The organism is Geothrix sp. 21YS21S-4 (assembly GCF_030845995.1).
Lineage (GTDB): Bacteria > Acidobacteriota > Holophagae > Holophagales > Holophagaceae > Geothrix.
Window position 1 is genome coordinate 1,242,167 of record NZ_CP132719.1, and the last position, 451,355, is coordinate 1,693,521.

A 451,355-nucleotide genomic window follows, 5' to 3' on the forward strand; every position below is an offset into this window, starting at 1 on the left:
CTGGCGGGCGTGGGCTGCATGGTGGACAGCTGCCGCACGTGCCCCAGCTGCGAGCGGGACCTGGAGCAGTTCTGCGAGAAGGGCGCGGCCTTCACCTACAACGGCACCGAGATGGACCGGAAGACGCCCACCTACGGCGGCTACTCCTCCAGCCTGGTGGTGAACGAGGGCTTCGCCCTCAAGATCTCGCCCAAGTTGGACCTCGCCGCCGTCGCGCCCCTGCTGTGCGCCGGCATCACCACCTATTCCCCCCTGCGCCACTGGAAGGTGAAGAAGGGCGACAAGGTGGGCGTCGTGGGCCTGGGCGGTCTGGGCCACATGGCCGTCAAGCTCGCCGCCGCCATGGGCGCCGAAGTCACCATGCTGAGCACGTCCAAGAGCAAGGAAGAGGACGCGCGCAAGCTGGGCGCCCACCACTTCGGGCTCACGTCGGACGAGGCCACCTTCAAGCGGCTGGCGGGCCACTTCGACCTGATCATCGACACCATCTCCGCGCCCCACGACTACAACAAGTACCTGGGCCTCCTCCGCGTGGAAGGCGCCATGGTGCTGCTGGGCGTTCCCCCCGAGCCCACGCCCGTCGCCGCGGGCTCCCTGATCTTCGGGCGCCGCACCCTCAGCGGGTCGCTGATCGGCGGAATCAAGGAGACCCAGGAGATGCTCGATTTCTGCGCCGAGCACGGCATCGTCTCCGAGATCGAGCTGATCCCCGTCCAGCAGGTGAACGAAGCCTACGAGCGCATGCTGAAGAACGACGTCCGCTACCGCTTCGTCCTGGACATGAAGACCCTGTAGCCTTCAAAAAGTAATTCACCGCCAAGGCACCAAGAAAAAGAGCTTGAGTCAGAGCTTTTCTTGGTGTCTTGGTGGTGATTCTTTTGGATGCAAAACGGCATCAATCCCGCGGAATCGGCAGCCCCTGCTGGCGGAGAAAGCTGAGCTTGTCCCAGTAGCCGCGCTGGAAGGCGATGCGGCCTTCCACCACGCGGAAGAAGCCGCAGCCGCGGAGGCCCAGGGGGTCGCGCCATTCAAGGATCGCCCACTCGCCGTCCTCGAACAGGTTCTCCACCACGCACACCATCTCCGCCGCGGCGAATTCCCGCTCGAACATGGCTTGAATCGCAACGCGTCCTTCCACGGGGCTCTCGGCCACCTGGTGGTTGATGGCGTCCTCGTGGTACATCGCGCTCAGGGCCGCCACGTCGGCGCGGTTGAAGGCCTCGACCCAGGCGGCGACCACGGCCCTGGGCCGCGAGGAGGCCGCTTCGCCCAGGGGCCGCGCGAAGGCCAGGACGTGGCCGTCGGGATCCAGGGAATAGGCCGCGGCGTGGCCCCAGTCGCGGGGAAGCCACGGGCTGAGTTCCTTCGCCCCGGCCGCCAGGGCGCGGGCATGGGCGGCCTCGGCGTCCGCCATCTGGAGGTACAGTTCCGCCCGCGGGAGATCGGGACCCGTCAGGTCCACGCCCGATCCCAGCAGCCGCTGGGCGTTCGCCTTGGGCATCAGCCCCAGGATTCCGCCGCCGGGCAGTTCGAATTCCGTCATCCCCGGGACATCGAGCCGGGGCCCGTATCCCAGTGCCGCCGCGTAGAACGCCGCGCTGCGGGCCTGGTCGGACACGTAGAGGACGAAATGGGAGACGGGATTCATCGCTTCATCCTGCCAGAGAGGGTTACGCGGGGGCTTCGCGGGCGGCGGGATAGCGCTTCGCCATGTTTTTTCTCCGTCAAGCCGCCAAGAAAAGCTCTACCCCCCTGGGGATGCGGTTCTTTGTGCCCTTCGTGCCTTGGTGGTGATCCGTATTTTTTGAATGCAGAGGGGCATCAGAGCTTGCTGAGGTACTTGATCCCCGTATCGCACATCACGGTGACGAGGGTGGCGCCCGGTTCCAGGCGTTCCGCCAGCCGGAGCGCGGCCACGACGTTGGCGCCGGTGGAGGTTCCCGCGAACAGGCCCTCCTCCCGCGCCAGGCGACCGCACATGGCCGTGGCTTCCTCCGTGGAGACGCGCTCGATGTCGTCCGCCAGGTCCTTGCGCCACAGGGGGACGACGAATCCGGCGCCGATTCCGTCGATCCGGTGGGCGCCGGGATTCCCGCCGGACAGGACGGGCGATTCCGCGGGTTCCACCGCCACGAGGCGGATCGGCCCGTCGCGGCGGCGCAGGGCTTCCGCCGTTCCCCGGAAGGAGGCCGCGGTGCCCACGCTCTGGACGAAGGCGTCGACGGCGCCGCCCGTCTGCTCCCAGATTTCCGTCGCCAGGGTTTCGTAGGCCGCGAGCTGGTCGGTGTTGTTCAACTGGTCCGTCCAGAAGCTGCCGGGCTGTTCCGCGATGCGCCCGGCGGCTTCCACCATCTCCCGCGTGAGCCGCTCCGTCATCCCGCCGCCCTCGCTCCGCACCACCTGGAGTTCGGCTCCCAGGATCCGCATGTGGTCCAGCTTCTCCCGGGCGAAGGCGTCGGACGTCACGATGCGCAGGGGATAGCCCTTCACGGCGCAGATCAGCGCGAGCGAAACCCCGGTGCTGCCGCCGGTGTATTCCACGACGAAGCCGCCCGGCTGCAGGCGGCCGCTCGCTTCGGCGGCCTCGATCATGGCGAGGGCCATCCGGTCCTTCATGCTGCCCGTGGGATTCCCGGCTTCCACCTTCAACAGGATGCGGGAGCCATTGGAGGGTGCCAGGCGGTGGAGGGCGACGAGCGGCGTCCGGCCGATGGCATCGAGGATGTTCGGGTGGATGGGAGACATCGTCCGCTTCCTTTCCGGTGGGAAGGAATCAGAGGGCCGCGCAGAGTTCCTCGGTGGGGAGGACCTTGGCGAACAATCCGTTCAGGGCCGCAAGGTAGGCCGCCTGGACGTTTTCCGCGGGCACCTGGACGCCGTTGAACGCCAGGGCGCGGGTGGCGCAGCCGTCCTGGGCGAGGGCGCAGGTGAGGCCGAGATCCGCCGTCGCCCGAAGGGTGGTGTCGATGCACATGTGGGTCATCATTCCCGCGACCGTCAGGTGGGAGATGCCGTTCGCGCGCAGATGCTCCAGCAGCGGCGTCTCCTTGAAGGCGCTGGGGAACGCCTTCTTGAACACCGCCTCGCCGGGCGCGGGCTGGACGGAGGCGTGGAATTCCGCGCCGGGCGTTCCCGGCAGGAAGAAGGTCGCCCCGGGCCGGGCACTCACATGCTGGATGTGGATGACGGGCAGCCCCTTTTCCCGGAAGGCGGCGAGCAGCTTCCCGGCCTGCGCGGCGGCGGCCTCGGCGCCCACCACCTCCATGGCCCCGCCGGGGAAGTAGTCGTTCTGGATGTCGATCAGCAGAAGCGCCGCAGCCATGGGAACCTCAGGAAACCAGAGGAATAGATTAGCTCCGCTTGGGAGTCAGGAAGCGGACGCTGTTGCCGTCCGGATCCCTCAGATACATCTCCCGGTTTCCCCAGGTCTGGTCCGTGGGCTCCAGGGGGATGGGCAGGCCCCGGCCCGCGAATTCCGCGCGGAGGGCGTCCACGTCCTCGACGAAGAGGTTGACGGCGCTCCCCGCCACGCCGTCCCCCGCGTGGGAGGACAGGTGCAGCCAGACGCCGTCCCGTTCGAGGGCCAGATAGCAGGGATCCGCCCCGTCGGCGGCGCTGGAGGAGGCCTTCCGGAAGCCCAAGCCCCCGCAGTAGAATGCCTCGGCCTTCCGGGCGTTGGAGACGTGAAGGAGCGGAACGGCGACTTGGAACATGGGGGCTCCGGGATGGATCCGCGTCCTCAGGCCGATGCCCGCGTGGCCAGGAATTCGCCGTTGCCCACGGGCACGGTGCAGGTGGCGAAGTCGGCATCCGCGGCCACCAGCGCCACGAAGGGCGCCATTTCCGCGGCGTGCGAGAGGGCGTTGTCCACCACCAGCAGCCCGCCCGGTCGCAGCACCCGCTTGAGGTCGGGCCACCACGCGGAATATTCGGAGCGCTCGGAGTCGAGGAACACGAGGTCGAAACCGGCCTCGGCGGAACTCTGCAGCAGCGCTCCGGCCTCCCCCTGGACCTGCGTGATGAATTCGGAAAGCCCCGACCGCTCGAAGTTCCGGGCCGCGAGGCCGCACTTGAACTCGGACCACTCGACCGTGATCACCCGCCCGCCCACGGCCTCCGCCGCCGAAGCCAGCCACAGCGTGGAATACCCGTTCGACGTCCCGATCTCCAGCACCCGCCGGGCGCCCATCGCGCGCACCAGCACCGCCAGCAGCTCCCCGGTGTCCCGGGTGATGTTGAGCATCCGGCGCGGGCGCTCCGCGATCGCGCTGTCGTTGCTCTGCCCGAACGCTTCGAGTTCGCGGAGGAGGACGGGAAGGGACATAGGGGCTCCGGGGATTTCCCACACGGTAACTCGGCGCCATGAAGAAGGGACACCGGGATTCGCCGAGCCGGAGCCCGCGCGATCCAAGAGGATCTTGGCCCTCGGTCAACTCCCGCTTGGCTTCACCGGTCGCCGCAGCCCCGTATCCAGCTTGTCGATGATGCCGGCCCAATCCGCGTCGTCCTGGACCTGCTCGCGGAGGAACTGGGCCTGGGAGAGGCTCCAGAAGGGCGCTTGGTAGAGGGGGATGTGGGTGTCGAGCGGGCAGTTGGATTCGATGAACGCCTGGATCTCGGCCGGCTGGGAAGGAAGGCCCAACTGGACGAAGAGGTCGGTCATCGAATGGTGGGTGACGGAATGAAGGTTGCCGTTCATCGAGGGGAGCCCTCCATGGGAAAGAGTAGGCCCCCTTTAGGGAAGATGAGGTGTGATTTTGAATTGGTAAAAAAAGACAGTCAACCGGCGCGTTGATGAAGCGATCTCATCCTCTCCCTCCGAAGGGGGGAAGTGGGTTTCGAGTTGAGCCCGTCCGGGGCTCACACCTCAGGGGCGGGCCGGGGGCGTCGTCCGGAGTTTGGGTTTCGCCTGTTTGTGGGGAGCGCAGACCCCGCAGGTGCCTCCGGCATTGCAGTGCTTGCAGCGACTGCAGTTCCGGCAAGCGCGGCAACTGGGGGAACCCGTGCACCGGCCCGCGAGGGCGGGCGAGGCGCTCCCCAAAAAGATGCCCAGGAGCAGGATGGTGGACGAGAACTTGATCATCGGATCCTCCAATCGGAACTTCGGGGAAGGGAGCGTCAAGACTGGGTGACTTTGTATACGTTTCCGGCCGTATCTTTGGCCACGCCCAGCAGGGGAGCGTCCTTGGTTTCCTCTCTGTAAAACTCGAGCTGGAATTCCGTGCCCCGGTTGCCGAGGATCTTGGATTTCCCATGCCACTTGGACCCCAGCACATGGGCCGTGTAATAGCCTTGGCCGAATAGGAGGTCCCAGGAGCCGGACAATTCCGAGGTCATCTGACCCGGCGGAACGCGCGCCCATGGGCCTTCGCACGCCTCCCCACTGGGCAACTGGAAGGAGATGAAGCCGGAGGTGAGGCCGCTCGTGGAGGCCGTGATGGCGAGCGCGGGACTTTGATCTGAAAAGGGTCCCTTCACCGGATAAAGAAAGAGCCTGGGATGCAGAACTGGAATGCAGGCTGTGTGGATAAGCAGGCACATGCCCGCTGAAAGGACGAACGGCATTCTCATGAAGGACTCCTTTCGAGGCGCTCCAGGTCCCGCCGGCGCCCGGGAAGAAATCAGCCGGATGGCGCGAGGGCTTTCGCCTGATTCAGGATTCGAATGAGCAAGGACGGACCGCCTCCAGGGAATCCCCACGGGGGCCATCCGTCAATGCCGATCTGGAGGGAATCTTCGAGGCTCAGCCCCAGACGCGCTTTCCGCCGACCCACGTCCCGACCACCTTGCCGGGGAGGCTCCAACCCTTGAAGGGCGTGTTGTAGGACTTGGACTGGATGAACGCGCGGTCCACCTGGACGGTGGCCTGGGGATCGAAGAGCACGAAATCCGCCGGGGAGCCGGGCGCGAGGGTGCCCAGGCCGCGGCGATCCAGGTGGAAGACCTGGGCCGGTTTCCAGGACAGGAGGGCGACCGCGCGGGCCAGGTCGATGACCTTGCGGTTCACCAGCAGTTCGAGGGTGAGGGGCAGGGCGGTCTCCAGGCCGATCACGCCGAAGGCGGCGATGGGCAGCTCCACTTCCTTGTCGTCCCAGCCGTGGGGGGCGTGGTCCGTGGCAATGGCGTCCACGGTGCCGTCGGCGAGGGCCTCCAGGACGGCCTGGATGTCGGCTTCGGTCCGCAGAGGCGGGTTCATCTTGTGGTCGCTGTCGAACTTCATCAGCTCCTTGTCCGACAGGGCGAAGTGGTGGGGCGTCACTTCGCAGGTGACGTTCAGTCCCCGGGCCTTGGCCTCTCGCACCATGCGCATGGAGCCCCGGGTGCTGAGGTGGGCCAGGTGCAGGTGGCCGCCGGTGTGCTCCGCCAGGACGAGGTCCCGGGCCACCATCGCTTCTTCCGCCGCCGCGGGAATGCCCAGGCAGCCGAGGGACGCGCTGACGGCCCCTTCGTGCATGTAGCCCTTGCCTGCGAGGTCGCGATCCTCCTCGTGGGCCACGATGGGAACCTCCAGCCAGCGGGTGTATTCCAACGCCCGGCGCATCAGCGCGGCGTTGCCGATGGGCAGCCCGTCGTCGCTGAAAGCCACGCAGCCCGCGGCTTTCAGGGTGCCCATGTCCGCGAGTTCCTCGCCCTTCATCTCGCGGCTGACGGTCCCGATGGGGAAGTAGCGGCAGAGGCCGGCCTTCTCGGCGCGAGCCAGCATCATCTCCGTGATGGCGACGCTGTCGTTCACGGGCTTGGTGTTGGCCATGGCGCACACGGATGTGAACCCTCCGGCCACCGCCGCCCGGCTGCCGGTCTCGATGCTCTCCTTGCGGGTCTGCCCCGGCTCGCGGAAATGCACGTGGAGATCCACGAACCCCGGCGCCAGGACCGCGCCGCCACCATCCAGCACCTCGGTGCCTTCGCGCTTGGGAATCGCGGCCGCGTCCGCAGCGATCGCCTCCACCGTCCCGTCCGTCACCAGCAGCACGCCGGGCCCGTCCAGGTTCTGCGAGGGATCCACGAGGCGGACGTTCTTCACGAGGAGGGACATGGGAACTCCAGAAAACCACCGATGTCCAAGAGATTAAAAGAAGAACACCGATGAACACTGATAAAAGCTGATGAACACCGAAAACACGGTCGACGGGAAAGGCGTTTGATCTGGGGTTTGGGAAGGCCGAAGTTGATGAGGAGGCAGGTGGAAAGGCGGGTGGCTTTGAGATAGTTCAGGCACTGGGCCGTGTGGATCTCCTCCAAGGCCCGGCAGGCTTTCAGTTCGAGAAGAAGGCATCCCTCCACCACGAGATCCGCGATGTAAGTCCCGACGACGCGATCCTCATAATGGACGCTGATGGGAACCTGCTGCTGATGGACCAGGCCAGCCCTTTCAAGTTCAAAGGCCAGCGCGTTTTCATACACCTTTTCCAGGAACCCCGAACCCAGCGCATTGGCCACCTTGAACACGCATCCGATGACAGCCTCGGTCAGCGGATCGTGATCGACGCGGGCCGCCCTTGCTTGATCGGTGTTCATCAGCTTTTATCAGTGTTCATCGGTGTTCCGCTTTGTCCTATTCCATCCGGTAGTTTGGCGCTTCCTTGGTGATCATCACGTCGTGGGCGTGGCTTTCGCGCAGGCCGGCGCCGCTGATCTCGACGAGGGTGGCCTTCTGCTGGAAATCGGGCACCGACGCGCCGCCGCTGAGGCCCATGCCGGCCCGCAGCCCGCCCATGAGCTGGGTGACTAGGTCGGCCATGCGGCCCTTGTAGGGGACCTGGCCCTCGATTCCCTCCGGCACCAGCTTCGCGTCGTCCTTCCCGTCCTGGAAGTAGCGGTCCTTGCTGCCCTGCTTCATGGCGCCCAGGCTGCCCATCCCGCGGTAGGCCTTGAAGGTGCGGCCGGCGTAGAAGATGGTCTCGCCGGGGGCCTCGTCGGTGCCGGCGAACAGGCTGCCGATCATCACGCAGTCGGCGCCCGCCGCGATGGCCTTGGCCACGTCGCCGCTGAACTTGATGCCCCCGTCGGCGATGCAGGTGATGCCCGCCTCCCGGCAGGCCCGGCTGGCCTCGGCCACGGCGGTGATCTGGGGCATGCCGGCGCCGGTGACGATGCGGGTGGTGCAGATGGAGCCGGGTCCGATCCCCACCTTCACGGCGTCGGCGCCGGCGTTCGCAAGGTCCTTGGCGCCCTGGTAGGTGGCGACGTTCCCGGCGACGAGGGGGAGGTTCGGGAAGGCCTTCTTGAGGGCCTTCACGGCGTCGAGGACGCCCCGGCTGTGGCCGTGGGAGCTGTCCAGGCAGAGCACGTCCACCTGGGCCTCCACCAGCGCGCCCGCGCGGTCCAGCAGCTCCTTGCCCACGCCCACGGCGGCGCCCACGCGCAGGCGGCCATGGGTGTCCTTGCAGGCGCTGGGGTACTCGATGGACTTCTCGATGTCCTTGACGGTGATCAGCCCCTTGAGCTGGCCGTCGGCGTCCACCACCAGCAGCTTCTCGATGCGGTGCCTCTGGAGGATGCCCTTCGCCTCCTGGAGGGTCGTGCCCACGGGCACGGTCACCAGGTTGTCCTTGGTCATGGCCTCGCGCACGGGCAGGTCCCAGCGGGTCTCGAAGCGGAGGTCCCGGTTGGTGAGGATCCCCACCAGCCGGTGGCCTTCCACCACGGGCACGCCGCTGATCCGGAACTTGGCCATCAGGGCCTCGGCGTCGCGGATGGGCGCGTCGGGGCCGATGGTGATGGGGTCGGTGATCATCCCGGATTCGGACCGCTTCACCTTGTCCACTTCCTCCGCCTGGCGCTCGGGGCTGAGGTTCTTGTGGACGATGCCGATGCCGCCCAACTGGGCCAGGGCGATGGCCATCCGGCTTTCCGTCACGGTGTCCATGGCGGCGGACATCAGGGGAATGCGGAGCCCGATGTCCCGCGTGAGCCGGGTGCTCAGGTCCACCTGGTTAGGGTGGATCTCCGAATAGCCTGGGACGAGCAGGACGTCGTCGAAGGTGAGGGCGCGCATCAGGGGCAAGGTCAGCATCGGGAAGCCTTCTTCCGGGCCCGCGGCCTGCGGGACCTTGCATCCCATGGTCTCATGGCCGGCGCGCGGCTTCCAGCCTTGGCGGTCACGTCCGCTCAGCGGCGAGTTCCAGGGGAAACGGGCAGCGCCAGCCGTCGGAAGGCGTTCCCTGCCAGGGCCCGGGGTCCAGGCAGCATTCCGAGGCGGAAGGGCAGCGGGGCCGGAAGGCGCAGCCCCCGGGGCGTTCGCCGGGAACCGGCAGGAACCCGGATTCGGAGGACGGCTGGCGCTGCGCCGCCTCCACCAGGCGGGCGGTGTAGGGGTGTCGGGGGGTGGCGAGCAGGCGGGAAGCGGGGCCGGCCTCCATGGCCTCGCCGCCGTAGAGGACCAGGAGCCGGTCACAGGCGCGGCGGGCCAGATCGAGGTCGTGGGTGATCCACAGGAAGCCGAGGTTCCGTTCCCGCTGGAGGTCCAAGGTCACATCCAGGAAGGCCGCTTCCGCTGCCGGGTCGAGGGCGGTGGTGGGCTCGTCCAGCACCAGCATGTCGGGCTCGCAGGAGAGGGCCATGGCCAGCACCAACCGCTGGCGCTGCCCGCCGCTCACCTGATGGGGGAAGCGGGCCAGGAAGGCCGGATCGGAGGGGAGCCGGAGGCGCTCCAGAAGGGGCGCGAGCCGTGTCGCCGCCGTGCGGGAGGACTCTCCCCGATGGATGCGCGGCAGGAGGCCCAGATGCTCGCCGAGGGTGAGGAGGGGATTCAGGGCCCGACCGGGTTCCTGGGGCACCCAACCCAGCCGGTTCCCGCGGATCCGGTCCCGGGCCGGACCTGGCGGGTCGAGAGGTGTCCCGAAGGCCGCGAGGGACCCTGCCGCCTGCCTCACGCCCGGCGGCAGGACGCCGAACATGGCCCGGGTGAGGAGGCTTTTGCCCGAGCCGCTCTCCCCCACCAGGCCCAGCCGGTCGCCGGGGGCCACCTGGAGGCTGAGGGGTCCCAGCAGCCGCACCCCGTCCGCCCGTTCCAGGAGCAGTGCGTCGACGGTGAGGGACATTCCCGGAGAATGCCACGGAAGTGATGGGGATCAAAGGGTTTCGAACGGGTCAAGAATGGCTCTTGACGCCCCCTTTCCCCGTCCTACCCTTGGTCCACCGAACCCACCCGCGGGACCACCCGCCCCGCCTAAGGCATGGAGGTTTCATGGATTTTCTGCGCCCAGAACTTCAGGACCGCCTCATGAAGGAGCACTTCGAATTCCGCAAGCTGATGGAGGAACACCGGGCCGCCGACACGCGCCTCGGCGATCTCCAGAGAAAGCCCAGCCTGTCGGCCAAGGAGTCCCTCGAAGAGGTGGAACTGAAGAAGACCAAGCTGCGCGCCAAGGAACGCATCTACAGCATCGTGCAGGAAGCCTCCCACCGCGCCGAACACTAGGCTTCCGCGCTCGCGGGAAAAGCCCCGGGAATCGGCCCGGGGCTTTGTTTTTTTAACCGCAGAGGGCTGCCGATGGAAAGCCGCCATTCTTCGGCCCTTCATCTGCGCAAATCGGCGTCATCTGCGGTTCAAATCCATTCATTTCAGGACAGGAACCTCGGCCGATAGGCCTCGCCCACCCAGTAGACCAGTTCCAGCATGTCCTCCACGTCCCACAGCAGCACCTCCGCGCGGGCGCCGGGGTGCAGGTGCCCCAGGTCATCGCGGCGCAGGCTTCGGGCGGGATGGAGGGTGAGGGCCGTGAAGGCTTCCTCGAAGGTCATCCGGAGCTGAAGGCAGCCCAGCCGGAGGATGGTGAGCGGGTCGAGACACGGGCAGGAGCCGGGGTTGAAGTCCGTCGCCAGGGCCACGCGGCACCCGGCTTCGATCATCTTCCGGGCGGGCGCCCAGTCGCGCATCCCCAGGAACAGCGTGGTTCCCGGCAGCAGGACGGGCGTGACGTCCGCGGCGGCCATGGCCTTCATGCCCGCGTCGCTGCAGAACATGAGGTGATCCGCGCTGGCGGCGCCCAGCTCCGCCGCCAACTCCGCGCCGCCCGTCCAGGACAGCTCGTCCGCGTGGACCCGGGGGATCAGGCCCAGGCGCTTCCCGGCCTCAAGGACCCGCCGGCCTTGGTCCGCCGTGTAGACGCCGGTCTCCACGAACACGTCGCAGAACCGCCCCACGCCGGGGTGGCGGCGCACCAGTTCAGGCAGCCAGTCCTCGGCCACGGCGCGGGCGTTGGCTTCGGCATCGCCTCTGAACTCCGGCGCCAGATCGTGGGCGGGCAGGAGGGTCACGTCGAGGCTCCAGCCGCGCCGCTGCAGTTCCGCGTAGGCGGCGGTGAGGCGGGACTCCGACTCCAGCTCCAGCCCGTAGCCGGTCTTGCATTCGAGGTGGACGACGCCTCGCTCGCGGAAGGCCCGCAGCCGCGTTTCGCCCACAGCCACCAGCTCTTCGACCGTGGCGCCGCGGGTGGCGCGGACGGTCTCCCGGATCCCGCCACCTTCCGCGGCGATCTCCTGGTAGGTGGCCCCCTGGAGGCGCCGGTTGAACTCTCCGGAGCGGTTGCCGCCGAATAGCAGGTGCGTGTGCGGATCCACGAAGCCCGGCGTCACCCACGCCCCGCCGCCGTCCACCTGTGGAGCGTCCGCCCAGGCGACGGGCAGGTCCGCCGCCGGACCCATCCAGGCCACGCGGTCCCCTTCCAGGGCCAGGACGGCGTCCGGAATGCGGTCCACCGCCCACGTCCGGGCAGGATCGGGGGTCAGCAGGCCCCGGAGGTTCACGAGCACGCGGCGGTCCGACATGGGAGCAGTTTGGCAGGGGAGGGCGGCGGAGGAAGGGGCAGGGGACCGTTCGAGACAGAACGTCAAGGAGGGGATGGGCGCGCCATGCGAACCTCTTCTTCAGCCCCACTCGACCTTTCGATCCGAATTTCCGTCGAGGTATCCCGCCATGATTCGTCCGTCGCTTCTGCTCGCTTTCCTTCTCAGCTTCGGGGCTGTGGCCCAAACGGTGGCCCCTCCGGTACCCGCGCCGACTCTCAAAGCTGGCGAGGGGCTGGCCATCGCGCTGGGGGAGGACGAGGTCCGCACTTACGGCGCGGCGCGGACGGAGGCGCCCATGGGGGACCTCGCGAAGCTGGTGTGGATGAAGCTGGAGGGAGCGGACTGGTCCGCGCGGGGGGTGCGGTTCCGGTGCGGGGGCGCGCCCGCCTGTCGGGAACCCAAGGGCCACGGCCGGGTGGATCTGGCGGGGGCGCTTCAAAGGGATTGCGATGCGGCCTTTCTGGCCTGGATCGGGGAGTCCTCCACGCAAAACACGGAGCTGTACGGGCCCGAGGGAGCGCGGCTCCGGGTCGACGAAGCCTTCGGGCCCTTCCTCGGCCGCCGCCTGCCCCCCGGCGATCGCCTTCCGGCGTTGACGGCGGCCTGGGTGGGGCGCGGCGATCTGCTCCGAACCAGTCCCGAGGCCTTCCTCCGCTGGCTGATGGAGCCGGACCGCACGGAGGTGGTCACCTTCGGGCGGCGCTACCTGGCGGGCTTCTGGGTGGAGGTGAAGGATCTCCTCGGCAAGGAGGGCTGGTGGTTCAAGACGGCCACGGCCCCGATCCCCGGCGACCCTTCCCGCACCAGTGCCTGGGTGGCGGGAGGACGGGGGCCCATCCTGGTGGTGCTCCATGTCCCCGAAGGGCGGGGCGAGCGGGAGGGGATGGCGCGGATCCGCGAGATCCTGGGGCTGGATCGATGACGGGAACGCCTGATGGCGCGGCGGCCTGGACCGTGTACCTCCTCCGCTGCGGCGACGGGACGCTCTACTGCGGGATTGCCCTGGATGTGGCGGCGCGGCTGGCCCTCCACCGCGAAGGGAAGGGCGCCAAGTACACGCGGGGCCGAGGGCCGCTGGAACTGGCGTACTGGGAGACCTGCGGCTCGAAGGCGGAAGCCCTCCGGCGGGAGCGGGCGCTCAAGCGCCTGCCGCGGGAGGCCAAGCTCAGGCTGTGCGGCCCGACCGCATCTCGCTGAGCAGGGACGCCACGGCCGCCTTCGGATCCTCGGCCTTGAACACGGCGTTCCCGGCCACGAGACAGTCGGCCCCCGCGCGGATGAGGTCGGCGGCGTTCTTGGATCCGACGCCGCCGTCCACTTGGATGAAAAAGGGGACGCCCCGCTCGCTGCGGAGGGCGTCCAGCCGCCGCACCTTGTCCAGGACACGGGGGATGAAGCTCTGGCCGCCGAAGCCAGGATTGACGCTCATCAGCAGGACGAAATCGAAGTCGCCCACCAGGTCCACCAGCGTCTCCACGGGCGTCCCGGGATTCAGAACCACCCCGGCCTTCCCGCCCGCCTGGCGGATGGCGGCGAGGGTGCGGTGGAGGTGGGGATCGGCCTCCTGATGGACGCTCACCCAGTTGGCGCCGGCCTTCACGAAGTCCGCGGCGTAGCGAAGGGGCTCCACGATCATCAGGTGGCAGTCGAGGGGCAGGGCGGTGGCCTTCCGCAGGCTCTCCACCACGGGCAGGCCGATGGTGATGTTCGGCACGAAGCGGCCGTCCATCACGTCCACGTGCACCACCTGCGCGCCCGCGGCCTCGATGGTCCGCAGTTCCTCGCCCAGCCGCGCGAAGTCGGCGGACAGGAGGGAGGGCGCCAGGAGGGGGGCGGGAGGGCGGAGGTCCATGGCCCTAGTGTGCCAGGGGCACTTCCGCGCCGTTCACCCAGAGGCGGCCGGGACGGAGCTTCCTCAGGTCCGCCGGGCTGAGGTTTCCCACGGGAGCCTGGACCCACAGGAGATCGGCGGCGGCCCCCTTCCGGAGGACGCCGAGATCCTTCGCGCGGCCCAGCGCGGCGGCGTTTCCGGCAGTGTAGGCGCCGATGGCCTCGGCGCGGGTGAGGCGCTGGGCGGGCAGGAAGCCCTCCGGCGGGTTCCCTTCGGGATCCTGCCGGGTCTCCGCGGCGGCGAGGCCCAGGAAGGGATTCGGATCCTCCACCGGCGCGTCGCTGCCGAAGGCGAGGAGGGCGCCGCCGTTCACGAGGGTCCGCCAGGGGAAGGCCTCCGCCAGGCGGGCGGGGCCGAGCCGGGCGGGCGTCCAGGCGTGATCCGAGGTGCAGTGGACGGGCTGGACACTGGCCACCACGCCCAGCTTCCCGAACCGGGCGGCGTCCTCCGCGGTGACGATCTGGGCGTGCTCGATCCGGGGACGGAGGGAGCCGCGGCCCTTCCGTTGGGCCTGGGCGAGGAGGTCGAGGGCGGCGCGGTTGGCGGCGTCGCCGATGGCGTGGATGGCGGGCTGGTAGCCGGCCCGGAGGGTGGCGGTGGCATCCGCCGCCACCTTGGCCGGCTCCGTGACCCACAGCCCCTGGGTGGCGGGCTCGTCCGCGTAGGGCGCCAGGAGGCGCGCGCCGCGGCTGCCCAGGGCGCCGTCCAGGTAGAACTTCACGCCCTGCACCTGGAAGAAGGACAGCGCCCTGGCGCGGGGCTGCTTGAGTTCGCGCAGCATGAGGTCGTGGTCGTGGCTGAGGTAGGCGAACACGCGGATGGGGAGGGTGCCCGCGGCGGCCATCCGGCGGTAGGCCGCCAGTTCAGGGGCCTCGATTCCCATATCCGCGACGGCGGTGAATCCCTGGGCGCGCAGGGCCTCCAGCCCGGCTTTCAGGCGAGCCTCCACTTCCGCGGGAACCGGCGCGGGGATGCGCTTCCGGATGAGTTCCACGGCCGCGTCCAGGAGGATGCCCGTGGGCCGGCCGAATTTATCTTTCAGGATGCGCCCGCCGGCGGGATCGGGCGTGGTGGGGCCGATCCCCGCCAGCGCCAGGGCGGCGCTGTTCACCCAGGCCGCGTGGCCGTCCACGCGCTGGAGGAACACGGGGCGGCTGCCGGTGAAGGCGTCGAGGTCCAAGGCTTTCGGGAACGCCTTGGAGGGCCAGCGATTCTGGTCCCAGCCCCGGCCTTCCAGCCAACCGGCGGGATGGGCGTCGGCCCAGGCGCGGATGCGCGCCAGGGTGGCGGGCAGGTCCGCCATGCCGGTGAGGTCCACCTTCCGCCCCAGGGCGCCGAGGCCGCCGACGTGGGCGTGGCCTTCGATGAAACCGGGAAGCAGGGTGCCGCCGGGAAGATCCGTGCGGCGGGCGGCGGGGTAGGCCTTGGCCAGGGCCTCCGGCGTTCCGACGGCGAGAATCCGACCTTTGCGCACGGCGACGGCCTGGCCGCGCTGGGGGCCTTCAGGGGTCCAGAGATCGGCTCCGGCGAGGATCTGGGCGGGCGGCGGGGGCGGCAGCGGCATGGCGAACTCGTGAGGAAAGGGCCAGTGTAGCGTCCGCGCGAGACCCGGCGATAAGGTGGATCCCAACGGAGGCCCCATGTACCAGCGGGATTTCCTGGACCAGGTCCGGGCGCAGCTCACGGTGAAGGAAGATCCGGCGAAGCTGCGGGAGCGGACCTTCGAGACGAGTTCAGGCATCCCCCTGAAGAACAGCTACACCCCGGCGGATATCCCCGACCACGACCCACTGCGGGACCTCGGCGCGCCGGGGCGCTTCCCCTTCACGCGCCACGTGCAGCCCACAGGCTACCGGGGCCGCTTGTGGACCATGCGCCAGTACGCGGGCTTCGCCACCGCCGAGGAGAGCAACGCCCGCTACCGCTATCTCCTGGACCAGGGGACGACGGGCCTTTCCGTGGCCTTCGACCTGCCGACGCAGATCGGGATGGATCCCGACCATCCCATGGCCCTCGGCGAAGTGGGCAAGGTGGGCGTGTCCATCAGCTCCATCCACGACATGCGGACCCTGTTCAAGGACATCCCCCTGGACAAGGTGACGACCAGCATGACCATCAACGCGCCGGCCGCGGTCCTGCTGGCCCTGTACCTGGCGGTGGCGGAAGAGCAGGGCGTGTCCTGGAGCCAGGTGGGCGGCACCATCCAGAACGACATCCTCAAGGAATACATGGCCCGGGGGACCTACATCTTCCCGCCGCGCCCGAGCCTGCGGCTGATCACGGACATCTTCGCCTTCTGCGCGGAGCAGGTGCCCAACTGGAACACCATCTCCATCAGCGGGTACCACATCCGCGAGGCCGGTTGCACCGCCGCCCAGGAGATCGCGTTCACCTTGGGCGACGGGATCGCCTACGTCGAGGCGGCCCTGGCGGCGGGGCTGAAGCTGGAGGCTTTCGCCCCGCGGCTCAGCTTCTTCTTCAATGCCCACAACCAGTTCTTCGAGGAAGTGGCGAAGTTCCGCGCCGCCCGGCGGCTGTGGGCGCGGATCATGAAGGCGCGTTTCAACACGGACGATGCAAAAAGCCAGATGTTGCGTTTCCACACCCAGACCGCGGGCAGCACCCTCACCGCCCAGCAGCCGGACAACAACATCGTGCGCACCACCGTCCAGGCCATGGCCGCGGTGTGCGGCGGAACCCAGAGCCTCCATACCAACAGCCGGGACGAAGCCCTGGCCCTTCCCACGGAGCAGAGCGCCCGCATCGCCCTGCGGACGCAGCAGATCCTGGCCTACGAATCCCGCGTGGCCGATGTGGTGGATCCCTTCGCGGGCAGCTACCTGATCGAAGCACTCACGGACGAGTTGGAGGCCCGCGCCGAGGCGCTCCTCGCCAAGGTGGACGGCCTGGGGGGCATGGTCAGCGCCATCGAGCGGGGGTTCCCCCAACGGGAGATCCAGAACGCGGCCTACGCCTACCAGAAGGCCGTGGAGAAGGGCGAACAGGTGGTGGTGGGCGTCAACCGCTTCGCCATCGCCAACGAACCCGCGCCGGACCTCCTGCGGGTGGACGAAGCCCTGGGCGACCAGCGGCGGCGCCAGGTGGCGGTCCTTCGGGCAAGCCGGAATCAGGCCGCCGCGACCGCCGCCCTCGAAGCCCTGGCGCAGGCTGCCCGAGGGACCGACAATCTCATGCCCCACATCCTCGATGCCGTCCGGGCCGAGGCGACGGTAGGAGAAATCTGCGACGCATTGAGAAGCGTGTTCGGCGAGTATCAGGAACAGTTGGTGCTGTAGGCACCCTTATTGCAAGGCTGTGACCGTCCGTCCCGCTCCCCCGCGGGACCTTCACCCCCCGGAGGCCCCCATGCGCATCGCCACCCTCGCAGCCGCTGCCGCGCTGCTCGTCGCCCTTCCCGCCCAGGCCAAGATGCCGTGGGTGAAGAAGTCCCAGGAACTCGGTTTCACCGACGTGAAGGATTGCAAGGCCTGTCATGTGGGCACGCCGAAGAAGGGTGGGGAATTCACCGCCCGCGGCCAGTTCCTGGAGGAGACCAAGGCCAAGAAGAAGGCCGCCGAGGTCGATCTCGCTTGGCTGAAGGACTACAAGGGCAAGTGATCGGACTTTTCACCGGCAACCGGGCGGATTTCCGCCCGGTTGTTTTGTACGTCCGCCCCGGAGATGTCGGTGCGGCGCTTTTCTTCCCGCACGAATCCGTACAAATGTCACAACTCCCGTGACGCAGGTCATCTGCCCCTAGCATCCGCCCGAAGAATCAGGCTAGGGTTAGAAGACTTGAGAGGTGGCTATGCGTCGGGTGCTCGCTGGAATCTTCGCCCTCGCCCTCGGGGCCGCGCCCCCGTCCGCGAAGGATTGCGTGGGCTGCCACGACGTGGACTTGGCCAAGTTCGCGACCACCAAGCACGGCAGCATGGCCTGCACCGACTGTCACAGCAGCATCACCAAGCTGCCCCACGCCGACAAGCCGGTGCCCGTGAAGTGCGCCACGTGCCACGAGGACCAGGTCAAGGCCTACGGCAAGAGCATCCATGGCATCGCCAAGCAGAACGGCATGTCCGACGCCGCGACCTGCGTCTCCTGCCACGGCCCCGCGCACAACATCGTGGGCAGCAGCGAGCCCGGCTCCAAGGTGAACAAGAAGAACCTGGCGGACACCTGCGGCGCCTGCCACTCGAATCCCGAGTTCCTTGCCAAGCACCAGATTCCCTTCGCCAAGCCGGTGGAGGCCTATCGCCTGAGCATCCACGGGCGCGAAGTGGCGAAGGGCAACACCGCCGCCGCTTCCTGCTCCGATTGCCATGGCAGCCATGACATCCTGCCCTCCTCCAACCCCGACGCGAAGGTGAACCGCGCGCGCGTGGCCGAGACCTGCGGCATGTGCCACAGCGACATCCAGGCCGTCTACGCCGACAGCGTCCATGGCCTCGCGGTGAAGCGCGGCTCCAAGGATTCGCCCACCTGCACCGGCTGCCACGGCGAGCACAACATCCTGGCGCCCAAGGAAGCGGGCTCGCTCGTGAACCCCGCCCGCGTGTCCACCGTCACCTGCGGCCGCTGCCACGGCGACGAGCGGCTGGATTCCCGCTACGGCTTCGGCGACAAGGTCCCCGCCTTCCAGGACAGCTTCCACGGCCTGGCCATCCGGGGCGGACAGAAGACCGCCGCCAACTGCGCCTCCTGCCACGGCGTGCACAACATCCTTCCCTCCGCCGACATCCGCTCCACCGTCAATCCCGCCAACCTCAAGCAGACCTGCGGCCAGTGCCACCCCGGCGTGAGCGACAAGATCACCCGCGGCAAGGTCCACGTGGGCATGGCGAGCAGCGTCGAGCACATCTCCGTCAAGTGGATCCGCTGGGCCTACTACGCCCTCATTCCCATGACCATCGGCTTCATGCTGTTCCACAACGGCCTCGACTACGTCGCCAAGCTCCGCCGCCACAAGCCGCACCACGGGACCGGCGAGCAGCTTCCCCGCATGAACAAGATGTTCCGCATCACCCACGGGATGGTGATGGTCAGCTTCATCCTCCTGGTCATCACCGGCTTCGCCCTCAAGTTCCCCGAGGCGGGCTGGGTGAAGGTCCTCGGCATGAGCGGCGCGGGCACCGTCCGCGGCGTCATCCACCGCGTCGCCGCGATCGTCATGCTCGCCGCCACCGGCCTCCACATCGTCCACCTCGCCCTGGTGAAGAAGGACCGCGTCATCCTCAAGGAACTGCTGCCTGGCCTGCAGGACGCCAAGGACATCGCCAACGTCATCCGCTACAACCTGGGCCTCACGTCCAAGCGGCCGACCTTCGGGGTGTTCGGCTACGCCGAGAAGATGGAGTACTGGGCCTTCATGTGGGGCACCGTGGTGATGGCCGTGACCGGCATCCTCCTCTGGGCCCAGAACTGGAGCCTGCGCGTCTTCCCGATCTGGGTGCTCGACGCCGCCACCGCCGCCCACTGGTATGAAGCGATCCTGGCCAGCCTCTCCATCCTCGTGTGGCACTGGTATCTGGTGATCTTCGACCCCGAGGTCTATCCGATGGATCTCGCCTGGCTCACCGGCAAGGCCTCCGCGGACCACCTGCGCGAAACGCGGCCGGAGTACTACGCGGCCCTGATGAAGAAGCACAAGCCCTCAGGCGGCGACCACGCCGAATAGCCTGCACGGTTGAGGGGCGCCTTCGGGCGCCCCTTTTTTCGGTCCGGACCTTGAGCCGGATCTTCCCCCCAAAGAGTAAGGAGTCAACATGCGCCGCATCACCCTGCTCACCGCCGCCCTCGCCCTGGCCGTCGCTCCCGTCGCCAGCGCCAAGGTGCCCTGGGTCAAGAAGGCCAAGGATCTGGGCATCCCCCAGATCGAGAACTGCAAGTCCTGCCACGGCGACAAGAACACCAAGGACAGCCTGAACGACGCCGGCAAGTGGATGATGGAGCAGAAGGCCGCGAAGAAGGCCGCCGAGTGCGACGTGGCCTGGATGAAGGAATACTACGCGAAGAAGAAGTAGGCTTCGCACGCACGAAAAAGCGGCGCCGAAAGGGCGCCGCTTTTTCGTGGCCGATGGAGGCTTAGAGGCCCAGCAGGGCGCGGGCTTCCGCTTCCAGGCGGTCCAGGAGGTCCTCTCCGCCGCGGGACTGAAGGTAGACCTTGAGCTTGGGTTCGGTGCCGCTGGGGCGGAAGGCCGCGAAGGCGCCGCTCTCCAGACGGAACTTGAGGACGTTGCTGCGGGGGATGGGCAGGGCCACCACCGGGCGGTCCGGGCGGTCGAGGATGGGCTCGCTGCGGCCATCCACGTGGTGCTGGCCCGTGTGGAAGTCCTCCCAGGCCACCACCTTCTCGCCGGCCAGGGAACCCAGGCCCGCCGCGCGGATCCGGCCCATGGCGTCGGCGAAGCGCTTGGCGCCGCCGGGACGGGGATCCTCCAGGTTCACGAGGCGGTTGCGGAAGGTGCCCACCTTGGCCATCAGGGCGTCCACGGCGTCATAGAGGCCGAGGCCCAGCGCTTTGTAGTGGCCCGCCATCTCGGCGACCACCAGCGCCGCGGTGACGCCATCCTTGTCGCGGAGGTCCGGCGGCAGCAGCATTCCGTAGCTCTCCTCCGCGCCGAACGCGTAGGGCTCGCCGAGGGCCTCCAGGCGGTCCATGCACACGGCGATGTTCTTGAAGCCCGTGAGGGTCCACACGACCGGAAGTCCGTGATGGCGGGCCACGTCGGCCATGAAGTCGGAGGTGACCACGGTGCTCACCACCGCGCCCTGCCGGCCCTTCTGGGCGCACAGGTAGTCCAGGGTGAGGGCCGCCAGGTCGTTGCCGGACATCAGCTCCCATTCGCCGTTGCGCTTTGCCACCACGCCGATGCGGTCCGCGTCGGGGTCGTTGGCCAGGATGAGCTCGGCGCCCATGGCCTCCGCTTCCCGGAGAGGTGCGGCGTAGGCCGCCAGCTCCTCGGGATTGGGCCGGGGCGCGGTGGGAAAGGCGCCGTCCTGGATGCCCTGGCTGGGACTGAGGGTGAGGGGGATGCCCGCGGTCTCGAACAGGGTGGGCACGAAGGCTCCGCCCGTCCCGTGGAAGGGGGTGTACAGGATCCGCACGGGCTCGAAGGGCTGGGGATGCTGGAGCAGGGACAGGCCCATGGCGACGTAGGCCGATTCCACTTCCGCGGGAATGGGCAGGATGCTCCCTTCCACGGGGCGGGGCGGTTCGGGGACCAGGGGCAGGGAGGCCATGTGCGCTTCGATCTCCGCATCCCAGGGCTCCACCACCTGGCCGCCGAGGTCGTTGTAGGCCTTGAACCCGTTGTATTCCTTGGGATTGTGGCTGGCGGTCACGATCACGCCGCAGGCCGCGCCCAGCCGGCGCATCGCGAAGCAGAGGAAGGGCGTGGGAAGGGGCCGGGTGCCGATGAACACCTGGAAGCCCGCGGCGGCCAGGACGGCGGCGCTCTCGGCGGCGAAGGTATCGGACTGGATGCGGGTGTCGTAGCCCACCACCGCGATCCGCTTTCCGGGCGCGCGCCGGAGGGCCACGGCGGCCAAGCCGAGCGTCGCGCGGCGGATATTGGGCCGGTTCATCCGGCGGAGGCCGGCGGCCATGAAGCCGCGCAGTCCGCCCGTACCGAAGGCGAGGGGCTCCGCGAACCGATCGTCCAGTTCCACGAGGGCCGCGGCATCGCCCTGTTCAGCCCGTGCCACCAAGGGCTCCAGCTCCGCGCGGAGGTCCGCTTCGAGGTGGGGAAAGGCAAGGTAGGCGCGGGCTGAATCGAGGCTCATGGGGAATCCTGGGCGAACCTCCAGGATCGCAGAGGAACGCGGGCGGGCTCAAGTCGCGGCGCGCCGCCGGAGCTCAGGCGCCGCCCAGCGAGATGTCCTCCAGGAGGATGCTCAAGCCGGCTTCGCTGCCGTACCACCGGAGGTCGTTCCCCAGCGCCACGATCCGGGTGAGGAAGTCCTTCAGGTTGCCGGCGAAGGTGAGCTTGTCCACCGGTTCGGCCACGGCGCCGCCGCGGATGCGGAGGCCCGAGGCGCCCACGCTGAGATCGCCGCTGACGGGATCCACGGTGTGCAGGCCCATGATTTCCGTGATGATCACGCCGTCGCCGACCATCCGGTACAGCGCCTCCGGCGAGGTCTCTCCCGGCAGGGGGAAGAGGTTGAACGTCGTGGCGCCAGGCTGGCTGCCCAGCCCGCGTCCGGCGCTGCCCGTGGGGGCGTGGCCCATTTCCGCGGCGGTCTTGAGGGTGTGGAGGTAGGTCTTGAGGACGCCCCCTTCGATGAGGGTGTTGCGCCGGGTGGGAAGACCCTCGGCATCCCAGGCTTTGGTGCCCAGAGCCGGGCAGCCCGCGGCCTCGGCCAGGCGGCCGTCGTCCACCAGGGTGAGCAGGGGTGACGCGATGGATTCGCCCAGCTTTCCCGCGAACAGGCTGCGCTGCTTGAGGACGGATTCCGCGTCCAGCATGCCCGCGACCAGGCCCAGGACGTCCACCGCCACTTCGGGATCCAGGACGACGCGGTACTTGCCCGCGGGGAGCCGCTGGGGATTGAGCTTCCGCTCGCCCTTCCGGGCGGCTTCCGCGCCGAGGGCAGCGAGATCCAGCCCCGGCCGGCGCGCGGCGTCCCAGTGCCAGGCGGCCTGGCGCTCATCGCCATCGCCCATGGCCAGCTCGATGGACGCCGAGCAGCTGGACCATACGTCCGGGGCCCGCACGCCCTTCTGGGTGAGGAGGAGGCTGGCGCCGGACCCGTCGCTCCAGGCGGACTGGCGGACCGCGGCCACCTTCGACGACGCCTTGCGCGCTTCGGCTTCCAGCTCGAGGGCCCATCCGATGCGCTGCCCGGGCGTGAGGTTGTCCACCGCCGGATCGAAGTGGCTGGGCAGGTCGTCGGCGCCGTGGGGCTCCGCCTGGCGCAGCCAGGGATCCTCGTCGCCCAGGGCGCTCAGTTCCCAGGCCTGGGCGATGAGGCCGCGGAAATCCGCCGCGCCCAAGTCCGTGGTGGTGGCCATGCCCGTGCGGAATCCCTTGCCGCCGCCGCGGATCACGCGGACGCCGACGCCGCCGCGCTTGCTGGTGGTGAGGTCCTCGAGGGCGCCGTTCTGCACCTTGGCCTTGCGGCTGCGGGAGACGGACACGAAGGCCTCGGCGCCTTCCGCACCCAGTTTCAGGGCGTGCTGGATGCCCTCCTGGAGGCGGACTTCGAGTTCCGCGGGAATGAAAGATGTCAGATCGGTCATGGTCAGCTCGCGCTCGGAACGGCGTCGGCGGTGCCGCCCACCACGAGGGCGGGGCACAGGATCGTGGGGAGGGCGTCGCTCACGGGGACGCCCTGGCCGTCCTTCCCGCAGGTGCCGATGTCGAAGAAGTGGAGGTCGCTTCCGATGCGCGTGATGCTCTTCAGCACGTCGGGGCCGCAGCCGCTCAGGGTGGCGTTCTTCACGGGATACTTGGGCTCGCCGTTCTCCACCCAGTAGCCCTCGGTCACCTGGAACACGAAATTGCCCGTCACCGTGTCCACTTGGCCGCCCCCCATGTGCTTGACGAGGAGGCCGTGGTCCAGGTCGCGGAGGATGGTCTCGGGCGCCTCGTTTCCGGCGGCCAGGAAGGTGTTGCGCATCCGGGGGATGGGCAGGTTGCGGTAGCCCTCCCGCCGGCCGTTGCCCGTGGGTTCCATTCCCATCTTCCGGGAGGTCTTGCGGGACTGGAGGAAGGCCTTGAGGACGCCGTTCTCGATGAGGACCACCCGGGTGGCCGGATTCCCCTCGTCGTCCACGGCCTGGCTGCCCCGCTTGTGGGGCAGGGTGCCGTCGTCGATGATCGTGACGCTATCGGCGGCGACCTTCTCCCCGAGCTTGCCCGCGAAGGCGCTCATGCCCGCGAGGACGAGGTCAGCCTCCAGGGCGTGGCCGCAGGCCTCGTGGACCATGGTGCCGCCCGCGCTGCTGCTGAGGACCACGGGGAACGTGCCCGCCGGCGCAGGCCGCGCGTCCAGCGCCTGGACGGCGAGCCGCGCCGCTTCGCGCACGGTGTCCGCCACGGCGGTTTCGGTGAACAGTTCGAAGCCCCGGGTCTCGCCCAGCGCCCGGTAGCCGGTCTGGAGCTGGGTTCCGTCGCCCACAGTGATGTTGGCGCGGAGGACAACCTGGGTCCGGTGGTCCTCGGTGAGGCGGGTGGACCAGGTGTCCTCTCCCCGCTCCGCGCTGGCGATCCACACCCGCTGGGTGCTGTCGCTGTAACCCACGGAGGCCTGCTTGAGCGAGCCGGTTCGAAGGGCTTCGGTCTCGGTCCGCGCGAGGGCTTCCGCCCGGCGCACCAGGGCCACCTTTTCCGCAAGGGGCACCGTGCCGGGCTCCCGCTCCACGGGGCTCGGCGTGGGATGGATCTCCACCGCGAGAGCCGGCACCAGCGCCGCGTTGCCGGTGCCCGGCGCGGCGAGGGTGCGGGCGGCGTCCGTCAGTTCGTCGAAGGTGGGCGCGATCAGATCCGCGAACCGGGTGGTGTCGCCGTCGACCAGGCGAAGGCTGGCGCCGAAGGTCTCCGAGGCGAGCACGTCCTCCATCCGGCCGTCGTCCATCGCCAGGCCGTGGGCGCGGCGGCGCTCGACGAACGCCTCGCCGTAGTCGCCGCCGCGGCTGAGGAGAAGGGTGAGGACGTCGCGCAGCTGGTCGGCGCTGAAGGGTGCGGGCATCGGGTCTCTCCAGGTCCGCCCTCGGCGGAGCCGCCAGTTTGCCAGAAGGGATGCCTCCCCTTCCGCCAGGATTCCTTCCAGGGCCCGGCCATCATTGACGATCACGAGATCGGCATGCAGCGCCCGCTCGGAAGAGGTCGCCTGGGCGCGGATCCGCGCCAGGGCGGCCTCCCGGGGCAGCCCGTCCCGCGCTTCCAGGCGGGCCAGGCGCAGTTCCTCGGGGGCGTCCACGGTCCAGAAGGCGTCGAAATGGTGGGTCCGGCCGCGCTCCACCCACAGCGCCGCGTCCAGCACTGCGCCCCGCGTGGTCGACGGCAGCGCCGCGAGGCGCTCGCCGAGCAGCGCCTCGATCCGGGGATGGAGAATCGCGTTCAGTCGCGCGCGGGCCCCCGCGTCCCCGAACACCCGCGCCGCCATCCAGGGCCGATCCAGTCCGCCGTCCGGGCCAAGGCAGTCCGGTCCGAAGGCTGCCACCACCGCCACCAAGCCCTCGGTCCCCGGCAGCACCGCCTCCCGCGCCAGAGCATCCGCGTCGATCACCGCCCAGCCCCGTTCCGCCATCCGCCCCGCCACGAAACTCTTCCCCGCCGCGATGCCGCCGCTGAGGCCGAGGAGGGGGAAGGGCGCGCCGGGCAATTTCATGGGGATCCGTTTGGGGGCGGGGGAATAGCGACCTGAGAGGCTTCAAAGCCCTTGCTGGGCTTCCGGCCCGCCTGTCAGGATGCCGGAAACGCCCGAGGAGATCGGCTTGAAAGTGGTGCGCTCATTTGTCGTGTTGTGTCTTTCCATTCCGCTCTGGGGGGCCAATCCCTGGGCTCCTATTCCTGCGGAGGTGTGGGCCATCAAGGAGGGACCGAAAGGAGCCGTGGTCCTGGAGGAGCGGGTGCGCTTCCAGCTCCGCGAGATGGAGACCATCTATCGCGTCCGGATTTTCACGGAAGAAGGGCGGAATGCCGCTGCCATTCCGGATCTTCCCAAGGAGGCGCTGGGCATCCAGGGACGGACCGTCTATCCCGACGGACGGGAGATCGCCTTCGACAGCCAAAAGGACTTTGCCGAGCGGAAAATCGAAGCGGGAGGGCGGGAATACGCCCAGGTGCATCTCATGGCCCCCGGCGTGACGTCGGACTGCGTGGTCGAGGTCCGCTGGAAAGAACGATCCAATGGATACCGAGAAGGGCTTCCCAAGCGGTTCTCGGATGGCTACTACGGAAGGTGGACGGTGGGGAATCCCTATCCCACTCAACTGTGCGCGGTGGAAGTCGCCAAGAACTTCAGTTTCGCCTTCTTCATCGCAGGAGGAACGGTCGGGAAGTCCGAAAGCTCCGAGAAGGACGGATTCCGCGTCATCACCTACCGGAACCTGCCCGCCATGGAGGCGCTTCCCTATTCCATGCTCGCCACCAACGGTTTCCCGCGCATGGAGATCTTCTGGCAGCCGGACGATCTGATCCGGGCGATCAACCGCGGGGCGGACGGCTATTGGTCGGAGGCCTTCGATCTCATCTACAAGCGGGACTACGAGGACTCCGTGGATAAAGGCGGAGCTTTCCGCCAGCTGTCCGCGGATCTGCTGAAGGGACTTCCGGAGGGGCCCCAAGCCAAGGCCAAGGAGCTTCTGGCCCGGTTGGAGGCGAGGGTCAAGAACATCTCCATGCCCACGGCGCGGGAGAAGGCGGCGCTTTCGAAGAGCTTCTGGGACGACTACGAGTACAAGCGCCTGGATAAGGCCGCAGCCTCCGGTCTGGCGAGCGCGCGGGGAATGCGGCTGATGTACTACCACTTGCTGAAGGCCGCGGGTATTTATCCCAAGATTGCGAAGCTGGTGGATCGGGAGCAGAACCTGTTCAACTATGCGCGCTTGAATGCCTGGCAGTTCGACCACGAGATCCTGGGCATCGCGGAAGAGGGGAAGGCAGATCTGTGGATCGATCCGGGAAACCGCTACGCGGCGCCCGGCGTGATCCATCCGGACTATCAGGCCGTTCCCATGCTGGTGTACGCGCCCCAGGACGCGAAGACCTGGCGCCCCCTTCGGGATGTCCTCCCGGCTGCGCCCCCCACCTTCAACACCCGTACCTACGCCTACAACCTGGAACTGGGGGAGGACTCCGACCAGTTCGAGGTGCGCGCACAGTTCCGCGGATACCCCGAGTACGCCGAGCGCTACCACTATCTCTCCTACGAGGCGGCGGACCAGTCCCGTCTTCTGAAGGAGTCGTTCGAGAAGAGCAGCAAGACCCTCGTGATCTCCAAGGCGGCCGTTCTGGACGTCACTGATCCCGCCAAGGACGTGTCCTGGGAGGTAAAGGGCAGCCGGGAACAGGAGTCCGGTCGGCGCCGGGAGGTCTTTCCATTCCCTGGAATGCCCTGGCCTCTCCCGGTGCCCGACAGACTGGACGTGCCCCGCTCAGTGCCCATTGTGCTTCCCTACCTCGTGTCCCACACGGCCACCTGCACTTTCGAGGTGCCGCGGGGGTACCGGTTCAATCCTCCCGGGGTCCTGGAAAGCGGTAACGATTTCGGAACGGTCAAATGGTCGGCCTCCTTCCAACCCGAAACGCGGAAGGCGACGGTCCAACTCGCCGTCGAAGTGGCCGCGATCAATAGAAGCGCGTCGCAGTGGCGAGCCTTCCGGGAGTACCTCGGCTGGATCCAGGACGCCTGCACCCGCGCCCTCGTGCTGACGAAAGAGGACTGATGCTTCGCCGCCTGTTGCTTCTTTTTTTCATCCCTCTCGTCCTGAAGGCCCAGATGTTCTCCGCCCGCCTGCCGGAATGGGCGGCGGCCGCCTCGCAATCCGTCCTTGCGGAAAAGGCGCCGGAAGGCGCTGATGCCTGGGTTCTCCTCGATCGGACGGAAATCGCTTACGTGGGAGCTGGAGAGATCCGCCAGCGCCGGTTCCGGGTCGTCCAGGTCCTTACCGAGCGGGGAACCAATCAGGCGGCCTTTCTGCTTCAGGGGCTGGGCGGCAAAGCGAGCCAGGTGAAGAAGCTCAGAGCGTGGAATCTGCGCCCTGACGGCGAGATGGTGAAGCTGGACCGGAGCGACGCCGTGACCATCCACGACGCGGGGAGTGCGGAATTCAGCACGGATACGGTGACGGGAGTTGCGCTGGATCGGGTGGTGGTGGGGAGCCTTCTGGCTTTCGAATCCCTCGAAGCGATCCAGAACCCGATCGGGCCGATCGCGGGGGAGAGGATCCTGGAAGCGAATCCCGTCCGGCGCTGGGAACTGGCGGTGGCAAAGAAGGAGGGATGGTTCACCGACCTGAAGGCCGTGGGCGTTCTCATGGAGAAACACCACTTCCGGCCGTGGATCGAGCAGGTCGATGAAGTGGCTGGGCAACGAATCACCCTGTCGAACCTTCCCGCTCTTCCCAAAGATGAGGGCGGCCACCCCGATCTGGGGGAGATCCTGCCCATGGTCCGAGTGCGGTTCTTCGACCCGGACCTGCCGGTGTCGCGGATGTGGGGCAGTTGGGACACCCTTGCGGCTTGGGAGGAGGAAACTTTTGGAGGGAAGCGCGCCCCCGCCACCGCGCCTTCGAGGGGCTGGGCGGGTCTGACGGGTCTTCGCTCACTCCACGCCTGGATGGGGGAGACTTTCACCTACCGGCAGGTCTACCTCACCCCGGAACGGGGATGGGTTCCCGAGCGGGCTGACCAGGTGGGGCGGAAGCGGTATGGCGACTGCAAGGACCTCACCTGCGTCCTCATCTCCGAAGCGAAGGCACTGGGATATGCGGGCTATCCCGTGCTGGCCACCATCGGTGGCCCCCGCGTGGCGCCCGACACCTCCCCGTTCCCCTTCTTCAACCATGTGATCACGGCCTTGAAGCTGGAGACGAGTCTCGGCCTCCCGGCGGAAGTGGAGACTCCTGGCGGGCGCTTCCTTCTGGTGGATCCCACGGATTTCTTCACTCCGTTGGGCCTTCTGGGGACCGCCCACCGAGGTCGGCAGGTGATGATCTGCGCTGATGGTGTGGCACGGTGGGTGAGCATTCCCGATTCGGCCGTCCAGCCCAGCCGACTGGAACTGGAAGTGGAGGGTTCCGCCTCTCGGGAGGGGAAGCTGACAGCCACTCTGCGGATCCGGGAGACGGGAGACGCCTGGGGTTTGCGGTCCATGGCCAAAGCTCGGGGCGCCAAGGGTGTCCATGATCGGCTGGTGGAGGATCTTTTGGACCTCCCTCCCACCGGGGCGGTGGTGGTGCAGGCGGTGGAGAACCCGCTGGAGCTGGACAAACCTTTCGAAGTGACGGTCAAGGTGGACCATCCGCAGGGTTTCCGCCTCAACGGCGGCGAGCGTGAGCTGGTGGGATGGGGCATTCCATGGCCTCCCAAACTGATCCAGAAAGTGGGAGTGCCGCGGCGCTATCCGGTCCAGTCCGGTGCCTTTGGGGAGCAAGTCCTCCGGGTCCGGCTGAGGGTGCCCGGGGCCGTCCAGCCGGTGCTTCCGGCCCGCTCCGGGGAGACCCCCTTCCGGGCCTTCACCTGGGAGGCCACCTCCGAGCGGGAAGGCGCGGAGTCGGTCGTCTCCCTCCGCTTCGATATCCGGTGGAAGCCGGCGACATACGGGTTCGAGGCACGGGAAGAAGGGCTTGGGGCCTGGAAGAAGGATCGGAGCTCGTACAAAGCCTTCCGGGAGGAGGCTCTGGGCTTCAAGGTCCTGCCCTAAAGGTCCCCGTTCCCGCGGCCTGCGGGCCCGGAAGCCTCCTCTCGGCTACACTGGACCGTTCCGTTTTTGACCCGAGGTCCCATGAAAGACGCGTCGCCCGAACAGGCTCTGGACCTGTCCCAGCTGGAAAAGCCGGTGCTCGAACTGGAGGCCCAGATCCGGGCCATGGAGATGGATCCTTCCCAGGCGCGGGAACGGGAGAAGCTGCAGCGGAAGCTGGAAAAACTGAAGGCGGAACTGTTCTCCAACCTGACGGACTGGCAGCGGGCCCAGCTCGCCCGCCATCCCAAGCGGCCCTACACCCTGGACTACCTGGAGCGCATCTGCGAGCGGTTCGAGGAGCTGCACGGGGACCGCAACTTCGGCGACGATGCGGCCATCGTGGGTGGGATGGGGTGGATCGAGGGCAATCCGGTGATGGTCATCGGCCAGCAGAAGGGCCGGGACACCAAGCAGAAGATCCTGCGCAATTTCGGGATGCCCAAGCCCGAGGGCTACCGCAAGGCCTTGCGCTTGATGAAGCTGGCCGAGAAGTTCCAGCGGCCCGTCCTCTGCCTGATCGATACGCCGGGGGCCTACCCGGGCGTGGACGCGGAGGAGCGGGGGCAGGCGGAGGCCATCGCCCGCAACCTGCTGGAGATGGCGAAGCTGGAAGTGCCGATCGTGGCGGTGGTCATCGGCGAGGGCGGCAGCGGCGGCGCCCTGGCCCTCGGCGTGGCCGACCGCGTCCTGATGATGGAGAACGCCATCTACTCCGTGATCTCGCCCGAAGGCTGCGCTTCCATCCTGTGGAAGGACGCGGCCCAGGCCCCCAAGGCAGCCGCGGCCCTGAAACTCACCGCGCCGCACCTTCTCGACCTCGGCGTCATCGATGGCATCGTGAAGGAGCCCCTGGGCGGCGCCCACGCGGATTTCGACGCCGCCGCCGAAGCCCTGAAGGAAGCCATCATCGAGGCTTTCTCCGAACTGTCGGACCTGTCGGCGGAGCGGCTGGTGGAGGAGCGCTACCAGAAGTTCGCCCGCATGGGCAGCGTGGGCTGAGATGGAAGCGAAAGCCTGGCGCCTCCGGCGGGAGATCCCGGCGGGTCCGGCGCCCTGGAGAGCCCTGGGCGAGGCCTGGGATCTGGATCCGCGGGCGGCCCGGCTGGCCTGGCTGCGGGGCGCGGACCGGCCGGAGGACCTGGCCTGGCGCCTGGATGCCTCCTGGGGCCGGACCACGGATCCCCACCTCCTGCCGGGCGTGGACGCGGCCGTGGCGAGGATCCGCCGCGCCGTGGAGGCCCGCGAGCGCATCGTGATCTACGGCGATTACGACGTGGACGGCGTCACCGCCACGGCCCTCCTCGTGCGGGCCCTGGAGAAGCTGGGCGCCGATGTGTCCTTTTTCATCCCCAACCGGTTCTCGGATGGCTACGGCCTCCACCTGGATTGCATCCGCGAGCTGAAGGAGACGCGCGATCCCGCGCTGCTGGTTTCCGTGGATTGCGGCGGGCGCAGCGCGGAGGACGTGAGGGCCAGCGCGGAACTGGGCATGGACTGGGTGATCACCGACCACCACGCGCTGGGTGCCGAGCTGCCTCCCGCCTGCGCCGTGGTGCATCCCCATCTGGACGGCTACGCCAACCCGTTCCTCGCCGGCGTGGGCGTGGCCTTCAAGCTGGCCCAGGCCCTGATCGGCGCCGCGCCCCATCCTTCGGGCGCGGACGCCGCCTTCCTGGACGGGCTGCTCAAGCTGGTGGCCATCGGCACCGTGGCGGACGTCATGCCCCTCGCCGGGGAGAACGCCCTGCTGGTGCGGCGGGGGCTGGATGCCCTGGCGGGAAAGAACGGTCCCGGCCTCGCCGCTCTTCTGCGGGCTGCGAAAAAGGAAGGCGCTCTGGGCGGCCAGGACATCGCCTTCGGCCTGGCGCCGAGACTCAACGCCGTGGGGCGGATGGGCGGGGCCGAGGACGCCGTCCGCCTGCTGCTGACGCGGGACGCGGCGGAGGCCGAGACGCTCATGGCGCGGGTGGAGGCGCTGAACTCGGAGCGGCGGGCCATCCAGCAGGAACTGGCGGCCCGGCTCCCGGCGCCGGAGGGCGCTTTCGATCTGGCCCTCGATCCCACCGCCCACAAGGGCGTCATCGGCATCGTGGCGGGCCAGCGCATGCGCGCCAGCGGCCGGCCCGCGGGCGTATGCACCGTGATCGACGGCGTGGCCCACGGCAGTCTCCGCGCTCCGGACGGCTACGATCTGGCGGAACTCCTGGCCCTGGCCCAGCCGTTCATCCTCGGCGGCGGCGGGCACCGCGCCGCGGCGGGGCTCAGCTTCGAAGCCTCGCGGTTCCCCTTTGTCCGCCAGGCGCTCCAGCGGGGCGCGGAGACCCAGGGTGAGGGCCGGGGAAGATCCGCTCTGGCCGTGGACGGCGGACCCGGGGACCTTCCCGATGGCACAAACTTGGCCCGCCTGGAGCCCTTCGGGCAGGGCTTCGCCCCGCCGCTGGCGCGAATCGACGGCCCTCTCGCCTCCGTTTCCGCGTTCGGCGCGGACCACTGGAAACTCCGCGTGGCGGGCCTTGCGGATCCGCTGACGTGGTTCGCCGGGAGCGATCGCCCCGCCCAGCCTGTCTCGGGCGAGCGGATCTCCCTCGCCGCCGGTCCCCAGGACAGCGCCCGGTGGGGCCGGTCGTGGATCGTCGACGCGCCCCTGGAAGCGGGGGAGGCCGTCCCGTGAGCGTTCCCCTGGTCGATCGGATCCCCTCCGCCCGCCATCCGCTGTGGCGGGGGCTGGGGTGGGCCCTGGCGGTGGGCACCCTGGGGCTGACGGTGCGCTTCCTGACCTCGGGGAGCGACGGGATGCCGGGCCGGATCGTGGGCGGCGACCCCCTGTTCGGGGAAGGGACGAAGGGCAGCGTCGGCACGCTCACCGAGCAGGTGGGCCCCAACCGCATGGTGCTGTCCTACAAGACCATCGAAGGCACGGAGGAGGACCTGCGCCTGGAGCAGGTCACGGGCCGGCTGGATGAGCAGGCCGGCCAGTGGCGGCTCCTGTCCCCGCGGGCCCGCCGCGAAGGGGGCGTGTGGGTGCTCCAGGCTCCCCTGGACCTGGAAGTGGTCCAGGCGGGCAACGGGCCCTCCCTGGGCCGCGGCCGGGTCGAAGGCAGCGGGCCGGCCCTCCGCTGGGCCGGGGGCGAGTGGGAAGGGCTCGGGCCCCTGCGGTGGGAATCCCGCGAGGGCGCTACTCAGGGAGTTTGGAACCTGCCCGCGGGCTGGCGGCGCGAGATGGATGGCCGGATCCGCGTGGATCATGGGCCGGTACGGTGGCAGGCTCCGCCCGACGGAGGTCCCGCCACGCTCAAGGCCATGGACGCGGACCGCCTGTGGGCCACGCCGGGTTTTTTGACGGGCCACCTGGAGGGCGTGAAGGCCCAGCTGACGGAGGGTTCCCTCCAGGCGTCGGTGGCCGACCTCACGCCCGAGACGGTCACGTGGCCCGGGCCCCTCTCCTTCGAGCGGAACGACGGCTGGCGGGGCGAGGCCAAGAGCGGCGCGGCGCCCCGGCCCGCGCCGGGCGCCCGGTTCCAGCAGGTGGATTTCCGCGGATTCCAGGCCCGCCGCGCCGGGCCGACCGGCGAAGAGCGCCTGTCCACGGAAGGGGCGCGATGGACGCCCGCAGGGCTGCGCCTGGAAGGCAACGTGATATGGGATCAGCCCCTGGATGGCCAGCGGATGGTCCTGAAGGCGCCGCGCGTCCTGATGCGGGAGGCGCCGGGGGCGGAACTGCCGGACTCGCTGCCCGTGGGCCATTCGGCCGCGGAAGGCCAGGCCCTGCTCACCTGGGGCCGGCGGAGCCTCGGCTCGCCGCGCATCGTGGTGGAGCGCGCCACCCGGCGGTGGAAGCTGCAGGCGCCGGTCCTGGGCCGCGGCGAGGACGGCACCTTCAGCAGCGGGGCGGGCGAGGGCGATCCGCGGTCGTGGAGTTTCGACGGGCCCGTGCAGGTGAACCTGTTCTCCGGCGGCAACCTGCGGGGCGCGAAACTGGTGTGGGAGGACACGGTCTGGACCCTCACCGGCCGGCCCGCCGCCTGGACGCGGCTCCGGGAGCGCCTCTCCGGCCCGCGGATCGTGCGCCGCGGAGAGACCGTCACTTTTCCGGAAGGCCTCAGCGGCACCCTGGCGGCGGCGGACGGCGACCTGTTCCTCCGCGCGGAGAAGGGCCAGAGCGAGGCCCAGCGGATCACCCTCGGCGGCGGTGTGGAGTGCCAGGGGCAGGGCTGGCGGCTGGCGGCGGAGGCGGTGACCGTCACCGTCGGCGCGGACCGTTCGGTGAAGCTGATCCAGGCCCAGGGCGGCGTGACCCTGCGGGGTCGGCTGGGCGAGGGACAGGGCGAGGCCCTGGAGCTGGAGCCCGCGGGCCAGGCCGTCCGCTGGCAGGGCCGCGTGCGCGGGAAGGGCGCGGGTCCCGGGTGGTGAGGCGCCGTGGAATGTCGGTCCTGAGCGCTCCCGTGGTCTGATAGAACCATGACCGAGTCCGCTCCTTGCCTCGAGGCCGTGAACCTCCAGAAGCGCTATGGCGACCGCACCGTGGTGCGCGACGTCAGCTTGTCTGTGGGCACGGGCGAAGTAGTGGGCCTGCTGGGGCCCAACGGCGCGGGCAAGACCACGACCTTCTACATGGTGGTAGGCGTGGAGGCGCCGGACCGCGGCGGCATCCGGTGGCTGGGCCAGGACGTGACGGCCCTTCCCATGCACCGCCGGGCGCGCCTCGGCATCGGCTACCTGGCGCAGGAATCCAGCGTCTTCCGCGGGCTCACCGTGTGGGAGAACCTGATGGCCCTGGGCGAGCTCCAGCCCATCCCCAAGGCCGAGCAGCGCGCCCGCTGCGAGCGCCTGCTGGCGGACTTCCACCTGGAGAAGGTGCGCGACACGCTGGGCATGAGCCTCTCCGGCGGCGAGCGGCGGCGCTGCGAGCTGGCTCGCGCCCTGGTGACCGAACCGCGGATCATGCTGCTGGACGAGCCCTTCGCGGGCGTGGACCCCAAGTCCGTGCTGGAGATCCAGGGGCTGATCGCGGACCTGAAGGCTCGGGGCATCGGCGTGCTGATCACCGATCACAATGTCCGGGAAACCTTGCAGATCGCCGACCGGGCCTATATCTTGGCGGACGGAATGATCATGAAACACGGCCTGCCCAGCGAGATCGCAGAGGATCCGGACATCCGCCGGGTCTACCTCGGCGATCGGTTCAGGTTGGACTGATGGCGGCCGGCCCGTACCTCTCCCAGCGACTGGCCCAGAGCCAGACCCTCGCGCTGACGCCCGCCATGCAGCTGAAGCTCAAGCTGTGGCAGATGAACCTCCAGGAACTCTCCCAGACCATCGAGCGGGAGCTGGAGGAGAACCCCCTGCTGGAGCTGGCGGAGGACGGCGACGAAGTGCCCACCCTGGAGGCCATCGAGGAGGGCCGCGATTCCGACGTCACGGAACTCTCCCCCGAACAGGCCGCCGAGGGCGTCGAACTGCCCGAGGGGGTGGACACCGTCGATCTGGGACCCATGCTGGACGCGGCGGGCGAGATGAATCCCGAAAGCGACTTGGAAAAATTCACGGAAGAAGGCGTCGCGCAGGTGCAGGAGACCGAACTGGGCGCCGAGAACAGCTGGGATTCCGAACTGCCCCGCACCAGCAACCTGCCGGAAGAGGATCGCCTGTCCTGGGAGGATCGCCTCAGCGCCAGCGAATCGCTTCAGGACCACCTTCTCGGGCAGCTCTACGAGACGCTCGAACACGAGGATCCCCGGGCCGCGCTGGTGGAGCGCCTCATCGACCGCCTGGATCCCAAGGGATTCCTCCGCCTGGACCCCGACCAGCCCGCCCTGGAAGCCACGCCCGCGGCCCTGGCGGCGGATCTCGGCGTCAGCGAGGAGGACCTGCGGGCCGCGGTGGACGTGCTTCAGGAATTCGATCCCTCCGGCGTGGGCTGCTTCACGGTCCAGGAGAGCCTCCTCCTCCAGCTCCGCCACGCGGGCGCCGAGCCCGACGACCTCGCCGTGCGGATCATCCAGAGCCACTCGGCCCTGCTGGCCCAGCGGGACAGCGGCCGCCTTCGCAAGGCCATCGGCTGCTCCGAAGAGGAACTGGGCGTCGCCATGGAGCAGCTCAAGCACCTCAACCCCTCGCCGGGCCGGGCCTTCGATCCCGAGGGCGAGCGGGTGGTGAAGCCCGACGTGGTGGTGCTCAAGGGCGAAGACGGCAACTGGAAGATCTACCTGAACGACGAGGGCCTTCCCCGCCTCAAGGTGAACGGCGAGTACCAGCGGTTCATGGCCTCCAGCGAGGCCAAGTCGGACAAGGACTTCATCCGCGAGCGCTTCCGCAGCGCCCGGGATTTCATCCGGGGCGTGGAGGACCGCAACCGCACGGTGCTGCGCGTCTCCGCCCAGATCGTGGATCTGCAGAAGGAATTCCTGGAGCACGGCATCGAGCGCCTGCGGCCCATGGTGCTGCGCGACGTGGCCGAGGCCACCGGCTTCCACGAGAGCACCATCAGCCGCGTGGTGAAGGCCAAGACCATCCACACGCCCCAGGGCCTGTACGACCTCAACTATTTCTTCTCCGCGCGGCCGAAGGATTCGGACGTGTCGGCCACTGTCGTCAAGCACCGCATCAAGGCCTTCGTGCAGGCCGAGGACTCTGCCAAGCCGCTATCGGATGAAGCCATCGCCGGCCTGCTGGAGCGGGACGGCATCAAGGTGGCGCGCCGCACGGTGAACAAGTACCGCGAGGAGCTGAAGATTCCTCCAGCTTCCCAACGGCGGCGACGATGAAGGGGCACCGGCCCCCGCCGCCGGCTTTCCGGTTCCCGGGCCGCCCGGCCCTTTTCAGGAGACTCCCATGAAGGTCCACTACACCGGCCGCCACATGGAGCTCACCGAGCCCCTGAAGCAGTTCACGCAGGAGCGGCTGGACAAGATGGCCGCCTACCTGGACGACATCATCGACGTCCACGTGATCCTGGGCGTCGAGAAGCACCGCCACGCGGCCGAGATCACGCTGAAGACCCGCGCCAGCGCCTTCGTGGCCTCCGCCACCACCGACGACATGTACTCGAGCATCACCCAGGCCGTGGAGAAGCTGGAGACCCAGGCCCACAAGCACCAGGACAAGCGCACCACCCGGCCCCACGACAGCGCCAAGACCGGCGCCGCCGAAGCGGAAGCCTAGGCTTCACCCACTCCCTTTTCCCCCAAAGGCGGCCCGTCTGGGCCGCCTTTGCTATTCTGGAGGGCCTGGAGTCCGCCATGCCCGATCCCACGCACCTCTACGCCCCCAAGACCTGCACCGAGCCCACCCAGATCTGCGAGAAGTGCCGGAGCCCCTACACGCTGGAGCACTTCCAGCACGGCGTGGAAGGCCAGGAGTGCGTGTGCCGCCGCTGCCTCCAGGTGATGGGGTACAAGGTCTAGGCATGTCCGCCGTCCTGTCGTCCGACGCGATCCTGGAGCAGGTGCTCCGGGGGGGGCGTGTCAGCGCCGCCGAGGCCCTGGTCCTGCTGGAGGAAGCGGAGCTGCCCGACCTCGCCGTGGCCGCCACCGCCGTCCGCGATCGCCACAACGATCCCCGGCGCGTGAGCTACGTCATCGACCGCAACGTCAACTACACCGACGTGTGCAACGTCTACTGCACCTTCTGCGCCTTCTACCACAAGCCCGGCGACACCCGCGGCTACGTGCTGACGAAGGACCAGCTGAAGCAGAAGGCCGAAGAGACCCAGGCCCTCGGCGGGACGGGCTTCCTCCTGCAAGGCGGCGTGAACCCCGACCTTCCCTGGGACTACTACCTCGATCTCGTGAGCTACCTCCACCGCGACCTGGGGATCTGGGTCCACGGCTTCTCGCCGGTGGAGATCCAGATGATGGCCAAGCTCAGCGGCCAGACCCTGCGGAAGACCATCGCCGACCTGCGCGAGGCCGGCCTGGGCTCCATTCCCGGCGGCGGCGCGGAGATCCTGGTGGACCGCATCCGCAAGAAGATCGCCCCGCTGAAGGGCGGCCGGGAGAAGTGGCTCGAAGTGATGGAGGCCGCCCACGAGGAGGGCGTGAAGACCACGGGCACCATGATGTTCGGGATCACCGAGACCTTCGCGGAGCGCATCGAGCACCTGGAGGCCCTGCGAGACCAGCAGGACCGGGCCCTGGCGCGGAACAACGGCGGGGGCTACACCGCCTTCGCGGCCTGGCCCTTCCAGAGCGGCCACACGCCCTGGGAAGGCAAGGTGCCCAAGCCCACGGACGTCGAGTACCTCCGCACCATCGCCGTGGCGCGGATCTTCCTCGACAACTTCGCCCACGTCCAGAGCAGCTGGGTCACCATGGGCCGCAAGACCGGCCAGCTGGCCCTCCACTACGGCTGCGACGACATGGGCAGCCTGATGCTGGAGGAGAACGTCGTCAGCGCCGCGGGCACCTGCTACAGCGTGAACAATGACGAGATGACCCGGATGATCCGCGCCGCGGGCTATGAGCCCTGGCAGCGGGACAACGTCTACGGCGAGGTGTCCGCCTAGGAGGAGGCCGTGCGGGTTCTGCTGCTGCTTCCGTTGCTCCTCCTGGCTGCCTTGGGATGCCGCCGGCCCGAAGCCGCGCCTTCGCCCCAGGCCCGGCTCGTGGTGCGCTTCCTGGACCGCGACGCCGTCCTGGACCTTCCGGCGCCCGCCGCCGAGGGTGCCTGGCGCGTGATGAACGCGGGGCAATGGGAGCCCCTGGAGGTCCGGTGGAAACCCGGCGCGCCTATCCTGGGCGCGGCTGTGATCGGGCGCACCGCCCCGGATTGGGTGCTCTTGGAGGATCCGGCCCGGGATACCCACCGCATCGTGGTGCGCGGGCCGGGACCGGAGGAACTGGAGATCCGCAACGGCCGCTTCGATCCCGAGGAAAGCGACGCACTGGCCGCCCTCGGTGTCCTGTGGGTGCTCAGCTGGGTGCGGCGCTGACGCCCAGAGGCGATCCCGGACCAAGCCAAGCCCTGGGTTTTGAGAAAGACTGTTTTCAAAGCGGAGGAATGCGGAGCGGCGGAGGAAAGCAGAGGTATTCCTCTCCGTTTTCCTCCGCCGCTCTGTTTCCCTCCGCTTTCAGGCTTTGATGCCAATGGGCGATCAAGACCCAATCTTTTTTCACCGCCAAGAACTGAATAAAGACACTGCTTTGTCTTTCTTGGTGTTCTTGGCGGTGATCTTTATTCGTTGAATGCAAAGGGGCATGACGCCAGGCCGGGCGCCCTCAGCCGCGGATCAGCCAGATGGGGCGCCCCTCGCGGACGGCTTCGCGCAGGAGGCGCTGGGCCTTGGCCAGATCGAGGGCTTCGATGGCGAGTCCGTTCAGTTCCATGCCCGTGACCGGATGATCGGGGCGGGGCAGCGGGAGGTGGACCGGACGGGTGAAGGCCTTGGATTCGGCCACGCCCGCGGCGGGAAGGGCGATGGAGGCCGTCTCCAGTTCGGCGCGGGAGTAGTCGAGGCGCTGCTCCAGGAGGGTCCAGGTGCGGCGGCCGGGCTTGCGCGCGCCGGTCTCCCACAGCGACACCGTCTGCTGGGTCACCTGCAGATACTCGGCGAAGGTTCGCTGGCCCATGTTCAGGCTCTCGCGGATCTGCTTGAGGTTCTCGGGGAACCAGTTCTTCGGCGCGCGGCGGGTCTTGGTGGTCATCGGCCGCTCCGGATCCGACAACCCTGCTGTCGCCAGCTCCTTCCGGTCCTCTCGCACCGGATCGGGAGGCGAGGAACGGCGGAGCGCGGCATGAAATCCAGTCTGGAAGCCCGTCCGTTCTCTCCGGAAGGGAGGGGCCGAAACCCAGGCGGGGCGCGGCTCGATGGACAATTTAGTTGTCAATGTAGGCTTTCCCGGCCCCGCCAAGAGGGGAATGGGTCAGGAACGCTTCCGTCCCGGTGCGTTCAGCCGACGCTTACCCGCGCAGGGCTTCCCGGGCGGCGAGGACCTTGGCGAGGGCGGCTTCGGGCGTGTCCGCGAGGGCGGTGAGGTGCCCCATCTTGCGGCCGGGGCGCGCCTCCGTCTTGCCGTAGAGGTGCAGCTTCACGTCGCGGTGCGCGAGGAGGCGCTCCCACGCCGGCTGGCCGTCCGCGGGCCACAGGTCGCCCAGGAGGTTGGCCATGGCGGCCGGGCGGAGCAGGGCGGTGTCCCCCAGGGGCAGGCCGCACACGGCCCGGACCTGCTGCTCGAATTGGCTCGTGACGCAGGCGTCGATGGTGGCGTGGCCGCTGTTGTGGGGCCGCGGCGCCAGTTCGTTCACCAGCAGTTCCCCGCCGGGCTTGAGGAAGAACTCCACGGTCAGCATCCCCACCACGCCCAGGGTCTCGGCGATGGCCAGGGCCGTGGTCTGGGCCCGCTGCGCGACCTCGGCGGGGATCCGCGCCGGGAAGACGGTGGTGTCCAGGATGTGGTTCCGGTGGTCGTTCTCCGCCACGGGCCACACGCTGGACTCGCCGCTGGAGGACCGCGCGCAGACGACGCTGCACTCCAGCTCGAAGGGCACCCAGGCTTCGAGGATGCCCTGCTGGCCCCCGAGCGCCGCGAAGGCCGGGGCGATGTCGGCGGCCTCCTTCAGCTTCCGCTGGCCCTTGCCGTCGTAGCCGAAGGCCGCGGTCTTGAGGACGGAGGGGAAACCGAGGGCCTCCGCCGCCTCGCGCAGGTCGGACTCGCGGTTGATCTCGCGGAAGGGCGTGACGGGGAAGCCGTGCTGGAACAGGAACCGCTTCTCGCGCAGCCGGTGCTGGACCGTGTGCAGGACGGAGGCGCCGGGATGCATGGGGCGGAGCGTGGCCACGGCCTCCAGGGTTTCCGCAGGGATGTTCTCGAATTCCACCGTCACCACGTCCACCCCCCGGGCCAGGGCCTGGGCGGCGTAGACGTCGTTGTAGGCGGCGCGGATCTCCACGTCCGCCACCTGGCCCGCAGGGCAGTCGTGGCCGGGGTCGAGGGCGTGCACGCGGAAGCCCAGGTTGCGGGCCGCCAACGTGAACATGCGGCCCAGCTGGCCGCCGCCGAGCAGCCCCAGGGCGGCCCCGGGACGGATGGGTGGGAGCGGGCGGGTGTCGGCCATTCCCCATTGTGGCATTCTCGGGAGCGGACTGTTTCCGCGGGGAGGGCCGGATGGAGCGCGTTCATCTCGTCACCCTGTCGGACCGGGCCTTTCGCGGCGACTACCACGACGAGGCCACGCCCCTTCTCACCCAGTGGCTGGAAGGGCAGGGCGTGGCGGCGGTGGTCTCCTCCCTGATGCCGGACGATCCCGCGGCCCTGGAGGCGGATCTGCGGGCCGCGGTGGCTTCGGAAGCGCCGCTGGTCCTGACCTGCGGCGGCACGGGCTTCGGCCTCCGGGATACCACGCCCGAGGCCACGCGCCGCGTCATCGAGCGGGAGGCTCCGGGCGTGTGCGAACTGATCCGCGCCAAGGGCGGCCATCCCCTGGCCTTCGCCAGTCGAGCCGTCTGCGGGATCGCGGGGCGGACGGTGATCCTCAACCTGTCGGGCCGGCCCGCCGCGGCGTTGGAGCAGATCCAGCTTGCCTGGCCGGTCCTCGTCCACGCCGTGGGCGTCCTCCGGAAGGAAGCGGCGGTGGGAGGGCCGTGCTCATGAAGGAGCGGCCATGAACGTCTGGGCGCGGATCAACCGCGTGGGCTGGGTCCACTTCTGGCGCCGCCGCGAGGACTTCGACGCGGCGGAGCCTTCGGCCCACTTCGTGAACGCCCGCACCGATCCGCGGTGGCTGGAGGCCACCCTGAGCGCCGCCCAGTGGGCGGCCCTCGAGGTCGGGGAACTCGTGGAGATCGAGGATCCCGGCTACTTCACCGACGAGGACTGATCGGGGCTGGCGTCCGCCACGGCGGTTTCCAGCCGGTGGTAGAGGGCCAGCAGGGCGCAGCTCAGCCACACGTTCACGATCCCGCCCAGCAGCCCGAAGGCCCAGAAGGCCGGGTGCTTCAGGCGCAGCCAAGCGTCGGCCCCCAGTTCCCCCGCGGCGGCGGGCACCAGTCGTCCCAGGCTCCAGCCGGCGGCCACCTGGTAGAGCATCGCCACCAGGGCCATGGCGAGCACGGCCTGGACCACCCGCGGCCAATGCCGAGCCATCGCGGCCTGGCTCCAGCGGAGGGCCGCGACGGGGGCGTCCCCGCGGATCAGCAGGCGCAGGGGCGCCCAGCCGAAGATGGCGAGGACCAGGACCCCGGGGATCACGAACAGCAGGAGTCCCAGGGCGATGAGCAGGCTGAGCCCCAGCCGCAGGAGAAAGGCCCGGGCCCAGCGCCGGTCGAAGGCGCCCCGCCACTCCCCTTCGGCGCGGCCCGGGGCGGGGCGCAGTTCCGCGTCGAGGCGCGCCTGGAGCCGGGGAATGAAGTACATCTCCAGCGGAAGGAGCCCCGCGAAGGCGAACAGGGGCTGCGCCAGGAAGCTGGAGACGCCCGCGGCCAGCTCCAGGGCCGGACCCACCTGCGTCAGGACCATGGCGAGCACCGCCAGCCCCAGGGCGAGGGCCGGATGCCGCAGAAAGAGCGCCACGCCTTCACGGAGGGCGCCGAGGTGGGAAGTCGGGAAGCGGGACATCCTTCCAGCCTAGCCCGAGTGGCCCGGTGGGCTATCATCGGCCTCATGACGCCTCTGGCCCCCTCTCTCCTGGTGGCGAGCCCCGCGCTCCTGGATCCCAACTTCCTTCACACCGTCGTTCTGGTGGTGGATCACGACGAGGAAGGCGCCCTGGGCCTGATCCTCAACCGGCCGCTGCCGCTCACCCTCGCCCAGGTTTCCCACGAGGGTGGAATGGAATTCCAGGGCTCCGAGGAGGCCACCGCGTGGCGCGGCGGGCCGGTGGACCCCCAGCGGGGCATCCTCCTCGTCCAGGGCGGCCTGCCGGAGGAGGAGGACACGGTGGTGGATCTCACCCACTTCGTCAGCCACCGCAAGGACCTGCTGGAATCCCTGCTCACCGATCCCATGGCCCGCTATCGCTTGTTCCTGGGCTACGCCGGCTGGGGGCCGGGCCAGCTGGACCAGGAGCTGGATCACGGTGCCTGGATCCGGCTGCCGGTGGTCTCCGAATGGCTGCTCCACCCCGATCCCTCGGGCCTGTGGCAGGTGGCCCACGGCGAGCGGCGGGAGGAAGGCTGAGGTTCGCGGGCCCCTCCTGATAGAGTGGGGGAAAGCGCGTTTCTATCCCTTTCCGCTCCACAGGCTTACGGGTAGCCCATGCACACCATCCGATTCGACGGCAAGACCCCCGGAGCGGCGGAATGCGACCGCGAGACGGCCCTTCTCGCCGCCAGCACCCGCGCCGGCATCCCCCTGAATCACCGCTGCGGCGGCCACGCCCGCTGCGGCACCTGCCTCGTCACCGTCGTTGAAGGCGCCGAGCACCTCAGCGATAAGGGCGCGGCCGAAGCCCGCGTCCTGGCCGTCCTCAAAGCCGGCCCCGATCAGCGCCTCGCCTGCCAGGCCTGGGCCAAGGGCGACGTGTCGGTGAAGTACTGATTTCGAATTACAAAAAGATCACCGCCAAATTTTCTCCAGGCCGATCGCCAGTCCAGTTCTTGGCGCCCTTGGTGTCTTGGCGGTGATCTTTTAAAGAGCTGATGTCCCGGCTTACCCGATAAGCCGCCGCCCTTCCATGGCCCGATCCAGGGTGAGTTCGTCGGCGTATTCCAGGTCGCTGCCGATGGGGAGCCCCAGCCCGATCCGGGTGGTGCGCACGCCGATGGGTTCGAGGATGCGGGCCAGCCAGCTGGCGGTGGCTTCGCCGTCCACGGTGGGATTGGTGGCGAGGATCAGCTCCTGGATGGCGCCATCCTCGAGCCGCCTGAGCAGTTCACGCACGCGCAACTGGTCCGGTCCCACCCCGCGCAGGGGGGAGATCAGGCCGCCGAGGACGTGGTAGCGCCCCCGGAAGTGGCCGCTCCGCTCGAAGCTGAGGACGTTGGAGGCTTCGGCCACGACCACGAGGCTGGCGGCATCCCGCCGGGGATCCAGGCAGATGGGGCACACGGGCTGGTCGGTGAAGGCGCCGCAGACCTGGCAGAAGCCCACCTTGTCGGCCGCCTGCTGGAGTTGGTGGGCCAGATGGGTCATCGCCTGGGGGCCCTCCTTCAGGAGGTGCAGGGCCATCCGCTGGGCGGACTTGGCGCCCACGCCCGGCAGCTTCTGGAGGCTCTCGACCACGGCCTCCAGGGGCGGCGGCAGCTTCATGGGATCAGAGTCCGAGGCCCGGGAGGCCCAGGCCCGCGCCCATGCCGCCCATCTGCTTCTTCATGGTCTCGTCGGCCTTGGCGGCGGCGTCGCGGAAAGCGGCCAGCAGCAGGTCTTCGAGCATGGAAGGATCCTCGGGATCCATGGCGTCCTTGGCGATGGACAGCCCGACCAGCTCCTTCGAGCCGTTGAGGGTGACCTTGACCAGCTCGCCGCCGGCGGTGCCCTCGACGCGCAGGTTGGTCTGGGCCTCCTGCAGCTTCGCCTGCATCTGCTGGGCCTGTTTCATCAGGAAACGCATGTCCATGGTCAGTCTCCGGAAGGGGAATCGTGGGGAGGGTGGGGGAGGTGGGGCCAGTGCATCCGGCGCAACCGGCGGGCGAGCCACAGCATCAGGAAGTATCCCAGGGGCAGGGCGAGAAGGGTGCAGACCGTGCCGCCGAGCAGGTAGGACTTGAGGATCGGGCGGAGCATGGTGGTCATGGCTTCGAAGCCGTCCCAGGTCACGAAGCTGCGCCAGCCGATCTCGTGCCATTCGATGCGGGGCATGGGACCGCCGTGGAACCGGCCCCGCACCAGGTTGCCGACCCAGGTGCTGGCGGTGGCGATGGGGACCATGGTCCAGGGATTGTTGATCAGCATGGCCAGGATCATCAGGGGCCGGTGCAGGCGGCGGAAGATCACGCAGAACAGGAACACCATCCCCGTGTGCAGCCCCAGCAGCGGATTCCACGCGATGGAGAAGCCCAGGGCGAAGCTCCAGGCCACCTGCTCCGCGCTCAGCTCTGGATGGAGGATGTGGGCCTTGAGGCGGTTCCACGGGCCCTTCGGCGGGCTCCCGGAAGCGGGGGCGGGGGCGGTCTGCGCGGTGGGATCGGTCATGGGGCGAAGTGGTCGAATCCGAGATCCGGCACGGCGCGCGGACGTTCCCCATCATAGACGAGCAGGGACGCCGCCCCGCGTTCCACCGCGCGGCCCACGGGAATCAGGCTCCGGCCCAGGCGGCGCTCCAGTTCCGCTTGGGGCAGCGAACTCCCGAAACATCGGGCGTAGTCCTCTCCGCCGCGCAGGGCGTCCTCGTCCAGGCCGGGATCCACGATGATGCTCACGCCCGAGGCCTCCGCCAAATTCCGGAGGTCGCGGCTGAGGCCGTCGGACAGGTCGAGGCAGGCGTGGACTTCGGGAAGGGCCGCCAACTGTCGACCCAGGCCGAGGTTGGGTCGCGGCGCGAGGTGGGCTTCGAGATCCGGATCGGGATGGGCGGGATCCCAGCGCTGGCCCGCCTGCAATTTCCGCAGCCCGCGGAGGCTGGCGCCGAGGCGCTGGTCCGCGAAGAGTCCGTCCCCCGGTTGCAACCCGTCGCGCCGGAGCCAGCGCGCCGCGAATCCCAGGGCGGTGAGACCGAGTCCCAGCCCTGCCGGACGGCCCACGGTGTCGCCGCCCAGAACCCGCACGCCGGCCTCCCGCGAGGCGGCGGCCAGCCCCCCGAGGAACGCCTCCAGCCAGGGCGGGTCGATCTCCGGGCCCAGGGCGAGGGTGAGGGTGTAGCCGAAGGGCTCGGCCCCGGAGGCGTCCAGGTCCGACAGGTTCACCGCCAGGAGCTTGCGCGCCAGGAGGTCCGCCGGATGCCAATCCAGGCGGAAGTGCTGGCCCGCTTCCATGAGGTCCGTCGTCACCAGCAGGGTGTGGCCCGGAGGCGGCGGCGGCACGGCTCCGCAGTCGTCGAACAGACCCTCGCCGCCGGGCAGCAGCGCCCGGATGCGGGCCAGAATGCCTGATTCCCGCAGGGTCATAGGATCTCCGTCACAACTCCAGTCTCCCACGCCCGCGGAGCCCACGCGGCCCTTGGTCGAGGGGCCCGGGCGATGCTAATTTGTTTGGATTGAGCCCGCCCCCCGGGCCCCTAAATGAACCCTTGAGGAGACGACTCATGGCCATCACCAAAGTGTGGATCGAAGAAGGCTGCATCGTGTGCAACGCCTGCGAAGCGGAGTGTCCCGACGTGTTCCACGTCACCGATTCCAGCTGCAACATCAACGGTTCCGTGCGCGAGGACGGCCAGGACACCGAGAACCGCGACGAGATGAGCCCCCTGTCCGGCAGCTACGGCACGGACCTGGAAGCCAGCATCGAGGCCGCCGCCGCCGGTTGCCCCGTGGAAGTCATCAAGTTCGAGAAGGCCTGAGACCTTCACGCTGGACCGAAAAAGGGGCGCCGTCGGCGCCCCTTTTTCATGCGTATGCGGAAGCCGCTTCCTAGTCCTTCAGGCCCACGTTCACTTCGAACTCGCCGGCGGACGTGCGGAAGGGGATCGCGATGCAGGGGATGTCGCCGCTGCGGCTGATCTTGTGCCCCTTGCCCACCACCACGGTGGGAACGGAGATGGACAGGCTGAACCCGTCCTGGATGAGCAGCCGGCGGGCGTCGCCCACGACGATGTTCCCGATCTCGCCGATGGCGTCCTCCACGCTCTGGTTCAGCTCCTTGATCTCCTCCATCAGCATGTTGCTGGCGATGCGGCACGCGAGGCCGACCGGGAAGCTGAGGATGATGGAGCCTGACGTGTCGCCCGTGATCCCGATGATCGCGGAGATGTCATAGGTGGTGATGAGGTCTTCCTTGACGGCCAGTCCCGCCTTCTCGGCGGTGACGCTGGCCATCATCTCCAGGCTGCGGAGGGTGGACTCGATGAATGGATTGATGAAGGCGACGTTCATGGGGCCCCAGGTTCACATCTTGATGATGGCAGTTTCGGCTAAGGAATTCTCCGGCATGATTTCCGGGGCAGGGGATTCCCGCCCTTGAGGGGCCTTTCCGGGTCGGCCACCATAGGGCTCCTTCGGAGTTGCCCATGCTCGCTCGCCTTCAGGCCGACCTCAAGACCGCCATGCTGGCCAAGGACGCCGCCCGGACCCAGGTCCTGCGGATGGCCCTGGCCGCCTACAAGAACGAGGCGGTGGCCAAGGGGCTCAGCCCCCAGGGGGAGCTGCCCGAAGCGGATGCCCTGGCGGTCTTCAAGCGCCTGGTGAAGTCCCGGGAGGACAGCGTCGCCCAGTTCGAGAAAGTCGGGCAGGCGGACCGCGCGGCCCAGGAGCGGGCGGAGATCGAGCTGCTGACGCCCTACCTCCCGGCGATGCTGGAGGGTCCGGAGTTGGAAGCGGCGGTCAAGGCCGCCATCGCCCGCACGGGCGCCACCGCGAAGAAGGACATGGGCCAGGTGATGAAGGCCCTGCAGGCGGACCACGGCGCCGCCTTCGACGGCAAAGCCGCCAGCGCCCTGGTGCAGAGCCTCCTGAACTGAAACTGCGAAAGACGCGAAAGGGCGCGGAAAAAAGAGGGATTCCGGAATCGCCCTCCCCATCACTGGTGAATCTCGAGCTGAAAAATCTGGAACTGCAGATTGAAAAACGGGGCGGGGGCCGATGTGGGATGCGGCTCCGCAGGCGCAGGAGACGCCCATCTGCGTCATCTGCGGAATCTGCGGTTTCAGCTTTACGCCTTACGAACATGGACCTGAGCCCGATCCATGGCCAAGCCGCCTTTTTCGCGGGCCCGCAGGGCTTTCGCGCCTTTCGCGGTTTCCTGCTTCTGAGTGGGAGCCGCTGCCTGGGTTAGACTCGAAAGTTCGAGGCCCCCATGAAGCAGTCGAAGCTCCTGATCCAGACCCTGCGCGAGACGCCGCGCGACGCCGACGTGGTGAGCCAGCAGCTCATGATGCGGGCGGGGATGATCCAGAAGGTCGCGGCGGGGATCTACAGCTACCTGCCCCTGGCCTTCCGGAGCATCCGGAAGTTCGAGGAGATCGTCCGGGAGGAGCTGGCGAAGGACGGCTGCCAGGAACTGCTGATGCCCGCGGTGCTGCCTGCGGAGCTGTGGCAGGAGAGCGGCCGCTGGAAGTTCTACGGCGACGAGCTGCTCCGCTTCTGCGACCGGAAGGCCAAGGCCGAGCTCGCTGAGCGCCGCGCCCGGGGCGAGAAGCCCGACGAGCGCGAGTTCTACAACTTCTGTTTGGGTCCCACCCACGAAGAGGCGATCACCGACATCGTTCGCAAGAACGTGCGCAGCTACAAGCAGCTGCCCATGAACCTCTTCCAGATCCAGACCAAGTTCCGGGACGAGCGCCGCCCCCGCTTCGGCCTGATGCGGGGCCGGGAATTCAGCATGAAGGACGGCTACTCCTTCCACCCCGACGACGCCTGCGCGGACCGCATGTACTGGGCGATGTTCAACGCCTACAAGCGGATCTTCTCGCGGCTGGGCGTGAAGTTCCGGCCCGTGGAAGCGGACAGCGGCGCCATCGGCGGCAGCTTCACCCACGAGTTCCACGTCCTGGCGGGCAGCGGCGAGGACGCCATCCTCAGCTGCGACGCCTGCGAATACACCTCCAACATCGAGAAGACCGAGGCTCCGGCCCTGCCCGCGGGCGACCATGGGAAGGCCTTCGAGCTGAAGCGCGACCACTTCAGCACCCCCGGGATCGTGGGCCAGGCGGAGCAGGCGGCGGCCATGAAGGACGCCGACCACGACGGCATGCCCATCGCGCAGACCAGCAAGTTCTTCCTCTACCGCGCCACCTTCGCCGATGGGGCCACCCAGCTGGTGGGAGCGGTGCTCCGCGGCGACCACGAGGTCAATCCGGTCAAGGTGAAGAACCTCCTCGGCGCCGCCGAGCTGGAGCTGATGCCCCTGGAGGAGGCCGAGGCCTTCACCGGCGCCAAGACCGGGTTCATGGGGCCTGTGGGTCTCAAGGATGTAAAGCTTCTCGTCGACCGCAGCCTGGAAGGCGCGGTCAACCTCACCTGCGGCGCGAACCGCACGGACTTCCACCACTTCGGGCTCGATCCCGCCCGGGACCTGCCGGGCTGCGCCTTCGCGGACCTGCGGATGGCGGCCGAGGGCGACGCCTGCACCCGCTGCGGGAAGGGCCATTACCAGGCCTTCCGCGGGATCGAAGTGGGCCAGGTCTTCAAGCTGGGCCTGAAGTACTCCAAGGCCATGTCCTGCACCTTCCTCGACGAGCAGGGCAAGGAGAACCCCATGGTGATGGGCTGCTACGGCATCGGGATCACCCGCACCGTGGCCGCGACCATCGAGCAGAACTACGACGCCGACGGCATCGTCTGGCCCTGGCCCCTGGCGCCCTACCACGTCCACGTGGTCTGCCTGGATCCCGCCAATGAGGACGTGGCCGGCGTGGCCGCGCAGGTGGAGAAGGATCTGGAGGCCGCGGGCTTCGAGGTGCTCCACGACGACCGCGAGGGCCTCAGCCCCGGCGCCAAGTTCAAGGACGCGGACCTCCTCGGCTTCCCCCTGCGCCTCACCGTCGGCGCCAAGGGGCTGAAGGACGGCATCGTGGAACTGCGCGACCGCCGCACCAAGGAAGTCGTCAAGCTCAAGCCCGAAGCCGCCGTGGCGGAGGTTTCCGTGGCCCGGGACCGCCTGCTCCAGGAGCTGGAGACGGCCGGGGGGCGGTGATGGCCGAAGGCCGGGTCCACCTCACCACCTTCATCGAGGGCGTGCTGGTCCACGGGCAGCAGACGCCGTTTGTCCTGCTGGTGCCTTCGCCCCACAGTCCGCACCGCGGCCTGCTCATGCCCGCCCAGATCCCCTGGTCGCCGGGGTTCCTGCCCACGGCGTTGCTCAACGCCCAGGTAGAGGCCGCCTGGGGCATGCCCTTCCGGTTCGTGGACGACTCGCGCCTGCCGGTGGTGTTCGACGAGCGGACCAGCCGCCTGCCCACGCCGTGGCTGCTGCGGCTGGAGGGGCTTGAAGGCCAGCAGCGGCTCTACCTCAGTCATCTGCTCCGCACCAAGGCGCCGGAGGAGGAGCTTCCGGTGCCTCCGCCCGGCGGCCAGTGGTTCAGCGACCGGGGTCTCCAGGCCGCCGACCTGCTTCCCGGCGTCCGGCGCCTGTGCCAGTCGGCCCTTCAGGCGGTGGCGGAGGGCTGAGGGCTCCCTTCACGCGAAAACCGGCGCCTGAGGCGCCGGTTTTCGTCTGGGATTCTCCCCGGTTCAGAACTGCTCGAAGGCGTTGAAGAAGTAGCTGACCTCGAACTGGGCGCTCTCCGGCTTGTCGCTGCCGTGGGTGGCGTTGCGGCCGATGTTGGCGCCGAAGCGCTTGCGGAGGCTGCCTTCGGCGGCGTTGGCGGGGTTGGTGGCGCCCATCAGGTCGCGCCAGCGCAGGATGGCGTTCTCGCCCTCCAGCACCATCAGGGCCACGGGACCTTCCGTCATGAAGGCCTCCAGCTCGGCGTAGAAGCCCTTGCCCACGTGCTCGTGGTAGAAGCCCTGGCAGATGGCGGGCGTGAGCCGCGTCAGCTTGAGGCCCACGATCTTGAGGCCGCTCTGCTCGATGGCGGTGACGATCTCGCCGACGTGGCCGTCCTTGACGGCGTCGGGCTTGACGATGGCGAAGGTGCGCTCAAGGGCCATGTTCTCTCCGGAATCCAAACGATCAGTGTGCCCGCAGTGGGTAACTTCGGCAACCGCGGGACCTTGGGAACGCGCCCTGCGACTGGGAATCGACGGTGCCTCGGGTTACAATCAGCGGTTTACGCGATTGGATGGTTCCATGCTCGATACCCTCCTGAAGAAACTCATCGGCTCCAAGAACGACCGCGAGCTGAAGCGCCTGTGGGCCAAGGTCCAGGACATCAACGCCCTGGAGCCCGCGATCTCCGTCCTCAGCGACGATGAGCTCAAGGCCAAGACGCCTTACTTCAAGGAGAAGCTGGCGAACGGCGCCACCCTGGACGAGATCCTGCCCGAGGCCTTCGCCGTGGCCCGGGAGGCCTCCAAGCGCGTGCTCAAGATGCGGCACTTCGACGTGCAGCTCGTGGGCGGCATGGTCCTCCACGAGGGCAAGGTCTCCGAGATGCGCACGGGTGAGGGCAAGACCCTGACCGCGACCCTGCCGCTCTACCTGAACGCCCTGGCGGGGAAGGGCGCCCACCTGGTCACCGTGAACGACTACCTGGCCCGCCGCGACGCCGAATGGATGGGCCGGCTCTACACGTGGCTGGGCCTCAGCATCGGGATCATCCAGCACGGGCTGGACGATCAGCAGCGCCGCGACGCCTACGGCTGCGACATCACCTATGCCACCAACAACGAGCTGGGCTTCGACTACCTCCGCGACAACATGAAGTGGGACCTGGAGGAGTTCACCCAGCGCGGCTTCCACTTCGCCATCGTGGACGAGGTGGACTCGATCCTGATCGACGAGGCCCGCACGCCGCTGATCATCGCCGGGAGCAGCGAGGAGGACACCTCCAAATACTTCCGGATCGACGCCGTGGTTCCCAAGCTGCAGAAGGAAGAGGATTACAAGGTGGACGAGAAGGACCGCCAGGTGATGCTCACCGACGGCGGGATCCACCGCGCGGAGCAGCTCCTCGGCGTGGCCAACCTCTACGATCCGGGCAGCATCGAGACCCTGCACGGCCTCAACCAGGCCCTGCTGGCCCACAACCTCTACCGCCTGGACGTGGACTACATGGTCCGCCCCAAGGAGGACGGCAAGGGCATGGAAGTGGTCATCGTGGACGAGTTCACGGGCCGTCTGATGCCGGGCCGCCGCTGGTCCAACGGCCTCCACCAGGCCATCGAGGCCAAGGAGGGCGTGGAGGTCAACGCCGAGAACCAGACCCTCGCCACCGTCACCTTCCAGAACTTCTTCCGGATGTACGCCAAGCTGGGGGGCATGACCGGCACCGCCGAGACCGAGGCGACGGAGCTGCACTCCATCTACAAGCTGGACGTGATCATCGTTCCCACGAACATGCCCATGGTCCGCCGGGACTTCGCGGACACGGTCTACGCCACCCGCGCCGGAAAGAAGAAGGCCATCGTCGAAGAGATCAAGGATCTCCACACCAAGGGCCAGCCGGTCCTGGTGGGCACCGCCAGCATCGAGAGCAGCGAGGACCTGGCCGAGGCACTGAAGGCCGCCCGCATCCCCCACGTCGTGCTCAACGCGAAGCACCACGAGCGGGAAGCGGAGATCGTGGCCCAGGCGGGGCGCAAGGGCGCCGTCACCATCGCCACCAACATGGCGGGCCGCGGCACGGACATCATCCTGGGCGGCAACCCCGAGGGCCTGGCCCGGCTCGAAGCCAAGAAGAAGGACATCGCCCTCTACGACGAAGAGGGCCTCGAGACGCCCGAATTCACCGCCCTCGTGGACCGGATGCGCGAGCAGACCGCGGCCGAGCACGAGGAAGTGGTCTCCCTCGGGGGGCTGCACATCCTGGGCACGGAGCGCCACGAGAGCCGCCGCATCGACAACCAGCTCCGCGGCCGCGCCGGCCGCCAGGGCGATCCCGGCTCCAGCCGCTTCTACCTGTCCCTAGAGGACGACCTGATGCGGATCTTCGGCGGCGAGCGGATCAAGAACCTCATGGGCGCCATGGGCATGAACGACGACGAGCCCATCGAGGCGGGCATGGTCACCCGCGCCATCGAGCGCAGCCAGAAACGCGTGGAGACCCACCACTTCGAGATCCGCAAGCACCTGCTCGAGTACGACGACGTCATGAACAAGCAGCGCATCTTCTTCTACGGGCTGCGCACGGAGATCCTCAAGGGCAACACCAAGGACTACGTGCTCCAGGTCGCGGGGGAGATCGCGGAAGGCATCTGCAACGACTTCCTGGCGGACAAGGGCGAGCGCGACCTCCCGGGCTTCCGCGAGCGCGTGGAGCAGCTTTTCGCCATCACCGGCGAGGAGGTCGAGGCCGTGGGCCAGCTGCCCCAGGCTCAGGCCACCGAGGCGCTCTCCGTCCTGGTGAAGCGGGTCTATGAGGGCAAGGACGAGCGGCTGGGCGGCGACGGAATGCGTAGCTACGAGCGCTGGTCCATCCTCCAGATCATCGACGCGGCCTGGAAGCGGCACCTCCTGGTCATGGACCACCTGAAGGAAGCCATCGGCTTCCGCGGCTACGGCCAGAAGGATCCCCTCGTCGAATACAAGCGAGAGAGCTTCGAATACTTCGAGCAGATGCGCTTCGGCTACGAGGACGAAATCATCTCCTACCTCTACCGCGTGGAACCGCAGCCTGCCTACGTTCCTGACGACGACTTCTTCCGCGTTCCCGCCGAGACCATCGAACTGGGCCCCGACGAGCAGGGGAACGCTCCCGAGGGGATCCAGCGCGTCCTGCGTTTCACCGCGGGCGGGCTTGAGGACTGATTCTCAGTCGTCGCACGCTTCGAGGGGCCTCCGCGGAGGCCCCTCGGTTTTTGCTGACTCCGCGCGCCCGACACCTGATAGCGTCTAGCCCATGGAACTCATCGTCGTAACGGGCCTTTCGGGAGCCGGGCGCCACTCCGTCCTGGGGGCGCTGGAGGATACCGGCTGCACGGCCCTGGACAACGTCCCGCCCCGCCTTTTGGAGCCCCTGCTGGAACTGGAGTCGAAGCTCCAGCCCGGCCGGGATCGGCTGGTGGTGGGGATGGACAGCCGGCAGGAGGACTTCGCCCAGGAATTCGGCCCCTTGGTCGAGCGCCTGCGGATGGGGAACATCCCGGTGCAGGTGGTCTTCATGGAGGCGGACGACGAGATCCTCTTCCGTCGCTATTCCGAAACCCGCCGGCCCCACCACCTCGCCCTGCTGGGCTCCGCGGGGGAGGGCATCCGCCGGGAGCGGGAGCTGCTGGCGCCCATCCGCGCCCTCGCCACGACCATTCTCGACACCAGCCGGATGGGCCTGTCGGAGCTGCGGCAGCGGGTGGCGGCGCTGGTCCCGGCCCTTCCGACGCGTCGCACCGCCGTGCGGCTCCTCAGCTTCGGGTTCAAGCGCGGTGTGCCGCCGGACGCCGACGTGGTGCTCGACGCCCGCTTCCTGCCCAATCCCTACTACGTGGAGGCCCTCAAGCCCCTCACCGGCCGCGATTGGCCGGTACAGGAGTACCTCCTGGAGTGCCCCGAATTCCGGGAGTTCCTGGAGCGCGCCGAATCCTGGCTCCGCTGGTCCCTTCCGTTGGTCCAGCAGGAGGGCCGCGCCTACCACACGCTGGCGATCGGCTGCACCGGCGGCCAGCACCGCTCCGTGGCCCTGGTGGAGATGCTGGCCTGCCGCCTGGAGCGGGAAGTGACCTCCCTGAGCGTCCGCCACCGGGAACTGGAAGGCTGAGCCGTTCACAAGAAAAAGACTCACCACCAAGACACCAAGAAAAGCGGGGTCGTTCTTGGTGTCTTGGTGGTGAAACGTTTTTGATCAGCCCTCCCGGAACACGACGCCGCGCTTGGCGAGCTCTTCGCGGATGAAGTCCCAGGCGCCGGGCTCCTGGCCCACGCGCTCCGGGGGGCTGATGCCCTTGCGGGCGTAGCCACCGGCGGCGAGAAGGCGCACGGCGGCGGTGCAGGTGTAGCCGGTGGTGCGCGCCATGGAGGTGGTCCGGGTGGCGGGATCGTAGCGGTCCAGGAGGTTCAGTTCCCGCCGCATCCGCTGGCCGCCCTTCTCGCCCTCCACAGCCACGCGCATCACCGTGAAATCCTCGTCGCCCTCCTCCATCTGCCACAGCGGGAAAAGCAGCGCGGTCGCCAGATCGAGGGGCACCACCTGGCCGTCGCCCACGGGAATCGGGCTCTTGCGGAAGAAGCCCGTCTCGCGGAGGATCCGCATCTTCTCGATGTGGCCCGGGTAGCGCAGGGTCTTCTCCTTCATGTCGGGGATCTCGGGAAAGCTGCGGATGAGGCTGCGGAGGCCGTCGGTGTTGAAGGATTCGAGGGTGCCCAGCCCGCCGAAATCGATCAGTTCCGGCTCCGACAGGGCGGGCATCGTCACCGTGCGGCCGCCCTTCACGTAGCGGGCGGGGCGGGTGTACTCCTCGATCACGTCGATGGGACTGAACCCGGCCTTGTATTCGTAGGGCCACGTCCGCACGACGGGGAGTCCGCCCACCAGGCACTCGAAGGCGTCGATCCGGTCCCATTGGCGCGACAGGTCGCCCAGGATGAGGTTCCCGCAGCCGGGCGCCACGCCGCAATCCACGATGGCGGTGAGGTTCTTGGCCTTGGCCAGGGCGTCCAGCTCGAAGCAGTCCTCGTCGAAGAAGGAGATGTCCACCAGCGGCTTGCCGGCTTCGAGAATGGCCTTGGCCGTGGCGAAGCCCATGAACCCGGGCACCGCGCCCACGGCGAGGTCCGCCTCCGCGACGGCGGTCTTCACCTGGGCGGGATCGGCGAGATTCGCGGCGCGGGCGGCGATGCCGGCCTCCCGCATCCGCGCCAGCGCGGGTTCGGAGCGGTCGGCCACGGTGACGTCGAAATCCGGCGCCAGGTCCCGGGCCATGGCGCCGCCCACGCGGCCGGCGCCGAGGATGACGAGGTGGGTCATGGGAACTCCTTCAGGAGCGGGCGACGCGGGGCTTCCCCGCCAGGTAGACGGGCCAGCCCAGCGCCACGAGGATGAGGCCCGGCCAGGAGTAGCTGGGGCGGTGGATGAAGAGGGCGCCGACGATGGCCAAGGCCCCCACCAAATACAGCGCGGGGACCACGGGATAGCCCCAGGCCCGGACGGGACGGTGCAGGTCCGGCCGCCGCCGCCGGAGGAGGAACAGGCCGCCCACCGTGAGGGCGTAGAAGAGGATCGTGGGCAGCATGACGAAGTCCAGCAACTGCCCGTAGGTGCCCGTCAGCGTCAGGAGGCAGGTCCACAGCGCCTGGATGCCCAGCCCGAAGCCCGGCACGCCGTGGGCGTTGAGGACCGCGGCGCGGGGATGGAAGAGGCCGTCCGCGGCCATGCGCTGGTACACCCGCGCGCCGGACAGCACCAGGCCGTTCAGGCAGCCGAACATCGAGATGAGGATGCTCCCGGCCATCAGGAGTCCCCCGCCCGGCCCCAGCAGGGCCTGGAGCGCCGCGCTGCCCACCCGATCCTGGGGCGCCGTGGCGATGCCCGCGGGCCCGAGGACCTTCAGGTAGGCGGCGTTGGCGAGGACGTAGAGGCCGCAGACCAGCGTGGTGCCGATGAACAGGGAAAGGGGGATGGTCCGTTCGGGGGCCTTCACTTCGCCGGCGATGAAGGTGATGGCGTTCCAGGCGTCCGCCGAGAACAGGCTGCCCGTCTGCACCACCAGCAGGGCCGTGAGGAAGGGCAGGGCGGTCCCAGCCGCGGGCACGAAGGGGGCCTGGGAAGGAAGGACCGGAGGGCGGAGGAAGAGGCCCAGCAGGATGAGGGCCGCCAGCCCGCCGATCTTGACCACGGTGAACAGGTTCTGGATGCGGGAGCCCAGCTTCACGCCGTAGAGGTTCACGGCGCTGAGCAGCACCACCACGGCGATGGCCGACAGCCGCGACGGCGTCAGCCCCAGGTGGTAGGGGCCCACCGCGATCCCCCCGCCCACTTTCAACAGGGGCACGTCCAGATGGGGGCCCAGCCAGACGGTATCGGTGACCGCCGGATAGAAGGACCCCAGGTATTTCCCGAAACCCACCGCCACGGCCGCGATGGTGCCGCACTCGATGACGACGAAGAAGGTCCAGCCGTAGAGGAAGCCCGCTGCGGGGCCGTAGGTCTCGCGAAGGTAGGTGTACTGGCCGCCGGCCTGGGGGAAGAGCCCTGCCAGTTCGCCGTAGCTGAGGGCCGCGAAGAGCGTCAGCACCGCCGTGAGCCCCCAGGCCGTGAGCAGGAATCCGCCGGATCCGCCGGTGCGCACCATATCCGCTGCGACGATAAAAACGCCGCTGCCGATCATGGAGCCGGCGATCAGCATGGTGGCTGAGAAGAGGCCGACGTGGCGGCGGTAGCCGGTGTCGTTCATGGGGTCCCTGGGTGGATGGATCCACGCTAGCACGGCATTCTGGAGCCATGGCGCGTTCCTCCACCTCCCTTCGTCTCCTCCTGGCCACCGCCGTTCTGGCCGTGGCCCCGGCTGTGGGCGGGTGGTGGGCGTGGAAGGGCACCGGGCCCCTCCGTCGGGACGCCACCGTCCTGGTGAAGCGCGGCGCGAGTGTGGATCAGGTGGCGGAGCAGCTGGAGCGGGACGGCGTGATCCGCTCGGCCTCCCTGTTCAAGCTGTGGGCCCGCGCCCGCAAGCTCCAATTGATCCGCGGCGAGTACACCTTCACTTCCCGCGCCAGCCTCGCGGACGTGGCCGGCAAGCTGCGGCGGGCGGAGATCCACTACACCCCGGTCACGCTTCCCGAAGGCGTCCACGGGTGGTCCATCCAGCGGCGGCTGAAGGACTTCGTGCCCGAGAGCGTGTTCTGGACCCTATGGAAGAGCCCGCGGTTGGCGAAGATCGCGGGCTTCGAGGGCGCGGAGAACCTCGAAGGCCTGGTGGCGCCCGCCACCTACCGGCTCCATCACGCCATGGAGCCCGAGGAGGTGATGCTCCTGCTCGTCGAGGCCTTCCGCGACCAGGTGCGGCCCAAATTGGAAGAGGGACCGCTCCCGCCCTACGAGACCCTGATCCTGGCCAGCCTCGTGGAAAAGGAGACGAAGCTGCCGGAGGAGCAGCCCAAGGTGGCGGGCGTCTACAAGCGCCGCCTGGATCTGGGCATGCGGCTCCAGTGCGATCCCACCAGCCTGTACGCCCGGTGGGCCAGCGGGGACCTGCGCTTCACGCCGCCCACCCGCGAGGACATCCACCGCCCCAGCCGCTTCAACACCTACGCCGTGGCCGGACTGCCGCCGACGCCCATCGCGATCCCCAGTCCCGCCGCCATCGAGGCCGCGCGGGAGCCGCTTTCGGGAAAGGACCTGTACTTCGTCGCCACGGGGAAGGGCGGGCACACGTTCGCGCCGGATCTGGGCGGCCACAACCGGAATGTGGGCGCCTACCGCAAGGAGATCGCGCGGCAGAGGAAGCTGAGCCGTGGCTAAAGCGCGCCTCGATCAACTGCTCGTGCAGCGCGGCCTGTGCGAGACCCGCGCCAAGGCCCAGGCCCGGATCCTGGCGGGGGACGTGCTGGTGGACGACCGCCCCGTCACCAAGGCCGGGACGGCCGTGGACGAGGCAGCCCCCATCCGCCTGCGGGGCGAGGCGCTTCCTTTCGTCAGCCGCGGCGGGCTCAAGCTGGCGGGCGCCCTGGACCGCTGGAACCTCGATCCCGCCGGCCGGACCTGCTTCGACGCGGGATCCAGCACCGGCGGCTTCACGGACTGCCTCCTCCAGCGGGGCGCGGCGAAGGTCTACGCCGTGGACGTGGGCACGAACCAGCTCCATTGGAAGCTGCGCAGCGACGCGCGGGTGGTCTCCATGGAGCAGGTGAACCTCCGCACCTGGGATCCCGCGGCCATTCCGGAGCGCTGCGGCCTGCTGGTGGCGGACCTGAGCTTCATCTCGCTGCGGCTGGCCATCCCGCCGGTGCTTCCCAGCCTCAGCCCGGGCGCCGATGCGGTCCTCTTGGTGAAGCCCCAGTTCGAGGCGGGGCGCGACGATGTGGGCGCCGGGGGAATCGTCCGCGATCCCGCCGTCCACCGGCGCGTCGTGGAGGAGGCCTGGGCCTTTTTCGCCGGCACGGACCTGCGCCCCCAGGACCTCGCCGAGAGTCCCATCAAGGGCGGTGAGGGCAACACCGAGTTCCTGCTGCGCCTGGTTCTCGGCGCCCCCGTGGGCGACCTCCCAGCGGCGCTTGGCCGGCTGGGCTTTTGAGGTTTCGTCTGGCTGCCTAGAAAGATTCGTCACCCAGACGCGAAGACCCCAAGAAAAACAGATCAGGCGTTCTCGGCGTCTTGGCGGTTGGCGCGTCCTACAGGCTGTCCCAGTCCGTCTGGAGGGTTCCCGCGGCGAGGGCGGGGGCGCCGGGGTGGGTGTCCTCGCAGGCGTCCCCTGCGAGGACCTGCCAGCGGGAGAAGACCTCCAGGGCGGGGCGGGCGCCGGGGCGAACGCCCAGGCCGGCGAGGGGGATGCGGGTGGATCCGTCCCCGGCGGGGGCGTTGATCCCCGTGAGGTCGGCGTGGATCTCGCGGGAGAAGCGGGCGATGGCGTGGGGATCCTGGGTGTAGAGGCTGCTGGCGACGCGCGCCGGCGACAGGTTCGCCCAGACCAGGGCCTCGTCGAAATCGCGGACCGAACACAGGTTCACGGAGGGCCCGGGCGTCTGGTCGGCGAACAGGTCCGATTCCGGTGTCACGCCCTCCCACACGCAGGGCTGGAGGTAGGCCCCGTGGCCCACGTCGCCCCGCACCTGCGCCGTGCGGTTGGCTTCGGTCCAGTGGTCGCCGCCGGCCACGAGGGCGGCCCCGCTTTCGCGGGCGGCATCCCGGCGGTCGCGGAAAGTCGTCGCCAGGCGGGCGTTCATCATCGGCCCGCAGATCACGTCCGCATCCGACAGGGGATTGCCCACGGGCAGTGCCGCCAGACCGGCGAGGAACCGTTCCCGGAAGGCCTTGGCGCAGGCCTCGTGGACCAGGATGTTGGCGAGGCCCACGGGGCGCTGCCCGGCCTGGCCGAAGCCCATGGCCAGCGCGTCCGCGGCGGCGCGGTCCAGGTCGGCGTCGGGCAGGACGAGGAAGGTGCCCTTGGCGGTGACCTCCAGGTCGGCCACCAGCAGGCGGCGGCCGCAGGTCTCGCCCACGGCGATGCCCAGGGGCGCCGAACCGATGAAGCTGAACGCCTGGTAGTGGCCCTTCTCGATGCCGCCCAGGAAGTGCTTTCCGCAGCCGGCGCGGCCCTTGCCGTTGACGGTGTTCACCACCCCGGCGGGCAGGCCGGCCTCCATCAGCAGCCTCATCAGGAGGTAGGCCGCGGTGGGGGCGTTGTCGCTGGGCTTCCACACCACGGTGTTCCCGGAGAGGAGCGCCGGCGCCAGCTTCCGCAGCGGCGCGGCCAGGGGCGAGGCGCCCGTGGCGAGAATTCCGCAGACCCCCACGGGACGGCGGTGGGCGCGGCGGGAGAGGTTCTCGGTCTCGGCCACGAAGAAGGCGCAGGCGTCGATGGCCTCCTGCAGTTCCGTTTGGGCCTCCTGTTGCGTCATCCCGATCTCGCGGGTGAGGATCCGGGCCAGCTTGTCGCGGTGGCGCTCCAGGTGCTCCGCCGCGCGGCGGATCAGGTCCGCACGGTGGGAGGCGGGCAGCGCGGACCAGGCGGGCAGGGCGTCGGCGGCGGCCTTGGCGGCGCGGGCCACGTCCTTCTCGCCGCTGTCGGGGAACATGCCCACCAGATCGCGCCGATCCACGGCCGATCGGGATTCGATCATCCCCAGGTCGCCTTCCACCTCGCGGCCGTTGACGATGTTGAAGCCGATCACGGACTTCCCGGCGCTCACGGCGGCGGGAGCGTTGGGCCTGAGGTGCATGCTCCACTCCTGGAAGCAGTCAGCATAGCGTGTCCATCAGCCTGTACACTGGGTGATTGCCGGAGTCCGGGTGTTCGACAGCATCTCCATCCCCACCATTCTCGTCAGCTACGTGGCCCTCCTGTTCAGCCTCAGCGTGCACGAGGCCAGCCACGCCACGGCGGCGCACTGGCTGCAGGACGACACGGCGGCGCGGCTGGGGCGGATGACGCTGAATCCGCTGGCCCACATGGATCCCATCGGGACCTTCGTGTTCCCCCTGCTGGGCATGGCGACGGGCATTCCCTTCATCGGCTGGGCCAAGCCCGTGCCCGTGGACGCCCGCAACCTCACCCGGCGCTTCACCCAGCGGGGCGGCATGGCCCTGGTCTCCGCCGCCGGCCCCATATCCAACGTCGCGCTGGCCGTCCTGTTCCTGGGCGTGCTCCTCGCGCTCGTCAAGATGGCGGCGCCGCCTCCGCCGCTGGAGCTGCGGCTGTTCGCCCACGCCCTCCTCGCCCAGCGCGTGGAAAGCCTCCAGGCTCTGGGTCTGGGCACGGGGCTGACGCTGGCCATGGCCCTCACGGGACGCTTGGTGCTGATCAACCTCGGCCTGGCCCTGTTCAACCTCCTGCCCATCGGGCCCCTCGACGGCTCCGGCATCCTGCGGGGGCTGCTGCCCTGGCGCTGGCTGCCCAAGTACGACCGCGTCCAGCCCTGGATGGGCGGCGTCCTCATCGTCCTCGCCCTCACCGGCCTGCTGGGCTACGTCATCGGCCCCGTGTTCGGCGTGATCCTGGCCGGAATCGAAACCATCGCCCGCCTGTTCCTTGGAGCCTGATCCATGCAGCCCCGCGTCCTCTCCGGAATCCAGCCCTCCGGCTCCCAGCACATCGGCCACCTGGTGGGGGCCCTGGACAACTTCACGCGGCTCCAGGGCGAAGGCGAAGCCTTCTACATGATCGCGGACTGGCACGCCCTCACGTCGAAGTACGAGGCGGTGGAGGAGGTCTGGCCCGCCACGCTGGAGCTGACGGCCACCTACCTGGCGGCGGGGCTCGATCCGCAGAAGGCGACGATCTTCGTCCAGAGCCTGGTGAAGGAGCACGCGGAGCTGCACCTGCTGCTGTCGATGATCACGCCGCTCTCGTGGCTGGAGCGCGTGCCCACCTACAAGGAGAAGCTCCAGAACGCCGTGGCCGACCTCGGCAGCTACGGCTTCCTGGGCTACCCGCTGCTCCAGACCGCCGACATCATCGTCTACAAGGCCCGGAAGGTGCCGGTGGGCGAGGATCAGCTCTTCCACCTGGAACTGGCGCGCGAAGTGGTGCGCCGCTTCAATCACCTCTACCAGCGTGAGGTCTTCCCCGAACCCGAGGCGGTGCTCACCAAGACGCCCAAGGTGCCAGGCCTCGACGGTCGCAAGATGTCCAAGAGCTACGGGAACTGCGTCTACCTGCGGGACACCGACGCCGCGATCCTGGAGAAGTGCACCCGCCAGATGGCCTCCGACCCGGCCCGCGTGCGCAAGACCGATCCCGGCAATCCCGAGATCTGCCCCGTGTTCGAGTTCCACAAGCTGTTCAGCGACGCCGCCACCGTGGAGCTGGTGAACGTGGAGTGCCGCCGCGCCGGAATCGGGTGCTTCGACTGCAAGAAGCGCGTCGCCGAAGCCGTCATCCGCCGCGTGGCCCCCGTGCGGGAGCGGATCGAGGACAGCCTTTCCCGCCCCGCCGACCTGCAGGCCGTTCTGAAGGACGGCAGCGCCCGGGCCCGGGCCGTGGCCGTGGAAACCATGGAGGATGTCCGCGCCGCCATGCGGATGCCCGCCCTGTGAGCGAAAACGGGCGCTTGCATCCCGCAGAGCCCGTGCTAGACTAGTGTTCCTGGGGTTCCTTAGCTCAGCTGGTTAGAGCATCTGACTCTTAATCAGAGGGTCCTGGGTTCGAGTCCCAGAGGAACCACCAACCCCAGAGGCCCGTGGATTTACGTCCGCGGGCTTTTTGCATTGGGTCGAAACCTGTCAGGGAATGGGTCGGTTTGGCGCTCGGACGGGATTCGGACGGGGCCTTCATGTGTAGTAGCCGGAGGCCCAGCTTGGGAGGAGGCTCCTGTGCCGCCAGACGTGAGCGATTTTATGGTATTTTAGAGTGATAAATTACATTTATTGCCGAATTACTACAATCGACTTACAATCCTATCCTGCCTTTGATGGGGTATTCAGTTGAACATCTCTCCCGTCGAACCGCAGGCCCCCTCCCCCTTCTCTTTGCGAGGCACGCGATGACCACTCCCAAGAAATCCGAATCTCCCACCGGCACCGCCACCATGGACGCCATCTCCCTCCTCAAGAGCGACCACCAGAAGGTGCTCGCGCTCTTCGATTCCTTCGAGGAGATCAAGGATGATGGGCCCGTGGAGGAACGCCGCGCGATCGTGGAGCAGATCTGCTCCGAGTTGACGGTCCACACCGCCATTGAGGAAAAGGTCTTCTACCCCGCCGCCCGCGAGGCCATTGATGATGACGACATCATGGACGAGGCCAAGGTGGAGCACGCCGGCGCCAAGGCCCTCATCCGTCAGCTCCAAGGGATGGAGCCGGACGACGATCTCTACAACGCGAAGGTGAAAGTCCTGAGCGAGTACATCCGCCATCACGTGAAGGAAGAGCAGGGCGAGATGTTCCCCAAGGTCAAGAAGACCGACCTCGATCTGGATGCCCTTGGGGAGCGAATGAAGGAGATGAAGGATCGCCTGACGGAGGAGGAGCCCTCCTCGCGCGGCGCCGCTATGCCCAAAACCAAGAAGTGAGGCGGATCCTCGGGTGGGTGTGTTCCGAGGACCCGAATACGCCGCCCTCCACCAGCAGCGGTTTCGGCGGAGCAGTCCTCCGTTTCGCCGCATAGGCCCTCTCCGGAAGTGGCCATTTCTCTTTCGGATCTCCCCCCGAGTACAGCCATGGCGTCGGACCCCGCCTCATCCCCATGCCCGAGGAAGACTCTTGAGGCAAACGCCTACTAGGCCGTGAATCCTGAATCCGAATCCTGGTTCAAGGCCCAGAGAAACCTCCAATTCCTGAAGCCCGCGGATTCATCTCCGCGGGCTTTTGCAGTGGGAGGCGGGTGAATCCGATGCGCAGCCATTGTCTCTCCGGTCACATCTCGCCCGGCGGAAAGGGCCGCTTCGCTATCCTTGGAAGGCCGCGAGCCCGGCGGATGGCGGGGCGCGCGGGAACGGAGGAAGCTCGTGGACCTGAAACGCACCCTCATCGATCTCATGCCCGGGCCGCTGGTCCGCACCTTCGCCGCCCCCTACATCGCGGGCAAGGGCATCGCCACCGGCGTGGCGAAGGCCGACGAGCTCCACTCGAAGCTGGGTCTCTACTCCACCGTGGACCTCCTGGGCGAGGAGGTGTTCCGCCGGGAGGACGTGGAGGCCACCGTCCAGCTCTACTTCCGGATGATCGAGGCCCTGAAGGACCGTCCCTACGCCAGCATCAGCCTCAAGCCCACCCAGCTCGGAATCAACGAGAGCGAAGCCTACTGCCAGGACAACCTCCGCCGCATCGTCGAGGCCGCCGCGCCCCACCGCCTCCACATCACCCTGGACATGGAGGACCACCACTTCACGGACGTCACCCTCCGCATGTTCAAGGCGCTCCGCGACGAGTTCGACAACTTCGGGATCGTGCTCCAGAGCCGCCTCTTCCGGACGAAGGAGGACATCAAGGCCCTCCACGCCAAGCCCTGCAAGGTGCGCATCTGCATCGGGATCTACCGCGAGCCCACGGAAGAGGCCCTCCAGGAGAAGCCCCAGATGAAGGAGAAGCTGTTCGAGTACGTCCAGCTGCTCCTCGACCACGGCCACTACCCCGAGATCGCCACCCACGACGAGCCCCTGGTGCGCCGCTGCATGGAGTTCCTCGACAAGCGCGGCGTGGCGAAGGACGCCTACGAGTTCCAGATGCTGCTGGGCGTGCCCCGCACGGCGATCCAGCAGGAGATCGTCAAGCGCGGCCAGATCGTGCGCCTCTACGTGCCCTTCGCGGAGGAGTGGCAGTACGCGGAGCACTACCTCAAGCGGCGCCTCGCCGCCAATCCCGCCATGGCGATGATGGTGATGAAGAACCTCTTCGGAAGCTGAACGCCGGCTTTCCGACCTGGACGTGGCTTTTCCGCCTTTGGAAAAACCGGGGCGGGGAGTATGGTGCTTCTCGTGGGAGCGTGTCCCACCCATCTGGAGGATCCGATGAAGAAATTCCTGGCCCTGGCCCTGGTGAGTTCCTTCGCCCTCGCGGGCTTCGCCGCCGAAGAAAAGAAGCCCGAGCCCAAGAAGGGCTGTGGGATGGCCTGCTGCGAGAAGGCCAAGGCCTCCTGCAAGGACTGCCCCGAGTGCGCCAAGAAGAAGGACGCCCACAAGGAAGCCAAGAAGGGCTGAGATTCCCCTCGCCACTCGAACCCCGGAGCCCGTCTCCGGGGTTTTGCGTTGGGCCCCCTTTTCATGATTGTCTGGACGGATGAATGTCCGCTCCTGGATCCCCGCAGCCGCGCTGCTGCTGTTGGCTGCCGCGGCTGGCGCCGGGTGGGTGGCCACCCGCGAGCGCCCCGCTCCGGCCGCCCAGGAAGAGTCGGCGCCGAAATCCCAGGAAGCCAAATCTCCGGAGGCCAAGCCTCAGGGCGCACCCCGGGACGCCAAGCGCGGTCCCCGCCGCGAGCGGCTGGTGGACCAGTCCCCGCTGCTCACCGCCCGCAGCCTGGTGCCGCTGGCCCAGACGTCGGAGGAACAGCAGTTCGCGCGGCAGGCGGAGCGGGTGGCCAACCACGAGGTGGACCTGGCCTTCGCCGACGCCATCTGGCGCGCCGTCTCGGACCAGGCCCCCGCCACGCCCGAAGTGAAGGGGCTGGCGGATCTCAAGGCCAAGGCCCAGGCCACGGTCGATGCCGATCAGCAGCTCATCGCGGGCCTGGAAAAGCGCCTGGCCGCCGTCCCCGGATCCCAGAAGGACGTCATTGAGGATCAGCTCGACGTCGCCCGGGCGCAGCTGGAGCTGGACAAGGACGAACTGGAAGCCGCGGCCGAGGATCTGGCGCGGGCCGGCGGCGATCCCCAGGCCCGGATCCGGCGCCTCAAGGAGGCCCACGAGGCCGCCGACCGGGAATCCTCCCAGGCCATGGGCGCCGCGCTTCCCGCCTCCGCGTTCCAGGCCGGCAGTCTGGTGGCCCGCTTCGGCGAGTGGCGGATCCAGAAGGAGAAGGTGACGCGCCTGGAGCGGGCGCGGCAGGAGTGCCTCGTCAAGGCCCAGGCGCTGGAGAAGCGCCGCCAGATCATCGAGGCGCGGTCCAAGCAGGAGAAGGACGACCGGGAGGCCGCCAAGTACTGGGCGTCCAACCTCGTGAAGGAATCCGCCGCCGCGGAGGGAGGTCCCGGCCGGGATCAGGCGCAGTCCGCGGTTTCCTACCTCCGGCAGTACGGCGACGCGCAGCGGCGCCTGTCCGACATGGGCCGCCGGATCCAGGATCAGCAGGAGCTGGCGGAGATCTACGGCAACTGGCTGGGCGTGGTCGACGGCCTGCGGAAGGCGGCTCTGCACGGGCTGCTGGCCAAGCTCCTGGGGATTCTCGGACTGGCGCTCATCGCCTACCTGGGTGGCCTGTTCGTCGATCACGCCTTCCACCGGGCCGCCGCCGGCGACCGGAAGGGCGCGGGCACCCTGCGCATCGTGGTGAAGCTGGCCCTTCAGGCCGTCTGCCTCCTCGCCGCCGTCTTCCTCCTCCTCGGCGTCCCCGCCCAGACCAGCACGGTCCTCGGCTTGGCGGGCGCGGGCCTCACCGTGGCACTGAAGGATTTCATCGTCGCCTTCTTCGGCTGGTTCGTCCTGATGGGCCGCAACGGGATCCGCGTGGGCGACTGGGTGGAGATCCGCGGCGTGGGCGGCGAGGTGGTGGAGATCGGCCTGCTGCGCACTGTCGTCCTGGAGACCGGGAGCTGGAGCGACGCCGGCCATCCCACGGGCCGCCGCGTCGCCTTCGTGAACAGCTTCGCCATCGAAGGCCACTTCTTCAACTTCACCACCTCGGGCCAGTGGATGTGGGACGAGCTGCGGGTCCTGATTCCCGCGGGCCAGGATCCCTATCCCGTGATCGACGGTCTCCGGAAGCTGGTGGAGAACGAGACCGAAGCCAACGTCCGCCAGGCCGAGCAGGAGTGGCGGCGGGCCACGGCGCGCTACCGCGTCCAGGCCTTCTCCGCCGCGCCCGGCCTCGACGTGGTGCCCACCGCCGGGGGCGTGGAAGTGCGGATGCGCTACGTCACCCGCGCCTTCGAGCGCCACGAGACCCGCCTCCGCCTCAACGAGGCCGTGGTCGCGCTGCTGCACGGCCGCGGCGAGGCTGACATTTCCGCCCCGAAAGCCGAGGATCGATGATTTCGTTTTCCAGCGTCAGCAAGCAGTACGGCAAGCAGGTCCTGTTCATCGAGGCGGATTTCCAGCTGAATCCCGGCGAGAAAGTCGGCCTGGTGGGACCGAACGGAGCCGGAAAATCCACGCTCTTCCGCATGATCATGGGCGAGGAATCCCCGGACGACGGTGCCGTCACCCTGCCGAAGAAGCTCACCGTGGGCTATTTCCGGCAGGAGGTGGACGAGATGGCCGGCCGCCCGGTCCTGGACGAGGCCATCGCCGGCAGCGGCCGCTTGGGCGACCTCCACCACGAACTCCTGGAGCTGGAGAAGGCCATGTCCGATCCGGACACGCCGGATTTCGAGGCCGTCCTGGAGCGCTTCGGCCACGTCCAGGAGGAGTACCAGCACCTGGGCGGCTACGAGTTGGAAGCCCGGGCGCGGGCCTGCCTCCACGGCCTGGGCTTCGAGGACGCCCAGATCGACGGCGACGTGGGCGCCCTCTCCGGCGGCTGGAAGATGCGCGTCTCCATGGCCAAGGTCCTGCTGGGGAACTTCGACGTCCTGCTGATGGACGAGCCCACCAACCACCTGGACATCGAGTCCATCCTCTGGCTGGAAGGCTTCCTCAAGTCCGTGCCGGCCACGCTCCTGATGACCAGCCACGACCGCGATTTCATGAACCGCGTGGTGACCAAGGTCCTCGAGATCGACGGCGGCGACATCGTCACCTACTCCGGCAACTACGACTTCTACGCGAAGGAGCGGGAGCTGCGCGAGGCCAACCAGGAGGCCGCCTACGCTCGCCAGCAGGCGAAGCTGGCCAAGGAGCAGCGCTTCATCGAGCGGTTCTCCGCCCACGCCGCCAAGGCCGCCCAGGTGCAGAGCCGCGTGAAGGCCCTCGACAAGATCGAGCGGATCGAGCCGCCCCGGCGGCGGCGCGTCGTGAAGTGGGACTTCCGCGTTCCCGGCCGCTCCGGCGACGACGTGGCCATGCTCGAAGGCGTCTGTAAGGCCTACGGCGCGAAGAAGCTCTACGACCAGTTCGCCCTCCACGTCCGCCGCGGCGAGCGCTGGTGCGTGATGGGGAAGAACGGCACCGGCAAGTCCACGCTGCTCAAGATGGTGGCCGGCGCGGTCCCGCCCGACGCGGGCACCGTGCGCCTGGGCGCCAGCCTGCGCCTCGGCTACTTCTCCCAGCAGGCCCTCGATCTGCTGGACGCCGACCTCACGGTCCTGGAGCAGATGCAGAAGGACTTCCCCATGGAGGGTCTGGGCGTGCTGCGGAACCTCCTGGGCGCCTTCCAGTTCTCCGGGGACGACGTGGACAAGCGGGTCCGCGCCCTCTCCGGCGGCGAGAAGTCACGGCTGGTGATGGCCCGGATGCTGTTCGATCCGCCCAATTTCCTGGTGCTGGACGAGCCCACCAACCACCTGGACCTCGCCACCAAGGAGATGCTGATCGACGCCCTGAAGGACTTCGAGGGCACCATGCTGTTCGTGTCCCACGACCGCACCTTCCTACGCGGCCTCGCCAACCGGGTTCTCGAACTGGCCGGCGAGGAGCACGATGGGCCCATGGCCTTCCCAGGGACCTACGTGGAGTACGTGGAACGCACCGGCCGCGAGGCGCCGGGAGTCCACAACTGACACCCCTTTGCATTCAAAGAAAGGATCACCACCAAGACGCCAAGGACACCAAGAACCGCATCCATGGTGAGCGGAGCTTTTCTTGGTGCCTTGGTGTCTTGGTGGTGAAAAGAAAATCCTGGATCTTGATCGCCTATTGGCATGAACCATCAAGGAACACCGCCAAGAAGAAAAATTATTCTGAGCGGGGTTTTTGTTCAGAGGGAAAACCCCGCCGCAACATCGGCGGCGGCTGGCATTCCAGCCGGAGCATCTCGTCCGTTCTCGGATGGGGCAGCTCCAGCAGCCCCGCATGCAGCAGGTAGCCCAGGTCGCCGGGCACGGCCTGCGTATGGGGCAGGGGACCGCCGCCGGGGCCGTAGAGCGGATCGCCGACGAGGGGATGGCCCGCGAAGGCCAGGTGGATGCGGATCTGGTGGGGCCGGCCGGTGAGGATCTCCACCTCCACCAGGGAGGCATCCCCCCGGCGCTCCAGCACGCGGACGCGGCTGAGGGAAGGGCGGCCCTCCGGCGACGCCGCGTGGAGGACACCGAGCGGCGCGTAGGGCACGGGTCCGATCGGCGCGGCCACCTCGAAGGCGTCCTCTACGGGCCGGCCCTGGCACAGGGCGCGGTAGACCTTGCGCGTGCGGGGATCCTGGAACGCGGCCTGGAGCGGGCTCCGCGCTTCGGGCCGCCAGGCGAACAGCACCAGCCCCGACGTGCCCCTTCCGAGCCGGTGCATGGGGCTCGCCTCCGGCGCCCGGCGCCGCACCAGGGCGAGCAGGGTGCGCTCCTGGAAGGCGCCCCCGCCGGGCAGGGTGGGCAGGCCGCTGGGCTTGGCCACGGCCAGCAGGTCGGCGTCCTCGTACAGCACCGCCGTGGCGAAGGGCGCGTCGGGTTCGGTCCAGGGCGGACGCGCCCAGGCCACGCGCTGGCCCGCCCGCAGCACGGCGCCGGGCGAGGGGCGCTCCTCGGCGTCGAGCTGGACCTGGCCGTCCTCGATCCGCTCCCGCCAGAGCTCCGTGGACGCGGAAGGGTACCGGGCCGCCAGGTGGGCGAGGAGCGTCCGGCCCGCGCCGTCGAGGCCGATCTGCTCCCTGTGGACGACGCCCTGATTCTTCTCCGCCATCCCGCCTTCCGGAAACCCCGGCCCGGCCGGGGCTTCCATCATCCCAGCTTGAAGCGCCGCACGGTTCCGCGCAGGTTCTCGGCCACCCGGGACAGGTCGTCGGCGGTGTCCGAGACCTGGCGCACGGTGGCCGCCAGCTCCTGGGTCGCCGCGGCGTTCTGATCCAGGCGCACGGCGGTCTGGTTCATCATCCGGCCCACGTCCTGCCCGGTCCGCGCCTGGCCGCCGCTGAGGCCCTCGATCTCGCGGATGCTGCCGGACACGTGCGAGATGCGATCCCGGATGGCCTCCAGGTGCCGCAGGGTGACCTCCACGCTGTCGACGCCGCCGGAGACGGCCGCCTGCATGGCCTGGACGATGTCCTCGATCTCCTTGGCGGACTGGCCGCTGCGTTCGGCCAGGATGCGGATCTCCTCCGCCACCACCGCGAAGCCCTTGCCCATGGTTCCCGCCTTCGCCGCCTCGATGGCGGCGTTGAGGCTGAGCAGGTTGGTCTGGCGGGCGATCCCCTGGATCGCCTGGACGGCGTCGACGATGCGCGCGGTGGCCTGCCGGATGGATTCCATCCCCTCCGCCGTGCCCCGGCCCGTGACGGCGCCGCGATCGGTGTCCTGGACGGCCTCTTCGGCCTGGGTGCCGGTGCGCCGGGTGTGGTCGGCCATGGTCTCGACGTTGGCGTCCAGGCGGCGCAGGGCTTCCACGACCTCCTGGCCCGCCTGGCGGAGATCCTCGCCCACCTGGGCGGTCTCCTGCACGGTGACGTTCATCTGCTCCGCGCTGGCGGCCAGTTCCGTGCTGCCCGACGCCACCCGTTCCGAGGCCTGGTCCATGCTGCGCAGCGCCTGGTTGAGGTCGGCCACCATCCCGTTGAACGTGCCGGCGAGCTGCCCGATCTCATCCTCGGAGCCCACGGCGGCGCGGGCGGTCATGTCGCCGGCCGCGACCTGGCCGATGGCCTCCGACACCGTCCGCAGCGGGCGGAGGATGGACACGCGGACCTGGCGGATGGTGACGGCGCTGATCAGGACGAGCAGCGCCAATCCCGCCCCGGCGCCCAGCAGGCGCGTGGTCTGCTGGCTGCGGTAGAGGTCGGCGGTGGACATGGAGACCCCGAAGGAGGCCACCAGATCGCCGATCTTCCGGTCCTTGAAGATGCTCACGCCGAACGCGTCGTGGCACTGGGCGCAGGATTCCTTCAGCCGCCCGGGACTCAGGACGTAGACGCGGGGCACGCCCTGGGCGTCGCGGTAGTGGAGCGCCCGGTGCGCCAGCGAGGGATCCGACGCGAAGGACTGGAGCGCCACGCGCTCGAAGGCTGCGGCGGCGGGGTCCTCCGACAGGCGGCCCTCCTCGACCCGGTGGAAGGCCATTCCCTGGCTGCGGCAGTAGTCCTCGGCCTCGGAATGGACCATGGACCGGGAACCGACCGCCAGCGAGGTCAGGTGCTCCTCGAAGGCCTGTTCCACGTTTCGCGTCTGGTAGGCGGTCGCGGCCCAGATGGCCACGCCCAGGAGAACGGCGAGGGACGCCGCCACGGGCAGGAAGAATTTCAGGGCAAGGCCATTGCGGTTCATGGACGCGGACGCTCCTGGCTGTCGATGGGGGGAATCTTCAGACGGACGGTGATCAGCTTCTCGACCCCCCGCGGAGGGGGGATAAGTGCCGATGGTCACGCTTCCCCCGCGCCGGCGGTGCGAACCCCTGGTGCCGAGCCCCAGCCGGGAGGAAAAAGGGCTGTGCGGACTATTTTTTCGCTTTGTTCAGGCGGTCCAGGAGCTTCTGGTCCACGTAGGCGGTGATGTCGCTGAGGCGGTCCGTCGCGGCCTTCAGCAGCTCGGCGCACCGGGCCTGCATGTCCGCCACGTAGCCGGGATCCGTGATGTCCTTGAGGTTGATCACCACGTTCCACACGCCGCCGCGCACGCCCGCGTAGGCCATCTGCGCGCCCACGGCCGCGTCGGTGATGGATGCCACCTTCCCCAGGCGGGCGGCCTCGCCGGCCAGTTCCAGGGCCTCCAGGCTGGTGAGGGCGGTATCCAGGGGCACGTCGATGGCGACCTTCAGCCCCGCCTGCATGGCGTCGTGGCGGGCGGCCTTCTGCTCGGGCGTGGCGTCCGGCAGGCGGCGGGCGTCCATGAACGCGTTGAAGGCGTTGGTGTCCGCGTCTACCGCGATCATGAGGCGATCCTTCAGGCCCTGGGCCCGTTCCGCCAGGGCGATGAGCTTGGCGTCCTTCTCCGCGTCCGGTCCGCCCTGGGCCAGGTTCGCCACCATGCTCGCCAGCGCCGCGCCCAGGGAGCCCGCCAGGGCCGCGATGGAGCCGCCGCCGGGGGCCGGCGTGTCGCGGCTGACCTCGTCCGTGAAGGCGTGGACCGGCATGGACACCAGGGCCTTCGGATCATGCGCGGGCAGCCCCAGGACCTTCTTCTCGATCTCGAAGGGCGCCACGTCGCCCAGGCCCATGGAGAACGCCGCCGTCTGGAGCACATCCTGGACCGGCACGCCCGTGGATTTGCCCATGGCCTTCAGGTAGTGGCGGCCCGAGGCCAGCAGGCACTGGAAGGGCACCAGTCCCACGATCTCGCTGCCCGTCACCACCAGCCCGCGCTCGGCGGCCAGGCGGCGGGCTTCCTCCAGCACCGCGTGGGGCGGGGTCCGCTTGTAGTCCGTGAGGTTCACGCTGATCTGGGCGCGGCGGTAGGTGTCCACGTACCAGCCGATGGCCTTGCAGTGGCTGAAGGTGCCCCGCCGGCGGACCTTCTGGCCCACGGGATTCGCGGCGTCCGCGTCGTTCAGCCGCATCAGGGCGGGCAGGTCGTAGCCGTGCGCCGACGCGCAGTGGTCCACGGTCTCCTGGAAGGTGGCGCCGGTGAAGTCGCAGTTGCCGCAGGGGAAGGCGCCCTCCGCGTAGTAGATCAGCTCGCCCGCCTGGTAGTAGGGCTTCACCCGCCCGCGGCGGGCCACGCGGCCCTTCTCGCGCAGTTCGAAGGCGATGTCCGTGGCGTGGGCCTTGTCGCCGGAATTCAGCGTGACGTTGTAGGCCACCAGGAACTCCCGGGCGCCGACGATGGTAGCCCCCGCGCCGGCGTTGTAGGCCGCCGCGAAATCCGGCGCCCACAGCGGATCCCGCAGCTTCTTCTCCAGCCCCTCGTACTCGCCCCGGCGCACTTCCGCCAGGTTGCGGCGCTCGGGCCGCGCGGCGGCCTCCTCGTACAGGTAGACGGGAATGTCCAGCTCCGCGGCCACCCGCGCGCCCAGGCGTCGCGCCAGGTCGGCGCATTCCTTCATCGTGACGCCCTCCACGGGCACGAAGGGCACCACGTCCGTCGCGCCCATCCGCGGATGGGCACCCTTGTGCTGGCGCATGTCGATGACCCTGGCTGCCTCCGCCACGCAGGCGAAAGCCCCCGCCAGCACCGCTTCCGGCGCACCCACGAACGTGATCACCGTCCGGTTCGTATCCGCCCCCGGATCCACGTCCAGCACCCGCACACCAGGGACCGCCGCGATGGCATCCACCACCTGCTTGATCTTCGCGGCATCCCGCCCCTCCGAGATGTTCGGCACGCACTCCACCAGCTTGCGGGACATGGCTCCTCCGGAAACCCGAGAAGTCTAGCAGTGGCGCGGGGTTGGAGCGGCCCGGGGCGAAAGGCAGAGGAACGGTCTTGACACCCTGTCAAGGGAGGTCGGGTGACTGGCCCGGGGAAAGTCCCTCGAGATCAAAAAAAAGAAAGTGAGAAGAGCCCGTCGGATTTTCACGATCGCTCGCCTTGATTCACGCGCGATTCGCTGGAAAGGCGCACCAGTACGCATTTTGCCACGTCCCTCATGACAATAATCACCTTTGGAGTCGGCAAAGCGTTCGCTAGGATGGGCGGAAATCATTTCGGGATGTCCATGCTTCCGCCAACTCTCGTTTGCTCGCCAAGGCACACGCAGCGGAAGGAATTTCCTTACCAAAGATTAACAACAGGGTGGTCGATTCTGACCTTAGGATCGGGATCCTGACATGCGGGATGTTATGAAGCTGAAGCCTTCTTTCCTGACTTTCTTCTGGCTGTGCCTGACGGGCCTTTCGGCCTTGGCGCAGAGCTACCAGACGTCGTTTTCGGACGTGAAGTTCGACCGTGCGAAGGGACCGGCGACGTTCAGTGGAGGCGTGGAAGTGGACGCGGCCTCGGGAGCGGCGAGCCTGAACATTCCGTTTGGCCCCGGCATCGGAGAGCGGGGGCTGAAGTTCCGGCCGATGCTGTCCATGCGGCTCTCTCCCCAGTTGGGGATCAGTTCGGTGGACGAGAACGTGTTGCTGTCGCCCGGATTCGACCACTCGACGGATCTCTGGGGGGTGCAGACGGTGGACACCCTCTATCAGCGGGGGTTCGGTTCGTCGTCGATTTCGCCGGGGTCGCTCGATCTGGGGACGATGGTGAGCCATATCGACCATAAGAAGACCTCGTACAGCCTTCCGGGCGGCGGAGGAGGGCGGGCCCTGGGGCAGGTGCCGGCTGGAGTGATGGCGAACCTCCCGGCGCTGCTCGGGAAGTTCGGGTTCGGCTCGGAGGTCACGGTGGGGTACATGCCGGGCTCCACGGCCGTCGCGCTGGGGGATCGGACGCCCTATGTGGAGATGGGATCCTCGGGCCATCTGATCGTGGGATTGCGGGCGGCGGGCACCCCCAATGCGATGGGGCTGACGGATGAAGTCTCCGACGACATCCAGGAATACCCCTACACCCAGTACCGGTGGCACTTCCCCCGGCGGATGGCCGTCATCGAAGGGGATGTGGCCTACGAGTTCCACTATGTGAATCACAGTTACATGACGCAGCACATTCCGTATCTGCTCATCACGGAAAAGACGCAGTTGTACAGCGGCCATTACATGCTGACGAGGATTCGGAATCGCTTTGGGGAATCCATTGCCTTTACCTACGATTCGGATGGGATCGGATACACCGCGACGTGGAGCACCAATCCTGCCGTGCGGATCCGGGTGCAGGTCACGGATCCCGCTTCCGTTCCGTCCGGGCAGCCCAGCCTTTCCAGAAACACCCTCCTGCTGACGAGCGCCACCCGGATCTGGATCAGTTACGAGGGGCTCAGCCAGCCGGTGTCCGGCTACTTTCTGGACGTGTCCGAGCCCACCCAGGGAGGGGCGCTTTTCTCGCCTTCGAGCGGAGGGCCCGACAGCGCGGCCGCGCTGAATGGCGTCAATGGCCAGCGGGCGAACGACATGATGTCGTTCGACGCCGCGATGCAGAGCGTTCAGCCCGTAAAGGTGATTCAGCAAGCGACCCAGGAGGAGATTCGGTTCGGGTACGCCGTCGCGGAGCCCACGACGTGGGGCCTGGTGACCGTCACGCCGACGGTGTTGTCCAGCGTGACGTTCCCGACGCGGGCAGTGGGTTTGGTGTGGAAGCCCTATCCCTTCCGGATGAACTACAGTCCCGAGGCGTGGGGGGGAATGGCGAGCAGCAGCGCGCCGGGTCGGCCGGCCTATGCCTACGGGGTCGTGGGGGTCTTCGATTCCGACGGCGCGCAGACGCGAGGATATGCCCATACCCGCGTCACGCCGACGTCGAATTGGGGCTATTACCCGGCCGGCCAGATACCGCCGGACCAGTGGGTGGATCGGACGTTCTATGACGCGATCAGCAATGTGGACGGGTCGGTGAGCGTCCACCGGTTCGTGGGCCCGCCCGATCAAGCGGGAATGATGCAGGATCTGGCCTTCATCAAGACCCTCGAGCGCGAAGTTCGGTACTACCTCCCGGGAGTGGATTGGAAGGCGGATCTTTCCAACACAGACCCGGCGTCGAGTACGGCCTACAAGTGGGTGGTGAAGGACCGATTCGACGTGCGGACCGTAGGGGCACCAAGTGGGGAGATGGCCTACCAGGCGGTGCCTTATCCCACGCGGACACGGACCTGGGAGAAGGAGAGCCAGGTGCTCGTCACCGAGGAGATGGGGGGCTGGGACAGCAGCGCCTTCGGATGGGGGACCATCCACCGCACCTCGGCGGTAACGTCGAGTCCGGACCTGAGCGTCGACTACCTGAGCCTGGCCCAGCAGGGCCTGGGATATTCACCCTACCCGGCCACTCAGGGGGTGTACCGGCAGACGGTGAAGACCTTCGCGACCAGCGTGCCGGACTGGTTCATCGGGCGCGTGAAGGGGGAACAGACGGTCACGGTGGCGGACAACACCGGATTTCTGATGCCGAACACCCCTCTGCCGAGCGCCCAGCCTACGGCGGAGAAGACCTTCCATGCCTCCATCAACCGGGTGGAGTCGGTGGCCCTGAAGGGGTCGGACGGAAGCATCGTCACCACGGGGTTCAGCTATCAGGGGACGTCGGGCCTCGCGGCGGTGCAGCTCCAGAGCGCGACCCTCACCTCGCCGGGCCTGGCCCTGAGTGGCCAGATGGGGGTGAGCGCCTACGGATACGACAGCAACGGCTACCTGAACGCCATCAGCCAGAAGCCCAACGCGGGAACCACCCTGAGCGTGAGCCAGGCCCAGGATGAGCTGGGACGGCCCACGAGCCAGACGGACATGAACGGGAAGGTGCAGAGCTTCACCTGGGACGCGGCGGGACGGTTGGCCCGGATCACCCCGCCCGGCGAGACGGGGACGGACATCGCCTACAACGACAGCGATCATCGGGGCATTACCCTCACCCGGGGTTTCCAGGTGACGGAGCTGCGGTACAACGGGTTCGGAGAATTGGTCCTGGAGCGGCGGAAGGCGCCCGATGGAGCGTGGACCTACCGCCTCTACGGGTACGACCCCATGGGCCGAAAGATCGGCGAGACGGTGTGGCAGCCCGGGGATGGGGCGGGGCATGAGGCGGACTGGGCGAATGCCTGGCTGGTGCAGCCCGTAGACGTCACGGTGACGACGTCGGATCAGACCATCTGCAAGCGGTGGGGACTGGACGAGGGAAATGGGCCGGTCTGCCTGGAGTGGCAGTTCATTCCCGGAACCACGACGGTGACCCATCACAATGGCCAGTACGTCGGCGCGTCTACCCAGTACGACGGTCGCGGCCGCGTGACGGGGACGACGGACGCGAACGGGATCCCGGTGGAGACCGTCTATGGGCCTGGGACGGTGCGGACGGTGACCGTGGGCGCGGGCACGACGGATGCGCGGACGACGCGGTACGAGAACGACGCGGCCGGGCGCCTGGGCCGGGTGACCGACGCCCTGGGCCAGGGAACCCTCTACCGCTACGACGGCGGAGACCGCCTGAAAGAGGTGCGGCAGGCCGACGCGGCGGGCCGGGAGCAGGTGCGGACCTGGACCTACAACGGCCTGGGCTGGCTGACGGGGCTGCTGCAGCCCGAAAGCGGATCCACCACCTATTCGGACTTCACGGTGGCGGGAAAGCCCACCACCACGAACTATGCAGGGCGCCTCGTCCGAATGACGCCGGACTGGATGGGCCGGCCCCTCTCCGTCACGTCCGATGACGGGACGGTGAGTCAGGTTCTCAGTTACGACACGGCCTTGGGCGGCCTGGGGAAGCTGGCGAGCAGCCAGGATGGAACGGTGACCACGGCCTTCGGCTATGGCGGCCGGGGAGGGCGGCTCGACAATCTGCAGACGACGGTCCGGGGCCAGGCATTCACCCAGACGTTCACCTACGACGAGTACGGGCAGCGGACCGGAGGGAACACGGGGCATGCGCCGTGGAGCCAGACCTACCATTCGGAAACGGGCCTTCCCAAGCAGCTCACCTACAACGGGAGCCTAGTGGCAGATACCCCATGGGGCCAGTACGATCCCATCAGCTGGGCGATCCGGAGCATCCGCTACGGGAACCAGGCGGTGAGCAGTTTCGACTACGGGGCGGATCAGGCGCGACTGACCCAGATCGTGCACAGCCCGGCAAGCGGAGGTCCCCTGGCCCAGTGGGTCTACACCTACGACCAGGTGGGGAATCTGACGCGGGAGTCGGACCTGACGACGGGATCCTTCGACCAGTATCGCTACGACAGCCTGAACCGGCTGGTGGAAGCCCTGGTGCAGAGTCGGGACTTCGGGGATCAGCTCCAGACGTTCGGATATGACGCGTTCGGGAACCGGACTTCGACCCAGATCCTGGCGGTACTGGGATGGAGCGGCGCTCGCGGAGGAGAGGACTCGATACCAAGCACGACCACTTCGCCGCTGCTGGGCGCGGCGGGGCGGGACGTGGTGAACGTGAGCTTCGATCCCGCGTCCGCGGCGCTGGTTCAGAAGAACCAGATGCCGGCGGCGACGGCGGGAGGCGCACTGACCGGGGCGGTCTACGACGCCCAGGGGAACCTGATCCAGGTGTTCAAGAAGCCCGGTGACGCCGCTACGGCGCTGACGATGGCCTACGACGCGCTGGGCCGGGTGACGTCCCTGGGGCGCCCGGACGGGACCTCCGAACGCTACGCGTACACCGCGGAAGGCCTGAGGAGCCTGGTGGAGGAATGGCAGGGATCGACCCTGGTGAAGCGGAAGTACAACCTCTACAACGATGGGCGCCAGTTGGTGGGGCAGTACGAGGAGAGCTTGAGCGGGGGCGTGGTGCCCGCGGGGACGCAGGCCCTGGCGGCGAAGACGTCCGCCGCGAAGAGCCTGGCCTCGACGACCAAGTCCACAGCGGGCACGGCATCCATCGGGACGAATCCGGTGATCACGTCGCCGTCGGGTCCGATTACGGTCCGCGTAGGAGAGGCCGTGTGGTTCAGCGGCAGCTCGCCGGATGGAAATGGAGGCTCCTGGGCCTTTGGCGACGGAGGAACGGCGAGCGGATGGAGCGCCAGCCACGCCTACGGCGCCGCGGGGACGTATACGGCCATGCTGACGACGCAGGTGCCGACCAATGGGAAGTGCGTCAGCTGGGGATGGGACGATCAGGGAAATCGGGTGTGCAACCAGTACCAGACGACGTGGGTGGCGGAGTCCACCACGGTGACGATCACGGTGCTGCCGAATGCCCCGTCGATCGTGAGCTTCACGGCGAGCCCGACGACCATCGCGATCGGAGGAAGTTCGACGCTGAACTGGAATGTGTCTGGGGCGAGCAGCGTGACCTTGTCCGGAGGCGGCGTGGGAGCCAGCGGCGGGCAGGCGGTGTATCCGTCCTCGACGACGAGCTACACGCTGGTGGCGACGAATGCGGGAGGAACCACCAGCGCCACCATCACGGTGAATGTGGTGCAGGCTCCTGTCATTTCGTGGTTCACCGCGAGCCCAGGAACGATCTATCAGGGCGACGGAAGCACATTGAGCTGGGGCGTGAGCAATGCGACCGGTCTCACCCTCGACCAGGGGATCGGAAGCGTGATCGGAACGAACAGTAGGTGGGTGAGTCCGAGTGGAACGACGACCTACACGCTGACGGCGACGAACAGCCTGAACGGGGTGAGCGTCACCCGAACTGCCGGCGCCACGGTGACGGTGAATCCGAGGCCGACGGTGCCGACGATCACGGCGTTCTATGCGGATCCCGCGACCATCGGCGTTGGAAATGGAACCACGCTGAGATGGAATGTCACCAACAGTGTGGGAGATGTGACGGTGACGCTGTCGGGAAGCAGCGTGCCCGCCAGCGGCTCGATGTGGGTCGTGCCGGGAACAAGCACCACTTATACCCTGACGGCGACGAACAACCTGGACCCGAGCAAGTCGGTGACCGCAAGCGCAGCGGTGACGGTGATCCAGAAGCCGGTTATTTCGTTCAGTGCGAGCCCGACGAGCGTGAATGTGGGGAACAGCACGACGCTGAGCTGGAGCGTTACGAACAGCCCGACCTCCGTGGTGATCGACAATGGAATCGGAAATGTCGGAGCATCGGGAAGCTTGGGGGTGACGCCCCTGTCGAATACGACCTACACGATCACGGCGAGCAACCTGGGAGGCACGACCAGTGCCCAGGTGAGCATCTCCGTGACGCAGAAACCCGTGATCGTGAGCTTCACGGCCAGCCCGAGCGGCATTACCAAGGGGCGCAGCTCGACACTTGCCTGGGTCGTTCAGGGGGCGGATTCGATCACTCTGAATGGGCAGGCCATGAGCACGAGCAGCCTCGTGGTAGCTCCCGCGAGCACTCAGATCTACACTCTCGTGGTGAATAACAGTGCAGGGGCAGACAGCGCTCAGGTGACGGTCACCGTCACGGAGAGCGGAACGCTGACTTGGAAGCGGGACATCCTGTATCTGGGAACAAGAGAGGCTGCGGAGATCGATGCAGCGGGCATGCATGTCACGATGGTCGATCACTTGGGAAGTCCGCGGATTGTGACAGGGCCAACAGGGCAGGTGGAATCCCGGCAGAAGTACCTGCCGTTCGGGGAACTGTTGGATCAGAGCGGATCCAGCTACATCACTTCCAAGGGCTACACGAACCACGAGCAGACGGATACCTCGGGATTGATCTACATGCAGGCGCGGTTCTACATGCCGTGGACGGGAAGGTTCACCAGCCCCGATCCAGCTCGGGATCAGCATTTCGAGGACACGCAGAGCTGGAACATCTATAGCTATGTGCGGAACAGTCCGATCTTGAATACCGATCCCACGGGCATGGAGATGGCCATCAACGCGCCGGCCCAAGAGGGTGCGGATGCTGATCAATGGGGAGCGCAAAAGGCGGATAATGAAAACAAGGCAAAGATAGCTTCCGATGGAATCGCGCATACAAACAAAGACACCTATCAAAGCAAATCTGGCGATGTTGTTACCTCAATCCTGAATGGTGATTTCAAAGGGGCAGTGAGAAATTTACTTCAAGCTTGGGGCTTGGCAGTCAAGGACCCGGAATGGGTAGCGGGAGCCGCTTTGGCAACAGCCGCTCCATTCATGGGAGCAGAAGCGGCCGCCGCCAAGGGTGTTGGGGGTGCGGAAGCAGCAGAGGTTACGGCAGCCGCCAAAGGTGCCCCAAAACCATCACCTCAATTTGAAACTCCTACGAATCCAGCGCAACCTCCTCCTACCAGCCTTCCTGAAGGTCATTCGGTCCGAGTCATGCCGGGGACAAAACAATATCCGAATGGCTATTGGGTCCAGACGAATGCAAATGGGCAACCGGTAAACCCAGCTACCGGGAAACCACCAGCGAATGTGACGAGACCACAAGCGAGAGCCCAGGTCCATGTTCCACTCCCCCCGAAGATTGATTAGGAGTTAAGTGGTGTACAAACTCTCTCCCGACATTGATCTCTCATTCCTTCTCGGAATCGACCTATTGCAGGTGTGTGTTGGCAAGAATGAAGTGATTCTGAACTTTACTGACGATGTCAGGATCACGCTCTTGTCGGAATTCTTAATTAAGGAGGCCGATCAGGAACTCGTCACCTTCCATGAGACCAGTGATGGTGCGCAAGCCCTGGTCAGAATGCTGAATGATGAGATTGAGCACGCTAAGGCTACCAAGGAGGGAGGGCTTCTGATTGCCTTCCGTTCTGGAACAACCCTAGGGATTCCAGACACGAGCGAAGTATACGAGTCATTCTGGATCTCAAAAGGAGAACGGCAAATCATTGTTTAACGCGGCATGTGAGGTTGCGATTCTGGGAATTATTAACTGATTCAGTCTCCTAGTAATACACCAGGGAAAGTGTTAATCAATCAAGAGGCCTCACTGCCCTCGTAAAAAATAGGTATTTTAACCAAATAACCACGGGCTATTGAATCTGTTGTGTAATTTTAAAAATTTTACCAAGTGGAACAACGATGGATGAATTGGAGACAGAATTTGAACCTTCAAGAATGGTAATAATAGAGACAATAGAGACGCAACCAGAAAAAGCTCCAATCATAGTAAAATGAGATCCCATAGATCACAATTTTGTTCTTATAGTCTCTCGGTTTTGGGAGATTTCGATGTGAATCTGGGCAAAGCTTTTCGGTATATGGGGAAATGCATTCCCTTTCCCTCGATCAGGGGATCGGAAGCGTGATCGGAACGAACAGTAGGTGGGTGAGTCCGAGTGGAACGACGACCTACACGCTGACGGCGACGAACAGCCTGAACGGGGTGAGCGTCACCCGAACTGCCGGCGCCACGGTGACGGTGAATCCGAGGCCGACGGTGCCGACGATCACGGCGTTCTATGCGGATCCCGCGATCATCGGCGTTGGAAATGGAACCACGCTGAGATGGAATGTCACCAACAGTGTGGGAGATGTGACGGTGACGCTGTCGGGAAGCAGCGTGCCCGCCAGCGGCTCGATGTGGGTCGTGCCCGGAACAAGCACCACTTATACGCTGACGGCAACGAACAATCTGGACCCGAGCAAGTCGGTGACCGCAAGCGCAGCGGTGACGGTGATCCAGAAGCCGGTTATTTCGTTCAGTGCGAGTCCGACGAGCGTGAATGTGGGGAACAGTACGACGCTGAGCTGGAGCATCACCAATAATCCGACCTCGGTAACGATCGACAATGGGATCGGAGGGGTGGGGGCATCCGGATCGTTGGCCGTGACGCCGCTGTCGAATACGACCTACACGATCACGGCGAGCAACCTGGGAGGCACGACCAGTGCCCAGGTGAGCATCTCCGTGACGCAGAAACCCGTGATCGTGAGCTTCACGGCCAGCCCGAGCGGCATTACCAAGGGGCGCAGCTCGACACTTGCCTGGGTCGTTCAGGGGGCGGATTCGATCACTCTGAATGGGCAGGCCATGAGCACGAGCAGCCTCGTGGTAGCTCCCGCGAGCACTCAGATCTACACTCTCGTGGTGAATAACAGTGCAGGGGCAGACAGCGCTCAGGTGACGGTCACCGTCACGGAGAGCGGAACGCTGACCTGGAAGCGGGACATCCTGTATCTGGGAACGAGGGAGGCCGCGGAGATCGATGCGACCGGCATGCACGTGACAATGGTCGATCATCTTGGGAGCCCGAGGATCGTGACCGGACCGACGGGGCAGGTGGAATCCCGGCAGAAATACTTGCCCTTCGGAGAACTGCTCGACCAGAGCGGATCGACCTACATCAGCTCGAAGGGCTATACGAATCACGAGCAGACGGATACCTCGGGATTGATCTACATGCAGGCGCGGTTCTACATGCCGTGGATGGGGAGGTTCGCCAGTCCCGATCCGGCAAGGGACCAGCATTTCGAGGACACGCAGAGCTGGAATATCTATAGCTACCTGCGGAACAAGCCGATCATGAGCACCGATCCCACGGGCATGGAAGAGGCCATCAATGCGCACGCCCGAAAGGGTGCGGATAATGATGAAAGAGGGTTACAGGACGACGATACTCATAAGAAAAGAAAGAAAGCTGAGGTTGATAAGGGGCGGCCAAAAAGTACCAATGATGGTGCGCCTAAACCAGCCCCCGGAATAATTCCGCCAGGAGGGAAAGCACCCTCATTAACCCCAGTTACTCCTTCGGAAGACAAATCAGCAAAGCCGCAAGCACCAGTAAAGCCAAAAACCCCAGAAAAAGAGTCTGGAGGAATTCATGCTGGCGTATTCGGTTTTGGAGGAGTTGAAGCTGACGGGGCTGTGGCGGGATTTTTTCATGGAGCGATACATGAAATCGACACAGCTGAAGGGCATAGCACAGGCCTATTGACAGAGGCGTGGGGCGGCGGTGAAGTGGCGGTTCTAGGTGGTGGCAAGATCACTACTGTTGAAAATGTAAAAAGTGGAGGAGTCTTGAGTGGAGGGTTTGTTTTTGGAGGTGCTAGCCTAAGTGCCGGGCCGCTCGCAGGTACTCAGCTTGGGATAGTGAGTGGGCCTGGTTGGATAGGAGTTTATTGGGAGGGGCATGCCGGACCTGGCGCTGTGGGGGGTGGAGGGTACATTAGATGGTAATCGGGACGGTAATGGAGTCACCTTCAAGGAGTGGGTATCCGGGGATGCCACTCATCCTTATTTATGTATGTTTAAGTTTATTTGTGGTGATTAGGTGTGTACTGCAGGTTTACAAGATTCGACGGGGAACCGTACTTTGGGAAGATGCTCGTCGCTATATCTTAATTGGAAGTGTTGCGCTACTTTTGTTTTTTATAGCTCTATGGTCAATTTGGGTTCATCGTTAGCTCTATAGTCGTCAATCTTAAGTGCAAATTTTTATTATTTTACGAAATCTTCCCCTGATCTTATCTGGATGCTAAAAAGATGTGAGAGACTCAAATAAGGGCACGCTGACCTGGAAGCGGGACATCCTGTATCTGGGAACGAGGGAGGCCGCGGAGATCGATGCAGCTGGCATGCACGTGACAATGGTCGATCATCTCGGGAGCCCGAGGATCGTGACCGGACCGACGGGGCAGGTAGAATCCCGGCAGAAGTATCTGCCGTTCGGGGAACTGTTGGATCAGAGCGGATCCAGCTACATCATTTCCAAGGGCTACACGAACCACGAGCAGACGGATACTTCGGGATTGATCTACATGCAGGCGCGGTTCTACATGCCGTGGATGGGACGGTTCACGTCCCCCGATCCCGCCAGAGACCAGCACTTCGAGGACACGCAGAGCTGGAACATCTATAGCTACGTGCGGAACAAGCCGATCATGAGCACCGATCCCACGGGCATGGAAGAGGCCATCAATGCGCACGCCCGAAAGGGTGCTGATAATGATGAAAGAGGATTACAGGACGACGATACCCAAAAGAAAAGAAAGAAGGCTGAGGTTGATAGGGGACGGCCAAAAAATACCAATGATGGAGAGCCTAAACCAGGGACAAAGATGATCCCTGCAGGAGGCATTGCTCCATCATTAACTCCCGGTAGTTTCCAGCCACTTATGCCTGCTACAACTCAATCTGTCTCAAATGATTCTGCCTCGACAAATGCAGCAACAATTTCAACTGCTATAAAAGCGACATCTCATACTTTAAAAATTGTGGCATCGATGGGAGATGGGCCAGTCGCAAAAGCTGCTGGATCCGCCGGTAAAGTGGCACCAATTGCTAGCATTTTGGGAGACATTAATAGTGCTAATGCGGGGAATATGACCAAAGCTCAGGTGGCAACAAATGCTGGAATAACAGCGATTCTATATGGTCTTGGAAAAGCCGCAGGGGCTGAAGTTGCTAGTTTTGCGGGTCTTATAGTTAGTGAAATTAAATGGGCAAACCAACAGATAGAGGATTTTGCAAAAACTTTTCCCACTCAATTTACTCCGAGGTAGTGATAAATATTTAAATTTATTTCATAAATTCAAAAGGTGTTGACAGTATGGCGACAATTAATTCCTCTCCTCCTATCTGCTCCCCCTCGGAAGGTATTCCTCCTCATAAGACCACTATTATAGCAATTATTAGATGTATTGGTATATTTTGCTTGATGTATTTATGCCTATTGGTATTTATCTATATATGTATGTATATTACTGATTGGCGATCGACTAACGTTAATATGCCTGTAATTCTTCTTTCGGCAATTACGGCTAAATTTGATTTCAATAAAAAATATTCAAGACTCTTCTCCATTTCGGAGTTTAAAAAAATATTTATATCTACTTTTGTTTTTGATTGTGGACTTCAGTATATTCTCTTGATGATTGGAACGGGCTGGGATTTTTCAAGAATTAATTTGGGAATTTATGAGATATTAACTATATGCTTTTCGCATGCTTTTATAATTTTTATTGGCTTTTTTCCATGGTCTCGTTTAGACGTAAAAAGAGATTCTGAAAAAACTAAATAATTTAATGGCAAATAAATCATTGTGGATAGATTAAATCTCTCGCGTCTGATTTTTGACAATCGATTTTCCTGCTTTTATTTGATTTCAGAAATCTCGACTTCTTTGATGATGGAGGGAGGGCGAGCGGATAGAACGCCAGTCACCCTACGGTACCGCGGAGATCGATAGCCGCAGGCATGCATATTACGATGGTGTGTCACTTGGGAAGGCCGAGGACGTGATAGGGCCAACAGGTTAGGTGGAGTCGAGGCAGAAGTATCTGCCCATTTGGGGAACTGCTGGATCAGAGCAATTCCAGCTACATCAGCTCGAAGGGCTACACGAACCACGAGCAGACGGATACCTCGGGATTGATCTACATGCAGGCGCGGTTCTACATGCCGTGGATGGGAAGGTTCACCAGCCCCGATCCAGCTCGGGATCAGCATTTCGAGGACACGCAGAGCTGGAATATCTATAGCTACGTGCGGAATAAGCCGATCATGAGTACCGATCCCACGGGCATGGAAGAGGCCATCAATGCGCACGCCCGAAAGGGTGCGGATAATGATGAAAGGGGATTACAGGACGACGATACTCAAAAGAAAAGAAAGGAAACTGAAAGGACCCGGACAAATACGGCGGTCGCCGGAAGTGTTGGAGCAGTTGCAACTCGAAGTTTGGTAGCCCAATTTGGTTCATGGCTGATGGGAGCGCTTAACACTGCTGGAACGGCAGTAGTCCCTTATGTAGCCGCATTACTTATGGTATCCGATGCATCGCCGGCGGCATTGGCCCAACAGAAGGCAAAGGAAGCCAATGCGGATGCGGCAAAGAAAGGTGACACGAAAGAGGGCAGTGATGAGACAGGAAAAACAACGAAGGAAATAAAAGAACGAAAAACTCCAGGAAGAGATGGCGGTAAGTCTGAGCATATTATTGAGAAAGAAGATGGGCAGACAATTTCGAAAACACACCGGGTAACAAAGGATGGCGAGATTGTTCATCAGCACCAGGATCATGTAGGCAAAAGTGGCACTATTCGCCGGTTTCCTGATGAGTGGACTGGGACCAAAACCAAGTAAGGAGAGAGGAGTGAATCATGCTGACAGAACAATTATCTAACGCTCTCTACACATTAGTTGATCCATCTATAGTTATTGGTAATAACGCCAAAACGTTAATTGAGGCCATACTTGTCGTTGAAGACAACCAATTAACTAAAGATATATTGAATTATTTGCTCGAAATGCATAAAAAACCTTTTATATCAGTAGTGGAAGTCAATAAATTGAGAGCCATGCTCTTTTTTACCTCGTACCCTTTGTTTGATACTCCGCGCTTAATTAAATTGGGGTTTTCTTTGATGGCATCCAAAATTGATACTAAAGCTGTGATGGAAAGGTTGGCTGAAATTGGAGAAGTGGAAAGGCGAGCGCTCCCCGAAAACGTACAGAACCTTCTCCAAGAGATCGGCTTCATTGTTGAAGATGCATCCGAAGGCTTTGGGGATATTGAAATTCCTGCAACATTTGCTATTGATATAATTGCTACATTTTAGGCTGTTGAAGCTTGAGAAGAAGGAGCGAATCTCTTTTGTGATTTCTCGTAATCACCCCTCATGCACATGTCTTTCACGAGGATTGCGGCGAGGTACCCCATGGCAATGACTGTAATGACCCAGTGAAAAGCTGCTCAGGGGATACTCCAAAGGAGACCCCCATGAGTGGAGCCATGGAAGACGAGATCAAACGATGGACGGCACGCCGGAAGGCGGCATTGGTGCTGGAGATCATCCAGGGGAAGACGACGGTGGCGGAAGCCAGCCGGGCCTTCGACCTTCCCCCCTCGGAGATCGAGGGATGGATGGAGGATGGCAAACGCGGCATGGAGAACGCGCTGCGGACGAAGCCCCTGGAGGTGAAGGAGCAGTACGAGCGTCAGCTCAAGGATCTCCAGGAGGCTTATGGTGAGGCGATGCTGGAGCTGCGCGCCCGAAAAAAAGCGGCGTCCCTGCTGGGCGAGGACGAGAAGTGATCGCCGCGGTCCGGCAGGGACTGAAGGACGAGGGGGTCACCATCCCTCTCAGCCGCTTTTGTGAATGGTTCGAGGTGCCGAGGCGGACGATGTACTACCGCTCCCGAAAGAAGCCGCCCGTTCTCCAGGACCGCTTCGTCCGGCCTATCAAGGCGCTCATCGAGCAGGAGCCTTCCTATGGCTATCGCACGGTGGCCCACCTCCTCGGTTTCAACAAGAACACCGTCCAGCGGGTGTTCCAGCAGATGGGCTGGCAGGTCCGCAAGCGGCCGACGGGCTTCCGTCCCCGCGTGGAGGTCAAGCCCTCCATTGCCGCCGCGCCGGACCAGCGTTGGGCCACGGATCTCTGCCGGATCTGGACCGGACGGGACGGATGGGCCGTCCTCGCCCTCGTCATCGACTGTTGCACCCGCGAACTGCTTGGCTGGCACCTCTCCCGATCCGGCAAGTCCAGGACCGCCGAGGCTGCCCTGGAGCAGGCCCTCATCACCCGCTACGGCACCCTGGGCCGCGTGGCCGAACCTTTCCTCCTTCGCTCGGACAATGGCCTCGTATTCACCTCTCGCAGCTACACCGCCCTCGTCCGCAGCTACGGCCTCCGCCAGGAATTCATCACACCCCATACCCCCGAGCAGAATGGCCTCTGCGAACGGGTCATCCGCACCCTCAAGGAGCAATGCGTCCACCACCACCGCTTTGAAACCCTCCAGCACGCCTCCCGTGTCGTCGGCGACTGGATCTGACGTGCCCCCGAGAAGTAGGTCCAGCGAGAATGAGCTTGCCCCCGTCCAAAGGAGGACAAGTTGCAGGCCAAACGATTTTCAGAGGAACAGATCATTCGAGCCTTGAAAAGGCATGAGGCTGGAGAGAAGGTTCCGGATTTATGCCGGGATTTGGGGATCTCCAAACAGACATTCCATCGATGGAAGGCGAAGTTTGGGGGGATGGAGGTCTCTGACGCCCGTCGACTGAAGCAATTGGAGCAGGAAAATGCGCAGCTACTGCGGCTCCTGGGGAAGCGGGAATTGGAGATTGAGGGGATGAAGCACCTCCTCTCAAAAAAATGGTGAGGTCCGGCGCACGAAAGCAGGCCGTTCGAGATCTGGTGCAAGGCCGGTTCGTGAGCGAGCGCCGGGCCTGTATCCTGCTGGGGGTCACGCGGTCGGCCTATCGTCGACCGAGCAGTTGCGTGGACTGGACGGAGCTACGCAAGCGCCTGATAGAGCTGGCGGGAGAGCGCAAGCGGTTCGGCTATCGGCGGCTGCACATGCTGCTTCGCCGGGAGGCTTTCTCCGTGAATGTGAAGCGGATCTACCGGCTCTACAAGGAGGAGGGTCTGTCGGTTCGAAAACGGATTCGAAAGCGGCTAAAGGGGGGCATGCGGAGAGATCTGCGCGTTCCGGCCCGGCCGAATGAGCAATGGGCCATGGACTTCACCTCGGATGCACTGGCTGATGGCCGTTCGATCCGGACGCTGAACGTTGTGGATATCTTTACGCGGGAATGCCTGGCCATCGAGGTAGACACAAGCCTTCCTAGCCTTCGGGTGGCTCGGGTGTTGGAACGGATCATTGATGAGAGGGGCCGCCCAGAGCTCCTCGTTACGGACAATGGCCCCGAATTCACCAGTCGAGTCTTCGACCAGTGGCGCCACCAACAAGGCATCGAGCACCATCTCATCCAACCCGGAAAGCCGATGCAAAACGGAACATGCGAAAGATTTAACGGACGGTTCAGAGATGAATGCCTCAACGAGCACTGGTTCGCCAGCCTACGAGAAGTTCGAATCATCACGGAAGCCTGGCGCCATGACTACAATCACTACAGGCTCCACGGACCTCTGGGCGGTATTACCCCCATCGAAGCAGCGCGTCGGTGGGATTCACTCCAGTCGCCTACGGCTCCTTCCGCGAATCCCACCGAGATCCTTTTCAACCCAGTAGGCTCATCCTGATTGGACCTAATCTGGGGGGCACGTCAGATCCACTTCTACAACCACGAGCGCCCCCACCAGGCCCTTGGCATGAACACTCCCCGTCAGACCTACCTGCTTAACAACCAATCCTGAGCAGCTTTCACTGGGTCATTACATACCAGCCTACCGAGCCTTCGGGTGACAAGGGTGTTGGACCACGTCATTGAGGAACGGGGGCGACCTGAACAGGTGCTGACGGACAATGGGTCTGAGTTCATCAGCAAAGCGTTTGATCAATGGAGTCATCAGCGCGGTATCCATCACCACTTCATCCAGCCGGGAAAGCCGATGCAGAACGGAACCTGCGAGAGCTTCAACGGACGTTTCAGGGATGAGTGCCTCAATGAACACTGGTTCTCCAGCCTCTGGGAGGCGAGAGCCATCACAAAAGCTTGGATGGATGATTACAATCATCGAAGACCCCACAGCGCCCTCGGTGGGCTTCCACCCGCCGTCGCCGCGCGCCGATGGGATTCACTCCGGTCGCCTACGGCTCCCTCCGCGAATCCCATCGAGATCCTTTTCAACCCCACAGGCTCACTCTGATTGGACCTATTGTGGGGGGCACGTCAGTCTAATTATCAGGGAACACTACATTCAGCGGGGACGGAATATCTGTTTATGGGCAAAGGGAGGAAGGCGACCAGCGTGCTGATCGCCTTCCTCGAATCTCAGCCCAACCCCGACTCCTTCCTATATTTGCTGCTGGAACTGGATGGGCTTTCAGGGGCTGACTAATTAGTATGGATGATAAATGCCTTTAATGGTGGTATTGGTGGTATAGTCTGGTAGACGCTTAATTGTCCAGGAACCACCCACGCCAGTATTTATGGGAGTGCCTGATGATTCAGCCTTCATATTGAGGTAAGGCCAAATTCCCAATTCAGCCAGCTCTTCTTCGGTGGGTTCTCCATAAAAGTCGCGCCTTAAAGATGCATTGGTTCTATCTGGGGTAAATCCGGGTAGAATCGGCGCGATATTTGTAAAAGAAACGGACCCATCCCCGATTTCTTGTGGCTTCCCGGGTAATTGAGTGTTAAGAGTAAATGTGCGTTCCTCTCCAACGTTAGGTAAATATGATAATAGCGAATAATCTTGAGATGTTACAGGGAAATTGGGCTCTGTCCATTCAAGGTATTCTGAAGAATCGAGCCTTGCGCCATCACAGGTTCCCGCACTATGAAAGTATAAGGAACCAGAACCAATGGATACGTTTATCCTATGGATACCTCGCGACAAAGTGATCTTCTTTGTGATATGAGCATTGCTGCCATATGAATTCTCATAATTAAATACCAGAGGCTGTGAACCGTCCTCATTACACCTGAAAATTTTTGCCATGCTGGTTGGGTGATCAATATCTCCGGGGAAATAAAAATCAAAATAATAATCAGAGGTTGTTGGAATATATACAAAATATTCGCGGGATTGAACGTTGTTTTGACTTGCTATTGCAAGCAATGTTTGGGCCATTAATACATATCCAACACCAGAAATAACTCCGGTAAGCATTTGGCCGTAGTAGGCGCCAGCATAGGCGCCATAATATGTTCCATAGTATTGGGTGTAGTAGGCGGTAACCCACTCACGAACTTGATTGACAGCAGCATCTCGAAGAAGCGGACTATATGCAGATTTTATGACTTCAATTGCATAAAAATTCGAGCTAAGCCCTGCTGTCACTTGGGTGGGACTTAGTAGGGGAAGATCCATCCTCTTAACTCGGAAATTTGCATTTCCAGCTAAGGTCAAATTGATCTTGTAGTAGCCTCTAAGATCCTCCGTAGGATGACTTTGGGCCACCAATAATGAACATAAGGTCAAGGAAAATAGCCCTGAAATGTATTTTAGGCCTAGCATCATCTGTCCTCCTGTAAACTTCGGATGATATCAAAGCAGAAAATTGGGTCCCCAGACATCGTTATTCACGATGTTGTGATGCGAATCACAGGGGTAATTGGATTTTATTCCCGCGATGCTGCTTGATCACAGGCGAGGGAGTTGATAGGTCCCTAGTGAGAGATGAATCGAAGATAGATTTAATATCAATTCTGCGCGTTTAGGAACTCCTGGAATTCGAGGGAGGTTCCCTTTTAGAGCCGTAAGAATTGAACTGATTGGACTGGCTGAAGGTTCAAGCACTCCGGCCAATGACCGGAGGTACCCCAGACACAACAAACATGCCCTTGAGTCCTCAATTTCTCTCCTTCACTTCGTTCTTCACCCCGGACACCACGTGCCCCGTAGGCCCCACTTTGGCGGCGGTGTCGCAGTAGCCGGGTTGGTCGTCGAAGAAGAAGTCGGGTTCGAATTCGCGGAGGAAGTCGGCTTTGTCGAGGCCGCCGAGGAACATGGCTTCGTCCACTTGGATGTTCCAGGCCATGAGGGTGCGGATGGGGCGCTCGTGGGCGGGGACGCTGCGGGCGGTGACGAGGGCGGTGCGGAGGCGCATGGGCGCGTCGGCGGCCATCTCCTGAAGGGGTTGGAGGGCCTGGAGGAGCGATTTGAAGGGCCCCGCCGGGAGGGGGACCGCGGCCCGTTCGATCTCGTAGGCCTGGAAGGCGGCGAGGCCGCCTTCGGCGTAGATGCGCTCGGCCTCGTCGCCGAACAGGACGGCGTCGCCGTCGAAGGCGATCCGAATCTCGTCGGGATGGCGGTCGGCGGCGGTGGCGCTGTCCGGATACACGCGGGCCGCGGCGAAGCCCGCCTGGAGCGCGGCGCGGACGTCCTTCTCCTGGGCGGAGAGGAACAGCGTGGCGCCCAGCGACCGAAGGTACGGGAAGGGATCCCGGCCGCGGGTGAACACGCCCCGCTCGATGGGAAGCTCCGCGGCGAGGGCGCTGCGGAAGGCCCGCATCCCGCTCACGGGATCATTGCGCGACAGGATCACCACCTCCACCCGCTGCTGTCCGCCGGTGTTGAACGCGAGGAGCTTCTTCACCAGCGGGAAGGCGACGCCGGGGCGGGCGGGCTGGTCCAGCCGCTCCAGCTGGAGCTGCATGTAGGGCCGATCGTCCCCCTCCTCGAATACCCGGTTCTCCTCCTCGAAATCGAAGAGCGCGCGGGAGGAAATCGCGACGACGAGCTTGCCTGCGAGGGACCGGGACATGGGGGTAGGGTAGCGGAAAGGGGGCAGCGGAATGCCACCCGGTAAACTGGGTCATGCCGCGCTTCTATTTCGACGCCAACGCCACCGTGCCGCCCCATCCGGCGGCAGTGGAGGCGGTGGCGCGGGCGATGGTGGAGGACTGGGGCAATCCCACCAGCACGCACCGCGAAGGGCAGCGGGCGCGGTTCCGGATCGAGGAGGCCCGGCGGGAGTTGGCGGTGGTCCTCGGTGTGGCCGCAGGGGAGCTGGTGTTCTGCGCCAGCGCTACGGAAGCCCTGCACCTGCTCATCCGCGGCCTTCAGCCCGCCCTGGGGGACCGCCCCGCGGCGGTGTTCCCGGGCGAGCACAGCGCCTGCCTGAATCCGCTGCGGGACTGGGACAGGGTGGCCTGGCTGCCGGAGATGCCCGGCGAGTGCGCGACGATGGCCCAGATGGCCGCCAACAACGAGACGGGCCTCCTCTACGCCATGCCGCCGGCCCTGGACGCCGTGCGGATCAAGGACTGCGCCCAGGCCTGGGGGAAGGTGCCTGTGGACCTGTCGGACTGCGACGCGGCGGTGTTCAGCGGGCACAAGATGGGCGGTCCGCGGGGGGCGGCCCTGCTGTGGATGCGATCCGGTCTGCCGTGGGAGGCGGTGATGGAAGGTCCCCAGGAGCGGCGGCGGCGGGGCGGGACCGAAGACCTGCCCGCCATCCTGGGACTGGCGGTCGCGGCGCGGCACGTGGCGGAGCGCGAGGCGCAGAATGCCGCCCTGGCGCCGGTGAGGGATGCTTTCGAGGCGGAAGTCCTCTCCTGGAACCGGGAGATAGAGGTCGTCGGCGGAAACCAGCCGCGCCTCCCCAACACCAGTTGCCTCCTGATCCGCGGCCGGAACGGGGAGGCGCTCCACGCCGGGCTGGACCTGGCGGGATTCGCCGTGAGCACCGGAAGCGCCTGCCACAGCGGATCCGTGAAGCCCAGCCACGCCATCACGGCCCTGGGCTACACCGCGGACGAGGCCCGGTCGGTGATCCGCGTCTCGATGCTGCCCGACGCGCAGTCCGCCGAGGTGGAGGCCCTGGCGGCGGTCCTCAAGCGGCTGGCGTGATCTCAAGGCGAACGTGGGCGGAGCGCACATGATCGAGCACATCCTCTTCTTCTTCGCGCACAACCCGCTGCTGATGCTGTTCGCCGTAGTGGCCCTGGGCTATCCCATCAGTAAGATCCGCATCGCCGGAGCCTCCTTCGGGATCGCCAGCATCCTGTTCGCGGGGATCGCCCTGGGCGCGCTGGTGATGGCGCCGGGGCTGGATCCCGCCCTCAAGAAGGACATCTCGAAGGAGATGAAGCTGGTCTACGAACTGGGCCTGGCGGTGTTCGTCTACGCCATGGGTCTGTCGATCTCGCACAGCTTCTGGGCCGCCTTCAGCCGGGAGGGCATCAAGAAGAACGCCGTGGTGTTCCTGGTGATGCTGGCGTCCACCGCCTTCGTGGTGGCGCTGGCCAAGGCCCTGGGGTTCAACGCCCGCTATGCCGCGGGCCTGCTCACGGGCAGCTTCACGAACATGCCGGCCCTGGCGGGCGTCATCGAGCGGGTGAAGGGCATGGCGGGCGTCGGCCCCGTGGAGCTGGCGCAGCCCACGGTGGCGTCCGCCATCGCCTATCCGGTGGGCGTGCTGGTCCCCATGCTGGTGATCCTCGTCAGCGCCAAGGTGTTCGGCGTGAACCTGCGGGAGGAGGCCGACGGGCTGAAGGACTACCAGGCGGGTCACCAGAAGCTGGAGGCCTGGACCCTCCGCGTGACGAAACCCGAGGCGGAATCCCTCAGCAAGCGGGACCTCTGCCGGGCGGGGCGGCTCCACGTGGTGTTCGGCCGCGTGCTGCGCAAGGCGGAGCTGCTGCTTCCCGGGGCCGACTTCCGGCTGAAGCTGGACGACCTCGTGACCGTGGTGGGCGCGCCCGACGACCTGGCCCAGGTGGAGGCGCTCATCGGCGAGCGCAGCCACGTGGAGCTGGACCGGGACCAGAGCGCCTTGGACGCCACGCGGGTTTTCGTGTCGCGCTGGGACGTGGTGGGCGTGCCCCTCGGCAAGCTGGACCTCGTCAACCGGCACCAGGCCATCGTCACCCGCGTCCGCCGCGGGGATCTCTGGTTCGTGCCCGACGGCGACACGGTCCTGGAATTGGGCGACCGCGTCCGCGTGACCACCCGCCGCGACAACATCGAAGCCATCGAGGAATTCTTCGGAGACAGCTACCGCGACCTGAGCGAGGTGAGCTTCCTGACCTTCGCCATGGGGCTGGCGGCGGGCCTGGCGCTGGGGCAGGTGCCCATTCCCCTGGGCCATGGGATCGTGTTCAAGCTGGGCTTCGCGGGCGGGCCTCTGGCGGCGGCGCTGGTGCTGGGGCGGTTCCACCGCATCGGACCCCTGGTCTGGAACTTTCCGTACAGCGCCAACCACACCGTCCGCCAGTTCGGGCTGGTGCTGTTCGCGGCGGGTATCGGCGTGATCTCCGGCGAGGGCTTCCGCGCCATCCTGTCGCACGACGCGTCGGTCCTCCCCCTGTTCCTCGGCGCCGCATTCCTGGTCTGCTTCCTGGCGGATTCGCTGACGATGGTCCTGGGCCACAAGCTGTTCGGCATCCCCCTCAACGTGATGTTCGGGATCCTGGCCGGGACCCACACCCAGCCCGTGGTGCTGGGCTACGCCAGCCACCACACGGGCAACGAACTGCCCAACGTGGGCTTCGCCACCGTGTATCCGCTCGCGACCATCCTCAAGATCGTCCTGGCGCAGGTGCTGCTGGCGCTGATCCCGTAGCCAGCCTCATCCCACCAGAAACCGCGTCAACGGTGGACAGGTTTTTTCTTGGCGCCCTTGGCGTCTTGGTGGTGAATCAGTTTTCTTCTTTCCCGACGGATCTGCGGACGCTCGCTCCTCGCTGAGGCGGGAGGAAGAAAAGGAACACCGCCAAGGGCGTCAAGAAAGGCTGGCAACCCTCGCCAGGGGCTTTTCTTGGTGTCTTGGTGGTGATCCTTTAATCTTTTGAATGCAAAGCTGCCTCATCGGCCCCGAAGCAGCGCGGCCACGGGCTTTCCGTCGGGTGCTTGGGCCCAGCGGATGCCCAGCCACGCCGCCGCGGTGGGGGCGATGTCCCAGGCGGGCAGGTCCGGCAGAGTGCCTTCGCCCGCGCCGAGGACCACCAGCCACGCCCGCATGAGTGCGGCCTCGGAGGCGTAGGCATGGGCGCCCGCGCGACCGCGGCGCTCGGTGGCTTCCTCCCGGCTGTTCCGGGCCTGGGACAGCCACGTGCCCAGCGGCGCCAGGACGACGATGTCGCCCACTCGGGGGTTGCCCGCGAGGTGGTAGCGGGCGGGCACCTGGGCGCGCGGCCAGGCGCGGAGCCCCGCCTTCCGGAGCCGCGCCAGAGCGGCGGGGGCGTCCGCGGGGCGCTTCAGGTAGACGTAGGCGCTCCCGCCGTGGGCGACGAGATCGGCGGGAAGGCCGTCCAGGACGCTGGGGAGGTGGACGCGGCGCTTCATGGAAGCCATGCCGTGATCGGCGGTGAGGATGACGCGCAGGCCCGGGTGGGCCGCCCGCATCCGCTCCAGCCAGGGGGCCAATTCCGCGTCGAGGGTTCGCAGTTTGGCAAGGGTCTCCGGACTGCGGGGGCCGTGGTGATGGCCCTCCTCGTCGGTGCCGGAGAAGTAGCCCATGACCAGCCGGGCGCCTTCCGCCAGGGCGGCTTCGCAGAAGGCCAGGCCCTCGGCGTCGGTCCGGCCCGCCTGGAACGACTGCATCCGCCAGGGCGTCACGCCTTCCCAGGGGCCCGTGGCGCCCACCCAGTGGAAGACGGCGGTGCGGACGCCGCTCCGGGTGGCGGCCACCCACAGCGGCTCGCGCTGGATGTCCTCCACCCGGTGCGCGGCGGGAACGAAGCCGTGGTCCTCCGGCCGGTAGTAGGCGTTGGCGACCACGCCGTGGTGCTCGGGCCAGCAGCCCGTGGCCAGGGTGATGTGGCCGTTGAAGGTGGTGGCGGGGAAGGGCGGGCGGACGGCGCCGCGGAGGCCCTTTTGGGCCAGCGCCCACAGCTGGGGCATGGTGTCGGGGCGGAACTGGTCGGCGCCCAGGCCGTCCTCGCTGAGGATCAGCACCGGTCCTTCCGCGACTTCGGGAGCCGCGCCGGCCCGCGCCGGGAGGAAGAGGAGCAGGAGGGCGAGAACGGCGGAACGGCGCATCCCTCCAGCCTATCAAGCTACCCTGAAGCCATGTCTGGACTCCCGAACGCTCCCCGCTGGCCCTATCCGCTGCTCCGCCTCAAACCCGGGAAGGAGGGCCTGGTCTCCAAGCGCCATCCCTGGGTCTTTTCCGGCGCGCTGGCGCGGCCGTCGGAATCGCCGCTGGTGCGCCTGGCGGACGATTCGGGTTGCGTGATCGGCGTCGGCACGGCCAGCGCCGGAAGCGCGCTCGCGGCGCGGGTGTTCCGCTTCGAGGATGCGCCTCTGGACGAAGCCTTTTTCCGGGGGCGGTTCGAATCCGCGCTGGCCCTCCGCAAGGAACTGGGCCTGTGGGAGCCGGAGGGCGGCTGCCGGTGGGTGTTCGGCGAGGGCGACGGCCTCCCCGGCCTCGTCGTGGACCGTTACGCCCAGGCGCTGGTGATCCAGGTCGGGACCGCGGGCCTGGAGGCCCTTCGCGAGGTGTGGTGGCCCGTCCTGTTCGAGTTGGGCAAGCGGGAGGGCATCGCCGCGTTCGTGGAGCGCAGCCAATCGGGCCGCCGAGAGGAGGGGCTGGATCCCGTGAACCGCCTGCTGAAGGGCAGCCTGAGCGGCCCGGTCACGGTGCGCGAAGGCGCCGCGAGGCTGAGCGTGGACCTGCTGCGCGGCCAGAAGACCGGGTTCTTCCTGGACCAGCGCGACCACCGCCTGCAGCTTGGCCGGGTATCGGAGGGGAAGCGGGTGCTGAACGCCTTCGGCTACACCGGCGGATTCAGCATCCACGCCGGTCTCGGCGGTGCCGCCCAGGTGGCGACCCTGGACATCAGCATCCCCGCCCTTGACCAGGCGGACCGCGACTGGGCCGCCAACGGGCTGGATCCCGCCGCCCACGTGCGAATGGAAGGGGACGCCTTCGACCTGATGCGCCAGCTGGAGCCGGCCGCATGGGATCGCGTGATCGTCGATCCTCCCGCCTTCGCCAAGCAGCGGAAGGACGTGGACAAGGCCTTCAAGGCCTACAAGGATGTCTTCCGCCTCGGCGCCCGCGCCACGGCGCCGGGTGGGATGCTGTGGTGCTTCTCCTGCAGCCAGCACCTCGACCGGACGCGCTTCCAGGAAGCCGTGTGGACCGCCCTCCTCGAAGCCGGCCGCGAAGCCCGCGTCCTCGCCCACCTCGGCCAGCCCGCCGACCACCCCTACGCCCTGAACCACCCCGAGGGCTTCTACCTCAAGGGACTGTGGTTGAGCGTGGATTGATACCACTTTGCATTCAAAAAAATAAGGATCACCACCAAGACTCGAAGGACACCAAGAAGGCATCTCCAGTGGATAGAGCTTTTCTTGGTGCCTTGGTGCCTTGGTGGTGAAAGAAAACCTTGATCTTGATCGCCTATTGATTATGAGAAAAGGAATTTAGAAAGCGGAGGAGAGTGGAAAGGCAGAGGAAAGCGGAGGAAGACCGGCTTTCTTTTCTCCGCTTTCCTCCGTGCCTCTGCTCTCTCCGCTTTCAAAATGCTTTTCCGAAAAGCGGGACCTACCCCAGCCCCGCCACGGCCTCGTCCCCGCCCTTTGCGATCGAGGCCCCGAGGCTCAGGTCCAGCAGATGCGAGGGCTTGACGTTGCCCATGGCGCCCAGCATGGACGCCTTGAGCCGGGGGATGGTGGTCTCCAGGGAGGCGACGAGTTCCTTCACCTGCTTGCGCCGGCTCTCCAGGCTGGAGCAGCCGCACAGGGGGCAGCCGCAGGGGACGATGGGGAAGCCCCGCAACCACGCGTAGCGCTGGAGGTCCTTCTCCTCGCAGGTGCCCAGGGGGCGGATGACGGTGTTGGCGCCGTCGTCGCTGACCAGGCGCAGGGGCATGGTGCTCAGGCGGCCCTCGAAGAACAGGTTGATCAGCAGGGTCTCGACCAGGTCGTCCAGGTGGTGGCCCAGGGCGATCTTGGAGAAGCCCTGCTGCTTGGCGAAGGAATACAGCACGCCCCGCCGCAGCCGCGAGCAGATGATGCAGGGCAGCTCGTCGGGCTTGCTCCGCACCATCCTGTCGATGGGGGCGGAGATGACGTGATGGGGAACGCCGATCCGCTCGCAGGTTTCGGCGATGGGATCGGGGTTGAACTGGGGAAAGCCGGGATCCACCGTGGCGGCCTCGACCTGGAAGGTCACCGGCGCCCGCTTCCGAAGGCGCTCCAGGATGTCCAGCAGGGCCCAGGAATCCTTCCCCCCGCTGACGGCGACGAGGATGCGGTCGCCCGCCTCGATCAGCCGGTGGGCGGCATTGGCCTCGCCCAGGCGGCGCGCGAGCTTCCGCTCAAGGGCGGGAAGGCCCTTGAGGTCGGCCTCGGTCGGAGGCAGGGCGAGGCTGGGAAGGGCGCAGGGATTGCTCATGGAGGGCACGTCACAAAAAGGAACGATAGCATTCCTCTGGCGCCGCTCATGGATGCTGCATGAAGGGAAATTGGCTTTTTCGTGCCATTTGAATATATTCGTCACCACACGTATCTGAGAGGTGAACGATGGGCTTCCTCCTCTCCTCGCTTCTTCTCGTCTGCACCGTGGCGGCCGCCGCGCCTTCCGAATCCGGGAGCGCGCCGGCGCCGTGGCGGGCCTACGACCTGGGGCGGCACCACCGGCGCGTCGCCACGCAGGTCCCGGCGGCCCAGGCGGCCTTCGACCAGGGGTTGGTCTGGGCCTACGCGTTCAACCACGAGGCCGCCGTCCGGGCCTTCCAGGAGGCGCTGCGCCTGGATCCCGGCTGTGCCATGGCCTGGTGGGGGCTGGCCCTGGTGAACGGTCCCCACATCAACAATCCCGCCATGGACGAGGCCCAGGCCAAGGCGGCGTGGGAGGCTCTGGGCGAGGCCCGGAAGCGCGCCGCCCAGGCGCCGCCGGTGGAGCGGGCGCTCATCGAAGCCCTCGGAACCCGCTACGCCATGCCCAATCCCGCGGATCGCAGCGCCCTGGATGCGGCCTACGCCCGGGCCATGGCGCGGGTGGCCGCCCGCTTCCCCAAGGATGCGGACGTGGCGGCCCTGTACGCCGAAGCGCTCATGGACGTGCGGCCCTGGGACCAGTGGACGCGGGCCGGCGAGCCCCAGCCCGGCACGAAGGAGATCCTGGCCGCCCTTCGCCGGGCCCAGGCGTTGGCTCCGGACCATCCCCTGGCGCTCCACCTCGCCATCCATGCCTACGAAGGCTCGCCCCATCCCGAGCGGGCCAGGGTCGCCGCGGACCGCCTGCGCCGCCTGGTGCCGGACGCGGGGCACCTGCTCCACATGCCCGGCCACATCTACGCGTGGATCGGCGATTGGGGCGGAGCCGCCGAGGCGAACGAGCGGGCCATGGAGGCCGACGGCCGCTACCGAACGCGCCAACCGCAGATCGGCTTCTACGGGCTCTACATGGTCCACAACGCGGACTTCCTGGCCTACACAGCCCTCATGGAAGGCCGCAAGGAGGTGGCTCTGGCCCAGGGTAGGGCGGTGGTGGCGGCCTTCCCCCTGGATTGGGTGGTGGCCAACGCCACCTTCGCCGAGGCCTTCGCCACCCGGCACTGGGAGACGCTGAAGCGGTTCGGCCTCTGGGAGGAATTGCTGGCGGAACCCGCGCCGGACGCCCGGTTGCCTCTGGCCACGGCCTATTGGCACGCCCTGCGGGGCACGGCTTTCGCCGCCACGGGCCGCGGCGCGGAAGCCCTGAAAGAGCAGGCGGCCTTCGAGGCGGCGCTGCCCGGGATTCCGGAGACCCACGTCTGGGGCTCCAACAACGCCCGCCAGGTGATGCAGGTATCCCGCGCCTTCCTGGCCGGCGAAATCGCCTTCGGGCAGAGCCGGACGGACGAGGCCGTCGAGCGCCTCCAGGAAGCCGTGCGCCTGGAAGACGGCCTCAAATACGACGAACCGCCCGCCTGCGTCGTCCCCGCCCGCCACGCCCTGGGAGCCGTGCTCCTGTCCGCCGGTCGGGCCAAAGAAGCCGAAGCCGTCTACCGCATGGACCTCCGGGCCTATCCCGCCAACTACTGGTCCCTGCTGGGCCTGCGGAAAGCGCTGACGGCCCAGGGGCGGACCACCGAGGCCGCGGCCGCGGAGGAAAACCTGCGGCGCGCCCAGGCCCGGGCGCAGGTGAGGGCCGAGACCTCCTGTTTGTGCGTGAAGGAGAAGGGCTGAGACCGCTCCGGAGGAGGGCCTACATCACGCCGCAGGCCCGGCGCTCCCCGCGCACGATCTGCCCCTGAACGTCCCGCACGTAGTCGGGACAGGTGCAGTCCGGACAGGTGTTGCTGGCGGTCTCGGAACACAGGTCGGCGAAGGTCACCTTCTCCATGAAGGCAGAGATGTGGTCGGACAGGCGACTCCACAGGACGCGGCTCATCCGCTCGTCGGCCATCAGCAGGCGGTCGGCGGCGATGGGATCCTCCTTCGCCACGGCGTAGAACCCGCTGTCGGTGAGGCGGAGGATCTCGCCCACGCTCACCTGATTGCAGGGCCGGGTCAGGATGTAGCCGCCCTTGGGCCCGCGGACGCTGGCGACGATTCCGGCCTTCTTCAGCTTGTTGAAGATCTGTTCGAGGAAGGGCAGGGAGAGCTTCTGGCGCTCGGCGATCACGTGCAGGGGCACCGGCTGGCCGTGGCTGTGGTGGGCCAGGTCGAACAGGGCCTGCATGCTGTACCTGCCTCGGGCCGAGATCTTCACGAACGACATTCTCCGGGTCCAGGCTAGTATTCTTGAGCGAATGAGTCAAGTTTAAGGGGAGGCCACATTGACCGGGAAGAGCCCCATGACGGCTGCCCTTTTGGCCCTCGCCACGCTGGGCGCGGCGGCCCAGAAGGCGCCTGTATCCCCTCCCATTCCTCCCGCGGCGCCGGGCGAGCTCCCCTGCGACGCGAAGGACAAGCAGCCGCTGCTCCTCGGCCGCGCCACCCGGGAAGCGGTGCTGTCCCACCGGGCGGTGTTTCGCGAGCGGACGGTGGCGCTCAAGCTGGCGCCCGATCTGAAAGCCCGGTGGGCGGCGATCCGGCGGCCGTTCACCCTCGTCGCGGTGTTCGGTTCCTGGTGCGGCGACAGCCACGAGCACCTGCCGCAGCTTCTGGCCCTGGAAGCGGATCCGAATCCGTTCATCGACGTGCAGTACCTGGGCGTCTACCGCGACAAGGCCCTGAATCCCGCCGCGTGGCCGCAGGGCTGCCCGCCGCAGCCGGTGACGCGGGTTCCCACCTTCTACCTGTTCGCCCTCCAGCCCGGCGGGGTGCAGAAGCTGGTGGGCACGGTGGTGGAGCATCCGCCGAAGGAGGGGCAGTCCATGGCGGAAGCCCTGGTCGAGCTGACGGAGAGGGCAAGCCGGTCCTAGCGGCGGCGGGCAAAAGCCGGCAGAGCCCGCGGGAAGGGCTTTTCGAAGGGGATTGGGCCTCAAGCTGGGACCTTCTTTCCGCCGATGAGACGACACCATGCTCTGGCGCGCCCTCTTCCTGTCCACTGCACTTTTCTGCGGCCTGAGCGCGGCGGAACCCATTCGGGTGGCCGTGGACGAGTGGACCACCGTGAATCCCCTGCTCCTGTCGAGGGACGTGGACGGGGAAGCCGTGGACCTGGTCTTCGACCGGCTCGTCACGCTGGACGCCGGCGGGAACTTCATTCCGGAACTGCTGGAGAAGTGGACGGTGCTCAAGGGCGGCCGGGAGGTCGTCCTGGACCTGCGGCCGGGGATGACCTGGCACGACGGGTCTCCGATCGAAGCCGAGGACGTGGTCTTCACGTGGCAGAGTCTGCGCCTGCCGCAGGTGCGGGCGCTGGCGGACACGGTGGGAGGCGTGACGAGCCTCGACAGCGTCGTGGCCGAAGGTCCGCTGCGCGTCCGCATCCGCCTCTCCCGTCCGCGGGGGACGCTGCTTTCCGACCTCTACAACTTCATCCCCGTTCCCCGCCGCCACTACCGCGTGGGCGCCCGGCCCATGGCCGAGCCGGTGAACTTCCTGCCCGTGGGCTCGGGTCCGTATCGCGTCGTGGAGCGCGCCACCACGAAGCTTCTCCGGCTGGAGCGGTGGGATGGCTACAAGGGGCCCCATCCGGGCGCCTGGCCCGCGTTCGAATTCCGGGATCCCGCCGGCGAGCGATCCACGGCGGAAGCCATCCTGGCGGGCCGGTACCACTTCGCCGCGACGGCGGCGCTGCCCCACTACCTGGTGCGGAAGGGCGCGCTGGGCAGCGACCGTCTCCAGGTCTTTTCCGTGCCCCAGGCCGCGTTCGGGGCCTTCTTTCTGAACTGCGATCCGCGCCGCAGCCTCCTGGGCGAACTGGCGGTCCGGCAGGCATTGGCGGAACTGGTCCCGTGGGAGGAGTTCGCCCGCGCGCGCCAGTTCTTCCCCACGCGGCTGGCGTCTTCTTTCTGGCCGCCGGAGAGCTGGGCCCATGACGCCACGCCCCGGCCGCTGCCCCAGATCGGGCGGGCGGAGGCCATCCTGGAAGCTGCGGGTTGGCGGATGGGACCCAATGGGATCCGCCGCGACGCGCAGGGGCGGCCTCTGACCCTGGTGGCCTACGAGCAGAACTCCTCTACGCGGCGAAGCACCGCCCGGCTCCTCGCCGAGCGCGCCGCGAAGGCGGGCATCCGGATCGAGGTGCGGAAGCTGTCGTTCCAGGCGCTCACGGAGGCGTCGGCCGCCCACGAGGGCGACCTCTGGTCCTACGGATGGACGACCTCCCTCGACCCCGACGTGGACAGCCCCCTGTTCACCCGGGAGGGCTACCGCACCAAGGCGAACGTCAGCAGCTACCTGAACGCGGAAGTGGACCGCCTGTTCGACGAGGGCCGCCACACCCTGGATCCGGAGGTCCGGAAGAAGATCTACCTCAAGCTGTCCGAGATCATCTGGCGCGACAAGCCCGTGATCCCCCTCAACTACAACCTGGCGCGGATCCTCGCCACGCGGCAGCTGAAGGGTGTGGGCTTCAACGTCCTGGGCCAGAGCTACGGGTTCTGGCCCGGGAAGCGCGGCTGGACCCTGACGGAATAGGCCGTCGGATCAGACGGATCAGAGCCGGTCGAAGCGGATGATCTCCACTTTTCCGGCCTTGCCCTTGGGGGCTTCCTCGCGGTCGCGTTCCCGCGGGGCGCGCTCGGGGCGGGATTCCGACCGCGATTCGTGCGAGGGGCGGGACTCGCTCCGCCGGGGCTCGGGGGCGGGTTCGGGCCGCGGCGCGGGCTTGGGGGGAAGGGCGGCGGGCTGGCGCTCGCGGCCCGCCCACACGGCGCCCACCTGCTTGACGCGGTCCACGAGGCGCGTGGGTTCCAGCACCTGGATCCCGTCGCCGAACTGCATGGCCCAGCGGGCGATGGCGCGGAGGTCCGTGGCGGTGAAGGAGACCAGCGCCTGGCCGTCGCCCTGCTCCTCGATCTTGAAGTGGGGGAAGGCGGGGGGCGCCTGCTTGATGGCGAAGACCCACTGCTTCAGCAGCGTGGCCTTCACGGCGATGGGCTCGCCGCCCAGCCAGCCGCCGATCTGATTGGCGGGCGTTCCCTCGGGGTAGGGCCCCTGGGCCGCGCGGCCGACGCCCTCCACCGCGTTCACCTCGGCGAGCAGATCCACCCGGTGGTGGCGCTCGGCGTTGTAGCGGCGGTCCCAGCCCCACACGAACCACGCCTGGCTGAGCGCGTCGAAGGTGAGCTGGCGCGGCTCGAAGGTGCGGGGCGCGTTGGCGTCGCCGTCCGCGAAGATGAACTCCACGGCTCGGCCCTCGCGGATCGCCGCCAGAAGAGCCTCCACCAGGGCGGACGGGGCCGTCGCGGCGACGGGCTTGGGAGCGGCCACCGCTTCCGGCACGGGAGCGGGCACCGGCAGGGGGGCGGCGGATTCGGACGGGGCGGAAACGGGCTCGACGACCGGCTCTTCGGGCTTCGCCTTGCCCTTCGCGGCGCGGGTCTTCGGGGCGGGTTCGGAGGCACCGGCCTTCTTGGAAGCGGCCTTCTTCGCGGGCGCAGCCTTGGCCTTCGGCGCGGGCTGCTCTTCCTCCACGGCGGCGGTCACGGGCTTCTTGCGGGGGGTCTTGGTCACGGCCATGGTGTCGAGGCTCCTGGGCCATCATCGCTGAAGGCGGGGTGGCTGTCAGCTGTCGCGTCTTCCCCTCAGGGCGCGGAGCGGGGATGCATCCGGTCGTAGAGGGCGCGGAGCCGGGCCTGGTGGACGTGCGTGTAGATCTGCGTCGTGCTGATGTCGGCGTGGCCGAGCATGGCCTGGACGGCGCGGAGGTCGGCGCCGTGGTCGAGGAGGTGGGTGGCGAACGCGTGGCGGAGGACGTGGGGACTCACGGCTTCCGCGCGGAGGCCCGCGGTGCGCGCGTAGCCCTTCAGCAGCCGCCACAGGTGCTGGCGGCTGAGGCCCTCGCCGCGCTGGCCCACGAACAGTTCGCCGCCGCGGGGCCGGAAGCCGGGCCGCAGGGCCAGCCAGGCGCGGATCCACCGCTCGGCGCCGGAGCCGAAGGGGACGAGCCGCTCCTTGCGGCCCTTGCCCATCACCTTGAGGAAGCCTTCGTCGAGGAAGACCGCCAGGGCGGGGAGTTCCGCCAGTTCGGACACGCGCAGTCCGGAGGCGTAGAGGAGTTCCAGCCAGGCGCGGTCGCGCACGCCTAGGGGCGTGGCCGTGTCCGGCGCGGCGAGGAGGGCGTCCACCTGCGTTTCGCCGAGGGTGCGCGGCAGGATGCGGGGAGGGCGCGGCGGCTTGACCACCGCTTCGGGACCGGCGCCTTCGCCGCCCTCCATGCGCAGGAAGGCGAGGAAGGCGCGGAGGCTGGAACTCATCCGCGCAAGGCTGCGCGGGGCCTTGCCTTCGGCCTGTTGGGTCACGAGGAACGCGGTGAGCTGGTCGCGGTCCAGATCCGTGGGGGACAGCTCGCGGCCGCAGGCCCAGATGGCGAGATGGCTGAGGTCCGCGAGGTAGCCGGCGGCGGTGTTCGCCGACAATCCCCGCTCCACGGACAAGAAGGTGCGGAATTCGCGCAGGCTGGCCGCCCAGCCCAGGGGCCAGCCTTCATCGGGTTCTTGATGGGTTCGGGGACGGGGCATGGACATTTCCTGGAGGCCGTTCCAGCCAACCTACCCGGAGTTTGGCAATCCCGCGGAGAGTGTGTTACGGTTTCCGGGTTCGTTTGGAGGAGCCCACGATGGCTGATGTACGTAAGAAGGTCATTGCGATCATTGCCGAGCAGCTGGCCAAGCCCGAGGATTCCATTTCCGAATCCAGCCACTTCGTGGACGACCTCGGCGCCGACAGCCTCGACACCGTCGAGATCATCATGGCCATCGAAGAGGCGTTCAGCCTCGAGATCCCCGAGAGCGAGCAGGAGAAGATCCGCACGGTGGGCGATGCGATCGCCTACATCGAGAAGCACGCGAAGGCCTGATCCTACGCGATCCCGTCGTGCCGCAGCGCCCCCCGGCCCTGCGGCACGTTCGTTTTCAGACTTCCATCGACCTTGAGGTGAAGCCATGACCAGGACCGTCCAGCGCCGCCGCGTCGTCATCACCGGCATGGGAACCGTCAATCCCTGCGGTCTCACCGTGCCCGAGACCTGGGACAACCTTCTCGCCGGAAAGAGCGGGATCGGGCAGATCGACCGCTTCGATGTGTCCGATTTCGCCTGCAAGATCGCGGGCCAGGTGAAGGGTTTCAATCCCGATCTGTTCATCGACAAGAAGGAACAGAAGAAGATGGACATCTTCATCCACTACGCCCTGGGCGCGGCCCACGAAGCGTGGGTGGACGCGGGCTACGACCAGATCGAGCTGACCAAGGCCGAGCGCGAGTTGTTCGGGGCCTACATCGGCAGCGGAATCGGCGGCCTCAGCACCATCTGGGAGGAGGCCAACGGCTACCGCGGACCCCGCCGCACCAGCCCCTTCTTCATCCCCAGCCTCATCGTGAACCTGGCCAGCGGCCAGGCCAGCATCAAGTACGGCCTCCAGGGGCCCAACAGCGCCGTCGCCACGGCCTGCGCCACGGGCGCCCACGCCATCGGGGACGCGGCCCGCCTCATCGCCTTCGGCTACGCGGACCGCATGATGGCCGGCGGCAGCGATTCCGTGGTGAACCAGCTCGGCGTGGGCGGATTCGCCGCCATGCGCGCCCTCAGCACCCGCAACGACGAGCCCGAGCGCGCCTCGCGGCCCTTCGACGTGGATCGCGACGGGTTCGTGATGGGCGAAGGCGCCGGCGTCGTCATCCTGGAGGAATACGACCTCGCGAAGGCCCGCGGCGCCAAGATCTACGCCGAAGTGGTCGGATACGGCATGAGCGGCGACGCCAACCACATCACCAGCCCCGCGCCGGAGGGCGAAGGCGGCCAGCGGGTGATGCGCGCGGCCATGAAGGACGCGGAGATCGCCCCCGAGCAGGTGGGCTACATCAACATGCACGGCACCAGCACCCCCGTGGGCGACAAGCTGGAGTGCATGGCCATCCACAAGGTCTTCGGGGAGCACACCAAGACGCTCAAGGTGAGCAGCACCAAGTCCATGCACGGCCACCTCCTGGGCGCCGCGGGCGGGCTGGAGACCATCGTGGCCGTCATGGCCGTGAAGACCGGGAAGATCCCTCCCACCATCAACGTGGATCACCAGGATCCGGAATGCGACCTGGACGTCACCGCGAACGTCGCCGGCACGCTGGACGCCGAATATGTCATGAACAACGGCTTCGGCTTCGGCGGCACGAACGCCTGCCTGGTGTTGCGCAAGGCTCAGTAGAAGATTCGCCACCAAGACACGAAGGCACCAAGAAAGGCTGTTTCTTTTCTTGGTGCCTTCGTGTCTTGGTGGTTTGCTTTTGGATCTATGGCCAAGGCGATCCCCTTCAAGCTCCACGCGCCCTACCAGCCCGCCGGCGACCAGCCGGAGGCCATCGCCCAGCTTGTGGAGGGGCTGAAGCGGGGGGATCGGGCCCAGACGCTGCTGGGCGTCACCGGGTCGGGCAAGACCTACACGATGGCCTCCACCATCGCGCGGGCGGGCCGTCCGGCGCTGATCTTCGCGCCCAACAAGACGCTGGCGGCGCAGCTGTTCAGCGAGTTCAAGCAGTTCTTCCCCGAGAACGCCGTCGAGTACTTCGTCAGCTACTACGACTACTACCAGCCCGAGGCCTACGTGCCCGAGCGGGACCTGTTCATCGACAAGGACGCCAAGATCAACGAGGAGCTGGAGAAGCTCCGCCTCAGCGCCACCCGCTGCCTGCTGGAGCGGCGGGACACCATCGTGGTGGCCTCCGTGAGCTGCATCTACGGCCTGGGCGATCCCACCTCGTACCTCAACCTGTCCGTCCACCTGAAGGCGGGCCAGACCATCGACCGGGCCATGCTGCTGCGCGACCTGGTGGCGATCCAGTACCAGCGCAACCACCTCAGCTTCGAGCCGGGAATCTTCCGCGTGCGGGGCGATGTGGTGGAGGTCTATCCGGCCTACGAGGACGTGGCCTACCGGATCGAGCTGTGGGGCGACGAGGTGGAGCGGCTGTCGAAGATCGATCCTCTGCGCGGGACAGTCCTTGAGAAGCTGGACGAACTGATGATCTGGCCCAAGACCCACTACGTGACGCCGGAGGACAAGCTCAAGGCCGCCATCCGCGACATCAAGGCCGAGCTGGAGGTCCGGGAGAACGAGCTTCGCGCCGCGGGGAAGATCGTCGAGCTCCAGCGGCTCCACCAGCGCATCATCTACGACGTGGAAATGATGAAGGAGATGGGGCACTGCAGCGGCATCGAGAACTACAGCCGCTTCCTGGACGGTCGCCAGCCCGGCCAGCCGCCCCACACGCTCCTCGACTACTTCCCCGAGGATTTCGTCGTCTTCATGGATGAGAGCCACGTGGCCACGGGCCAGCTCCACGGGATGTACAACGGCGACCGCTCCCGCAAGAGCACCCTGGTGGAGTACGGGTTCCGGCTTCCCTCCGCCCTGGACAACCGGCCCCTCCAGTTCGAGGAATTCGAGAGCCGCGTCAAGCAGGTGGTCTACGTGTCGGCTACGCCCGGCGCCTACGAGCTGCAGCAGAGCGGCGGGGCCTTCGTGGAGCAGGTGGTGCGGCCCACGGGGCTGGTGGATCCCATCGTGGAGGTGCGGCCCGTGGGCACCCAGGTGGATGATCTGCTCGAGGAGATCCGTAAGGTGGTGGCCCGGGACGAGCGCGTCCTGGTGACCGTGCTCACCAAGCGGCTGGCGGAGCAGCTCACCGCCTACTACCAGGAGCTGGGCATCAAGGCCGAGTACCTCCACAGCGAGATCGACACCCTGGAGCGGGTGGAACTGCTCAAGAACCTGCGGCGCGGCGTGTTCGACGTCCTCGTCGGGATCAACCTCCTGCGGGAGGGGCTGGACCTGCCGGAGGTGAGCCTGGTGGCGATCCTGGACGCGGACAAGGAGGGCTTCCTCCGCAACACCCGCAGCCTCATCCAGACCATCGGCCGCGCCGCCCGCAACGTCCAGGGCAAGGCCATCCTGTACGCCGACGTGATGACCGGCTCCATGGAGCAGGCCATCGGCGAAACCGAGCGTCGGCGCCAGAAGCAGCTGGCCCACAACGCGGAGCATGGGATCACGCCGGAGACGGTGAAGCGCAACCTGGACGACGTCATGGGCGAGGCCCTGGCGCGCGAATTCATCAACGTGCCCAAGGAGGAACGCGCCGCCGAGGAGCCGCTGCTCTACCTGGAGGACAAGGCCTTCGAACGCGAAGTGGCCAAGCTGGAGAAGCGCATGAAGGAACTGGCCTCCCAGATGAAGTTCGAAGATGCGGCGGAATTACGCGACAGGATCCTCCGTGCCCGGCGCGAACGATTGATTTTGGCCCCTTGATGCGTGAGGTCTCGTGTATGCCGCAGGCATACCGAGAGGAGGCGGCGGAACTCCGCGACCGCATCCTCCATGCCCGCCGGGAGCGGATCCTGGAGGCCCGCGGACCGCTGGCGGCGGGACCGGCCGGGCCGCCCGCCCCCTGATCCGCACGGCTCGCCCCAAGGGCGGGCCTTGGCGGAGCGGGAATGGCACCCTGAAGCTCCTTCCCGGGAGGTCCTGTGCATCCACGGACGGCGATGTTCGCGCTCGCAGCGCTCTGCGTTTCCCCGCTCCTGCCCCAGGCGCCGCTTCCCTACGCGGGCCAGCCCCTTCCTGGACGGGAAGCGGTGCCCTTCGCGCCCGGCTTCCTGAACTGCGGGTTGCCCATCCGCGACATCGCCCTGGCGCCGGACGGCACGGCGATCTATGTCGGCATGTCCCTTCCAGGTTTCCGGAAGGCCGCGATCGTGGAGACGCATCTGGAGGGAGGCCGCTGGACCTCTCCCGAGGTGGCGGCTTTTTCGCGGGATCCGCGGTGGAGATGCCTCGAACCCTGCATCAGTCCCGATGGGCGACGCTTCTTCTTCGTCTCGGACCGGCCGGCGGATCCCGCGGGCGATAAACCTGGTCCTTTCGGGATCTGGGCCATGGACCGGGAGGCCGCCGGCTGGTCCGTCCCGCGGCGCCTTCCGGAGGCCGTCAACGGAACAGCGGATGCCTTCTATCCCTCGATCACCCGGGACGGTGTTCTCTATTTCCTGCGGGAGGCGGGCCGCGAGGCGTGGGTGATGCGGTCCGCCTGGAAGGACGGCGCCTGGACACCCGCGGAGCGGCTGCCCGCGCCTTTCAACACGGAGGCCCGCCAGGCCAATCCGCGGATCGATCCCGACGGGCGGTTCCTGCTGCTTCCCATCGCGGGCCGTCCCGATTCCCTGGGCGGAGCCGACTACTACGGCTATTTCCGGCGGGATGACGGCACCTGGACCGGTCCCGTCCATTTGGGTCCCGCGGTGAACAGTGCCGCGGCGGACGAATACTCCATCACGCCCAGCCCCGACGGCCGGGTGGTGTTCTTCGGCAGCAACCGGGCGCTGCCCCGCCTGGAGGGGAAGCCGCTCCGGTTCGCGGATCTCTTGGCGGAGCGGACGCTTCCCGGCAACGGGCACACGACTTTGTGGTGGGTCGACGCGGGCTTCCTGGAGGAGGCGCGGGCGAAGGCCCTGGCGGCGCCCCGAAACTGATCTCCGCCCATTTCAGGATCCCCGCGGCGCTGCCGAATAAAAGGGGGCATCTCCAGCCGCCTATGCAGCCTCTGCGCTCCTTCCTCCTGGGCTTCCTCCTCGTGGGGGGAATGGGAATGGGCGCCGAGCTTCCCGGTCCGGCGGAAGCGGGCGATCCGATCATCCGGAACTACTCCCCCAAGCTCTACGGCGCGGACGCCCAGAACTGGGCCATCCTCCAGGATCCGCGGGGCGTCGTCTACGCCGGGAACAACCGCGGCGTGCTGGAATACGACGGGGCGCGCTGGCGGCTGATCCCCACCCTCCGCAAGACTGTCGTCCGCTCCCTGGGAATGGATTCGACGGGCCGGGTCTACGTCGGAGGGGTGGGAGAGATCGGCTACCTGGCGCCGGACGAGCGCGGCGCGGCCCGCTTCGTCTCCCTGAACGATCGGCTGCCCGAGGCCGCGCGCGCCTTCTCGGACGTGTGGGTGACGGCGGTGACGCCCCAGGGGGTGCTGTTCCAGACGCGCGAGGCCCTGTTCCTGCTGCGAGGCGAGGAAGTCCAGGTGGTGAAGGCCTCCACCACCTTCCACGTGGCCTTCGCGGTCCAGGGGCGGATCTTCGTCCGCCAGCGGGAAGTTGGCCTCCAGGAGTTGCGCGACGGGCGGTTGTCCTCCGTTCCCGGCGGCGAGCGGTTCGCGCGGGAGAGCCTGTTCGCGATGCTGCCGCTGGGAGCGCCGGGCGACGGGGCGGGCATCCTTCTGGCGAGCCGGTCGGCGGGCCTGTGGAAGCTGACTTCCAGCGGGATCTCGCGGTTTCCCACGCCCGCGGAGGCCTATCTCAACGCCCACGCGGTCTACCACGGCGTCCGGCTCCGGGAGGGGACGCTGGCGCTGGCGACCATCAAAGGCGGGGTCGTCCTCCTGGATGGCCGCGGGCGCGTGCACGGTCTTCTGGACCGGCAGGCGGGGCTGGACAGCGACAACGTCAAGGCCATCTGCGCGGGCCGCGATGCGGCGCTGTGGCTGGCCCTGGACAACGGTCTCTCCCGGGTGGAGTGGCCCTCGCCGCTGACGGTCTTCGATCACCGCTCCGGGCTGAAGGGAACCGTCTGGGCGGTGCAGGATTTCGGCGGCCGGCTCTACGTGGCCACGGGCCAGGGCGCCTTCGTTCTGGAGGAACCTGCCGCGGAGGGGTTCCATCCCCGCCCGCGCTTCGCGCCCCTTCCGGGCGTCACCACGCAGAGCCTGGCGTTTCTTCCGGGAAAGCGGAGCCTGCTCCTGGGCACGGCCCAGGGCGTGTTCGAGGTCCGGGGCTCCCAGGCGCGGCTGATCCGGCGCTCCAGCAACGTGGCCATTTCCTTCCTGCGATCGCGCCTCGACCCTTCCCGCGTTTTCCTCGGCCTCCAGGGGGAACTGGCCTCGCTCCGGGAAAGCGGGGACGGGTGGCAGGAGGAGGGGCGCATCGCCGGGGTGGAGGACGACGTCTATTCCCTGGTGGAGGACGAGCGGGGGCGGCTGTGGCTGGGGACGGGCTCGCAGGGGCTGCTCCGCCTGACCTTCGGAGAGGGGTGGCGCGGCGGGAGCACGGCGCCGGTCCGGGTCGAGCGCTTCGGGACGGCGGAGGGCCTGCCGAACCTTCTCCAGCCGTTCGTGTTCAGGTGGCGGGGCGAGATCCTCGCGGCCACCGCGGCGGGCATCCTGGCCTTCGATGAGGCGGGAGGCCGGTTCCGGCCCGCCCCCTGGTTCGCCCGCTTGTTTCCCGACGGTCCGCGGGCGGTGAAGGCGGCGCGGGTGGATGCCTTGGATCGGCTGTGGATGGACACCCGGGACGAAGCCCGGGGCCTGCACGAAGCCGGCGTCGCCGTGGCGGGGGCGGAGGGAACGCTCGCCTGGGAGGCCGCGCCCTACCGGAGGCTGGGGGACACGTCGGTGGAATCCATCCATGTGGATCCCCGCGGCGTGGTCTGGTTCGGCGGGTCCGAGGGGGCCCTGCGCTTCGATCCGGCCCGGGCGGACCGGCACGGCCGCGCGGGGCAGGTCCTGATCCGGCGCGTCTCTCGGGCGGACGGCGAAATCTACGGCGGGGACGGACCCCTTTCCGCGACGCCGGAGGAGGGGCCCGCCCTCCCGCACCGAACGGGAGCCCTGCGGTTCGAATTCGCCTCGCCCAGCTTCGACGCCGAAAGCGCCAACCAGTACCAGGTGCGGCTGGACGGCTACGATCCGGACTGGTCCCCCTGGACGTTCGAGGCCCAGAAGGAATACACCAACCTTCCGGAAGGGCGCTACCGCTTCCAGGTGCGGGCGCGGAACGTCTACGGGCAGGTGAGTCCGGAGCAGTCCTTCGGCTTCCGCGCCCTTCCGCCCTGGTACCGCACCGCCTGGGCGAGGGCGCTCTTCGCGGGCCTGGCGCTTCTCGCGGCGGGGCTGGCCGTGCGGGTGTGGACGGCCCTGCTGCGGCGGCGGAACCGGACGCTCCAGCGGTGGATCGCGCTCGCCGTCGAGGACCTGCGCGACCGCGAGCGGATGCTGGCGGACCAGGCCGGCGCCCTGGAGCGGGCGAACGCGCAGCTGGTGGAGATCAACGAGCAGAAGAACCACTTCCTGGCCATGGTGGCCCACGACCTGCGGAACCCGCTCCACAGCATCCTCGTCAATTCGGAATTCCTCGCGGAGGAGGGAGGGCCCGACGTCCGCCGCCGGGCCGGCATGATCGCCCAGGAAGGCGCGAATATGAACCTCCTCATCGGACGCTTTCTGGACATCTCCGCGCTCGATTCCGGCCGCATCCGCAACGAGCCCGGGCACCTCTCCATACCGGCGCTGCTGGAAGGGCTGCTCCAGCGGCACGGGCCCGCCGCCGAAGCCAAGAGCATCGCCCTTCGCGTTACCGCCGACCCGCAGGGAGGGCGCGTCTTCGCGGACGCGAAGTTCGTCACCGCCATCCTGGACAACCTGCTGTCCAACGCCATCAAGTTCTCCCCCCTGCGGACCGCCGTGGACATCTGCGTGGAGGACGGGGAGGAGACGGTTCGCATCGCCGTCCAGGATCAGGGTCCGGGACTGACGGAGGCCGACCAGAAGCGCGCCTTCGGCCGGTTCGTCCGCCTCAGCGCCCGACCCACCGGCGGCGAGAAATCCGTGGGTCTGGGGCTGTCCATCGCCAAGCAGATGGCGGAGCTGTGCAAAGGGAGCATCCGCGTGGAGAGCGAGCCGGGGAAGGGCGCCACCTTCCTTGTGGAGCTGCCCCGGGCGAAGGAATGATTCCCTGGAAAGACTCACCGCCAAGACGCCAAGAAGGAACTCAAAAGAGGATGCTTTTCTTGGTGCCCTTGGCGTCTTGGCGGTGATCTTTTAAGTTCTTCGAGCGGCTCTACTTCGCGTACTGGCGGATCACCTTCTCGATGGCGGCGCGGCAGGCGGCGCAGAAGCCGGCGTCGTTGCGGGTGAACATCAGGCAGTCCTCCTGGCTGCGGAAGTAGCCCTTCGCCTCGTAGTTCGCCCCCTCGAAGGCGCCCACCTTTCCGCTGTGGGCGTCGGTGCCCAGGAGGTCCGTCTCGAAGACCTTCTCCCTGGCGAAGAGGGCGTCCATGTCCGATTCCGGCTTGTTGGCGGCGCGGATGGCGCGGCGCTCCTTCTGGTAGTCGTGGCTGTGGGCCTCGAAGGCGTCCTTCTTCCAGGGCGTGGGCAGGGGGACGCCGGGCGTGAGCAGGGCCTTCCACTTGGGGTTCTTCGGATCGGCGGTGGCGTTGGGTTCCCAGGGCTCGGGCCGCGAGGGGCTGTTGGTGATGGCCACGTCGGAGGTGTAGTACTCGTCGGCCAGCCCCGCGAAGTGGTGGCCGAACTCGTGGACGAACAGGTAGCCGATGGTGCTGTTTCCCGCGGAGGCCGTGCTGTAGAGGTTGTGGATCCCGCCGCCGCCGTAGGTCTCCGAATTGGTGAGGATCTCCACGAACTCGTAGGGCGCCTGGGCGGCGATGTCGCGCCAGGCGCGGTTGTCGAAGGTGAGGACGTAGCGCTCGCTCCCGAAGGCGTCGTAGGTGGTGCCCAGGGGCGTGCGCCGGTGGACGCCGGTGGAGGGGCGCGAGATGCCGCTCTCCTTCGAGGCGGGGCAGATCGCCCACACGTTGAAGTCCTTGCGGTGCTCCTTGAAGGGGGGCTGGGCGAACAGGAACTCCATGACCTTGCGGGCCTGGGCCTCGAACTTCCCACGCTCGGCCGCGGTGTAGCCGTCTCCCAGGATCAGGAGGTCCACCTTCTCCGCCGGCTCGCCCGCCTTCTGGAGGGCGATGAGGGCGCCGGCCTCTGGGGCCGGAGCCTGCTCGATGAGGGGATCCGCGGGATCCAGGTCGAAGGCCCAGACCGCCTTGAAGGCGTTGCGCTCGTCCCGCTTCTTCACGGTGATGCGGACGGGCGCGTCGGGCCGGGGGAAGCGCAGCGATTCGCCGAAGCTGCGGCTGGCGGCTTTGGCCTCGTCGGTGGTCTCCCACTCGCCGTAGATGCTGGCGAAGCCCCGGGAATAGAGGAGCTTGCCGGTGGCCTTGTCCGTCACCTCGAAGCAGTACTTTCCGAGGTTGCTGGCGTCCACGGCCTTGGCGGGATCGCCGGGCCAGGGCAGGGGCTCCAGCACCACGCGATCCACGCCGAAGCGCTCGGAGGCGGCGTCCCCCGTGTGCCCATAGTCCACGCGCAGGGTGCGGGGCGGCGCGGCCAGGCAGGCCAGGGCCGTACAGGCGAGCAGGAGGGGGCGGAGCGCTGGATGCGGCATGGGACACCTCGCATCGAGGATAGACTGGGAGGCCGGAGATACGATGCTCACCCCCAAACAGCGCCAGTTCCTCAAGGCCCAGGCCCACCATCTCAAGCCCGCCATGCACGTGGGGAAGGGGGGCGTCACCCCCGGCCAGGCCGCGGAGCTGGACCTGATGATGGACAGCCTCGAGCTGGTGAAGATCAAGGTGAACCAGAACAGCTTCGAGGACGAGGCCTCCGCCGTGAAGGCCCTGTGCGCCGCCGTGCCGGGCCTGGAGCACGTCTGGACCATCGGTCACACCCTGCTGTTCTTCCGCCCCAGCCGCACCCGCGACACGCGGTATTCTTTGCCTTCCTGATTCAGGTCCCTCCGGCCGTCGCCGAAATAGTGCGGAGGGAGACACGCGAATGCCGTACTTGTCGTGGATGGAGGGAAGCCAGCGCTTCCGGCATGCGATCACGGAGGACCCGTGCGTGCTGGGCCGCGATCCCCTGGCCTGCGCCGTCGCCCAGCCCACGTCGGGGGCAGTCTCGCGGACCCACGCCCAGATCGCCCGCGTCGGCGGGATCTGGTGGGTGAAGGACCTGGACTCCGCCAACGGCACGACCCTCAACGGCCTGCCCCTGAATCACCCTCAGGGCAACACGCTGCGCGACGGCGACGAGCTGTCCCTCGGCGGCTGGCGGATGACGTTCACCGAAGGCTTTCCCAGCCTGGACGGCGTCGTCTTCGCCGAGCGGGTGGGCGATCTGTTCGAAGAGGTGCGCCCCGAGCCGGCTCAGGCCATGGTGCTGATCCGCGGCGTGGAGATGCTGTACCGCTCCACGGAAAAGCTGATGCGCGAAGTGGATTCGGACGCCCAGGTGCGCGGGCTGCTGGAGGAATCCCTGCGCCTGCTGGGCGGGGACCGCGGCTTCCTCGTGATGCGGACCCGCGAAGGGGGCTGGCGCACGGCCCACCGCGTGGGCGACGTCCAGGAGGGCATCGGGCTGTCGCGGTCGGTGCTGGACTATGTAGCCCAGGAGCGCACCGCCGTGCTGTCCAACCAGCCCCTGGCGGACCCCCGGTTCGGCGGGCTGAGCCTCGTGGAGCTGCACCGGGGCTCGCTCCTGTGCGCCCCGATGCTGGACGAGGGCGAGATCCTCGGCGCCCTCTACCTGGACCGAGAATCCGCGGGGCGGCCCTTCAGCCGCTTCGACCTCGCCATCTTCCAGGCCTTCGTCCGGCAGGGCTCCCTGGCCCTTCGCCAGGCCATGCTCCACCGCCGCGCCATGGGCCAGGCGGAACAGCAGGGCGAGCTGCTGCGTTTGCGGACCGAGCGGCAGCGCGAGCTGGACCGCCACGGAGAGCTGCTCGCGGCCCTGGCGGTGCCCCTGCGGCGCATCCAGGGCTGGGCCGATGAACTGCCTGCCGTCGCCGGCGAGGCCATCCGCTCGCAGCTGGACCATCTCCACACCCTCCTGGAGGACGGGCATCGCGAAGGCGCCTCCGACGGGATGAACCTGGCGGGCCATCCCCTCCCGTTGGGGACCCTCCAGGAGGAGCTGGCCCGGCGGTGGGAGCCCCTGGTCGCCCTGCGCCGGACCCGGCTGCGGTGGACCGATCCGCCCCAGGGCTTCGTGTGGGTGCCGAGCGGTCCGCTGGTGTCCGCCCTCGCCGGGCTGGTCGAGCTGATGCTGATGCAGATGTCCGTCGGGATGGAGATCTTCACCCGCTGGGACCAGGAGCGGGGCTTCCACGTCCTGCGCCTCAGCCTGCCCCAGGGGCTCCACGGCCCCGTTCCCGACCCCTGGACCCAGCGGGTCCTCCAGGATGCGGGCGTGCGCTGGCACTGGGCGGACCAGGCCCTGGACCTGTTCATGCCCGAGGGGCCCGACGCCATGCCCGAGGAGCCGGTCCGACCGCTCCTGGGCCTCATCAGCGAGGATCTCAGCCTTCTGGGCCTGTTCCAGACCGTGGCCGAAGCGGGCGATCTCCTGCTGCATCCCCTGGAAGTCCAGCCTCCGCCGCCGCCCCTGCCCAAGTTCCGGTTCCTGGTGGTCGACGCCAAGGGCACCGCGGACCTGGAGCGGACCATCCGCGCCTACCGCCAGCATCCCTCCTTCGCCACCACGCCCTTCCTGGTGGTGCGGTCCAACGAGGAGGAGACGCCCCGCCTCATCGAAGCGGGAGCCACGGACTGGCTGGCCGAGGGCTTCCGATGGGAGGCCCTTCATCACCGCCTCCAGGTGCTGCGCGGCCACACCGAGTTGCAGCAGCGGGCCCTGGCCGCGGAGCGCCTGGAGTCCTTCCGCCAGATGGCGGGGACCCTCAAGCACGAGATCAACAACCCGCTGGCGATCATCTCCATGCAGGTGGAGATGCTCCAGCGGAAGTACCCCGAGGAGGTCAAGCTGGCCAAGATCGGGGACATGGTGGACCGCATCCGGGCCCTCGTGCAGGTGCTCCAGAAGATGCGTGAGACGCCCACCGAGGACTACGCGGACGGATCGAGCATCCTGAAGCTGGGATAGCTCTTAGATCTCCCGCCAGCCCCGCTCGCTCAGCAGCGCCTTCACCGGCCGATCGTGGGGCTCCACGGGGACGGCCTGTCCCATCTGCGCGTCGAAGCCCACCCCCACGGTGAGCACGTCCTCGGGGAGCTCCGCCAGCAGCGCGTCGTAGAAGCCCCGCCCGTAGCCCAGGCGGTGGCCGCTGTCGCTGAAGCCCAGGCCCGGCACCAGCAGGAGCTGCACGGGCGGCAGCGCGTGGGGCGCGAGGATGGGCTCCCACAGGCCCCAGTGGCCCTTCTCCAGGGGCTCCATGCCCCAGGCCAGGCGCGGGGGCCGCGTGGAGGCCACCTTGGGGAAGAACCACAGGCCTTCGGGATGGGCGGTCCGGGCGGGCCCCAAGTCGAGTTCGGAACCGAAGGTTCGGAAGGCGCCGATCCGCAGGATCCCGCGCTGGCGGCAGAGTTCCGCCACGCGAAGGGCGATGGCTTTGGACCACGCCTCTCGGGCGTCCCCGGGCAGGGCATCCCGGCGGGCCTTGAGGTGGGCGCGAAGCTCGGCCTTGGTGTCCATCCCCCCACGGAACCAGGGGCCGAAGCCGCCGTCAATGGCGGGCGTCGGACTATCCTGGAGAGGGAGTCCGCCATGCGCTTTCGTTCCATCTTCCTGACCCTGGTGGCCTGCCTGGCCCTGGCCGCCCAGGCGCCCGCCGGGCGTCCGGTCACGCAGCTGATCCAATCCGTTCCGGCGGAAACCGACCTCGCCGATCCCGCGCTGCCCTTCGCCAAGGACGTCTGGGTGGAGGCGATCCGCGGCGCCAAGACCAGCGTGGACGCCGCCCAGTTCTACGTCACCAGCCGGCCGGGGAGCGCCCTGGAGCCCGTTCTGGCGGAGCTGGAGAAGGCCGGCGCCCGGGGCGTGAAGGTGCGGTTCCTCCTGTCCGCCCGGATGCTGGATCAGGATCCCGCCTCCCTGGCCCGGCTCCGCCGCATCCCGGCCGCCGAGGTGCGCAGCTTCGAGCTGGCGGGCGTTTCCCGGGGCATCCTGCACGCCAAGTACTTCGTGGTGGACGGCCGCGAGGCCTGCCTCGGCAGCCAGAACTTCGACTGGCGGGCCCTGGAGCACATCCACGAACTGGGCGTGCGAACCACCGACCCGCGCATCGTCCCCCAGCTGACCCGCCTGTTCGCCATCGACTGGGCCTTCGCCGCCGACCGGAAGGCCCCGGAATTCGCGCCCGTGGCCGCTCCCCCGGCGGGTTCCGCCGTGGAGCTGGTGGCCAGCCCGCCGCTCCTCACCCCCCGCGACATCCGGCCTTCCATCGACGCTCTGGTGGAACTGATCGGCCAGGCGAAGGAGAGCGTCCGCGTCCAGCTCCTCACCTATTCCCCCATTGCGGGGCAGGACCGCTACTGGCCGCGGCTGGACGACGCCCTCCGCGCCGCCGCCGTGCGGGGCGCGAAGGTGCGCCTGCTGGTCTCCGACTGGACGCTGGGGAGCCGCGCCCTGCCGCACCTGAAGGCCCTGACCCTGATCCCGAACCTGGAGGTGAAGGTGGTCTCCATCCCCGAAGCGAAGGAGGGCCACATCCCCTTCGCCCGCACGGTCCACAGCAAGTACCTCGTGGTGGACGGCGCGCACCTGGCGCTGGGCACCAGCAACTGGGAGGAGAGCTACTTCACGGATTCCCGGAACATCGAGCTGCTGTTCCGTGACTCGCCCCTGGCCGCCGAAGCGGTCCGGATCCACGATCGCCTGTGGACCAGCCGCTACGCCGCTCCCCTGGATGCCGTGAAGGCCTACGAGAAGCGGAAGGTGGATTAGGCCCGTTTCCAAATCCGGAACTCCGGCCTAAGGTCTAGGCACGCTTCCCGTGCCTGCCCCGAAAGGAGAAGGATCATGGCCACCAGCACCATCCGGCTTCACCGCGTGCTCCGCGCGACGCCCGAGCGGGTCTATCGCGCCTTCCTCGATCCCGATGCCCTGGCCAAGTGGCTTCCGCCCCACGGGTTCACGGGGAAGGTCCACCACCTCGACGCCAAGGTCGGCGGCACCTACCGGATGTCGTTCACCAACTTCACGACGGGGCACAGCCACTCGTTCGGCGGCGAATACCTCGAACTGGTGCCCTCCGAGCGCATCCGCCACACGGACCGCTTCGAGGATCCCAACCTGCCCGGCGAGATGACCACGACGATCTCCCTGAAGGAGGTCTTCTGCGGAACCGAACTGAGCGTGGTGCAGGAAGGCATCGCGGAGGCCATTCCGCCGGAGGCCTGCTACCTCGGCTGGCAGGAATCGTTGGTCCTCCTTGCCCAGCTCGTGGAGGCGGAAGTTCCGGACTAGCTCTGGGGCTCCGCCTAGACGGCGGTGTAGACGTTGTAGAGGTTGTCCCGCTCCAGGGCCTCGAAGCCCGCTTCCTCGATGAGGCGGACCAGATCCCCGCGCTTCAGCCCCTGGGGGCTCTTGGCGCCGGCCAGGTGGGCGATCTCCTCGGCGATGATGGTGCCGTCCAGATCGTCGGCGCCGTAGCTGAGGCCCGCCTGGGCCAGGCCCGGAGTGATCATCACCCAATAGGCTTTGATGTGCGGGATGTTGTCGAGCAGCAGCCGGGCCACGGCGATCTCGCGCAGGTCCTGGGTGCCGGTGGTCTCGTGGATGACGTGGGTGGCGCTCAGCTCGTTGTCCTCGTTCTGGTAGGCGAGGGGGATGAAGGCCAGGAAACCCTGGTAACCCGCGGCCTGGGAGCGGTCCTGGAGGTCGCGCAGGCGCAGGAGGTGGTCCACCCGGTGCCGCGCCTCCTCGATGTGGCCGTAGAGCATGGTGCAGTTGGTGGGCAGGCCCTTGCGGTGGCAGAGCGCGGCCGTGTCCAGCCAGACCTGGGCGTCCTTCTTGCCGATGCAGATCTGCTCCCGGAGCTGCTCGTCGAAGATCTCCGCGCCGCCGCCGGGGCAGCTCTCCAGCCCCGCGGCCATGCAGCGGTCCAGGAACGCATCCGTGGACAACCCCGAGATCCGAGCGTAGTAGTCCATCTCGATCATGGTGAAGACCTTGAGGTGGATGGACGGGAAGTGTTCCTTGATCTTCCGGAACAGATCCTCGAAATAGTCGATCTTCAACTTGGGGTTGTGCCCCGAGGTCATGTGCAGCTCGCGGACGCCCGCATTCTCGGGCTTCTCCAGCTCCCGGACGATGTCCTCGGCGGACAGGGCGTAGGCCCGCGGATCGCCGGGCTTGGCCTGGAAGGCGCAGAACTGGCAGTGGGTGTAGCAGACGTTCGTGTAGGACAGGCGCCGGCTGATCACGTAGTAGGCGGCCCGGCCGTGCTTCGCCAGGCGGACGTGGTGGGCCATGGCGCCCACGCCGGTGAGGTCCGGCGTCTCGTACAGCAGCAGCCCGTCGTCGAAGCTGAGGCGCTCCCCTCGCAGCACCTTGTCCGCCAGGGGCAGCAGGCGCGGGTCGCGGATCCGGGAATGGAGTGACAACATCGAAACCTCGGGCCCCCAGTTTACCCGGGCAGGCAGGTGGAGGTGGACACGGGGAAAAATCAGGAACGCGGAGGAGAGCTGAAGAAGGGAGGAAAGCGGAGAACAAACCGCCTCTCCGCTTTCCTCCGTTCCCCTCGGTGTTCTTCAGTTTCTTTCCAGCAGTCCCACGTGAATCTGGCGGACGAACTCCGGCCCTTCGAAGATCAGGGCACTGTATATCTGGGCGAGGGCGGCGCCGTCGTTCAGGGCGCCCCGCACGTCCTCCGCAGAGCCCAGCCCGCCGCAGGCCACCAGGGGCAGGCGGCCGTTGAGGGCCGCCAGGATGCGCTTCCGCACGTCGCGGGCCTTGGCCTTGAGCGGGACCCCGCTGAGGCCCCCCGCGCCCTTCGATTCCACGGCCGTCCGCAGGGGTTCCGGGACGACGCCGCGGTCGAGGGTGGTGTTGGTGGCGATGAGCCCCGAGATCCCCGACGCCGCCGCGACCTCCACGATGGCATCCAGATCCTCGGGTGCGAGATCCGGTGCCAGCTTGAGCAGCAGGGGCTGGCGCTCGAGGCCCATTTCCTTCCGCAGGTCCAGCATCCCGGCCAGCAGCGGCTCCAGGGCGGCGGGGGCCTGGAGGTTCCGCAAGCCGGGGGTGTTCGGGCTGCTCACGTTCAGGGCGATGTAGTCCACGCCCGGCGCGATCAGGCGGTAGGCGGCGCGGTAGTCGTCCAGGGCCAGCGCCTCGGGCGTCTCCTTGTTCTTGCCGAGGTTGCCGCCCACCACCAGCCCCGCGGGGCGGCGACGGAGGCGCGCGGCCACCGCTTCGGCCCCTTCGCTGTTGAAGCCCATCCGGTTGAGGATCAGGCCCGCCTGCGGAAAGCGGAACAGGCGCGGCTTGGGGTTGCCGGGCTGGGGCCGGGGCGTGACGGTGCCGATCTCCACGTGCCCGAAGCCCAGGGATTTCCACAGCGGGAGCAGGGTGGCGCCCTTGTCCAATCCGGCGGCGAGGCCCAGGGGCGTGGGGAAGTCCAGGCCGAAGGCGGTCCGGCGCAGGGAGGGCGCATGCTCCGGTTCCGGCAGGCGCGGCCAGGAGCAGGCCCGCTCCCCCAGCCAGAAGGCCAGGTTGTGGGCGGTTTCGGGATCGAGGCGGAAGATCAGGGGGCGGAGGGCCCGGTAGAGATCCCTCACTGGACCGTCACCGTGGCGGTGGCGACGACCTCGGGGAAGTCCTCCCGCTTCACTTCCACGTGGAAGATGCCGGGTGCGGTGGGCGCTGTGTACAGCCCCGCGGGCGTGACCGTGCCGCCGTCGGGCTCGACCACGCGCCAGACCACGGGCTGGCGCAGGTAGCGCGCGCCCTTGGGGTAGTTGATCTCCGCCTGGAAGGCCTGGGTGGCGCCGGGCGCGAGGCTGACGGCGATGGGGCGGATCCCCAGGCCGGGCTTGAAGGGCTCGGGAGGTGCGGCGGGCGTGTCCTTGGGGGCCTGGCACCCGAGGAGGAGGAAGGCGGCGAAGGGGGCGATACGGCTCAACATGGGCACCTCAGATTCCGGACATGGGAACAACGCGGTCCATCACCAGGGGAGGCTCGGTCCGGGCCTGGACATCCTCTCGGGTGATGCCGGGGGCCACCTCCACCAGGCGCAGGCCCTCGCGGCCCGGCACCACGTCGATGACGGCCAGATCGGTGATGATCCGGTGGACACAGCGCGTGCCGGTGAGGGGCAGATTGCACTTCCGCAGGATCTTGGGCTCGCCCTCCTTGGTGGTGTGCTCCATCACCACCACCACGCGCCGGGCCGCGGCGACCAGGTCCATCGCCCCGCCCATCCCCTTGACCATCTTTCCCGGCACCATCCAGTTGGCGAGGTTGCCCTCCATGTCCACCTGCATGGCGCCCAGGATGCTCAGGTCGATCTTCCCGCCGCGGATCATGGCGAAGCTCTCGGGGCTGCCGAAGAAGCTGGCGCCCGGCGCGGCGGTCACGGTCTGCTTCCCTGCGTTGATGAGGTCCGCGTCCACCTCCGCTTCCGTGGGGAAGGGGCCGATGCCCAGCAATCCATTCTCGCTCTGGAGGACGACTTCCATTCCCTCGGGAATGGCGCCCGCGATGAGGGTGGGGATCCCGATGCCCAGGTTCACGTAGAAGCCGTCGCGGAGTTCCTGCGCCGCGCGGCGGACGAGCTGATCACGGGACAGCGCCATTCGGACCTCGGGTGTCCCTCAGGATAGCGCAGGCGGAAAAGGGCCTCAGAACACGCGGAAGGCCTGGAACGCGCTGAGCGTCCATCCCCAGCGGGCGGGAGCGGCGGGGAACTGGGCGCGCGTCGTGGCGAAGGACCCGCCGGCCCGGCCCGTGGGCGTGCGCCATTGGAGGTCCGCCTGCGCGAACCACGCCGCCGATCCTTCGGGATGGTCGAGGGGCGCGGTGATCCTTGCCACCCGGAGGATTCCCCGGCCTTCCAGCGGCAGGGAGAGACCCAGTTCCACCGTCCGGGTCGCCGCGTCGGGCCCGAAGGCCGCACCCAGGGGATCGCCCTGCGAGGAGAAGTCCGCCGGGTGGGCGGAACTGGCTGTGTCCCATGGCCGGCGCGGGGCCGCGCCCGCCACCTCGAAAGCCACGTCCCATCCTTCCCATACCGCCTGGAGGCCGGCGGTGGTCCGACCTCCGTCCAGGGTGAGGACGGTGCCTCCGGACACGCCGGTCCGGCCCACCCGAATGGAGGCGCCCCGGGCCTGGAGGGCTCGCGCCAGCGGCGGGACGCGCGCTTCCACTTCCGCCAGGGAGCGGGTGAGGGCGCGGTCTCCCCGCAGGCTGGCGGCCGCGAGGCGCGCCTCCACCAGCGGGCCGAATGCCCCCCGTACGCGCGCGCCCAGGAGATCCGGCCGCTCCGACGTCCGGCCATCCGCTTCCGCGGCGAGCCGGGCTTCCCGATCCGACAGCCAGGAAGGGATGGGTTGGTCCCCTGGGAGGCGGCCGAAAAAGGCTTCCCCCGTCCACCGCGTGGCGCCGAGGGAGACCGGCGGCGTGGCGACGCTCAGGCGCGGAAAGGGGCGGGCTTCGGCACCCAGCAGGTCGCCGCTCAGGAGGCCCGATCCCCAATCCAGCGGCGTCTGCTCCAGGGCCGCGCGCCAACCCGATTCGGCCTGGTAGGCCAGGGCGCCCCGCTGCAGGATTCCCAGGATGCGTCCATGGTCGCTTAGACCCAGCAGCGTGGCGGAGAACGACCAGCCGCCGCGGGTGACGCGGCCCTGCACGCCCAGTCCCCACCCCCGCGTGCCGCTGCCCAGGCCTTCGCCGCCGACGAGGGGCGCGCGGGGACCCTGGCCGTCCGCGCCGCCCCAGCCCACATCCAGGAATGGCAGAGAAAGAGAGGGAAGGGGCTCGTCGCCCTGGACCCACGCCAGCCGCGCTTGGCGCAGGCTCGCGGCCCCGTCCTGGAAGAGGGGCGCCTGCGCGGAAACCGACAGCGCCGCCAGTCCGATCAGCGCGAGCCGCGGATTCACGGGTTCAGCACTTTGACCGACACGATCTTCGCGCCGAGTTCCAGGCCGTCCAGGAGCTTCAGGGCGCGGTCGGGATCCTCCACCTCGCCCATCCGCGTGTACTTCCCGGTGAGGTGCGGGGCGGCGTTGGTGGTGATGAAGAACTGGCTGCCGCCGGTGTCCTTCCCCGACAGGGCCATTCCGACGCTGCCGGGGCCGTACCAGTCCAGGCTGTTCTCGCAGCGGACGGTGTGGCCCGGGCCGCCGTCCATGGTGTCGTAGGGGGAGCCCATCTGCACCACGAAGTCCGGCACCACCCGAGGCACCAGCCGGCCGTCGAAATAGCCCTTCCGCGCGAGGAGGACGAGGTTGGCGACGTTCATGGGCGCGACCGCGGGATCGAGCCGCAGCGTGAGGCTCCGCTTGCCGGCGAAGGCGATGCGGAGGCGGACGGGCCTGCCGTGTTCCGCGAGCCGAATGGCCTCCTTCAAGATCGCCTCGTCCGCCCGGGAGGGCGCGGGCGCGGCGGGCCACGGCTCGGCGGGATCGAGCTTTACCAACGCCTGGTAGGCCTCCCATCGGCAGGTCCAGTCGGGATGCTGGAGCCAGGGGCGCAACCGGCTTTTCTGCTCTTCCGGCGGCAGCTTCCAGCGCGCGTAGCTCTGGATCAGGGTCTGCTGGGCCTCGGACTGCAGATCGGCCCAGGTCCGGTGGGTCAGGGCGTCCAGATCCGCGGGCGGGGCGGGAAGATCCTCGATGGCCGCGCTGCGGCCCACGGCGTCGGTTCCTTCGAGCAGGCGCGCGCGGACGGCGTCGGCCCGCTCGGGCCACTGGCGCCGCAGGGCCGGGAGGAGGGCGCCGAGAAGGTGGGGCGCGTCCGCGCCGAGGGGCGGATCCTGCTCCAGGGCGGGCCGGAGGGCGGGCAGGGGCTCGTGGAGCTTGGCCACCCCCTGATAGCCGTACCACAGCGCCAGAGGCTGGCGGCCGCAGGTCCACGGCGCGCCTCCCTGGAAGGCCTCCGCGGGAGCGGGCACGGGGAGGCCCTCTGCCAGACGGGAGAGCACGCCCACGCACGACGCGGACAGGACCGCGTCGGAAGGCGTCTTCAGCCCCAGCGCCGCCCACGCGGGAGACCGGGCATCGAGGGACCGGAAGCCGGTGAGGGCGAGGCTTTTCCGGGCTTCCCAGGGACCGCGGTTCCACGCGTCCAGCAGCGCCAGCAGGCTGCCCGCCGTGGCCGGGACGGGGGAACGCAGGGCTTTCTCCTTGCCGGCCATCACCAGCCGCAGCCGGGCGGCCTGGGCGCGAACAGGATCGACCTTGCCCGCCTTTTCGAGGGTGTCCAGGAAGCCCTGGAGCGGAGCCGTCACTTCCCCTCCATTGAGCCGCGCCGCGGCGATGGCGCCTTCCAGGTGGAGGTGCCGCGGCCAGGCGGCCGCATCTCCCGCCGTCAGCCCGTCCAGCGCGGCGAAGGCTTTGGGGCTCTTGAAGCGGTTCAGAAAGAACAGGGCGTCGTAGCGCTCGCGTGGGGTGTGCGCCCGGGCCGCCTTCGCGAGCCACAGGGCTTCGCTCGGTTTCTCCAATTCAGGCGGAAGCAGCGCCGGGGCTCCCGGCGCGCCGATGCGCCGCACCGCCCGATCCAGCCGCGCCCGGTCGGCAGGAGGCAGCGCCGCCCGCTGCGCCTCCGTCCACGCCAGCGGCTGCCGCGCCCACTCCGCCCGGATCGCGTCGGCCGCGGTGAAGCGGGGAGAGAGGGCCATGAGAGGGGCTGCCAGAGCCAAAGGAGCCCATTTCTGGAAAGATGGAGACAAGAGGTTCATGGTGGCTCGCAGAGGAACAGACATTCTAAGAGAAGAAATAGAACGCCGCCGGGCTTCAGGGCACCAAGGTCCTCACGAGGTATGGGTTCGCTGGCCCCGGCAATTGGGGGATGTGGTATTCGCGATTCCCTTCTTCGGTTCCCTTCAATCCCTGTGGAATGCCGAGGCCGAGCGTTTGGGAACCTCGTTGCGGTGGGTATCCGTAGGGCACGCGATTGGGGCAGCTCTTTTTTCGGAGGCAGCCCCTTCGTTCATGGCTGAATCTCTCATTGAGAGCGGGGGGCTTGGCAAACCGGATCCCTGGCACTTATTGAGGCGATGGCGAAAGAATACTCCGATTTGCACGATCAATTTGAGCCAAAGTGTGCGATTGGCTTTGGGGGCTTGGATGGCGGGAGTTCCCATCCGGGGAGGGATCTCCGACAACCATTTGAATCTGCTGTATACGCATTCTTTTAAATACCGCGATCTACCCATTCATCTCGCCCAGCGATATCAGCCTTTGCTGGATCAGCTTACGGGCCAGCACCATCTTCAATGGCTTCGTTTGGGCCGCCATAATTTGGGGGGAGCGAGAGGTCTTGATGTTTTGAAGGCTGAAGGGTGGAATGGAGAACCCTACATAACGCTTTCATTTGGCACGCGAGGCTACGTCAAGCGGTGGTTTCCCGAAAATCGGACGTGGCCGGACCTCGCGAATCGGTTATCGAAGGAAGGTTTCCGCTGCGTGTGGCTAGGGGGACCCGACGAGCTTGTTTTGGGGAAAGAGCTTGCCTCTCTCGCTCCAGGCTCCTTGGACCTGACCGGGAAAACAAGCCTTCCCGAGGCATGCGCCATTCAGGAAGAGGCCGCGGGCAATGTGGCCATTGATACGGGCCTAGCCCACACCGCTGCGGCGACCGGGCGTCCGACTCTGACGCTGATGGGGCATTCGCCAGAGCCTCTGATCGCACCGGTGGGGCCCCGTGCGATCACCATTCGAGGCTCGGCTGTGGATTCCTATGCGGGAGAAAGTGAAGGGTTCGATACGCACAATTCGGTCGCCCATCGGATCCACCCCCATCGAGTCGTAGCGCTCCTCACGGCCCTGATGACCGAGGATCCTGAGTGATTCCGCGCGATGCCTATTGGGTGAGGATGCCCCGATTCATCGGGGATGCCGTGATGATCCATCAGGCGCTTGGGGGCCTGCGCCGGGCGAGCATTCCCCTTGTCGCTTGGGGACCAAGCCCCCTTATGGAACTGTTCGAGGGAAGCTCAGGCTTTGAGGCTTGCGTCAGCGATGACGAGCCGAAATTCGCAACGATGATTGATCTCCTTCGGAAGAATCACGCGAAGGGAGTCATTAATTTGCCGCGAAGCTCACGGGCTCTGGTTGCTGCTTTTTTTGCGAGGACCCCTCACCGAATCGGATGGTCCGAGGGGGGGGGGTGGGCCCTTGCGACTTCCAGCCTGCCATTTAAAAAACAAGCAGGTCATCAGATTCAGCGCTATCACCAATTGCTGGGGAAAGCCTTTCCAGAACTCGACTGGAACGGCCTTGATCTTTTTTGCCCTCGGAAGGAAGCCTTTGAGTGGGCTCGAAGTCTAAGGACATCCCTGAAGATTTCTTCTCCCTATGTTGTCATTGGCATTGGAGCCAAGCATTGGAATAAGCGATTGGGGGCTGGCGTGCTGGTTGATTTGTGGGATCACCTGGTGAGTCGAAATTTTTCCGTTCTTATTCTGGGTGGCCCTCAAGCGGAAGATGTCGCGCAAGGACAGGAAATCCAGGCCCTAAGGCCTGATGCAAAGGTTGCTTGCGGGAAATCATCCTTGAGCGTGAGTGCCGCACTGATCGCAGAAGCTTCGGCCATGGTAGGGAATGATTCCTCCCTTTCCCATCTGGCCGCAGCCAGCGGAATCTGCACCCTCGTGGCTTTCGGTCCCACCTTGCCGCAAATGACGGCCCCTCAAGGCATGAATGCTCATGTTTTTAGAAAAGAGTCCCTGACATGTTTGGGCTGTATGAGGTTCGATTGCCATATTCATACCCATGCCTGCATGCAGGAGATCGAAGTAACTCCCATGCTCGAAGTCATTGACAGCGTTTGTGGCACCGGTAAGGGGAAAGCATGACGTGGCGTCAGAAGCTTCGTACTTTTGAACGGGTATGGGTTCGTCCCCTTTTGAGCTGTTTTCGGAAATCCAAACGGAAAGTGCCTTCTGCGGAGGAATTGCAGGGGCGGGAGGCATGGAGCAAGTCCCAATGGGAGAATCCGGTCTTGCAACCCAAGGAGACGGATTTCCGATTGGGGTTGATTTCTCCGCTCCCCCCTCTTGCCACCGGAATCGCCAACTTTTCGATCGCCTACTTTCCTTCTTGTGGTTGGCATCTTGATCTTTACGGGGGGGGCTCCCTCCAAGATCTGATTCAGCATCAAGCTTCTTTTTCGGAAGGCAGGGTTCGGATTTTTCCGGAGGAAGCATTTGGAGAAGCAGGGGTAAGAGAGAAATACGATGCTGCCATTCTTCAAATGGGAAATGGGCCGCATCATCTTTCCTCGCTTCAGGCATGGCAAAAGGCACTCCCACACCTGAATGCCAAAAAATGGATTTACCTTCATGAAGCTCAGCTTTTGCGGCTTTGGAAAGAAATGGTTACCCATCCTCTTGAATTGGAGGATTTCTACCGTAATTATTACCCGGATCGCCATTTTAATTTAGAAGACCTGTATTCTCCCAACTCCCAGGAGAGTCTCGTCCCTCGCGGCATTCGCCCGTTGGTCTCTCTCGCCAATCCTGATTTGGTGATCGTGAACAGCGCATTTTGTAAGATGTTGGTTGAGCAAGACCTGGATGGGTGGACGTCTGCGCCATCCGTAGAAATTCGTCAGCTTTTTCACCCCATTCCTCAGTTCTCCCTGCCTTTTTCCGTCAACCAAAAGCAAAAGGAGGAGCCCCTTCGGATTGGCCATTTCGGAAATGCAGGAGGCGAGAAATCGCTGGCGCTGGTCTTCCGAGCCATGGAAATGCTGAGGGACCGTAAGGCTGTGACATTTGTGCTTGCGGGATTCGGTGTGGGCCGAGTCGTTGCCCGCCATGGACTCAACCGCCATGCGTGGGTGGAGGTCCACGACTCACCTTCCCATCCAGAGCTTCTGCGCCTCATGGCGTCGGTAGACGGAGCCATTCAGTTGAGATTTCCCTCTCAGGGGGAATCTTCGGGAGTTGTGAACCAACTCCTGGGTATGGGGAAACCAATTATTGTTACTTCTGTGGGTGCTTTTGCCGAATTGGGTTCGGCCGTTTTTCCGGTTTCTCCCACTGTAGAGGCAGAGGAGCTGGCTCACGTCATTCAGGAGATGCTCGAGAAGAGAGATGCCGGAGCCATACGTGAGATTCAAATCCGCTATGGCCTGGACGCGTTTCAGCAGACCCTTGCGGACTGGGCTAAGGATTGAGTCAGAAGTTCAGTGCGGAAAGGAAACGAGGGCCTACGACTTCTTCTGAATAGCGATCCCGGCAGGCTTTGTCCGCTTCGGATCTTTTACGGTCGACCGTCGCATCAGGCAGCTTCCAGATGGTTTCAAATGTCTCTGCGAGGCTTTCAGGGTTGAAGGGATCCACATTCCACCCATAGCGATTGTTGTCCAGGATTTCTTGGGGACCTCCGTGATCGGATCCGACGAGGAGGAGGCCGCGGGCTGCAGCTTCGGGGAAAACCATTCCGAAGGGTTCATCGAGAGGGATCAGTGCCATGACATCGCAATGCTGGTAAACCTTCTCCAAGTCTGCTTGACCTAAAAATCCGTGAAATCGGATTTGAGGAGCCGAGGCTAGTCGGGCAGCCAATCGGCGGAGGTGCTCTTCCCTTTCACCGGTTCCCACAATGTGGAGCTCTGCTCCAATGTACTTGCGGTGAAAATGATCAAACCCGAGCAGGACCGATTCGATGTTCTTGAGAAGCGACAGGCGCGAGTGAACAAGGATCTTCAGACCACTCCGATCCAGCCCGCTTCGAGCCGATACGGAGAAGGGAAAATGAATGAGGGGATGAACAATGGGTATGTCTGTAATCCCATAAATGGCTCTCGCATTCTCCCGTGAGTATTCTCCGTTGGCCATGATGCGGTCCAGACGGCGAACGCCATCCTTGTCGAAACGCCTGCGCTGATTCAATGTTCCATCTTCAGCTTCCCTGGCCCAACGGGAGCAACAGGCATGGAGGTGCTGGCGAAATTCCGGATCGCTGTTGAATTCGCTCTTTTGCAATGCCCGCATGGTGTATGCATTCGTGATGCTCGGATAGAGCAAGCGAGGGGGCTCGTGGCAGTACCAGGCTTTTATCCCTGAGATATCAGCGTTTCCCAAAAGGGAGTGGGCCGGGTCGTTATGAGCGATGACAGCGTCTGAGTTCTTCAGATATCGGCCAATGTTCCGAGACCTTAATCGAAGCTTTTTCTCCCGCTGACCGAGCGCGAATAATTCCATGGGATGCCGTTTCGGCATGACCTGGAAGGGAATTCCCTGGGTCTCCTCTCTGCCAGCCCGGTTCCAAGTGCTGATGCGAACGTCGTGTCCATCCTTCTTGAGAATCTGAGCCTGGTGATCGAGGAGAACTTCTACGCCCCCGGTGATTTGAAAAGAAAGGTGGAGAAGGTCGATTTTCATCAGGACTCGTTTCGGTTATCTGCGGGAAACCAGCATCCATGCGATGGAGGCACTCACGTTCCAGCCGTTGCGAGCGGGACCGGAAAGGAAGGACGGCGCAGATTCGTGAAGAAAGGAAGCAGAGCCACCCACGCGCATCAATCCCTTCTGCCAGTGAAGATCAAGTTGCGTGAAAAGAAAATGGCTGTGAGAAGGCGCTGAAGCCGGATGAGCAAGATCCCATAAGGCCATGTCGTCACGGAATTCCCGAATTCCATGGACTAGGATGCAGCGACCCTTCCCTTGGGTTCCCACGGGGAAACCCAGATCCAGCGTACGGGTGATGGCATCTCCTCCGAAGGCCATGCCCAGGAAGTCCCCGAACCGCGTCTGTCCTGACACGTAATCCCAATGAGAGTAGGTGCGATATCCTCCTCCATTCCAGGGAATATTGACTGTGTCGGCATATTCCAGTCCCAGGCTCCATCCCAAGGGCCACACAGCTTGTACTCCCACCACATCGTTGACGTGATCGAGGGAGGGGGCTGCTTCCTGATGACCATTTCCCCAGATGCTGTCGCCATCCGAAGAAAACCAGCGTTTAGGGCCTCCTCTTAACTCCCTTCCATCGTGCCTCAGGTCATTTCCTACGGCCTCCAGGGGATGCCGCAGGAAGTCTTTCCACTGCCAGTTCACATTTTCTGCCCCGCGGCTGAGATAGAAGGCTAGCCCATCGGCTTTGATCGCTTGGGCGAGCGAGGGGATCCGCACCCGTGCTTCAACATTCGCCACGGCGTTGGAAATGGCTTTGAAGCCGCTCAAGTCTGGATGAGATGGATCTCCGCTGGCTTCCGTGCGGGCGATGTTCTCGGCTCCAAAGAAACCGAGCACGTAGTCGTCGACTCCATAGCCTGCGGTTGTGCGACTGCCATCCCGACGGACGCCGCCCCACATGGAAATCACGCCCATGTTCAATTCGACATGAGGTCCGAAGGCTCCTTGCAGCCGAAAGCCGCTAAGACTGGGGCGCCTTATGTCGCCTTTCGTTTCGAGAAGCTGTTTTTGGGTCTCGGGGTTTGACATCCACGCGGGGAGTTCCCGATCCCATTCGAGTCTTCCGAGAAAGGCTTCCGCTTTCCAGCGTCCAAGGGGAACGTGGAAGATGCTCATCTCTTTCCAGGGCGTCTCGGCGCCTAGCCGCGGGAAGGGCCGGTACGATGTTCCCAGCAGGTAACCGCCCGTGAGCCCATAACCCCATTGGAACGGCTGCTGCTCCAGGAAAAAACGCCAATTCCCGTCCGTTTTGAAAGAGATTCCGCCGCGTTGAAGGGATGCTTGGCTGCGTCCTCGCTGTTCCATGGCCAGGAAGGTGCCTTCCACCGACCATCCGCCCGAGGTCAAAAAGCCTTGGATTGCGGCGCCTCCTCCTCGCACCGCCGTTCCAAATCCTTCTCCTCCCAACAAGGGCACGTAGCTGGAACCTCCTCCGCTGCCTGCCAAGCCGGCCTCCAGGCCCATGTTGTTCACGGGAGAAAGAAGAGGTTCGGGGGCTCCTCTCGTCCACGCGAGCCAAGATTCCCGAATGCGAAGCGCTCCATCCTGAAGGATGGGAGCTTGGGCATGCCCTTGACCTCCAACCACCAGCAGGGAGAAAAACAGGGCTTTGGATCTTGCATGTAAGAGCATGCTTCACGTTATCGAAGTGGCCTGGCTTGATCCACAATAGAGTCCATGCTCCACGACTCCCCTTCCACCTTCGGCCGGACCTTTCGAGTCCTCACGTTCGGAGAGAGCCACGGGCCCGCGGTGGGGGTGGTGATGGATGGGGTGAAACCCGGGCTGCCGTTCGATCTGGAGGCGATCCAGAAGGAGCTGGACCGGCGGCGGCCGGGGCAGTCGGATCTGGTGACGCCGCGGAAGGAAGCGGATCGGCTGCAGGTGCTGAGCGGGGTGTTCGAGGGCCGCACGACGGGGCATCCCATCGCCCTGGTGGTGTTCAACGAGAACCAGCGGAGCGGCGACTACGCGGCCATCGCGGATCTCTTCCGGCCCGGCCACGCGGACCTCGCCTATCAGCGCAAATACGGCCTCCGCGATCCGCGGGGGGGCGGGCGCAGCAGCGGGCGGGAGACCCTGGCGCGGGTGGCGGCGGGCGCCTGGGCCAAGCAGCAGCTGGCGGCCCTGGGCGTCGTGGTCCGGGGGGTCAATCGGGAGATCGCGGGCATCCGCGGCGTGGCGGTGGAATGGCCGTTCGTGGAAACCAACCCTCTGCGGAGCGGCGATCCCGCGGCCTATCCCGCCCAGAAAGCTGCGGTGGAGGCGGCCCAGGCCGAGGGCGACAGCGTGGGCGGGGTGTGCGAGGTGTGGATCGAGGGCCTGCCGGCCGGCCTGGGCGATCCGGCCTTCGCCAAGCTCGATGCGCTCCTGGCCTACGCCTGCATGTCCATCGGGGCGGTGAAGGGGGTGGAATTGGGCGCGGGTTTCGACAGCGCCCGCCGCCGGGGCAGCGAGAACAACGATCCTCTGGGCCCCGACGGGCCGCGGAAGAACGACGCCGGCGGGACCCTGGGCGGCATCAGCACCGGCGCGCCCGTGGTGGTGCGGCTGGCGGTGAAGCCCACCAGTTCCATCGCCAAGGCGCAGGAGACCATCGATCGGGAGGGCCGCTCGGCGGTGATTTCCACGCGCGGGCGCCACGATCCCTGCATCGCGCCCCGCATCGTTCCCGTGGCGGAGGCCATGTGCGCGCTGGTGGTGTACGACGCGTGGCTGTCGCAGCAGGCCCTTCGGGAAGATGCGTTGCCGCATCTGGAGGAGTGGGACTGGAAGGCCGTGGAGACTGCGTCTCAGCGCGATCCAGCCGATGGTTGTGATGACGACCACTTTCCGGACGGCATGACGAAGCGATGACCGAAGAGGGCCGCGCCCTATCGATGATGGGGTCCGATATGGAACCCGTTCTCGTCAGCTTCCACGCCCCCGTCCACGAGCTGGACGTGGTGGCCCAGCATGTGGTCCGCGACGGCATTCCCGCCCGGCTGCGGGAGTGGCAGCGGCGGACCGGCGCCCGGGAACTGGTGTATCTGGCGACCTGCCAGCGGGTTCTGTGGATGATCTGGGGCGGCGATGCCGCAGCCCTGGACCCGGGGCCGGGCGCCCGCCGCTACGAGGGGGAGGATGCCTGGGTCCACCTTCTGGCCATGGCCGCGGGGCTGGAATCCGCCAACCTCGGCGACCGCGAGATCCCGGGACAGATGAAGGACTCCCTCCAGCAGGCCCGCGAGGTGGGCGTGGCCGCGGAGGAAGCGCACGCGGCGTTCGAGGACGTGATCCGCGAGGGCCAGCGGCTCCGGACGCGACTGGGGCTCGCGGACGGCAACGTCAGCGTGGCCACGGTGGCGCTGAAGCACCTCTGCGAGGGACTGTCCGTGGGGTCGTCGGTGGCCCTGGTGGGCGTGGGCCCCATGACCCAGTATCTGGCCCAGCGCCTGCCGGAGCGCGGTTTCCGGGTGGCCGTGGCGAACCGCACCCGCGGCAAGGCCCACGACCTGGCGGATCCTCTGGGGCTGGCGGTGGTGGATCTCGCCCGTCTCCAGCGCGACCCCGAGGGTTTCGACGCCATCGTCAGCGCCACCGCCGCGCCGGAGCCGATCTTCACCCTGGACGCCTGGGCCACCCTCAAGCGTCCGCCCCTCCGCATCCTGGATCTGGCCCTGCCGCCCGATTCGGAGCCGGGGCTGGAGCAGCTTCCCTGGGTGCACCGGGTGGACCTGACGGCGTTCCTGGCCCAGACCGCCACGGCCCGCGCCCAGCGCGCGGAAGCGGCTTCCAAGGCCGAGGCCTTCCTGGTGGGCGCCGCCGGTCGGCTCCGCCACCGCGCCGCCGCCCGCGCCCACAAGCGCCGCCTCGCCACCTCCCAGGAGCGCCTGGACACGGCGTGGGGGGCTCTGGAGAACGAGGTGAAGGCCCTTGAGGACTCCATGCACGGCCTGGACGAGGCCCAGCGGGAGGCCCTCCGGGAGATCCTCACCCGCGGGCGCACCCTGGCCTTCCGGGCGCTGATCCAGACCCGCCCCAAACCCGATCCCAACGGAGAGGCAGCCATTCCATGAGCACGGAGAAGCACGTCACCGTCGCCACCCGCGGTTCCGCCCTGGCCGTGGGCCAGGCCGAGCCTCTGGTGAGGTTCCTCGAATCCAAGGGCTACGAAGTCTCCTGGCGCAAGTTCTCCACGTCGGGTGATCAGTGGCTCCAGGGCCCCCTCGACAAGCAGGTGGGCGGCGGGTTCTTCACCAAGGAGCTGGAGGACGCCATGGCCGCCGGGGCGGCGGACCTCCTCATCCACAGCCTCAAGGACGTCTCCCTGGAGCGCCCGGCGGGGATCGTGCCAGCCTGCATCCCTCTTCGCGAGGACCCCGCGGATTGGCTGGTGATGCGGCCGGACGCCCCCGAGGACCTGCTGATCGGCACCAGCGCCGTGCGCCGGGAGAAGGTCCTGCGCGAGCTCTTCCCCAAGGCCCGCTTCACCTGGATCCGGGGCAACGTCCAGACCCGCCTCCAGCGCGTCCGGGACGGCGTTCTGCGCGACGAGCCCCTCCACGCCACGCTGCTGGCCGCCGCCGGTCTCAAGCGGCTGGGGCTCGACCTCTCCGGGCTCACCGTGCGCCCCCTCACGCCCGACGAACTGCCTTCGGCGCCGGGGCAGGGGGCCCTCCTGGCCGAGGCCCGATCCGATCGCCCCGACCTGGTGGAAGCCCTGGCGGAGATGCACGATGCGCTGACGGCCCGCTGCGTCACTCTCGAGCGGCAGGTCCTCGCCGGGATCGGCGGGGGCTGCCAGCAGCCCCTTGGCGCCCTGGCCACGCCCCAGGCCGACGGAAGCCTCCTCCTGCGCGCCGCCTACGCGGGCGATGCGGGCCTGCGCCGAGCGGAAGCGCGGGGCACCGACGACGCGCGCCTCCTGAAGACCGTCCTCGAAGGGCTCGGCCTGTCATGACCTCCGCGGCTCCCTCCCCGCGGCTGGCCCTCGCCCGGCCGGCCCAGCACCCCCTGGCGGACACGGTCCGCAAGGCGGGGTGGGAGCCCGTTCCCTACGCCTTCACGAGCCTCCAGCTGACCTCTGCTCCGCCGCCGATGTCTTTCGCGGAGATGGACGCCTTCGTGGCGCTGAGTCCCTCCGGCGCGAAGGTGGCGGCCCCCACGCTGCCCCCGGCGACCGTCTGCCTGCTTCAGGGAGCCGGCACCGCCGACGCTTTGGGCCGCGAGGATCTGGAGATCCACCTGCCCGAAGAGGCCCGGGCCGAAGCGCTTTGGAACCTGCTCCAGGCTCGCTTCCCGAAAGGCGGGGATTTCGTCCTCGCCCGCGGCGAGCGCAGCCGGGAATTCCTGGAGGCGGCCGCCAAGGGCACTCCCTGGCGCATCCATCCGTGGGTCACCCACCGCGAAGCGGCCCGCGTTCCGTTTCCCGCCCTGCCGGACGTGGAGGGCGTGCTGGCCCTCAGCCCGCTGCAGGCGGAGATCCTGGCGCCCGTGGCGGCCGGCGTTCTGCGCTTCGGCTGGGGCGAGGCCACGGCCGAAGCGTTCGAGCGCGCCGGCGCCCCCGCCCACGCCCATTGCGATCCCAAGCCCGGCCTGCTGTGGGCCATGCTGGCCCAGCAGCTGGCGTTCCATCAGAGCCCGAAGGAGGAGTCCCCATGCTGAACCGCTCCCGCCGCCTCCGCACCAGCGCCGCCATGCGCAACCTCGTGGCGGAAACGGATCTCCGGCCCCGCCACCTCGTCCAGCCCCACTTCGTCCAGCCCCATGCCGGCAGCAGCGACATCGCCAGCCTGCCCGGGATCGTCCGCGCCGGGGTGGAGGACACCGTCCGCCAGGTGGAGAAGGACCTGAAGAAGGGCCTCGCCAGCGTCCTGCTGTTCGGCGTGCCCGACGCCGATGCCAAGAGCCCCGACGCGGCCTCCGCCTGCGATCACGCGGGCGTGGTCCCGGAGGCGGTAAAGGCCCTGAAGAAGGCCTTCGGCTCCGACCTGATCGTGATGACCGACGTCTGCCTGTGCGGGTACACCAGCCACGGCCACTGCGGGATCGTGGACGACGACGGCGTGGTGCGCAACGACGAGACCCTGCCGATCCTGGCGGAGATGGCCCTGCGCCATGCGGAAGCGGGCGCCGATGTGGCCTCCCCCAGCGACATGATGGACGGCCGCGCAGCGGCCATCCGCGCCAAGCTCGACGAGAACGGCTTCACGCAGACCAGCATCCTGAGCTACGCCATCAAGCACGCCGGCGCCTACTACGGCCCGTTCCGCGACGCCGCGGACAGCAGCCCCAAGTTCGGCGACCGCAAGACCTACCAGATGGATCCGCGGAACGCCCGCGAGGGCCTGCGGGACGCGCTTCTCGACGTGGAGGAGGGCGCGGACATGCTGATGGTCAAGCCGGCCCTGCCGAACCTGGACCTCATCTGGCGCCTGCGGGAGGCCCAGCTGGCGCCCATCTGCGCCTACCACGTGTCCAGCGAGTTCAGCAGCGTCAAGGCCGCCGACCGCCTCGGCTGGGTGAACGGCGACCAGCTGATGTACGAGCACCTCATCGCCATCCGCCGCGCCGGCGCCGACATGATCGTCACCTACGCGGGCCGCGAGGCCGTGGAGAAGGGCTGGATTTCCTGAATTTGAAACCGCAGATGACGCTGATTTCGCAGATGGGAATCGGCCGCTTTCATCTGCGCTCTCTGCGACATCCGCGGTTAATCCCTAGAGGTTTTTCATGAGCAACGAGACCCTGTTCCAAGAGGCCCTGACGCACTTTCCCGGCGGCGTCTCGAGCCCCGTCCGCGCCTTCCGCGCGGTGGGGGGCACGCCCAAGTTCTTCAAGAAGGCCTCGGGCGCGTGGTTCGAGGACGAGGACGGACAGCGCTTCCTGGACCTCTGCATGTCCTGGGGCCCGCTGATCCTGGGGCACGCCCATCCCGACATCCTGGCGGCGGTGAACGAGGCCATGCACGAGGGCCTCACCTTCGGCGCCCCCAGCCGTCGCGAGTTGGCCCTGGCCCGCCGGATCAAGGAGATGGTGCCCTTCGTGGAGAAGATGCGCTTCGTCTCCTCGGGGACGGAGGCCGTGATGTCGGCCCTCCGCGCGGCGCGGGGCTTCACCGGCCGCGAGCGGATCCTGAAGTTCGAGGGCTGCTACCACGGCCACAGCGATGCCCTCCTGGTGAAGGCGGGCTCCGGCCTCGTCACCTTCGGCGCCCCCACCAGCGCCGGCGTGCCCAAGGCCTTCGCCGAGCTGACCTCCGTGGTGTCCCTGGACGATCTGGAAACCCTGGAGCGGACCTTCGCGGAGATCGGGAACGAGCTGGCCGCGGCCATCATCGAGCCCATCCCCGCCAACAACGGGCTGCTGCTTCAGCGCCCCGAGTTCCTCAAGCGCCTGCGCGAGCTGTGCACGAAGCACGGAGTGGTCCTCGTATTCGACGAGGTCATCAGCGGGTTCCGCGTGGCGCCGGGCGGCGCGGCGGAGCGCCTGGGGATCACGCCGGACCTCGCCACCTACGGCAAGATCATCGGCGGCGGGATGCCGGTGGGCCTTTACGGCGGCCGGAAGGACATCATGGGCGTCGTGGCGCCGGACGGCCCCGTTTATCAGGCGGGCACCCTGTCGGGCAATCCCGTGGCCATGGCCGCGGGCCTCGCCACCATGGAGAAACTGACGCCTGCTTTCTACGCGGGCTTGGAAGCGAACGCCGAAGCCTGGGCCGCGGCCTTCGAGGCCATTCCCGGCCTCCGCTGCCCCCGCTACGGGAGCCTGCTGTGGCCCCTGTTCCAGGACGGCGTCCGCCGCAGCGACGCGGTGCAGGGCGAGGCGATCAGCAGCTTCAACCGCCTCCACCGGGCGCTCCTCGACCAGGGCGTCTACCTGCCGCCCAGCGGCTACGAAGTGGCCTTCCTCGGCGCCGCCCACGGCGAACCCGAACTGGCCCACTTCAAGCAGGCCGTGGCCGCCGTCGCCAAGGAATTTTAGTTTGGAACCGCAGATGGCGTTCGCGGTTTTCATCTGCGCCACCTGCGACATCTGCGGTTAAGAATTCAGGAGTCTTCATGCAGCCTCTTCTCCATGTGCTCAACGGCAACGCCCTCGACAAGCCCCCGGTCTGGTTCATGCGCCAGGCGGGGCGGTTCCTGCCGGAGTACCGCGCCGTGCGGGCCAAGGCCACCTTCGAACAGCTCCTGAACGACTCCGATCTGGCGGCGGAAGTGACGCTCCAGCCCATCCGCCGCTTTCCCCAGATCGACGGCGCCATCATCTTCAGCGACATCCTGGTGATTCTCGACGCCCTGGGCTGCGAGGTGACGATTCCCGAGGGCGGCCCCCGCATCGGGAAGACGCTGGATCAGATCGACATCGACCGGCCCCTGGACGAGAAGGTGTTCGAGCCCGTCTGCGCCGCCATCCGCAAGGTGAAGGCGGAATTGCCCGCCAAGGTGACGATGCTTGGCTTCGCGGGCGCCCCATGGACGCTGCTGGCCTACGGCATCGAAGGGAAGGGCAGCAAGAGCTGGGCGAAGGCCAAGGCCTTCCTCCACCAGGAGCCCGTGCTCGCCCGCAAATGGATGGACAAGCTGGCCGACGCCGCCGCCCGGCTGCTCAACCTGCACATCGGAGCCGGTGCCCAGGGCGTACAGCTCTTCGACACCTGGGCGGGCGAACTGGACGCCGACGACTACGCGACCTTCGCGCTGCCCGCCGTGGAGCGCACCCTGTCCCAGGTGACGGCCGCGCCGACGCTGTTCTTCGCCCGGACGGGCTACCTGCCGGATTCGCTGAACCAGCTGCCGTGCAAGGGGCTGGCCGTGCCCTGGCAGGTGCCCATCGCCGAGGCCCGCCGCCGCTTCCCCCAGATGGTGCTCCAGGGCAACCTGGACCCCGTCGCGCTGCTGGCCGGCAAGGAGACCGCCACTCGGAAGGCCCGCGCCATCGTGGACGCCATGAAGGGCCACCCCCACATCTTCAACCTGGGCCACGGGCTCACCCCGGAGACCGATCCCGCCGTGGTCGGGGCGGTGCTGGACGAAGTAAAGGCCTGAAAAAGATCACCACCAAGACGCCAAGACACCAAGAAAGACACTGAAAAAAAGATTCTTGAGCAGTTCTTGGTGGCTTGGTGCCTTGGTGGTAATCAGTTCTCCCTCAGTTTGATCGGATCCTCCCCATGACCCAGCTCGCCGATCTCATCCGCCGCTACGACCGCCCCGGCCCGCGCTACACGGGCTATCCCATGCCTCCCGCCTGGTCCGACGATTTCCCGGAGGCCGAGGTCCTGGCGGCCGTGGAGCGGGCCAATGCGCGGTCGGACGAGGCCCTGTCGCTGTACCTGCACATCCCCTTCTGCCCGCGCCGCTGCGCCTACTGCGGCTGCAACGTCGTCGTCAGCCCCCAGTACGATCCCGTGGAGAGCTACCTGGAGGCGGTGACCAAGGAGTTGGATCTGGTCTGCGCCCGGCTCAAGGACCGCCGCAAGGTCCTCCAGCTCCACTGGGGCGGGGGGACGCCCACCTACCTGACGGCCCCCGACCTCAAGCGGACCTTCAACCTGTTCAAGGACCGGTTCGAGTTCCAGCCGGGCGCGGAGATCGCCATCGAGGTGGATCCCACCTTCCTGGAGCCGGACCAGTTGCCGACCCTCCGGGAGCTGGGCTTCAACCGCGTCTCGTTCGGCGTGCAGGATCTCGACGAGAACGTGCAGGCCCTCATCACCCGCGGCCAGACCTGGGATCACACCCTCACCGCCATGCGCCAGTGCCGGGAGCTGGGCTTCGACGGCGTGAACCTGGATCTGGTCTACGGCCTGCCGGGCCAGACCATGGACACCTTCCGCCGGACGCTGGAATCCACGCTGGAGCTGTCCCCCAACCGGATGGCCATCTACGGGTTCGCCTACCTGCCGAGCATCATGCCCTTCCAGCGGAGCATCCCCGCGGAGACGCTGCCCTCGCCGGCCCTGCGGCTGGACCTGCTTCTCCTGGCGTCGGACATCCTGGAGAAGGCGGGCTACGTGGCCATCGGGATGGACCACTTCGCCCATCCGGACGACCCCATGGCGAAGGCCGTGCAGGAGGGCCGCCTGATCCGCAACTTCATGGGCTACGCCGTGGCCGCGGGGACCGACCTGCTGGGCTTCGGCCCCAGCGCCATCTCCAACGTGGGCGGGGCCTACGCCCAGAACGAGAAGATCCTCGCCAAGTGGGAGCGCAGCATCACGGACGGCCACCTGGCGATCCACAAGGGCCACCGCTTGTCCGAGGACGACGAGCTGCGGCGGTGGCTGATCCATCGCCTGATGGGGCACTTCGAGCTGCGGTGGGAGGATCTGAACGCCCGCTTCGGGGTGGACGGCCCGGTCCTGTTCGCCGACGCCGTGGAGCAGCTCCGGGCGGAGATCCCCCAGGGCACCGTGGAGATCCGGTCCGAGGGCATCTTCATCACGCAGCTCGGGCGCCGCTTCGTCCGGAACCTGGTGCAGCCCTTCGACGCCTACCTGGCCCGCCTCAGCGCCAAGACGCCGTTCTCGCGCACCGTCTGAGACCGTCTCCGATCCTTGGATTGCGATCAGGAGCTGAAAAGCATTCTCACCACCAAGGCAAGGGCACCAAGAGGAGCGTCAGGACCTGACTTCGCTTCTCTTGGTGCCTTCGCGGCTTGGGGGTGATCTTTATCTTTTGGATGCAAATCCGTCTGCGGCCGACGCGGACCGTCCTTGAATAGCTGACCCAAAGGCCTACATTGAACGCCGTGGAGACCCGCCCGCTGGGGCCGGCTTCGTTTCCGCGGCCCCTCCGGTGGTCTCCGCGAATCCGCCTGGCGATCCAGGCGCGTCGCGGAGGGTTCCATGTCCCGGTTGTCGCTGCTCCTGCTTCCCGTTCTGGCGCTCCAGGCCCAGGACGCTCCCGCGCCCGGCGCCGTGGAGGTGCGTCCGGGAATCTTCGTCCTGGCGGCGGCGCCCGCCGAAGGCATTTCCCAGGCGCTGAAGCGGTACCGATTCACCCACGTCCTCGACCTGCGGCGGGACGAGGAGCCCGGCGCCGACTGTCAGGCGGAGGCGGCCCGGCTGCAGGAACTGGGGATCCAGTACCAGCGCTACGCCCTGGGGAAGGCTCCGCCGGACGGCGATTTCGATTTCGTCAGGGCGCTGCTCCGCGACCTGCCGCGGGGCGCCCGGATCCTCATCCACTGCAGCAACGGCAACCGCGCCGCCGCGGTCGTTTGTCCGTGGCTGGTGCTGGATCGGGGCATGCCGTTGACCGAGGCCCTCCGCGTGGCAGGAGAAGCGGGCCTAAAGCTGCCCGAGACCCAGGAGGCCGTCCGGCGCTACCTGCGGAAGCACGGCCAAGCCTGAAACTGGAGCTCACGGCTCTTTGCGTTCAAAGAAAAAGATCACCGCCAAGGCGCCAAGAACGCCAAGAACGCCAAGGAAAGCGTCGGCGGTCATGGAGTCTCCGCGATGGGCGTCGCCAGGAAATGAAAGCTGAGGAGAACCGAGGGGCGGAGGACACCGGAGAGAACCTTTTCCGTTTTCCTCCGCCCCGCGGTTCTCCTCCGCTTTGGAGATTGCTTTTCCTGGAGTTCCGGGAATCGGCTCTACCTGGCTTCGCCGACGTCCCGCCCTGATCGCTCCTTGGATCAGGCGTCCTTGGATTCGGCGTACATCCCTTCGATCTGGGCGGCGTACATCTGGTTGACCACCCGGCGCTTCACCTTGAGCGAAGGCGTGAGCTGGCCGCCTTCGAGGGTCATCTCCTGGTCCAGAAGGACGATCTTCTTGATGCGCTCGTAGTTCGACAGCTGCTCGTTGATGCGCTCCACCCGGCTGCCCACCTTGGCGTAGATCTGGGGATTCCGGATCAGGTCGGCGTGGGACTTGAAGGCGATCTTCTTGTAACCGGCCCAGCGCACCAGGCCGTCGAAATTGGGGACGATGAGGGCGGTGATGTAGTTCCGCTGATCGCCGATCAGCACCGCCTGGGAGATGTACTTGTCCTCCTTCAGGCGGTTCTCGATGGGCTGCGGCGCGACCTTCTTCCCGCCGCTGGTGACGAGCAGCTCCTTCTTGCGGTCGGTGATGTAGAGGCGCCCCTCGTCGTCGAAATGGCCGATGTCGCCGGTGGAGAAGTAGCCTTCGTCGTCGATGGCCTCGCGGGTGGCCTTGGGGTTGTTCCAGTAGCCCAGCATGATGTTGGGCCCCTGGCACAGGATTTCGCCATCCTCCGCGATCTTGACGAAGGGCCGCCCGTTCCATTCCTCGTAGAGGGGCCGTCCCACGCACCCGGGCACCACTTCGCCGAAGCGGTTCACGGTGATGACGGGGCTGGTCTCCGTCAGGCCGTAGCCCTCCAGGATGGGGAGGCCCAGGATCCAGAAGAACTCCATGATCTTGCCGCCGAGGGGCGCGCCGCCGCTGATGGCGATCTTCAGCCGCCCGCCGGTCCGCTGGCGGATCTTTTCGAAGACCACCGCCTGGGCCGTCCGGTACCACATCCCCTTCCACGTGGGGGGCTGCTGGCCCTTCATCAGGTAGGGAACGGCCTGGCGTCCCGCCAGCATGGCCCAGTGGAAGATCAGCCGCTTGACGAAGCTGCCGGAGGAGACCGTGTCGTAGATCTTGGCGAAGATCTTCTCGTAGATGCGGGGCACCGAGGCCATCACCGTGGGGCGCACCTCCAGCATGTCGGCCGCGACGGTGTTGACGCTCTCCGCGTAGTAGATCGAGGCGCCCACGTGGAACCACAGGAAGTGGCCCGCCATGCGCTCGAAAATGTGGGTCAGCGGCAGGAAGCTGAGGGCGCGCTCGTTGTCCCCGATGACGTCCACCGTGGCCCGGGCCGCCAGGACGTTGGACACGAGGTTCCCGTGGGTGAGCATCGCGCCCTTGGGATCCCCGGTGGTGCCCGAGGTGTAGATGAGGGTGAGCAGGTCGGAAGCCTTGCGGTCCGCCGCCCACTGGCGCACCTCGGGGCGCCGCGCCTCCATGGCCTCGCCTTCCCGCTGGAGATCCTCCCACGTGAGGAGGGTGCGGCCGGTTCCCGAGGGCAGTTCTCCGTCGAACAGGACAGCCGCTTCCAGTTCCGGAAGCTGGTCCCAGTGCGCGAGCACCTTGTCCAGCTGCTCGCGGGTGGAGCACAACACCCACCGCGCCTGGCTGTCCTGGAGGATGTAGGCGGCCTGGGGGGCGTTCAGGGTGGCGTAGATGGTGACGTCGGGCAGCCCCTGGATGGCGCAGGCGAAATCGGCGATGGCCCATTCCGGGCGGTTCTCGGACATCAGCGCCACCCGGTCGCCGGCCTTCAGGCCCCGGGCCGCCATCGCCAGGGCCAGCCGCTCCACGCGGGCCACCACCTCCCGGTGGGAGATGGGCTCGTAGACCCCTTTCCGCCGCGCCGCGAGGGCATCCGGCAGGTTCTTCTCCGTGGCCGCGTAGAAAAGCTGGGCAATGGTCTCGATGGGCTGCGCCACAATGACTCCGGGACACTTGGGGATGTGAGGGCATGGTAGCAGGGAAGGGCGCGCCGCCGCTGGGCGAGGGGATCCAGGCCTTCCATCTGGAGCAGCGCGCCCGGGGCGTTTCCTCGCACACCGCGCGGGCCCAGGGAGGCGATCTCGCGAAGCTCCTGGACCACGCCGTCCGCAGCCGGTGGGAGGGGTGGGAGGTCAGCGCGCGGACCCTGCGCGGCTTCGCCCTGGAACTGGGCGACCGCGGCCTGGATCCGGCGAGCCAGGCGCGGATCCTGTCCACGGCCCGCAGCTTCTTCAAGTGGCTGTGGGAGACCCGGCGCATCGAGAAGAACCCCGCCTCCGGCCTGCGGAATCCCAAGCAGCCGAAGCGCCTCCCGGCCTTCCTAACCGAGGGCGAGAGCCAGGCGCTGCTGGACCTGCCGCCCGCCGTGGATTTCCCCTCGGCGCGGCTGGCCTGCCTGCTGGAGCTGCTCTACGCGTCGGGCCTGCGCGTGTCGGAGCTGGTGGGGCTGGATCTCCAGGACCTGCTGTCGGAGCAGCGCACCCTGCGCGTGCTGGGCAAAGGGCGGAAGGAGCGGCTGGTCCCGTACCACGCCCAGGCCGCGGAGATCCTGGGGACGTATCTGGGGTTTCGCGGAGCCTTCCTGGCCGCCCGCGAACTGCCTTCCACCCCGGCGCTGTTCCTCAACCAGCGCGGCGGACGATTGACGCCCACGAGCGTCCGAGCCCTCCTCCGCGCCGCGCTGGAGGCTGCCGCGGTCCGGTCGCGGGTGAGCCCCCACGCCCTGCGCCACAGCTTCGCCACCCACCTCCTCAACCGCGGAATGGACCTCCGCGCGATCCAGGAGCTGCTGGGCCACGCCAGCCTCAGCACCACCCAGCGCTACACTCACCTGGGGCTGGAGGAACTGGCCCGCACCTACGAGAAGGCCCACCCCCGCGCGAAGAGCTGAGCCGCGCTTCCCTGGAGCCCCCATGGCATTCGTCATTCCCGCCCCCGCCGTTCCCGTGCTCCGCGTCGCCGATTCGGATGGGACCTTCCCCGTGCGGCGGGTGTACTGCGTGGGGCGGAACTACGCGGACCACGCCCGGGAGATGGGCGGCGATCCCCAGCGCGAGCCGCCGTTCTTCTTCGGAAAGCCCCAGGACGCGCTGGTCCCCCGCGGCGGAGAGATCGCCTATCCCCCCGCCACCTCGAACCTGCACTACGAAGTGGAACTGGTGGCGGCCCTGAAGGCGGGCGGTCGCGATATCCCCGTGGAACGGGCCCTGGAGTGCGTCTACGGCTACGCCGTGGGCATCGACCTCACCCGGCGGGACCTCCAGGCGAAGTTCAAGGACAAGGGCCACCCCTGGGAGCTGGCGAAGGGCTTCGACCAGTCCGCGCCGATCTCGGACCTCGTGCCCGCGGACCGGCTGGGAAAGCCGACCTCCGGCGCCATCTGGCTGGCCGTGAACGGCCAGGAGCGGCAGCGGGGCGATCTGGGCCAGATGACCTGGAGCGTGGCCGAGGTGATCGCCCACCTGTCGTCCTACCTGACCCTCGCGCCCGGCGACCTGGTCTTCACGGGCACGCCCGCGGGCGTGGGCGCCGTGGTGCCCGGCGACCGCATCCGCTGTGGCATCGACCGCGTCGGGGAGCTGGAGATCGTCCTGGTCTGATACCGGCGATCAAGACCCAGGATTGCTTTCTCACCACCAAGAACAGAAGAAGGCTTTTCTTGGTGTCTTGGTGGTGATCTTTATCTTTTTGAACACCGCGCGGTCGGAAGCCGCCCGGCCGGACTCGCCTCAGCTCCCGCCCTTCTTGAACTGGGCGATGATGTCGTCGACGCTGTCCTTCTTGCTGTCGGCTTCGAGGCTGGTGTCGAAGATCCGGTCCTGGGTCGCGACGCGGCGCTCGGCGAAGCCCTCGCCGCCGCCGAGGCCGGCGGTGTGGATGTTGAAGATCACCAGCAGCCGGTTGAGGCCACCCTGGAACTGCTTGAGGAGGATCACCACCTTCTCGATCTTCTGGCGGGTGATGTCCTGGAACTGCAGGATGTTCAGGATCTCGAAGGCCTCGTCGCTCACCCGCTGAAGCAGGAGCTTGGTGGGCGCCAGGTCGGCGGCCGGAGCGGGGGGCTCCACCTGCTGGGCGAACAGGAATTCCAGGACCTCCTGGGCCAGGGCGGTCCGATCCTCGCCGCCGGCGGCGCGATCGAGGAAGCCGGTGACGGCCTCGCCCAACTGGGCCTGGCGCTCGGCGTGGTTGGCCATCGCGTCCTGGCAGCCCTGGAGGGCCTTGGAGGCGTCGTCGCTGGCGGCCATCAGGCTGTCCAGGCGGTTCATGACGCTCTGGGTGGCCTCTTCCGTGTCGGTGGTGATGGCGTCCAGCTGGGCCGCCAGTTCGGGCACCTGGGTGCTCTGGTGCTTCACCGACGCGTCGAGCTGCTGGAGGTTGAGCAGGGTCTGGTTGATGCTGGAGACCAGGGCTCCGAGCTCGCCCTTCGCCTCGATGTCGATCTTCTGGTAGACGCGGCCGTTGGCCATGTCCTGGGCCGCCTGGGCGAGGCGCAGGAGGCTGGCCTGGGAATCGCCCTGCAGTTCGCGGCGGAGGTCGCTGATCAGCTCCTCCAGGTTGATGAGGCGCTGATCCAGACGCTCGCGGCTGGCCTGGAACTCGGCCACCAGGGGTTCGTTCAAGCCAAGGGGATTCTGGTCTGGGGCGTCGGTCATGGGAACTCCGGGTGCGTCCTCAGGGGGCGGGCCTCACCTGCACCTGGGTCCCTTCGGCCAGTCCCCAGGCCTGCATGAGTTCTCGCGGAATGGCGATCTGGGCTTCCGGAAGGCCGGCCACGAACTCCACCCGCTCCACGGCGGGGCCCTTCGGCCAGAGGACGCGGAGGTTCCGAATGCCCTGCCGGTAGGGCCCGGCGGCGGTCCAGCGGCCTTCCAGGGCCTTGGGCAGCTCCACGTGGTCGCCCCGCTTGAACAGCCCCGTCCGGAGGGGCGCCACGGCCACGGGGGCGTCGGGTTCAATCAGCTCCAGCCTGCCGGCTTCCAGCAGGATCGACGCGGCCTGGAGCACCGCCACGTCGTGCTGGCCGGAGGCCGCCATGATCTCCCGGAAATCGCGGTACCCGTCGAAGAACGGCAGCACCCGGCGCTCTTCCGTGAACAGCTTGATCCCCTCCAGGAGCCGGGGCGCGGGCAGGGTGGGCCAGGGCACGGCGGTGAGCCGGGGAAAGATGGTGTACAGTCGCTTCCGGCTGTCCTGGAGGCGGGCCGAATCCATCAGGAGGTCGGGGACGGTCCGGCGGATGGTGGTGGGGTTCTGCACCTGGGTGGTGAGGAATTCGAACTGGCCCGTGACCCACTCCAGGATTTCGAAGGCGGCCGTCTCGCCCTTGGCGGCATGGGTCTCGGCGTGGATCACTTCGCCGCGGCTGAAATAGAGCACGCCGCCCACGCGGCCCGAGCTGACCTGGAGCATGCCCGTCTTCCGGTTGACGTGGAGGAGCTGGACCACGTCGGTGAGGGAGATGCTCTCCAGGGCGCCGCGGAGGTTGCTCACGGCCGCTCCCCGGCGGGAAGCAGCTCCTGGAGCAGGACGTGGATCCGCTCTCGGGTGATGGGCTTCACCGCGAAGAGGTCCGCGCCGGAGCGCAGGCCCTGCTGCCAGGCCCGCTCGTCGCTGTAGCTCGTGAGGAGGACTACCTTGATGTCGCTGCACTCCGGATCGGCCTTGATGGAGTGGCACAGGGACGGGCCGCTCTCGCCGGGCATCAGGACGTCCAAGAACATCAGGTCCACTTTCTCCTGGGCCAGGGTGCGGCGCGCGGAGCTGGCGTCCATGGCTTCCAGGACGCGGTGGCCTTCGAGTTCGAGATACTCCCGGAGAATCTGGCGGATCTCCGAATCGTCGTCCACCACCAGGATGGTGCTCATGTGCGGGCTTCCGCGAGGGTGCCGAGCATCTCCTTCACGGCCCGCTCCAGGCCCACGAGCACGGCCCGGCCGATGATGCTGTGGCCGATGTTGAGCTCCTCGATCTCGGGCATGGCCGCGATGGGGCCGACGTTCTGGAGGTTCAGGCCATGGCCCGCCAGGACGCGGAGCCCGAGGCGGCTGCCCAGGCGCGCCGCGTCGCGGATCCGCGCCACTTCGGCGGTGGCATCGGAATCCATGGGCAGGTCGCTGTAGACCCCGGTGTTCAGCTCCACCGCGTCGGCCTCCAGCTTGGCGGACATCTTCACCTGGTCGAGGACGGGATCCACGAACAGGCTCACCCGGATCCCGGCGCTCCGCAGTTCGCGGATGATGGGGCGCAGCATCCCCTGGAGGAAGATGGCGTCCAGCCCCCCCTGGGTGGTGAGTTCCTCGCGGCTCTCCGGGACCAGGGTCACCCACGACGGCCGGGCCGGGATGACGGCCTCCAGGGCCTCGGGATTGGCAGCGCACTCCACGTTGAGGGGAACGGCCAGGACGTCCTTCAGGACCCGGAGGTCCCGGTCCTGGATGTGGCGCCGGTCGCCGCGGAGATGGACCGTGATCCCCTGCGCGCCGGCGCTTTGCGCCAGGAGGGCGGCGGCCACGGGTTCGGGCTCATGCCCGCCCCGGGCCTGCCGGAGGGTGGCCACATGATCGACGTTGACGCCAAGCCTGGGGGTCAATGGGGGCTCCGGGGTTGATCTTCCTTAGCTTACCTCCGCGTCAGGCCTGCGGATGGAAGATTTCAGCGCAAAAAGGAGTTGAAACATGTAAATGATCGGTTCACCCTTGGTTCCCATGGCCGCCTCTCCTTCCTTCCCTCCCGTCCTGTTCCTCGCCCACGGTTCGCCGATGCTCGGCCTGGACGGGGAAGCCTGGGGCGCGGCGCTGACGGCGCTGGGGCGGGAAGTGCCGCGGCCGCGGGCCGTGCTGGTGTGTTCCGCCCACTGGGAGGCGCCCGGTCCCTTCCGTTTGTCTTCCGCGGTCCGGCCCGGCGTGATGCACGATTTCGGCGGCTTTCCGGAGGCGCTGTACGCCCTCGACTACCCCGCGCCCGGCGCGCCGGACGTGGCCGCGGAGGCCGCCGAGCTGTTGCGGGCCGCGGGCCTGGAGGCGGAACTGGATCCCGCGCGGCCCCTGGATCACGGCGCCTGGGTGCCCCTGCGGTACCTGGCGCCGGAGGCCGACGTGCCCGTGATCCAGCTCTCCCTCCCGCGTCCCCGCACGCCGGAGAGCCTGCTGGCCGCCGGCCGCGCCCTGGCGCCGCTGCGGGATTCCGGCGTGCTGATCCTGGGGAGCGGCGGGGTGGTGCACAACCTCCGCCGCGTGAACTGGGAGGGCGACGCCCCGCCGCCCGCCTGGGGCGCGTCCTTCGACGCCTGGGTCCAAGCGAAGGTGGCGAAAGGCGACGCCGCCGCCTTGGCGGACTGGCGGCGGGCCCCCGGGGCCGCGGAATCGGTCCCGACCTCCGAACACTTCGATCCGCTGTTCGTGGCCCTCGGCGCCGCGGGCAGCGCGGGGACACTGGTCTTCGAGGGGTGGCAACTCGGGAGTCTCAGCCTGCGGAGCTGGCGCTTCGCCTGAGCGTCAGGCCTCCGCTCGCTTGAGGCTGCGGAGAGCCATGCCCCAGATGACCGCGCCGAGCCCCAGCAGCTTGAGGACTTCGGGCCAGAAGGCCTCCAGCCCCGCGCCGCGCAGGACGATGGCCCGCATGATCACCAGGAAGTGGGTGAGGGGCATCAGCTCGCCCAGGGCGTAGAACAGCGTGGGCATGCTCTCCCGCGGGAAGATGTAGCCGCTGAGGAACACGAAGGGCAGGAACGTCAGCATGCTCATCTGGGCGCTCTGGCCCTGGCTCTGGGCCACGGTGGAGATGCGGATCCCGATCCCGAGCATGGCCACGATGAACAGGCCCGCCATCAGGTAGAGCAGGAGGACGGAACCCGCCACGGGCACCTGGAAGAAGAGGTGCGCCACGCCGAACAGGACGGTCATCTGGAGGTAGGCCATCGCCACCACGGGGATCACCTTGCCCGCAAAGAGCTCGAGGGGTGTCACGGGCGTGACCAGCACCTGGTCCAGGGTGCCGCGCTCCTTCTCCCGAACGATGGCATTGGCCGAGAACATGATGCAGGTCATGGAGAGGATGACGCCCACGAGCCCCGGCACGATGAAGGTGGGGCTGCGGAGGTCGGGGTTGTACCAGGGCCGGATCCGCACCTCCACGGGCATCACCGGCTTGGCGGCGCCGCCGTAGCCCATGCGGTCGAACAGCAGCTGCGTGTTGCGGAGCTGGCCGACGCCCTGGGCCGTGGCCATGGCGTTGGAAGCGGTGGTGGGGCTGGAGCCGTCCACGATGATCATCACCTCGCCGGTCCCGCCCGAGCGGATGCGGCGGGCGTAGTCCGGCGGGAACCATACGCCCACCTGCGCCTTCCCCCGGTCCAGGGCGGCCCGCAGATCGGCCTCGGAGGCCACCTGGGCCTTCACGTCGAAGTACTGGGTGGCCACCAGGCCGTCCACGAAGCTGCGGCTCTCCTGGCTGCGGGACTCGTCCAGGACGGCGGCGGGCATGTGCTTCACGTCGTAGTCGATGGCGTAGCCGAAGATGACCAGCTGCATGAGCGGCATCCCCAGCGCGAAGGCCAGGGTCAGCCGGTCCCGGCGGAGCTGCAGGAATTCCTTCCAGACCAGGGCTCGGATGCGGTTCCACATGGCCGGATTCCTTAGGCAGCGCGGCTGCGCTGGACGAGGTCCACGAACAGGTCTTCGAGAGAGGGCAGGTCGGGCGGCAGCGCCTGGAAGGTGTGGCCTTCCGCCCGCAATGCGGCGAGGAGGGGCGCCGAATCCGCGTCGGCGGGCAGCGACAGCCGGACGCTGCGCCCGAGCAGCTCGGCCGCCAGGACCTCGGGATGGGCGCGCGCGGCGGCGCGGAGTTCGCGGAAGCCCTCTCCGCGCAGCTCCACGACCTGGCGCCCCAGCGCCTCCTTCAGCGCGCGGGGCCGCCCGTAGGCCATCAGCCGGCCGCCGAGGATGAAGGCCAGGCGGTCGCACTGGTCGGCCTCGGCGAGGTTGTGGGTGGTGACGAGGATGCTCATCCCCTCGGCGGCGAGCTGGTCCATGGACTCCCAGAACAGGCGCCGCCTCAGCGGATCGACGCCGCTGGTGGGCTCGTCCAGGAACAGCACCTCGGGCCGGTGGAGGGTGGCCGCGGCGAGGGCCACCCGTTGCCGCTCTCCGGTGGACAGGGCCGACACCAGCAGGTCCCGGTGGTCCCACACCTGCATCTCCTTCAGCCGGAACTCGGCTTCCGACGCCAGCCGCGCGCCCTGCAGCCCGTACAGCCCGCCGAAGAAGCGGAGGTTCTCCGCCACGGTGAGATCCGTGAGCAGGCTGGATTTCTGGCTCATGTAGCCCATCCGGGCGCGCACCCGGTCGGCCTCGGTGAACAGGTCGCGGCCCAGGGCCCAGGCCTCGCCCGCGCTGGGGGCCAGCACGCCGCACAGCATTCGGATCGTGGTGCTCTTGCCCGCGCCGTTGGGGCCGAGGAATCCGAAGATCTCCCCGCGCTCGATCTCGAAGGAGAGGTCCGAGACCGCCGTGAAGTCGCCGAACCGGCGGGTGAGGCCGCGGACCTGCAGAACGGGCTCAGGCATGGACCTCTCCCGCGGCCAGGGCGTGGAGGAACACGTCTTCGAGGCTGGCCTCGGCCAGACGAACTTGCTGGACGCCGGGAAGGGCCGCCAGCCGCGCGAGCAGGGGTTCGGAATCCTGCTCGGGAAACCGCACGCGGAGCGCCTCGCCTTCGGCGGAGACGTCGAGGGGATTCAAAGCGCCCAGGGCTTCCCGGGTCTCTCGCCGGCGGGCGCTCACCAGGTGGAACACGAGCCCGGGCAACCCCCGCCGGAAGGACGCGAGATCGCCTTCCTGCAGGATCCGCCCCTCGTGCATCAGCAGCATCCGGTGCGCGTACTCGGCCTCGTCCATGTAGGGCGTGGAGAACAGGATCGCCACGCCCTCGTCGTGGACGGCGTGCAGCAGCTCCCAGAATTCGCGGCGGCTGACGGGATCCACGCCGGTGGTGGGCTCGTCCAGGAGGAGCAGCCGGGGCTCGGTCAGCAGGGCGGCGCAGAGCGCGAGCTTCTGCTTCATTCCGCCGGAGAGGGCGCCGGAGGGACGGTCCTCGAAGCGCGCCAGGTCCACGGATTCCAGCAGGCGCCGGATCCGCGGCGCGGGGTCCGCCAGACTGAACAGCCCGGCCTGGAACCGCAGGTTCTCGCCCACAGTGAGGTCCGGCGCCAGGCTGAACGCCTGGGGCACGTAACTGATCTCCCGGCGGTCCACGTGGCGCGCGAGGTTGCCGCCGGTGGCTTTCTGGAGGCCCACCAGCACCCGGAAGGTCGTGGTCTTTCCGGCGCCGTCGGGGCCGATGAGCCCCACCAGGTCGCCCTCGGACAGGGTGAGGTCTAGGCCCTTCACGGCTTCTTTCGCGCCGAAGCGGCACGCCAGGCCGTGGGCTTCCAGCAGGCTCATCGCGCGGGATCCGCGAGGCGCACGTCCACGGCCGCGCCGGGAACCAGGCCCTTGTCCCACCCGCCGGGCAGGTTCACCCGGGCGGGATAGACCAGGTTCACGCGCTCTTCGCGGCTCTCGACCATCTTCGGGGTGAACTCGGCCTCGGATCCGATCTCGTCCAGGGTGGCCTGGAACGTCCGCTTGTCCTCGGTCTCGACCCCCACGGAAGCCCCGATCCGCACGCGGCTGAGGAGCGGCTGGGGCAGGTAGACGCGGACCCACAGCTGATCCAGGCGGGCCAGGGTCACCACGGGCTGGCCCGCCGTGAGGACGGTGCCCGGCTCGCGGAGGCGGTGGGTGACGACGCCGTCGAAGGGCGCGCGGACCTCGGTGAAGCCGGCCTGGACGCGGCTCTGCTGGAGGACGGCCTGGGCCTTCCGGGCTTCGGCGGAGCCTGCCTGCCGCTGCTCGATGCGGGCGCCGGCGCGGAGTTCCGCCAGGGCCTTGGCCTGGAGGTGGAGGGTGGCGGCGGCCCGGTCGCGCTCGGCCACGGCGCGGTCCAGCTCGGCCTGGGACAGGACGGTGTCCTGGAAGAGGCGGCGCGTGCGGAGGAGGTTCTCGTCCGCGAGCTTCACGGCGGCTTCGGCGTCCCGCACCCGGGCCTCGCCCTGGGCGATCTCCTCGGCGCGGGTGCCCCGGTCCAGCTCCAGCCGCTTGGCCTCGGCGCTGTCGAAGCCCGCCTGATCGCGCAGCACCGCGGCGTCCAGCTCCTCGGCCGCCACCCGCGCCAGGAGATCGCCGGCCTTCACCCGCTGGCCCTCGCGAACGGTGAGTTCCAGCAGCCGTCCCCCGGCTCGGGGGCCGAGGTCGGTGAGGTAGGCCTCCACCCGGCCGTTCAGCAGGGGACGCGGATCCCGGCGGCAGGCCAGGAGCAGCACGGGAAGCACCAAGAGGGCGGGGAGCTTGCGCATGGGGGCCTCGTCGGCGATCAGCGGGCGGGAAGGGGCGGAAGGGGGGCGAAGGGATCGGCGGCGATCCCCCGCCAGAAGAGCTGGAGCCAGGCGCGCTCGCCCTCGGCCACGGCCACTTCCGGGGCCAGCCCCATCACGTGGGCGCCCACGACGGGCAGGAGGTCGAGGATTTCCAGTTGGAGCCGCACCAGGAAGAAGGTGGTGAGGAGCGGATGGATGTCGGGCCGGATCTCGCCCCGGGCGACGCCCTGCTGGAGCAGCGCGCGGACATAGGCTCCCGCGCCCAGCACCTTCTCCTGGATGAGGGCGTGGATGCCCTCTGCTCCCTTCACGATCTCCCCGCGGATGAGGCTCCGGAGGCCGGCATCGCCGCCCAGCCGCCGCTGGTAGATGCCCAGGACGTCCCACAGGCGGAGCGGCATGGGCCGGGCGTCGGCGGGATCCGCCAAGCGCTGGAGATCCTCCACCAGGGGCGGGATCCGACGGTCCAGGAGGGCGGTGAACATCGCCTCCTTGCTGTCGAAGTGGTAGTAGATCAGCGCCGGATCGCAACCGGCCTGGCGGGCGATGGCGCGGAGGCTCGCGGCCCGCAGTCCTTCCCGTGTGAAGACGGCCTGGGCCGCGTCCAGGATCTGGTCGGGCGCCACCCGGTGGGGCTTGGGACCGCGGGGACGGGGGACGGATTGGGGCATGCCGGGGGCTCCAAATTCAACGCACGTTGAATCATGGGCTGAGCGCGGTGCCCGGACAAGGCCTTATTTCATCGCGTGTAGAAATACTTGCCGGCCATGAAAAAGCCCCCGAATGACCGAGGGCTTGAAGGGGACGCGGCGAAGGCCTATTCGCTGGAGATGGGCACGACCGTGGTGTCTTCGAGGGCGACGATCTCGGCTTCCTCGAAGGCGATTCGGTTTTCCTCGACCTCGGCCACCGCCACCTGGCCCCAGAAGGAGGCGAGCTTGGGGGCGTCCTGGGCCTGGCCGTGCTTGTTCACGGGCACGATCACTTCCACCTTGGGGAAGGCGCCGCGCTGAAGCTGGTCGCACCGCTTGCCCGCCACGACGACGAAACGGTACTTATTGGCGATTTCTTCCGGGACACGAACGATGGTGCGCTGGGTCATGGGCACTCCGAACCAGGAAGCATAGCATCCGGACGGGCCTCCGGCAACGGTTGGAGTAGGATGGGGGCTTTCTGGAGGGGCGATGGATCGGGGCGGACTCTGGCGCGCGGCCTTCGGGGGCAACCTCCGGCTCCTGGAGCGGAACGGCGGGGACCTCACCGAGGAACTGGCGGGCCGCCGGCCCGCGCCGGACGTGGCCTCCGCCGCCTGGCTCCTGGGCCACCTGATCCTCACCCGCCGGCGCCTGCTGGAGCTGGCCGGAGCGAAACCTGTCGAGGATCCCGCCTGGAGCACGCACTACGGCGGGGGGACTTCGGGCATCGAGGCCCACCTGGCGTGGCCGGCGCTGGTGGAGACCTTCCGCGCCCTGGACGGGACCCTGGGCGAGGCCTTCGAGATCCTGGCCGACTGGGACCGCCCCACCTGGAATCCCGCCCTGCGCGTGGACCAGCCGCTGGAGCAGGTGGTGGCGTTCCTCTTCCGGCACGAGTGCTACCACCTGGGCCAACTGGGGCTCGCCCGCAAGCTGTACGGCCTTCCTGGAGCCATCTGATGCAGATCATCCTGGGCATCACCGGCGGCGTGGCCGCCTACAAGGCCGCCGACCTGGCCCGCCTCCTCGCCAACCGCGGCCACCGGGTGCGCTGCATCCTCACCGAAGCCGGCGCGCGGTTCATCACCCCGCTCACCCTCAGCAGCCTGACCGGCGAGCCCTGCTACGGCGCCAATCCCGACCAGGGCGAATGGCGCGCGGTTCCCAACATCGAGCACATCGAGCTGGCGCGCTGGGCCGAACTGGTGGCCGTGGTCCCCGCCACGGCGAACATCCTGGGCAAGGCCGCCAACGGCCTGGCTTCGGACCTGCTCAGCACCGTGCTGCTGGCGACCCGGGCGCCGATCCTCTGGGCCCCCGCCATGAACACGGGGATGTGGGAGCACCCGGCGGTTCAGGCCAACCTCGACCGGCTGCGCTCCTTCGGCCACGCGGTGGTGGAACCCGGCGAGGGCGTGTTGGCCTGCGGGGAGGAAGGCTCGGGCAAGCTGGCGGAAGTGGCCGTCATCGCCGAAGCGATCCAGGTCCACGGCGCGCCGAAGCTGCCGGTTTTGGCCGGGCGGACCGTCCTGATCACCGCGGGTCCCACCCGGGAGGATCTGGATCCGGTCCGCACCCTCACCAACCGCAGCACCGGCCTGATGGGCATCGAACTCGCGCGGGCCTTCCGCGACGCCGGCGCCCGGGTGCAGCTGGTTCTCGGCGGCGACCTTCCCGCGCCCTGGGGCGTGGAGACCCTCCGGGTGCGGAGCGCCCAGGACATGCTGGAGGCCTGCGAAGCCCGGTGGACTGCCGCCGATGGCCTCGTGGCCGCCGCCGCCGTGGCCGACCAGCGGCCGGAATCGCCCGCCGCGGAAAAGGCCAAGAAGCTCGAAGGGAACGAGACCCTGGTCCTGACGCGGACCCCGGACATCCTGGCGCGGCTGTCCGCCGCCCGGCGCCCGGACCAGTGGGCCGTGGGATTCGCCGCGGAGAGCGAGCAGCACCTGGGCCACGCCCAGGGCAAGCTGCTCAAGAAGGGCCTCGACGCGGTCCTGGTGAACGACATCCAGGGGGGGCGCGGCTTCGGCGCCCAGGACAACGCCCTGACCCCCATCACGTCCGAGGGTCCCCATCCCGCCATCGGTCCCCTTCCCAAGGACCAGCTCGCCCGCGCCGTCGTCCAGTGGTGGGCCCGCCGCCTGGAAGCCCGGCAGGGCTGAGGAGCGCTCCTACAGCGCCGGATCCACCCAGGGAAGGACGCCGCTGGGGCGGCCGGGGATGTTCCCGAGGCGCACCGCGACGACCACGATCCAGCCCTGGGGCCGGTGCAGGGACTTGAGATCGAGGACGAGCGGCTCGCCGGGCCCCGGAAGGTCGGGGCGGCGACGCTCCAGGACGACTTCGCCGCGGCTGAAGACGTCGTCGGGCGTGGGCTGGGTGAGGCCCAGGGGCATGTACAGGACCCGCACCAGTTCAACCCCCGCCAGCGAATCGCCCTTCACGTCCCGCGAAGGGAGCACCAGCCGGATCTTCCTCAACCCTTCCAGCCGCGCCTCCATGGCCTCCGCCGCCGCCCGCGGCCGGGGAATGGGGTCGCCCTTCCGTCCGCAGTGGAGGGCGGAGAGCCCCAGCGTGAAGGCGAGCAGCGGGTTTGCTAGGCTGGAGGATCGCACCCCTCCATCATGCCCGACTCCGAGGTTCCTCCCGATGGGGAGGCGTTTCATGAAAAAGATAAGGATCACCACCAAGGCGCCAAGAACGCCAAGGTAATGAAAGAAGACTGAACCCCTCAACATGCCCGCGCCGGATTTTCCCCGTGTTCTTTTTCTTGGCGCCCTTGGCCTCTTGGCGGTGATCTTTAAAGCCTTCCCTTCCCGATATCACCCGAGGATGACCTGATGCCCGTGACCAAGATCCTGATTGCGAATCGCGGGGACGATGGCCCTTCCGCGAAGGAGCGCAGCGCGGGAGTGGGAGCGCAGCGATCAGGGCCAGGTCCCCGCGCAGGTCGGCGGGTGGAATGCTTCGAGTGAGGACGAACCTATGGGCGTGACCAAGATCCTGATTGCGAACCGCGGGGACGATGGCCCTTCCGCGAAAGAGCGAAGCGAGGGAGTGGGAGCGCAGCGATCAGGGCCAGGTCCCCGCGCAGGCCGGCGGATGGAATGCTTCGAGTGAGGACGAACCTATGGGCGTGACCAAGATCCTGATTGCGAACCGCGGGGAAATCGCCGTCCGGGTGATCCGGACTTGCCGCGCGATGGGCATTCCCACGGTGGCGGTGTACTCGGAGGCGGACCGCGGAGCGCTGCACGTCCGGATGGCGGACGAGGCCTACTGCATCGGTCCGGCCCCGGCGCGGGAGAGCTACCTGGTGGTGGAGAAGATCCTGGACGCCTGCCTGCGCAGCGGCGCCGACGCGGTCCATCCCGGCTACGGCTTCCTTTCCGAGAACGCCGAAGCGGCTCGGGTGTTCGCGGCGGCGGGGATCACGTTCATCGGCCCGCCCGCGGAGGCCATCGTGAAGATGGGCTCCAAGACCGCGGCCCGGGAAGTGGCCATCGCCGCGGGTTGTCCTGTCGTTCCGGGCATCCAGGAGACCATGGCGGACGAGGCCCTCCTCGTCGCCGCCGAGAAGATCGGCTTCCCCGTGATGCTGAAGGCCGCCATGGGCGGCGGCGGGAAGGGGATGCGCCTGGTGCAGAAGCCCGAGGAGTTCGCCTCGGCTCTGGCGCGCGCCCGAGGCGAGGCGCTGTCCAGCTTCGGCGACGATTCGGTCTACGTGGAAAAGGCCATCCTCCAGCCGCGCCACATTGAGATCCAGGTCTTCTCCGACGCCCACGGCAACCACGTCTACCTCCACGAGCGCGAATGTTCCGTCCAGCGGCGCCACCAGAAGGTGATCGAAGAGGCACCCAGCCCCCACGTCACGCCGGAGATGCGGAAGGCCATGGGCGAAGCCGCCCTCAAGGTGGCGCGCGCCGTGAACTACGTGGGCGCCGGCACGGTGGAGTTCCTGGCGGACGCGGACCGCAATTTCTACTTCCTGGAGATGAACACGCGCCTGCAGGTGGAGCACCCCGTCACCGAATGGATCACGGGCCTCGACCTGGTGAAGTGGCAGATCCTGGTGGCCCGCGGCGAGGCGCTGCCGCTGGCCCAGGAGGAGATTCCGCTGAACGGATGGGCCGTCGAATGCCGCGTCTACGCGGAGGATCCGGACAAGAACTTCATGCCGAGCCCCGGGCGGATCACCTTCCTGCGGACCCCCAGCGGCCCCGGCGTGCGGGACGACGGCGGCGTGTACGAAGGCGCCGACGTGCCCATGTTCTACGACCCCATGATCAGCAAGCTGAGCGCCTGGGGACCCACGCGCCTGGAGGCCATCGACCGGATGCGCGCCGCCCTGGGGGAGTACCGCATCGGGGGAATCCGCCACAACATCGCCTTCCACGAAGCGCTGATGGAACACGGCCCCTTCCGCGAAGGCGCGCTCCACACGGGGATGCTCGACAAGCCCTTCTGGAAGCGCAAAGGGCAGGGGCCCGACCTTCAGTCCGCCGTGGCCGCGGCGCTTCTCCACGAACTGGAAGCGGAGGAGCGCCGGGCCGCCCAGCCCTCCGCGGGCGGTCCGCTCGACGCATGGAAGCACTGGGGCCGGTTCAACCGTCTGTAGCCAAGGAGTTCCGATGAAACGCACCCTGCTCGTCGGCTCGGCCTCCCAGGAGGTGGAACTGATCCGCCAGGACGGCGCCACCACGCTCCTGTGGGAAGGCGAGGCCCACCCCATCGACATTCTGGAAGTCGAACCGGGCTGCTACTCGGTGCTTCTCGACGGCCGCTCCGTGGAAGTGCGCCTGGATGCCGCCAAATCCCCGGATCCCGACGTCCACGCCTACCGCGCCACCCTCTACAGCGGCCTGTGCGAATTCGCCCTCACGGATCCGCGCAGGGCGCTCCTGGGAAGCGCGGGCGGCGCCGGTTCGGCAGGGGGCGTGCTCGTCTCTCCCATGCCGGGCAAGGTCGTGAAGCTGCTCGTCAAACCGGGTGATCCGGTCCACGAAGGCCAGACCCTCCTGGTCATGGAGGCGATGAAAATGCAGAACGAGCTGAAGGCCAGCTCCGCAGGCACCGTCGCCACCGTGCATGTCCAGGAGGGCGCCACCGTGGAGACGGGGACCTCCCTCATCACGGTGGCGCCCAGCGCCTGAAGGAGAGATCCCCGGGGATCGCTGCAGCGCGATCCCCGCAACTGGACTTCCCTTTTATTCCCCCGGTCAGGGGAAAAGGGGTGGTTCGGGGGAAGCCGACGAAAAAAAGAATGGAGAAAAAAGAGGCTCCGACTGGGCAATAACGGCCCTCAAAAAAGGTTCCCCGCGTTCTCCAAAATTCCGTTGAAACACAAGGCGATGGGAAAAACGTTCGATTCTTGAAGTCGCTTCAGGTGACGATTAATTACTATTCATGGATAGATAAATAGTATGTTTAGACCACCTATTCATCGCTCAAGGTTTTTTATTTTTTGTTGAATTCCGGCATTGTATGGGACTAGCTTTACCCCTGAGCGAACCACTTCGCGGAGGGAACATGAAAAGATCACTCCTGTTCGTTTTGGCGGCCGCGGCCGCTTCCCTGTCGGCCCAGGAAGGTCAGGGCTGGCTGCTCGGGCACTTCGGCCAGAGCATGTTCGAGAGCAAGAGCAACCTGAAGGACACGACCCACTACGGTCTGAGCGTCGGCCACTGGTACACCGATCACTTCGGGTTGGATTTGAGGGCGCTCCGCAGCGATCTGGAGCTGGACAGCAACCCGCTGGCCATCCAGAAGGACCACCAGACCCACCTTCTCGCCTCGGGCCTGTTCAACTTCCGCCCCGGCGCGGAGAACTGGTATCCCTACTTCGCCCTCGGCGTCGGCGGCACCAACGTCGGCTCCCCCTATTCCGGGAAGGCGGAGAGCACCACCAAGTTCAACTACCACGGCGGCCTGGGCATCATGGGCCGGCTGGCCGAGCATTTCCTGCTCGACCTGAACGCCAAGGCGGTCCGCGTGGAACTCCCCACCGCCCGCACCGAGTACCTGGCGACCCTGGGCCTCGGCTTCACCTGGGGCGGACGGAAGCCGGTGGTCGCGCCTCCTCCCCCGCCGCCGCCCGCCCCCGAGCCGGAACCCGCTCCCGCGCCGGCGCCCGTGGTGGTCCCGCCTCCGCCGCCGCCCGCGCCTGAGCCGGAACCCGTCAAGCCCGCGCCCCTGCCGGTTCCGCCCCGCATCGTGCTCGACGAGGCCACCCTCCACTTCGCCAACGGCAAAGCGGACCTGGGCGCCGAAGGCATCGACGCCATCCGCAAGGTGGCCGACAGCCTGAAGACCTACTCCGGCGACTACTCGCTGGAAGTCACCGGCCACACCTCCTCCATCGGCAGCAAGGCCTTCAACAAGTCCCTGTCCAAGCGCCGGGCGGAAGCCGTGGCGAAGGTCCTGGTGGATTCCGGGATCCCCTCCGTCAAGGTGACGACCGCGGGCATGGGCCCCGACCAGCCCATCGCGGACAACAAGTCGAAGGAAGGCCAGGCCAAGAACCGCCGGGTGGAGATCGACGTGAAGGTCCGGGACGGCCGGGCCGACGTCCGCGAGATCAAGACGGATCTCGTGGAATCCACGCCCAAGAAGTAGGATCCTTCCAGCGGGGAGCCGCATGGCTCCCCGCTGATCCGCTTCGGAGCCGCCATGTCCCTGAAAGAGGAATTCAAGGCCTTCATCATGAAGGGCAACGTGGTCGATCTCGCCGTGGCCGTGGTCATCGGCGGCGCCTTCGGCAAGATCGTGACCGCCTTCGTGGATGGGGTCGTGATGCCCCTGGCCACCTACGTCCTTCCCTCCAACATCAAGTGGGAGGAATGGGTGCTCGGCAAGTTCCGGATCGGCGCCGTTCTCGGGGCCACCGTGAACTTCCTGATCATCGCCCTGGTCATCTTCCTCGTGCTGGTGAAGCTGCTGGGCAAGCTGATGCACCGCCACCAGGAGCCGGTGGCTCCCACCACCAAGGCCTGTCCGGCCTGCCTGGAACAGGTGGCCCTCGGCGCCACCCGCTGCAAGTACTGCACGAGCCAGCTGTAGGAAGGCGCTTTTTCGCCGAGGGCCCGGTCCGCCGGGCCCTTCTTCTTGTGAGCCCGCGGTTTCCCGTGGTGAACTGGAGGTTCAACCTCAGGGGCGCTCGGGTGCGCTCCTCCGACGCACGAGGGCGCCGATGAGCGAGCAGGCTCCGGTCAGCATGCCATTTCCGGGTGGAAAGAATCAGGGCGAGGCTGCCCAGGAATCGCCGAAGGCGATTGCCGGGAAAAAGTACTCCGTCTTCCTTCCCAAGACGGACTTTCCGATGAAGGCGGACCTGCCGCAGCGCGAGCCGAAGCGCCTGGAGCGCTGGAAGGCCGAGGGCCTGTACGCCCGCATCGAAGCCAAGCGGAAGGCCGACAACGCCGCCGGGAAGGGCCGGGGCCGCGAAGTGCTGCACGACGGGCCGCCCTACGCCAACGGCGCCATCCACATGGGCCACGCCCTCAACAAGATCCTCAAGGACATCGTGGTCAAGTCGCGGTGGATGGCGGGCTTCGAGTCGCCCTACGTCCCCGGCTGGGACTGCCACGGCCTGCCCATCGAGCACGCGGTGGAGAAGGACCTGGGGCCCAAGCGCCGGGAACTGAGCCGCGCCGAGTTCCTCCAGAAGTGTCGGGCCTACGCCCAGAGGTGGATCGACACCCAGCGCACCGCCTTCCAGCGCCTCGGCGTTCTGGGCGCCTGGGACCAGCCCTACATCACCATGGCGCCGCGCTACGAGGCCGAGACCGTCCGTAGCCTGGCCCGGCTGTTCGACAGCGGCTCCGTCACGCGGAAGCTGAAGGTCGTCCACTGGAGCTACGGCGCCCGCACCGCCCTGGCCGAAGCCGAGGTGGAATACGCGGACAAGACCAGCCCCGCCGTCACCGTCGCCTTCCCCGTGGCCGACGCGGAAGCCGTCCGTCTGGAACTTCCCACGCCCCTGTTCGTGCCGATCTGGACGACCACGCCGTGGACGTTGCCCAGCAACCGCGCCGTCGCCATGCACCCGGACCTGGAGTACGCGGTCGTCCGCGCGGGCGACCGCCACTTCATCGTCGCGGTTCCCCTGCGGGAGGACTTCCAGAAGAAGGTGGGCGCGGACCTGCACACCGTGGAGATCCGCAAGGGCAGCGCGTTCCAGACACTGGTCGCGCGGCACCCGTGGATCGACCGGGACAGCCCCGTCCTGCTGGGCGACCACGTCACCGCCGATACGGGCACGGGCCTGGTTCACACCGCGCCGGACCACGGCGTGGACGACTTCAACCTGGCCCAGCACCTCGGCCTGTTCCAGCTGGTCGGCCCCGACGGCAAGTTCCTGCCGGCGGTGGACGACGCCGAGCTGGAAGGGAAGAACATCTTCGACTGCAATCCCCTGGTGGTGGAGCGCCTCCGCCGGGAAGGGCGCCTGCTCCACGAGGAGAGCCTCACCCACAGCTATCCCCACTGCTGGCGCACCCGGACGCCCATCCTGTTCCGCGCCACGGAGCAGTGGTTCATCACCATGGATTCGGAACTGGAAGGCAAGGGCCGCAGCCTGCGCGAGCTGGGCCTGGAGGGCGTCGAGACCACCCAGTGGATCCCCGCCCAAGGCCAGAACCGCATCCACGCGATGATCGCGGGCCGGCCCGACTGGTGCATCAGCCGCCAGCGCGCCTGGGGCACGCCCATCACCGTGCTGCGCTGCGAAGCCTGCGGCGAGCCGCTGGTGGACAAGCACATCTTCGAGACCGCGGCCGCCGCCATCGAGCGGGGCGGCATCGAAGCCTGGGCCGACCTTCCCGTCGAGACGCTGCTTCCCGCGGGGGCCCGCTGTTCGTGCGGATCCGCGGCCTTCCAGAAGGAGACGGACATCCTGGACGTGTGGATCGACTCCGGCGTCAGCGCGTCCGTGGTGTGCGAATCCCATCCCGAGCTGGCCCGCGCCGACTACGGGAACTTCATCTACCTCGAAGGCTCGGACCAGCACCGCGGCTGGTTCCACAGCTCCCTGCTGTTCAACCTGGCGGCCACCGGAACCAAGCCCTACAAGCAGGTGGTGACCCACGGGTTCGTCCTGGACGGCAGGGGACAGAAGATGTCCAAGAGCCTGGGCAACGTGATCACGCCCGAGGAGATCCTCAAGACCCTGGGCGCCGACATCCTGCGCTGGTGGGCCGCCAGCAGCGACTACAGCGAGGACATCCGCATCTCGAAGGAGATCCTCGACCGCAGCGCCGACGCCTACCGCAAGACCCGAAACACCCTGCGCTTCCTGCTGGGGGCCCTGGCGGACTTCGATCCCGCGAAGGATTCCGTGGCCGAGGCCGGCCTGGCGCCCCTGGACCGCTGGGTGCTGGACGCCTTCGCGCGCATGGCGCGGGAAGTCCGCGACGCCTACACCCGGTTCGAGTTCCACCGGGCCACCCAGGCCCTGCTGGGGTTCTGCCAGCTGGAGCTGTCCGGCCGCTACTTCGAGATCATCAAGGACCGCCTCTACTGCGACGCGCCGGATTCCCCGCGCCGCCGAAGCTGCCGCCATACCTGCTGGGAGTTGGCGCAGGGCCTTTGCGCCCTTCTGGCCCCCGTCCTGAGCTTCACGGCGGACGAAGCCTGGGAGCAGATCCCGGGCCGCTCCGGCAGCGTCCACGAGCACCGGTTCCCCGAGCCCCAGCCCGCGGTCCCGGATGCGCGGTGGGAGAAGCTGTGGGAAGTCCGCGAGGCCGTCCAGGCCGCCATGGAGCCCCACCGCGCCGCCAAGACCGTGGGTACCAGCCTCGACGCGGCAATCCGGGTCGGACTGGCGCCGGCCGACTGGGCGCTGCTGGATGGCCTGGGCGAGTCCCTGGACGACCTGCTGGTGGTCTCCTCCATCGAGCGAGGCACGGAGGCCACCGAGATCACCGTGGCCGCCCACGACGGCGTCAAATGCCCCCGCTGCTGGAACCGCAAGGGCGGCCACGGAAAGGGCGAGGACGCCAATCTGTGCGAGCGCTGTGCGCAGGTGGCCGGGTGAAGCGCCTTCTGTGGCTCCTGCTGCCCCTGGGGGCGCTGGCGGCGGATCTGGGTTCCAAGGCCTGGATCCTCCGCAGGCTGGTGGAAGGAGAATCGCTGCCGGTGATTCCGGGCTTCTTCTACCTGACCCTGGGACTGAACCGCGGGGCCATTTTCGGGAGCCTCACCTGGCTGCCGGCCACGGCGCGGTTCGCGCTCTTCACGGTCGCGGGAGCGGTGGCGCTGATTTATTTCGGCCGCCTCTTCCTGGCGCGGGACGCGTCCCCCTGGGAGCGCGCGGCCCTGGGCCTCATCCTGGGCGGCGCCCTGGGCAACGGCATCGACCGCCTGATGCGCGGCGCCGTTGTGGACTTCCTCGATTTCGTCTTCGGAAGCTGGCACTACTGGACCTTCAACCTCGCCGACAGCTTCATCCTCATCGGGGCCGTCCTGCTCGGCGCCCGGATGATGCGCCGTCCCGCGGGCACCGCCCAGGATTCGCCCGAGAACTGAGGCCCGGGGCGATCCGCAGGACCTTGGGAGAAGCGATTGAAAGCGGAGAGGGACGGAGTTGCGGAGGAGAGCGGAGAATATCCCTTTCCGCTCTCCTCCGCCGCTCGGTTCTCCTCAGCTTTCATATGACTTTAAAAGATAAGAATCACCCCCAAGACACCAAGCAAGACAAAGGCATTTCTTGGTGCTTTGGTGGTGGTCTTTTGCCTTTTGACTACCAAGGTGACTACTGGGCCTCGATGGCCTTCAGCAGCCCGGCATCCCTGGGAAGCTGTCCCACATCGGCGAGCCGGGGGACGAGGCGTTTCCAGAACGGTTCCGCCGCGAAGACCCGCTTGAAGATGGGGAGGGCCTCGTCGCGCTTTCCGCTGGAGGCGAGGGCCACCGCCTGCCAGAAGGGCATCTCCCACACGCCGGGGGCCAGTTTCGCCGCGGCTTCGTAGGCGGCCTTGGCTTCGGTCCACTGACCCGCGGTGACGAAGCCGTCGCCCTCGTCCATGAGGCGGTAGGCCCGCCGCAACTGCACGAGGCGGCCCAGCTCCTTCAGGGGATCGGGATGGTCCTCCACGCGCAGGTCGAACAGGCGGTCGTTCCAGGGCTGGCCCGAGGGCGTTCCCTTCACCACGATGAGCGCCGCACTCTGCTGTCCGCGGATGTCCCCGCCTTCGGCCTGAGCCGCGCGAAGGGCCGCCAGCAGGCGATCCGCCAGGTCGCCCTTTGCCGAGCGGAAGGCCTTCGCCATGGCCGGCCAGACCGTGGCCTGGTCCATCAGGTTGGCCTCCACGGTGAAGCCCTCGCCCACCTCGTGGCCCGCGGCCTGGATGCACTTGGCCCCCGTGTGCGCCGCGGCGCGGCCCTTGGCGTCCACCATCGCCACCTGGCGCACCTCGCGGTCGGAATCCGCGGCCAGGAGGGCCTTCAGGGCCTCGGGCGCGGGCTTGCCGGCCTTCATCAGGGCCAGGCTGAGGGCGCCGTAGCTGGGGTCCGTGAAGCTCTGCGTGGCCACCGCGCCCACGCCCGCCTCCGCCCACGGCACCGCCGTCCCGACGGAGAACCAGTGGCTCTGAACGGCTACGCCCAACTCTCCCGTCGCCGCGTCCCGCGCCACGATCGAGTAGGTGTGGACGGGGCGGCGGGGCGCTTCCGCGGCGAGGAGGAAGGGAACCGCGACCGCGAGGAAAGCGGAAAGACGGCGCATGGGGACTCCGGGGAGGTTTCTCCTATTTCACCACTCCGTCCACGTACACCCAACGCCCCTCTTCCCGGGCGAAGTTGCTGGTCTCGATGTGGAGGCTGCGGCGGCCGTTGGCCTGGAGGCTGGCGTGGAAGCTGACGACGCCGGTGTCGTCGGCCTTGCCGCCCTTCTCCTTGGCGACGATCTTCAAGCCCACGCAGCTCACGGATTTGCAGTACTGGGCCAGTTCCTCCCGACTCTCCTCGGCGCGCTTGGCCTCGGGCCGGGTGGCGATGAGGTAGTCCACCTTGCCCAGGGCGTAGGCGGAGAAGCGGGAGCGCATCAGCAGCTCCGCCGTCTCCGGCGCGGCGGCCCCCGCGTGGAAGGGCCCGCAGCAGCGGTCGTAGGGCTTCTTGGACGTGCAGGGGCACAGGCGGGACATGGGTACCTCGGGAATGGGCCACGGATGAACACGGATCTGCGTGGATCCGTGTTCATCCGTGGCAAAACGGGCTTTTCAGCCCTTCATGGGGATGTGCAGGCCGATGGTCTCGGCGTGCTCGCGGGCGGAATCGTAGCCGGCGTCGGCGTGGCGGAAGACTCCCATGGCGGGATCGTTCCACAGGACGCGGCGGATGCAGCGGTCGGCGCGCTCCGTGCCGTCGGCGACGATCACCACGCCGCTGTGCTGGCTGAAGCCCATGCCCACGCCGCCGCCGTGGTGGATGCTCACCCAGGAGGCGCCGCCGCCCACGGCGGTCATGGCGTTGAGCAGCGGCCAGTCGCTGACGGCGTCGGAGCCGTCCTTCATCGCTTCGGTCTCGCGGTTGGGGCTGGCCACGCTGCCGCTGTCCAGGTGATCGCGGCCGATGACGATGGGCGCCTTCACCTTGCCGGTCTTCACCAGCTCGTTGAACTTGAGGCCCGCGAGATGGCGCTCGCCGGCGCCGATCCAGCAGATCCGGGCGGGCAGGCCCTGGAAGGCGATCTTCTCCTGGGCGGCCTTCAGCCAGCGCATCAGGCCTTCGTTCTCCGGGAACAGCTCCATCATCGCGGCGTCCGTGGCGGCGATGTCCGCGGGATCGCCGCTGAGGGCGGCCCAGCGGAAGGGGCCGATGCCCTTGCAGAAGAGGGGGCGGATGAAGGCGGGCACGAAGCCGGGGAAGGCGAAGGCGTTCTCGCAGCCGGCTCGCTGGGCCTGGGCGCGGATGTTGTTGCCGTAGTCGAAGGTGACGGCGCCTTGGCGCTGGAACTCGACCATGGCTTCCACGTGGGTCCGCATGGAGGCGAGGGCGCGCTGCACGTAGGCTTCCGGCTCCTCCTGGCGCATCCGGGCGGCATCCTCCAGGGACAGCCCCGCGGGAATGTAGCCGTTGTACTCGTCATGGGCGGAGGTCTGGTCGGTGACCAGCTGGGGGATGGCGCCGCGCTTGAGGATCTCCGGCAGCAGTTCGGCGGCGTTCCCCAGCAGACCGATGCTGCGGGCTTCCTGGGCATCCACGTACTGCTGGACGAGGGCCAGGGCGGTGTCCAGGTTGTCGGTCCACTCGTCGAGGTAGCGGGTGTCCAGGCGCTTCTGGATGCGGGTGCGATCCACGTCGATGGCGAGGCAGACGCCGCCGTTCATGGTGACGGCCAGGGGTTGGGCGCCGCCCATTCCGCCCAGGCCGGCGGTCAGAGTCCAGGTCCCCGCGAGGGTGCCGTCGAAGTGCTGGCGGGCGGCCTCGGCGAAGGTCTCGTAGGTGCCCTGGACGATGCCCTGGCTGCCGATGTAGATCCAGCTTCCGGCCGTCATCTGGCCGTACATCATCAGGCCCTTCTTATCGAGTTCGCGGAAGTGCTCCCAGGTGGCCCACTTGGGCACCAGGTTGGAGTTGGCGATGAGGACGCGGGGTGCGTCGGGGTGGGTCTTCACCACGCCCACGGGCTTGCCGCTCTGCACCAGCAGGGTCTCGTCGTCCTCCAGGTGCTTCAGTTCCTTCACCAGGGCGTGGAAGCAGTCCCAGTTGCGGGCGGCCTTTCCGAGGCCGCCGTACACCACGAGATCCTCGGGCCGCTCGGCCACGTCGGGATCGAGGTTGTTCATCAGCATGCGGAGGGCCGCTTCCTGCACCCAGCCCTTGCAGTGCAGGTGGGTGCCGCGGGGGGCGGTGACGACGGGGGCTTCGGATGCGGCGGTCATGGGGGACTCCGGCGGAACCCCCTAGTTTCCCACGCCCCGCCGGCGACGGCGATCAAGAGGCGCGGAGGATCCCGATCGCCCGCGCCAGCTCCGCCTTCATCGCCGCCGGGCTCTCCGCGCGGTGGGAATGCCCGTGGCCGGGGAGGATCCAGGTGAAATCGAAGGCGAGGAGCTTTTGCAGACTGTCCAACTGCTGCCCCCAGTCGTGCCAGTTGTGGGCCCGGGAGGCCGACAGCCGCCCCTGGTCCGGGTTCCACCACAGGTGATCGCCGGTGAACAGGAATTCGCCGTGGAGGAGGCAGGCGCTCCCCGCGGTGTGGCCCGGCGTGGGGATCAGCAGCAGGTCCTTGGCCAGGGCCACGGGCTCGTCGCCGTCCACCAGCCGCTCCAGGTCCCGCAGGCCGTCCCGCCGGTGCATGACGCGCTCGCAGCCGAAGCGCTGTCGGTAGGCGGCGTGGTCCGCCACGTCGTCCCGGTGGCTGAGCACCAGCATCGTCACGCCACCGAGGGTTTCCAGGTTCTTCATCAGGGGCTCGGCCGCCCGGGGCGAATCCACCAGGACGTTCCCTTCTGGCCGCCGGATCAGGTAGCTCCAAGCGCCGTAGCTCTTGTCGCTGGTGTAGCCGCAGAAGGAGACGTCTCCGGCCACGGGATGGGGAAAGGCCCGCGCGGCGGCGGGGAGGTCGGCCTTGTCGTCGGTGCCGATGGAGCCCACGGGGCAGGCCACCAGGGCCATGGAGGCCCGCAGCCGGGCCGCCGCGCCCGAAGGCTGGGCGCGGACCGCCGCGTGATCGCCCGCGTCCGCGAAGGTCTCCGGCGCGAACTGGTAGCAGGTGCCGCAGTCGATGCAGGTCCGGTCCACGAAGAAGGGGCCGGGGGCGTTGTCGGAATGGGCGTCGGCGCGGCGGGCCATGGGCCCTCCTCACTTCCTAGCGGTTCACCATGTGCATCATGGCTTCGGGGTAGCGGGTGCCCGCCGCCGCGCCGGGCGGGAAGAGGCCGCTCAGCTCTTCCACTTCGCTGATGGCCAGGGTCTGCTCCAGGGCGCCGAGGTTCTCGTCGAGGCGGTCGCGGCGCTTGGTGCCGGGGATGGGCGCGATGTCGCTGCCCTGCGCCAGCACCCAGGCGAGGGCCAGTTGCGAGGCCGTGCAGCCGTGGGCCGCGGCCATTCCCTGGAGGCGGGCGACGAGATCCAGGTTCTTCTGGAAGTTCCCCCCCTGGAACCGGGGCGAGTTGCGGCGGTAGTCGTCGGGATCGAAGTCCTCGAACCGTTTAATCTGGCCCGTGAGGAAACCCCGGCCCAGCGGGCTGTAGGGCACGAAGCCGACGTTCAGCTCCCGGCAGGCCTGGAGCAGGCCTTCCTCGGGATCGCGCGTCCACAGCGAGTATTCGGATTGCACGGCGCTGATGGAATGAACCGCGCAGGCCCGCCGCAGGGTGAGGGGGCTGACCTCGGAGAGGCCCAGGAACCGCACCTTTCCGGCCTTCACCAGGTCGGCCATGGCGCCCACGGTGTCCTCGATGGGCACGAGGGGGTCCACCCGATGCTGGTAGTAGAGGTCGATGACCTCCACGCCCAGGCGCTTGAGGCTCCCTTCGCAGGCGCTGCGGACGTACTCGGGCCGGCCGCACACGCCGCGCACGGAGGGATTCTCCGGATCGCGCACGATCCCGAACTTGGTGGCGATCACCACCAGGTTCCGCACGCTGGCGAGCGCCTTCCCCACGAGAATTTCATTGGCGTGGGGGCCGTACATGTCCGCGGTATCGAAGAACGTCACCCCCCGGTCCACGGCGTGGTGGAGGGTGGCGGTGGATTCGGCGTCGTTCGGCACGCCATAGAAGTCCGACATGCCCATGCAGCCGAGGCCGAGGGCGGATACGACAAGTCCCTGGGTCCCGAGGGTGCGGGTCAGCATGGGAGCCTCCTCCCTCCAAGTATGCCCCCGGCGGGAGAACCCACCAGGAAGCAGGCATTGAAAGAAGAGGCGCCTCCGGCGGAGGAGGCCCTCAGCGGAGGTCGATCACGTCCTTGATGTCGTACCGGACCTTGGCGAGGGCGGCGTACTTGTCGTCGGCGGCGCGGTAGCCCACGGGGCAGGCGCTGATGGTGCGGTAGCCGGTGCCCGCCAGGCCCAGGATCTCGTCGTATTTGGCGGGTTCGATCCCCTCGAAGGGGCAGGCGTCGATCCCCAGCATGGCGGCGGAGGTGAGGAGGTTGCCCATGGCGATGTAGGTCTGGCGGGCGGTCCACTCGCCGATCACGGCGTGGCGGGCGCCCTTCACCAGATCGCCCAGCATGTAGCCCTTGTAGCCCGCCATGGTCTCCGCGGGCACGCCCCGCACCTCGGCGGTCCGGGCCACGAAGCGGTCCAGATCGGCTTCCGTGATGTCCTCCTTGGCGGTGAACACCACCAGGTGGCTGCAGTCCTCCACCTGGGACTGGTTCCAGGAGACGGGCCGCAGTTTCGCCTTGAGGGCCGCATCCGTCACCACCACGAACTTCCACGGCTGCAGGCCGTAGCTGGAGGCCGAGAGGACGAGCGCCTGTTCAAGCACGGCCCAGTCCGCCGGAGCGATCTTCTTCGTGGAATCGAACTTCTTGGTGGCGTAGCGCCACTTCAGCTGCTGGAGCAGGCTTTCGCCGGAGACGGTGGTCATGGGGCCTCGGAGGATTCGAAAAGGGTTAGAGGACCTGCTGGATCCGCGCCCTCAGCTTCTCGATGGGCTGGGAGCCGATGATCCGATCGAGGGGCTTCCCGTCCTTGAAGATCACGAGGGTCGGCATGCTGAGCACCTCGTACTGCTCGGACAGGGCGGTGTAGTCGTCCACGTTCAGCTTGGCGAAGGCGATCTGGCCCTTGAATTCGGTGGCCAGGGCCTCGGTGATGGGGCCCAGCTCGCGGCAGGGGGCGCACCAGGGGGCCCAGAAATCCACGACGGTGAGGCCGTTGGCGACGGCGGCCGCGAAGGACTTGTCGGTCAGGTGCGGAATGAGGTCGGTCATGCGGGAACTCCTCCGGAGGCCTCCCAGGTTAGCGGATCCAGAGGGGTTGTCGGTCATGACAATCCTTCGGCGGGCGTTTTGGCGGTCCCGCGGAGACCCGGAAACAGCGCCTCCGCGGGGATCCTAGGCCGGCGCTCAGGCGCCCTGGCCCCAGCGCACGGCGGCTTCCGCCAGCCGGCGCCCCAGGGCGGCCGCGGCCTTGCGGTCGGCTTCGTTGGGCTCCACGTCGGGGGGAACCTGTCCCGCCTGGCCCATCACGCCGCTGAAGCTGCCCAGGCGGTTGAGGCCCTCTTCGTTGTAGGGCAGTTCCGCGTTCCCGATCCACAGCATCCCGTGCTGCATGGCGAAGATCATGAGGGTCTGCAGGGTGTTCAGCTTGTCGCCGCTGGGGCTGCCGCTGACGGTGAAGCCGGCGGCCAGCTTGTCCTTCCACTTGCGCTCCAGCCAGGGCTTGGAGCTGGCGTCCATGAACGTCTTGAAGGGCCCGCTCACGCTCCCCATGTAGGTGGGACTGCCGAAGGCGATGGCGTCCGCGGACTCCAGTTCCGTCCACCGGCTTTCGATCTCCTCCACCGGGAGAAGGGAAGCGCGGACGCCGGCCACCTGCTCGGCGCCGGCCTTCACCTGCTCGGCGAGGACCTTGGTGTGCCCGAAGCCGCTGTGGAACACGACGGAAAGGTGGGTCATCTTGCCTCCTGTGCGGGCGCTTGCGTTTGGATGGCCCGTGACCCAAACTTAGGATGCTTACGATCGAAAAGAAAGTAGGCACCCTTTCGGGAGGTAGGCACCCCATGGTTCGTCACTCCGCTCCCTCGACCTGCTCCCTGGCTCCCAACGTCCTCAGCGCCCACTGTCCCACCCGCCACGCGCTGGATCTCATCGCCGACAAGTGGACCACCCTGCTGATCTACCTCCTGGCGCGGGGGAAGCAGCGCTACGGCGACCTGCACCGCCAGGTGGGCGGGATCAGCCAGAAGATGCTGACCCAGACCCTCCGCAAGCTGGAGCGGGACGGCCTCGTCACCCGCCACGTCTACCCCGAAGTGCCGCCCCGCACCGAGTACGAGCTGACCAAGCTCGGCCACACCCTCATCGGCCCCATGGGCGCCCTGTGCGAGTGGGCCGGCGCGCACCTGGCCGAACTGGAGCAGGCCCGCGCGCGCTACGACCAGCTCCAGAAGAAGCCCAGCCTCAGCGCTTGATGCGTCCGGGGGAACCGCCTGCTCCCTCCGGGCCCCCGCGCTTCGACGGGTAAAGTCCGCTCTCATCACCAATGGGCGCTCAAGACCCAAGTTTTTTTCTCACCACCAAGACACCAAGAAAAGCTCTACCTACTAGGGATGCGGTTCTTGGTGTCCTTGGCGGTGATCCTTATTTCTTGAATGCAAAGTGGTATCAGCGACTGATCCCGATCACGAAGAACTGACCACTAGCCCGATCGCTTTTCTTGGTGTCTTTGTGCCTTGGTGGTGAATCTTTTGAATTGAATGCGGCCGCAGCCCGCTCAGCGCCCGAGGTCCCCGGGCGTGTCCAGGTCCGCTTCGCCGCCGGGGAAGGGCAGGGAGGCGGCGCCTTCGCGCAGGAGGATGCCCTTGGCGCCGCGGTCGCCTTGGAGGCCCATCAGTTCCGGGAAAAGGCGGCGGGGGAGGACGGCGGGAACGCCCAGGGTGCCCGCGTAGGCGCAGGCGGCGGGCCGGCTGGGATCGGCGGCGGCCAGGGCCAGGAGGCGGCGCAGGAGATCGGCGTCCACGGCCGGCTGGTCCACGGCGAGGATCAGGACGGCCTCGGTCCCTGCGGGCAGGGCGGCCATCCCCACGCGGATGGAACTGGCCATTCCCTCCGCCGCGTCGGGGTTGGGAACCGCGTGGACGGCCAGGCCCTGAAGCCCGGGATCCCACGCTCCGACCACGGCCACCACGGGTCCGCATCCGGCGGCCAGGGCGGCGCGCGCGGCGCGGCGCAGGAGGGATTCCCCTTCGATCACGAGGAGGGCTTTGGGGCCGCCCATGCGGCGCCCGGCGCCCGCAGCGAGGATGAGGGCCGGGATCACGCAAGGGCTCCGACGGCCGGAACGGCGCGGAGCGGCCCGCCGGACCGGCCGCGGAAGCTGGCCTGGATCTCGGCCAGGATGGCCAGGGCGAGGGTCTCGGGATCCTCCGCGCCGAGATCCAATCCCACGGGGCTGTGGAATCGCGCTCCCAGGCGGATGCCTTCTCCGGCCAGCTCCGCCTGCAGCTTCGCGCTGCGCGAACGGCTGCCCATCAGGCCCACGTAACCGGCCGCGCTGGCCGCCAGCTCGCGCAGGGCCTCCAGATCCTTCTGGTAGTTGTGGGTCATCAGCACCACGGCGCTGCGGGCATCCAGGCTCAGGTCCGGAATGCGCTGCGCGGGATGCCCGGAAAGCACGCGGTCGGCCTCGGGAAACCGCTCCGGGCGGGCGAAGGCCGGGCGGTGGTCCAGCACGCCCACGGTCCAGCCCAGTCCCCTGGCCTGACGGACGAGGGGGCGGCTGTCGTCGCTGGCACCGAGGATCCACAGCAGGACCGGCGGCGGAATGACTTCCAGCACTTCGCCCGGCTCCGGATCCTCGTCCTCCGCCAGGCGCCGCCGGGCGAAGCCGTCCGTGAGGGCCGTCGCGAGGCGCAGCGGACGGCGGTCGCGGAGGACCTCCTTGGCCCAACCCATCCACGGTGGCGGCGCGACAGGATCGATGCGCTCCACGAGCACGTCCAGCACGCCCTCGCACCCGCTTCCGCTGCCCCACACCAGGTCGGCGTCGCCCCGCAGGTCGTAGCGGAGCAGCCGGGGCAGGCCGTCCGCCAGCGCGTTGCCGGCGCGGGCGAGGATCTCCCCTTCGAGGCAGCCTCCGCTGAGGGAGCCCCGCAGCACCGACTCCCCGTCCGTCAGCAGCCGCGTGCCCGGCCGCCGGTAGCTGGAGCCCTCCACCCGGAGGAGGGTCGCCAGGGCGAGGGGCGCGGGGGCGGTCTCGACGAGGGCGAAGATGTCCTGGAGTTCCTTCTGCACGTCGGCTCCTAGACCCGCCCGTCCTCCAGCGGGACCTTGCGGATGCGCTTGCCGGTGGCCGCGAACAGGGCGTTCAGGACCGCGGGAATGGGCAGGAGGACCGGCGGCTCGCCGATGCCGGAAGGCGGTTCGGAGCTGGGCACGGCGTGGGTCTCCACGACGGGCATGTCCGGCAGGCGCAGCACGGGGAAATCGTGATATCCCGTCTGGACCGTCCGGCCCTTGTCCCAGGTGATCTGCGAGAACAGGGCGGACAGCCCGAAGGCGATTCCGCCCTCGATCTGGGCCTCCAGCCCGGCGGGATTCACCACGAATCCGCAGTCCACGGCGCACACGATGCGGTGGACGCGCAACTGGCCCTTCACCACCGACACCTCCGCCACCTGGCTGGCGTAGGTGCGCCCGTCGAAGGCGTGGCAGGCGAGGCCCAGGGCGTGTCCCGGCGGCAGGGAGCGGCCCCAGCCGGCCTTCTCCGCGGCCATTTCCAGGGTGCGCTTGAGGCGCTGGATGTCGGGCTCGTCCCGCCCGAACTTGACCTTGCCGCGGTCGCCCAGGAGATCCAGCCGGAAGCGGAGGGGATCCTTCCCGAGGGCGTGGGCCACTTCGTCCAGGAAGCACTCCCGGGCGAACACGTTGGGCACCACTTGGATCCCGCGCCACCAGCCCAGGGGCGTGGGCACGTCCACTTCGGCGTAGTCCACGGCGATGGCGGGGAAGGCATAGGGCGTGTCGTAAGCGCCGTTGCTCTCCACGCCGGGGAGGATGGGGGGCTTCTGGCCGCCGGTCCAGGACCGGAGGATGGACGGGCCCGCGATCCGATGGGCCCACGCGGTGACGGCGGAATCGCGGATGCCGGCCTTCATGCGGTGGAGGGTGGCGGGATGGTGCAGGTCGTGGCGGAGGTCATCCTCCCGGTCCCACACCACCTGGATGGGCCCGCCGCCCGCGGCCTTGGCCACCTGCGCGGCCTCGGTGCTGAAGTCGGTGCCCAGGCGGCGCCCGAAGCCCCCGCCGAGGAGGGGCAGGTCGATCCTGACCTGCTCCGGCTTGAGGCCGAGGGCGGCCGCGGCCCGCTCCTGGGCCTGGTTCGCGGATTGGGTCCCCACCCACAGCTCGGCCCCGTCCCGCCGGACCTGGGCCACGCCGTTGGGCGGCTCCACGGTGACGTGGGCCTGGTACGGGAAGGCGTATTCGGCTTCGAGGATGCGCGCCGAGGCCGCCAGGGCCTTCTCCACATCCCCCTCGCGCCGCACCTCTTCCGCCGGGCCGGCGAGGGCGGCGCGGGTGCGGCGCTCCAGGTCGGCGGAATTGAAGTCCTTGGCGGCGCCTTCGTCCCAGGTGGCGGTGGGGGCCAGGGCGTCGCGGCCCTTGAAGGCCGCCCAGGTGCGGTCCGCGATCACGGCGAGCCCCGTGGGAACTTCGACCACGGCTTTCACGCCGCGCACCGCCAGCGCCTTGGAGGCATCCCAGGCTTTGGGCTTGCCGCCGGGCACGGGGCAGCGGAGGACGGCGGCCACCCGCTGGCCGGGGCGGCGGACGTCGAGGCCGAAGATCGCCTTGCCGGTGACGAGCGCCGGACCGTCCACCCGGGGCGTCCGCTTGCCCATCAGCCGGTAGTCGGCGGGTTTCTTGAGGGGCGGATCCTTGGGCACGGGCTGGTGGGCTGCGGCTTCAGCGAGGTCACCGTACCCGAGCTTCCGCCCGCCGGGGCCGAGAACGAAGCCCTGCTCGGTGCGGCACTCGGCGGGGGATACGCCCCACTGCGCGGCCGCGGCGGCCTTCAGCATCTCCCGCGCGGCGGCGCCCGCGGTGCGGAGGGCGTTCCAGGTGGTGCTGACGCTGGTGCTGCCGCCGGTCTGCATGGCCTTGAAATCCGGGCCCGGCTGGGCGTTCACGACCTCGATCCGCGCCCAGTCCAGATCGAGTTCCTCGGCCACGACGAGGGGCAGGGCCGTGCGGACGCCCTGGCCCATCTCGGCCTTGGGTACGGTGATCTGCACGGTCCCATCCGTTCGGATGGTGAGGAAGGCGTTGGGCCGGAAGGCGGCCTTGGCGGCCTCCGGCGGGGCGGGGCGGGCATCCAGGCGGAGGCCCAGAACGAGGCCCGCGCCCGCGGAACCGGCCACTTTCAGGAAGTCGCGGCGGCTGGTCACTTGGCACCTCCCGCGGCGCGCTTCACGGCCTTCCGGACGCGGGGATAGGTCCCGCAGCGGCAGATGTGGTCGGCGAAGGCCTCGTCGATGTCCCCGTCGGTGGGGCGGGCCTTCCATTTGAGGAGGGCCGCGGCGGTCATGATCATTCCCGGCTGGCAGTAGCCGCACTGGGAGACGTCCTCGGCGAGCCACGCCTTCTGCACCGGATGGGAGCCGTCCTTCGACAGTCCCTCGACGGTCACCACCGAATGGCCCGCGGCCTCCTTGATGGGGGTCTGGCAGGAGCGCGCCGCCTTGCCGTCCAGGTGGACGACGCAGGACCCGCACACGCCCTGGCCGCACCCGAACTTGGTGCCGGTGAGTCCGAGGTTGTCGCGCAGGATCCACAGGAGCGGCGTGTCGGCATCGGCATCCACGGTGCGGACGCGGCCGTTCACGGTCAGCTGGTAGGCGGGCATGGCAGCTCCCTCAACTATCGTGTGACGAGGGCTCTACCCTACGCCCGCCGCGCCCGGCCCGCAACGGTGATAGCGTGGCGCATCGCGGGAGGATCCGATGTCGAGGCGCGCGCTGGCACCTTTCCTTGCGGCCGGAATCGCGGTGCTGCCGGGCCGGGCGGAAGCGCCGATCGAATCCGTGCGGCGGGCGGAGCTGGCCTTCGCCCGCATGGCCGACGAGCGGGGCATCCGTCCCGCGTTCCTGGCCTGGCTGGCGGAGGACGCCCTGGTCTTTACGCCGAGGATGATCGGCGGCCGGGACCACTACGGGAAGGAACCGGCCGATGGCGGCCACCTTGCCTGGTACCCGGAGGCCATGGGAATCGCCGCGTCCGGCGAGCTCGCCTGGAGCCTCGGTCCATGGGGCTACGCCGCCGGAAAGGGGAAGGAGCCCCTGGTCCACGGCCATTTCCTGTCGGTGTGGCGCCGCCGGAGCGGCGCGTGGAAGGTGGCGGCGGACATCGGCGTGCCCCACGGCGCTCCCGCGCGGTCCATCGGGCCCTTCGTCCCCCAGGCCGCCGCGGGGAAGCCGCTTTCGGCCTCCAACGCCCTGCCGGAGTTGCGGCGGAAGGAGGCGCTCCTTGCCGCGGCGTGGGCGGAAAAGGGCGGGGCGGCCCTGGTCCCGGATCTCGCGAAGGACGCGCGGCTGCTGCGGCGGGGTTCCCAGCCGCTCCGGGGCGAAGGGGTGGCCCAGGTGCTCGAAGCCGAGCCGCCGGCCCGCTGGGAACCGGCGCGGGTGGAGGCGGCTTCCAGCGGGGACCTGGGTTGGACCTGCGGCGAGCTCCTGCCGCCGAACGGCCCGGGCGCCAGCTTCCTGCGCGTGTGGATCCGCGAGGAAGGGGTGTGGAAGGTCCTGTTCGACGTGCGGGTTCCCCACCAGCCCTAGGTCTGGCATCCCTCTCGCCCTGTTCCCGGGTTGTGTCGGGAGTTTGTCGTGGTGAGACGGGTGGTGCTGATCCTGGGATTGCTGGCGGGGCTGGGGCTGAGCGCCCAGGGCGCGGACCGGCCCGCCCCGGCGCCGACCCCGGCGGAAAAGGAACTGCAGGCTCCGTTGACGCTGGAGGACGGAAAACCGACTCCGGGGCAGGCCTCTGAAGCCGGGCCTTCCGGATTGCGGGCCTTCGGATCGCTGGTTCTGGTCCTGGGCCTGGCGGGGGCCAGCCTCTGGGCGCTGAAAAAGTACGGCCGGGGCAAGCTCCCGGGCAGCGGCGGCGGCAAGCTGCGGGTGGAGGAGACCCTCGCCCTGGGCGACCGCCGCTACGTGTCGATCCTGGACGCCGAGGGCGAGCGGTTCCTCATCGGGCTCACGCCGCAGGGCATCAGCCTGATCTCGCGGCTGGATCCCGGCGACCGCGGGGAGCCCGAGACCTTCGACGCCGCCCTCTCCCGCCAAGTGGACCTGGGCCGGCCGGTGCCGGTGAAGGAGATGGAAGCGCTGCTCAAGCAGGGCGGTGGCCAGTGAACCGCATTCTCCGGTGGCTCCCCGCGGCCTGCCTGCTGCTGGCGGGCGCGGCCCTGTGCGCCCAGCCCGCGGCGCCGCTGCCGTCCCTCACCGTCGACTTCGGGAAGTCCCCGTCGGGCCCCGCCCTGAGCTCCAGCCTCCAGGCGGTCATGCTCCTCACCATCCTGACCCTGGCGCCCACCATCCTGATGACCGCCACGAGCTTCACGCGGATCGTGGTGGTGATGCACTTCCTCCGCCAGGGCCTGGGCACCCAGCAGACGCCCTCGAACCAGGTGCTGATCAGCCTGTCGCTGGTGCTCACCTTCTTCATCATGGCGCCCACCGCGCGGGAGATTAACGCGACGGTCCTGCAGCCGCTTCAGCGCAACGAGCTGACCACGGACCAGGCCCTGGATCGCACCGCGGCGCCCATGAAGGTGTTCATGCTGCGCCACACCCGGAAGAAGGATCTGGCGCTGTTCCTGCGGATCGCCAAGGCGCCCGCGCCCCGCACCAAGGCCGACGTGCCCATGGAATGCCTGCTGCCGGCCTTCCTCATCAGCGAGCTGAAGACCGCCTTCGAGATCGGCTTCATGATCTTCCTGCCCTTCCTGGTGGTGGACATGGTGGTGGCCAGCATCCTCCTCAGCATGGGCATGATGATGCTTCCGCCCGTGGTGATCTCGCTGCCCTTCAAGGTGCTGCTGTTCGTGCTCGTGGACGGCTGGTACCTCATCGTAGGGTCGCTCGTGCGGGGGTACACCGGATGAACGAGCTGCTGATCGCCCAGTTGGGCAAGGAAGCCCTCAAGACGGCGCTGCTGGTGGCGGGACCCGCCCTGGCGGTGTCGCTGGTGGTGGGGCTCGTCGTGTCGGTGTTCCAGGTGGTGACCAGCCTCCAGGACCAGACCATCGCCTTCGTGCCCAAGGTGGTGGCGGTGATGGCGGTGGTGGCGCTCAGCTTCCCCTGGATGCTCCAGATCATGCTCCGCTTCACCACGCGGATGTTCACGGACTTCAACGCCGTGGTCCGGCAGTTGAACTGACGCCGTGATCCCCTCCCTCTCCGGTTCCGCGATCTGGGCCTTCACGGGCGCCAAGGCGGCGCTGTGGGTGCTGGTCCTCACCCGTCTCACGGGGCTGCTGGCGGCCTTCCCCATGCTGGGCTCCGAGCAGATGCCCCTCCAGGTCCGCGCGGCGCTGGCGGCCATGCTCGCCACGGTGATCCTGCCGGTGGTGCCGGTTCCCCCGACCATTCCGACGGGATTGCCCGAGCTGGTGGGCCTGATGACTTCGGAGCTGGCGATAGGGCTGCTCCTGGGAACGGTGGTGGCCTGGATCCTGGAGGCGGTGGCCTTCGCGGGGATGCTCATGGACACGCAGATGGGCTTCTCCTTCGTCCAGTTCGTGGATCCCACCACCTCCCAGAGCGCCTCGATCTCGGGCTCGCTCATGACCCAGATCGCGGCGCTGCTGGTGTTCATCACGGGGCTGCACCACCAGATGATCCTGGCCCTGGTGGACAGCTACCGCGTGGCGCCGCTGGGGCAGGGCATGCCCCTCCAGGCCATGGGGCTGATCGCGCTGCTGGGGCAGCTCCTGGCCAAGGGCTTCCAGCTGGCCTTCCCCGTGCTGGCAGTGCTGTTCCTCCTCGACATGATCCTGGGCATCTCGGGCAAGTTCATGCCCCAGCTCCAGCTGCTCCAGTTGAGCTTTCCCCTGAAGATCGCCTTGGGGATGGTGATCCTGGGGCTGGTCCTCCGGGAATTGGGCCCCTGGCTGGTGCCGCTGCTGGAATCGGCGCCGCGGGTCGCCCTGAAGCTGCTGGGGGGCTGAGGTGGCCAACGATCCCGGCCGCACCGAGCGCGCCACTCCCCGGCGGCGCAACAAGGCGCGGGAGGAGGGCTCCGTCCCCCGCAGCACGGATTTCGACGGCGCCCTGCTGCTGTGGGGGAACTTCTTCCTGTTCATGGGACTGGGGGGCGCGACCCTGGCCCTGATGACCAAGCAGGTGGCCCATTTCCTGAGCCGCGCCCAGCCCGGCGCGCTTTCCGAAGCCGGCCGGATCACGCTCCTGGCGGACGTGCTGACCATCCTGGGCAAGCTGGTCCTCCCCTTTCTGGCGGTGAACCTGGGGGTGGCCCTCATCACCGGGTTCGCCCAGCGGGGCTTCACCTTCAGCACCAAGGGGCTCGAGCCCAAGTTCGACCGCCTGAACCCCGCCCAGGGCTTCCAGCGGATCTTCTCCTCCCGCGCCCTGGTGGATCTGCTCAAGAGCGTGGCCAAGTTCGCCCTTCTGGCCTGGGTCTCCTACGCCGTGCTGGCCCCGCGGATCCCCATCCTGATGGCCACCCTCAAGCTCCCGCTGGGCCAGTCGATGGACCTGTTCCAGAGCGCGGTGTTCGCCCTCTACCGGAACGTGATGCTGGCCATGCTCCTGATCGCCGTGGCGGATTTCGGATGGCAGCGGTTCTCGTGGGAGAAGAGCATCCGGATGACCAAGCAGGAAGTCCGGGACGAGATGAAGGATTCGGAAGGCAGCCCCGAGGTGAAGCAGAAGCAGAAGTCCATCATGCAGGCGGCGGCCCGGCGGCGGATGCTGGCCGAGGTGCCCAAGGCCACGGTGGTGGTGACGAACCCGACCCACGTGGCCATCGCCCTGCGCTACGACGCCGAGACCGCGGCGCCCGTCTGCCTGGCCAAGGGCCTGGACCACCTCGCGCTCAAGATCCGCGAAAAGGCGAAGGAAGCGGGCGTGCCCATCCTGGAGCGGCCGGAATTGGCCCGGGCCCTCTACCGCGCGGTGGACGTGAACGAGCCCATTCCCAAGGACCTCTACCAGGCCGTGGCCCAGGTGCTGGCCTTCGTCTACCGCCTGCGGGGCGCGGCCTGACGGGAAGGCGGGCAGGACGACCCAACCTCTAGTCTCCGGGCGTCTTGGCCGACAAGATGGGGACACGCCATCCGAGGATTCCGCTTTGAGCCCCCGTCCCATCGTCCCCCCCCACGTCCCGTCCCCGAGCCTCCTGCTGGTGGACGACGATCCCGTGCCCCGGGAGACGCTGTCCACGCTGCTGATGGGCGAGGGATTCAACGTGGTGACCGCCGCCACGGGCGAAGAGGCGGAGCGGCTGCTGCGGTCCGCCAAGCCCCCCTTCGACCTGGTGATCACCGATCTGGTAATGCCGGGCAAATCGGGGATGGACGTCCTGCGCGTGGCGCTCAACACCAATCCGAGCTGCACGGTCCTGCTGCTCACGGGCTTCGGCAGCGTGCGCGAGGCCACGGAGGCCATGGAGCTGGGCGCCTTCGACTTCGTCACCAAGCCGATGCAGATCGACCAGTTCCGCAACACGCTCCGCCGCCTCATGGAGCGCCGGGCCCTGGCCCACGAGCGCGACGAACTACGGGAGAAGGTGCGGGTCCTGACGGAGCGGGCCGAGCGCCTTGAGACGACTCTGGGCCGGATGGAGATCCTGGCGAACCGCATCACGCCCACGGAAGCCGCCGCCGAAAAGCCCGATCCCCTGGCGGACCTGGAGCGGCTGGCGGCGCTCAAGGCCAAGGGGCTCCTGTCGGACGAGGAGTTCGAGCAGGGAAAGCGGAATCTCCTGTCGCGATGGCTGGCATGAGGCTCCCGCCGGCCGCGGTCCTGCTTGTCGCCGCGCTCTCGCTGGCGGCGCAGCACGAGGCTCCCAAGGCCGCGCCCCCGGCCTCCAAGGGCCCCAAGCGGATGACGGATGCCGAGATCGGGGAACTGGCCAAGGAGGCCCTCCGGGCCGAGGATCCCGCGGCCATCCGCGGGCTGCTGGCGCGTCTCAAGGACCACACGTTCAAGTCCAGCAAGGTGCCCGAGCGCGAGCTGGTGCTCTACGCCCAGGGCATGCTGGAGGCCCGGCTGGGCAATCTCAGCGGAGCGGCGGTGGCGCTGCGGAAGCTGGAGCGCCAGTGGCCCAATTCCCCGTTCATGGGGGAGGCCCAGACGCTGCTGGCGGAGGAAGCCGTCGACCAGCGCCGCTTCAAGGAAGCCGAGGGTCGGCTCCACCGCGCCCTCGCGTCCGACATCCCCTCCGAGCGCAAGCGGAAGGCGCAGGAGCTGCTGCTGTGGACCCTCGCGGAGCAGGGCCGCCCCCGGGAAGGGCTGGCCATCGTCCAGTCGCTCCGGCCGCTGGAGGGGCAGGAGAAGCCCACGGAAAAGGGGTTGGTCGCCATCACCGAGATCCTCGCCCTTTCCGGAGAGCGGTCCCAGACCGAAGGCAGCCGCAACTCCTTCCGGAACCTCTATCCCAAGAGCCCCCTGGCCCCGCGCGTGGAACTGGCCTACGGGCAGATGCTGGGGCGCGCCGGGGACGCGAAGGCCGCAGCGGCCGTCCTGCAGAAGCTGATCAAGGATCACGGCGCCACGTCCCAGGCGGACGACGCCCGGCTGGCCCTGGCGAATCTCCTCACGGACGGCAGTCTTCCCGAGGCCAAGGACCTGCCGAGCGCCGAAGCCCTCCTCGCGGAGGTGCGCAAGGGCGGGCGCAAGGTGCCCCGCGGCCTGGGCCAGATCGTGGAACTGCGCGTCCTCACGGGAAAGCAGCAGTGGGAGGAGGCCCTGGACCTGGTGGACCGCCTCGATTCCGCCACCCAGGACGAGCCCGAGGTGAAGACGCTGTGGAAGGGCGCCTGGGGCGCGTGGGTGGCCCAGCGGCTGGAGAAGGGCTATGCCGGCGAACTGCTGGCGCGGCTGAAGCCCGGCACCTACGCGGCGCTGGAACCCAAGGCCCGCACCGGCGTGGCGGAACTGCTGGCTTCGGCCGGGCTGGTGGAGACGCTCCCCGCGCTGCTCGCGGAAGTGCCCGCGAAAGGCCGGCCGGCGCTGCGGAAGGCCGTCCTCGTCAAGCTGCAGCCGGAAGGCCATCCGGCGGCGGTGATCAAGCTGCTGCCGCCTCGGGGCGATTCGCCGGACGAGGCGCTGGCCCGGGCCCGCGCGGAGGCGGCCCAGGAGCATTGGCCCCAGTTGCGGGCGGCCCTGGGCGGAGCGCGATCCGGCGGAGAGCGGGTGAAGGCCGTGCTCCGGCTGCTGGAGCGTCCGTTGGCCTCCGGCGAGACCGGCGCCCAGCGGCTGAAGGAAGCCGAAGGCTGGCTGGCCCGCGCGCCCGAGAAGGGCGACACGCGGGAGCCCCTCGCCATCCTGGTGGCGGACCTGCGGTTCCGGAACGGCGATCCCAAGGGCGCCCTGGCCCTCTACCCCCCCAAGCCCGCCGCGGCGGACCAGCGGGGATGGGTGGCGCTCATGCGCGCCGAGTCGATGCTGAAGCTGGGGCAGCGGGAGGAGGCGAAGGCCCTGGTCCGCGGCGCCCGGGACGAGCAGGGCTTCAAGGGGCAGCGCGATGCCCTCGCCCGGAGTCTCGGCGCCTATTGAGGCGGTATCCTGGAGGATCCCCTCCGGAGAGACCGATGCGCCGCCCCCTGATCGCCCTCGCCCTGTCCCTGGTCGCCCTCTGCCTCCAGGCCAAGCCTCAGGTGAAGCTCACCACCACCCTCGGGACCATCGTGATGGAGCTGGAGCCGGACGCGGCGCCCAAGACGGTGGAGAACTTCCTCCGCTACGTGAAGAAGGGCCAGTACAAGGGCACCATCTTCCACCGCGTCATTCCGGGCTTCATGATCCAGGGCGGCGGGTACGTGGATTACCTCGGGAAGAAGCGGACGGACGCACCCATCCCCAATGAGGCCGACCGCGCCCTGGCCGCGGGGCTGAAGAACAAGCGCGGCACCGTGGCCATGGCCCGGACGCCGGACCCGCACAGCGCCGCCGCCGAGTTCTTCATCAACGTGGTGGACAACCCGGCCCTGGATTTCAAGGGCAAGGCCAACGACAAGACCTGGGGCTATTGCGTATTCGGGAAGGTCATCAAGGGCATGGACGTGGTGGACCGGATCAAGGCCGTGAAGACCAGCAACAAGCGGAGCGATTTCCTCAACCTGCCGGTGCAGGCGATCGTGATCACGGACGCCGCGCAGGTCCAATGACCGCGAGGGTTTCCGCGGGCGCGCCCAGCTTGCGGAGGCTCCGCTCCAGCCGCGCGCGGTAGCGGGGCCACAGGTCCTCGCCGCCGTTCGAGGGCTGGGGCTCGAACCGCGCGCGGTCCCAATCCAGCAGCAGGATGCCCCCGTCCGGCGGGAACAGGATGTTGGTGGCGTTCAGGTCCGGGGACCACAACCCCCAGTCGCACAGGGCCCCGATCGCCTGGCGGAGGACATCCGTCCGCGTCACGCCCACCTCCCAGTTCCGGGGCCAGCTGTCGCCTTCCGCCCAGCGGGTGAACATGACGCCCTCCACGCCGAAGCGGACGGGGCGCCAGGCATAGCCCAGGGGCTCGACGGTGGGGAAGCCCGCTTCCCACAGCCCGCGGTGGACGGCGTACTCCGCGGCGAAGCGGAGGTGGGTGCGGTAGGTGCGCTCGTTGATGTGGCGCAGCAGCCCGCCGCGGCGGTAGGGGCGCATGACGGTGTCGCCCGCGCGGAGGATTCCGCCCCGGCCGTGGGCGCCCTCCAGGGGAACCGCGTCGCCCACGGGCGGCATTCCCCCCGGGGTGCAGACGCGCCATCCGCCGCCCAGGCCGGGCAGCTCCAGATTGATGCGGCAACCGAGCGGGCGGAGGGACCTGCCGGGATCGTAGGGCCAGGAATCGGGGAGGGGAAGAATGATGTAGGGGTCGTGGATCATGGTGGGAACCAGCTTGGCGGACCCGGCCCGGGAAGGCAAAGCCCCCCTTGGGATCCAGAAGATCTGACGACCTCGAGAGGGCCTTTTTTCCCGCGCGCCCTTTCCCCGTTCCGGAGGAATTCCTCTCTTCCGGAGCATCTTTGGGAAGGCCGGAAACCGCTGCCCACCTCGTTCCAGGCAAGGCTCACCTGCCACCAAAATCCAGCACGGAACCAAGTGGCTTGAACTGGAAGGCATTCCCCCGGATTGCACAGCCGCTTCCCACAGCAGATGTGGAAATCGGAATCCGGCTCCCCCGGTAATGCGCTTTCCGCTTTCTCGATTTCTGCCTGCGCGCCGCGCTCCTCCCGCGATGGGCCCACTATCCTGGAGCGTGGACGAGTGCGCACCCCATTCCGTTTTCATTCCCGCCGAGGCCCTGGCCCGGCAGGCGCGGCTTGCGGCCGCCCTCGCCGCCATGGCGGCCCGGGGCGCGAGCCGGGAGCCCGCGCCGCTCCAGACGCTGCGGCGGATTTTGGCGGGAGAGGGCGAGGATCTCGCGGCCTGCGTGGCGGCGCTCGCCGCGGCGGAACTCGCCGAAGACGGGCTGGACCTGGCGAAGGCCGGGCGGCGAGATGGCGGCGACGCCGCCGCGGTGAAGGCCGCCGTCGCCGCGTTGGAATCCCCCGCCGCCAAGGCCCAGGCGCGGCGCGAAGCCCATTGGCAGTTGGACGGCCGGCGGACGTCCATCCGTCTGGCCTACGCCAAGGAGGCCCCGGCCCTCGATTTCGACGACGGCGATCTTCAGGCGCTGTTTCTCCGCGCCCTCCGCCTGGAGGGCTTCTCGCTGGCCCTGGACCTCGGGAAGCGCCCCCGTCCCCTGCTCCGGGTGGAACTCCCGCTGCCGGCGGGCGCGGGGGGACGGTGCGAGTGGATCGAACTCGTTCTCCGCGTCGATCCGCCCGGTTCGGCGCAGTCGTTCACGGCCCGGCTGAACGCCCGGTTGCCGGAGGGCCTGCGCGTCCACGGATGGGAACCGCATCCCGCCTATGCTTCTCCTCTCGGCGAGTTGGCGGAGGCGTTCCACTGGTCCTGGGTCTGTCCGCCGGAGCGGATGGAAGCGGTCCGCAGCCGCACGGAGGCCTTTCTCGCCGCGCCGGTCTGGCTGTGGGAAAAGGGAGGAAAGGTCGACGGCCGGAAACAGGCCAAGCAGGTGGACCTGCGTCCCCTGATGATCGGCCTCCGTTGGGAGGGGAACGTCCTTCTCACCACCACCCGGGCGGCGGAAGCCGACGCCGCCAATCCCTTGAAGTGGCACGCGGCCATCCTGGGCCTGGAGCCGGAGACGCTGTGGGGGCTGGTGCGGGTGTCCACGGACCTCAAGCCGGATCCGCGGCTGGCGCGGGCCGAGCGCTTCGAGCCCAAGCTGAAGAACATGTACGAGGACGCCGTGCTGCTCGCCGGGGGCTCGAACATCACCCTCGTGGACGAGGACGACGACGAGCCGATCCGCCTAGGCTGATCCCGCTTCCTTGCTGATGGACAGCAGCAGCCCGAGGCAGATGAGGCTGGCGATGAGGCTGTTGGGGCCGAAGGAAATGAAGGGCAGGGGGATACCCTTGTTGGGCGCCAGGGACAGGACCACGCTCATGTTCATCAGCGCCTGGACCACCAGCAGCAGCACGAAGCCCATGGCGCACAGCTTCAGGTAGGCGTCGCCCACGCGGCGGGCGATGCGGTAGCCGCGCCACAGGATGGCGATGAACAGGGCGAGGATCGCCACCGTGCCCACCAGTCCGGCCTCCTCGCCGATCACCGCGTAGATGAAGTCCGTGTGGGCCTCGGGCAGGAAGAACAGCTTCTGCTTCCCACCGCCGAGTCCCACGCCCATGAAGCCGCCGCTGCCCACGGCTACGAGGCTCTGGAGGGCCTGGTGGCCCTTGCCCAGGGGATCGGCGGCGGGATTGAGGAAGCTGGTCACGCGCGCCAGGCGGTAGGGCGACAGCACCACGAAGGCCGTGCCCAGGGCGCCGAGGATGGGGATCGCCACGGCGAAGATCCACTTGGGCGCCCCACCCAGGAACACGACCATCAGCGCGACGAACACGATGAGGAAGGTGGTCCCGAAATCCGGCTCCCGCAGGATCAGCGCGAGCGGCACGATCATGATTCCCGCGAGGCCCAGCAGCTTCGGCAGCGCGTCCCGCCGGTGGGACCACACCTCGCGGTGGCGCACCATCCAGCCGGCGGCGATCAGCACGGACAGCGGCTTGAACAGCTCCGACGGCTGGACGCTGAGAGGCCCGAGGCGGATCCAGCGGTGGGCGCCGTTGATCTTCGGTCCAAAGAAGAGCACCGACAGCAGCAGGACCACCAGGATCCCGTAGGCGATCTGCAGCGGGCGGGGATGGTCCTGGAGCGAAGCCAGGTCCACCTGGGAGAGGGCCAGCATGAACGCGATCCCGATCCCGCCGCCCACGAGCTGGCGGGTGAGGAAGGCGGTGGCCGCCGCGTGGTTCTGGGAGGCCTTGATGGCGGAGGCGGAGTAGATCCACACCATCCCCACCGCCACCAGCGTCAGGGCGAAGAGCACCAGCCAGCGGTCGACGGGGCGCCGCACGTCGGCGGGCATCTAGGAGTGCCTCCAAGTAATGGGTGGGGGCTGCACAGAGGTGCCAGCCGAGGGAGGCAAGGAAAGCGATGGAGGCTCCGGCTCCACGAGCCGCAGGCGAGTGGAAGGCACACACTGCGTGCCGTGAGCTGGAGGCCTTGGTGGACCCAAGGTCGAGGAGCTTGACGCAGCATCCCGACGGCTGCCACCTCTGCCCGAAGGGTTGATGGCAAAGGGCATCCATGCTGCGTCATCGGCCTTGAACGGTGACCCCTCACCGCCCTGCGCCCGCTTCCTTGCCTGAATGCCCTTTGCCATCAATGCAGCCCCTATCGATTACTTGGATGCGCTCCTAGATCAGCGCCAGATCGCGGCGGGCCGCGGATTCGAGTTCGAGAAGGGCCTGGTCCACCCAGGCGGCCTCGCGGGCCTCCACCATCAGGCGGAGCTTGGGTTCGGTGCCGGACCAGCGGACCACCTGGCGGACGCCGTCGCCCCACCGGGCGTCGATGGCGGCCATGGCGGAGCCGAGATCCGCGCAGGCCTCCACCGCTTTGCGGTCCTGGGCCTGGAGGTTGACCAGGCGCTGGGGCCAGGAGCGGAAGGTCCAGTCCCAGCGGCGATCCGCGGGGCGGTGCAGCAGGGCGCGGAGGATGGCGAGGCCCGCCGCGAGGCCGTCGCCGCTGGGTCCCACGCGCTTCTGGATGAGGTGGCCCGACGCTTCCGCGGCCAGATCCCATCCCCGTTTCGCCATCTCCCGCAGCAGGAACTTGTCGCCCACGGGCGTGCGGGCGAAGGCGACGCCCTTTTCCGCCAGTGCCTGGGGGAGTCCGCCGTTGGTCATCAGGGTGCCGACCACGCCCTCGGGCGCGTCCCCATGGGCCACGCGATCCTGGGCCAACAGCCACACCATCTGATCGCCATCCACGACCTGACCCTGGGCATCCACCATCAGGCAGCGGTCGCCGTCGCCGTCGAAGGCGATGCCCAGCTGCGCGCCGTCGGCCACCACGGCGGCGGCCAGGGCCTCCAGGTGCGTGGAGCCCACCCCCACGTTGATCCGGGGGCCATCGGCGGGGACGCCCAGCCAGCGGATTCGGCCTCCGCGGAACAGCCTGGGGGCCGCTTCGGCAGTGGCGCCATGGGCGCAGTCGATGACGGCGCGGAAGTCCTCCGGCAGATCGATTCCGACGAGGTGGGCCAGGTAGGGACCGAGGTCCAGGGGGCGAGGGGCGGCGGGTGTCGCTGTCACTGCCGGCGCGAGCTCGAACGCGGCTTCGATGGCCCGTTCCTGATCCTCTTCCAGCTTCTCGCCCAGTTCGTTGAAGCCCTTCAGCCCGTTGTCCGCGGGGGGATTGTGGCTGGCGGAGATCATCAGGCCCCAGGTGCGGGCGCCTTCCGCGCTCAGCCGCGCCACCGTCCAGGCCACGGCGGGCGTGGGTGCCATGCCCAGGGAGAGGATCTCGATCCCGTCGCCCACACCGCGGCGGAAGGCCTCTGCCAGGGGCTCCGAACTCGATCGGGGATCCCATCCCAGCACCAGGCGCTCCACGCCGGCTTCCCGGGCCACCCGCGCCCACGCGGAACCCCAGCGGACGACCTCGTCCAGCGTCAGGGGGGATTGCAGGGCGACGCCCCGGATGCCGTCGGTGCCGAAGTAACGAAGACTCATTCCGCCAGATTACCCCACCCGCGCCGGGGGCTCATCCGGTTGCTTGCCGGCGCCCTCAGGCCATGGCGTGGGTGCGGAAGATCCGGTAGCCCCAGTTTCGCGCCTCGGCGTGGGCTTCGGCCGTCAGGGTATCCCGCTGGAGCGGGGGCAGGCCGGGTGTTCCGGCGCGGACGGCGAGGAACCGCTTCCGGGAGATCCCGATGCAGAACCGGTCCGCGGGCCAATCCAGGGCCGCGGGCAGCTCCGGGAGGGCCTCCCACAGGGCGAGGTCCTCTAGGAACGTGGTCCCGAATCCGAACCCGGGGTCCAGAATGGCTCGATCGGGCGTCAGTCCCGCAGCCGCCAGGCGGTCCCGGAGCACCCGCAGTTCGCCGATGGCCGCTTCGGCGTCCCGGAGGCCTGGATCGTCGTAGGGGGGCATGTGGAAGCCCTCGCCCTGGGGGCGGCTCCGCATGGCGATGAGGCCGCAGCCGGCGTCAGCGGCCAAGCGCAGCATGGCCGGATCCGAAAAGCCGGTGACGTCGTTGATCACGGCCGCGCCCTCGCCGAGCCCCCGCTCTGCTGTGACCGCATGGCGGGTGTCGAGGCTGAGGGGAAGGTGGGGAAAGGCCCGGCAGAGTTCCGCCAGGACCGGCGCCAGCCGATTCCATTCGGTCTCCGGATCCACCGTTCGGGCGCCGGGACGGGTGCTTTCCGCGCCCAGGTCCAGCATGCGGGCGCCGGCCTCGATCAGGGCCCGGGCCTGGGCGAGGCCGGCGCCCGGAGCCTCGAACCGGCCGCCGTCGCTGAAAGAGTCGGGCGTCAGGTTGAGGATGCCCATGAAAAGGGGACCGTCCGTCAGGAGCGGTCCCCAGTCGAAAGCTTCAAAGCTCACGCGGGCTTGAGGGCGGGGTTGAGCCCCGTGTCCGGAGCGTGCCCCTCCACCGTGGCGGGAGCGGTGGGGCGGCCGGCCTTGGGAGGCGGTAGGGTGCCGCCCTTCAGCAGGATGTCCACGTCGGACCCGTCGAGGGTCTCCCGCACCAGCAGCGCTTCGGCGATGGCCACCAGCTGATGGCGGTGGGCCTCGATGGCCTCCTTCGCGCGGCGGTAGTTGCGGAGGACGAAGTCCTGGACTTCGCTGTCGATGAGGCGGGAGGTCTCTTCGGAGATCTCGCGGCGCTGGGTGAAGTCGCGGCCCAGGAAGATCTCGTGCTGGCCGCCGCCGAAGTTCAGCGGGCCCAGCTTGTCGCTCATGCCGAACTCCGTGACCATCGACTTGGCCATGTCCGTGGCCTGCTGGATGTCGTTGGCGGCCCCGGTGCTGAGCTGGTTGAAGAAGATCTCCTCGGCGATGCGCCCGCCCATGGCGATGGCGATCCGGCTCTCCATGTAGGCCCGCGTGGTGTTGTAGCGGTCCTTGAGCGGCAGCTGCCAGGTGACGCCCAGGGCGCGGCCGCGGGGAATGATGGTCACCTTGTGGAGGGGGTCGCTGTCGGGCAGGACGGCGGCCACGACCGTATGGCCGGCCTCGTGGTAGGCGGTGATCCGCTTGTCCTCTTCGGTCATCACGAGGCTGCGGCGCTCGCTCCCCATGTAGACCTTGTCCTTGGCCTCCTCGAAGTCGATCATCTCGACCCATTTCTTGTTCCCGCGGGCGGCGGTGAGGGCGGCCTCGTTGCAGAGGTTGGCCAGATCCGCGCCGGCGAAACCAGGCGTCCCGCGGGCGATCACATCCAGCTCCACGTCGGGGCTGAGGGGGATCTTGTCCGTGGTGTGGACCTTCAGGATCTCGTGGCGGCCCTTCACGTCGGGGCGGTCCACCACCACGCGCCGGTCGAAGCGGCCGGGGCGGAGCAGGGCGGGATCGAGCACGTCGGGACGGTTCGTGGCGGCGATGAGGATGACGCCCTCGTTGCCCTCGAAGCCGTCCATCTCCACCAGGAGCTGGTTGAGGGTCTGTTCGCGCTCGTCGTGGCCGCCGCCCAGGCCGGCGCCGCGGTGGCGGCCGACGGCGTCGATCTCATCGATGAACACGATGCAGGGGGCGCTCTTCTTCGCCTGCTCGAACAGGTCGCGGACGCGGCTGGCGCCCACGCCGACGAACATCTCCACGAAGTCGGAGCCGGAAATGGAGAAGAACTGGACCTTCGCTTCGCCGGCGATGGCGCGGGCGAGGAGGGTCTTGCCGGTCCCGGGAGGGCCCATCAGCAGCACGCCCTTGGGGATCTTGCCGCCCAGCTTCACGAACTTGGCGGGGTCCTTCAGGAATTCCACGATCTCGCGCAGCTCCTCCTTGGCCTCGTCACAGCCGGCCACCTCGGCGAAGGTGATCCGCTTGGCGCTGCTGGACAGCCCCTTGGCGCGGGCCTTGCCGAAGCTGAGGGCCTTGTTGCCGCCCATCTGGGCCTGGCGCATGAACACGAACCACAGCACCACGAAGACGAGCAGCGGCGCCCAGAACATCAGGACGTAGGCGAAATTGTTCTCGCTGGGCTTGGCGGCCTTGAACTCCTCCAGCTGGCCTTCGGTCTTCCAGCTGAGGATGACCTTGCCCAGGTCCTGCATGGGAGGCGCCACCGTCCGGAACTTCTCGATCGTCTCGCCGGTCTTGGCGTTCTTTTCCGGCTGCTTGTAGGTGCCTTCGACGTCGAAGCCCGACAGCGTCACGGATTTGTACTTGCCCTCCACACCTTCCGTATAGAAGGTCGAGAAGGGAATCTCGATCTGGCGACTGTTCTGGGGGATCTGGCGGAAGGCCAAAACCAGGAGGGCGATGATGCCCAGCCAGACCAGAACGCTCTTCATCATGGAATTCAAAGGGGGACTCCTTGGGGCGCTAGCCCACGGTGGCCCTCCAGTGTACTAGCCCCGGGAAGGCGGCGGGTCCTGTCTTAGATGCACATACTCGCCATTCGGTTCGGGGTTTAGACAGAAATGTCCCCAGGACGCCCTTTTCCGCCCCCGATTCACCCGCTCCGCGAGCCAGGGGGCCAGTCCCCGGAGGAGGGCCGCTTCCCTTTGCCAGCCGAGCTTTCGGAAGGCGGTATCCAGCGTCCAGCGCAGGTCGCGCTCGCTCCAGGGCTCCCGCCGGAGGGCGACGGCTTCCTCCGTTACGGACCAGCGGGTGCCCTCCCATCCCGCCACCAGCGCCTGGGCCAGTTGTTCCGCCTCCTCCGCCTGGCGGTGCGTTTCCACCAGGTGGCGGTCCAGTTCGGGCGCCTCCCGCCGGATCTCCTCCAGCAGGGGCCGCCAGCGGTTTCGCGGGGTGAAGGGCTCGGCGTTGGTGGCGTCCTCCTGCCAGGGCACGCGGTGGGCCGTCAGGTAGGCGCGCAGCTCCGCCCGACGGAGTTCCGCCAGAGGCGACCAGCGGAGGCCCTGGCGCGGCGCCAACGGATGGAGGCAGCCCAGGCCGCCGCCCCGGGCCAGGCGCAGGAAGACGGTTTCCGTGTGGTCGTCCAGGGTGTGGCCCGTGGCCACGGCGCAGGCGCCCTCCCGTTCGGCCTCCTGCCGGAACCAGCCCCAGCGCAGCTCCCGGGCGGCCATCTCCAGCCCGATGCCCCGCTCTGCCGCGTGGGCCTGCACGCCGAGGGAGGCCTCCGCCAGATCCAGATCGAGGGCGCGGCAGAGTCCGCGGACGGCCTCCGCATCGGCGGGGGATTCGGGCCGGAGGCCGTGGTCCGCGTGGAGCACCGCCAGATCCAGCCCCAGGCTCTTCCGCAGCGACCATAGGAGCACCAGGAGCGCCACCGAATCTCCTCCGCCGGAACAGGCCACCAGCACCCGCCCGCCCACGCCATCGCCGCGGCGGCGGATCTGGGCGAGGAGATCGGCTTCGAGGCGGTTCACCTCAGGGCCTTTCGAGAGCGGCCACCAGCTCAAGGAGGGCCCCGGGCACGGGCCGGTCGCACCACAGGGCCTCGGCCCAGTCGCACATCCGGAGCGAGCCCCAGTGCATGGCGCGGCCCTCCACGCCCCGGCGGAAGGCCGGATGGGCGATGCGCGTGGCGGGCTGGGAGGGGTCGGGGGCGAACTGGCTGCCGAAGGCGTCGAGGGCGGCCATCCGCCGTTCCCAGGTCGCGGTGACGTCCACCAGGAGGTCGGGGCGGCCGGGGTTCTCGCCGCCCACCCAGGCTAGGGCCTCGGGCCGCCAGGGCTCGCCGTCGCAGGGATAGTTCTTCAGCCCGGCGCAGTAGGCCGCTTCGCGAGCCAGCCGATGGGCGCGCCGATGGTCGGGATGCCGGTCCTCGGGGGCCGGCAGGATCATCACCCGCGGCCGCAGGCGCCGGATCTCCGCCATCAGCCGCACGCGGTAGGTGCCCTCCTCGGTGAAGCGGCCATCGGGGAAGTCCATGACCCAGCGTGAGACGCCGAGGATGGCCGCCGCCTTCTCCGCTTCGCTCCGCCGGGTCTCCGGCGTGCCGCGCGTGCCCAGGTCACCGCTGGTGAGATCCAGGATGCCGGCTTTCATCCCCCGGTCCGAGGCCAGGGCGAGGAGGCCGCCGACGTGCACTTCCACGTCGTCGGGATGGGCGCCGAGGGCGAGGATGTCGAGGCCGGAAGTCATGGTTCCTCCACCAGGATCACGGTCGCCGCGCCGTCCATGCGGGCGAGGATGGTGTCGAGCAGGGCGCCGTTCCGCAGCCAGGGCACGCCGGGCATCACCCGTTCCTGGGGCGCGCCGAAGGGGAAGAGGGCTTGCCGCAGCCGCTCGGGATCGCCCCCCACGGCTGCTTCCGCGGCCCGCCGGTGCAGCCGCTGGTCCAGCTTCGCCAGCCGCTGGCGCGTGCGGGCGAGCTCCTGCCGGAACCGGCCCTGGAGCGAGGCGGGCCACGCGGGATCGGGCGCGGCCTCGGGAAGGGTCTCCGTCGGGAAGGTTCCCGTCCAGGAGGCAAGCCGGTCCCAGGCGCCCAGCCGAAGCGCGTCGAGCTGGCCCGGCGCCGCGTGGAACCCCTTGGGCACCACGAACACGCTGGGGCGGGGAAGGATCTCCGGCGCGGACAGCCCCACCACGTCCCACAGGGGCTCGCACAGGCGCCAGTAGGCCCGCTCGGAAGGCCCCAGCACCACCGCCACCACAGGCAGGAGCAGGGACTGCATCAGCGGCCGAAGGGCGGCGCCGGGGCTCAGCCACTGTCCCTTGGGCAGAGGCATCCCGCGCTCCAGCCGCTGGCGGCGGCCCGTCGCCGGATCGAGGGAGAACCACGCGGCCTGGACCCGGGGATCCAACGGCAGCGGGGCGCGGAGCGCCTCCAGCGCCACCGCCTGGCGGATCAGGCAGGCTTCCAGATCCAGGGCCCGCCAGCGCTCCAATTCGGACTGGATGGCGCCGCGCACCGCGGGATCGGTGGGGGAGAAGGGGCGCAGCCCGCGGTCCCACAGTGGACGGCCCAAGGCGAGAGCATGTCCCCGCAGCGTGGGTTCGGCAGGTGGAGGCAAGGGACCCCACAGGCCCTCGGCTTCGGCCTGGTGCCCGGGGGTCCAGGGGAGCCAGCCGGTGGCGGTGCCGAGGCGGGCGTCGAACCGGAAGCGGTGGCGAGCCAGGCGGCCGTCGCGCAGGCCCACCACCGACGCCACCTCCGCGCGGTCGTGGTCCTCGTCCGCCAGCCAGTAGACGGCCTGCGCTCCCCGGCGCCGGGCTTCCGCCAGGGCGGCGAGGGCCTTGGCGACGGACAGCGCCGGGCTCCAGCCGGCGCCGATCTGCTGGCCGGTGGCGATGACGGGAAGGGGTGCGGGAGGAGGGGCCGTCATGGGCGCCCTCCGGCGGGGGCTGGGGGTGGGGTCCATCCGCGCGGGGGCGTCGTACGCATGGGCCCCAGCCTACCCGATCTGCCATGCTCGACGGGATGGAGCCCCTGGAGCCCTGGATCCCGCCGGTCGTTCCGGACCTGGCCGCCCTCGCCATGCAAGCCGCGGACGAGGCGGGTGCGGCCTCTTTGCGAAGTTGGCCCCAGGTGGAAAAGGGCGGCGTGGGGTTCGAGAACCTGCCTCCTTTCCTGTGCTGGCGCGGCCGCGATGAATCGGGTTGGCACCTCGTTCTCCTCCAGCCCCGCGAGCTGGGCGCGCTGATTCCCGGCGCCCGCACGGCCTCCCTGCCGCCGAATTGGCTGGCCAAGCTGGATCTCGACGCCCTGGCCCGCCCGCTGGCGCTACATCCCGATTTCCCGGGCGGCGCCTCCGTCCATGTGGTCCACGTCCCGGAGCCCGGCCGCGCCGACGTCCGGACCTTCGGAAAGCCGGCTCCCGATCTCGTCGCCGGCGTCCTGACCCGCACCACGCATCTGTCCACCTGGAACCTGGCCGATTGACCGATAGACCGGCCGCGGAGCGCCCATGCTGAGCCTCGATCTGTCCACCCTGAAGGAAGCCGCCATGGCCGTGGCCCTGGGCCTGATGATGGGCCTGGAGCGGGAGCGCAGCGGATTCGAGCGGAGCCTGGCCAGCCGGGAGGAAGCCGCCCGGCGCGAATCCGATCGACTGGAGGAGAGCCGCGGCAGCCTGGGCGCGCGGACCTTCGCGCTGCTGACGCTGTTGGGGTGGCTGTCCGTCAAGGTGGGCGGCTCGGGATTGGCGCTCCCCATCGCGGTCCAGGCCTTCGCGGCCCTCCTGATCGGACTTTTCTACTACCACGGCAGCACCGTGGCGAGCCGCGGCCTCACCACGGAGATCGCCGCCCTGGCCGCGCCGCTGCTGGGAATGCTCCTCATCCGGGACGCGCTCCTGGCGGTGGCCGTCACGGTCATCGTCACCCTGCTGCTCCTCTCTAAGCCCTGGTTCCGGGCGTGGATCCCCCGGCTGAACCGCGAGGATCTGAACGCCGCCATGCAGTTGCTGCTGGTGTTCGCCATCCTCCTGCCGATGCTGCCGTCGCGAGCGCTGGATCCTTGGGGCGTGCTGTCCCCACAGAAGGTCGGCTGGATGGTGGCCCTGGTGGCCGCCACGGATTTCGGAGGCTACGCCATGAACCGCACGCTGGGCGCCCGCCGCGGCGCGGTGATGGCGGGCATCGTGGGCGGGATGGTGAGTTCCACGGTGGTGGCCATCTCCCTCTCCCGCCAGGTGAAGGAGGATCCGTCCCTCCGCGGGCCGGGGCAGGTGGCGGTGATGCTGGCCTGCGCGGTGATGGGGATGCGCGTCGTGTTGCTGGCGGGGGTGGTGGGCGGCGCGACCCTCCTGCGCCCCCTCTTCGTGCCCATGGCCGCCATGGTGGGCTCGCTCCTGGTGGCGGCCTGGTGGATTCTGCGGACGGACGCCACGCCGGAGGCCGAGGCCGATCCCGTGCCCGTGCGGAATCCCTTTCATCTGAAGCGGGCTTTGGCCTGGGGCTTGGCATTGGCGGCGATGCTGCTGGTGTCCGCCGCGGCCCGCACGGAATTCGGGGACCGCGGGCTGATGATCGCCGCCGCGCTGTCCGGCGTGGCGTCGGAGACGGCCATCACCCTGGCCGTGAGCAGCCAGGTGAAGACCGTGGGCCTTCCGGCGGCCACCGCCGTCCTGGCCATCGTGCTGGCCATCGGCGCCAGCACCCTCGCCAAGGCGGGGTTCGCCTGGATCTCCGGCGGACGCGCCTTCGGCCTGCGCCTGACGGCCGTGCTCGCCGTCTCCTTCGCCGTCACGCTGGCGGCGGCGCTCATTCCGTTCTAGATAACGCCCTACTTGCCGCGGTTGCTCATCCGCGTGTGGGCGACGCCGCTCTTGCCCTGGGGCTTGGTGGAAGCCTTGACCGCGGGCTTGGGCGAGGAGGCCGGCTTGGGTTTGGCGCCCGATGCGGCGCCTCCCACCGGCTTGTCCGTCGCCTGGATGCTCTTCAGGAGATCGGCGGGGACGAGGGGCTTGGTCATGGGGGGACTCCTGGAGCGAGTCTACCCCACGAAAGCCCCGCCGGACGGGAGCGGATGTGACGATGACTGGGGAGCCGTCGGTTAAGCTGGACGTGGCCAGGGGCTGGTCAGACCACCGATGGGGAGCACGGGAGCGATGGCGTTGGACGGGACAGCTGCGGCTGCGGAGCGGGCCTTCGAGGCCTGGAAGGAGTCCTCCCGCCTGGAGCGCCGTCGCCTCATCGACGCCTGGCTGGAGCAGGTCGGGGCCGTCCGCGAGGAACTGGCGCGCCTGCTCGTCCAAGAGATCGGAAAGCCCATCACCCTGGCCCGCGCCGAAGTGGCGCGGGCGGAAGCCACTTTGCGCGCCACGGCGGAGGTGGTGGCGGCGTTCGGAGAGCAGGCCGTTCCCTACGACCTGATGGCTGGAGCCGAAGGGTGCCGCGCAGTCCTGCGGCGGTTTCCCGTGGGGCCCGTCCTCGCCATCACGCCCTTCAATTTTCCGGTGAACCTGGCGATCCACAAACTAGCGCCCGCCCTCGCGGCCGGGTGCAGCGCCCTGTGGAAGCCCTCGCCCCAGGCGCCGGAGACCTCGCGCCTGCTGTGGGAGAGCTTCGAGGCCGCGCGCCTCGCCGTGGCGGCGCCAGTCCATCTGCTCCAGCTGCTGGGCACGGATCCCGCGGCGGCGGAGGAACTGGCCCGGGACCCGCGCATCGCGGCGGTGAGCTTCACCGGCTCCGAGCGGGTGGGCCGCTACCTGGAGCGGGCCCTCGCCGGCAAGCGCCTGCTGCTGGAGCTGGGCGGCAACGGGGCCGTGGTGGTGGACGAGGGCGTGGACGCCGGGGCGGTAGCCCGCCAGCTCGCGCCCGCCGCCGTCGCCGGAGCCGGCCAGAGCTGCTCCAAGGCCCAGCGGATCTACGTGCATCGCGCCCTGTGGGACGCCTTCGCCCCGGCCTTCGTCGCCGCGGTGGAAGCCCTGCCCGTGGGCGATCCCCTCGATCCCGCCACGGTGGTGGGACCGCTGATCGACGAAGCCGCCGCCCGGCGGGTGGACGAGAGCGTGGACCGCGCCGTGGCCGCGGGAGCCCGCGTCCTGCTGCGGGGGGAGCGGGCGGGGGCCCTGCTGCCCCCGGTCGTCCTCACGGGCGTTCCCGAGACCGATCCGCTCCAGTGCGAAGAGGTCTTCGCGCCGGTGGCGGTGCTGACGCCCGTGGACACCTTCGCCGACGGCCTCGCGAGGGCCGCCGACACGCGCTTCGGACTGCGGGCCAGCGCCTACAGCCGGGACCAGCGGCACCTGCGGCTGGCCGCGTCCACGTTTCGCGCAGGGGGCGTCCTGCTCAACCTTCCGCCCACGTTCCGGCTGGACGCCGCGCCCTTCGGCGGCGTCCAGGCCAGCGGAAACGGGTTCGAGGGGCCGGGGTGGGCCATGGAGGGCTTCACCGAAGGGCGCCTCATCGTGGAAGGCCCCGCCCTGTGATTCTCTTTCCGGAGTGCTGACCATGGTTCGCGCGCTGCCCTTCCGTCCCGGGGACCTGGTCGTGGCCCTGCTCCAGTCGCCCCGCGAGCGGCTGTGGGGGCGGCTTCTGGATCTGGACGCCAGCGGCTTCGCCCTCCGGGGCGTGGACCTCTCCCCCTGGGAGGAGATCCTGACCCTCGTGCGCACCGGCGAAGCGGACCAGGTGGCCCTGGCCACCCGGTTCATCCCCATGCACCGCCTCGAAACCCTCTACCTCGACGAGCCCAGTTCCGGCGCCCCCAGCCTCTCGGAGACCTTCCGGGAGCGCACGGGCCGGGAAGCCGTGGATTTCCTCGGCGAGCCCCCTTCGTCCACCCCCCCGTCCGACTCCAGGAGGAATCCATGACCCACGCCAACCACGCGAACTGGATGGAGCGCTTCCGCGCCCGCGCCAAGGAACTCCAGCGCCACATCGTCCTGCCCGAGGGCCGGGACGACCGCACGCTCCAGGCCGCCCAGCTCCTGCTCGACCAGGGCCTGTGCCGCCTCACCATCCTCGGCGATCCCGCGGACATGGTGGCTCGTGGCGCGAGCCTGGGCCTTTCCCTGAAGGGCGCGGAGATGGTGGATCCCGCCGCCAGTCCCCTCCTCCAGGAGCTGGCCGGCGCCTACTATGAGCGCCGCAAGGCCAAGGGCGTCAGCGAGGCTCAGGCGCTCGAAGCCGTCCACAATCCCCTGTGGTTCGGCGCGATGCTGGTGCAGAACGGCCACTGCGACGGGATGGTGGCGGGCGCCCTCAACACCACCGCCGAGACCGTGCGGGCCTGCCTTCAGGCCATCGGCGCCGCCAAGGGCATCAAGACCGTCTCCAGCTTCTTCCTGATGATCCACCCCGACGCGGCCTTCGGCGAGCAGGGCGCCGTCCTGTTCTCCGACTGCGCGGTGGTGCCCGATCCCACCCCCGAGCAGCTGGCCGACATCGCCCTGGCCGCCGCCGGGAACGCCCGCAGCGTCATGGGCGTGGAGCCCCGCGTGGCGCTCCTGAACTTCTCCACCCGCGGCTCCGCCGAGCACCCCCGCGTGGACAAGGTGCGCGCAGCCCTCGCCATCCTGAAGGAGAAGGCCCCCGACCTCGCCGTGGATGGCGAGCTCCAGGCCGACGCCGCCCTCGTGCCCTCCGTGGGCCAGCGCAAGGCCCCGGGTTCCGCCGTGGCCGGCCGGGCCAACGTCCTCGTCTTCCCCGATCTGGACGCCGGCAACATCTCCTACAAGATCGCGGAGCGCATGGGCGGCTGCGCCGCCATCGGGCCCTTCCTCCAGGGCCTGGCCAGGCCCGCGAACGACCTGAGCCGGGGCTGCAGCGCTCAGGACATCGCCGATACGGTGGTCCTCACGGCCCTTCAGTGAAGCGCGTCGCTTTCTTCATCTCCGGTACCGGCGGCAACGCCCTGAACCTGCTCAGGGCGTGCCGCGAGGGCCGCGTCCCCGCGCTGCCCGTGCTGGGCCTCGCGTCCACCGCGAAGGCCGCGGGCGTGGCGCGGCTGGAGGCGGAGGGGTTGCCGACCGTCGTCGTGGCGCGGAAGGACTTCGATTCGGACGAGGCCTTCTCCGACGCCTGCTACCGGGCGGCGGAGGCGGCGGGCGCGGAGGTCATCTGCCTCTGCGGCTGGCTGAAGAAGCTGGCGGTGCCGGCCCGCTGGGAAGGGCGGATCCTCAACATCCATCCGGGACCGCTCCCCCAGTTCGGCGGCCCTGGCATGTACGGAATGCACGTCCACCGGGCGGTGCTGGCCGCGGGCGAAGGTGAGTCGGGAGCCACGGTCCATGTGGTGGACGGCGAGTACGACCGGGGCCGCATCCTGGATGCCGAAGCCGTGCCCGTCCTTCCCGGCGACACGCCGGAGGATCTCCAGAAACGTGTCTACGCGGCGGAGATGGCGCTGTACCCGAGGGCTCTGGCGGCCTACCTTAAACTGTCGGAATGATTCCCCTCCTCACTGCCGACGAGATGCGGGCCGCGGAACGCCGCGCCATCGAGCGGTGGGGAATTTCATCCCTGGTGCTCCAGGAGCACGCCGCTCTGGGTGCCCTGGCCCTCCTTCCGCCGGGCGAACCCATCCATGTGCTGGCGGGGCCGGGGAACAACGGCGGCGATGCGCTCGCATTGGCGCGGCTGGCCCGTCTCCAGGGAAGGCAGGTCTCCGTGTGGGGTCTCACCGGCTCCTCCGGATGGAAGGGTGACGCCGCCCTCCAGGCCCGGCTGTGGAAAGGGCTCGGCGGTACGGTGGAAGCGCCGTCGGAACCCCTCGAAGTCGTAAAAGGTTGGCGGGGCTGGGTCGTGGACGGCCTCTTCGGCTTGGGCGCGCGGCCCCTGGAAGGAATCGCGGCGGCCTGGGCGCGGGCGGTGAATGACAGCGGCCTGCCGGTGCTGGCCCTCGACCTGCCTTCCGGCCTGGATCCCTCGTCGGCGGATGTGAGCGGCGAGGTGATGCGGGCCACGCGTACCGCCTGTTTCGGGGCTTTCAAAATCTGCCACGGCCTGCTGCCCGCCCGGCTGCTGTGCGGCGAGATCACGCGGGTGGCGCTCCCGCTGGACGCCGAACCTGCGGGGCGGATCCGCCTCCTGGAGCGGCCAACCCTTCCGGCCCGCGCCTGGAACTCGCACAAGGGCACCTTCGGCCACGTGGCCATCCGCGCGGGGAGCGAAGGGATGAGCGGCGCGGCGGTCCTGGCCGCCCTCGGCGCCCTTCGGGTGGGCGCCGGGCTCGTCACCGTGCTGTCGGAACCGGAAGTCCGCGCCGAGATCGCCGCCCAGGTGCCCGAGGCGATGGTGCGGGCCTGGCGCGGCGCGGTGCCCGCGGGAGCCGACGTCCTCCTGGTGGGGCCGGGTGGCATTCCCGTGGTGCCCGACTGGAGCGGTCCCCTGGTGGTGGACGCCTCCGCCCTTGGCGAAGGCGCGGGATCCCGATGGATGGCCCGCCCTGATACCGCCATCACCCCCCATCCCGGAGAATTCGCACGGCTGTTCGGCGCCCCGATTCCTGGAGGCACGGACGGTCGGCTGGCCCAGGCGCGTCGGGCGGGAGAAGGTCAGCCGGGCGTCCTCTTGCTCAAGGGCGCCCAGAGCGTCGTGGCGGGGGGGAACCTGGACGAACTGTGGATCAATTCCACCGGCCATCCCGGCCTCGCCACGGGCGGCAGCGGGGACCTGCTCGCCGGGATGGTGGCGGGGTTCCGGGCCCAGGGGCTGTCCATGCGGGAGGCTGTCGCCGCGGCGGTCTGGTTCCACGGCGCCGCGGCGGACCGGCTGCCGGGGGCGGGGCTCCTTCCCCGGGACGTGGCGGATCGGTTGCCGGAGCTGCTCCGTGGCTGAGCGGTTCCTTCCGGACGACGCGGCCACGGAAGCGCTGGGCGAAAGCCTGGCGGCGCTCACGCCACCGGGCGGGACCTGGCTTCTCCGGGGGGAGTTGGGCGCGGGGAAGACCACCTGGACCCGCGGGTTCCTGAAGGGGCTGGGGGGCGATCCCGACGATGTGGCGTCGCCCACCTATGCCGTCCTCCACCGCTACCCGCATCCCGGCGGTCGGCTTTTCCACCTCGATCTCTATCGCCCCGGCCCTTCCGGAGCCTGGTCCCTCGGCCTTGAAGAGACCCTGGAAGGTTCGGATCGCCTGGTTGTGGAATGGGCGGGCGCAGAAGGGCCGTGGCCCACGGACTGGGTGGCGGAATTGGCTCTGACGCCGCAGGCCGGGGGCCGGCGCGCGGAATGGACACTGCCTGTCCGAGGGGAAGGGCGATGATGGAGGCATGAGCCTCCTCCTGGTGTCCTCCCTGGTGGCGTGCGGCGCCGCAATCCTGGCCGCGTGGGCGGCGCTGAGACGGGATCCCGCCCCCTTCGAGGCCCTTCGCCGCCATGCGGAAGACCTGGCCTCCCGGAACCGGGGCGAGGTCCAGCAGGCCCTGGCGGCCCAGCTCCAGCCGCTGTTGGCCGATCTCCGCCAGCTGCGGGCCGCCCAGGCGGAGACGCTGGGCGAGGGCTTTCGCGTGGTATCGGCCTCGGTGCAGGAAGCTCTGCGGGCCTCCCGCGGCGAGCAGGCCGCTCAGCTCGCGCAGGTGCAGGAGCAGGTCCAGCGGCGGCTGGAGGCCATCCAGGCTTCCAACGACGCGAAGCTGGAGCAGATGCGGCGGACCGTGGATGGCCAGCTCCACGAGGTGCTGGAGAAGCGGCTGGGCGAGAGCTTTGCCCTGGTGGCGCAGCGGCTGGAGCAGGTCCAGAAGGGACTGGGCGAGATGCAGTCCCTGGCCCAGGACGTGGACGGGCTCAAGCGCGCCCTCACCAACGTCAAGACGCGCGGCGTGCTGGGGGAGGCCCAACTGGGCGCCCTGCTGGAGCAGTTCCTCTCCCCGGGGCAGTACGCCGCCAACGTCAAAGTGCGGCCGAGGTCTCCGGAAATCGTGGAATTCGCGGTGAAGCTGCCGGGAGCGGAGGAGGGGGGCACCGTCTGGCTTCCCATCGACGCCAAGTTCCCCCTGGAGGACTACCAGCGCCTGACGGAGGCCTGCGAGGCCGGGGACGCGGTGGGGATGGAGGCCGCGGGCCGGGCTCTGGAAGCCCGGCTGCTCTCCCAGGCTCGGGACATCCGGGACAAGTACGTCGCGCCGCCCCACAGCACGGATTTCGGGTTGCTCTTCCTTCCCTTCGAGGGGCTGTACGCGGAGGCGCTCCGCCGTCCGGGGCTGTTCGAGCGCATCCAGCGGGACTGCAAGGTCGTCCTGGTCGGTCCCACCACCCTGACGGCCTTCCTGAACAGCCTGCAGGTGGGCTTCCGGACCCTGGCCATCAGCCGGCAGAGCGGCGAGGTGTGGAAGGTGCTCGGCCACGTGAAGGCGGAATTCGGGAAGTTCGGTTCCGCGCTGTCCGCCGTCCAGGACCGCCTGGATGACGCCAGCCGGCGCCTGGGCGAGGTCTCCAAGCGGAAGGAGCTGATGGAGCGGCGGCTGGCGGAGGTGGAAACCGCGCCCGAAGCCCATGCGGGGCCAGTGTTGGATTTGCAAAGAATCGGCGAATAATTTCCTTCCAAATCTTCGGAATTGCCTTAGGATTCGGCCCATCCGGAGGTGCGATGCACAAGGGGAAGGAACGCCTGGGGACGGCCGAAGTGATCGCGGTGGACCGGAACTACGTTCCCATGCAGGAAGTCAGCCGCCGCCGCGCCCTGTGCGCCGTCGTGGCCGGTCGCGCCCATGTGCTGAACCCGGCGACCTTCGAGCGCCATGGGAACCTGGAGGGCCGGCTGGAGCTGATCATCTTTCCCCATGCCCAGGCCTGCAGCGACTCCAAGCTGTTGCTAGGCCGCCTGGAACGGCGGGTCCTGCGCCGGGACCACTACCTCTGCCAATACGAGGGCTGCCAGCGGAAGGCCACCACCGTGGACCACGTCGTGCCCCTCTGCCAGGGCGGATCCACCACCTGGCAGAACCTGGTCGGCTGTTGCCTTCCTTGCAACCAGACAAAGGGCGGACGGACGCCGGATCAGGCGGGGATGGTCCTCAAGCGTTGGCCCAAGGGCCCCCGGGCCCATCTGTTCGAGCGGTTCGAGGAGCTGCTCAAACGGTCCAGCGCCGCCTGATCAGCCGGTGAGGGCCCGGGTCTTGAGGAGAAGTTCGGCCCACTCCCGTTCCGGATCGCTGCGGCGGGTGATCCCTCCGCCGGCCCAGTAGCGCAGGCGATCTCCGGCGATCTGGGCGGTGCGGATGGGCAGGGCCAGATCGAGGTCCCCGTTGGGGCCGATCCAGCCGAGGGCTCCGCAGTAGAAGCCCCGGGGCCCGGCCTCGGCGCGGGCGAGGTGGGCGCACACGGCGTGCTTGGGTGCCCCGGTCACGCTCCCGCCCGGCAGCACCGCCCGGAGGAGTTCCGCCAATCCAAGCCCGGGGCGGGCTTCCGCTTCGACGGTGCTCACGAGGTGCTGGACGGTGGGGTAGGTTTCCACCGCCAGGGCGCGGGTGACGGCGACGGTGCCGGTCCGCGCCACGCGGCCGAGGTCGTTCCGCACCAGGTCCAGGATCATGGTGTGCTCGGCCCGCTCTTTGGGATCCGCGGCGAGGGCGACCGCCGCCTGCCGGTCGGTTTCCGCCTTGCCGGTGAAGGGTGCGCTCCCCTTGATGGGCTCGGACCACACGCGGTTCCTCCGCCGGGCGAGGAGGCGCTCCATGCTCAGGCAGAGCAGGGTCAGGTCGCCCAGGTCCAGCAAGGCGCCGAAGGGCGGGCGGGCCCGGTTGAAGGCCGTGCGGGCCAGGGTGGAAACCGGGCCTTCCCATTTCCCCTCAAACGGAACGCACAGGTTGGCCACGTAGAATCCGCCGTCCCGGATGCGCGCTTGAACCACCTTCACTGCCTCGCGATGAGCGTGTTGGGTCCACTGGGGAAGGAGGAGCAGGTCGGCTCGCGCCGGGAAAGGGTGGTCTAAGAATAAGGGGTAATTCAAAACTTCAGGAGGCTTGTCTTCCCACGACCATGCTTCCGTTCCGGCCGGCCCCGCATAGAGGGCTCGCCGCAGCGCCGTCCAGCGCTGGCCGAGAGTGCCCTCGACCAGGGGCTGGCGGGGGAGGCTGGCTTCGTCGCAGGCCAGTTCAAAGGTCGCCGCGCCCACCCATGGACCGGCCTCTTGAGGCTGGATCGCCTCGAGGGCCTCCCAGGGGGAGCCGGAGAGGAGGCGGCCATCCACGCGGCTTTCCCAGGCCGAGCCGGTCCAGCGGGATTCCAGGACCGGACCTCCCGGCAACCCGAGCAGGTCTTCGCCCGTCCGGCCGTCGTGGAGCCGGAGGCCGCCGGGAATCGCGCTGGAAGGGTCAACGCCGGGCGTCCAGGGGGTGCGATGGCGGGGGGAAAGGTCCATGGGGCCATCATCCCATCGGTGGCGCCAGGGGTGATTCCGCACTAGCGTCGAAAAAGGAAGCGCTAACAATATTGGCTGGCGAATCAAATAATGACGTAAATCCTTCTTTTCTTTTTTCAAGGTTGGACCTAGGCTCTTGGGTCAGGAGGAACTCCCATGCCTTCAGTGGATATCAGTTCTCAAACCGGGAAAGACTTCGCGGGCGACGCGCTGATCGTCCCGGTGTTTTCCGGACGTGAACGCCATCGGCTGCCGCTGGCCATCAGCAAGGTCGCCCGCCAGGTGATGGATGAGGAGGATTTCAAGGCCGACTATCTTGAAGTTGTGCCGCTGCATCACCCCAATGGCGTCAAGGAGAGCCGCTGGATGGTGCTGGTGGGGCTGGGCGACGAAGAGAAGGTGACGCTCAACAAGATCCGCAAGGCCGTGGGCGCCGCCGCCCGGTTCTGCCTCAAGAAGAAGTGGAAGAAGATCGGCATCCTGTCGCCTTCCACGTCCACGCTGGAGCACGACTCGGTGCAGGTGTGCGTGGCCGAGGGCGCGCTTCTCGCGAACTATGACCTGGTGGCCTTCAAGGGCGGCAAGCCCGACGCGAAACAGTTTGCGTCCATCGAGATCTTTACCAATGGCGACGACACCCGCAAGGCGCGCCGCAAGCTGCCCATGGTGGAGGCCGGGGTCGCCGCCTGTCACCGGGTGCGGGACCTGGCCAACACCCCTCCGGGCGATCTCTATCCCGAGGTCTTCGCCGAAACCGCCGCCAAGCTCGCGAAGCAGCACAAGCTCCACTGCGAGGTGCTGGACGTGCCCGCGCTGGAGAAGGGCGGCTTCCGCTCGGTGCTGGCCGTCGGCCAGGGCAGCGTCCGCCCGCCCCGGGTGGTGAAGCTCGAGTACAAGCCCAAGGAGAAGCCCAAGAAGCACATCGTGCTCGTCGGCAAGGGCGTGTGCTTCGACTCCGGCGGCCTGTCCCTCAAGGACGCCTCGGGGATGGAGACGATGAAGGACGACATGACCGGCGCCGCCATCGTGCTCGCCACGCTGGTGGCCTGCGCCCAGCTGGAAGTCCCCGTGCAGGTCACGGGCCTCCTGGGCCTGGTGGAGAACATGCCGTCGGGCAGCAGCTACAAGCCGGGCGACGTTCTCCGCAGCCGCAGCGGGAAGACCATTGAAGTCCTCAACACGGACGCCGAGGGTCGCCTCGTCCTGGCGGATCTCCTGCACTACGCGGGCGAGCTGGAGGCGGATCACATCGTGGACCTGGCCACGCTGACGGGCGCGGCCCTGGTCGCCATGGGCGATGGCGTGTCCGCGGTGATGGGCACGGACCAGAAGCTGGTCGATGGGCTGCTGGACGCCGGCAGCGCGGTGGGCGAGCACCTGTGGCAGCTTCCCCTCGTCGAGGAGTACGCCGACCTGCTGAAGAGCCCGCTGGCCGACCTGAAGAACATCACCGGGATCCGCTGGGGCGGCACGATCACCGCCGGCCTGTTCCTCCGCGAGTTCACGGGCCAGGCCTCCTGGGCCCACGTGGATCTTTCGGGGAGCTGGTCGGGCAAGGAGCGGGATTACCGCACCCACGGGTCGAGTGGGGAAGGTCCCCGATTCCTCCTGGAATGGCTCATGGACTGAGGTCCCGCACCCCGTTGAAGAAGAGGGGGCTTCGGCCCCCTTTTTTTCAAAGGAGTGAAGATGTACCCCTTGACCGCGGCCCGGGGATGGGGATTTATTGAGGACTGCCTTCAATCTGTCCGATCCCACCCTACCTGGAGTTCCTATGGAAGCGATGGAGACCCTCACCAAGGCTGACCTGTCCAGACACTTGATGGAGCGCCTGGAACTGGGGAAGAAGGATGCCGATCTCCTCGTGAACACGTTCCTGGAGAGCATCGTCGAATCGCTGAAGACGGGCGAGGGCGTGGAGTTGCGCGGCTTCGGCAGCTTCCGCCTCCGCGACCGCCGCGCCCGCCAGGGCCGCAATCCCCGCAGCGGCGAGAGCATCCAGGTGCCGCCGAAGCGCGTGGTCTATTTCAAGCTGGGCAAGGAGCTCCGGAGCAAGCTGATCGACGAGTAGTAGTCCCCTTCACAAGGAGTCCCCATGCGCATCCGCAAGCTGCTCCTCGCCCTGCTGGCCGCCGTCGCCGTGGCGACTCCCGCGTTCGCGCAGAAGAAGCTGTCCAAGGCCGACAAGGCCAAGCTTCCCCGCATCGCGATCCTGGACTTCAAGGCCGCTCCCGATGCCTGGCACGGCTGGCGCTTCGGCGGGTGGGGCAACCAGATGGGCACCATCTCCAATCAGCTGCGCGACCTGTTCACCACCGAGATCGTCGAGAAGGGGCGGAACAAGATCCGCGTCATCGAGCGCGAGCGCTTGGCCGAGATCCGCGAAGAGCTGCACTTCCAGCAGAGCGGCGAAGTGGACACCGCCACCGTCCAGAAGATCGGCAAGCTGCTCGGCGTGAAGTACGTGATGACCGGCAAGGTCACCCGCTTCGCCTACAAGGAGAGCGGATTCGGCACCGGCTGGGGCGTGGGCGCGCTGGTGGGCCGCGTGACCGGCGATGGCATGGCCGGGGCCGTGGCGGGCAGCGTGAACGTCAAGAAGGCCTCCTTCACCGGCCGCCTGGATATTCGCCTGATCGAGGTGGAGACCGGCGAGATCCTGGGCGCCTGGAAGGACGAGGACAAGCTCTCGGACACCAGCGTGAAGGTGGCGGGAACGGGCGCCGAGGTGCAGTACGACGAGGAGCTGGTGAACAAGGTGTTCGAGCCCATCGTGGAGCGGCTCACGCCCAAGGTGCTGCGGGCCACCGTGGCCGCCGACGAGGACGAATAGCCTCCGCTTCGCAGCCGGACGGGAAGGGGGCCTCAGCGGCCCCCTTCGACATTCTGGAACCACTGGCCCGTGGCCTCGCGGATGGCCTCCGCGTAGCGGGGCCCTAGGACGTCCGCGCAGTGGAGGTGCCAGGTGGGGACCTCGATGATGCGCCCCGAGGCGAAGCGGGCGGCCAGGGCCCGCTGGACGGCGGGCGGCGCGAGGCGGTCCTCGGTGGCGAGGAAGCACAGGCTGGACGTGGCGAAGCGCGGCCCCGCGCGCTGGAGAAGGTCCGTCTCCGCGGGATCGTAATCCCCCATCCGACCTGCGGCGGCGCTGGCCATGGCGCCGATGGCGGGCGCGAGGACATGCCACCAGCGGTCCCGGGGGCCGCGGACCAGCCGTTCGGCGAAGCTCCGGGTACTGGCGGGCGCGCCTTCCCACACGATCCCGCCCAGGGGACCGCGTCCCTCGCGCTCCAGGGCTGCCAGCGCGAGCAGGCCCACCGAGGCCCCGAGGCTACGCCCCATCAGGACGATGCGGCGGCGGGGCGTTCCGGTTGCCTCCAGGTGGTGGACCATCCGCACGACTTCGGCGGACTCCCGGGCTCCGAAGGTGACGGCCGGCGCCGGTCCGCCGGCCCGCAGGGCGTCGTCCCGGCGGCGGTAGGTGAAGATGGCGGCGTCGAGGTTCGGGAACCACTTCAGCGCGGGACTGGTGCCCCAGCGGTCGTCCCCGAAGCCGTGCAGCAGAAGCACGACGCCCGGAGCGGGCTCGCGCCGCCGCAGCCGCCAGAGCTGCAGGCCGTCCACCTCTTCGGAGGACCAGGTGCCGCCGGGATCGCCGCCTTCGCCTTCGGCGAGGCCGCGATAGGTGGCTTCCACCCGCGCCAGGGGCTGCGGGCGATAGAAGGGCGGATCCACCAGCTCCCGGGCCACGGCCCGCGTTTTCCAGGCCATGAAGCCGCCGACGGCCAGCAGGGGCAGCACCCCCAGGCCGATCCACGCCCGGCGCCTCACCAGTAGCCCGTGGTCACGAGGATGGATCCTCCCGGATCGGCGACCCGGCACTGGCAGCTGAGGCGCTGGTCCGGCTCGGCGAGATTCCGCGCGAGGGCGCGCCGTTCCCGCAGGCGCGGGGCGCTGAGGCAGGTCGCGCCTTCTAGCACCGTGACCATGCAGCGGGCACAGGCGCCGCGGCCCGAGCAGGCGGACGCCACGGGGAGACTCGCCGCCAAACAGCGCGCCATCAGGGTTCCCCGTCCGCCCACGACGCGATCCGCCCGGCGGGTGCGGGCCACCAGGGCCACGGTTAGCGCACGAGCGCGGCGCTCACCCCGGGCAGCCCTTCCGCGGGAGGCAGGGGGTCCGGCTTGCCGTAGAGGACCGATTCCATCCGCTGGGCGAGGGCGACCACGTAGATGCCCTGGTCCGTCCCCATGTCCAGTTCGCCCATGTCGGGGCTGAAGGTCTCCCGCTGGCTCGTGAGGAAGTAGCGGTGCTTGCCCGCGGACAGGCCCTTGATCACGAGGCTCTTCGCGTCTTTGGGCAGCTGGGTCACGGGGATGCGGGCCCCGTCGAGGCTCAATTCCACCGGTCCACGGACGTCTCGGGTGAAGCGGAACACCACCGTTCCCGCCGGAATGGGCGACTTGGGCGTGAGGGGCACCTTCCGGCAACCGAGGAACAGGACGGCTCCCAGCAGCAACGCCAGCGTGGGAACGAGGAAACGGACCTTCATGCAGCCTCCGGGACCTTGATCATATGCCATCAGGAGCCGGGAGGTCTCATCGCCGCCCCGTCAGGGCAGCATCATCCACAGGGAGCCGCGCCACTCGGCGTTCCGCGGGCGCCGCGCCACGATTCCCGTGAGAGAGCCCGAACAGGCGAGTTCCAGCCGGCCGCCGGAGCGGTCCTCGAACTGGACGATGCGGGCGCGCGTCTTCTGCGTGGCGGACCAGCTGTCCGGATAGCCGCCGGGTTTGTCCCGCAGGATGCGCAGCATGTAGATTCCGCCCGTCTTCATCACCGTGAGCTGGAGCTCGAAGGGCGCGCCGGGTCCTTCGGGAACGAGCCGTCCCGTCAGGCGAATGAGCGCCGGAAGGCCGTTGCCCGCCGGCACCGCCATCACGGCGGCGGGCTCGAAGCGGTAGGCGGTTCCGTCGAGGGTGAGCGCGCCTCCGCCCCGCACGATTTCCTCCGCCTGGAAAGCCCGGGCGTCCTGGGCCGTCAGGAGGAGAAGGCAGGCCAGGGCGCGCGGGAAGTTCATGCTGACTCCAGAGGGGGCGGACTCTATTCTGGTGGTTTGATGCAGAGAGGTGAACCATGACCCGCGTGCTGTTCCAGACCGACAAGGGCGACATCAACCTGGAGCTTTTCCCCAAGGAAGCCCCGGGCACCGTGGCGAACTTCGTCAAGCTCATCGAATCCGGCTTCTACGACGGCCTGGCCTTCCACCGCGTGATCCCGGACTTCGTCATCCAGGGCGGCTGCCCCAACACCAAGGCCGGCGCCTCGGGGATGCCCGGCACCGGCGGCCCCGGCTGGAAGATCAAGTGCGAGACGGCTGGTAATCCCCACCAGCACAAGCTGGGCGCCGTCTCCATGGCCCACGCCGGGAAGGATACCGGCGGCAGCCAGTTCTTCGTGGTCAACGGCGACCGCCGGAACGTAGCGCACCTGGACGGCGTCCACACCGTGTTCGGCCAGTGCGCGTCCGACGAGGACATCAAGGTCGTCCAGGCCATCAAGCCCAATGATCGGATCCTCAAAGCCACCGTGGTGGAAGCCTAGGTTTCAGTCGAAAATAGAGATGGAAAATCGGGCGGCCTGGCCGCCCGATTCCATATCGGGGAGGGCGCATGGGCGACGGAAGACAGCGCTGCGGGTGGGCGGGCACCGATCCGCTCTATATCGCGTATCACGATGAGGAGTGGGGCGTTCCGGTCCACGACGATCGCCGGCTCTTCGAGTTCCTGATCCTGGAAGGCGCGCAGGCGGGGCTGAGCTGGATCACCGTCCTGCGGAAGCGGGAAGCCTACCGCACAGCCTTCCTGGGCTTCGATCCGGCGCGGGTGGCGGCGCTGACGGATGGCGATCTGGAGGCCCTTCTGCTGGATCCCGGGATCGTCCGGAACCGCTTGAAGGTCTTCTCCGCCCGGGACAACGCCCGCGCCTTCCTCGCGGTGCAGCGGGAGTTCGGCAGCTTCGACGCCTTCCTGTGGTCCTTCGTCGGGGGCGGTCCCCGGCTCAACCGTCCCGCGACGCTGGCGGAGGTCCCCGCGGTGTCGCCCGAAGCCGAAGCCCTCAGCAAGGCGCTCAAGAAAAGGGGATTCCGCTTCGTGGGCCCCACGATTATGTACGCCTTCATGCAGGCCGTGGGCATGGTGGATGACCACGTCTCGGACTGCTGGAGGCGGGCCGGCCGCGGCCCGCGCTAGACTGGAACGTCCGGAGCCGCCGTGTCCAAGCCCTTCTACATCACCACGCCCATCTACTACGTCAACGACCGGCCCCACATCGGGCATACGTACACCACGGTGCTGGCGGACGTCATCGCCCGGTTCCACCGGATGCGCGGGGAGGACGTGCGCTTTCTGACGGGCACCGACGAGCACGGCCAGAAGGTCGAGAAGGCCGCCGCGGCGCGCGGGATCACGCCCAAGCAGCTGGCCGACGAGGTGGTGGCCAATTACACCGACCTGTGGGCGCGGATGGGGATGACCCACTTCCGGTTCATCCGCACCACGGACGAGGACCACCGCGCGCAGGTCCAGCGCCTCTTCAAGCGCCTGCTCGACAAGGGCGACATCTACAAGGCCACCTACAAGGGCCTCTACTCGGTGAGCGACGAGGCCTACGTCACCGAGACCCAGGCCAAGGAGCTGCAGGCCCAGGGCCTGGCCCACCAACTGGTGGAGCTGGAGGAGGAGACCTACTTCTTCCGCCTCAGCGCCTACCAGGACCGACTGCTGGAGTACTACGCCGCGCATCCGGAATTCGTGCAGCCGGACTTTCGCTTCAACGAGGTCAAGCGCTTCGTGGAAGGTGGGCTCCAGGACCTGTCCATCAGCCGCACCAGCATCAGTTGGGGCATTCCTGTCCCGGGCGACGAGAAGCACGTCATCTACGTCTGGTTCGACGCCCTGCTGAACTACCTGACCGGCTGTCCCGCCAACGGCTGGCCGCCGGACCTGCAGCTGGTCGGAAAGGACATCCTCCGGTTCCACGCCGTCTACTGGCCGGCCTTCCTGATGGCCGCGGGAATGCTCCAGCCGACGACGATCCTGGCCCACGGCTGGTGGCTGATGGGCGAGGACAAGATGTCCAAGAGCAAGGGGAACGTGGTGCGGCCCGACACCCTGCTGAAGTTCGGGAACGACGCGCTCCGCTTCTACTTCATGCGCGACATGCAGGTGGGCCACGACCGCGCCTTCGGGTTCGACGGCTTCATCGATCGTCTCAACGCGGATCTCGCCAACGGCCTGGGCAACCTCGCCTCGCGCACGTTGAGTATGATCCAGCGCTACCGTGGCGGCGTGGTCCCTCTGCCTTCGGTCCTGGACGATCTGGACCGCGAGATGGCGAAGGGCCTGTTGGAGGTCTTCCCCGAATACCTGGAGAAGGCCCGGGCCAATGACTTCCATGGCGCGCTGGACGCGCTGTGGACCTATCTGCGCGCCCTGGACGGCTACATTGTCAAGGCCGAGCCCTGGAAGCTGGCCAAGGATCCTGTCAACGACCCCAAGCTGGATGCCGTCCTGGCGATCCTCTACCGCGCGCTTCGCGCCACGGCGCTGCTCGTGGCTCCCGTGATGCCCGAACTGGCGCAGGCCCTGTGGGAGTCCCTGGGCCACGCGACGAAGGTGGCGGAGAAGACCTTCCACGGCTTCGCCCTCGACGGTCCGGCCGTCGGTCCCATCGGCGAGCCCCGGCCCCTGTTCCAGCGCATCGACAAGGAGAAGGAAATGAGCGAGCTTGAGACCTCTGCGACCGCACCGGCCGAGGTGAAACCCGCGCTGGACGTGCCCGCGATCCGGGAGACCGTGGATGCGGACACCTTCTTCCAGGTGGACCTGCGCGTGGGCAGGATCCTCGAAGCGGAGCGCGTCCCCAAGAGCGACAAGCTCATCAAGATGAAGGTGGACATCGGCCTCGAGCAGCGCACCATCGTGGGCGGAATCGGCAAGGCCTACGAGCCCGCCGACCTGCTGGAGAAGCTGGTCGTCGTCGTGGCGAACCTGGCGCCCCGCAAGCTGATGGGCATCGAGAGCCACGGGATGCTGCTCGCCGCCAGCGACAACGCCAGCAAGCCCTACCTGGTCGCGCCGCCGAGCGACGCCCAGCCCGGGTTCCTGGTGAAGTGAAGCGCCCGGTCTTCAGTTTCGAGGCGGAGATCCTCACGGACGCCCCTTTCGAGGTGGTGGTCGCCCGGCTGCGGAATCCCGGTTCCGACGGCTTCCGCAGCCTCCAGAGCCTTCAAGGCTGGCAGGTCCCTCTCATGGAGGACGGCCGCTTGATCCTGCGGTGGACGAGGGCTCTGAGCGGCGCCGAGGAATCCGGCGCCCTCACCGTTTCTCCCGATCCCAAGGGGGCCCATCTGCGACTCGAAGGGCGGATGAAGGGATGGGGGAGCTTCCTGTTCTTCGGCCTGCTCCGGTGGAGGACCGACCGCCTTCTGGACCGCCTGGTGGAGGAACTGTGAAGCCCGTGCTGTGGATGAAGTCGAGCTGCACCACCTGCCGGAACGCCCGCGCCAAACTGGCGGAGCTGGGGATCGACGTGGAGGTGCGGGACTACTTCAAGCGGCCCCTGGAAGCCGCGGAACTGGAAGCGCTGCTGCCTACCGATCCCGCGCCGATGCTGGGGACGAAGAGCCCCAAGTACAAGGAGCTGGGGCTGAAGGACCGGCCCCTCACCAAGGCCGAGGCCATCGCGCTGATGGTGGCGGACAACAACCTGCTCAAGCGGCCCATCCTCGTGCATCCCAAGGGCGTGGTGATCGGCTTCGATCCCGCGGCCTACGCCGCCCTGCTTTCCTGACGGAGCCTCCCATGCGCTTCTACAGCTGGAACGTGAACGGTTTCCGGTCGGTCCTGAAGAAGGGCTTCATGGACTGGCTGGAGGTCGCGGAGCCCGACGCCCTGTCGCTCCAGGAGATCCGTTGCGAATGGGAGGAGGCCGATCTCGGCGTTCGCCGCCAGATCGAGAGCGCCTACGACGTCTGCTGGTTCCCGGCCACGAGCAAGAAGGGCTACGCCGGCGCCGCCACGCTGACCAAGAAGGAGCTGGGCTTCACCCACACCAAAGGGCTGGGCATCGGCCACTATGACGCCGAGGGCCGGATGATCGTGTCGCGGAAGGACAACCTCGTCCTCATCGCCGGGTACTTTCCCAACGCCTCCCAGGGGCTGGTCCGCCTGCCGTTCAAGCGCGAGTTCGCCAAGGACCTCACCGCCTTCGTCGCCAAGCACCACGCCGCCGGCGACCACGTGATCCTCACCGGCGACATGAACGTGGCGCCGGAGGAGATCGATCTGGCCCGGCCGCGGGACAACGTCAAGAATCCCGGGTTCACGCCGGAGGAGCGGGAGGACTTCAAGCTCTACCTGGGCGCGGGGCTGGTGGACGTGCTGCGGGAGCGGAATCCTGGCGTGCCCGGTCTCTACACGTGGTGGACGGCCCGCGGCGGCGCCCGGGAGCGGAACGTGGGGTGGCGGATCGACCTCTTCCTCGCCAGCCGGCCCTTGCTGGAACGAATCAAGGACGTGCGGATCCACGCGGACGTTCTGGGTTCGGACCACTGCCCCATCAGCCTCGAACTGGACTGATGCCGGGAGACGGACCCAAGGTTTTCTTTTTACCGCCAAGACGCTAAGGACGCCAAGAAAAGCAAATCTTTTTGGGCGCCCTTCTCATACCCATAGGCGATCAAGATCAAGACTTTCCTTTCACCGCCAAGGCACCAAGAAGCTCTACCCAATGGGGATACCTTCTTGGCGCCCTTGGTGTCTTGGCGGTGATCTTTCATCTTTTGAATGCAAATTGCCGGGCATAGGGACAAGAAGAAGGCCCCGGATCGGGGCCTTCTTCTTTTGGTGGGGGATGCTCTACTTGATCCGCCTCAGCGAGGGATCCTTCAGCATCTCCTTGGCGGTGGCGGCGTTCTTGCCGTTGGGCGCCAGCTCCAGGTACTGCTCCAGGTGGGTCTTGGTGCCCTTCAGGTTGTTGTCCCCGAATTCGACCATGGCGAGGAGGTAGTGGGCCTCGGCGTATTTGGGATCCACCTCGAGGGTCTTGTGGAACTGGGCCTTGGCTTCCTTCGTGTGCCCGGCGTTGAATGCCTCCACGCCCTTGTTGTAGATCACGTCGGGGTTGGGGCCCTGGAGAGTTTCGAGCTGCGCGGTGTACTTCTGCTCGGCGACCTTGTCCGCCTTCGCCTTGCTCACCTGGATGAGTCCGAGGAGCACCCGCTCGTCCTTGGGATTCCGCTCCAGAGCTTTCACGAGGTAGGGCTCGGCGTCTTCCTTCTTGGCGCCCGCCTGGGCCATGGTGATCCCGAGAACGCGCTCGATCTTGAGGATTTCCGGCGCCAGATCCGCTTTGGCCTGTTCGTCCTTCAGCTTGTCCTTGGCTTCCATCAGGGTCTTGTAGGCCTTTTCGATGTGGGGGAGGGCCTCGGCGTAGTTGCCCTCGTTGTAGAGGGGAATGGCCAGGTTGAAGGCTTCGCGGCCTTCCATGTCCAGGGCCGCGCCGGGATCCTCGGGGACGGCCTGACCGCCGGTGGCGGGAGCCTGGGCACGGGCTTCGGCGGGAGTCAGGAGGGTGATGTTCTTGATGAGGACGTCGGCGAGCGGGATCTTGATGTGCTCCTTGTAGTCGACGTAGCCTTCCGCGCTTACGGTCATATCGAACTCTTTGGGTTCGAGGCCCACCTGCAGGAAGTTGCCGCTCTTGTCGGCCATCAGATCCTTGGTCCAGTTCCGATCCGACCGCTTGAGATTCACTTTCGCGCCAGCCAAGGGCTTGCCTTCCTTGTTGACGACTTTTCCGGAGATCCGGCCCGTCTGTTCCGCATGGATGGACATGCAGGCCGCGGGGAGCATGAGCGTGACTATGAGGCGTCGCATGGTCTTCCTCCAAACCCATCCATCCTTCCACAGGCCGGCTTTTCCGCCGAGTGCTTTTCATCAAAAGGACCGGCCGTGCGGGAAATTCCCGGCTGTGATAGGCTTCCCGCCAGACAAGTCCTGAAAGCGTTCGAGGTAGCCATGAGTCCTTCGGTACCGGAAGCCTCCCTGAAGGCTCTGATGCATCTGCTGGCGGAGCAGGCGCTCATGGCGCTGGGCGTCCCGCATCCGATGATGAAGGAAGTCCCTCCCGCAAACCCAGCGGCGGCGCGGTTCTACGTGGATCTGCTCACCGTTCTCAAGGAGAAGACCGAAGGCGCTCGCACGGAATCGGAGACCCGCGAACTGGACGATCTGTTGTACGGCCTCCGAATGCGAGTGATGGACCTGAAGCCGGCCGCGGACGTGCCCGCGGATCCGAAGTGACCGGTACCAGGAGGATCGCCATGGGACTTCGGCGGGCCCTGCAAAGCGCGGTGGTGATGGTTCTGATGGCTGCCGTCGGAGCCTGGGCCGCGCCCGCGCCGCAACCGGCCGTGATAGTCCCGGTGCTCGTGGCGGACACGGGAGGGACGATTCCTGCCGTGGCCCTCAGCCACCGTGCCGTGCGGCTCTTCGCCGCGCTGTCCAAGGGGGACGCGGAGGCGGTGCGGGCCACGCAGGTGGAGATCGAGGCCCTCCGGCGAACCTATTCCGCGCTGGACGTCACGCCTCTCGTGGAGGCGGCCGCCTTCTGGGCCCGGGAGCAGGGAATCGCCGGGCGGCCCGCGGTGGGGCTGGAAGCCCTGCAGGCGGTGGAGCGGTGGGCGCCGGATCACCCCACGCTCCTGGGCACCCGGGTCATCCTGATGCGGCAGGAAGGGGTTCAGGGGTGGTTCTGGAGTTTCCCCGACGTCCTGCGGCTGACGCGCCTCCGGATGGAGCATCCGGCCCATCGCTGGCTGTGGCTGGTGCAGCACCTCGGGATGCTCCGCCTCGGCGCCACGCTCCTGATCTGGGGATGGGCGATGACCATGGCGCTGCGCTACCGCAACGTGTTCCGCCATCTCTGGGAAGATCCCCTTCGGCGGCGCGGCGTGGGTCCCGTGGTGGCGGCGCTGGTGGGCGCGGGGATCCTGGCTGCGCCGGTGATCCTGGGATTGGATCCCCTCGTCGCGGCCATGTTGTGGCTCATCCTTCTCGCGCCGTTCCTTCTGGGCGCGGAGGTCAAGGTCACCGTCTTCCTGCTGCTCCTTCAACTGGTCCATCCGGTCCTGGCGTTCATGGAGCCCTGGTCCGCGCGGGAACCCGCTCCCAGCCTCGTGACCCTCCAGCTCCAGCCCCAGGTGCGACCGGTCTCTGCGGAGACGCTCCGCTTCCTTCCGCCCGAGGATCGGGCTTTCCTCAAGGGGTGGGCCCAGCTCCAGGATCGGGCGTGGAAGCCGGCGGAAGCCACCTTCCAGGCCCTCGTCGGCCACCACCCCGACCAGGCGGAGGTTCTGAACAACCTCGGCGTCGCCAAGTTCCAGATGGGGGACGGAGCGGGGGCGGAGCGGGCCTTCGAGGCGGCGCTCCAGAGCGGGCCGCGGATGACGATCCTCCTCAACCAGAGCATCCTCTTCTTCAACCGGCTGGAGACCGATCTGGGCGCCTCGAAGCGCGATGCGGCCCAGGCGGCGGATCCGGGGAGCTATGCCCGGCTGATCGCCCTCAACGACGCCCAGAAGGACATCCGCACCTATCCGATGCCGCTTCTCGACACGCCGCCGCGGCTGGAGGCTCTGGCCGACGCCGGGGGCGGGCGGAAGCGCGAGGAACTCCCCTTCAAGGAGCCCGCATTCCTCCTGGGGATGATCCTGCCGCTGGTGGGCGCCGCCGCCTTCCTGGGGCGACTGAAGGCCAGCGTCCGCATGGCCCACCCGACGCAGTGCATCCGGTGCGGCGAGCCCTTCCACACCACCGACAGCCCCGATCCCGACGTGTGTCCCAAGTGTCATCATCTGTTCGTTCTCAGGGATGGCCTCCACACCGAGAGCCGGATCAAGAAGCTGGACGAGGTCGCCCATCACCAGCGGACCACGCGGTGGATCCACAAGGCCCTGATCGTCCTGCTGCCGGGCTGCGATCTGGCCTTCCTCGGCGAGACGCGCGAGGGCCTCATGGAATTCGTCCCCTTCTGCCTGCTGGTGGGCATGGTGCTGGCCACGGGGCGCTCCGTCCGCTATCCCGGCGAGATCCTCGCCGATCCCGCTTCTACCTGGCTGACGGTGGGAGCGGTCCTCGCGGGCCTGTTCTACCTCCGTTCCTGGCTGAAGCTCATCCTCAGGAGGGACTGACATGGCGCTGGAAGGCTCCCTCCGGGATTTCGACCTGTTTTCCCTGTTCAACATGATCAAGATCCAGGGGAAGAACGGCACCCTGGTCCTCTCCCAGGGCCAGGAGTTCGTCAAAGTCTTCTTCGAGAACGGCGAGATCGTCGGCTGCGACTCCAACCAGGTGCGGATGGAGGATCGCCTGGGCACCATGCTGGTGCGCCTGGGCCGCCTGACCGGCGACGAGCTGATGGGCATGGTCCAGATCCAGCGCCAGACGCTCAAGCGGATGGGCACGCTCCTGCTGGAGAGCGGGAAGGTGACGGTTTCGGACCTCCAGGACGCGTTGTTCGGCCAGGCCACCGCCATCCTCCACCGGACCTTCCGGTGGGTGGAAGGGGATTACCGGTTCGATTCCTTCCTGCCGCCGGATCTGGACCGGGAACACTTCGTTCCCATCCCCGTGGATACGGTCCTGATGGAGGCCGCGCGCATCCAGGACGAGTGGCCCGCGGTGGAGCGCCGCCTGCCTTCGCCGGACGTGCCGCTGGGAAAGTCCATGCGGGCCAAGACCCTGCACCTGGACATCGACCGCGAAGTCTCCACCGTGCTGGACGGCAAGGGACAGATCCAACACGGCTCCTCGGGTCTCACCCACGAGCAGGAGGTGGTGCTCTCGTACTTCGAGCATCCCCAGGGGCTGAAGGACGTCATCCAGATCAGCCGCTACGAGGAACTCGACACCTGCAAAGCCATCGCGGAACTGCTGGAGGCGGGGCTGCTGGAGCCGATCTTCGGCGGCGTTCCCAAGGTGGTGCGGCCCTGGGTGGACACCCAGGGGGCCTATCCGGTGGGCAGCTGGGAGCCCAGTCCGCTTCTATGGCCGCTGGTGGTTGCGGCCTTCCTCCTGCCGCTCGCCTTCTACGTCCCCCATCAGCGGGGCTCGGTGAACCTGGGACTCGCGAGTCTCCAGCCCGTGGACGTGCGCGTCGTGCCGGAAGGCCCCACCCGCCTGCGGCAGGCGTGGGCCCTCCGGATGGCCGCGCCCAGGGACGGAGGTGCCACACTGGCGAAGGCGCTTCACAGGCCCCTGGACGGGAAGAATCCCGCGCCGGACCTCACGCAGCTGCCCGACCCCATGTCGCCGGCCCCGGCCGCCCCTCCTTCTTCGCGATAAAAGGATGTTCCGATGTTCGTGCACCAGCGCCAGGGCTCCCTGGAGGTGATCTGCGGCCCCATGTTCTCCGGCAAGTCCGAGGAGCTCATCCGGCGCATCAAGCGGGCGATCATCGCCAGACAGAAGGTGCAGGTGTTCAAGCCGGCCCTGGACGACCGCTACGCCGCCGCCGCCATCGCCAGCCACAGCCAGCGCAAGCACGACGCCATTCCCGTGAAGAACACGGAGGAACTGCTGCGCCACCTGGATCCCCTGGCCGAGGTGGTGGCCCTGGATGAAGTCCAGTTCCTGGACGAGGGCCTGATCCCCATCATCGAAGACCTCGCGGACCGCGGCGTGCGCGTCATCGCCGGGGGCCTGGACCAGGATTCCAACGGCGAGCCCTTCGGGATCATGCCCACCCTCTTGGCCAAGGCCGAGTACGTCACCAAGCTCCAGGCCATCTGCATGGTCTGCGGCGCCCAGGCGGGCCGCACCCAGCGCATCGTCCAGACCGGCGGGCAGGTCCTGGTGGGCGCCGGCGAGGCCTACGAGGCCCGCTGCCGCCACTGCCACGAGACGCCCCACGCCACGGGAGGGCGGCTGCTGGAAGGGGAATAGATCCGGGCGAAAAAGTGGGAACGCCGACGAGCATCGGTTAAAAGCAAGGAGAGGCTTTTAACCGGGGTTCATCGGCTTTGATCGGCGTTTATCGGTGTTCGGTCTTTTTCAGTTCGTCAATGGATGAGCGCCGCGACAGGGTTTTCATTGGTCCGGGGGACGGATGGCCGAGGCCCGGGTTTGGCGCGGAGATAAACTGGCCGCGGCGCGCTGCTGCAGCGCCGTTTTCCCATCCCGCCCGAGGCTTCAGGGCATCCAGGAGGTTTCCATGGCCGGCGCCTACGCCACCTTCACCCACCTCACCGACTACATGGGCTTGGAGGGGCTGCTCACCGAGGAAGAACGGATGATCCGCGAGACCGCGCGGAGGTTCGTCAACGCCGAGGTCCTGCCCATCATCGAGAAGCATGCCCAGGAGCAGACCTTCCCCAAGCACCTGATTTCCAAGATGGGCGAGCTGGGTTTCTTCGGGCCCGCGCTGCCCGAGGAATACGGGTGCATGGGCGTGTCCAACGTGGCCTACGGCCTGCTGATGTACGAGCTGGAGCGGGGCGATTCGGGCCTCCGTTCCTTCGCTTCGGTCCAGGGCAGCCTGGTCATGTGGCCCATCTACGCCTACGGGAGCGAGGCCCAGAAGAAGCACTGGCTGCCCAAGCTGGCCGCGGGCGAGAAGATCGGCTGCTTCGGGCTCACGGAGCCCGACTTCGGTTCCAACCCCGGCGGAATGCTCACCAAGGCCGTGCGCGAGCCGGGCGGCAAGTGGCGGATCAACGGCACCAAGATGTGGATCACCAACGGCACCGTGGCGGACGTGGCCGTGGTGTGGGCCCAGACGGACGAGGGCATCCGCGGCTTCCTGGTGGAAAAGGGCACGCCGGGGTTCAGCGCCCCGGAGATGAAGGGCAAGTGGAGCCTGCGCGCCTCCACCACCTCCGAACTGGTGCTGGAGGACGTGATCGTGGACGAGGAGGCCTCCCTCCTGCCCAACGTGAAGGGCCTGAAGGGGCCGCTGGGCTGCCTCACCCAGGCCCGCTACGGAATCGCGTGGGGGGCGCTGGGCGCCGCGGATGCCTGCTACCAGTGCGCCCTGGACTACGCCCTCTCCCGCGTCCAGTTCGACAAGCCCATCGCCAGCTACCAGCTCCAGCAGGAGAAACTGGCCTGGATGGTCACCGAGATCACCAAGGGCCAGCTGCTGGTGCTCCAGCTGGGGCGGCTGAAGGACGCCAAGACCTTCACGCCCGCGCAGGTCTCCATGGCCAAGATGAACAACGTGAACGTGGCGCTCGAGATCTGCCGCAAGGCCCGCACCATCCTCGGAGCCAATGGCATCCTCGACGAGTACCCCGTCATGCGCCACATGGCCAACCTCGAAAGCGTGTACACCTACGAGGGAACGCACGATATGCACACCCTCATCATCGGTCAGGAAATCACCGGAATTCCGGCCTACCGCTGATTCGGGTGGCAGTCGTTCACCCGCGAACAGGCCCGCCGTATGGCGGGCCTGTTTCGTTTTTCACTTCTTCGGCGCGCGATTCTGCTCCGTCCTCACCACCAGCACGTCGCAGGGGGCCAGCCGCACGGCGCGGGCGGCGGTGCTGCCGAAGAGCAGGCGTTCCAGCGTGGAATGGCCGACCTGGGCCACCACCAGGAGGGTGCGGGAATCCGCGGCGGCCACCAGTTCCTCCGCGGGGCCGCCCCAGGTGACGGCGACCGTGGCGTCGGGGTAGGGCTTGGTCCAGCTCTCGAGCTGCTCGCGGGCATGGTCCTCCATCGTCTGGAGCCAGGCGGGGTCGGGCAGGGCGATCTGGGCTTCGGGCAGCATGGGAGCCGGCGGCTGGAGGACGTGCATGGCCACCAGCGGGACGCCCAGCCGCTCGGCCCAGCCTCCGGCCCGCTCCAGGGCCTGCCTGGACGCTTCGGAAAAATCCACTCCCACCAGCACGCGCGCGATCATGGCGCCTCCGTCGGATACGCCCAAGCTTAGGGTCCCGCTCCCCGCCGTCTCCAGTTTTTTTCCGGGGAGGGGTTGAATAATGAGTTGCAACACCTAAAATGACTTTGAAGGAGGCGCCATGATCACGCTGCGTCGCGCCCAGGACCGGGGACACTTCGATTTCGGGTGGCTGGACACCCGGCACACCTTCTCGTTCGGGGAGTATTTCGATCCCGAGCACAGCGGTTTCCGCGCCCTGCGGGTGCTGAACGAGGATCGCGTCCAGCCGGGGAAGGGCTTCGGCACCCATTCGCACCGGGACATGGAGATCCTCACGTGGGTGATCTCCGGTGCCCTGGCGCACGGTGACAGCCTCGGCACGCGCGGAGTGATCCGGCCCGGCGAGGTCCAGCTCATGAGCGCGGGCACCGGCATCCGCCACAGCGAAACCAATCCCTCGGACGCGGAGCCGGTCCACTTCCTCCAGATCTGGATCGTCCCCGCGTCGGAAGGCCTTCCGCCCCGCTACGACCAGAAGATGTTCCCGGAAGCCGATTTGAAGAATCGTCTGCGGCTGATCGCCGGTCCGGAGGCTGAGGAGGGGGCCGCGAAGGTGGTCCAGGACGTGAAGATCTATGCCGCGCGGTTGGATCCCGGGGCGGAGGTGAGGGCGGACTTGGCCGCTGGTCGCGCGGGCTTCCTCCACGTGGCTTCCGGAACGGTCTCCCTGCAGGGCGCCGCGCTCCGCGCCGGGGATGGCGCCCGCATCGAGGGGGAACCCTCCGTGGCCGTGATCGGGGAAACCGCCGCCGAAATCCTGTTCTTCGACCTCGCCTGAGGAGCTTCCATGCGCATCAAGCCCGTGGTTTCCGTCGTGTCCGGCCAACCCACCCGGGACGGCAACGGCGTCCCCCTGGTCCGCCTCGTCCCGGGGCAGGGGCAGAAGGGCAGCGGCGCGTTCCGGACGATGGATCCCTTTCTCCTCATGGACCACTTCGGCCCCATGGTGCTGCCGCCGGGGACGGATGCGGGGTTTCCGCCCCATCCCCACAAGGGCTTCCAGACCCTCACCTACCTCATCCAGGGCGCTTTCCGCCACCGCGACAGCACGGGCGGCGCGGGCCTCCTCCGTCCGGGCGGCGCGCAGCTGATGAACGCCGGGGCGGGAATCATCCACGAGGAGATGCCCGTTCCGGAGCACCTGGAAACGGGCGGACCCATCGAGGGCGTGCAGTTGTGGATCAACCTTCCGCGGGCGGACAAGGCCTCCGCTCCCGGCTACACCGACCTCCAGCCGGAATCCATGCCGTGGACCCCCGTGGCGGATGGTCGATTGCGCGTGCTGCTGGGGACCTGGGCGGGCGTCACCGGCCCGGGCCGCACGCCCGCGCGGATCGCCTATGCCCACCTGGAACTGGATGAGGGCGGGCGCTTCGAGCATGCCATCCCGGCCGGCTGGGTGGCGGCCATCGTGCCCCTGCGGGGAAACGTGCGGGTGGCGGACGTGGCCGTGCCTGCCAACAGTGTCGCGCTCCTGGGCGAGGGAGAGGCGCTGGGGTTGGAGGCGCTTTCCGACGCCAGCGTGATGCTTCTGGCCGGCGAGCCGCTGGCGGAACCCATCGCCCACTACGGCCCCTTCGTGATGAACGTGCCGGAGGAAATCGAGCAGGCCCTTGCCGATTACCAGCAGGGCCGCTGGGGCAGTCTCGACTGAACTTGAACCCCCCGCTTGAGGGGCCGATGGGAGAACCAGCCCCCAGGGAGATCCCATGTTCCGTCCCGCTCCCAGGCCCTCCCCGGACCGCCTTCTCGTCGGCGATGAGGCGGCGCTCGTCCGGGATCTGGGAGGGCTGGAGCGGGTGATCAACCGGTCGGCCGCAGGTGCCGCGCGGACATCCGCCCGGATCCAGACCCTGGCGCGGGAAATCGACCAGATCCTCGTCAGCACCCGCTCGATCCAACAGACCCTGGTGGGCCTTGATGACGACATCTCCCGCGCGGCCACGGCGGCGGAAGAGGGCGCCGACGCCACCCGCCGGACCGCGGATCTGACGGCGCAGGGGCGGCGGGAAAGCGCCGAGGCCGTGTCCACCGTGCGGGAGCTGCAGCGCCAGACGGGGCTCACCGCCGAGAAACTGGAATCGCTGTTGGGCCACATTGCCCAGGTGAGCGAAGTCTCGCAGGTGATCGGCGAGATCGCGGATCGGACGGGGCTCCTCAGCCTGAACGCCGCCATCGAGGCCGCCCACGCGGGTGAGGCGGGCCGCGGCTTTGCCGTGGTGGCCGACGAGGTGCGCAAACTGGCGGATCGCACTTCCCAGCAGACCGAAGAGATCGCCGCGCTGCTGGAGGCCATCCGGCGGGACCTGGACCCTGCGCGGGAGGCCATGAACCGCAGCGTGGGCTTGGCTTCCGAGACGCGGACGCGCGTGGAGACCGTGGAAGAGCGGTTTTCCGGAATCGCAGAGCTGGCGGCCTCGGCCGCGGGAAACGTGGTGAGCATCGCGCAATCCGCCGCCAGCCAGCACGGGGCCGCCCGCACCCTGGTGGAAGCCTCTGCCAGCCTCCTGGAGTCCACCGGCACGTTGAAAACCGAGGCGGAAGCCGTGTCCCGGGAGGCGTTCGCCGTGGCCTCCTTCACGGAAGAGGGCCATCGCCACCTCGCGCCCTACGACGTCGGTTCCCAGTTCCACCGTGCCCTCCGCCTAGCGCGCGACCTCTCGGCGGTGTGCACCCGCATCCTGGAAGCCCCCGTCCAGGAAGGGCGGATCCGTCCCGATCAGCTCCTGGCGCTGGACTACGCCGAGATCCGCGGGGCGGAGATCCAGGGCCTGGCGGGATTCTTCGGGGTGCGGCACGTGCCGCCCGAGGGCTTCCAGCCTCCGAAGTTCCGCACCGCCTACGATGCGCTGGTGGAACGGCCTCTGCAGGAAGCCTTCGACGCGGTGCTGGCGCAGGAGCCCCGCCTGACCTTCGCCCTGGCCATCGACCTCAACAGTTACGCGGCCTCCCACAACCGGCGCTTCACCCAGGATTGGACCGGACGGCCCGAGCAGGACCTTGCGGGCAATCGCGCGAAGCGCTTCTTCACCGACAACCGCGTGCTGGTGCGGGGGGCGCGCCACGGCCTGGGCGAAACCGCGGAATCCTTGCCCGATCGCGCACCTCGCGGAGACTTCCGTCGCGTCGCCGACCTGGCCCGCCCGGCTGCGAAGACGGACGACTTCCTCGTGCAGACCTACGCCCGCGACACCGGCGCGATCATCACCGTGCTGACCGTCCCCCTCTACGCCTGCGGCGAACGGTACGGCGCGACGCTTCTGGGGTGGTCGGACGAGGGCTAGGCGGCGGTCCTGCGACGTGCCAAAGGGGATATTGAGGTATAACTCAATACACATCAGCTATATAAATTCTTAACAATTTTTAATGTATCACTTGTCGGAATCTATTCCGATAATCGGTCACTTTGCCTCCCCAACCATCCGCCTTTCCCTGTTGATCTCCTGCCTTCGAGCTGGACTGAGGTCCCGCTTTTTTCTTATCTCTTTTCTGTGAGGAAGCCGTATGCATCGATTCCCGCGAAAATGCCTCGCCCTTTTCGCATCCCTCGCCGTGGGCCTCGGTCTGATGACGGGATGCCACTCGAGTTCCCATCCAGCCAAGGATGCGGACGCGAGATTGTCCGCCCTGGCGGTATCGGCGGGGATGCTGACTCCCGCCTTCGACGCCTCCGTCACCTCGTACTCCCTGACCGTGGCCGCCTCGGTGACCAGCACGACGGTCACGCCCACCGTCCAGAGTTCGCGGTCGACGGTAACGGTGAAGGGAACGGGCGTCGCCAGCGGTTCCGCATCGGGCGCCCTGGCGCTGATCGTGGGGGACAACCTCATTCCGGTGGTGGTCACCGCCGAAAGCGGCGCGACGAAGACCTATACGGTCAACGTGAAGGTCGTCCAGGACGCCGACGCCAGCATGGTGGGGCTATCTCCGTCGACCGGCCTCCTGACGCCGGCCTTCGACTCCGATGTGCACGCCTACACCGTGGATCTCTATTCGGGCCCCTCCAGCCTCACGATCCGGCCGATGCTGGCCAGCGCGAAGGCGACCGTGACGGTGAACGGCGTTCCCGTCGCCAGCGGCGCCACTTCCGCCGCGATTCCCTTGTCCGTGGGCCAGACACCGATCCAGGTCGTGGTGACTGCCGAAAACGGTTCCAGCGTGACGACGACGGTCACCGTCATCAAGCGGACGCCCTCCACCCCCGTCTGGGTGCTGGACTCCTCCAACGGCAGTCCGGTCCCCGGCACCATGCTGAGCGTGCTGGATTCCGCGGGAAAGATGCTGGAGAGCTGCATTCCCGTGGGCGCCAAGGGCACCGTGACCCTCGGGCTCGATCCCACCAAGAAATACATCCTTCGCGCCAAGGGGACGGGTTCCGCCCAGGCCTCCTTCGTGAATTTCGACCCCAGTAAGGAATCCTCCGCGAACCTCTACTGCCACCCCCTGGGCATGATCAACTTCCCCGCGGAGGCGCCCCAGATCACCCAGCTCTCGTACAGCGCCGACGGAACCACCTGGACGCCGGTCTCCAACAACCAGATCACCGACACCCTGGCGCACATCGCGTACCTGAAGGTGACGGCCATCGGAAAGGCCGGGATCAGTTCCACGGCCTGGTCCGGATTCGGGATCGGCACCAACGTCGATCGCCCTGCCTGGGCGTGGGATTACGTGCCCGCCTCCGCGATCGATGAGAATTCCGTCGCCACCCAGGTGGAGGGCCTCCCCTACTACCAGAGCACCTCCGAATTCGCGCTCACCCTCAACAACTTCCTTGCGGGGAACTCCCACTACATCGACGTGGTGGCCTACGACGTGGCGAACAACCGCACCGAGCAGCGGGTCTACATCACCGTGAATGACGCCGTGACCTACGCGGCCGATCCCGACATCTCGGCGGTGGCGCCCTCGGCCATGATCGTCCAGCTCGGGACCTACGGCCTCACCCGCGACGTCTTTGCCGTCACGCCCGTCGACCAGAAGAACATCACCTACTCCGCGATCATCCAGTTCAACGTGGGTTCCGGCGCCTCGGCTCCGGGCATCCGCGGATTCGAGGTCTACCGTTCCGCGGACGGGACGAACTTCAAGAAAGTGGTGACGAACCTGTACGGCACCCTCTACAAGGGCAGCAGCGGCGTCTACAGCTGCTATGACCTGGATCCCTCCCTGCAGGAGGGCGTCACCTACACCTACAAAGTCAAAGCCTTCAACGGGAACCTGACCAGCAACGGCGGTTATACGCCGGAATCGGTGCTCGTGGCGGCCCAGTATCTGCCGCCCTACACCGTAAGCCTCGCCGCGCCGGCCACCTACGCCGTCAGCCAGAGCCGGCAGCCCACCTTCAAGTTCGGGATCTCCAATCCGGCCCTCTTCGATCCGGCGGTCTCCGATTACTTCCGCTTCTACCTCTTCATCAAGGACAAGGTGGGCACCTCGATCTATGGCCAGGCCTACCGCTACAACTTCCTGACCGCGAAATTCGAAAAGCTGGTGGGCGCCAGCTATGTGGACGCGACTTCCGAAGTGTCCATCAGCGCCGATCACGCGACCGTCAGCATCATCTACCCGAATGCCACTACCCTCATGCCCGGCATCACCTACGAGTGGAGCATCTTCGGCACGAAGGGGAGCGCCAGCTATTCCACCTCCGACGCGTCCTCCTTCCTGAAGTACTACGGGACGGATACCGCGGGACGGGCCCTGTCGTACGGCAGCACGTACGAGAAGAGCTACGGCGCCATCAACGGCTTCTTCACGCTGACCATCGATCCCAATGCCCAGTAGAGAGGCGATCATGAACACACCACGCTTCGGGAGCCTCCTTCTCGCACTCGCCGCCAGCTTTGCGCTGATCGGCATCGGATGCGGTTCCCCATCTAAGACGGAGGCGGCGCGCGCGGTTCCCGCCGCCGTCTCCACTGCGCCCGCCGTGCAATACACCTTCTACAACCCGGCCTCCGAACAGGACCTCCGAAACGACACCGTCTACGGCTTTCTCATCGTGAAGACCTCGGCCACCTTCCGGGAGTCGCTGTTCGAGAGCCAAGGGCTCAAGGTGGCGGGCCGGTTCACCGCGAAAGGGTTCAACTATTACCACCTCCAGAAGGATGCCGGGCTCATGGAAGCCATGGACGACCTTCGGAAGATCTCCGGCATCCTCTACGTCGAGCCGGACGTGAGGCTGACGAAGGATTCCGGAATCGTCTACGACAACCCCGATCCCCGCGCCCTCAGCGAGGAGTATTCCCTCGCCCTCACGCAGTGCAAGCAGGCCTGGACGACCTACGGCTTCGGCGCGAACCGGCCCACCACCGTGGACATCGATACCGGCGTGAATTTCGGCCATGAGGATCTGACCGGGATCGTGACGCACGCCTTCTCGTGGTACGACCTCGACAACGGCGGCGCGCTCATCGACGGGTCCGACGATCCCACGGTCCAGCCGCTGGATTACCTCGGGACCGCGCGGACGAGCACCGACGGCGCCGGTCACGGGACCCATACGGCCGGCACCCTCGCCGCCCGGGGCAACAACGGAAAGGGCGTCGCGGGCGTCTGTTGGAACGTGGATCTCGTTAGCTACAAGGGGCTCTCGGACGCCGGCTCGGGAGGCACGTGGGCCATCTACGGTTCGCTCTACCACTTGATCCAGTGGAAGGCGGCGCACTACCCCCACACCATCGCCGTCAACATGTCCCTGGGCGGAAGCAGCGCCTCCCAGTTCGCCATCGACATGGTGGAGCAGTGCGTCGAGAACAACGTCGTCATCGTCGCTTCGATGGGCAACACCGGTCAGAGCCTGGCCCAGTACCCGGCGGGCTACGCCGGCGTGGTCGCCGTGGGCGCCACCAACGGCCAGGACAAGAAAGTCCACTTCTCCACGTCCGGACGCAACATTTCCGTGTGCGCCCCCGGTTACGACATCATCTCCACCTATATCGGATCCACTACGGAGTACGAGTCCGACTCGGGGACCTCCATGTCGGCGCCCTTCGTGACGGGGCTGGTGAACTACATGCTCACCTTCGCTCCCGACCTGAATCCCGCCCAGATCAAGACCTATCTGGAAGCGAATGCCGACTTCATCGAAGGCGCGACGGGCTACACCGAAGGCACCGGCTGGGGGCGTGTCAACGTGCTGAAGACCATCGCCGCCGTGGTGGCCGATGTGAACGCGCACACCACGCCCGCGTCCAACTACGTCAATGCGCCCCTGAAGGTGAAGGTCCTGAATACCTTCCAGGGCTCCACCAGCCCCTTCTCCGGAGTGGCCACCTACCTCTACCAGTGCGATTCCGCCGGTGCCATTTCCAATTACGTGGCCAGCAGCCTGACGGTGGCGGGAAGCGTCACTGGCGAGGACGGCGTGGCCTTCTTCAATCTGCTTCGACCCGGCTACTACGTCGTCAAGACCTACTACGGGAGCACCGCAGGCAGCAGCAGCGTCTTCCAGGTCCAGGCGGGACAATCCATCCCCGTCCAGACCATCAACTACGCGCTGCCGCTGTACTACATCCAGACCTTCCCCACCGCCGCCGGCGGCACGGCGGACGACATCATCACCCTCTACAACGCGGCCGGCGCCACGCTCACCACCTACGACGTAGGCGCCCTCGACACCCTGGCGGTTGTCCTGCCGTCGGCCACCTACACCATCCGGATCACGACCTACGGGGGCTTCTACGGGGAATACGCCCTGTGGATGGGGCCGGCCCTTCACGCCACGCCCGCTCCCAACACGTTCGCGACGGTCAACACCGGCGCGGGAGAGGTTCTCGGGAGCCAGAGCCATGTGAAGGCCACGCCCCAGGCCATCGGCCTGAACACGCTGGTCTACGGCAAGACGACCTCCGGCGCCACGGCGGGGGATTTCTACGCCGTGGTCATTCCCTAGCGCGTCGGGTTCCGGGAGGGGAGGCGAGGCCGAAGCGCCGCGCCTCCCCTTCGCATTTGCTTCGGCAGAAAGGCATCCGTGAAAGTGCTTCCAGGGCTTCTTTCCCTCATGGTTCTCCTGGCGGCCGTCCCTGGCCACGCAGGCCCGCCCGTGCTCGACCTGCGGCAGGTGGAAGAATTCAAGGTTCCCTCCGATTCCTTCCCGTCTTTCCACCTGCGTTTCCTGGCCGGCCATCCGGTCCTGTTCACCTTCCGGGCAGGCATCCCCGTCCTCCAGGATCCGGAAGCTCTCGCCATTCCGGAGAAAATGTCCGCTCTCTGCACCCTGAGGGCGGAAGATGCGAGGCCCCGCCGGCGAGCGAAACGCGTCCGGTGGGGGGTGCTGAAAGCGCTTCTGCTGAGCGATTTTCCCCCGATCGGGAAGGGGAACGCCTTCTTTGCCGGCGCGGTGGTTCGCGGTGCGGATTCCCACCGGCGGGAATTCGTCCCGGGCGAAGGCAAAGACAGGATCGCCCTGGAATCGGGAACTCCGCTTCCCCCCGGGCCCGCCCTGATCCTGGGCCATCTCGACGAAACCCGGGCGTCCAGCTCCAACCGGCTGGAACCCTACCTCGTCGTCGGAGCGTGGATCAGCCTCTGATCCGGTCTCACAGCGGCTTCGCTTCCAGCTTCCGCGCCAGGCTGAACTTCCCCTGCGCCAGTTTGGCCACGGCGCGGGCAAGGGCTTCGCGGCTGCAGGCCAGCTCGGCGCTCCAGGCTTCCAGTGGCAACTCGCCCCCTTCGGGGTGCTCCTCGATCCACGTTTCCCATCGCCCAGCGAGGGCCGCCGCCTCGGGCTCCTGGCGATCGCGCCAACTGCGCTCCTGGGGCCTGCGGGGCTCGTAGAAGGCCTGGCTCCGCAGGCGGTCGGGGAGGAAGGCCTGTTCGCGGTCGTAGTCGTTGTGGGAGTAGTGGTAGCCCGTGCCCATGCCCGCCTTCCGGGCGGTGGAGGTGTGCGAGTCGCGGATGGCTTCGGGAATGGGGGCGTCCTCCGCGGCGAGGGCGGCGTCGATGCCCATGACGGTGGCGTTGCTCTTGGCGGCGTTGGCCACGTAGATGACCGCCTGGGCCAGGGGGATGCGGGCCTCGGGCCACCCGATCTGCTCCACCGCGCGGCTGGCGGCTTCCGCCAGGATGAAGGCCTGGGGATCGGCGTTCCCGACGTCCTCGGCGGCGCACACCATCAGGCGGCGGGCGATGAAGCGGGGATCCTCCCCGCCGCGGATCATGCGGCTGAGGTAGTAGAGCGCGGCGTCGGCGTCGGAGCCCCGCAGGCTCTTCTGGAACGCGCTGGCCAAGTCGTAGTGGCCATCGGCGCGGTCGAACATCATCCGGCCGCCCAGGGCGCCCTGGAGAGATTCCAGGTCCGCATCCGGCATTTCCATCCAGGTCTCCAACCCGGACAGCGCGGCCCGGAGGTCGCCCCCCGCCCAGTGGGACAGCCATTCGAAGACCTCGGGCGGTTCCGGCTCGCCGTCCCGTTCCTTCGCCCAGGCCCGCGCGAGCACGCGCTGGATGTGGGCGGGCTCCAGGCCCTTGAGGGCGATGAGCTGGCAGCGGCTGCGGAGCGCGGGATTCAGGTAGAACGCCGGGTTCTCCGTGGTGGCCCCGATGAGGACGGCTTCGCCGCGCTCCAGGAAGGGCAGCAGGATGTCCTGTTGGGCGCGGTTGAAGCGGTGGATCTCATCCAGGAATACGACCGGCGGGACGCCCCGGAATAGGGGCATGTCCCGGCTTTCCTGGAGGAACTTCTTCAGTTCCGCCGCGCTCCCGCCGACGCCCGAGAATTCCCGAAAGGTGTGACCCGTGGCCTCCGCCAGGATGCGGGCCAGCGTGGTCTTGCCCGTTCCGGGCGGTCCCCACAGCACCATGGATGGGAGGCGGCCCCCGGCGGTGAGGCGGGTCAGCCCTCCTTTGGGGCCGAGCAGGTGCTCCTGGCCCACCACCTCGTCGAGGGTCGTGGGGCGCAGGCGCTCGGGAAGGGGGGCGTGGGACATGGCGGACCGGCCTTCCAGACTAGCCGCTGTGCTAGGCTCCCGGGATGATTCCGGCCTACGAGCGCGACCCCTACGCCACCGCCCTGGAGACCCGGGTACTGCGTACAGGAGAAGAAGAGGGTCGGCCCTTCGCCATCCTGGAGGACAGCCTGCTGTACCCCGAAGGTGGCGGCCAGCCCGCAGACCGGGGGTCGCTGGGTGGGATTCCCGTCCTCGACGTGCAGAAGCGCGCGGGGGAAATCCGCCACTACCTGGCCGCTCCGGCGGTGGAGGGCGCGGTTTCCGTGGCCCTCGACTGGCCGAGGCGCTTCGACCACATGCAGCAGCATACGGGCCAGCACCTGCTCACGGCCGTGGCCCAGGATCGCTTCGGCTGGGGCACGACGGCCTTCCATCTGGGGCCGTCGGTGTGCGACATCGAACTGGACGCCGCGTCCATCGCCCCCGCCGACCTGGAGCGGCTGGAAGAGGCCGTGGCGGCGGAGATCCGGGCGGCCCGGGAGATCACGGCGCGGCGGGTGAGCCCTGAGGAATACGAGCGGGAAGCCGTCCGCTCCCGCGGCCTGCCCGAGGGCCACACCGGCGACATCCGCCTGGTGGGGATCGCGGGCCTGGACCTGAACACCTGCGGGGGGACGCACCTGCGCCACACGGGCGAGATCGAAGCCCTGAAGCTGCTGGGCACCGAACCGATCCGCGGCGGCACCCGCCTGTTCTACGTCGCGGGAGGCCGCGTCCGGCGGCGGCTGGGCGTTCATGAGGCCCGGAACGCGGCCCTCCGCACGCTCCTGGGCGCTCCGGATGACGGCCTCGGGGCCGCCCTCCAGGGCAAGCTGGACCAGCTGCTCGCCGCCGAGCGGCAGGGCCGGAAGCTGGAGGAGGAACTGGCCGGATTCCAGGCCGCGGACCTGGTTTCCCGGCCGGAAGCGATGGTGGAAGCCCACTTCGCGGGACGGGACATGGCCTTTCTCCAGAAACTGGCGCGACAGGTCCTCGCGGCGGATCCGGCCAAGGCCGTCTTCCTCACCGCGGAGACGGGCGGGGCGGCGATTTTCCTGCTGAGCGCGGGCGAGGCCGCTCCCCTCGACGTGCCCGCCGCTGGGAAGGCCGCTGCGGCGATCCTCGGCGCCAAGGGCGGCGGTTCGGGGAAGAGCTTCCAGGGCAAGGCCCCGGGCCTGGCCGGGCGGGAGGAGGCGCTGGCCGCGCTGCGGAAGGTGGGACAATCGGGGTCATGGAGCTGATCTACCTCGACCACAACGCCACCACCGCCCTGGATCCGCAGGTCTTCGAGGCCATGCGGCCGTGGTTCACCGAGCGCTTCGGAAACGCCAGCGCGGCCTACGCCCTGGGGCACCTGTCGGACGGCGCCGTGGTCGCGGCGCGGGAGCAGGCGGCGGCCCTGGTCGGCTGCGCGCCCGCGGAACTCGTGTTCACCTCGGGCGGCACGGAGAGCCTCAATCACGCTTTCAAAGGCGCGTGGGAGGCCTTTCCGACGAAGCGGCACCTCGTGACCACCGCCGTGGAACACCCCGCGGTGCGTGCGCTGGTGGCCTGGTGGAAGGCCCAGGGGGGCGAGACGACGGACGTGGGCGTGGATGGCGAGGGTCGCCTGGATCTGGATGCCCTGGAGGCCGCTGTGCGCCCTGATACCGCGCTGGTGGCGGTCATGGCCGCCAACAACGAATCCGGGGTTCTCTTCCCGGTGGCCGAAGCGGCAAGGCTGGCGAAAGCGAAGGGTGCCCTATTTTTGGTGGACGCCACCCAGGCCGCGGGGAAGATCTCCATCGACGCGGCCGCCTGGGGCGCGGATCTGCTCAGCCTCAGCGGCCACAAGTTCCACGGCCCCAAGGGCACGGGCCTGCTCATGATCCGCCGGGGCGTGCGCTTGAAACCCTTGATCCTGGGCGGCTCCCAGGAGCGGGGACGCCGCGGGGGAACGGAGAACGTCCCCGGAATCGTGGGACTCGGCCGCGCGGCGGAACTGGCGCAGGCCCGGTTGCCGGGGATGGACACCGTCCGCCGCCTGCGGGATGCGTTGGAGGCGCGGATCCTGGCGGAGATTCCGGACGCGCGGATCCACGGCGCCGGCGCCCAGCGGCTGCCCAACACCAGCCTCGTCGGATTCGCGGGGCTCGACGGGGAAGCCCTTCAGCTCAAGCTCGCCGAGCGGGGCATCTGCGTGTCCACCGGCAGCGCCTGCAGCACCGGCATGCGCGAGCCCAGCCACGTCCTCCGGGCGATGGGGATCCCCGACGTCTACGCCCAGGGCACCGTCCGCTTCAGCCTCGGCCTGGATGCGACCGAGGCGCAGATCGCCGTAGTTGCGGGGCTTCTCCCCGGGCTGGTGGCGGACCTGCGCGCGCTCGCCATTCGCTGAGGCGACGGGAAGAAAGGAAACACCGTTAGCTGATAAAGCATTCTCTTTGGCTTGTCTTGGTGCCTTGGTGGTGAATCGGTTCTCTTCTTTCACTGGCTGAGCAGTTCCTTTGCGTAATGCGCCACGGCGTAGGGCAGCCAGCGGCGGCCGGGAAGATCCCGGCTGAGGTAGCCCATGTGTCCGCCCTGCGCTTCGAGATGGAGGTGCACCGCCGGCGGGAGATCTGCTTGGGCGACGTGCTGCCAGGGGATGAAGGGATCGTCCTTCGCCGCGAGGATGACGGTGGGCACGGTGATCTTCGACAGGTGGGGGCGCGCCGAGCATTGGGCGTAGTAATCGTCGGCGTCCCGGAAGCCTGCAGCGCGGGTGGTGTAGGCGTCGTCGAACTGCCGGAGGCTCATGAGAGGGCCCGTGCGGTAGGCGTCGGGGATGAGTCCATCCTCCAGGCGTTGCCGGATGGCGGCCCGGCAGCGCCGGATGAAGCGCAGTTCATAGAGGCGGCTGAGCCCGGCGTGGATGGTGCGGGAGCAGGCGGCGAGATCCACCGGCGGATTCACGGCGATGGCGGCGTCGGGCTGCGCGGCGGGTGCGGGCAGGCCGCCGCCGAGGTTGAGCAGCAGGGCGTTGGCGGAGAGGGAGTAGGCGATGGCCAGTTGGCGCAGGTCCGGATGCCGTTCGCGCGCGGCGGCGAAGGCGGCGCCCAGATCGTCGCCCGATCCGCTGTGGTAGGGCCGCTTCGCGAGGCCCCGTCCCGCGCCGCAGCCGCGGTGGTTCACGGTCCACACGTGGTGCCCCGCTTCCCGCGCGATGGCGACCGTGCGGCGCACGTAGTGGGCCTGATCGTCCCCGCCCAGGCCGTGGAATACCAGAACGAGGACGCCCGTCTCTCCCGGATAGTGGCGCCCCGCGAGTTCATCTCCGTCGGGTAGCGCGATCCGGAACGGGGTGGAGGGATGGGCTGGCGGTTCGCCCGGAAGGTAGTTCCCCAGGATCGTTTGCAGATGTCCCGAAGCCGCCCACCAGGGCGCGCGGCAGGGCAGGGGCGGGGGAGCGGGCGGACGCATCCCTCCAGTGTGGCCCAGGGAGAAGAGGCTCAGTCCTTCCGCTTGAACACCAGCTTGTAGGTGAAGGGCGCCTCCAGTTTGGGATGGGCGTAGGTCACCTGGAGGGCCAGCGAGTCCCCATCCTTCCGCATCACGTAGGCGTAGGTCAGGGTGTAGCTGTCGCCGACGAGCGTCTGGGTCATCGTCCGTCCCTCTTTGGCGAGGGTCGCCTTGAATGTCGCGTCGTCGCTGCGTTTCCACGGGCTTTCAGTGCCATCCGTGGGCGTGTCGATGGGGCGCTCGCGGCCCATGGTGACGGAAAGGCCGTCCCCCGCGAGGATGTCCAGCTTGTCGAAAGCGCGGCAGGCGGATTGGAGCTTCCGCTTCCAGAACAGCTTCATGGCGAAGTTCTGATCCTGGAGATGAGCATCGATTCGTTCGTCGATCCTGTCGCTCTGGGAAGGGGCGAGGGTCCATTCCCCGTCCCAGGCCACTTTGGCTTCCTTGGCGGGCTGTACGGCCTTCGAAGCGGGTTTTGGCTGTTGTGAAACAAGTGGTAAGACCATCAGACCACATATCAAAAAAGGCAAACAGCGCATGGGATCTCCGGAAAAGGGTTGGTGGATCGTAGCTCCGCTGCGGGCGCAGCGGAAGCGCCGCATGTGATCCCCGCCACAATGGCGGCGATTGAGGACCTTTCAGGAAGGTTCGCGGAACGCGACGTGTAAGCTGGGGGCACTCAGCCCAAAAAAACAGGGCACTCGTATCCAAGGAGTGTGGCCATGACACGTAAGCAGGAAGCCCTCGACTACCATTCGCAGGGACGGAAGGGGAAGATCGAGGTGGTCGCCACCAAGCCGTGCTCCACGGCGCGGGACCTCTCCTTGGCGTATTCTCCCGGCGTGGCGGAACCCTGCCTGGAAATCGAGAAGGACAACGAACTGGCCTACACCTACACCGCCAAGGGCAACCTCGTGGCGGTGATCTCCAACGGCACCGCCGTGCTGGGCCTGGGTGACATCGGCGCCATCGCGGGCAAGCCCGTGATGGAAGGGAAGGGCGTCCTGTTCAAGCGCTTCGCGGACATCGACGTGTTCGACATCGAAGTGAACGAGAAGGACATCGACAAGTTCTGCCAGGTGGTGAAGGCTCTCGAACCCACCTTCGGCGGCGTGAACCTCGAGGACATCAAGGCTCCCGAGTGCTTCGAGATCGAGACCCGCCTCAAGAAGGAAATGAACATCCCCGTCTTCCACGACGACCAGCATGGGACGGCCATCATCAGCACCGCGGCGCTGATGAACGCCTCCGAGCTGATCAAGAAGAAGCTCGGCGACATGAAGGTGGTGTTCAGTGGTGCCGGGGCCTCGGCCATCGCCTGCGCGAACATGATGGTCGAAGCGGGCGTCAAGCTCGAGAACCTGTGGCTGTGCGACACCAAGGGCCTGGTCTTCGAAGGGCGCAAGGAGGGCATGAACGTCTACAAGGAGAAGTTCATCAAGAAGTCGGACCTGCGGACCCTCGGCGAGGTGATCGTCGGCGCCGACGTCTTCGTGGGCTGCTCCAGCAAGGGCGTGCTGACCCCCGACATGGTGAAGAGCATGGCGAAGAATCCCATCGTCTTCGCCCTCGCCAACCCCGACCCCGAGATCGACTACCCCACCGCCAAGGCCACCCGCGACGACATCATCATGGCGACGGGCCGCAGCGACTATCCCAACCAGGTGAACAACGTCCTGGGCTTCCCCTTCATTTTCCGCGGCGCGCTGGACGTGCGGGCCTCCGAGATCAACGAGCCCATGAAGCTCGCCGCCGCGAAGGCTTTGGCGGCCCTGGCCAAGGAGGAGGTGCCCGATTCCGTGGTGAAGGCCTACTCGGGCCAGAAGTTCACCTTCGGCCCCGAGTACATCATCCCCAAGCCCTTCGATCCCCGCGTCCTCCTGTGGGTGGCTCCCGCCGTCGCCAAGGCCGCCATGGACACCGGCGTAGCCAAACAGCCCATCGCCGACATGCAGGCCTACATCGAGCGCCTGGAGGGCCTCCAGGGGCGCAGCAAGGACGTCATCCGCAGCGTCGTGAACCGCGCCAAGGCCGATCCCAAGCGCGTGGTCTTCCCCGAGGGCGACCATCCCCTGATCCTCCAGGCCGTGTCCCAGATGGCGGATGAGGGCGTGTGCAAGCCGATCCTCCTGGGCGATCCCGCCAAGGTGAAGGCCGTCGCCGCCGAATACGGCGTGGAGCTCGACGGTGTCGAGATCCTGGATCCCCACGCCGTCACCTGGCGGGAAGAGGCCGAGGACGCCTTCTACGAACTCCGGAAGCGCCGCGGCATTACCCGCTTCGAGGCCCAGCGGAAGATCCGCGAGCGGATCTACTTCGGCGCGATGATGTGCCGCATGGGGAAGGCGGACGGCCTGATCGCGGGGCTGACCATGTACTACCCCGACACCATCCGGCCCTGCCTCGAAGTGATCGGAACCCGCCGCGGGGTGAAGCGCGTGTGTGGCGTCTACACCATGGTCCTGAAGAACCGCGTGCTGTTCTTCTCCGACACCACCATGAACATCGAGCCCAACAGCGAGGAGCTGGCGGAGATCGCCCTGCTTACCGCGGACCTGGTGAAGGACACCTTCAACATGGATCCCCAGGTGGCGATGCTGTCCTTCTCCACCTTCGGAAGCGTGGACCATCCTCTGGTCCGCAAGGTGCAGAAGGCCGTGGAGCTGGTGAAGACCCAGCGTCCCGACCTCAAGTGCGACGGCGAGATGCAGGCCGACACCGCCCTGGGCGAAGGGATCCTGGCCGAGAACTACCCGTGGGTGGACCTGCCCGGCGGTCCGAACGTCCTGATCTTCCCCGACCTCACCAGCGGCAACATCGGCTACAAGCTGGTGCAGCGGCTGGCGGACGCCGAGGTCATCGGGCCCATCACCTGCGGAATGGCCGCGCCGGTCCACGTGCTCCAGCGGCACAGCGACCTGCACGACATCATCCACCTCACGGCCCTCACGGTCGTCGAGGCCCAGCAGAAGCAGGCGAAGTAGCCGCCGGCCTTTCGCCGTCGGTTCATACGCGGGGGCCTTCGGGCCCCCGCGTCGCGTTCAGGGGCGAGGGGAGGGCAGGGGCTCCAGCAGCTTCCGTACGACCTCTTCGGAATCCCGGTCCCCTCGTTCGAGGGGACTCTCGCCCTGCCAGAGGGCCTGCCCCGTTTTCGGGTCCAGAAGCTGGACGAGGAGGGTCCCGCGGCCGGTCCTTCGCTCCCCCGCATCCCGCGGCGCGCCCTCTCCCCGGGGCGGGCCTCCGCCGCCCCGGCGGCCCGCGCCCCGCGCCGGACGGGAAGGACCGGCGGATCCTTCCTCCCGTGCCTCGACCAGGAGATGGACGGCCACCCACAGGTCCGCGGTTCCGGCAGCCTCGGGGCGATATCCGCGCGCGGTCAGGGCCGAGAGGACGGCTTGGCGGCGGAACCCTGGATCGACGGGCCGAAAGCCCTCCCGGATCAGCACCTGATCCGTCCGGAGATCGAGGGCCACCGTGCGGTAGGCCCCGCCGCGGAAGGCCGGGTCGGTGCGGTAGACGAAGCGCGGCTGGGAGCAGCCGAACAGCAGGAGGAGCGCCGACAGCGCGGAAGCCGGACCGATCATTCGCATGCTTCAGGAATGCGCGGGCGAGCCGTCAGGTTCGTCAGCGTTGCAGTTGCTGGAGCCAGGCCTGCACTTCGGGATCCTCCCCCGAACCGAGCCGCTGGGCTTCCTCCAGGTCGACGCGGGCCTGGTCGGGCTCGTCGCGCTGGAGATGGACGAAGGCCCGTTCCTTGTGGGCGCGGGGATTCTCGGGTTCCAGAAGGATCAGGTGCGTGCCCGTCCACAGGGCCTCTTCCCAGTCCTCCGCGTGGAGGAACCGCAGATGGAGGTTGCGGACCAGCCGGGCGAGGATCGTCCGGTCCGGTGCAGGCCGGAGCATCTCCCGCTGGAAGGGAATCCGCCCGCCCGTGGCGGCTTTCACCAGATCGGCGCCGGCCTCTTCCCCCACGGGGCGGCCCTGGTGGAAGGGATCGAAGCAGAGGAGGCCCATGTCGGTCCGCAGGGCCGCGATGAAGTGGCCGGGCAGCCCCACGCCGACGGCGTCGAAGCCCATCCGCCGGGCCAGAGCCACCCACAGGATGGACAGGGAGATGGGAAGCCCCTTCCGCCGCGATACCACCGCCGGGAGCAGCGCGTTGAGCGGATCGTCGTAGGTCTCGCGGTCGCCCTGGAACCCCAGTTCGGTGAACAGCAGGTGATTCAGGGCGTCCAGGGCCTTGTGCGTGTTCCAGGGCAGGGGCATCCGTCCCGCGAGGATGAAGGCCCATTCGTTGATGTGCATCACGATGTCGGCGGGATCCGGATCTTCCAGCGCCGGCGCCACGGCGTGGATCGCCCCCTCGGCGAGGTTGCGGCAGTCGGGATCGGTCCGGAGGTATTCCAGCAGCGACATCAGCGGCGCCGGCGCAGGATGGCGCGAAGCACCAGGACCACCGCGAGCGCCCCGAGGGCGATCCAGGCCCACCGCTGGCCGGAATGGGCGGCGGTCTGGACTTTCTGCGCCTCCTCCGCCTTGCGGATGTTCTCCTCGATGGAAAGCTTGGACTGCGCCTCCCGGGCGTCCTTCACCGCCTTCTGGGCGGATTCGCGCGACGCCTGGAGGTCCTTGGCGGCGGCTTCCTGTTCTTCCTGGACGCCCAGGACGGCCACCTTCTTCTGGGTGGGCTTCAGAAAACTGGCGGGGACGGCCGAGGCGTCGTCCTCCCAGGACGCGGCGCCCCCGCTGCTCTCGATGGAATCGGCGAGGGCCTGGATGTCCTCCCGCAGGCCCTGGAGCACCTGGTTCTGGCGATGGAGCTGGGCGCCCTGCAGCCAGAGCATCGCCAGCTGGAGGCCCAGCAGGACAGGAATGCTCCATCGAAGGGCGGAACGGCTCATGCGTGCTCCCTACCCAGGATAAACAAAGTCCGGTCGTCCCGGTTCTGCGTGTCGAAGGCGGACACGTCCTGGAAAACGGCCTCGCAGGCGGCCCGGGGACTGCCCGTTCCCCATAGCCGGCGGAGCTGTCCGCACAGCCGATCCGTGCCGTACAGCTCGCCTTGGCGGTTCATGGCCTCGGACAGGCCGTCGCTGTAGAGCACCATCCAACCCTTCGGAGGCAATGTGCCTTCGATCACTTCCCAGTCGCCGGGACCGGCGGGGCGGAGGCCGAGGCCCCGTCCTTTGGGGATCACCTCGGTGAAGCAGTCCTCGGGCAGCCCCTTCAGCAGGAGCGCGCCGGGGTGGCCCGCCCGCGCGAGGCGGTAGTTCCCGCGCTCGTCCCACTCCAGCAGGATCAGCGTGAGGAAGCCCCGCTGTCCCAGGAGCTGGCGCAGGGTGCGGTCCAGGGAGCAGAGGATCTCCTCCAGGCCCTGGTCCTCCCGCTGGACGGCCTGCTCCAGGAGGGCGGTGGCCTGGGCCATGTAGAGCGCCGCCGCCAGTCCCTTTCCGCACACGTCGCCCACCGCCGCCAGCCACGCGCCGCTGGGGCGGCGCTTGACGAACAGGAGGTCGCCGCCCGTCTCCAGGGCGGGCTCCAGGCGCAGGGCCACGTGGAAGCCGGGAATGGGCGGGAGCTGGGAGGTGATCAGGCTTTCCTGGATGCGCCGGGCGGTCTCCAGTTCCTGGCTGAGGCGCTCCTGGGCCAGCAGGCGGCCGTGCATCACGGCGGTCTCCAGCACCTGGCCCGCTGCCAGGGCCACTTCGCGCAGCAGCTCCCGGTCCTCGCGACCGTAGTTCAGCTCCGCGTATTTCCCTCCCAGGAGGACCGCGGTGTGGGCCTGGTCCCCCGCGAGGATCAGCAGGAGGAGCTGGGCCTCCAGGGCGTCCACGTGGGCGCGGAGGTGCTCGCCCTGCTCGCGGATCCAGTCCGCTTCCTCGCTGCCCAGGCCGAGAACCAGTTCGCGGTTCTCCCGGGCGAGGCGGAGCAGCCCCGCCGGAAGGTGGAGCGGCTGCGGTGGGAAACGGACGCGGCGGTCATCCCGGCCCTCGGACTCGGCGGCGGGCAGGAGGATCTGGCGGTCTTCGATGGGCAGGATCTCCAGGAGTTGGGGCTGGAAGGCCTCGCTCAGCGCCCGGCGGAGGGACTTGAGGAGGGCCTCCTCGCTGAACCGCTTGCGGGGCTCGCGGACGGCGCCCAGGGCGATCTCCCGGGTGCTGGAGAAATCCCGCCGGAACCGGCGCCGGATCCCGCGGAGCAGCAGGCGCAGCGCCCAGCCCAGGGGCAGCGCCAGGAGCCCGATCAGGGCGCCGGCCCAGCCGGAGGGAATGGAGGCCAGGTGCGAGAACGCCCACGCCAGGCCGCCCAGGTAGAGCGCCACGGTCAGCGCGAGGATGGCCATGTAGCTTACCCAGCGCAGCAGCACCTTCCGCACGTCGAACAGCCCGTGGCGGAAGATGGCGTAGGCGAAGCTCAGGGGCAGCAGCGGCGCCGGCAGCATGAAGATGAACGTCTGCCGCTGGAAGAGCAGGCTGGTGCCGTAGCGCCCCTGGAGGACGGACCACGCCACCAGGTCGAGGCACAGGGCCGCGGCCACGATGAGGGAGGGCAGCACGGCCCGGCGCAGCCGCTCCGACGCCCGGAAGGCGCCCGCCACGAAGAACCCGAGGCCCGTCAGCGCCGCGGCGGCGTAGAGCGGCGCGGGAATGGCGCCCAGCAGGGTCCGGAGGATGGTTTCCGGCCCGCCGACGGGCGGGCGCACCGCGCCGTCATTGAGGATGAACCACAGCCGGACGCTCAGCTGGATGAGGGCCATCGCCGCGAAGGTGCCGTACAGGGCCCGGAGGAAGCGGCGGTTGCGGCGCAGCGCGAAGGGATGGGGGAAGCGGAGGAAGAAGTGGACCCACAGGGGCGGCAGCAGCGCGACGGAGACGGTGGCCATGAGGGCGATGCCCACGCGGATGGCCGTGGGCGCGTTCCCCGACGCGATGATTCCCGACAGGAGCAGCGCCGTCGCCGCGAGGTAGAAGAAGTGGCGCGAGCTCTTGCGCTCCGGCGCCGACAGCACCACCAGCAGGCCGATGGCCCAGGCGACGAGGCCGTTGAGCAGCAGCGCGAGCTGCACCAGGTTGATCGGCTTCACCAGCCGGACGGGAATCAGGATCTGGCGGCCCTGGCGCTTCACCGTGTAGATCAAGTACGCATTGGCGGGCTTCTCGTTGATGAACCGCTGGGCCTTGAGCGTCCCTTCCAGCGTCGCCGGGAAGGTCCGCCCCTGGATCTTCACCAGCTCGTCGCCCTCCAGCAGCCCGGCCTCTTCGGCCACGCCGTCCGGCAGGATCTCGCGGATGATGATCTTCCCGTTCTCCACCACCCAGGAGCACTGGTCGTCCGAGGCCGCGTACATCCACTGGTTCAGGGCGAAGGAGCCCGTCGAGAGCAGCACGCAGGCCAGGCTGATCCACAGCAAGCGCCAGCGAATGCGTTTGAGGTAGGGATTCATGGGGCCTTTGTGGAAGAATGCCCGGATGGAGCGGATCTCGCGGAATGGACGGCCCTGCTTCGTGCTGGTGGGCGGAAGGCAGCGGCTGGGACGCGCCCTGGCGGAGGATCTGGCCCGGGATCACGACCTGGTGCTGACCAGTTCGGGAGACTGGGAATCGGAAACGTGGGTGGAGGAGCTGTCGAAGACGGCACGGGTCCGGACGCTTCGGTGGGACGCGGAGAGCCCGGAGCTGGTGTCCCGCATGATGGCAGATCTGGACGGCTTGGCAGCAGAGGGATGGACGGTCGCCGGCGCGATCCTGGTGGCGGGCACCTTCCCGGAGCAGCTTCTCGGCTCGTGGGAGCCCGAGGCCCTGGCGGCCACCTGGCGGCTGAACCTGACCTTTCCCTTCCTCTGCGCCCAGGCCCTCGCGTCCCATCTGGCCGAAGGCGCCTGCCTCCAGCTTCTGCTGGACACCTCCCTCCACCAGCCCTGGCTGAAGCGGCTTCCCTACAGCGCGGCGAAAGCGGGCCTCGCGGCCCTGGTTCCGGGCCTGGCCCAACTGCTGGCGCCGAAGATCCGGGTAGTCGGGCACGCCCTCGGCGCGGTGCTGCCCGCCGAGGCGCGGGAGACGGCCTTCCTGGCGGAGCGGAGCCTGGTGAAGCGGATCGGCGATCCGTCGGACCTCTGCCGAGCCGTGCGCTACGCCGCCGCCAGCCCCTTCCTCACGGGCGAGATCCTCACCCTCGATGGCGGCCGGCGTTGGGTCTGACCCCTTTCCCCATGGGAGAATCGTTCCCAAGGGGTTCCGCCGGATGAAGTTCAAGGTCAACGAAGTGTTCCATTCCATCCAGGGGGAGGGCGCCCGGATCGGACGGCCGTGCCTGTTCATCCGGCTCTCCGGCTGTCCCCTGCGATGCGCCTACTGCGATACGGAATACGCGTTCCACGACGGGACCTTTCGCGAGCTGGAGGATCTCGTGGAGGAGGCTCGTCGCCGGCTGGGGCCGCCGCGGAAGGGACCCAGCGCCCCCTTCGTGGAGCTGACCGGAGGCGAGCCCCTGGCCCATCCCGGCGCGCCGCAGTTGCTGGAGGCCCTCCTGGAACTCGGCCACGAGGTGGCCCTGGAGACCGCGGGCAGCCACGACCTGGCGCCGTTGCCCCGGGAGGTGATCAAGATCGTGGACCGCAAGACCCCCGCCAGCGGCGAAGGCCATCGCTGGCTGGAATCCAACCTCGACCACATGGTGCCCGGGCAGGACGAACTGAAGCTCGTGCTGTGCGACGAGGCCGATTACGCCTGGGCCAAGGCCTGGTGCGCCGAGCGCGCCGCCTGGGACCGGTGGGAGGTGCTGTTCAGTCCGGTGTGGGGGAAGCTGGATCCCGCCTGGCTGGCGGAGCGGATCGTCGCCGACGGCCTGCCCGTCCGGATGCAGGTCCAGCTCCACAAAGTGGTGTGGGGCGCGGCAAAGAAGGGCGTCTGACGGGAAAAAACGCGCCGCGCGAATTTTTCTGTTTGAACCGCAATAATCCGCCCATTCATCCGTCCTGGGTAAGGTAAGGGGAAGGTCTCCAGGCCGATCCTCGGAAAGGGACGGCCGACATGGAGGCACGACCGGGAAGACCGGAATGCGTGATGCAAGGCACCAGCCGATGCGGGAGCAGCTGCCGCGGATGCGCGGTGGGAATGGCCTTGGGAATGAAGCGTAACCACACCAAAAGGAGCGGGTCGATGCGGGGCAGCTGGATGAAGGCGATGGCGGTATTCATGGGGGTGGCGGCGTTTTCCGGCGCTTCCCCCGCGGATCTGGGCGTAGGCGGGCGGCTGGAGCCCTTCGCGCTCCAGGACCAGCGCAGCCAGCAGCACCGCGTGGACGAAAGCACGCGCCTCCTGCTGTTCTCCCGCGACAAGGGCCTGGCCAAGATGGCCTTCCACGTCCTGGACCAGAAGGGCGGCACCTACCTGTCCGACCGGCGCGCCTGCATGATCCTCGACATCAGCGCCATGCCCGGCGTCATCACCTGGGCCATCGCCAAGCCCCGGATGCGGCGGCATCCCTTCCCCCTGCTGCTGGACGCGGGCCCCGGGCCCACCAAGAACCTCCCCACCCAGGACAAGAAGCTGACTCTGGTCTACCTGAACCGGCTGAGCGTGGAGCAGATCGCCTACGTCGCCAACGAGGCCGAGCTGGAGAAGGCGCTTCAGGGGCTCAAGCCCTGAACCGCCGATTCGAGTTCGAAGGAAGGAACTGAAAGAGCACCGCCAAGAAAAGCCGGATGCCGGCCGTTCTTGGCGGTGCTCTTCAAATCTTCGGATCTACTTTTCGCCCTGCCACGCCGCCAGTTCCTTCTCCCGGTCGGCGGTGTATTCCTTGGGCGCCTTGCCCCGGGACAGCTCGATGGCCTTCTGAAGCTGGGCCAGGGCCTCCGTCCGGCGACCGGCGTCGCGGTCGATGCGGGCGGCGGTCTCGTGGTTCCACCAGCTGTCCCCGGCCTTGAGGCTCTTCTGGATCCAGGCCTGGGCCTTCGCCGGCTCGATGCCCTGGGCCTGGCAGTAGGCGGCGGCCTGGTACCAGGGGATCCAGTCCGTGTCGGGCGCCTTCTTCAGGGTCTCCTCCAGGTGCGCCCAGTAGAGGGCCTTCGTGTCGAATTCCACCGGAAAGCCCACCCGCAGCTTCTCCCAGCCCAGCTCCACCACGGCGCGGCCCGTGTCCTGGGGGACGATGCGGTAGTCGAGCCATTCCAGGAAGGGGCCGGCCGCGGGCGCCGCCTCCCAGCGCACGACGTCGTCTTCCGCCTTGTAGTCGTAGGCGCCCCACTGCTTGGCCTTGCGGTTGAGGATGAGGGTCCACGCCTTCTCGCCGGGAATGGCGAAGAACCCGTAGGTGCCCGCCGCGACGGGCTTGCCGGCCACGCGGGCGGGATGGCTGAAGGTGAAGGTGGTGGCGGTGTTGGCCCCGGCCCGCCACACCTCGCCGAAGGGAACCAGATCACCCCAGATCTTCCGTCCCTTGACCGCCGGGCGGGCGAAGGCGATCTCGATCCGGCTGAGGCCGATGTCCTGGGTCACGGTGCAGGCGGGGCTCACCCGCAGGGGCGTGAGGCGGACGGGCGCGGGCTTGTCGTCCGCGGACAGGGTCGCGGCCAGGAGGGAAGCCGCCATCAGGGCGGGGAAGAACCGTCTAGGCATGGGGGACTCCGGAGGGGGAAGGCGCGGGGAAGGCGCCCTTGGGGGGTGGAAGGAGGAACCGGCCGGGTTCGCGGTTGAAGGCCTTGAGGATGGCCCATCCCAGGCGCCGGCTGGCGCGGCCGCCGAGATCCCGGGCGCGGAGGGCGGTTGCCAGGGCCAGGGCGAAGGACACGGCGAAATTGAGGGCCCCGATGAGCCCCACGCCCAACAGGCCCCACAGCACGTCGGCCCACCGCAGGCTCCCTTCCGCCCACAGGCTGGCCGAAGCCAGGGCCAGGGAGGCCGCCTGAAGGGTGACGTGCCGGACTTCGACGTGGATGCCCGTGAACGCGAACAGCATCGGCACGAAGACCAGGAGGACGCCGAGGGCCGTGTAGCCCGCGAATCCCGCCAGGTGCTTCTGGACGAACCGCCCCAGCCCGGCGGCGCCGCGGGATCCGAACCAGGCCGTCAACCTCCCGCTGCGGGCCAGGGCTTCAGGCAGACAGCGATAGGCGCTCCAGTTGGCGGTCCATCCCGCGGCCAGGCTGGAGAGCCACAGGAGGACGCCGGTCAGGGCGGCGAACGCCAGCGTCCAACCATGGAAGGGGTGGCTCCCGTGGAGGCCGTGGAGGGCGGACGCCGTTCCCAGCGGACCGTGGCCCGTCAGGCGGATCCACAGGGCGGCGACGCCGACTCCCGCGGGAATGGCGGTGAGGACGTTGCCCAGGGTGGCCGCGGTCTGGGTGCGGGTGATGGCCGCCACCAGCTCGATCTCCCGGAGCTGATCCTCCGCCTTCTCCTCCAGGGCCGCGGCCAGCGCGGCGGCGGTCATGGCCGGCTGCTTGGAGGCCAGGCTGAACCCCAGCAGCTGCATGGCGCAGAAGCTCAGGGTGTAGTTGGCCGCCAGCGAAAGCCCCGCCACCAGCGGCGCCAGGAAAAGGGCGGAGAGCCCGAATTTGAGCAGAGCCGTGCCGGCCGTGAGCGCTCCGCCCCCGGCGGCGGAAGCCCCCATGGCCCACCATTCGCGGCGGGAGGCCGCGATGTAGTGGCCCCCCGTTTCCCCCGTGTGCTCCACCACCTTCCGGGCGAGCCGTTTGGCGGTGGTCCGCAGGAGGGGCATGAGTCCCCGCTGGCGGGCGCTCCCGCGGACGAGATCCGCCGCGAAAGCCGGGCCGTTTCCCCGCCCCACGGCGAAATCCAGAAGGAGCCCGATGCGCGCCAGCTGGGCCTCCAGCAGCTCCAACCGGAAGACCAGATCCGAGGACACGCCCCGTTCCTCCAGGCGGACATGGGCGTAGGCCAGAGAGGCCACGCAGCCCGACCGGCAGGCCTCCCATGCGGCTTGGGCGGCGGGCGCCTCGGGATGTTCCCCCGCGGTGTGGACGGCCCGGGTGAGATGGAAGAAGGGCGAATCCGCGTCGCTGCCGTCGGGATCCAGGGCCAGCAGATCGCGGGAAAGGCCCACGGCCGCGGCGCGGTGGGCCAGGAGCCGGGCGGCGTGGGCCCAGGCCTCCGGGGGCGGAGCCACGACGGCGCCCCACGCCTGCAGCAGATCCGCCGGCAGGCTTTCGACCCACCCGGCGTCCTCCTCGCCCAGGCCCAGCCTGTCCAGCAGGGCGTAGAGGTCACCTTCAGGGTCGAGGCGCGGAATGACGCGGTCCACGATCCGCAGGAGGCCTTCCCCGGCCAGGGTCGTGCGATCCGGCAGGCCCGTCTCCGCCAGCAGGCGGACGGCGGACGCGTGGTTCCAGGCCTCCGCCAGGGAGTTCATCGCCCCTTTCCGCTCCGCGGCGGCCTGGAGAAGCCGGAGCCGGGCCGTGCGGGCCGCGTGGGTCGGAGCCTCCAGCAGCCAGCGCAGGAGGGATTCCAATTCGGGGGCGTCGCCGTCCATCAGCTGGTCCAGCCTGGGATCGGGCAGGGACATCAGGACTCCGGGAGGGAATCCCCAGGGTGACACACGGCCGGAGCGCCCGCCGATCCTTGGATCGTGCTTGTAATGCAAGATTTTTGTTTCAACTATTTGGAAATCATTCTTCAGCTGGCTTTCAAGCGCTCGCGGTGGTCGAGGAACCGCCGCACGGCTTCGGGATCCACGGTGGCGGGGGTGCCCGACCAGGCGCGGGAGGGCCGGAGCATCGCCAGCATGTCTTCCGGGCAGCCCACCTGCTCGTAGAGGTGCTCCACGCGGCGGGCCAGTTCGGCGGAGGTCGTTTCCGCGGCGAGGGCGGCGCGCAGGATGGCTTCCCGCCACCGGTCCTGGGCGCGGGCCCAGCGGTCGCTCCCGGGGCGGGGCGCCTTGCCCACGGCCTCGGCGCAGGCTTCCCACAGGCGGGCCTCGAAGGTCCGGAGCTCCTCGCCCGCCAGGGCTTTCAGGCGCTGGGCGGCGGGGCCTCCTCCCGCGATCTGGGCCTGGATCTCCAGGGAGGTGAGGAATCCGAAATCCTGGGCGGCGACCAGGTCGTCCCAGGTGAAGGCGCCGTGGAGGGAGAGGAAGGCGTCGACGGGAGCCATGGTTCAGGCCAGGAGGTGAAGAGCCACGTGCACGGCGTTCCGGGCGGTGGTCTCGCCCCCTTCCAGGGAGGGCGCCAGTTCCATGAGGTCGGCCCCCACCCAGGGTTCGGGCCATTCCCGGGCGGCGCGCACGAGCCGGAGCACCTCGGCGAGATCCAGGCCGCCGGGCACCGGCTCCGCCACGGCGGGCGCCAGGGCGGGATCCAGGACGTCCAGGTCCACGCTCACGTAGGCGGGACCTTGGCCCACCCGGGCGAGATCCTGCTCCAACCGGGGAGCCAGCAGCGGGTCCCGCAGGTCCGCCGGAGTCCACATCCGGACGCCCGCCGCCTGGAGGAACGCCAGTTCCCCGTCGTCGAAGCGCGGCGCCCGGAGGCCCGCCTGGACCACCCGCGAAGGGTCCACCAAATCCTCTTCGAGGGCTTGGCGCAGCCACGTTCCGTGGTGGACGGCCGTGTCCCAGGCGGCGCCTTCCGCCGCGTCCGGGTGGGCGTCCAGGTGGAGCAGCCCCAGGGGGCCGTGCTGCACCGCCAGGGCCCGGAGGGCGCCGAGGGTCAGCGAGTGGTCGCCGCCCAGAAGGAGCGTGCGGCAGCCGGTCAGCGCCCAGGCGCCGACCATGGCCTGGACGGTGGCCAGGGCTTCCGCCAGGGAGAAGGGCAGGGTGGGGATGTTCCCGCCGTCCACCCAGCCGGAAGCGGCGGAAGCGAGGGGCGGAATGCTCTCCCGCAGCCGGTGGGGCATGGGCTGGAGACCCACGCCCATGGAGGCGGCGCGGAGGGCCCAGGGGCCGAGGCGGGCGCCGGGGCGGTTGATCACGCCCGCGTCGCAGGGCACGCCCAGAACCACGCCCGCGGCGGGCTTGGGATCCACGCACAGCGGGAGGCCGAGGAAGGGAGTCAGGCCCGTGCGGAGGCCCTGCATGAGCACATCAGCGGACATCGGAACTCCTGGGGGCGAGGGCGGCGCGGAAGGCGGCGATCCAGGCGTCCGCATCGCCGAATTCCCGGGGATGGAGGGGCGTCTCGGCCGCCACTGCCACGGGCGTCCGGGTGGCGAACAGGGTGCGGAGGTGGGGCATCAGGGTCTCGTCGCCGGTCCACGGATAGTGGGGGGCGGGGCTGCTGAGCCGCACGGGCTGGGCGGGCAGGCCCAGGTCGAAGGCCGCCCGGAGGCCGCCCTCGTAGAACGGCGCCAATTCCTCGCCGCGGGTGGTGGTGCCCTCGGGGAACAGCAGCATGTCCCGTCCGCTCTGGAGGGAGGCGGTGAAGCTCGCGAGGGCTGCGGCGCGGCTGGTGGCGTCGTGCCGGTCCACGAAGTGGATGCCGGATTTGCGGGCCCAGCGGCCGATCAGGGGATAGGCGGTGACCTCTCCCTTGGCGATGGTCCCCATGGGGCGGAGGCTCATCAGGACCACGGGATCGACCCAGCTCAAATGGTTGGCCACCCACAGCGGAACGTCGGCGCGCAGGGCGCCAGTCACTTCCACTTCCACGCCGAGGGCCGGCAGCAGCCTCCGGGCCCAGCGGTGCATGCCGGGGTGGGGCTCCGCGCCCGCCGCCAGGCGCGGCAGCAGGGCGAAGGTGGGCCACAGCACCCCGGCCCACGAGGCGAGCTGGGCGACCACTAGCTCACCAGCTTCAGGCGGGTGTAGCGGGCCCGGACGCGCTCCAGATCCTCGCGGGTGATGGCGGACCACAGGCGGGTGTCGCCGGGGGCGTAGTAGTCCTGCACCTCGGCCACCACCCGGGCCCCCAGGGCGTTGTGGACGCTGCGGGCGTCCGTGTTCCCGGGCTCCACCAGGAAGCGGCATTCGTCCACCTGTTCCTGCAGCAGCTTGGAGACCATGGCGCGGATCAGGAGGTAGTTCACCCGGCCCTTCTGGTAGTCGGGATGCACCGCGAGGGTGGCGCAGTAGACCGTGGTGCCCTTCACGAAGTTGAGGACGTAGCCCACGGGCCGGTCGCCGTCCAGGGCGAGGAAGCACCAGTCGCCGTAGAGCTCGGTGCAGAGGCGGAGGTAGTGGGGGCAGAGCTCGCCGGCGCCGTCCCCGGCCCAGATCTCCGCTTCGAGGCGGCGCAGGTGGGCGAAGTCGTCGCTGGACAGCGCGCGCACCGCGTAGCGGGCGCCTTCCGGATGGGGGGCGAGGGTTTCGATCGTCATGTTCCATCTCCCTGGTGTCGCCACCAGGGTCGGATCCGGACATGACAGGTTTGCGATGGCGCGGGGATTTTCGTGCGACTTCCCGGCGCCCGCGCCGAAACTCGCGTCAGAAGAAGGGCGCCACCAGCTTGAGGAAGCCCGCCGCGAGGAGGGCGCTGACGGGGATCGTCAGGACCCAGGCCACCATGATGTTTCCCGCCACGCCCCAGCGGACGGCGGAGACGTTCATGCTGGCGCCGACGCCCATGATGGCGCCGGAGATCACGTGGGTGGTGCTGACGGGGATCCCCAGGTGGGCGGTGGTGAACAGGACGATGGCGGCGGAGGTCTCCGCCGCGAACCCGTGGATGGGGCGGAGCTTCACGATCTTGGCGCCCATGGTCCGGATGATCTTCCACCCGCCGGACATGGTACCGAGGCCCATGGCGGTGGCGCAGGCCAGCTTCACCCAGATGGGCACGTCCACCTTGGCGCCGTGGCCGTGGAGCTTCCCGTAGGTGATCAGGGCCAGGGCGATGATCCCCATGGCCTTCTGGGCATCGTTGGTCCCGTGGGTGAAGGCCATGGCGCCCGCGGACACGAGCTGGAGCTTGCGGAAGGCCAGGTTGACCCGGTGGCCCGCCTGGCGCCGCACGATCCACAGGATGAGGATGATCAGCACCATGGCGATGAAGAAGCCCACGATGGGGCTGACGATCAGGAAGGTGCCCACCTCTTCGAGCTTGGAGGTGTGAAGGGCGCCCATGCCGGCCTCCGCAACCACGGCGCCCGACAGGCCGCCGACGAGGGCGTGGCTGGAGCTGGAGGGGATCCCGAAGTACCAGGTGATCAGGTTCCAGGTGATGGCCGACAGGAGGGCGGCGACGATCACCGCCGGAACGACGAACTGGCTGTCGGCGATCCCCTTGGCGATGGTGGTGGCCACCTGGGTGCCCGTCAGGGCCCCGCCGAAGTTGAGGACCGCGGCCATGAGGATGGCCTTGCGGGCGCTGAGGACGCCGGTCGAGACCACCGTGGCGATGGCGTTGGCCGTGTCGTGGAATCCGTTGATGTAGTCGAAGGCCAGGGCGAGGCCGACGATCACCACCAGGGCCGGAAGGAGGCCTGAGAACATACGCGGCTCCGGCCTAGGCGTTCTTCATGACGGTGGATCCGATGACCTTGGCCACCAGTTCGATCCGGTCCGTGGCGTCCTCGATCTTCTCGAGGAGCTCCTTCCACTTGATGAGCTCGATGGCGTTCTCAGGCGCCTCGAAGATCTGCGCCAGCGCCGCGTGGTAGATGGAATCGGCCTTGTTCTCCAGGGCGTGGACGCGGCGGATGCGGTCGCCGATCTCCTTCTGGTTGGACATGTTCCGCAGGGATCGGGTGAGGTGCAGGATCTCCCCGGCGCCCTCCACGATGATCGAGCTGATCTCGGTCACGGCGGGCATCACGTGGCCGATGCGGTAGAGCAGCAGCCGCTCGCAGACGGAGTGGATCCGGTCCACCACGTCGTCGATGGCGTGGGCCAGGGCGAGGATGTCCTCCCGCTCGATGGGGGTGACGAAGGTGTGGTTCAGGCGGTCGATGATCTGATGGGTCAGGTCGTCGCCGATGTGCTCCAGGTCCTTGGATTGGCGGCGCAGCTCGGCGAACCGGGCGGGATCGCCGCTGCGGATCTCGCGGTCGAAGAGCTGGGCGGCCTGATAGGCGTTCCCGGCGGCGGACTCCAGCAGATCGAAAAAGACCATCTCCTTGGGCTTCAGCCAACGCATCACGGCATTCAAGGACATGGCGGGTCTCCACAGGTCGACCTTCAACTGTACCGGGTCCCGCCCTGTAACTGGAGCGTAAATTGGGCGGGAAGCCTGGATTGGCGCGGCCCCGGCGATGTTAAGGTCTGGGATCATGGAACGTCCGGAATCCTCCAGAGGCGGTGGGCCGGGACTCCCGGTCTTCCTGGTGCGCGCCCTCATCTGCCTGGGGGCCATGCTCTTCCTGGGCCTGGGACTGGGGATGAGCCTCCACAAAGGCACTTCCGCGCCCTGGACCCTCGGCCTGGTGGCCACCCTCGCCATCGTGGTGATCCTCATGGCCCGCTGGCAGGTGCGCCCCGTGGCCGAACCCTTGGGCCAGCTGCTCGGGGGCTCCCGTCCCCGCGCCATCGAGGATCTGCCCCGGGCCTGGTCCGCCCTGGAGCGGGAAAACCTGGACCTGCGGGAGCGGGCCGCCCGGGACGACCGGCTGCTGCCCAGCATCATGGCGCGGCTGGAGGAGGGCGTTCTCCTGTTCGGCGGTGCGGGCCGGTTGGAGCAGTTCAATCCCGCCGCTCAGCGCCACCTCGGTCTGGGCGCGCCGCTGGGGACGGGGATGGCCGTGGCGGAGGTGCTGCGCGACGCCGCCAGCGCCGCCGAGGTGCAGAAGGCCTACGGGGGCGTGCCCGCCGAGTGGCGGATGGGGCGCGCCGCCCGGATCCTGCGGGTGCGGGCCATCCCCTTCGCCCCGTTGGGTACCGTGAGCGGGGTCCTGCTCACTTTGGACGACGTCACGAGCCAGGAAGCCCTGGAGACCACCCGGCAGAAGTTCATCTCCAACGTCAGCCACGAGCTGAAGACCCCCGTGACCGCCCTCCGGATCGCCGCCGAGAACCTCCTGGACGAGCCTCTGGACGCGCCGGTCCGCGCGGGAGCCGAATCCATCCTCCGCTCCGTGGACCGCCTGACGCTGCTTCTGGGCGACCTCTCCGAGCTGAGCCGGATCGAGAGCGGCGCCCTCCGCCTCGACCCCGTGCGGCTGGATCTGGCGACCTTCATCGCCTCCCTGGTGAAGGATCAGCAGGAGCGCTTGTCCGCCGCGGACGTGGCTCTCGATACCGTCGTCGACGCGCCGGAGGACGCCATGCTGCTGGCGGATCCTTTGCGCCTGAGCCAGGTCCTGGAGAACCTCATCTCCAATGCCATCAAGTTCAGTCCGGTGGGTGGCCGGGTGAAGCTCGCGGTCCGCCTGTCGCCCCAGGGCCAGCTGTGGGAAGTGGCCGACCAGGGACCGGGCATCCCCGAGGCCGAATTGGGGCGGATCTTCGAGCGCTTCTACCGCTCCCAGGCGGCCAAGGCGAAGCCAGGCACCGGCCTGGGCCTGGCCATCGTCAAGCACCTGTGCCGCCTCATGGGGGGCGAGGTCACGGTGGAGAGCCGGCCCGGCGAAGGCGCGGTCTTCCGGGTGATGCTCCCGCCGGTTCCCGCGGGCGAGGACTAGGGCCTGTCTTCAAATGGGGGTGCGGCCGCGCGAGGGACGCCGCCCAAACGAGGCAAGGAAAGCGACGGAGGCTCCAGCTCCGGGAGCCGAAGGCGAACGGGAGGCATGCACCGCGTGCCGTCAGCTGGAGGCGATAGTGGGACTATCGGCGAGGAGTTTGACGCAGCATCGCGCCGGGCGCCGCCCCTCGCCCGGTTCCGCCCTCTGCCCGGCACTGGCTGGGCAGGAGCAGGCCCCATGCGGGGCCTGCGATAGGGAGAGGGGGACGGGGCCAGCCGCGCGCCCAGGTACGTTGGTGGCCTTGGATGATGTCCCGCATCGCCCCTGCGGCTACCGCCTTCCTGGATCACGCGGCTGGACTCGTCGCGGCTCGCCCTCATTTGAAGACAGGCCCTAAGCGTCGGCGGGCCCGCCCAGCCGGTAGCCCACGCCCACCACGGTCTCGATCAGTTCGGCCGCGGGGCCGCCGATCTTGGCCCGCACGCGGCGGACGTGGGCGTCGATGGTCCGGCTCTCGCCGAGGTATTCCAGGCCCCACACCTGCTGCAGGATCTTCTCGCGGGTGAGGACGCGGCGGGGATTGGCGAGAAAGTAGGCCAGCAGTTCGAATTCCCGGCGCGTGAGGTCCACGAGCTGCCCGTCCACCCGGGCCGTGTGCATGTCCAGGTCCACGGTGATGGGGCCGAAGGCGAGCCGGGGCGCCCGTTCGGCGACGTCGGCGGGGACGGCGCGGCGGAGGATGGCCCGGAGCCGGGCCGCCAGTTCGCGGGTGGAGAAGGGCTTGGAGACGTAGTCGTCCGCGCCGAGTTCCAGGCCCAGCACGCGGTCGATCTCCTCGCTCCGGGCGGTCACCAGGAGGACCGGCAACGCCCGGTGGGAGGCGTGGCCGCGGATGGCCCGCAGGACGTCGAGGCCGTCCATGTCCGGCAGGCTGAGATCCAGGAGGGCCGCGTCCAGCCTCGGTCCCGGGGCGTTGAGGGATTGGAGGGCGTCGCGGCCGGTGCCCACGCTGGTCAGGCTGAAGCCCTCCCGGCGCAGGTGCTGCTCCAGGCCCAGCCGGATCTCGGAGTCGTCTTCGAGGAGGAGGATGTGGGGCATGGGAAGGCCTGCGGCTAGTCTACCGGCTCGATCGGATCGATGCGGAGGTAGGGGTGCTTGGCGCTGCGCCCCTGGAGGATGAACAGCACCTCCTCGGCGATGTTGGTGGCCTGGTCGGCGACCCGCTCCCAGTTCTTGATGACCAGGATGAGGTGGCTGGCCCGCTCGATGCATAGGGGATCCGCCAGCATGATCCGGAGAAGGTCGCGGTAGATCTTCCCGTAGAGGGCGTCCACGCTGTCGTCGCTCTGGATCACGGCCTGGGCCAGGGCGGCGTCGCTGCCCACGAAGGCGTCCACCGCCCGGCGCACCATGCTGCGGGTCTCGGTCCCCAGCCGCTCCAGGTCGCCGGCGGCGAGGATCGGGGGATGCACCATGGACACGCGACGGGCGATGTTGGAACAGTGGTCGCCGATCCGCTCCAGCTCGGGGATGATCTTGAGGCTGGAGGCGATCAGGCGCAGGTCCGTGGCGGCAGGGGAGCGCAGGGCCAGGAGGTCGATGCAGTGCTGGTCGAGTCTCAGCTCCCACTCGTCCATCTTGCGGTCGAGGATGCCCACCCGCTCGGCCTTGGCCGGCGAGGGCTCCCCCAGGGCCTGGATGGTGAGGTCGATCATCTCCTCCGCCACGCCCGCCATGGCCATGATCCCGTCGCGGAGCTCCTTCAGTTCCGTGTCGAACAGCCGCATCAGCCGAACCTCCCCGTGATGTAGTCCTCGGTCATGCGTTCCCGCGGCGTCGTGAAGATCCGCTCGGTCAGATCCATCTCCACCAGTTTGCCCATCCAGAAGAAGGCCGTGTAGTCGCTGACCCGGGCCGCCTGCTGCATGTTGTGGGTGACGATGACGATGGTGAGGCTGGTCTTCAATTCGATGATCAATTCCTCGATCTTGGCGGTGGCGATGGGATCGAGGGCGGAGCAGGGCTCGTCCATCAGCAGCACTTCGGGGCTGACGGCCAGGGCCCGCGCGATGCACAGGCGCTGCTGCTGGCCGCCGCTCATCCCGGTGGCGCTCTCCTTGAGCCGATCTTTCACCTCGTCCCATAGCGCGGCCTTCCGCAGGGCGTCCTCCACCAGTCCGTCGAGGCTGGCGCGGTCGTTGACGCCGAACAGCCGCGGCCCGAAGGCCACGTTGTCGTAGATGGATTTGGGGAAGGGGTTGGGCTTCTGGAACACCATGCCCACCCGGCGGCGCAGGTCCACTTCGTCGATCCCGCCGCGGTAGATGTCCACGGCGTCGATCATCATCCGGCCGGTCACCTTCACGGCGGTGGAGACCTCGTGGATGCGGTTGAAGCACTTCAGAAAGGTGCTCTTCCCGCAGCCGCTGGGGCCGATGATGGCCGTCACCCGCTCGGCGTGGATATCCAGCGACAGGCCGTCGAGCACACGCTTCTCGCCGTAGCTGAACGCCATGTCCCGGACGGAGAGCTTGACGGGCTTGGTTTCGGGGGTGGAGGGACTGAGCATCAGCGGGTCCGCCGTCGGATGGCGCGGTCCATCAGCCGGACCAGCAGGTTCAGGGTGAGCAGCACTAGGATCATCACGGCGGCGGTGCCCGCGGCGATCTCCCGGGCGTCGGGCAGCGTGCCGTCCGAGGTGACGTACCAGAGGTGCACCGAAAGGGTCTCGCCGGGGACGGTCAGCCGGAAGTCGGGGAACTGGGCGCTGGCGTTGGTTCCCGCCGTGAAGACCAGGATGGCGCTCTCCCCGAAGGCCCGGCCGGCGGTCAGGACCAGCCCCGTCAGGATGCCCGTGGCGGCGTAGGGCAGGGCCACCTTGAGGATGGTCTGGAGCTTGGTGGCTCCCAGTCCGTAGCTGGCTTCCTTCAGTTCCCGGGGCACGGCCTGGAGGCTGACTTCGGTGACGCGCGTGATGACCGGGATGTTCAGCAGCGCCAGGGTCACGGCGCCGGAGCGGATGGAGAAGCTCCAGCCCATGGCCTGCACGAACACGATCATTCCGAAGAGGGCCAGGACGATGGACGGCGTGGCGGCCAGGGTCTCGATGCACAGCCGGAAGAAGCGTAGCGCCCGGCCCTTGCCCGCGTACTCCGCCATGTAGACCCCGGCACCGAGGCCGATGGGCAGGGAGATTCCGAGGGACAGGACCACGAGGTAGAGGGAATTGAAGATCTGGGGCTTGATCCCGCCGCCGGCATCCAGCGTTTCCGGCATCCGGGTGAGGAAGCCCAGGTTGAGGACGGGCCATCCCTGTTTCAGGATGGCACCCACGAACACCACGAGGACCGCGATGAATCCCAGGGCGATGGCCCATAGGACGACCCGCATGAGGCGGTCGACGACCTTGGCGGTCCGGGAAGGGCGGAGCACGGCGGACATCAGGCCTCCGTTCCGCGGCCCAGGCGCCGGGTGGCGAGGATCAGGAGCATGGTGAGGAGGTAGAGCAGCAGACCCATGGCGAACAGGACGTTGTTCCAGGGACTGCCGGCGGCCGTGTTGGGCAGCTCCTGGACCAGTTCGGTCGTGAGCGTCGCGGCGGGGGTGAACAGGGCCCGCAGCAGGGGCGCCCGCTCCGTGGATTCGCGCATCAGGGCGATCCACTGGGGATTGTTTCCGATGACCATCTGGACGGCCATGGCCTCGCCGATGGCCCGGCCCAGGCCGAGAACCGCCGCGGTGATCAGGCGGGAACTGGCGGCGGGGATGAGGACGCGCCAGATCGCTTGCCACCGGCTGGAGCCCAGCGCCTGCGCCCCTTCATCTAGACTGAGGGGCAGGGACTCGAAGGCGTCCGTGGACAGGCTGACGATGGTGGGGACGATCATCACCGCCAGGATCATGGCGGACACGGCGAAGCCCGAGGCGGGGGCGTCCGACAGCCAACTGCGGCTCACCAGCGGCAGCACCACCGTCAGGCCGAAGATCCCGTAGACCACCGAGGGAATGCCCACCAGCAGATCCATCACCTGGCGCATGACGTTCCGCATCCAGCCCGGCGCGAGCTTGGCCACGAACACGCCCGTGAGGATGCCCGTGGGAGCCGCCAACAGCAGCGCAGCCGCGGTGACGCCCAGGGAACCCGCGATGAAGGGGAGGATGCCGAAGCGGTCCGAGGAGGGCGCCCAGTCGGCGGAGAGAAAGACCTCGGAAAGCGACAGGGCCCGGCCCGTATTCCCGGCCAGGGGCACGAAGGCCGCGAGGCCCCGGGTGGCCAGGAAGAACAGGATCCCGCCGATCAGGAGCACCACCAGCAGGCTGCAGGCCAGGAAAACCAGGTGCGCCCACCGGTCCGTCAGGCGGTGGAGGCGGCTCTGGCGGAAGGGCGAAGGCCCGGGTTCGATCCGGGGCTGATCGGGAACGGCAAGAACTGGAACAGGCGAAGACATGGGGCCGGCCTTGAACGGCCCACCCGGCCGGGGTACGGCCGGGTGGGGAGGTGTGGGTCCGGCGGAGATCAGAGCTTGGCCTTGAGCGACTTGACGTAGTCCACCGGCAGGTAGCCCGCCTTGAGCACGTTCTGCTGGAACTCGGCGCTGAGGACGAAGGCCAGGAAGCCTTCCACGGCCTGCTTCACCTTGGGATCACCCAGCTTGGCGGGGTTGGTATAGGCGTGGCCGAAGGAGAAGATGGGGTACTTGCCGGATTTCACGGCATCGTTGGTGCAGACGACGCCGTTGTAGGCGATGCCGGCGACCCGGGCCTTGTTCTTCTCGAGGTGCTCCAGTTCCACGAAGGAGACGGAACCGGGGGTGGTGGCCACCGCGGTGACCACGGCGCCGGTGGAATCCTGGATCAGGACGTCCTTGCTGAAATCCTGGTCGTGGAGCAGTTCCTTCTTCTGGACGGCGCGGGTTCCGGAGGACTCGGGGCGGATCACGCGGACGATCTTCTGGTCCTTGCCGCCCACTTCCTTCCAGTTGTTGATCTTGCCGGTGAAGACCTGTTCGGCCTGCTGGGAGGTGAGGGAGGCCACGCCCACGCCGGGGTGGGCGATCAGGGTGAAGGGCTGAACGACGATGTTGTGGTTCTTGAGACCGGACTTCTCCTGATCCGGCGTGGCGAACACGTCGGAGATGCCGATGTGGCATCCGCCGCTGGTCACCTGGTTCAGGCCGGTCATGGAGCCGCCGCCGCTGACGGCGATCTGGACGCCCGGGTGGCCCTTCATGTAGTCTTCGGCGGCCTTCTTGACGATCGGGCCGAGCGCGGTGGACCCCATGACCGTGACGGTCTGGGCCTGAGCGGCGCCGGCGAGGAGCAGGCCTCCCAGGATGGTCTGGGCCAGGATTCGGATTCGCATGGAGTCTCCCTCAGATGGTTTCGATCCTGGAATCCGGGGATGAAGGCCGCGGGCCCTGGTTGTGACATCCGTGTAACTTCACTTCGGGAGACTCCCTTGCCTTGGCAGGAATAAATGGGTTTAATGCTTGGAGATCCTGCGGGCGGACTGTGGCCTCGCCCTTCGCTTCCGGGGATCGCGACCATCCCTTTTTTCCCATTCCGGGTGGCCGAAGTCAGGGCAGGGGCCCCTTCGGTTTCCCGATTTCCCATCCGACATCCACGTCCAGGCCGCCGGGCACGCCGTGCGCCAGCCGCAGCCTGGGAACCACAGGAGAATCCTTGAATCCCAAGAAGATCATGATGATCAACGCCACCGATCCGGAAGAGATCCGCGTGGCCACTCTCATCGACGGCGTCCTGTTCGATTACGACGTCGAGTTCCTGCACAACGAGAAGATCAAGGGCAACCTCTACAAGGCCCGGGTGGTCCGGGTGGACACCAGCCTCCAGGCCGCCTTCGTCCACTTCGGCGGCCAGAAGAACGGCTTCCTCCCCCTGGGCGAGCTGCCCCGCGACCTGAGCGGCGACGGCCGCCGCGGCCGCATCCAGGAACTGCTCCAGCGGGACCAGGAGATCCTGGTCCAGGCCGTGCGCGAGGAACTGGGCTCCAAGGGCGCCATGATGACCGGCCAGGTCAGCCTGGCCGGCCGCTACCTGGTGATCACCCCCGGGAACCCCGTCAACGGCATCAGCCGCAAGATTGAGGCCACCGAGGAGCGCCGCCACTTCAAGCAGCTGATCGACACCCTGGATATCCCCGAGGACATCGGCGTGATCGTCCGCACGGCGAGCCTGGGCGTCACCAAGGAGGACTTCCAGCGCGACCTGGAGTACCTCCTGGACACCTACAAGGAGGTCCTCAACCGCTACAAGCACCGGCACGGCGCCGGGCTGGTGTGGCAGGAGGACGACGTCGTCACCCGCACCCTGCGCGACACCTTCAGCGCCGACGTGGAGGAAGTCCAGATCGACGACCTGGACACCTTCCACGCCGCCCAGTCGTTCTTCAAGCGGACCATGCCCCAGCACCTGGACGTGCTGAAGCACTACACCGGCAAGAAGCCGCTGTTCTCCCGCTTCCAGCTGGAAGAGCAGATCGACCGCATCTACGGGCGGAAGGTGCCCCTCGCCAGCGGCGGCGCCCTGGTCCTGGACCAGACCGAGGCCCTGGTCGCCATTGACGTGAACAGCGGTAAGACCTCCGGCGACGGCGTGGAGGACATGGCGTTCAAGACCAACATGGAGGCCGCGGAGGAAGTGGCCCGTCAGCTGCGCCTGCGCGACCTGGCCGGGCTGATCGCCATCGACTTCATCGACATGAAGCGCGACTCCCACATCCGTGCCGTCCAGGACCGCCTGGTGGACTGCCTCAAGGCCGACAAGGCCCGGATGGAAGTCGGGAAGATCAACCGCTTCGGCGTCCTGGTGATGACGCGCCAGCGCATCCGGCCCAGCCTTCAGCACGTCAACCACGAGACCTGCCCCACCTGCGTCGGAACCGGCAAGGTGAAGACCATCGAGGCCCTGGTGCTCTCCGTGATGCGCCGCATCCACGGCGTCCTGGCCAAGGGCGGGATCGGCGAGATCCGGGTCAAGCTGGCCCCGCAGGTCGCCACCGCCGTGCTCAACGAGAAGCGCCGCGAACTGATCCAGATGGAGGAGCAGAGCGAGGCGAAGATCGTCATCCAGGCCGACGCCTCCATGAGCTACGGCGAGATGACCGCCGAGATCGAGCGGGCCGAAGAGGCTCCGGCGGAAAAGGCCGCTCCCCGACCCCATCGGGAGAAGGCCCCCTCCGAGGACGAGACCGTGGTCCTGGGCGGCGACAGCCCGATCTCCTTCGACAAGGCCCTGGGCGACGGTAACCGCGAGCCGAAGAAGGAAGCCTTCAAATACGATCGTCGGGACCTCCAGCGCGCCGCCCTTGATGAGCGGGAGCGCCTCCGCGCCCTGTTCGAGAGCGCCAAGCCCGAGGAGGACGAGGCGGAGGAAGGCGCCGAGGAATCGGCGGATGACGCCAAGGGCGAAGGCGCCAAGCGCAAGCGCCGCCGGCGCCGCCGGAAGGGCGGAGCGGATCGGGCTGAAGCACCCGTCCACGCGGCCGAGTCCACGGCTCCCGCGGAACCCCGCGCCGCCGGTTCGACCGAGCGATCCCAGCCTGCGGAACCCTTCGCCGAGCCGCCCCAGGTCACGGCGGATCTCGTGGCGAGCCTGCTCACGCCCAGCCGCCGCCCGCGGATCGGCGCAGTCGCCCCGCCGCCGGTCGAAGCGGCCGCGGCTCCGGCCAAGCCCAAGCGGACCCCCCGCGCCAAGGTCGCGCTGACTTCCGAGCCTGCGCCTGCCGCAGTGGAAGCGCCAGCTCCCGCCGAGGCCGCGACGCCCGAGCCCAAGAAGAAGGCCGCGGCGAAGCCCAAGGCGCCGACCAAGAAGACAGCCAAAGCTGAACCCGCCGTCGAGCCCCTTTCCAAGCCCAAGGCCCCCCGCGCCAAGAAAGCCAAGGCCGAGTAGCCGACCGTGTCCCTCTACTGGCTGGCTCCTCTCGCCTCCCTGGCCACCCTTCTGGGTGGCTGGGGGGTGGTGCGCTTTCTCCATGGCCGCGCCCAGTTCATGCGCCTCCTGTCGGGCGTGGCCGCGGGCTACCTCCTGTCGCTGACGGTGGTGCGGATCATCCCGGAATGCCTCGAAGCGAAGGGCGGAGAAGGGAACGCCCTGTGGGTGCTGGGGGGCTACCTGCTCATCCACGTGATGGAGCACGGGATCACCATGCACTTCCACTACGGCGAAGAGACCCACATGGACGGGACTCCGCTCAGCGGCGTGCTCGCCCTGGTGGGCCTGTCGCTTCACAGCCTGATGGACGGCGTGGCCATCGCGGCGGCGCTTTCCACCCACAGCAACCTGGGTCCGCTCGTGCTCCTGGGGATCCTCTTCCACCGCATCCCCGAGGGGGGGACCATCGCGTCCATTTTCCTCGTGCGGGGCTTCGGGAGGCGCGGCGCCCTTCTGGCCGCGGCCACCCTGGCCCTGGCGGCATTGCTGGGGTCCGCCGGACAGGCCTACCTGGATCTCCCCACCGGGCCGATCCTCGGATTGACGGCCGGATTGGCGCTCTACGTGGCCAGCTCCGACCTGCTGCCTGAAGTCCAGAAGGTCTCGGGAATCCGCAGCACCGTGGCCCTGCTGTCCGGAGCGGGGATCTTCCTTCTCAGCGCGCGGCTGCTGCCGCACCACCACTGATCCCGTGATCGCCCTGCGGAGGAGCCGTGGTCTGATCCTGGGCGCCCTGCCGCTCCTGCTGGCGGCCCAGGGCCTGCCCCCGATCCCCCGGCCCGCGCCCCTGGAAGCGCCGACGCCCGCGGAGCTGCTCCCCCTCCGGCCCTTCCGCTTGGAGCCTGGGCCCGGCGTCTCCCGCGTGCCCTTCGATTGGCGCGGAGATCGCGTCCGAGAGCAGGGCGATGTCTGGATCCTGGAGCAGGGTGCCATCCAGGCCGAGGGCCTCCTCCTGCTCGCGGACCGCATCGAGTACCGGCTCGGGGAAGGGCGCCTGACCGCGGAAGGCCACATCCGCCTGGAGGCGCCCGATCTCCGGCTTCGCGCCGAGCGGCTGGAGATGGACTGGGCGCGGCAGGCGGGAGAGGCGTGGGCGCTCCAGATGGACCTGCCGCCCACCTGGACTTTGCGCTCCGACCACGTGGCCTTTCCCACCCTTCGCACCTGGGCCTTCGACGGCGTGGAGCTGAGTCCCTGCCCCGAGGAGAAGCCGGGCTGGCGGGCCCGCCTCTCCTCCCTGAAGGTGGACCTCGACGGGTTTGCCACCCTGTGGAATGCCCGGGTGCTGATGGGTCCCGTGCCCCTCTTCTACGTGCCCTACGCGCTCTATCCCGCCCGGCCGGAGCGGACGTCGGGGCTGCTGCCGCCGCAATTGGGGCTGTCCAGCGCCTTCGGTACCACGCTGGGGCTGTCCTACTACCAGGTGCTGGGGCGGTCGGCGGACGTCACCTTCCAGCCCGAGTACTTCAGCAAGGAGGGGATGCTGTGGGGCGGCGAGGCCCGCTGGCAGCCGGACGTCACCCACGAGGGCAGCCTTTCCGGCCAGACCATTCAGCAGCGAAGCCTCGATGCGCGGCGGTACCGCTACAGCCTCAAGGAGGTCTGGCAGCGCGAGGACGGCTGGCAGCTGACGGCGGACGTGAACCAGGCGTCGGATAACCTCGTGGACGCGGACTTCGGGAAGGGCCTCGGCTACCTGGGCGCCACCAGCTTCGATTCCGCGCTCTATCTGGGACGGGCATTCACCTTCGGCAGCCTCAGCCTCTCCGCCGCCGAGCAGCGCAGCTTCTTCTTCACCAAGGACCAGGGCGATCCCTTCTACAGCCCCGACTTTCCCGCCTCCCTTCGCCGCCAGACCCTTCCCCAGGGGGAATTCCGGTTCTTCCCGCTCCCGGTGTTCGGCCAGTTCTACCTGGACGGCGGCATCCGCCTCGGGCGCTTCGCCTACCGGATCGAGGACAGCGCGGGCGCCCCGAACCGCACCTTCGCCTGGGACCGCCAGGACGTCAACACGCGGCTCCACGGCCGCCTGGGCCAGTGGGGTCCCTTCCGGGCCGACCTGGAGCTGATGGGCCGGGCGAGCCACTACAGCGCCACGCTCGAGACCCCGGTCTTCGATCCCTCGGGGGGCGGAAACGATACCGCCGTGAACCCCGCCACCAGCCCCTTCCTCGTGGATGGCCCCGCGGCCACGCGGTTCCTGGGTTCCAGCCACCTCCGCCTGTCGGGGCCGCAGGTGGGCCGCAACTACCCGGATGTGTCCATCCTGGGCTACAAGGGCGAGCTGAAGCACGTCCTGGAGCCCTATTTCGGCGTGACCCAGACCAGCGGCTACTCTGAGGCCGGAACCATCCCCCGGTTCGACAACGTGGATTCCTTCCCCGGCGTGAACGAGAGCGCTTCGGGAGAGCGGAGCCTCGAACTCGGCCTCAAGCAGCACATCCTGGGCCGCCCCGGAGCGGGCGAGGGCTTCGCCGACTTGGCCCGCATCCGGATCGCCACGCGGTACCACGCCTCGCCCATCATCCTGAGCGACGGCCGCTACAAGCAGGGCTGGGCCAGTGTGGACACGGACGTGGATGTGGAGCCGAACGACCGATTGCGCCTCAGCCTCCGGCGGTCCTCGGACCTGGGAGCCGGGGGATCGGACAACGCCCTGAGCCTGGACCTCAAGGCCAAGGACGGAAGCCGGTTCAACCTCGCCTACTTCTCCACCGGGCTCAACCGCTTCCTGGTGCGGCAGCGGGGCCTCCAGTTCGGCGGGATCCAGCGCTTCTGGGACGACCGCCTGCGGCTGGAGTTCAGCGCGAACTACGACTTCCAGGAGAAGGGCTTCGCCTCCAGCCAGGCGGCCCTCGCCTACGTGGAGCCCTGCGTGGCCTACGTCCTGAAGTACACCCACGTCTCGCTGAACACGAACCTGGTCTCCGGGGGCCGCGAGGACCGCATCGACCTGACCCTCACCCTCCGGGGCCTCGGCGACCTCTTCAGTTTCCGGCGCTGAGGCTCCGCCGGGGCTGGTCCTCCTCCTCGGCCACCACGACCCGGTTCCGGCCCAGCCGCTTGGCGTGGTAGAGGGCTTGGTCCACGCGGGCGAGCAGTCCCGTGGGGCTCTGGAGGCCGGGGCCGCCCACGCCGAAGCTGAGGGTGGGGAAGATGCTCTGGCCGTCGGACAGGAGCAGAGGTTCCTCGTCCACGCGGTGCCGCAGCTTTTCCGCCACCTCGGCGCCGGCTTTCAGGCTGGTCTCGGTGAGCAGGACCGCGAATTCTTCCCCGCCGATCCGGAACGCCAGATCGGCCTTGCGGAGGGCGGAGCGGATCCGCACCGCCAGCTCCCGCAGGACCTCGTCGCCCACGGGGTGGCCGAAGCGGTCGTTGATCAGCTTGAAGTGGTCCACGTCGGCCAACAGGAGGACGAAGGCGCGGCGGTGCCGCTCCCATTGGCGGATGGCGTGCTCCAGGTTCTGGTCGAAGGCCCGCCGGTTGAGCAGCTCCGTGAGCGGGTCGGTCAGCACCTCGTTGCGGAGGGCGGTGGCCTCCTGCTCCAGCACGCTGCGGCGCTCCCGTAGTTCGTGGATGGCGGATTCGTACTCGGACTGGATGCGCCGCGAGTGGACCCACTCGATGGCCCGCTTGCAGGCATGGAGCAGCCGGGGCGCGGAGAGGGGAAGGGAGACCCAGTCGGAGACGCCCGCCAGCAGGAGCTTGCGCTGGGTGGCCTCGTCCCGTACCTGGCCCACCAGGATGGTGTGGGGCAGGGAGCCCTCGTCGCGCATGCGCTCCAGCCGGGCCTGGGCGCTGGCGGCTCCGCCGGCGAGGCCCAGGAGCATCACCGGGGCGTTGAGCGCGCGCTGGGCTTCCGCCGCGTTCCGGGCGGGCGGAGTGTGGACTTCCATGTTGAGGGGGCGCAGGAGTTCCCGGGCGCGCTCCACGAGATCCGGCTGGAGCCCGAAGGCCAGGATCGGCACCAGCTGGGGCTCCCCCCGGGGTGCCATTCCCGTGACCACCGGCCCCAGCCGGTTCAGGAGCTGCTGGAGGGATTGGCGGAGGGGAATGAACCCGTCTCCGTCCACTTCCCGCAGGGCTTCGCGGTCCTCCTCGGTGGGCTGGCGGTCGAGCAGCAGGAAGATGGGCAGGTTCCGGAACAGGATCCGGGTCTCCCCGCGAAGGAGGCGGCAGAGCCGGTACCCGTCCATCGGATCGCCCTCCGCATCCACCAGGAGGACGTGGATCTCGCTCCAGATGTCCTTGGCCAGGGCCTCCAGGGGATCGTTCACGTGCAGGATGTGGCGCCCGGCCCCCTCGAACGCCATTCGGAGGCGTTCGACGAACTCGTCATGGCGGGAAACGACCATCAGATTCATAGGCAGCCATAGTCAGGTGCCTCATGTTAGGCCGGAATCCAGGCAGTGCCTATGGAAAAAAACGGCGAACAATTCGACGATGAAGGGCGCAAGCCAATTCGTACGGAATGGTACCAAGGGTTTGGGCCAGTCGCTCCAGGCTGTGGGGGGCTACTGGGTCGGCGCTGTAGAGCACCATCGGATCCCCGGGCGCCACCGCCACGTCCAGCGGGAGGGCCACCGTGAGGTAGTCCATGGAGATCCGCCCCACGACGGGAAACGAGCGCTCCTGAAAGCCCACCATGGCCCGGTTTCCCAGGTCGCGCCGGTAGCCGTCGGCGTACCCGCAGGCCAGGGTGGCGATCTGGAGTGGATGGGGCGCGACGAAGGTCCGCCCGTAGCCCACGGTAGCGCCGGCCGGGACGGCCTTCACCCGGGCGACCTCGGCCACCAGCTCCAGAGCGGGCTCCAGGCCCAGGGCCCGGCCCTCCGGCACCATGGCGAGGCCGAACAGGGCCAGCCCCGGTCGGACGTGGGTGTCCTGGTCCAGCAGGCCGCGCAGGCAGGCGTCGCTGTTCCCGTGGTGGCGCTGGGCCGGCTCGATGCCGGCGTCCGACAGCTGGGCCAGGCACAGGTCGAAGACCCGCCGCTGGCGGTGGGCGAAGCCCCGGTCCGGATCGTCGGCGGTGGCGAAATGCGCCATCGCGCCGTCCAGCCAGGGGCTCAGCCGCTGGAGGTGGGGAAGGCACTCCCCCAACTCGGAAGGCAGCAGTCCGAAGCGGCCCATGCCGGTGTCCAGCTTGAGATGGAGACGAACGGGGTGGTCGGGCAGGATCCGCGCGTAGTCGGCCAGGTGCTCGGGGCCCACCACGGCCACGGACAGCCCCTCGGCGCTGGCGGCGGGTAGGGCCTCGGGACGGAGGCCGCCCAGCACGAGGATGGGACATTCGATTCCGCCGCGGCGCAGCTCCAGCCCTTCTTCCAGGCTGGAGACGGCGAGGCCGTGGATGCCCGCCTCCTCCAGCGCCCGTCCCACGGGGACGGCCCCATGGCCGTAGGCGTTGGCCTTCACCACCCCCCACACGCTGCGGCCGTCTGCGGCGGCGCGGATGCGGCCCAGGTTGCGCACCACGCGCCCCAGATCCACCTCCGCCCGCAGCGCCCGGCCTTCGGGATGCCGCCTCAGGGGTTCGAGATGCTGTTCATTCACTCGGCGAGGCCCCGCTCTGCGAGCCAGCGCTCCGCATCGATGGCGGCCATGCACCCGCTACCGGCGGCGGTGATGGCCTGGCGGTAGACGTGATCCTGGACGTCGCCGCAGGCGAACACGCCCTCCACGGCGGTGCGGGTGGAGCCCTTCTCCACTTGCAGGTAGCCGGTCTCGTCCATGGGCAACTGACCCGCGAACAGGCCGGTGTTGGGCTGGTGGCCGATGGCCACGAACAGGCCCTCCACGGGCAGCTCGGACTCGGAGCCGTCCACGGTGTCCTTCAGCTTGAGGGCGCGGATCTTCTCCACCTTCTCGCCCATGGGGGTTTCCTGGACGGTGGTGACGACGTCGAGGACCGCCTTGTTCCACAGGGGCTGGATCTTCTCGTTCTTGAAGGCCCGCTCCTGCATGGCCTTGGAGGCCCGGAGCTTGTCGCGGCGGTGGATCAGGTGGACCTTCGTGGCGAACTTGGTAAGGAACGTGGCCTCTTCAATCGCCGTGTCGCCCCCGCCGACCACGGCGATCTCCTTCCCGCGGAAGAAGAACCCGTCGCAGGTGGCGCAGGCGCTGACGCCGCCCCCGCCGCGGGAGAGCTCCTCATCCTTCCCGATGCCCAGCCACTTGGCCGAAGCGCCCGTGGCGATGATCACGGCGTCGGCGGTGTATTCGCCCTTGTCCGTGGTGAACACGAAGGGGCGGACCTGCAGATCGGCCTTCAGGACGGTCTCCGCCTTGATGACGGTGCCGAAGCGCAGGACCTGCTCCCGCATCTCCTCCATCAGGGCCGGGCCGGCCACGCCCTGCCGGAAGCCGGGGAAATTCTCCACTTCCGTCGTGATGGTGAGCTGTCCGCCGGGTTGGACGCCTTCGAACACCACCGGTGCCAGGTTGGCCCGGGAGGCGTAGAGGGCCGCGGTATACCCTGCGGGACCGGTCCCGATCACGACGACTTTGTGGTGGCTCACGGATGCTCCTGGTGGGGAAACGGACGGCGGCCTGCGACGGCAGTCTACCGCGCCAGCCCCCGCTCCCGCAGCAGGGCTTCGGCCGCGGCCACGTCCGCGGGCACGTCCACGCCCAGGCTCAGGAAGGGCGTATCCGCCACGCCGATGGGAATTCCGGCGGCCAGGGCGCGGAGCTGTTCCAGCATCTCCATCTGCTCCAGCGGGTGGGGCGCCAGCCGGGTGAAGGCCTTCAGCGTGTCCGGCCGGTAGGCGTAGAGCCCCAGGTGGCGCTTGAAGCAGGCCAACTGCTCGGGCTTCATCCAGGGTCGGAAGTCGGGCTCGAAGATCGCGCTGTTTCGCAGGTAGGGGATGGCGCTGCGGCTGAAGTACAGGGCGCGCTGGCGGTCGTCCGTGACCACCTTCACGGCGTTGGGATTGAACAGTTCGTCCGGGTGGGCGAAGGGGCAGGCGGCCGTGCCCATGGGCAGGTCCGGCTGGGCGCGCATCAGGGCCACCACGGCCGCCACCGTCTCTGGATGCATGGCGGGCTCGTCCCCCTGGATGTTCAGGACGCAGTCGAAGCCGCCGCCCAGGGCCTCCAGGGCCGCCGCGGTCCGATCCGTTCCGGAGGGCAGGGTCGAGTCGGTCATCACCGCCTCCCCGCCGAAGCCGCGCACGGCCTCGGCGATGCGGTCGTCGTCCGTGGCCACCACCACCCGGTCCACCCCTTCGGCTCGGCGGGCGGCCTCGAAGACCCACTGGATCATGGGTTTTCCCGCGATGGGCGCCAGGGGCTTGCCCGGGAAGCGGGAGGCCTGGAAGCGGGAAGGGAGGACGGCGAGGGTGCGCATCGGGCCAGTGTAGGACAGGCCCCAGACTCCAGGCTTCCCCCTCTTCTGCCGATTCCGCGAGAATCGGGAGTGCCATGGATCAATCCTTCGATGACGTGTGGGCCGAATGGGAGGACCTGTTCGCGCAGGCCCACCAGACGCTGGGCGAGCTGAAGAAGCCCCAGCCGGCGCACGTGATCCAGAAGGCGGTCAACGCGCTGTTCCGCACGACCCACACCCTGAAGGGAATGGCCGGGATGCTCGGCTTCCCGTCCTTCAGCCGGGCCGCCCACCGGATGGAGGACATCTTCGACCTGATGCGGAAGGGCCGCCTGCGGTCGACGGATTCGCTGATCGAGACGCTGGAATCCGGCATCCACGCCCTGGAATCGGGCCTGGCCGGGCTTCGGCGGGGCTGGGCGGAGCCGGATGACTACCTCCATGGGATCCGCCGCCAGCTGGGCGAACTGGAGGCCCTGGCGCGGCCTTCCGACGGAGGGTCCCAGGACCTGACTTCGCTCCTGGACCTGCCGCCGGAGGTGCTGAAGGCCCTCTCCGATTACGAGCACACGCGGGTCACGGCCGTCCTGATGGCCGGGATGCCCATCCACGGCGTGAGCATCTGCCTGGACTTCGCCACCTTCGACGAGCGGCTGCGCGCGCTGAGCGAAGCCGCGGCGGCCCAGGGGGAATTGATCTCCACCCTGCCGTGGGACGTGCCGGAGGACCGCGAGGGCTTGGCCTTCCTCCTGCTCATCGCGGCGCCGGCAGTGGACAGCGACAGCCTGGGCGCCCTCCCGGACGAGTTGCTGGAGCTCCGCTGCCTGGCCGAGCCGGAACGGATCCCCGCCAGCGTGCGCGCCGAGGCCGCAGCGCCCGCCCCGGAGCCTCCGCCTCCCGCGCCGGTCCCTCCGGCGGTTCCGGCCGCGTTGCCCGCGGTGGACGTGGAAGTCCTGCGGCTCCCCGCCCAGCGGGTCGAGGCCCTGGAGGCGCGGCTGATGGAAGTGGCGCAGCTCCGGGATGCGGTCAGCCAGCTCCTGCGCCAGGGCTCGGCTCAAGGGCAGGCTCCGGGTTCCGCCGATCGGCCCCTGGGCATCATGGGAGAGATCGAGACAGGCCTGCTGGAGGTCCAGAAGTCCCTCCTCCAGATGCGGATGGTGAAGGTGGAGAGCCTCTTCGCCCGCATCGACCCGATGGTGAAGACGCTGAGCCGGGATACGGGCAAGCCCGTCCGCCTCGCCTTCCACGGCGGCGAGCTGGAGTTGGAGCGCAACCTCCTGGGACGGCTCACGGAGCCCTTCCTGCACTTGGTGCGGAACGCCCTCGACCACGGGCTGGAGACGCCGTCGGAACGGGAAGCCCAAGGCAAGAGCGGAACGGGCTCTTTGCGCATCTCCGCCTCCCAGCGGGGCCGGAACCTCCGCTTCGACATCCGGGACGACGGGCGCGGGTTCGACCTGGCGCGGATCGAGGCCCGGGGGATCTCCATGGGCCTGCTCAAGTCCGGTCAGATCCACACCCCCGAGTGGCTCCACCGCCTCACCCTGGAGCCCGGTTTCTCCACCCAGGAATGGGCGTCGGAGATCTCGGGCCGCGGGGTCGGAATGGACGTGGTGCGGTCGGAGATCGAGGGCCTGGGCGGCGAGATCCAGATCTCCAGCGAACTCCGCCGGGGCAGCCTGGTGCGGCTGAGCCTGCCCCTGTCCCGGGCGGTGGTGAACTGCCTGAAGGTGCGGTGCGGCGGCCAGGCCTTCGGGATTCCGCTCGGCAGCGTGGTGCGCGTGCAGGCCACGCCGCAGCCCCTCCGCGGCGGCGACCACGTCGGCGTGCTGGGGCTGGACCTCCCGATGGAATCCCTCCAGGCCTGTTTGGGCCAGCCCGAGCCCCCGGGGGGCCAGCGGCTGGTGGTCGTCCTGCGCCAGCAGGGTTCCGCGGCCTCGGGCGTGGAGATCGCCCTGGGCGTGGACGAGGTGGTGGGGCGGACGGACCTGCTGCTCCGCAGCCTCCCTGAACTGGCCCACGCCGAGGGGATCATGGGCGGCAGCCTCCACGGCGAGGGTCTGCTATGGGTCCTCGATCCCGAGGTGGTGATGGGCTTGGCGATGGATTCCCTGATGCGGCGGGTGGCGCATGTCTGAGCGCACTTCGCTGCTGCATGCCCGCGGGGGGGGACGGGAACTTCTCCTGTCCGTGGCGGACCTCCAGGAAGTGGTGGCCTTCGCCCCCGTGACGCCGCTTCCGGGCGGGCCGCCGGGGATCCAGGGCGTGGTCATCCACCAGGGCGAATTCCTGCCGGTCCTGGCCTGGAAGGACCTGCCGGGCTGCGCCGCTGCGACGGGCGAATCCACGGCGCTGGCGGTGTTCCGGCGCCGCCTGGGGATTCCCCTGGAGCGGCTGGTGGGGACGGTCGATACGCCCGCGGGAGACTGGGCGCCCTGCGCTGACGAGGATCCCTGGAATGCGTTCGCCTCCGGGATGTGCGAGGTGGAGGGTGAACGGCGGCCGGTGGTGGACCTCGATCGGCTGCTGGTCCTGCTGCACCGCTTCAGGACGGAGCGCTGACGCGGCGGGCCTTCCGTGCGATGATGGCCGTTTCGTGCCGGAGGCCCTCTTGAACCGTCGCCTTGCCGCCCCCGTCGGAATCACCGCTACCGGGCAGTGCTTCCCCCCTCGCGTGGTCACCAACGACGATCTGTCGAAGATCATGGAGACCAACGACGAGTGGATCCGCACCCGGACGGGGATCCGCGAGCGGCGCTGGGCCGAGCCGGGCACCGGCGCGTCGCAGCTGGGCGCGCCCGCCCTCCAGATGGCCCTCCACAACCGCGGGATCAAGGCTTCGGAGCTCGACCTCATCCTGGTCACCACGGTCACGCCCGACACGATGTTCCCCGCCACGGCCTGCCGCATCCAGAACATGGTGGGCGCCGACAACGCCTTCGGATTCGACCTGAACGCCGCCTGCTCCGGCTTCCTCTACGCCCTCACGACCGCCGCCAGCCTGGTGGCCGCCGGCGGCATCCGGAAGGCCGCGGTGGTGGGCGTGGACATCATGTCCACCATCATCAACCGCGAGGACCGCGCCACGGCGGTGCTGTTCGGGGACGGTGCCGGCGCCGTGATCGTCGAGCGCGTCGAAGAGGGCCTGGGCATTCTCGATTTCGAGCACCGGGTGGACGGTTCCGGCGGCAGCTTCCTGTACATGCCGGCAGGCGGGTCGCTCAAGCCCGCCACCGCCGAGACCGTGGCTGCGAAGGAGCACTACATCCACCAGGCCGGGAGCGAGGTGTTCAAGAACGCCGTGCGGGAGATGGCCGACAACAGCAAGCTGCTGATGGACCGCAACGGGTTCTCCGGCGACGAGCTCAAGCTGTTCGTGCCCCACCAGGCCAACATCCGGATCATGGACGCCGCGGCCAAGCGGCTGGAGCTGGATCCCTCGCGGATGATGGTGAACATCGACCGCTTCGCCAACACCACCACCGCCACCATCCCCACGGCCCTGCACCAGGCGGTGGAGGAGAAGCGGGTGGCCAAGGGCGACCTGGTGGTCCTGGCCGCGTTCGGAGCCGGGTTCACCTGGGGTTCCACCCTCGTGCGGTGGGCCTACTAGGCGGATCCTGATGCGCGTCATCGCGGGTGCCCTCAAGGGCCGCAGGCTCATGGCGCCCCCGCCGGGCGACCTGCGGGTGCGTCCCACCTCGGATCGGGCCCGGGAGGCGCTGTTTTCCATCCTCCAGAGGTGGCCGGGGGGCGAGTTCCTCGACCTGTGCGCCGGTACCGGCGCCGTGGGCGTGGAGGCCCTGTCCCGGGGCTACGAGCCGGTCACCTGCGTGGAGTCGGCGGATCCGGGGTGGTCCAGCCTGGTCCGGAACACGCAGGGCACTCCGGTTCGCACCCTGCGCGCGGACATCCGCCGCCTGCCGGCGGATGCCTTCGGGAACCAGGCCGTGATTTTCATGGATCCGCCCTATGATCACGCGGAAGATCTGTGGGTGAAGATGGCGGATAGGCTCAGATCGTGGATTGCGGCGGATGGTGTGCTGGTCTTTGAAACGGAGGCCCGCACCGCGTTGGAATTACAGCCGGGATGGGCGCTTGCCGAAAGGCGTGAATATGGTGCGGCCCGATTCCATCTCTGGACCCCGGCCTGAGTTCGGGACGGCGGAACCCGTCCAGCTCAGCGCTTCCGTCCGTGCTCTCGTCCTGGCGCGCCTGCGCCTGGGGACGGGCGTCATCTGGGTTCTCGCGTACATCATCGGGCTGCTGCTCTTCTTCTTCACCGCGCCACCGGGGTTCCACCTCACGTTCCCCGGGGTGGCGGCAGCCTTCGGACTGGTTCTGCTGGCGGCGATGGCGTCCTTCTTCCAGATCCGGCATCTGGGGCGGGCGCTGGGCGGGACCCTGGGACCGGAGCTGTACCGCTCCCTGACGTGGTTCCCCCAGAGTTCCTCGCTCCTGTTGTTCTACCTGACGGCCTGCCTCAGCGCCATGGCATACCTGTGGGTGAAGCTCCAGCTCCAGCAGAGCATCTGGGTCAGCTTCCTCACCGTCGCGCTGTTCCTGGTGATCGGCGCCCTTTCGGCCATCAGCCAGTACTTCCTGTCCAAGCAGAACCTGATGAAGGTCTACCAGCTCCTGGCGGGCCAGCCCGGCTTCCATGAGTCGGAAGCCCGGTTCTCCACGAGCCTGCGCGCCAAGTTCGGGTTCGGCATCCTGGGCATGACGGGCGGCGTGGTGCTGCTGTCCATCCTAGTCTCGGGCCTGACGCTCCAGTCCTCCATCCGCACGAAGGTCACCAGCTACGCCCAGAACGAACTGGTGAACCTGGCGGATTCCGTGGCCTTCGTCCTGGAGATGAACACTCCGCCGGAGGATCTCCAGGCCTTCCTCGGGACGCTCAAGCTGGGTGCCGGAGGCACGGTGTCCCTGCGGCTTCCCGCCAGCCGGGGCGGCGCGATCCTGGGGGCGAAGGGCCGGGTGGCGCGGCCGGGCGACATCCTGGTGGTGCAGCCGCTGCCGGACGGGTCCGAACTCCGGGCCCTGGTGCCCGAGGCGGAATACGCGGACGCGGTGTGGCGGGCGCTGCGGCCCAACGCCGCCATCTTCATCCTGGCGTCGATCTTCCTGATCTATTTCATCCAGCTGATCCTCCGCGACGTGCAGCGGCCGCTGGTGCTGCTGAGCCGCAACGCCCGCCGGGTGGGCGAAGGGCACATCGACAGCCTGGAGACGGTCTACAGCGACGACGAGGTGGCCGCCCTCAGCCAGGGTTTCGGCCGGATGGTGGGCAGCCTGCGCGGGATGGTGGTCCAGATCCGCGCCGCCAGCCGCGATCTGGCCAAGGCCTCGAGCGCCATCCGCGAATCGGCCGACGGCGTCCGCCAGTCCAGCCACGGCCAGCGCGAGCTGATCGAGTCCTTCCACCAGGAGATCAACGAGCTGACCGACACCTCCATCGGGATCAGCGCCAGTTCCATGGAGCTGAGCCTGGCCTCCGAAAGCACCAACGCCACCATCGTGGAGATGGCGGCCAGCGTGCAGCAGATCAACCAGAGCATGGACGAGCTGCTGATGGTGGTGGAGGGGATCACCTCGGCCATCCGGGATTTCGACAGCGCCATCAAGAACGTGGGCAAGAACGTGGACCACCTCGCGGGCCACGCGGTCCACACCAAGGAGTTCGCCGAGAATCTGGAGCAGAGCACCTCGGCCATCGACGACAGCGTCAAGATCGCCCAGCGCTACTCCAAGAAGGTGATCCACAACGCCGCGCGCGGCATGGAGCTGGTGAGCCGCAACCGCGAGAAGATCCAGGTGATCGAGCGCGTGGTGCAGGACTTCCACGGCACGACGCGGACCCTCCTCCAGCTCGGCGCGGACATCGCCAAGATCCTGGACTACATCGGGGATCACGCCCAGCAGACCAACCTGTTGGCGCTCAACGCCGCGATCATCGCCTCCCAGGGCGATTCCGCGGGCGACGGCCAGGCCAAAGGCTTTTCCGTGGTGGCCGACGAAATCAAGCAGCTGGCGGGACAGACGGGGCGCTCCACCCAGGAGATCCAGCAGATCATCGGCACCCTCCAGGCGGAGATCCGCAAGGCCTACCAGCAGGTGGAGCTGGGGCTGGACGCGGTGCGGGACGGCGCGGAGTCCGTCGGGCAGAGCGAAGAGGCTCTCCAGGCCATCCTGGAGTCCGTCAGCGAGACCGACAGCGTGGTGGAGAGCATCTTGAACGAGACGCTCCAGCAGGCGGGGCAGGCGTCCCTCATCCATGAGGCCAACCGCAACATCCACAACCAGGTGGAGACGATCCGGTCGGTCATCGCGGAGCAGCAGCAGACCAGCAACTACATCCTGTCCCTGGCCATGAACGTCCAGCAGGCCACCAGCGTGGTGCGCGATTCCACCAAGGAGCAGAGCACGGGCAGCGACGAGATCGCCCGCGCCACGGAGCAGGTCCGCGCCCTGGCCAGCAGCCTCCACGAGATCCTGGCCCGGCAGGAGGACCACGTCCTGTCCCTGAAGGAGACGATGAACCGCGTCCTGGGCAAGGCGGTGGAGAGCGAGCGCGCCATCGAGGCCTCCAGCGGCGCCGTGGAGCAGCTGGGTGTGCAGGTGCACATGCTCAACCGCGAGGTAAACATCTTCAAACTTTAGGCTCTGCTTTCAAGGTGGGGTGCGGCCGCGCGAGGGGCCCGGCCCCTCGCCCTTCGGGATGGGTCCAGCCGCGCGCCCAGGCGCGTTGGCGGCCTTGGACGATGTCCCGCATCGCCCGGCGGCCACCGCCTTCCTGGATCACGCGGCTGAACCCATCGCGGCTCGCATCCACTTTGAGAGCAGACCCTAGGGCGCTGGTAGGCTGAAGCGGATCCCGGGCCCTCCATGTACCGTCTGTCCCTCAAGACCAAGCTGAGCGCCGTCATCAGCCTCCTGGTCCTCCTGTTCGTCGCCTTCGACCTGCTGTACTACCCTCCCTGGGTCAGACGGCAGATCCGATCCCAGGCGGAACTGAGCGCGCGCCAGGTGGCCGAGACGGCCAGCTATGCCCTGGGCCCGGCCATGAACGCAGGAAGGGCCACCGATATCCGGCGGGTGCTCCAGGGCGTTCAGCACCTTCCGGCCTTCCGGTTCAGCGCCGTCTACGATTCCGAAGGCCAGCCCCTGGACCTTTCCTCCACCACGCCTGCCTGGGCGGGGGACTACCTTCCGCAGGACGGCCTCTCCCACTTGTACTTCCGGGCCGGAAGCGAGCTCCTGGTGGCGGCGGGACCGGTCTTCTACGAGGGTCCCCGGGGCCCGCGGACGGGCGGGCTGATCCTGGGGTTCACGACCGAGGACACCCAGCGGGCGGTTCGGGAGACCATCCGCGTCAGCCTGGCCGTGGGATTGCTCGCGCTGGGGGTGGGCATCGGCGCCGCCGTATTCCTGTCGAACCGCTACCTTCGCCCGGTGATCCAGTTGACCAAGGCGGCCCAGAAGGTGGCCCAGGGGAACCTGGAAGCCGTCTCGGTGGAGGTCTACACCCGGGACGAGGTGCAGGACCTGAGCCGGTCGTTCGCCCTGATGACCGACAAGCTGCGGGTCTCCCGCGATGAGATCGAGCGCCAGAACCGGCTGCTGGAATACCGCGTGCAGGAGCGCACGCGCCAGTTGATGGAGACCATCTGGGAGCTGGAGGAGGCCCGCACCAACCTGGAGCACGTGGTGCAGGAGCGCACCAAGGGATTGGAGCGGACCCAGGCCGAGCTGCGGGCCTGGGCCACGACCCTCGAGGAAAAGGTCGAAGAGAAGACCCGGGAACTGCGCGAAGTGAACGACGATCTGCTCACCAGCTACGAACAGCTGAAGGAGGTCGACCGCCTGAAGGACGAGTTCCTGGCGAACATGAGCCATGAATTGCGCACGCCCCTGAATGCGATCATCGGATTCTCGGGGATGCTGATGCAGAATGCAGAAAGCCGACTGGACCCCGAAGCCGGGGAGGATCTTCGGATCATCTACCAGAACGGGCGGTCCCTCCTGGGACTGATCGACTCCATTCTTGACCTGTCGAAGATCGAGGCGGGCAAAATGGAGCTGGAACTCGAAGGGGTGGATCCGGTGGCACTGCTCGACGAGGTGAAGGCCATGGCGGCGGGTCTCGTCCAGGACCGGCCCCTGGCCCTGTCCTACGCCCGGCCAGACGCCCCTGTGCGCGTCCTCGGCGACCGGAACCGCCTCCGCCAGGTCTTCACGAACCTGGTGGGCAACGCCGTCAAGTTCACGGAAGCGGGCTCCGTCCGAATCTCCACCGAGATCACCGACAGCCTCTTCCGCGTCTTCATCGAGGACACGGGAATCGGCATGTCCGACGAGGAGCTGGGGCGGCTGTTCAAGCCCTTCCAGCAGGTGGACGGCGGGATCACCCGGCGGTTCGGGGGCACGGGCCTGGGCTTGGCCATCAGCCAGCGGTTCATGCGCCTCATGAAGGGCCGGATCCGCGCCGCCAGCAAGAAAGGGGAGGGTAGCACGTTCGTGGTGGAGATGCCGCTGGCGCCGGAGGGCCTCGCATGAGCGGCCCGCGGATCCTGTGCATCGAGGACAACGCCATGAACTGGCGGCTGGTCCAGCGCCTCCTTTCCGAAGCAGGCTACGAGATGCACTGGGCCGACGATGGGCTGAAGGGCTGCGAGGTCGCCGCCCAACTCAAGCCGGCCCTGATCCTGCTCGACATCAACCTGCCGGGGCTCTCGGGCTTCGAGGTGGCCACCAAGCTGCGCCAGAATCGCGACCTCGACGCCACCCTCATCATCGCCCTCACGGCCAAGACCATGCGGAGCGACCGGGAGACGGCGCTGGTGACGGGCTGCGACGGGTTCATCTCCAAGCCCATCGATCCCTTCCTGTTCGTCAGCCAGGTGGAAGCCTATCTGGGCGGGCACCGCGATCGGCTGGAGCACGGACGGGAAGGCGAGGCCCTCCGCCAGTTCACCCAGAAAGTGGTGGAGCACCTGGAAACCCAGTTGCGAGAGGCCCAGGAGGGCAACCGGAAGCTGCTGGAGGCCCAGAGCGCCCTGGAGCTGCGCAGCTACCACCTGTCCAGGCTGCTCGCCCTCAGCAAGGAGATCATCCCCCTGCGGGAGGAAGAGGAGATCCTGTCCCGCGTCCTGGGCCGGCTGCGGGAGGACCAGGGGCTCGATCACCTCAGCCTCTATCGGCTCCACCCCAGCGGGACCTACCTGCACGGCCTCGCGTGGAAGGACGCGGCGTTTGGCGAGACGACCGTCCTGCCCGGCGCCCATCCGCTCCCGGTCCGGGCGGGAGCCCTCCCCCTGACCGGCGTCCTGCTCGACGCGGATCTGCGCCAGACCGCCATGTGGGAGCAGGGCATCGACCTGGGGCTGTGGGATCCGCGGAACCAGGCGCTCTTCCTTCCCCTCCGCAGCCGCTCCCACGAGGCGGGGCTGTGGGGTTTTCTCGCCGCCGACCGAGGAGGGAAGCCGTTCCAGCCCTTCGAGGCGGAACTGGTCGCCCTTCACGCGGGGCTCCTCCAGGTCAGCCTGGAGAACGCCGACCTGATCGCCCACCTAGACGAGACCAGCCTGGCCCTCGGCACCAGTTACGAAGGGCTGGAATCCGCCCACGAAGCCCTCAAGGAGGCCCAGCGCGCCCTCGGAGCCAAGGACCGCAAGGCCGCCCTGGGCGACCTGTTCCTGCGGATGGCCCAGCGCCTCCAACTGCCCGTGACCACCCTCAAGGCCGAGAGCCAGGCGATGTCGGCCCTCATCGACCGGACGGAGGGGGGCGGGGAATTCCATGTGGAGTGCCGGCGCGCCATGGATCAGATCAGCCGGGCCACCACCCAGGTGGAGAGCCTGTTCCGCGCCCTCCTCCGCCGGGCGGGGCAGGGGGAGACCAGCACGCCCGAATGGATCCACCTTCACGAACTGCTCCGCCAGGAGGTGGAGCTTTCCCGCGCGGAAAGCAGCGGCCCCGCGGGGCTGGCCGTGCATTTGAACTTCCAGGCCTCCCGTGACCTGCTGTACGGGGTGTACACGGATTTTTCGGAAGCGCTGAAGTACCTCCTCGCCCATGCCCGGGGTGGGGAACCCGGGCCCATCCGGATCCGCACCTGGGGCGGGAACCGGCACTTCCGGCTGGAAGTGGAGGACGAAGGCGGTCCCATCCGCCAGGAGGACATGGAGCAGGCGTTCGAGCCCTTTTCCACCCTGCGCGGCGTGGAACCGGGCCCCGGCCGCCGTCCCGGCAAGGGCCTGCCCCACTGCGTGCAGCTGATGACCGCCTACGGAGGCACCGTCGTTCTGGAATCTTCGGAAGGCGGGACCCGCGTGCGGATCAGCCTGCCGATGGAGTGACGCCCGGGCGGGTGACCACTTTCTCGATTCGCTTCTCGTAGGCGGTGCCTAGCACCAGACGATGGACGAAGATGCCGGGCGTGTGGATGGCATCGGGATCCAGGTCGCCCACGGCGACGATCTCCTCCACTTCCGCGATGCAGATCTTCCCGCAGGTGGCCGCGGCGGGATTGAAATTGCGGGCGGTCTTGCGGTACACGAGGTTGCCCAGGCGGTCCGCCTTCCAGGCCTTCACCAGGGCGAAGTCGGCGACGATGGCCGCTTCCAGGACGCACTCTCGCCCGCCGAACAGGCGCGTCTCCTTGCCTTCCGCCACCGGCGTTCCGGCGCCCGTCGGGGTGAAGAAGGCCGGGATGCCGGCGCCTCCCGCCCGCATCCGCTCGGCCAGCGTGCCCTGGGGCACCAGGTCGACCTCCAGCTCGCCGCTGAGGAACTGGCGCTCGAATTCGGCGTTCTCTCCCACGTAGCTGCTCACCATCTTCCGGATCTGGCGGTTCCGCAGCAGGATTCCCAGCCCGAAACCATCCACGCCCGCGTTGTTGGAATAGCAGGTGAGATCCTTCACGCCGGTTTGAGCCAGGGCGGCGATCAGATGCTCGGGGATCCCGCAGAGCCCGAATCCGCCCACGGCCAAGTGGGCGCCGTCCGGAATGTCCTTCACGGCTTCCAGGGCGGTGGAGACGCGCTTGTCGATCATGGGTGCCTCGGATGTGGATGTGCCCCAGTGTGCCATCTCTGGCATCCTGCTCCAGTTCCCGTTCCACCAGGAAAGGACCGGCCATGCTCCGCGCGATCCTCGCTCCCCTCTGCTTCTTGTCGCTGGCGGCCACGGCCCAGCCCGCGTCCGAGAATCCGCTCCACGAGCCGCGCGAGACCCACCTCCGGAACGTCAAGAAGCTCACGGGCACCGGCTCGAACGCGGAGGCCTACTGGTCGAACGACGGGAAGCGGATCGTCTTCCAGAGCACCCGCGACGGCTATCCCTGCGACCAGCTCTACACCATGAACGCCGACGGCTCGGCCCAGATGCGCGTCAGCACCGGCAAGGGCCGCGTGACCTGCGGCTGGTTCCTGCCCGGCGACCGCAAGATCCTGTACGCCAGCACCCACTGGGCGGGCCCGGAGTGCCCCGAGGCGCCCCCGTTCACCCCCGGGAAATACCGCTGGCCGGTGTTTTCCGGCTACGACCTCACCATCGCCAACGCCGACGGCAGCGATCCGAAGCCGTTCCTGCCTTCGCCGGGCTACGACGCCGAGGCCACCGTCTCCCCCAACGGGAAGTGGGTGGTGTTCACCAGCGAGCGGGGCGGGGACGTCGACCTGTGGCGGGCGGATCTCGATGGCAGCCACCTCCTCCGCCTCACGGACGGCGTGGGCTATGACGGTGGCGGCGTGTTCAGTCCCGATTCCAGCCTCATCGCGTGGCGGACCAACTACCCCAAGGGCGAGGCCGCCACCGCCGCCTACCGGGAGCTGCTGAAGCAGCACCTCGTCGAGCCCATGGAGATGGACATCTGGGTGATGAAGGCCGACGGCAGCGGCAAGCGGCAGGTGACGAAGCTCCCCGGCGCGGCCTTCGCGCCCATCTTCACGCCGGACGGCAAGGGCCTCGTCTTTGCCAGTAACCACCACGATCAGGAAGGGAAGGGGCGGACCTTCGACCTCTTCCGCGTGGGCCTGGACGGCAAGGGACTGGAGCGGCTCACCTGGACGGGCCTGTTCAACTCCTTCCCCCACTTCAGCCCCGACGGAAAGAAGCTTCTGTGGGTCAGCGGTCGGGCGCCTCGGGGACCGCGCCTGTTCGACGTGTGCGTCGCGGAGTGGCTGCCGTGAGCCCGAGTTCCATGAAGCCGGCGGTTTTTCTGGATCGGGACGGGACCCTCAACGAGGAGGTGGACTACCTCTGCGATCCCGAGCGGCTGGTGCTGATTCCCGGCGCCGCCGCCGCCGTGGCCCGGCTGAACGCCCGGGGCATCCCCGTGGTGGTGGTGACGAACCAGAGCGGGATCGGCCGCGGAAAGTACGGCTGGCAGGAGTTCGCCGCCGTGATGAGCCGGATGGAGTCCCTGCTGGCCTTGGAGCGCGCGCGGATCGACGCCGTCTACGCCTCCGCCCACCACGAGAAGGGGCAGGGGGAGTACGCCGTGGCGGACCATCCCGATCGCAAGCCCAATCCCGGAATGCTGCGCCGCGCCGCGGAAGAGCACGGCCTGGATCTGGGCCGGTCGTGGATGGTGGGCGACAAGGCCCTCGACCTGGAGGCGGGCCACCGGGCGGGGTGTCGATCGGCGCTCGTCCGCACCGGCTACGGTGCCGGTGTGGACGGCTCTTCCGCGGATCTCGTCGCCGCCGATCTCGCCGAAGCGGTGGACCGCATCCTGGAGCAGTGGCCGTGATCCTGCTGGAGAAGACGGGCCTCGTCGCGGGAACGCTGGTCCAGCGGTACAAGCGCTTCCTGGCCGACGTGCAGCTGGCGGACGGCTCCGTCGTCACCGCCCACTGCACCAATACCGGGTCCATGCGGACCTGCTGGGAAGCGGGTGACCGCGTGCTCCTGGAGCGCGCCGCCAACCCCGATCGGAAACTGGAGTTCACGTGGCTCGCCGTGGCCCGGGGCGACGGCTGGTTGGGCGTGGAGACGGGGATGCCCAACCGCGTGGTGGCCGAGGCCGCCCGGCGCGACGCGCTGCCGGGATTGGCGGGCCTCCGCGACGTCCGGACGGAAGTGAAATACGGGTCGGAGAGGAGCCGGATCGACGTGCTCGCGTCGGATGCGGACGGGCGGAGCGTATTCATCGAAGTGAAGAACACCACCCTGAAGGAAGGTTCCTGGGGCCTCTTTCCCGATGCCGTCACCGAGCGCGGCACCAAGCATCTGCGGGAGCTCCAGGCCATGGTCCGGGAGGGCCATCGCGCCGCCATCGCCCTCTTCGTCCACCGCGGCGACGTGGACCGCTTCGACGCCGCCCGGGAGATCGATCCGCTCTACGCGGCGGAACTGGATCGCGCGGCGGAGGCGGGCGTGCTCGTCCTTCCCCTCGCTGTGCGTCTGGTCACAAGCCCCGAAAACGGCGATCTGTGGCGCCTCGGCTGGGAATTGACGGGCCTTCTGCCGTGGGTGAGGCGGGGCTAGACTGGAGGCTCCCGCCGGAGTTCCCATGGCCACCGCCACCGATCTGATGAAGACCCCCCTGAACGCCGCGCACCGCGCCCTGAACGCCAAAATGGTGGATTTCGGGGGTTGGGACATGCCCGTTCAGTACCCGACGGGGATCATCGCCGAGCACGAGGCCGTCCGCACCCAGGCGGGGCTGTTCGACGTCAGCCACATGGGGGAGATCCGCGTGAAGGGCCCCGGCGCCCTGGCTCTGGTTGAACATCTGACGCCCAACGCCGTCTCCAAGCTCGCGATCGGCCAGGTCCACTACACGGCCTTCCTCTACGAGAACGGGACCTTCGTCGACGACCTGCTGGTCTACCGCGAGGGCGAAGAGGAATTCCTGCTGGTGGTGAACGCCGGAAACGTGGACAAGGACTTCGCCTGGGTCCAGCAGCACGCCCCCGCCTTCGACTGCACGGTGGTGAACGAGAGCCCCGCCACGGGCCAGATCGCCCTCCAGGGACCGCTCGCCGAAACCATTCTCCAGCCCCTCACCGCGACGCCCCTGGCGCCCATCGGCTACTACTTCTTCACCCACGGTGAAGTCGCGGGAGTCCCGTGCCTCATCAGCCGCACGGGCTACACCGGCGAGGACGGGTTCGAGTTGTACTGCCCCGCCGGGGACACGGAGCGCCTGTGGAATGCCGTGCTGGAGGCGGGAAAGCCCCAGGGCCTCGTTCCCGCGGGCCTCGGCTGCCGCAACACGCTCCGCCTGGAATGCAAGATGGCGCTCTACGGCCACGAGATCGACGACACCATCCATCCCCTGGAAGCGGGCCTCGGTTGGATCGTGAAACTGGACAAGGGCGACTTCATCGGCCGCGACGCCCTGGTGGCCGCCAAGACGGCGCCGGCGCCCCGGAAGCTCGTGGGCTTCAAGACCCTGGAGAAGCGCGACATCGCCCGCGACCACATGCCGGTGGTGCAGGGCGGACAGCAGGTCGGCTTCGTCACCAGCGCCGCGCCGTCGCCCACGTGCGGGTTCAACCTCGGCCTGGCCTACGTCCCCACGGAAGCGGCCAAGGTCGGCGGCCGCATCCAGATCGAGATCCGTGGCCGGGCCGTGGATGCCGAGATCATTCCCACGCCCTTCTACAAGCGGCAGAAGTAGCTGCCGGTCCCCCGCTCCACCTTCCCTGCGACCCCTGGAGGATCCATGTTTCCCGCCGACCTGAAGTACACCAAGGACCACGAGTGGGTGAAGCCCGCGAGCGACGGCACGGCGCTGGTGGGCATCACGCAGTACGCGCAGGAAGCGCTGGGCGACGTGGTGTTCGTGGATCTGCCCGAAGTGGGCGCGGCCTTCGAGCGCGGCGAGGAATTCGGGACGGTGGAATCCGTCAAGACCGTGTCGGAGCTGAACATGCCCACCGCCGGCGCCGTGGTGGACGTGAACGCCGACTTGGCGGACCATCCGGAAGCCGTGAACGAGGATCCCTACGGCAAGGGCTGGATGGTGAAGATCAAGCTGTCGGGGGAACTGGCCGGCGACCTGCTGGACGCCGCCGCCTACGAGGCGCTGGTGGGCGCGGAAAGCCACTAGGCTCATGGCGCTGCCGCTCCTGACAGCCCTCCTCTGGGGGGCGGTGCCTGCGCAGGTGCAGGTGCCGCCCCCCGCGTCGCATGCGGCCGCGGCCCCTCCGCGCGCGCCCGAATCGGACGCCGCCCGCACCGCGCGCCTCCGGGCGCTCGTCGAGGCGGCGGAGCGCGCCCTGGAGGCGGAGGACGAGGAGACCGCGGGGACCCGCGCGGACGAGGCGGACGTGCTGACGGCGGACTGGTCGCCGGAGCTGCTGCGCCGGCCGGAGATCCAGGCGCTCCTCCAGCGGCTGAAGGAAGTCCAGGACCAGCTCGCCTCAGAGGAGGTGGAAGCGGGCCAGGCCCCCGAAGCCAATCCCGGCCTCAAGGCGCCGGAAGAGGTCGTCTCCCTCAGCGGAGTGGAGCTGCGGACGGAACTGGAGCGGGTTCGCGCGGCGGAGCAGGGCGCCACCTACGACTTCCCCCTGGACCTGAACGACAAGGTTCTGACGTGGGTGAGCCTCTTCACCAAAGAGAAGCGGGGCTTCATGGAGAACGCCCTGGGGCGGGCGTCGGTCTTCATGCCCATGGTGCGCCAAGTGTTCGCGGAAGAGGGCGTGCCCTCGGACCTCGCCTATCTCGCGGTCATCGAATCGGGCTTCCGCAACGAGGCCAAGAGCAAGGCCAAGGCCGTGGGCATGTGGCAGTTCATCCGTTCCACCGGCCGGATCTACGGCCTGACGGGGAACGCCTGGGTGGAGGAGCGCCGGGATCCGGTGAAGGCCACCCGCGCCGCGGCCCGCTACCTCAAGCGGCTCTACGAGATCTCCGGCGACTGGTACCTGGCGGTCTCCGGCTACAACGCCGGGCCGCTCACCCTGGAGCGCGCCATCCAGAACCTCGGCACCCGCAATTTCTGGGACCTCGCCCGGTCGCGCTGGCTGCGCACCGAGACCAAGAACTACGTGCCCGAGCTGTGCGCCGCGATCCTGGTGGGACGCAATCCCGAGCGCTACGGCCTCCGCATCCAGGCGCTGCCGCCCTACGCCTACGAGACGGCGATGGTGCCCAACATGACCAGCCTCACCGTGCTCGCCCGGTGCGCCGGAACCGATTTCGCCACCCTCAAGACCCTCAACCCCGAACTTCTCCGCGGATCCACCCCGCCGGGCGCCTACCCGCTGCGCGTTCCGCCCGGCAAGGCCGGCGAATGCCTCCGTCAGCTCGCGAAGCTGCCCGCCGGCAAGCGGCTGGACTTCCAGCACTACACCGTCCGCAAGGGCGACACGCTCGTGAAGGTGGCGCGGCGCTTCAAGCTCACGCCCGACGACCTCCTGGACGCCAACGACATCACCGCGAAGCAGTTCCGTCCCGGCCGCCGGCTGCTGGTTCCGCCCGCTCCTCCGCTGGTTCTCGACGACCGCGATCTGGCGCCCAAGGTCGAGCGCGTCAAGCTGCTGGGCGACAAGCCCCTGGATCCGCTTCCCAACGTTCCCGCGGTGGAGCCCTCTCCGGCGGCTTCCGCGCCGAGCGAGCCCGCTCCAGCGCCGCCGGTGGAGATCCGGAAGCCTGGCGCGAAGCTTCCCGCTCCGACGCCGATCCTGTCCCCCGAGGACGAGCGGAAATCGCGGTCCGCTCCTGGAGAAGAGGCGGAAGCTGGCAGCGTCTACCGGGCGCGTTCCGGCGACACCCTGGCGAAGATCGCGCGGGCGAAGGGCGTTCCGCTGGGCCAGCTCCTGCGCCTGAATTCCCAGGCCGCCAAGGGCCTACATCCCGGCGATGCGGTACGGCTCCCGGGCGGGGTCGCGCCCGCGGCTACCGGCGTGCGCACCCATGTCGTGCAGAAGGGCGAGACCCTCGCCGCCATCGGCCGGAAGTACGGCGTGGATGCCAGCGATCTCAAGGTCTGGAATGGCCTGAAGGGCGACCGGATCGAGGCGGGCCGCCGTCTCCGGCTGGCGCCGCGATAGATCTGTGCTTGCAGAAGCGCGGAAGGGGTGTGATACTAGGTTTTCCCGAATGGGGCCATAGCTCAGCTGGGAGAGCGCTTGCATGGCATGCAAGAGGTCGTCGGTTCGATCCCGATTGGCTCCACCAAACAGAAGGCCACCGAAAGGTGGCCTTCTTGCTGAAGGCTGAACGACGGACATGCTCGCCTCCCTCAATCACGTCGACCTCCGCTTCGGCCCTCAGGAAGTGCTGAAGGACGTCACCTGGGCGATCCAGGAGGGCGAGTGCTGGGGCGTGATCGGCCGCAACGGCGCGGGGAAGAGCACCGTCTTCAAGCTGCTCCTCGCCCAGTTGGAAGCCGACGCGGGCACCGTGGTGCGGCCCACGAAGGAGCGGGGAATCCGCATGGGCCACTACGCCCAGGATCTCGTCCCCGAGACCCAGGGCAGCGTGCTGGAAGAAGCGCTGGCGGCCTTCGGCGACGTAGAGCGGCTGCAGCACGAGATGCGCGACCTGGAGCACCGCATGGGCGAGGCCGGGGCGGATCTCGCCGACGTGATGGCCCGCTACGAGACCGTGACCGAGGCCTTCGAGCGGCTCGACGGCTTCAGCATCCGCGCCCGCGCCGAGAGCATCCTCCAGTCGCTGGGCTTCGCGGCCTCCGATTTCGAGCGCCCGGTGGAGACCCTCTCTGGCGGCCAGAAGAGCCGCGTGATGCTGGCCAAGGCCATTCTCCAGGGCCAGGACCTGCTGCTGCTGGACGAGCCCACCAACCACCTGGACCTGCCCAGCCTGCGCTGGCTGGAGGACTTCATCCAGGCGACGGACGCCACGGTGGCCGTCATCAGCCACGACCGCTATTTCCTGGACAAGATCGCCACCGAGATCCTGGAGCTGGAACTGGGCCGGTCGCGCGTCTACGAAGGCAACTACTCCGAGTTCATGGAGAAGAAGGAGCAGGAGCTGGAGCTGCTCGAGCGGCACTACGAACAGCAGCAGACCTACATCAAGAAGCAGGAAGAATACATCCGCCGCAACATCGCCGGGCAGAACACCAAGCAGGCCCGGGGCCGTCGCACGCACCTCTCCAAGCTGGACCGCATCCAGAAGCCCTTGCAGGACCGCCGCAAGGTCAAGTTCAGCTTTCCGGAGACCCAGCGCAGCGGCGACGTGGCGCTGGTCCTGGAGAACGCCAGCGTGGGCTGGGGCGGGAAGCCCCTCTACGCGCCGGTGGAGCAGCTCCAGATCAAGCGCGGCCAGAAGCTGGGCATCGTGGGCCTCAACGGCACCGGCAAGTCCACGCTCCTGAAGGCCGTGGCGGAGGAGATCCCCTTCATCACCGGCCGCGCCCGCCTCGGCAGCCAAGTGAAGCTCGGCTACTTCGACCAGCACCACAAGAATCTGGATCAGCGGAACACGGTGTTCCAGCAGATCCACGGGGTGAATCCCCAGGCGGTGAAGCAGGACGTGCTGGGCTTCCTGGCCAAGTTCCAGTTCCGCGGGGACGACGTGGACAAGCCCGTCACCGCCCTTTCCGGCGGCGAACGGGCCCGGCTGAGCATCGCCACGCTGATCCGCCAGGGCGTGAACCTGCTGCTTCTGGACGAGCCCACGAACCACATGGACATCCCCAGCATGGAGGCCATGGAGGACACCATCCTGAGCTTCAGCGGAGCCGCCATCGTCGTGACCCACGACCGCTACCTGCTGGGCCGCGTGGCGGATTCCCTCCTCCGCATCCACGAGGGGAAGGCGGAGCTGCGCGAAGGCGGCTACGAGGATCATCAGGCCTGGGTGGACCTGGACCTGGGTGCCGAAGACGAAGCGGGCAGCGTGGAACCGGAACCTCCGAAGAAGGTGGAGAAGAAGCCGGAACCCCCCGTGAAGGCCGCCCCAGCGGCCAAGGCGCTCTCCCCCGCGAAACCGCAGGGCCCCATCGACAAGGACAAGCAGCGCGCGGTGAAGCGCTTCGAGAAGCACGTGGCCGAAGCTGAGGCCAAGGTGGGGGAGCTGGAAGCCCGCCTCGCCAGCATCCAGAAGGAGATGGCGACCATGGATCCCGCCGGCTGGCAGGCCTTCAGCGCCAAGCTGGACGCCCAGAAAGGGCTGGAAGCGGACCTCGCCTACGCCATGAGCGACTGGGAAGCTGCGCAAGGCGCGTTGGAAGAAGCCCAGCGCTGAGGCAGGAAGCACTGCCAGCCACCGATGAACCCCGATAAATGCTGATGAGCACCGATAAAGACGAGTTCTCCATCGGTGTTCATCTGATTTAATCGGCGTGGATCGGGGTTCCCGCTTTGACGTCTACGCCCAGGCCATCTCGGCGGTGAAGTGGCGGAGGTACTGGCTCTGCTTGACGAGTTTCACGCCGCGGATCTCCTTGGCTTTGGCCTTCACTTCGGCGATGACTTCGGCGGCGAAATCGAAGTGGCTCTGGGTGTACATCCGGCGGGGGAAGGCCAGGCGCACCAGCTCCATGCTGTGGAAGGTCTCGGTGCCGTCCTCCAGCCGCTTGCCGAACATGACGGATCCGATCTCCACGCCGCGGATCCCGCCCTCCAGGTAGAGGGCGTTGCACAGGGCCCACGCCGGATACTGCGCCACGGGCATGTCGGGCAGGACCGTCTTGGCGTCGATGTAGACCGCGTGGCCGCCGGTGGGCTTCACGAAGCCGACCCCCGCGGCCTCCAGCTTCTCGCCCAGGTATTCGGCGGTGCGGAGGCGGTAGCGCAGGTAGGACTCCTCCATGCCCTCCTCCAGGCCCACGGCCAGGGCTTCCAGGTCGCGTCCGGCGAGGCCGCCGTAGGTGGGGAAGCCCTCGGTGAGGATCAGCATGTTGCGGACGGGATCCAGCCACTCCTCGCCGCGCAGCATGATGAAGCCGCCGATGTTCACCATCCCGTCCTTCTTGGCGCTCATGGTGCAGCCGTCGGCGTAGCTGAACATCTCCTGGCAGATGGCCTTGATGGGCGTGTCCTGGTAGCCGTCCTCGCGCAGCTTGATGAACATGGCGTTCTCGGCGAAGCGGCAGACGTCCATGATCAGGGGCTTGCCGTACTTCCGGAGAAGCTGCGAATAGGCGCGGAGATTGGCCATGGAGACCGGCTGCCCGCCGCCGGTGTTGTTGGTGACGGTGATCATCCCGAAGGGGATGCGGTCGCCTTCGGCCTTCAGCAGGGCCTCCACCCGCTCCAGGTCGATGTTTCCCTTGAAGGGGTGGATCAGGCTGGGCTGGAGGCCTTCGGGAATGACCAGATCCGCGGCCTCCACGCCGTTGAACTCGAGATTGGCGCGGGTGGTGTCGAAGTGGCAGTTGTTCGGCACCAGCTCGCCGCGCTTGCACACGGCGCTGAACAGCACCTTCTCGGCGGCGCGGCCCTGGTGGGTGGGAATGAAGTGGGCCATGCCCGTGATGTCCTGGAGCACCGCCTCCAGCCGGAAGAAGCTCTTGGCGCCGGCGTAGCTCTCGTCGCCGATCATGATGGCGCCCCACTGGGCGGAGCTCATGGCGCCCGTGCCCGAATCCGTGAGCCAGTCCAGCAGCACGTCCTCGGCCCGCAGCTTGAACACGTTGAGCTTGGCCGCTTCCAGCAGCTCCAGCCGCTCCTGGGCCGAGGTCATGCGGATGGGCTCCACCGACTTGATGCGGAAAGGCTCGATCATGGTGCGGGGCATGGCGGCTCCAGACGAAAGGCCCAGGGTACCGGAGCGCCCGGAGACCCGCATCACAAGGGGCTGGCGGCTCGGATCGCCTCCGGCGATGCTGGAAGGCTCGGAGTGAGCATGAGTCTTCTGTTGGCCGTCGATGTGGGCAACACCAACGTGGTGCTGGGAATCTACGATCTGTCAAAGGGTCCGGACTCCCCGCTGGTCTGTTCCTGGCGCCTCGCCACGAGCCGGGAGCGCACGGTCGACGAGTACGGCGTCTCCGCCCTGGCCCTCATGCGACACCAGGGGATCGAGGCCGGCCAGATCAAGCACGTGGCGATCTCCTGCGTGGTGCCGCCCCTGCATCCCATCCTGATGAGCCTGTCGAAGATCTACTTCGGGGTGGATGCCTTCTACGTGGAGCCCGGCGTCAAGACCGGCGTGAAAGTGCTCATCGACAACCCCGCGGAACTGGGCGCGGACCGGCTGGTGAACGCGGTGGCGGGCATCGAGGCCTACGGCGCGCCCCTGATCGTCGTCGACTTCGGGACGGCCACCACCTTCGACGTGGTGAACGCCAAGCGGGAGTACCTGGGCGGGCTGATCTGCCCGGGCCTGAAGATCAGCGCCGAGGCCCTGTTCCAGCGGGCCAGCCGCCTGCCGCGCGTGGAAGTGGCTGAGCCCGAGCGCCTGGTGGGACGAAACACTGTCCAGGCCATGCAATCGGGGATCTTCCACGGCTACGTCGGAATGGTGGACGGGATCCTGGAGCGCCTCCTCCAGGAGATCCCCGAGGCGGGCATCGTCGCCACGGGCGGTCTCGCCAAGGTCATCTCGCCGCACACCCGCCACATCCGGCGCGAAGCGCCGGATCTCACCCTCGATGGCCTCCGCATCTTGTGGCTGCGCAACCAGAGCAGCCGGAAATAGCGTGGCGGTGCTCCTGATCCGCCTGGCCGAGGTGGATTCCACCCAGGCCTTCCTGCGACGGAACGCCCATCTGGGCTTCTGCGCCGCGGTGGCGGACCGCCAGATCGAAGGCCGCGGCCGGCAGGGCAACCGCTGGGAGAGCGCGCCCGGCGCGGGGTTGTGGCTGTCGGCGGCCCTGCCTCCGCCCGCCGATGTGGCGCCCGGCATCCTCCTCCAGCGGGCCATGGCCGCCGCCGCGCGGATCCTGGATCCGGAGGGGAAGCACCTGGGCCTCAAGTGGCCCAACGACCTGGTGGCGTGGAGGGATGGCCGACTGGTGAAGCTGGGCGGGATCCTGGGGGAGCAGTCCGGCACCCGCCTGATCCTCGGCCTCGGCGTGAACCTCTTCTCGGCCCCCCACCTCCCGGAGCGGGCCATCCCCCCCGCCTGCCTGAAGGATCTGGGGCTGGCGTGTCCCGATCCCGCGGCGCTGGCCATTCCTATTCTTCATGCCTGGAATAACTTGGAGCAGGATTCTCAAGTCCTCTTTCGGTGGCCCGACGCGGGTGTGCCCATCCGCTGGGAGGATGGCCAAGGCACCTGCCTGGGCTGGGAGCGCGACGGGCGGCTGAAGGTCACCACCGCCGACGGCATCCGGCGGCTCAGCGCCGGGGACGTGTCGGGTCTGAACTGATCACAGGACCGCCCGGATCTCCGCCTCGGTGAGGATCTTGGGACTGTTCTTGGCGGTGCGGAGGATCCGGTCCACGCGGTCGGGGCTGGGGTCGTAGCCGTTCATCTCCAGCCAGTAGACGGCGTTGCTGCGCCCCGCCATGGGCCCGATCTCGATCTCCTGGCGCCGGCCCACCAGGGCGGCGGGCACGCCCGAATAGACGGCGTCGGCCAGGCCCACGTCGCCCCGGTGGAGCGCCTTCGCGATGGCGGCGGCGTGCACGCCGGTCCCGGTCCGGAAGGCGTCCCGCCCCAGCACAGGGTAATTGGCGGGGATCTCCACGCCGCACAATTCGGCCACCCGCGCGGCCAGCGCCGGCAAGCCCGACAGGTCGCCCTTGGGATGGCCCATCAGGTGCAGGTTGATCATCAGCTGGTCGAGGGCGACGTTGCCGCAGCGCTCGCCGATTCCCAGGATGCTGCCGTGGAGCCGGTCCGCTCCCGCCTCAAAGGCCGCGATGGCGTTGGCCACGCCCAATCCGCGGTCGTTGTGCCCGTGCCAATCCAGGCGGACGCTCCGGTCCTTCACGACTTCCTCTTTCACGAAGCGCACCAGGCGCCGCACCCCGTCGGGTGTGGCGTGGCCGCAGGTGTCCGACAGGCAGAGAGACTGGGCGCCCTCGTCCAGGGCGGCGCCGTAGACCGCTCGCAGCACGTCGGGACGGGCGCGGGTGGTGTCCTCGGTCACCATCATCACGGCCACCTCGTGGCGGCGGCAGAAGGCCACGGCCTGGCGGGCGGCGTCCACCAGGAAATCGAGGTCCCACCCTTCGACGTCCATGCGGATGGGACTGGAGCCCAGGAACACGCCCGCTTCCACCGGAAGACCCGCGCGCTGCTGGATCTCGGCCACCTGGGCCAAGTCGGCCTCCACCGTGCGGACAGCGACGTTGGGATGAAGGCGCAGCCGGTGGTCCCGGATCTCCACCATCAGGGCCCGGACGGCGGCCAAGACCTTGGGACCGGCGCCCGGCATCCCCAGGTCCAGCGCGTCCACCCCCAGCCGGGCCAGGCGATGCACCAGGTCGCGCTTGGCGGCGATGTCGGGATCCCGCACGGACGGGCTCTGGAGGCCGTCCCGCAGGGTCTCGTCGTTGAGCTGAGGAATGCGCGCATCGCCGGGCAGGGGATCGTTCCAGTCGTGGATCAGCTCGTCGAGGGTCATGGCCGTTCAGCCTACGGCGACTTCGAGCCGGCGGTCCAGCAGGGTCCCCAAAAGGGCGCCCTTGTCGAGGAAGGCGGCGGCCTCCGCTTCCACGTCCCCCGCGGCCTCCAGGCGGACGCGGAGAACTTCGTCGCTGATCTCCAGCGACAGATTCCGCACCGCCTGCCGCCGCCGTCCGTCGAGGGCGACCGCTCCCCGCAGGATGGCGGCCAGCTTCCGCACCACCTGTCGGTGCCAGGGCGCGAGGGCGCGGAACCCGTCGTGCCGGGCGTGGTGCGGCGGCTTGCCGCGGTGGAAGCGGACCACCTGGGCCAGCACGTCCACCTCTTCCGGCCAGAAGCCGGGCAGGGCGGCGTTCCGGACGAGGTACTCCCCGTGCTTGTGGTGCCCCTTCTCCGAGACGGAAAGCCCGATGTCGTGCAGCCGGGCGGCGAAGGCCAGCCACTGGCGCTCCGTGTCGCCCAGTTCGAAAAGGGGCTGGAGTCCTTCGAACAGCTGGTCCGCCAGCTTTGCGACGTGCAGGCTGTGGCCGGGGTCCGGATCCAGCCGCGCCGCCAGATGCTCGACGGACGCTCGGCGCCGGTCCGCCAGCGGCGGGATGGCCGCGCCCCCGTGCTTGAGGGCCTCCCAGATCATGCCTTCCCGGAGGCCCACCGGCAGGTGCCGCAACGGCGGGGCGCCCAGCCATTCCATGAGCGACAACGCCCAGATGGCGCCTACGTGGAGCACCTCCGCCCGCTTGGGATCCACGCCCAGCCGCGCGATCCGCTGGGCGGCGTCCGTCCGCCACAGCTTCAGCGCGTAGGCCCGCAGCTGTTCCAGGGTGAAGGCGCGGCCGCCGGCCGCCCCGCGGGCGAGATCCTCCAGCGTGCCCGACGTGCCCAGGATCAGCGCCGGCTCCGGCAGTTCGGAAGGAAGGTCTTTCCGGGCTTTTTTGAGGATACGGCGGATCATCTTCCGCAGGTGCCGGAGGTCGGCGGCGCTGGGCGGATCCGCCGTCTGGGCCGCGTCCGCCAGGCGCTGGAGGCCCCAGGGCAGGGAGATGCTGGCTGCGACGCGTCCTCCCTGGACCCAGGTGAGTTCGGTGCTTCCCCCGCCGATGTCCACCAGGGCCACGGGCTCCTGGGGGAAGGGGATGGCGTGGGACACGGCCTGATGGATGAGGCGGGCTTCCTCCTCCCCGGAGATCACCTGGATGGGCAGGCCCAGGGCCTCCGCTTCCAGGACGAAGGCCTGGGCGTTCTTCGCGTCCCGCAATGCCGCGGTCCCGCAGGCCATGACCGTCTCGCACGCGAAGCCCCGGATCACGCCGGCCATGCGCCCCAGGGCCTCCAGCCCCGCGCGGAAGGCCTCCGGCCCGATCTCGCCCGAGGTCGCCTCGCCGCGGGCCAGCCGCACCATCGCCTTCTCTCGGGCCAGAACCCGCTGTCCGCCTGCGGGATCGGCCTCCACCACCACCATGTGGATGGAATTCGATCCGACGTCGACGGCAGCGATCCGCATGGGACGATTGTGGCGACGGCGGCCGACGGCCACCAGGAATCTTCGGAGGTCCCGTGCTGCGCTGCCTGCTCCTCGCGCTTCTGGCGCTGCCGTTGTTCGCCCAGCAACTAGCCTTGAGCCTGGACGACGCCCCCTTCCTCCACCCGGCCCCCCGCATGGAGGCCCCCGCCCAGCACCGGGCGATGCAGGCGGCCCTGAAAGCGCGGAACGTCCGGGCCATCCTGTTCGCCAACGGCGTGAACGGCGGCGACACGCCGGAGGGGAAGGCCCTTCTTCGGACCTGGGGCGAAGCCGGCCATCTCCTGGCCAACCACAGCTACAGCCACCGGGACTTCAACCGGGAGGACGTTTCGCTGGAGGCCTACGAAGCGGACGCTGTGAAGGGCGAAGCCATCATCCGCGACCTGCCGGGCTTCACCCGGCTCTACCGCTACCCCTTTCTCCGCGCCGGAAATACCGCGGCCAAGCGCGACGGGTTCTACGCCTTCCTGAAAGCGCGGAACTACGCCATCGGCCACGTCAGCATCGACACGGCGGACTACCTGCTGGACGAACGCCTGCGAAAGCGTCTTGAGAAGGAACCCGGCGCGGACCTCGCCCCCTACCGCGATCTCTACCTCAAGCACCTGTGGGCCTGCGCCCGGTTCTACGACGCGTGGAGCCGCGATATCTTCGGGCGCGAGATTCCCCACGTCATCCTGATGCACAGCCGCCTGCTCAACGGCTTCTTCCTGGGCGACGTCATCGACTTCTTCCGCGGAAAGGGCTGGACCTGGATCGACCCCATGAGCGCCTTCCGGGATTCTGCCTACGCGCTCATGCCCAGGAACCTGCCCGCCGGCGAGGCGCTGGCCGACGCTGTCTCCGCCGAGCGCGGGCGGAAGGGTTTCGTCCAAGCCTGGCGGGACGGGCACACGGGCCCTGACGACCTGCTGTTCTCCGAGCGCCGGCTGACGGAGCGGATGGATCAGTTGGGGCTGTAAGGGGCGGAAGGAGTGTGGTCGAATGGTGATCCATTCATCATCAAAGCAAAGGAGCCTCGCATGTTCCGCCCCTGGTTCATCGGATTGATCCTTGGCGCAAGCCTCACCGCCGCTCAGCCGGCGCCCCGGACGCAGGCGTGGGTGCTCGCGCTGGATGGGCGCGGCGGGGTGGTGGGCGATCTGAAACCCGAGGAATTCCAGGTGAAGGTCGAAGGGAAAGGCCGGTCCGTGGTCCAGGTGAAGACCCCTGCCCAGACCGCCGAAGCCGCCCAGTCCTGGACCTTGGTGTTCGAGCCCATCCGGGATACCAACCTCCGGGCGGTGGCCTTCGTCGCCGCGGCCGATTTCCTGACGAAGGTCCCGGAAGGGGACCGCGTGTTCATCGCGGCGCGGGGGAAGGACTCGCTGGAATCCCTGATGCCGGGCTTCTCCGCGCGTCGGAGCGTATGGGCCGCGGCCCTCGCCCGGGTGCCGGACATGCTTCCCGAGAGCTTCGTCGGAAGTCCGAAGGAGAGTCTCCAGGGATTGGGATTCAACCCCTCATTTGCCGATCAGCCCGAAGGGCCGGAAGGCCAGGAGGCCTTGATGGCGCTCGTGGCGAAGTTCCGATCCGGCGCTCCCGGCTGGGCCAAGGGCACCAATGATCTCCGCGGCGTGAATGTCCTCGACCGCCTCAACTTCAACAATCCGTCCTACATCACGGGGCTGCTCGCTACCATCGCCCGGGAATCGAAGGCGCTGGAATCCGTCCTCGACCATCTCGCGCCGCTCCCAGGACAGAAGCACATGGTCGTCTTCTCCCGCTGCGAAGCGGACGACATGTCCCATCCCAGCGTGAAGCGGGCCATGACGCAGCGCTTCCGACGCGAACGGGGCGACGCCGGAGGACCGGCGGAATCCGCCACCCTTGCGACCCGCGACATGACCATCCTCCAGGCTTCCTTGCGAGCCAAGGCCGCAGAAGCGGGAGTCACCCTCTTCTCCGTGGCGGGAGCGGGACAGAATGTCCTGGGTCACGTGGGAGCGGTGGCCTCCGCCACGGGAGGCTTCTCATTCCCCTTGAACACGGGGATCGAAACCACCTTCGGGCAGGGCATCCAGGTATTCGGGTCCCGCTATCTCGTCGCGTGGAGCGAGGATGCCGCCCCCCAGAAAGCGGGAAGCCTGGAGATCGCCACGACGCGGAAGGACGTGAAGCTGGTCCTGCAGGCGACCCGCTAGCCCGCCGCCTGCCTGACTCCTGGTAACCGTTGCGCGCACCCGCCGCGCCCGGCCATGCTCGATCCACATTCCGAGGTGACCCCATGGCGTTGACGGTGGACGGCATTTTCGCGCTGATGCCCGAGCTTTTTCTTCCGGAAAAGGCGCAGGGGCTCACGGTTTCCGTCTACTACCAGGTGACCGGAGAAGGCGGGGGCGACTACACCTGCCTGATCGAGAACGGCGCCTTTTCGCTGAAGCGCGAACCCAAGCCCGACGCCACGTCGGTGGTGGTCATCGGCGCCGAGGACTGGATCGCCCTCAACGAGGGGAAGCTCGATCCGATGCAGGCCTTCATGACCGGCAAGCTGAAGGGCACCGGCGACCTGGGGCTGCTCCAGAAGTTCCCCAAGTTCTTCAAGAAGCCCCAGAAGCAGGGCGGTCCCGTGAAGGCGCTGAAGGAGCTGGTCCCGGCGCGGTTGGCCCTGGCCGGCGCGGGGATCAAGGTCAGCGTGGGCGCCGACCATTGGGGTGAGGGCGCCGAGGTGAGCGGCGAGGAGGCCGCCGTGCGGGCCCTCGTCTCCGGCATCTCGGATCCTGGTCCCGCCCTTCTGGGCGGACAGCTCCGGTTCTCGGGCGATCCCGCCCTGCTTCGCCAGGCCTGGAAGGCCTGGTCGGCGGAACCGGAGATCGCGTTCCCCGACACCCCCGGCGGCAAGGCCCTCGCCACCCTCCGGAAGCGCTACAAGGGTGGCGCCACCGGCACCCTGGAAGTGAAGGTGGATGGCGTGCCCTACCGGCTGGACTTCAGCCCCGAAGGCCTCTCCCTGCGGCCCGGGGAGGTGGAGGGCGGCGCTGCCCTGGGCATCTCGGATGGGGACTTCGCGGCCCTGAATGCCGGCAAGCTGAACCTCGTGGCGGCCCTGCTGGGCGGAGCCATCACCGTGAAGGGCGACATGAGCCAGGTGGCCGCCTACACGGCCCACTTCGACGCCGACGTGAACCCGGCCCAGGGGCTCCTGGAATCCATGCCCGAGCGGTTCAATCCGGAAAAGGCGGGCGATCTGGAGGCCGCCGTGGGCTATCAGATCGACGATCTGGCTTACACATTGTTCATCCGAAACGGCGTATGTCTGGTCTTCCCTCGCCTGATGAAGCCCTGTGATACGCTCCTCAAAGCGAAGGCCGACGACTTCGTCGCAATGAGCACCGGAACGCTGAACGCCCAGGAGGCCTTCATGACCGGCAAGATCCAGATCGAGGGCGATCCCCTGCTCATGCAGAAGGTGGCGAAGAGCTTCAAGCGGCCGCAGGCCTAGGAGGCGACGTGGCCGGCGAGAGCGCACCCAAAGTCCGGAGGCCTCTTCTGGCGCGGGACGGCGTGGTGCGCGCCGTCAAGTTCATCCCCCGCATGGTGAAACCCGCTTCCGAAAGCACCGCGGCTCCCGCCATGGGAGCGGAAATGATCTGTTCCGGCCACTGCGGGCGCTGCCGGTGCAACCCCTGCCGCTTGCACACCCCGGCCTGATCGCGAGAGCGGATCAGGCGTCTTCCCACAGCTCCCGCAGCCGCTGGTAGCCGGTCCGGCTGACGGGGAGCCGCGCGCCGTCCCGCAGCACGGCGTCCCGATGTTCCTTGGTGTCCTGCTCGACCCGCACCAGCCGGTCCAGGTTGAGGATGTAGCTGCGGTGGATGCGGATGAAGCGCGCCGGATCGAGCTGGGATTCCAGGCTGGCCAGGGTCTGCTGCTTCAGCAGGTTCTTGCCCTCCGTCCGCAGGAGGACGTAGTCGTCCTGGGCCTGGATCCAGTCCAGGCGGTCCAGATGGACGACGGTCACCTTGGGACCGTCCTTGACGACGATCCGCTCCACGGGTTTCCCCTGGCGGGCCGCGGCCGCCAGTTCCGTGGCGGGGGGAGGAGCGGGCTGGGAGGTTCGGAGGCTGCGCGCCTTGGCCACGGCGGCATCGAACCGCTCCCTGGAGAAGGGCTTGAGGAGGTAGTCCACCGCGTGGGCCTCGAAGGCCCGCATGGCGTGCTGATCGTAGGCGGTGACGAAGACGACGGCGGGCCGCTTGCCCTCGGCCTCCAGTAGCTCCAGGACCTCGAAGCCGTCCAGCTTGGGCATCTGGATGTCCAGGAAGATCAGATCCGGCTGGTGCTGGGCCGCGGCCTTCAGGGCCTCGAACCCGTTGGCGCACTCGGCGGCCACCTCCACGTCCGGATGGGCGGCCAGATGCTCGCGCACCACCGCGCGGGCCAGATCCTCGTCGTCGATGATGAGGGCTCTCATGGTTCGGTCTCCAAAGGGAAGACGAGGGTCGCGCGGTGGACGCCGTCCTGCACGCCGGCCTCGAAGCGGGCCCGGTTGCCGAAGCGCCCGAGCAGGCGCTGGCGGATCTGGCGGAGGCCGATGCCCAGGCCCTGGGGCACCGGCGCGTCGGAATCCAGGGGATTTTCCACTTTCAGAAGGACGTGGGCCTCCCGCACCTCCGCCGCCACGGCGACGACGCCGCCTTCGGGGAGGGCCGCGATCCCGTGCTTGATGGCGTTCTCCACCAGCGGCTGGAGCAGCAGAGTGGGGAGAAGGGCGGCCTCGGCGGCGGGGTCGATCCGCCATTCCACCCGCAGGCGGGCGCCGAAGCGGATCTGCTCGATGGCGAGGTAGGCCCGGGCCAGGTCCAGTTCCTCCCGCAGCGCGACCAGGCGGCGCTCTCCCAGCCCCAGGCTCCGCCGCAGGAAATCCGACAGGAGGACGCACATCTCGCGGGCGCGGGCGGGATCCACCGCCGTCAGCGCCGACAGCGAATTGAGGCTGTTGAACAGGAAGTGGGGATTGAGCTGCGCCCGCAGGGCCTTCAGTTCGGATTCCTGGGCCAGGAGCTGCAGTTCGGCGCCCTTGCGCTCGGCCTCCAGGGCCCGGTCCTGGGCCAGCATCAGATAGCTGAGCGCCACGGAGGCCAGGTAGAGCAGGATGCCCAGGCCCGTGAGCACGGGAAGGGCGATCCCCACCCGCTGGGGAAGCCCCTCCAGGCCCGGGATCCAGGCCAGCATCCGGGCCAGCAGCCAGGCGAGCCCCGCCCACAGCCCGCCCATGATCACCGCGGCCATCCCCCACGCCGCCCCGTGGGCGCTCAGGCCGTCGCTGACCGCCCCGAGGGGAAGGGCGCGACACAGGAACCAGGCCGACAGGAACAGGAACGCGGCGAGCAGGCAGAGGGGCAGGGCCAGCGCCCCGGCCTCGGCCCAGGTCCATCCCTGGCTGCGGGCGATCCCCGCCAGGAGCAGGGCGATGGGAGCCCACCCCAGGAGGTAGGCCCCCAGGCGCGCCCGGCTGGCCAGGAGGGGATGCATCAGGATTTCACTTCCGTGCCGCCGAACAGGATCAGGCCGGTGACCACCAGCCGCGGGCGGCCCTCGGCGGGCGCGGGCCCGTGGTGGGTGCTGTCGTCCAGGGCGCCGGCGATGGCGGTCGCGCGGTTGACGATCTCCCAGCCCTCGGGCACGCGGATCTCTCCTCCGCCGAACAGGACGAACACGTCGATCCGGGCCAGGCCGTTCTCCAGGGCCGCCTGGCGGAGATCCACCTCATAGCCGCCGAAGATGGCCGTCAGCTCGCCGCCCTTGAACATCTGGGTGGCCACCCGCCGCTTGAAGCCCCCGAAGATGGCCGTCCCCTGGAGGAAATCCTCCGAGCGGGCCAGTTCTGCGGGCACGCCTCGGGTCTGCTTCAGGGCCTTGACCACGATGAGGATGCCCACGCCCACCACCAGCATGGGCGCCAGGGCTTCCGCCAGGTGCCCCCGGGCGAAGGTGAAGAGCAGCAGGAAGGTGCCGCCCAGCACCAGGAACCAGCCGCCCATCCCGCCGCCCTCGCGGTCCTGGCGGATCTTGGCCACGCCCATGGCCACGAGGATCAGGGGCCACAGCTTGAAGACGGTGTGGGCCTCCACCAGCCCCAGGTTGTCCAGGGTGAGCATCAGGCCGGCCACGATGATTGCCACGCCCAGCACCAGCTTGGGGCCGAAGGGGCTCGGAGCCTTGGTGTCGGGGGCGTTCATGGCTGCACCTGCTGGGAATCGGATCCAGGATCACAGGAATCGGGGGGCGAAGGGGGCTGGGCCCCGCGCTTGGGGCGCCGCGGGCGCTTGGGCTGGGGGAAGATCGCCCGGAGGGTGACAAGGATCCCGCCCCACACCAGGAAGATCGGCCACCAGCGCTCCAGCAGGCCCCAGGGGCCGAACTGGGAGATGAATCCCCCCACCGCGAAGCCCAGCCAGACGTGCCCGCGGAAGCTGAGGAGGCCGTCCTGGACGATGCGGGCCACGCCGAAGGCCGCCAGGGCCAGGGGCCACCACGCCATCAGGTGCCAGGCGTCGTACCAGTGGAAGGTATCGGCCAGCAGGATCAGGCCCACGGCGATGACCACCAGCCCCAGGACCAGCTTCGCGGAGAAAACGGGAGGGCGCGCTTCGACGTTCATGACCGGTGCTCCTTTCGTCCGCCACCGACGGGAAAACAGAAGGCCAGGCTGGACAAGCCGAACGCCAGCCACCAGCCCAGGCTGTCGATGACCCCTCCCGCATGGAACATGATGTCCTCCCGTGTGACCAAGCTACGGGCGTCCCCACAGGAAATGGCCGGGGGATCGGCGAACGGCGGACGGGGACCGGCGAGCGGTCAATCCCAGTGGATGCTGCCGCCGCGGCTGCGCTCCCGCCAGGCGCGATCCAGGATGGGGACGAGTTCCGGCGGGCACTGGAACCGGAGCGTGGCCCCGTCGCCCTCGAAGGTCTGCTCCAGCGTTGCCGCACTCGGATGGGCGCCCAGCAGAGCGAAAGGCAGATGAGACTGGGCGGGAGCCACGCGAATCGATCCGGTGCGGAGGATGCGGACTTCCTCCCACAGGCCCTGGGCTTCCGCTTCCAGCAGGGCGCCCTGCACGCCCTCCGTATAGGCCCGCACGAGGCCGCCCGTGCCCAGCTTGGTGCCCCCGTACCAGCGGATGCAGATCGCGATCAGGTCCGTCGCGGCGGCGCCTTCCAGCACCGCCAGCATGGGGCGCCCGGCGGTGCCGGAGGGCTCCCCGTCGTCGTCGGCGCCGAAGGCCTCCGCGGGCACGCCCTCGCGCCACGCGCTGCAATGGTGCGTGGCGTCGAAATCCCGCTTCCGCAGCGCGGCGAGGACGGCGGCCCGTTCCGCCGCGTCCCGGGCGGGATGGAGTTCGGTGAGGAAGAGGGAGGCCTTCTCCCGGAAGCGGTGGGTGGCGATCCCGGTGAGCCGGCGCATGGATTCAGAATGCGGGGAGCTGTGACCTGAATCAACCTGCCGGAAACCCGCGGATCCTATGGTGGAAGAGGGATCTTTCGAGGAGACGGCCATGGATTCTGTTGCGCGGCCTTTCGTTCCCACGGCGCTCCACCGCAGGACGCCCGTGCCCTCCGACCTGGAGATCGCCCAGGCCGCGGATCTCAAGCCCATCGCCCAGGTGGCGGCGGAGCTGGGCCTGCGCGAGGAGGAATGGGAGCCCTACGGCAGCGCCAAGGCCAAGGTGCGCCTCGAGGTTCTGGAGCGCCTGGGGAACCGCCCCGACGGCCGCTACATCGACGTCACCGCCATCACCCCCACGCCCCTGGGCGAAGGCAAGACCACCACCACCGTCGGCCTCAGCCAAGCCCTGGGCGCCCACCTGGGGAAGCGCGTCCTCACCTGCATCCGCCAGCCCAGCCAGGGACCCACCTTCGGAATCAAGGGCGGCGCCGCGGGCGGAGGCTACAGCCAGGTGGTCCCCATGGAGGACTTCAACCTCCACCTCACGGGCGACATCCACGCCATCACCGCCGCCCACAACCTCTGCGCCGCCGCCATCGACGCCCGGATCCTCCACGAGGCCGGAGCCACGGACGAGCAGCTGTTCGAGCGGATCTTCCCGAAATCGAAGGGCGCCCGGAAATTCCCCCGCTCCCTCCAGCTCCGCTGCGCGAAGCTCGGGATCCCGCAGGGCGATCCGGAAGCTTTCACCTCCGACGAGCGCCGCCGCATCTGCCGCCTGGACCTGGATCCCTCGGCGGTCTCCTGGCGCCGGGTGGTGGACACCAGCGACCGCTTCCTGCGCGGCGTGACCGTCGGAAAGGGCGAGGAGGAACAGGGCTTCGCGCGCGAGACCGGATTCGACATCGCCGTCGCCAGCGAGATCATGGCCATCCTGGCCCTCGCCACCAGCCTCCCCGACCTGCGCCACCGCCTGGGCGCCATGGTGGTGGGCCTCGATCGGGCGGGGAATCCCGTCACCGCCGAGGATCTGGGCGTGGCGGGCGCCATGACCGTCCTGATGCTGGATGCGCTCAAGCCCACGCTGATGCAGACCCTCGAAGGCACCCCGGTGCTCGTCCACGCCGGGCCCTTCGCCAACATTGCCCATGGCAACAGCTCCATCCTGGCGGACCGCATCGCCCTCAAGCTGGCGGACTACGTCGTCACCGAATCGGGCTTCGGCGCCGACATGGGCATGGAGAAGTTTTTCGACATCAAATGTCGCGTCTCCGGCCTGCAGCCCGATGCCGTAGTGCTCGTGGCCACCGTCCGCGCCCTCAAGATGCACGGGGGCGGTCCCAAGGTGGTGGCGGGCAAGCCTCTGGATCCGGTCTACGTCGAGGAGAACCTGGAACTCCTGCGCCAGGGCCTGCCGAACCTCCTGCACCACATCGCCATCGCCCGGAAGTTCGGCATCCCCGTGGTGGTGGCCGTCAACGGCTTCGCCACCGATTCCCCGGCGGAACTGGAGCTGGTGCGCCAGGCCTCGCTGGAGAGCGGCGCCGAGGACGCGGTCGTCTGCCTCAACTGGGCCCTGGGCGGGGAAGGGGCCCTGGATCTCGCCCGGGCCGTGATGCGGGTCTGCGAGCGTCCCTCGGATTTCCGGTTCCTCTACGAACTGGACCGGCCCATCAAGGAGAAGATCGAGACCATCGCCCGCGAAATCTACGGCGCCGACGGCGTGGACTACAGCCCCGAAGCCGAGGCCAAGATCGAGAATTTCACCCGCCTGGGCTACGACACGCTCCCCATCTGCATGGCCAAGACCCACCTCAGCCTTAGCCACGACCCGACCCTTAAAGGCGCCCCCACGGGCTTCCGTCTCCCCGTCCGCGACATCCGCGCCAGCGTCGGCGCCGGCTTCCTGTATCCCCTCGTGGGAAAGATGGCCACCATGCCCGGCCTCCCCACCCGACCGGGGGTCTACGACGTCGACGTGGATCCGGAGACGGGGAGGGTGGTGGGGTTGTTCTGAGTCTAGGAAGCGGGTTCGGAAATTCCCACGAATGGGATCCCCTTCCTTAACGGAACTTAACATGACGCCTATCACAAGGTTGTTGGCTCTAGGATGGTTTCGTCTTTCCTGGGATGGCCATGTTCCGACGATTCCTGTCCGTGATTGCAGTCTGCCTCTGCCTGACGGGCCCCTTCGTGGCGCCCTCTTCATTGGGAGCCATGCCCCCGAATGAAGGAGGGCCGGAGGATCCCGGCAATCCAAGCAATCCCTCCTCCCCGGCGCCCGTGGGCGAGACGCCCCAGATGAGCCGGATCATCGCAGTGGGAGCGGGATCCGTGGATGCCGTCAGCGGCAACCTCCATCTGGGCATTCCCCTGGGGCCTCGGCTCCCGGGCCGCATTCCTCTGGGGTTTTTCTGGACCCACGATGTGAGCAAGACTCCGGACGAAAGCGCTCGAAATGGCGGAGAGCTCCGTCCCGTCGTCTGGCCGAGCCTCTACCTGAACGACGGCTTCCTCCAACTAACCGTGGGGCTCCAGGGAGATTCCGTGGTGTTCTACCGGGGCATCGATCCCGGCCGACTGCCCTCTTCCGCCGCCCTGCTTCAGGCCATGGCCGACCGGAAGGTTCAGGTCGTTCCCCCCGTCGAAGCCCCGGCCGGATATCAACTGGTCCAGGCCGGGCCCTTCGTCATCCGGGAAGTGCTCCCCACCAGCGACGAAAGCCGCATCCTCGTCGTGTTCGGCTACCAGTCGACCCTCCGGGCGGCCAATGGAGCCACCACCACTGCTTTTCTCGGAAGCGGTGCGTGCATCCTGAGCGGCGCGGACGCGATCTGGTTCCAGGAGGGCGGAGGTACCGTTCCCCAGAACCATGTCATGTCCCACTTCACCAACCGATGGGGAGACCACGTCCAGGTGGATGAGGCCTATTCCAGTCTCGCCGCGGGATTCTCCGCGCTCCAGTCCATCCAGATCCGGGACATGGTCCAGACCGGGGTCAGTTTGACCCTCCAGCTGACACCAACCTCGAGCGTCTGGACCTCCTCCAAAGTGCATTACAGCTATCCCGCCGGACAGGTGGTGAAGACGACCTATCCTTGGCTAACCGGTTTCGACGGTTCCATCCGCATCACCAATACGCTCGGCCTGCCCGAAGTTCGACTTGCGGGAGCGTTCTATTCGCAGCAGCGATTTCTGCCCTGGCGGGACCCTTGGGGGCCCAATTTCAATGCGTTCGCCACCCCGCCTCCCCCAGTACCCGAAGGAAAATGGGATTCCGGTTTCAATCCCACCGACATCACCACCGCGGCCTCGGATGGAACCTCGCGCGCCCTCCGGATGGTCTGGCAGGAGATCTATCAGAACTGGCCGCAGGCGCCCGTGGAGATCCACCATCCCAGCGGCCTCGTCGAGACCTTCGCCTACGGGCAGGTCAGCAACCTCTCGTCCCTGAGCTTTTCCCGGTGGGACGGAAGGTGGACGGGCTTCCGGAGTTCGGTAATGGACAGGAGCACCCTCCCGGCCAGCTTCGAACCCCTCACCGAATGCCGCCTGGGAGTCACCCAGGTCCGGCGTTGGGACAGCGGGGGCAGCGCCGGACAGGGCATCCGGATCCTCCGGATCCGCCCCACCTGGCGGATCACGAGCCCGGCAGGGACCACGCCCATCGTGTGGGCCTGCACGGAGACGAGGAACCTCACGGCCATCCTGGATTACCCCACCGCCGATCCGGCGGGACCCTTCCGAGCACTCCGCATCACGCACCCCACCTTCAACGCCGCCTACGAGGGCCAGGTGGACTCCCGCCAGGGTTTCCTGTTCGCCATATCGGCGGCGCTCTCCAGCGAATGGCTCACCGGGACCGGGGTTCCCTCCTCTCCCCTGGATCTGGGGAATCAGGTTTACCAAGTCGCCGTCCATGACGGCTTCGACCTCTCGAGCTGGGCCAATCCTTTGGGCGCGCTCACGGGAGGGCTGCCCACCAATGCGGTGGCGCGGCGCACCAGGACGTATGCGAAGGATCTCCCCACACGCACCACGGTGATGGGCAACCCCAACGTCTCCGGGGCATCGGACACCTACGGCCCCGTGCTCACCGAGGAATCCACCAGCGCGACCCAGACCTTGCCCAGTGCTGACGGCACCGCCGTTCCGATCTGGAGCGGATCGCTTCCCTCAGAGGAACCTTCCCAGTCCATCCGGCGCCGCGGACGCATCCAGCGGAGTTTCGATGTGCCCTTGATGCGGCTGCTGCTGTCGACGGATCAGAAGACCCTGGACGGTGCGGGGCTTCCGACGCTGCGGTTCTCGGCGCCGAACGGGCAGGGCGGAGCCCAGGCGCCATCGGCCGGGATCGCCTCGGCGGATTTCGGGACGACGACGTACGCCTATGATGCGTTGGGCCGGATTTCGAGCCAGAAGGGGGACCGGGGCGGGTTCACGGCGGAGGAGCAGCGGAGCTATGTGGACGGGCTGCCGCTGCTGCGGGAGACCACCCAGAATGCCCTGACGGGGCCCGGCGGGCCCTACTACCCCAATCCTGACAATTCCGGCATGGTGGCCGGAAAGGTCTACACCTGGGCGGACACGCACGTCCAGGGAGGTCCCTCCACGGTGAGGGACAAGATCGACGGGCGGACGGAGTCGTTCCAGTACGACGACCTGGGCCGGGAGACGGGCCACACGGACGTCCTGGGCATCACCACCACCACGAGCTACGACGCCTGGGGACGGAAGTCGCAGGTGACGCGCCTGGCGCGGGGCGGTGTGGGCGCGGTCACCACCGACTACGCCTACGACGTGAACGGGACGTGGAAGGACGAGACCCTCACCGCGGATGGCAGGAGCCTCCGCACCCGGACGAACCTGGACGCCTTCGGGCGGGCGGTGAAGGTCACGGCCTACGACGCCAATGGAATCCAGGCCACGTCGCAGAGCTTCGGCTACGACGGGTTCGGGCAGAAGGTCCGCCAGAGCCCCGTCCTGACAAGGACCCAGGCTTCCTGGGGAAACGAGACCTGGGCCTACGACGGCCAGGGGCGGATGACGGACCACTGGGACGCCCAGGGACGGCTGCTCCAGCATGTGACCCTTCAACCCACCTGGACCACGATCGGCGGAATCACGGCGGTATGGACCACGATCCAGGACGACCGGGGCTTCACCCGGTCGGAGGCGGTGGACCTGCTGGGGCAGAAGCGGGCGGTGATCGACCAGGCGGGCCAGCTGAGCGAGTCCTTCTACGACCAGGACGGCCACCTGATCCAGACCCTGCAGGGCAACCAGCAGCGGAGCTACACCTACAACGCCATGGGGTGGCTGACCAGCCGGACGGAGCCCGAGGAGGGGACGACGGTCTATTCGAAGTTCACCCAGGCCGGAGCGCCGCTGGTGGTCCAGCAGTACGGCCGGAGCGGGGGGAGCGTCCGGAATGCCTTCAGCACGGTCCTGAACGACCAGCTCCTGCCGGCGATCCAGAGCGCCTCCGGACCCGAGGGAAGCGTGGTGCGGACCCTGACCTATGACCCCGCCACGCGGCTGCTGACGGCGCTCCAGGAGACCCAGCCCAACGGGACCCTGACGGAGGCCTACGGCTACGACGACCTGTTCCGCGTTTCCAGCAAGACCGTCTCCGACGGCGCCCAGAGTTTCAATGTCAACCGCGCCTTTGATGCGGCGGGACGGGTGACGAGCCTCACCTATCCCGCCGCCGCCGGCCGCCGGGACGTGGTGGGCTACACCTACGACGTCCTGGGTCGGATGTCGGCGGTGACGGTGAACGGAGAGACCCGACCCCGGGGATCGATGGTCTACGACCAGGTCTCGGACACCTCCGTCAGCCAGGTGCTGACCTACGGGAACAACGCCTGGACCACCAGTCGGGCCGATCGCGGGGAATTGGCCCAGGTGACCCACGTCGCGCCCGCGGGCACGTTGGAAGACCATACGATGGCCTGGACCCCCGGGGGCCTGCTGACGCGCCGGGGGACGGACACCTTCGGCTACGACGCCCTCCAGCGGCTGAGTTCCGCCCACGTGCTCAACCCCCAGACGGGAACGTATGTGGACCAGGGCTTCAGTTACGACCGCTACGGAAACCGCACGTCCAGCACCACCACGGCCCCCGCGGGCACCCTTCCGGCCACGTCCGAAGCCCTCACCTGGACCGCCGCCTACGGCAGCAGCAACGACCTGCCCGCCACTGTGGCCGCCGTGGGCGGGAGCCTCGCCACCGGCGCCCTCTACGACGACCTGGGGCGGATGAAGCAGGCGTGGACCACGCCGGGGCAGGCCGCCACCCAGACCGCGTGGACCTACGATCCCTCGGGGAGGATCGTCAAGGAGAACGGGACCAGCTACCTGCTGGATGCGGAAGGCCTGAGGTTCAGACGGTCGAAGGTGGATGGATCGGTCAATTACACGGTCTATGGCTTCAACCGGGAACCACTCATCACATTCTCAAATGCATTCCCTGGTGATTCAGGAAGCGCGCAGATAATCAATCAATCGGGGGCTGCGGGGGGCCCCACCTTTACAACGCATGGGGGAAGCAAGGCCCTTCGCATTTGGCATAAGCAGGGAACCAACTGCAGCCTTGGGAGGTCCCTTGGAACCTTTTCAGCCGGCGATGTGGTTACCGCGACGGTTTGGTTTATGGCCCCTCCAGGCGTGCATGGCCAGGTGTTTCTGGGGGATGATGACGGGAACGACCGCTACGACAACTTTGAACAAACAGCAGTGATGGGGAATGGCCAGTGGCAGTGCATCACCCTCACTCACACCATGACCCATCCGGACGTGATGGCGATCTACCTCTATGGAGATCGTGACGGCACGACCAGCGACTCTGTCAGCGTGATTTACGACGACGTGTCTGTATCCAGTGCCCTCCAGGGTCTTGTTATGAACGACAGTTTCGAATCCGGATTGGGCTCCTGGCCAAACGGAGCTGGACAGCTTTGTGAGCTGGTCACGGCTTCCACGGCCACAACCTACAATGGAAGCAAGGCCCTTCGGATTTGGCACAAGCAGGGAACCAATTGCAGCCTTGGGAGACCTCTGGGGACCTTTGCAGCCGGGGATGTCGTCACCGCGGCGGTTTGGTTTATGGCCCCTCCAGGCGTACATGGCCAGGTGTTTCTGGGGGATGATGACGGGAACGACCGCTACGACAACTTTGAACAAACAGCGGTAATGGGGAATGGCCAGTGGCAGCGCATCACGCTCACCCACACCATGACCCATGCGGATCTGATGGCGATCTACCTCTATGGAGATCGTGACGGCACGACCAGCGACTCTGTCAGCGTGATTTACGACGACGTGTCTGTATCCAGTGCCCTCCAGGGTCTTGTTATGAACGACAGTTTCGAATCCGGATTGGGCTCCTGGCCAAACGGAGCTGGACAGCTTTGTGAGCTGGTCACGGCTTCCACGGCCACAACCTACAATGGAAGCAAGGCCCTTCGGATTTGGCACAAGCAGGGAACCAATTGCAGCCTTGGGAGACCTCTGGGGACCTTTGCAGCCGGGGATGTCGTCACCGCGGCGGTTTGGTTTATGGCCCCTCCAGGCGTACATGGCCAGGTGTTTCTGGGGGATGATGACGGGAACGACCGCTACGACAACTTTGAACAAACAGCGGTAATGGGGAATGGCCAGTGGCAGCGCATCACGCTCACCCACACCATGACCCATGCGGATCTGATGGCGATCTACCTCTATGGAGACCGTGACGGGACAACCAGCGACTCCGTCAGCGTGATTTACGATGACGTGTCCGTATCCAGTGCGCTGCAGGGTCTTGTTATGAATGACAGTTTCGAATCCGGATTGGGCTCCTGGCCCAATACAGCAGGTCAGCTCAATGAAATTGTTCAAGCAACCAATCTCCTTTGGCAGCGATCCATGATCTACGGCTTCGGTCAGCTCCTCAGCGAGAGCCGGCCGGATGGGGTGATCTACATCCAGGGGGATCAGGTGGGGAGTCCCAACGTGATCACGAATGCCAGCGGGGTTCTCGTGAACCGGACGAAGAACCTGCCCTTCGGGGAACGACTGGTGGACGGGTTGCCCAACGCGCCCAAGAGCCTGCGGCGGTTCACCAACCACGAGGAGGACCCGGATTCCAACGCGATCTACATGCAGGCAAGGACCTACCTCGCAGGCTACGGGAAGTTCGCCCAGGTCGATCCCGCCTACGACCAGACCAAGGAGGATCCCGAGACCTGGAACCTCTACAATTACGTTACGAACAACCCCGTCACCAAGACTGATCCCGATGGCCGAATGACCTCCCAAGGCGCCATGCTCGCTTCGACAGGTTCTTACATGGACAACGACGGGCATGTGCATTTCGCGGAGGACATGCTGAGTGGGGCTGCGCAGCAGGCAACCATAGCCACCGAGCCTCCACAGCAACGCACGACCACAACGGCAGGGGGGAATCAGGGAACCTCAGCGGGAACGACGGGAGGAACCGCTACTCCTGTGGAGGCTCAGGGACCAGTGGCTCGGACAAGAACCGATGCCTTGGTGAGTTCGATTCCAGTTGAAGTAAAACGAGCGATTCAGAAATCTCTAGATGCCAGTAACTCACCCACAGCCGATGACAAAACTGGACGGTTTCACGAAGAAGGGGGGCAATGGGGCAAAGGCGTTGATGGCAATGTCCTCATTTACCCAGCCGTTCCAGGGAAGGTCAGTAAGCCGGGCGATAAGGAAGCCAATGTTGACTCTGGTCAAGCTGTTGATCAGGAAGGAAAAAATAACAATTTAGCTACGACAGATGGTAAGTGGCACATTCATCCGGCAGGAGATGGCTTAAACGGGAAGCGAGGTTTTTTTCAAGGACCCAGTTCAGGAGATTTGAATAGACCTGCCGATGAGTTCTTGCCCACGAATATTGTTGTGGGTGCCGCGAGCCGTAGAGTCTACTTCTATGATGCTAAGGGCGTAATAGCAGACGTAAGCTTGAGTGACTTCATGAAGGGGGTGAACTGATGAAAGCTCGAATCACGATTTTGATAGCCCTATGTATCCTATCTCCAACTCGCTCACTCTGGGGAGTGGAGAAGAAAGGAATGGACCATATTCCAATTATTTCTTCTGCCAAACTACCCATTTATCCTGCTAATGCTCGAATCGCGAATATTAGTGGCATCGTTAAGGTGAGGGTCTCTACTGATGGCATTTCTGTGGCGAAGGTCACCTCGCTTGAGGGCCCGCCAATGCTTGTAGGTGCTGTAAAAGATATGATTTCTGAATGGAAATTCCTTCAACACGAACCTGCGGAGTTCACCGTTACGATCCAGTATCTTCTAACGACATGTCCGGTTCGCGTTAGTGATGTCGTTGTCTTCGATTTAGAAAAGAAGATTGTAATTAAGGGAGTTCGAACGAAAGCCTAGGTGGATTGAAGATTTCTTCTCTATCCAACCTCTCAGAGGACGGAATAAACCTACATCCTGACGGCCTACAACGATACGGGCTCCTCCACGGCGCAGGTGACGGTCACCGTGGACGAGGGAACCCTACCGCCGGGAAACCCCTCCACGGGGCATAACCTGATCTACGGGTTCGACCAACTCATCAGCGAAAACCGTTCGGATGGGGTGATCTACATCCAGGGGGATCAGGTGGGCAGCCCCAACCTGATCACGAATGCCAGCGGGGTTCTCGTGAACCGGACCAAGAACCTGCCCTTCGGGGAACGGCTGGTGGACGGGTTGCCCGGCGCGCCCAAGAGCCTGCGGCGGTTCACCAACCACGAGGAGGACCCCGATTCCAACGCGATCTACATGCAGGCAAGGACCTACCTCGCAGGCTACGGCAAGTTCGCCCAAGTGGATCCCGCTTACGACCAGACCAAGGACGATCCTGAAACGTGGAACCTCTACAATTACGTCACGAACAATCCTGTCACCAAGACTGATCCCGATGGGCGAATGACCTCCCAAGGCGCCATGCTCCTTTCCACGGGTTCCTACATGGACAAGGATGGCCACGTGCATTTCGCGGAGGACATGGTTAGTGGAGCTGCACAGCAATCGAAGGCGGCCACCGAGCCTCCCGAGCAACGCACGACCGTGACGGCGGAGGGGAATCAAGGAACTGCCGGCGGAGCGCAAGGAGGGGGTGGTACTCCCATAGAAGCGCAGAGGCCGTCAGTGGAAACGGGCGGAATCCCAGCCCTGACATCTGAACAACAGAATGGGACGAAAGATGTCCTTAGCGGTTCCGGGGCCCTGATGAAGAACGGGACCCCTCCACTCCAGCCGAGCCCAGATCAGGACGTGGTGACTCTCGTGAGTCGCCCGGTTGATACAACTGGAATGGGGGGAGTGAAGGGTTTAGTTGTGGGGATGTTCGAGCACTCCGGGACGGTGATTCAGACAAAAACCGGAGATTACGTGGTGCAATCGGGGCCTGCTCAGGATGGATCGGGGCAGAATCTGGCCAATGTACAGCGTTTTGATTCAGGCAAGGGAGTATCTACCTTTGCGCAGGGTGGGCAGGTGACAATTGTTGCCAAATGGTTTGTCTCATCGGGTAGCATTACGCCTGCAATGGTGAATGGGTTGGTTAAACAATGGAACGGAATGAACCACCCCTATAACGCTCAAAATGGGAGTACCACCTGCAATACATTCTCCAGGTGGTTTGAGGGGAGGCTTGGGCTTCAAGTCCCCTCTAACACTTCCTTCTGGATGCGTGGGTGGAATACGGTGATTCCATGAGAGGAGCGGTCATGCACTTGAAGTTGATAGCTGCGATAGTTTTTGCGGCAAGTGGAGTTGAGATGAATGCACAACAGGCTCTATTGCTAGATAGTTGGAGTGCTATTGCGTACAAAAACTTCAAAATCTCGTCCATAGAATTAAAGGTATCTAATGATGAGAAGACATTTCTATATGACGGACAAACCTACCCTTATAGTGGGCAGGCTTACTGGGCCATGGTGGAGAACAATCGGAAGAAATTCAATGTTCTCGACCACATCAGGGTGGAGAAGGGAAAGCTCTTTTTCGATGGGGTTGTGATGGATGTGGGAGGTCCCGTCGAACAGATCTATCAAGCCTTGAGTTGGGGAGACTCCATCGCTTGTTTGGGATACATTCCACATACCCCGAAGGCATGGTGGGAGCCTAAAAAGGCGCATGCGATCTTCGTGTTCTCTCCAACGGAAAAGCAGGGGAGTTACTTGGGACTGACACTTGCAGGCAAGGTCAATTACCAACTCACATTGATTGACCCTGTTGAAAAAGGGGAATGATCCCACTTGAAAGAAGTAACCATTGACCCTCTAGCTTTCCCCCGGCACCTACGTAGCCATGTTCCTGGGCAACGACAGCGGCCCGAACACCTATGACAACGCCACTTGGATCGCGGTCCGAGGCAACGGGGAATGGCAGCAGATCACGCTCAGCCAGCGGATGACCCACGCGGACAATATGGTGGTGGCCGTCTACGCGGAGACCTCGTGGATGCCCTCCAGCGGCACGGCCACGGAGGCGGACAGCGTCCTCTACGAGGATGTCGTGGCGGCCAGCATCCAGCGAGGCGTGGTGCTGCAGGAAGGTTTCAAGAACGGGATCGAGGCCTGGGGAACGGCCGGGCAGCCTGTGGAGGTGGCGACCGCCTCCATCGGAGGCTCCATCCTGATGGCCGCCGAAAGCACGGCCACCAGCAAGGGCGTCGCCGTTGTCGCGGGAGGGAAGACGGATCTCTCGAAGAAGCCCGGGGAGGGCATCGAGATGGCGCTGGGGCACTCGACGCCGTGGATTTCTCTCACGGCAGAGCCTTCCACGATCCGGCCCGCAGGAAGCGCGGTCCTCACCTGCGACGTGATCAACGCGACCTATTCCGAGCTGTCGGAGTATGGCGCCTTGGGCTATTCCGACGACGAGCTGATCGAATACGTCACGGTGAGGCCCAGCACCACGACCACCTACATCCTGACGGCCTACAACGACGCGGGGTCCTCGACGGCGCAGGTGACGGTCACCGTGGACGACGGAACCCCGCCGCCGGGAACTCCCTCCACGGGGCACAACCTGATCTACGGGTTCGGCCAGCTCATCAGCGAGAGCCGTCCGGATGGGGTGATCTACATTCAGGGAGACCAAGTCGGGAGCCCCAACCTGATCACGAATGCCAGCGGGGTTCTCGTGAACCGGACGAAGAACCTGCCCTTCGGGGAACGACTGATGGACGGGCTGCCCGGCGCGCCCAAGAGCCTGCGGCGGTTCACCAACCACGAGGAGGACCCGGATTCCAACGCGATCTACATGCAGGCGAGAACCTATCTGGCCGGCTACGGCAAGTTCGCCCAGGTGGATCCCGCCTACGACCAGACCAAGGATGATCCTGAAACGTGGAACCTCTACAATTATCAACGAGGCCCGCAAAAGCGGGCCTCGTTGATTGGTGAGCGGCATTGAAACCTCGAACTACATCCCCTCCACAATCCAATTCAAAGTCCCGCTCGGCCGCATGGCTTTGGCGGTTTTGGTCTTGTCGGGGTGGTAGTAGCCGCCCATGTCGACGGGCTGGCCCTGGGCGGCGATCAGTTCGGCGGTGATGCCGGCTTCGTGGTCGGCGAGCTGCTGAGCGACGGCGGTGAAGCGGGCGCGGAGGTCGGGGTCCTTGATCTGGGCGGCGAGGGCCTCGGCCCAGTAGAGGGCGAGGTAGAAGTGGCTGCCGCGGTTGTCGATCTGACCCACTTTGCGGGCGGGGGACTTGTCGTTGTCCAGGAACCGCGCGATGGCCTGGTCCAGGGTCTCGGCGAGGACGGCGGCCTTGGCGTTCCCGAAGGTGGTGGCCAGGTGCTCCAGGGAGGCGGCGAAGGCGGAGAACTCGCCCAGGGAATCCCAGCGGAGGTAGCCCTCCTTCTGGAACTGCTGGACGTGCTTGGGGGCGGAGCCGCCGGCGCCGGTCTCGAACAGCCCGCCGCCGCCCAGGAGGGGGACGATGGACAGCATCTTGGCGCTGGTTCCCAGCTCGATGATGGGGAACAGGTCCGTGAGGTAGTCGCGCAGGACGTTGCCGGTGACGGAAATGGTGTCCTTGCCCGCGCGGATCCGCTCGCAGGACACCTTCATCGCTTCCACGGGAGACAGGATGCGGATGTCCAGATCCTTCGTGTCGTGGTCCTTCAGGTAGGTCTCCACCTTCGCGATGAGCTGGGCGTCGTGGGCCCGGGCCTTGTCCAGCCAGAAGATGGCAGGCGCGCCGGTCAGGCGGGCGCGGGTGACGGCGAGGCGCACCCAGTCGCGGATGGGGGCGTCCTTGGCCTGGCACATCCGGAAGATGTCGCCGGCCTCAACCTTCTGCTGGAGCAGGACGGTGCCTGCCTCGTCCACGACGCGGATCACGCCCTCCGCGGCGGCGATGAAGGTCTTGTCGTGGGAGCCGTACTCTTCGGCCTTCTGGGCCATCAGGCCTACGTTGGGGACGCTGCCGATGGTGGCGGGATCGAAGGCGCCGTGCTTCCGGCAATCGTCCATGACGGCGCGGTACATCGTGGCGTAGCAGCGGTCGGGGATCAGGGCGAGGGTGTCGTGCAGCTTGCCGTCGGTGCCCCACATCTTGCCGGAATCGCGCACCACCACGGGCATGGAGGCATCCACGATGATGTCGTTGGGCACGTGCAGGTTCGTGATGCCCTTGTCCGAGTCCACCATGGCCAGGGCGGGGCGGGCGGCGTAGACGGCCTGGAGGTCGGCCTCGATCGCGGCGCGCTGGGCTTCGGGCAGGGCCTGGATCTTGGCGTAGAGGTCGCCCAGCCCGTTGTTGGGGTTGACGCCCAGCTCGCGGAACGTGGCGGCGTGCTTGGTGAAGACGTCCTGGAAGAACACCGACACCGCATGGCCGAACATGACGGGGTCCGAGACCTTCATCATGGTGGCCTTGAGGTGCAGGGACAGCAGCAGCCCTTCCTTCTTCGCGGCGTCGATCTGGGCGGCGTAGAAGGCGCGCAGGGCCTTGGCGCTCATGACGGAGCTGTCGATGATCTCGCCCGCGAGGAGGGCGGTCTTCTCCTTGAGGACCTTCGCGGCGCCGTCGGCGCCCACGAATTCGATCCGGACGGTGGTGGCGGCCGGAACCGTGGTGGAGGTCTCGCTGCCGTAGAAGTCGCCACCGTCCATGTGGGCCACGCGGGATTTGGAGTCGGGGCTCCACGCGCCCATCTTGTGCGGGTGCTTCTTCGCGTAGTTCTTGACGGAAAGCGGGGCGCGGCGGTCGGAGTTCCCTTCGCGCAGCACGGGGTTCACGGCGCTGCCGAGGACCTTGGCGTAGCGGGCCTGGATGGCGCGCTCGGCGTCGTGCCGGGGCTGCTCGGGATAGTCGGGAATGGCGTAGCCCTGCTCCTGCAGCTCGCGGATGGCGGCCTTCAGCTGGGGGATGGACGCGCTGATGTTGGGGAGCTTGATGATGTTGGCTTCCGGCCGCAGGGCCAGCGCCCCAAGGAGGCCGAGGTTGTCGGGGATGTGCTGGGCCTCGGTCAGGTTCTCGGGGAACGTCGCCAGGATGCGGCCCGCGAGGGAGATGTCGGAGGTCTCGACGGCGATGCCGGTGCCCTTGGTGAAGGCCTGGATGATGGGAAGCAGCGAATAGGTCGCCAGGGCCGGCGCTTCGTCGATCTCGGTCCAGATGATCTTCCAGGGGGTCATGGGCTCTCCTTGGTGGCCGTCCCCGGGGCCCGCCCGGAAAGGGCCGATGGCTGGATCACTGCTTCCGGCGGCGGGGAATCAAGGCAGGCTCCCACGGCCAAAGCCTTGCCGCAAGCGGGTTTCAGCGGGACAACGGAGATTTGGGACTTCGGTCACGGAGCGGATTTCAGCCCGCCACCGCCAGGGCCGAGCCGGAAGCGGCCTTCACGGCGCCGCGGGCCACGGTGAAATCCATTCGGCCGAGGTTCACCCCGCCGAAGCCCACCTGGAAGATCAGGGTCTCCCCCTGGGCCTGGGGCAGCCGCTTGGGCTCGTCCATGAAGGTGTGGCTGTGGCCGCCGATGACCACGTCCACGCCCGGCACCGCGGCCGGCAGGCGCAGGTCGTCGTGGGCGGCGTCCTTCAGGTCGAGGCCGAGGTGGGAGAGGACCACCACCAGGTCCACCTTCTCCCGCTCGCGGAGGCGCTTCACGATCGGCTTCAGGCTTTCGTAGGGATCCTTCCATACGACGCCCTCGTGGTTCTTGGGCGCCACCAGGCCGGTGAAGGCCACGCCCACGCCCGTGATCCCCACCTTCACGCCCGGAAACTGGCGGATCACGTAGGGCTGCAGCCGCTTCTGGAGGGCCAGAGCCCCCGTGCAGTCGAAGTTGCAGTTCACGAACTGCACCGGCGGGTGGGCGTGCTTGAGCTTCTCCATGGATTCCATGGCTTCCACCAGCAGCGGGACGCCGTTGTCGAAATCGTGGTTCCCCAGCGTGCCCGCGTCGTAGCCCACCATGCGCATCAGCTGGTAGTCCAGGCGGCCCTTGTAGCGGTTGAAGTAGGGCGTTCCCTGGAAGGTGTCGCCCGCGTCCAGCAGCAGGACCGGCCCGAGCTGGGCGCGGAGCTGCTTCACCAGCGTGGCGCGGCGGGCCACGCCGCCCTTGCCGCTGATGGCGCCGTTGCCGGGACCGAAGGGCTCGATCCGGGAGTGGGTGTCGTTGGTGTGCAGGAGGGTGATCCGCCCGGCGGCCGGGCCTTCCGACGCCCGCAGGGGCACCCGGGAGGCGAGAGCGGCGGCGCCGAGGGAAGCGAGGAAATCGCGGCGGTCCATGGGAGCCTCTACCGGAGCTGAAGGGTCTTGTCGCGGATGGCGTCCTGGATGGGCGCCGGCACGTCGTAGCGGCCCGGGGCGGGAGCCTGGAGCGGCTGCTTCGCCTTGTCCAGCTCCGCGCACCGGTCCAGGAGGAGCTGCCGGAGGGTGAGGCCGGTGGTGAAGGGCTTGCGCCCCTTCCGCAGGGTGGGAATGGTGTCGCCCCCGCCGTACAGGTAGTCGCTGGTGGCCACCTTCACCACCGCGGCGGGATCGATGGGCCGCCCGTCCTCCCAGGTGACTGTCAGCACCGCCTTGTCGGCGGGGCCTTCGAACTTCGCCTTGACCCCGGAGGAGGGCTCGCCCCCGCGCCGCAGCAGGCCTTCCTTCACCACCTGGACCACCTCGGCGCCCGTGAGCTCGACCACCACCAGCTCGTTCTCGAAGGGCATCACCTCGAAGATGTCGCCCACCTTGAGCTTGCCCGGTCGGAGGTTGGCCCGGAGCCCGCCGGAATTGGTGATGGCGAAGGCCACCGGGGCCCCCACCGCGGTTTCCGCCGCGCGCCGCATCACGTCCGCCACCCAGTAGCCCAGCAGGTTCTCCTCGCCGCGGCGCCCGCGGGCGAGGCCATCCGGCGCCTGGACCAGGGGCTGGTCGAAGCTGGCCTTGATCTCCGCCGCCAGCGGCGCGATGACCTTTCCGATCTCGGGATCGTCGGGAATGGCTTCGGTGACGGGAAGCACCTCCGCCTTGGCGGGCTTCACCCCCTGGGCCGCCAGCGGAAGGGAAAGGAGGGAGACGAACAGGGCGCTAAAGAATTTGGACGTCACGGGACTCTTCTTTCAGGGTGGCGCGGGCGGTTCGCACGGCGGCGTCGTGGACCCAGAACAGGGCGGAAGCGCGGAGCAGCCAGCCCATCAGCCAGGCGTTGAGGACCGTGGCCAGGAGCTGCAGGCCCAGCAGCGCCGTCACGCGGAGCGTCGTTCCGCCACCCAGCCGCCAGGCCAGCAGCAGGACCAGGAAGGGAAGAAGGGAGCGCACGGCCGCGCCGCCCACGCACACGGCGCCCCACTGGATGGGGTGCGTCCACAGACGGAGGAAACTGTCCTTCAGATGGGCGCGGTAGCCTCGCGAAAGGCCCGCGGCCCGGCCCAGGCGGCAGAACCACCACTGGAGGTTGAGGGCCGCCGCGGCGCCCATCGCGAACAGGGGTACGCCAATGAGGGCGCTCCAGCCCAGCCCGTCGATGCCCATCTCCCCCAGCCAGCGCAGGGCCGCGATGCCGCCCCAGGCCACGAGTCCCAGGGGCAGGAGGCCGACGAGCAGGGTGTCCAGCGCTCCGAGGAGCCACGCGCGGAGGGTCGCCTTGCCGCCCGCGGTCTCCGCCTGCATCCGCCAGCCGCACCACAGGACGATGACGATGCCGAGTCCCAGGAGATGGACCGTGGGCGAACTCGCCGCGCGGTGGCGCAGCCCGCCGTTCTCCCAGAGTTCCCAGATGTCCCGGGCGCTGATCCCCTCGCCCCAGTGGCTGGGCAGGGCGCTCCACCGGACGGCATGGCGCAGGTGGCCGGCCCAGCCCAGGGTGGGTCCCAGGAGGACCAGCACCCACCCGGCGATCAGGCCCCACCCCCAGCGGGTGAACCCGCCGGGCAGGGCGGCCCGGAGGAAAGACCAGGGCGCCCGAGGGGTCAGGGCCTCCTCGGCGTGAATGGTGGTCGGGCGTTCCTCGATCATCTGCGTCCGCAAGCAACCCTTCATCAAACCACACTTGACAGGCCCCGCGCCGGTGGGGTTTCATCGCTTCCATGCCGCTGTCCCTCCCGTTCCCCAGCCGGGGCCTCCGTTCCGAGGTCTGGTTCTGGCGCATGGGCTCGGACGGCTCCTCCGGCGAGGCCTGACGGCCCATCGCCCTTCCGGACCCTCCGAGCCCGACCCCCTGGTCGGGCTTTTTCGTATCTGGACGCCCCATGTTCCTGCTCCGCCACCCGCTTCCCGCGGACCTGCTCACCCCCTTAGGGGCCTATCTGGCCCTGCGGCCCGCGGGCGCCAGCCTCCTGCTGGAGTCCTGCGACCAGGGCGAGCGGGTGGGACGGCACAGCTTCGTCCTGCTGGAAGGGGCCGGAGAATGCCGCCTGGAGCCGCCCGCCCGGGGTTGGGTCGAAACGCTGCGGTCCCTGGCGGAGGTGGCGGTCCTGGACGCGCGCCACGATCCCCTCGCTCCGCTGCCCGCGCTCCGGAACCCGCTGCCCGTGGGCGTGGGCTGCGCCGGCTACCTGGGCTTCGAATCCGTCGGCGCCCTGGAACCCTCCCTCTCCCTGCCCACTCGCGACAGCCTGGGCCTTCCCGGCCTGTGGGTGAAGCGCTTCGGCGCGGCGCTGGTCTTCGACCACCTCCATCAGGTGGCGGAATTGCAGGCGCTGGCCGCTGATCCGGAGGAGGGCTTCGCCCGGCTGAGAGAGCTTGCGGACCGGCTGCGGGCGGGCGTGGGAGACCCCCCGGCCGCCTCCCCCGCCGATCCCCGGGCCCAGGCGCTGAGCACCCGGGCGGCCTTCGAAGGCGCTGTGGTCCAGGCCCAGGCGCGGATTCTGGACGGGGATGTCTACCAGCTCGTGCCGAGCCAGCGGTTCCGCGTGGACAATCCGCCGCCGCCCCTGGCCGCCTACCGGCGCCTCCGGCGCCTCAACCCCAGCCCCTACGGGTTCCTGCTGGAATGGGACGGCTTTGCCCTGGTGGGCGCGTCGCCGGAGATGCTGGTGCGGGTGCAGGACGGCGAAGCCGAGACCCTGCCCATCGCGGGCACCGTCCGCCGGGGCGCTGACGTGGAAGAGGACGCCGCCCGGTTCGAGGCCCTGAAGCGGGATCCCAAGGAACTGGCCGAGCACCAGATGCTGGTGGACCTCGCCCGCAACGATCTGGGGCGCGTGGCAGTTCCGGGCGGCGTGCGGGTGGAGAAGCCCCTGGCGCTCCAGCGGACCAGCCACGTCCTGCACCTCACCACCACGGTGAAGGCGCGGCTGCGGCCCGGGGTGGATGCCCTGGATGTGCTGGCGGCGGCCTTCCCGGCGGGAACCGTGAGCGGCGCCCCCAAGCTGCGCGCCTGCCAGCGCATCGCCGAGTTGGAAGGGGAGGTGCGCGGTCCCTACGGCGGCGTGCTCCTGCGGTGGGGGGCGGACGGCGCCCTGGACACGGCCCTCATCCTGCGGACGGCGGTCTACGCGGGCGGCGCGGCCTACCTCCAGGCCGGCGCCGGCGTGGTGCGCGCCTCCCGGCCGGACGCGGAGTACTTCGAGACCCTGCACAAGCTCGGCGCCGTGGCCGAAGCCCTGGGCGTGCGGCTGGAAGGGAGCGCGGAATGATCCTCCTGATCGACGCCCTGGATTCCTTCACCTACAACCTCGTGCAGGCCTTCGAAACGCTGGGCGCCGCCGTGCGCGTTGTCCGCCACGACGCCATCGATCTGGACGGCGCGCAGGCTCTGGCGCCCGACGCGGTGGTGCTGTCCCCCGGGCCTGGCCATCCCACGGAAAGTCCCGCCCACATGGCCCTGGCAGGCTCCGATTGGAGGGTTCCCCTCCTGGGCGTGTGCCTGGGCCACCAGGCGCTGGCGGCCGCCGGCGGCGGCCGGGTGACGCGCGCGCTGGAGCCGCTGCACGGCGAGGCCACGCCCCTGGACCACGACGGGACGGGCCTGTTCCAGGGGCTGCCCCCGGGCTTTCCCGTGGGCCGCTACCACAGCCTCATCGCCGATCCGGCGACCCTGCCGGCCTGCTGGCGGGTGACGGGGCGCAGTCCCGGCGGCGAAATCATGGCCATGGCCCACCGGACCCTGCCGCGCTGGGGGGTGCAGTTCCACCCCGAGAGCATCCTCACGCCGGACGGCCCGGCCATCCTCGCCAACTTCCTCCGACTGGCCCGGGAGGCCCGATGACCCTGCTCACCACCCACAACCCGATCCGCCCGCTGCCCGAAGCCACGGCCGCGGAGCTCATGCGGATCTTCGTGGACCAGGACACGGACGCCCTGCTGGTGGGCGCCTGCCTGGCCCTCCTGGCCCAGCGGGTGCCCGAGGCCCACGAGCTGGCGGCCTTCGCGGGGACCCTGGCCGAGGCGGCGGTGCCGTTCCCGGCGGTTCCAGAAGGGACCCTGGACACCTGCGGAACCGGCGGCGACGGCGCCTCCACCGCCAACCTCAGCACCCTGGCGGCCCTCCTCCTGCCCCGGCTGGGCGTCCCCGTGGTCAAGCACGGCAACCGGGCGGCCACCAGCGTCTGCGGGAGCGCCGACCTCCTGGAGGCCCTGGGCTACGACCTGGCCCGCGCCGGCGTGGACCTGGCCGGGGACCTGGAGGCCCGCCGCTTCGCCTTCCTGTTCGCGCCCGCCTACCATCCGCTGCTGGGCCGCCTCCGGGAGATCCGCCGCCGCCTCGGGATCCCCACCATCTTCAACCTGCTGGGGCCGCTGCTCAACCCGGCCCAGCCGCCCCTCCAGCTCCTGGGCGTGGCGCGGGAGGAGCTGCTGGCGCCCATGGCCGGAGCCCTGGCCCGGCGCGGAACCCTGCGGCGGGCCTTCGTCGTCCACGGCAAGGACGCGGAAGGGAAGGGCCTGGACGAGGCCTCCATCGAAGGTCCCACCGTCGTCCTGACCGTCACGGACGGGCGGGTGGAAGGTTCTCAGGTGCTGGTGCCCCGAGAACTGGGGCTAACGCCTCCCCCGCGCCACGCCCTGCGGGTGGCGGACCGCGCCGAGGCCCTGGCGGTGGCCCGGGGCCTGGCCGCCGGCGCCGACCATCCGGATTTCCGCCCCGCCGTCGCCGACGCGGTCGCTCTCCAGGCCGGGCTGGGACTCCTCCTCCATCGGGACCTCCGGCTGGAAGCGCTGCCCGCAGCCTTCGGGGAAGCCCGCGGCGCCCTGGACCACGGTTTCGCCTGGCCCTTTCCCCCCTCGGAGGCGCGGCCATGACGCTTCTTCCCGATCCCGCGGACCTCGTCCGCAGCGCCGGCCTGCCCGCCCGCTCCCACCTCCAGCGGGTGCTGGCCTCCGAGCTGGTCCGCCTGGCGGAACTGCCGGCCGCGCCCTCCTCACGCGCTTTCCTCCGCGAACCGGGTTCTTTCGAGTCGGCCCTGCGGCGCGATGCCGAGACCCGCGGCGGAGCGGTCATCGCGGAGTACAAGCAGGCCTCGCCTTCGCTGGGGCCCTTCGCCGCCGGGACTCCGATGCTGCCCCAGCTCCAGGCCTACCGCGACGGCGGCGCCTCGGCGTTCTCGATCCTCGCGGAGCCCGTCCACTTCCGGGGCGATGCGGCGCATCTGACCGCGGCGGCGCCCCTGGCGATGCCCCGCCTGTACAAGGGGTTCGTGATCGCCGAGGCGCAGCTGGCGGAAGCGGAGGCCTGCGGCGCCGAAGCGGTCCTGCTGATCGCCCGGGTGCTGAGAAACCACACGGCCGCCTTCGCGGACGCCGCGCGACGCCGGGGGCTGGAGCCGCTGGTGGAGCTGCACGACCTTACGGAAGTCCCCTTCGCCCAGGCCGCCGAGGCCCGGCTGGTGGGCATCAACGCCCGCGACCTCTCCACCTTCACGCTAGGCGTCCCCACCGCCGCGCCCCTCCGGAAAGCCTTCCCCGAGGCCGTCCTGATCCGCGAATCGGGCCTGGCCACCCCCGAGGACGCCCGGGCCGCGCTGCGGGCCGGATTCGACGCGCTCCTCATCGGCGAGGCGCTCATGCGGAGCGCCGATCCCCGGGGCTTTCTGGAGCGGATCTTCGCGGACCTGCGGCAGGAGAGCCGATGACCCTTCTGGCCAAGGTCTGCGGACTGGTCCGCGCCGAGGACGCCGCATTCGCCGCGGCGGAAGGGGCGGATCTGCTGGGCTTCGTAGTCCACCCCCCCAGCCCCCGCCACTGCGCCGACCTGACCGTTGCCGCGCCCTTCCTCGACCGCGCCGTCCTGGTGATGGTGGCCGACCGGGCGGAAGCGGTGCTCAACCTCGCGCGAGCCCACGGGTTCCGCCGCGTCCAGCCCCATCTGCCCCCCGCGGAGCGGGAACGGGGCGCTCGGCTGCTGCGGGAGGCGGGTCTCTTCCTCCTCCAGCCCTGGGCGGATGAACCGGATCAGGAACCCGTCCCCGCGGACCTCTACCTGTGGGAGCCCAGTCCCACGGCGACGGGCGTGCCGGGCGGATCGGGACGAGGGCATTCCCTGGCCTTTCCGCCTCCGGGGCCTTTCCTGCTGGCGGGGGGAATCCATGGCGGGAACGTCGCGGAGCGCATGGCGGTCCTTCCGGCGGAGGCCCGTTCCCAATTCAGGGGCTTCGACGCCGCCAGCCGCCTGGAAGCCGCTCCGGGTCGCAAGGATCCTGCGCGGGTCGCCGACTTTCTTTCCGCTGTTCGTTCGTTGGAGTGCCCATGACGACCGCCTTTCATTTGCCCTCGCGATTTGGTGCCCCGGGCCTGGGCGGCTGCTACGCGCCGGAGACGCTCATGCAGCCGCTCCTGGATCTGGAGGCGGCCTTCCGGGCCGCGGTGGAGGATCTCGCCTTCCAGCGCGACCTGAAGGAGGAGCTGCGCCATTTCGTGGGCCGGCCGACGCCCCTGACGCCCGCGCCCCGGCTGGCCGCGCGGCTGGGGCTGAAGGGCGTCTTCCTCAAGCGGGAGGACCTCGCCCACACCGGCGCCCACAAGATCAACAACGCCCTGGCCCAGGCCCTGCTGGCGAGGCGGATGGGCAAGGGGGAGATCATCGCCGAGACCGGGGCGGGCCAGCACGGCGTGGCCACCGCCGCCGCCTGCGCGCGGCTGGGGCTGACCTGCACCGTCTACATGGGCGTCGCCGACATGGCCCGCCAGGCGCCGAACGTGGCCCGGATGCGGCTCTTCGGAGCTCGGGTCGAGCCCGTGGCGGCGGGGCAGGGCACCCTCAAGGAGGCCGTGAACGAAGCGCTGCGGGCCTGGGCAGGCCGCTGCGACCGGGCCCACTACATCCTGGGCTCGGCCCTGGGTCCCCATCCTTTTCCCACGCTGGTGCGGAGCTTCCAGACGGTCATCGGCGAGGAGGCCCGGGCGCAGGTTCTGGACCAGGCCGGCGCGCTGCCGGACGTCGTCCTGGCCTGCGCGGGCGGCGGCAGCAACGGCCTGGGCCTGCTGGTTCCCTTTCTGGGGGATGCCCTGGAGCGGGTCGCCGTCGAAGCCGGCGGCCACGGCAAGGCCCTCGGGGAACACGCCGCGCGGCTGGAGGGTGGAAGGTTGGGCGTGCTGCACGGATGCAAGACCCTTCTGCTCCAGGACGGCCACGGCCATACGGCGGAGACCGCCAGCATCAGCGCGGGGCTGGACTATCCCGCCCTCGGCCCCGAACTGGCGGCCCTCGCGCTGGACGGGAAGGTGGCGGTGCGCCGGGCCTCCGACGACGAGGCCCTGGCCGGAGCGCGGCTGCTGTGCGAAACCGAAGGCATCCTCCCCGCCCTGGAGAGCAGCCACGCCCTGGCCGTTCTCCCCGCCCTCGCCGCCGCAGGGGCGGCCACGGTCCTCCTGGGCCTCAGCGGCCGCGGGGACAAGGACCTGTCCACCTACCAGTCGCGGCTGGGGATCTAGGGGTTTTAACCGCAGATGTCGCAGAGGGCCGCGGATGAAAAGAAAAACGGACGAGTTCCTTCATCTGCGGTTCCCAACCAAAGGACTTCCATGAATCGCCTCCTTCCCTTCCTGATGGCCGGCGACCCAAGCCTGGAGGCGCTGCCCGGCCTGCTTTCCCAGGCCAAGTCCTTGGGCCTCGAAGCCCTCGAATTGGGCCTCCCGCACTCGGATCCCATCGCGGACGGCCCCGTCCTCCAGGCTGCGGCGCATCGGGCGATCGGGAGCGGCGCCACGCCCCGGCGCGTCCTGGAAGCGCTCGCGGGGATCCGCGACAGCCCTGATCTCATCCTCTTCACCTACCTGAACCCGCTGCTCCAGATCGGCGCCGGGCCACTGAAGAACCTCCTGGCGTCCACCCCGGTGAAGGCGCTGCTGGTGGTGGATCTCCCCTTCGGGGAGGAACCCGGATTCGAGGCGGAGCTGCGCGATGCGGGCTACCCCTTCGTTCCGCTGCTGGCGCCGACGACTTCCCAGGCCCGGGCGGAGCGCCTGCTCGCAGAGCGTCCGGATCCCGGCGCGGGAGCCCCCTTCGCCCAGCGTTTCGCCTACGTGGTGGCGCGCCTCGGCGTCACCGGGACCGCGACGAACATCGACCTGGCGCCCGTCGCGGGCCGAGTGGCCGCCCTGCGCGCCCTGTCGGATCGCCCGCTGGCCGTGGGTTTCGGCCTGTCCGATGCGGCGAGCCTGGCGGAGGTCAGGTCGCTGGGCGCGACGCCGATCGTAGGATCGGCGCTGGTTCGCGCGTTGGACGAGGGTCGTACATTGAAGGAGTCCCTGCTCCCCCTGCTGGGTTGACGATCGCAGGATCGTGAATTGGCGCGGCTTGGGGGGTCCCGGGAAGGTTGCAAGGGCGTAACGATTTGGTATCGTGGTCCATCTTGCCCTTCGGAAACGGCTGGCAACAGCCCCCCACCCCGGGGAACCGGGACTAGGAGCCATGCCCCCATGACCCACCGCTCACGCCTCACCCTCACGGCCCTGACCCTCATCGCCGCTGGCGCCTTCGCCCCCGTGGCTCAGGCCTCCGGCTTCCAGCTTCGCGAGCAGAGCCCGAGCGCCCAGGGCAATGCTTTCGCGGGCATCAGCGCGGGAGGCAACGACATCAGCGCGCTGTTCTTCAACCCCGCGGTGATGACCCAGTACGACGGCCTCCAGTTCTCGGTGGGCGGCACGTACATCGGCCTCAGCGCCAAGTTCTCGGAGGGCTCCGCCAACCGCACGCCGGCCCTGGCGGGTCTCGGGTTCAACGTGGCTCCGGCCACCGGCGCCAGCCTGAGCCCCATCTCCGGCCCCGCCTCGCACGGGAACGCAGCCATCTCCGCCGTCCTGCCCGAATTCAACATCATGTACAGCGTCAGCAAGGACCTGAAGGTCGGCCTGTCCGTGAACGTGCCCTTTGGGCTTACCACTGAATACGACGCCAACTGGATCGGCCGCTACCACGCCCTCAAGTCCGACCTGATGACCATCGACATCGCCCCCAGCCTGGCCTACCGCGTGAACGACCAGTTCTCCTTCGGCGTGGCCTTCGTGGCCCGCCGGGCCGACGCCGAGCTGACCAATGGCGTGGACTACGGGACGGCGCTGGCCCTGAAGGTGGGGCAGGGCCTGGCGGCAGCCGGCCTCTCCCCGGTCGCCCCCTCGCCCACCCAGAACAGCCCCGTGGCCAATGTCGCCATGGGGGCACCCAACGCCACCCTCGGCACCCCCGGGTACGCCATTCCCGGCGCCTGGGACGGAAAGGCGGGCCTGAAGGGCGACGGCTGGGGCTACGGCTGGAAGGCCGGCGCCACCTGGCAGCCCAACGCCGACTTCCGCCTGGGTGTCGCGTACAGCGCCGCAATGACCATGACCCTGAAGGGCGACGCCTCCTTCGAGTTTCCCTCGAACATTCCCCCCACGGACCTGGCTGCCCTGAACGCTGCGGGCCTCCACAACGGCCGGGGCGAGGCCGACCTGGCGCTTCCCGCCACGGCCTCCATCGGCGTCGACTGGAAGGTCACGCCCACCTTCTCGCTTCAGGGCGAGGTGGCCCAGAGCACCTGGTCCCGGTTCAAGGAACTGCGCGTGAAGTTCAATACGGGCGCGCCGGATTCCATCACCGACGAGAACTGGAAGGACACCTGGTTCTACTCCCTGGGCGGCACCTGGAAGGTGAACCAGACCTGGACGCTCCGTGCCGGCGTGGCCTTCGACCAGGGCGCCGTGGATGAGACCCACCGCACGCCCCGCATCCCCGACAACGACCGCAAGTGGGTCTCCGTGGGCGCCAGCTATACGCTCTCCAAGCGGACCGCCTTCGACGTGGGCTTCACGCACATCTTCGTGAGCGACGGCCGGGTCAACCTCTCCGCGGCGGGGGACAACACCACCCGCGGCAGCCTGAGCGGCATGATGAAGGCCGAGATCAACATCCTGGGCTTCCAGGTGCGCCACAGCTTCTGAGTCGGCGCGACAGAAGAAAAGAAAGGGCCCGCCAAGCGGGCCCTTTCTTCGTGATGATCCTTTTCTGCAAACGGATCGCTAGACCCGCTCCACCGCCATGGCGATGGCGTTTCCGCCGCCGAGGCACAGGGCGGCCACGCCGCGCTGCTTGCCGTGGCGCTCCAGGGCGTGGAGGAGGGTCGCCATCACCCGGGCGCCGCTCGCGCCGATGGGATGACCCAGCGCCACCGCTCCGCCGTGGACGTTCACCCGGCCCGCGGGCAGGTTCAGCTCCTGGAGGGTGGCGACCAGCTGCACCGCGAAGGCCTCGTTGATCTCCCACAGGTCCACGCTGTCCGCGGTCCAGCCGACCTTGGCCAGCAGCGTGCGGATGGCCTCCACGGGCGCCATCAGCACCCACTCCGGGTCGAGCCCGGCGGTGGCGGTGCCCAGGATCCGCGCCTGGATCGGCAGTCCGTGGGCCTTGGCGTAATCCTCGGTCGTCACCAGGGCCGCCGCCGCGCCGTCGTTGACGCTGGGGGCGTTCCCCGCGGTCACGGTGCCATCCTTCTTGAAGGCGGGGCGCAGCTTCGACAGGGATTCCGGCGTGGAATCCGGCCGCGGGCCTTCGTCTTCGGATACCGTCACATCGCCCTTCTTCCCGGGCACGGCAATGGGCACGATCTCGGCCTGGAACGCGCCGGCGCGCATGGCTTCCACGGCTTTGCGGTGGCTTTCGGCGGCCCAGGCGTCCTGAGCCTCGCGGCCCACGCCGTACTTGGCGGCCACCAGCTCGCCGGTGTTCCCCATGTGCTGGTCCGTCATGGCGCACCACAGGCCGTCGAGGATCATCGCGTCCTTGGCCTCCGTATGGCCCATGCGGGCGCCCGCGCGCAGCTTGGGCAGGAGGTAGGGCGCATTGGACATGGATTCCATCCCGCCGGCCAGCACCACGTCGTGATCGCCCAGCCGCACGGCGTTGGCCGCCAGTTGGATGGCCTTCAGCCCGCTGCCGCAGACCTTGTTCACCGTGAGAGCCGACACGCTGGCGGGAAGCCCGCTGCGGAGGGCCGCCTGGCGGGCCGGAGCCTGGCCCACGCCCGCGCTGACCACATTCCCGAAGATGGCCTCCGTGGGCGCGGCGCCCGGCACGGCCGCCAACAGGGCCTTCGCCACCTGGGCCGCCAGCTCCGGCGCCGTCAGCGGGGCGAGGCCGCCCATGAACTTGCCGATGGGGCTGCGCAGGGATTTCAGGATCACGGCCTGGGACATGGGGACTCCGGAAGGGGGCGGCTGGCGCGTGCGATCACTCGTCGCCCGTGGGACGGCGGGGCGGGGTGGTCTCGTCCAGGGCTCCGAGATCGAGGTGCTCCAGGTTCAGCGTGGGCGCCGGAGCCACGTACATGTCGGGCGCCTCCTCCTGGATGTGGCGGCGTGTCCGGTCCATCAGCGCCTCCAGCTCCCGGAAGTAGCGAATGCGCTCCATCTTTAGATTGCGGAGCTGGACCTCCAATTCCACCACGTGCTGCTGGGCTTCGCGGATGATCTCTTCCGCCTTGAACTGCGCCTCGCGGAGCATCAGTTCCTTTTCGCGGTTCGCGCCGTCCAGCACGTCCTCGCGGGTGCGCTGCGCCTGCAGCAGAGTCTCGCGGAAGATCCGGTCCTGGTCCTGGTACTGGCGGAGGCGCTCGCGGCTGTCGAGGATCTCCTCCTTCAGCTTCTGGTTCTCGGCGAGGACCTCTTCCCATTCCCCGGCGATCTCGTGGAGGAAGGTGCGGACTTCCGACTCCTCCAGCCCCCGGAAGACCTTCTCGAACTCGCGGCGCTGGATGTCGAGGGGAGTGTATTTCATGGCGGACCTCAGGAGACCACGGCCTGGAGGAGGATCCTCCGGACCAGGCCCAGCAGCAGCACGGCGATGAGGATGTCGAGACTGAAGCCTCCGATCGGAGGCACGAGGGCGCGGATGGGGTGCAGGATCGGATCGGTGATCGCGTGCAGCAGGCGCATCCACCTGTTTCGCGGATCGATGGGGAACCACGACAGGATGGCCGCCGCCAACAGCAGGTAGATCAGGGCGTCGAGGGCGTAGTAGGCGATGGTGAAGAGAAGGGGCATGGGCAGGATCCGGGGAACCCGTTCATGATAGCTGGGAGTGAGGCTCGTTCATGCGCATCGGCATCTCCTGTTACAGCACCTTCGGCGGTTCCGGCGTCGTGGCCACGGAGGTCGGCAAGGCCCTGGCCGCCCGCGGCCACGAGATCCACTTCTTCAGCCCCAGCGTGCCGCCGCGGCTGGTGGGCTTCGAGGACCGCATCAATTTCCATGAAGTCCGGGCCAGCCCCTACCCGCTGTTCGAGGACGCGCCCTTTTCCATCGCCCTGGGCTCCAAGATCGCCGACGTGGCCGAGCACCACGGCCTGGAGATCATCCACGCCCACTACGCGATCCCCCACGCCATGGCCGCCCTGCTGGCCCGGATGGCGCTCGGGAACAACCTCAAGGTCGTGACCACCCTCCACGGGACGGACATCACGGTGGTGGGCAGCGATCCCAGCTACCTCTCCATGGTGAAGATGGCCATCCGCGAGAGCGACGGCGTCACCGCGGTCTCGGAGTACCTCCGCCAGGAGACCATCCGCCTGTTCGGCACGGAGCGGGTCATCGACGTCATCGGCAACTTCGTGGAGCCGCCGCGGAAGGGCTGCCCGGAGTGCCGCGGGTGGCTGGCGCCCAAAGCGGCCTTCGTGCTCACCCACATCTCGAACTTCCGCCCCGTCAAGCGGGTGATGGACGTCCTCAAAGTGTTCGAGCAGGTCCGGAAGGAAGTCCCCGCCCGCCTCGTGATGGTGGGCGACGGACCCGACCGCCTGGAAGCCGAGGCCTATTGCCGCGAGCGGGGCTTCGCCGCCGAAGTCCGGTTCACCGGCAAGCAGCTCGACATCGACACCGTCCTCGCCTGCACGGACCTGTTCCTGCTTCCGAGCGCCACCGAGAGCTTCGGCCTCGCCGCGCTGGAAGCCATGGGCCACGGCGTTCCCGTGGTCGCCAGCCGCGTGGGCGGGCTTCCCGAAGTGGTCCGCCACGGGGTGGACGGCTACCTGGAATCCCTCGGCGACGTGGAGGCCATGGCCGCCGACGTCCTCACCCTCCTCCGCGACGAGCCCCTCCGCCGCGCCATGGGCGAGGCCGCCCGGGAGCGCGCCCTGGGCACCTTCGCCGAAGGTCCGGTCGTGGACCAGTACGAGGCCCTCTACCGGCGGGTGCTGGGATATGACGAAGCGGAGGTAGGCAGACCCGCAGGCGCGGAGCAGCACGCCTGAAGCCTCTTTGCATTCAAAAGATTAAGGATCACCACCAAGGCACCAAGAAAAGCTCTACGCACCGTGGATGCGGTTCTTGGTGCCCCTGGTGTCTTGGTGGTGAGAAAAAAACCTCGGCTCTTGGTCGCCCGTTGGAATGAAGCCCCAGGACGACCTCAATCCGGCGAATTCTCCCGGATGGCGGAGCCGCGGACGCGCTTCGGAGCGTGTCCCGTGGCCCGCTTGAAGGCGTGGCTGAACGCGCTTTCCGAGGTGTAGCCCAGGGCGTAGGCGATGGTCGAGATGGGCGAGTCGCCTTCCAGAAGGGAGCGCTTGGCGAGCCGCATGCGCCACTGGGTCAGGTAGGCGAGGGGGGGAATGCCCGCCGCCGTTTTGAATCGCGTGGCGAAAGTCGTGCGGGACATCCCCGCGGCTTTGGCCAGTTCATCCAACTGCCAGGGACGGCCGGGTTCTCCGTGCATGAGCCGGAGGGCGGGGGCGAGCTGTTTGTCCGTGATCGCTCGGAGCCATCCGGCCGGGAAGCGGTCCGTTTCGGCGAGATGGGCGCGCAGGATGTGGATGAACAGCAGGTGGGCCAACTGCGCGGATGCGACGCCGGCGCCCGGCAGTTCGGCGGCCCGTTCCTGCACCAGCTGCGCGAGGAGCCAATGGGACATGGCCGCGTGGGTGGATCCGGCGCGGGCCAGCAGCAGGGGAGGGAGGACCGCCGTCAGCAGGTCGCCGCTGCCGGGGGCCAGCTCCACATGGCCGCCCAGCATCTGGAATTCATCCCCGCTCCCGAGGCTCGCCACGACACCGGGACAGTCCCGGAACACGGCCACCGCATCCAGGGGCTCCAGCTTCCGCTCGCTCGCCAGGGTGAAGGCGCGGGGCGCGGCCAGGAGGAAGACGTCCCCCGCTTCCAGGCGCTGATCCGGCTCGCCGTCCACGCACAGCCAGCAGCTTCCCTGCGCGATTCCGAAGAACTTGATCATGTCCGGCGGCGGGAACTGGATGGCCCAGGTGCCGCCGGCGTGAAGGGCGCCCGTGATGACCGACTGGGCGTTGGCCAGCCCGAGGATGTCCGAGAAGAGGTCCGCCATGTCCGAACGATCGCGCAGATATTACGCACTTACAAGCATTCGCCGTTCGGACCTCGAACCGTATCTTGGCTGCGGGATCGAGATCATCCCGAGGGAGCGCGACGCATGCCGACCTTGCAACGACCCGTCGATTCGGGATTCGGAGCCACCACTACCGCGGAAGACCTCGTCCAGGGCCTGGACCTGTCGGGCAAGACCGTCCTCGTCACGGGCGGGTATTCCGGCATCGGCCTCGAGACCACCCGCGTCCTCAGCGGAGCCGGAGCCACCGTAGTCGTCCCGGCCCGCACGCCCGCCAAGGCCCGGGAGAACCTCGCGGGCCTGTCGCGGGTCGAGCTCGGCGAACTGGACCTCCAGGATCCGGCCTCCATTGACGCTTTCGCGGCCGGCTTCCTCGCCACCGGGCGGCCCCTCGACCTGCTGATCCTCAGCGCCGGCGTGATGGCCGCACCCCTCCTCTGGGACGGGCGCGGCTACGAGAGCCAGTTCTCGACCAATCACCTGGGCCACTTCCAGCTCACGCTGCGGCTCATGCCCGCGCTGGTCCGGGCCGGCGGCGCCCGGGTGGTCGTCCTGTCCTCCCGCGGGCACCGGTATTCCGCGGTGGACTTCGAGGATCCCCATTTCGAACGCCGCGCCTACGAACGGTGGCAGGGCTACGGCCAGTCCAAGACCGCCAACGCCCTGTTCGCGCTGGGCCTGGACCGCCGGACGGCGGAGCGCGGCGTCCGGGCCTTTTCCGTCCACCCGGGCGGGATCCTGACCGACCTGGTGCGCCACCTGACGGACGAGGACCTGGACCGTTTCAACTTCATGCGCCGCGCCGACGGCAAGGTGGTGCCCGATCCCGCCAAGCCCGCCTTCCCCCTCAAAACCGTCGGGCAGGGCGCTGCGACCACCGTCTGGTGCGCCACCAGTCCCAAGCTGGCGGGCCTGGGCGGCGTCTACTGCGAGGATTGCGAGATCGCCGAGGTGGTTCCCGGGGACGTTTCGACGCCCACCGGCGTGGCGCCCTGGGCCTGCGATCCGGATGCGGCCGAACGGCTGTGGGCCCTCAGCGAGCGCCTCACCGGCGCCCGGCTGGACCTGTAAACGCGAGTTTGTCCCGTTCCACTTCACCCCTTTCCCAAGGAGCCATCCCATGCGACTCGACCACTACGTCACGCTCGGCCACTCCGGCCTTCGGGTCAGCCCGATGTGCCTCGGCGCCATGACCTTCGGCGAAGACCTCGGCTGGGGTTCGAGCGTGGAGGAATCCCAGCAGATCATGGACCGCTTCATCGATCTGGGCGGAAACTTCATCGACACCGCCAACTTCTACACCCGCAGCCACTCGGAAAAGATCATCGGCGACCACATCGGCCGCCATCCGGCGCGGCGGGATCGGCTGGTGATCGCCACCAAGTTCAGCGGCAATCTCTATCCCGGCGATCCCAACGGCGGCGGCTCAGGCCGGAAATCCATCATCTCCGCCTGCGAGAACTCCCTGCGGCGCCTGCAGACCGGCTACATCGACCTGTACTGGCTGCACAACTGGGACGTGCATACCCCGATGGAAGAGACCATGGCGGCCCTCGACGCCCTGGTGCAGGCCGGAAAGGTGCGCTACATCGGCGTGTCGGACACCCCGGCGTGGAAGGTCGTCGAGGCCAACATGCTGGCCCGCTTCCGCGGCTGGTCCGCGTTCGTCGGCCTCCAGATCGAGTACTCGCTCCTGGAGCGGTCCGTGGAGCAGGACCTCGTGCCCATGGCTCTGGAATTCGGACTGGGCATCACCCCCTGGTCACCGCTCAAGAGCGGCGCCCTCAGCGGAAAGTACCGGCGCGACAAGTCCGGATTCGACACCCGCGACCGCAGCCAATTCCTCGACCCGTTCCTCAATGAGAGGACCTTCGCGCTCGTGGACGAGCTCGACGCCATCGCGAAGGCGCACGAAAGCACGGTGGCCCGCGTGGCCCTCGCCTGGGTCGTGGGCCGCCCCGGCGTGGCTTCCACGATCATCGGCGCGCGGCGGCTTTCCCAGTTGGAAGACAACGTGGGCGCCCTGGATCTGAACCTGACGGCCGAAGAAGTCGCCCGCCTGAATGCGCTGACCGCCCCGGCGTTCGGATTCCCCCAGAGCATGCAGCCGATGTTCCCCGCCATCCACAACGGCGGGACGACCGTGAACGGCCTCCACGCCCCGATTCCTGGATTCGGCATTCCGGTCAAGGGTGAAGCCCCTTATTGAAAAGAGTCCGCTCGTCCGAACCACGCCAAGCGCCGCCTCAACGCGGCGCTTGGTGTTGAAGGCGCGGTCCGAGCACGAGAAAGATCCCGGCTACGATCTCGCAGGACTCTGACCGGAATTCGATAGGTGAGTCGATCTCCCAGGGACACGGCGAGCATCATTACCCATCAAGCCATCATCAGATGCGGATGAGATGCGCTGCACGGGACATCGATCCTTTAAAAAGCGATTCCAATGGTCTATGTTGAATACTCTAGCCTCAAATGGATTGGACCAACCACGAGGAGGTCCTTTTAGAAATCCGATGGCCTTAAGGCGATCAGACAACGTCGAAAGCAACTGCACATCTAAGGTTGGAATCTCAAGAAGGGCAAAATAAAAGAGTTTCTTCTGGGAAAGGCGTTCATCCATAACCCAGTAGATCAACGAGTCATGGAACTTTGGATACAGTTCCTCTTGAAAAAGAGAGTCAGATAGGAGCTTTACTTGAAAAGATGAGAGCTGAGCCTCTCGATGCTGAGATGGAATTTGAGTGGCCGATGGATCCTTGACTTCAATGAACCAAATTTCATCTTTCCATTCAACTACAAAATCTACCGTGTGAGAGAGGTTCGAAATATTTGGACAATTAGATAGGATCTCAGGGTAACGGGAGGCGGAACCTTTTCTCCGATCATCGATAGGGACCACACGTAGAGCCTTGGAGAAGTCAAAAAAAAGTTCGTTCTCCTGCCAATCTGGATTCAGAGAAGCAGCACTCATGCTTTACCGCCCAATGCCCGTTTTAGTTCTTCGTCATAAATTCTTAAATATTCATCAGCGATAGCATTTGGTTGAATTTGGATATATTGATTAAAAGTATTAATACTTACTTCTTGAGAGGTTTGCTTTCCTGTAAAGTAGAGAGCATAATAATTAATTTTGGTAGTCTTCTTACGGGCCAGTTCTAATTCTTTAAGAAATGCATAATTATGAGTAGCTACAAAAATTTGCGTCCCAAGAGCTTGGAGATCTACAAGGATTCTAGCCAGATGAGGCATCATTGAAGGATTCAAATTGGCCTCAGGTTCATCCCAGAAAAGCACGCTCTTATTGTAGAGTGCACCATTCTGAATGAGCTGCCATACGAGTGCTAACTTACGCATACCTTCTGCAACTAGAGGTATTTCTAAACGACTATTTCGTTGTTTCAAAAAAAACTGTTCACCTTTTAGTTCTACAGTTCCCCTTACAGCCGCAGAAATGCTTTCGAGAATCGATTGTAATTTTTGTGGCTTGATGCCTCGCGTCGGAGGCAAATACGCCAATTCAAGTATGTCGTAATAGATCTCCTCGAATTCTAGATCATATTTGTTATATAATGATCGAAATCCAGGTGCAAAGGAAAGTGACTCCTTTACTGGAATGTAAACAGGCATTCCCTTGAATTGGGGAGGCTGCCCTTCAACTTTCCAATTTCTTTTATTGCTAAATTTGATTTCAAATTCAGTTCCGTCCCAACTCGCTTTCACTGAACATTCTGAGCTCCCCTGAATGCGACGTACTAGCCGAGATACTTGTCTTTCTGAAGGTCGGAATACACTATTCAGTTTGCGTTCAATAGGTGTGCCCTTGTGCCCCGAAGCCATCAGGCAGTAGAGCAGTTTCATCAGATGTGTCTTTCCTGTGCCATTCACCCCAATAAGGGCGTTGATGCCAGGAGATAAATCCAGGGCAAGCTCATTGAAAACCGTGAAATTTTTCACTTCGAGTCGAGTGAACATCCGTCATCCTCCTTACCCCACTAATTGTCTTGACCCCTGCGAGCAGGTTTCTAAATTTACCGTAATCATTCGGATGCTGTCATCCCCTCTGAAAGTTTGCCACCTCGGAAGTTTAAGAGTCCTTCGTCTTCCACTCATCAAGATGACCTCTTGCCCCAGCAGCAGAAGGCTTGCTTGGTCATATGCTACAGCTGGCAGTATGAGATTACGCCACAGTCTTAGCAGGTGTGTCTCTCACTCTTGAAGTTCTGCGAGGGACGATCTGCGAACCCACGCTTTCCAGCACCGAACTCCTCCAGGTCCACTCCAGCAGAGCTCTGAATTCCAGCAATACAAAAAAGCGCCACTCGGGTGAGTGGCGCTAATTACTTTGCTTTTTGGTGGCTGGAGGCGGACTCGAACCGCCGACCTAGGGATTATGAGACCCTCGCTCTAACCACCTGAGCTACCCAGCCGGAAGGAGCAGTGTAGCGTGGGTGTGGGCCTGCGTCTACGTCAGATCATCCACCAGCACGACGATCAGGCGCTTGGGGCCGTGGACGCCGTACGCGAGGGTCTGCTCGATGTCGGCGGTCTTGCTAGGGCCGGAGATCATCAGGGCGTTGGGGGGCAGGGCGCGGCCCCAGCCCAGGGCCTTCACGGCGGACCAGAAGGTGTCCTGGATGGTGGAGGCGCGCAGCAGGGCGATGTGGATCGGCGGCACGAGGGACATGAGCCGCGGCTCGGCGGGGCCTGGCATCAGCAGCAGGCCGCCGGTTTCGGCGACGCCGCCCACGGTGCTGGTGAAGCCCGCCTCGATCGAGGTGAACAGCTCCTGCTTGAAGGCCTCCACCGGGCGGTCGTAGGCGAGGAGCTGCGGACCGTCGGGGGCCCAGGCGGCGGCAAGGGCCGCGCCGTCCTCGCTGGCGGGGCCGTAGAGCAGGTTCTTGAGCCCCTCGCGGTCGCAGAAGGCGCGGACCACCGCGGGCCAGGTATTCGGCGCCGCTTCGAGGAACTCGGTGTGGACGGCTTCCATGCCCTTGCGAAGGCGAGCCGCGCGCTCGGCGGCCGGCCACTGGCGGCGTTCGAGGACGGCGGTGTCGAGGTCGGGCAGGGGGCCGGAGGCGTTGTCGACGCGGAGGCGGCCCAGGATGGCGGAACGGGAATCAGGCATGGGGAACTCCCTCGGCGCGGACGCGCTCCTGCAGGGAGCGGCGGGCGGGCACGGGCTTGGTGCGGGATCGGGTCCAGTTCTTGATCAGGGGGGCGCCGGCGGGAAGGGCCTTCCCGAAGCGCGTGGCGAACCAGGCGGCGAGGCGGTAAAGCCCCGGGCGCTTGATGACGCCGGCCCACAGGCGCCAGGCCAGATCTTCCGTGCCGGTGCGGCCGGTGCCCTTGCCCATCACCTGGGAGGCGGCATCCTCGTGGGTGGCTTCCCGACGGAGGCGCACGAGGATCTCGGGGATGGGGATCTGCACGGGGCACACTTCCGCGCAGGCCCCGCAGAGGCTGGAGCCGTGGAGCAGGTCGTGGCGCACGCCCACGCCCTCCATCTGCGGCGTGAGGATCTTCCCGATGGGACCGGGGTAGACGGCCTCGTAGGCGTGTCCACCCACGCGGGTGTAGATGGGGCAGTGGTTCATGCAGGCGCCGCAGCGGATGCAGCGCAGGGTCGCGCGGAGCTGGGGATCGCCGTAGATGCGGGACCTGCCGTTGTCCAGGATGACCAGGTGGACTTCCTGCGGACCGTCCTTCTCGCCCGTGCCGCGGGGACCTGTGATCATGTTGAAGTAGGTGCTCACGGGCTGGCCGGTGGCCGAGCGGGTGAGGAGGGCGTAGAGCGGCGCCACGTCCTCAAGCTGCGCGACGACCTTCTCCAGGCCCATGACCGCGATGTGGAGGGGCGGGACGTGGGTGCTCATCCGTCCGTTGCCTTCGTTCTCCACGAGGCAGAGGGTTCCCGTTTCGGCCACGGCGAAGTTGACGCCGGACAGGCCCGCGTCCGCCTCCAGGAACTTCTGGCGCAGGACGCGCCGGGCCATGGCGGTGAGCTCGTCCACGTCCTCGGTGTACTTCGCATCCTTGATCTTCTGGCTGAACTGCCGGGCGATCTGATCCTTGTTCTTGTGGATGGCGGGCATGATGATGTGGCTCGGCGTCTCGCCGTCGAGCTGGATGATGTACTCGCCCAGGTCGGATTCCAGGGCTTCGATGCCCTTGGATTCCAGGAAGGCGTTGAGGTGCATCTCCTCGGAGACCATGCTCTTGCCCTTGACCAGCGTCTTCGCGCCGCGGGCCTTGAGCAGGCCGAGGATCAGCTCGTTGGCCTGGTCGCAGGTCTCGGCCCAGTGAACCTTGATCCCGTTCTTGGCGCAGTTGGCTTCGAGCTGCTCCAGCAGATCCGGCAGCCGGAGGAGGCTGCGGGAGCGGATGGCCGTGCCCAGGTCGCGGAGATCCTGCAGGTCGCGGGGATCGGGGAACTGGGCGAGGCGCTTGGCCATGAGCCCGTCCATGGCGCGGCGGAAATTGGCCCGCAGCTGGGGATCGAGGAGGGCCTTGGAAGCGGATTCGCGGAAGTGGACTTCGGTCTCAGCGTGCACTGGTGCGCTCCCACAGGAATTCGGCGATGTGCTGGACGCGGAGCTTGCTGTCCTGGGCCTCCAGCGCGCCGCCCACGTTCATGAGGCAACCGCCGTCCGTCGACAGCACCACGGAGGCGCCGGTAGCGACGGCGTCCGCGGCCTTGTCGCAGACCATGGCGCCGGACACTTCGGGCTGGCGGACCGCGAAGGTGCCGCCGAATCCGCAGCACTCCTTTTCCCGGGCCAGGGGCGCCAGTTCCACATTGGAGAGCTGGGCGATGAGGGCCTGCGGCTCACCCTTCAGCCCCAGGTCGCGCACGGCGTGGCAGGAGCTGTGCCATGTGACCTTCACCGGCTCGCCCAGATCCTTCAGCTGGACGTCCAGGACGTCCACCAGGAACTGGGTCAGCTCGTACACCCGGGCGCTGAAGGCCCGGACCTGGGCCTCTTCGGGATGGCCGTGGAACAGCTCGGGGTAATGGACTTTCATCATTCCCGCGCAGCTTCCCGAAGGAAGGATCACGGGCAGATCCTGGGGAAAGAGGGCGACCTGGCCGCGGGCGACATCCCGCGCCTCCTCCCAGTAGCCGCAGTTGAAGGCCGGCTGGCCGCAGCAGGTCTGGCCTTCGGGGAAGATCACCTCCACGCCGGCCCGGCGCAGGAGCTGGATGCCGGCCATGCCGGCATCGGGGAAGAACAGGTCTACGAGGCAGGTGCCGTAGAAGTAGACCTTCTTGGGCTTGTCGCCGTTCACTTGGAGGCCTCCGGGCGGGTAGCGGATTCGAGAAGGTAGAGGAAGCTGCGGTAGACCTGGCCGGTGGAGCGGGTCAGGCCCACTTCGCAGGTGCGGCTGCTGGAGAAGTAGCCGTCGAAGGACTGGGCTTTCACTTCGCGGGCCTCGTGCTTGGTGGCCGAGGCCGTCAGCTCGGCGTGGGTGAAGCCCCGGTCGCCCGCGAACCCGCAGCACCCGGCGTCTCGGGGAACCGTTACCTTGTCGGCGCAGGCCTTGGCCACGTTCTCAAGCTGGGGGACGAGGCCCAGCTTGGTGACGGAGCAGACCGGATGTAGGACAGCCGATCCGATCTTCCGCGTGACCTTGAGGCGGGGCAACAGGATGTCGTTGGCGAACGTGGTGCTGTCGAGGATCTTCAGCTTGTCGAAGCGGGCCTGGTTTTCGGGCGTCAGGTAGGCGCGGCTGGTGACCACGCCGTAGGTGCAGGGGCTGGTGTCCATCACGATGGCCAGGCGGCCCTGCTGGCTCCATTCCCAGAACTTCTCGATGGCGTGGTTGATGGTGTAGCGGTGGGCCTCGTCGTAGCCCTTGGAGCTGAAGGGCACGCCGCAGCAGGTGCCTTCCACGTCGAAGGGGATGTGGACGGGGTAGCCCGCCCGCTCGGACACCTTCACCAGCGCCTCCACGAGGCTCATGTCCTCGGGTTCGCCGGGCAGGTGGCCCATCATCCGGGAGATGCAGGCGGGGAAATAGATGGCCTGGGCGTTGACGGCGGAGGTGACGGGCAGCGCGGCTTTCGCCGGCTTGGGCATCTCCGGGCTCCACTGGTGGGAGGCGCCGAAGACCTTCATGGCCCGGGTGATGAGGGGCATGGCCTTGGGACCGAACACGCTCTGGATGATGTGGCCGGAACGCAGCGCCAGGCGCATGGCCGGCTCCACCGTGGCGAAGTTGCGGGCCACGGCGAGGGCGATCTTCTGGGCCCGGCGGGTGTGGCTGGCGCGGCGGAAGCGCTTCGTGAGCTGGCCCGTGTCGATGCTCACGGGGCAGGCCGTGGCGCAGAGGCCGTCCGCGGCGCACGTGTCCAGCGCCATGTAGGGGAACGCCTCCTGCAGGGATTCCAGCAGCGCCGGGTTCTCCCGATTCCCTTCCAGGCGGGCCATCTCGCGGCGGACGACGATGCGCTGGCGGGGCGTGAGGGTCAGTTCGCGGCTGGGGCACTTGGGCTCGCAGTAGCCGCACTCGATGCACTTGTCGACTTCCTCCTCCACGCCGGGCATGGGCTTGAGGTCGGACAGGTGGCACTTGGGGTCGGAGTTGATGATCACGCCGGGGTTCAGGAGGCACAGGGGATCCACCAGGGCCTTGAGCTTCTCCATCACGCCCTTGGCCTCGGGGCCCCACTCGGCTTCCACGAAGGGCGCCATGTTGCGGCCCGTCCCGTGCTCGGCCTTGAGGGCGCCGTCGTACTTGTTCACCACCAGTTCCACCACGTCGTCGATCAGGGCGGAGTAGCGCTCCACGGCAGCCTGATCGTTGAACGACTGGGTGATCACGAAGTGGAGGTTGCCATCCTTGGCGTGGCCGAACAGGATGGCTTCGTCATAGCGGTGCTTGGCGAAGAGCTTGGTTAGGTCCACCGCGGCGTCCGCCAGCTTCTCCACCGGGAAGGCCACGTCCTCGATCAGGACGGTGGTGCCGCGCTTGCGGACGGCGCCCACGGAGGGGAAGGTGCCCGAGCGGATCTTCCACATCAGGGCCTGTTCGACGGGATCGTGGGTGAAGCGGGCGGGCTCCAGCAGGGTGAGGTCCGCCGCCGCGGCCATGGCCAGGCTCTCCAGGCTGGCGCGGGCGGATTCGTCCTTCCCGTGGAATTCCACCAGCAGCGCGGCAGCGCCCTCGGGGAGGGTCTTGATGGTGGGCGGGGTGCCGGCCTGGTTCTCCACGGAGCGCAGGGAGGCGCGGTCCAGCAGCTCGAGCGCCGCCGCGCCCGCGTCGCGCAGGGGGATGATGGCGGCGCAGGCCGCGTGCAGGTCGGGGAAGATCAGGAAGCCGGTCACCTTCACGGGAAGGTCGGGCACGGACTTCAGGACGGCTTCCGCGATGAAGGCGAGGGTCCCTTCGGAACCCACCAGGACGTTCCGGAAGATGTCCACCGCCCGCTCGAAGTCGATGAAGGCGTTGAGGGAGTAGCCGGTGGTGTTCTTCATCCGGTACTTGGCGCGGATGCGCTCGGCCAGGGGACGGTTGGCCTCGATGTCGGCCTTCAGCTTGAGCAGGCCCTCGGCGAGGGCGGGCTCCGCCTGGCGGAACTTGGCGTCCGCGTCCGGGGCGGCGGTGTCGATCACCGTGCCGGAAGGGAGGACGAAGGTCAGGGATTCGAGCGTGTGGTAGGCGTTCTGGCTGACGCCGCAGCACATGCCGCTGGAATTGTTGGATAGGATTCCGCCCACGGTGCAGGTGTTGATGGACGCCGGATCGGGGCCCATCTTGGCGCGGTAGGGGCGGAGGGCGTAGTTCACGTGGGCGCCGATGACGCCCGGCTGCACCTTGACCTTCGCGCCGCCGTCCAGCACCTGGATGCCGCGCCAGTTGCGCGCCACTTCCACCAGGATGCCGTCGGAGACCGACTGGCCGGACAGGCTGGTGCCCGCGGCGCGGAAGGTCATGGGGACGCCGATCTCGCGGCTGAGCTTGAACAGGGCCCGGACCTCCTCCACGCTGCCGGCGAAGACCACGGCTTTGGGGATGAGGCGGTAGAAGCTGGCGTCGGAGGCGAAGGCGATCAGATCCACCGGCCGGTCGAGCACGCGGTCGGGACCCACGATGGAGACGAGGGAGTCCCTCAGGGATGCGGAGATGGCGGCGGTGGTCATAAAGACGTCCTCTCCCCCTTGCGGGGCGGCAAAAGGTCCCGCCGACGGGGGGTAGTCGGCGGGACCCAGATTATGCGTCGAAAGTCCGCCGGGCTACTTGGCCGGAGCGGGGGCGGGCAGGGCGGTCGCCGGAGCGCCGGGGACGGCGGGAGCGGGAACCGTGGCCACCGCGGGGGCGGCGGGCGGAAGCTGGGGCATCCAGTGGGCGGGGAGGACCTTCGCGTAGAGGAAGACCACCACGCCGACCATGGCGGCCAGCGACAGGCTGTGGAAGAACACGTAGCGCAGGATGGTGCCTTCCTCGCCCTGCTGGTTGGTGGCCACGGAAGCCACCACGAGGCTCTGGGCGTCGATCATCTTGCCCATGACGCCGCCGGTGGTGTTGGCCGCGGCGGTGATGATGGGGTTCAGGCCCAGCTGCTGGGCGGTGATCTTCTGGAGGCCGCCGAACAGCACGTTCGCGGAGGTGTCGCTGCCCGTCAGGGCCACGCCCAGCCAGCCCAGCATGGCGCTGAAGAAGGGGAACAGGGCGCCGGTGCTGGCGAACGCGAGGCCCATGGTGGCGTCCAGGCCGGCGGACTTGGACACGAAGCCCAGGGCCAGCATGGCGGCGATGGTGAGCAGGGAGATCTTCACGCGCTTGACGGTGTTGCCAAAGATCTTGAGCAGTTCCATGGGGCCGAAGCCGACGAGGAGGCCGCTGCAGATGCCGGCCAGCAGGAGGCTGGTGCCGGTGAGGGAGAGCCAGTTGAAGGTCCACACGGCGGCTTCAGCGGAGGGCTTGGCGACGACGGGGGGAGCCTTGATGACGTTCTTGTGGAGGATGGGGATCTCGAAGTTCTTGACGGTGTAGCCGTAGAGGAAGTTCGGCTTGTCCTTGGTGCCGCCGTTCAGGAAGGTCTTGACCTGAGGGGTGCCCCAGGCGAACACGAAGAGGGACAGGAACACCCAGGGCATCCAGGCCTTCACGACCTTGCCGGTGGGCTGCTCGACCTTGACCACCTTCACGTCTTCCTCGCGCTCGTGCTCATAGCGCCAGAGGGTCTTGGGCTGCCAGATCTTCAGGAAGAAGACCAGGGCCAGCATGGAGACGATGGCGCCGATGATGTCCACGAGCCAGGGGCCGTGGAAGTTGCTCACCAGGAACTGGGTGATGGCGAAGCTGCCACCGGCCACGAGGCAGGCAGGCCAGACTTCCATCATCGCCTTGCGGCCGGCCATGGTCCAAATGATCCAGAAGGGCACGATCAGGGAGAAGATGGGCAGGATGCGGCCGGCAGCGGCGCTCAGCATGTCCAGGGGCAGGCCGGTGACGCCGGCGAGGGCGATCAGCGGGCTGCCGAGAGCGCCGTAGGCCACGGGGGCGGTGTTGCCGATGAGGGCCAGACCGGCGGCCTGGAGGGGACGGAAACCGAGGCCGATCAGCATGGCCGCGGAGATCGCCACGGGGGTGCCGAATCCGGCGGCGCCCTCGATGAAGGCGCCGAAGCTGAAGGCGATCAGCAGGGCCTGGATGCGGCGGTCACCGGCGAGCCCGGCGATGGAGTGCTTCACCACCTCGAAATCGCCCGACTTCACGGTGATGTCGTAGATGAAGATCGCGTTCAGCACGATCCAGCCGATGGGCAGCAGGCCGAACAGAGCGCCGTGGACGGCGGCCATGCCCACCATGGGAACGGGCATGCGGTAGACCAGGATCGCCACCAGGGCGCAGGTGATGAGGCCCAGGATCGCGGAGTAGTGCGCCTTCACGTGCTTCGCCAGGAATCCCAACAAGACGAAGACCGGTAACGCGGCGACCAATGCCGATAGGAAAATATTCCCCATCACGGGGGAATAGACTTGGGTCCACGGGGTCATGAGGCCTCCAGATGGGTGGTAGGAAGGTGATGAAGAGGTGGTTTGGGAAAAGAACCTGGGGGAAGATTACAATGGGTCTAGTGGTCAGACCATATGCTGACCAGACGCATTTGGTCACATCTTTCATATCTCAGTTATTTCATCAGTTAGAGTGTGATGCATGGAGTTCGCACCCATCAAAACCAGGCGCCTCTACGAGGAAATCGTGGAGCAGATCAAGCAGCTCATCACCGACGGCAAGTTGAAGCCCGGTGACAAGTTGCTCGCCGAGAGAGATTTGGCGGAACAGTTTCAAGTGAGTCGCGCCTCCGTGCGGGAGGCGATCCGCACGCTGGAGATGCTGGGCGTCATCGACATCCGCCCCGGCGAAGGCACCTTCGTGCGCGGCACCGAGACCGACGACATCATCCGTCCGCTGGCCATGTTCCTTGCGGTGGAGCGGAACTCGCTCCTCGACATGTTCGAGATGCGCCGCATCTTCGAGACCGCCACCGCCCGCCTTGCCGCCGAACGCGGCACCGAGGAGGAGCTGGACCAGATCAAAGCCATGCTGGAGAACATGCAGGACCGGCTGAACGTGCAGGATCCGGAAAAGGGCGAGGAATTCGACGCCGCCTTCCATTACGCCGTTGCGGAAGCCACCCACAACAGCCTGCTCATCAAGCTGTTCAAGACCGTCTCCGAGGAGTTCGCCAAAGCCAACTCCGTCGCCCGGCGCCAGCTGTACCACGACAACGTCGAGAACGCCCAGCTGATCATCGACCAGCATTCCGAGATCTTCGAAGCCATCCGCTCCCGCTCGTCCGAAGCCGCGTCCCAGGCCATGCTGGCGCACCTGATCTTCGCGGAGAACGAGCTGAGGAAGTGGATCGTTTAGTGCGACTGCCGAGCGTGTTTCCCACGCCCGGCAGTGGCCCGGTGGCTACTAAATAGCAAATTCAAAGTAGTGTAGATAAATAAGTTAAATCAATACATGATGGCGTGTTGCCCCCAAATCTGCCCCCGTCGCTACAGGTTAGCCATCGCCCATCTCCAAAAACGGGACCGAGCCGCCCTACCGTGGATGAAGAACGGGTCCCAGTCGACGAAGCGGTGGACGCTGCCTGCACCGTGGTGGTACGGGGTGGGAATCTTATGATCGAGAGCGCTCTGGTCTGCGTGCCCTCGCCCAGCTATTCGGGGGATCCGGTGCCTGTGCCTAGCCGCCCACCCACCGTCCTGCCCTCCTCCTACCATGCAGACATCACAACTTCCCCACAAAGATCCTCTCCGGGAAGGCATACGCAACCCTCCGAATTGCGCGTAATGGGGACAAGGCCGAGAATCGTGAAGAGAGTCCTACCGGATTGCGGGCTGGAAAGGTAGAGGAGACCGGATGGCTACAAACGGCGATTCACCACTACCCCACGGCCTGAAGAAGCTCGATCTGGGTGGTGCAGTCCTGGCCTTCCTGGGCGACAAGATTACCTTCAACCCCAAGAAATCCCACTACCACTACACCTTCCACTTTGGCCAGGTGACTAAGGTCATGGATGTCCATCGCACCCGACGGGTGAAAGGCGAACCAGAAGTCCATGAGACCCTTTTGAAGATCCCCTACGAGCGTCTGCCGACCTTCATCGAAGGTATGGGGCAGGAAATTCTGGACGCTTATTGGTCTGTGCTTCGCCCCCTACGTATCGGATGGATGGCGCGGAACCGAATTGGCGCGGAACCGGCCCTCTTTCCTTCTGAAACGGGATGGCCAGAGGTCACGTCTGCTCGAAAGGGGCGCCTACATATTGATGAAGAAAAGGTCGCCGCCCGAATGGGACAGCTGGAGTTCTTGGATGATCTGTACGACCTTCCCATGGGCCAATGCTTTTCGCTGATCAGTTGCAGGAATCCTTACCGGTGGAAGACCTTCGGCTTCGGCATCCGGCTGGTAGGAAGACACGGGCAACCAAAGCTCTTCTGGTGTCCCTATCGGGCAATCAGTCGTCGGTTAAACCAGCTGGGCTCGAAGATGGAGGCCTTTATCTTGGCTCTACAGAAGTCTGGACCGGCCGACAACGATCACCCAGCATCTGTTACGGTGTGACTCCGGTTAGCCCTGAATTTCTTTCGGGACACGCTTAATTCGCTCACCCCCGGTGGGGAATCGCCTGAAAGTATTTGAAACTCTGCTGTGATGAATTACGCCCCCATTGGTAGTGTAATGACCCATCGAAAGCTGCTCAGGATGGGTTGTTAAGCAGGTAGGTCTGACGGGGGGTGTTCATGCCGAGGGCCTGGTGGGGCCTTTGGTGATTGTAGAAATGAATCCAGTCGCCGACGACGCGGGAGGCGTTCTGGAGGGTTTCGAATCGGTGGCGGTGGACGCACTGCTCCTTGAGGGTGCGGATGACGCGCTCGCAGAGGCCATTCTGCTCGGGGGTGTGGGGGGTGATGAATTCCTGGCGCAGGCCGTAACTGCGGACCAGGGCGGTGTAGCTGCGGGAGGTGAACACGAGGCCGTTGTCCGAGCGCAGGAGGAAGGGGTCAGCGACTCGGCCCAGGGTGCCGTATCGGGTGAGGAGGGCCTGCTCCAGGGCGGCCTCGGCGGTCCTGGACTTGCCGGAGCGGGAGAGGTGCCAGCCCAACAGCTCCCGGGTGCAGCAGTCGATGACGAGGGCGAGGACGGCCCATCCGTCCGGTCCAGATCCGGCAGAGGTCCGTGGCCCAGCGCTGGTCGGGCGCGGCGGCAATGGAGGGCTTGACCTCCACGCGAGGCCGGAATCCCACGGCGCGTTTCCGGACCTGCCATCCCATTTGCTGGAACACCCGCTGGACGGTGTTCTTGTTGAAGCCCAGGAGGTGGGCCACGGTGCGGTAGCCGTAGGAGGGCTCCCGCTCGATGAGCGCCTTGATCGGCTGGACGAATCGGTCCTGAAGGACGGGTGGCTTCCTCCGGGGCCGGTAGTACATCGTCCGCCGCGGCACCTCGAACCATTCGCACAGGCGGCTGAGCGGGACGGAGAGCCCCTCGTCTTTCAGTCCCTGCCGGACCGAGGCGATCACCTCTCGTCCGCGCCCAGCAGGGACGCTGCTTTTTTTCGGGCGCGCAGCTCCAGCATCGCCTCGCCATAAGCCTCCTGGAGGCCCTTGAGCTGCCGCTCGTACTGCTCCTTCACGTCCAGGGGCTTGGCCCGGAGGGCGTTCTCCATCCCGCGCTTGCCATCCTCGATCCAGCCCTCGATCTCCGAGGGCGGAAGGTCGAAGGCCCGGCTGGTTTCCGCCACCGTCGTCTTCCCCTGGATGATCTCCATCACCAGCGCCGCCTTCCGGCGTGCCGTCCATCGTTTGATCTCGTCTTCCATTGCTCCACTCATGGGGTCTCCTTTGGAGTATCTCCTGAGCAGCTTTTCAGTGGGTCATTACATGACAGGCGAAACCGAGAAGCGAGAGGTGAGAAGGAAGGTATGCCATACATGCATGGGGAGAGTCGAACAGAGGTTGGGCAGTCGGGTTGAGAACTCGTGATGGCCGACGGAGAGAGGACGCAGTAATGTCTGAAATCAACTCGATTTTGTAATAATCTTCATGCAGGAGGAACGCATGCCGGAAATTATGACCTGTGGTGCTTGCAGTGCAAAGTATGAAGTCGTAAAAAAGGATCTTCCATTCCGTGATCGCGACAGCATCGAGTGCGATTGTGGAGAGGAGCTTCTTTCTTGGAATGGCGGTGTCTGCTACATCGCCATTCGTCTGAAAGATTGATTGCCCAATAAATTAACGACTTACAAGGTTACCTGGGCTCCTCCTTGAGAAGGGCCACCCACTCATATTTTGAGTGGGTGGCCCTTCGTTTCATTTAGGTGCAATTGGACAAACCTGTAGATCACGGCCTAAATAATAGCGGTGACATGAAGAGTGAAGGTGTTTGTTGATTTTTCCGAGGGCTATCTTGGAAATTTTTGATAATTTTGAATTGCCAACTAATGCAATCTGCGGGTTCAGTGGGATAAATGGTTCTTCTGGTGGTGAATCAGGCACAATGAATTCACCGGCATCAGCCCGAACAATCATCCATTGATAACTTTCTAGATGGTCACAAATACGATCAATGTGAGTTTGAATTTGAATTCCTGTCATTTGTCGCCCTGCGATCGTTAAATTCGACCTTGCGAAGACATAGCCATTCTTCTCCAAACATTCTTCCTCATCTTTGGTCAATTCCCTTTCAACTCCTAGTGCATTCAATTTCACGTCTGGTAAAGGGTCCTTCTTAAAATGGGCTCGGCATTTCCACAGGGCAAAAAATCGAGTTGCCACCAAAGACGTATTCTCATCAAGGGAGCCCTGACGCGAAAAGATCACTTCACGAGCTAAGTCCTGAAATTCGTCTTCAATCCCTCTCATATACCCTTTTTCTGCGCGTTCATCCCAAGCCCGTTCTGCACAAAAAAGAGAGTGACTTGACTCTAGATGTAAATATTTTTTTGAAGTAATTAATCGCACATGAAGCCTGCCATCTTTATTTGAAAAGCGATCGAGGCTAGCAACCGGAAATACATGCTGTCGTACTACCAGATGATGTGGATTTCCCTTTTGGGTCGGCTCGGGTTTCACGAAAGTCCTAACGAAGGAATCAACCCGGCCCCGCCAGCACCGAGGTGATAAGCGCAGTCGATAAGGCAAAACGTTAAGAGAGCGGAAAGTGATGAAGTCGGGGTTCGCGTTGAGCGGGGTGTAAGGCCCTGAATGCAGATCCAAGGGACTTTGTTCATCGCCATAGCTGTGCCCATGGATGGGAGACCTTCGGCAATTGAAGATTACCAATCCGAGAAATCAGTCGAAGCTGAGCAAAAATGCGGTGGTGAGATTGCCAGGAGGAGAGGATGGATTGGTCTTCGATTACTGCAACTGTGCCACCTTGTGAGCCGATTCGAACATTCAAAGGATTGATCTGGTTATTTAGGCAGAAATCAAAGAGGAGTCTATCAAAGGTCTGCGGGGGAGTGTGGTCTACTGCGTAATTTTGGCGAGTGATGATTTCATTAGTGTACGGGCAGATCAGGGGCTGCCGAAGCTCTCGGTCACGGAACTCATAAATCTGAGGATTAACTGCCTCGCGCGCGGCATTACGAAAATCGCGCAACGCTTGCGGGAGAAGGGCCATTGTTGTCGAGTTAGGAACAAGACGAATTGCATGAGCAAAGGAAATATCGATCCGATCACCAGTCGATTTCTGAAGAACAAAGCAGCGAGTCCCTTGAATCGTTGTCTGAGTGGAAATCCCTGTTACACCTCCGCTTGATTTTTCCAGCCATTCATCATGGTATTGGAATAGTGTCATGAGAAATGGAACAGGGTCATCTGCAACGAACGTTGCATCAGGTGTTGCTCTAAGGATCTCTCGGCATCGTGCTGTAATGGCCTCTTTGGTTGCGAAAAGTTCCTCTGCGACCAGATACGGCATTGGATTGGTGCTCCTTGTCGGTCTAACTCTGTTCAAGTGGTACGTGGGGGCCTGAGGTCGCCTTCAGGCTTACATCCAGGACATGGACCATCAGCCTATGACGTATTTCGGAGGGGATCTGAGCCTCAAGGCGTGCTTTAAGCTCTCCTGGAGTAGCGGGCTTCTTCCGATCGGACCCCATGGGATCATCAATCGGGTCACACTTCAGTGTTTTCTAGGCTTTTTGGATGTTGTCGGATGTCACGGGATGTTGACTTGGTGGCCCCGGTGGGGTTCGAACCCACGACCAAGCGGTTATGAGCCGCCAGCTCTGACCGCTGAGCTACAGGGCCGGGGCCAGTTTAGCCACATGCCGCGGCGCTCCGGATCACACCGGATCCGTCCTTAAAGGGAAAGGCCCACTATCCCTTGAGAATCCGAAGACAGGGACTAGCTGCGAAGGGAGCGGCCGCCTTGCGCGAAATCGAGGAGCTGGATCATGCGCTCCGCGAGGGAAGGCAGGTCGGGCGCCTCCAGCAGGAATTGGCGTTCCGTCGGTTCGAAATCGAGGGCCATGGCCAGGGTGTTCAGGCGCGCGGCATCCTCCAGGGGAAGATCCAAAAGCTCCTTGAGCTGGGCCTCAATCCCCTCCGACGCCGCGTAGGCGTGAAGGGAATCCATCAACCGGCGGCGGTGCGGCCCCGGCCACAGCACGGAGGGATCGAAAGTCAACCGCTCCGTCCGGGCCTGGCGGAAGCTCTTGCCGGGGGCTTCATCCAGGATCCTCACTGTTTCCTTACCTTGCACGAGAAGGTTCCAGCGCCCACCCGTGAGTGGCTCGGCTTTCACCACCTCCGCGAGACAGCCCACGTCGAAGGTGGAAGCCCTTTCTCCGAAGGGTCCCGCGTCCGGGGTTTCCCGCATGAGCACCAGGACGAAGTGGTGGTGCCCATTCAGCACTTCCACCGTCATCTCCTGATAGCGCGGCTCGAAGATGTGCAGGGGAAGGTAAGTCTGAGGGAACAGCACCACATGGGGCAGGGGAAAGAGAGGAAGAATGGCTGGTAGCATGAACACCTTGCTGGCCATCGCATCGGAGTCGGAACCGTGAAGGATGAGAACGAGGCCGCTGGAGCGGGAAGGGCCGGAGAGGCCGTGCTGGACGCCGCGCGCGAAGGGCTCGCGGATCTGCGGGAGACCTGGGATCCCCTCCAGGTCGATGCGTGGTGCGCCGCGATCATGGGGCGCCCCGGCCGGGTGGTGCTCACCGGCATGGGGAAGTCGGGCCTCGTCGCCCAGAAAGTGGCGGCGACCCTCGCCTCCACGGGCTGCCCCAGCTTCTTCCTGCATCCGGCCGAAGCCCTCCACGGCGACGTGGGCATGGTCACGCGGGAGGACTCGGTCCTGGCGCTCTCCAACAGCGGGGAAAGCGAAGAGGTCGTCCGGTTGCTGCCGAGTCTCCTCCGCCTGGGAATCCCCCTCGCGGCCATCACCTCGAAGCCCGAGAGCAGCCTGGGGCAGGCAGCTCAATGGACCTTCGCCTACCGCCTCCCCTTGGGCGAGGGATGTCCCTTGGACTTGGCACCCATGGCCAGCACGACCCTGCAACTGGTGTGGGGAGATCTCCTCGCCGCCAACCTGATGGCGCGCCGGGGCTTCACTCGGGACCACTTCGCGCTCAATCATCCCGCTGGAAGTCTCGGTGCAAAACTAATGAAAGTAAAAGATTTGATGCACAAATCGTGGCCGATGGTCGCTCCTTCCGCCAGCCTCACCGTCGTCCTCAAAGCCATGACGGGAGGCCGGCTGGGGATGACGAGCGTAATGGAGGGGCCTGAGTTGCACGGTCTCATCACCGACGGCGATATCCGCCGCGCTCTGGAGGCCGCGGAGTGGGAAGGTCGGAACCCCCTGGAGCTCCGGGCGGGCCAGATCATGACTCGCCGCCCGATCCAGATCAGCGATCGCGCCCTCGCCATCGAGGCTGCCGCCGACATGGAGGCCCGGAAGATCACCTTTCTGATGGTGGAGCGGGAGGGCCGTCCATGCGGCGTGATCCACATCCACGATCTGTTGGCAGCAAAGGTCTTGTAAGATCCTTTCTTTGTTCGAGGCTTGTTTTTGATGTTACATAATATACATTATCGAAAGTTAAATTTGGACCTCTCGTGCCTTCAGTTCTGACCCGCTACGTCCTCCGCCGATGGAGCTTTCCCCTCCTGGGAGCCCTCCTCTTCTACGGCCTTCTTCTCCTGGCCAACGAGATGGTGGCCATCGCCAAGGAGATCTTTTCCGAGGGGGCGCCGCTCCGCTGGCTACTGCCGCTGCTGCTGACCTCCTTGCCGGAAATCCTGGGGATGGTCCTTCCCATGGCCGCGGTGCTCGGGGGGCTGATGGGCACCCAGCAGTTGATGGAAGGCTCTGAATTGGTGGCGGCCCAGGGGCTTGGCGCTGGTCGGCGAACCTGGCTGGCCCCTTGGGGCTTCCTCGCCGGAGCCCTCCTGGTCCTGGCCACTTTGAACGCCCACCTGGTGGTGCCGGCTGCGGCGCGAGTCCAGCAGCACCTCCGGATCCGGATGACGCAAGAGGCGCAGGCCCGCTTCCTTCGGCCGGGCGCCCCACCCTGGTTCCCTCCCAGTGCCCCCCAATCCGCGTTCTGGGTGTCGCCGGAAGGCCAGATCCACATCATGGAGTCCACCCCTCAGGAGGTGCAGCACCTGACGGCCGCCACCATGACCTACGCGGTGGAAGCCAAAGCGGACGCCTCCTCGGAGCTGCAACTCCACCTGTCCGGGATCCAGGGGGTTCTCTATCAGACCGCCGGAACGGGCAGCGTGATCCACCTCCATCAGGAAAAACAGGTTCTGAGGTTCCCGGTTCCTTCGGCCACCCGCCTGTTGCCGCCCACGCCCCTCCGCTACGAGGGGACCTTCGCCCTGTTGAAACAGGCGCGGGAAGCCCCAGCCGACACACCCGAAGCTCGTGAACGCCAGATCCTCGCCTTGATCGAGGTATGCCGGCGCACCACGCTCCCCATTGCCGCTGTGGCTCTCCTTCTTCTGGGCATCGGCCTTGGGTTCGGACATCCCCGCTTCTATCGGGGAGGGGCTATTCTGAAGAGCATGCTGGTTATCGTCGTCTACTACTTGATGATGAAATACTTTGAAAACATGTGGTTGGCTCAAAAATTGAAAACGGTTGTGCCCCTTCTTCTCGTTCCCTTCCCATTTCTCATCGCCGGATGGCTGGTCCTTCGTCAGCGGCTGAAACCCCACCATCCCAGTCGCTTCGGACGAAACCTCTCGCCCCTTCTCGGGCCGTTTCGCACGCGCTTTGCCCCGATCTTTGGCGGAGTAGCAAAAGTGAAGGCCAATTTCCTCTGCTGGATCCACGGCAAGGGGACCCAGCACGGCATTCTCCGCCACTGGTCGAGCCTGGCCTGGTGGCGCAACTGGATGTCCACCCTGGGCAGCCTGCTGGTATTGAATCTCCTGGTGGAATACGCCACCCTCGCTGGAGATCTATCTAAGAACGGCGTGCATCTTCATGTCTTTGTTCGTTATTGGTTCTGGAACCTCCCCCCCTTCCTAGTAGTTGCGCTACCCATGGCCTTCCTGCTGGGAACCCTCCTCTCCCTCTCGGAGGCGGCTCTCAGCCGGGAATGGCTCGCCATGCGAGCGGGAGGCGTCAGCCTTCTCCGCTGGCTATGGAGCAGCCGCTATGCCTGGGGAGTGGTCACGCTGCTCACGATGGTGCTTCAGATCTGGGTGGCGCCCATCGCCATGAATCACGCCAACAAGCTTTACCGAAGAATTCTCAATCGGTCTGAAATCCAATCTTCGGCCCATCCCTGGCTTCACCTGGGCTCCACCGGGGTCCTGTGGCATCTGCAAGCCGATCAGCGGTGGGGGTTTCCACTCAAAGCCGCCGGCGAGGCCCCGATCCTGCTCCATTGGCGCCTGGGCGCTCCCTATTCCGAAGCCTTGGCCTGGGGGGGGCTCGGACTGGTCCAGGGGCCCGCGGCGGATCGCCTCTTCCCCGCGGAGGCCCTCAGGGAATCCGCCTCGGCCGAGGAATCCCGCACCACGGATCTCTTCCATTGGCAGCGGTGGGCGCCCGATCCTCAGCGCGCCTACATGCTGTGGAGCCGACTGCTCGGCTGGCTGGCGGGCCCCTGCCTCGTCGTGGCCATGCTTTCCTTCGCCTTTCCCGGCCCGCGGCAGGGACGAGGTCAGGCCCTGGGCGCGGGACTGGTGGCGGGGTTGGTCTACCTCGGTCTGCAGACCCTGTTCGGGGGCGCGGCCCGAGCCGCCGAGATCCCCGCCTACTGGGGAGCCGCCGCTCCCCTTCTCTTCCTATTGTCGATCTCTCTGCTGCGCTTGCGCCGCCTGAAGACCTAGCCGTGTGTTCCCTCCTCCTGGAGACCGCCCTCGCCCCCTTGCGGAAACATCCCACGCTACGCCCGGGGAACCGCGTACTGGCCGCCATGTCCGGCGGCGTGGACAGTTCCGTGATGGCGGCGCTCCTGCAACACGCCGGTTATGAGGTCATCGGCGTTTCCATGCAGTTGTTCGACAAGAAGACCGTTCAAGCTTCGGATGGCAAGTGCTGCACATTGGATGATTTCCAGGATGCCCGGCGAGTGGCTCATGAACGTGGGTTCGCCCACTACGTGATGAACTTCGAGGAGCGTTTTCGCGAGACGGTGATTCAAGGCTTCATCCAGGGCTACCTGGATGGGGAAACCCCCAGTCCTTGCATTCGCTGCAATCAATATCTCAAGTTCTCCGCCGTAATGGAGCGGGCCGAGGCGTTGGAGGCTCCCTTCGTGGCGACGGGCCACTACGCGTCCATCCGCCAATCCCAGGGGTATTGGCATCTCCACAAGGCTTCGGATCCCGCCAAGGATCAGAGCTACTTTTTGTTCCACCACACCCAGGCGACCCTGGCCCGGACGCTCTTTCCCTTGGCCTCTCTCACCAAGCCGGAGGTCCGGCTGCTGGGCGCCGAGTTGGGGCTGCATTTGGCGGAAAAGCCCGAAAGCCAGGAGATCTGCTTCGTCACCCAGGATCGCTACGACGCCTTTCTGGAAGAGGAAGGCTGTGCTCCGGCAACTGGAAGCGGCGACATCCGCCACCTGGATGGCCGCATCCTCGGCCGCCACCGGGGCTACTGGCGGCACACGGTGGGCCAGCGCCGGGGGCTGGGTGTGGCCTATGCGGAACCGCTGTATGTCGTCCGCCTGGACCCCGCGACCAACACCGTCTGGGTGGGCGTGGAGGCAGATCTGTTCACCCGCGACCTGGTGGCCCGGGAACTGAGCTGGGTGACTGAAGCGCCGGAGGGCCCCCTCGTCTGCGAGGCGCGGATCCGCAGCCGATCCCCGGAAGCCGAGGCCGTGGTGATTCCCCTGCCGGACGGGCGGGTGAAGGTGGCGTTCGCGGAACCCCAGCGAGCCATCGCCGCGGGCCAAGCCGTGGTTTTCTACCGGGACGGAGAAGTGTTGGGCGGCGGATGGATCGACGGGCGTTCCGGCTCCCTGTGACCCTCGCCCGCAACTCGCGCCGATAGCCTTCCAGGATGGACAGCTATCGCCTCTGGGTTCAGGCCCATCCCTTCCTTTCCGCGGCCCTTCAGTTCGCCATCCTCGGGACCCTGGGCGAGGCGGTGGCCGCCAGCCTGCGGAACCGCCGGCCCTCCCTGCCCTGCACCTTTCCCCAGCTCCTCGCCAAGGCCATCGCGTGGGCGGTCCTGGGCTTGGTCATCAAGGCCGGTTTCGTGGGAATGAAGGGGTTCACCCGGGCGCTGGTAGACCATCACGTCCTTCCCGCCTTCCTCGGCGCGGGCTTCGGCTGGGCGCTGGCGCTCTCCACCCTCACGAATGTGTTTTTCGGTCCGCAGATGATGCTGTTCCACCGCGTGGAGGACAACCTGATCCTCCGGCGGCGGGGCTTCGACGGGATGGCGCCCGCCCTGTGGACCCTCCTGTGGTTCTGGATCCCGGCGCACACCCTGACCTTCAGCCTGCCCGCGGACTATCAGGTGGGGTTGGCCGCGCTGTGGTCCTTGGCGCTGGGGATCATCCTCGGCCTCCGCGCCCGGAACTGATCACGGAAGCGCGTACGCAACGGCCGGATAGCTCACGAAGTGGTAGAGGTTGGCCTCCGCGGTGACGCCGAGGCCGAGATCTCCGACAGGGAGCTGCGGAAAGCCGATGGACGTTCCGAACGCCACGGGCCGTCCCACCGGCGCGGGCAGGCCCAGGTTCCGAGCCGCTTCGCCCAGCAGCAGGAGGCCGAACGGAATGGAGAAGCGCCCGCACCAGGGCATCCGGTACTCGTCCGGGCTCTCGGGGTTGACCACCGCTTCGAAGAATGCCCGGGCCTTGTCGGAGGACACCGGCCCCGCCAGAGGTCCCGTCAACAAGCTCCGGTCCTTCGCCACCGCCGCCGTGTAGGCCGCGACCCCACCCAGCCCGTGCGGCGTGTACTTGAAGTCCGCGCCGTAGTGGATGCCGTCGGAAGAGATGACCACCGCGACGTCCTTCCCCAGGCGCCACTTCCGGACGGCCATCGCGTCGGCGAGAGCCTTTCCCAGGTGGGAGGCCATGTCCTGGAACCGGGGGAACGACGCGGAAGGCACCAGGATCGGAATGATCTCGACTTCCGGATTCTGATGCTTCAGCCAATAGGCGATGGCTTCCACGGAATGCTCGCTGTCGTACATGGCGGCGCTCCGGAGGACATCCGCGGGAGGGAGGCGGGCGAGCAACTCCTCTCGAAGGCCCGACACGGGGATCTCCCCATCGGGCGAGCGCCAGGAACGGTAGGGGTCGAACACCAGCGCGTCCTTCGCCCCGAACTTGCGGTACTTGTGGAAGACGCCCACCAAAACGATGGTTCGGGCCGTCACCAGGGGGAGGATCCGGCGGTAGACCCGACCCGCGTACACGTAGTCGTCGTGCGGGCAGATCACTCCCGCCACGCCGGGCGATGGCGGAGGGCCGAAGACCTCCGGTTCCGGCGGCAGCGCGGAGAGGTCCCACACCTTGGCCATCGTTTCGGCACGAGACGCGAATCCCACCGCGTCCCGCTGGCCGCGCACGTCGCCGCGCGAAGGAATCCCCATTCCCTTCCGGACTTCCTCCAGGCTCGGCGGCGCTTGAGCAGAAGCGCAACACGCGAATAGGAAGCAGGACGCGAGGACAGCCGGGACCAGGGACATAGGCGGAGGGCTCCGGCGCCAACGTAGCACCTCCAGAAACACGCGGTGCGCCGGACCACCTGCGTGCCTGCCGCGATTCAATTCCGACCGACGCGAAAAAGCCCCCTCGCGGGGGCTTCGTCTGGAGGCGCCGATCGGAATCGAACCGATGGATACAGGATTTGCAGTCCCGGGCCTTACCACTTGGCTACGGCGCCTTGGTCTTGCGGTGGAGCGTTCAAACAATGCGGGCCGCTTTCGCGGCCCGGTGAGTGGAGCGGGTGATGGGATTTGAACCCACGACTTCAACCTTGGCAAGGTTGCACTCTACCACTGAGTTACACCCGCGTGAGACCTCAAGACTAGCGGTGGTGCGCGATTCGGTCAACGGTCTTTTTCGGACCGGCAGGTGGGACACACGCCGAACAGCATGAGTTGATGGCGCGTGACGCGGAACCCGGAAAGGCGTTCCAGCTCCGTAAGGGAGGCGTCGATGCCGCAGCCGTCCACCTCGGTGGTGCGGCCGCACCGCTCGCATTGAAGGTGGTGGTGGTGATGGCGCGAATCGCAGCGGACGAAGCGCATCACCTGGTCGGGACCGACGATGCTCTCGGCCCAACCTTCGCTTACGAAGCGCTCCAGGTTCCGGTAGACGGTGGGCAACCCCGACCGCCGCTCCGGCATCCGCTCCCAGATCTCCTCCACCGTGAGGGGCCGGTCCGAATCCTTCAGCACGCGAAGGATGCCTTCCCGCTGGGGAGTCTGCCGCATCCCCGCGGCGCGCAGGGAAGGAGTGGGTGCGGTGGCTTGGTCCGACATGGCTTTAGCATGGCAGATTCGGGCATTCTGGGGCCTATGCTCCAGCGCACATTGGGCCGTCTGGGTGGGCCGGATTCCAGTCCGCCTTTCCTTCCCCTCGCCTTCCGGCTGTTCGCCAGCTTCGGCCTGCTCATTCTGCATCTAGCCCTGCCCGAAGAGGGCCGCGCCGCGGGGCCGGGAGAGGGCATCTACCTGGCGAGCCTGGGCCTGCTGTTCGCCGAAGCCGCCTGGGAATGCGGCCGGGGGCTGCGGCAACACGAGGCGCTCTTCCCGACTCCCGCCCTCGTGTGGATCCGCTGGAATCTGGCGCTGGACCTGCTTCTGGTGGCCCTCGTCCTCGCCTTCCAGGGCGTGATGCAGGAGCGCCTTTCCACGCTGTACATCTTTCCGGTGCTGGCGTCGGCGTTCTACCTGGGCACCGTGGAGATCGTGTGGGTGGGCGTGTTGTCCTCCTCCTCCCACATCCTCCTGGTGTCGGCCTTTGCGAGCGGCCTTCTCCCCCCCTTCGGCCTGTCGGGGGAGGGCGCCGCGCCCGAAGGTGCCCGGCTGGCCTTCCTCCTGGGCATCGCCTCGCTCCAGATCTTTGCGACGACGCTCGTGGTGGTGCTCATCCGGCGCAACCTGGAGCGCCTCCGGACGGATCTCAGCGCCAGCGAAGCCACGGTGGACGAACTGGCGGCGCTCCATCGCCGGGTGGTGGATTCCATGTCCTCGGGCTTGATCACCCTGGATCCGGCGGGACGGATCACCTCCGCCAATCCCGCGGCCGAGGCCATTCTGGGGCGGGCCGTCTCCCTGGGCGCGCCCCTCCAGTCCTTCCTGCCAGGGGGAGATCCCCTGCCCGCCCAGCACGGATGGGAGCACCGCTTCGAGCGGGTGGTGGTCCTGGAGGGCCGCGGCCAGCGCATCCTGGGCGGCCACCTCACCTCGCTTCGGGGAGCGGATGGGAGGGAATCGGGCCAGCTCCTGCTGTTCCAGGACCTCACGGAACTCAAGGCGCTGGAGGAGCGGACGCGCATCAGCGAACGCCTCGCCGCCATCGGCCAGCTCACCGCGGGCTTGGCCCACGAGCTGCGGAATCCCCTGGCCTCCATCAGCGGATGCGTCCAGCTCCTCCGTCAGCGGGAGGGGCCCCCGGACGTCCAGGAGCGGGTTCTCGGCATCCTTGAGCGGGAGACCCACCGGGTAGGGGCCATCGTCTCGGATTTCCTCGATTTCGCCCGCCCCGAGGCCCCTCCGGGCGTCCGGTTGTCCCTGGCGAAGGTGCTGGAGGAGGCCCGGGCCAGCTGGGAGATGGATCCCCGCGCGGAGGGGCTCTCGTTGGTCATCCATCCTCCGCCGAAGGCTTTTCTGTGGGCGGATCCCCTGGGCCTCCACCGGGTGCTGATGAACCTCCTCAGCAATGCCCGAAAAGCCGTGCAGGGACGGAAGGAGCCCCAGGTCAGCCTGACGGCCAGCTTGAGGGAAGGCGCCCTTCGCATCACCGTGGCCGACAACGGGTGCGGGATGACGCGGGAACAGCTCGACCGCCTGTTCGTCCCTTTCGCGGGCAGCTTCGAGGAAGGCTCTGGGCTCGGAATGAGCCTGGTCTACAAGTTCACGGAGGCCATGGGCTGGCGCATCGCCGTGGACAGCCGGCCGGAAAAGGGCACGCGGGTCCAGATCATCATGCCCGGCGCGATCTCCGAGGAGACCCTGGCGGATCCTAGAGATTCACAGTAAACTTCCGGCAGTCTTCCAGCATCCAATCAGCACACACCCTTGCGGGGTCCGCACGGCACCTGCCACAGTGGTTCATTCCCTTCCCGTCTCTTCGGTTCCAAGCCCTTCGCGGCAGGCGCTGTCCAGATTTCCGGAATGGAAGGCCCTTCGCCGACGCCTTTGACATCCCCGCGCCGCCTGCCGGTCCAGGATCCGCCATGAACCGTAAGCTCATTCGACCGAACCTCAGCGAGCTCAAGGATAAGCTCGGGCTGCCCGCCAAAGGAGGGAGCGCGGAGGCGATGACGCCCGTTCCGCCCGCCCTCACCGCCAGCGGCGAACCGAATCCCGCCACCAATCCAGCGGCGCCCACGGCTCCGCAGGGGCTCGGGAGCCCCCGCCGGAAGATCGCTCCCCCGGAGCAGACGAACGCCGAGAGCTTCTACTACCTCAAGCAGATGCAGTCGAAAACGCCGATGGTCATCGTCCTCCAGGACGACGAGAAGGTTCGCGGCGTGATCGAGTGGTACGACAAGCACTGCCTGAAGATCAATCGGGTCAAGGAGCCCAACGTCCTCGTGCCCAAGCACAACATCAAATACATCTACAAGCAGGAGGAGGAACCGCGGATCCGCCGGAGCCGTGCGGCCAAGAAGGAGGAGCCCGCGCCCGCCGACGTGGAGGTCCCGGTCTTCGACTGATCCATGGACCGCCGCCCCCGCCTCGCCATCACCCTCGGAGATCCTTGCGGGATCGGACCCGAGTTGCTGCTCAAAAGCCTGCTGGCCATCCGCGCCTGGGCCGACGTCGTGGTGGTGGGCGCCCGCGCGGGACTGGACCTGCTGGAAGGCGTACCGGGAAGCCCCGTCGCGTGGCATTGGCGGACATCCGGATTCGAGGGCGCGACCGGCGAACTGGTCGTGGAAAGCCCCAACGGATCGGCATCGGCCCAATGGCTGGACCCCACGCCTGAGATTCTTGCGAAGGACCTGAGCCTGGGCGCGGGTTCGGCGGCCTCGGGCCGCGCCACGGTGGAGGCCATCCGGCTCGCCGCCGGCATGGCCCAGCGGGGCGAAGTGGATGCGCTCGTCACCCTCCCCATGGCGAAATCCGCCGCCCATCTCGCGGGGTACGACATCCCCGGCCACACCGAGTATCTCCAGGCCCTCGCAGGGGCGCCCCTGACCCGGATGGCCTTCGTCAGTCCTCGCTTGTCCGTGGTGCTCCACACCGTCCACCAGAGCCTCCGATCCGTCGTGGAGGAACTGGATTCGGACGCGGTGGCCGAAACCCTTATCTTCTCGGCGGACCGCTTCATCCAGCTCACGGGCAATCCCGCGTTGCGCGTCGCCCTTTGCGCCCTCAACCCCCATGCGGGGGAGAACGGGGCCTTCGGAAACGAGGAAGAGGGCCTGTCCGCGGCCCTCGAGCGGGCCGCTGGCGCTTTCCAAGAAACAGCAAGCGCCGGACCGTTCGCCGCCCTGCCCTCGCCCTTTCCGCCAGGTCCCCCGCCGGAGGGATGGCGTCTCCATCCGGACCAAGAGCCTCCCCGACCCACGCCTGAGATGGGACCTGTCTTTTCGGGCCCCCATCCCTCCGACAGCCTCTTCCACCGGGCGGCTTCCGGGGAGTTCGACCTGGTGGTGGCGCTCTACCACGACCAGGGCCTGATCCCCATTAAGCTGCTGGAGCCCGTCCGCGCGGTGAATCTGACCCTCGGGCTGCCCTACATCCGCACCAGCCCCGACCACGGCACGGCCTTCGACAAGGCGGGCCGGTGGATCGCCGATCCCCGGAACTTCCAGGAGGCCGCCGCGCTGGCGGTGCGGCTGGCGGGAAGGGCCCGCCACCAGCCCTGGTCCGCGCGCGTGGCCCCATGAACGCCTCTGCCCGCGCGGTCTTCGGTCCCGGGGCCACCGATGGGATGGGCGAGTCTCCCCTTTCGCCCCGGCCTCGAACGGCCCTGCCCGTGCGGGAGGGAACCCCGCGTCACCTCGGAGCCCACCTCGCTCGGCTGCGAGCGGGCGCCCGGGCCCTGGGCGAAGACGTTCCCTGGCTGGAGGCTGCCACGGACGAACTGAGGACTTGGCTCGCCATCCAATCGCCGAAGGAATCGGCGCTCCGGCTGGTGCTCCATCCCCAAATCCTCGTGGCAACGCTGGAGCCCCTTCCGGTGGCGCCGACGCCCTATCGCCTGGCGCTCCTGCCCCATCCGATGGGCGACCTGCGTCCGGATCCCTTGGCTCGCCATAAGGGCCTTTCCGGCCCGTGGTCCGCGGCCGCGCTGGAAGAAGCACGGAGGCGGGGGGCCGACGATGCGCTCCTCAGCTGGCCGGACGGCACGGTGGTGGAGACCGCCATCGCCGCGGTGGCGCAGGAACGGAATGGAAGGCTCCATCTGCCGCCCGCGGAAGGCCGCGTGGCCAGCGTGGCGGAGCGCCTGGACCTGCCCGCCTGGGCCGCGGCCCGCGGCTGGACCGCGGACACGGGCCGGATCGCGCCGCGGGAAGGCCGCCTGTGGTGCATGAATGCGCTCCGCGGGATCTGGCCGGCGGAGCTTCTGTGAGACTCTACCGCCGAGGAGCGCTCCCATGGCCTTCGCGGACCTGATCGCCGCCCTGCTGCTGCCGTTGCCGCCCCTGCTGGGGTTCTGGACCTTCCGCCGGACGGGCCGGGCGGGCCTCGGCCATGCGTATTTCCTGGGCGGCCTGCTGGCGGTCCTGGCGCTCCCCTGGGCGCAACTGACGGGCGTGCCCATCCCCGCGCCGCAGGTGGGCGCCGCGCTCCTGGGCTTCACGCTCTTCCTCCAGGCCCAGCGAGAAGGCGTGCAGGGGGTGCGCTATCTCGCGCTCGGGGTGGGCGGCATCAGCCTCTTCCAGGTGTTCCTGCTCTTCCACCTCAACCTTCCGTGGCAGGAGATCCCCCGCTTCTGGTTCGGCGCGGCCCTCGAAGGCCTCCTGTGGCTGGTCCTGTCGGACCTCGCCTACCGCTGGACCGGAGGGCGCCAATTGGAGCTGCGGATGCCGCTGGTGGGCGCCTCGGCTCTGGGTTTGGGCGTCCTGGCCCAGATCCTCCTGCCCGCCGGCCTGCCCCGCCTGTCCTGGCCGGCCGCGCTTCTGGGCGGGCTGCTTCTGGGCTTGGTGGCCCTCCTCCAACTCAAGTGGCTGCGCGAGCAGGGCGCCTGGGTGGAAGGCCGGGGCCAAGGGCTCCGCGTGGCCCTGGCGCTGCTGGAGAAGAAGGTCGAAACGCCCGCCTCCTCGGGACTCGCCCTCGGCCTGGACTCCCGGCAGGCCATGTGGATGGTGGACGACCAGGGCCGCGTCCTGGAATCCAACGGCTCCTTCAGTCAGCTGGTGGGATTGCCCCGCTACCGCCTGCGGGGCTACGCCCTCGACGCCCTCTTCCAGGGCGGCGAAACGCCGGTGTGGGAGGCCGTGCGCCAACAACTGCTCCAGTTCGGCTGCGCCACGGTCCACGCCACCCAGGTGAGCGAGAACGGCACCTTCCGGCCCGTGTCCCTGGAGGCTTCCACCTTCGACCGGGGCATGGCGCTGCTGTGGATCTCCGATTCCTCACCCGGATCGCTCGTACTGCGCGGCGGAGGGGGCGCGCGACGACCGGGGGGCGATGACGACGGACGGCGGCTGGAAGCCAATGCCTCCCTGGCTCTGGCCTCGGCCTCGGAGCGCCTCGCCGCCAGTGCGCCCGAAGGACCGCTGCACCGCGCCGCGGTCCACGCCCAGACCGCTTCGCTGCGGCTGGGCCAATTCCCGCCGCCCGGCGAGACGGTGGACGGGCGGCTGTTCCTGGAATCGCTCCTGCCCAAGTTGCGGCGCATGGTGCCGCTCCACAGCGAATTGAGCCTGCGGGCCGATCCCCTGGCGCTGGAGACGGATCCGGAGGCCCTGGAGCGCCTCGCCATCCAGCTTCTGCTCCACGCCGGCGACCGGACGGGCCGCGAAAGCCTGGTCCTGGCCCTGGATGCGGTGGACCTGGGCGGGCGCAGTTTCGCGCTGCTCCACGCCGAAGCCCGGGGCACGGGGCGGAGCCGCCCGCGGGAATTGTTCGGCCTGGGCTGGCTTCGCCAGTCCGTGCGGGAGGCCGGCGGCATGCTCGAACTGGTGCAGGAGACGCGGCACGTGCGCCCGCGCATCTACCTTCCCGTCGCCGCTTCGGCGCATTCCCTCGCGGGGCCGCTGCTTCAGGGGCGGGTGCTGTGGATCGTGGACCGGGATCCGCTCGTCCAGGAGAGCCTCGTGGACCGCGTGGAGAACCTCGGGGGACAGGCCCTGGCCTTCGGGGATCTGCACGAACTGCTGCGCGGCAGCCGGGGAGAGGCCCAGCCCGACCTGCTGGTGCTGGAGCGCACCCCGCGCCTGGAGCGCTTCCAGCGGGCCTTGCGCGCCTTTCAGAAGGAGCCGATCCCGACGCTGGTCCTGGGGATGGGCCAGCCTCTGTCCCTCGACCCGGCCGCGCTGGGCCTGCGGCGCCTCGGTTTCCTGGAGAAGCCCTTCGAACCCGAGGCCTTCTCCCGGGCCGCCCTGGCCCTGCTCAACGGGAGCCCTGTTGTAGGCTAAGAAAGGAGGCGACATGGCGACAGTGGCGGTGATCCTCGCGGCGGGACTGGGAACGCGGATGAAATCCCGGCTTCCCAAGGTGCTCCACCCCATCCTCGGCGATCCCTCCCTCCTGTGGGTCCTCCGCACCCTCCCGCCGGACCTCGGCGGCGCCGTGGTCGTGGTCCACCACGGCAAGGACCAGGTGCTGGCGGCCCTGGACGCCTGGTCGAAGGCCGGCCTTCTGCCCTGCCCCGTGACCGCCGTGGACCAGGGCGAGCCGCTTGGAACCGGCCACGCCCTCCAGGTTTGCATTCCCGAACTCGACCGCCTGGGCGCGTCCAAGGTGGCGATCCTGTGCGGCGACGTGCCCCTGACCTCCGCCGCCACGGTATTCCGCCTGTGCGCCGCCGAGGCGGTCCTCCTGGCCATGGACCTGCCGGCTCCCGGTTCCTATGGCCGGGTGCTTCAGCACGCGGACGGCCGCCTGGCGGGCGTGGTGGAAGCCAAGGACGCCACGCCGGAGCAACTCGCCGTGCGGCGGGTGAACGGCGGCGCCTACGCCCTGCCCTGGCCCGCCCTGAAGCGGGCCCTCCAGAACCTCACCAACGCCAACGCCCAAAAGGAGTACTACCTCACCGACGCGGTCGCCGCGGTCGCCGCGGAGCTGCCGGTGGCGGTGGAGATCTGCGATCCGGAGGAACTCGCCGGGATGAACTCACGCCTGGACCAAGCCGCGCTCCAGGCGGCGGCCCAGACTCGGATCCAGCGCCACTGGATGACCGAAGGCGTGACCTTCCTCCACCCCGACAGCACCTTCGTCGGACCGCGGGCCGCCTTGGGCCGGGACGTCGTTCTGGAACCCGGCGTCCGCCTGGAGGGCTCCGTCTCCGTGGGCGAGGGCTGCCGCATCGGCCAGGGCACCGTGATCCTCGATTCCACCCTCGACGACGGCGCGGAAGTCCGCCCCTACTGCGTTCTGGAGCACGCCCGCGTGGGCGCGGGCGCCAAGGTCGGCCCCTTCGCGCGCCTGCGGGAGGGCACGGAACTGGGCGAAGGCGTCCACATCGGGAATTTTGTGGAAACCAAGAAAGCCCGGCTCCAGCGGGGCGCCAAAGCCAACCATCTCGCCTACCTCGGCGACACCGAGATCGGCGAGGGCTCCAACATCGGCGCGGGCGTGATCACCTGCAACTACGACGGCGTGAACAAGCACCGCACCACCATCGGCCGGAACGTGTTCGTGGGATCCGACAGCCAGCTCGTCGCGCCATTGACCATCGGTGACGGCGCCCTGATCGGGGCGGGGAGCACCGTCACGCGGGACGTCCCGGCCGACGCCGTGGCCCTCAGCCGCACGCCCCAGACCCAGCGCGAAGGGGCCGCCTCCCGCCTCCGCGACCGCCAGAAGAAGCAGTCTCGGGTAAGCTAGCCCTTTGCGTCCCGGAGCCCCATGGTCTTGACCTTCTTCGACAAGATCGGCGCCCACGTCCTGGGTGCGCTCGAAGTGAGCGGGGATTTCACCGTCCTCGCCGGCCGGACCTTCGCGGCCATCTTCAGGCGTCCTTTCGACGGCAAGAACCTGATGCACCAGTTCCAGGCCCTGGGCGTGAATTCCCTCCCGGTGGTGATCCTCACCAGCGTGGCCGTGAGCATGGTCTTCGCGGTCCAGCTCGCCTTCGGATTCCGCCAGTTCCAGGCCGAGGGGCTGGCCTCCCAGGTGGAGGGCCTCGCCATCGTCCGCGAGCTGGGTCCCGTGATCACGGGCCTGATGCTGTCGGGCCGCATCGGCTCGGCCATGGCCGCGGAACTGGGCACCATGCAGGTGACGGAGCAGATCGACGCGCTGGAGTGCCTGGCCACGGATCCCATCCACTACCTTTTCGTGCCCCGCTTCCTGTCGGCCATCGTGATCGTCCCCCTGCTCACCGTGGTTTCCATCTACGTGGGCTTCTGGGGCGGCTACCTGATCCTGGTGGGCGTGGAAGGCCAGAGCGCCTACGTCTACAGCGGCGAGTTCTACAAGCTCCTCGCCTTCCGCGATCTCCGGATCGCGCTGATCAAGGCCCTGGTGTTCGGGATGATCATCGCCCTGGTGGGCTGCTGGAAGGGCTACCGCACCCGCGGCGGCGCCGAGGGCGTGGGTAACGCCCCCACCAGCAGCGTCGTCACGAGCTCGCTGTGGATCCTCGTTTCCGATTTCTTCCTCACCAAGCTCCTGCTGGTGTGACGACATGGCGCTGATCGACGTCGTCAACCTGTCCAAGGCCTTCGGGCCCAAGGTGGTGCTGTCCAATGTGAACCTGCAGGTCGAGGAAGGCGAGAGCCTCGTCGTCCTCGGCGGCTCCGGCACCGGCAAGACGGTGCTGCTGCGCAACATCATGGGCCTGCTCACTCCGGATTCCGGCCACGTGGCCATCGAGGGAAAGATCATCGCCCAGCTCAGCCGGAAGGAGCTGTTCGAGGTCCGGCAGAGCATCGGCATGTGCTTCCAGATGGCGGCCCTGTTCGATTCCATGACGGTCTTCGAGAACGTCGCCTTCGCCCTGCGCCGCCACACCACCATGACCGAGGCGGAAGTCACGGGCCGCGTGGAGGAATGCCTCACGCTGGTGGGGATGAAAGAGACCGAGAAGCTGAAGCCGGCGGAGCTTTCCGGCGGGATGAAGCGCCGGGTGGGGTTCGCCCGCGCCATCGCCCTCAAGCCCAAGATCCTGCTGTTCGACGAGCCCACCACCGGCCTGGACCCCGTGATGACCGACGTGATCGGCCGCGTGATCCTGGACCTCCAGCACGAACTGGGCGTCACCACCATCACCATCACCCACGACCTCAAGTCCGCGTTCGCAATCGCGGACCGGATCGCCCTGCTCTTCCGGGGAGAGTGCCTCGCCTGCGAGTCCCCCGAGGACTTCAAAGCCAATCCCCACCCCGTCATCCAGCAGTTCCTGCGCGGCGACGCGGACGGTCCTTTCCTCCAGGACCCTCCTCCCCCCAAGCGCAGCACCCAGGAGGCCCGCGCATGAAGCTCGAAACCAAGGTCGGCCTCTTCTTCACCGGCGCGGTCCTTCTCCTCGCCGTGCTCGTCTTCCGCACGGAGAAGCTGGAGATCGGGAGCAAGCGGAACCAGAGCGAGCGCATCACCTACTTCGACCAGGTGGCCGGACTGAACGTCCAGGGCGCCGTGCGCATCGCTGGCGTGAAGGTGGGCGACGTCCGCGCCATCACCCTGGAGAACGGCAAGGCCAAGGTGATGCTCGGTCTCGGCCCCGAAGTGCAGGTCTACGGCGACGCCGTGGTATCGCTGGGCTCCATCGGCATCCTGGGCGAGAAGTACGTGGACCTGGATCCGGGTCACAGCGCCAAGGGCACCCTACCCGAGGGTGCGCCCCTGCCCAGCAAAGCGGGCGTCAGCCTCGACAGCCTGATGGACACCCTGGCCGACATCGGCAAGAACGTGAAGGGCGTCACCCAGGCCCTGAACGAGTCCATCGGCGGCGAACAGGGCCGCCAGAAGATGGACGAGATCGTGGACAACATCCGCGTCCTGACCGCCGAATTCCGCAGCATGGCCCAGGAGAACCACGGCGCCATCAACAACACGATGGCCAATGTGGAGGCCATCAGCGTGGACCTGCGCGATCGCCTGCCGAAGCTGGCGCAGCAGTTCGAATCCGTCGGCCGGAACCTGAACGCCATGCTGGAGGAGAACCGCCCTGAGCTGAAGGGCGTGATGGGCGACGTGCGCAAGCTGGCCCAGAGCTTCCAGGGCACCGCCGACAACCTGAAGGTTCTCACCGACCGCATCAACAAGGGCGAGGGCACCATCGGCAAGCTGCTGAACGACGACACCACCGTGCGCAAGATCAACGAGGCCGTGGACAACGTGAACGGCCTGCTGGGCGGGTTCAACAAGATGGACCTGCGCCTCGACATGAGCGCCGCCCAGTGGGACAAGCGCAAGGACAGCCGCGTGGGCCTCGGAATCGAGATCGCGCCGCGCCCCGACTACTGGTATTCCCTGGGCCTCGCCTCCACGCCGGACGGCAAGCTGAGCGAGAGCACCCGCAGCATCACCCAGCTCGATCCCATCACCGGCCAGCCGATCACCGTCATCGACCGCACCCAGTCCGTGACCACCGACAAGAGCTTCACCCTGTCGGCGCAGTTCGCCAAGCGCCTGGGCGCCGCGGTCTTCTCCGCCGGCATCGTGGAGGGCAAGGGCGGCGCCGGGGTGGAGTTCCGAGCCCTGGACGACGACAAGCTCCGGTTGGGCCTCCTCGCCTACGACTTCAGCAAGCGGGACGACAAGCCCAATCCGCGCTACCGCTTCACCAGCAGCTACCAGTTCTGGAAGGGCGCCTACGTCCAGGCGGGCGTCCAGGACTTCGGCAACAAGGATCTCCGGACCCTCTTCTTCGGCGCCGGCCTTCGCTGGAAGGACGACGACCTCAAGAAGATGATCGGCTTGGTCGGAACCTCCAAGTGAAGGAACCCCGCGCCCTGCCTGCGCCGGCTCCCCTGCCGGCCGAGCGGGGCGGGCTCTTCCTGGCGGTGCGGCGGGGCCTTCCCCTGCTCGTATCGGCCGCCGCTTTCACCGGGGCGGCCCTCCACACCGAGGGCCGCGGCTGGTGGCTCCTCGCGGCCACGGCCGCCCTGGCGGCGGCGTGGCCCAGCTTTCTCCGCGGCGGAGCCTTTCTTCGGAACCGCACGGCGATCATGCGCCAGGACGCCCTGTGGGCGCACGCGGTCCGGCCTCTGGCCCGCTGGCTAGGCCTCGAGGACGCTTGGATCCTCGCCTTCTGCCGCCACAACAACGGTCGCGTCCGGGAGGCCTTCGCGGAGCGCAAGGCGCGCCGCGCCCTCATCCTCCTGCCCCACTGCATCCAGATGGCGCGGTGCAAGGCCGGCATCCTGGACGACCTTGCCGCCTGCTACGACTGCGGGCTGTGCCCCGTGGGCGACTACCTGAACGCGGTGCTCCTCCACCAGTGGGAGGGCCGGATCACCAACCGCAGCCACAAGGCCTACCGGGAAGCCCGCGAGTACCGGCCTGATCTCATTGTCGCCGTGAGCTGCACGGACCGCCTCCTCAAGGGGCTGACCAAACTGCCGGAGATCCCCTCCTACGTGATCCCCCTGTCCCTGCCCCACGGGATGTGCGTGGACACGGATTTCAGCGTGCCCCACCTCCTGGCGGCCATGGAGGCCCTGGTGGAGCCCCGCCGCCCCGGCGCCATCCAGGTTCTCCGCCACGAGGGCATCGCGTGACCGGGGAGGCCTCCCGCTTCCCCATCCGGACCTTCCTGCAGCGCCTCATCGGGGCCGAAGCCCTGGCCTACCTGCTGCATCTCCGCCCCCTGGAGTGGCCCATCATGACGGCCCACTTCCTCCTGGGAACGCTCCTCGCCGCGGGGTGGCCTCCATCCGTGGAACCGGCCCTGCTGGGCTGGCTGGTGTTCGTGGTCCTGCTCAACGGGGGCACCCTCGCCATCAACAGCGCCTTCGACCGGGACGAGGGCGACATCGGCTACCTCAAGGCGCCGCCCAAACCGCCGGCGCACCTGTTCGCCTTCGCGACGGTGCTCCTGGTGGCGTCGGCCCTGGGCGGCTTCCTCCTGCCCCGCGCCTTCGCCCTGCTCAACCTGGCCTGCGTGGCCATGAGCTGGCTCTATTCGGTCCCCCCGGCGCGGCTCAAGGCCCGTGCGGGCTGGGATCTTCTCATCAACTGCCTGGGCTTCGGCCTGTTCACACCGTTGGCGGGCTGGGCCCTGACGGGGCGCCCCTTCGCCGCGGGAATCCTGTGGGCCTCCCTCGGGTTCGCCCTGCTGTTCGCGTCGCTCTATCCCATGACCCAGATCTATCAGGTGGCTGAGGACACGGCCCGGGGGGACCGGACCCTGGTGATCCGGCTGGGCGTGGGCCACAGCCTCGTACTGGCGCTGGGCGCGGCCCTGGCCGCCCACGGGCTCTTCGCCTGCGCCGCCTTCAGCCGGAACCGGCATCCTGTGTTCCTCCTGCCCTCCCTCATCGCGTGGCTGGGCGTCCTACTCCCCTGGCTGGCCGGATGGCGCGAGTGGACCGACCGGCGCCACGAGACGGGCATGTACTGGGGCCTCGCGGCCTGGGCGGTGACGGACATCAGCCTGCTGATCCTCCTTTGGCCGTGAGGACTTGAGCAAAAGACCCCCGGATCCGATAGACTGGGAAGACGTGACGACAATCGGAATCTTCAAGGGAGCATCCATGGGTTTCAGCCGGGGGAAGGGGTTGCTGGGCGTTCTTCTGGCCACGGCGGGGCTCGCTTTGGGCGCCGCGTCGTCCCACATCCCGACCGCCCTGGCCCTGAAGTCGGCCTCTGCCCTCGTCCTCGATCAGACCACCGGCCAGGCGCTGCTGGAGAAGCAGCCCGGGGCCGTCCAGCCGATCGCCTCCCTCACCAAGCTGATGACCGCCATGGTCGTGCTGGACGCCCACCTGGACCCGCAGGAGACCCTCACCATCACCCGGGACGACATGGACATGCTGCGCCACAGCCGGTCCCGCCTGCCCGTGGGCACCCGCCTCCCCCGGGAGCAGGCCATTCTCCTGGCCCTCCTGGCCTCCGAGAACCGGGCGGCGCACGCCCTGGGCCGGACCTTCCCGGGCGGGCTGTCCGCCTTCGTGGGAGCCATGAACGCCAAGGCCCGTGAACTGGGGCTGGTGAGCGCCCGCTTCCAGGATCCCGCCGGCCTCTCCAGCGGGAACGTCGCCAACGCCCAGGATCTGGCCCGGATCGTGGAAGCCGCCTACCGCTATCCCGAGATCCGCGACTTCAGCACCCGCCCCGAGACCACCATCCGCTCCGGCCGCCAGAGCATCCAGTTCCCCAACACCAACGCCCTCGTCCGCAGCCCCAACTGGACCATCGGGCTGTCCAAGACCGGCTACATCCAGGAAGCGGGCCGCTGCCTCGCCATGCAGGCCATGCTCGCCAACCGGCCCGTCCTGATCATCCTGCTGGATTCCTGGGGCAAGTACACCCGCCTGGGCGACGCCAACCGCATCAAGCAGTGGCTGGAAGCCCGCCTCGCCAAGAACTGATCGGCCCGTGCTGACGCCCGGCATTCAACCGCCCTTCCCCCTCGACTGGGGATTCTCCACCCGCCTCGATTCTTCCGAGACGCTCCCCCCGCGGCGGCTGGACCAGGTCCATGGATGCGGCATCGTCGAAGCGTCCGATGCGGTCGTGGAAGGCGACGGGCTGTGGACCACGAAACCGGGGATCCGGATCGGCGTGCGCGTGGCGGACTGCGTCCCTGTGCTCCTGGCCGGCCCCCTGAACGACGGAACTCCCTGGGTGGCGGCGCTCCACGCGGGCTGGCGCGGCGCCACCGGCCATGGCCCTTCCCCGGCGGAAGGCATCCTGCGGCGGGGCGTGGCCTGGTTCCGCAACCTGGGCGGAGAACCCACCTCGCTCGTGTGGGCCTTCGGACCAGCGATCCTCGCCTGCCATTTCGAGGTGGGGGAAGAAGTCATCGGCGCCGCCCGCCAGGACCCCGCCTGGCAGGAGGAACTCCGGCATCCCGGCCCGGCGGGCAAGCCCCACCTGGATCTGCACGGCTTCCTCCGCGCCCAGGCTCTGGACCTTGGGCTGGATGCGGGAAAGGAAGGCAGCGTGGCCCTCTGCACCATGTGCCGCGCCGATCTGCTCCACTCCCATCGCCGCGGCGACACCGGCCGGCAGTGGGGCTGGATCGAGATCCGCTAACCTGGAAGCTGGCTCCGCCCTCGGCGGAACGCATTCGAGATCCACCCTGGGGAACGCCATGCTCAACATCACCGACATCCGCATCACCAAAGTCGAAGGCGACGACAAGCTCCGCGCCTTCGCCGCCCTCGTCCTGGAGGACTGCTTCCTCGTGGGCGACCTGCGCGTGGTGGAAGGCGAGGACGGCTACTTCGTCGCCATGCCCAGCCGCCGCAAGCGCGACGGCAGTTTCAAGGACATCGCCTATCCCCTGAACAACACCCTGCGCGAGCAGATCGAAGAGCAGGTCCTCCTGGCCTACGAGACCGCCACCGGCCACCGCGCCCTCAGCCGCATCGAGCGCGGCGAAGCCGCCCAGGTCCGTCCCGACCTGCTGGGCGTCGAGGAATTCGGCTTCACCTCCAAGCCCACCTCCTGAGGCCGAGAAGGGCCGGATATCCCACCGCCAAGAGGGCCTTGGGCCAGACGCGAACCCGCGCTATCCTTGCCTTTCCGCCTGGGGAGTAGCCAAGTGGTAAGGCAGCAGGTTTTGATCCTGCGTATCGAGGGTTCGAATCCTTCCTCCCCAACCACCAAGCGCCGGACGGTTCGTCCGGCGCTTTTTTTCTCAAATCTGCAGACATCGCGGCGGGCGAAAGCCTATCGCCGCCGCCAGAAGCGCTTTTTGAGTTCCTTCAGGATGAAATCGATCAATTCCTGGGCGAAGGAGCCGAAGCCCGGGATGGCTCCGGCGAGGCTGCTGAGGATGATTCCGCTCTTGTCCAGCACTTCGGCAAGCTCGTCCTGCCTTCCCGATGTCTGGAAGCTTTGAAGCGACGATTCGAAGGACGCCAGCTTGAAGTTCAATTGGGCTCCGATGAGCCCGGCATGTTCCATCTCCTCATACCTTTCGGGATCCTGAAGGTAGGGATGATCGGAGAGGCCGCGCAGGCGGCGGATGGCTTCTTCGATGGCCCGGGACAGGTCGGCGCGCAGGCGGGCCTCCACCAGGACGGCTCGGCATTGCTGGACGACCGCCAGAAGCCCGATCGTCTCTTCCAGAAAAAGCCGCAAGTCTCGGACCTGTTCCGGCATACACCACTCCTTGAACGGGGACGCCGGCAGGAAGGCCGGATCGGGTGGGCGCGGTACTGCGTCTTCCAGGGTGCAGGACAGGTTAGGTCCACCCGGACGGAAGAACCAGCCTGAATACGCCGTGCCTGGAGTAATCCGTCGCCGCTAGAGGGGGAACCTCAAGCCCTTGTTTCCTTTGACCTCCACGGTCTCGCTCTTGCTGCCGCGGGAGCCGCGAACCGTGACGGTGTGGCGGCCTTCGGTCACCTGGACGCTGCTGCCGTCGCTCTCGATTCCGGCGTCCTGGCCGTCCACCAGGACCTTGCCGGTGCCGGGGAAGGTCTCGACCGTGAGGGTGGCGAGGGCGGGAAGGGCCACGGAGACGACTTGGCCGGGAGAAACGCCCACGGTCCGGGCGTCCTTATAGAAGTGCGAGGGGCTGGCGAGTTCCAGCTTATGGGTTCCGGGAGGCAGCGGCAGCTTGGAACCGGGGCTCGCTTCGCCCAGATCCTTACCGTCCACCTTCACGCGAACGCTGAAGCTCCCGCTCAATTTGAGGGCGCCCGGCGCGGCGGGATCCAGAGCGGGTTCCTGACGGGTTTCGGCCGTAGTGGCTTCCTTCAGCTCGAAGACCCGCCCGCCGGGGACTTCCCCGGGCCCGAAATCCGAGGCGGCGCCCAGCTTTCCCTTGGTAAGGGTGAGGCGATGGGCCTGGGCTTGGTTCCAGCGCACCTTGAGGGGCGTCGCGCCCTCCAGGGGTTTTTCGTCGAGGACGATCGTGGCGCCGGAAGGGGTGGAGTCGATCAGTTCCTCGCTGACCACGGGCTGCAGGGCAAAGGCTGCGGGGGCATTCCCCGCCCTGAACGCGTAATCCACGGGTTTGTGGCCCTTCAGTTCCAAGCGCACCTTGTCGCCGGGGCGGAGCACTTGGCTCAGGGGGGTGACTCCCGCGGGTGCGCCGTTCACCAGGACCTGGGCGCCCGCGGGGAGCGAGTCGATCCGCAGCCGCCCGCCTTTGGGAGCGAACAGGAACCATCCGCCCGCGACCAGGACAGCGGCGCCCAGCCCCAGCCATAGCGGAGCGAGGCCGCGCCGGGCCGGACGCGCCATGATCACGGTCTCGTCGGCGGAGGGCGAGGTAATCTCGGGCAGCCGGGGCTCCCCGGTCCACTTCAGCAGCCGCAGGATCTCGTGACGGTCATCCTTCCCCAGGTCCACCACGGCATCCACCAGGTCCCGGATGAAGGCCGTACAGGTGGGGGGACGCTCCTCGGGCCGCTTGGCCAGGACGCGGTCGAACACGCGCCGCCAGCCGTCGGGGAGGACGCCGAGGACAGGCGGCTGGACCTCCACGGGGGGCTCGTTGACGATGCGGTAAAGAATCGTATTGATGGAAGTGCCCGGGAAGGGCGACTGGCCGCTCATCAACTCGAAGACCAAAACTCCGAAGCTGAAGATGTCCGACCGGCTGTCCACCCTGCCCTCGCGGATCTGCTCGGGGCTGGCGTAGCTCGGGGTGCCCAGGAAGGTGCCGGTCTGGGTGAGGCTGGCGTCCTCCCGCTTGGCGATGCCGAAGTCCATGAGCTTGGTGCGGCCGTCGTCGGCCACCATCACGTTCCCGGGCTTCACGTCGCGGTGGACGACCCCCATGGCATGGGCGTGGTCCAGGGCTTCGGCGATCCCGATCGCGATCCGCAGCCGTTCCTTCAAAGGCAGGGGGGCGGCGCCCTTGATCAGCTCGTCCAGGGGATGCCCGGGGACGAACTCCATGGCCAGGAAGGGTCCCAGCCCCTCTTCCTCGCCCACATCGTAGATGGCCACGATCCCCGGGTGGTTGAGGAGGCCTGAGACTTCCGCTTCTCTCTGGAAACGGAGGAGATATTCGTGCCGATCCGCCTCGGTGCGAACGGAATCGAGCCGCACCAGCTTGATGGCGACCTTGCGCTTGATGCGGGGGTCTTCCGCCAAGACGACGCTCCCCATGGCGCCGGATCCGAGCAGGCGCAACACTTGGTAGCGGCCGATCGCTTGGGGAAGGTTCTGGTGGTCGAGGTCGCCCATGGTTGACATCCTATCGGCCACGTCCCGGATGAAGCTGTAGATCATCAGGTTTTTCGTGGATTTTCCAACCTGCACTGCCACACTATAAACATGTCCGCTTCCGGGCTGTGGGAGGTCTATTCCGGTGGAAGTCGTCAAGACCGTCGTGCTCGTCACCTACTTCACGCTGCTCACCATCCTCAGCATCTATGGGGCGCACCGCCTGTGGATGCTCCTCCTCTACTACCGCCACAAGAAGGACGTCCCCCAGCCCGTGGGCGACGATTCCTACCTGCCGGTGGTGACGGTCCAGCTCGCCGTGTTCAACGAGATGAACGTCATCGAGCGGCTGATGGACCATGTCGTCCGCATGGACTGGCCCAAGGACAAGCTGGAGATCCAGGTGCTGGACGATTCCACGGACGAGACCGTGAAGGTCGCCAGCGCCGTGGTGGACCGCTACAAGGCCCTGGGTTTCGACATCCACTACCTGCACCGGACGGACCGCACGGGCTTCAAGGCCGGCGCCCTCTCCGAAGGCCTGAAGGTGGCCAAGGGCGAAGTCGTGGCGATGTTCGACGCCGACTTCCTTCCCACCGAGGACTTCCTGCGCAAGGCCGTGCCCCATTTCGCCGACGGCAAGGTGGCCTTCGTCCAGGGCTGCTGGGCGCACCTCAACCGCGAGTTCTCCCTGCTCACCCAGGTCCAGGCGATCCTGCTGGACGGCCATTTCGTGTTCGAGCACACCGCCCGCCACCGCTCCAAGGCCTTCTTCAACTTCAGCGGCACTGCCGGAATGTGGCGCGTGTCCGCCATCGCCGACGCCGGCGGCTGGGAGCACGACACCATCACCGAGGACGCGGACCTGTCCTACCGCGCCCAGCTCAAGGGCTGGAAGGGCGTCTACCTCAAGGACCTCGTCGTTCCCGCCGAGCTGCCCGTGGAGGTCAACGCCTTCAAGAGCCAGCAGCACCGCTGGGCCAAGGGCAACGCCCAGGTCATCCGCAAGCTGATGAAGGTCATCTGGAAGAGCGACGAGAGCCTGCACACGAAGCTGGAGTGCTGGTTCCACCTCACCGCCAACTGCAACTACATGCTGATGGTGGTGCTGTCCGTCATCATGGTACCGGCGATGGTCTTCCGGGCCGGAACGCCCGTGGACGTCCTGCTGATGACCGACGGCCCCTTCTTCCTGCTGAACGCCGTCAGCGTCGGCCTCTATTTCGGCCTGTCCCAGAAGGAACTGACCGACAACACCGGCTGGAAGGACCGCCTCAAGTACATCCCCGGCCTGATGAGCCTGGGGATCGGCCTCGCCCTGAACCAGGCCAAGGCCGTGCTGGAGGGCTTCTTCACCGACGACAAGGAGTTCAAGCGCACCCCCAAGCTGGGCGTCGACGCGAATGGCAAGGCCATCAGCAAGCGCGCCTACAAGGTGCCCAAGAGCCTGCTCACCTTCCTGGAGCTGGGCTTCGCCGTCTACTATTTCGGCGCGGTGATCGTGGCCATCTCCATCCGCAAGTGGGCCTCCGTGCCCTTCCTGCTGCTGTTCTTCAACGGGTTCGCCTACATGAGCATCCTGTCCCTGGCGGACATGAAGCTGTTCCGCCGCCTGGCCATGGAAGAGCCCTCCGACGACGCCCAGAGCGCCGCGAACTTCATCCAGTAGCGCGGATCACCCGATCAGGGCCCATGGCCCGTCCCGCCTCCTCCCGCCCCCGCGCCGCCGCCCTGCGGTACCGGCCCGAGTCCCCGTTCGAGGACGCGGCGCCGCGGCTGGTGGCCAAGGGACAGGGGTTGCTGGCGGAACGCATCCTGGAGCTGGCCAAGCAGAACGGCGTGTCCATCTCGAAGGATCCCGATCTGCTGGCGGCCCTGGAGCCCCTGGACGTGAACCGCCTCATTCCTCCGGAACTCTTCCAGGCCGTCGCAGTCCTCCTGGCCGCCCTCTACCGGGCCAACCGGCAGATCGCGCCGCCTTCCTGACACGATGATCGACCTCCACTGCCATACCCTCCATTCCGATGGGACCGACACGCCCGAAGGGCTGGCCCTGCTCGGGGATGAGGCCCGGCTCACAGCCCTCTGCCTCACGGACCACGACACCCTCGGCGGAATTCCCGCGTTCCTGGCCATGCAGCCGCAGGTGAAGGTGCGCCTCCTGGTGGGCACTGAACTGAGCTGCAGCTTTTTGGGGCGCTCCCTTCACGTCCTGGGGCTGCTGGTGGATCCCGCCGACGCCCGCTTCCAGGCCCGCCTGGAGGAGCTGCGCGGGCGCCGGGACGACCGCAACCGGCGGATGCTCACGCGCCTGGCGGAACTCGGCTGTCCTCTGACCTACGCGGATGTGGCCGCCCAGGCGGACAGCCCCCTGCTCTCCCGTCTCCACTTCGCCCAGGCCCTCGCCGCCCGCGGTTTCGTGAAGCGGCCCCACGAGGCCTTCGAGCGGCTCATCGGCGACGACTGCCCCGGCTACGTTCCCCGCGAGGAGCTGAGCCCTTCGGAAGCCGCCCTCTGGATCCGCGAGGCCGGCGGCGTTCCCGTGGTGGCTCATCCCGGACGCTTCGCGGGCGGCGGCTTCCGGTGGGACGACGCCATGCGCGACCTCCAGCGCGAGGGGCTGGAAGGGCTCGAGGGCTATTACGGCGAATACCGGGCGGCGGAGCAGAAATATTTCGTCGCCTTGGCGGAGCGCCTCGGAATGGTGGTCACCGGCGGCAGCGACTACCACGGAAGGAACAAGCCGGGACTCCGCCTGGGCGCGGGCCGTGGCGGGCTGAAAGTCCCCGACGACCTGCTGGAGCGCCTGGAAATCCGCCGGAGCCGTGGCGCCTACCGCTGAGTGCGATAGGCTGAAGACCCTCTGAGGCCCCCATGTCCGAGCGCATCCTGCTGGTGGAAGACGATCCCATCAACATCAAATTCATCCAGACCGTCCTCGTCAAAAAGGGCGGCTACGAAGTGCTGGTCTCCGAGGAAGTCGACGAGATCCTGCGGTTGGCCCGGGAGGCCGATCTGAAGGCCGTCATCATGGACGTCAGCCTTTCCCGATCCAGCTATGAAGGGCGGAAGGTGGACGGGATCTTCATCACCAAGCTGCTGAAGCAGGACGAGGCCACGCGCCGGATTCCCGTTCTTCTCGCCACCGCGCACGCCATGTTCGGGGACCGCGAGAAGTACCTGGAGCTGACCGGCGCCGAAGGCTACATCGCCAAGCCGATCCACGATCCCGCGGCCCTCATCGAGGCGGTGAAGACCGTCATCGGGAGCTGAAGGTGGCCGTGAAACCCCCGCCCATCGCCGCGTTCCGGCTTCTCCTGGAATACGACGGCAGCCGCTTCCAGGGCTGGCAGAAGCAGAGCCTCAAGCAGTCCCGAGAGGGCGTCCGGACCGTGGCCGGCAGTCTGGAGCACGTCCTCCACGAAGCGGGCTTGCGGCTCGTCTATCTGGGCGGATCGGGTCGGACGGACGCGGGCGTCCACGCCCTCGGCCAAGTCGCCCACCTCCACCTCGAAGCCAAGGGCGCCCCCCGGCCCGGCGAACTCCGGCGCATCCTGGACGCCGCCCTGCCCCAGGACATCGCCCTCCGAGATGTACGAAGCTGCCCGCCCCGTTTCCACGCCCGGCACGACGCCGTGGACCGCACCTACCTCTATCAGATCAGCCGCCGCCGCAGCGCCTTCGGCAAGCCGTGGATCTGGTGGGTGAAGCGCAGCCTCGATCTGGAGAAGCTGACCCGCGCGTGGACCGCCTTCGAGGGGAACCAGGATCTCAGCGCCTTCGCGGATCTGGACGCCGAAGAGGACGGCCGGGCGCGCATCTTCCGGTGCGAAGTCGCCGAAGCCGGTGCCCTCGTGCTCCTGCGGGTGCGCGCCACCCACTTCTACCGGCGGCAGGTGCGCCGGATGGTGGGCGCCGCCGTGGCCTGCGCCCTGGGCGAAGAAGAGCCCCGCCGCGTGCTGGAGGATCTCCGCGCGCCCACGGAGGCCGCCAACCTCTCCTGGGGCGCCAAGGCCGCTCCCGCCTCGGGCCTGTGCCTGGAAGCCGTCCGCTACGCCGGCGATCCCGAACCCGCCCCGCCCCGCCCCACCCTGCTCGTTCCCTGAAGCGCCCGAGATGCTCACCCGCGATGAAGCCTGGCAGCTGCTGTGCGAATGGACACCGTCGGCCAAGCTCCGCATCCACGCCCGCGCGGTGGAACTGGTCATGCGCGACCTCGCCGCGAAGCTCGGCGAGGACGTCGAGCGATTCGGCCTGGCGGGCCTCCTCCACGACGCGGACTACGACCAGTGGCCGGAGGAGCATCCCCGGCGCATCGTGGCCTGGCTGCGGGAGCGCGGAGAGGCGGATCTGGCCCACGCGATCAGCGCCCACTACACCCGGTGGGGCGTGTCCTACGACCACCTTCTGGACCGCGCCCTCCTGGCCTCCGACGAGATCACCGGCTTCGCCATGGCCTGCGCCCTGGTGCGGCCCGGCCGGACCGAAGGGCTCGAGCCCAGGAGCGTGAAGAAGAAGCTCAAGGACAAGGCCTTCGCCGCCGGCGTGGACCGCTTCGAAGTGGCGGAGGGCTTCCGCCTGCTGATGGAAACCGCCGGCGGCGCGGAGGAAGACCACCTCGCGCGGATCATCGCCGTCCTCCACGCGCACCGCGAGGAACTGGGCCTGGCGCCGATCTAAGGCACGAAGGTTTTTCCCACCCGCTCGGCGATACGCTCCCTCCGCAGGTGGAGAAGCCTGAGACGCGCCGGATCAGGGGAGAGAACCCGGCGCTCCGCCTCGGCAATGCGGACCACGCGGATCTCGCGGGAGGCATCGGCGCCCCAGGTGTTGTCGGTCCACAGCGGTTCGAAACGGATCTCCGCCAGGTGCAGGGTCTCGCCCTGGCGCTCGAAGGTCGCCACCAGAACAGCGCCGTCCCGGCTGTCACCTTCGGCCGCGGGCGACTGGACGCGGTACGTCCGGTCCTGGTTGCTGATGAAATTCCCCAGCGAGTAGGCGACCAGCGCCTTCCGCCCGCCCGCTTCCACCACCTCCGCGGGCTGAAGGACGTGGGGATGATGGCCGAGGAGCAGGTCGCATCCGGCCTCCACGAACCGCCGCGCCCAGAGCCGTTGGCGTTCCGTAGGCTTCCGTTGGTACTCGTTGCCCCAGTGGAGGCTCACCACCACGAGATCCGCTCCCCGCCGGGCCTCGCGCACGGCGGCGAGGGCCGATTCCAAATCCAGGGGGCGCACCCACGGTTCCTCATCTCTATGGTTCAAATCCGCGTTGAAGACTCCCGTGAACGCAAGGAAAGCCACTTTCACGCCCCTGCGCTCCAGGAGTTGGGCGGTTTCGGCGCGGCGCCTGTCCTCGCCGCTGCCCACGGCCACCAGCCCTTCCGCCCGGAGGCGCTCCAGGGTCTCCCGCACGCCGCGTGGTCCCTGGTCGAAGGCGTAGTTGTTGGCGGTGGAGAGGATCGCCAACCCGCTGGCCCGCAACGCCGCGGGAAGAGAGGCCGGGGCGTTGAACTGCATGGGAACGCCCGGGCGGCCCGTGGCGGGAGCGATCGGCGTCTCCAGGTTCGCGAAGGCGATGTCCGCTTCCTGGAAGAGTGGCGCCACGTCCTCCCACAGGCCGGAAAAGCCCCGGGGATGGCGTTCGGCCGCGGCTTTGACGTCCCCGTGCATCAGGATGTCGCCCACCGCCGCGATGCGGATCCGAACGGGCGGAACCGGTGGCGGAGCGTTCTCCTTGCGGGCGCGACAGGCGAGCCCCAGAAGGGCGAAGCCGACCGTCCCCAGCGCGAGCGCGATCCGCTGGAAGAGGCGCGTCAGGCCCATTCCTCCGGCCCGTAGTAGACCTCGACGGGGAGGCCCGGCAACCGGAAGCGGAGGCTGGCAGCGAGGGCGTCCATCTCCACCCGCGGAAGGGGCCGGGCTTCCGGCTCCGGGGTGGGGCGGGCGACGGTGTAGAGCTGAACGGCGCGCAGCCGTCCGCCCTGGTTGCGGATGGCCTCCAGCCGCCCGCAGTAGGCGTCCATTTCGTCGCTGGAGGGGCCCTGCCCTCGCCAGCTCAGGAAGAGCGTCTGAATGATGATCGGCCAGCGCCGGGCAGTGGCCAGCAGGTTGTCGAGGATCCGCTGGAAGGGGATCTGGCTGCGGCAGATCTCGCGGTAGTGGGCCTCGGTTCCGGCGTCCAGCTTGGCCCAGATCTCCCCCTGGTTGGCCATCAGGGTCTCCAGCCCCTGGAGCACGTCGGGCGCCTGGAGGCGGCTGGAGTCGGTGATGAGCACGAGCTTGACCAGGTCCAGGCCCCGGGCCCGCTTCAGGTGCGCCACGCGCTCCACGGCTTCGGCAAAGGCCGACGCCGTGGTGGGCTCTCCGTCGCCGCTGAAGGCGATGTCGTTGAGGCGGCGCTGCTCGGGCCGGGCCGAATCGAAGGGCGGGATCTGGTAGATCTCCCCGCTGGTGGCGAGGTCCAGCAGAAGCCCCAGTTCCTGTTCCAGCAGCGTCAGGTCAAGGTCGCGGCGGTGGGGGGGGACGAGGCGATCCACCTCGCAGTACACGCAGTCGAAATTGCAGACTTTGTCGGGATTCAGATTCACGCCCACGCTCAGCCCGCGGCTGCGCCGGGCGATCACGGGGTAGCAGTAATCGAAGTCCCGCCAGATGCGACGGTGGTCCAAGTGGGCCTTGATGAGTTCCGTCATGCCCCCAGGATACGCTCTTCAATCTCCCTTCGCTCGGCTGTCGATGCGCTCCGCCCGCGCCGCCTCCGCGGCACGGATCATCTCCGGCTTCCACACCAGGGGCTCGGGCCGGAGATCCGCGTCCACCGCCACCATCACGAATTCGCCGCTGGTGACGTCGCGCCGCTCGTCGGAGACGGGCGCGTACACCTGGACTTCGATCTGCAGGGTCAGGCTGGTGCGTCCCCGCCGCCCCACCGACACGTAGAACTCGATGATCTCCCCGGTGCGCACGGGGCTGTGGAAGACCAGTTCCGAGACTTTGAGGGTGAGGAACCGCCGGTTGCGGGACAGGAGCGAGGCCGCGATCCCGGCCACCTTGTCCATCCGGGCCATCATGTCGCCGCCGAAGAGGGTGGCGTTCAGGCCGATGTCCTGCTCGAGGACCATTTCACGCGAGATGAGCACAGGAACTCCTGGGCACCAGGATAGCGGCCTAAGCACATCTACGATGCATTTCGTATATCCTTCATCCCATCCGGAGAAACCATGGCCATCCCCCTTCCCCTGGCCTTTCCTCCCGCCGTCCAGGCGCCCCTGCCACAGAGCCGGATCGCCGTGCGGATGGACCTCTCCGAGGCCGACGCCGTGCTGGCCCTGCTGGATCTCCGCGCCCGCGGCCAGGAACCCGGCGACGCGGACTGGGCGAAACTCTTCGCGACGGAGGGCTACCGCCGGTTGAAGCGCCGGGAGGCATCCATGGGTCGCCCTTTCGAGGACGTGGACTTCCGGGCCTTCGTCCTGTCGGCGGACCTGCTCAGCCGCGCCCTAACACTGAAGAAGGCTGTGGAGACTTGGCGCCGCCTGGATCCGGCCGCGGCGGCCCACCGCGCGCTCGCCTACCTGCCCGCGGAAGCGCGGATCCGCGCCACCCTCTATCCGGTCATCAAGCCGCAGGGAAACTCCTTCGTCTTCGAGGCGGAGACGGACCCGGCCATCTTCCTGTTCGTGGATCCCTCGCGCAGCGGCGCCCAGGAGGAGAACACCCTGGTCCACGAGTTCCACCACATCGGCTTCGCCAGCGTCCGTCCCGCGGAAGACGAGAGCTTGCCCAGTCCGCGCCGCCTAGCCCTGCGGTGGACCGGCGCGTTCGGAGAGGGCTTCGCCATGCTGGCCGCCGCGGGGAGCCCGACGGCCCATCCCCACGCCGTCAGCCCGGCGGCGGACCGGGCCCGCTGGGACCGGGACATGGCGGCCTTTCCGCGGGATTTCGACCGCCTCGCCGCGTTCCTCGGCCGCCTCCTCGACGGCTCCCTCCGAGGCGAACAGGCGACGGAAGCGGCCTTCGCCTTCTACGGCGTCCAGGGTCCCTGGTACACCGTGGGCTGGCGCATGGCCAGCCTCATCGAGACCCGCCTGGGGCGCGCCCGGCTGCTGGAGGTCTACCGCGACCTGTCCACGCTGTACCGGACCTGGAACGAGGTCGCCGATCTGGAGGCGAAAGCCACGGGCCAGGCGCTTCCCCATTGGTCCCAGGCTCTGGTGGAGGCCGTGGAGAGGCGGCGCTGAATCCCCCGTACGCAACCGCGCGGCCCGTCGGGCCGCGCGGTTGGTGAAAACGACGGGACTCAGACCTTCTGGGCCAGCTTCTCGGCCAGGGCCTTGCCCATGTCCGCGGGGCTCTGGACCACGGTGATTCCGGCGGCCTGGAGGGCCTTCATCTTCTCGGCGGCGGTGCCCTTGCCCCCGGAGATGATGGCGCCGGCATGGCCCATGCGGCGCCCCGGAGGGGCCGTCTGGCCGGCGATGAAAGCCACCACGGGCTTCGTGACGTACTGCTTCACGAACTCGGCGGCCTCTTCCTCGGCGCTGCCGCCGATCTCGCCGATCATGATGATCGCGTGGGTGTCGGGATCATCCTGGAACAGGCGCAGGGCATCGATGTGGCTGGTGCCGTTCACCGGATCGCCGCCGATGCCGATGCAGGTGCTCTGCCCGATGCCCAGGGCGGTGAGCTGGCCGACGGCTTCGTAGGTCAGGGTGCCGGAGCGGCTGACCACGCCGACGTGGCCCTGCTTGTGGATGCGGCCGGGCATGATCCCGATCTTGGCCATGCCGGGGCTGATGATGCCCGGGCAGTTGGGGCCGATCAGGCGGCTCTTGGGGTAGTCGGGAAGGACGCGCTTGACCTTCACCATGTCGAGGACGGGGATGCCCTCGGTGATGCAGACGATCAGCTCGATGCCCGCTTCCAGGGCTTCCAGGATGGCGTCGGCGGAGCCCACGGGGGGCACGAAGATCATGGTGGCGTTGGCGCCGGTCTTGGCGACGGCCTCCTTGACGGTGTTGAAGACGGGGAAGCCCTCGATCTCGGTGCCCCCTTTGCCGGGCGTCACGCCGCCGACGACGTTCGTGCCGTAGTCGCGGCAGCCCTTGGCGTGGAAGAGCCCTTCCCGTCCCGTGATGCCCTGGACGATCAATTTGGTGTGGTTGCCCACCAGAACAGCCATGTCATACCTCTCTGGATTCGAATTCGGGTTCCGTGGATGACCTACTTGATCGAGGCGACGACCTTCTCGGCGGCGTCCTTCAGGTCGGCGGCGACGATGAGGTTCAGGCCGCTGTCCGCGAGGATCTTCTTGCCCTCTTCGACGTTGGTGCCTTCCAGGCGCACCACGACGGGGACCTTGATCCCGATCTCCTTCGCGGCCTTCACGATGCCCGCGGCCACCACGTCGCAGCGCATGATGCCGCCGAAGATGTTCACGAGGACGGCCTTCACGGCCGGGTCCTGCAGGATGATCCGGAACGCGTTCTTCACCGCGTCCTCGGTGGCGCCGCCGCCCACGTCCAGGAAGTTGGCCGGGGAACCGCCGTGGTACTTGATGATGTCCATGGTGCCCATGGCCAGGCCCGCGCCGTTCACCATGCAGCCGATCTGGCCGTCGAGCTTGATGAAGTTCAGGTTGAACTTGCTCGCCTCGATCTCCTCCTCCGCCTCCTCGTTGAGGTCGCGGAAGGCCAGGACGTCCGCGTGGCGGAACAGGGCGTTGTCGTCGAACCCGATCTTGGCGTCGAGGGCGGTCACCTCACCCTGCTTGGTCACCACGAGCGGATTGATCTCCACCATGGAGCAGTCCTTCTCGATGAAGAGCTTGTAGAGGTTCTGGAGGAACACCACGCCCTTCTTGAATGCGTCGCCTTCGAGCCCCAAGGCGAAGGCCACCTGGCGGGCCTGGAAGCCATTGAGGCCCAGTGCCGGATCGATGGCGACCCTGACGATCTTCTCGGGGGTCTTCTCCGCCACTTCCTCGATTTCCACGCCGCCTTCCGTGGAAGCCAGGATGGTCACGCGGCTGGAGGCGCGGTCCACCAGGAAGCTGAGGTAGAGTTCCCGCTCGATGTCGACGGGCTTGGAGAGGAACACCGTCCGAACCTTGCGGCCCTCGGCGCCGGTCTGCTTGGTGACGAGCTGCATGCCCAGCATGGCCTTGAACAGCTCGGCGGCCTTGTCGGGATCGGTCGCGAACTTCACGCCGCCGCCCTTGCCCCGGCCGCCCGCGTGGATCTGCGCCTTCACGACGCTGGCCCCGCCGAATTCCTTGGTGATCATGCGGGCGTCTTCCGCGTCCTGGGCCACCTTCCCGTCGGGCGTGGCTACGGCATACCGCCGCAGAAGCTCTTTGGCTTGATATTCATGGATGTTCATGAATGTGTTCCCCTTAAACGGTGGGTCCATTCTATAGCCGCACCTCCGCTATTGCCAAATGCGAAAAAACAGGCTTTCTTATAATTGAATTATCGAACCTTTCCCAACCTGTTCCACGGACTCGGTGCCCCCCTCCGGAGCGCCACATTTATTCCCCGACTGTGACGCGCGACGCTTTCTGCGCTCAAGCCCGAAGGGGTCCTGCACGATTCCGAGCTTGAGGGGTTCCGTTCCCCGCCGGAGGTCGAATGGCGCAGTTGGACAAGCTCCTCCAGTACGTCGTGCCGCGGGGAGGCAAGCGCCTTCTGCTGGAACCCGATCGGCCGCCGGTTCTGGAATTGGCCTCCGGCGACCGGACGCACCTGCTGAGCAATCCCCTGCCCGGCGTGATGGTGGAGGTGCTGGCCTCGGACATCGTTCCTTCCCACCAGAAGAACGCCTGGCAGTCGGGCCAGGGCGTGAGCTTCGACTACCGCCTCGGCGAGCAGCTCTTCCGCATCCAGTGCCTCAAGGAGCAGGGCACCTCCAGGATCCTGGTGGAACCCACCGGGGCGGCGCCCGCTTCCTCCGCGCCCCTCCCCGAAGCGCGGGCAAGCATGGATTCGGTCGCTCCTCCCCGACCTCCCGAACCTGCAGCTCCTGCGCCCGAACCCGCCGTTCCCGAGCCACGTCCGATCCCCGTCTCCGCATCGGCCCCTGCACCCATGGGAGAGCGGCCTCCCCATCCCCTCGCCACCCAACTGTTCCGCGCCCTCCTGGAGGCCCGCGGCTCCGACCTCCACTGTTCCTCCTACGAGACGCCCCTGGTCCGCGTGGACGGGGATCTCCAGGATCTTCCGGGCGATTTCGGCGTCCTCGGCGGGGGACAGCTCCTGGAGCTGATGGAGGCCGTGGCGCCGCCCGACGCGTGGCGCGGTTTCCGCGACCGGAGCGACGCGGACTTCGCCTACGCCTTCGAAGAGGGCGGCTGCCGGCTGCGGATGAACTTCTTCATGGACCGCGTGGGTCCCGGCTTCGTCTGCCGCGTCATCCCCGACAAGCTGCCGGACGCGGACCAACTGGGCCTGCCGGAGCACCTGCGACGCCTGGCGGGGCTCGCCAAAGGACTGGTCCTCGTCACGGGCCCCACGGGCAGCGGCAAGTCCACGACCCTGGCCGCCATCCTCGACCTCGCCAACCAGAAGCGGAAGGACCACATCCTGACCATCGAGGATCCCATCGAGTTCGTGCATCCGCGGAAGGGCTGCCTGGTGAACCAGCGGGAGGTGGGCACCCACACGGACAGCTTCAAGAGCGGGCTGCGGGCGGCGCTGCGCGAAGATCCTGACATCGTGATGGTGGGCGAGATGCGCGACCTGGAGACCATCGCCATCGCCCTGGAGACGGCCATCACGGGCCACCTGGTCTTTGGGACGCTCCACACCAGCAGCGCCATCGGCACCATCGACCGGATCGTGGACCAGTTCCCGGCGGACCGCCAGCAGCAGATCCGCGTGATGCTCGCCGATGCCCTGAAGTGCGTGGTGAGCCAGACCCTGCTGAAGAAGGTGGGCGGAGGCCGCATCGCCGCGTTGGAAACGCTGTTCATCAGCCCCGCCATCGCCAACCTCATCCGCGAGGGGAAAAACTTCCAGATCCCCAGCGCCATGCAGACCGGCCGCAGCTACGGCCAGCGGCTCATGAACGACGCCCTGGTCGAGCTGATCAAAGACCGCAAGGTGGAGCCTATGGAGGCCTACCTCAAGTGCCCCGACAAAGAGAGCTTCATCGCCGCCTGCAAGCGCGCGGCGATCCCCTTCGACCTGCGGCTCGGCGATCTGGAGAACTGAAGCCGCCTTGCGATTCAAGAGATAAGGATCACCACCAAGGCACGAAGACACCAAGAAAAGCTCCGCGGGTTTCGGTTCTGTTCTTGGTGCTCTTGGCGTCTTGGTGGTGAATCTCTTTTAAAAATCCTGAACAATTCTTGGCCGAAGCCTACATGCTCCGAGACAGCAGGGCCTCGGGGATCTCCCGCAGGAGGTCGCCGGTGTCGCGGTCGCCGGAGAGGTCCGCCAAGTGGGCCACGGCGTTGCGGGAAGCGCGGGAGGCTAGGTCCCGCGTCTCCGCCAAGGCGCCGTGCCGGTCGATCAGTTGGCGGAGCTTGGCCTCTTCCGCCTCGGGAATGGGAACTTCCTCCCCGCGGTCCCAGATGGTGCGGATCAGGGGGCGGACCTCGTCGGGGGCCCGCTCCAGGAGGGTCAGCATGGGCAGGGTGAGCTTGCCTTCGCGGAGGTCGCTGAAGGCGGGCTTGCCGAGCTGCTCGCTGGTGGCCGTGTAGTCCAGAAGGTCGTCCACAAGCTGGAAGGCCCGACCCACTTCGAGCCCGTAGAGGCGCATGGCACGGCATTCGTTCTCACTGCGGCCGGTCAGCACCGAGCCCGTCTCGGTGCAGCCGCCGAACAGCAGCGCCGTCTTCCGCTCCTGGATGTCGAAGTAGTCCTTCCGGCTGGTGTTCAGCTTGAAGAGCACGTCGTTCTGGATGAGCTCGCCCTCGATCATCCGGGTGGTGACTTCCGCGAAGATCTCCATCATCCGCCAGCTGCGCCCGGCGATGGCTTCGCTCATGGCCACGAGGTACAGCACGTCGCCGAACAGCACCGTCAGGGTGTTGCCCCACAGGCGGTTGAGGGTCGGCATCCCGCGCCGGAGCTGGGCGTGGTCGATGACGTCGTCATGGACGAGGGTCGCCGTGTGGGTCAGCTCGAACACCGCGGCGAACCGCACGTCCGCGTCGCCCTCCACCCCGCAGAACCGAGAGGAGAGCAGCACCAGCGCCGGGCGCAGGCGCTTCCCCTGCCCGCCCCGCACGTGGTCCGCCAGCTTCTGGACGACTTCCACCTCACTCTGGAGGATGCGCTGCAACTCGATCTCCACCCCCGCGAGCTTGGGGGCGATGGGGAGGAAATAGCGCGAGAGGTCGAGTCGGCTCAAGGTCAGCCCCGGTAGTTCGTGAACTGGAGATCGAGACCCTGGTCTTCCTTCTTGAACAGGGCGATGGCCTCCTGCAGGTCGTCGCGGTTCTTCCCGCTCACGCGGAGCTGGTCGCCCTGGATGCTGGCCTGGACCTTGATCTTGGCATCCTTGACCGCCTTGATGAGGCCCTTGGCCTTCTCCACGGGGATGCCCTGCTCGATGGTGACCTCCTGGCGGACGCTTCCCTTGGCCGCGGGTTCGACCTTTCCGTAGACCATGCTGCGGATGCTGACCCCGCGCTTGTGGAGCTTGGTCTGGAGGACGTCGACCACCGCCTTGAGCTTCACTTCGTCGTCGCTGGCGAGGACCAGCACCTTGTCGTCCTTCAGCTCGATCTTGGAGACGGAGCCCTTGAAGTCGTAGCGCTGCCCGATCTCCTTCATGGCCTGGGAGACCGCGTTCTTCACCTCATCGAGGTCCACTTTGCACACCACGTCGAACGAGCACTCGCTGGCCATTCCACCCTCCGGTTTCCCTACAGCCTACCGCAAGGACCCCGTCGGCCGCCTACGCCCTTGCGGCTTCGAGGCGCGCCCGGAGGGCCGGCCAGCCCTCCCACAACCCCAGGAACTGGAAAGCGGACAGGACTAGGGCGTGGTGGATCTCGCCGCGGCGCATCCGGTCCTCCCACTCCGCCCAGGCGCAGGCCCAGACCTGCAGTTCCTCCGTGGGATCCAGCGCCAAGGGGCCGGCGGAGCGGCATTCCACGGCGAGGAAGGTGTGGCACCGGTTGTTCTGGGTGGCTGGATTGGGCGTGCAGGAGCCCAGGAACGTCCAGTGGTCCGACACGAAGCCCGTCTCCTCCTGCAGCTCCCGCCGGGCGGATTCGGCGGGGGTCTCTCCGCTGTCGCAGGATCCGCCGGGGATCTCCAGGGTGGGCGCGTCGATCCCGTGGCGGAACTGCTCCACCACGAGGAGCTCGCCCCCTTCGGTGAAGGCCACCACGTTCACCCAGTCGGGCCCCTGCAGCCGGTAGAAGGCGTGCGGCCGGCCCGTGTGGGGGCTGCGGCGCTGCGCCACGATCTGGCGGAAGAGCCGGGAATCCTGGCGCACGCTCTCGGAGTCCTGGAGCCAGGGGACGGCGGGGTCGAAGCCCTCGGGGTGGCTGTGGAGGAGGCGCATCAGTAGCGGGGCACCGAGGGATCCATCTGGCTGTAGGCGTCGATGCCGCCCGCCAGGTGGGCCACGTCACGGAAGCCCGCCGCCTGGAGAAGACGGAGGGCGTGGAGGCTGCGCATCCCGTGGTGACAATAGGCGGCCACGGGCTGGGAGGGATCCAGTTCGGAAAGCCGGCTTTCCAGCTCTCCCAGGGGAATCAGGACCGCACCCGGGATCCGCGCCAGTCCGTGCTCCCAGGGCTCGCGAACGTCCACGCGCTGGACCGTCTCCGGGAGGGCGCGGTAGCGCTCCGGCGAAAGGTCGATCCCGTCCTCAAACACGGCGGCCCTCCCCGCCATCCAGCACCCGGCTGCAGATGTGGTGGGTGATGGCTTCCATGGCCGTGCGGTTTTCCACGCCCGTGGGAACGATGAGGTCGGCCCAGCGCTTGCTGGGTTCCACGAACTCCAGGTGCATGGGCCGGACGCTGTTCTCGTACTGGTCCATGACGCTCTCCAGGCTCCGGCCCCGCTCCTGGGTGTCGCGGCGGATCCGGCGGAGGATGCGGATGTCGGCGTCCGTGTCCACGAAGACCTTGATGTCCAGCTGGTCCCGCAGCTCCGGCAGGGCGAAGAGCAACAGGCCCTCCAGGATCACCACCTGGGCCGGCGGAATGGGTTCTTCCCATCCCGTGCGGTCGGAAATCGTGAAGTCGTAGACGGGCTTGCGGATGCTCTCCCCGCGGTGGAGGGCCGACAGGTGCGCGGCCATCAGTTCCAGATCGAAGGCGTGGGGATGGTCCCAGTTCACGGCCCGGCCGTCGAAGCGCCCCTTCACGATCTCCAGGGGGGCGTAGTAGGCGTCCATGTCCAGCAGGAGGGTCGCGACCCCGCGCTTCTTGAGACGCTTCAGCAGCTCGGCCGCCACGGACGTCTTGCCGCTCCCGGAGCCCCCCACGATGCCCGCCAGCATCGGCCTGTCGTTCATGCTCCCCCCTTTCCTTCATCCTACTTCACGCCGTCTGCTAAGGTTCATGCCATGAACGCGCCACGGGAACGGAACGCCGCCTGGGACGGGCCTCGAGCCCGGAACTCCGCCCGCGCCCTCCTGCTTGTCGGCGTCGCTCTGCTCGCCGGAATGGGCTGCAATTCCGAGGATCCGCGGCTTCCCGGCAACCTCTACGAAGAGGCGCGGAAGATGAATCTGGAGGGCCGTGGCATGGAGGCCCGGTCCCTCATGCGCCAGCTCATCGAGCGCTATCCGGGCACGGAGGCGGCCCAGCAGGCCCAGCGCGACCTTTTCCTCATCGAGGCCTTCGTCAACCGGGACGTGGCGGATCGCCAGAAGCAGGTGCGGGCCTCCCTCAAGCGCGTGGTGGACGCCCTCACCCGCTACCGCGGGAAGCGCGGCGAATACCCCTCCGAGCTGAAGAACCTCGTGCCCGATTACCTGGACCGGATCCCGGAGACCCCCTGGGGCCACCCCTTCCTCTACCGGCCCTACGTCCTGCGGCCCATTGAAGAGATCCCGGTGAAGCGCGGCCCTGTCCGCCAGAAGTTCAACACCAAGTTCGACGGCTACTACCTCGCCAGCCTGGGCATCGACCTCCTCCCGGGCGGCGAGGGGCTCGCGGCCGACCTCCTCGTGAAGGACGGCCAGCCCTGGGGCGAACCCACCTTCCCGCCCATTCCGCAGCCTCAGCCCACCCGCTAGGGCCGTCCGAAGGGAAACGAAGAAGGAGCGCCTTCAGCGCCCCTTCTTCGTTTCGGAACGGCGTCTACTTCACGCCCCAATCCAGGATCACCTTCCCGCTCTGCCCGCTCCGCATGGCGTCGAAGCCCTTCTGGAAGTCGTCGATGCCGTAGTGGTGCGTGATTACCGGGGTGATGTCCAGGCCGCTCTGCACCATCGCCGCCATCTTGTACCACGTCTCGAACATCTCCCGCCCGTAGATGCCCTTCAGGATCAATCCCTTGAAGATCACCTGGCTCCAGTCGATGGCACAGTCGCCCGGCAGGATGCCCAGGAGCGCGATGCGGCCGCCGTGGTGCATAGCCTCGAGCATGGACTGGAAGGCGCTGCGGTTGCCGCTCATCTCCAGACCCACATCGAACCCCTCGGTCATGCCCAGGTCCTTCATGACCTCCGGCAGCGCTTTCTGCATGGGGTTGACGGCCACGGTGGCGCCCATCTTCCGCGCCAGGTCCAGGCGGTACTCGTTGACGTCGGTGATGACCACGTGGCGGGCGCCCACGTGCTTCGCGATGGCCACGGCCATGATCCCGATGGGACCGGCGCCGGTGATCAGAACGTCCTCGCCCACCATGTCGAAGCTGAGGGCGGTGTGCGCGGCGTTCCCGTAGGGATCGAAGATGGACGCCACGTCATCGGGGACGTTGTCGGGCACCTTGAACACGTTGAAGGCCGGGATCGACAGGTACTCGGCGAAGGAGCCCGTGCGGTTCACGCCCACGCCCACCGTATTCCGGCAGAGGTGGCGCTTCCCGGCGCGGCAGTTGCGGCAGTGGCCGCAGGTGATGTGGCCCTCGCCGCTGACGCGGTCGCCGGGCTTGTAGCCCTCCACCTCGGCGCCCACCTTCTCGATGACACCGACGTACTCGTGCCCCACCACCATGGGCACGGGAATGGTCTTCTGGGCCCACTCGTCCCAGTTGTAGATGTGGACGTCCGTCCCGCAGATGGCGCTCTTGTGGACGCGGATCAGGACGTCGTTGGGACCCATCTCCGGCATGGGCACCTCGCCCATCCAGATGCCTTCTTCGCGCTTGGACTTCAACAGGGCTTTCATCTCGGGCCTCCAACCGCACCATTTCATCATCAACGGGAAGAAGAGGCCAAGCGACCGGCTTCCCGCTTGACGATTCGCGAAAGCGGCCCATATAGGAAGCACCCATGTGCGGCATCCTCACCATCCTCGGGCTCGATCCCGCCCGGTCCCGCTCCGCCGAGCTCCGGCGGCAGGCCCTGGCCATGGCCCGGAAGATCCGCCACCGGGGGCCGGACTGGAGCGGGGTCTACAGCGACGACCAGGCCATCCTGGCCCACGAGCGCCTGTCCATCGTGGACGTGGAGCACGGCGCCCAGCCCCTGGTGGACAGCCTCCGGGGCGCGGTCCTGGCGGTCAACGGCGAGATCTACAACCACCGGGACCTGCAGCGCGGGCTGCGGGAGGCCCACAACTTCCGCACCGCCTCCGACTGCGAGGTGATCCTCTACCTCTACGACGAGCTGCCGCCCCGGGACTTCCTGAACCGGATGAACGGGATCTTCGCCTTCGTCCTCCACGATCCCAAGCGCGAGACCTTCCTCATCGCGCGGGATCCCATCGGCGTCGTCCCGCTGTACCTGGGCTGGGACCGGGACGGCCACCTCTACGCGGCCTCGGAGATGAAAGCTCTGGTGGGCCATTGCGAGCGGATCCAGGAATTCCCGCCGGGGCACTACGTCCTGGGCCACGAGGCCGAGAAGGGATTCCAGCGCTACTACGACCCGGAATGGGCCCGACCCGGCTTCGTGCCCACGGACCCCTTCGACCCGGCGGTCCTCCGGGAGGCCCTGGAAGCCGCCGTCCGCCGGCAGTTGATGTGCGACGTGCCCTACGGGGTCCTGATCTCCGGAGGCGTGGATTCCTCGCTGGTGGCGGCCATCGCGGCCCAGTACCGCGACGGCCGCGTGGAGGAGGACGGCGCGTCCCCCGCCTGGTGGCCCCGGATCCACTCCTTCGCCGTGGGCCTGGAGGGCGCGCCGGACCTGGCGCCGGCCCGGAAGGTGGCGGACCACATCGGCGCCATCCACCACGAGATCCACTTCACCGTCCAGGAAGGGCTGGACGCCCTGTCCGACGTGATCTACCACCTGGAGACCTTCGACCTCACCACCATCCGGGCGTCCACGCCCATGTACCTCCTCATGCGGAAGATCCGGGCCATGGGCATCAAGATGGTCCTGTCCGGCGAAGGGGCGGACGAGGTCTTCGGCGGCTACCTCTACTTCCACAAGGCGCCGGACGGGACGGAGCTGCACGCGGAGACCGTCCGCAAGCTCCAGAAGCTCCACCTCTACGATTGCGCCCGGGCCAACAAGGCCAGCGCCGCCTGGGGCGTGGAGGCCCGCGTCCCCTTCCTGGACCGGGAGTTCCTCGAGGTGGCCATGCGCCTGGATCCGGCCGTGAAGCTCCCCCGGAACGCCCCTCGCCCCCGTCCCATCGAGAAATACCCCCTGCGGAAGGCCTTCGAGGGGCTCATCCCCGACGAGGTCCTGTGGCGCCAGAAGGAGCAGTTCTCGGACGGCGTGGGCTACGCCTGGATCGACGCCCTGAGAGCCACCGCAAACCGCGACGTGAGCGACGCCATGATGCGGGCCGCCGCCGAGCGCTTCCCGGTGAAGACGCCCGAGACGAAGGAGGGCTACCTCTACCGTCAGCTGTTCGAGCGCCACTTTCCGGATGCTTCCGCCGCGGAGTGCGTGCCCCATGAGCGGAGCGTCGCGTGCAGCACCCCCACCGCGCTGGCCTGGGACGAGGCCTTCGCTCGGGCGGCGGATCCTTCGGGCCGGGCCGTGGCCGACGTCCATCACCAGGGACGGGCCTGAGATCCGCGCCGCCGCGCTATCATCATCGGGACCCCATTTTGGATTCCAATGGTGACCGCCCCTTCCGACCAGCGCCAATTCCCCCGGCTCCCCATCAGCTACCGCGTAAAGCTGGTGGTGGAGGACCGCATCATCGCCCTCCCTTCGGCGGTCAACATCAGTCTGAGCGGGATCCTGGTGAGCGGCGCCGAGCGCCTGCCCCTGGGCACCGAGTGCGGCGTGGCCATCCTGCTGGAGGAGGCCGAGGCCGGAAAGCGCGTGGTGACGCGGGGTACCGTGGTGCGCTCCGATACCCGCGGAATGGCCATCGCCTTCTCCCGGGTGCTGGACGCGAACAGCCTGGAGTCGCTCCGCGCGCTGATCCGTTCGCTGTCGCCCGAAGCAGCGCCCGGCGCCGGCGGCGTCTACGATTCCCGCATCCGCCCCTGCGGCTAGCCTTTCCGGATCTTTCGATGGACACGCCCGAAGCCGCCCTCGCCCGCCTCATGGAATACGTCAAGCCGGGCTCCCGCGCCCGGGGCGCCGACGACGACGGGTGGGCGCCTCCGGCCTTCGAGCGCTACGAGGAGGTCCGCCAGTGGCTGTCGGAATCCGTCCTGAGCGCCACGATGTACGAGCGCTACCCCGACCGGCGATGGACCATCCAGCTCCTCCTGAAGGAACAGGATCCCGGCACCTACCGCTACATCGTGCTCTGAGCGGAACGCCGTGCCCTTCCCGCCCCGATCGACTCCCCTCCGATGCCTGGCTCTCGCGGGACTGGCGGTCGTGGGAGCCCTGATCTCCAATGCCCTGGCCTCCCCGGCCCGGCGGCTGGCGTGGATCGTAAAACCCCTTCCGCCGCCTCCAACGGCGCCTCCCCCAGAGGAACCCGCTCCTCCGCCCCCTGCCCCACCCAGCCTTCCTACGAAGGCGGAAGCGCCGATCCGCCCCCTGCCTTCTCCGCCCCGGCCTTCTGCCCCGCCTTCCCCAGCGCCCGCGGGTCCCATCGTGGAAATCAGCAGCCAGGCCGCCTGGGAGACGTTCCAGGCGGGCGTTCCCTTTCTCGACGCCCGCCGCAGCTCGGAGTTCGCGGAGGGCCACATTGCCGGGGCCTGGTGCGCCCCCGTGTGGGAAGCCGATCTGGAGGACCGCCTCTTCGCCTTCAAGGCCGCCCGCCGGCCCGGGCCGGAGGATGCGATCGTCCTCTACTGCAGCGGGGGTGACTGCCGCGATTCGCATCTGCTGGCCGAACGCCTGCTAGCGCAGGGCTACTTCCATCTGCTCATCTACCGCGACGGCTTCCCCGACTGGGCGGCCCAGGGCCGGCCCGTGCAGAAGGGGCAGCCATGAGGCGCTGGGTGCTGCATCCCCGCGTGACGCTGGCCGCCCGAGTCATCCTGGGCCTGGTGTTCATCGCCGCGGCGGTCCCCAAGATCGGGGATCCTCCCGGCTTCGCCAAATCCATCTGGGCCTATCAGCTGGTACCGGCCGCCCTCTTGAATCCCCTAGCCCTGATCCTTCCCTGGCTGGAGCTCCTCTGCGGGCTGGCGCTCCTGGCGGGCATCTGGCTGCGGGCCGCGGCCCTGTGGACGGGCGCGCTGCTCCTCGTCTTCTGCGCGGCGCTCGGCGTGAATCTTGCCCGCCATCGGCCCGTGGACTGCGGCTGTTTCGGCGCCTCCGCGCCCAAGACCGAGGCCCAGCGGCTGGCGGACATGCGGTGGGTCCTGCTGCGGGACGCCGCCCTCCTGCTGCTGGTGGCGCAGGTGTGGACGGCGTCCCGAAAGGCGGAGCGACCCGGGGCGGGCGACCCCCGCTAGGCGGGGATCACGCCCAATTCCCGGCCCACCTTGGTGAACGCGGCGATGGCGTGGTCGAGGTCGGCGGTGGTGTGGGCGGCGCTCATCTGGGTGCGGATCCGCGCCTGGCCCTTGGGCACCACGGGGAAGAAGAACCCGATCACGTAGACCCCTTCGTCCAGCAGGCGCTTGGCGAATTCCTGGGCCAGGGGCGCCTCGTACAGCATGACGGGAACGATGGGGTGCTCGCCGGGCAGCAGCTTGAATCCGGCCTTTTCCATCCCGGCCCGGAAGTGGCGGGCGTTGTCGTGGACGCGCCGGATCAGGTCTTGGCTGGTCTTGAGCAGGTCCAGCACCTTGAGGGTCGCCGCGACGATGGCCGGGGCCACCGAATTGGAGAAGAGATAGGGGCGCGCCCGCTGGCGCAGCCAGTCGATGGCCTCGCGCTTGCCGGCAATGTAGCCGCCGGAGGCGCCGCCCAAGGCCTTGCCGAACGTGCCCGTCATGAAGTCCACGCGGCCCATGACGCCGCAATGCTCGTGGGTGCCGCGGCCGCTCTCGCCCATGAAGCCCACGGCGTGGCTGTCGTCCACCATCACCATGGCGCCGTACTTCTCCGCCAGATCGCAGATCTCGCGGAGCTTGGCGATGTAGCCGTCCATGCTGAACACGCCGTCCGTCACCACCAGCTTGAACCGCGCTCCCGCGGCATCGGCCGCCTGGAGCTGCGCTTCCAGATCGGCCATGTCGGAGTTGGCGTAGCGGAACCGCTTGGCCTTGCACAGGCGGATGCCGTCGATGATGGAGGCGTGGTTGAGGGCGTCGCTGATGATGGCGTCCTCCTCGCCCAGGAGGCCCTCGAAGATGGCGCCGTTGGCGTCGAAGCAGCTCGAGTAGAGCTGGGTGTCCTCGAAGCCCAGGAAATCGGCCAGTTTCTCCTCCAGCTCCCGGTGGATGTCCTGGGTGCCGCAGATGAAGCGCACGGAAGCCATCCCGAACCCGTGGCCATCCATCACGCCCTTCGCCGCGGCGATCACGTCCGGATGGTTCGCCAGACCCAGGTAGTTGTTGGCGCAGAGGCAGACGACGTCCTTCCCGTTCGCGGTCATGCGGGGCTGCTGGGGCGAGGCGATGATCCGCTCGGTCTTGTACAGCCCGGCCTCTTTCAGCTGCGCGAGTTCGCGGGTCAAGTGGGCCAGGTAGCCAGGATTCACGGCAATCTCCTCGTCTGCGGCCCCATAGGATACTCCCCGGTTGCGTGACGGGCGCCCGGTTGTGTCACCATCCTTGCGAACCGGAAAGGATCGACATGCGCCATGCCCTGCTCCTGCCCGCCCTGCTTCTCACCCTGGCCTGCAGCTCGAAACTGGACCGCGCCAAAGCCGAGGACATGATCCGCCGCGAATATCCCGTGGTGGTCCCCGTCACCGTGCCGGAGCAGGCCTCCGCGGAGAAGGGAACCTCCGAACATGCGCGCCTCGCGACCCTCAAGGAGAACCTCGACCGCAGCGGCTGGTTCGACAGCGCGGTCCGGACCGAAAGCGGCCGCGAGGTTTTCACGTTCCGCCTGAAGGCCAACGCCCCCAAGGCGATCAAGGCCGCACCGAAGGGCTTCTCCATGCCCGCGGCGGAGGCGGTCTTCGTCCGCGCCGTCCGGATGGAGCCCACCCGCGAAGGGGCCCGCGTCGTCTATGAGATCCGCCTGGAGAACCCCACGGACCAGTTCCCGCTGTTCCAGGCCCTGCATTCCGACGTGAAGCCGGGCGCGGTCAAGCAACGGCACGCCACGTTCGAGCGGCTCCGCGGCGCCTGGACCCTCACGGGGACCGACGAGGCCTTCCGCAAGGCGGAGTGAGCGACTTTGACGCGGGTTACAGCCTCGTCACTTGGGGCTCGGCGGGGGGTCCGGTACCCTTGACGACATCGAGGTTCCCTTGGACCACAGTCCCGCCTACCGCCTTCGCAGGTTCCTCAACTGGTTTCCCCTGGGGCTGACCTACGCGGCCATGTACATGGGCCGCTACAACTTCAACATCGTGAAGAACGACATCGGGGCCTGGTACCACCTCGACAAGGCGCAGATGGGGCTCATCGCCTCGGCGGGGTTCTGGACCTACGGTCTGGCGGTGGCGTTCAACGGCCCGCTGGCGGACCGCATCGGCGGACGGAAGGCCATCCTCCTAGGCGCCCTCGGCGCAGCCCTCGTGAACCTGGCGATCGGGTTCATGTTCCTGGGCACCTCGGGCACGCAGATCCTCCTGAGCATGAGCCTGCTCTGGAGCCTGAACATGTACTTCCAGAGCTTCGGCGCCCTCTCCGTGGTGAAGGTGAACAGTACCTGGTTCCACGTGCGGGAGCGGGGCGTGTTCGGCGGCATTTTCGGGATCATGATCAGCTCGGGCTACTTCCTCGCCACCACCATCGGGGCCTGGCTGCTTGCCAGTTTCCGAAGCTGGACGGTGATCTGGTTCGTCCCCGCGGCGGCCATGGCGATGATGTTCGCCGTGGACTGGTTCCTGGTGCGCAACCGGCCGAGCCACGCGGGGCATCCGGACTTCGACACGGGCGACGGCTCCGACGCAGGCTCGGCCGACGAAACCCCCCTTCCCTTCCGCGAGCTGATGCAGAAGGTGTTCCGCAATCCGGTGATCGTGTCGCTGATCTTCGCCGAGTTCTGCACGGGCTTCGTCCGCCAGGGCGTGATGCTGTACTTCACCGAATACCTCCAGGAGGTCTACCACCTGGGCAAGAAGGAGCACCTGTTCTGGTGGACCGGCGTGGCCTTCATGTTCGGCGGGATCCTGGGCGGCCTGCTGTGCGGGTGGATGAGCGACAAGCTGTTCCAGTCCCGGCGCCCGCCGGTGGCCTTCATCTTCTACCTGATCCAGGTGGTGATGCTGGCCCTGCTGGGCATGTCCTTCGGCCGCGGCACCTGGGGCGGCCAGGTCTGGGCCGTCATTCTGCTGGGCCTCACCGCCATGTTCATCTTCGGTGTCCACGGGATGCTCAGCGGCACCGCCAGCATGGACTTCGGCGGCCGCAAGGCCGCGGCCTCCGTGGCCGGCGCCCTGGACGGCATCCAGTACATCGGCTCCGGCCTCACCGGCTTCGGCCTGGGCTCCCTGCTCCAGCGCCACGGCTGGGACGGCACGCCCATCCTCGCGGGCCCCGCGGCCCACCAGCCGGCCCACGCCTGGGTCTGGGTCGGGGCCATCATCCCCTTCAGCCTGATCGGCGCCTACATCATGACCCGCATCTGGAACGCCAAAGCGGGCGCCGGGGCGCACTGAACAGGAATTTTTAACCGCAGATCGGCGCAGATGAAAAGCATTTGAAAGCTTTTATCTGCGTTCTCTGCGACATCTGCGGTTAGAGGCTTTTACTTCTTCGCCAATTGGTCGAACGCCGCCTTCAGGCCGCTGTGGATGGCATCCACGTCGGCAGGCTTCCACGATTTCTGGTCTTCCCGGACGAAGGTGGTCAGATCGCCGCGGTTGTCGAAGCGGGCGACGGGCAGGTGGTAGATCTTGGCCTCGTAGCGGTCGCCGATGGGGACGATGCGCTCCACGCGGATGGTGCCGGGACGGTCGCTCTGCTCCATCAGCCAGGCCATGTCGTCCGTGCCGTACTGGCCCAGCATAACCTCCATGGGGACGCTGTGGTGGAGGATGCTGCCCTGGCCGTTGGGACGGCCGCGCTCGATGTTCTTGCGGCGGCTCTCGACGGGATCCACCCAGACGTAGAGGACGGACGCCTTTTCCAGAATGGCGGGAGACAGGGTCTGGAAGGCCGTGTCGTAGCCCTGGGGGGGACACAGGGGAAAGGCGAAGCCGTGGGCGCCGCCGCGGGCGGCTTCGATCACCAGGGTGCGGCCGGCCTTATCCTGGGCATTCTGGCGGTTGAGGGCGTCCAGCTCGGCACGGCACTCGGCTTCGAGGGCCTCGGCCATCCGCACCCGAAGGCGATGAGGCACATTCCCGAGGTACTCGGGCAGCCCCACCTTGACGTGGGCGGCGTCCAGCCGGTCGAACAGGTGCTGGGCGGCGCTTCCCACCTCGACCTGACGGCTGCCCATGAGGTTGGCGTAGTCCTCGTTCAGCAGTTCGATGAGGACAGCCCATGTCCAGTTGTCACGAAAGGGGCGATTGGGGCCGTGGTAATAGGCGTAATCGAGCCCGTTGGCCTTGAGTTCGTCGTCGATCCGGTGCATCAGGTGCACGTACGGATAGTCGTCCAACTGGAGGGTCGGACCCATGTGGAAGTCGTTCCGGCACTGGTCGGGCGTGAGGCTCGCCAGGTAGCGGCGCACCTCCGACTTGCCGGATGCCGGCAGGCTGAAGAGAAGGATCGTGTCGAGAAGCTGGCTCATGGGTTCCACCGTACGGAACTTTTAGGATGCCATGTCCGCGGGAAATGAAAATCCCGGAAGGGGGAGCAGCCCGGACCAGCGCGCGATCGGGGCGCGACGAAAGCGGGGGTATGCTGAAGGAGGATTTTCTTCCCCTGTCCTCGGCCCCCTCCGCTTCCGCGAGCGGGGTTTCTTCTTTCCGGGATGCTCCAAATCCATGCGTGACCGCGAAATCGTCGAGCGCGTCCGGGACGCCACGGACCTGCTGGCCCTGGTGGGCCAGGCGGTGAAGCTCCGCAAGCAGGGATCCTCCTTCGTGGGCCTGTGCCCCTTCCACGCCGAGCGCAGCCCCAGCTTCCAGGTGGTGCCCGCTCGGGGCTTCTACCACTGCTTCGGGTGCGGAAAGCACGGCGATGCCTTCGCGTGGCTGATGGAACGCGAGGGGATGACCTTTCCCGAGGCGCTGGAGCAGCTGGCCCGGGCGGCGGGCGTCGACCTGCCCCAGCGGCGCGAGCGCCCCGCGGCGGAGCTGGACCTGGAGACGCGGCTGCGCGCCGCGCTGGACGCCGCCCAGGCCTTCTACGAGCGCCAGCTCGAGCGGCGGGAGGACGTCCAGGCCTACCTGCGCCGCCGCGGCTACGAGGGTCCTTTTGTGGCGGAAGCCGGGTTCGGCGCGGCGCCCGATGCCTGGGATTTCCTGGTGACGCATCTCCGCGGCCTGGGGTTTTCCGGTGAACTGCTGGAACAGGCCGGGCTCGCCAGCCGCAGCGACCGCGGCACCCAGATCGACTTCCTGCGCAATCGCCTCACCCTGCCCATCCACGATGTCCGGGGGCGCATCGTGGCCTTCGGGGGCCGCGTCATGGGGGACGGGCAGCCCAAGTACCTCAACACCCGGGACACGGCCCTGTTCCACAAGGGCGAGACCCTGTTCGGCTTTCATCGGGCCAAGGGCGCCATGCGGGACGGAGCCCTGGTGGTGGAAGGCTACTTCGACGTGCTCCAGCTCCACCAGAACGGCATCCACCAGGCCGTGGCGCCCCTGGGAACGGCCCTCACCGAAGAGCACCTCAAGGCGCTCGGCCGCTTTACCCGCCGGGTGGTCCTGTGTTTCGACGGGGACGCCGCGGGTCGCCGCGCCATGGAAAAGAGCCTGCGGCTGGCCCTGCCCCTGGGCTTCGAGGTGCGCCTTCTGGAACTGCCGCAGGGCGAGGATCCCGACACTTGGTGTCTGCAACTCGGGGGCGAGGCCTTCCGCGAACTACTGCACGTGGCGCCGGACTGGACGGCCTTCATGATCGACCGGGCCATGGAAGGCAAGGACCTCCGCCGCATCACGGACCGGATGGCGGCCTTCAAGGACCTGCTGGAATTCCTGCCCTACCTGCCCCGCACCACCGAAAGCCGCGATCTCTTCGCCAGCCTGGCGCACCAGCTCCAGGTGCCGCTCCAGGAACTGGACCGCGCCGTGAAGGGCCGCCAGCCCGCGCCGCGCGAAGTCGAAGCGCTCGTCCGCGCCGAGGAGCCGGAGCTGGACGAGCTGATCCGCGGCCTCGTTCTGCTGGCGGGAGCGGGGGAATGGCGGCGGGTGCAGGAGGTTCCCCACGCCTGGTGGGAAAGCCTCCCGGGAGCGCCCATCCTACAGGCCCTGCTGGACGCCGAGGGCGACCCGGCGCTGGTCCCCGATGGGGTGCTGGCGATCCTCCGCCGGCTGGAGGCCCTGGCCAGCCGCCAGGGAGAGGCGGGGCGGGACGCCGAGGCGCTGTTGGCCAAACTGGAGGCCCGCTTCGTGGACCGCGAAATCCAGGCCAACAACCGCCTCTTGCAGGATCCCCGCACCCAGGCGGAACCCGGGCTCGCGCTCCGCGTCATGACCCGCCAGAACGAGCTGCTGCTGCGCCAGAAGGAACTGTCCCGCCGCCGCCGGGGCCCCCGCTGAGCCCGGCAGGCAAGACCGCGCCCTTGCCCTCCGGGGTGGATCTCTTATACTGAAAGGTCCGCTTTCGGCCGGTACATTGGCCGGATTCTGCTTATCCTCGGCCGCCGGCATTGCCGGCCCGGCTTTCCAGCGCTCTTTGAGGTCCGAATGGTTCCGACGCCACCGCGAGAAGCCTACTACGCCCTGACCAAAGCCCTGATCTCCATCGGAAGGAAAAACGGATTCCTGCTGGTTGACCAGCTCAACGACTTCCTCCCCGACACCGCCTCCAGCCCCGCCGATCTCGACGTGGTGCTGAGTCTGTTCGCGCGGCTCGGCGTGGGGGTGGGTGCCACGGAAGAGGACGCGCTGGCGGCCCGGGAGGCCATCGAACCCGAATTCGTGGCCGTGGAAAGCGCCTCCAAGGGCGACAAGGATCTCGACGCCATCGAGATCGACAGCCCCGACAGCGACAAATTCAACGATCCCGTCCGGATGTACCTGAAGGAAATGGGAACCGTCCCCCTCCTGAAGCGGGAGGACGAGGTCGAGATCGCCAAGCGGATCGAAGTGGGCGTGCGCAGCGTGATGCGCGCCCTGTCCCGGTCCCGCCTGGCCGCGAGCCTGCTCATCGACATCGGCAAGATGCTGAAGGAGAACCCCGGCAAGATCCGCGAGGTCGTGGGCCTCTCCGACGAAGTGGACGACGACGAGGATGCCGAGAGCACCTCCGCCACCCAGCACGTCCACCACCAGTTCGAGAAGCTGCTGGTCTACGACCAGGCGCTCCAGGAGCTGCTGGACCTCAAGCTCCAGGTGGACGCGGGCACCAAGACCCTGCCCAAGAAGCGCAAGCTGGACCGCGAGATCCTCCAGGCCCGCGGCCGCCTGTCGCGGCAGATCCGCAAGCTGGGCCTCAACAGCCTGGCCGTCACGCGCCTCATCGACCGGATCACCCACCAGCACAGCCAGGTCATGGCGGGCGAGCGCAAGTGCCGCGAACTGCGGGATCGCCTCAAGAATCCCGCCTTCGCCAAGCTGAAGGACCGCTATAAGGACGAGCTGACGCACATCGAGAAGACCCTGGTCGAATTCTTCGCCAAGTACGAGACCACCAGCGAGCTCTTCCACAAGGACTTCAACGGGCTCAAGGGGGCGGAGGGCATCAGCCGCTCCGCCAAGGCGGAACTGATCGAGGCCAACCTCCGCCTCGTGGTCAGCATCGCCAAGCGCTACACCAACCGCGGGCTGCAGTTCCTGGATCTCATCCAGGAGGGCAACATCGGGCTGATGAAGGCCGTGGACAAGTTCGAGTACAGCCGCGGCTTCAAGTTCTCGACCTACGCCACGTGGTGGATCCGCCAGGCCATCACCCGCGCCATCGCGGACCAGGCCCGCACCATCCGCATCCCCGTCCACATGATCGAGACCATCAACAAGCTCATCCGCACCCAGCGAGAGCTGGTCCAGAAGCTGGGCCGCGAACCCTCCAGCGAGGAGATCGCCCACGCCATGGACATGCCCGTGGGCAAGGTCCGGAAGGTGATGAAGATCGCCCAGGAGCCCATCTCCCTGGAGACCCCCATCGGCGAGGAGGAGGATTCCCACCTGGGGGATTTCATCGAGGACAAGACCGTGGTGTCCCCGGTGGAGCAGGTGGTTCAGCAGCGCCTCAAGGAGACCGTCCGCAACGTCCTCAACACCCTCAGCGAGCGCGAAGAGCGCGTCCTCCGCATGCGCTTCGGCGTGGGCGACGACGGTTCCGAGCACACCCTGGAGGAAGTGGGCAGCGAATTCGCCGTCACCCGCGAGCGCATCCGCCAGATCGAGTCCAAGGCACTGCGTAAAATTCGCCACCCGCGCTATTCCAAAACACTCAAGGCTTTCCTGGGGTGAACGCGGGAGCGCCGGCCGCATGGGTCGGCGAATTTGTGAGTCATCCGAAGGATGCGAACAGGATTCGCCATCCGCGCTATTCCAAGACGCTCAAGACTTTCCTGGGATAGCAGCGCTCGAAAGGATCACCACCAAGGCACGAAGACACCAAGGAAATGCTTTTTGCAGTTCTTGGTGCCTGGGTGCCTTGGTGGTGAGTTTTTTATCTCAACCCCACGAAAATCCTTGGGTAGCCTGAACCTGTGAACCGACCCGCCAGTCCCCTCGCCCCGCTCAAGAATCACCTCTTCCTGGCGATCTGGATCGCCGCCATGGCTTCGAACGTCGGGACGTGGGTCCAGAGCGTGGGCGAGAAGTGGGTGATGGGCGAACTCACCCGCTCGCCCCTCCTCATGAGCCTGATCGAGACCGGCTCCACGCTGCCCATGCTGATCCTGTCGATGCCCGGCGGCGCCATCGCCGACATCGTCGACCGGCGCCGGCTGCTCCTGATCACCCAGGCCTGGATGCTGCTGGTGGCCGCGGCCATGGCCCTCATGTCCGCGTTGCATCTGGTCACGCCGGCCCTGCTCATCACCATGTCCCTGCTGCTGGGCGTGGGCGCGGCCCTCAACGCCCCGGCCTGGCAGGCTTCGGTCCCCGATCTGGTGCCCAAGGACCAGATCGCCGCGGGCGTGGCCCTGAACAGCGCCGGATTCAACGTCAGCCGCGCCGTGGGACCGGCCCTGGGCGGACTCGTGGTGGGCTGGCTCGGGGCCACCTGGGCCTTCGCGCTCAATGCGGTCTCCTTCGTGGGCGTCCTGATGGTGCTCCAGAGCTGGAAGCGGCAGCCGGTCCCGACGGATCTGCCGGCGGAGCGCTTCGCCGCGGCCATGAAGGTCGGATTGCGCTACACCCGCCACCGCAAGGCTCTCCAGGTGATTCTGCTGCGCGGCGGCGGGTTCGTGTTCTTCGGAGGGACGATCTTCAGCCTCCTGCCCACCCTCGCCATCCACCATCTGGGCCTGGGTTCCACCGCCTTCGGCGTGCTCCTGGGATGCACGGGCGCGGGCGCGGTGGGAGCCACCCTCGTTCTGCCGGCCCTGCGGGCGCGGATGTCGCCCAACGCCCTGCTGGCGGCTGCCACGTCCACGTTCGCGGCCGGCGTGTTCGTGTTGGCCTTCGTGGTCCACGCCGTACCCGTCGGCCTGGCGCTCCTGGTCTGCGGCGCGGGGTGGCTGTCGGTCCTGAGCACCTGCAATACCGCAGTGCAGCTGTCCGTGCCCTCCTGGGTGCGGGCCCGCGCCCTCGGCGTCTATATCACCGTATGGGGCGGCGCCATGGCGGCGGGCGCGGCCTTCTGGGGCTGGGTGGGCGAGCACTGGGGAATCCACACGGCCTTCGCCTGCTCCGCCGCGGGCCTCCTTCTGCTGCTGGCCTTCACGGGGCGGTTGCGCATCCAGGCGCTCCACGAGCCCATGGACCTCAGTCCCCACCGCCTTCAGCCGCACTCGCCCGAAGCCATCCATCCCGACGAGGGCCCGATCCTGACGGTCCTGGAATACCGCGTCCCCGAGGACCGCAAAGCCGCCTTCCAGGAGGCCATGCGGGAAGTGCGCCGGATCCGGATCCGGGACGGGGCCGTGCGCTGGTCGCTGTTCCAGGATCTGAAGCGCCCGGAAACGGGCGTGCTCCGCTTCACCGAGAGCTTCCTCAGCTCCAGCTGGGGCGAGCATCTCCGCCAGCACCACCGCGCCACGGTGGAGGACCGCGATATCTTCCGCCAGGCCTATGCCCTGGGCGCCGAGCAGGCGCCGAGGATCCGCCACCTCATCGCCGCGTGGGAGGATCGGGGCTCCTTCCTCGACCGCATCCTCGAATAGGATTCGCGCCGCGTTTCGGTCATGCTGAACCCATCGTTTCGGAGCCCGCGCCCGTGCTTTCCAAGGACCAGACCCTGGGCAAATACCAGATCCTGGATCGCCTCGGGTCCGGCGGATTCGGCGCCGTGTACCTCGCCATCGACACCTGGGTGAACCGGAAGGTGGCGCTCAAGGTGCCGCACCAGCAGGAGGACGAGATCGTCGACCTGCTGAAGGAGCCCCGCATCATGGCGGGCCTGAAGCACCCGAACATCGTTGAGCTGATCACGGTGGAGCGGAAGAACGGGATCTTCTTCATGGTGCTGGAGTACGTGGAAGGCGAGAGCCTGGATCGAATGATCCGCCGGGAGCGCGCCCTGCCGCCCACCCGCGCCCTGGAGATCGGCGTGGACGTGTGCAGCGCCATCGCCTTCGCCCACGGCCACCAGATCCTGCACCGGGACCTGCGGCCCGCCAACATCCTGGTGAACCGCGAGGGCGTGGCCAAGGTCACGGATTTCGGCACCTCTCGCGTGCTGGAGATGCAGCACGTCCCCTTCGCCCCCACCCGGATCGGCTCGCCCCCCTACATGGCGCCGGAGCACTTCCGCGGCCGGGCCGTGTTCCAGTCGGACCTGTGGTCCCTGGGGATCACGCTCTACGAGATGCTGACGGGCACGGTGCCCTTCTACGACGCCGATCCGTTGAAGATCGCCCAGGCCTTCACCAGCCAGCAGATTCCCGCCCCGCACTTGCGGAACGCCGCGGTGCCGAAGGCCTTCTCCGAAGTGGTGATGCGGGCTCTGGCGGTGAACCTGGGTGAACGCTACCTCTCCGCCCAGGCCTTCCTGGAGGCCCTTCGCCGCCTCAAGGACAACGTGGCCCGCGAAACCCGGCCGCTGGGCACCGCGGTCCTCTCCTCCAGCACGTCCGGCCCCCACGCGACGCTGCGCGCGGTCACCCAGGCCCGCCTCTGCCGCTTCTGCTACCGCCAACTTCCCCGCATGGCCACGACCTGCCCCAACTGCGGGGAGAGGACCTAGGTGGCCTGGAGTTCCCTGAAGCCCGCAGTGGGACGGCTGTGGAGCCGCCGCTGGGTGCGCCGCGTGTCCTACGTGCTGGTGGCCGGAACCGGAATCCTGGTGGTGGCGCCCTGGGTCGCCACCCGGTCCTCCGTCCTCCGCTGGGCGATGACCAAGCTGGATGGCCTGGTGCGGGAGGAGACCGGCCTTTCCCTGGCCATCGGCGACCTGGAACTCCACCCCGCCCTCGGATCGGTGGTCGTGCGGGACATCCGCCTGGGCGGAGATTTGCTGACGATCCAGCGCCTCGAGCTGCGGGCGGATTTCGCATCCCTGTTCTCCCGTTCCCCGCGGATCTTCGCCCTCCGGGCCGATCACCCCCGGCTCCGACTGACGGAAGCGGGGCTCGCCCAGATCAAACTGAAAGAGCATCCTCCCCGCAAGGGCCCCCTGCCCCAGGTGCGGTTGGACCTCCTGACCCTTACCGAGGGGGACATCGAGATTCCCCGGGCCCTGGGAACCATCCCCGCGCTCCACTACCACTTCGGGCTGAAGGCCACGGGCCACGGCCCCAACCGCCTGTGGGTGGAGCTGAACGGCCCCGTACTGTCCATCCAGGGACCGGCCGGCTGGGAACACGGCCGCCTGGACCTGAGCGGCGAAGTCTCCGAAACCTTCGTCCAGGTGCAGCAAGCCGCGCTCAGTCTGGGTGACAGCCGGGCCATCATCAGCGGGCGCTTCGAGGGCGGAACCGCATCGACGCCCGGGCGCCTGGAAGCCCACCTCGCCGGCGCCGTGAACCTGGCGCAGGCTGCCCGGTGGGGGAACGTCCCTCCCCCCATCGAAGGCGCCCTCACCGTGGACGCCACGGTGGCCGGGCCGCTGCCCGCGCCCCAGGGCACCCTCAAGGTGGAGGGATCGGATCTCCGCCCCGCCCATCGCGCCTTCCAGCCCGGCCGGTTCGAAGCCCGGGCCAGCGGGGGGCTGGAGGCCGTCCGCGTAGAGCGCGTCCACTGGAGTTCTCCCCAGGGCGAGCTGGAGGCCCACGGCACCTGGTCGCGGAAGGTTCCTCTCGAAGCCTCGCTCCAGGCCCGCGGCATCGATCTGGAAGCGGTGGGCCAGGCGCTCCACGCCCCCGAGCTGCGCGGCGTCCGGGCCACCCTCGACGCCCAGGTCCAGGGCCCCCAGGATCCGGCCACCCTCGCGCGCTTCGACCGGTGGCGGGCCACCGCCCGGGCGGCCTTCACCCAGGGGGGACGGGAAGCCGGCGGCCTGCGGGCGTCCCTGGAAGGGGGAAAGGCGGTCCTCCCTTCCCTCAACCTGGATCTGGAGGCCCTGAAGCTGTCGGGAACGGGCCACGCCACCTTCGGCCCCCGCGGCCTCGTCCGTCTCGATGGCGAGGGACGGGCGGAGGTGAACGCGGCCCAGGTCGCGGAATCGCTTCGCGCGTGGAAGATCGTGGACCTCGATATGGAAGGCCCGACCCACGCCCAGGCGAAGGTCCGGTGGAGCAAGGGGCCAGGGCTGGAGCTGGAGGGATCCGTCGAGGTGGCCGCCCCCCGCTGGCACGGCGCCCGGGTCGACGCCCTCCGGGCCCAGGTGGAGATCCGGGACTCGGACCTGTGGGTCAAGGGCATCGAGCTGACCAAGGATGAAGGCCGCGGCAGCGGCGACCTGTGGCTCACCTGGCGGAAGACCCTGCCCGGCGAGTCGCAGATGGACATGTGCTACACCGCCTTCCGCCTTCCCGCGGCCGAGGGCCTCAAGGCGGCAGATCTCGGCGATCTGCCCATCACCGGCACTGGCAGCGGCTGGGTGCGCCTCCAGGGCCCCTACGACCGCATCCAGATGTGGGGCGCCGCCCAGGCCGAGGCCGGCCAGGTCTACGGAATCCAGGTCCCCGCCGCCTCCTCCGATTTCTCGATGGACATCGCGAACCTGCGGCTTCGGCTCGAAGACGTCCGGATCGCCGAGCGCCCCGAGCAATTGGGATCGCCCGCCGCGGCCCCCGAGGGCGCGCTGGCCTTGAAGGGCCGCGCGGACATGGATTTCGACCGCCGCACCTGGCGCGTGGAGCTGGCCGGACGGGTGGATTCGCAGCTCCTGGCCCTACCGGGACCGCGGATCCAGGCCCAGGTGGACGCCCGGCTGCTAGGGCCCATCGTCGCGCCCTTCGGCCCCTTCGACCTTCCGGAGGGCAGCGTCCGCTGGAGCCGCGGCCGGATCTTCTTCGGTCCCCGCAGCCAGGAAGGGCTGGAGGGCTCGCTGAGCCTGGAGGGCGGCCGGTTGGAGACCCGCCTTGGACTGGAGGGCATGGCCGAACCCCTCCTGACCGCCCGCCTCCGGCAGGAGGGCGCGGAGCTGGTAGGAGAAGCCGCGGTCCAGGTCTCTCCGGCCAGCGCCCACACCGAGAATCTGGCCCGCAGTCTCAGCGAGGACCTCATGGAGGACCTGGGCCTGGCCGCCCGGTTCCAGGGCCGCTGGAATGGCCAGGATCTGCGCTGGAGCGGCTCCCTGGATCAGCTCACGGCGCGATTCCCCGCCTTCGAGCTGCAGCGGGTGGGCACCTCCGTCCTCCGCGGCACCGCCGCCGGCGCGGACGTGGACATCGCCCTGGAGGGGCGCGGCCGCAACCCCGCTGACGCCCCCGCGCAGGCTGCGGGGCTGCGCATCACGGGCAGCCTCCCCTTCTTCCCGTCGGCGCCCCTCGACGTGCGGCTGCTGGGGACCGCGAACCTCGCCCACCTCAAGAGCATCCTCGACCGGGTGATGGAAGTGGACGAGTACAACCTCCTGTCCGAACTTCGGGTGGAGGGCCTGGGCCGCCTGGACCTGCGGGCCCATGGGACCTACCTGGATCCGCGCCTGGACGGCACCCTGTCCCTGGAGAACGGCCGGGCCAACCTGCGCGGCTACCAGGGCGTGGAAGATTTGCGGGCGGATCTGGTCTTCAAGGACCGGATCATCTCCCTGCCGGAGAACAACCCTCTGCGGGGAACCCTGGCCCATGGGGACCTGCGGCTCTCCGGCGATCTCGCCTGGCGCCTGGGAGGGCTCGACACCTACACCCTGAAGGCGGCCCTCGCCAACTTCCAGCTGCGGGACCTGCCGGATGGACTCGACCTTCAGGGGACTCTCCGCGCCACCCTGGAGGGGAACCGGGACGGCGGGCTGCTCAAGGGCCGCCTGCGGGCGGACCGGGTGACCTACCAGAGCGAGATCAAGCTGGCGGATCTCATCCTCCGCAGCGCCCTCAGCGACACCGGGGGGCTGGTGGGGCTGGACCCCGACGATCCCCTGGACCGCATCCGCCTCGACCTGGAACTGGACCTGCGGAACCCCTGGAGCTTCGACACCAACCTCCTGAAACTGGAGGGCCGCACGGAAAGCGCCTTCCAGGTGCTGGGAACCCTGGCCCATCCCGTGCCCAAGGGGACGATGGTCTTCCAGCCCGGGGGACGGATCACCAACATCTTCCCCGCCGGCGACATGGTCGTGAACAGCGGCTCCCTGGCCTTCTCCGAGGCCCGGCCGCTGGATCCCATGATCAACCTCCAGGGCAGCATCAACTCCATCCCCGGCTACACGGTGAACCTGGACATCCACGGGACCCTGAGCAACCTCGCCATCGTCCCCAGTTCCACGCCCAGCCTGCGGCAGGACGAGATCGTGGCCATCCTCATCAATCCCGGAAACGTGGCGAACGTGGGCACGGCGGCGACCTCCTCCGGCACCACCCAGGGCGCGATCACCTCGGGCCTCGCCAGCGCGGGCTCGGGCCTGATCTCCACCCTGGCCTTCGCGCCCTTCCAGGAGCAGCTGCGCAAGAGCCTCGGCCTGGACCGGGTGAACGTGGCCCTCCGCACCACCAGCCTCGGCACCAGCGAAACCGAAGTCACCTTCGGGAAGAGCTTCAACCTCCTGGGGCAGCGCAGCGCCTTCGTGGTCTCCCACAAGAAGAGCGGGGAACTCAGCATCACCTCCGGCCAGGTGGAATGGCGCTTCGGAAACATCATCCTCCAGCTCGGCGCCAGTTCGGGGGGAGGCGCGGGCCTCAACCCCTCCGGCGAGATCCGCCACAACTGGAGCCCGAGGTAGGCCCATGATCACCGTGAAGTGCTTCGCCCGGTACCGCGACCTGCTGGGGTTCGGCGAAGTGCAGGTGCCTGCCGCCCGGACCCTCGCCGATCTCCTGGCGGATCCCCGCTTCGCCGCCCTGCCCCCGGACGCCCTGTTCGCCGTGAACCAGAGCTTCGCCCCGCGCAGCACCCCTCTGGCGGACGGCGACGAAGTGGCCCTCATGCCGCCGGTGTCGGGCGGATGATCAGCCTTCCCGCCGGATCTCCAGCACTTCGCCGCCGCTGAGGCGCAGCAGTTCCTGGAAGGCCGGTTCCCGGCGCAGGCGATCCTCGGGGCGGTCGGAAGCGGCCGCGGCCTCGTCGTCGAAGCGGATCTCCAGTTCCTTCAGCCCGGGGAGAACCGCCGCCAGGGCGGCCAGAACGTGCGGATTGGCCTTTTCCCGCTCCAGTTCCTGGAGTGTCTGGCGGACGTTGGCGGGAAAGCGGAAGCGCAGCACCGGCGCCTCCCAGCGCAGGTCCGTGGCCATCTGGGGCGCGGTGCCCAGGGTGCGGAGGCCCGGCACCCGGCCCAGCGCCTCGCCGCAGAGGTGGCGAAGCTGGGCGGACGTTCCGACAGCCGGGGGTGCGGGAGAGGGCGCAAACGGACGCGGAACCGCAGAGGTCGGGGCCGGCGCGGGCCTGCGAGGCCCCTCAGGCGCCGGCGCGACCTGAGGAGCCCGGGAAGGGACCGGCGGCGGGGCCGCGGCCGGTCTCGGCGCGCCCGCTGCGGCGCCCGAAACCAAGGCGTCCAGCGGCGCGAGATGGGGCAGTTGGGCGGCGGTCACCAGCGCCAGCTCCACCACCACCCGCGGCAGGCTGGTGTCCCGGAGGTCGCGCTCCCGGTTCAGGAGCAGCTGGAGCATCCGGGCCCACCGCAGCAGTTCCTGGGGGCCCCGGGCGGCGCGGGCCTCCTCCTCCAGGCGATCCCGGAAGGCCAGGACCAACTCCCGCCAGAAGGTGGCCCAGTCCGCCCCCTGCTCCGACAGTTCCCGGCAGGCCTCCACCAGGGCGGCGGTGTCGCCGATGGCCAGGGCGGACATCACGCCCTGGACGAGGTGGGCGCTCACGATTCCCAGCTGCTCGCGGACGGCCTCTTCCTGGACCGTGCCGTCCCCGGCGGCGATGACGCGGTCGAGGATGGTGAGGGCGTCGCGCATGGACCCCTGCCCCGCTTCGGCCACGAGGCGCAGGCTGCCGCCCTCCACCGTCACGCCCTCCTGGTCGCAGACGTGCCGCAGGCGGCCTTCGATCAGGCCCACGGGAATGAGGCGGAAGGGGAAGATCTGGACGCGGCTCTTGATGGTGTCCGGCACGTCCTGGAGTTCGGTGGTGGCGAGGACGAAGATCGCGTGGGGCGGCGGTTCCTCGATGACCTTCAGCAGGGCGTTGAAGGCCTCGGTGCTGAGCATGTGGACTTCGTCGATGATGTAGACCCGGTAGCGGCAGAAGGCCGGCCGGGTCTGCACCTGCTCGCGCAGCGCCCGGGCGTCGGCGACGGACGCCCGGCTGGCGGCGTCGATCTCGACGATGTCCAGGTTCTGGTCCGGTCGCTCGGCGGCGCGGCAGGAGTCGCACACCCCGCAGGGCGTGGCCGTGGGGCCCTCCGCGCAGTTGAGCGCCCGCGCCAGGATGCGGGCCGTGCTGGTCTTTCCCGTCCCGCGCACGCCCGCGAACAGGTAGGCCTGGTGGATCCGGCCGCTCTCCTTCGCCCGCTTCAGGGCGTTGGCCAGGGCCTTCACGCTGCCCTCCTGCCCCACGAGGTCGGAAAGGAGGCGGGGGCGGTACTTGAGCGCGAGGGTGGTCATGGCGATTCCAGTCTCCCACAAGGGGTGCCGTTTGCGCCGGTCGGAGCCCGCTCAGCCGACCTTGTCGAAGAGGCCCGGCTGGCGCACCGGCGGCGGAGGCGGCGGTGCGGCCTTGACGGGCCGTTCGCGGACCTCGCGGGGCGGCGGAAACACCTCGTGGAAAGCCTGGCGCACCTCGTCGGCATAGGCCGGGTCGAGCACCTTCAGCCAGCCGTGCTCGGCCAGGAGGCCGTAGAAGGGATCCCGCTTCAGCAGCCGCAGGCTTCCCACCCAGGCGCCTTGCGCCCCGCTGGCGCGGGCCCGCCGGGCGAAGGTCCGCGCGTCGTGGACCGCCAGCAGGGGCGCGACCGCCGCGGTGACGCGGATGCCCGCCCGCGCCAGCCGCTCCATGGCCGCCCAGCGGCTGGGAATGGCCGGGGCCCGCAGTTCCACCGCCTGCCTCACGGTGTCGTCGTCGGTGGGAATGGAGAAGCCCACGGACAGCCGGTTTCCGAAGCTCCGCAGCAGGTCGAGGTCCTGGAGCACGAGCGGCGAGCGCGTGTGAATGATCACCCGCGTGGTGGGGCACAGCAGCAGGACTTCCAGGCAGCGCCGGGTGAGCCGGTAGTCCCGCTCCAGGGGCTGGTAGGGATCGGTGGCCGAGGCCATGAATACCCGCTCGTTGTGCAGGCGGTGCCGCTGGGACCACAGCAGCTCGGGAGCGTTCAGCTTGGGGGAGACCCATCCGCCCCAGTCCTCGGGTCCGTGCAGGGCGTTGGGGTATTCCCGGACGTAGCAGTAGCGGCAGCCGTGGGCGCATCCCCGATAGGGGCTCAGCGCGAATCCGAAGCCGTACCCGTCGTTCTTCTGGGGCCGGAGGATGGAGCGCGCCTCTTCCGGTTCCACCTGGAGATCCCGGAACAGCGGCGGGGGATCCGAAGGCAGCAGCAGGGGCGTCATGCCCTCATTTTTCGCCTTTTATTCGCCAAGTCAAGGGGCCTCCTTGGGAATGACGTTGATCTGCCCGTTCGTTTCGAGAATGGCCACGCGCACGCCCTCGAGGTCCGCCAGCCCCGCGCGGCGGACCGCGGCCATCAGTTCGTGGTGGGTGATCCGCTCCGAATCCAGGACGGACTGGTTGATCACGCCGTGGTGGATCACGATCCGCGGACCCCCCTCGAGGACCCGCTCGACCCGCTTGCTGCGCCAGGTCAGCCAGGAGACGACCACGTTCAGCCCCATCAGCGCTCCCACCAGCAGGAAGCCCCCCAGGACGGTGTTGTCGCCGGCGTTCATGCTGTTCTGCACGGCGTTGCTGAGGATCAGGAGGAGGACCAGGTCGAAGGTCGCCATCTGGCCCACCTCGCGCTTCCCCATGAGCCGGAGCATCAACAGGAGGAAGCCGTAGACCAGCACGCCGCGCAGGATGAACTCCCACCAAGGCTGGTTCAGCTTCCACATGGAGACGGCAACGGGCAGCCCATCGAGAAGGGCGAAGTGGGGCATGGAAACTCCGGGAAAAGCGGCGTGCGGGGACCTGCCTACTGGATTTCCACCGTGAAGTCGGTGGTGCCGAGTTCCGCCCCATCCGCGCCGAGCACCTTCACCGTCCACCGCCCGGCGTCCCCGGCCCGGAAGGTGCGGTAGGCGTTCGTGCGATAGGGCGAGCGGGGAACGGTCAGCTCCTGCTTGGTGGTGCGGCCATCCAGGCTGAACACCACGGTGACGGTGCTGTCGGCGGCGCCCGCCACCTTGGTCCAGGCGTAGAGCTTCGTTCCCGCGGGCACCTTGAACTCGGACGCGGCGCCCTGGAGTTCCAGCTTCTCCACGCCCGTGCCGACCTTCACGTCGGCGGAGGGCTTGGAAGCGGGCTGCGCGGCGAGGACCGCGCAGACGAGAAGGGGGAGGAGAATCTGGCGCATGGAAACTCCTTGGAGGGTGGCCCCATTCTGCGCCCCGCGTCCGGATCTGTCAGGCCTCACAGCGTGATCACCAGCGAGGTGGTGAAGACCGTGTCCGTCTTCTTCAACTGGAAGGGCGCCTGGCCGAGGATCACGGGCGGCGTGGCGACGGGGGTCTGGACGACATCCACCCCCACCGAAGCGGGCTTGTTCCGGTAGGTCACGTCGTAGCCGACCTTCAGGGCCAGCCGGCTCGACAGGGTGGTGGTGAAGGCGTTCCGCCAGACCGCCAGGTAGTTCTGGCTGTCCTGCAAGCTGTCGGAGACATTCAATTCGGACGTGAAGCCCGACGTGGCGAACAGTTTCCGCTCGACCTTGGCCCCGAGGCGGAACGTGGCGAAGCGGTCGTCCGTCCCCGGCGGCAGGAAGACCGGCGTCTCCTTCGTGTACCCCAGGCCCGCGTCCGTGAAGAAGGTGGTCCGGTCGTGCTTGATCCACCAGTAGCCGAGCCCCACGAGGCCGGTGTAGCGCGCTTCCAGGCCCGCGGGGATGTTCCGCTCCCAGCCCGTGGACCCGAACCACTGCAGCCTCGGCGTCAGGGTGTGGTCGTACCGGAGGTTGGCGTAGTAGGTCTCGGTGCTGGTCTGGGTGGTGTCCGTCTCCAGCACCGTGGTGTCCGCGAGGGTGGCGCCGGAGGCCGACCGCTCGACGGTGGTGGTCCTCACCCGCACGCCGCCCGCGTTGAAGGCGAAGGCCGCCGCGTCCCAGGTGTACTTGAACTCGTTGGAGAAGCCCAGGGTCTGGCTGGAGGCGTTGCCGCTGGCGGCCACGTAGCTGAGGGCCGCCTTGTCCGACCAGGGCCGCTTGGGCGCGGCGTCCTGGGCCCGGAGGGACGGAAGGAGCAGAGGAATCAGCAGGAACGGAGCCCGGACGGACGGCATGACATCTCCGAAAACCAAAGACCATACCAGCCTGCCGGGCGCGACGTCAGCCGATCCAGACCTCCAGCCCCTCGAGGATGTCGCGCACGCCGGGACCGAACCGGGCGTTGCTCAGCCAGTCCACGCCGGCAGGCAGGCCTTCCAGCGCCGCCTTCACCCGGGCGCGATGGCCCAGTTCGGGACGGGGAATGGCCCGCTCGGCCCGCTCGTGGCGAGTGGCGGAGGGATCGCCAAGGACGGGGATCCAGTGCTTCAGCCTGGCGAAGACGCCCTCCCAGGTCTCCAGGTCCGCGGGCTTCCCGAAGGCGCCGCCGATGAAACTCCGCAGCTGCATGACGCCCTCCGGCGCGCTCTGGGGATCCATCCACGAAGGCACCAGCGAACCCAAGTAGCCGCGGCCCTCGGGCGGGTGGATGAGGAAGCCGAAACTGTCCTTCAGCGCCGGCAGCGGCGCGTGGCGGCTGTGCCAGAGGTCCACGGAGGTGTAGGGGATCGAGGCCAGGGCGTCGGCGCTCTGGGGCGCCACGGAACCGAGCAGAGCCGCCGCCTCGAAGGCGGGCAGCGCCAGGACCACGCGATCCGCCTCGCGGACTTCGCCCCCGCCGGTCGCGCGCCAGCGGCCGCCCGGCAGGGCCTCGAGGCGCTCCGCGCGCAGGCCGGTCCGCACGGCAGGAAGCCGCTCCGCGAGCCGCAGGGGCAACTGGCCCATCCCGCCTTCGGGGACGACCATGTGGCTCACGCCGCCCTTGCGGATCCCGTTCACCAGGCTGCCGGTGGACTCCCACTGGCGCAGCTTGGGGATGGCGTCCACGGACAGGATCTCGGGGGGGGCGGCGAGGACTCCGGCCACCATGGCGGGCAGCAGCTCGGTGGCCACGCCCTTCCCCAGCCGCCGGGCCACGAAGGCGCTGAGGCCCTCCTCCGGCTCCGCGGGACGCACCGGCTGGAAGGGTTCCAGCATCATCCGCAGCTTGGCGCCCAGGGGCATCAGGGGCGAGGTCATCAGGCCCACCGGCGAAGCGGGGACCGAGATCAGCCGCCCGCCCTTCCCGACCCAGCGCGCGCCGGTGCCCGGCGACCGGAAAGGCAGGTCGATGGCGCTGAACAGCCGGTCCACGGCCGTGCCCTTCTGCCACAGCACGCCCTGGGGGCCGGTCTCGAAATGGCCGCCCTCCCAGGGAAGCGTCTTCATCCAGCCGCCCACGGCGCCATCCGCCTCCCACACCTCCACGGACTCGCCCTTCCGGTGCAGATGCCAGGCGGCCGCCAGGCCCGTCACGCCGCCGCCGAGAATCAGAGTGCTCATGGGAGGATCTCCAGGACGCGCCGCGTGAGGCAGCGGATGTAGGCCGGGTCGGTGCCGGGCGCGGGAATGCGGCGGTAGGTGCGGATTCCCGCCTGGTCCGCCACGTGGCGGTATTCGATGTCGAGCTCGTGCAGGGTCTCGATGTGCTCGCTGACGAAGCTCATGGGCACCACGATCACGTCCCGCCCGCCCATGGATTCCAGCACGCCCTTCAGCGGCGGCTCCAGCCAGCGGACGGGGCCCGTGCGGCTCTGGTAGGCCTGGATGTAGCCGCCGGGAATCTCGCCGATGCGGGCGATCAGGGCTTCGCGGGTGGCGCGGATCTCGCGCTCGTAGGGATCGCCGGCCTCGATCTGCCGCACGGGCAGGCTGTGGGCGCTGAAGATCACCGTGGCGCCGGGAAGCTCGGCCAGGGCCGCCCGCAGCGGGCGCTCCAGGGCATCCAGATAGTCGGGATCGGTGGCGTAGTGATTCACGCCGGGGAGCAGTTCCATCCCCGCGCGCGTGGCTTCCACAGCCAGTTCCCGCAGGCTGGAGCCGGTGGTGGCGCGGCAGTCGTGGGGGTAGAGGGTCACCGGCACGAGCTTGCGGATGCCGTCCCCCTTGAGGGCCTTCAGGAGACCCGCGGCCCGGGGCCCGGCGTAGCGGAAGCAGAGCTTCACGGCCTCCTGGCGGCCGGCGGCCCGGAGGGCGCTCCGCAGCGCCGCGGCCTGGTAGGCGCTCTCCCGCAGCAGGGGCGAGCCGCCCCCGATCTCCGCGTAGCGCCCGCGCGCGCCGGGAGCCCGCAACCGGGCGATCAGCCGGGCGAAGGGGGGCTGGAGCCACGCGGGCCCGGGAAGGCGGATCAACTCCCGGTCGCCGAACAGCTCCCCCAGAAAGGGCTCCACCTGGCCCAGGTTCACCGGACCGCCCAGGTTGAGGAGCAGGATCGCCGCGTCTCGCATCGCCTTCCACCATACGCGAGACCTGGGTGAACTTTCGTCACGGAAGCCTGTGATGGCACGGATCCCCCGAGGCCGGCATCACAATGGATGTCTCAACATGGAGCCCCCATGACCTCCATTTCCTTTGCCGCCCTCCCCGATGAATCCCGCCTGTGGCTCCTCGCCTTCCACCGGGCTCCGGACCCCGCGAAGCTGGCGCCGGAACTGGACGCGCTGCTCGGCCGATGGCGCCACAAGGGCATCCAGTACGAGGCGACATGGGCCCTCCTGGAGGGCCAGGTGCTGGCGGTGGCGGAGCCCACCCTGGCCACTCAGCCGTCCGGCTGCGCCATCGACGGGATGCTGCGGGGCCTGAAGCAGTTGGCGGACCGGCTGGAACTCGGTCTCCTCGGGCCGCAGGTGGTCGTGGCGAAATTCCCCGGGGGGCTTCGCGCCTTCGATCGGGAGGAACTGGAGGCCCGCTTGGCGGACGGAACCCTGGACGGCACCACGCCCATCCTCGACCTGGGCCTCTTCTCCCTCGGCGACCTGCGCGGCGCGCGCTTCGAACGCCCGCTGGCCTCCACCTGGATCGGGCGGAAGTACAAAGTTCAGGCCCCGACTGCCGTCGGGGCCTGAACGTCCACGCTGGCTATCGGCTAGAAGATCGATTCGCCGGGCTTGCGGCGCCACGCTTCGGACCGCTTGGGGCCGTCGATCTTGGGCTTCGCGTCCTTGGCGGCGGCCAGGGTCTGCAGAAGCGACCCTCCCACCTTGGAGGCCACGCTCTTGGTCAGGGCCGGAGCGGGGGAAACGATGGGCGCGGTGACGGGGCCCGCGGCGGGCACGTCCGACACGGCCGTCTTCGCCGCCACTTCCTTCAGCCGCTTCTCGTACCACACCTTCCGCTTGGGATCGATGGTCCGGGTTTTCGCGACCTTCTCTCCCTTTTTCAGAACCTTGGGCTTGGGCTTTTCTCGGTCTTCCCGCAACACGGAATCGGGTTTCGCTGCTTCTTCGAGGATCTTCGCCAGATTGCCAAGGCCACGCAGGTTCATCATGTGCGGTTGCTGCTCCAGTAGGGGCGCACGGGCCACCGTTCATCAGCCTAGCGGCAATCCCTTTGCTTACATAGTGATTTTAGGCACGAGGTGCGGTTTTTTCGTTCGCGCCTCCCGTAGAGCCCCTGGGACACTGGCGGAATGAGGATTTCCACTCCCACCCTCAAGGCCCATCTCGATGGCCTCTGCGCCCGCTACGACATCCCCGCGGCGCTGGAGAAGGACCCCCTTTCCGTCCCCCTGGGCTACGACTCGCCCCTCGATCGCGAAGTCGCGGCCTTCGTGGCCGCCCACCTGGCCTACGGCCGCGTGGATCCCATGATCCGCGCCGTCCGGGCGGCCCTCGCGCCCCTCGGGGCCCATCCCGCCGCCTGGCTGCGGGAACACGGAGCCGACGAAGTCCGCCGGGAACTGGAAGACGCCCTGGCCGCCTGGGTCTGGCGCTTCCATACGGGCGCGGATCTCGCGGCCTGGCTCCTCGCCTGGCGCACCCTCGACGCGGAGAGCGGCGCCGGACTCGAGCCCCACCTCCTTACTCGGGGCGGCGAGAATCCGGACGCGGCCCTTTCCCGCCTGATCCAGCGCCTGCGCGCCGAGCTTCCCCCTTCCTACGGCGTGCGGTTCTCCCTTCCCGATCCCCTGCAAGGCGCCGCCTGCAAGCGCTGGCGGATGTTCCTGCGCTGGATGGCCCGGCCCGCCTGGCCCGACCTCGGCCTGTGGACGCGGCTTCCCATCGAGGGGCTGGTCATTCCCCTGGACACCCACGTGGCGCGGGTTTCCCGGTTCATCGGGCTCACCGCACGAGCCACGCCGGATGGCCGGATGGCCCGCGAGATCACCGACGCCCTCCGCCGCCTCGACCCCGCCGATCCTCTCCGTTACGACTTCGCCCTCAGCCACCTGGGCATCCTCGGGGACTGCCCCGGCGTCCGGCAGCGCAGCACCTGCGGAGGATGTCCGCTCTATGCCGTGTGCCGGGCGGGAGCCTGAGCGAGGGCAGGTCCGCGCTTTCCCGTCTTGAGGCACAAAAGGGCCGGGCTTGCCACGTGCGCAACCGCCGGGTGATGGAGCGGGCTCCGACGGAGCTCGCGAAATCGGGACCCGGCGCCGAGCGCATGCCAGTGCCGATTCGATCCGGCGCAGCCGGATCGATGGCAGCTCCGGCCCTTTTGCGCCCCAGGCGCGAAAGGGCCGGGCTTGCCACGGCACTCGGGGGAACGACTTAGGGCTGCTTCTTCCGACCTGACCCGGTTCATCGCACCCCGATGCATGGGGCCCGGCTTGTATTCAGCCTATCCGCAAGCCCGGGGATCCCGCCAGGGATGGGGGCCTTCCGCAAGGAACCGGCACGAAAGGAAAAATCCGTGGAGGGCCCTTGACGCCCCCATATCTTGGGGTCATCCTTTCCTTCCGGCACAACCCGTAGAGGTCGATTGCAAGGCTCCCGACTCCGGGGACGGCTTTGCGCACTCTTCTGGAAAGGCCGGATCCACGTCCTTCCTCACCCTTTCTCTACCAGGACAGCGCCATGAAGATCGCCCGCCACTTCACGAAGGCAGGTCAGGATCCGCTGGAGGGGATTCCCTTCGTCCCGCGGACCAGCCGCATCACCAAGCTCGACGGCACGGTGGTCTTCGAAGCCAAGGGCGTCCTGGTCCCCGAGACCTGGTCCCAGGTGGCGGTGGACATCCTGGCCCAGAAGTACTTCCGCCGGAAGGGCATCGACGCCCAGAACGGCGGGGAGAAGGACGCCCGGCAGGTCTTCCACCGGCTGGCGGGCTGCTGGCGGCACTGGGGCGAGACCCACGGCTACTTCGATTCCGCCGACGACGCCCAGGCCTTCTACGACGAGCTGACCTACATGCTCGCCAACCAGATGTGCGCGCCCAATTCGCCCCAGTGGTTCAACACGGGCCTGCACTTCGCCTACGGGATCTCCGGGCCGGCCCAGGGCCACAGCTACGTGGATCCCGCCACCGGGGAGATGCGGAAGTCCAGCTCCGCCTATGAGCGCCCCCAGCCGCACGCCTGCTTCATCCAGAGCGTGGCCGACGACCTCGTGAACGAGGGCGGGATCATGGACCTGTGGACGCGCGAAGCGCGCATCTTCAAGTACGGATCCGGCACCGGCACCAATTTCTCGAAGGTGCGCGGCTCGGAAGAACCCCTCTCCGGCGGAGGCCGCAGCTCGGGCCTCATGAGCTTCCTCGCGGTGGGCGACCGCGCCGCCGGCGCCATCAAGAGCGGCGGCACCACGCGCCGCGCGGCCAAGATGGTCTGCCTCGACCTGGACCATCCCGACATCGAGGCCTTCATCGACTGGAAGGTCACCGAGGAGCGCAAGGTCGCCATGATGGCCGCCGGCAGTGCGGTCCTCCGCCGCCAGTGGGACGCCCTGTGCAAGGCCGTGGAGGGCTCCACCGTCAAGGACGCGGATCCCAAGACCAACGAGGCCCTCCGCAAGGCCCTGGCCCGCGCCAAGCGCGAAGGGGCGCCCGCGGCCTTCCTCACGCAGTGCCTGGGCCGCCTCGTGGAAGGCGACTTCGAGCGCGACCTGGCGGGCTACGACACCTCCTGGGACGGCGAGGCCTACTACACCGTGGGCGGGATGAACTCCAACAACTCCGTGCGCGTCCCCGACGCCTTCATGCGCGCCCTGGAAATGGACGGCGACTGGGATCTGAAGCGCCGCGTGGACGGCCGGGCCTCGAAGAAGCTCCGCGCCAAGGACCTGTGGGAGAAGGTGAACAAAGCGGCCTGGGCCTGCGCCGATCCCGGCATCCAATTCGACACCACCATCAACGACTGGCACACCTGCCCCGAGGACGGGCCCATCCGCGCGAGCAACCCCTGCTCCGAGTACATGTTCCTGGACGACACCGCCTGCAACCTGGCGTCCCTGAACCTGTGCACCTTCCTCACCGCCGACGGCGGCTTCGACCTGGCGGGCTACCGCCACGGAATCCGCCTCTGGACCGTGGTGCTGGAGATCAGCGTCCTGATGGCCCAGTTCCCCAGCGATTCCATCGCGCAGCTCAGCTACGAGTTCCGCACCCTGGGCCTGGGCTACGCCAACCTGGGCGCCATGCTGATGCGCATGGGCATCCCCTACGACAGCGTGGAGGGAACCCAGTGGTGCGCGGCCCTCACCGCGATCCTCACCGGCGACGCCTACGCCGCCAGCGCCGAGATGGCCCACGAACTGGGCGCCTTCCCCGGCTACGCGAAGAACGCCGCCCACATGCTCCGGGTCATCCGCAACCACCGCCGCGCCGCCTACAACGCGCCGGCGTCGGAGTACGAACAGCTCTCCATCCGGCCCCAGGGGCTGCACGGCGCGGGCGTCCCCAAGCGCATCGTGGACGCGGCCCGCGAGAGCTGGGACACCGCCCTCACCTACGGCGAGCAGTGGGGCTTCCGCAACGCCCAGGTGACGGTGCTGGCGCCCACGGGCACCATCGGCCTCCTGATGGACTGCGACACCACCGGCGTCGAGCCCGATTTCGCGCTGGTGAAGTTCAAGAAGCTGGCGGGCGGCGGCTACTTCAAACTGGTGAACGGCGCCATTCCCGAGGCACTGGCCCGCCTGGGCTACGCCCCCTCCCAGATCCAGGACATCGAGCGCTACGTGGTGGGCTGGCAGCAGATCACGGACGAGACGCCCGGAATCACCCGCAGCATGCTACGCGGCGCCGGCTGGGCCGAGGAGGAGATCGCGGCCGTCGAGCAGAAGCTCCCCACCGCCTTCGATCCCTCCTTCGCCCTCGACGCCGAGCGGCTGAAGAAGGACTTCAGCGCCGACCAGGTGGAGGCCTTCCTCCAGGCCCTGGGCGGCACCATGACGGTGGAGGGCGCACCCCACCTCAAGGACGAGCACCTGCCCATCTTCGATTGCGCCAACCGCTGCGGCCGCCTCGGCAGGCGCTACATCGCCCCCGTGGGCCACCTGAAGATGATGGGCGCCGCCCAGCCCTTCCTCAGCGGCGCCATCAGCAAGACCATCAACCTCCCCGCCGAAGCCACCGTCGGCGAGATCGGGAAGATCTACGAAGCCAGCTGGCAGCTCATGCTGAAGGCCGTCGCCCTCTACCGCGACGGCTCCAAGATGAGCCAGGCCATGGCCACCAACCTGGACCTGCTGGACGGCGCCGACACCCTGCTGGACGAGGATGCCGCGCCGGCGGACAAGGCGCCGGTGGTGGCCCAGGCCCTCACTCAGCAGCTGGTGCGCACCTACCGCCGGCGGATGCCCAACCGCCGCGGGGGCTACACCCAGGCGGCCACCGTGGGCGGCACCAAGCTCTACCTCCGCACCGGCGAATACGAGGACGGCAGCCTCGGCGAGATCTTCCTCGACATCCACAAGGAGGGCGCCGCCTTCCGCGCCGTGCTCAACTGCTTCGCCATCGCCGTCAGCATGGGCCTCCAGCACGGCGTGCCCCTGGAGGAGTTCTGCGACGCCTTCCTCTTCACCCGGTTCGAGCCGGGCGGGATGGTCATGGGCAGCGACTCCATCAAGATGAGCACCAGCATCATCGACTTCGTGTTCCGCGAACTGGCCATCAGCTACCTCGGGCGCTACGACCTGGCCCACGTCGAAGCCGACCAGATCGTGAACGCCGCCACCGGCCTCCGTCCGGGCACCCAGGCTCCCGGCCTCGCAGGCGCCCTCCCCGTCCTCCCCACCGGCACACCTCTGCCCTTCCCCGAGGCGGAGAACACCCCGCAGCCCGCGCTCCAACCCGTCGCCGTCGGCGCCACCAAGACCGCCACCGCGGCCTCCGCCGCCCGGGCCGCCCGCGAAAAGGGCTACACCGGCGACCCCTGCCCCGAATGCGGCCACCTCACCCTCGTCCGCAACGGCGCCTGCATGAAGTGCCAGACCTGCGGCGCGACCACGGGGTGCAGCTAGAAAATCCGTTCACCCCAGAGAACGCAGAGAAAGCAAGGGCGGGAGTCATCCCGCCCTTTTCGTTGGGGCTTGGCTTATGGCTCAAAAGAAGGAATGAAAGCGGAAAGGCGGAGTCGCGAAGGGTGCGAAGAAAAAGTTTTGAACCGCAGATGTCGCCGATGACGCAGAAAGGACTTCATGCCAATAGGGGATCAAGACCCAAGGTTTTCTTTTCATCACCAAGGCACCGAGGGGCACTAAGAAGAGCGAGAGGATCGAACACACTTTTCTTGGTGTCTTCGTGTCTTGGTGGTGATCCTTATCTTTGAATGCAAGTGCTATCACACCGATTGAGAAGCCGGCTCACCCATGATGAATCGGCGCCCATCTGTGCCATCGACGACATCTGCGGTTTCAGCTTTTCAAACAGAGATCCACCGATCGCCCAGGTGTAAAGCTCTTCCGTCCTCCTGGCTTCCGCCCTTCTCCCCTGCTCGTTGTCTTTGGATCCCACCTCCAGATCAATCCGTGTCCATCCGCGTTTATCCGTGGCCGATCCTTCTTTCTCATCAGAAGATGTCGGCATGCCCGATCCCCTCGACCCCGCCGCCCTGGACTTGGCTTCGGACCCGGAGCTGGGGCCACTGCTGGCCGCACATCCCGACATCGCCCTCCTGCGGTTCCGCGACGGGGAGCGTCTCGTCGTCGAAGGGGAGGAGAGCCAGGACCTCTTCATCGTCCGCAAAGGCAGCCTGGTGGTGGAGAAGGCCCTACCGGACGGGACGGCACGGCCTTTGGCGCAGATCGAATGCGCTCCCGAGACGCCGACCATCATCGGAGAGATGGCCTACTTCGGCGCGCAGCGGCGCACGGCCACGGTGCGGGCGGTGGGGGCGTGCCAGGCGCTGCACCTGAAGCCCGCGCACCTCGACGCCATCATGGAAGGGTTTCCGAACCTCACCCGTATCCTGTGCCACCAGTTCACGGCGCGATTGAAGGAGGCCAACGACGAACTGCGCGAGCTCCGGACCCGCTTCCACCTGGCGCCGGAACGGCGGATGGTCGAGACGGGCGAGGTCATCTTCGAAGCCGGGTCGAAGGCCGACGCACTTTTCCAGGTGGCCATGGGAACCGTTCGCGTGGGAGACCGCCTCCTCCGCGCCGAGGATCTTTCCGGCGGCTTCCTGGAGTTGGAGGCCTACTTGCGCCAGCGCCCCCACGAGGCGACGGTCGTGGCGGAGGAGACCTGCTTTCTGGCTGTGATCCCCGCTTCCGCCCGCGCGGCCTTCGTGCGGACGCACCCGGACTTAGTATTGGAGATCCTTCGCGCCTGATGAAAAAGCGCGGGAGGCGGACGCCTCCCGCGCTTCTCTTTCGAAGAATCCCGCTACGCGAGGCCGAGCTGCTTCACGGCCTGGCGCTCTTCGTCGAGTTCCTTGGCGGTGGCGTCCATCTTGGCGCGGCTGAACTCGTTGATGTCCAGGCCCTGGACGATCTCCACCTTCCCGTTCTTCACGGTGACGGGGAAGCCGTAGACCAGGCCCTCGGGCACGCCGTAGCTGCCGTCGGAAACGAAGGCCATGCTGGTCCAATCGCCCTCGGGGGTGCCCAGCGCCCAGGAGCGCATGTGGTCGATGGCGGCGTTGGCGGCGCTGGCGGCGCTGCTGAGCCCGCGGGCCTCGATGATGGCGGCGCCGCGCTTGGCGACGGTGGGGATGTAGGTGGTCTCGTACCAGGCGTGGTCATTCACCAGGTCGTAGGCGTTCTTGCCGTCGACGGTGGCGTGGTAGAGATCGGGGAACTGGGTGACGCTGTGGTTGCCCCAGATGGTCATCTTCTTGATCGCGGTGACGGGCTTGCCGGTCTTCTCCGCGAGCTGGGAGATGGCGCGGTTGTGGTCCAGGCGCACCATGGCGTGGAACTGCGAAGGCTTCAGCTTGGGGGCGTTGGACAGGGCGATATAGGCGTTCGTGTTGGCGGGATTGCCCACCACCAGCACCTTCACCTCGCGGCTGGCCACTTCGCTGAGGGCCTGGCCCTGGGGCTTGAAGATCCCGCCGTTGGCGTTCAGGAGGTCGCTCCGCTCCATCCCGGCCTTGCGCGGAAGGGCGCCCACCAGCAGGGCGTAGTCCGCGTCCTTGAAGGCGACCATGGGATCGTCGGAGGTGACCACGCCCGCCAGCAGCGGGAAGGCGCAGTCGTTCAGTTCCATCACCACGCCCTGGAGGGCCTTCAGGGCTGGGGTGATCTCCAGGAGCTGGAGGATGACGGGCTGGTCGTCGCCGAGCATCGCCCCGCTGGCGATGCGGAAGAGCAGGCTGTATCCGATCTGGCCGGCGGCGCCGGTGACGGCCACGCGAACGGGAGACTTCATGCTGGGACCTCCTGGGAATGGTGGGCCCATTCTATACCCCGCCGGCGGGAACACTGCACCGGCAGGTCGGGAATCGTGACGCATGCCCGCGCCCGCGCATTTCATCTGGAAAGTTCCGCGATTGTTCTGCCGATCAGAGAGAAGCGGACCACCATGCCCTTTCCTTCTTTCCGATTTCTCCGATCCCTGTGCCTCGCCCTCCTGGCGCTGGCCCCGCTTCCGGCGGGCATGCCGGCGTCGGGTCGGATGGTGTTCCGGGCCTACGGGACGGCCGAAGGGCTGGAGCACCCCAGCCTCACCACCCTCGCCCAGGACGCGGAAGGCTTCCTGTGGGTGGGAACGGAAGGAGGCGCCTACCGCTTCGACGGCGCGGGCTTCCAACTATGGAGCCTGCCGGAAGGCCTTCCCTCCGCCTGGGTGCGGGCCTTCGGACCCGCGCCGGACGGAGGGCTGTGGATCGGCACCCGCGCGGGCCTCTGCTTCCTGCGGGGCGGCCGCGTCCAGCGCGTGGCGCCGGACGATCCCCTCACCGCGGCCCGCATCCACCGGATCCTGGCCGACGCGCACGGCGGCGTGTGGGTGGCGGCGGAGTCGGGCCTGTTCCGCAGCGCGGGACCCGGCTCACCCTTCGCTCCGGCCGAGGGCTGGCCCGGCGGACCCGCCTATTCCCTCGTTTCGGACGACTCCGGAATGTGGGTGGGCGGCGCGTCCGCCGTCCATTTCCGGGATGCGGAAAACCGGTGGCGGTCCCTAGGACCGGCGGAGGGCGTGCATCCCGGCCCCGTGAAAGCCGTGCTCCTGGACCGGGCCGGGACCCTCTGGGCCCGCACGCCCACCGCGCTTCGGATCCTGCGCCCCGGTTCCCTCCGAATGGTGCCGCCCGCGATGGGCCTGCCCTCACTGGCCATCAGCTTCTACGAGGAATCCCTCGCCGACGACGGGGAGGGCGGCGTCCTGATCCCCACCGCCAAGGGCCTGCTCCGTTTCGATTCCCGGACCGGCTGGCGGCTGCTGGACGAAGGGCGGGGCCTGCCCGGCGGCTGGGCCAACCTGGCCCTGGTAGACCGCGCGGGCAGTCTGTGGGTGGGCAGCCTGGGGCTGCACCGCCTCCAGGGCGGGGGCGCGTGGGAGAACTTCTCCCGGCTCGACGGCCTGCCCGCGGACAGCACCTGGGCCCTCCTGCGCGACCGCTCCGGCGCGCTGTGGATCAGCACCAGCGGGGGCCTCGCCCGCATGGGTCCGCGGGGACCGGAGCCGTTTCCCGCCGGCGCGGGCCTCGTCCTCTACGAATTGAGAGAAGGGCCGGACGGCAGCATCTGGGGCGCTGGGGAGCATCCCTTCCTCGTGCGCATCAGCCCTGATCGCAGACAGCTCACCCGCGTTCCCCTGCCCCCTTCCCCGGGTCTGGCCGTACCCATGGCCCTGGCCTTCGACAGCGGGGGCTCGCTGTGGATGGGCACGTCCACGGACGGCCTGTGGCGGATCAGCGAGCCCTCGAAGCGGCCCGTCTTCCGCCGGGCTCCCTTTCTGGACGGCGATCCCGGCCAGATCACCAGCCTGTACCTGGACGCCCAGGGTCGCCTGTGGGCCACCACCGGCCGCGGATTGGCGCGCCTGGACGGCGACCGCTGGCATACCTGGGGCTCGGATGTCGGGCTGCGCCCTGGCGCCCTCCGGGCCCTGGCCGCCCTGCCGGACGGCACCGCCTGGGTGGCCTATCTGGAGCCCTTCGGCCTCACCCGCGTGGACCTGCGCGGCGACACTCCGCGGGTCCTGGAGAACCTCGGCCGAAAGGAGGGGCTCGCCAGCGATTCGGTGTACAGCCTCACCGCCGATGCTGTCGGCCGCCTGTGGATCGGCGGTCCCCGCGGCGTGCAGTGCATGGAGGGGCGGAATTTCCGCCTCTACCGCCGGGAGGACGGCCTGGCCAGCACCGACTGCAATCCGTCGTCCACCTGGGCCGACGGGGACGGCGGGATGTGGTTCGGATCCACGGCGGGCCTGCTCCACCACCGGACCGAAGGCGCCGGCGTTCCCTGGCGCTCCCCCGCCGTCACGCTCCTTTCCCTCTCCCTGGGCTCCCGCCACTGGGACCGGCCCGGAGACAGCCTGGGCGACGTCCGCTACGGCGAGCGCAGCTTGTCCGCGCGCTTCAGCTCCCTGGCCTTCGAGCACGAAGGCCGGCTCCGGTTCCAGGGGCGGCTGGAGGGCCTGGAAAAGGAATGGAGCGATCTCCCGGGCAGCGAACTCCGGTACCCGGCCCTGCCGTCCGGAAACTATCGCCTCGGCGTCCGCGCCGTCCTGGAGGGCGCGGAGCCCGGCCCTGCCGTAACCGTGACCTTCCGCGTCCTGCCCCCCTGGTGGCGGCGGGGCTGGGCCTGGCTGCTGTGGACCGGACTGCTTGGCGCCGCGGGGGCGGCCGTCCTCCGCTGGCGGGTCCGGTGGCTCCGCCGGCGGAACGATGAACTGGAACTCCTGGTCTACGAGCGGACGGAGGCCCTGGAGCTGAGCAACCTCGCCCTCACCACCATCTCGGGGACCGATCCGCTCACCGGCCTCCGCAACCGCCGCTACCTGAGCGAAGAGCTGCCGCCCGCCATGGGCCTGGCCCTCCGCGCCCGGCGCAACCATCCCGGCCCCGGCCTGCCGGTGGACGGCTGCCTGGTGTTCGCGATGCTGGACGTCGACCACTTCAAGCGCATCAACGACACCTGGACCCACGCCGCGGGCGACCTCGCCCTGAAGGAACTCGCGGACGTGCTGAAGCGCGAGGCCCGAGCCTCGGATTTCCTCGTCCGCTGGGGCGGAGAGGAGATCCTGTTCGTGGGCCACACCGCCGATTTCGCGGGCGCCGCCGCGGCAGTGAACCGCCTCCATCACGCGATCCGGACCCATCCCTTCGACCTGGGCCAAGCCACTCCCGTGGCCCTCACCTGCTCCATCGGGTTCTCCCTGTTCCCCTTCCAACCGGACCGGACCGACGCCGCTGACTGGGAGAGCCAAGTCCGGCTGGCGGATCGCTGCCTGTATGCCGCCAAGCGCTCCGGCCGGGACGCCTGGCTGGGCGTGACGGCGCGCCCGGGCGGGCCTGCGGATCTGGTGGCCCGTTTCGGTGAGGCGCCCGATCGCTGGATCCAGGAAGGCGCCGTGGAGTTCCTCGCGGGGCCGCGGCAACTCGACGTCGTCTGGAGTTAGAGCCCCTTCACCATCCGCTCGCCGCCCAGTTGGCGCATCTGATTGAGGATCCAGGCCTGGCGGCCGCGGATGTAGTCGCTGGGCGCGTCCGCCCGGAACTTGCGGGGGTTGGGCAGGACCGCCGCGAGCAGGGCCGCTTCCGCGGGGGCGAGCCGCTTGGCTGGCTTTCCGAAGAAGGCGCGGGAGGCGGCCTCGGCGCCGTAGATCCCGTCGCCGAATTCCACGATGTTCAGGTAGACCTCCAGGATCCGCCGCTTGGACCAGCCGGCTTCCAGGAGGAGCGTGAACCAGGCCTCCAGCCCCTTCCGCGTCCAGGAGCGGCTGTTCCACAGGAAGAGGTTCTTGGCGGTCTGCTGGGAGACGGTGGACGCGCCCCGCTTCCGGCGGCTCCGCTCGTTGTGCTGGACGGCCTTCTCGATGGCCTGCCAATCGAACCCGAAGTGCTCGGGGAACGTCTGATCCTCCGCGGCGATCACCGCGGCGCCCAGGCAGGGGGCGATCTCCTCCAGCGGCACCCAGCGGTGCCGGGCGACGTAGGTCTCGGAACTACTCCACGCTTCCACCCGCCGCTGGACCATCAGGGCCGAAACGGGCACCGGGACGAACCGGAAGAACAGGACGACGATCGCGGTGGACCCGACGAATCCGCCCACCAGCCAGGCGAGCGCCAGGAGGATCCGCCGCCGCCATCCGCCCTTCGCTTTCGCCATGTCCCATTCCCATCGAAAACACCAGTTTGCCAGCCGCCGTGCCGATGGGTCTGCATGGGATCCTGAGCCGCCCGGCCCGGAACCCCGGAAGCCCTCATGACCCTTGAGCCCCGCGAACAACGGAAACATTCGCGCCTGAGCACCAGCGGCGGCGCGTACGGCATCCGGTTCCAGATTCGGGGACGCGAGGTCTCGGGAGGCCGGCTCGCCAACCTCAGCGCCGGCGGGTGCGGGCTGGAAGTCCAGATGGCCGACGCCCGGGAGCTGGAGGTGGGGGACCTTCTGGAATCCCTCTATGTGGACCATCCCGATCTGCCCCTGGTGCCCCTGTCCGCCGTGGTCCTCCGGATCCTGGGGAAGGTTCCGGGGAAGACCAGCGGCTATGTCCTGATGGGGGTGGAGTTTCAAGGCCTGACGCCCTTCGTGCGGGACCTCATCGACGGTCACGTGATCGCCGGCCTGGCCCGGGATTGACCGCCGCCGAGCGGCGAAACCCGGTCATGAAGCCCTTTTCCCCTGCCGATGGGGACCCATGGCGGATGGTGCATGAAGCAATCCTCATTTGAACTCTTTCTGGATCGGCTCGACCCCACCGAGCGCACGGACCAGCTCGCCTTCTTCCGCTTGGCGGGGGAGGAAGGGCTGACGGCCATCGAGGAACTGGCCCCCCGCGTCCAGAAGGTGTCCTGCTCGCCGGATCTGAAGCGGCTGGTGGTGGAGTTCAGCTACTACCATCCCTGGCCCCAGTGGCTGCCCGTCCTGACGCGGCTTCTCCGCCACGACAAGGATCTGGCGCTGTTCGAGACGGGGGCCCGCGCCGTGGGTCGGATGCGCACACCCGCCTCCCTCGCCGCCCTCAAGGAGCTGGCCCTGGGCCGGGCCACCGCGGGCTTCCGCGAAGCGGTCGAGACGGTGCTCCTCGAAGCCGATCCCGCCGAGGCCTTCCAGCACCATTTCTCGCGCCTTCTCCAGGGCAGCGCCCAGCCTTCCGAAGCCAATGAAGGCGCCCACCAGCTCGCCAAGCTCCTCACCGCGGACAGCCTCGAACCCCTCAAGAGCGCCGCGGCCCACCCCGATCCGCTGGTGTTCCGCCACGCCCTGCGCCTGCTGGGCCAGGTGCCCTCCGACGACGCGGCCGGCTGCCTGCTGGACCTCTTCCGCGAGGCCCACCGCGAGGCCCTGGAAGAGCGTGAAGTCCGGGCCCTCTTCAACGCCTACCGTTCCCTTCCGCGGGCCGAAGTGCTGGAAAAGGCCCGCCAGGCCCTCGCCCTTCACCAGCAGGAGCGCCAACCCCAGGCCGCCGCCGACCTGGCCTCCCAGGAGCCGGAGCGCCTGCCCGGCGCTCTCGCGGCCATCCGCGCCTCGGAACCGGGCCGCCTGGGAATGTTCCTCGTCGACACCGTCGCCGCCGCCCTGGAGGAAAAGCCCGCGGTTCTCGGCCGCCACCTGGGCCAGGCCGGCGATTCCGCCGTGCAGCGGGCCCGGCGCCTGGACTTCACTCTGGATACCGCCGCCCAAGGCCTGGCCGCGCTCGCCGTGGAGGGTCGGATCGGGAGGGAGCACCTGCTGGAGCCCTTCGCCGAGTCCCTCCGACAGGCCACCGGTCATGCGGGCGTCGCTGCCGCCCTCGCCCGCCTCGTTTCTCCCTCGTCGGAAGCCCTCCTGGACCTGCTGCTGGACCTGTCGGACGGCGCCCTCCGCAGCGCGGCGCTGGAGGTTCTCGGCGAACGGAAGGATCCGGAACTCCGGCCGGCGCTTCTGAAGGCCCGGAAGGACGCCATCACCGATCTCGCGGACCGCAGCCTCTGGCACCTGGGCCAATTGCCCGATCCCGAAGGCGCGGCGCGGGCGTTCCTGGCGGATCCCGAGGATCTGCTCATGGGGCTTCGCTTCACCGCGATGCACCGCCTGGAGGCCCTCGTGCCTGATCTCCTGGCCCTCGCCGCGACCAACTCCCGGGAAACCGTCCTCCTCGCCGTCCTCGAAGCCCTCGGCGCGATCGGTTCCACCCAGGCCGTGGAGCCGCTGCTGGAACTGCTCCATTCGGGACAGGCCCCCCGGATCCAGCTCGGGTTGGCAGAGGCCCTGCGGAACCTCGGCGATCCCTCCGCCGCCCTGGCCCTCTCCGGAAAAGCGGCGGAATTGAACATCTCCCTTCTGCACGCCGTGGCCGTGGAAGCGTTGGTACAGGCCCACGGTCCGCACGCGCCCCTGCCCCACGACGCGTCGGGCGCCCTGCTCCGGGCCGTCCACGGCGGCTGGGCCGACCGGCATCCGTGGCCCCTCCGCCGCCGCATCGCCGACGCCCTGCTCTCCCTCCACGCGGCGGACGAGAACCTGTGGCCGGAGCTGTCCGACCTGCTCCAGGCCACCCTCGCGAAGAAGCACGCGCCCGGCGAAGTCGCCCTGGAGGATCTCGTGCACCTCCAGTCCTGCGCCCGCGCCCTGGCCCAGCTCGCCTCCGCCTGACCTCGACAGGCGCGCCCTCCCAGGGCATCCTCCGGACGGAGGATTCCATGGAACGCTTGGACGGTCCCGAACTGGTGGCGCTGGTGCGGCGGGTGTTCCAGCCCCGGCCCGGCGAAGCGGCCCTGGCCATCCTCGTGGACCTGCCGGACGCCCAGGTTCGCGACGACGCCGCCTGGGCCGTGCGCCGCGCCATCGCCCAGGACTGGGCCGCGCAGTTGTCCGCCCACCGCGCCGAACTCGGTATGGACACGCGCCTGGCCGTCTATCCCAACGTCCACACCAACAACGGAGAACTGCCCGAGCGGGCCTGGTTCCACGCCGGCGGCCCCCTGCCCTCAGCGGATGCGCTGGATCCGGCAGCCTCGGTGAGTTTCGCCGACCTCTACGCCACCCATCCCATCCTCATCGCCCTCACCAAGTTCTCCGCCACCGCGCCCTTGAAGATGGCCGCGAAGAAGCACCCCATCCGCGCCGCCACCATGCCCGGCTTCGGCGTCGACATGATCCCCGCCCTGCGCCTGGACTACACCGAAGTGAACCGGCGGGTGGAGCTCCTGAAGGACCTGCTGGACCGAGCCGAGGGCGCCGATTTCCGGTTCGAGACCCCCGACGGCCCCTGCGCCCTGCACGTGGACCTCCGCCACCGCGCGGGCCACGCCTCCGGCGGGCTGCTTCCCAACCCCGGCACCGCCGGAAACCTGCCCTCCGGCGAAGCCTACATCGTCCCCTACGAGGGCGAGCTCGCCGGCGATCCCAGCCGCACCGCGGGCATCATGCCCGTCCAGTTCGGCAGCGAAATCGTCCGCTACCGCATCGAAGGAAACAAGGCGGTGGCAGTGATCTCCGAAGGCCCCAAATCCCGAGAAGAAGCCACCCACCTCGCGGAGGAGCCCACCTACGGCAACCTCGCCGAACTGGGCCTCGGCGTCCTCGCCGCCTTCGGAATCAAACCCATCGGCGAGATCCTCCTGGACGAAAAATTGGGCCTACATCTCGCCTTCGGCCGCAGCGACCACTTCGGCGGCCAAGTCGGACCCAAGGACTTCAGCAGTCTAGAGGCCGTCATCCACATCGATCGCGTCTACGTGCCTGAGACTCAGCCGGATGTGAAGGTAGTGTCCGTAAACCTCCAGATGACGGACGGGAACGACACGCTGCTCATGAGGGAGGGAAATTACGCAGTGGAATTCTGAACTTTTCTACATTCACCCCAATCACCTCCACAGCCTCATCGATCGAGGCCCTTGTAATTAAGGGCTCGTTCATCATGAAAGCCCCACCCTCTCTGGGCGGATATCAAGCCGGAGGTAATTTTTTTCAGTTTCTTTAAAAGCAATCCTACCGCTTGGGATACGTCGGAATCGCCGGGAAACTCGGCGTCGGGTTCTCCTTCAACTGCTTCAACAGGGTTTCGATTCCCGTTTCCAGCTGCCGATCCTGCCCCTTCATCAGGCTGGCCGGATCGTTCTCCACGAGGAGGTCGGGGTCGGCGCCGTGGTTTTCCACCCACCACTGGCCTTCCTTGCCGTAGAAGCCGTTGTTGCTCTGCTCGACGCGGCCACCGTCCAGGGTGAACTGGGTGTTGATGATGCCAACGAGGCCGCCCCAGCTGGGGACGCCCACGATGGTGCCGAGGTTGCGGGCCTTGACGTGCATGAGGAAGGCCTCGCCGTCGCTGCCGTTCTGCTCGTTGGTGAGGAAGACGTAGCGGCCATCGGAGGCGGTGCCGGGGTAGCGGAAGGGGCCCATGCCACGCAGCACGTTGAAGCCCGCCTGCTTGCGCTCCAGCTTGTCGATCATGAAGTACTCGGTCCACCCGCCGCCGTTGCCGCGCACGTCGACCACGATGCCTTTCTTGTAGCGGAACGCGCGCCAGTACTTGTCGAACTGGCCGATGTTCTGGTCGCCCATGGCGGTGATGTGCATGTAACCGAGCTGGCCGTGGGAGGCCTTGTCCACAGCGGCGACGTTGTCCGCCACCCAGCGCTCGTAGCGCAGGCTCGAATCGCTGACGACGGGCTCCACCTCCACCGTCCGCGCCCCTTCCATCGTGGGCTTCGCGTTCACGGTGAGCGTCACCTTCTGGCCTTTGATCACCTGGAGGCGCGCGCTCACGGCTTCCGGCGCCTTCAGCGGCTTCCCGTCGATGGCGAGGAGATACTCGCCTTCCTTCACTTTGGGACCACCGTCGGCGAGGGGCGCCTTGAGGTCCCGCGCCAAGGCTGTGGGACCGTACACCCGGGCGAAGCGGTAGACGCCGTTCTCGGCGCGGAAATCAGCCCCCAGAAGACCGGTGTACACCGGACTGGGCGCCGGCCGGGCGGGCCCGAAATCGCCGCCGGATACGTAGGTGTGGCTCACGTTCAGCTCCCCCACCATCTGGCTCAGCAGCCAGTTCAGTTCCTGGCGCGAATTCAGCTCGGGCAGCCACGCGCGGAATTTGGCGCCGATGGCCTCCCAGTCGTTGCCGTTCATGGTGGGGGACCAGAAGAAGTCCCGATACCACCGCCAGGTGTCCTCGAAAATCTGCTTCCACTCCGCCCGGGGATCGGCGGTCAGGGTCATGCGTTCCAGGTCGAGCTTTTCCGGCAGCGCTTTGGACGCGAACACCGCCGCGGCTTCGCCCGCGTGGAAATCCGGCCCCTTGCGGAGAAGCAGCCGCTTCCCGTCGGCGTCGAAGGTCCAGTCGCTGACGGGCTCCGCCAGCACCGCTTCCGGGTTCTTCTTGGCGGAAACGTCGTAGAGGTGCACCTTCCACTTGGCGGCGCCCCGGGGCGCGTAGAACTCCTCCACCACGCTGTCGTCCCAGCCTTCGGTCTCGTCCCAACCGACCATCCCCCGGCCGGCTTTGAGGTGGAAGTAGTTCCCGGCCTTCACGGGCAGCGGCGCGATGCGGTCGGACAGGCCCGCCACGTCGATGCGGAAGGGCGCCGACGCCTTGTCATCGCCCGCCTTCAGCTTCACGGCCATGACCTGGACGGGCGTGGGCTGGATATGGTTGTCCTGGCTGGGGTCCAGCCGCGTCTGGAAATTGCTGTAGCTGAGGAAGTAGAGCGTGCTTCCGTCCAGGTCGAAGCGGGGATCGACGCAGTCGTAGAACCCATCCGTCAGGGCAACCTTCTGCTTGGTGGCGAGATTGAAGAGGACGATGCGGCCGTTGCGGCTGGGCTCCACCAGGGAATAGGCCACCCACTGCGAATCCGGCGACCAGGCGTAGTCGCTCACCTCCCAGGTGAACTGGTCGTTCTTGAGGTCGTGGAACTCGTCCACCTTCGTCAGTTTCTTGGTGGCGAGGTCCAGGACGTGGATGGCGAAGCTCTTGTCGCCGAACAGGAGTTTCGTCCCGTCCGGGCTCCACTCCAGGTGGTAGAGCGCGGTCTTGAGGCCCGTGGGAATGCGCTCCGCGGAACCGCCCTCGGCGGGCTGAACGTAGAGGTCGTATTCCCCGCTGGCGTCGCTGAAGTAGGCCACGCGCTTGCCGTCGGGCGATAGGCGGGAGAAGCGCTCGCGGGTTCCCGGCGTCTGCGTGAGATTCTTCGCGGGCTTGGAGGCGTCCGTCGGCAGAAGGAAGACCTCGCCCCGGGCCTCGAAGACCGCGGTGCCGCCCACCAGGCTCATGGACTGGATCCAGTCCTTGGGATTGAGGGGGCGCGGCGCGGCCTTCCACCCGTCGCTGGCCGCGGTGACGGGCACGGGGCGCACCGATTTCGTGGCGAGATCCAGGGCCTGGAGCCGGCCCCCCTGGACGAAGACCACGGTCCGCCCGTCCGTGCTGGGCTGCTGGATGTCGAAGTCCTTCAAGTCCGTGAGCTGCTCCACGGCCCTGGTGGCGGGGTCCACGGCATAGAGGTTGGTGATGCCGCCGGCCCCGCGGTCGGACTCGAAGACCACCTTGTCCCCCGCCCAGATGGGGGCGCCGTTGCGGCCCACGTAGTCCGTGAGCTTCGTGAAGCCGCCGGTCTTCAGGTCCGCCAGCCACAGGTCCTGATGGCGGCCGCCCTTGTAGCGCTTCCAGTAGTACTCCACCACGCCCTTGGTGCTATAGGCCAGGCGCTGGCCGTCGGGCGCGAGGGTGCCCTGCACGCCCCGGGGCACGGCCAGGGCTTCGGGCTCGTGGCCGTCCAGATCCACGGTGAACAGCCGTTCGACGGGACGGAAATCGTAGCCGCCGAGGGACTTGAACACGATCTTGCGGCTGTCCGGGCTCCAGCCCTGCACCGTGACCGAACCGGTCCAGGTAAGACGCTTCGGCGCGCCGCCCTCCGCGGGCATGACGTAGGCCTCGGTGGCGCCGCCGTACTGAGCGCTGAAAGCGATCCACTTGCCGTCGGGGCTGAAGCGGGCCGCGGTTTCCAGCCCGGGATGGGTGGTGAGGCGCCGAGCGGGACCGCCCTTGAGGGAGCCCAGCCAGAGGTCGTCCTCCCACGTGAACACCACGCGATCGCCGTTCACATCGGGCGAGCTGACGAAGCGTGGAGCGCGGTCCTGGGCCACCAGAGCGAAGGCCACGAACGCGAGGGCGGAGGCGCGGAAGGTCGACATCAAAGACTCCGGAGAGGGTGCGTCATCATACCTCGTGTAACGAGGAACAAAAAGCCAAGCAACCGCGAAAGGCGCGAATGGACGCGAAAAAGGCAAATACAGGCTCTTCTTTCGCGAATTTTCGCGCCTTTCGCGGTTCCTAGAAGAGCTTCCCGACGAGCGCCGCGAGGGCGGTTTCGGTGCGGAGGATGCGGGGGCCGAGGTCCAGGGGGCGCAGGCCCGCTTCCAGGAGGCTTTTGATCTCGGCGTCGATCCAGCCGCCTTCGGGGCCGATGGCCAGGGTGACGGGCCCGGTCAAGGGGCCGGGCACGGAGCCGCCTCCGCCGGGATGCGCCAGCAGGGCCGTTCCCCCGTCGAGGAGGCCGGGCAGCTCGTCCTCCACGAAGGGGCGGAACAGCCGCGCCAGGCGCAGCTCCGGCAGGGCGGTGTCTTTGGCCTGCTCCAGGCCCAGGATCAGCTGCTCGCACAGGTTCTCGGGCTTCATCCGGGGGCTGGCCCAGTAGGCCTTCTCCACCTTCCAGGCATTGAGCAGGACGATGCGGGCCGCGCCCAGGCTGGCGGCAGCGGCGACCACGCGGTTCAGCACCTTCGGGCGCGGCACGGCGATCACCAGCGTCAACGGCAGCTTCGGGGGCGGCTCGCGGTCCAGCTCCAGCGCGAGTTCCAGGGCCTCGTCATTCAGGTGCACCACCCTGCCCTGGCCCATCCTCCCGCCGAGGACTCCCACCGCCAAGTCATTCCCCGCCTTCGCGCGGTGGACGTCCCGCACGTGCCGCAGCCGGCGGCCCGCCAGGCGCGCGCGATCCGGAGCGATCAGATCCTCGGGCAGCAGCAGGACCAGGTTCAAGGGCGCGGCTTCCGCTTGGACTTCACGCGGAAGGCCACCGCCACGGCCTTGGCCATCCACGGGGCGAGCTGATCCGGATCCTCCAGCACCTCCGCCGGCAGCTCGTAGTACTGCATGGGCTTGGCGGGATCGCCGAAGGGCAGGAAGGGTCCCATGCCCGCCGCCTCGAAGTCCGGACGGTTGGTGTCGTCCACTTTGAAGTAGAGCGTGTCGCCGGCCGCCAGGGCGAAGGCCCGGCCCTCCACGAAAAAGGTCAGCCCGCCGAACATGGGCCGCGTGGTGACGGGGCGGACCTGGCCCAACTGCTCCAGGAGGTATGTGCGGAAGCTCACGGAAACGGCCATGGGGACCATGCTACCTTCCCGAGGACCCGCCGGCGCGCCCGGCCTTTTTGACAGGAACCGCCATGCGGATCGAGACCCTCGACGACCTGCTCCGCGCCGTGAAGGATCGCCCCCGCAAGCGCCTGGCGGTGGCCTGGGCCAACGACGCCCACACCCTGGAGGCGGTGAACGCGGCGGTGGAGGCGGGGCTGGTGGAGGCCATCCTGGTGGGCGATCAGGCCGTCATGGAGAAGGTCTGCGCCGAACTCGGCCTTCCGACGGAGCGCTTCCGGATGGTCCATGTTCCCGTCGATACGGAAGCGGCGACCCGCGCCGTGGCGCTGATCCATTCGGGCGAGGCGGACTTGCTAATGAAGGGCCTCCTGAGCACGGACAAGTACATGAGGGCCATCCTGAACAAGGAACAGGGCCTGCTTCCGCCCGGCGCCATCCTCAGCCACGTGACGGTGATGGAGCACCCGGGCCACGCCAAGCTGCTCATCGCCGGGGACGTGGCGGTGATCCCGGAGCCCGAGCTCAAGGAGAAGGTCGCCATCCTGGGCTACCTCGTCCGGACCGCGAAGGCCCTGGGCATCGCCACGCCCAAGGTGGCCGTCCTGTCCGCCACGGAGCAGGTGCAGCCCAAGTTGCGCTCCAGCGCCGAAGCGGCCCTCATCTCGAAGATGGCGGAGCGCGGCCAGATCACCGGCGCGCTGGTGGACGGCCCCATGGCCCTGGACGGCGCCATCGACCCCGAGGCCGCCCGAATCAAGGGCATGGGCGGGCCCGTCGCCGGCGACGCGGATTGCCTCCTCTTCCCCAACCTGGATTCGGGCAACACCTTCTACAAGGCCGGCACCAAGCTCGGCGGCGCCGAGATCGCGGCCGTCGTCGCTGGCGCCAAGGTCCCCTGCGTCCTCAGCAGCCGCGGCGACACCGCCAAGACCAAGCTCAGCTCCATCGCCCTGGCAGCCCTGCTGGCCTGAGGAGGCCCCATGAAGCCCCTCGACGCTGCCGCCGTGGACGCCGCCATCACGGGCCGAAGGTCGATCCGCGCCTTCCTGCCCACGCCGGTTCCCAAAGCTGTGGTGGAAGAGATCCTGGAAGTCGCCTCGCGGGCGCCCTCCGGCACGAACATCCAGCCCTGGCAGGTCCACGTCCTGATGGGAGCCACTCGACAGCGGTTGTCCGATCGGATCCTCGCGATCTACGCCGATCCCGCCCAGCTCGCGCAGCACGAGCGGGAGTACGACTACTACCCCAAGGAATGGACCTCCCCCTACCTCGACCGCCGCCGGAAGGTGGGCTGGGACCTGTACGGCCTCCTCGGCATCGAGAAGACGGACAAGGCCCGGATGCACGACCAGCACGGGCGAAACTACCGCTTCTTCGACGCGCCGGTGGGCCTGATCTTCACCATCGACCGGAGCCTCGCCCTGGGAAGCTGGCTCGATTACGGCATGTTCCTCCAGAACATCATGGTGGCGGCCCGCGCCCGAGGCCTCGACACCTGCCCCCAGGCGGCCTTCACCCAGTTCCACCGCGTCATCGCCGAGGAACTGGCCCTGGCGCCGAACCAGATGGTGGTCTGCGGTATGGCCCTGGGCCACGCCGACTCCGACGCCGTCGAGAACACCCTTGTCACCGAACGCGCGCCCATCTCGGAATTCGCGCGGTTTCATGGAGAATGAAGACTGAAAAGCTGTAACCGCAGATGGCACAGATGACGCAGAAGCGGCTCCGGGTCTGGAGATTCACACGGGTTCCAGATCGGTACCCATCTGCGCTATCTGCGTAATCTGCGGTTTCAACTTTTCTTCTTCCGCCTGGTCCGCGTGAGCGAGTTCGCGGGGTTTTACGGGGATTGAAGGTGAGAAGAGGATTTTAAAAGCGGAGGGGAGCAGAGGAAAAACGGAGGAAAGCAGAGAAAGATCTTTTTCCGCGCTCCTCCGCTTTACCTCAGTTCTCCTCCGCTTTTAGCCTTCTTGCGGCGGATAGTCCTGCGCGGTCTCGCGGCCGGAGAGGACGCGCAGCGCGCCCTTCGCGAGGGCGGCCATTTCGTTCTCGCCGGGGTACACCTGCACTTCGCAGCCCAGGGCGGCCGTGAGGCGGCGCAGCTCGGCCACCAGCTTGGACGAGCGGGCCATCCCCCCGGTGAGCAGGACGGCGTCCACGGGCTCGCCGTCGAAGGCGGGGAGCAGGGCCGTGATGCCCTTGGCGACCTGGTAGGCCAGGGCCTCCCACACCAGCGTGGCTTCGGGGTCGCCGGCGTCCACGCGGCGCTCCACCTCGCGCATGTCGGCGGTACCCAACAGATCGATGATCCCGCCGCGGCCCTTGTTCAGCAGCTTCAACTCGCCCTTGGTGTACTTGCCGGAGAAGCACAGGTCGATGAGCTGGCCCGCGGGCAGCGTGCCGCTGCGCTGGGGGGAGAACGGCCCTTCGCCATCCAGGCCGTTGTTCACGTCGATGTAGCGGCCCTTGCGGTGGGCACCCACCGTGATCCCGCCGCCCATGTGGGCCACGATGACATTGATCCGCTCGTAGAAAGTCTCGCGCCCCTCGGCGTAGCGCCGGGCCGTGGCGATCTGGTTGAGGGCGTGGCTGACCACCCGGCGGGGCAGTTCTTTCAGGCCCGAGACCTTCACCTTGGGATCGGTCTCGTCCACCACGACGGGATCCACGATGTAGGCGGGCTTGCCCGTCCCCGCCATCAGCTCGGCGGCAATGAGGGCGCCCAGGTTGGAGGCGTGCTCGCCCCGGGCGCCGGCCTTCAGATCCGCCAGCATGGCCGGTCCGACGTTCCAGGTGCCGTGGGGGATCGGGCGCAGCAGTCCGCCGCGGCCCGCGACGGCGTCGAGGTCGCCCAGGCCCAGGCCGCGGTCCGCCAGGAAGCCCAGGATCGCGTCCTTGCGGAAGGCGAACTGATCGGTGATGGGCCGCCCCTCGAAGGCTTTCAGCTCCTCGGCGGGGTGCTGAATCTCGTCGGTGAACCGCTCCTCGTCGCCTTCGTAGACGGAGGTCTTGGTGGAGGTGGAACCCGGGTTCAGCACCAGCACCCGGTGGCGGCGGAAGAAGGTGTCCTTCGGCGTGCGCTGCCACTCGCCGTAGGCGTGCAGCCGCATGACGGAGGCCTTCACCGCCAGGCGGATGTCCTCCGGCGTGCAGTCCATGGGCAGGTCCACGCCCTGGAACCACAGGCCGAACATCACCGGGAACTTCTTCGCGTCGGGGAAGCGGGTGGCATAGAGGTGGTACAGCAGGTTCCCCATGTCGAGGTTGGGGCAGACGATGACGTTGGGACCGCCTTCCCAGGGGAGCCCCTCCGCCTGGTAGAGGTCCGCGGAGCGGCGCGACAGGGCGACGCTCACCTTCACCTCGCCGCGGATCTGGATGCTGGCGTAGCGCGGGCTGTGGGCCACGCGCTCGGCCAGGATCCCGGGCACCAGGTCCGCCGCCTGGCGCACCAGTTCCGGGGAGGGGCCCTCGTCGCTGCCGCGGTTGGAGTAGGACACCATGGCGCAGCGGATCTCGGGCAGCACGTCCTCCGGGATCAGATCGCGGGCCACGGCGCAGGTGCCCACCGCCACTTCCGCCAGGGTCTGGGGCGTCATGCTGGCGTTGACGCCGACATCCCCGAACACCACGATGTTGTGGGCGTAGACCTCCTGCGGATGGTCGTCGGGCAGGACGAACACGCCGGCCTCGCAAGCGACGCTGCGCTGCGCGAGCAGATCCACCATGGGGCGGAAGAATGCCTTGGGCTCGTGGATGGCGCCGCCCACCACCATGTCGGCGTGCCCCCGCTTCACGGCCCAGATCCCGAACCGGCCGGGCTCGGAGACCAGCGCCCGCGCCTCGTCCAGGCTCAGGGCCCGATCGTGCTCCTCGCCGAAGGCGACGCAGGCCGCGGCGAATTCCTCCACCAGGTCGGGCCGCGACGCGGGGTCCACGAACGCGCTTTCGGAGAGGGTGTAGGCCAGCCGATCCTCGCCCAGGTGAGCCAAGTCCTTCACGGCCACGGCCCGCACCTCGGCTTCGGGCGCGAGGAAGACCGGACGGATGAACCGCCCCAGGAAGCACGCGGCTTCGATCGTGCGGGGATCCAGGGCTTCGGGGAACACCACCGTGGGGCGGTTCCGGGGCGCGGCCAGGAGACGGCTGTCGAGGGACGCTTCGATGTCAAACATGGGGCTCCAGGGGCTGGACAGGCCTACCAGCGGCGAGTCTATCAGGCGCTGAATTCCATTTTGCCGACTCGCCGGTCACATTCACCGGCCGCCCGCCTCAGCGGTCTGCGGCGCGGGCGGACTCCACCCAGATCACCTCGCAGGAACCGTCTCCGGTATCCGTTCGCGTCAGGCTGCTGATCCAGTGCCACCCGTCCCGGCCGTCCGCGCGGACCAATTGCCCCCGGAGCGTCACCACCTGCCCGGTCCGCACGGCGAGAAGCCGCTTCGCCACCACGTCCGTGGCGGGAATCAGGTGCATGTTGGCGCTGTGGGAGCTGACCTGGTCCTCGGAAAGGGGCAGATCTGTGGAACTCCAGAAGTACCAGCGGCCGTCCTGCCGGATCCGGATCGCGTCCAGCACCCGCGAATCCGACATGGGACCCCAGCCGAGGGCGAAGTCCACCGGCGACAGTTCCGCCGCCCGGTCGAACCGGTAACGCTCGGTTCCCAGCACCCGGGCCCGGATCTCGAACCGCGCCAGGGGCGTCATCGTGTGGTTCCGGAACGTCCACGGGGCGGCGGGATCCGGCGACGTCTGGAGAGGTTCCTCCGGCGCGAGCACGCCCGGCGGCTGAGAGACGGGGCGGTTCCATGCCCATGCGACGCCCGCAAGGCCGAGGAGCGCCGCCACCGCGAGCCCGCCTCGCCGCGCCCTGAGCCAATCCCGCCATTCGTCCATGTTCCAGGTTAGCCCGGGAACGGTGACGGCCGTCACGGCGGCGGGAGGTCGCACGCCTATGTTTCACGCTCTTATATGGCTCTTTCCTCGCAGGATTCCAGCCGCCCGCTTCCCCCGAAGCCGGGGCGCGGAACCGCGAAGGGCCTCCGGAACCCGGGCGAGAGGGCGCGCCGGGGCGGTCCCCCTCTCCCCTTCCCTCCTCTGGAGTCCTTATGGACCTCACCTGGTTCGCCGGCCACCCCGGCCTGAGCCTCCTCGTCCTCGTCGGCGGGGCCTTCGTACTGCTGCTTCTCGGCAAGTGGATCCGCTACATCCCCAACAACCGCGTGGGCATCGTGGAAAAGCTGATCAGCGGCAAGGGGTCGGTCAAGACCGGCCTCATCGCGCTGGCCGGCGAGGCGGGCTTCCAGCCCCAGCTGCTGCGCGGCGGCTGGCACCTGCTCGCCCCCTTCCAGTACCGCATCCACAAGATGCCCCTGGTCACCATTCCCCAGGGCAAGATCGGCTACGTGTTCGCCCGGGACGGCCAGGATCTGCCCTCCACCCAGGCCTTGGCCAGCAACGCCCGCGGCGCCGATTTCCAGGATCTGATCGCCTTCCTCCAGAACGGCGGGCAGAAGGGACCGCAGCGCCAGATCCTGCGTGAAGGCATCTACGCCATCAACCTGGCCCAGTTCGTGGTGCTCACCGAGGACCAGCTCTACTACCTGCCGCTCGACCGCAGCGAGCTGGAGACGTTCCAGAAGATGAGCGCCATCATCGCCGAGCGCGCCGGCTGGCGCCCCGTCATCATCCGCGGGACCGACGACGCCGTGGGCATCGTGACCGTCCACGACGGCCCCTCCCTCGCCAGCGGCGAGATCATCGCCTCCACCGTGGGCGAGGATCCGCACCAGGTCGCGACCTACCACAACAACTTCCAGGACGCCGACAAGTTCCTCGTGGCCGGAGGCCAGCGCGGACGCCAGTACCAGGTGCTGGTGGAGGGCACGTACTACATCAACCGCCTGTTCGCGACCGTGGAGCTGATCCCCAAAACCGTGGTCGAGGTCGGCACCGTGGGCGTGGTGGTCAGCTACACCGGCGCCGTGGGCGCAGACATCAGCGGACAGGAGTACCGCCACGGCGAGCTGGTGGCCAAGGGCAGCCGCGGCGTGTGGAGCGAGCCCCTGCTGCCCGGCAAGTACGCCTTCAACACCTACGCCGGGAAAGTGCTGATGGTCCCCACGACCAACTTCATCCTCAAGTGGAGCAAGGGCGAGGTGGGCAGCCACAAGTTCGACGAGAACCTGGCGGAAGTCAGCCTCATCACCAAGGACGCCTTCGAACCCAGCCTGCCGCTCTCCGTGGTGGTGCACATCGACTACCGGAAGGCGCCCCTCGTTATTCAGCGCTTCGGCGACATCAAGAAGCTGGTGGAGCAGACCCTCGATCCCATGGTCAGCGCCTATTTCAAGAACATCGGCCAGACCCGCACCCTCATCCAGCTCATCCAGGACCGCAGCGCCATCCAGGAGCAGAGCGGCGTCCAGATGAAGGAGAAGTTCGCCCAGTACAACCTCGAGCTGCAGGAGGTGCTGATCGGCACGCCCAGCAGCGGCAGCCAGGGCGGCCAGATCGAGCAGATCCTCATCCAGCTCCGCAGCCGCCAGATCGCCGACGAGCAGGTGGAGACCTACGGCCGCCAGCAGAACGCCGCCGCCAAGGAGCGGGAGCTGCGCGAGGCCGAAGCCAAGGCCAAGCAGCAGACCGCGCTGACCGAATCGGCCATCAGCATCGAGGTGCAGAGCAACCAGGGCAAGGCCGACTACGCCAAGGCCCAGCAGCAGGCGGCGCAGATCCAGACGCTCGCGGGCGCCGAGGCGGAGAAGGTGCGACTCATGGGCGAAGGCGAAGCCAAGCGCATCAAGGTCATGGCCGAAGCCCAGGCCGAGCAGGCCGCCCGCGTGGGCATCGCCCAGGCCATGGCCATCGAGGAGCAGGTCCGCGCCTACGGCGGCCCCCAGTTCCAGCTCGTCCAGCAGGTCATGAACCGCTTCGCCGAAGCCATCGAGAAGTCCCAGGTGGACGTCGTGCCGAAGATCCACATGGGCGGCGGCGACAAGGGCGGCGGCAGCCTCATCGAGAGCCTGCTGGGCCTGCTGCTCAGCGAGAAGGCCGGCCAACTGGCCGGCGTCGTCCCGGGCGCCCCCAACCCCGAGGCCGAAGCCCTCAAGGCGGTGCTGCGGCAGAATCTGGGGAAGTAGGCCCTCCAGCGCGAGCCGACGGAAAGGGGCGGCCAAGCCGCCCCTTTCCAATGCTAGGTTGGGAGGAAATGCCTGTTTCCGGATGCCCCATGATTCCCCTGTTTCTCGCTTTCCCTGCCGCCCTGATCCAGTCCCCAGGCCTTCCCAGCGACATTCTGCCTCCTGCGGCGAATGCGCTGATCAAGGCCCAGGATTGGCCCGGGTTCGCGGACTGGTTCGAGACCGTGCCGCCCGCCACGCGGGGCGCGCATTACGAATTGTGGATCCAGAGCCTCAACCGCAGCCGGCGTTGGGAGCGTCTCCTGACCGTCTGCGACGCCCTGCTGCCGCAGATCGAAGCCAAGACCGGCCCCCGCCTGTCCACCTGCCGCCTCTGCCGGGCCCAGGCCCTGACCCAGTTGCAGCGCCACGGCGAAGCGGCGGCGGCCCACGCCGAGAACGGGCGGCTGGGCTATCCCGACGGCCTCCCCAACGCCTGCGCCGAGGCACGGCTGGCCCAGGACTGGCCGGCCCTTCTGGCCCACGCCGAGGCCCTGCTCTCCTCGCGCCCCGACGATGCCCAGGGCCTCGCCGGCAAAGGAGAGGCTTTGGCCCGCATGGACCGCTTCACGGAGGCGGAACCCCTCCTCAACGCCGCCGTAGCGAAGGACGGAAGCATCGCCTACGCCTGGAACAACCTCGGCCGCTGCCTCAACGAACGGAAGGCTTGGCCCGAGGCCATTGCCGCCTTGGATCGGGCGCTCGCCCTGGAGCCGGGCCAGGTGGAGGCCCTCTTCAACCGCGGGCGGGCCCGTTTCGAGCTGAAGCGCTACGCCGAAAGCCGCGATGATTTCCGGGCGGCCCTGGCGCTGCGCCCGGGCGATCCGGTCCTTGCGGAGAACCTCCGCCAGGCTGAGCGCTACGCCGCCCTACCCTCTCCCGCCAAGCGGAAGTGAGGACGGAACCGTGATTTCCCGCGCCCTCCCCGCCTTCCTTTTCGCGGCATTCCAGGTCGGGGGCAAACCCGTTCCTTCCGCCCCGCCCGCGCCGTTCACCCTCATGCAGGCCTGGGCCGGCCCCGACGCGGCTGGACTCGGCTTCACCCTGGACCAAACGCAGGCCTTTCTCCGGGCCCGCTCTGCGGACATCCGCGCCGGGCGGTCGGCTCCCTGGTCCGATTGGCTGAAGAAGCTCGAAGGCGCCCACAACCCCAGCCTGCGGGCCTGGGCCCTCGCCCGGCGCGTCGAAGCGGGCGACTACGCCCCCTACCTCGCCTTCCAGGAAGCGCTCACGGAGCACCTGCTCGGAATCTCCAAGCCCGGCAGCGGACGCGCCGACCGCATCCTCTTCGAGCCGCCCAGGGACCTCGGGCTGCCGGACATGCCCGAGGCCTTTCGCCTCGACCACGCCAGCCCGTTCTGGACCTCCCTCCGCAACACTCTCCTGGCGGCGCCGGACCGCGGGATAGACGCAGGCATCTACGCCATCTGGTGCTACGGAACGCATCCGGACCAGAAGGACTTGATCTTGGATCTCGCCCGGCACGTGGACACGCCCATCACCATCCGAAACCAGACGTCGGATCCCTGGAACGATCCGCGGTTCTGGATCGTCCTGGACTGGACGCTGGTGTGGAGCACCCGGAAGGACCGGGCGGAGATCCAGGAAGCCCTTGCCAAGGGGCCCGCAAGAACCGCCTTCGACCGGATGGTCCGGCTTGCGGAGAAAGTCCCAGCCTTCTTCCCGGAACCCCTCGAAAAACCTCCCACCGCCCCGACCCCGCCCGGCGACGGCTCGATGGCGAAGCCCTCCCTTCCGCCGGTGGATTTCGACTTCATCCAGGTCCGCGTCAAGCGGCAGCCCGCGGCCCCCGGGTATCCCGACGAGGCCAAGCAACGGCGGATGATGACCAACCTGGTGCTGGAGATCGTGGTCGATCCCGAAGGAAATCCGGTCTCCTGCCGCCCTCTGCCCGGCCCGTGGCTGGCGTTTTTCGCCGCCTCAGGCGCCGCTTACGGCATGGAGTGGCGCTTCCATCCCGAGAAGCTGAACGGGGTCGGGCTATACGCCAAATTCCGCCTCACCATGCCCTTCCGCCTGCGGAACTGACTCAGCCCGTACACTGGATCCATGTCCGACGCGCTCCTCCACGACCTCCTCGACGGCTGCCGCCGCCTCCACGCGGGCGGGCTGCTGGCGGCTTCGGACGGCAACCTGTCGGTGCGCCTGCCCAACGGCCTGATCGCCATGACGCCCAGCGGCGTGCCTAAGGCCAAAGTCCGGCTGGAGGATCTCGCCCACCTCACGCTGGAGGGCGACATCTTGTCGGGCAGGCCGAGCAGCGAGCGGGCCATGCACCTGGCCATCTACCGCGCGGTGCCCGAGGCCCGGGCAGTCGTCCACGCCCATCCGCCCACGGCCATCGCCTGGTCCCTGGCGCGGCCGGAACTGGCGGAACTGCCCTCGGACGGGCTGCCCGAGGTGATCCTCGCCGCGGGCCGCATTCCCATCGTGCCCATGGCCGTTCCCGGCACGGAGGCCATGGGCGCGAACCTGCTTCCCTTCCTGCCCGCCCACCGCCTGATGATCCTCGCCCGCCACGGCGGCCTCTGCTGGGGCGAGCACCTCGATGAAACCGTGGGCGGGCTGGAGCGGCTGGAACAGGTCGCCGAGATCCTGTGGAAGGCCGAAGCCCTCGGCGGCGCCAAGCCGCTGTCCGCGGCCGATCTGGAGGAACTGCGAGCCCTGAGAGCCAGGATCGGACCAAAAATCATCTGAATGAGAACCGCAGATGACACAGATGCTCCTGCCTCAACCTTTGTTCTTCATCTGCGCAATCTGCGACATCTGCGGTCAGAAACCAAAGGCTTTCCATGCACCCCTTCGAATCCCTGGGACTGAAACACGATGGCCGTAAGCTCTGGGTCTTGGACCAGACGCAGCTCCCCGACGCGGAGGTGTGGCTGGACGGAAGCGAGCCCGAGGCCATGGTCGCCCTCATCAAGCGCCTGGCCGTCCGGGGCGCGCCGCTCATCGGCGTGGCGGCGGCGGCGAGCCTGGCGACCTTCGCGCACCGCGGGGCCTCCGCCACCGAGTACGCCGCCGCCTGCGCGAGCCTCCGGGCAGCGCGGCCCACCGCCGTGAACCTGATGTGGGCCATGGACCGGATGAAGGACGCCGCCGATCCCGTGGCCGAAGCCCGGGCCATCTTCGAGGAGGACGTGCGCCTGTGCGAAGGCATGGCGATGCACGGCGCGGCCCTCCTCCAGGACGGCGAGGGCCTCCTCACCCACTGCAACACCGGCGGCCTCGCCACCGCGGGCATCGGGACGGCCCTGGGCGTCATCCGCCGCGCCCACGAGCAGGGCAAGCGCATCCACGTCTACGCGGACGAAACCCGCCCCCTGCTTCAGGGCGGCCGCCTCACGGCCTGGGAGCTGTGGAAGCTGGGCATCCCCTCGACCCTGATCACCGACAGCATGGCCGCCCTGCTGCTGCGGGACGGCAAGATCCAGCGGGTGCTGGTGGGCTCGGACCGCGTAGCCGCCAACGGCGATTTCGCCAACAAGGTGGGAACCTACGGCCTGGCCGTTCAGGCCCGGTTCCACAGCGTGCCCTTCCACCCCGTGGCCCCCTTTTCCACCGTGGACCTCGCCTGCGCCGACGGCGCCGCCATCCCCATCGAGGAACGCGATCCCGCCGAGGTTCGCGGCTACGGCCCCTGGCGCTGGGCGCCTGAAGCCATGCCCGCGTGGAACCCCAGCTTCGACGTCACGCCGGCCGACCTCGTCACCAGCCTGGTCCTGGATCGAGGCGTCTATTCCCGCGCCGACCTCCAGCGCGGCGTCCTGGCCGAGGTGGTGGGGAAAGAAAAGAGCGAATAAAGCTGAGGAAAACGGAAAACGAAGGAGGAAAACGGAGAACGATCTTTATCTCTTTCTCTGTTTTCCTCCCTCCTTCCGCTGCCCTCCGCTTTGAAAATCACCGTTTCCCAGAAAACGAACGCTTCAGTGTCCGCGCCCACTCAGCGCCTGGAGCCCCACGCCCATGACGATCACCGCGAGCGCCACCCAGCGCATGGGCGTCATGGCCTCGCCGAGGAAGGCGCGGGCCATGAGCGCGTTGGCGAGAAAGCCCAGGGCGAGGAAGGGATAGGCGTAATTCACCTGCACCAGGGACAGCGCGCCGAGCCACACCACCACACTCACCGCGTAGCAGGCGAGCCCCGCCAGCACCCAGGGTTCGACCATCAGCCTCAGGAGCGGTCCCGCCGCGAGCTGCATGCCCCCGGCGGCCTGAAGCCCCTTCTTCAGGCAGATCTGGGCGGCGGCATTGAGCAGCACGCCCAGGACGATGAGGGGGATGGCTTTGACATTGGGGCTCATGGGGCCTCGGCAAGGGAGAAGGCGGCGCTCACGGTTTCCGCCTCAGCAGCAGGATCTCACCGCCGCCCGTGGGCACGGCGAGGAGGATCTCGAAGCGGGCGCGGAGGGCAGGGCTCATGCCCCACGCGTTCTGTTCCCACTCGCCGCGCTGGGCCACCAGCCGGGCTTCGGGATCCAGGCGCTCCAGGGCCGCGGCCGTCCGCAGCTCCGGCATCAGGTGGTCCGTGTAGACCATGACGCCGCTGCGGATGGTCTGCCAGTAGAAGACCTGCCGCCCGGCGATCAACGGCTGGACAGCGGCTGTCCAGCGCCGGTAGCTCTTGGCGGGGTCCAGCAGGCGGAAACCCCAGGTACCTCCGACGAGGTAGATGAGGCCCAATCCCAGCGCCACCGCTGGAACCAAAGCAGCGGCCTTCTTCCTCCAGGCGGCCCATCCCGTGGCGATCGCGACGGCGAGAAGCCCGATGGCCATGAGTCGCACCGCGCCCAGGAAGGGCGCGAGCTGCGCCTGGAGTTTCGCCCCTCCGGCCCCGAGGCCCGCCGCACAGAGGATCCCGGCCGGAAGGACCAGAGCGATGGCCAGCACCAGGCCCAGCCGCCGCGCGCGCGCACCGTCCATCCTCCGGATCAGGTCGCCCAGGAGCAGCGCCAGGAAGGGATAGCTCATCAAGAGGTACTTGCCCTGCTTGCTCTGGACGGCGCTGAGGAAGATGAACGGCACGGCGAAGGCCAGCAGGAGGAAGCGCTTCGCGGGATCGGCCAGCGCCCGCTCCCGTCGCAGGTGCAGGATCAGGGCGGGCAGAAGCAGCACCCAAGGGAAGAAATCTCCCAGCAGGTATTCGCCGTACTTCCACCAGGGCTGGATGTGGTCCCAGGCCTTCGTGGCCCGCTCGAAATTCTGGAACACGATCAGTTCGTAGGCGTAGTGCGCCCCGCCCTTCAGCCCCGCGGCCACGTACCACGGCGCCACCAGCAGGGCTGTGATGCCCAGTCCGGCGAGAATGCGCGCCCGGCGGAGGACGGCGAAATCCCGCTGCCAGACCAGGAATGCGGCCAGCACCAGCACCGACAGGACGGGCGCGAGCGGGCCCTTGGCGAGGAAGGCCAGGGCCAGCCAGAAGTAGGCCTTCAGGAACCAGCGCCGGTGCTCTCCAGGCACCTGCTCCGCTCCGCCGCGCAGCAGCAGGTAGCCGCCCAGCCAGCAGCACCAGCTCCAGGCGAGGAGGGCGGAAAACAGCATGTCGATCTGGATGAACTGGCTCTGCCAGAACCATAGGGGCGTGGCGGCAAGGATCAGGGCCGCGGGCTCGGCGGTGCCCGGCTCCAGGAAGCGGCCGGCCCAGCGGCGGAAGGCCGACAGGAAGGCCACCGCGGCGATCACGGAGGGCAGACGGAGGGCCCAGGCGGCGACGCCCTGGGTGAAGCCCAGGCCGCCGGTCAGGGCGTCCAGCACCACCGCGAAACCCTTCATCACCCAGTAGTAGAGGATCGGCTTCTCGCTGTAGGGCGCGCCGTTCAGCCAGGGCAGCAGCCAGTCGCCGCGCAGGCGCATCTCCTTCACGCACTGCGCGAAATCGGGTTCGTCCGGCGCCCACAGGTCCCGCATGGGCAGCACGGCGAGCAGCAGCAGCGCGAACAGGATCTCGGGCGCGTGGGCGCGAAGCCAGCTCCTCAGCGGCGTACGGAAAGGCGGGGCGATCGGCGGAACGTCCATCCCTTCATCTTCTCCGGAAAGGGGCCGCGGCCTGTCTTCAAAGTGGGTGGGAGCCGCGATGCCGCGCAGCCGCATCCAGCATAAAGCCCCTTGCGCGACCGCCCTTCACGTTGAAGACAGGCCCTAGCGTCGCCGAGCGATCACCGCCGCCGGATTGCGCGCCACTTCCTCCCAACCGGCCTTTTCCTCGGCGCCGAGCTGCTTCCACAGCGCGGTCTTGGCGAGGACGAGGACGGGCCGGGCGGGATCCTCGGCCTTCAGGCGATCCGCCACCGTTCCCAGGGCCGCGGGATCCTCCTCGAACCAGGCTCCGGGATCCGGC

Annotated in this window: 413 protein-coding genes, 7 tRNA genes, 1 other RNA gene and 2 pseudogenes (2 of these 423 running past the window's edge); 237 read left to right on the forward strand and 186 right to left on the reverse strand. The window is 67.8% G+C overall.

Going from position 1 to position 451,355, the window contains the following annotated elements; all coding sequences use genetic code 11:
- Positions 1-795 carry the 3' portion of an NAD(P)-dependent alcohol dehydrogenase gene (locus tag RAH39_RS05610; protein ID WP_306591824.1) on the forward strand. 249 nt of this gene lie to the left of the window's left edge, so the window shows 795 of its 1,044 coding nt (coding positions 250-1,044); its start codon lies beyond the left edge, outside the window; its stop codon occupies positions 793-795.
- Positions 796-895: 100 nt separating this feature from the next.
- Here the strand turns inward: RAH39_RS05610 and RAH39_RS14060 are convergent, their stop codons facing one another.
- From RAH39_RS14060 to RAH39_RS05670, 13 genes and pseudogenes are all read right to left on the reverse strand, one after another.
- Entirely contained in the window at positions 896-1,273 is a 378-nt protein-coding gene (locus RAH39_RS14060; protein ID WP_373467351.1) for a nuclear transport factor 2 family protein, read from the reverse strand.
- Between the two features lie 21 nt (positions 1,274-1,294).
- Positions 1,295-1,648 (reverse strand): annotated as a pseudogene (locus RAH39_RS14065) (VOC family protein); the annotation flags it as partial.
- Positions 1,649-1,821: 173 nt separating this feature from the next.
- On the reverse strand, positions 1,822-2,745 hold the full coding sequence (locus RAH39_RS05620; RefSeq protein WP_306591826.1) for a PLP-dependent cysteine synthase family protein: 924 nt from the start codon (positions 2,743-2,745) through the stop codon (positions 1,822-1,824).
- A gap of 28 nt (positions 2,746-2,773) precedes the next feature.
- Positions 2,774-3,322, reverse strand: coding sequence for a cysteine hydrolase family protein (locus RAH39_RS05625; RefSeq protein ID WP_306591827.1), 549 nt, complete (start codon positions 3,320-3,322; stop codon positions 2,774-2,776).
- Positions 3,323-3,350: 28 nt separating this feature from the next.
- Positions 3,351-3,713 carry a bleomycin resistance protein gene (locus RAH39_RS05630; protein ID WP_306591828.1) on the reverse strand — a complete coding sequence of 121 codons (363 nt, stop codon included), beginning with the start codon at positions 3,711-3,713 and terminating at the stop codon, positions 3,351-3,353.
- 26 nt (positions 3,714-3,739) lie between these two features.
- A complete protein-coding gene (locus RAH39_RS05635) occupies positions 3,740-4,324 on the reverse strand; it encodes an O-methyltransferase (protein WP_306591829.1) in 585 nt (194 codons plus the stop codon).
- Between the two features lie 105 nt (positions 4,325-4,429).
- Positions 4,430-4,699, reverse strand: a complete 270-nt coding sequence (locus RAH39_RS05640) for a DUF2789 domain-containing protein (RefSeq protein WP_306591830.1) — start codon at positions 4,697-4,699, stop codon at positions 4,430-4,432.
- Between the two features lie 168 nt (positions 4,700-4,867).
- The gene (locus RAH39_RS05645; protein WP_306591831.1) at positions 4,868-5,083 is read right to left on the reverse strand and encodes a hypothetical protein; all 216 of its coding nucleotides are present in this window, start codon (positions 5,081-5,083) and stop codon (positions 4,868-4,870) included.
- 35 nt (positions 5,084-5,118) lie between these two features.
- Positions 5,119-5,571 carry a hypothetical protein gene (locus tag RAH39_RS05650; RefSeq protein ID WP_306591832.1) on the reverse strand — a complete coding sequence of 151 codons (453 nt, stop codon included), beginning with the start codon at positions 5,569-5,571 and terminating at the stop codon, positions 5,119-5,121.
- Between the two features lie 172 nt (positions 5,572-5,743).
- Positions 5,744-7,036 carry a dihydroorotase gene (locus RAH39_RS05655; protein WP_306591833.1) on the reverse strand — a complete coding sequence of 431 codons (1,293 nt, stop codon included), beginning with the start codon at positions 7,034-7,036 and terminating at the stop codon, positions 5,744-5,746.
- A complete protein-coding gene (locus RAH39_RS05660) occupies positions 7,021-7,518 on the reverse strand; it encodes a GxxExxY protein (protein WP_306591834.1) in 498 nt (165 codons plus the stop codon). The genes RAH39_RS05655 and RAH39_RS05660 overlap by 16 nt, the downstream gene beginning before the upstream one ends.
- A gap of 37 nt (positions 7,519-7,555) precedes the next feature.
- Entirely contained in the window at positions 7,556-9,016 is a 1,461-nt protein-coding gene (guaB, locus tag RAH39_RS05665) for an IMP dehydrogenase (protein WP_306591835.1), read from the reverse strand.
- Positions 9,017-9,101: 85 nt separating this feature from the next.
- Positions 9,102-10,043: an ABC transporter ATP-binding protein gene (locus tag RAH39_RS05670; protein ID WP_306591836.1), complete on the reverse strand. Its 942-nt coding sequence runs from the start codon at positions 10,041-10,043 to the stop codon at positions 9,102-9,104.
- Positions 10,044-10,189: 146 nt separating this feature from the next.
- On the opposite strand from RAH39_RS05670, the gene RAH39_RS05675 reads away from it, so the two are divergent.
- The gene (locus tag RAH39_RS05675; RefSeq protein ID WP_306591837.1) at positions 10,190-10,423 is read left to right on the forward strand and encodes an HP1242/YdcH family protein; all 234 of its coding nucleotides are present in this window, start codon (positions 10,190-10,192) and stop codon (positions 10,421-10,423) included.
- A gap of 143 nt (positions 10,424-10,566) precedes the next feature.
- Here RAH39_RS05675 and hutI read toward each other — a convergent pair whose 3' ends face one another.
- Positions 10,567-11,772 (reverse strand): imidazolonepropionase, encoded by a 1,206-nt coding sequence (gene hutI / locus RAH39_RS05680; protein ID WP_306591838.1) that lies wholly within the window; start codon positions 11,770-11,772, stop codon positions 10,567-10,569.
- Positions 11,773-11,920: 148 nt separating this feature from the next.
- Between hutI and RAH39_RS05685 the strand changes: the two genes are divergently transcribed.
- Positions 11,921-12,715 carry a hypothetical protein gene (locus RAH39_RS05685; RefSeq protein ID WP_306591839.1) on the forward strand — a complete coding sequence of 265 codons (795 nt, stop codon included), beginning with the start codon at positions 11,921-11,923 and terminating at the stop codon, positions 12,713-12,715.
- Positions 12,712-12,990, forward strand: coding sequence for a GIY-YIG nuclease family protein (locus tag RAH39_RS05690; RefSeq protein WP_306591840.1), 279 nt, complete (start codon positions 12,712-12,714; stop codon positions 12,988-12,990). The genes RAH39_RS05685 and RAH39_RS05690 overlap by 4 nt, the downstream gene beginning before the upstream one ends.
- Here RAH39_RS05690 and rpe read toward each other — a convergent pair.
- Positions 12,959-13,645, reverse strand: a complete 687-nt coding sequence (gene rpe / locus RAH39_RS05695; RefSeq protein WP_306591841.1) for a ribulose-phosphate 3-epimerase — start codon at positions 13,643-13,645, stop codon at positions 12,959-12,961. The genes RAH39_RS05690 and rpe overlap by 32 nt on opposite strands.
- A gap of 4 nt (positions 13,646-13,649) precedes the next feature.
- Positions 13,650-15,248, reverse strand: coding sequence for an amidohydrolase (locus RAH39_RS05700; RefSeq protein WP_306591842.1), 1,599 nt, complete (start codon positions 15,246-15,248; stop codon positions 13,650-13,652).
- A 76-nt stretch (positions 15,249-15,324) separates the two neighbouring features.
- On the opposite strand from RAH39_RS05700, the gene RAH39_RS05705 reads away from it, so the two are divergent.
- The 4 genes from RAH39_RS05705 (at position 15,325) to RAH39_RS05720 (ending at position 19,704) form a co-directional block, all read left to right on the forward strand.
- The gene (locus RAH39_RS05705; protein WP_306591843.1) at positions 15,325-16,980 is read left to right on the forward strand and encodes an acyl-CoA mutase large subunit family protein; all 1,656 of its coding nucleotides are present in this window, start codon (positions 15,325-15,327) and stop codon (positions 16,978-16,980) included.
- Between the two features lie 70 nt (positions 16,981-17,050).
- Positions 17,051-17,302, forward strand: coding sequence for a hypothetical protein (locus RAH39_RS05710; RefSeq protein WP_306591844.1), 252 nt, complete (start codon positions 17,051-17,053; stop codon positions 17,300-17,302).
- 190 nt (positions 17,303-17,492) lie between these two features.
- Complete coding sequence (locus RAH39_RS05715) at positions 17,493-19,358, forward strand: cytochrome b/b6 domain-containing protein (RefSeq protein ID WP_306591845.1); 1,866 nt, start codon at positions 17,493-17,495, stop codon at positions 19,356-19,358.
- Positions 19,359-19,446: 88 nt separating this feature from the next.
- Positions 19,447-19,704 (forward strand): hypothetical protein, encoded by a 258-nt coding sequence (locus RAH39_RS05720; protein ID WP_306591846.1) that lies wholly within the window; start codon positions 19,447-19,449, stop codon positions 19,702-19,704.
- A gap of 61 nt (positions 19,705-19,765) precedes the next feature.
- On the opposite strand, the gene RAH39_RS05725 is transcribed toward RAH39_RS05720, so the two are convergent.
- The 3 genes from RAH39_RS05725 to coaE form a co-directional block, all read right to left on the reverse strand.
- Positions 19,766-21,466: a phospho-sugar mutase gene (locus RAH39_RS05725; protein ID WP_306591847.1), complete on the reverse strand. Its 1,701-nt coding sequence runs from the start codon at positions 21,464-21,466 to the stop codon at positions 19,766-19,768.
- 73 nt (positions 21,467-21,539) lie between these two features.
- Positions 21,540-22,925: a TldD/PmbA family protein gene (locus RAH39_RS05730; protein WP_306591848.1), complete on the reverse strand. Its 1,386-nt coding sequence runs from the start codon at positions 22,923-22,925 to the stop codon at positions 21,540-21,542.
- A 2-nt stretch (positions 22,926-22,927) separates the two neighbouring features.
- Complete coding sequence (gene coaE, locus RAH39_RS05735; protein ID WP_306591849.1) at positions 22,928-25,018, reverse strand: dephospho-CoA kinase; 2,091 nt, start codon at positions 25,016-25,018, stop codon at positions 22,928-22,930.
- Positions 25,019-25,124: 106 nt separating this feature from the next.
- Between coaE and RAH39_RS05740 the strand changes: the two genes are divergently transcribed.
- The 11 genes from RAH39_RS05740 to RAH39_RS05790 all read left to right on the forward strand — a co-directional run bounded on the left by RAH39_RS05740 (position 25,125) and on the right by RAH39_RS05790 (position 38,027).
- Positions 25,125-27,077 (forward strand): hypothetical protein, encoded by a 1,953-nt coding sequence (locus RAH39_RS05740; RefSeq protein WP_306591850.1) that lies wholly within the window; start codon positions 25,125-25,127, stop codon positions 27,075-27,077.
- 53 nt (positions 27,078-27,130) lie between these two features.
- Positions 27,131-29,056: a hypothetical protein gene (locus RAH39_RS05745; RefSeq protein ID WP_306591851.1), complete on the forward strand. Its 1,926-nt coding sequence runs from the start codon at positions 27,131-27,133 to the stop codon at positions 29,054-29,056.
- An 81-nt stretch (positions 29,057-29,137) separates the two neighbouring features.
- Complete coding sequence (locus RAH39_RS05750) at positions 29,138-30,097, forward strand: acetyl-CoA carboxylase carboxyltransferase subunit alpha (RefSeq protein WP_306591852.1); 960 nt, start codon at positions 29,138-29,140, stop codon at positions 30,095-30,097.
- A 1-nt stretch (position 30,098) separates the two neighbouring features.
- Entirely contained in the window at positions 30,099-31,769 is a 1,671-nt protein-coding gene (locus RAH39_RS05755; protein ID WP_306591853.1) for a single-stranded-DNA-specific exonuclease RecJ, read from the forward strand.
- Positions 31,766-33,508: a hypothetical protein gene (locus RAH39_RS05760; protein ID WP_306591854.1), complete on the forward strand. Its 1,743-nt coding sequence runs from the start codon at positions 31,766-31,768 to the stop codon at positions 33,506-33,508. The genes RAH39_RS05755 and RAH39_RS05760 overlap by 4 nt, the downstream gene beginning before the upstream one ends.
- Before the next feature lie 48 nt (positions 33,509-33,556).
- Complete coding sequence (gene lptB, locus RAH39_RS05765; protein WP_306591855.1) at positions 33,557-34,294, forward strand: LPS export ABC transporter ATP-binding protein; 738 nt, start codon at positions 33,557-33,559, stop codon at positions 34,292-34,294.
- Positions 34,294-35,862, forward strand: a complete 1,569-nt coding sequence (gene rpoN, locus RAH39_RS05770; RefSeq protein WP_306591856.1) for an RNA polymerase factor sigma-54 — start codon at positions 34,294-34,296, stop codon at positions 35,860-35,862. The genes lptB and rpoN overlap by 1 nt, the downstream gene beginning before the upstream one ends.
- A gap of 67 nt (positions 35,863-35,929) precedes the next feature.
- Positions 35,930-36,259 carry a ribosome hibernation-promoting factor, HPF/YfiA family gene (gene hpf / locus RAH39_RS05775; RefSeq protein WP_306591857.1) on the forward strand — a complete coding sequence of 110 codons (330 nt, stop codon included), beginning with the start codon at positions 35,930-35,932 and terminating at the stop codon, positions 36,257-36,259.
- A gap of 77 nt (positions 36,260-36,336) precedes the next feature.
- On the forward strand, positions 36,337-36,501 hold the full coding sequence (locus RAH39_RS05780; RefSeq protein ID WP_306591858.1) for a hypothetical protein: 165 nt from the start codon (positions 36,337-36,339) through the stop codon (positions 36,499-36,501).
- Between the two features lie 2 nt (positions 36,502-36,503).
- Complete coding sequence (locus RAH39_RS05785) at positions 36,504-37,601, forward strand: CofH family radical SAM protein (RefSeq protein WP_306591859.1); 1,098 nt, start codon at positions 36,504-36,506, stop codon at positions 37,599-37,601.
- A 9-nt stretch (positions 37,602-37,610) separates the two neighbouring features.
- Positions 37,611-38,027, forward strand: a complete 417-nt coding sequence (locus RAH39_RS05790; RefSeq protein WP_306591860.1) for a hypothetical protein — start codon at positions 37,611-37,613, stop codon at positions 38,025-38,027.
- 286 nt (positions 38,028-38,313) lie between these two features.
- On the opposite strand, the gene RAH39_RS05795 is transcribed toward RAH39_RS05790, so the two are convergent.
- The gene (locus tag RAH39_RS05795) at positions 38,314-38,739 is read right to left on the reverse strand and encodes a helix-turn-helix domain-containing protein (RefSeq protein WP_306591861.1); all 426 of its coding nucleotides are present in this window, start codon (positions 38,737-38,739) and stop codon (positions 38,314-38,316) included.
- Positions 38,740-38,995: 256 nt separating this feature from the next.
- Complete coding sequence (locus RAH39_RS05800) at positions 38,996-40,150, reverse strand: 5-(carboxyamino)imidazole ribonucleotide synthase (protein WP_306591862.1); 1,155 nt, start codon at positions 40,148-40,150, stop codon at positions 38,996-38,998.
- 50 nt (positions 40,151-40,200) lie between these two features.
- Here RAH39_RS05800 and RAH39_RS05805 point away from each other — a divergent pair, with 50 nt between their 5' ends.
- Both RAH39_RS05805 and RAH39_RS05810 read left to right on the forward strand, forming a co-directional pair.
- Positions 40,201-40,686 carry a MogA/MoaB family molybdenum cofactor biosynthesis protein gene (locus tag RAH39_RS05805; protein WP_306591863.1) on the forward strand — a complete coding sequence of 162 codons (486 nt, stop codon included), beginning with the start codon at positions 40,201-40,203 and terminating at the stop codon, positions 40,684-40,686.
- Positions 40,687-40,696: 10 nt separating this feature from the next.
- Positions 40,697-40,912 (forward strand): hypothetical protein, encoded by a 216-nt coding sequence (locus RAH39_RS05810; protein ID WP_306591864.1) that lies wholly within the window; start codon positions 40,697-40,699, stop codon positions 40,910-40,912.
- Here RAH39_RS05810 and RAH39_RS05815 read toward each other — a convergent pair.
- Positions 40,891-41,649, reverse strand: a complete 759-nt coding sequence (locus RAH39_RS05815) for a hypothetical protein (RefSeq protein ID WP_306591865.1) — start codon at positions 41,647-41,649, stop codon at positions 40,891-40,893. The genes RAH39_RS05810 and RAH39_RS05815 overlap by 22 nt on opposite strands.
- Before the next feature lie 18 nt (positions 41,650-41,667).
- On the opposite strand from RAH39_RS05815, the gene RAH39_RS05820 reads away from it, so the two are divergent.
- Both RAH39_RS05820 and RAH39_RS05825 read left to right on the forward strand, forming a co-directional pair.
- Positions 41,668-42,210 carry a YqgE/AlgH family protein gene (locus RAH39_RS05820; protein ID WP_306591866.1) on the forward strand — a complete coding sequence of 181 codons (543 nt, stop codon included), beginning with the start codon at positions 41,668-41,670 and terminating at the stop codon, positions 42,208-42,210.
- A gap of 78 nt (positions 42,211-42,288) precedes the next feature.
- The gene (locus RAH39_RS05825; RefSeq protein ID WP_306591867.1) at positions 42,289-42,570 is read left to right on the forward strand and encodes a 2Fe-2S iron-sulfur cluster-binding protein; all 282 of its coding nucleotides are present in this window, start codon (positions 42,289-42,291) and stop codon (positions 42,568-42,570) included.
- Positions 42,571-42,681: 111 nt separating this feature from the next.
- On the opposite strand, the gene recR is transcribed toward RAH39_RS05825, so the two are convergent.
- The 4 genes from recR to RAH39_RS05845 are packed head-to-tail and all read right to left on the reverse strand — an operon-like array spanning position 42,682 to position 45,074.
- The gene (gene recR, locus RAH39_RS05830) at positions 42,682-43,281 is read right to left on the reverse strand and encodes a recombination mediator RecR (RefSeq protein WP_306591868.1); all 600 of its coding nucleotides are present in this window, start codon (positions 43,279-43,281) and stop codon (positions 42,682-42,684) included.
- Between the two features lie 4 nt (positions 43,282-43,285).
- Positions 43,286-43,588, reverse strand: coding sequence for a YbaB/EbfC family nucleoid-associated protein (locus RAH39_RS05835; RefSeq protein WP_306591869.1), 303 nt, complete (start codon positions 43,586-43,588; stop codon positions 43,286-43,288).
- 2 nt (positions 43,589-43,590) lie between these two features.
- Complete coding sequence (locus tag RAH39_RS05840; protein ID WP_306591870.1) at positions 43,591-44,163, reverse strand: DUF2062 domain-containing protein; 573 nt, start codon at positions 44,161-44,163, stop codon at positions 43,591-43,593.
- Positions 44,160-45,074 (reverse strand): thiamine-phosphate kinase, encoded by a 915-nt coding sequence (locus RAH39_RS05845; RefSeq protein WP_306591871.1) that lies wholly within the window; start codon positions 45,072-45,074, stop codon positions 44,160-44,162. The genes RAH39_RS05840 and RAH39_RS05845 overlap by 4 nt, the downstream gene beginning before the upstream one ends.
- Before the next feature lie 137 nt (positions 45,075-45,211).
- Here RAH39_RS05845 and RAH39_RS05850 point away from each other — a divergent pair, with 137 nt between their 5' ends.
- A complete protein-coding gene (locus RAH39_RS05850; protein WP_306591872.1) occupies positions 45,212-45,466 on the forward strand; it encodes a ferredoxin in 255 nt (84 codons plus the stop codon).
- Positions 45,467-45,536: 70 nt separating this feature from the next.
- On the opposite strand, the gene RAH39_RS05855 is transcribed toward RAH39_RS05850, so the two are convergent.
- A complete protein-coding gene (locus RAH39_RS05855) occupies positions 45,537-45,998 on the reverse strand; it encodes a chemotaxis protein CheX (protein ID WP_306591873.1) in 462 nt (153 codons plus the stop codon).
- 134 nt (positions 45,999-46,132) lie between these two features.
- On the opposite strand from RAH39_RS05855, the gene RAH39_RS05860 reads away from it, so the two are divergent.
- From RAH39_RS05860 to RAH39_RS05870, 3 genes are all read left to right on the forward strand, one after another.
- A complete protein-coding gene (locus RAH39_RS05860; RefSeq protein WP_306591874.1) occupies positions 46,133-46,582 on the forward strand; it encodes a GatB/YqeY domain-containing protein in 450 nt (149 codons plus the stop codon).
- Positions 46,583-46,917: 335 nt separating this feature from the next.
- Positions 46,918-48,756 (forward strand): proline--tRNA ligase, encoded by a 1,839-nt coding sequence (gene proS / locus RAH39_RS05865; protein WP_306591875.1) that lies wholly within the window; start codon positions 46,918-46,920, stop codon positions 48,754-48,756.
- On the forward strand, positions 48,756-49,229 hold the full coding sequence (locus RAH39_RS05870; protein ID WP_306591876.1) for a hypothetical protein: 474 nt from the start codon (positions 48,756-48,758) through the stop codon (positions 49,227-49,229). The genes proS and RAH39_RS05870 overlap by 1 nt, the downstream gene beginning before the upstream one ends.
- A gap of 63 nt (positions 49,230-49,292) precedes the next feature.
- On the opposite strand, the gene ndk is transcribed toward RAH39_RS05870, so the two are convergent.
- On the reverse strand, positions 49,293-49,712 hold the full coding sequence (ndk, locus tag RAH39_RS05875) for a nucleoside-diphosphate kinase (RefSeq protein ID WP_306591877.1): 420 nt from the start codon (positions 49,710-49,712) through the stop codon (positions 49,293-49,295).
- Between the two features lie 139 nt (positions 49,713-49,851).
- Here ndk and secA point away from each other — a divergent pair, with 139 nt between their 5' ends.
- Positions 49,852-52,470 (forward strand): preprotein translocase subunit SecA, encoded by a 2,619-nt coding sequence (gene secA, locus RAH39_RS05880; RefSeq protein ID WP_306591878.1) that lies wholly within the window; start codon positions 49,852-49,854, stop codon positions 52,468-52,470.
- A 91-nt stretch (positions 52,471-52,561) separates the two neighbouring features.
- Positions 52,562-53,413, forward strand: coding sequence for an RNase adapter RapZ (rapZ, locus tag RAH39_RS05885; protein ID WP_306591879.1), 852 nt, complete (start codon positions 52,562-52,564; stop codon positions 53,411-53,413).
- Positions 53,414-53,497: 84 nt separating this feature from the next.
- Here the strand turns inward: rapZ and RAH39_RS05890 are convergent, their stop codons facing one another.
- Together RAH39_RS05890 and RAH39_RS05895 are read right to left on the reverse strand one after the other, a co-directional pair.
- Complete coding sequence (locus RAH39_RS05890; protein WP_306591880.1) at positions 53,498-54,619, reverse strand: saccharopine dehydrogenase family protein; 1,122 nt, start codon at positions 54,617-54,619, stop codon at positions 53,498-53,500.
- A 10-nt stretch (positions 54,620-54,629) separates the two neighbouring features.
- Entirely contained in the window at positions 54,630-56,045 is a 1,416-nt protein-coding gene (locus RAH39_RS05895) for an APC family permease (RefSeq protein WP_306591881.1), read from the reverse strand.
- 47 nt (positions 56,046-56,092) lie between these two features.
- Here RAH39_RS05895 and mltG point away from each other — a divergent pair, with 47 nt between their 5' ends.
- Both mltG and RAH39_RS05905 read left to right on the forward strand, forming a co-directional pair.
- Positions 56,093-57,109: an endolytic transglycosylase MltG gene (gene mltG, locus RAH39_RS05900; protein WP_306591882.1), complete on the forward strand. Its 1,017-nt coding sequence runs from the start codon at positions 56,093-56,095 to the stop codon at positions 57,107-57,109.
- On the forward strand, positions 57,102-57,881 hold the full coding sequence (locus tag RAH39_RS05905) for a TlyA family RNA methyltransferase (RefSeq protein WP_306591883.1): 780 nt from the start codon (positions 57,102-57,104) through the stop codon (positions 57,879-57,881). Before mltG ends, RAH39_RS05905 begins: the two co-directional genes overlap by 8 nt.
- Before the next feature lie 97 nt (positions 57,882-57,978).
- Here RAH39_RS05905 and RAH39_RS05910 read toward each other — a convergent pair whose 3' ends face one another.
- On the reverse strand, positions 57,979-59,526 hold the full coding sequence (locus RAH39_RS05910) for an aldehyde dehydrogenase family protein (protein WP_306591884.1): 1,548 nt from the start codon (positions 59,524-59,526) through the stop codon (positions 57,979-57,981).
- A 70-nt stretch (positions 59,527-59,596) separates the two neighbouring features.
- Between RAH39_RS05910 and RAH39_RS05915 the strand changes: the two genes are divergently transcribed.
- The 8 genes from RAH39_RS05915 (at position 59,597) to RAH39_RS05950 (ending at position 67,554) form a co-directional block, all read left to right on the forward strand.
- Positions 59,597-60,346, forward strand: coding sequence for a site-2 protease family protein (locus RAH39_RS05915; protein WP_306591885.1), 750 nt, complete (start codon positions 59,597-59,599; stop codon positions 60,344-60,346).
- Between the two features lie 3 nt (positions 60,347-60,349).
- On the forward strand, positions 60,350-61,342 hold the full coding sequence (gene trpS, locus RAH39_RS05920) for a tryptophan--tRNA ligase (RefSeq protein ID WP_306591886.1): 993 nt from the start codon (positions 60,350-60,352) through the stop codon (positions 61,340-61,342).
- Between the two features lie 53 nt (positions 61,343-61,395).
- A tRNA-Lys gene (locus tag RAH39_RS05925) sits at positions 61,396-61,472 on the forward strand.
- Positions 61,473-61,788: 316 nt separating this feature from the next.
- Positions 61,789-62,316 (forward strand): hemerythrin domain-containing protein, encoded by a 528-nt coding sequence (locus tag RAH39_RS05930; RefSeq protein WP_306591887.1) that lies wholly within the window; start codon positions 61,789-61,791, stop codon positions 62,314-62,316.
- Positions 62,317-62,751: 435 nt separating this feature from the next.
- Positions 62,752-63,648 (forward strand): proline dehydrogenase family protein, encoded by an 897-nt coding sequence (locus RAH39_RS05935; protein WP_306591888.1) that lies wholly within the window; start codon positions 62,752-62,754, stop codon positions 63,646-63,648.
- A gap of 105 nt (positions 63,649-63,753) precedes the next feature.
- Entirely contained in the window at positions 63,754-63,942 is a 189-nt protein-coding gene (locus RAH39_RS05940; RefSeq protein WP_306591889.1) for a hypothetical protein, read from the forward strand.
- Between the two features lie 79 nt (positions 63,943-64,021).
- On the forward strand, positions 64,022-65,929 hold the full coding sequence (locus tag RAH39_RS05945; RefSeq protein WP_306591890.1) for a mechanosensitive ion channel family protein: 1,908 nt from the start codon (positions 64,022-64,024) through the stop codon (positions 65,927-65,929).
- Positions 65,926-67,554 (forward strand): ABC-F family ATP-binding cassette domain-containing protein, encoded by a 1,629-nt coding sequence (locus RAH39_RS05950; protein ID WP_306591891.1) that lies wholly within the window; start codon positions 65,926-65,928, stop codon positions 67,552-67,554. The genes RAH39_RS05945 and RAH39_RS05950 overlap by 4 nt, the downstream gene beginning before the upstream one ends.
- Before the next feature lie 175 nt (positions 67,555-67,729).
- Here RAH39_RS05950 and RAH39_RS05955 read toward each other — a convergent pair whose 3' ends face one another.
- The 3 genes from RAH39_RS05955 to ftcD form a co-directional block, all read right to left on the reverse strand.
- On the reverse strand, positions 67,730-68,665 hold the full coding sequence (locus tag RAH39_RS05955) for an RluA family pseudouridine synthase (RefSeq protein WP_306591892.1): 936 nt from the start codon (positions 68,663-68,665) through the stop codon (positions 67,730-67,732).
- A 38-nt stretch (positions 68,666-68,703) separates the two neighbouring features.
- Positions 68,704-70,239, reverse strand: a complete 1,536-nt coding sequence (locus tag RAH39_RS05960; RefSeq protein ID WP_306591893.1) for a methyl-accepting chemotaxis protein — start codon at positions 70,237-70,239, stop codon at positions 68,704-68,706.
- A gap of 169 nt (positions 70,240-70,408) precedes the next feature.
- Positions 70,409-72,256, reverse strand: coding sequence for a glutamate formimidoyltransferase (ftcD, locus tag RAH39_RS05965; protein WP_306591894.1), 1,848 nt, complete (start codon positions 72,254-72,256; stop codon positions 70,409-70,411).
- Positions 72,257-72,689: 433 nt separating this feature from the next.
- On the opposite strand from ftcD, the gene RAH39_RS05970 reads away from it, so the two are divergent.
- The 11 genes from RAH39_RS05970 (at position 72,690) to RAH39_RS06015 (ending at position 88,859) form a co-directional block, all read left to right on the forward strand.
- Positions 72,690-79,829, forward strand: coding sequence for an RHS repeat-associated core domain-containing protein (locus RAH39_RS05970; RefSeq protein ID WP_306591895.1), 7,140 nt, complete (start codon positions 72,690-72,692; stop codon positions 79,827-79,829).
- A gap of 7 nt (positions 79,830-79,836) precedes the next feature.
- Positions 79,837-80,196, forward strand: a complete 360-nt coding sequence (locus RAH39_RS05975) for a DUF6188 family protein (protein ID WP_306591896.1) — start codon at positions 79,837-79,839, stop codon at positions 80,194-80,196.
- Positions 80,197-80,568: 372 nt separating this feature from the next.
- The gene (locus RAH39_RS05980) at positions 80,569-82,479 is read left to right on the forward strand and encodes an RHS repeat-associated core domain-containing protein (protein WP_306591897.1); all 1,911 of its coding nucleotides are present in this window, start codon (positions 80,569-80,571) and stop codon (positions 82,477-82,479) included.
- 44 nt (positions 82,480-82,523) lie between these two features.
- The gene (locus tag RAH39_RS14070; protein ID WP_373467343.1) at positions 82,524-82,706 is read left to right on the forward strand and encodes a hypothetical protein; all 183 of its coding nucleotides are present in this window, start codon (positions 82,524-82,526) and stop codon (positions 82,704-82,706) included.
- A 183-nt stretch (positions 82,707-82,889) separates the two neighbouring features.
- On the forward strand, positions 82,890-83,804 hold the full coding sequence (locus RAH39_RS05985) for an RHS repeat domain-containing protein (protein WP_306592108.1): 915 nt from the start codon (positions 82,890-82,892) through the stop codon (positions 83,802-83,804).
- A gap of 793 nt (positions 83,805-84,597) precedes the next feature.
- A complete protein-coding gene (locus tag RAH39_RS05990; protein WP_306592109.1) occupies positions 84,598-85,386 on the forward strand; it encodes an RHS repeat-associated core domain-containing protein in 789 nt (262 codons plus the stop codon).
- 17 nt (positions 85,387-85,403) lie between these two features.
- Positions 85,404-85,862, forward strand: coding sequence for a TenA family protein (locus RAH39_RS05995; RefSeq protein WP_306591898.1), 459 nt, complete (start codon positions 85,404-85,406; stop codon positions 85,860-85,862).
- Between the two features lie 161 nt (positions 85,863-86,023).
- On the forward strand, positions 86,024-86,338 hold the full coding sequence (locus RAH39_RS06000; RefSeq protein ID WP_373467344.1) for a DUF1153 domain-containing protein: 315 nt from the start codon (positions 86,024-86,026) through the stop codon (positions 86,336-86,338).
- Positions 86,335-87,081, forward strand: a complete 747-nt coding sequence (locus tag RAH39_RS06005; protein WP_306591900.1) for an IS3 family transposase — start codon at positions 86,335-86,337, stop codon at positions 87,079-87,081. Before RAH39_RS06000 ends, RAH39_RS06005 begins: the two co-directional genes overlap by 4 nt.
- A gap of 60 nt (positions 87,082-87,141) precedes the next feature.
- Positions 87,142-88,292, forward strand: a protein-coding gene (locus tag RAH39_RS06010) for an IS3 family transposase (RefSeq protein WP_306591901.1) whose coding sequence is annotated in 2 segments (ribosomal slippage) — positions 87,142-87,394 and positions 87,394-88,292 — 1,152 coding nt in all. Because the reading frame shifts where the segments join, the coding sequence is not laid out codon by codon here.
- A gap of 159 nt (positions 88,293-88,451) precedes the next feature.
- A complete protein-coding gene (locus RAH39_RS06015) occupies positions 88,452-88,859 on the forward strand; it encodes an integrase core domain-containing protein (RefSeq protein WP_373467345.1) in 408 nt (135 codons plus the stop codon).
- A gap of 192 nt (positions 88,860-89,051) precedes the next feature.
- Here RAH39_RS06015 and RAH39_RS06020 read toward each other — a convergent pair whose 3' ends face one another.
- Positions 89,052-90,176, reverse strand: coding sequence for a hypothetical protein (locus tag RAH39_RS06020; protein ID WP_306591902.1), 1,125 nt, complete (start codon positions 90,174-90,176; stop codon positions 89,052-89,054).
- Between the two features lie 331 nt (positions 90,177-90,507).
- The gene (locus RAH39_RS06025; protein ID WP_306591903.1) at positions 90,508-91,422 is read right to left on the reverse strand and encodes a 5'-nucleotidase; all 915 of its coding nucleotides are present in this window, start codon (positions 91,420-91,422) and stop codon (positions 90,508-90,510) included.
- Positions 91,423-91,475: 53 nt separating this feature from the next.
- On the opposite strand from RAH39_RS06025, the gene RAH39_RS06030 reads away from it, so the two are divergent.
- Together RAH39_RS06030 and RAH39_RS06035 are read left to right on the forward strand one after the other, a co-directional pair.
- Positions 91,476-92,510, forward strand: coding sequence for a cysteine desulfurase family protein (locus tag RAH39_RS06030; protein ID WP_306591904.1), 1,035 nt, complete (start codon positions 91,476-91,478; stop codon positions 92,508-92,510).
- 28 nt (positions 92,511-92,538) lie between these two features.
- Entirely contained in the window at positions 92,539-94,224 is a 1,686-nt protein-coding gene (locus RAH39_RS06035; RefSeq protein ID WP_306591905.1) for an aspartate:alanine exchanger family transporter, read from the forward strand.
- Between the two features lie 242 nt (positions 94,225-94,466).
- On the opposite strand, the gene RAH39_RS06040 is transcribed toward RAH39_RS06035, so the two are convergent.
- The gene (locus RAH39_RS06040) at positions 94,467-95,642 is read right to left on the reverse strand and encodes an alkaline phosphatase family protein (protein WP_306591906.1); all 1,176 of its coding nucleotides are present in this window, start codon (positions 95,640-95,642) and stop codon (positions 94,467-94,469) included.
- Positions 95,643-95,672: 30 nt separating this feature from the next.
- Here RAH39_RS06040 and RAH39_RS06045 point away from each other — a divergent pair, with 30 nt between their 5' ends.
- Positions 95,673-96,875 carry a class I SAM-dependent rRNA methyltransferase gene (locus RAH39_RS06045; RefSeq protein ID WP_306591907.1) on the forward strand — a complete coding sequence of 401 codons (1,203 nt, stop codon included), beginning with the start codon at positions 95,673-95,675 and terminating at the stop codon, positions 96,873-96,875.
- Positions 96,876-97,152: 277 nt separating this feature from the next.
- Here the strand turns inward: RAH39_RS06045 and ttcA are convergent, their stop codons facing one another.
- Positions 97,153-98,004 (reverse strand): tRNA 2-thiocytidine(32) synthetase TtcA, encoded by an 852-nt coding sequence (ttcA, locus tag RAH39_RS06050; protein WP_306591908.1) that lies wholly within the window; start codon positions 98,002-98,004, stop codon positions 97,153-97,155.
- Between the two features lie 128 nt (positions 98,005-98,132).
- On the opposite strand from ttcA, the gene RAH39_RS06055 reads away from it, so the two are divergent.
- The gene (locus RAH39_RS06055) at positions 98,133-99,782 is read left to right on the forward strand and encodes a tetratricopeptide repeat protein (protein WP_306591909.1); all 1,650 of its coding nucleotides are present in this window, start codon (positions 98,133-98,135) and stop codon (positions 99,780-99,782) included.
- 19 nt (positions 99,783-99,801) lie between these two features.
- Here RAH39_RS06055 and RAH39_RS06060 read toward each other — a convergent pair whose 3' ends face one another.
- On the reverse strand, positions 99,802-100,317 hold the full coding sequence (locus RAH39_RS06060) for an RrF2 family transcriptional regulator (RefSeq protein ID WP_306591910.1): 516 nt from the start codon (positions 100,315-100,317) through the stop codon (positions 99,802-99,804).
- A gap of 76 nt (positions 100,318-100,393) precedes the next feature.
- On the opposite strand from RAH39_RS06060, the gene RAH39_RS06065 reads away from it, so the two are divergent.
- Both RAH39_RS06065 and RAH39_RS06070 read left to right on the forward strand, forming a co-directional pair.
- Complete coding sequence (locus RAH39_RS06065) at positions 100,394-100,963, forward strand: thioredoxin domain-containing protein (protein WP_306591911.1); 570 nt, start codon at positions 100,394-100,396, stop codon at positions 100,961-100,963.
- 97 nt (positions 100,964-101,060) lie between these two features.
- Entirely contained in the window at positions 101,061-102,626 is a 1,566-nt protein-coding gene (locus RAH39_RS06070; protein WP_306591912.1) for an ABC transporter substrate-binding protein, read from the forward strand.
- A gap of 18 nt (positions 102,627-102,644) precedes the next feature.
- Here RAH39_RS06070 and RAH39_RS06075 read toward each other — a convergent pair whose 3' ends face one another.
- Both RAH39_RS06075 and RAH39_RS06080 read right to left on the reverse strand, forming a co-directional pair.
- Complete coding sequence (locus RAH39_RS06075) at positions 102,645-103,670, reverse strand: helix-turn-helix transcriptional regulator (protein WP_306591913.1); 1,026 nt, start codon at positions 103,668-103,670, stop codon at positions 102,645-102,647.
- Between the two features lie 65 nt (positions 103,671-103,735).
- Entirely contained in the window at positions 103,736-104,671 is a 936-nt protein-coding gene (locus tag RAH39_RS06080; RefSeq protein WP_306591914.1) for a site-specific tyrosine recombinase XerD, read from the reverse strand.
- A 98-nt stretch (positions 104,672-104,769) separates the two neighbouring features.
- Between RAH39_RS06080 and acpP the strand changes: the two genes are divergently transcribed.
- From acpP to RAH39_RS06110, 6 genes are all read left to right on the forward strand, one after another.
- The gene (gene acpP, locus RAH39_RS06085; RefSeq protein ID WP_243288255.1) at positions 104,770-105,009 is read left to right on the forward strand and encodes an acyl carrier protein; all 240 of its coding nucleotides are present in this window, start codon (positions 104,770-104,772) and stop codon (positions 105,007-105,009) included.
- A gap of 85 nt (positions 105,010-105,094) precedes the next feature.
- Positions 105,095-106,351, forward strand: a complete 1,257-nt coding sequence (gene fabF / locus RAH39_RS06090) for a beta-ketoacyl-ACP synthase II (protein ID WP_306591915.1) — start codon at positions 105,095-105,097, stop codon at positions 106,349-106,351.
- An 87-nt stretch (positions 106,352-106,438) separates the two neighbouring features.
- Positions 106,439-108,451, forward strand: a complete 2,013-nt coding sequence (gene uvrB / locus RAH39_RS06095; RefSeq protein ID WP_306591916.1) for an excinuclease ABC subunit UvrB — start codon at positions 106,439-106,441, stop codon at positions 108,449-108,451.
- A 17-nt stretch (positions 108,452-108,468) separates the two neighbouring features.
- On the forward strand, positions 108,469-108,594 hold the full coding sequence (locus tag RAH39_RS06100) for a hypothetical protein (protein WP_306591917.1): 126 nt from the start codon (positions 108,469-108,471) through the stop codon (positions 108,592-108,594).
- 93 nt (positions 108,595-108,687) lie between these two features.
- Positions 108,688-109,671, forward strand: coding sequence for a TolB family protein (locus RAH39_RS06105; RefSeq protein WP_306591918.1), 984 nt, complete (start codon positions 108,688-108,690; stop codon positions 109,669-109,671).
- Positions 109,672-109,733: 62 nt separating this feature from the next.
- Positions 109,734-112,919: a sensor histidine kinase gene (locus tag RAH39_RS06110; RefSeq protein ID WP_306591919.1), complete on the forward strand. Its 3,186-nt coding sequence runs from the start codon at positions 109,734-109,736 to the stop codon at positions 112,917-112,919.
- Positions 112,920-113,028: 109 nt separating this feature from the next.
- On the opposite strand, the gene RAH39_RS06115 is transcribed toward RAH39_RS06110, so the two are convergent.
- Entirely contained in the window at positions 113,029-114,423 is a 1,395-nt protein-coding gene (locus RAH39_RS06115; protein WP_306591920.1) for an IgA Peptidase M64, read from the reverse strand.
- A gap of 43 nt (positions 114,424-114,466) precedes the next feature.
- On the opposite strand from RAH39_RS06115, the gene RAH39_RS06120 reads away from it, so the two are divergent.
- Both RAH39_RS06120 and RAH39_RS06125 read left to right on the forward strand, forming a co-directional pair.
- Positions 114,467-114,766 (forward strand): YhbY family RNA-binding protein, encoded by a 300-nt coding sequence (locus RAH39_RS06120; protein ID WP_306591921.1) that lies wholly within the window; start codon positions 114,467-114,469, stop codon positions 114,764-114,766.
- Between the two features lie 49 nt (positions 114,767-114,815).
- Positions 114,816-116,921: a GAF domain-containing protein gene (locus RAH39_RS06125; RefSeq protein WP_306591922.1), complete on the forward strand. Its 2,106-nt coding sequence runs from the start codon at positions 114,816-114,818 to the stop codon at positions 116,919-116,921.
- Positions 116,922-116,924: 3 nt separating this feature from the next.
- Here RAH39_RS06125 and RAH39_RS06130 read toward each other — a convergent pair whose 3' ends face one another.
- On the reverse strand, positions 116,925-117,470 hold the full coding sequence (locus RAH39_RS06130) for a 5-formyltetrahydrofolate cyclo-ligase (RefSeq protein WP_306591923.1): 546 nt from the start codon (positions 117,468-117,470) through the stop codon (positions 116,925-116,927).
- A gap of 72 nt (positions 117,471-117,542) precedes the next feature.
- Between RAH39_RS06130 and RAH39_RS06135 the strand changes: the two genes are divergently transcribed.
- Both RAH39_RS06135 and RAH39_RS06140 read left to right on the forward strand, forming a co-directional pair.
- Positions 117,543-118,721, forward strand: a complete 1,179-nt coding sequence (locus tag RAH39_RS06135) for a phospholipase D-like domain-containing protein (protein WP_306591924.1) — start codon at positions 117,543-117,545, stop codon at positions 118,719-118,721.
- A 75-nt stretch (positions 118,722-118,796) separates the two neighbouring features.
- The gene (locus RAH39_RS06140) at positions 118,797-119,243 is read left to right on the forward strand and encodes an SRPBCC family protein (protein WP_306591925.1); all 447 of its coding nucleotides are present in this window, start codon (positions 118,797-118,799) and stop codon (positions 119,241-119,243) included.
- 14 nt (positions 119,244-119,257) lie between these two features.
- On the opposite strand, the gene mqnE is transcribed toward RAH39_RS06140, so the two are convergent.
- From mqnE to RAH39_RS06170, 6 genes are all read right to left on the reverse strand, one after another.
- The gene (mqnE, locus tag RAH39_RS06145) at positions 119,258-120,385 is read right to left on the reverse strand and encodes an aminofutalosine synthase MqnE (protein WP_306591926.1); all 1,128 of its coding nucleotides are present in this window, start codon (positions 120,383-120,385) and stop codon (positions 119,258-119,260) included.
- A gap of 144 nt (positions 120,386-120,529) precedes the next feature.
- Positions 120,530-121,558: a quinone-dependent dihydroorotate dehydrogenase gene (locus tag RAH39_RS06150; protein WP_306591927.1), complete on the reverse strand. Its 1,029-nt coding sequence runs from the start codon at positions 121,556-121,558 to the stop codon at positions 120,530-120,532.
- Positions 121,555-121,905 (reverse strand): hypothetical protein, encoded by a 351-nt coding sequence (locus RAH39_RS06155; protein ID WP_306591928.1) that lies wholly within the window; start codon positions 121,903-121,905, stop codon positions 121,555-121,557. Before RAH39_RS06155 ends, RAH39_RS06150 begins: the two co-directional genes overlap by 4 nt.
- 7 nt (positions 121,906-121,912) lie before the next feature.
- On the reverse strand, positions 121,913-122,575 hold the full coding sequence (locus tag RAH39_RS06160) for a 3-oxoacid CoA-transferase subunit B (RefSeq protein WP_306591929.1): 663 nt from the start codon (positions 122,573-122,575) through the stop codon (positions 121,913-121,915).
- 45 nt (positions 122,576-122,620) lie between these two features.
- Positions 122,621-123,877 (reverse strand): serine/threonine-protein kinase, encoded by a 1,257-nt coding sequence (locus RAH39_RS06165; RefSeq protein ID WP_306591930.1) that lies wholly within the window; start codon positions 123,875-123,877, stop codon positions 122,621-122,623.
- Complete coding sequence (locus RAH39_RS06170; protein ID WP_306591931.1) at positions 123,874-125,616, reverse strand: peptidylprolyl isomerase; 1,743 nt, start codon at positions 125,614-125,616, stop codon at positions 123,874-123,876. The genes RAH39_RS06165 and RAH39_RS06170 overlap by 4 nt, the downstream gene beginning before the upstream one ends.
- Before the next feature lie 313 nt (positions 125,617-125,929).
- Here RAH39_RS06170 and RAH39_RS06175 point away from each other — a divergent pair, with 313 nt between their 5' ends.
- From RAH39_RS06175 to RAH39_RS06185, 3 genes are read left to right on the forward strand one after another with little or no spacing between them, the layout of a single operon-like run.
- On the forward strand, positions 125,930-126,787 hold the full coding sequence (locus tag RAH39_RS06175; protein WP_306591932.1) for a glycosyltransferase family 9 protein: 858 nt from the start codon (positions 125,930-125,932) through the stop codon (positions 126,785-126,787).
- Positions 126,784-127,794, forward strand: a complete 1,011-nt coding sequence (locus tag RAH39_RS06180) for a glycosyltransferase family 9 protein (RefSeq protein ID WP_306591933.1) — start codon at positions 126,784-126,786, stop codon at positions 127,792-127,794. Before RAH39_RS06175 ends, RAH39_RS06180 begins: the two co-directional genes overlap by 4 nt.
- The gene (locus RAH39_RS06185) at positions 127,791-129,119 is read left to right on the forward strand and encodes a glycosyltransferase (RefSeq protein WP_306591934.1); all 1,329 of its coding nucleotides are present in this window, start codon (positions 127,791-127,793) and stop codon (positions 129,117-129,119) included. The genes RAH39_RS06180 and RAH39_RS06185 overlap by 4 nt, the downstream gene beginning before the upstream one ends.
- A gap of 1 nt (position 129,120) precedes the next feature.
- Here RAH39_RS06185 and RAH39_RS06190 read toward each other — a convergent pair whose 3' ends face one another.
- The gene (locus tag RAH39_RS06190) at positions 129,121-130,329 is read right to left on the reverse strand and encodes a glycosyltransferase family 4 protein (protein WP_306591935.1); all 1,209 of its coding nucleotides are present in this window, start codon (positions 130,327-130,329) and stop codon (positions 129,121-129,123) included.
- A 15-nt stretch (positions 130,330-130,344) separates the two neighbouring features.
- A complete protein-coding gene (locus tag RAH39_RS06195) occupies positions 130,345-131,826 on the reverse strand; it encodes a capsule assembly Wzi family protein (protein WP_306591936.1) in 1,482 nt (493 codons plus the stop codon).
- 213 nt (positions 131,827-132,039) lie between these two features.
- Here RAH39_RS06195 and aroC point away from each other — a divergent pair, with 213 nt between their 5' ends.
- The 9 genes from aroC (at position 132,040) to RAH39_RS06240 (ending at position 141,703) form a co-directional block, all read left to right on the forward strand.
- Positions 132,040-133,218, forward strand: coding sequence for a chorismate synthase (aroC, locus tag RAH39_RS06200; protein WP_306591937.1), 1,179 nt, complete (start codon positions 132,040-132,042; stop codon positions 133,216-133,218).
- A 38-nt stretch (positions 133,219-133,256) separates the two neighbouring features.
- Positions 133,257-134,420 (forward strand): glutamyl-tRNA reductase, encoded by a 1,164-nt coding sequence (locus RAH39_RS06205; RefSeq protein ID WP_306591938.1) that lies wholly within the window; start codon positions 133,257-133,259, stop codon positions 134,418-134,420.
- Positions 134,417-135,304 (forward strand): hydroxymethylbilane synthase, encoded by an 888-nt coding sequence (gene hemC / locus RAH39_RS06210; protein ID WP_306591939.1) that lies wholly within the window; start codon positions 134,417-134,419, stop codon positions 135,302-135,304. The genes RAH39_RS06205 and hemC overlap by 4 nt, the downstream gene beginning before the upstream one ends.
- Entirely contained in the window at positions 135,301-136,008 is a 708-nt protein-coding gene (locus RAH39_RS06215) for a uroporphyrinogen-III synthase (RefSeq protein WP_306591940.1), read from the forward strand. Before hemC ends, RAH39_RS06215 begins: the two co-directional genes overlap by 4 nt.
- The gene (hemB, locus tag RAH39_RS06220; protein WP_306591941.1) at positions 136,002-136,979 is read left to right on the forward strand and encodes a porphobilinogen synthase; all 978 of its coding nucleotides are present in this window, start codon (positions 136,002-136,004) and stop codon (positions 136,977-136,979) included. Before RAH39_RS06215 ends, hemB begins: the two co-directional genes overlap by 7 nt.
- Before the next feature lie 97 nt (positions 136,980-137,076).
- The gene (locus tag RAH39_RS06225; protein ID WP_306591942.1) at positions 137,077-138,330 is read left to right on the forward strand and encodes a glutamate-1-semialdehyde 2,1-aminomutase; all 1,254 of its coding nucleotides are present in this window, start codon (positions 137,077-137,079) and stop codon (positions 138,328-138,330) included.
- Between the two features lie 77 nt (positions 138,331-138,407).
- The gene (hemE, locus tag RAH39_RS06230) at positions 138,408-139,394 is read left to right on the forward strand and encodes a uroporphyrinogen decarboxylase (RefSeq protein ID WP_306591943.1); all 987 of its coding nucleotides are present in this window, start codon (positions 138,408-138,410) and stop codon (positions 139,392-139,394) included.
- Positions 139,395-139,519: 125 nt separating this feature from the next.
- A complete protein-coding gene (hemN, locus tag RAH39_RS06235) occupies positions 139,520-140,890 on the forward strand; it encodes an oxygen-independent coproporphyrinogen III oxidase (protein ID WP_306591944.1) in 1,371 nt (456 codons plus the stop codon).
- A gap of 306 nt (positions 140,891-141,196) precedes the next feature.
- Positions 141,197-141,703, forward strand: a complete 507-nt coding sequence (locus tag RAH39_RS06240; RefSeq protein WP_306591946.1) for a protein-tyrosine phosphatase family protein — start codon at positions 141,197-141,199, stop codon at positions 141,701-141,703.
- Positions 141,704-141,987: 284 nt separating this feature from the next.
- On the opposite strand, the gene RAH39_RS06245 is transcribed toward RAH39_RS06240, so the two are convergent.
- A complete protein-coding gene (locus RAH39_RS06245) occupies positions 141,988-143,817 on the reverse strand; it encodes an AMP-dependent synthetase/ligase (RefSeq protein ID WP_306591947.1) in 1,830 nt (609 codons plus the stop codon).
- 32 nt (positions 143,818-143,849) lie between these two features.
- Here RAH39_RS06245 and RAH39_RS06250 point away from each other — a divergent pair, with 32 nt between their 5' ends.
- Both RAH39_RS06250 and RAH39_RS06255 read left to right on the forward strand, forming a co-directional pair.
- Complete coding sequence (locus tag RAH39_RS06250; protein WP_306591948.1) at positions 143,850-144,770, forward strand: tyrosine recombinase XerC; 921 nt, start codon at positions 143,850-143,852, stop codon at positions 144,768-144,770.
- A 22-nt stretch (positions 144,771-144,792) separates the two neighbouring features.
- Positions 144,793-145,479, forward strand: coding sequence for a fumarylacetoacetate hydrolase family protein (locus tag RAH39_RS06255; RefSeq protein ID WP_306591949.1), 687 nt, complete (start codon positions 144,793-144,795; stop codon positions 145,477-145,479).
- A 129-nt stretch (positions 145,480-145,608) separates the two neighbouring features.
- Here the strand turns inward: RAH39_RS06255 and RAH39_RS06260 are convergent, their stop codons facing one another.
- From RAH39_RS06260 to RAH39_RS06275, 4 genes are read right to left on the reverse strand one after another with little or no spacing between them, the layout of a single operon-like run.
- The gene (locus RAH39_RS06260) at positions 145,609-146,535 is read right to left on the reverse strand and encodes a methyl-accepting chemotaxis protein (protein WP_306591950.1); all 927 of its coding nucleotides are present in this window, start codon (positions 146,533-146,535) and stop codon (positions 145,609-145,611) included.
- Positions 146,536-146,554: 19 nt separating this feature from the next.
- Positions 146,555-147,373: a DUF4388 domain-containing protein gene (locus RAH39_RS06265; RefSeq protein WP_306591951.1), complete on the reverse strand. Its 819-nt coding sequence runs from the start codon at positions 147,371-147,373 to the stop codon at positions 146,555-146,557.
- Positions 147,370-147,747 (reverse strand): response regulator, encoded by a 378-nt coding sequence (locus RAH39_RS06270; protein ID WP_306591952.1) that lies wholly within the window; start codon positions 147,745-147,747, stop codon positions 147,370-147,372. The genes RAH39_RS06265 and RAH39_RS06270 overlap by 4 nt, the downstream gene beginning before the upstream one ends.
- The gene (locus tag RAH39_RS06275) at positions 147,744-148,472 is read right to left on the reverse strand and encodes a pyridoxine 5'-phosphate synthase (protein ID WP_306591953.1); all 729 of its coding nucleotides are present in this window, start codon (positions 148,470-148,472) and stop codon (positions 147,744-147,746) included. Before RAH39_RS06275 ends, RAH39_RS06270 begins: the two co-directional genes overlap by 4 nt.
- Positions 148,473-148,563: 91 nt before the next feature.
- Between RAH39_RS06275 and RAH39_RS06280 the strand changes: the two genes are divergently transcribed.
- Positions 148,564-149,373: a DODA-type extradiol aromatic ring-opening family dioxygenase gene (locus RAH39_RS06280; RefSeq protein ID WP_306591954.1), complete on the forward strand. Its 810-nt coding sequence runs from the start codon at positions 148,564-148,566 to the stop codon at positions 149,371-149,373.
- 3 nt (positions 149,374-149,376) lie between these two features.
- Here RAH39_RS06280 and RAH39_RS06285 read toward each other — a convergent pair whose 3' ends face one another.
- The 6 genes from RAH39_RS06285 to RAH39_RS06310 form a co-directional block, all read right to left on the reverse strand.
- Positions 149,377-150,504, reverse strand: a complete 1,128-nt coding sequence (locus RAH39_RS06285; RefSeq protein WP_306591955.1) for an ABC transporter permease — start codon at positions 150,502-150,504, stop codon at positions 149,377-149,379.
- 11 nt (positions 150,505-150,515) lie between these two features.
- Positions 150,516-151,445, reverse strand: coding sequence for an ABC transporter ATP-binding protein (locus RAH39_RS06290; protein ID WP_306591956.1), 930 nt, complete (start codon positions 151,443-151,445; stop codon positions 150,516-150,518).
- Positions 151,438-152,322, reverse strand: a complete 885-nt coding sequence (locus RAH39_RS06295) for an ABC transporter ATP-binding protein (protein WP_306591957.1) — start codon at positions 152,320-152,322, stop codon at positions 151,438-151,440. The genes RAH39_RS06290 and RAH39_RS06295 overlap by 8 nt, the downstream gene beginning before the upstream one ends.
- Complete coding sequence (locus RAH39_RS06300; RefSeq protein WP_306591958.1) at positions 152,319-153,275, reverse strand: HlyD family secretion protein; 957 nt, start codon at positions 153,273-153,275, stop codon at positions 152,319-152,321. The genes RAH39_RS06295 and RAH39_RS06300 overlap by 4 nt, the downstream gene beginning before the upstream one ends.
- 17 nt (positions 153,276-153,292) lie before the next feature.
- Positions 153,293-153,967, reverse strand: coding sequence for a TetR/AcrR family transcriptional regulator (locus RAH39_RS06305; RefSeq protein WP_306591959.1), 675 nt, complete (start codon positions 153,965-153,967; stop codon positions 153,293-153,295).
- A 146-nt stretch (positions 153,968-154,113) separates the two neighbouring features.
- Complete coding sequence (locus RAH39_RS06310) at positions 154,114-154,398, reverse strand: DNA-directed RNA polymerase subunit omega (protein ID WP_306591960.1); 285 nt, start codon at positions 154,396-154,398, stop codon at positions 154,114-154,116.
- A gap of 82 nt (positions 154,399-154,480) precedes the next feature.
- On the opposite strand from RAH39_RS06310, the gene RAH39_RS06315 reads away from it, so the two are divergent.
- Together RAH39_RS06315 and coaBC are read left to right on the forward strand one after the other, a co-directional pair.
- Entirely contained in the window at positions 154,481-154,951 is a 471-nt protein-coding gene (locus RAH39_RS06315) for a DinB family protein (protein ID WP_306591961.1), read from the forward strand.
- Entirely contained in the window at positions 154,951-156,153 is a 1,203-nt protein-coding gene (gene coaBC, locus RAH39_RS06320) for a bifunctional phosphopantothenoylcysteine decarboxylase/phosphopantothenate--cysteine ligase CoaBC (RefSeq protein WP_306591962.1), read from the forward strand. Before RAH39_RS06315 ends, coaBC begins: the two co-directional genes overlap by 1 nt.
- Before the next feature lie 9 nt (positions 156,154-156,162).
- Here coaBC and RAH39_RS06325 read toward each other — a convergent pair whose 3' ends face one another.
- Positions 156,163-156,606: a hypothetical protein gene (locus RAH39_RS06325; RefSeq protein WP_306591963.1), complete on the reverse strand. Its 444-nt coding sequence runs from the start codon at positions 156,604-156,606 to the stop codon at positions 156,163-156,165.
- 515 nt (positions 156,607-157,121) lie between these two features.
- On the opposite strand from RAH39_RS06325, the gene RAH39_RS06330 reads away from it, so the two are divergent.
- From RAH39_RS06330 to lspA, 6 genes are all read left to right on the forward strand, one after another.
- Positions 157,122-158,609 carry an acetyl-CoA carboxylase biotin carboxylase subunit gene (locus RAH39_RS06330; protein ID WP_373467352.1) on the forward strand — a complete coding sequence of 496 codons (1,488 nt, stop codon included), beginning with the start codon at positions 157,122-157,124 and terminating at the stop codon, positions 158,607-158,609.
- A gap of 13 nt (positions 158,610-158,622) precedes the next feature.
- On the forward strand, positions 158,623-159,144 hold the full coding sequence (locus RAH39_RS06335) for an acyl-CoA carboxylase biotin carboxyl carrier protein subunit (protein WP_306591965.1): 522 nt from the start codon (positions 158,623-158,625) through the stop codon (positions 159,142-159,144).
- A 376-nt stretch (positions 159,145-159,520) separates the two neighbouring features.
- A complete protein-coding gene (locus RAH39_RS06340; protein ID WP_306591966.1) occupies positions 159,521-160,606 on the forward strand; it encodes an OmpA family protein in 1,086 nt (361 codons plus the stop codon).
- 54 nt (positions 160,607-160,660) lie between these two features.
- A complete protein-coding gene (gene mscL, locus RAH39_RS06345; RefSeq protein WP_306591967.1) occupies positions 160,661-161,050 on the forward strand; it encodes a large conductance mechanosensitive channel protein MscL in 390 nt (129 codons plus the stop codon).
- Positions 161,051-161,309: 259 nt separating this feature from the next.
- Complete coding sequence (gene ileS / locus RAH39_RS06350) at positions 161,310-164,024, forward strand: isoleucine--tRNA ligase (RefSeq protein ID WP_306591968.1); 2,715 nt, start codon at positions 161,310-161,312, stop codon at positions 164,022-164,024.
- Positions 164,021-164,515, forward strand: a complete 495-nt coding sequence (gene lspA, locus RAH39_RS06355) for a signal peptidase II (protein WP_306591969.1) — start codon at positions 164,021-164,023, stop codon at positions 164,513-164,515. The genes ileS and lspA overlap by 4 nt, the downstream gene beginning before the upstream one ends.
- Positions 164,516-164,741: 226 nt before the next feature.
- On the opposite strand, the gene RAH39_RS06360 is transcribed toward lspA, so the two are convergent.
- From RAH39_RS06360 to RAH39_RS06395, 8 genes are all read right to left on the reverse strand, one after another.
- A complete protein-coding gene (locus RAH39_RS06360) occupies positions 164,742-165,713 on the reverse strand; it encodes a DUF1028 domain-containing protein (RefSeq protein ID WP_306591970.1) in 972 nt (323 codons plus the stop codon).
- Between the two features lie 22 nt (positions 165,714-165,735).
- Positions 165,736-166,131 carry a YchJ family protein gene (locus RAH39_RS06365; protein WP_306591971.1) on the reverse strand — a complete coding sequence of 132 codons (396 nt, stop codon included), beginning with the start codon at positions 166,129-166,131 and terminating at the stop codon, positions 165,736-165,738.
- Positions 166,132-166,206: 75 nt separating this feature from the next.
- The gene (gene hutU, locus RAH39_RS06370) at positions 166,207-167,871 is read right to left on the reverse strand and encodes a urocanate hydratase (protein ID WP_306591972.1); all 1,665 of its coding nucleotides are present in this window, start codon (positions 167,869-167,871) and stop codon (positions 166,207-166,209) included.
- Between the two features lie 52 nt (positions 167,872-167,923).
- Positions 167,924-168,784 (reverse strand): MBL fold metallo-hydrolase, encoded by an 861-nt coding sequence (locus RAH39_RS06375; protein ID WP_306591973.1) that lies wholly within the window; start codon positions 168,782-168,784, stop codon positions 167,924-167,926.
- Between the two features lie 16 nt (positions 168,785-168,800).
- On the reverse strand, positions 168,801-169,790 hold the full coding sequence (locus RAH39_RS06380) for an aldo/keto reductase (RefSeq protein WP_306591974.1): 990 nt from the start codon (positions 169,788-169,790) through the stop codon (positions 168,801-168,803).
- Positions 169,791-169,881: 91 nt separating this feature from the next.
- A complete protein-coding gene (locus RAH39_RS06385) occupies positions 169,882-170,532 on the reverse strand; it encodes an NAD(P)H-dependent oxidoreductase (RefSeq protein ID WP_306591975.1) in 651 nt (216 codons plus the stop codon).
- Positions 170,533-170,557: 25 nt separating this feature from the next.
- Positions 170,558-170,878: a thioredoxin gene (trxA, locus tag RAH39_RS06390; RefSeq protein ID WP_306591976.1), complete on the reverse strand. Its 321-nt coding sequence runs from the start codon at positions 170,876-170,878 to the stop codon at positions 170,558-170,560.
- A gap of 135 nt (positions 170,879-171,013) precedes the next feature.
- Positions 171,014-171,565 carry a flavodoxin family protein gene (locus RAH39_RS06395; protein ID WP_306591977.1) on the reverse strand — a complete coding sequence of 184 codons (552 nt, stop codon included), beginning with the start codon at positions 171,563-171,565 and terminating at the stop codon, positions 171,014-171,016.
- A gap of 104 nt (positions 171,566-171,669) precedes the next feature.
- Between RAH39_RS06395 and RAH39_RS06400 the strand changes: the two genes are divergently transcribed.
- Complete coding sequence (locus RAH39_RS06400; protein WP_306591978.1) at positions 171,670-172,080, forward strand: winged helix-turn-helix transcriptional regulator; 411 nt, start codon at positions 171,670-171,672, stop codon at positions 172,078-172,080.
- Between the two features lie 302 nt (positions 172,081-172,382).
- On the opposite strand, the gene RAH39_RS06405 is transcribed toward RAH39_RS06400, so the two are convergent.
- The 4 genes from RAH39_RS06405 to RAH39_RS06420 are packed head-to-tail and all read right to left on the reverse strand — an operon-like array spanning position 172,383 to position 176,513.
- Positions 172,383-172,928 carry a nucleotidyltransferase family protein gene (locus RAH39_RS06405; RefSeq protein WP_306591979.1) on the reverse strand — a complete coding sequence of 182 codons (546 nt, stop codon included), beginning with the start codon at positions 172,926-172,928 and terminating at the stop codon, positions 172,383-172,385.
- Positions 172,925-173,902, reverse strand: coding sequence for an XdhC family protein (locus RAH39_RS06410; protein WP_306591980.1), 978 nt, complete (start codon positions 173,900-173,902; stop codon positions 172,925-172,927). Before RAH39_RS06410 ends, RAH39_RS06405 begins: the two co-directional genes overlap by 4 nt.
- 8 nt (positions 173,903-173,910) lie before the next feature.
- Positions 173,911-176,055 (reverse strand): xanthine dehydrogenase family protein molybdopterin-binding subunit, encoded by a 2,145-nt coding sequence (locus RAH39_RS06415; RefSeq protein ID WP_306591981.1) that lies wholly within the window; start codon positions 176,053-176,055, stop codon positions 173,911-173,913.
- On the reverse strand, positions 176,052-176,513 hold the full coding sequence (locus tag RAH39_RS06420; protein ID WP_306591982.1) for a (2Fe-2S)-binding protein: 462 nt from the start codon (positions 176,511-176,513) through the stop codon (positions 176,052-176,054). The genes RAH39_RS06415 and RAH39_RS06420 overlap by 4 nt, the downstream gene beginning before the upstream one ends.
- Positions 176,514-176,610: 97 nt before the next feature.
- Here RAH39_RS06420 and RAH39_RS06425 point away from each other — a divergent pair, with 97 nt between their 5' ends.
- From RAH39_RS06425 to RAH39_RS06465, 9 genes are all read left to right on the forward strand, one after another.
- On the forward strand, positions 176,611-177,438 hold the full coding sequence (locus RAH39_RS06425; protein WP_306591983.1) for a YybH family protein: 828 nt from the start codon (positions 176,611-176,613) through the stop codon (positions 177,436-177,438).
- A 48-nt stretch (positions 177,439-177,486) separates the two neighbouring features.
- On the forward strand, positions 177,487-178,014 hold the full coding sequence (locus RAH39_RS06430; protein ID WP_306591984.1) for a FliO/MopB family protein: 528 nt from the start codon (positions 177,487-177,489) through the stop codon (positions 178,012-178,014).
- Positions 178,011-178,766 (forward strand): flagellar type III secretion system pore protein FliP, encoded by a 756-nt coding sequence (gene fliP / locus RAH39_RS06435; protein WP_306591985.1) that lies wholly within the window; start codon positions 178,011-178,013, stop codon positions 178,764-178,766. Before RAH39_RS06430 ends, fliP begins: the two co-directional genes overlap by 4 nt.
- Entirely contained in the window at positions 178,763-179,041 is a 279-nt protein-coding gene (gene fliQ, locus RAH39_RS06440; RefSeq protein ID WP_306591986.1) for a flagellar biosynthesis protein FliQ, read from the forward strand. Before fliP ends, fliQ begins: the two co-directional genes overlap by 4 nt.
- 4 nt (positions 179,042-179,045) lie before the next feature.
- The gene (locus RAH39_RS06445; protein WP_306591987.1) at positions 179,046-179,831 is read left to right on the forward strand and encodes a flagellar biosynthetic protein FliR; all 786 of its coding nucleotides are present in this window, start codon (positions 179,046-179,048) and stop codon (positions 179,829-179,831) included.
- A gap of 1 nt (position 179,832) precedes the next feature.
- Complete coding sequence (gene flhB / locus RAH39_RS06450; protein ID WP_306591988.1) at positions 179,833-180,888, forward strand: flagellar biosynthesis protein FlhB; 1,056 nt, start codon at positions 179,833-179,835, stop codon at positions 180,886-180,888.
- A gap of 85 nt (positions 180,889-180,973) precedes the next feature.
- The gene (locus RAH39_RS06455; RefSeq protein ID WP_306591989.1) at positions 180,974-181,627 is read left to right on the forward strand and encodes a response regulator; all 654 of its coding nucleotides are present in this window, start codon (positions 180,974-180,976) and stop codon (positions 181,625-181,627) included.
- A complete protein-coding gene (locus tag RAH39_RS06460) occupies positions 181,624-183,402 on the forward strand; it encodes a tetratricopeptide repeat protein (protein WP_306591990.1) in 1,779 nt (592 codons plus the stop codon). Before RAH39_RS06455 ends, RAH39_RS06460 begins: the two co-directional genes overlap by 4 nt.
- Positions 183,403-183,437: 35 nt before the next feature.
- Positions 183,438-184,013, forward strand: coding sequence for a peptidylprolyl isomerase (locus RAH39_RS06465; protein WP_306591991.1), 576 nt, complete (start codon positions 183,438-183,440; stop codon positions 184,011-184,013).
- Here RAH39_RS06465 and RAH39_RS06470 read toward each other — a convergent pair.
- Complete coding sequence (locus tag RAH39_RS06470) at positions 183,988-184,710, reverse strand: protein kinase family protein (protein ID WP_306591992.1); 723 nt, start codon at positions 184,708-184,710, stop codon at positions 183,988-183,990. The genes RAH39_RS06465 and RAH39_RS06470 overlap by 26 nt on opposite strands.
- Before the next feature lie 373 nt (positions 184,711-185,083).
- Between RAH39_RS06470 and RAH39_RS06475 the strand changes: the two genes are divergently transcribed.
- Positions 185,084-186,211 (forward strand): TIGR03936 family radical SAM-associated protein, encoded by a 1,128-nt coding sequence (locus RAH39_RS06475; protein WP_306591993.1) that lies wholly within the window; start codon positions 185,084-185,086, stop codon positions 186,209-186,211.
- Here RAH39_RS06475 and ftsW read toward each other — a convergent pair.
- The 7 genes from ftsW to bshC form a co-directional block, all read right to left on the reverse strand.
- Positions 186,203-187,321, reverse strand: coding sequence for a putative lipid II flippase FtsW (gene ftsW / locus RAH39_RS06480; protein ID WP_306591994.1), 1,119 nt, complete (start codon positions 187,319-187,321; stop codon positions 186,203-186,205). The genes RAH39_RS06475 and ftsW overlap by 9 nt on opposite strands.
- A 331-nt stretch (positions 187,322-187,652) precedes the next feature.
- On the reverse strand, positions 187,653-188,972 hold the full coding sequence (gene glmM / locus RAH39_RS06485; protein ID WP_306591995.1) for a phosphohexomutase domain-containing protein: 1,320 nt from the start codon (positions 188,970-188,972) through the stop codon (positions 187,653-187,655).
- A gap of 55 nt (positions 188,973-189,027) precedes the next feature.
- Positions 189,028-189,846, reverse strand: a complete 819-nt coding sequence (gene folP / locus RAH39_RS06490) for a dihydropteroate synthase (RefSeq protein ID WP_306591996.1) — start codon at positions 189,844-189,846, stop codon at positions 189,028-189,030.
- Positions 189,843-191,756, reverse strand: a complete 1,914-nt coding sequence (gene ftsH / locus RAH39_RS06495) for an ATP-dependent zinc metalloprotease FtsH (protein WP_306591997.1) — start codon at positions 191,754-191,756, stop codon at positions 189,843-189,845. The genes folP and ftsH overlap by 4 nt, the downstream gene beginning before the upstream one ends.
- A gap of 57 nt (positions 191,757-191,813) precedes the next feature.
- A complete protein-coding gene (tilS, locus tag RAH39_RS06500) occupies positions 191,814-192,797 on the reverse strand; it encodes a tRNA lysidine(34) synthetase TilS (RefSeq protein ID WP_306591998.1) in 984 nt (327 codons plus the stop codon).
- A 1-nt stretch (position 192,798) separates the two neighbouring features.
- Positions 192,799-193,515, reverse strand: coding sequence for a bacillithiol biosynthesis deacetylase BshB1 (gene bshB1, locus RAH39_RS06505; protein WP_306591999.1), 717 nt, complete (start codon positions 193,513-193,515; stop codon positions 192,799-192,801).
- On the reverse strand, positions 193,512-194,699 hold the full coding sequence (bshC, locus tag RAH39_RS06510; protein WP_306592000.1) for a bacillithiol biosynthesis protein BshC: 1,188 nt from the start codon (positions 194,697-194,699) through the stop codon (positions 193,512-193,514). Before bshC ends, bshB1 begins: the two co-directional genes overlap by 4 nt.
- 83 nt (positions 194,700-194,782) lie before the next feature.
- Between bshC and RAH39_RS06515 the strand changes: the two genes are divergently transcribed.
- Together RAH39_RS06515 and RAH39_RS06520 are read left to right on the forward strand one after the other, a co-directional pair.
- Entirely contained in the window at positions 194,783-195,256 is a 474-nt protein-coding gene (locus RAH39_RS06515) for a hypothetical protein (RefSeq protein ID WP_306592001.1), read from the forward strand.
- Between the two features lie 25 nt (positions 195,257-195,281).
- Complete coding sequence (locus RAH39_RS06520; protein WP_306592002.1) at positions 195,282-196,592, forward strand: MgtC/SapB family protein; 1,311 nt, start codon at positions 195,282-195,284, stop codon at positions 196,590-196,592.
- Positions 196,593-196,600: 8 nt separating this feature from the next.
- On the opposite strand, the gene RAH39_RS06525 is transcribed toward RAH39_RS06520, so the two are convergent.
- Positions 196,601-196,789, reverse strand: coding sequence for a hypothetical protein (locus RAH39_RS06525; protein ID WP_306592003.1), 189 nt, complete (start codon positions 196,787-196,789; stop codon positions 196,601-196,603).
- Between the two features lie 136 nt (positions 196,790-196,925).
- Between RAH39_RS06525 and RAH39_RS06530 the strand changes: the two genes are divergently transcribed.
- Genes RAH39_RS06530 through RAH39_RS06565 form a run of 8 tightly spaced genes read left to right on the forward strand, consistent with a single transcriptional unit; the run spans position 196,926 to position 203,857 of the window.
- Positions 196,926-198,248, forward strand: coding sequence for an aldehyde dehydrogenase family protein (locus tag RAH39_RS06530; RefSeq protein ID WP_306592004.1), 1,323 nt, complete (start codon positions 196,926-196,928; stop codon positions 198,246-198,248).
- Positions 198,249-198,270: 22 nt separating this feature from the next.
- Entirely contained in the window at positions 198,271-198,633 is a 363-nt protein-coding gene (locus RAH39_RS06535) for a hypothetical protein (RefSeq protein ID WP_306592005.1), read from the forward strand.
- Positions 198,630-199,634, forward strand: a complete 1,005-nt coding sequence (gene pta / locus RAH39_RS06540) for a phosphate acetyltransferase (RefSeq protein WP_306592006.1) — start codon at positions 198,630-198,632, stop codon at positions 199,632-199,634. Before RAH39_RS06535 ends, pta begins: the two co-directional genes overlap by 4 nt.
- Positions 199,631-200,212: a phosphoribosylglycinamide formyltransferase gene (locus RAH39_RS06545; protein ID WP_306592007.1), complete on the forward strand. Its 582-nt coding sequence runs from the start codon at positions 199,631-199,633 to the stop codon at positions 200,210-200,212. The genes pta and RAH39_RS06545 overlap by 4 nt, the downstream gene beginning before the upstream one ends.
- The gene (locus RAH39_RS06550) at positions 200,209-201,600 is read left to right on the forward strand and encodes an NAD(P)H-hydrate dehydratase (protein WP_306592008.1); all 1,392 of its coding nucleotides are present in this window, start codon (positions 200,209-200,211) and stop codon (positions 201,598-201,600) included. Before RAH39_RS06545 ends, RAH39_RS06550 begins: the two co-directional genes overlap by 4 nt.
- Entirely contained in the window at positions 201,593-202,027 is a 435-nt protein-coding gene (gene tsaE / locus RAH39_RS06555) for a tRNA (adenosine(37)-N6)-threonylcarbamoyltransferase complex ATPase subunit type 1 TsaE (RefSeq protein ID WP_306592009.1), read from the forward strand. Before RAH39_RS06550 ends, tsaE begins: the two co-directional genes overlap by 8 nt.
- 7 nt (positions 202,028-202,034) lie before the next feature.
- Positions 202,035-203,297 (forward strand): DNA recombination protein RmuC, encoded by a 1,263-nt coding sequence (rmuC, locus tag RAH39_RS06560; RefSeq protein WP_306592010.1) that lies wholly within the window; start codon positions 202,035-202,037, stop codon positions 203,295-203,297.
- A 53-nt stretch (positions 203,298-203,350) separates the two neighbouring features.
- Positions 203,351-203,857: an HNH endonuclease gene (locus RAH39_RS06565; protein ID WP_306592011.1), complete on the forward strand. Its 507-nt coding sequence runs from the start codon at positions 203,351-203,353 to the stop codon at positions 203,855-203,857.
- Here RAH39_RS06565 and RAH39_RS06570 read toward each other — a convergent pair whose 3' ends face one another.
- Entirely contained in the window at positions 203,858-205,123 is a 1,266-nt protein-coding gene (locus RAH39_RS06570; RefSeq protein WP_306592012.1) for a chorismate-binding protein, read from the reverse strand.
- Positions 205,124-205,279: 156 nt separating this feature from the next.
- Between RAH39_RS06570 and RAH39_RS06575 the strand changes: the two genes are divergently transcribed.
- From RAH39_RS06575 to RAH39_RS06585, 3 genes are all read left to right on the forward strand, one after another.
- A complete protein-coding gene (locus RAH39_RS06575) occupies positions 205,280-206,752 on the forward strand; it encodes a leucyl aminopeptidase (protein WP_306592013.1) in 1,473 nt (490 codons plus the stop codon).
- A 145-nt stretch (positions 206,753-206,897) separates the two neighbouring features.
- A complete protein-coding gene (locus RAH39_RS06580; RefSeq protein WP_373467346.1) occupies positions 206,898-207,194 on the forward strand; it encodes an HU family DNA-binding protein in 297 nt (98 codons plus the stop codon).
- Between the two features lie 24 nt (positions 207,195-207,218).
- Positions 207,219-207,956, forward strand: a complete 738-nt coding sequence (locus RAH39_RS06585) for a CsgG/HfaB family protein (protein ID WP_306592014.1) — start codon at positions 207,219-207,221, stop codon at positions 207,954-207,956.
- A 32-nt stretch (positions 207,957-207,988) separates the two neighbouring features.
- Here RAH39_RS06585 and RAH39_RS06590 read toward each other — a convergent pair whose 3' ends face one another.
- The 4 genes from RAH39_RS06590 to RAH39_RS06605 are packed head-to-tail and all read right to left on the reverse strand — an operon-like array spanning position 207,989 to position 210,203.
- Entirely contained in the window at positions 207,989-208,954 is a 966-nt protein-coding gene (locus RAH39_RS06590) for an alpha/beta hydrolase (protein ID WP_306592015.1), read from the reverse strand.
- Positions 208,951-209,235, reverse strand: a complete 285-nt coding sequence (locus RAH39_RS06595; protein ID WP_306592016.1) for a 2Fe-2S iron-sulfur cluster-binding protein — start codon at positions 209,233-209,235, stop codon at positions 208,951-208,953. The genes RAH39_RS06590 and RAH39_RS06595 overlap by 4 nt, the downstream gene beginning before the upstream one ends.
- 11 nt (positions 209,236-209,246) lie before the next feature.
- Entirely contained in the window at positions 209,247-209,675 is a 429-nt protein-coding gene (locus RAH39_RS06600; RefSeq protein WP_306592017.1) for a hypothetical protein, read from the reverse strand.
- Between the two features lie 60 nt (positions 209,676-209,735).
- Positions 209,736-210,203 carry a cupin domain-containing protein gene (locus RAH39_RS06605; protein ID WP_306592018.1) on the reverse strand — a complete coding sequence of 156 codons (468 nt, stop codon included), beginning with the start codon at positions 210,201-210,203 and terminating at the stop codon, positions 209,736-209,738.
- A 56-nt stretch (positions 210,204-210,259) separates the two neighbouring features.
- On the opposite strand from RAH39_RS06605, the gene RAH39_RS06610 reads away from it, so the two are divergent.
- From RAH39_RS06610 to RAH39_RS06635, 6 genes are all read left to right on the forward strand, one after another.
- Complete coding sequence (locus tag RAH39_RS06610; protein ID WP_306592019.1) at positions 210,260-210,727, forward strand: peptidylprolyl isomerase; 468 nt, start codon at positions 210,260-210,262, stop codon at positions 210,725-210,727.
- 68 nt (positions 210,728-210,795) lie between these two features.
- Entirely contained in the window at positions 210,796-211,374 is a 579-nt protein-coding gene (locus tag RAH39_RS06615) for a DNA-3-methyladenine glycosylase I (RefSeq protein WP_306592020.1), read from the forward strand.
- Between the two features lie 21 nt (positions 211,375-211,395).
- Positions 211,396-213,300, forward strand: coding sequence for a methionine--tRNA ligase (metG, locus tag RAH39_RS06620; protein WP_306592021.1), 1,905 nt, complete (start codon positions 211,396-211,398; stop codon positions 213,298-213,300).
- The gene (locus tag RAH39_RS06625) at positions 213,297-213,638 is read left to right on the forward strand and encodes a hypothetical protein (RefSeq protein WP_306592022.1); all 342 of its coding nucleotides are present in this window, start codon (positions 213,297-213,299) and stop codon (positions 213,636-213,638) included. The genes metG and RAH39_RS06625 overlap by 4 nt, the downstream gene beginning before the upstream one ends.
- Positions 213,635-213,976: an arsenate reductase family protein gene (locus RAH39_RS06630; RefSeq protein ID WP_306592023.1), complete on the forward strand. Its 342-nt coding sequence runs from the start codon at positions 213,635-213,637 to the stop codon at positions 213,974-213,976. The genes RAH39_RS06625 and RAH39_RS06630 overlap by 4 nt, the downstream gene beginning before the upstream one ends.
- A gap of 11 nt (positions 213,977-213,987) precedes the next feature.
- Complete coding sequence (locus RAH39_RS06635) at positions 213,988-214,764, forward strand: exodeoxyribonuclease III (RefSeq protein WP_306592024.1); 777 nt, start codon at positions 213,988-213,990, stop codon at positions 214,762-214,764.
- Between the two features lie 279 nt (positions 214,765-215,043).
- On the opposite strand, the gene RAH39_RS06640 is transcribed toward RAH39_RS06635, so the two are convergent.
- Entirely contained in the window at positions 215,044-216,063 is a 1,020-nt protein-coding gene (locus tag RAH39_RS06640; RefSeq protein ID WP_306592025.1) for a carboxypeptidase-like regulatory domain-containing protein, read from the reverse strand.
- 141 nt (positions 216,064-216,204) lie between these two features.
- Between RAH39_RS06640 and RAH39_RS06645 the strand changes: the two genes are divergently transcribed.
- The 5 genes from RAH39_RS06645 to RAH39_RS06665 all read left to right on the forward strand — a co-directional run bounded on the left by RAH39_RS06645 (position 216,205) and on the right by RAH39_RS06665 (position 221,590).
- Positions 216,205-216,489, forward strand: a complete 285-nt coding sequence (locus tag RAH39_RS06645) for a DUF1844 domain-containing protein (RefSeq protein ID WP_306592026.1) — start codon at positions 216,205-216,207, stop codon at positions 216,487-216,489.
- Between the two features lie 20 nt (positions 216,490-216,509).
- On the forward strand, positions 216,510-218,378 hold the full coding sequence (locus RAH39_RS06650; RefSeq protein ID WP_306592027.1) for a hypothetical protein: 1,869 nt from the start codon (positions 216,510-216,512) through the stop codon (positions 218,376-218,378).
- 1 nt (position 218,379) lies between these two features.
- Complete coding sequence (locus RAH39_RS06655; protein WP_306592028.1) at positions 218,380-219,531, forward strand: DUF4388 domain-containing protein; 1,152 nt, start codon at positions 218,380-218,382, stop codon at positions 219,529-219,531.
- Positions 219,532-219,543: 12 nt separating this feature from the next.
- Positions 219,544-220,131 (forward strand): thymidine kinase, encoded by a 588-nt coding sequence (locus RAH39_RS06660; RefSeq protein WP_306592029.1) that lies wholly within the window; start codon positions 219,544-219,546, stop codon positions 220,129-220,131.
- Positions 220,132-220,399: 268 nt separating this feature from the next.
- Positions 220,400-221,590, forward strand: a complete 1,191-nt coding sequence (locus tag RAH39_RS06665) for an acyl-CoA dehydrogenase family protein (protein WP_306592030.1) — start codon at positions 220,400-220,402, stop codon at positions 221,588-221,590.
- Between the two features lie 60 nt (positions 221,591-221,650).
- On the opposite strand, the gene RAH39_RS06670 is transcribed toward RAH39_RS06665, so the two are convergent.
- Positions 221,651-222,091 carry a universal stress protein gene (locus RAH39_RS06670; protein WP_306592031.1) on the reverse strand — a complete coding sequence of 147 codons (441 nt, stop codon included), beginning with the start codon at positions 222,089-222,091 and terminating at the stop codon, positions 221,651-221,653.
- A gap of 118 nt (positions 222,092-222,209) precedes the next feature.
- Between RAH39_RS06670 and RAH39_RS06675 the strand changes: the two genes are divergently transcribed.
- From RAH39_RS06675 to RAH39_RS06700, 6 genes are all read left to right on the forward strand, one after another.
- Complete coding sequence (locus tag RAH39_RS06675) at positions 222,210-222,908, forward strand: pirin family protein (RefSeq protein WP_306592032.1); 699 nt, start codon at positions 222,210-222,212, stop codon at positions 222,906-222,908.
- A 9-nt stretch (positions 222,909-222,917) separates the two neighbouring features.
- The gene (locus tag RAH39_RS06680; protein WP_306592033.1) at positions 222,918-223,784 is read left to right on the forward strand and encodes a pirin family protein; all 867 of its coding nucleotides are present in this window, start codon (positions 222,918-222,920) and stop codon (positions 223,782-223,784) included.
- Between the two features lie 55 nt (positions 223,785-223,839).
- Complete coding sequence (locus tag RAH39_RS06685; RefSeq protein WP_306592034.1) at positions 223,840-225,414, forward strand: methyl-accepting chemotaxis protein; 1,575 nt, start codon at positions 223,840-223,842, stop codon at positions 225,412-225,414.
- A gap of 283 nt (positions 225,415-225,697) precedes the next feature.
- A complete protein-coding gene (locus RAH39_RS06690) occupies positions 225,698-227,917 on the forward strand; it encodes a cadherin-like beta sandwich domain-containing protein (protein WP_306592111.1) in 2,220 nt (739 codons plus the stop codon).
- 10 nt (positions 227,918-227,927) lie between these two features.
- Positions 227,928-230,027, forward strand: a complete 2,100-nt coding sequence (locus RAH39_RS06695) for a S8 family peptidase (RefSeq protein ID WP_306592035.1) — start codon at positions 227,928-227,930, stop codon at positions 230,025-230,027.
- Positions 230,028-230,405: 378 nt separating this feature from the next.
- The gene (locus RAH39_RS06700; protein WP_306592036.1) at positions 230,406-230,666 is read left to right on the forward strand and encodes a hypothetical protein; all 261 of its coding nucleotides are present in this window, start codon (positions 230,406-230,408) and stop codon (positions 230,664-230,666) included.
- Between the two features lie 7 nt (positions 230,667-230,673).
- Here the strand turns inward: RAH39_RS06700 and RAH39_RS06705 are convergent, their stop codons facing one another.
- Positions 230,674-232,062 carry a replication-associated recombination protein A gene (locus RAH39_RS06705; RefSeq protein WP_306592037.1) on the reverse strand — a complete coding sequence of 463 codons (1,389 nt, stop codon included), beginning with the start codon at positions 232,060-232,062 and terminating at the stop codon, positions 230,674-230,676.
- Between the two features lie 44 nt (positions 232,063-232,106).
- Here RAH39_RS06705 and RAH39_RS06710 point away from each other — a divergent pair, with 44 nt between their 5' ends.
- Positions 232,107-233,303 carry an alanyl-tRNA editing protein gene (locus RAH39_RS06710; RefSeq protein ID WP_306592038.1) on the forward strand — a complete coding sequence of 399 codons (1,197 nt, stop codon included), beginning with the start codon at positions 232,107-232,109 and terminating at the stop codon, positions 233,301-233,303.
- Positions 233,294-234,439 carry a cysteine desulfurase family protein gene (locus RAH39_RS06715; RefSeq protein ID WP_306592039.1) on the forward strand — a complete coding sequence of 382 codons (1,146 nt, stop codon included), beginning with the start codon at positions 233,294-233,296 and terminating at the stop codon, positions 234,437-234,439. The genes RAH39_RS06710 and RAH39_RS06715 overlap by 10 nt, the downstream gene beginning before the upstream one ends.
- 89 nt (positions 234,440-234,528) lie before the next feature.
- Here RAH39_RS06715 and RAH39_RS06720 read toward each other — a convergent pair whose 3' ends face one another.
- Together RAH39_RS06720 and RAH39_RS06725 are read right to left on the reverse strand one after the other, a co-directional pair.
- Entirely contained in the window at positions 234,529-235,503 is a 975-nt protein-coding gene (locus RAH39_RS06720) for a YheT family hydrolase (protein WP_306592040.1), read from the reverse strand.
- Between the two features lie 29 nt (positions 235,504-235,532).
- Positions 235,533-235,976 (reverse strand): hypothetical protein, encoded by a 444-nt coding sequence (locus RAH39_RS06725; RefSeq protein ID WP_306592041.1) that lies wholly within the window; start codon positions 235,974-235,976, stop codon positions 235,533-235,535.
- A 288-nt stretch (positions 235,977-236,264) separates the two neighbouring features.
- On the opposite strand from RAH39_RS06725, the gene RAH39_RS06730 reads away from it, so the two are divergent.
- The gene (locus RAH39_RS06730) at positions 236,265-238,526 is read left to right on the forward strand and encodes an NADP-dependent malic enzyme (protein ID WP_306592042.1); all 2,262 of its coding nucleotides are present in this window, start codon (positions 236,265-236,267) and stop codon (positions 238,524-238,526) included.
- A gap of 57 nt (positions 238,527-238,583) precedes the next feature.
- Here RAH39_RS06730 and RAH39_RS06735 read toward each other — a convergent pair whose 3' ends face one another.
- The 4 genes from RAH39_RS06735 to RAH39_RS06750 are packed head-to-tail and all read right to left on the reverse strand — an operon-like array spanning position 238,584 to position 242,986.
- Entirely contained in the window at positions 238,584-239,126 is a 543-nt protein-coding gene (locus tag RAH39_RS06735) for a DUF4136 domain-containing protein (RefSeq protein ID WP_306592043.1), read from the reverse strand.
- Positions 239,127-239,166: 40 nt separating this feature from the next.
- Positions 239,167-239,958: a SirB1 family protein gene (locus tag RAH39_RS06740; protein WP_306592044.1), complete on the reverse strand. Its 792-nt coding sequence runs from the start codon at positions 239,956-239,958 to the stop codon at positions 239,167-239,169.
- Positions 239,958-240,443, reverse strand: a complete 486-nt coding sequence (locus RAH39_RS06745; protein WP_306592045.1) for a hypothetical protein — start codon at positions 240,441-240,443, stop codon at positions 239,958-239,960. The genes RAH39_RS06740 and RAH39_RS06745 overlap by 1 nt, the downstream gene beginning before the upstream one ends.
- Complete coding sequence (locus RAH39_RS06750; RefSeq protein WP_306592046.1) at positions 240,440-242,986, reverse strand: SpoIIE family protein phosphatase; 2,547 nt, start codon at positions 242,984-242,986, stop codon at positions 240,440-240,442. Before RAH39_RS06750 ends, RAH39_RS06745 begins: the two co-directional genes overlap by 4 nt.
- Between RAH39_RS06750 and RAH39_RS06755 the strand changes: the two genes are divergently transcribed.
- From RAH39_RS06755 to RAH39_RS06765, 3 genes are all read left to right on the forward strand, one after another.
- Positions 242,985-243,740 (forward strand): SDR family NAD(P)-dependent oxidoreductase, encoded by a 756-nt coding sequence (locus RAH39_RS06755; protein WP_306592047.1) that lies wholly within the window; start codon positions 242,985-242,987, stop codon positions 243,738-243,740. The two genes, RAH39_RS06750 and RAH39_RS06755, sit on opposite strands and share 2 nt — an antisense overlap.
- Positions 243,741-243,783: 43 nt before the next feature.
- Positions 243,784-244,452 (forward strand): radical SAM protein, encoded by a 669-nt coding sequence (locus RAH39_RS06760; protein WP_306592048.1) that lies wholly within the window; start codon positions 243,784-243,786, stop codon positions 244,450-244,452.
- A 248-nt stretch (positions 244,453-244,700) separates the two neighbouring features.
- Complete coding sequence (locus tag RAH39_RS06765) at positions 244,701-245,189, forward strand: hypothetical protein (RefSeq protein ID WP_306592049.1); 489 nt, start codon at positions 244,701-244,703, stop codon at positions 245,187-245,189.
- A gap of 96 nt (positions 245,190-245,285) precedes the next feature.
- Here the strand turns inward: RAH39_RS06765 and RAH39_RS06770 are convergent, their stop codons facing one another.
- The 8 genes from RAH39_RS06770 to RAH39_RS06805 all read right to left on the reverse strand — a co-directional run bounded on the left by RAH39_RS06770 (position 245,286) and on the right by RAH39_RS06805 (position 252,586).
- Entirely contained in the window at positions 245,286-246,158 is an 873-nt protein-coding gene (locus tag RAH39_RS06770; protein ID WP_306592050.1) for a DUF2911 domain-containing protein, read from the reverse strand.
- Positions 246,151-248,064, reverse strand: a complete 1,914-nt coding sequence (locus RAH39_RS06775) for a transporter-like protein (RefSeq protein WP_306592051.1) — start codon at positions 248,062-248,064, stop codon at positions 246,151-246,153. The genes RAH39_RS06770 and RAH39_RS06775 overlap by 8 nt, the downstream gene beginning before the upstream one ends.
- A gap of 110 nt (positions 248,065-248,174) precedes the next feature.
- Positions 248,175-248,651, reverse strand: a complete 477-nt coding sequence (locus RAH39_RS06780) for a hypothetical protein (RefSeq protein ID WP_306592052.1) — start codon at positions 248,649-248,651, stop codon at positions 248,175-248,177.
- A gap of 3 nt (positions 248,652-248,654) precedes the next feature.
- On the reverse strand, positions 248,655-249,590 hold the full coding sequence (locus RAH39_RS06785) for an arginase family protein (protein ID WP_306592053.1): 936 nt from the start codon (positions 249,588-249,590) through the stop codon (positions 248,655-248,657).
- Positions 249,580-250,275, reverse strand: coding sequence for a lysophospholipid acyltransferase family protein (locus tag RAH39_RS06790; RefSeq protein WP_306592054.1), 696 nt, complete (start codon positions 250,273-250,275; stop codon positions 249,580-249,582). The genes RAH39_RS06785 and RAH39_RS06790 overlap by 11 nt, the downstream gene beginning before the upstream one ends.
- Positions 250,275-250,811 (reverse strand): GNAT family N-acetyltransferase, encoded by a 537-nt coding sequence (locus tag RAH39_RS06795; protein ID WP_306592055.1) that lies wholly within the window; start codon positions 250,809-250,811, stop codon positions 250,275-250,277. The genes RAH39_RS06790 and RAH39_RS06795 overlap by 1 nt, the downstream gene beginning before the upstream one ends.
- A gap of 106 nt (positions 250,812-250,917) precedes the next feature.
- Positions 250,918-251,925 carry an inorganic phosphate transporter gene (locus RAH39_RS06800; protein ID WP_306592056.1) on the reverse strand — a complete coding sequence of 336 codons (1,008 nt, stop codon included), beginning with the start codon at positions 251,923-251,925 and terminating at the stop codon, positions 250,918-250,920.
- 13 nt (positions 251,926-251,938) lie between these two features.
- Complete coding sequence (locus tag RAH39_RS06805) at positions 251,939-252,586, reverse strand: DUF47 domain-containing protein (RefSeq protein WP_306592057.1); 648 nt, start codon at positions 252,584-252,586, stop codon at positions 251,939-251,941.
- Between the two features lie 169 nt (positions 252,587-252,755).
- Here RAH39_RS06805 and RAH39_RS06810 point away from each other — a divergent pair, with 169 nt between their 5' ends.
- Positions 252,756-254,048, forward strand: coding sequence for a sensor histidine kinase (locus RAH39_RS06810; RefSeq protein ID WP_306592058.1), 1,293 nt, complete (start codon positions 252,756-252,758; stop codon positions 254,046-254,048).
- Positions 254,049-254,441: 393 nt separating this feature from the next.
- Here RAH39_RS06810 and RAH39_RS06815 read toward each other — a convergent pair whose 3' ends face one another.
- From RAH39_RS06815 to RAH39_RS06840, 6 genes are all read right to left on the reverse strand, one after another.
- Positions 254,442-255,146, reverse strand: a complete 705-nt coding sequence (locus RAH39_RS06815; protein ID WP_306592059.1) for a response regulator transcription factor — start codon at positions 255,144-255,146, stop codon at positions 254,442-254,444.
- A 14-nt stretch (positions 255,147-255,160) separates the two neighbouring features.
- Positions 255,161-255,835 carry a phosphate signaling complex protein PhoU gene (gene phoU, locus RAH39_RS06820; protein ID WP_306592060.1) on the reverse strand — a complete coding sequence of 225 codons (675 nt, stop codon included), beginning with the start codon at positions 255,833-255,835 and terminating at the stop codon, positions 255,161-255,163.
- Entirely contained in the window at positions 255,835-256,617 is a 783-nt protein-coding gene (gene pstB, locus RAH39_RS06825; protein ID WP_306592061.1) for a phosphate ABC transporter ATP-binding protein PstB, read from the reverse strand. The genes phoU and pstB overlap by 1 nt, the downstream gene beginning before the upstream one ends.
- On the reverse strand, positions 256,617-257,489 hold the full coding sequence (gene pstA, locus RAH39_RS06830) for a phosphate ABC transporter permease PstA (RefSeq protein WP_306592062.1): 873 nt from the start codon (positions 257,487-257,489) through the stop codon (positions 256,617-256,619). Before pstA ends, pstB begins: the two co-directional genes overlap by 1 nt.
- The gene (pstC, locus tag RAH39_RS06835) at positions 257,489-258,496 is read right to left on the reverse strand and encodes a phosphate ABC transporter permease subunit PstC (protein ID WP_306592063.1); all 1,008 of its coding nucleotides are present in this window, start codon (positions 258,494-258,496) and stop codon (positions 257,489-257,491) included. The genes pstA and pstC overlap by 1 nt, the downstream gene beginning before the upstream one ends.
- Positions 258,497-258,564: 68 nt before the next feature.
- On the reverse strand, positions 258,565-259,410 hold the full coding sequence (locus tag RAH39_RS06840; RefSeq protein ID WP_306592064.1) for a phosphate ABC transporter substrate-binding protein: 846 nt from the start codon (positions 259,408-259,410) through the stop codon (positions 258,565-258,567).
- Positions 259,411-259,730: 320 nt separating this feature from the next.
- Between RAH39_RS06840 and RAH39_RS06845 the strand changes: the two genes are divergently transcribed.
- Genes RAH39_RS06845 through RAH39_RS06855 form a run of 3 tightly spaced genes read left to right on the forward strand, consistent with a single transcriptional unit; the run spans position 259,731 to position 265,005 of the window.
- The gene (locus RAH39_RS06845) at positions 259,731-261,959 is read left to right on the forward strand and encodes an Rne/Rng family ribonuclease (RefSeq protein WP_306592065.1); all 2,229 of its coding nucleotides are present in this window, start codon (positions 259,731-259,733) and stop codon (positions 261,957-261,959) included.
- Positions 261,960-261,965: 6 nt separating this feature from the next.
- Positions 261,966-262,688, forward strand: coding sequence for a ZIP family metal transporter (locus tag RAH39_RS06850; RefSeq protein ID WP_306592066.1), 723 nt, complete (start codon positions 261,966-261,968; stop codon positions 262,686-262,688).
- Between the two features lie 4 nt (positions 262,689-262,692).
- Positions 262,693-265,005, forward strand: coding sequence for an LPS-assembly protein LptD (locus RAH39_RS06855; RefSeq protein ID WP_306592067.1), 2,313 nt, complete (start codon positions 262,693-262,695; stop codon positions 265,003-265,005).
- Here RAH39_RS06855 and RAH39_RS06860 read toward each other — a convergent pair.
- Genes RAH39_RS06860 through kdsB form a run of 4 tightly spaced genes read right to left on the reverse strand, consistent with a single transcriptional unit; the run spans position 264,989 to position 269,349 of the window.
- Positions 264,989-266,356, reverse strand: a complete 1,368-nt coding sequence (locus tag RAH39_RS06860) for a GGDEF domain-containing protein (protein ID WP_306592068.1) — start codon at positions 266,354-266,356, stop codon at positions 264,989-264,991. The two genes, RAH39_RS06855 and RAH39_RS06860, sit on opposite strands and share 17 nt — an antisense overlap.
- A gap of 58 nt (positions 266,357-266,414) precedes the next feature.
- Positions 266,415-267,554, reverse strand: coding sequence for an alanine racemase (alr, locus tag RAH39_RS06865; RefSeq protein WP_306592069.1), 1,140 nt, complete (start codon positions 267,552-267,554; stop codon positions 266,415-266,417).
- The gene (gene trxB / locus RAH39_RS06870) at positions 267,551-268,519 is read right to left on the reverse strand and encodes a thioredoxin-disulfide reductase (RefSeq protein ID WP_306592070.1); all 969 of its coding nucleotides are present in this window, start codon (positions 268,517-268,519) and stop codon (positions 267,551-267,553) included. The genes alr and trxB overlap by 4 nt, the downstream gene beginning before the upstream one ends.
- Before the next feature lie 44 nt (positions 268,520-268,563).
- Positions 268,564-269,349 (reverse strand): 3-deoxy-manno-octulosonate cytidylyltransferase, encoded by a 786-nt coding sequence (kdsB, locus tag RAH39_RS06875; protein WP_306592071.1) that lies wholly within the window; start codon positions 269,347-269,349, stop codon positions 268,564-268,566.
- Between the two features lie 74 nt (positions 269,350-269,423).
- Between kdsB and RAH39_RS06880 the strand changes: the two genes are divergently transcribed.
- The 7 genes from RAH39_RS06880 to RAH39_RS06910 all read left to right on the forward strand — a co-directional run bounded on the left by RAH39_RS06880 (position 269,424) and on the right by RAH39_RS06910 (position 279,689).
- Entirely contained in the window at positions 269,424-271,466 is a 2,043-nt protein-coding gene (locus RAH39_RS06880; RefSeq protein WP_306592072.1) for a chemotaxis protein CheA, read from the forward strand.
- Positions 271,459-271,890, forward strand: coding sequence for a chemotaxis protein CheW (locus RAH39_RS06885; RefSeq protein ID WP_306592073.1), 432 nt, complete (start codon positions 271,459-271,461; stop codon positions 271,888-271,890). Before RAH39_RS06880 ends, RAH39_RS06885 begins: the two co-directional genes overlap by 8 nt.
- A gap of 49 nt (positions 271,891-271,939) precedes the next feature.
- The gene (locus RAH39_RS06890) at positions 271,940-272,941 is read left to right on the forward strand and encodes a beta-ketoacyl-ACP synthase III (protein WP_306592074.1); all 1,002 of its coding nucleotides are present in this window, start codon (positions 271,940-271,942) and stop codon (positions 272,939-272,941) included.
- A gap of 10 nt (positions 272,942-272,951) precedes the next feature.
- On the forward strand, positions 272,952-273,482 hold the full coding sequence (locus tag RAH39_RS06895; protein ID WP_306592075.1) for an RsmD family RNA methyltransferase: 531 nt from the start codon (positions 272,952-272,954) through the stop codon (positions 273,480-273,482).
- Positions 273,445-275,991 carry a methyl-accepting chemotaxis protein gene (locus tag RAH39_RS06900; RefSeq protein ID WP_306592076.1) on the forward strand — a complete coding sequence of 849 codons (2,547 nt, stop codon included), beginning with the start codon at positions 273,445-273,447 and terminating at the stop codon, positions 275,989-275,991. The genes RAH39_RS06895 and RAH39_RS06900 overlap by 38 nt, the downstream gene beginning before the upstream one ends.
- Positions 275,992-276,216: 225 nt before the next feature.
- Entirely contained in the window at positions 276,217-277,887 is a 1,671-nt protein-coding gene (locus RAH39_RS06905; protein WP_306592077.1) for a sensor histidine kinase, read from the forward strand.
- Positions 277,884-279,689 carry a response regulator gene (locus tag RAH39_RS06910; protein WP_306592078.1) on the forward strand — a complete coding sequence of 602 codons (1,806 nt, stop codon included), beginning with the start codon at positions 277,884-277,886 and terminating at the stop codon, positions 279,687-279,689. Before RAH39_RS06905 ends, RAH39_RS06910 begins: the two co-directional genes overlap by 4 nt.
- Here the strand turns inward: RAH39_RS06910 and RAH39_RS06915 are convergent.
- Entirely contained in the window at positions 279,670-280,386 is a 717-nt protein-coding gene (locus RAH39_RS06915) for a CoA transferase subunit A (protein ID WP_306592079.1), read from the reverse strand. The genes RAH39_RS06910 and RAH39_RS06915 overlap by 20 nt on opposite strands.
- 83 nt (positions 280,387-280,469) lie before the next feature.
- On the opposite strand from RAH39_RS06915, the gene RAH39_RS06920 reads away from it, so the two are divergent.
- The 8 genes from RAH39_RS06920 to RAH39_RS06955 all read left to right on the forward strand — a co-directional run bounded on the left by RAH39_RS06920 (position 280,470) and on the right by RAH39_RS06955 (position 288,498).
- Positions 280,470-281,522, forward strand: a complete 1,053-nt coding sequence (locus RAH39_RS06920) for a TolB family protein (protein WP_306592080.1) — start codon at positions 280,470-280,472, stop codon at positions 281,520-281,522.
- Positions 281,519-282,085, forward strand: coding sequence for a D-glycero-alpha-D-manno-heptose-1,7-bisphosphate 7-phosphatase (locus RAH39_RS06925; protein WP_306592081.1), 567 nt, complete (start codon positions 281,519-281,521; stop codon positions 282,083-282,085). The genes RAH39_RS06920 and RAH39_RS06925 overlap by 4 nt, the downstream gene beginning before the upstream one ends.
- Complete coding sequence (gene sfsA, locus RAH39_RS06930) at positions 282,076-282,822, forward strand: DNA/RNA nuclease SfsA (RefSeq protein ID WP_306592082.1); 747 nt, start codon at positions 282,076-282,078, stop codon at positions 282,820-282,822. The genes RAH39_RS06925 and sfsA overlap by 10 nt, the downstream gene beginning before the upstream one ends.
- Before the next feature lie 25 nt (positions 282,823-282,847).
- Positions 282,848-283,960, forward strand: coding sequence for a glycine cleavage system aminomethyltransferase GcvT (gene gcvT, locus RAH39_RS06935; RefSeq protein ID WP_306592083.1), 1,113 nt, complete (start codon positions 282,848-282,850; stop codon positions 283,958-283,960).
- 45 nt (positions 283,961-284,005) lie between these two features.
- On the forward strand, positions 284,006-284,392 hold the full coding sequence (gcvH, locus tag RAH39_RS06940; RefSeq protein ID WP_306592084.1) for a glycine cleavage system protein GcvH: 387 nt from the start codon (positions 284,006-284,008) through the stop codon (positions 284,390-284,392).
- A 4-nt stretch (positions 284,393-284,396) separates the two neighbouring features.
- Positions 284,397-286,337 carry a LysM peptidoglycan-binding domain-containing protein gene (locus tag RAH39_RS06945; RefSeq protein WP_306592085.1) on the forward strand — a complete coding sequence of 647 codons (1,941 nt, stop codon included), beginning with the start codon at positions 284,397-284,399 and terminating at the stop codon, positions 286,335-286,337.
- A gap of 51 nt (positions 286,338-286,388) precedes the next feature.
- Positions 286,389-286,464 (forward strand) — tRNA-Ala (locus RAH39_RS06950).
- A gap of 51 nt (positions 286,465-286,515) precedes the next feature.
- Positions 286,516-288,498 carry an ABC-F family ATP-binding cassette domain-containing protein gene (locus tag RAH39_RS06955; protein WP_306592086.1) on the forward strand — a complete coding sequence of 661 codons (1,983 nt, stop codon included), beginning with the start codon at positions 286,516-286,518 and terminating at the stop codon, positions 288,496-288,498.
- Positions 288,499-288,621: 123 nt separating this feature from the next.
- Here the strand turns inward: RAH39_RS06955 and RAH39_RS06960 are convergent, their stop codons facing one another.
- Positions 288,622-289,992 (reverse strand): tryptophanase, encoded by a 1,371-nt coding sequence (locus RAH39_RS06960; RefSeq protein ID WP_306592087.1) that lies wholly within the window; start codon positions 289,990-289,992, stop codon positions 288,622-288,624.
- A 108-nt stretch (positions 289,993-290,100) separates the two neighbouring features.
- On the opposite strand from RAH39_RS06960, the gene RAH39_RS06965 reads away from it, so the two are divergent.
- Positions 290,101-290,895: a type III pantothenate kinase gene (locus RAH39_RS06965; RefSeq protein ID WP_306592088.1), complete on the forward strand. Its 795-nt coding sequence runs from the start codon at positions 290,101-290,103 to the stop codon at positions 290,893-290,895.
- A gap of 1 nt (position 290,896) precedes the next feature.
- Entirely contained in the window at positions 290,897-291,568 is a 672-nt protein-coding gene (locus RAH39_RS06970) for a biotin--[acetyl-CoA-carboxylase] ligase (protein ID WP_306592089.1), read from the forward strand.
- Here the strand turns inward: RAH39_RS06970 and RAH39_RS06975 are convergent, their stop codons facing one another.
- Both RAH39_RS06975 and RAH39_RS06980 read right to left on the reverse strand, forming a co-directional pair.
- Positions 291,569-292,771 carry a LeuA family protein gene (locus RAH39_RS06975; protein WP_306592090.1) on the reverse strand — a complete coding sequence of 401 codons (1,203 nt, stop codon included), beginning with the start codon at positions 292,769-292,771 and terminating at the stop codon, positions 291,569-291,571. It lies immediately after the preceding gene.
- A gap of 6 nt (positions 292,772-292,777) precedes the next feature.
- Positions 292,778-294,274 carry a Ppx/GppA phosphatase family protein gene (locus RAH39_RS06980; protein WP_306592091.1) on the reverse strand — a complete coding sequence of 499 codons (1,497 nt, stop codon included), beginning with the start codon at positions 294,272-294,274 and terminating at the stop codon, positions 292,778-292,780.
- A gap of 53 nt (positions 294,275-294,327) precedes the next feature.
- On the opposite strand from RAH39_RS06980, the gene RAH39_RS06985 reads away from it, so the two are divergent.
- The 4 genes from RAH39_RS06985 to RAH39_RS07000 all read left to right on the forward strand — a co-directional run bounded on the left by RAH39_RS06985 (position 294,328) and on the right by RAH39_RS07000 (position 297,985).
- Entirely contained in the window at positions 294,328-295,257 is a 930-nt protein-coding gene (locus tag RAH39_RS06985; protein WP_306592092.1) for a polysaccharide deacetylase family protein, read from the forward strand.
- A 60-nt stretch (positions 295,258-295,317) separates the two neighbouring features.
- Complete coding sequence (locus RAH39_RS06990; protein WP_306592093.1) at positions 295,318-296,478, forward strand: vWA domain-containing protein; 1,161 nt, start codon at positions 295,318-295,320, stop codon at positions 296,476-296,478.
- An 83-nt stretch (positions 296,479-296,561) separates the two neighbouring features.
- Positions 296,562-297,776 (forward strand): SCP2 sterol-binding domain-containing protein, encoded by a 1,215-nt coding sequence (locus RAH39_RS06995; protein WP_306592094.1) that lies wholly within the window; start codon positions 296,562-296,564, stop codon positions 297,774-297,776.
- Between the two features lie 8 nt (positions 297,777-297,784).
- Positions 297,785-297,985: a hypothetical protein gene (locus RAH39_RS07000; RefSeq protein WP_306589363.1), complete on the forward strand. Its 201-nt coding sequence runs from the start codon at positions 297,785-297,787 to the stop codon at positions 297,983-297,985.
- Between the two features lie 13 nt (positions 297,986-297,998).
- Here RAH39_RS07000 and RAH39_RS07005 read toward each other — a convergent pair whose 3' ends face one another.
- The 5 genes from RAH39_RS07005 to RAH39_RS07025 all read right to left on the reverse strand — a co-directional run bounded on the left by RAH39_RS07005 (position 297,999) and on the right by RAH39_RS07025 (position 301,744).
- The gene (locus tag RAH39_RS07005; protein WP_306589364.1) at positions 297,999-298,748 is read right to left on the reverse strand and encodes a LytR/AlgR family response regulator transcription factor; all 750 of its coding nucleotides are present in this window, start codon (positions 298,746-298,748) and stop codon (positions 297,999-298,001) included.
- Positions 298,745-299,809: a sensor histidine kinase gene (locus RAH39_RS07010; protein ID WP_306589365.1), complete on the reverse strand. Its 1,065-nt coding sequence runs from the start codon at positions 299,807-299,809 to the stop codon at positions 298,745-298,747. The genes RAH39_RS07005 and RAH39_RS07010 overlap by 4 nt, the downstream gene beginning before the upstream one ends.
- The gene (locus RAH39_RS07015) at positions 299,809-300,516 is read right to left on the reverse strand and encodes a LiaF transmembrane domain-containing protein (RefSeq protein ID WP_306589366.1); all 708 of its coding nucleotides are present in this window, start codon (positions 300,514-300,516) and stop codon (positions 299,809-299,811) included. The genes RAH39_RS07010 and RAH39_RS07015 overlap by 1 nt, the downstream gene beginning before the upstream one ends.
- Positions 300,513-300,938 carry a LiaI-LiaF-like domain-containing protein gene (locus RAH39_RS07020; RefSeq protein ID WP_306589367.1) on the reverse strand — a complete coding sequence of 142 codons (426 nt, stop codon included), beginning with the start codon at positions 300,936-300,938 and terminating at the stop codon, positions 300,513-300,515. Before RAH39_RS07020 ends, RAH39_RS07015 begins: the two co-directional genes overlap by 4 nt.
- A 197-nt stretch (positions 300,939-301,135) precedes the next feature.
- Positions 301,136-301,744 carry a YigZ family protein gene (locus tag RAH39_RS07025; RefSeq protein WP_306589368.1) on the reverse strand — a complete coding sequence of 203 codons (609 nt, stop codon included), beginning with the start codon at positions 301,742-301,744 and terminating at the stop codon, positions 301,136-301,138.
- Positions 301,745-301,835: 91 nt separating this feature from the next.
- Here RAH39_RS07025 and RAH39_RS07030 point away from each other — a divergent pair, with 91 nt between their 5' ends.
- The 6 genes from RAH39_RS07030 to RAH39_RS07055 all read left to right on the forward strand — a co-directional run bounded on the left by RAH39_RS07030 (position 301,836) and on the right by RAH39_RS07055 (position 314,169).
- The gene (locus tag RAH39_RS07030; protein ID WP_306589369.1) at positions 301,836-303,743 is read left to right on the forward strand and encodes a formate--tetrahydrofolate ligase; all 1,908 of its coding nucleotides are present in this window, start codon (positions 301,836-301,838) and stop codon (positions 303,741-303,743) included.
- A gap of 119 nt (positions 303,744-303,862) precedes the next feature.
- Positions 303,863-310,729: a carbohydrate binding domain-containing protein gene (locus tag RAH39_RS07035; protein WP_306589370.1), complete on the forward strand. Its 6,867-nt coding sequence runs from the start codon at positions 303,863-303,865 to the stop codon at positions 310,727-310,729.
- On the forward strand, positions 310,729-311,136 hold the full coding sequence (locus RAH39_RS07040; protein WP_306589372.1) for an energy transducer TonB: 408 nt from the start codon (positions 310,729-310,731) through the stop codon (positions 311,134-311,136). The genes RAH39_RS07035 and RAH39_RS07040 overlap by 1 nt, the downstream gene beginning before the upstream one ends.
- 204 nt (positions 311,137-311,340) lie before the next feature.
- Complete coding sequence (locus tag RAH39_RS07045; RefSeq protein ID WP_306589373.1) at positions 311,341-312,465, forward strand: RHS repeat-associated core domain-containing protein; 1,125 nt, start codon at positions 311,341-311,343, stop codon at positions 312,463-312,465.
- An 11-nt stretch (positions 312,466-312,476) separates the two neighbouring features.
- Positions 312,477-313,001: a hypothetical protein gene (locus RAH39_RS07050; protein ID WP_306589374.1), complete on the forward strand. Its 525-nt coding sequence runs from the start codon at positions 312,477-312,479 to the stop codon at positions 312,999-313,001.
- A 58-nt stretch (positions 313,002-313,059) separates the two neighbouring features.
- A complete protein-coding gene (locus tag RAH39_RS07055) occupies positions 313,060-314,169 on the forward strand; it encodes a hypothetical protein (RefSeq protein WP_306589375.1) in 1,110 nt (369 codons plus the stop codon).
- A 9-nt stretch (positions 314,170-314,178) separates the two neighbouring features.
- Here RAH39_RS07055 and RAH39_RS07060 read toward each other — a convergent pair whose 3' ends face one another.
- The 4 genes from RAH39_RS07060 to RAH39_RS07075 all read right to left on the reverse strand — a co-directional run bounded on the left by RAH39_RS07060 (position 314,179) and on the right by RAH39_RS07075 (position 319,228).
- Complete coding sequence (locus tag RAH39_RS07060) at positions 314,179-316,401, reverse strand: NADP-dependent isocitrate dehydrogenase (protein WP_306589376.1); 2,223 nt, start codon at positions 316,399-316,401, stop codon at positions 314,179-314,181.
- Between the two features lie 166 nt (positions 316,402-316,567).
- On the reverse strand, positions 316,568-317,497 hold the full coding sequence (locus tag RAH39_RS07065; protein WP_306589377.1) for a bifunctional metallophosphatase/5'-nucleotidase: 930 nt from the start codon (positions 317,495-317,497) through the stop codon (positions 316,568-316,570).
- A gap of 8 nt (positions 317,498-317,505) precedes the next feature.
- A complete protein-coding gene (locus RAH39_RS07070; protein ID WP_306589378.1) occupies positions 317,506-318,309 on the reverse strand; it encodes a 5'-nucleotidase C-terminal domain-containing protein in 804 nt (267 codons plus the stop codon).
- Positions 318,290-319,228 carry a hypothetical protein gene (locus RAH39_RS07075; RefSeq protein ID WP_306589379.1) on the reverse strand — a complete coding sequence of 313 codons (939 nt, stop codon included), beginning with the start codon at positions 319,226-319,228 and terminating at the stop codon, positions 318,290-318,292. The genes RAH39_RS07070 and RAH39_RS07075 overlap by 20 nt, the downstream gene beginning before the upstream one ends.
- A 221-nt stretch (positions 319,229-319,449) precedes the next feature.
- On the opposite strand from RAH39_RS07075, the gene RAH39_RS07080 reads away from it, so the two are divergent.
- The 8 genes from RAH39_RS07080 to RAH39_RS07115 all read left to right on the forward strand — a co-directional run bounded on the left by RAH39_RS07080 (position 319,450) and on the right by RAH39_RS07115 (position 327,556).
- Positions 319,450-320,838 carry an anthranilate synthase component I family protein gene (locus RAH39_RS07080; RefSeq protein ID WP_306589380.1) on the forward strand — a complete coding sequence of 463 codons (1,389 nt, stop codon included), beginning with the start codon at positions 319,450-319,452 and terminating at the stop codon, positions 320,836-320,838.
- The gene (locus tag RAH39_RS07085; RefSeq protein WP_306589381.1) at positions 320,835-321,410 is read left to right on the forward strand and encodes an anthranilate synthase component II; all 576 of its coding nucleotides are present in this window, start codon (positions 320,835-320,837) and stop codon (positions 321,408-321,410) included. The genes RAH39_RS07080 and RAH39_RS07085 overlap by 4 nt, the downstream gene beginning before the upstream one ends.
- Positions 321,407-322,441, forward strand: coding sequence for an anthranilate phosphoribosyltransferase (trpD, locus tag RAH39_RS07090; protein ID WP_306589382.1), 1,035 nt, complete (start codon positions 321,407-321,409; stop codon positions 322,439-322,441). The genes RAH39_RS07085 and trpD overlap by 4 nt, the downstream gene beginning before the upstream one ends.
- Positions 322,438-323,271, forward strand: coding sequence for a beta/alpha barrel domain-containing protein (locus tag RAH39_RS07095; protein ID WP_306589383.1), 834 nt, complete (start codon positions 322,438-322,440; stop codon positions 323,269-323,271). Before trpD ends, RAH39_RS07095 begins: the two co-directional genes overlap by 4 nt.
- Positions 323,268-323,888, forward strand: a complete 621-nt coding sequence (locus RAH39_RS07100) for a beta/alpha barrel domain-containing protein (protein ID WP_306589384.1) — start codon at positions 323,268-323,270, stop codon at positions 323,886-323,888. Before RAH39_RS07095 ends, RAH39_RS07100 begins: the two co-directional genes overlap by 4 nt.
- Positions 323,885-325,069: a tryptophan synthase subunit beta gene (gene trpB, locus RAH39_RS07105; protein WP_306589385.1), complete on the forward strand. Its 1,185-nt coding sequence runs from the start codon at positions 323,885-323,887 to the stop codon at positions 325,067-325,069. The genes RAH39_RS07100 and trpB overlap by 4 nt, the downstream gene beginning before the upstream one ends.
- A gap of 90 nt (positions 325,070-325,159) precedes the next feature.
- Positions 325,160-325,906 carry a tryptophan synthase subunit alpha gene (gene trpA / locus RAH39_RS07110; protein ID WP_306589386.1) on the forward strand — a complete coding sequence of 249 codons (747 nt, stop codon included), beginning with the start codon at positions 325,160-325,162 and terminating at the stop codon, positions 325,904-325,906.
- Between the two features lie 150 nt (positions 325,907-326,056).
- Positions 326,057-327,556 (forward strand): OmpP1/FadL family transporter, encoded by a 1,500-nt coding sequence (locus RAH39_RS07115; RefSeq protein WP_306589387.1) that lies wholly within the window; start codon positions 326,057-326,059, stop codon positions 327,554-327,556.
- 78 nt (positions 327,557-327,634) lie between these two features.
- On the opposite strand, the gene RAH39_RS07120 is transcribed toward RAH39_RS07115, so the two are convergent.
- The 3 genes from RAH39_RS07120 to RAH39_RS07130 are packed head-to-tail and all read right to left on the reverse strand — an operon-like array spanning position 327,635 to position 329,653.
- Positions 327,635-328,807, reverse strand: coding sequence for a thiolase family protein (locus RAH39_RS07120; RefSeq protein WP_306589388.1), 1,173 nt, complete (start codon positions 328,805-328,807; stop codon positions 327,635-327,637).
- Between the two features lie 34 nt (positions 328,808-328,841).
- Positions 328,842-329,387: a DivIVA domain-containing protein gene (locus RAH39_RS07125; RefSeq protein ID WP_306589390.1), complete on the reverse strand. Its 546-nt coding sequence runs from the start codon at positions 329,385-329,387 to the stop codon at positions 328,842-328,844.
- 8 nt (positions 329,388-329,395) lie between these two features.
- Positions 329,396-329,653 carry a YggT family protein gene (locus RAH39_RS07130; RefSeq protein ID WP_306589391.1) on the reverse strand — a complete coding sequence of 86 codons (258 nt, stop codon included), beginning with the start codon at positions 329,651-329,653 and terminating at the stop codon, positions 329,396-329,398.
- A 50-nt stretch (positions 329,654-329,703) separates the two neighbouring features.
- Between RAH39_RS07130 and bshA the strand changes: the two genes are divergently transcribed.
- Complete coding sequence (bshA, locus tag RAH39_RS07135; RefSeq protein ID WP_306589392.1) at positions 329,704-330,858, forward strand: N-acetyl-alpha-D-glucosaminyl L-malate synthase BshA; 1,155 nt, start codon at positions 329,704-329,706, stop codon at positions 330,856-330,858.
- Between the two features lie 155 nt (positions 330,859-331,013).
- On the opposite strand, the gene RAH39_RS07140 is transcribed toward bshA, so the two are convergent.
- Complete coding sequence (locus RAH39_RS07140; protein ID WP_306589393.1) at positions 331,014-331,940, reverse strand: AraC family transcriptional regulator; 927 nt, start codon at positions 331,938-331,940, stop codon at positions 331,014-331,016.
- A 105-nt stretch (positions 331,941-332,045) separates the two neighbouring features.
- Here RAH39_RS07140 and RAH39_RS07145 point away from each other — a divergent pair, with 105 nt between their 5' ends.
- Both RAH39_RS07145 and RAH39_RS07150 read left to right on the forward strand, forming a co-directional pair.
- Positions 332,046-333,032, forward strand: coding sequence for an oxidoreductase (locus RAH39_RS07145; RefSeq protein ID WP_306589394.1), 987 nt, complete (start codon positions 332,046-332,048; stop codon positions 333,030-333,032).
- 49 nt (positions 333,033-333,081) lie between these two features.
- Positions 333,082-334,170: an aldo/keto reductase gene (locus RAH39_RS07150; RefSeq protein ID WP_306589395.1), complete on the forward strand. Its 1,089-nt coding sequence runs from the start codon at positions 333,082-333,084 to the stop codon at positions 334,168-334,170.
- Between the two features lie 90 nt (positions 334,171-334,260).
- On the opposite strand, the gene RAH39_RS07155 is transcribed toward RAH39_RS07150, so the two are convergent.
- From RAH39_RS07155 to RAH39_RS07190, 8 genes are all read right to left on the reverse strand, one after another.
- On the reverse strand, positions 334,261-334,932 hold the full coding sequence (locus RAH39_RS07155; RefSeq protein ID WP_306589396.1) for a hypothetical protein: 672 nt from the start codon (positions 334,930-334,932) through the stop codon (positions 334,261-334,263).
- Positions 334,929-335,933, reverse strand: coding sequence for an AAA family ATPase (locus RAH39_RS07160; RefSeq protein ID WP_306589397.1), 1,005 nt, complete (start codon positions 335,931-335,933; stop codon positions 334,929-334,931). The genes RAH39_RS07155 and RAH39_RS07160 overlap by 4 nt, the downstream gene beginning before the upstream one ends.
- A gap of 378 nt (positions 335,934-336,311) precedes the next feature.
- Positions 336,312-336,388 (reverse strand) — tRNA-Met (locus tag RAH39_RS07165).
- Positions 336,389-336,423: 35 nt separating this feature from the next.
- Positions 336,424-337,086 (reverse strand): LutC/YkgG family protein, encoded by a 663-nt coding sequence (locus tag RAH39_RS07170; protein ID WP_306589398.1) that lies wholly within the window; start codon positions 337,084-337,086, stop codon positions 336,424-336,426.
- Entirely contained in the window at positions 337,079-338,512 is a 1,434-nt protein-coding gene (locus RAH39_RS07175; protein WP_306589399.1) for a LutB/LldF family L-lactate oxidation iron-sulfur protein, read from the reverse strand. Before RAH39_RS07175 ends, RAH39_RS07170 begins: the two co-directional genes overlap by 8 nt.
- Positions 338,502-339,248, reverse strand: coding sequence for a (Fe-S)-binding protein (locus RAH39_RS07180; protein ID WP_306589400.1), 747 nt, complete (start codon positions 339,246-339,248; stop codon positions 338,502-338,504). Before RAH39_RS07180 ends, RAH39_RS07175 begins: the two co-directional genes overlap by 11 nt.
- The gene (locus tag RAH39_RS07185) at positions 339,245-342,103 is read right to left on the reverse strand and encodes an FAD-binding and (Fe-S)-binding domain-containing protein (RefSeq protein ID WP_306589401.1); all 2,859 of its coding nucleotides are present in this window, start codon (positions 342,101-342,103) and stop codon (positions 339,245-339,247) included. The genes RAH39_RS07180 and RAH39_RS07185 overlap by 4 nt, the downstream gene beginning before the upstream one ends.
- A gap of 93 nt (positions 342,104-342,196) precedes the next feature.
- Positions 342,197-343,963 (reverse strand): L-lactate permease, encoded by a 1,767-nt coding sequence (locus RAH39_RS07190; protein WP_306589402.1) that lies wholly within the window; start codon positions 343,961-343,963, stop codon positions 342,197-342,199.
- Positions 343,964-344,123: 160 nt separating this feature from the next.
- Between RAH39_RS07190 and RAH39_RS07195 the strand changes: the two genes are divergently transcribed.
- Both RAH39_RS07195 and RAH39_RS07200 read left to right on the forward strand, forming a co-directional pair.
- A complete protein-coding gene (locus tag RAH39_RS07195) occupies positions 344,124-344,840 on the forward strand; it encodes a FadR/GntR family transcriptional regulator (protein WP_306589403.1) in 717 nt (238 codons plus the stop codon).
- Between the two features lie 498 nt (positions 344,841-345,338).
- A complete protein-coding gene (locus tag RAH39_RS07200; protein WP_306589404.1) occupies positions 345,339-346,043 on the forward strand; it encodes a hypothetical protein in 705 nt (234 codons plus the stop codon).
- Positions 346,044-346,179: 136 nt separating this feature from the next.
- Here the strand turns inward: RAH39_RS07200 and RAH39_RS07205 are convergent, their stop codons facing one another.
- Both RAH39_RS07205 and RAH39_RS07210 read right to left on the reverse strand, forming a co-directional pair.
- Entirely contained in the window at positions 346,180-346,584 is a 405-nt protein-coding gene (locus RAH39_RS07205) for an integrase core domain-containing protein (protein ID WP_373467318.1), read from the reverse strand.
- A gap of 414 nt (positions 346,585-346,998) precedes the next feature.
- Positions 346,999-347,313, reverse strand: a complete 315-nt coding sequence (locus tag RAH39_RS07210) for a DUF1153 domain-containing protein (protein WP_373467319.1) — start codon at positions 347,311-347,313, stop codon at positions 346,999-347,001.
- A 226-nt stretch (positions 347,314-347,539) separates the two neighbouring features.
- Between RAH39_RS07210 and RAH39_RS07215 the strand changes: the two genes are divergently transcribed.
- A complete protein-coding gene (locus RAH39_RS07215; protein ID WP_306589407.1) occupies positions 347,540-347,701 on the forward strand; it encodes a hypothetical protein in 162 nt (53 codons plus the stop codon).
- 90 nt (positions 347,702-347,791) lie between these two features.
- On the opposite strand, the gene RAH39_RS07220 is transcribed toward RAH39_RS07215, so the two are convergent.
- From RAH39_RS07220 to RAH39_RS07235, 4 genes are all read right to left on the reverse strand, one after another.
- Positions 347,792-348,553: a DUF4238 domain-containing protein gene (locus tag RAH39_RS07220; RefSeq protein ID WP_306589408.1), complete on the reverse strand. Its 762-nt coding sequence runs from the start codon at positions 348,551-348,553 to the stop codon at positions 347,792-347,794.
- 154 nt (positions 348,554-348,707) lie between these two features.
- A complete protein-coding gene (locus RAH39_RS07225; RefSeq protein ID WP_306589409.1) occupies positions 348,708-349,403 on the reverse strand; it encodes a DUF3223 domain-containing protein in 696 nt (231 codons plus the stop codon).
- 256 nt (positions 349,404-349,659) lie between these two features.
- Positions 349,660-349,735, reverse strand: a tRNA-Ile gene (locus tag RAH39_RS07230).
- Between the two features lie 97 nt (positions 349,736-349,832).
- The gene (locus RAH39_RS07235) at positions 349,833-350,453 is read right to left on the reverse strand and encodes an LON peptidase substrate-binding domain-containing protein (protein ID WP_306589410.1); all 621 of its coding nucleotides are present in this window, start codon (positions 350,451-350,453) and stop codon (positions 349,833-349,835) included.
- Positions 350,454-350,489: 36 nt separating this feature from the next.
- Here RAH39_RS07235 and RAH39_RS07240 point away from each other — a divergent pair, with 36 nt between their 5' ends.
- The 4 genes from RAH39_RS07240 to RAH39_RS07255 all read left to right on the forward strand — a co-directional run bounded on the left by RAH39_RS07240 (position 350,490) and on the right by RAH39_RS07255 (position 355,490).
- On the forward strand, positions 350,490-351,476 hold the full coding sequence (locus RAH39_RS07240) for a KpsF/GutQ family sugar-phosphate isomerase (RefSeq protein WP_306589411.1): 987 nt from the start codon (positions 350,490-350,492) through the stop codon (positions 351,474-351,476).
- 74 nt (positions 351,477-351,550) lie between these two features.
- Positions 351,551-353,782, forward strand: coding sequence for an LptF/LptG family permease (locus RAH39_RS07245; protein WP_306589412.1), 2,232 nt, complete (start codon positions 351,551-351,553; stop codon positions 353,780-353,782).
- Positions 353,783-353,820: 38 nt separating this feature from the next.
- The gene (mnmA, locus tag RAH39_RS07250; RefSeq protein ID WP_373467353.1) at positions 353,821-354,927 is read left to right on the forward strand and encodes a tRNA 2-thiouridine(34) synthase MnmA; all 1,107 of its coding nucleotides are present in this window, start codon (positions 353,821-353,823) and stop codon (positions 354,925-354,927) included.
- Positions 354,928-354,962: 35 nt separating this feature from the next.
- The gene (locus tag RAH39_RS07255; protein ID WP_306589414.1) at positions 354,963-355,490 is read left to right on the forward strand and encodes a hypothetical protein; all 528 of its coding nucleotides are present in this window, start codon (positions 354,963-354,965) and stop codon (positions 355,488-355,490) included.
- Here RAH39_RS07255 and amrB read toward each other — a convergent pair whose 3' ends face one another.
- The 4 genes from amrB to RAH39_RS07275 all read right to left on the reverse strand — a co-directional run bounded on the left by amrB (position 355,491) and on the right by RAH39_RS07275 (position 357,404).
- Positions 355,491-356,510, reverse strand: a complete 1,020-nt coding sequence (amrB, locus tag RAH39_RS07260; protein WP_306589415.1) for an AmmeMemoRadiSam system protein B — start codon at positions 356,508-356,510, stop codon at positions 355,491-355,493.
- Positions 356,511-356,728: 218 nt separating this feature from the next.
- Positions 356,729-356,803 (reverse strand) — tRNA-Cys (locus RAH39_RS07265).
- A gap of 55 nt (positions 356,804-356,858) precedes the next feature.
- Positions 356,859-356,933, reverse strand: a tRNA-Gly gene (locus RAH39_RS07270).
- Positions 356,934-356,969: 36 nt separating this feature from the next.
- On the reverse strand, positions 356,970-357,404 hold the full coding sequence (locus RAH39_RS07275; RefSeq protein WP_306589416.1) for a Fur family transcriptional regulator: 435 nt from the start codon (positions 357,402-357,404) through the stop codon (positions 356,970-356,972).
- Positions 357,405-357,440: 36 nt separating this feature from the next.
- Between RAH39_RS07275 and RAH39_RS07280 the strand changes: the two genes are divergently transcribed.
- The 15 genes from RAH39_RS07280 (at position 357,441) to RAH39_RS07350 (ending at position 371,983) form a co-directional block, all read left to right on the forward strand.
- Complete coding sequence (locus tag RAH39_RS07280; protein WP_306589417.1) at positions 357,441-359,126, forward strand: two-component system sensor histidine kinase NtrB; 1,686 nt, start codon at positions 357,441-357,443, stop codon at positions 359,124-359,126.
- A gap of 197 nt (positions 359,127-359,323) precedes the next feature.
- Positions 359,324-359,806, forward strand: coding sequence for an LSm family protein (locus RAH39_RS07285; protein WP_306589418.1), 483 nt, complete (start codon positions 359,324-359,326; stop codon positions 359,804-359,806).
- A 3-nt stretch (positions 359,807-359,809) separates the two neighbouring features.
- Positions 359,810-360,985, forward strand: coding sequence for a PdxA family dehydrogenase (locus RAH39_RS07290; RefSeq protein WP_306589419.1), 1,176 nt, complete (start codon positions 359,810-359,812; stop codon positions 360,983-360,985).
- Positions 360,982-361,671, forward strand: coding sequence for an aminotransferase class IV (locus RAH39_RS07295; RefSeq protein ID WP_306589420.1), 690 nt, complete (start codon positions 360,982-360,984; stop codon positions 361,669-361,671). The genes RAH39_RS07290 and RAH39_RS07295 overlap by 4 nt, the downstream gene beginning before the upstream one ends.
- Positions 361,672-361,696: 25 nt before the next feature.
- A complete protein-coding gene (locus RAH39_RS07300; RefSeq protein ID WP_306589421.1) occupies positions 361,697-363,682 on the forward strand; it encodes a hypothetical protein in 1,986 nt (661 codons plus the stop codon).
- 13 nt (positions 363,683-363,695) lie between these two features.
- Positions 363,696-365,093 (forward strand): bifunctional UDP-N-acetylglucosamine diphosphorylase/glucosamine-1-phosphate N-acetyltransferase GlmU, encoded by a 1,398-nt coding sequence (glmU, locus tag RAH39_RS07305; RefSeq protein ID WP_306589422.1) that lies wholly within the window; start codon positions 363,696-363,698, stop codon positions 365,091-365,093.
- A 21-nt stretch (positions 365,094-365,114) separates the two neighbouring features.
- A complete protein-coding gene (locus RAH39_RS07310) occupies positions 365,115-365,891 on the forward strand; it encodes an MlaE family ABC transporter permease (RefSeq protein ID WP_306589423.1) in 777 nt (258 codons plus the stop codon).
- A 4-nt stretch (positions 365,892-365,895) separates the two neighbouring features.
- Positions 365,896-366,687, forward strand: a complete 792-nt coding sequence (locus RAH39_RS07315; RefSeq protein WP_306589424.1) for an ABC transporter ATP-binding protein — start codon at positions 365,896-365,898, stop codon at positions 366,685-366,687.
- The gene (locus RAH39_RS07320; RefSeq protein WP_306589425.1) at positions 366,684-368,150 is read left to right on the forward strand and encodes an MlaD family protein; all 1,467 of its coding nucleotides are present in this window, start codon (positions 366,684-366,686) and stop codon (positions 368,148-368,150) included. Before RAH39_RS07315 ends, RAH39_RS07320 begins: the two co-directional genes overlap by 4 nt.
- A complete protein-coding gene (locus RAH39_RS07325) occupies positions 368,147-368,932 on the forward strand; it encodes a DUF116 domain-containing protein (RefSeq protein WP_306589426.1) in 786 nt (261 codons plus the stop codon). Before RAH39_RS07320 ends, RAH39_RS07325 begins: the two co-directional genes overlap by 4 nt.
- Positions 368,929-369,831 (forward strand): UbiA family prenyltransferase, encoded by a 903-nt coding sequence (locus tag RAH39_RS07330; protein WP_306589427.1) that lies wholly within the window; start codon positions 368,929-368,931, stop codon positions 369,829-369,831. The genes RAH39_RS07325 and RAH39_RS07330 overlap by 4 nt, the downstream gene beginning before the upstream one ends.
- A 76-nt stretch (positions 369,832-369,907) precedes the next feature.
- On the forward strand, positions 369,908-370,744 hold the full coding sequence (locus tag RAH39_RS07335) for a serine hydrolase (protein WP_306589428.1): 837 nt from the start codon (positions 369,908-369,910) through the stop codon (positions 370,742-370,744).
- 7 nt (positions 370,745-370,751) lie between these two features.
- A complete protein-coding gene (locus RAH39_RS07340) occupies positions 370,752-371,411 on the forward strand; it encodes a purine nucleoside phosphorylase YfiH/LACC1 family protein (RefSeq protein ID WP_306589429.1) in 660 nt (219 codons plus the stop codon).
- 58 nt (positions 371,412-371,469) lie between these two features.
- Positions 371,470-371,829 (forward strand): SpoVG family protein, encoded by a 360-nt coding sequence (locus tag RAH39_RS07345; RefSeq protein ID WP_306589430.1) that lies wholly within the window; start codon positions 371,470-371,472, stop codon positions 371,827-371,829.
- Positions 371,830-371,908: 79 nt separating this feature from the next.
- Positions 371,909-371,983 (forward strand) — tRNA-Gln (locus tag RAH39_RS07350).
- 67 nt (positions 371,984-372,050) lie between these two features.
- Here the strand turns inward: RAH39_RS07350 and RAH39_RS07355 are convergent.
- Both RAH39_RS07355 and RAH39_RS07360 read right to left on the reverse strand, forming a co-directional pair.
- On the reverse strand, positions 372,051-372,485 hold the full coding sequence (locus RAH39_RS07355) for a hypothetical protein (protein WP_306589432.1): 435 nt from the start codon (positions 372,483-372,485) through the stop codon (positions 372,051-372,053).
- A gap of 144 nt (positions 372,486-372,629) precedes the next feature.
- Positions 372,630-374,525, reverse strand: a complete 1,896-nt coding sequence (locus RAH39_RS07360; protein WP_306589433.1) for a serine/threonine-protein kinase — start codon at positions 374,523-374,525, stop codon at positions 372,630-372,632.
- Positions 374,526-374,649: 124 nt separating this feature from the next.
- Here RAH39_RS07360 and RAH39_RS07365 point away from each other — a divergent pair, with 124 nt between their 5' ends.
- From RAH39_RS07365 to RAH39_RS07390, 6 genes are read left to right on the forward strand one after another with little or no spacing between them, the layout of a single operon-like run.
- A complete protein-coding gene (locus RAH39_RS07365; RefSeq protein WP_306589434.1) occupies positions 374,650-376,173 on the forward strand; it encodes a cellulose synthase family protein in 1,524 nt (507 codons plus the stop codon).
- Between the two features lie 23 nt (positions 376,174-376,196).
- The gene (locus tag RAH39_RS07370; RefSeq protein WP_306589435.1) at positions 376,197-376,490 is read left to right on the forward strand and encodes an EscU/YscU/HrcU family type III secretion system export apparatus switch protein; all 294 of its coding nucleotides are present in this window, start codon (positions 376,197-376,199) and stop codon (positions 376,488-376,490) included.
- A 4-nt stretch (positions 376,491-376,494) separates the two neighbouring features.
- The gene (locus RAH39_RS07375; protein WP_306589436.1) at positions 376,495-377,346 is read left to right on the forward strand and encodes a PHP domain-containing protein; all 852 of its coding nucleotides are present in this window, start codon (positions 376,495-376,497) and stop codon (positions 377,344-377,346) included.
- A 32-nt stretch (positions 377,347-377,378) separates the two neighbouring features.
- Positions 377,379-377,777, forward strand: a complete 399-nt coding sequence (locus RAH39_RS07380) for a response regulator (RefSeq protein ID WP_306589437.1) — start codon at positions 377,379-377,381, stop codon at positions 377,775-377,777.
- 2 nt (positions 377,778-377,779) lie between these two features.
- Positions 377,780-378,610 carry a tRNA pseudouridine synthase A gene (locus RAH39_RS07385; protein ID WP_306589438.1) on the forward strand — a complete coding sequence of 277 codons (831 nt, stop codon included), beginning with the start codon at positions 377,780-377,782 and terminating at the stop codon, positions 378,608-378,610.
- Between the two features lie 10 nt (positions 378,611-378,620).
- On the forward strand, positions 378,621-379,184 hold the full coding sequence (locus RAH39_RS07390; RefSeq protein ID WP_306589439.1) for an HD domain-containing protein: 564 nt from the start codon (positions 378,621-378,623) through the stop codon (positions 379,182-379,184).
- Here RAH39_RS07390 and RAH39_RS07395 read toward each other — a convergent pair.
- Genes RAH39_RS07395 through RAH39_RS07405 form a run of 3 tightly spaced genes read right to left on the reverse strand, consistent with a single transcriptional unit; the run spans position 379,181 to position 381,645 of the window.
- Positions 379,181-380,329, reverse strand: a complete 1,149-nt coding sequence (locus tag RAH39_RS07395) for a CapA family protein (RefSeq protein WP_306589440.1) — start codon at positions 380,327-380,329, stop codon at positions 379,181-379,183. The genes RAH39_RS07390 and RAH39_RS07395 overlap by 4 nt on opposite strands.
- Complete coding sequence (locus tag RAH39_RS07400) at positions 380,320-381,198, reverse strand: radical SAM protein (protein WP_306589441.1); 879 nt, start codon at positions 381,196-381,198, stop codon at positions 380,320-380,322. The genes RAH39_RS07395 and RAH39_RS07400 overlap by 10 nt, the downstream gene beginning before the upstream one ends.
- 18 nt (positions 381,199-381,216) lie before the next feature.
- Positions 381,217-381,645 (reverse strand): acyl-CoA thioesterase, encoded by a 429-nt coding sequence (locus tag RAH39_RS07405; RefSeq protein WP_306589442.1) that lies wholly within the window; start codon positions 381,643-381,645, stop codon positions 381,217-381,219.
- 81 nt (positions 381,646-381,726) lie between these two features.
- Between RAH39_RS07405 and RAH39_RS07410 the strand changes: the two genes are divergently transcribed.
- Positions 381,727-382,746, forward strand: a complete 1,020-nt coding sequence (locus RAH39_RS07410; protein ID WP_306589443.1) for a DUF5700 domain-containing putative Zn-dependent protease — start codon at positions 381,727-381,729, stop codon at positions 382,744-382,746.
- Positions 382,747-382,805: 59 nt separating this feature from the next.
- On the opposite strand, the gene sucD is transcribed toward RAH39_RS07410, so the two are convergent.
- Both sucD and sucC read right to left on the reverse strand, forming a co-directional pair.
- Positions 382,806-383,687 carry a succinate--CoA ligase subunit alpha gene (sucD, locus tag RAH39_RS07415; protein WP_306589444.1) on the reverse strand — a complete coding sequence of 294 codons (882 nt, stop codon included), beginning with the start codon at positions 383,685-383,687 and terminating at the stop codon, positions 382,806-382,808.
- Positions 383,688-383,728: 41 nt separating this feature from the next.
- Positions 383,729-384,886 carry an ADP-forming succinate--CoA ligase subunit beta gene (sucC, locus tag RAH39_RS07420; RefSeq protein WP_306589445.1) on the reverse strand — a complete coding sequence of 386 codons (1,158 nt, stop codon included), beginning with the start codon at positions 384,884-384,886 and terminating at the stop codon, positions 383,729-383,731.
- 248 nt (positions 384,887-385,134) lie between these two features.
- On the opposite strand from sucC, the gene RAH39_RS07425 reads away from it, so the two are divergent.
- Positions 385,135-386,715, forward strand: a complete 1,581-nt coding sequence (locus RAH39_RS07425) for a type IV pilus twitching motility protein PilT (RefSeq protein ID WP_306589447.1) — start codon at positions 385,135-385,137, stop codon at positions 386,713-386,715.
- Between the two features lie 148 nt (positions 386,716-386,863).
- Here RAH39_RS07425 and RAH39_RS07430 read toward each other — a convergent pair whose 3' ends face one another.
- The 5 genes from RAH39_RS07430 to udk are packed head-to-tail and all read right to left on the reverse strand — an operon-like array spanning position 386,864 to position 389,986.
- Positions 386,864-387,859 (reverse strand): polyprenyl synthetase family protein, encoded by a 996-nt coding sequence (locus RAH39_RS07430; RefSeq protein WP_306589448.1) that lies wholly within the window; start codon positions 387,857-387,859, stop codon positions 386,864-386,866.
- Between the two features lie 2 nt (positions 387,860-387,861).
- The gene (locus RAH39_RS07435; RefSeq protein ID WP_306589449.1) at positions 387,862-388,359 is read right to left on the reverse strand and encodes a YajQ family cyclic di-GMP-binding protein; all 498 of its coding nucleotides are present in this window, start codon (positions 388,357-388,359) and stop codon (positions 387,862-387,864) included.
- 49 nt (positions 388,360-388,408) lie between these two features.
- Positions 388,409-389,023, reverse strand: a complete 615-nt coding sequence (locus RAH39_RS07440) for an NUDIX hydrolase (protein WP_306589450.1) — start codon at positions 389,021-389,023, stop codon at positions 388,409-388,411.
- The gene (locus RAH39_RS07445; RefSeq protein ID WP_306589451.1) at positions 389,023-389,340 is read right to left on the reverse strand and encodes a rhodanese-like domain-containing protein; all 318 of its coding nucleotides are present in this window, start codon (positions 389,338-389,340) and stop codon (positions 389,023-389,025) included. The genes RAH39_RS07440 and RAH39_RS07445 overlap by 1 nt, the downstream gene beginning before the upstream one ends.
- Positions 389,333-389,986 (reverse strand): uridine kinase, encoded by a 654-nt coding sequence (gene udk / locus RAH39_RS07450; protein ID WP_306589452.1) that lies wholly within the window; start codon positions 389,984-389,986, stop codon positions 389,333-389,335. The genes RAH39_RS07445 and udk overlap by 8 nt, the downstream gene beginning before the upstream one ends.
- Positions 389,987-390,037: 51 nt before the next feature.
- Between udk and RAH39_RS07455 the strand changes: the two genes are divergently transcribed.
- Positions 390,038-390,712 (forward strand): hypothetical protein, encoded by a 675-nt coding sequence (locus RAH39_RS07455; protein ID WP_306589453.1) that lies wholly within the window; start codon positions 390,038-390,040, stop codon positions 390,710-390,712.
- A gap of 64 nt (positions 390,713-390,776) precedes the next feature.
- Here the strand turns inward: RAH39_RS07455 and tdh are convergent, their stop codons facing one another.
- Positions 390,777-391,808, reverse strand: a complete 1,032-nt coding sequence (tdh, locus tag RAH39_RS07460) for an L-threonine 3-dehydrogenase (protein ID WP_306589454.1) — start codon at positions 391,806-391,808, stop codon at positions 390,777-390,779.
- Between the two features lie 104 nt (positions 391,809-391,912).
- On the opposite strand from tdh, the gene asnB reads away from it, so the two are divergent.
- The 5 genes from asnB (at position 391,913) to RAH39_RS07485 (ending at position 395,409) form a co-directional block, all read left to right on the forward strand.
- Positions 391,913-393,610, forward strand: a complete 1,698-nt coding sequence (asnB, locus tag RAH39_RS07465) for an asparagine synthase B (RefSeq protein WP_306589455.1) — start codon at positions 391,913-391,915, stop codon at positions 393,608-393,610.
- A gap of 51 nt (positions 393,611-393,661) precedes the next feature.
- The gene (locus RAH39_RS07470; protein ID WP_306589456.1) at positions 393,662-394,045 is read left to right on the forward strand and encodes a PilZ domain-containing protein; all 384 of its coding nucleotides are present in this window, start codon (positions 393,662-393,664) and stop codon (positions 394,043-394,045) included.
- Between the two features lie 17 nt (positions 394,046-394,062).
- On the forward strand, positions 394,063-394,308 hold the full coding sequence (locus RAH39_RS07475) for a hypothetical protein (protein ID WP_306589457.1): 246 nt from the start codon (positions 394,063-394,065) through the stop codon (positions 394,306-394,308).
- A 292-nt stretch (positions 394,309-394,600) separates the two neighbouring features.
- On the forward strand, positions 394,601-394,942 hold the full coding sequence (locus tag RAH39_RS07480; RefSeq protein WP_306589458.1) for a rhodanese-like domain-containing protein: 342 nt from the start codon (positions 394,601-394,603) through the stop codon (positions 394,940-394,942).
- Positions 394,939-395,409 (forward strand): MauE/DoxX family redox-associated membrane protein, encoded by a 471-nt coding sequence (locus tag RAH39_RS07485; protein ID WP_306589459.1) that lies wholly within the window; start codon positions 394,939-394,941, stop codon positions 395,407-395,409. Before RAH39_RS07480 ends, RAH39_RS07485 begins: the two co-directional genes overlap by 4 nt.
- Here the strand turns inward: RAH39_RS07485 and RAH39_RS07490 are convergent.
- A complete protein-coding gene (locus tag RAH39_RS07490; RefSeq protein WP_306589460.1) occupies positions 395,406-396,602 on the reverse strand; it encodes a glycine C-acetyltransferase in 1,197 nt (398 codons plus the stop codon). The two genes, RAH39_RS07485 and RAH39_RS07490, sit on opposite strands and share 4 nt — an antisense overlap.
- A gap of 95 nt (positions 396,603-396,697) precedes the next feature.
- Between RAH39_RS07490 and RAH39_RS07495 the strand changes: the two genes are divergently transcribed.
- The gene (locus RAH39_RS07495; RefSeq protein WP_306589461.1) at positions 396,698-397,243 is read left to right on the forward strand and encodes a PilN family protein; all 546 of its coding nucleotides are present in this window, start codon (positions 396,698-396,700) and stop codon (positions 397,241-397,243) included.
- A 79-nt stretch (positions 397,244-397,322) separates the two neighbouring features.
- Entirely contained in the window at positions 397,323-398,678 is a 1,356-nt protein-coding gene (locus tag RAH39_RS07500; protein ID WP_306589462.1) for an MFS transporter, read from the forward strand.
- 89 nt (positions 398,679-398,767) lie between these two features.
- Here the strand turns inward: RAH39_RS07500 and RAH39_RS07505 are convergent, their stop codons facing one another.
- A complete protein-coding gene (locus RAH39_RS07505; RefSeq protein WP_306589463.1) occupies positions 398,768-399,757 on the reverse strand; it encodes a hypothetical protein in 990 nt (329 codons plus the stop codon).
- A gap of 196 nt (positions 399,758-399,953) precedes the next feature.
- Here RAH39_RS07505 and dnaG point away from each other — a divergent pair, with 196 nt between their 5' ends.
- The 6 genes from dnaG to RAH39_RS07535 all read left to right on the forward strand — a co-directional run bounded on the left by dnaG (position 399,954) and on the right by RAH39_RS07535 (position 410,737).
- Positions 399,954-401,675, forward strand: coding sequence for a DNA primase (gene dnaG, locus RAH39_RS07510; RefSeq protein WP_306589464.1), 1,722 nt, complete (start codon positions 399,954-399,956; stop codon positions 401,673-401,675).
- A 147-nt stretch (positions 401,676-401,822) separates the two neighbouring features.
- Positions 401,823-403,550 (forward strand): RNA polymerase sigma factor RpoD, encoded by a 1,728-nt coding sequence (rpoD, locus tag RAH39_RS07515; protein ID WP_306589465.1) that lies wholly within the window; start codon positions 401,823-401,825, stop codon positions 403,548-403,550.
- 242 nt (positions 403,551-403,792) lie between these two features.
- The gene (locus RAH39_RS07520) at positions 403,793-405,412 is read left to right on the forward strand and encodes an MFS transporter (RefSeq protein ID WP_306589466.1); all 1,620 of its coding nucleotides are present in this window, start codon (positions 403,793-403,795) and stop codon (positions 405,410-405,412) included.
- A 53-nt stretch (positions 405,413-405,465) separates the two neighbouring features.
- Positions 405,466-406,434, forward strand: coding sequence for a serine/threonine protein kinase (locus tag RAH39_RS07525; protein ID WP_306589467.1), 969 nt, complete (start codon positions 405,466-405,468; stop codon positions 406,432-406,434).
- The gene (locus RAH39_RS07530; RefSeq protein WP_306589468.1) at positions 406,435-410,511 is read left to right on the forward strand and encodes a translocation/assembly module TamB domain-containing protein; all 4,077 of its coding nucleotides are present in this window, start codon (positions 406,435-406,437) and stop codon (positions 410,509-410,511) included. It begins immediately after the preceding gene.
- Positions 410,512-410,515: 4 nt separating this feature from the next.
- Positions 410,516-410,737: a MoaD/ThiS family protein gene (locus RAH39_RS07535; protein ID WP_306589469.1), complete on the forward strand. Its 222-nt coding sequence runs from the start codon at positions 410,516-410,518 to the stop codon at positions 410,735-410,737.
- Here the strand turns inward: RAH39_RS07535 and dnaX are convergent, their stop codons facing one another.
- Genes dnaX through hemH form a run of 7 tightly spaced genes read right to left on the reverse strand, consistent with a single transcriptional unit; the run spans position 410,738 to position 417,407 of the window.
- Positions 410,738-412,336, reverse strand: a complete 1,599-nt coding sequence (dnaX, locus tag RAH39_RS07540; protein WP_306589470.1) for a DNA polymerase III subunit gamma/tau — start codon at positions 412,334-412,336, stop codon at positions 410,738-410,740.
- A gap of 51 nt (positions 412,337-412,387) precedes the next feature.
- Complete coding sequence (locus RAH39_RS07545; RefSeq protein ID WP_306589471.1) at positions 412,388-413,275, reverse strand: SPL family radical SAM protein; 888 nt, start codon at positions 413,273-413,275, stop codon at positions 412,388-412,390.
- A 30-nt stretch (positions 413,276-413,305) separates the two neighbouring features.
- Entirely contained in the window at positions 413,306-413,821 is a 516-nt protein-coding gene (locus tag RAH39_RS07550; RefSeq protein ID WP_306589472.1) for a DUF421 domain-containing protein, read from the reverse strand.
- Between the two features lie 35 nt (positions 413,822-413,856).
- On the reverse strand, positions 413,857-414,237 hold the full coding sequence (locus RAH39_RS07555; protein WP_306589473.1) for a DUF2914 domain-containing protein: 381 nt from the start codon (positions 414,235-414,237) through the stop codon (positions 413,857-413,859).
- A 56-nt stretch (positions 414,238-414,293) separates the two neighbouring features.
- Positions 414,294-415,157 (reverse strand): DUF481 domain-containing protein, encoded by an 864-nt coding sequence (locus RAH39_RS07560; RefSeq protein ID WP_306589474.1) that lies wholly within the window; start codon positions 415,155-415,157, stop codon positions 414,294-414,296.
- A 46-nt stretch (positions 415,158-415,203) separates the two neighbouring features.
- The gene (hemG, locus tag RAH39_RS07565; RefSeq protein ID WP_306589475.1) at positions 415,204-416,463 is read right to left on the reverse strand and encodes a protoporphyrinogen oxidase; all 1,260 of its coding nucleotides are present in this window, start codon (positions 416,461-416,463) and stop codon (positions 415,204-415,206) included.
- A complete protein-coding gene (gene hemH, locus RAH39_RS07570; RefSeq protein WP_306589476.1) occupies positions 416,460-417,407 on the reverse strand; it encodes a ferrochelatase in 948 nt (315 codons plus the stop codon). The genes hemG and hemH overlap by 4 nt, the downstream gene beginning before the upstream one ends.
- Positions 417,408-417,515: 108 nt before the next feature.
- Between hemH and RAH39_RS07575 the strand changes: the two genes are divergently transcribed.
- Positions 417,516-418,025: a hypothetical protein gene (locus RAH39_RS07575; protein WP_306589477.1), complete on the forward strand. Its 510-nt coding sequence runs from the start codon at positions 417,516-417,518 to the stop codon at positions 418,023-418,025.
- 20 nt (positions 418,026-418,045) lie between these two features.
- On the opposite strand, the gene RAH39_RS07580 is transcribed toward RAH39_RS07575, so the two are convergent.
- Positions 418,046-418,447 carry a hypothetical protein gene (locus RAH39_RS07580; protein ID WP_306589478.1) on the reverse strand — a complete coding sequence of 134 codons (402 nt, stop codon included), beginning with the start codon at positions 418,445-418,447 and terminating at the stop codon, positions 418,046-418,048.
- A 141-nt stretch (positions 418,448-418,588) separates the two neighbouring features.
- Between RAH39_RS07580 and RAH39_RS07585 the strand changes: the two genes are divergently transcribed.
- Complete coding sequence (locus RAH39_RS07585; protein ID WP_306589479.1) at positions 418,589-419,437, forward strand: TIGR02757 family protein; 849 nt, start codon at positions 418,589-418,591, stop codon at positions 419,435-419,437.
- A 196-nt stretch (positions 419,438-419,633) separates the two neighbouring features.
- Here RAH39_RS07585 and ffs read toward each other — a convergent pair.
- Positions 419,634-419,729: signal recognition particle sRNA small type (gene ffs, locus RAH39_RS07590), an RNA gene on the reverse strand.
- 246 nt (positions 419,730-419,975) lie between these two features.
- Between ffs and RAH39_RS07595 the strand changes: the two genes are divergently transcribed.
- Both RAH39_RS07595 and RAH39_RS07600 read left to right on the forward strand, forming a co-directional pair.
- The gene (locus tag RAH39_RS07595) at positions 419,976-423,359 is read left to right on the forward strand and encodes an adenosylcobalamin-dependent ribonucleoside-diphosphate reductase (protein ID WP_306589480.1); all 3,384 of its coding nucleotides are present in this window, start codon (positions 419,976-419,978) and stop codon (positions 423,357-423,359) included.
- Positions 423,360-423,922: 563 nt separating this feature from the next.
- On the forward strand, positions 423,923-424,672 hold the full coding sequence (locus tag RAH39_RS07600) for a Crp/Fnr family transcriptional regulator (protein WP_306589481.1): 750 nt from the start codon (positions 423,923-423,925) through the stop codon (positions 424,670-424,672).
- Between the two features lie 53 nt (positions 424,673-424,725).
- Here the strand turns inward: RAH39_RS07600 and RAH39_RS07605 are convergent, their stop codons facing one another.
- Positions 424,726-425,712, reverse strand: a complete 987-nt coding sequence (locus tag RAH39_RS07605) for a malate dehydrogenase (RefSeq protein ID WP_306589482.1) — start codon at positions 425,710-425,712, stop codon at positions 424,726-424,728.
- 153 nt (positions 425,713-425,865) lie between these two features.
- Between RAH39_RS07605 and RAH39_RS07610 the strand changes: the two genes are divergently transcribed.
- Entirely contained in the window at positions 425,866-428,907 is a 3,042-nt protein-coding gene (locus RAH39_RS07610) for a ligand-binding sensor domain-containing diguanylate cyclase (protein ID WP_306589483.1), read from the forward strand.
- Here RAH39_RS07610 and mtgA read toward each other — a convergent pair.
- The gene (mtgA, locus tag RAH39_RS07615) at positions 428,904-429,617 is read right to left on the reverse strand and encodes a monofunctional biosynthetic peptidoglycan transglycosylase (protein ID WP_306589484.1); all 714 of its coding nucleotides are present in this window, start codon (positions 429,615-429,617) and stop codon (positions 428,904-428,906) included. The two genes, RAH39_RS07610 and mtgA, sit on opposite strands and share 4 nt — an antisense overlap.
- Positions 429,618-429,713: 96 nt before the next feature.
- Between mtgA and RAH39_RS07620 the strand changes: the two genes are divergently transcribed.
- The 3 genes from RAH39_RS07620 (at position 429,714) to RAH39_RS07630 (ending at position 433,279) form a co-directional block, all read left to right on the forward strand.
- Positions 429,714-430,091, forward strand: a complete 378-nt coding sequence (locus RAH39_RS07620; RefSeq protein ID WP_306589485.1) for a PilZ domain-containing protein — start codon at positions 429,714-429,716, stop codon at positions 430,089-430,091.
- A gap of 72 nt (positions 430,092-430,163) precedes the next feature.
- Positions 430,164-432,086: a HEAT repeat domain-containing protein gene (locus RAH39_RS07625; protein ID WP_306589486.1), complete on the forward strand. Its 1,923-nt coding sequence runs from the start codon at positions 430,164-430,166 to the stop codon at positions 432,084-432,086.
- A gap of 47 nt (positions 432,087-432,133) precedes the next feature.
- The gene (locus tag RAH39_RS07630; RefSeq protein ID WP_306589487.1) at positions 432,134-433,279 is read left to right on the forward strand and encodes a M29 family metallopeptidase; all 1,146 of its coding nucleotides are present in this window, start codon (positions 432,134-432,136) and stop codon (positions 433,277-433,279) included.
- Between the two features lie 145 nt (positions 433,280-433,424).
- Here the strand turns inward: RAH39_RS07630 and RAH39_RS07635 are convergent, their stop codons facing one another.
- From RAH39_RS07635 to RAH39_RS07645, 3 genes are all read right to left on the reverse strand, one after another.
- On the reverse strand, positions 433,425-436,628 hold the full coding sequence (locus RAH39_RS07635; protein WP_306589488.1) for a S41 family peptidase: 3,204 nt from the start codon (positions 436,626-436,628) through the stop codon (positions 433,425-433,427).
- A gap of 139 nt (positions 436,629-436,767) precedes the next feature.
- A complete protein-coding gene (locus RAH39_RS07640; RefSeq protein ID WP_306589489.1) occupies positions 436,768-437,475 on the reverse strand; it encodes a 16S rRNA (uracil(1498)-N(3))-methyltransferase in 708 nt (235 codons plus the stop codon).
- Complete coding sequence (locus RAH39_RS07645) at positions 437,472-437,819, reverse strand: TfoX/Sxy family protein (protein ID WP_306589490.1); 348 nt, start codon at positions 437,817-437,819, stop codon at positions 437,472-437,474. Before RAH39_RS07645 ends, RAH39_RS07640 begins: the two co-directional genes overlap by 4 nt.
- A 62-nt stretch (positions 437,820-437,881) precedes the next feature.
- Here RAH39_RS07645 and RAH39_RS07650 point away from each other — a divergent pair, with 62 nt between their 5' ends.
- A complete protein-coding gene (locus RAH39_RS07650) occupies positions 437,882-438,784 on the forward strand; it encodes a bifunctional enoyl-CoA hydratase/phosphate acetyltransferase (protein WP_306589491.1) in 903 nt (300 codons plus the stop codon).
- A gap of 9 nt (positions 438,785-438,793) precedes the next feature.
- Positions 438,794-439,489 (forward strand): nitroreductase, encoded by a 696-nt coding sequence (locus RAH39_RS07655; RefSeq protein WP_306589492.1) that lies wholly within the window; start codon positions 438,794-438,796, stop codon positions 439,487-439,489.
- Positions 439,490-439,774: 285 nt separating this feature from the next.
- On the opposite strand, the gene buk is transcribed toward RAH39_RS07655, so the two are convergent.
- From buk to RAH39_RS07665, 3 genes and pseudogenes are all read right to left on the reverse strand, one after another.
- On the reverse strand, positions 439,775-440,923 hold the full coding sequence (gene buk / locus RAH39_RS14075) for a butyrate kinase (protein WP_373467354.1): 1,149 nt from the start codon (positions 440,921-440,923) through the stop codon (positions 439,775-439,777).
- A 36-nt stretch (positions 440,924-440,959) separates the two neighbouring features.
- Positions 440,960-441,988, reverse strand: a pseudogene (locus RAH39_RS14080) (phosphate acyltransferase); the annotation flags it as partial.
- Between the two features lie 97 nt (positions 441,989-442,085).
- Positions 442,086-442,763, reverse strand: coding sequence for a hypothetical protein (locus RAH39_RS07665; RefSeq protein ID WP_306589494.1), 678 nt, complete (start codon positions 442,761-442,763; stop codon positions 442,086-442,088).
- 158 nt (positions 442,764-442,921) lie between these two features.
- On the opposite strand from RAH39_RS07665, the gene RAH39_RS07670 reads away from it, so the two are divergent.
- The 5 genes from RAH39_RS07670 (at position 442,922) to mtnA (ending at position 448,818) form a co-directional block, all read left to right on the forward strand.
- A complete protein-coding gene (locus RAH39_RS07670) occupies positions 442,922-444,955 on the forward strand; it encodes an SPFH domain-containing protein (RefSeq protein ID WP_306589495.1) in 2,034 nt (677 codons plus the stop codon).
- 89 nt (positions 444,956-445,044) lie between these two features.
- Positions 445,045-445,890 (forward strand): tetratricopeptide repeat protein, encoded by an 846-nt coding sequence (locus RAH39_RS07675; RefSeq protein ID WP_306589496.1) that lies wholly within the window; start codon positions 445,045-445,047, stop codon positions 445,888-445,890.
- A 10-nt stretch (positions 445,891-445,900) separates the two neighbouring features.
- On the forward strand, positions 445,901-447,043 hold the full coding sequence (locus RAH39_RS07680; protein WP_306589498.1) for an energy transducer TonB: 1,143 nt from the start codon (positions 445,901-445,903) through the stop codon (positions 447,041-447,043).
- A 21-nt stretch (positions 447,044-447,064) separates the two neighbouring features.
- On the forward strand, positions 447,065-447,712 hold the full coding sequence (locus RAH39_RS07685; protein WP_306589499.1) for a class II aldolase/adducin family protein: 648 nt from the start codon (positions 447,065-447,067) through the stop codon (positions 447,710-447,712).
- Positions 447,713-447,807: 95 nt separating this feature from the next.
- A complete protein-coding gene (gene mtnA / locus RAH39_RS07690; protein WP_306589500.1) occupies positions 447,808-448,818 on the forward strand; it encodes an S-methyl-5-thioribose-1-phosphate isomerase in 1,011 nt (336 codons plus the stop codon).
- Positions 448,819-448,941: 123 nt separating this feature from the next.
- Here the strand turns inward: mtnA and RAH39_RS07695 are convergent, their stop codons facing one another.
- The 3 genes from RAH39_RS07695 to RAH39_RS07705 all read right to left on the reverse strand — a co-directional run.
- Positions 448,942-449,319, reverse strand: coding sequence for a DMT family transporter (locus RAH39_RS07695; protein WP_306589501.1), 378 nt, complete (start codon positions 449,317-449,319; stop codon positions 448,942-448,944).
- Positions 449,320-449,347: 28 nt separating this feature from the next.
- Entirely contained in the window at positions 449,348-451,033 is a 1,686-nt protein-coding gene (locus RAH39_RS07700; RefSeq protein ID WP_306589502.1) for an ArnT family glycosyltransferase, read from the reverse strand.
- A 123-nt stretch (positions 451,034-451,156) separates the two neighbouring features.
- Positions 451,157-451,355, reverse strand: the 3' end of a protein-coding gene (locus RAH39_RS07705) for a phospholipid carrier-dependent glycosyltransferase (RefSeq protein WP_306589503.1). It continues 1,466 nt past the right edge of the window; the window shows 199 of its 1,665 coding nt (coding positions 1,467-1,665); its start codon lies beyond the right edge, outside the window; its stop codon occupies positions 451,157-451,159.

Excerpts from the sequence above, each read along its gene's own strand:
- RAH39_RS05960 (WP_306591893.1), bottom strand. The coding sequence starts at position 70,239 with ATGAACCGCAATGGCCTTGCCCTGAAATTCTTCCTGCCCGTGGCGGCG.
- RAH39_RS07120 (WP_306589388.1), bottom strand. The coding sequence starts at position 328,807 with ATGTCCCAGGCCGTGATCCTGAAATCCCTGCGCAGCCCCATCGGCAAG.
- RAH39_RS06225 (WP_306591942.1), top strand. The coding sequence starts at position 137,077 with ATGAGCAACGAGACCCTGTTCCAAGAGGCCCTGACGCACTTTCCCGGC.
- RAH39_RS06770 (WP_306592050.1), bottom strand. The coding sequence starts at position 246,158 with ATGCCTAGACGGTTCTTCCCCGCCCTGATGGCGGCTTCCCTCCTGGCC.
- RAH39_RS05730 (WP_306591848.1), bottom strand. The coding sequence starts at position 22,925 with ATGACCGATCTGACATCTTTCATTCCCGCGGAACTCGAAGTCCGCCTC.
- RAH39_RS06945 (WP_306592085.1), top strand. The coding sequence starts at position 284,397 with ATGGCGCTGCCGCTCCTGACAGCCCTCCTCTGGGGGGCGGTGCCTGCG.
- lptB (WP_306591855.1), top strand. The coding sequence starts at position 33,557 with ATGACCGAGTCCGCTCCTTGCCTCGAGGCCGTGAACCTCCAGAAGCGC.
- RAH39_RS05750 (WP_306591852.1), top strand. The coding sequence starts at position 29,138 with ATGAAAGACGCGTCGCCCGAACAGGCTCTGGACCTGTCCCAGCTGGAA.
- RAH39_RS06040 (WP_306591906.1), bottom strand. The coding sequence starts at position 95,642 with ATGCGCCGTTCCGCCGTTCTCGCCCTCCTGCTCCTCTTCCTCCCGGCG.
- RAH39_RS05890 (WP_306591880.1), bottom strand. The coding sequence starts at position 54,619 with ATGACCCACCTCGTCATCCTCGGCGCCGGCCGCGTGGGCGGCGCCATG.
- RAH39_RS07055 (WP_306589375.1), top strand. The coding sequence starts at position 313,060 with ATGTTCCTGGGCAACGACAGCGGCCCGAACACCTATGACAACGCCACT.
- RAH39_RS07095 (WP_306589383.1), top strand. The coding sequence starts at position 322,438 with ATGACGCTTCTTCCCGATCCCGCGGACCTCGTCCGCAGCGCCGGCCTG.
- mltG (WP_306591882.1), top strand. The coding sequence starts at position 56,093 with ATGGCGCGTTCCTCCACCTCCCTTCGTCTCCTCCTGGCCACCGCCGTT.
- RAH39_RS05845 (WP_306591871.1), bottom strand. The coding sequence starts at position 45,074 with ATGACCCTGCGGGAATCAGGCATTCTGGCCCGCATCCGGGCGCTGCTG.
- RAH39_RS05720 (WP_306591846.1), top strand. The coding sequence starts at position 19,447 with ATGCGCCGCATCACCCTGCTCACCGCCGCCCTCGCCCTGGCCGTCGCT.
- RAH39_RS06760 (WP_306592048.1), top strand. The coding sequence starts at position 243,784 with ATGAAGTTCAAGGTCAACGAAGTGTTCCATTCCATCCAGGGGGAGGGC.
- RAH39_RS07155 (WP_306589396.1), bottom strand. The coding sequence starts at position 334,932 with ATGAGTGCTGCTTCTCTGAATCCAGATTGGCAGGAGAACGAACTTTTT.
- RAH39_RS07100 (WP_306589384.1), top strand. The coding sequence starts at position 323,268 with ATGACCCTTCTGGCCAAGGTCTGCGGACTGGTCCGCGCCGAGGACGCC.
- secA (WP_306591878.1), top strand. The coding sequence starts at position 49,852 with ATGCTCGATACCCTCCTGAAGAAACTCATCGGCTCCAAGAACGACCGC.
- RAH39_RS06530 (WP_306592004.1), top strand. The coding sequence starts at position 196,926 with ATGGCGTTGGACGGGACAGCTGCGGCTGCGGAGCGGGCCTTCGAGGCC.
- RAH39_RS06420 (WP_306591982.1), bottom strand. The coding sequence starts at position 176,513 with ATGCCCGCCTACCAGCTGACCGTGAACGGCCGCGTCCGCACCGTGGAT.
- RAH39_RS06575 (WP_306592013.1), top strand. The coding sequence starts at position 205,280 with ATGCCTTCAGTGGATATCAGTTCTCAAACCGGGAAAGACTTCGCGGGC.
- RAH39_RS06715 (WP_306592039.1), top strand. The coding sequence starts at position 233,294 with ATGGAGCTGATCTACCTCGACCACAACGCCACCACCGCCCTGGATCCG.
- RAH39_RS07655 (WP_306589492.1), top strand. The coding sequence starts at position 438,794 with ATGAAGCCCCTCGACGCTGCCGCCGTGGACGCCGCCATCACGGGCCGA.
- mscL (WP_306591967.1), top strand. The coding sequence starts at position 160,661 with ATGTCCCTGAAAGAGGAATTCAAGGCCTTCATCATGAAGGGCAACGTG.
- rmuC (WP_306592010.1), top strand. The coding sequence starts at position 202,035 with ATGAGCCTCCTCCTGGTGTCCTCCCTGGTGGCGTGCGGCGCCGCAATC.
- RAH39_RS05660 (WP_306591834.1), bottom strand. The coding sequence starts at position 7,518 with ATGAACACCGATCAAGCAAGGGCGGCCCGCGTCGATCACGATCCGCTG.
- RAH39_RS07210 (WP_373467319.1), bottom strand. The coding sequence starts at position 347,313 with ATGAGTGGAGCAATGGAAGACGAGATCAAACGATGGACGGCACGCCGG.
- RAH39_RS06080 (WP_306591914.1), bottom strand. The coding sequence starts at position 104,671 with ATGCCCCGTCCCCGAACCCATCAAGAACCCGATGAAGGCTGGCCCCTG.
- RAH39_RS06915 (WP_306592079.1), bottom strand. The coding sequence starts at position 280,386 with ATGATCGACAAGCGCGTCTCCACCGCCCTGGAAGCCGTGAAGGACATT.
- RAH39_RS06550 (WP_306592008.1), top strand. The coding sequence starts at position 200,209 with ATGATTCCCCTCCTCACTGCCGACGAGATGCGGGCCGCGGAACGCCGC.
- RAH39_RS06585 (WP_306592014.1), top strand. The coding sequence starts at position 207,219 with ATGCGCATCCGCAAGCTGCTCCTCGCCCTGCTGGCCGCCGTCGCCGTG.
- RAH39_RS05870 (WP_306591876.1), top strand. The coding sequence starts at position 48,756 with ATGGCCGAAGGCCGGGTCCACCTCACCACCTTCATCGAGGGCGTGCTG.
- RAH39_RS07185 (WP_306589401.1), bottom strand. The coding sequence starts at position 342,103 with ATGACCACCGCCGCCATCTCCGCATCCCTGAGGGACTCCCTCGTCTCC.
- RAH39_RS06755 (WP_306592047.1), top strand. The coding sequence starts at position 242,985 with ATGGGGCCTTTGTGGAAGAATGCCCGGATGGAGCGGATCTCGCGGAAT.
- sucD (WP_306589444.1), bottom strand. The coding sequence starts at position 383,687 with ATGGCTGTTCTGGTGGGCAACCACACCAAATTGATCGTCCAGGGCATC.
- RAH39_RS06665 (WP_306592030.1), top strand. The coding sequence starts at position 220,400 with ATGGCCGGCGCCTACGCCACCTTCACCCACCTCACCGACTACATGGGC.
- RAH39_RS07025 (WP_306589368.1), bottom strand. The coding sequence starts at position 301,744 with ATGCGCCGGCTCACCGGGATCGCCACCCACCGCTTCCGGGAGAAGGCC.
- tdh (WP_306589454.1), bottom strand. The coding sequence starts at position 391,808 with ATGAAAGCCCTGTTGAAGTCCAAGCGCGAAGAAGGCATCTGGATGGGC.
- RAH39_RS06365 (WP_306591971.1), bottom strand. The coding sequence starts at position 166,131 with ATGTCCCGCCTGTGCCCCTGCACGTCCAAGAAGCCCTACGACCGCTGC.
- RAH39_RS06105 (WP_306591918.1), top strand. The coding sequence starts at position 108,688 with ATGTTCGCGCTCGCAGCGCTCTGCGTTTCCCCGCTCCTGCCCCAGGCG.
- RAH39_RS05780 (WP_306591858.1), top strand. The coding sequence starts at position 36,337 with ATGCCCGATCCCACGCACCTCTACGCCCCCAAGACCTGCACCGAGCCC.
- RAH39_RS07575 (WP_306589477.1), top strand. The coding sequence starts at position 417,516 with ATGACCTCCATTTCCTTTGCCGCCCTCCCCGATGAATCCCGCCTGTGG.
- RAH39_RS05840 (WP_306591870.1), bottom strand. The coding sequence starts at position 44,163 with ATGACCGATCCCACCGCGCAGACCGCCCCCGCCCCCGCTTCCGGGAGC.
- RAH39_RS06815 (WP_306592059.1), bottom strand. The coding sequence starts at position 255,146 with ATGCCCCACATCCTCCTCCTCGAAGACGACTCCGAGATCCGGCTGGGC.
- RAH39_RS05795 (WP_306591861.1), bottom strand. The coding sequence starts at position 38,739 with ATGACCACCAAGACCCGCCGCGCGCCGAAGAACTGGTTCCCCGAGAAC.
- RAH39_RS07010 (WP_306589365.1), bottom strand. The coding sequence starts at position 299,809 with ATGCATCCCCTCCTGGCCAGCCGGGCGCGCCTGGGGGCCTACCTCCTG.
- ftcD (WP_306591894.1), bottom strand. The coding sequence starts at position 72,256 with ATGTCCCGCAAGCTGGTGGAGTGCGTGCCGAACATCTCGGAGGGGCGG.
- RAH39_RS07380 (WP_306589437.1), top strand. The coding sequence starts at position 377,379 with ATGTCCGAGCGCATCCTGCTGGTGGAAGACGATCCCATCAACATCAAA.
- RAH39_RS05810 (WP_306591864.1), top strand. The coding sequence starts at position 40,697 with ATGAACGTCTGGGCGCGGATCAACCGCGTGGGCTGGGTCCACTTCTGG.
- RAH39_RS06110 (WP_306591919.1), top strand. The coding sequence starts at position 109,734 with ATGCAGCCTCTGCGCTCCTTCCTCCTGGGCTTCCTCCTCGTGGGGGGA.
- kdsB (WP_306592071.1), bottom strand. The coding sequence starts at position 269,349 with ATGCGCACCCTCGCCGTCCTCCCTTCCCGCTTCCAGGCCTCCCGCTTC.
- RAH39_RS06910 (WP_306592078.1), top strand. The coding sequence starts at position 277,884 with ATGAGCGGCCCGCGGATCCTGTGCATCGAGGACAACGCCATGAACTGG.
- RAH39_RS07030 (WP_306589369.1), top strand. The coding sequence starts at position 301,836 with ATGGATTCTGTTGCGCGGCCTTTCGTTCCCACGGCGCTCCACCGCAGG.
- RAH39_RS06255 (WP_306591949.1), top strand. The coding sequence starts at position 144,793 with ATGGCATTCGTCATTCCCGCCCCCGCCGTTCCCGTGCTCCGCGTCGCC.
- RAH39_RS06340 (WP_306591966.1), top strand. The coding sequence starts at position 159,521 with ATGAAAAGATCACTCCTGTTCGTTTTGGCGGCCGCGGCCGCTTCCCTG.
- RAH39_RS06680 (WP_306592033.1), top strand. The coding sequence starts at position 222,918 with ATGCGCATCAAGCCCGTGGTTTCCGTCGTGTCCGGCCAACCCACCCGG.
- hutU (WP_306591972.1), bottom strand. The coding sequence starts at position 167,871 with ATGACCGCCGCATCCGAAGCCCCCGTCGTCACCGCCCCCCGCGGCACC.
- RAH39_RS06960 (WP_306592087.1), bottom strand. The coding sequence starts at position 289,992 with ATGCCCCGCACCATGATCGAGCCTTTCCGCATCAAGTCGGTGGAGCCC.
- RAH39_RS06315 (WP_306591961.1), top strand. The coding sequence starts at position 154,481 with ATGGATCGGGGCGGACTCTGGCGCGCGGCCTTCGGGGGCAACCTCCGG.
- RAH39_RS07115 (WP_306589387.1), top strand. The coding sequence starts at position 326,057 with ATGACCCACCGCTCACGCCTCACCCTCACGGCCCTGACCCTCATCGCC.
- RAH39_RS06975 (WP_306592090.1), bottom strand. The coding sequence starts at position 292,771 with ATGACCCTCGACGAGCTGATCCACGACTGGAACGATCCCCTGCCCGGC.
- RAH39_RS06260 (WP_306591950.1), bottom strand. The coding sequence starts at position 146,535 with ATGACCGACGCCCCAGACCAGAATCCCCTTGGCTTGAACGAACCCCTG.
- RAH39_RS06780 (WP_306592052.1), bottom strand. The coding sequence starts at position 248,651 with ATGGCTCCCGTCGACGCCTTCCTCTCCCTCCACGGCGCCTTCACCTGG.
- RAH39_RS06520 (WP_306592002.1), top strand. The coding sequence starts at position 195,282 with ATGCTGAGCCTCGATCTGTCCACCCTGAAGGAAGCCGCCATGGCCGTG.
- RAH39_RS07645 (WP_306589490.1), bottom strand. The coding sequence starts at position 437,819 with ATGGCCGTTTCCGTGAGCTTCCGCACATACCTCCTGGAGCAGTTGGGC.
- RAH39_RS06905 (WP_306592077.1), top strand. The coding sequence starts at position 276,217 with ATGTACCGTCTGTCCCTCAAGACCAAGCTGAGCGCCGTCATCAGCCTC.
- RAH39_RS05705 (WP_306591843.1), top strand. The coding sequence starts at position 15,325 with ATGTACCAGCGGGATTTCCTGGACCAGGTCCGGGCGCAGCTCACGGTG.
- hemH (WP_306589476.1), bottom strand. The coding sequence starts at position 417,407 with ATGCGAGACGCGGCGATCCTGCTCCTCAACCTGGGCGGTCCGGTGAAC.
- RAH39_RS06660 (WP_306592029.1), top strand. The coding sequence starts at position 219,544 with ATGTTCGTGCACCAGCGCCAGGGCTCCCTGGAGGTGATCTGCGGCCCC.
- RAH39_RS05805 (WP_306591863.1), top strand. The coding sequence starts at position 40,201 with ATGGAGCGCGTTCATCTCGTCACCCTGTCGGACCGGGCCTTTCGCGGC.
- RAH39_RS07060 (WP_306589376.1), bottom strand. The coding sequence starts at position 316,401 with ATGACCCCCTGGAAGATCATCTGGACCGAGATCGACGAAGCGCCGGCC.
- bshB1 (WP_306591999.1), bottom strand. The coding sequence starts at position 193,515 with ATGACTTCCGGCCTCGACATCCTCGCCCTCGGCGCCCATCCCGACGAC.
- RAH39_RS06685 (WP_306592034.1), top strand. The coding sequence starts at position 223,840 with ATGTTCCGTCCCGCTCCCAGGCCCTCCCCGGACCGCCTTCTCGTCGGC.
- RAH39_RS06735 (WP_306592043.1), bottom strand. The coding sequence starts at position 239,126 with ATGATCGGTCCGGCTTCCGCGCTGTCGGCGCTCCTCCTGCTGTTCGGC.
- RAH39_RS07190 (WP_306589402.1), bottom strand. The coding sequence starts at position 343,963 with ATGACCCCGTGGACCCAAGTCTATTCCCCCGTGATGGGGAATATTTTC.
- RAH39_RS05620 (WP_306591826.1), bottom strand. The coding sequence starts at position 2,745 with ATGTCTCCCATCCACCCGAACATCCTCGATGCCATCGGCCGGACGCCG.
- RAH39_RS06395 (WP_306591977.1), bottom strand. The coding sequence starts at position 171,565 with ATGACCCACCTTTCCGTCGTGTTCCACAGCGGCTTCGGGCACACCAAG.
- hemG (WP_306589475.1), bottom strand. The coding sequence starts at position 416,463 with ATGAGCACTCTGATTCTCGGCGGCGGCGTGACGGGCCTGGCGGCCGCC.
- RAH39_RS07625 (WP_306589486.1), top strand. The coding sequence starts at position 430,164 with ATGAAGCAATCCTCATTTGAACTCTTTCTGGATCGGCTCGACCCCACC.
- RAH39_RS07215 (WP_306589407.1), top strand. The coding sequence starts at position 347,540 with ATGCCGGAAATTATGACCTGTGGTGCTTGCAGTGCAAAGTATGAAGTC.
- RAH39_RS05745 (WP_306591851.1), top strand. The coding sequence starts at position 27,131 with ATGTTCTCCGCCCGCCTGCCGGAATGGGCGGCGGCCGCCTCGCAATCC.
- RAH39_RS07440 (WP_306589450.1), bottom strand. The coding sequence starts at position 389,023 with ATGCGCCTCCTCCACAGCCACCCCGAGGGCTTCGACCCCGCCGTCCCC.
- RAH39_RS06965 (WP_306592088.1), top strand. The coding sequence starts at position 290,101 with ATGAGTCTTCTGTTGGCCGTCGATGTGGGCAACACCAACGTGGTGCTG.
- RAH39_RS07275 (WP_306589416.1), bottom strand. The coding sequence starts at position 357,404 with ATGTCGGACCAAGCCACCGCACCCACTCCTTCCCTGCGCGCCGCGGGG.
- RAH39_RS06900 (WP_306592076.1), top strand. The coding sequence starts at position 273,445 with ATGGTGCGGCCCGATTCCATCTCTGGACCCCGGCCTGAGTTCGGGACG.
- glmU (WP_306589422.1), top strand. The coding sequence starts at position 363,696 with ATGGCGACAGTGGCGGTGATCCTCGCGGCGGGACTGGGAACGCGGATG.
- RAH39_RS07555 (WP_306589473.1), bottom strand. The coding sequence starts at position 414,237 with ATGCGCCAGATTCTCCTCCCCCTTCTCGTCTGCGCGGTCCTCGCCGCG.
- RAH39_RS06155 (WP_306591928.1), bottom strand. The coding sequence starts at position 121,905 with ATGTTGAGCCGTATCGCCCCCTTCGCCGCCTTCCTCCTCCTCGGGTGC.
- RAH39_RS06840 (WP_306592064.1), bottom strand. The coding sequence starts at position 259,410 with ATGCGAATCCGAATCCTGGCCCAGACCATCCTGGGAGGCCTGCTCCTC.
- RAH39_RS06000 (WP_373467344.1), top strand. The coding sequence starts at position 86,024 with ATGAGTGGAGCCATGGAAGACGAGATCAAACGATGGACGGCACGCCGG.
- RAH39_RS07125 (WP_306589390.1), bottom strand. The coding sequence starts at position 329,387 with ATGAAATACACTCCCCTCGACATCCAGCGCCGCGAGTTCGAGAAGGTC.
- aroC (WP_306591937.1), top strand. The coding sequence starts at position 132,040 with ATGCTCCACGACTCCCCTTCCACCTTCGGCCGGACCTTTCGAGTCCTC.
- RAH39_RS06100 (WP_306591917.1), top strand. The coding sequence starts at position 108,469 with ATGCCGCAGGCATACCGAGAGGAGGCGGCGGAACTCCGCGACCGCATC.
- RAH39_RS07295 (WP_306589420.1), top strand. The coding sequence starts at position 360,982 with ATGAACGCCTCTGCCCGCGCGGTCTTCGGTCCCGGGGCCACCGATGGG.
- RAH39_RS05630 (WP_306591828.1), bottom strand. The coding sequence starts at position 3,713 with ATGTTCCAAGTCGCCGTTCCGCTCCTTCACGTCTCCAACGCCCGGAAG.
- RAH39_RS06035 (WP_306591905.1), top strand. The coding sequence starts at position 92,539 with ATGATCGAGCACATCCTCTTCTTCTTCGCGCACAACCCGCTGCTGATG.
- RAH39_RS06995 (WP_306592094.1), top strand. The coding sequence starts at position 296,562 with ATGGCGTTGACGGTGGACGGCATTTTCGCGCTGATGCCCGAGCTTTTT.
- RAH39_RS05860 (WP_306591874.1), top strand. The coding sequence starts at position 46,133 with ATGCTCGCTCGCCTTCAGGCCGACCTCAAGACCGCCATGCTGGCCAAG.
- RAH39_RS05930 (WP_306591887.1), top strand. The coding sequence starts at position 61,789 with ATGACCACTCCCAAGAAATCCGAATCTCCCACCGGCACCGCCACCATG.
- RAH39_RS07580 (WP_306589478.1), bottom strand. The coding sequence starts at position 418,447 with ATGATGAACCTGCGTGGCCTTGGCAATCTGGCGAAGATCCTCGAAGAA.
- fabF (WP_306591915.1), top strand. The coding sequence starts at position 105,095 with ATGACCAGGACCGTCCAGCGCCGCCGCGTCGTCATCACCGGCATGGGA.
- RAH39_RS06330 (WP_373467352.1), top strand. The coding sequence starts at position 157,122 with ATGGGCGTGACCAAGATCCTGATTGCGAACCGCGGGGAAATCGCCGTC.
- RAH39_RS05980 (WP_306591897.1), top strand. The coding sequence starts at position 80,569 with ATGCATTCCCTTTCCCTCGATCAGGGGATCGGAAGCGTGATCGGAACG.
- RAH39_RS05785 (WP_306591859.1), top strand. The coding sequence starts at position 36,504 with ATGTCCGCCGTCCTGTCGTCCGACGCGATCCTGGAGCAGGTGCTCCGG.
- RAH39_RS06720 (WP_306592040.1), bottom strand. The coding sequence starts at position 235,503 with ATGCGTCCGCCCGCTCCCCCGCCCCTGCCCTGCCGCGCGCCCTGGTGG.
- RAH39_RS06310 (WP_306591960.1), bottom strand. The coding sequence starts at position 154,398 with ATGACCCAGCGCACCATCGTTCGTGTCCCGGAAGAAATCGCCAATAAG.
- RAH39_RS05985 (WP_306592108.1), top strand. The coding sequence starts at position 82,890 with ATGGTCGATCATCTCGGGAGCCCGAGGATCGTGACCGGACCGACGGGG.
- RAH39_RS07545 (WP_306589471.1), bottom strand. The coding sequence starts at position 413,275 with ATGACGCCCCTGCTGCTGCCTTCGGATCCCCCGCCGCTGTTCCGGGAT.
- RAH39_RS05895 (WP_306591881.1), bottom strand. The coding sequence starts at position 56,045 with ATGAACGACACCGGCTACCGCCGCCACGTCGGCCTCTTCTCAGCCACC.
- amrB (WP_306589415.1), bottom strand. The coding sequence starts at position 356,510 with ATGGGGATTCCTTCGCGCGGCGACGTGCGCGGCCAGCGGGACGCGGTG.
- sucC (WP_306589445.1), bottom strand. The coding sequence starts at position 384,886 with ATGAACATCCATGAATATCAAGCCAAAGAGCTTCTGCGGCGGTATGCC.
- trpD (WP_306589382.1), top strand. The coding sequence starts at position 321,407 with ATGACCCTGCTCACCACCCACAACCCGATCCGCCCGCTGCCCGAAGCC.
- RAH39_RS05835 (WP_306591869.1), bottom strand. The coding sequence starts at position 43,588 with ATGGACATGCGTTTCCTGATGAAACAGGCCCAGCAGATGCAGGCGAAG.
- glmM (WP_306591995.1), bottom strand. The coding sequence starts at position 188,972 with ATGAGTCTTCGTTACTTCGGCACCGACGGCATCCGGGGCGTCGCCCTG.
- RAH39_RS05755 (WP_306591853.1), top strand. The coding sequence starts at position 30,099 with ATGGAAGCGAAAGCCTGGCGCCTCCGGCGGGAGATCCCGGCGGGTCCG.
- udk (WP_306589452.1), bottom strand. The coding sequence starts at position 389,986 with ATGAACGACAGGCCGATGCTGGCGGGCATCGTGGGGGGCTCCGGGAGC.
- RAH39_RS06385 (WP_306591975.1), bottom strand. The coding sequence starts at position 170,532 with ATGACCACCGTCTCCGGCGAAAGCCTGCTCCAGCAGCTGAAGTGGCGC.
- trxA (WP_306591976.1), bottom strand. The coding sequence starts at position 170,878 with ATGACCGACCTCATTCCGCACCTGACCGACAAGTCCTTCGCGGCCGCC.
- RAH39_RS06470 (WP_306591992.1), bottom strand. The coding sequence starts at position 184,710 with ATGATCCACGACCCCTACATCATTCTTCCCCTCCCCGATTCCTGGCCC.
- acpP (WP_243288255.1), top strand. The coding sequence starts at position 104,770 with ATGGCTGATGTACGTAAGAAGGTCATTGCGATCATTGCCGAGCAGCTG.
- RAH39_RS07040 (WP_306589372.1), top strand. The coding sequence starts at position 310,729 with ATGAAAGCTCGAATCACGATTTTGATAGCCCTATGTATCCTATCTCCA.
- trpB (WP_306589385.1), top strand. The coding sequence starts at position 323,885 with ATGACGACCGCCTTTCATTTGCCCTCGCGATTTGGTGCCCCGGGCCTG.
- RAH39_RS05685 (WP_306591839.1), top strand. The coding sequence starts at position 11,921 with ATGATTCGTCCGTCGCTTCTGCTCGCTTTCCTTCTCAGCTTCGGGGCT.
- RAH39_RS06075 (WP_306591913.1), bottom strand. The coding sequence starts at position 103,670 with ATGGCCGTGACCAAGACCCCCCGCAAGAAGCCCGTGACCGCCGCCGTG.
- RAH39_RS06565 (WP_306592011.1), top strand. The coding sequence starts at position 203,351 with ATGCACAAGGGGAAGGAACGCCTGGGGACGGCCGAAGTGATCGCGGTG.
- RAH39_RS07435 (WP_306589449.1), bottom strand. The coding sequence starts at position 388,359 with ATGGCCAGCGAGTGCTCGTTCGACGTGGTGTGCAAAGTGGACCTCGAT.
- hemE (WP_306591943.1), top strand. The coding sequence starts at position 138,408 with ATGCAGCCTCTTCTCCATGTGCTCAACGGCAACGCCCTCGACAAGCCC.
- RAH39_RS07300 (WP_306589421.1), top strand. The coding sequence starts at position 361,697 with ATGGCCTTCGCGGACCTGATCGCCGCCCTGCTGCTGCCGTTGCCGCCC.
- RAH39_RS07345 (WP_306589430.1), top strand. The coding sequence starts at position 371,470 with ATGCTCAACATCACCGACATCCGCATCACCAAAGTCGAAGGCGACGAC.
- RAH39_RS05645 (WP_306591831.1), bottom strand. The coding sequence starts at position 5,083 with ATGATCAAGTTCTCGTCCACCATCCTGCTCCTGGGCATCTTTTTGGGG.
- RAH39_RS06895 (WP_306592075.1), top strand. The coding sequence starts at position 272,952 with ATGCGCGTCATCGCGGGTGCCCTCAAGGGCCGCAGGCTCATGGCGCCC.
- RAH39_RS14070 (WP_373467343.1), top strand. The coding sequence starts at position 82,524 with ATGCCACTCATCCTTATTTATGTATGTTTAAGTTTATTTGTGGTGATT.
- RAH39_RS06375 (WP_306591973.1), bottom strand. The coding sequence starts at position 168,784 with ATGGCCCGCCGCGCCGACGCCCATTCCGACAACGCCCCCGGCCCCTTC.
- hutI (WP_306591838.1), bottom strand. The coding sequence starts at position 11,772 with ATGTCGGACCGCCGCGTGCTCGTGAACCTCCGGGGCCTGCTGACCCCC.
- RAH39_RS07255 (WP_306589414.1), top strand. The coding sequence starts at position 354,963 with ATGGACAGCTATCGCCTCTGGGTTCAGGCCCATCCCTTCCTTTCCGCG.
- RAH39_RS07150 (WP_306589395.1), top strand. The coding sequence starts at position 333,082 with ATGCGACTCGACCACTACGTCACGCTCGGCCACTCCGGCCTTCGGGTC.
- RAH39_RS05725 (WP_306591847.1), bottom strand. The coding sequence starts at position 21,466 with ATGAGCCTCGATTCAGCCCGCGCCTACCTTGCCTTTCCCCACCTCGAA.
- RAH39_RS07080 (WP_306589380.1), top strand. The coding sequence starts at position 319,450 with ATGTTCCTGCTCCGCCACCCGCTTCCCGCGGACCTGCTCACCCCCTTA.
- RAH39_RS06045 (WP_306591907.1), top strand. The coding sequence starts at position 95,673 with ATGTCTGGACTCCCGAACGCTCCCCGCTGGCCCTATCCGCTGCTCCGC.
- RAH39_RS07400 (WP_306589441.1), bottom strand. The coding sequence starts at position 381,198 with ATGACGGAACTCATCAAGGCCCACTTGGACCACCGTCGCATCTGGCGG.
- RAH39_RS06740 (WP_306592044.1), bottom strand. The coding sequence starts at position 239,958 with ATGTCGCTGCTGGAATACCTCCGGACCGATCCCGACTGCCGCAACCTC.
- RAH39_RS07650 (WP_306589491.1), top strand. The coding sequence starts at position 437,882 with ATGCGGATCGAGACCCTCGACGACCTGCTCCGCGCCGTGAAGGATCGC.
- guaB (WP_306591835.1), bottom strand. The coding sequence starts at position 9,016 with ATGCTGACCTTGCCCCTGATGCGCGCCCTCACCTTCGACGACGTCCTG.
- RAH39_RS07610 (WP_306589483.1), top strand. The coding sequence starts at position 425,866 with ATGCCCTTTCCTTCTTTCCGATTTCTCCGATCCCTGTGCCTCGCCCTC.
- dnaX (WP_306589470.1), bottom strand. The coding sequence starts at position 412,336 with ATGACCACCCTCGCGCTCAAGTACCGCCCCCGCCTCCTTTCCGACCTC.
- RAH39_RS07005 (WP_306589364.1), bottom strand. The coding sequence starts at position 298,748 with ATGAGAGCCCTCATCATCGACGACGAGGATCTGGCCCGCGCGGTGGTG.
- RAH39_RS06465 (WP_306591991.1), top strand. The coding sequence starts at position 183,438 with ATGCGCCGCCCCCTGATCGCCCTCGCCCTGTCCCTGGTCGCCCTCTGC.
- RAH39_RS06690 (WP_306592111.1), top strand. The coding sequence starts at position 225,698 with ATGACGGGATGCCACTCGAGTTCCCATCCAGCCAAGGATGCGGACGCG.
- RAH39_RS06250 (WP_306591948.1), top strand. The coding sequence starts at position 143,850 with ATGGTAGCAGGGAAGGGCGCGCCGCCGCTGGGCGAGGGGATCCAGGCC.
- RAH39_RS06280 (WP_306591954.1), top strand. The coding sequence starts at position 148,564 with ATGATCGGTTCACCCTTGGTTCCCATGGCCGCCTCTCCTTCCTTCCCT.
- RAH39_RS07315 (WP_306589424.1), top strand. The coding sequence starts at position 365,896 with ATGGCGCTGATCGACGTCGTCAACCTGTCCAAGGCCTTCGGGCCCAAG.
- RAH39_RS06290 (WP_306591956.1), bottom strand. The coding sequence starts at position 151,445 with ATGCCTGAGCCCGTTCTGCAGGTCCGCGGCCTCACCCGCCGGTTCGGC.
- RAH39_RS05945 (WP_306591890.1), top strand. The coding sequence starts at position 64,022 with ATGAATGTCCGCTCCTGGATCCCCGCAGCCGCGCTGCTGCTGTTGGCT.
- gcvT (WP_306592083.1), top strand. The coding sequence starts at position 282,848 with ATGGCCACCGCCACCGATCTGATGAAGACCCCCCTGAACGCCGCGCAC.
- RAH39_RS06635 (WP_306592024.1), top strand. The coding sequence starts at position 213,988 with ATGCGCTTCTACAGCTGGAACGTGAACGGTTTCCGGTCGGTCCTGAAG.
- pstB (WP_306592061.1), bottom strand. The coding sequence starts at position 256,617 with ATGCTCAGTCCCTCCACCCCCGAAACCAAGCCCGTCAAGCTCTCCGTC.
- RAH39_RS06335 (WP_306591965.1), top strand. The coding sequence starts at position 158,623 with ATGAAACGCACCCTGCTCGTCGGCTCGGCCTCCCAGGAGGTGGAACTG.
- RAH39_RS05995 (WP_306591898.1), top strand. The coding sequence starts at position 85,404 with ATGCTGACAGAACAATTATCTAACGCTCTCTACACATTAGTTGATCCA.
- RAH39_RS06515 (WP_306592001.1), top strand. The coding sequence starts at position 194,783 with ATGCTCGACGGGATGGAGCCCCTGGAGCCCTGGATCCCGCCGGTCGTT.
- rpoD (WP_306589465.1), top strand. The coding sequence starts at position 401,823 with ATGGTTCCGACGCCACCGCGAGAAGCCTACTACGCCCTGACCAAAGCC.
- RAH39_RS06730 (WP_306592042.1), top strand. The coding sequence starts at position 236,265 with ATGACACGTAAGCAGGAAGCCCTCGACTACCATTCGCAGGGACGGAAG.
- RAH39_RS06025 (WP_306591903.1), bottom strand. The coding sequence starts at position 91,422 with ATGTCCCGGTCCCTCGCAGGCAAGCTCGTCGTCGCGATTTCCTCCCGC.
- RAH39_RS07280 (WP_306589417.1), top strand. The coding sequence starts at position 357,441 with ATGCTCCAGCGCACATTGGGCCGTCTGGGTGGGCCGGATTCCAGTCCG.
- pstA (WP_306592062.1), bottom strand. The coding sequence starts at position 257,489 with ATGTCCGCCGTGCTCCGCCCTTCCCGGACCGCCAAGGTCGTCGACCGC.
- rpoN (WP_306591856.1), top strand. The coding sequence starts at position 34,294 with ATGGCGGCCGGCCCGTACCTCTCCCAGCGACTGGCCCAGAGCCAGACC.
- RAH39_RS06130 (WP_306591923.1), bottom strand. The coding sequence starts at position 117,470 with ATGGACACCAAGGCCGAGCTTCGCGCCCACCTCAAGGCCCGCCGGGAT.
- uvrB (WP_306591916.1), top strand. The coding sequence starts at position 106,439 with ATGGCCAAGGCGATCCCCTTCAAGCTCCACGCGCCCTACCAGCCCGCC.
- RAH39_RS07595 (WP_306589480.1), top strand. The coding sequence starts at position 419,976 with ATGAAGATCGCCCGCCACTTCACGAAGGCAGGTCAGGATCCGCTGGAG.
- RAH39_RS06065 (WP_306591911.1), top strand. The coding sequence starts at position 100,394 with ATGACGGCTGCCCTTTTGGCCCTCGCCACGCTGGGCGCGGCGGCCCAG.
- RAH39_RS06070 (WP_306591912.1), top strand. The coding sequence starts at position 101,061 with ATGCTCTGGCGCGCCCTCTTCCTGTCCACTGCACTTTTCTGCGGCCTG.
- RAH39_RS06305 (WP_306591959.1), bottom strand. The coding sequence starts at position 153,967 with ATGCCCCAATCCGTCCCCCGTCCCCGCGGTCCCAAGCCCCACCGGGTG.
- ftsW (WP_306591994.1), bottom strand. The coding sequence starts at position 187,321 with ATGCCCGCCGACGTGCGGCGCCCCGTCGACCGCTGGCTGGTGCTCTTC.
- RAH39_RS07235 (WP_306589410.1), bottom strand. The coding sequence starts at position 350,453 with ATGCTACCAGCCATTCTTCCTCTCTTTCCCCTGCCCCATGTGGTGCTG.
- RAH39_RS07700 (WP_306589502.1), bottom strand. The coding sequence starts at position 451,033 with ATGGACGTTCCGCCGATCGCCCCGCCTTTCCGTACGCCGCTGAGGAGC.
- RAH39_RS05650 (WP_306591832.1), bottom strand. The coding sequence starts at position 5,571 with ATGAGAATGCCGTTCGTCCTTTCAGCGGGCATGTGCCTGCTTATCCAC.
- RAH39_RS06640 (WP_306592025.1), bottom strand. The coding sequence starts at position 216,063 with ATGCGACGCCTCATAGTCACGCTCATGCTCCCCGCGGCCTGCATGTCC.
- ndk (WP_306591877.1), bottom strand. The coding sequence starts at position 49,712 with ATGGCCCTTGAGCGCACCTTCGCCATCGTCAAGCCCGACGCCGTCAAG.
- RAH39_RS06115 (WP_306591920.1), bottom strand. The coding sequence starts at position 114,423 with ATGCCGCATCCAGCGCTCCGCCCCCTCCTGCTCGCCTGTACGGCCCTG.
- RAH39_RS06885 (WP_306592073.1), top strand. The coding sequence starts at position 271,459 with ATGTCTGAGCGCACTTCGCTGCTGCATGCCCGCGGGGGGGGACGGGAA.
- RAH39_RS07195 (WP_306589403.1), top strand. The coding sequence starts at position 344,124 with ATGGAGTTCGCACCCATCAAAACCAGGCGCCTCTACGAGGAAATCGTG.
- RAH39_RS06135 (WP_306591924.1), top strand. The coding sequence starts at position 117,543 with ATGCGCTTTCGTTCCATCTTCCTGACCCTGGTGGCCTGCCTGGCCCTG.
- RAH39_RS06860 (WP_306592068.1), bottom strand. The coding sequence starts at position 266,356 with ATGGTCGTTTCCCGCCATGACGAGTTCGTCGAACGCCTCCGAATGGCG.
- ileS (WP_306591968.1), top strand. The coding sequence starts at position 161,310 with ATGAAGGCGGACCTGCCGCAGCGCGAGCCGAAGCGCCTGGAGCGCTGG.
- recR (WP_306591868.1), bottom strand. The coding sequence starts at position 43,281 with ATGAAGCTGCCGCCGCCCCTGGAGGCCGTGGTCGAGAGCCTCCAGAAG.
- RAH39_RS06990 (WP_306592093.1), top strand. The coding sequence starts at position 295,318 with ATGTTCCGCCCCTGGTTCATCGGATTGATCCTTGGCGCAAGCCTCACC.
- trpA (WP_306589386.1), top strand. The coding sequence starts at position 325,160 with ATGAATCGCCTCCTTCCCTTCCTGATGGCCGGCGACCCAAGCCTGGAG.
- RAH39_RS06675 (WP_306592032.1), top strand. The coding sequence starts at position 222,210 with ATGATCACGCTGCGTCGCGCCCAGGACCGGGGACACTTCGATTTCGGG.
- RAH39_RS07355 (WP_306589432.1), bottom strand. The coding sequence starts at position 372,485 with ATGCCGGAACAGGTCCGAGACTTGCGGCTTTTTCTGGAAGAGACGATC.
- RAH39_RS07670 (WP_306589495.1), top strand. The coding sequence starts at position 442,922 with ATGGACCTCACCTGGTTCGCCGGCCACCCCGGCCTGAGCCTCCTCGTC.
- RAH39_RS06525 (WP_306592003.1), bottom strand. The coding sequence starts at position 196,789 with ATGACCAAGCCCCTCGTCCCCGCCGATCTCCTGAAGAGCATCCAGGCG.
- RAH39_RS07605 (WP_306589482.1), bottom strand. The coding sequence starts at position 425,712 with ATGAAGTCTCCCGTTCGCGTGGCCGTCACCGGCGCCGCCGGCCAGATC.
- RAH39_RS06800 (WP_306592056.1), bottom strand. The coding sequence starts at position 251,925 with ATGTTCTCAGGCCTCCTTCCGGCCCTGGTGGTGATCGTCGGCCTCGCC.
- RAH39_RS07685 (WP_306589499.1), top strand. The coding sequence starts at position 447,065 with ATGTCCGACGCGCTCCTCCACGACCTCCTCGACGGCTGCCGCCGCCTC.
- RAH39_RS07320 (WP_306589425.1), top strand. The coding sequence starts at position 366,684 with ATGAAGCTCGAAACCAAGGTCGGCCTCTTCTTCACCGGCGCGGTCCTT.
- RAH39_RS05800 (WP_306591862.1), bottom strand. The coding sequence starts at position 40,150 with ATGGCCGACACCCGCCCGCTCCCACCCATCCGTCCCGGGGCCGCCCTG.
- RAH39_RS07360 (WP_306589433.1), bottom strand. The coding sequence starts at position 374,525 with ATGGGCGACCTCGACCACCAGAACCTTCCCCAAGCGATCGGCCGCTAC.
- RAH39_RS07475 (WP_306589457.1), top strand. The coding sequence starts at position 394,063 with ATGGACACGCCCGAAGCCGCCCTCGCCCGCCTCATGGAATACGTCAAG.
- RAH39_RS05825 (WP_306591867.1), top strand. The coding sequence starts at position 42,289 with ATGCACACCATCCGATTCGACGGCAAGACCCCCGGAGCGGCGGAATGC.
- RAH39_RS06880 (WP_306592072.1), top strand. The coding sequence starts at position 269,424 with ATGGATCAATCCTTCGATGACGTGTGGGCCGAATGGGAGGACCTGTTC.
- RAH39_RS07630 (WP_306589487.1), top strand. The coding sequence starts at position 432,134 with ATGGAACGCTTGGACGGTCCCGAACTGGTGGCGCTGGTGCGGCGGGTG.
- rapZ (WP_306591879.1), top strand. The coding sequence starts at position 52,562 with ATGGAACTCATCGTCGTAACGGGCCTTTCGGGAGCCGGGCGCCACTCC.
- RAH39_RS05670 (WP_306591836.1), bottom strand. The coding sequence starts at position 10,043 with ATGTCCCTCACCGTCGACGCACTGCTCCTGGAACGGGCGGACGGGGTG.
- hemN (WP_306591944.1), top strand. The coding sequence starts at position 139,520 with ATGACCCAGCTCGCCGATCTCATCCGCCGCTACGACCGCCCCGGCCCG.
- RAH39_RS05690 (WP_306591840.1), top strand. The coding sequence starts at position 12,712 with ATGACGGGAACGCCTGATGGCGCGGCGGCCTGGACCGTGTACCTCCTC.
- RAH39_RS05675 (WP_306591837.1), top strand. The coding sequence starts at position 10,190 with ATGGATTTTCTGCGCCCAGAACTTCAGGACCGCCTCATGAAGGAGCAC.
- mtgA (WP_306589484.1), bottom strand. The coding sequence starts at position 429,617 with ATGGCGAAAGCGAAGGGCGGATGGCGGCGGCGGATCCTCCTGGCGCTC.
- RAH39_RS06655 (WP_306592028.1), top strand. The coding sequence starts at position 218,380 with ATGGCGCTGGAAGGCTCCCTCCGGGATTTCGACCTGTTTTCCCTGTTC.
- RAH39_RS06120 (WP_306591921.1), top strand. The coding sequence starts at position 114,467 with ATGCTCACCCCCAAACAGCGCCAGTTCCTCAAGGCCCAGGCCCACCAT.
- RAH39_RS07065 (WP_306589377.1), bottom strand. The coding sequence starts at position 317,497 with ATGGACCGCCGCGATTTCCTCGCTTCCCTCGGCGCCGCCGCTCTCGCC.
- RAH39_RS05710 (WP_306591844.1), top strand. The coding sequence starts at position 17,051 with ATGCGCATCGCCACCCTCGCAGCCGCTGCCGCGCTGCTCGTCGCCCTT.
- RAH39_RS07310 (WP_306589423.1), top strand. The coding sequence starts at position 365,115 with ATGGTCTTGACCTTCTTCGACAAGATCGGCGCCCACGTCCTGGGTGCG.
- RAH39_RS07560 (WP_306589474.1), bottom strand. The coding sequence starts at position 415,157 with ATGCCGTCCGTCCGGGCTCCGTTCCTGCTGATTCCTCTGCTCCTTCCG.
- RAH39_RS06175 (WP_306591932.1), top strand. The coding sequence starts at position 125,930 with ATGGCTGAATCTCTCATTGAGAGCGGGGGGCTTGGCAAACCGGATCCC.
- RAH39_RS07130 (WP_306589391.1), bottom strand. The coding sequence starts at position 329,653 with ATGCCCCTTCTCTTCACCATCGCCTACTACGCCCTCGACGCCCTGATC.
- hemC (WP_306591939.1), top strand. The coding sequence starts at position 134,417 with ATGAGCACGGAGAAGCACGTCACCGTCGCCACCCGCGGTTCCGCCCTG.
- RAH39_RS06295 (WP_306591957.1), bottom strand. The coding sequence starts at position 152,322 with ATGAGCCTGCTGGAAGCCCACGGCCTGGCGTGCCGCTTCGGCGCGAAA.
- bshC (WP_306592000.1), bottom strand. The coding sequence starts at position 194,699 with ATGACGGCCCCTCCTCCCGCACCCCTTCCCGTCATCGCCACCGGCCAG.
- RAH39_RS07050 (WP_306589374.1), top strand. The coding sequence starts at position 312,477 with ATGCACTTGAAGTTGATAGCTGCGATAGTTTTTGCGGCAAGTGGAGTT.
- RAH39_RS06285 (WP_306591955.1), bottom strand. The coding sequence starts at position 150,504 with ATGTGGAACCGCATCCGAGCCCTGGTCTGGAAGGAATTCCTGCAGCTC.
- RAH39_RS06270 (WP_306591952.1), bottom strand. The coding sequence starts at position 147,747 with ATGAGCACCATCCTGGTGGTGGACGACGATTCGGAGATCCGCCAGATT.
- RAH39_RS06920 (WP_306592080.1), top strand. The coding sequence starts at position 280,470 with ATGCTCCGCGCGATCCTCGCTCCCCTCTGCTTCTTGTCGCTGGCGGCC.
- rpe (WP_306591841.1), bottom strand. The coding sequence starts at position 13,645 with ATGGACCTCCGCCCTCCCGCCCCCCTCCTGGCGCCCTCCCTCCTGTCC.
- RAH39_RS06300 (WP_306591958.1), bottom strand. The coding sequence starts at position 153,275 with ATGCGCAAGCTCCCCGCCCTCTTGGTGCTTCCCGTGCTGCTCCTGGCC.
- RAH39_RS06610 (WP_306592019.1), top strand. The coding sequence starts at position 210,260 with ATGACCCGCGTGCTGTTCCAGACCGACAAGGGCGACATCAACCTGGAG.
- RAH39_RS05635 (WP_306591829.1), bottom strand. The coding sequence starts at position 4,324 with ATGTCCCTTCCCGTCCTCCTCCGCGAACTCGAAGCGTTCGGGCAGAGC.
- phoU (WP_306592060.1), bottom strand. The coding sequence starts at position 255,835 with ATGCGGCTGTTCGACACGGAACTGAAGGAGCTCCGCGACGGGATCATG.
- RAH39_RS05940 (WP_306591889.1), top strand. The coding sequence starts at position 63,754 with ATGAAGAAATTCCTGGCCCTGGCCCTGGTGAGTTCCTTCGCCCTCGCG.
- fliQ (WP_306591986.1), top strand. The coding sequence starts at position 178,763 with ATGAACGAGCTGCTGATCGCCCAGTTGGGCAAGGAAGCCCTCAAGACG.
- hpf (WP_306591857.1), top strand. The coding sequence starts at position 35,930 with ATGAAGGTCCACTACACCGGCCGCCACATGGAGCTCACCGAGCCCCTG.
- RAH39_RS07635 (WP_306589488.1), bottom strand. The coding sequence starts at position 436,628 with ATGTCGACCTTCCGCGCCTCCGCCCTCGCGTTCGTGGCCTTCGCTCTG.
- RAH39_RS07370 (WP_306589435.1), top strand. The coding sequence starts at position 376,197 with ATGGCCCGTCCCGCCTCCTCCCGCCCCCGCGCCGCCGCCCTGCGGTAC.
- RAH39_RS07495 (WP_306589461.1), top strand. The coding sequence starts at position 396,698 with ATGCGCCATGCCCTGCTCCTGCCCGCCCTGCTTCTCACCCTGGCCTGC.
- RAH39_RS06705 (WP_306592037.1), bottom strand. The coding sequence starts at position 232,062 with ATGTCCCACGCCCCCCTTCCCGAGCGCCTGCGCCCCACGACCCTCGAC.
- RAH39_RS07035 (WP_306589370.1), top strand. The coding sequence starts at position 303,863 with ATGTTCCGACGATTCCTGTCCGTGATTGCAGTCTGCCTCTGCCTGACG.
- RAH39_RS06360 (WP_306591970.1), bottom strand. The coding sequence starts at position 165,713 with ATGCGCCGTCTTTCCGCTTTCCTCGCGGTCGCGGTTCCCTTCCTCCTC.
- ttcA (WP_306591908.1), bottom strand. The coding sequence starts at position 98,004 with ATGAGCAATCCCTGCGCCCTTCCCAGCCTCGCCCTGCCTCCGACCGAG.
- RAH39_RS07485 (WP_306589459.1), top strand. The coding sequence starts at position 394,939 with ATGAGGCGCTGGGTGCTGCATCCCCGCGTGACGCTGGCCGCCCGAGTC.
- RAH39_RS07020 (WP_306589367.1), bottom strand. The coding sequence starts at position 300,938 with ATGAACGTCGAAGCGCGCCCTCCCGTTTTCTCCGCGAAGCTGGTCCTG.
- RAH39_RS06775 (WP_306592051.1), bottom strand. The coding sequence starts at position 248,064 with ATGTCCCTGCCCGATCCCAGGCTGGACCAGCTGATGGACGGCGACGCC.
- RAH39_RS06695 (WP_306592035.1), top strand. The coding sequence starts at position 227,928 with ATGAACACACCACGCTTCGGGAGCCTCCTTCTCGCACTCGCCGCCAGC.
- RAH39_RS06980 (WP_306592091.1), bottom strand. The coding sequence starts at position 294,274 with ATGCGGATCGCTGCCGTCGACGTCGGATCGAATTCCATCCACATGGTG.
- hemB (WP_306591941.1), top strand. The coding sequence starts at position 136,002 with ATGCTGAACCGCTCCCGCCGCCTCCGCACCAGCGCCGCCATGCGCAAC.
- RAH39_RS07620 (WP_306589485.1), top strand. The coding sequence starts at position 429,714 with ATGACCCTTGAGCCCCGCGAACAACGGAAACATTCGCGCCTGAGCACC.
- RAH39_RS06185 (WP_306591934.1), top strand. The coding sequence starts at position 127,791 with ATGACGTGGCGTCAGAAGCTTCGTACTTTTGAACGGGTATGGGTTCGT.
- RAH39_RS07585 (WP_306589479.1), top strand. The coding sequence starts at position 418,589 with ATGAGGATTTCCACTCCCACCCTCAAGGCCCATCTCGATGGCCTCTGC.
- RAH39_RS05655 (WP_306591833.1), bottom strand. The coding sequence starts at position 7,036 with ATGTCCCTCCTCGTGAAGAACGTCCGCCTCGTGGATCCCTCGCAGAAC.
- RAH39_RS05640 (WP_306591830.1), bottom strand. The coding sequence starts at position 4,699 with ATGAACGGCAACCTTCATTCCGTCACCCACCATTCGATGACCGACCTC.
- RAH39_RS07600 (WP_306589481.1), top strand. The coding sequence starts at position 423,923 with ATGCCCGATCCCCTCGACCCCGCCGCCCTGGACTTGGCTTCGGACCCG.
- mtnA (WP_306589500.1), top strand. The coding sequence starts at position 447,808 with ATGCACCCCTTCGAATCCCTGGGACTGAAACACGATGGCCGTAAGCTC.
- RAH39_RS06020 (WP_306591902.1), bottom strand. The coding sequence starts at position 90,176 with ATGATGCTAGGCCTAAAATACATTTCAGGGCTATTTTCCTTGACCTTA.
- RAH39_RS06055 (WP_306591909.1), top strand. The coding sequence starts at position 98,133 with ATGGGCTTCCTCCTCTCCTCGCTTCTTCTCGTCTGCACCGTGGCGGCC.
- ftsH (WP_306591997.1), bottom strand. The coding sequence starts at position 191,756 with ATGAAGAGCGTTCTGGTCTGGCTGGGCATCATCGCCCTCCTGGTTTTG.
- RAH39_RS06205 (WP_306591938.1), top strand. The coding sequence starts at position 133,257 with ATGGAACCCGTTCTCGTCAGCTTCCACGCCCCCGTCCACGAGCTGGAC.
- dnaG (WP_306589464.1), top strand. The coding sequence starts at position 399,954 with ATGCGTGACCGCGAAATCGTCGAGCGCGTCCGGGACGCCACGGACCTG.
- RAH39_RS07375 (WP_306589436.1), top strand. The coding sequence starts at position 376,495 with ATGATCGACCTCCACTGCCATACCCTCCATTCCGATGGGACCGACACG.
- RAH39_RS06805 (WP_306592057.1), bottom strand. The coding sequence starts at position 252,586 with ATGTCCTTGAATGCCGTGATGCGTTGGCTGAAGCCCAAGGAGATGGTC.
- coaBC (WP_306591962.1), top strand. The coding sequence starts at position 154,951 with ATGCAGATCATCCTGGGCATCACCGGCGGCGTGGCCGCCTACAAGGCC.
- RAH39_RS06765 (WP_306592049.1), top strand. The coding sequence starts at position 244,701 with ATGCGGGGCAGCTGGATGAAGGCGATGGCGGTATTCATGGGGGTGGCG.
- RAH39_RS06605 (WP_306592018.1), bottom strand. The coding sequence starts at position 210,203 with ATGAACTTCCCGCGCGCCCTGGCCTGCCTTCTCCTCCTGACGGCCCAG.
- RAH39_RS06240 (WP_306591946.1), top strand. The coding sequence starts at position 141,197 with ATGTCCCGGTTGTCGCTGCTCCTGCTTCCCGTTCTGGCGCTCCAGGCC.
- RAH39_RS06215 (WP_306591940.1), top strand. The coding sequence starts at position 135,301 with ATGACCTCCGCGGCTCCCTCCCCGCGGCTGGCCCTCGCCCGGCCGGCC.
- RAH39_RS07015 (WP_306589366.1), bottom strand. The coding sequence starts at position 300,516 with ATGAACGCCCCCGACACCAAGGCTCCGAGCCCCTTCGGCCCCAAGCTG.
- RAH39_RS06030 (WP_306591904.1), top strand. The coding sequence starts at position 91,476 with ATGCCGCGCTTCTATTTCGACGCCAACGCCACCGTGCCGCCCCATCCG.
- RAH39_RS06600 (WP_306592017.1), bottom strand. The coding sequence starts at position 209,675 with ATGAAGGTCCGTTTCCTCGTTCCCACGCTGGCGTTGCTGCTGGGAGCC.
- RAH39_RS05815 (WP_306591865.1), bottom strand. The coding sequence starts at position 41,649 with ATGTCCCGCTTCCCGACTTCCCACCTCGGCGCCCTCCGTGAAGGCGTG.
- RAH39_RS06400 (WP_306591978.1), top strand. The coding sequence starts at position 171,670 with ATGGTTCGTCACTCCGCTCCCTCGACCTGCTCCCTGGCTCCCAACGTC.
- RAH39_RS07140 (WP_306589393.1), bottom strand. The coding sequence starts at position 331,940 with ATGGCGGACCTCTTCTCGGACATCCTCGGGCTGGCCAACGCCCAGTCG.
- trpS (WP_306591886.1), top strand. The coding sequence starts at position 60,350 with ATGCAGCCCCGCGTCCTCTCCGGAATCCAGCCCTCCGGCTCCCAGCAC.
- RAH39_RS06580 (WP_373467346.1), top strand. The coding sequence starts at position 206,898 with ATGGAAGCGATGGAGACCCTCACCAAGGCTGACCTGTCCAGACACTTG.
- RAH39_RS07455 (WP_306589453.1), top strand. The coding sequence starts at position 390,038 with ATGAACGCGCCACGGGAACGGAACGCCGCCTGGGACGGGCCTCGAGCC.
- RAH39_RS05910 (WP_306591884.1), bottom strand. The coding sequence starts at position 59,526 with ATGCACCTCAGGCCCAACGCTCCCGCCGCCGTGAGCGCCGGGAAGTCC.
- RAH39_RS07395 (WP_306589440.1), bottom strand. The coding sequence starts at position 380,329 with ATGGGCCTGACGCGCCTCTTCCAGCGGATCGCGCTCGCGCTGGGGACG.
- RAH39_RS05850 (WP_306591872.1), top strand. The coding sequence starts at position 45,212 with ATGGCCATCACCAAAGTGTGGATCGAAGAAGGCTGCATCGTGTGCAAC.
- RAH39_RS06670 (WP_306592031.1), bottom strand. The coding sequence starts at position 222,091 with ATGATCGCGCGCGTGCTGGTGGGAGTGGATTTTTCCGAAGCGTCCAGG.
- RAH39_RS06750 (WP_306592046.1), bottom strand. The coding sequence starts at position 242,986 with ATGAATCCCTACCTCAAACGCATTCGCTGGCGCTTGCTGTGGATCAGC.
- asnB (WP_306589455.1), top strand. The coding sequence starts at position 391,913 with ATGTGCGGCATCCTCACCATCCTCGGGCTCGATCCCGCCCGGTCCCGC.
- RAH39_RS05970 (WP_306591895.1), top strand. The coding sequence starts at position 72,690 with ATGAAGCTGAAGCCTTCTTTCCTGACTTTCTTCTGGCTGTGCCTGACG.
- RAH39_RS07675 (WP_306589496.1), top strand. The coding sequence starts at position 445,045 with ATGATTCCCCTGTTTCTCGCTTTCCCTGCCGCCCTGATCCAGTCCCCA.
- buk (WP_373467354.1), bottom strand. The coding sequence starts at position 440,923 with ATGCGGCTGCACGCCTACGGCGAGTGGCAGCGCACGCCGAAGGACACC.
- pta (WP_306592006.1), top strand. The coding sequence starts at position 198,630 with ATGACCCACGCCAACCACGCGAACTGGATGGAGCGCTTCCGCGCCCGC.
- RAH39_RS07695 (WP_306589501.1), bottom strand. The coding sequence starts at position 449,319 with ATGAGCCCCAATGTCAAAGCCATCCCCCTCATCGTCCTGGGCGTGCTG.
- RAH39_RS07225 (WP_306589409.1), bottom strand. The coding sequence starts at position 349,403 with ATGCCGTATCTGGTCGCAGAGGAACTTTTCGCAACCAAAGAGGCCATT.
- RAH39_RS06955 (WP_306592086.1), top strand. The coding sequence starts at position 286,516 with ATGCTCGCCTCCCTCAATCACGTCGACCTCCGCTTCGGCCCTCAGGAA.
- RAH39_RS07160 (WP_306589397.1), bottom strand. The coding sequence starts at position 335,933 with ATGTTCACTCGACTCGAAGTGAAAAATTTCACGGTTTTCAATGAGCTT.
- coaE (WP_306591849.1), bottom strand. The coding sequence starts at position 25,018 with ATGAAATTGCCCGGCGCGCCCTTCCCCCTCCTCGGCCTCAGCGGCGGC.
- RAH39_RS06535 (WP_306592005.1), top strand. The coding sequence starts at position 198,271 with ATGGTTCGCGCGCTGCCCTTCCGTCCCGGGGACCTGGTCGTGGCCCTG.
- RAH39_RS06160 (WP_306591929.1), bottom strand. The coding sequence starts at position 122,575 with ATGGCGCTGTCCCGTGATCAGCTCGTCCGCCGCGCGGCGCAGGAACTC.
- bshA (WP_306589392.1), top strand. The coding sequence starts at position 329,704 with ATGCGCATCGGCATCTCCTGTTACAGCACCTTCGGCGGTTCCGGCGTC.
- RAH39_RS06785 (WP_306592053.1), bottom strand. The coding sequence starts at position 249,590 with ATGTCCGCTGATGTGCTCATGCAGGGCCTCCGCACGGGCCTGACTCCC.
- RAH39_RS05855 (WP_306591873.1), bottom strand. The coding sequence starts at position 45,998 with ATGAACGTCGCCTTCATCAATCCATTCATCGAGTCCACCCTCCGCAGC.
- RAH39_RS05715 (WP_306591845.1), top strand. The coding sequence starts at position 17,493 with ATGCGTCGGGTGCTCGCTGGAATCTTCGCCCTCGCCCTCGGGGCCGCG.
- RAH39_RS07290 (WP_306589419.1), top strand. The coding sequence starts at position 359,810 with ATGGACCGCCGCCCCCGCCTCGCCATCACCCTCGGAGATCCTTGCGGG.
- RAH39_RS06380 (WP_306591974.1), bottom strand. The coding sequence starts at position 169,790 with ATGCTGACCCGCACCCTCGGGACCCAGGGACTTGTCGTATCCGCCCTC.
- proS (WP_306591875.1), top strand. The coding sequence starts at position 46,918 with ATGAAGCAGTCGAAGCTCCTGATCCAGACCCTGCGCGAGACGCCGCGC.
- RAH39_RS05700 (WP_306591842.1), bottom strand. The coding sequence starts at position 15,248 with ATGCCGCTGCCGCCCCCGCCGCCCGCCCAGATCCTCGCCGGAGCCGAT.
- RAH39_RS06140 (WP_306591925.1), top strand. The coding sequence starts at position 118,797 with ATGGCCACCAGCACCATCCGGCTTCACCGCGTGCTCCGCGCGACGCCC.
- RAH39_RS07550 (WP_306589472.1), bottom strand. The coding sequence starts at position 413,821 with ATGCCCCACTTCGCCCTTCTCGATGGGCTGCCCGTTGCCGTCTCCATG.
- RAH39_RS06190 (WP_306591935.1), bottom strand. The coding sequence starts at position 130,329 with ATGAAAATCGACCTTCTCCACCTTTCTTTTCAAATCACCGGGGGCGTA.
- RAH39_RS07535 (WP_306589469.1), top strand. The coding sequence starts at position 410,516 with ATGATCACCGTGAAGTGCTTCGCCCGGTACCGCGACCTGCTGGGGTTC.
- RAH39_RS06570 (WP_306592012.1), bottom strand. The coding sequence starts at position 205,123 with ATGGACCTTTCCCCCCGCCATCGCACCCCCTGGACGCCCGGCGTTGAC.
- RAH39_RS06645 (WP_306592026.1), top strand. The coding sequence starts at position 216,205 with ATGAGTCCTTCGGTACCGGAAGCCTCCCTGAAGGCTCTGATGCATCTG.
- mqnE (WP_306591926.1), bottom strand. The coding sequence starts at position 120,385 with ATGTTGTCACTCCATTCCCGGATCCGCGACCCGCGCCTGCTGCCCCTG.
- RAH39_RS07085 (WP_306589381.1), top strand. The coding sequence starts at position 320,835 with ATGATCCTCCTGATCGACGCCCTGGATTCCTTCACCTACAACCTCGTG.
- RAH39_RS07200 (WP_306589404.1), top strand. The coding sequence starts at position 345,339 with ATGGCTACAAACGGCGATTCACCACTACCCCACGGCCTGAAGAAGCTC.
- RAH39_RS06170 (WP_306591931.1), bottom strand. The coding sequence starts at position 125,616 with ATGGCCCTCTCTCCCCGCTTCACCGCGGCCGACGCGATCCGGGCGGAG.
- RAH39_RS06650 (WP_306592027.1), top strand. The coding sequence starts at position 216,510 with ATGGGACTTCGGCGGGCCCTGCAAAGCGCGGTGGTGATGGTTCTGATG.
- RAH39_RS07145 (WP_306589394.1), top strand. The coding sequence starts at position 332,046 with ATGCCGACCTTGCAACGACCCGTCGATTCGGGATTCGGAGCCACCACT.
- RAH39_RS05625 (WP_306591827.1), bottom strand. The coding sequence starts at position 3,322 with ATGGCTGCGGCGCTTCTGCTGATCGACATCCAGAACGACTACTTCCCC.
- RAH39_RS07335 (WP_306589428.1), top strand. The coding sequence starts at position 369,908 with ATGGGTTTCAGCCGGGGGAAGGGGTTGCTGGGCGTTCTTCTGGCCACG.
- RAH39_RS06425 (WP_306591983.1), top strand. The coding sequence starts at position 176,611 with ATGTCGAGGCGCGCGCTGGCACCTTTCCTTGCGGCCGGAATCGCGGTG.
- RAH39_RS06615 (WP_306592020.1), top strand. The coding sequence starts at position 210,796 with ATGGGCGACGGAAGACAGCGCTGCGGGTGGGCGGGCACCGATCCGCTC.
- RAH39_RS06795 (WP_306592055.1), bottom strand. The coding sequence starts at position 250,811 with ATGACGATCGAAACCCTCGCCCCCCATCCGGAAGGCGCCCGCTACGCG.
- RAH39_RS07285 (WP_306589418.1), top strand. The coding sequence starts at position 359,324 with ATGAACCGTAAGCTCATTCGACCGAACCTCAGCGAGCTCAAGGATAAG.
- RAH39_RS06745 (WP_306592045.1), bottom strand. The coding sequence starts at position 240,443 with ATGAGCCGTTCCGCCCTTCGATGGAGCATTCCTGTCCTGCTGGGCCTC.
- RAH39_RS07425 (WP_306589447.1), top strand. The coding sequence starts at position 385,135 with ATGGCGCAGTTGGACAAGCTCCTCCAGTACGTCGTGCCGCGGGGAGGC.
- RAH39_RS07505 (WP_306589463.1), bottom strand. The coding sequence starts at position 399,757 with ATGAGCCAGCTTCTCGACACGATCCTTCTCTTCAGCCTGCCGGCATCC.
- RAH39_RS05950 (WP_306591891.1), top strand. The coding sequence starts at position 65,926 with ATGATTTCGTTTTCCAGCGTCAGCAAGCAGTACGGCAAGCAGGTCCTG.
- RAH39_RS06195 (WP_306591936.1), bottom strand. The coding sequence starts at position 131,826 with ATGGGCCTGGAGGCCGGCTTGGCAGGCAGCGGAGGAGGTTCCAGCTAC.
- RAH39_RS06125 (WP_306591922.1), top strand. The coding sequence starts at position 114,816 with ATGCCGTACTTGTCGTGGATGGAGGGAAGCCAGCGCTTCCGGCATGCG.
- RAH39_RS06060 (WP_306591910.1), bottom strand. The coding sequence starts at position 100,317 with ATGTCGTTCGTGAAGATCTCGGCCCGAGGCAGGTACAGCATGCAGGCC.
- RAH39_RS07170 (WP_306589398.1), bottom strand. The coding sequence starts at position 337,086 with ATGCCTGATTCCCGTTCCGCCATCCTGGGCCGCCTCCGCGTCGACAAC.
- RAH39_RS05955 (WP_306591892.1), bottom strand. The coding sequence starts at position 68,665 with ATGGCGGAGAAGAATCAGGGCGTCGTCCACAGGGAGCAGATCGGCCTC.
- RAH39_RS07410 (WP_306589443.1), top strand. The coding sequence starts at position 381,727 with ATGGCCATCCCCCTTCCCCTGGCCTTTCCTCCCGCCGTCCAGGCGCCC.
- pstC (WP_306592063.1), bottom strand. The coding sequence starts at position 258,496 with ATGTCTTCGCCTGTTCCAGTTCTTGCCGTTCCCGATCAGCCCCGGATC.
- gcvH (WP_306592084.1), top strand. The coding sequence starts at position 284,006 with ATGTTTCCCGCCGACCTGAAGTACACCAAGGACCACGAGTGGGTGAAG.
- RAH39_RS06460 (WP_306591990.1), top strand. The coding sequence starts at position 181,624 with ATGAGGCTCCCGCCGGCCGCGGTCCTGCTTGTCGCCGCGCTCTCGCTG.
- RAH39_RS06710 (WP_306592038.1), top strand. The coding sequence starts at position 232,107 with ATGATTCCGGCCTACGAGCGCGACCCCTACGCCACCGCCCTGGAGACC.
- RAH39_RS07390 (WP_306589439.1), top strand. The coding sequence starts at position 378,621 with ATGCTCACCCGCGATGAAGCCTGGCAGCTGCTGTGCGAATGGACACCG.